Source organism: Stutzerimonas chloritidismutans, from assembly GCF_020783375.1.
GTDB lineage: Bacteria > Pseudomonadota > Gammaproteobacteria > Pseudomonadales > Pseudomonadaceae > Stutzerimonas > Stutzerimonas kunmingensis.
The window spans coordinates 1923652-2385024 of record NZ_CP086067.1 but is presented as its reverse complement, the minus strand read 5'-3'; the positions used below and the strand labels follow the sequence as shown (position 1 = coordinate 2385024).

The following is a 461373-nucleotide window of genomic DNA, read 5'->3' as shown; positions in this document are numbered from 1 at the left end:
TTCTGGTAAAGTACGTCGCCTTTTTTCCGGTTTCCTTAATGGTGGCCGTGCCCCCGACTGCCGGCTCGAAGCGTCTTGACTAAAACCCCATCGTCCATATCGCGCTACGACCCTCGCCAGCTCACCGACGAAGAGCTGGTGCAGCATGCTCATGTCGAACTATTTCATATAACGCGTGCGTATGAAGAGCTTATGCGGCGATATCAGCGCACACTGTTCAATGTATGTGCGCGTTACTTGGGGAACGAGCGGGACGCCGACGATGTATGTCAGGAAGTTATGCTCAAGGTTTTATATGGGCTGAAAAACTTCGAGGGCAAATCGAAATTCAAGACATGGCTATATAGCATCACTTATAACGAATGCATTACTCAATATCGTAAGGAGCGCCGCAAGCGGCGTTTGCTTGACGCACTCAGCCTCGACCCGCTTGAAGAGGCATCCGACGAGAAGGCGCCGAGAATCGAGGAGAAGACTGGGCTCGACCGGTGGCTCGTGCATGTGAATCCGATCGATCGAGAGATACTGGTGTTGCGTTTTGTTGCTGAACTTGAGTTTCAAGAAATCGCGGACATCATGCATATGGGTTTGAGTGCAACGAAGATGCGATACAAGCGTGCGCTCGATAAGCTGCGGGAAAAATTTTCCGATACTACTGAAACTTAATCCTGGAAACTTGTCTTATACCTTGCGAACAGCTTGGGCATACAGACAGCCGGTTTCCTTAGATTGTTCTGATTCTAACCACCAGATGGGGATTTACGGATGAAACTTAAAAACACCTTAGGCGTCGTTATCGGTTCGATGGTTGCCGCCACTTCTCTCAGCGCGCTGGCCCAAGGACAGGGCGCCGTAGAGGTGGAAGCGTTCGGTAAGCACTATTTCACCGATAGCTCGCGTGACGTGCAGCGTGACGGCGAGCTTTATGGCGCTGGCGCCAGCTACTTCCTTACCGACGATGTTTCCCTGGGCCTGTCCTACGGCGAATACCATGACCTGACCTCCAAGGATCCGGTCGGCGCCGATGGCAGCCACAAGAACATCAAGGGTAGCCTTACTTCTCTGGATGCTGCCTACCACTTCGGCGCGCCAGGCGTAGGCCTGCGTCCGTACGTCTCCGCTGGTGTGGCTCATCAGAGCATCGGCCAGGCGACTCGTGGCGGTCGTGACAGCAGCACCTTCGCTAATGTTGGTACCGGTCTCAAGTACTACTTCACCGAGAACTTCTTTGCCAAGGCCAGCGTCGACGGCATGTACAACATCGATGCAGACGAAGCTGAGTGGATGGCTGGTGTTGGTGTCGGTCTGAACTTCGGTGGTGGTGCTCGCGAGGTTGCAGCAGTCGAGCCGACTCCAGAGCCGGCTCCGACTCCGATTGTCGACAACGAACCAGAGCCTGCTCCTGAGCTGGTCCGTGTCGAACTGGACGTCAAGTTCGATTTTGACAAGTCGCGCGTTCGTGAAGAAAGCTACAGCGACATCAAGAACCTTGCTGACTTCATGCAGCAGTACCCGCAGACCAACACCACTGTTGAAGGTCACACTGACTCCGTTGGTACTGACCAGTATAACCAGCGTCTGTCCGAGCGTCGTGCCGAAGCAGTGCGCAACGTTCTGGTCAACGAATACGGTGTTGAGGGTGGCCGCGTGAACTCCACAGGTTACGGTGAGTCCCGTCCGGTTGCCGACAACGCCACTGAGGAAGGTCGTCAGATCAACCGTCGCGTTGAAGCAGAAGTGGAAGCTCAGGTTCAGTAATCTGAGTTAGCTACGCCTAGAAAAGCCCGGCTAGTCCGGGCTTTTCTTTGTCTGTGGGAAAAGACTATCTCTAGTGGCAATCCCTTTTCCCGATGGTGTTTTTACTGCGGCTGTGCTGCACGGTGATGGCTGATTGGTCGGTGCGCATTGCTGTAGCAGCGTGCGTGTGCAGGCGTTGGTCGCCGCTCCGATTGGGGAAGGGGGCGGCGGCGATGGAGGCAATAAAAAACCCCGCCGAGGCGGGGTTTTTTTATTGCCTTACGGCGTCATCAGACTTCGACGACCTTGATCTTGGCCTTCTCCGCAGCGTCACGGAATTCGGCGATCTGGTCGAAAGACAGGTAGCGATAGATATCGGCAGCCATGCTGTCGATGTTCTTCGCGTATTCCATGTACTCCTCGACGGTCGGTAGCTTGCCGGTGATGGACGCTACTGCCGCCAGCTCTGCCGAAGCCAGGTAGACGTTAGTGGCGTCACCCAGACGATTCGGGAAGTTACGAGTGGAGGTAGAGACCACAGTGGAACCGGTTTGCACGCGAGCCTGGTTACCCATGCACAGCGAGCAGCCCGGCATTTCCATGCGCGCGCCAGCCTTGCCGTAGATGCCGTAATAGCCTTCCTCGGTCAGCTGATGAGCGTCCATCTTGGTCGGCGGAGCCAGCCACAGACGGGTCGGAATGCCACCCTTGACCTTGTCGAGCAGCTTGCCGGCAGCGCGGAAGTGGCCGATGTTGGTCATGCAGGAGCCGATGAAGACTTCGTCGATCTTCTCGCCAGCAACGGTGGACAGCAGGCGGGCATCGTCCGGGTCGTTCGGCGCGCAGAGCACGGGCTCTTTCACTTCGGCCAGGTCGATTTCGATCACTGCAGCGTATTCGGCGTCCTTATCTGCTTCCAGCAGCTTCGGATCGGCGACCCACGCTTCCATCGCTTGAGCGCGGCGCTCCAGGGTACGGGCATCACCGTAACCTTCGCTGATCATCCAGCGCAGCATGGTGATGTTGGACTTCAGGTACTCAGCGATCGAGTCTTCCGGCAGCTTGATGGTGCAGCCGGCAGCCGAACGCTCGGCGGAGGCGTCGGACAGCTCGAATGCCTGCTCCACGGTCAGCTGGTTGAGACCTTCGATCTCAAGAATGCGACCGGAGAAGATGTTCTTCTTGCCCTTCTTCTCGACAGTCAGCAGACCCTGCTGGATGGCGTAGTAGGGGATGGCATGAACCAGGTCACGCAGGGTGATGCCGGGCTGCATCTGACCCTTGAAGCGCACCAGTACGGATTCCGGCATGTCCAGCGGCATGACGCCAGTGGCGGCGGCGAAGGCGACCAGGCCGGAACCGGCCGGGAAGGAGATGCCGATCGGGAAGCGGGTGTGCGAGTCACCACCTGTACCAACGGTATCCGGCAGCAGCATGCGGTTCAGCCAGCTGTGGATGATGCCGTCGCCCGGACGCAGGGACACGCCGCTGCGGTTCATGATGAAGTCCGGCAGGGTGTGGTGGGTGTTGACGTCGATCGGCTTTGGATAGGCAGCGGTGTGGCAGAACGACTGCATGACCAGATCGGCGGAGAAGCCCAGGCAAGCCAGGTCCTTCAGCTCGTCGCGAGTCATCGGGCCAGTGGTGTCCTGCGAGCCGACGGTGGTCATCTTCGGTTCGCAGTAGGTGCCCGGACGAACGCCCTTGCCTTCCGGCAAGCCGCAGGCGCGACCGACCATCTTCTGCGCGAGGGTGAAACCTTTGCCACTGTCAGTCGGCGCTTCCGGCTTCTTGAACAGGGTGGACGGTGCCAGACCCAGCTCGGCGCGGGCCTTCTCGGTCAGGCCGCGGCCGATGATCAGCGGAATACGACCGCCAGCACGGACTTCGTCCAGCAGGACGTCGGTCTTCAGTTCGAAAGTGGTGACGACTTCATCGGTGCCGTGCTTGCAAACCTTGCCAGCGTATGGGTAGACGTCGATCACGTCGCCCATGGCCAGGTTGCTGCAGTCGAATTCGATCGGCAGGGCGCCGGCATCTTCCATGGTGTTGTAGAAGATCGGGGCGATCTTTGTGCCGAAGCAGAAGCCACCAGCGCGCTTGTTCGGCACGTTCGGGATGTCGTCACCGAAGAACCACAGCACGGAGTTGGTAGCCGACTTGCGCGAGGAGCCGGTACCGACCACGTCGCCGACATAAGCAACTGGGAAGCCCTTGGCTTTCAGTTCTTCCATCTGCTTGATTGGGCCGACCGAGCCCGGTACGTCCGGGTTGATGCCTTCACGGGCCATTTTCAGCATGGCCAGCGCGTGCAGCGGGATGTCAGGGCGCGACCAGGCGTCTGGAGCAGGCGACAGATCGTCGGTGTTGGTTTCGCCAGTGACCTTGAATACGGACAGGGAAACTTTTTCGGCAACTGCCGGGCGGTTGGTGAACCACTCGCCTTCGGCCCAGGACTGCATCACAGCCTTGGCATGCTCGTTACCGGCCTTGGCCTTTTCGGCCACGTCGTGGAAAGCGTCGAACATCAGCAGGGTGTGCTTCAGTTGCTCGGCGGCAACAGCGGCCAGTTCGGCGTTATCCAGCAGCTCGACCAGAGTGGCGATGTTGTAGCCGCCCTGCATGGTGCCCAGCAGTTCGACAGCGCGCTGCTTGCTCAGCAATGGCGAGGAAGTTTCACCTTTGGCCAGGGCGGACAGGAAGCCGGCCTTGACGTAGGCGGCTTCGTCGACGCCAGCGGGGACGCGGTTGGTGATCAGGTCAACGAGGAATTCTTCTTCGCCGGCTGGCGGATTCTTCAGCAGCTCAACCAGGCCTGCGGTTTGCTCGGCGTTCAGCGGCTGGGGCACGACGCCCTGGGCGGCACGCTCTTCTACGTGTTTGCGATAGGCTTCAAGCACAGTTTTTACCCTCATCATTGGTCCCTTGGGTGTTTCGGGACGCGCATCCGGAAGCTGTTTTCAAAGTTTTACGCCGGGCGGGCGAGGCCGGATGGGCAGGGTAAAGATAAATCTGCGCATCCGGCACGCAGCCGGTTCAACTGTGCTCGTGACGCTTTGAAAACAGCTTCGTATGGAATGTGGCGCCAAAAACGGCGGGCCGATACTACTGGAAATGGCCCCAAAAGTTAAGTCGAGCGCCAGCGGCGGCCGCCGCCAAGGCTTCGTGAGCTTGCGTGAAAAGATTTCGCTCGGGCCCGCGGGGCCTGGGCTTGTGGCGGCGCCAGAGGGGTCCACGCTTTAAACAAGGATGACCCTGGTAGGACAAAAGTCTAAGATGCTCGGCCCGCCATCAACCTGCTTCGGTCATGTCCTCACAGCGCATCAAAACCCCTTGCATTGGTCTGTGCTCGACGGTGTACGGCGATATCGTCTGCCGTGGGTGCAAGCGATTCCATCATGAGGTGGTTAACTGGAACGCCTATGGCGAAGAGGAAAAGCGGGCGGTATGGCGGCGTCTGGAAATCCTCCTGGCGCAGGTCATGACGGCCAAACTCGAAGTGTTCGATGCTCAGCTGTTGCGCCAGCAGCTGGAGGCTCGGCAGATCCGCTTTGTAGTGGAGCAGTCTCCCTACTGCTGGGCCTATCAGTTGATCGCGCGCGGTGCGCGGCTGATTCAGCAGCTCGAAGCCTATGGCGTTGCTTTGCTACCCGAATTCCGTGATCGACCGCTGCCTGAACTGCGCGACGCGATCGATCAGGAGTTCTTCCTGCTTTCCGAGGCTCATTACGAGCGCTACATCGCGCCACGCTTTCTAGCGGAAGGTATCGACTTCAGGGTCTGATGAAGCCCGCGGGCCAGCGCTTTCGTTCGGAGCGGTCTGACTCAGTGGCGAACCAGGTCTTCGAGGTGATCGATGATGTCGTTGGGCTTGAGTACCAGGACATCGCTTTCCAGTGTGTCGAGCACCACCTCGGCAGTGTTACCCATCAGCGCGCCAGAGAATCCGGTCCTCGCCACCGTGCCGATCACTGTGACGACGGCCTTGAGCTGGTGGCAAACGCGCGGAATCAGCGCATCGGCAGGGCCTTCCTCGACATGTAGCTGAGCGTCAGGAATCTGAAACTCTTCCTGGAACTGCTTGCAGGCATCTCTATACCGAGCTTCGATGGTTTCCTTGAGCTGGAACGCCGGGTCGGCGGCGGAAAGCATCGCTGAAGGATGCGCACTGATGACGTGCAGCTTGCCGTCGGCGAGGCTGGCGATCTCGTAGCCGTGATTGATGATGGTCGCGTGCAGCGTGCGGTGTTCCAGATCGGCGTTGCCGACGTCCACCGCGGCGAGAATGTTTCCACCTGTCCATGGCTTGTCAGTTTTCACCATCAGCACCGGGCTGGGGCAATAACGCAGCAGCTTCCAGTCCTCGGGAGTGAGCAGGGCGCGCTTGAGTGGGGTGTCCGGCACGTGCTGCTTGACCACCAACCCGCAACCTTCGGCCTGCTGCACGTTGATGATGGTCTGATGGATGCTCTCGTGCCACGCCTGCTGGGTGGACACCTGATGGCCCTCGCTAGCCAGCTGTTCGCTCAGTGCAGTCAGGTGGGCACCGTGGTCGTGTTTGGTATCGCACACCAGCAGGTGCAGGCGGGACTGGCTGACACTTGCGATCAGTCGCGCACGTTTGAGTGCCAGCTCTTGCGGCTGGTTCGGGTCAATTACCACGAGGATGCAGCGAATGGCTTGCATGATCGGCTCCATTTCCAGATTCAGGTTGGTCAACTATAGACAAGCCTGCGATGCCGGCCGTGATGTATATCAAGCAAGGCTGGCTGCTCCGCGCGGCATTCGCAATAATGCCCGTCCGGTGTCCGGCGGTGCCATTTAACTGTCGGCTTATTAAGTTCCTGAATATGCAAGGCTAGACATGCTTCCTGATCTCAACGAATTCCTCGGTTGTTCCACACCCGCCGCATGGGTGGATGCAGCGTTGCAGAATCAGGATGTGATGCTCATCGATCATGGAAACTGCGAGAAGAAGGCGGCAGGTGCGGCGTTCCAGTTGATGTTTCGCTACGTTGACAAACCGGACCTGCAGAACAAGATGTCGCGCCTCGCCCGTGAGGAGCTGCGTCATTTCGAGCAGGTACTGGCAATCGTTCGCCGACGTGAGATCCAGCTGCGGAACGTTGGGTCGTCACGCTATGCAGCCGGCCTGCGCGAACTCGTACGCAATCATGAGCCGTACCGGCTGACTGATACGCTGGTGATCGGTGCCTTTATCGAGGCACGCTCCTGTGAGCGTTTCGCCATGTTGGTGCCGCATCTGGATGAGGAGCTGGGCAAGTTCTATCACGGGCTGCTCAAGTCGGAAGCGCGGCACTTTCAGGACTATATCAAGCTGGCGTACCAATATGGCGATGCGGCTGATGTCGATGCGGCGATCATTCGGGTACGTGAACGCGAGCGCGAACTCATCGAAAGCCCGGACGCCGAGTTTCGCTTCCACAGCGGCGTGCCGCTGGCGGCTTAGTTCAGATCGAACGGGGCCTGTTGAAAGCCGCTCTCGTCGACCTGTAACGCCCAGCCTTGTTGGTCCCAGTCGCCGAGCACGATGCGCCGTGCCGGGCGGCCGTCGACTTCCAGTTCGTGTGTCGCGGGGCGATGGGTGTGGCCATGGATCAGGGTCCGCACGCCATGCTCGGCGAGTACTCGAGGGATCAGCTCCGGGGTGACATCGATGATGTCCGAAGCCTTCATGCGCGTCTGGGCGCGACTTTCATTGCGCAGCTTGCGCGCGAGTTTTCGGCGAGTGGACAACGGCAGATGACGCAGGATGAACAGGCTGAGCGGATTGCGCAGCAAACGCCGTAGCCGCATGTAGCCTTCGTCGCGGGTGCACAGGCTGTCGCCATGCATCAGCAGGACGCGCTCACCGCCGAGCTCGACCACACTCGGGTCGCCCAGCAGCGTACAGCGCGCCGCGCGGCAGAAGCCCTTGCCCAGCATGAAGTCACGGTTGCCGTGCATCAGGTAAATGCGCGTACCGCGTTCGCTCAGGGCGCGTAACGCGTCGGCGATCGATTGCTGGAAGGGTGTCATGGCATCGTCGCCGATCCAGACCTCAAAAAAGTCGCCGAGTATGTACAGCGCTTCGGCCTGGCACGCGCGAGTGGCGAGAAAATGCAGGAACGCCCGGGTAATGTCCGGGCGTTCCATTTCCAGGTGCAGATCGGAGATCAGCAGGATCACTCGCGATTACTCGACGATTTCCGCTTTCTCGATCACCACGTCTTCCACTGGAACGTCCTGGTGACCGGATTTCATGGTGGTCGCCACGGCCTTGATCTTCTCGACCACGTCCATGCCTTCGGTCACCTCGCCGAACACGGCGTAACCCCAGCCCTGAACGGTTGGCGCGCTGTGGTCGAGGAAGTCATTGTCCTTCACGTTGATGAAGAATTGCGCGGAGGCAGAGTGCGGCTCCATGGTGCGGGCCATGGCCAGGGTACCGGTCTTGTTCGACAGGCCGTTGTTGGCCTCGTTCTTGATAGGGGCGCGAGTCGGCTTCTGCTTCATGCCAGACTCGAAACCGCCGCCCTGGATCATGAAGTTGCTGATCACGCGGTGGAAGATGGTGCCGTCGTAGTGACCGCTCTTCACGTATTCCTTGAAGTTGGCAGTGGTTTCCGGTGCCTTGTCTTCGAACAGGTTGACGGTGATGACGCCGTAGTTGGTGTGCAGTTTGATCATCGGGGAGAGATTCCGTTTTCGTGGGGCTGGCCAAGTGCGGGACAGGCCGCTGCAAGGGTCGTCGTACCGAATGCCGTCAGGCGCTGATGGCAGTGCCGCCTTGGGCGCATTGCTCTGTCAGGGGGTTGACGGGTCCGCTATGATAAGCGCTTTGATTTGGTCGGCCTACCCTGAGCCGCACTCGCTGATCGTTAAGGACATCATGAGCAAGCCCGAGACTCCCGCCGCTAGCAACTTTCTCCGTCCGATCGTCCAGGCCGACCTGGACTCCGGCAAGCACGCCAAGATCGTCACCCGCTTCCCGCCTGAGCCCAATGGCTACCTGCATATCGGCCACGCCAAATCGATCTGCCTGAATTTCGGCCTGGCGAAGGAGTTCGGTGGCGAGTGCAACCTGCGCTTCGATGACACCAACCCGGCCAAGGAAGACCAGGAGTACATCGACGCCATCAAGAGTGATGTCGAATGGCTGGGCTTTCAGTGGGCGGGCGAGGAGCGCTATGCCTCCAACTATTTCGATCAGCTGCACGAGTGGGCCGTCCATCTGATCAAGGCGGGCAAGGCCTATGTCTGTGATCTGACGCCTGAGCAAGCGCGTGAGTATCGCGGCAGCCTGACCGAGCCCGGCAAGAACAGTCCGTTCCGCGAGCGGTCGGTGGAGGAAAACCTCGACCTCTTCGCGCGCATGAAAGCCGGTGAATTCCCGGATGGCGCCCGTGCGCTGCGGGCGAAGATCGACATGGCTTCGCCCAACATGAACCTGCGCGACCCGATCCTCTATCGCATTCGCCATGCGCACCATCACCAGACCGGCGACAAGTGGTGCATCTACCCCAGCTACGATTTCACCCATGGTCAGTCTGATGCCATCGAGGGCATCACGCATTCGATCTGTACATTGGAATTCGAGGATCACCGGCCGCTGTATGAGTGGTTCCTGGCCAACTTGCCGGTGCCGGCGCAGCCGCGTCAGTACGAATTCGCCCGCCTCAACCTGAACTACACCATCACCAGCAAGCGCAAGCTCAAGCAGCTGGTCGATGAGAAGCACGTGAACGGCTGGGACGATCCGAGGATGTCGACGCTTTCTGGCTTTCGTCGTCGCGGTTACACCCCGGCGTCGATCCGCAATTTCTGCGACATGATCGGTGTGAATCGCGCCGGTGGCGTCGTCGACATCGGCATGCTGGAGTTCGCCATCCGCGAAGATCTTGATGCCAATGCAGCCCGTGCGATGTGCGTGCTCAAGCCGCTCAAGGTGGTGATTACCAACTACCCGGAAGGTCAGGTCGAGAACCTTGAGCTGCCGCGCCATCCCAAGCAGGATATGGGCGTGCGGGTGCTGCCATTCAGCCGGGAACTCTACATCGACGCCGGCGACTTCGAGGAGGTCCCTCCGGCTGGGTTCAAACGCTTGATTCCGGGCGGCGAAGTGCGCCTGCGCGGCAGCTACGTCATTCGTGCCGATGAAGCCGTGAAGGATGATCAGGGCAATATCGTCGAGCTGCGCTGTTCCTATGATGAGAACACCCTCGGCAAGAATCCAGAGGGGCGCAAGGTCAAGGGCGTCATCCACTGGGTGCCGGCCGCCGAGAGCGTCGAGTGTGAGGTGCGTCTGTACGATCGCCTGTTCCGCTCGGCCAATCCGGAAAAGGACGAGGAGGGCGGTAGCTTCCTCGACAACATCAATCTGGAGTCGCTGGTTGTGCTCAAGGGGTGCCGTGCCGAGCCGTCGCTGGCCAGTGCCGAACCTGAAGAGCGGTTCCAGTTTGAACGCGAAGGCTATTTCTGCGCCGACATGAAGGACAGCAAGCCGGGCGCTCCCGTGTTCAACCGCACCGTCACGCTGCGTGACTCCTGGGGTCAATGATGGCGCTGTCGATCTACAACACGCTGACCAAGACCAAGGAAGCGTTCCGCCCGCTGGAAGGCAACAAGGTGCGTATGTACGTCTGTGGCATGACGGTCTATGACTTCTGCCACATCGGTCATGCACGGGTGATGGTCGCGTTCGACGTGGTCACCCGTTGGCTGCGCCGCCGCGGCTACGACGTGACCTACGTGCGTAACATCACCGACATCGACGACAAGATCATCCGCCGTGCCAGCGAGAACGGCGAGCCGTTCCAGGCGCTGGTCGAGAGAATGATCGCCGCCATGCACGAGGACGAGACCCGCCTCAACGTACTGCGTCCGGATATCGAGCCACGTGCGACTGACCATATCGCCGGCATGCACACGATGATCCAGACGCTCATCGACAAGGGCTTCGCCTATGCGCCGGGCAATGGTGATGTCTATTACCGGGTCGGCAAGTTCGTCGGTTACGGCAAGCTGTCGCGGCGCAAGATCGAGGACCTGAAGATCGGCGCGCGCATCGAGGTCGATGAGGCCAAGGAAGATCCACTGGATTTCGTGCTGTGGAAGGGCGCCAAGCCAGGTGAACCGAGCTGGGATTCGCCCTGGGGCGCCGGTCGTCCGGGCTGGCATATCGAATGCTCGGTGATGTCGACCTGCTGCCTAGGCGAGACCTTCGACATTCATGGCGGTGGTCCGGATCTGGTGTTCCCGCACCACGAGAACGAGATCGCCCAAAGTGAAGCAGCCACTGGCAAGCAGTACGCCAATGCCTGGATGCATGCCGGCGCGGTGCGTGTCGATGGCGAGAAGATGTCCAAGAGCCTGGGCAACTTCTTCACCATTCGGGAAGTGTTGGAAAAGTACCATCCTGAGGTGGTGCGCTATCTGCTGGTTTCCAGCCACTATCGCAGCCCAATCAACTACTCCGAAGACAGCTTGCGCGAAGCCAAGGGCGCCCTGGAGCGCTTCTACAACGGCCTCAAGGGCCTGCCTGAGGCGACGCCGGGCGGCGGCGACGAGTTCGTCGCGCGCTTCGGCGTGGCGATGGACGACGACTTCAATTCGCCGGAAGCCTGCGCGGTGCTGTTCGAGATGATCCGTGAGGTGAACCGTCTGCGTGAGTCTGATCTGGCCGCAGCTGCGGCGCTGGCTGCGCGCCTCAAGGAATTGGCTGGTATATTGGGCGTGCTGCAGCTTGAGCCTGAAGCCTTCCTGCAGGCTGGTGCGGCGGGCAAGGTCGATGCCACCGAGGTCGAGGCGTTGATCGCTGCGCGCCTCACGGCTCGAGCTGAAAAGAACTGGGCCGAATCCGATCGTATCCGTGAACAGCTCACCGCGATGGGGGTGGTGCTGGAGGATGGCAAAGGCGGAACGACATGGCGTCTTGCTGAATAAAAGGGACGGCGTAATCAAAAACGGCACCGAAAGGTGCCGTTCTTGTTTCACTCGCAGTAGTTATCGATGCAGATGTTCGGCGGCGTGCAGTGTATTTTCCAGCAGGCAGGCTCGGGTCATCGGACCTACTCCACCCGGAACCGGAGTGATCCAGGCGGCGCGTTCGCTGGCTGGTCCGAATTCAACGTCGCCCAGCAGGCGCCCGTCGGCCTGGCGGTTGATGCCCACATCGATGACGATCGCCCCAGGCTTGATCCACTCACCCTTTACCAGGCCGGTGATACCGGTCGCTACCACGACCAGATCAGCTCGGCGAACGTGCTCTTCGAGGTTGCGGGTGAAGCGATGGGTAACGGTGGTGGTACAGCCAGCCAAGAGCAGTTCCAGCGCCATTGGGCGACCGACAATGTTGGATGCGCCCACGACAACCGCATCGAGACCGTGCAGATCGACACCGGTGCTCTCCAGCAGCGTGATGATCCCCTTTGGCGTGCAAGGGCGTAGCAGCGGCATGCGTTGCGCGAGACGACCGACGTTATAGGGATGGAAGCCGTCCACATCCTTGTCCGGACGGATGCGCTCGAGCAATTGCGAGGCATCGAGGTGCTTTGGCAGCGGTAGTTGCACAAGGATGCCGTCGATGGAGGTGTCGTCGTTGAGCTGATCGATCAGCGCAAGAAGATCTTCCTGGCGAGTATCGCTCGGCAGGTCATGGGCCACGGAATTGAAGCCCACCTCCTCGCAATCCTTGCGCTTGTGCGCCACGTAAACCTGGGAGGCTGGGTCGCTGCCCACCAGAATTACGGCGAGGCCGGGAGCGCGAAGCCCTTGGGCGCGGCGTTCGGCAACACGACCGGAGATCTGTTGGCGAATGTTGGCAGCAATCGTTTTACCGTCGATCAGTTTTGCGGTCATGACGCTTGGTTAACCATTGGAGAGGACTTGGAAAGGGCGCGTATTCTCGCATGTCGCAGCGATGTGGCAAAGGCGAAGCAGCTACCGGCACCTGTAACTCCTTTATCTAACTGAAATTTTTTTGAATTTGCTGTTGACGAGTGTTTGGAGCCTCTATAACATTCGCCCCGCTTGTCGAGCACAGCCTGCTGCTGGGTAAGATGGCTTTCGAAGAGGGTTACTTCTTCAATAGCCGGAGCTTCAAGTCTGCGCTCCGAACAGAATGCAGATAAAGCGCCCGTAGCTCAGCTGGATAGAGCATCCGCCTTCTAAGCGGATGGTCGCAGGTTCGAGTCCTGCCGGGTGCGCCATTTCGGGCTCTGGCACAAGCAAATGCAATATGGTGGGCGTAGCTCAGTTGGTAGAGCACAGGATTGTGGCTCCTGGTGTCGAGGGTTCGATCCCCTTCGTCCACCCCATATTCCAGAAAGCGCCAGGCATTGCCTGGCGTTTTCGTTTAAGCCCTGCTTGGCGGACGTGGTGAAATTGGTAGACACACCAGATTTAGGTTCTGGCGCCGCAAGGTGTGAGAGTTCGAGTCTCTCCGTCCGCACCATCTCATGATTTCGAAGCTTTGCAAGAAGAATCGAAAATCTTTAAAAGCCCCGTAACAGGGGCTTTTTTGTGTCTGCTGTTGTAACACGTGAGGCTACTCACGATGCCTTGCAGCGCAGACGGCGGAGGTTGATGGTACTGATCATCCTCGCCGCCACAGACGACTCAATCGATGCCATGTGGGGCGTTGTAGCTCAGGTGGTTCAGGCCAGTGGGCCTTCTTGCTTTCGCATTGCACTATGCCGTTGGTACCGAGCCTCAGGCGCCAGCGCTGGGCCGATGGAAAATGCTCACCGGGATTGGTGTGCAACAGCAGCAGGTTGTAGTCGTGCTGCTTCTCGATGGGGTGGGCTTGAACTGAACCTTCGCTGCCATCGCTGGCGGAATCATCTTCGTCGGCCAGGACAAACAATTTGTTGTGGCTCGCCTGGATCATCGCGCAAAGCTGTTCGCAATCCAGCGTGAGCCGCTCCCGAATCTCGTCGTGCTCCAATGCTGCGTTGTCCAGACTCAGCAGCACGCGATAGCAGATGATCTGCCGCTCCTCGTTGGTGGCCCATTTGCCGGAGTGTTCCCGAACCAGGGGCGGTAGATCCGCCAGCTTGCGGTAGTCGAGCCAGACCCGTTGCTGCGCGAGCAACTTGCGGGTGTAGGGCATGAACAGGCGAATCTTCCAGCGCGGCTTGCCTTTGCGTAGTCTGCGGGTGATGGCGGTGATCATGTCGTCGCGCAGCAGATCACGGACGGCGTAGACCAGCGCTATCACAAGCAGAAGAGTGAGCGAGAGTTTCTCGCTGGCGTCGCGCGCATTGAACAGGAAGTAGGTGAAGAGCGACATAATCAGCATCGTCGACGCCGCCTTGACCAGCTTGTGAGTGCCGGCGCCCAACTGCGTAACCTTCGAACGCAGCAGTACTGGGTACTCCAGCAGCCGGTGATATAGAGCCATGCGGTTCCATATGCGTGTCGGGGTGCCGTGGAAGTCGCTCAGGTACTCGCGCTCCTTACGGTATCTGTGTTCCTGGTGCAGGAACTCCGCCACTGATTGCTTGAGTTCCTCGTCGAGGGCCGCGTAGCCCTCGAGGGTCATGCTTTCCAGCAAGAATTGCTCGGCATGCCACGAGAAATAGATGTCCATCTGGCGGAAGTAGCGCTGTTGGTTGCTCTGCTTCGGGCTGGACTTGCGCAGGCGTTGCGCGAAGTTCTGGCTGAGCCGCAGGGCGCGCGCTACGGGCTCTGCCACAGCTTCGGACGTGAGCATCTGCTGACGCAACCGCTCCATCGAAGCCTGGTACTGGAAGAACCAGGAGCCGTACATGATTTCGTAGTGCGGTGAGAGCAGCACGAAGGATTGGTCAGCCTTGCTGATGCGGTCCTTCGATGGCATGCCAAGCAGCCCGAAACTGTGCGTCAGGGTGGTAAAGAAAAACTGCTCTTCCGACAGGGTCCAGGCCGACAGGTTGCTCTCGTGCGGGGTGAACAGATACAGCTCTATCTTGTGCCGTCCAGGCTGCTTCAGCGTGCGGGTCAGCTGCAGGCGGAAATCACCTTTGCGCTTGAGCGAAAACACGGAACCCCCAAATGACAGTAAAACGCGGCCAGCTTACCAAGCTTTGCTAGCAGGTACGCGAGGCTGGCTTCTGCCTGAACACGGCTCTGTCGGGATACCTTGCGCATAGCCCCTTTTGCCTGTCCCAGGCTATGCAACAACGCGAGGATAACTGCTCGCGCATTCGCAAGTTTGCTAGCCACCACAGCGCGCTCGCTGCACTACGGGCAACACGCTCGTCTGCCGCGGCTCACAGCAGCAGTCGAGCTACCTGCGGCTGACAGCGAAATGATCGATTGAAGCATCTAATTGTGTACCGGATGAAATTCATCCTATGATTGAAACATAGGATGAATTGGAAGGTGATCATATGTCGCTGCAGTACACCTCGCGCTCGTCACTTGTAGAACGGGTAATCGAGCAAATGCGATCGCAGATCAATGCTGGCGAGTGGACGCCGGGTATGCGAATTCCTACCGAAAGCCAGCTCAGCAACTCTTTAGGTGTTGGCAGAAATACCGTCAGAGAGGCAGTGCGAGCGCTGGTTCATACTGGGGTGCTGGAGGTCCGCCAGGGTGCGGGGACGTTCGTGCTCTCCAGTAGAGACCCGTCTGGATTACTCCAGCGCCTAGATCACGCCGCGCTGCATGACCAGCTCGAAGTCCGACGCGCGCTGGAGGTCGAAGCTGCGCGTCTGGCTGCGTCGCGGCGCACGGATGAGGACCTGCAAACGATACGTGACGCTCTCGGAGCGCGAGGGACCTGGACCGATGACGCCTCACTTGAAGCGTTCGTCGAACGAGATGCCGATTTTCATCTGAGCATCGTCCGCGCCAGCCACAACACCACGCTGCTGGAAATGTATCAGTTCTTCTGGGCGGGTCTGCAGAACACCATTGCCAAGACGGAGGGCGAGCAGCAGCTCCCGGAACCCACCTATGCAGCACACGCAGCTGTCTATGACGCCATAGCCCGCGGTTGTCCCGAGCAGGCTGCCATAGCGGCCAGCGAGCTGTTGACTCCGGCGCTCGAAACGCTGGCCAGTACGCTGGAAACCGATTCTCGAAACGCGGACACAAGGGAGTAGAACTTTCATGGATCATTCGATTACGACGTGGGCAATTCTGCTGGTTGCCGCTTTTCTTGGCGGCGGGCTGAACGCCATTGCCGGTGGCGGTAGTTTTTTCACGTTCCCGGCATTGGTTTATGCCGGCGTGCCTGCTGTGGTGGCCAATGCCTCAGGCACGCTCGCGCTTTTACCTGGCTATTTTGCAAGTACCTGGGGCTATCGAGAGGACCTGCGCCCGCCAGCAACGCTGCCGATGGGAACGCTCGTTGCCATCAGCCTCGGCGGCGGTGCAGTAGGGGCGGGGTTGCTGCTGACCACGCCCGATGACGTATTCCGTGCGATCGTGCCTTGGCTATTGCTTATCGCGACGCTGCTGTTCGCCTTCGGGCCCTGGTTATTGCGCAGGTTCAAGCGCGATTCGACCGAAAATGAGGCGAATGCACTGGTGCAGGGTTTCACTCTGGCTGTTGTCAGCGTATACGGCGGCTACTTCAATGGCGGTCTGGGCATCGTGCTACTCGCTGCATTCAGCTTGCTCGGCCATCGAGACATCAACTCGATGCAGGGGCTCAAGAATCTGGTTTCGTCTATACTGACAGCGATCGCCGTGTCTGTATATGCATTCGGCGGTGCGATCCTGTGGCGCGAAGCGCTGGTGATGATGCTGGCGGCGACTGTCGGCGGCTATGTCATGGCACGCGTCGGTCGCCGGCTCCCTTCGAGCTTCGTTCGGGCGGTCGTGATCATCACCGGTGCCGTGATGACGGTGCTTTTTTTCCGCGCCTGATCCCGGCTTCCTCCATAGGGACCGATTCCGCCTTCTCGCCAATCACTGCTTTCGCTTAAACTTGATGAGAATTGTTATCTTTAAGCGATGGGTGCATCCACCCTACAGGGAGTGGCAATGGGCGGATACCTGGCTGATGTGCTGGTTATAGAAGACGATCAGGTTCTCAGCGCTCAACTCGGCGATCTGTTACGCCTGCAGGGATATGCAGTGCGCTCCAGCTTGCTCGGCGAAAGCGGGCTGGCTATGGCGTTGGCCAATGCACCGGACCTGGTGCTGTTGGATGTGATGCTGCCGGACATCAATGGGCTTTCTGTACTGCGCCGGCTGCGCGAGCAACAACAGACACCGGTGATCATGCTCACCGCATGCGGAGCAGAGGAAGAACGGATTCGCGGACTGCGCCACGGCGCGGATGACTATCTGTCCAAACCATTCAACCTGACCGAACTACAGCTGCGCATCGATGCGATCTTGCGGCGAACTCGCAGCATGGAACATCGCGTACCGTCGCCATCGACGCTTCAGGTCGATTCACTTGTTCTCGAACGGTGCGGTCTACATGCACGCGCCGGCTCGTATGACCTCGCGCTGACGCCCTTGCAGTTTCGGCTGCTTTGGCAGTTCTTGCTTCAGCGTGGGGAGGTGCTCAGCAAGCCTTATCTCTACCGTGTGGTTCTGGAGCGTGAGTACAGCGGTTATGACCGCAGCCTCGATATGCACGTCAGCCGGATACGGCGACGTTTGAGCGAGGCAGGCGTGGCAGCCGACCGCCTGCAAACGCTTCACGGTCGTGGCTACTGTTTTCAATGAATCGGCGCCTGTTCTGGAAACTCTGCCTAGGCGTGGCGCTGGGAAGCGTAGCGTTGTTCTGGGTCATCGCACGGCTTAGTGGTCAGGCCGAAGAACAGATGAGTTTCATTGACGCCGACCATCAGCGCACCCTGCGTCAGTACGCACTGCAGGCCGAAGAGCTGTATCGCGCAGGCGATGAGCGGGCGCTGCGGGACTGGCTGCGCAGTGTGCAGCGCCAGGAGCAAACCTGGGCAGCCGTGGTCCAGCCGCAGCTGCAAGCCTTGGCCGGCAGTGAATTGTCCAAGCGCTTTCTCAGTGAGTTTAGTCTCGGGCGGGACCCGTCCTGGAAGATCCACCTCTACTTTCAGGACAACCCGATCATGGATGTGCCGTTCGCCGATGGACAGCGGCATTTTCTGATTCAGCTGCCGCAGCGAATGCGGCCCGGGCATTACTGGTACCCCGCGCGGCTGTTGCTTGAGCTGGTTCTGCCGCTGATCCTCTTGGTGATTGGCTGCCTCTTGCTGTATCGCCATCTGATGCGACCGCTGAATCGACTCCAACAAGCAACCCGTCGCTTCAGCGAAGGGGATTATGAAGCTCGGGCCGGAGTGTTGCTGGGCTCGCGACGCGATGAGCTGGCGGGCCTGGCCGAGACGTTCGACTCGATGGCTGAGCGTATCGGAGGCTTGATCATTGATCAGCGCCAGCGTTTGGCCGAGATGTCCCACGAACTACGTACGCCGCTGGCCCGTATCGAGATGGCGGTGAGCCTGGCTGAGCAGGGCGGAGCGCCAACCATCCTGCTACGGCGTATCCGCCAGGACTGTACCGCGATGCGTGCGCTGGTCGAGGATTCACTGACGTTGAGCTGGCTCGAGACTGAGCGCCCGAGGCTGCGCGACGAGACGCTGGATCTCACCGATCTGCTCGACAGCATTATCGACGACGCACGTTTCGAATTTCCGGACCGCCACATCGATACGCAACTTCCAGTAGAGGCTGAACTAACTGGCAGTTGCCACCGCGCACTTGGCCAAGCGATCGAGAACATCGTACGCAACGCTCTTGAACATACGCCACCCGGTGGCACGGTGAGCATTCATCTGAACTGCGATCCACAGACGTACCTTCTTGAGGTCATCGACGAAGGGCCTGGGGTGCCAGAGCAATGGTTAGAGCGCATTTTCCAGCCATTTGAGCGTTTGAGTTCAGATCGAGCCGGATTTGGTCTTGGGCTGGCTCTAGCGCAGCGCCAGATCTTCGCCATCGGCGGCTGCCTGACTGCGCGCAATAATGAGCAAGGAGGGCTTTGCATGACTATCCGGTTGCCACGCGAGGTCTCTGCCGCGTAACAGTTGTAAAAGTGATACAGAAGGCCGACCCTTCCGGTGACAATCATTAATACGAAACGTTCGCATTAATGATCGAGGTTCACCAATGCAACACTGTCCATGCCAGCGGTCTTTACTTGGCTCCTTATCGTTCGCTGCGCTGTTGAGCGCTTTGCCCTGCCAGGCTCAATCCAGCGATCCCCTTGAGCTCGGCGGTGTCGAAGTGACGGCGCGCCATGTTCAAGAGGACAGCGTTGAGGCCGAACAACTTCAGCATTTTCAGGCGGCTGATCTTCAGGATGTGTTCGAGTCCAGCCCCGATGTCTCGGTTGGCGGCGGTCCCGGAGTCGCGCAGAAGCTCTATTTGCGTGGCTTCGAGGACACGCTGCTCAATATCACGATCGATGGTGCCAGCCAGCCGGGTCAGACGTTCCACCACACCGGTCGCATTGGTATCGAACCGGAACTGCTAAAGCGTGCTGAGGTGCAGGCGGGAACGGGTGACGCGACTTCCGGGCCAGGGGCGCTGGGCGGTTCGATTCGATTCGTCACCAAGGACCCCGATGACCTGTTGCGGGAGGGCGAACAGGTAGGCGCGCTTATCAAGGGTGGCTATTTCAGCGGTGCTGAAGGTTACAAAACCAGTTCGAGTCTTTACGGCCGCTTCAGCGAAAACTGGTCTGCATTGGCCGTGGCGACCTATCAAGACCAAAACGATTACGAAGATGGAAACGGGCGCGATGTGCTGGGCACGGGCGCGCGTCAACAACTAGGTTTCGCCAAGCTGGTCGGCCGGTTGACCGATGAGCAGACGCTGCGCCTGTCCTACGAGAAGCGCACCGATGAAGGCGAACGCACCCAGCGACCTCAATGGATCCCGAGCAGCTTCAATCCGCTCTTTCCTTTGGAAACAGAGCGTGAAACCTGGACGTTGAAGTACGGCTGGAACCCGCTAAGCGAACTGGTTGATCTTGAGGTGACTACCTATCACACGTCCACAGACCTGCAGCAGGATGGCCGCTGGGGACTGTATATCGGCGATACCGCTAGCGCAGGGTTGGATGTGCGCAATACCAGCGAATTGGGTGCTCATCGTCTGACGTATGGGATTGACTACCGAGACGACAAAACCAGTCTAGGCCCTGCCGGCGATCGCGATCTGGATCAGGAGGAGGGCAGTGTGCTCGGTTTCTACGTCCAGGATAGTTATCGGCTGACCGAGAGGCTGCTGTTGGGCATGGGTGTTCGTTACGATCGATACCTCCTTGATGATCGCGACGGGCAGGACTTCGCCGACGCAGGCTTCAGCCCAAATCTGAGCCTTCGCTACCAGGTAACTCCGCAACTCGCGCTCCTCGCTGGTCACTCCCAAGCGCTTCGCGGCGTGCAAGTCCGCGATGCGTTCAAGCTTGACGCGGCCGCCAATGAGGCGGATCTCGATGCCGAAAAAGCGCGCACCAACGAGCTGGGATTCGAATTCCGAGAGGGCGGTTTGGAGCTGTCCGGCAAGATCTACGATACGCGGATCCGCGATGCGATCTACGATCCCAGCGGCCGGCCCAATCTCTATGTGAACGGCGGGACGCTGAAAAGCCGCGGCGTTCTGCTACAAAGCGCTTATCACTGGCAGCAGCTGAGCGTTGGGCTGAGCTTCCACCATAACGATATCGAGCTGGATGGCGATGACCTGAACGTTTACGAACACAACGGTCTCGGTACCACACTAGGCGATACTTGGATTGGCTTCGCTGATTACCGGGTTGGTGACAGGTTGAATTTGGGCTGGCAGGGCCGTTTCGTTCAGGCGGTGGATTCACTGCACACCGGTGTCGGCACTCTGAACAAACCAGGGTATGGCGTGCACGACCTTTATGCGCAATGGGCGGCTTTGCCCGATGAACGTCTTGTCCTGAACCTGACGCTGAAAAACGTCTTTGACAAGCAGTATCTGGACCACGCCAGTAACGAAGATTTCGAGCGTATCCCAGGCTACGAAGGTGTGCGTGGCAGTTACGAGTCTGGCCGCGAGCTGCGCCTCGGTGTGGCTCTGCGAATCTGATGATCTCTGATCAGGGCGGGCCTGAGGTCGCTCACCTGACTGTATGACCCGAAGAGCATTTTCGGGTCACCAGACGTATCGATGCACTCAGGGCTGTCAGCTCAGAATCAGGCGGACGTCGATGTTCCCGCGAGTTGCATTGGAGTACGGGCAAACCTGATGTGCAGCGTCGATAAGGCTTTGGGCCAGCTCCCGGTCAAGGCCTGGCAGGCTGATTTGCAGCTCGACCTCGAGGCCGAACCCGCCAGGGATCTGGCCGATACCGACGTTGGCGGTAACCGCGGTGTCGGCCGGCAACGTTTGCTTCTGCTGGCCAGCGACGAACTTCAGGGCGCCAAGGAAGCACGCCGAATACCCGGCCGCAAACAGCTGTTCCGGGTTCGTTGCGTCGCCTCCCTGACCGCCCAGCTCGCGAGGAGTGCTCAACTTGACGTCAAGGTTGCTGTCCGACGAAACGGCTCGCCCATCGCGCCCTCCGGTGGCCGCAACGGTTGCTATGTAGAGAGGCTGAATGGGTTGCATGATTTTCTCCTTAGCGTAATGGAAGTTATTTTGCGCGCTAACTAAATGCGTGAGGAAGGTAGTCAGGATTTACTTTGCGCGCAAGGTTTTTCGCCCTTCGGCCATTCCGCCGCTGGCACAGCAGCGAGCATCGTCGGGCCGCTAGGAGGGATTAGGCGAGTTTTTGCAGTGCGGTGCGCAGGGCGATGATTTGCGTCTTTAGCGCTGCCACCGTTTCCGCAGTCTGCCCGCTGGCGCTGAGAATACTGGCCGGAAAGCATTCGGCTTCAGCCTGTAATGCTCGACCCTGCTCGGTCAGGCGCAGTTCCACTACCCGTTCGTCATCGCTGCGGCGAGTGCGAGTGATGAAGCCTTCCGCCTCAAGCCGTTTCAGTAGCGGTGTGAGCGAGCCCGGATCGGTCAGCAGGCGCGCGCTGATGTCACCTACGGTGATGCCATCGCCTTCCCATAACACCAACATCGCCAGGTACTGCGGATAGGTTAGGCCGATCCGTCGAAGCATCGGCTTGTAGACCTTGGTCATCAGCAACGAGGTTGAATGCAAAGCGAAGCAGAGTTGATTGTCCAGCTGCAGGGCCGGACAGGAGCGGGGCTTGGTCATGATCGGAATGGTCGGGAAAGGTGGCATAACGTTATCGCCCAAACCTCTGGCGCGCAAATGTAGCGAAATCACGTCTGTTAGCCGTAATAGCAGAGCTGTAGGAGCGCCTCTTTCAAAACGAGCTCATTTCGTCTTAAAGAGAGAGAAGGCGGGAGCTTATAAGTAGCGGCTCATTTTCAATGAAATTAGATTAGCGGTTACGTGCGTATTGTTCTTGTCGCGCAATTGAACACTTACAGAAAAGATTTTGATATCTCAGCGGGCGTTCGGTTGGATATGGACTGGCGCTATCCCATTAAAAATGGCTGACGATTGTAGCCCGGTATCTATCCGTCTGCTCTCTTTATCGACGGTAGAGGACGACCTCTACCGCCTGTCGGCAGCCTCGTCGCCAAGACTCAAGCACATTCCAATGCTGGTATTAATTCCGCGCCGTATGCGCTGGCTGCCATGCCTGCGCCAAGCTTGACTCGAATCAATTCTTTCCCTATCTGGGATTAATACCAGATCAATTATTCTGCGCTTTTAATAAGCTTCTTTTGAATTGATAGGGTGCGCCGCAACTTTTTACTCCGACGGATAGTTTTCTCGTGACTAAACTGATGGTCGAGATCAACTCGATGTTAAGAGGGCCAGGCATGCGCCATTGTTCTAGAGTTCTGCTGCTCGTGTTACTGGTTTTACCAAGTGTCCTTTGGGCGCAAGCGAAATCCAGTAGCGATGTAAGTTACCGCCCAGATGTCACGATTACACTTAGGACCGACATCGCAGATGGAAAACTCGTCTATGTCAGTGAGTCCGGCCCGACGCGTGGCGAAGTGAATCCCGAATTGCGGGTGCCCGAAGGTGCGGTGGTTCAGATCAATCTGATCAATGGCGACGGCGCAGTGCATGATATCGCCATACCTGAATTCGACGCTGCGTCCAGCGAAATTTCCGGCAAAGGCGCGGCGACCGGAATCGTGTTTCGTGCGACCAAAAGCGGGACGTTCGAGTACTACTGCACACTGCCTGGCCACAAGGCTGCGGGAATGGTCGGCAAGCTGATTGTGGGCGATGGACCGGCGGCGGTCGTCGAACAAGGCAAGGATTTGTCCAAGGATCCGATGCAGGTAGGTGAGCCGGTTGGTGACCGTGAGCCGAAGAGCATCACCCTTGACCTTCGCACGACCGAGGAGGAGGGCCGCCTCGCCGACGGGAGTACCTACAAATTCTGGACGTTCGACGGCACGGTGCCCGGCCCCATGGTGCGGATACGCGAGGGCGATACCGTCACCCTTAATCTCAGTAACGAGCCTGACAGCGCCCATATCCATTCCATTGATCTGCACGCCGTGACCGGCCCGGGTGGTGGTGCGGCGGTTACCCAGGTGGCACCGGGGCAAACACGCTCCTTCACCTTCAAGGCATTGCAGCCGGGGCTATACGTCTATCACTGCGCTACGCCGATGGTTGCGCAGCACATCAGTAACGGCATGTACGGACTGATTCTGGTCGAGCCGGAGGGTGGACTGCCGAAGGTCGATCACGAGTTCTATGTAATGCAGGGTGAGCTGTACACCGCCAGCCCCAGGGGCGCGCGCGGTCTGCATGAGTTCTCGTTGGACATGCTGCTGGGTGAAACGCCGCAACACATGATGTTCAACGGCGCGACCGATGCGCTGACCAAGACCCACAAGATGGAAGTCAACGCAGGCGACAGCGTGCGTATCTTCTTCGGAGTCGGTGGCCCCAACCTGATCTCCAGCTTTCATGTGATCGGTGAAATCTTCGACAAGGTCTTCGACCAGGCTTCGCTGACCAGTCCGCCGCTGACGGATGTGCAGACGACCCTCGTACCTGCCGGCGGAGCGACCATGGTCGAGTTCGTCGCGGATTACCCGGGCAGATACATCCTCGTTGATCACGCCCTGTCGCGCGCCGAGAAAGGCCTGAGCGGTGTGCTGACGGTGAAGGGCGACGCGGATTCCTCGATCTTCTCCAGCCCCGAACCGATCGATCCGCACTCCGGGCACTGAGCGCGGTTGCTTATACGGCAGCTAACGCTGCGAAGGAGAAAGCATGCAGGCTCGAAAGCTCTACGGCCCGTTGAAGATCCTGAGTGTGGTCGTGCTGGCGCTGATGTTCGGCGCGATGCTCTATGCATTCACGATGACGCTCATTCACTGGACAGGCATCAATGTCTGAGGGCACGCCATGAACAACCGTCAAGCGAGGCTCTTCGCGATTGCTGCAACCGGTGTGGCGACGCTCGTGTTCATCGGGCTGACGGTGGATAGCCACCGGCAGTTTCCCAAGCTGACCAATGCCGACAGCATCACGGCGGAGGTCAAGCACGGGATGGATGTCTGGCACAAATACAACTGCATCAACTGCCACACGTTGTTCGGCGAGGGCGCGTACTACGCGCCCGATCTGACGAAGATCACCCAGCATCGCGGCGAGCCGTATCTGAAGGCTTATATGCGCGATCCCTCGAAGTTCTACGACGAGAAGATCCATCGGCGTCTGATGCCGAAACAGGACCTGGCCGAAGACGAAATCAGTGACCTGATCGCCTTTCTCGACTGGGTCAGCAAGGTGGACAACCAGGGCTGGCCGCCGCGACCGATCCTGGTGACCGGCAGTTTCGTGCCGGGTGCAGACACACTGAAGACTGGCGGCGAGCAGCGCAGTGATATACCGCCTGGTGCCCGGCCGGTGGATGCCGGGGATGACGAGCGTGCGCTGGGTGAGCAGGTTTTCCGAGGCGCAGTGCCTGCCTGCAATGCCTGCCACTCCACCGCACCCGGCGCTGATATGGCTGGCCCCACGCTCGCCGGTATTGCAACTCGGGCGGCGGCTATCGTCGCGTCGCCCGACTACCAAGGGCAGGCGCAGGATGCGCGCGGTTATATCCGCGAGTCGATCGTGTCACCCAGCGCGCACATCGTTCCCGGCGCGATGTATTCGGCAGACGGCACCTCGTTCATGCCGACCGGTTACGACGGCAGCCTGACGGATGAGCAGATCGATCAGCTGACAGCCTATCTCGAAACGCTCAAGTGACACGACGGCCAAGCCGACCCACGTTCGCTTCAAGGGGAAACTACGATGCGCTATCAGTCCCAATCGGTCGCCTACTGGTACTTCGCGGTCGCGATGGTGTTGTTCGGCCTGCAGCTGGTGTTCGGCCTGCTCTCGGCAACCAAGTACATCGGGCCGGACCCGCTGTTGTATATCCTGCCTTTCGACGTGACCAAGGTGATTCACACCAACCTGCTGATCGTCTGGGTACTGACCGGCTTCATGGGGGCGACCTACTGGATGATTCCGGAAGAGTCGCGCGCCGAGCTGCATAGCACCAAGCTGGCCTATGTACAGCTGGTGCTTTGGACGCTGATGGGCGTCACGGCGATCATCGGCTACCTGTTCCGCTACGGCACCGGCAACAAGCTGCTCGAGCAGCCGTTGCCGCACAAGATCGTCATCGTCATCTGCATGCTGATCTTCCTCTACAACATCGGCATGACGATCCGCAAAGCGGGGCGTTTCACCACGACCGAAGCAGTGTTGATGATCGGCTTTGTCAGTGCCGCACTCCTGTACTTGCCGGCGTTGCTGCATTACGAGAACTACACGGTTTCCATTTTCTATCGCTGGTGGACGATTCATCTGTGGGTCGAAGGCGTCTGGATGATGATCATGGGCGGCTTCCTGGCCTACCTGCTGATCCGCTTGTCCGGCGCGGATCGGGAAGTCATGGAGAAGTGGCTGTACGTGATCGTCGGCCTGGTGTTTCTCGCCGGCATCCTTGGCACGGCGCACCACTATTACTGGGTCGGCGTGCCCACTTACTGGCTGCCCATTGGCGGATTCTTCAGCGCGCTGGAGCCGCTCGCACTCGTCGGCATGGCCGCCTATGCCTACGGCGCCATGCGTCGCTCGGGGCTGGCACACCCGAATACGCTGGCGTTGCATTGGACGATCGGCAGTGCGCTGTTCTCGCTATTCGGTGCAGGGCTGCTGGGCTTGGCTCATACCTGGCCGAGCGTCAACAAATGGACCCATGGCACGCTAATCACCGCGATGCACGGCCATGCCGCGTTCTACGGTGCCTACGCAATGATCGTCATGGCGATGATCAGCTATGCCTTGCCATCGCTGACTGCCGGACGACGGGAGCAGGGCACGGCGCTGGGCTACTGGGCATTCTGGCTGCAAATCACCGGCATGTTCGGCATGACGCTGTCGTTTGCCACCGCAGGCATTGCGCAGGTCTATCTGGAGCGAATCATGGGCATGGGCTATCTGGATGCACAGCTGAAGATTCAGATCCATTTCGTGATGCTCATTGCCACCGCGTCGCTGTTCACCGTGGGCGTTGCCCTGTTCATCTACGACTTCTTCCGCTACACGCCACGCTTCGTCCTGGATGATACGGAGTCGGTGCTTGCAGAGAGGGAGGTACACCCGACGTGACGTTGCCCGAATACCCGCCACTGGCGAAAGCAAGCGAGGGGGAGCCGTTCTACGTACCGTGCGGCAATGAAGTCGCGATGTTCGAGCGCTGCCATGCGCGTGGCTTGGCAGTCATGCTCAAAGGGCCGACCGGCTGTGGCAAGACCCGCTTCGTCGAACACATGGCCTGGAAACTGGACCGGCCACTGATCACGGTGGCTTGCCACGATGATCTGTCGGCCAGCGACCTGATCGGGCGTTTCCTTATTCGCCATGACGGTACCGTCTGGCAGGATGGCCCTCTCACCCGCGCCGTGCGTGAGGGGGCCATCTGCTATCTGGATGAAGTCGTCGAGGCGCGCCAGGACACCGTGGTCGTCTTGCATGCCTTGACCGATCACCGGCGCCTGCTGCCAATCGACAAGACCGGTGAGTTGCTGATGGCTGCGCCGGGCTTCCAGTTGGTGATCTCCTACAACCCGGGCTACCAGCGCATGCTCAAGGATCTCAAACCGAGCACCCGCCAGCGCTTCGTGGCCATGGACCTGGATTTCCCGGGCGAAGATGCGGAGGCGAAGATCGTCGAGCGCGAGAGTGGTGTCGACGCACCGACTTCGCGTGCCCTGGTCATGCTGGCCCGCAGGCTGCGAGCGCTGCGGGACCGCGGCCTGGCCGAGGTGCCGAGTACTCGTCTGCTGATCGCCGCGGGTGCACTCTGCGTCGATGGCATACCCGTTCGGGAAGCGTGCCTGGCGGCAATCGTCTCGCCACTTTCGGACGACGAATCCCTGGTCGGAGCGATGCGCGATCTGGTCGACGGAACCTTCATCTAGACCATGGCCGAAGCCGAGGAGGTTCTTACCGACGCTGCGCGGCATGCCACGGTCTTCGCCCAGCGCCTCTGGCGTCGCTACAGTCCTGCGCCGGACGCACCGGCAAGTCTATCGCTGAGCGAGGTGGCGGAGCGTCTGGAACTGCTGCTGTCGGCGGTGTTCGGCAACAGCTATCGGCTGCGCATCGCCCAGCCGCCAGCGCGACCGACCTTGCTGGGCAACTGGTTCGGCCGCACCCCCAGGCCGCAGCGATTGGCGGCAGTACCGGCAACCGATGGCACAAGCATCTGGCTTCCTCGCTCGCTGGATATCCCTGATCGAGCACTGGCGGCGAATCTCTACAAAGTAATGGCCTTGCAGCAGGCAATGCGCATCCGCCGCGGTAGTGCTCTGAGCCTCTGGCGCAGCCTCCCGCCACTTGCCGGGGCGCTGTACCACCTACTTGAAGTCCAAGCGGCCGAGCGTGAACTGCTGGAGGAAATGCCAGGGTTTGCTGAATCGGTGCGGGCATTGCGTGCCTGTGCACACGCACGTCGTCCACCGCTGAGTGCATTTGGTTCGGCACGACGCCCCCTGGAGGCTCGCGTGCGTGCATTGCTGGTTGGCGAAGCTGATGGTGTTCCGCAGTCACCTACGCCTGAAGCGTCGTGCGAGCTGGCCGTGCGATTGTTGGCTGAATGGGGGCTGGAACCTGCCTCTGGAGGACGCATCGGTCAGGAGCCGCTCTTCGCTGATTGGTGGACCGGCATGCTGTTGGCACCTTCGCCGCACCATCAAAACTCCGCCGGCGCTCAGAGTCAGTTCGACCCCACTCAGGCAGCGCCGCAGAGCGTGCGCCTCGAACGACGCCCCGACATTCGCCAGGCGCGCCCCGATGAGGATGAATCGGAGGAAAGCGGACCGCTGATGATCCAGCTGGACGAGCCACATCCCCACGCTGAGGACCCGATGGGCTTGCAGCGGCCCATCGATCGGGACGATGCGGATGCGGAGCTGTTCGGTGAAATGCTCGGCGATCTTCCTCAGGCGCGTTTGGTGGCGTCACCAGGGCGACCCAAAGAGGTGTTGCTGGCTGATGATCCTCCGGATGCCTCTGCTATCGCGCTTGCGCCCGGCGTTTCGGTTCTGCAGCGAGGCATCGCCTATCCCGAATGGGACTACCGCAGGCAGCATTACCGCGAGCAGAACGCCCTCGTGCAGGTACGCACGGCCCCGCCGGGTAATCCAGTCTGGGTAGCGGAAACGCTCGAGTCCCATCAGGGATTGCTCGAGGGGATTCGCCGCCGCTTCGAATTGCTGCGCACCCATCGGGCCTGGTTGCGCGGTCAGGTCGATGGCGATGAGCTGGACCTGGATGCCTATGTGGATGCGGTTGCGAATCTGCGGGCTGGCAGCGGGCTGACCGATCGTCTGTACCGCACGCAGCGTTGCGCGGAGCGGAACCTGGCCATCCTGCTGCTCATCGATGTCAGCGGATCGACGGACAGCTGGATATCCCAGGGGCGACGCGTGATAGACGTCGAGCGCGAAGCCTTGTTGCTGGTCAGCATCGCGCTGCAGAGCCTGGGTGCGCCCTATGCGATTCAGGCATTCTCAGGGCAGGGCAGGGAAGCGGTGGTGGTCCGCGATATCAAAACCTTCGAGGAGGCTTATGGCCAGGAGGTAGCGCTACGCATAGCGTCGTTGGAGCCGGAGCATTACACCCGCTGCGGCGCGGCGATCCGTCACGCCAGCGCCAATCTCATGTGCCAGCCGGCGGCCCGTCGACTGCTGCTGGTGTTGTCCGATGGAAAGCCTAGCGACAACGATGACTACGAAGGGCGATACGGAGTCGAGGACACCCGCCAGGCGGTTCTGGAAGCCGTGCTGCAAGGTATATCGCCGTTCTGCCTGACCATCGACCGGCAGGCCAGCGCCTACCTGCCGCGCATATTTGGCGCAACCCGTTATGCACTGTTACCACGCCCTGAGCTCCTGCCTACCGTTCTACTCGACTGGATGAAGCGTCTGGTGCAGGGATAGTTGGCCAGCATATGTCCTCGATTTTCGGCTGGGCTGACGTAAGTAGTGATTCGCCGGCCGCGGCTCGGCTTTTGCTCGGCGCGACGGGCAGGGTGACTTATGTCAATCGAGCCACTAGAATGCTTGCCCATTCTGGGGCCGGAACGCCCGGCTTATGTCTGTGCAACGAGGAAAATCCATGCAAGTTTCTGTTGAAAGCACCTCCGCTCTTGAGCGCCGCATGACCATCGGCGTGCCGGTCGAGCGCATCGAGACCGAAGTCAACAAGCGTCTGCAACAGACCGCCAGCCGTGCCAAGATCCCTGGTTTCCGTCCCGGCAAAGTGCCGATGAGCGTGATCCGTCAGCGTTACGAAGAAGCCGCCCGTCAGGAAGCGCTGGGCGATCTGATCCAGTCGACATTCTATGAAGCCGTCGTTGCCGAGAAGCTGAACCCGGCCGGCGCGCCGTCCGTCGAGCCGAAAGTGTTCGAAAAGGGCAAGGATCTGGAATACGTCGCCACCTTCGAAGTGTTCCCCGAGTTCGAAGTGGCCGGTTTCGAGGCCATCGAGATCGAGCGTCTGCAGGCCGAAGTCGCCGATGCCGACGTCGACAACATGCTGGAAATCCTGCGCAAGCAGAACACCCGTTTCGAGAACGTCGAGCGCGCTGCCGAGAGCGGCGACCAGCTGACCATCGATTTCGTCGGCAAGATCGACGGTGAGACCTTCGCTGGCGGTTCGGCCAAGGGCACTCAGCTGGTGCTGGGCTCCGGTCGCATGATTCCTGGTTTCGAAGACGCGCTCGTTGGCGCCAAGGCCGGCGAAGAGCGCGTGATCAACCCGACCTTCCCCGAGGACTATCAGAACCTCGACCTGGCCGGCAAGACTGCCGAGTTCACCGTCACCGTGAATGCCGTCGCCGCTCCGCAACTGCCCGAGCTGAATGACGAATTCTTCGCCCAGTTCGGCGTGCAGGAAGGTGGCGTCGAAGGCTTCCGTGCTGAAGTGAAAAAGAACATGGAGCGCGAGCTGCGTCAGGCCATCAAGACCAAGGTGAAGAATCAGGTCATGGAAGGGCTGGTCGCTGGCAACCCGATCGAGGTGCCCAAGGCGCTGATCGACAATGAAGTGAACCGTCTGCGCGTGCAGGCCGTTCAGCAGTTTGGCGGCAACATCAAGCCCGAGCAGCTGCCGGCCGACCTTTTCCAGGAGCAGGCCAAGCGCCGCGTTGTTCTGGGTCTGATCGTGGCCGAAGTGGTCAAGCAGAAGGAGCTCAAGCCTGATGAGGCCCGCGTTCGCGAGCTGATCGAGGAAATGGCCTCGGCCTACCAGGAGCCGGAGCAGGTCGTCGCCTGGTACTACAAGAACGCTGAGCAGTTGAACGAAGTTCGCTCGGTTGTGCTCGAAGAGCAAGTTGTAGATACTGTCCTGCAGCAGGCTAAAGTGACCGATAAGTCGGTCTCCTACGAAGAAGCTGTCAAGCCTGCGGAAGCCCCGCAAGCAGCCTGATTTCTTCATATATTAGAGTGCACAAACATAAGCCAGCCTCGTGCTGGCTTATGTCTTTTGAGGCATGACATAGGGAGTATCGTTGGAACATGTCCCGCAATCCTTTTATGCAAGCTCCGGACATTCAGGCCGCTGGTGGCCTGGTCCCGATGGTGATCGAGCAGTCCGCTCGCGGCGAGCGCGCCTATGACATTTATTCCCGACTCCTCAAGGAGCGGGTGATCTTCATGGTCGGCCAGGTCGAAGACTACATGGCCAACCTGATCGTCGCGCAGATGCTGTTCCTCGAGGCCGAAAATCCCGAGAAAGACATTCACCTGTACATCAACTCCCCGGGCGGCTCGGTGACTGCAGGCATGTCGATTTACGACACCATGCAGTTCATCAAGCCGGATGTGTCGACCATCTGCATCGGCCAGGCCTGTTCCATGGGGGCTCTGTTGTTGACCGGTGGCACCGCGGGCAAGCGTTACTGCCTGCCGCATTCGCGGATGATGATCCACCAGCCGCTGGGCGGCTTCCAGGGTCAGGCTTCGGATATCGAGATCCACGCACGTGAGATTCTGACCATCCGCGAGCGCCTGAACAAAGTACTGGCTCACCATACCGGTCAGCCGATGGAAGTGATTGCCCGCGATACCGACCGCGATAACTTCATGAGCGGTGAAGACGCCGTCAAGTACGGCTTGATCGACCAGGTTCTGACCCAGCGCCAACTGGCGGTCTGATCCCTGCAGCCTGCGATATGTGGCTGCTCCGTGGGCTTGAAAAAGCCCACGATTGCCTTCATCTTGTGTTTCAAGCCTTCCCGATTGGATCGATCGAATGACTGACACCCGCAACGGCGAGGACTCCGGCAAACTGCTCTATTGCTCTTTTTGCGGCAAAAGCCAGCATGAAGTACGCAAGTTGATCGCCGGGCCCTCCGTTTTCATCTGCGACGAGTGCGTCGACCTGTGCAACGACATCATCCGCGAGGAGGTGCAGGAAGCGCAGACCGAGAGCAACGCGCACAAACTGCCTGCGCCGAAGGAGATCAGCGGCATTCTCGACCAGTACGTCATTGGTCAGGAGCGCGCCAAGAAGATCCTGGCGGTGGCCGTTTACAACCACTACAAGCGCTTGAACCAACGCGACAAGAAAGAAGAAGTCGAGTTGGGCAAGAGCAACATTCTGCTGATCGGTCCAACCGGCTCGGGCAAGACGTTGCTGGCCGAAACGCTGGCACGCTTGCTCAATGTGCCCTTCACCATCGCCGACGCCACTACCCTCACCGAGGCGGGCTATGTGGGCGAGGATGTCGAGAACATTATCCAGAAGCTTTTGCAGAAGTGCGATTACGACGTTGAGAAGGCCCAGATGGGCATCGTCTACATCGACGAGATCGACAAGATATCCCGCAAATCCGATAACCCGTCGATTACTCGGGACGTATCCGGTGAAGGCGTGCAGCAGGCACTGCTGAAGCTGATCGAGGGCACCGTTGCGTCCGTCCCGCCACAGGGTGGTCGCAAGCATCCGCAGCAGGAATTCCTGCAAGTGGATACGCGCAACATCCTGTTCATCTGCGGTGGTGCGTTTGCCGGTTTGGAGAAGGTCATCCAGGGTCGTTCAACTCAGGGTGGTATCGGCTTCAATGCCGAGGTTCGCAGTAAGGACCCGGGCAAGAAGATCGGCGAGGCGTTGCGCGCCGTGGAGCCTGATGATCTGGTTAAGTTCGGCCTGATTCCTGAGTTCGTTGGCCGTCTGCCGGTGATCGCGACGCTCGATGAACTCGATGAGGCTGCGCTGATCCAGATTCTGACTGAGCCGAAGAATGCGTTGACCAAGCAGTACGCCAAGCTCTTCGAACTCGAAGGCGTGGATCTGGAGTTCCGCCCGGATGCACTCAAGGCAGTCGCTTCGCGCGCTCTTGAGCGCAAGACCGGCGCACGTGGTCTGCGTTCGATTCTTGAAGGTGTGTTGCTCGACACGATGTACGAGATTCCTTCGCAGAAGGAGGTCAGCAAGGTTGTCATCGATGAAAGCGTGATCGAAGGCACATCTCAGCCGTTGCTGATTTACGAGAACACCGAGCCGCCAGCCAAGGCGGCGCCTGAGGCGTAATCGAACAAAGGGGCCTGCGGGCCCCTTTGCATTTGGTCCGCCGCCTTGTTTTTTACGGTGTGTGCCCTCATCTTTGTTGCAAGGGCATCGCCCATCCGTTTACCGCCGAATGGCCGCCGTAGAGCTGAATTATGAAGACAACCATCGAATTGCCCCTTTTGCCGCTGCGCGATGTGGTGGTTTACCCGCACATGGTGATCCCGCTTTTCGTTGGCCGTGAAAAATCCATCGAAGCACTCGAATCCGCCATGGCCGGCGATAAGCAGATTCTCTTGCTGGCGCAGAAGAACCCCGCTGATGACGATCCAGGTGAAGATGCGCTGTACCGTGTTGGCACGGTGGCGACCGTGCTGCAGCTTCTCAAGCTGCCAGACGGAACCGTCAAGGTACTGGTCGAGGGCGAGCAACGTGGTGTGATCGAGCGCTTCGTCGACGTGGATGACCACTGCCGCGCCGAAGTTTCCTTGATCGAAGAAGCTGAGGTCGACGCGCGCGAATCCGAAGTATTCACGCGCAGCCTGCTCAGCCAGTTCGAACAGTACGTGCAGCTGGGCAAGAAGGTTCCCGCCGAGGTTCTTTCCTCGCTGAGCAGCATCGATGAGCCCGCGCGTCTGGTCGATACCATGGCTGCGCATATGGCGCTGAAGATCGAGCAGAAGCAGCAGATTCTCGAAATCACCGACCTCCCGGCGCGCGTCGAACACGTACTTGCGCTGCTTGATGCCGAGATCGACCTGCTGCAGGTCGAAAAGCGCATTCGCGGTCGCGTGAAGAAGCAGATGGAACGCAGTCAGCGCGAGTACTACTTGAATGAGCAGATGAAGGCCATTCAGAAGGAGCTCGGCGATATCGACGAGGGCCATAACGAAGTCGACGAGCTGAAGAAGCGCATCGAGAACGCCGGCCTCAGCAAAGACGCCTACACCAAGGCCAACGCCGAACTCAACAAGCTCAAGCAGATGTCGCCGATGTCGGCCGAGGCGACAGTGGTTCGTACCTATATCGATTGGCTGGTAAATGTGCCGTGGAAGGCTGCCAGCAAGGTGCGCCTGGATCTGGCGAAGGCTGAAGAGGTACTGGATGCCGATCATTACGGCCTAGAAGAGGTCAAGGATCGTATCCTCGAGTATCTTGCCGTCCAGAAGCGCGTGAAGAAGCTCAAGGGGCCGGTGCTGTGCTTGGTAGGCCCGCCGGGCGTGGGTAAAACCTCGCTGGCCGAGTCGATTGCACGCTCGACCAATCGCAAGTTTGTACGCATGGCACTGGGCGGCGTACGGGACGAGGCCGAGATTCGCGGTCACCGCCGTACTTACATCGGCTCCATGCCCGGTCGTTTGATTCAGAAGATGACCAAGGTAGGGGTTCGCAACCCCCTGTTCCTGCTCGACGAGATCGACAAGATGGGCAGCGACATGCGAGGTGATCCGGCGTCGGCTCTGCTGGAAGTGCTCGACCCCGAACAGAACCACAATTTCAACGATCACTACCTTGAGGTCGACTACGATCTTTCGGACGTGATGTTCCTCTGCACCGCCAACTCAATGAATATTCCTGCGCCGCTGCTCGACCGTATGGAGGTCATCCGGCTGCCGGGCTACACCGAGGACGAGAAGGTCAACATCGCCATTCGTTACCTGGCGCCCAAGCAGATCGAGGCCAACGGCCTGAAGAAAACCGAGTTGGAGTTTCAGGAGGCGGCGATTCGCGACATCATCCGCTACTACACCCGCGAGGCGGGTGTGCGCAGCCTGGAGCGCCAGCTGGCCAAGGTATGCCGCAAGGTCGTGAAGGAGCATGCCGCGGAGAAGCGTTTCCACGTGGTCGTGGACGCCGAATCCCTTGAGCATTTCCTGGGCGTTCGCAAGTTCCGTTACGGGCTTGCCGAACAACAGGATCAGGTAGGGCAGGTCACTGGCCTTGCCTGGACCCAGGTTGGCGGCGAACTGCTGACCATTGAGGCTGCTGTGGTGCCCGGAAAGGGCCGCCTGACCAAGACCGGCTCGCTGGGCGAGGTCATGGGCGAATCGATCACCGCGGCTCTTACAGTGGTTCGCAGCCGTGCCGCGAGCCTGGGCATGGCGGCTGATTTCCACGAGAAGCAGGACATTCACATCCACGTGCCCGAAGGTGCGACTCCGAAAGACGGCCCGAGTGCCGGTATCGGCATGTGCACTGCACTGGTTTCCGCGCTGACTCAAATTCCGGTGCGCGCAGATGTCGCAATGACCGGCGAAATAACATTGCGCGGGCAGGTGCTTGCAATTGGCGGATTGAAGGAAAAACTTCTGGCTGCTCATCGGGGTGGGATCAAGACGGTGATCATTCCGGAAGAAAATCAGCGTGATCTGAAAGAGATTCCTGAAAATATTAAGCAAGACCTGCAGATTAAACCGGTGAAGTGGATTGACGAGGTCCTGCAAATTGCGCTGCAATACGCGCCGGAGCCCTTGCCCGATGCGGCTCCCGAGATTGTTGCAAAGGACGACAAGCGCGAGCCTGATTCCAAGGAGCGAATCAGCACGCATTAGTCTGGAAGGCCACGTTGACACACTTCAGGCGCCCTTGTTTAATCGGCCTCTTGTGTCATAGCCATCTAGCACCGCTTTGCTTACACCCGAAAATTAAAGATACGACTCAACAGAAATAAGGGGACTTAGAGTGAACAAGTCGGAACTGATCGATGCCATCGCTGCATCTGCTGATATCCCAAAAGCTGTTGCTGGCCGCGCGCTGGATGCAGTGATCGAATCCGTCACCGGTGCCCTGAAGGCTGGTGACTCCGTGGTACTGGTTGGTTTCGGTACTTTCGCTGTCAAGGAGCGCGCTGCGCGCACTGGTCGCAACCCGCAGACTGGCAAGCCGATCAACATCGCTGCTGCCAAGATCCCGGGCTTCAAAGCTGGCAAGGCTCTGAAAGACGCTGTCAACTAAGCGTCTTTCTACCCGGCCAGTCAGCTCGCGCTGCACTGGCACGGGGCGGTTGTCGAGCAGGCCTGGCCTGCTGCAATCTGGCTTGGGGGAATAAGCCCAACCGCTCCAAAAGCTCCGAGAAGGCGCATCCCTGGATGCGCCTTTCTTTTATCCGGTTTCCACCCGCGTTGCGCATCCGATCGCGCCGCAGACTCCTGGGGGTCGCATGCTTCAGAACATCAGGGACAATTCGCAAGGCTGGATAGCCAAAACCATCATCGGCATCATCGTAATGCTGCTGGCGTTGACTGGCTTCGAGGCTATCTTCAATGCCGCGAGCAACAACCAGAATGCCGCGGAGGTCAACGGCGAGGAGATTTCCCGTTACGACCTTGACCAGGCAATGAACATGCAGCGGCGCCAGCTGGCGCAACAGCTTGGCCAGGATTTCGATGCTTCGTTGCTGGATGATCGTCTGCTTCGTGATTCCGCGCTCGGTTCGCTGATTGATCGCATGTTGCTGTTGCAGAGTGCCAAGAGCGCCAATTTCGCCTTCTCCAGCGAAGCACTCGACCAGTTGATTCTGCAAACCCCCGAATTTCAGGTTGACGGCGCTTTCAGCGCTGCACGTTTCGATCAGGTCATCCAGCAGATGGGCTATTCCCGTCTCCAGTTCCGCCAGCTGCTCGAGCAGGAAATGCTCATCGGACAGCTACGGGCCGGCATCTCCGGAACCGGATTCGTTACCGATCAGCAGGTTGATAACTTCGCGCGTCTCGAAATGCAGACCCGCGACTTCGCCACTCTCACCCTGCCTGCTCAGCAGGAGGCAATTGAGGTCGGTGACGAACAGATCAAGGAATACTACGAGGCAAACGCTGACCGTTTCCGTACACCTGAGCAGGTCATCGTCGAGTATGTCGAGTTGAAGAAAGAGTCATTCTTCGATCAGGTCGAAGTGTCTGACGAGGAGCTGCAGGAGCTTTATCAGAAGCAGATCGCCAATCTGGCCGAGCAGCGTCGCGCTGCGCATATCCTCATCGAGACCGGCGGTGAGCTGAGCGACGACGAAGCCAAAGCCAAGATCGATGAAATTGCTACCCGGGTGAAGAACGGTGACGACTTCGCTGCAGTCGCCAAGGAAGCCTCTCAGGATCCAGGTTCTGCGAGCGAGGGTGGTGACCTTGGATTCGCCGGACCGGGTGTATATGACCCGGCATTCGAAGATGCACTCTATGCCTTGAATGAGGGCGAGGTCTCGGCACCGGTCAAATCCGAATTCGGCTGGCACATCATCAAGCTGCTGGGTGTTCAGTCGCCGGAGGTTCCTGCCTTCGAGAGCTTGAAGCCCCAGCTGGTACGCGAGCTCAAGGCGCAGCAGGTCGAGCAGCGCTTCGTCGAGACCAGCAAGCAGCTGGAAGATTCGGCATTCGAAGCATCCGACCTGGCCCAGCCCGCTCAGGAGCTCGGCTTGATGGTGCAGACCACGGAAGCCTTCGGGCGTGACGGTGGCGAAGGCATCACGGCCAATCGTCAGGTGATCCAGGCTGCTTTCAGCGACGAAGTACTGGTAGATGGCGCCAACAGCAGCGTCATCGAGCTCGATCCCGATACCTCCATTGCGCTGCGCGTGAAGGAACACCTGAAGCCTGCGGCTATCCCGCTTGCGGATGTGCGTGAGGATATCGTCCAGCAGCTTCAGCGCAGCCTGGCTGCCGAAGCGGCACGCGCCAAGGGTGAGCAGTTGTTGGCGGACCTGCGTAAAGGGCAGCAGCCTGATGACGGCCAATGGCAAGCCGTAGAGGCTGCCACACGCAGTCAGGAAGGCGTTGCGCCAGCCCTGTTGCAGGCGGTATTCCGCATGCCGCGTCCAGAGCAGCAGGATAAGCCGAGCTATTCCGGCGTGGCGCTGAGCAACGGCGATTACGCGGTTGTACGCCTGAACGGCGTCAATGAGCCGGAAGCGGCGCTGACCGATGAAGAGAAGCTGAATTATCGACGCTTCCTTGCATCTCGCGTCGGCCAGCAGGACTTCGCAGCGTTTCGGCAGAAGCTGCAGGCTGAGGCGGAAATCGAAAGATTCTGACTGCCAACTGACGGACGAAACCACTCGGTTTCGTCCGTCAAACAGAGAGGACGCCCCGACTGGTTCGGGGCGTTTTCGTTTGAAGGTGTTGAGTGTCAGCGGAGCAGTTTGCGCCCCAGCCAAGGCCCTTGGTGTAGCAATGCCGCGTGAACCTGCACCAGTTCCGCGCCTGCACGCATGCGTGCCTGCAGCTGGCTTGCGGTCTGGATGCCGCCAACCGAAAGCAAAGCCATGTCATTTCCGCAGAACCGACGCAGGTGCTCGATCTGTTCGCAGGCTTGCGCCTGGCGTTGTGGGTCTTGCCAGGCCAGATAGCGCTCGCGCGTCGCCGGTGGCCCAGGGTCATGGGCAGCGAGCAGTCCGTCGAATCCAAGCTCAAGTAGCAGCCCGGCAAGCGAGAAGGGAATCTGCTCAGGAAGGCAGCGCAGCTTGGCTATCAGCGGAACCCAACGCTCACCTCTCTGATTAAGCTGATGCTGTTCTTCACGAAGCGCGGTCAGCAGGTTGTGCAACCGCGCGCCCTGATGAAGCAGCGGGGCGCTGGACGGGCCGATCAGGTTCAACACGAGATAGTCAGCATGCCGCCAGGCACCGCGTAGCAACGCGCAGGTCTCGGCGGAGGAGCATCTGGCGTCCAGGGTCAGATTCACGCCTAGGCGTGCATCGCCTGGCGGGATTGGCTGCAGCCGGGCGAGCGAAGCCGCTGTCAGGCTGCCGATCTCGTTGAAGCCGAATCCCAGCGACGCGACACGCCGTCCCAGTGCACCGTGGCGGTCGAAGCCCGCCGCAATACCCAACGGCGTCGGGAATTCCAGCCCCATTACCGTGACCGGGTGGCGCGGCACCGCGCTCAGGCGGCACGCGACGCTGGTGAAATTGAGGGCGATACGATTGCGCAGCGCTTGCCAAACCATCGGCTTATCCATGGCGTTGCTCGAAGTCCGACATGAAATCCACCAGCTGTTGCACACCCGACACTGGCATCGCGTTGTATAGGCTGGCCCGCACGCCGCCAAAGGCAGCATGCCCGCGCAGATGGGTCAGGCCGCATTGCTCGGCCTGGTCAAGAAAGATCTCGGTCAGCCCTGCGTCGGCCAGTTGAAAGCAGACATTGATCGACGAGCGATCCTGGACCTTCTGCGGGCAGTGGTAGAGATCGCTGCCGTCGATGTAGCGGTACAGCAGCGCGCTCCGTTGTCGAGCAGCCGTTGCCATCGCCTCAGCGCCGCCTCGTTGCTTGATCCAGCGCAGCATCAATGCAGCGACATACAGTGTGAAGGTCGGTGGTGTATTGAAACGGCTCTGTTGCTCGGCTTGGACCGCATAGCTGAACGCGGCTGGGAGACCAGCTGGCGGTGCTTGCAGAAGATCGTCGCGCACGATGACGACGCACAGCCCGGCTGCACCCAGGTTCTTCTGCGTGCTGGCGTAGATCACTCCGAAGCGGTCGACTGGAACGGGGCGGGTGAGGAAATCCGAGGTCATGTCTACAACCAGGGGCACCGGCAGCGCGGGAAACTCCTGCAGTTGCAGTCCATTGGCGGTTTCGTTGCTGGTGATATGGCAGTAGCCAGCCAGTGGATCGAGCCGCCAGTGCGCTGGTGAGGGGAGGGCGGTGAAGTCCTGATCCGCCCCACTGGCGATGACGTTCACAGGCGCGTGACGGCGCCCCTCGGCAATTGCCTTGCGTGCCCAGTGACCGCTTTCCAGGTAGTCCGCGCCTTGTCCCGGGCGCAGCAGATTGAGCGGCAACAGGCCGAACTGCGCCGATGCGCCACCTTGCATGAAAAGCACGCGATAGTTGCTCGGAATCTCCAGTAGTGCGCGCAGGTCGGCATCGGTTTCAGCCATCAGCTGTTTGAAGGCGCTGCTGGTGAAGGGGTGCTCCAGTATGGAGAGTCCGCTGCCACGCCAGTCCTGCATTTCCTCGCGGATCTGCGCCAGCACGTCGGTAGGCAGCATCGCCGGGCCGGCAGCGAAATTGTAGTGCCCGGACTGCTCAGAATAGATGCAGGCCATGACCACCACTCGCCATGAGGAACAGCAGGGGAAAGGACAGCATGGTGTTGCTGCGCGACGAGAGGAAGGTTATCCGCGAGCAGCGCACACGCTCCTCCAACGTCGCCGGAACGAAGCCGAGCAGCTTTTTCTGGTGTGGCCAGAGCACCAGCCAGAGGTTGAGCAGCATCAGCGTGCCAATCCAGGCACCAAGACCGATTACCGCCAGCGGTCCCTGCAGCAGCAACGCATCGACCAGCCAGCCGCGTTGCCAGAGCATGAACATGCCGGACACCCAGACCACCACGGAGGCGTAGCGGAAGATGCCATGCTCACGTTTCATCCGCGCTTCCAGATCGCTGTTCAGCGTAGCGGTGTCGATGCCGTTCTGCAGTGGCACGAAGCGCGGGTTCTGGATGAAGTTCGCATAGTTGTGTCCGACCCAGACCAGTGCGAACAGTAGGTGCGCATAGCGGGCCAGCAGATCGAGGATCGGCAACTGCATGCTCACGTCACCAGCCAGTAACGCAGTAACAGGTAGCAGCCGAGCGTCAGCGCGAGTCCGGCGCTGACGGTGCAGCCGAACGAGTCATGGGGTAGTTTCAAGTTCCACCCCCTGACTGGCCTGTCGGGCGATCAGCGTGCCTTGCGGACGCGTGGCATCCTGCGCCAGTTCAACGGCCTGGCGAATCAGCTGGTGATGTGGGGATTTACTGCAGGCCGGATCGGTGTTGGCGCCGTTGCCGGTCAACAGCAGCGCCTGACAACGGCAGCCGCCGAAATCCTTCTCCTTGTCATCACAGCTGCGGCAGGGTTCGGGCATCCAGGTGTCGCCACGGTAGAGGTTGAATACCGGCGAGTCGTGCCAGATCTGCTCCAGCCGTTGCTGTCGCACGTTGGGGAAGGTGAGGTCTTTGAAGTTGCTGGCCTGGGAGCAGGGCAGCACGTTGCCGTTTGGCGCGATAGTGACGTGAATGGCGCCCCAGCCGTTCATGCAGGCCTTGGGACGACCTTCGTAATAGTCGGGGATGACGAAGAAGATGGTCAGGCGATCACCGAACCGCTCGCGTGCCTTGCGCACCTCATCTTCGGCTTTCTGCAGTTCGGCATGGGTCGGCATCAGCGCGTCGCGGTTGAGCAGCGCCCAGTTGTAGTACTGCACGTTCGCCAGTTCGAGGTATTCGACTCCCAGTTCGACGGCGAACTCGATGATGTCCGGCACCTGAGCGATGTTCTGCCGGGTGATCGGTACGTTGAGCACCATGGGAAAGTCCATTGACTTGATCAGGCGTGCCATGCCGAGTTTGCGCTCCAAGACATCGACGCCGGCCAGCTGACGTGCCACATCACGGTCGGTGGACTGGAAACCGAGCTGGATGTGGCGTAGTCCGGCATCCTTCAGGGCGCGTAGGCGCGCCTCGGTCAGTCCAATGCCGGAAGTGATCAGGTTGGTGTAGTAACCCATTCGGTCAGCCTCGGCGACCAGCGTTTCGAGGTCCTTGCGCAGCGTGGGCTCGCCGCCGGAGAAGCCGATCTGCATCGCACCCATGGCGCGGGCCTGGGCCATCACGTCGATCCACTCGGCGGTGCTCAACTCATCCTGACGGTAATCGGCAAAGTTGCGTGGATTACTGCAGAACACGCACTGCAACGGGCATTGGTAGGTCAGCTCCAGTAGCAGCCAGACCGGGTTGCCGCTGCCGTCAAGCCTTAACTCGGATCCAGCCCTTGCCATGGGACACCTCCAGGAAGTTCAGGACGCCGTTGCGAATCGTGTCGGCGTCGGATGCGTTGTAGCTGAGGGCCAGCTGGTCGATCAGCTCGGCGACGCTGGTCTTGCCGTCGCAGCGCTGCAGAATCTCGCCGCCGGTGGCGTTCAGCTTGACGATGCCTTCGGGATACAGCAGCACGTGGGCATGCTGTGAGTCTTCCCAACGAAAGAGGAAGGGCGGGCGGATCTCGTAACAGCTGGCGGGCAAAATTTTTGTCGTTGTCATCATGTCCATCCTCGCTCGACCGGCGTGAAGCCATGTGCGATCACGCCGGTCAAGGGCTCAGCGTACGTAGACGTACGCAGTGACTTCGAAGCCCAGACGCAGGTCGCAGAAGTCCGGATTGATCCACTGCATGGCGTATCTCCTCATTGGTTGGTGTCAGGAAAAGCAATGTCGCACCCCGAAGCTAAGGCGCTTTGCCACGGCGACTAATAAGACTTTGGGGTTGGTTTTGCCGCCTTTTGGTCGCGCTTTTCTTGCGTTGCGGGAGAATTTGCGCTGTGGGTCAGTGTCCTTGTTCGGCGTCATTTTTAAGGTGCTATTCAGGGCCTATTCTGCTCGGCTTTTTTCTCCCGCTTCGGCATGCCCGAACCAATCGCAAACCGCCATCAACGCTGCCTCTGCGCCTTGCCATCTACTACCAAATGAGGAGCCCTCCGCTGCCATGGGTGCATACCGGAGCGAAGACCCCACTGCCTAAGATCGGTCCATGTCCTGTGCACCTTCCGGCACAGGCTCCGACAAGCAGAAGAAGAGAGGCCCATCATGATCTACGCCCAGCCCGGTACCGCAGGCGCCGTCGTATCCTTCAAGCCGCGCTACGGCAATTACATCGGTGGTGAATTCGTCCCGCCGGTCAAAGGCGAGTACTTCGTCAACACCTCGCCGGTAAATGGTGAAGTCATTGCCGAGTTCCCGCGTTCGGGCGCCGAAGACGTCGAGAAAGCGCTGGACGCCGCCCACGCTGCTGCCGATGCCTGGGGCAAGACCTCGGTGCAGGACCGCGCGCTGATTCTGCTGAAGATCGCCGATCGCATCGAAGCCAACCTGGAAAAGCTCGCTGTCGCTGAAACCTGGGACAACGGCAAGGCCGTCCGTGAAACCCTGAACGCCGACGTGCCGCTGGCTGCCGACCACTTCCGCTACTTCGCGGGCTGCATCCGCGCCCAGGAAGGCAGCGCCGCCGAGATCAACGAGCACACCGCGGCCTATCACTTCCATGAGCCGCTGGGTGTTGTCGGCCAGATCATCCCGTGGAACTTCCCGCTGCTGATGGCCGCCTGGAAACTGGCTCCGGCCCTGGCTGCCGGTAACTGCATCGTGCTCAAGCCGGCCGAGCAGACCCCGCTGTCGATCATGGTATTCATCGAAGTCGTCGGTGACCTCCTGCCGCCGGGCGTACTGAACATCGTCCAGGGCTTCGGTCGCGAAGCTGGTCAGGCGCTGGCCACCAGCACCCGCATCGCCAAGATCGCCTTCACCGGCTCGACCCCGGTCGGCTCGCACATCATGCGCTGCGCCGCCGAGAACATCATTCCGAGCACCGTGGAGCTGGGTGGCAAGAGCCCGAACATCTTCTTCGAAGACATCATGAATGCAGAGCCTGCGTTCATCGAGAAAGCCGCTGAAGGTCTGGTATTGGCGTTCTTCAACCAGGGCGAAGTCTGCACCTGCCCGTCGCGTGCACTGATTCAGGAGTCGATCTTCGAGCCCTTCATGGAAGTGGTGATGAAGAAGATCAAGGCGATCAAGCGTGGCAACCCGCTGGATACCGACACCATGGTTGGCGCCCAGGCTTCCGAGCAGCAGTTCGACAAGATCCTCTCCTACATGGAAGTCGCTCAGCAGGAAGGCGCGCAGATCCTCACCGGCGGCGCAGCCGAGAAGCTCGAAGGCGGCCTGGCCTCCGGTTACTACGTGCAGCCGACCCTGATCAAGGGTCACAACAAGATGCGTGTGTTCCAGGAAGAAATCTTCGGACCCGTGGTCGGTGTGGCGACCTTCAAGGACGAAGCCGAAGCCCTGGCGATCGCCAACGACACCGAGTTCGGCCTGGGTGCCGGCGTCTGGACGCGCGACATCAACCGCGCCTACCGCATGGGTCGTGGCATCAAGGCCGGTCGCGTGTGGACCAACTGCTACCACCTGTACCCGGCGCACGCCGCCTTCGGTGGCTACAAGAAGTCCGGCGTCGGCCGTGAAACTCACAAGATGATGCTCGACCACTACCAGCAGACCAAGAACCTGCTGATCAGCTACGACATCAATCCACTCGGATTCTTCTGATGAGGGCCCCGGCGTGTGAGCTCCAGCGCGCCGGTTTATTTTGCTACGCACGTCATGTGCAGGGACCTGCGCCGCTTCTGCTGTGATCCCCCTCGAACCGAGCGCAAGGTTCCTATCGCAACGCGGCTCCGGCCGCGTTTTTTTTTGCCCGGTGGCGAACCAGCCATCGCGTGCATCGAACTCCCCGCCGCCGATACGCCTCCCATCAACATGCCCTGTGCCGAAGATGAGGAGAACCCCATGTCGCAACTGCTCGAACCCTGTTCGCTAAAACACCTGAAGCTGCGCAATCGCGCGGCCGTTGCGCCGATGACCCGCGTCAGCGCCGAAGCCGAGGGTGCTGCCAATGAATTGATGCGCGACTACTACGCCTCGTTCGCCAAGGGTGGCTTCGGCATGGTCATCAGCGAAGGCATCTATACCGATACGGCCTACAGCCAGGGTTACTTCAACCAGCCGGGGCTTGCTACGGAAGCGCACCGGGACAGCTGGCGGCTGGTAGTCGACGCCGTGCACGATGCCGGCGCCGCTTTCGTTGCCCAGCTCATGCATGGCGGCGCGCAGACCCAGGGCAACATCCATCATGCCCGGCACGTTGCGCCATCGGCGGTGCAGCCCGGCGGGTCGCAGCTGACCTTCTACGGTGGCGAAGGACCCTATGCGACGCCCGCGCAAATCAGCGAAGACGAGATTCAGGAAGCCATCGCCGGGTTTGCCCAGGCCGCGCGCCATGCCCGTGAGGCCGGCTTCGACGGTGTCGAACTGCACGGCGCGAACGGCTACCTGCTGCACGAGTTCATCAGCGCCGAGTTCAACCGGCGCGATGATCACTGGGGAGGCGATTACCTAGGTCGACTGCGCTTGCCGCTGGCCGTCATCGCTGCGGTGCGGGCAGCGGTTGGCAATGACTTCGTGGTTGGCATGCGCCTGTCGCAGAGCATGGTGAGCGACAGCCAGCTGAAATGGGAGGGTGGGGTGGACGAAGCCCGACAGCGTTTCCGCGCACTGGCTGATGCTGGCCTTGATTATCTGCACGTTACCGAGCCGGACGCCGCTGCGCCGGCGTTTGCCGACGGGCCGAGCTTCGCTGCGATCGCAAAGGGCAGCGTGTCGATCCCGGTTATCGGCAACGGCGGCATCGTCACGGGCGAGCAAGCAGAAAAGTTGCTGACTCAGGGGGACATGGACCTGGTCGCGGTCGGCAAGGCCGCGCTGGCGAACAACGACTGGCCGCAGCGAATCGCGCAGGGACTGCCGCTCAACGAATTCGACGGCACGATGTTCGTACCCATGGCGACCATCACCAATGAACTGGCCTGGCGTAATGCCAATGGTCGGTCGGCGCTGGGTTCAAGTTGACAGCGCACCAAGGCCGGGCGTTAGCTGGTAAACGAAACGCAGCAATGACAGCCGTCTGTCGGGCACTACCAAGGCACGGCGCTGTCTCCTTCCAAAGTACCATTCTGCTCGAGGCAGAACAGGGGGCTTAATTGGGCTGTCGGAATCTTCCGGCACCATAAAAAGAGGACCGACCTATGTGGACTAAACCCGCCTTCACCGACATGCGTATTGGTTTCGAAGTCACCATGTACTTCGCAAATCGTTGATCGATCAGCCCCGGCTCCGGCCGGGGCTTCGCTTTTGGGGGCTGTCCATGTTCATCCGTATTCTTGGTTCCGCTGCGGGCGGCGGTTTTCCGCAGTGGAACTGCAATTGCGCCAACTGCGCCGGCCTGCGCGCCGGCACGCTCAATGCGAAGGCGCGTACCCAGTCGTCGATCGCCATCAGTGATAACGGTGTCGACTGGATTCTGTGTAATGCCTCGCCGGACATCCGCGCTCAGCTGGAGTCGTTCCCGACGCTGCAGCCGGCCCGTGCGCCACGCGATACCGCCATCGGTGCCATCGTTCTGCTGGACAGCCAGATCGATCACACCACCGGCCTGCTGACCCTGCGTGAAGGTTGCCCGCATGAGGTCTGGTGCACCGAGATGGTCCATCAGGATCTGACCACCGGGTTCCCGCTGTTCAACATGCTCGAACACTGGAACGGCGGCTTGAAATGGAACCCCATCGCGCTGACCGGCAGCTTCACCATTCCCTGTTGCCCGAACCTGCACATCACGCCGATTCCGTTGCGAAGCTCTGCGCCGCCATATTCGCCGCACCGCAATGACCCGCATCCCGGTGACAACATCGGCCTGCTGATCGAGGACCGCAAAACCGGTGGCACGCTGTTCTATGCGCCGGGGTTGGGCAAGGTCAGCGACGAACTACTGGAAACCATGCGCCAGGCGGATTGCCTGCTGGTCGACGGCACTCTGTGGCGTGATGACGAAATGCTCGTGCGCGAGGTCGGCACCAAGCTCGGCAGCGAGATGGGACACCTGCAGCAGAGCGGCCCGGGGGGCATGATCCAGGTGCTCGACGGCATGCCCGCGGTTCGCAAGATCCTCATCCACATCAACAACACCAATCCGATCCTCGATGAAGATTCCGTCGAACGCGAAATCCTCGGCGAGCATGGAATCGAAGTGTCCTTCGATGGCATGAACATCGAGCTATAGCACCCGAATCGCGGCCTTCAGCCGCCTGGTGCTGCGATACGAACATCGGAACGATAAGAAAAGGAAAGACACTGCCATGATCCTGCCAGCCATGAGCCCCGCGGAATTCGAACAGGCGCTGCGCGCCAAGGGCGAGTACTACCATATCCATCACCCGTTCCACCGGGCCATGTACGCCGGGCAGGCGACACGCGAGCAGATTCAGGGCTGGGTCGCCAACCGTTTCTACTATCAGGTCTGCATTCCGGTGAAGGATGCGGCGATCATGGCCAACTGCCCGGACCGTGATACCCGTCGGGAGTGGATCCAGCGCATCATCGATCACGACGGCGCGCCGGGGGAAGAGGGTGGTATCGAAGCCTGGTTGCGACTCGCCGAATCCGTCGGCCTGGATCGCGAGCAGGTGCTGTCGCAGGAACTGGTGCTGCCCGGTGTGAGGTTCGCCGTGGATGCCTACGTCAACTTCGCCCGTCGCGCCAGCTGGCAGGAGGCCGCCAGCAGCTCGCTGACCGAGCTCTTCGCCCCGACGATCCACCAATCGCGCCTCGATAGCTGGCCGCAGCACTATCCTTGGATCGATGCCTCCGGCTACGACTACTTCCGCAAGCGCCTGAAGGAGGCCCGTCGCGATGTCGAGCACGGTCTGCGGATCACCCTGGAGCACTACCGCACCCGCGAGGCGCAGGAGCGTATGCTGGAGATCCTGCAGTTCAAACTCGACGTGCTCTGGAGCATGCTCGACGCCATGAGCATGGCCTACGAACTGGATCGCCCGCCGTACCACACCGTGACCCGCGAGCGTGTCTGGCACAAGGGCATCAGCCTGTAGGCACGCGTTCCGTGGGCAGATCCTGCCCACCCATGAGGCATCCGGCCCCTGTAGAGTGGACCGCCTGACGACCATGACCACGTGCCCAGGCAGCATCCTGCCCACCGGCGAGACAATGATGATGAGCGATATTCAACTAACCCAGATTCCAGCGTTGCGCCGTGGTTTCCGCTTCCAGTGGGAGCCCGCGCAGAACTGCCATGTGCTGCTCTACCCGGAAGGCATGATCAAGCTCAACGAGAGCGCTGCGGCGGTGCTGACCGAAGTGGACGGGACGCGTAGCGTCGGTGCGATCGTTGCCGATCTGCAGGCTCGCTATCCCGAGGCCGAAGGGATTCAAGAAGATATCGTTGCGTTCCTGGAGGTTGCCGTTGAACGGTTCTGGATCGAGCTTCGCTAAACCCGGCTACGAGCCCGGCCCGCCGCTCTGGCTGCTGGCGGAGCTGACCTATCGTTGCCCGTTGCAGTGCCCGTACTGCTCCAATCCGCTGGACTTCGCCCGTAGTCATGAAGAACTGAGCACCGCCGAGTGGATCGAGGTGTTCCGCCAGGCACGCGAGATGGGCGCGGCCCAGCTGGGTTTTTCCGGCGGCGAACCATTGGTGCGCCAGGACCTGGCCGAGTTGATCGAGGCGGCACGGGGACTCGGCTATTACACCAACCTGATCACCTCCGGCATCGGCCTCACCGAAGAGAAGATCGCCAGCTTCGCCGAGGCCGGCCTGGACCATATCCAGATCAGTTTCCAGGCTGCCGACGAGGAAGTGAACAACCTGCTCGCCGGCTCGAAGAAGGCCTTTGCTCACAAACTGGAAATGGCCAGAGCGGTGAAGAAGCACGGCTACCCGATGGTGCTCAACTTCGTCACCCACCGGCACAACATCGACAACATCGACCAGATCATTCGGCTGTGCATCGAGCTCGAAGCCGATTTTGTCGAACTCGCCACCTGCCAGTTCTACGGCTGGGCGGAGCTGAACCGTGCAGGGTTGCTGCCGAGCAAGGAGCAGCTGGTATGTGCCGAGCGCATCACCAACGAGTGGCGCGACAAGCTCGCCGCCCAAAACCATCCTTGCAAGCTGATCTTCGTGACGCCCGATTACTACGAAGAACGCCCGAAGGCCTGCATGAACGGCTGGGGCAACCTGTTTCTCGATATCACGCCGGACGGCACGGCGTTGCCTTGTCACAGTGCGCGCCAACTGCCTGTTGAATTCCCCAACGTACGCGAGCACAGCATCGAGCACATCTGGCGACACTCCTTCGGCTTCAACAAGTTCCGCGGCTACGACTGGATGCCCGAACCCTGCCGCAGTTGCGACGAGAAGGAACGCGACTTCGGCGGCTGCCGTTGCCAAGCCTTCATGCTCACCGGCGATGCCGCCAATGCCGATCCCGTGTGCAGCAAATCGGCGCACCACGGCAAGATACTTGCGGCTCGCGATCAGGCAGACCACGGCGCGCTGGGGCTCGATCAGCTGCAGCATCGTAACGAGAAGGCTTCCAAGCTCATCCTCAAGGTATGAAATCGCCCCGCAACGATTCGTCCGTGCGTCATCCACCCGCCGAGGTGCTGCCCTATGGCTTCTGGCCCAGCGCCTGGAGCGCCGAGGCCGCCGCGGCCGCCAGCCAGGACTATGCCGAGCTGCGGGCCGGTCACGGGGGGCTGTTCTGGGTCGAGTACGACCCCGTTCAAGGGCGCTGCACGCTGTGGTTCTGGCAGGCCGGCAGCGCACGCTGCCTGACCCCGGACGGCTTCTCGGTACGCAGTCGCGTCTATGAATACGGCGGCGGCGCGTTCTGTCTGACCGGTCAGGGCATCGCCTTCGTCAACGAGGCAGATCAGCAGATCTACCTGCAGTTGACCGATGACGCCGAGACCGCGCCGCCAATCGCGCTGACCGCGGCGCCTGAGCGCCGTTATGGCGATCTGCAACATGACCCCGTCAGTGATGCGATTCTGGCGCTGGAGGAATCCCATGAGGCCGTTGGCGTCGTGCATCGGCTGGTGAGTATCTCCATGGTCGATGGTGCGCGTCGCGTTGTTGTGGAGGGCGCCGACTTCTATGCCGCTGCGGTGCTCAGTCCGGACGGTGCACGGCTGGCTTGGATCGAATGGAATCGTCCCGAGCAGCCCTGGACCTCGTCGCGCCTGTGCGCAGCTGAACGCCTGCCTAACGAGCGTTGGGGCAACAGGCAATGCTTGGCAGGCACGGATGGAGGCGAGTCCTTGCAACAGCCACGCTTCGCCTCCGACGGCCGGCTGTTCTGCCTCAGCGACCGTCTGGGTTTCTGGCAGCCTTGCTATGAGGCAGACGGCCAGCTGCATCGGCATTCGCTGACGGCGCCCGGCGAGGCGGACGAGACACAGGACTTCGATTGTGCCCCGGCACCCTGGCAACTGGGCACCACCAGCTACCTGCCACTGGCTGGTGGCGGCCTGTTGTTGACGCATATGGTCGATGGTTATGGCTGGCTGTTCGAGCACGCTGCCGATGGCAGCCGGCGCCAACTGGCTGAGGACTTCACCCGGTGCCGTCAATTGGCCGCCAACCAGTCCCACGTGTTCTGTATCGCTGGCGCTCCGGAGCGAGCGCCCGCGGTACTCGCCATCGAAAGGGCCAGTGGAGCGGTGCGGATCCTCGCCGGCGGAGCGCAGCCGCTGGCCGGCGATCAACTGTCGCGCCCGCAGCCCATGCGCTTTCAGACCGGCGATGGCGAGGTCGCACATGCTTTCTTTTACCCACCCGCCAATGCGAACTGCCGCGGCGAGCCGGGGGCCTTGCCACCGCTGGTGGTATTCGCCCATGGCGGGCCGACTTCGGCGAGCTATCCGGTATTCGATCCGCGCATTCAGTACTGGACCCAACGCGGCTTCGCCGTGGTCGACGTGAACTATCGCGGCAGCAGTGGCTTCGGGCGGGTCTATCGACAGCGATTGCGCGAGCAGTGGGGGATTGTCGACGTGGAAGACACCTGCCAGGCCGCACGGGCATTGGTGGAGCAGGGCGCGGTCGATCCGCAGCGCTTGTTCATCCGTGGCTCCAGTGCCGGTGGCTTCACGGCCTTGAGTGCGCTGGCTGCGACAGCGCTGTTTCGCGGCGGCGCCAGTCTGTACGGCGTTAGCGATCCGCTGGCGCTGCGGCGGGTAACGCACAAGTTCGAAGGCGATTACCTCGACTGGCTGATCGGCGATCCGCAGCAGGTGCCGGAGCGCTTTCGGGAGCGCGCACCTCTGCACAATGCCGACCAAATCGGTGCGCCGGTCATCTTCCTGCAGGGCGGGCAGGACGCGGTGGTGCTACCTGAGCAGACTGAATCGATGGTCGCGGCGTTGCGTGATCGTGGCATCGAGGTGGAATACCGCCTGTATCCCGATGAGCGCCACGGGTTTCGACAGGCAGCCAACCTTGCGGATGCGCTGCAAGGGGAATTGCGCTTCTACCAACAGCTGCTCTGACGCGTTCCGCCGGACGGGTGGCGCGGCCAGCCATTTGACGCATTGCTTTACCTGATCAATGCAGTAGGCTTGCGCCCGTTAGTTACAAAAAATAAAAAAGGCCGTAGTCATGAGCCCGAATATCAGCCTCCAGCGCAAGTTCGTCTCTCCAGAAATCATCTTCGGTGCCGGCTGTCGCCACAGTGTCGGCACCTGTGCGGCCAACTTCGGCGCGCGAAAGGTGCTGGTGGTATCCGACCCCGGCGTCGTGAAGGCAGGCTGGGTGGCTGACGTGCAGGCCAGTCTCGACCGGCAGAACATCGAACATTGCTTGTTCACCGGCGTTTCGCCCAATCCCCGTTGCGAAGAGGTGATGCTCGGCGCCGAGCTGTATCGCAGCGAAGGCTGCAACGTGATCGTCGCGGTAGGCGGTGGCAGCCCGATGGACTGCGCGAAGGGCATCGGCATCGTCGCGGCGCATGGGCGCCATATCTATGAATTCGAAGGGGTGGATACGCTGCGCGTGCCCAGCCCACCGCTGATCCTGATTCCAACGACTGCCGGGACCTCGGCGGATGTTTCGCAGTTCGTGATCATTTCCAACCAGGAAGAGCGGATGAAGTTCTCCATCGTCAGCAAGGCGGCGGTGCCGGACGTCTCGCTGATCGACCCGGAAACCACGCTGAGCATGGACCCGTTCCTTTCCGCCTGTACCGGTATTGATGCGCTGGTGCACGCGATCGAGGCATTCGTGTCGACTGGTCATGGGCCACTGACCGACCCGCACGCGCTGGAAGCCATGCGACTGATCAACGGCAATCTTGCGCAAATGATCGCCAATCCGGCGGATATCGCGCTGCGCGAGCAGATCATGCTCGGCAGCATGCAGGCCGGGCTGGCGTTTTCCAACGCGATCCTCGGTGCGGTGCATGCCATGTCCCACAGCCTCGGCGGCTATCTCGATCTGCCCCATGGCGTTTGCAACGCCGTGCTGGTCGAACATGTCGTCGCATTCAATTACGACGCCTCGCCGGACCGCTACCGCAAGGTCGCTGAAACGTTGGGCATCGATTCGCGCGGGCTGAATCACCGCCAGGTTCGCGAGCGCTTGGTGCAGCACCTGATTGATCTCAAGCAGCAGATCGGCTTCCGCGAAACGCTCAGTCTGCACGGTGTGAACGTTTCCGATATTCCGTTCCTGTCGCAACATGCGATGCAGGACCCCTGCATCCTGACCAATCCACGCTCGTCGACGCAGCGGGACGTCGAGGTCGTCTATGCCGAAGCCCTCTGATGACCAGCATCAGGCCCTGGCGCAACTGCTCGGCTTCGGCAGCCATTCCGCACGCAAGAGTCACTACCCTGAACTGGTGGCGCGCCTGGAAGAGCTGGAAGGGGAGCGCAATCGCTACAAATGGCTGTTCGAGCACGCCGTGCACGGCATCTTCCAGGCCAGCATCCACGAAGGTATTCGTGCCGCCAACCCCGCCTTGGCGCGCATGCTCAATTACGACACCCCGGAAGAGGCACTGTGGGCGCTGACCGATCTGTCCCATCATCTATTCATCGGCGGTGAGGAGGAGCTTCGGCAGATCCGCCATATCCTGAGCCAGCAGCATGGCTTGTTCGGCTACGAGACGCGCCTGCGCCGCAAGGACGGCAGCGCCATCTACGTGATCATGAACCTGCTGCTCAAGCCGGACGAAGACGGCCTGGTGGAGGGCTTTGTCGCCGACGTGACCGAGCGCAAACTGGCGCAGTTGCGCCTGTTGCAGCTCAACGAAGAGCTCGAGCAGCGCGTCGCCGAGCGCACCTGTGAACTGCGTGAAGCCCGCGATGCGGCGGAAGCCGCCAACCTGAGCAAGGACAAGTACCTCGCCGCAGCCAGCCACGACCTGCTGCAGCCGCTCAACGCCGCGCGCCTGCTGATCTCGACCTTGCGCGAACGCAAACTGCCGCAGAACGAGTTGCATCTGGTGGAGCGGGCCCACCAGGCCCTGGAAGGCGCCGAAGACCTGCTGACCGATCTGCTCGACATCTCCAAGCTCGATCAGGCCGCGATAAAACCGGATATCGATATCTATTCGCTGGACGATGTCCTGCTGCCGCTGGTGTCGGAGTTCCAGTCGGTCGCTGCTGCCGCAGGGTTGCAGTTGAAGCACTACATCCCGCGAGTTGCTATCAAGACCGATTTCCGCCTGTTGACGCGAATTCTGCGAAATTTCCTCAGCAATGCCTGCCGTTATACCGATCAGGGCTGCGTGCTGGTAGGGGCGCGCATGCGCGCCGAGGCGCTGCGTATCGAGGTCTGGGACACCGGCCGGGGCATCCCTGAGGAGGAGCTGCAGTCGATCTTTCTCGAATTCAACCAGCTCGGGATCGGTCGATCCGCGAAACGCAGTGGAGTAGGGCTGGGACTGGCCATCGTCGACCGTATCGCCAGCATGCTCGGCTACCAGGTGCTGGTGCGCTCGAAACCGGGACGTGGTTCGGTGTTCAGCATCGACGTGCCGCTGGCCGAAGCGATGCCCCGCGAGCGGGTTGCGGCTCCGGCAGTCGTGCCGCAGCTGGGCGATCCGTTGCCTGGGCGGCGCCTGCTGGTGATCGACAACGAGGAGAGCATCCTGCTGAGCATGGCTGCCTTGCTCGAACAGTGGGGCTGCACGGTGGTGACTGCCACCGACGAGCAAAGCGCATTGACGGCGCTGGATGGAGTCGCGCCGGACGCGATTCTCGCCGATTACCACCTGGATCACGGGCTGACCGGCTGGGACGTCGTGCTCGCGGTGCGCGGACGCTTCAACCAGGCGCTGCCGGTGGTGATGATCACTGCCGATCGCAGCGACCAGTGTCGCCAGCAGCTGCACGGCTGCGGCGTGCCGGTGCTGAACAAACCGGTCAAGCCCGGCAAGATGCGTTCGGTGCTCAGCCATCTGCTCGCCGGCAATGGCAATGGCAATGGCAATGGCAATGGCGGCGGACAGGATTCGGGCTGACACGATCGGGATCAAGTTTTACCGGGCGCCGGCTCGGCTAGACTCCTTGCCATGAAAACCCATCTGCGTCTGCTACTCGTCCTGTTGATCAGCCTCGCGCTCCCCGTGAGCAGCATGGCTGCGCTCGAACAGAGCGCAGAACCGTGCCAGATGCAAAGCGACATGGAGAGCTCGGGGCATCTCGCACACCAGGCTGAAGGTCAGGACGAGGATGCGCATTCGCACGAGGGCAATCCACTGTGTGAAAGCGGCCACCAGTGCAAGACCGGCAGCATGTTGCAGGCGGGCATAGCGCAGCCGCATCTGACCGCCTCGCTGCCGCAACTCGCAGTTCATTACCCCGAGTTCTTTCCCGCCCGCTCCAACGCCGACGTCTGGCGTCCTCCGCGCTACTGATTCCATCGCTGACCTGACTCGCCCCACGCTCATGCGTTGAGGCGCTGTAGGCATGCCGTTGCGGTATGCAGGAAACCGAGGAATCCAATCCATGATCTCCCGATTGATAGGGAAATACCGGCCGTTCGCGGGCGTGGTGTTTGTCGCCGCGTTCGGCCTGCCCGGCGCAGCCACCGGGCTGACATTCGACGATGCCCTGAGCCTTGCGCAACAGCAGGCGCCGTCGCTACGTGCCGAGGCTTTCAGGCTGCAAGCCGCGCGTAGCGAAGCCGTCGCTGCGGGCGAGCTGCCCGACCCGAAACTGCTGCTGGGCCTGCAGAACGTGCCGATTGAAGGCGCCGAGCGCTGGAGCCTCGATGAGGACGGCATGACCATGCGCATGGTTGGCCTGATGCAGGAAGTTCCGAACCGCGACAAGCGCAAGGCACGCAGCGATGCGGCACAGGCGTCTGTCCAGCGCGCAGGTGCCTCGCGCGAGGTGGAAACCCTCAGGGTGCGTCTGGCGACTGCCCAGGCGTGGATCGCCACCCACGCGGTGGAACGCAAGATCCAGCTGTTCAACCAGTTGTTCGAGGAGAACCGCCTGCTCGCCGAAGCAATTCGGGCGCGTATCGCCGGCGGGCGAGGGCAGTTGACCGACAGCGTCGCGGCGAAGCAACAGGCAGCGTTATTGGCTGATCGCCAGGACGAACTGGAGCAGCAGCGCCGCCAGGCACGCGCGGCGCTGGTGCGTTGGGTCGGCAGCGATGGCAATCAACCGCTGCTCGGCGAACCGCCGCGCTGGGCCATTGCCCATGAACAACTGGCGCAGCGGGTCGGCCAGCACCCGCAACTGACCGCCTATGCGCCGCTGACCCAAGTGGCGCAGGCACGCATCCGTGAGGCGACCGCCGAGAAACAGGTCGACTGGAGCTGGGAGGTCAGCTACCTCAAGCGCGGTCGCGAGTATGGCGACATGGTCAATCTGCAATTCAGTTTCGACCTGCCGGTGTTCCAGCGCTCGCGGCAGAACCCGCGGATCGCCGCCCGCTACGCCGAGCTTGAACAACTGGAAGCCGAGCGCGAAGCCATCACGCGCGAGTTCGTTGAGCGGATGGACGTCGAGCTGGCCGAGCTGGATCGCTTGCAGCGCGCACTTGAACGCAACGCAGAGGTGCTGCTGCCGCTGGGAGAGGAAAAGGTGGCGCTGGCGATGGCCGGCTATCGCGCCGGGACCAGCGAATTGAAAGCGGTGCTGACAGCGCGCAACGAGCTGATCGAGACCCGCCTTGAACACATCGACCTGCAGGGTCTGGTAGCCATCGCGGCTGCGCGCCTGCACTTCGCTTACGGAGAAGCCAAATGAGCCGGAATGTTCTCGCAAGCGTCACCCTGGCCGGGGTGACGGCGCTGATCGGCGCGGGTGCCGGCTACTGGCTGGCCAGCTCTGATGACCAGGTGTCCGAACCAGTCGCATCCGCGGTCGAGAGTGACGCCCAGGTGCTGTACTGGTACGACCCGATGGTGCCGCAGCACCGTTTCGAAAAGCCCGGCAAGTCACCGTTCATGGATATGGACCTGGTGCCGCGCTACGTCAATGAGGGCGGCGATGTCGCCACCATCAGTATTGATGCCGGTATCACGCAGAACCTTGGTATTCGCCTGGCAACCGTCAGCCGCGGACAGCTGGTGAATGTGACCGAAGCGGTCGGCTTGCTCGAATACAACGCGCGTGATGTCGCGCTGGTTCAGGCTCGAGCCGGCGGGTTCGTCGAGCGCGTCTATCGGCATGCGCCAGGCGATGTGCTGGACAAGGGCGCAGCGCTGGCCGACCTGCTGATTCCCGAGTGGTCGGCCGCTCAGGAGGAATACCTGGCCCTGCGGCGAATCGGCGAACCAGCGCTGCTGGCGGCCGCACGGCAGCGCCTGCGTCTGGCCGGCATGCCGGCATCGACCATCAGCCAGCTCGAGCGCAGTGGCAAGGTCAACGCGTCCATTACCATTTCCACCCCGATCGGCGGCGTACTGCAGGAGCTGGATGTTCGCGAAGGGATGACGCTTGCGGCCGGTGCGCCGCTCGCGCGGATCAATGGGCTGGACAGCGTCTGGCTGGAAGTGGCGGTGCCAGAGGCGCAGAGCCAGGGTATCCGCGTCGGCCAGCGCGCCACTGCGCGGCTGCCGGCGCTGCCGGGCCAGCTCATCGAGGGTGAGATCACCGCGGTGCTGCCGGAAGCCAATGCTGCAAGCCGTACCCTGCGTGTGCGGGTAGAGCTGCCCAATCCGGACGGACTGCTGCGGCCGGGGCTGACGGCTCAGGCCAGCCTGGCCGGTGGCGACGATGCGTCGGTTCTGCTGATTCCCGGCGAGGCGGTCATTCGAACCGGGCGTCGCAGCCTGGTGATGCTGGCCGAGCCCGGCGGCCGCTATCGCCCGGTGGAAGTCGAGACCGGGCGGGAGAGCGGCAGCCAGACTGTCATCCTCCGCGGCCTGGAGGAAGGTCAGCAGGTGGTTGCGTCCGGCCAGTTCCTGCTGGACTCCGAAGCCAGCCTGCGCGGCATCGTCGCGACGCCCGCGACCAGTGATGTGCAGCACGACCACGACCATGGCCATGCTCAGCCGGCACCGACGCTGCATGAATCCGAAGGCCGCGTCATGGCACTCGCCGATGCCCGCGTGAAGATCGCACACGGCCCGTTCCACACGCTTGGCATGCCCGGCATGACCATGGCGTTCGCGGTCGCCGATGCGGCATTGCTGCAGGATATCGAGGTCGAAGACCGGGTCCGTTTCGCCGTTCGGGAAACCGATGCAGGCCTGCTGGTCGAGCGAATTCAGCCGCTGGAGAAGCAGCCATGATCGCCGCGCTGATTCGCTGGTCCGTCCTCAATCGGTTCGTTGTGCTGATGGCGACATTGCTGATGACTGCCGTGGGCATCTGGGCAGTGCGTACCACGCCGATCGACGCGCTGCCTGACCTGTCGGACGTGCAGGTGATCATCCGCACGCCCTATCCGGGGCAGGCGCCGCAGATCGTCGAGAACCAGGTGACCTATCCACTGACCACCACCATGCTTTCGGTGCCTGGAGCAAAGACGGTGCGCGGCTATTCGTTCTTCGGCGACAGCTTCGTCTATGTGCTGTTCGAGGACGGTACCGATCTCTACTGGGCGCGTTCGCGGGTGCTGGAGTACCTGAGTCAGGTGCAGATCCGGCTGCCCGCCAGCGCCAAGCCATCTCTCGGGCCGGACGCTACCGGGGTCGGCTGGATCTATCAGTACGCGTTGGTCGACCGCAGCGGCACGCACGATCTCGCGCAACTACGCAGTCTGCAGGACTGGTTCCTCAAATACGAACTCATCACGCTGCCCAACGTGGCCGAGGTGGCGACCATCGGTGGCATGGTCAAGCAGTATCAGGTCGTGCTCGATCCACTGAAGATGGCCAGCCTTGCCGTCACTCAGGCCGAGGTCATCGAGGCCATCGGCATGGCCAACCAGGAAACTGGCGGCGCAGTACTCGAATTGGCCGAAACCGAATACATGGTCCGCGCCTCCGGCTACCTGCAGACGCTCGAGGATTTTCGCCAGATTCCACTGCAGCTGAGCGCCAGGGGCGTGCCGGTCACGCTGGGCGATGTGGCGCATATCCAGCTCGGCCCGGAAATGCGTCGGGGCATCGCAGAGCTCGACGGGGATGGGGAAACGGTCGGCGGGGTGGTGATCCTGCGCAGCGGCAAGAACGCGCGGGAAACCCTGGCCGCCGTGCACGCAAAGCTCGAAGAGCTGAAAAGCAGCCTGCCCGAGGGTGTCGAAATCGTCACCACCTACGACCGCAGCGAGCTGATCGACCGCGCGGTGGAGAACCTCAGCTTCAAGCTGCTGGAGGAATTCGTCGTCGTCGCACTGGTGTGCGGTATCTTCCTCTGGCACCTGCGATCTTCGCTGGTGGCGATCGTCTCGCTGCCCATCGGCATATTGATCGCCTTCGCCGTGATGCGTTATCAGGGCATCAACGCCAACATCATGTCGCTGGGCGGTATTGCCATCGCCATCGGTGCGATGGTCGACGCGGCGGTGGTGATGATCGAGAACGCGCACAAGAAGGCCGAGGCCTGGCGCCACGCCAATCCGGGCAAGGAGCTGGAGGGTGAAGAGCACTGGCAGGTCATGACCAGCGCAGCGCAGGAGGTCGGCCCGGCGCTGTTCTTCTGTCTGCTGATCATCACCCTGTCGTTCGTTCCGGTGTTCACCCTCGAAGCGCAGGAAGGCCGTTTGTTCGGCCCGCTGGCCTTTACCAAGACCTATGCCATGGCCGCAGCGGCGGGGCTTTCGGTGACCCTTGTGCCAGTGCTGATGGGCTACTGGATTCGCGGCAAGCTGCCGGACGAGTCGCGCAATCCGCTCAACCGCGGGTTGATACGGGTCTACCGCCCTGCGCTGGATGCGGTGCTGGATCACCCGAAATCGACCATTGGCGTAGCCGTGTTGATCCTGGCTACCACGCTGTGGCCGATGTCACGCTTGGGCGGGGAGTTCCTGCCACCGATGGACGAGGGTGATCTGCTTTATATGCCTTCGGCGCTGCCGGGGCTGTCAGCACAGAAAGCCGCGCAGCTGTTGCAACAGACTGATCGCATGATCCGCACGGTTCCGGAAGTCGAAACCGTGTTCGGCAAGGCCGGCCGCGCCGAGTCAGCGACCGATCCGGCACCGCTGGAGATGTTCGAAACCACCATCCGCTTCAAGCCGCGAGAGCAGTGGCGCGCCGGCATGACGCCGGAAAAGCTGATCGACGAGCTGGACCGGGCTGTGCAGGTGCCAGGCCTGACCAATATCTGGATCCCGCCGATCCGCAATCGCATCGACATGCTTGCCACCGGCATCAAGAGCCCGATCGGCGTGAAGATCGCCGGCGCCAATCTGGAGGAGATCGACCGTGTCAGCCAGCAGGTCGAGGCCGTTGCCAGAAAGGTGCCGGGTGTCAGTTCGGCGCTGGCCGAGCGCCTGGTCGGCGGGCGTTACGTCGATATCAATATCGATCGTCAGGACGCCGCCCGCTATGGGCTGAACATCGCCGATGTGCAGTCCATCGTTTCCAGCGCCATCGGTGGCGAAACCGTCGGTGAGACCATTGAGGGCCTTGCGCGATATCCGATCAGCGTTCGCTATCCCCGTGAATGGCGCGATACCCCCCAGCGGCTGGAGCAGCTACCGATCCTCACGCCGCAGGGCAGCCAGATCACCCTGGGCAGTGTGGCGCGAGTGCGCATCAGCGACGGTCCGCCGATGCTGCGCAGCGAGAATGCGCGGCTGGCGGGTTGGGTTTACGTCGACGTGCGCGGCCGGGATATCGCGTCGGTCGTCGCCGATCTGCGCGATGCGGTGAGCAGCGAAGTCAGCCTGCTGCCCGGCATGAGCCTGGCTTACTCGGGCCAGTTCGAGTTTCTCGAGCGCGCCAACGAGCGCCTCAAGCTGGTCGTGCCCGCGACGTTGCTGATCATTTTCTTCCTGTTGTACCTGACCTTTGGCCGGCTGGATGAGGCGGTGCTGATCATGCTGACCCTGCCGTTTGCGCTGACTGGCGGCGTCTGGTTCCTCTATCTGATGGATTACAACCTGTCGGTGGCCACCGGCGTCGGCTTCATCGCACTGGCGGGAGTCGCTGCGGAGTTCGGCGTGATCATGCTGCTATATCTGAAGAACGCCTGGGCCGATCAGCAGCGCGACGGGCTGAACGGCGAGGCCGCGCTGTGCGAAGCAATCCGCGAAGGTGCGGTGCAGCGGGTACGCCCGAAGGCGATGACCGTTGCAGTGATTGTCGCAGGCCTTTTGCCGATTCTGCTGGGAGCGGGCACCGGCAGCGAAGTGATGAGCCGCATCGCGGCACCGATGGTCGGCGGCATGCTGAGTGCGCCGCTGCTGTCGCTGTTCGTCATCCCGGCCGCCTATCGTTTGATGCGCAGGCCCAGGAGAGGAACACAGGTGCGGTAGGCTCGGCTACATCAACAATAGGAGGAAGGAGTAGCCGAGCGACCCGAGCAGGAATGCACCGAATCGGCTGTTCCTTTCCGTCGGCAGCTCCTCCTTCAGAACGTTGAGGATGATCGCGCCGGCGATGAAGGCAGTTACGGCCGACACACCCAGCTCCGAGAGTTCGATGACCGAGCCGAACGCCCAGCCGATCAGGCTTGCCCCCGCCAGGATCCAGCGGCCGCGTCGGGCAAACAGGTCCTGGTGATCATGCTGAAGGGCCACATCGTTGACCATGTAGTGCAGCGACATGGCCACGGTGTACCAGACCAGCTCCAGCGCCTGGCCGGAATCACGGTTGGCGAGGATATGGCCGATCAGTGCGTTGTAGCCGGCAAACGCACCTATGTGCAGCCAGAACACGCCCGCGTGGGAGGGTGCACCTTCAGGCCGCTCGTCGCGGTGCTGCTTGATCAGCCGTTCGAGCCCGTAGAAGCAGACCAGGCCGACCAGTGCCAGCAGATAGGCATGGTGCTCCAGGTAGCGCAGCGGGTGAAACCCGCTATCCTCCATCACCCTCTGCCCGTCGGCCAGCTCGGGGAGCAGGTGGACGAAGACATAGGCAACGGCGACGCCGCCGGCTGCGGATAGCCAGCGGCTACGCGGTAACTGGTGGAGTTTGCTCAGTCTGCCGGCCAGCATGTGAGTGGCCGTCAGCACCAGTGCGGCGATCAGGGTAAGCATGGGAAATCCAGGGGAAATGGCCATCTGGTTTGTGACTTTGGCCGTTCATCGGCGTTCAGCATGCAATTCGTCGGCAGAGGGGATGGACTTATGATCTCGATCAGTTACCTGCGTCGTGATCGGCCAGGCCGATGATTTTTTTGATAGAGTTCGCTCCTGAAAAAGCGAGCAGCCAGCCAGCTTTTAGTACGGTCAATGAGGTGTCTGCTTGATTAGGGTGCTGGTGGTCGATGACCACGATCTGGTTCGCACGGGCATCAGTCGCATGCTGGCGGACATCTCCGGTCTTCAGGTGATAGGCCAGGCGGATTCCGGCGAAGACGCCATCCGCAAGGCGCGGGAACTGAAGCCTGATGTGGTGCTGATGGACGTCAAGATGCCGGGCATCGGTGGCCTCGAGGCGACCCGCAAGCTGCTGCGCAGCTACCCCGATCTGAAGGTCATCGCTGTGACCATATGTGAAGAAGACCCTTTCCCGACGCGCCTCCTGCAGGCTGGCGCGGCGGGTTATCTGACCAAAGGTGCGGCACTGGAAGAAATGGTGCAGGCCATTCGCATGGTATTTGGTGGTCAGCGCTACATCAGCCCGCAGATCGCCCAGCAACTGGCGCTCAAATCCTTCCAGCCGCAGCTCAGCGAATCGCCATTCGATCTGCTCTCGGAGCGGGAAATCCAGATCGCATTGATGATTGCCAACTGCCAGAAGGTGCAGAGCATCTCCGACAAGCTCTGTCTCTCGCCGAAAACAGTCAACACCTACCGTTATCGCATCTTCGAAAAACTGTCGATTACCAGTGATGTCGAGCTTGCCCTGCTGGCGGTTCGCCACGGGATGGTCGACACCGTCAACTGATGAGCGAAACCTTCGACCCATCGGCGTTCCTGGCCGCCTGCAGCGGCCGGCCGGGCGTCTACCGCATGTTCGACGCACAGGCCAAACTGCTCTACGTCGGCAAGGCCAAGAATCTCAAGAAGCGTCTGGCCAGCTATTTCCGCAAGACGGGCCAGGCGCCGAAGACCGCCGCGCTGGTGGCCAAGATCGCTCAGGTCGAAACCACCATCACCGCCAACGAGACCGAGGCGCTGCTGCTCGAGCAGACCCTGATCAAACAATGGCGACCGCCTTACAACATCCTGCTGCGGGACGATAAGTCCTATCCCTATGTGTTCCTCTCGGCCGGTGAGTTTCCACGACTGAGTATTCACCGGGGCGCGAAGAAGGAGCCGGGACGCTACTTCGGCCCCTATCCGAGCGCCGGCGCGATCCGCGAAAGCCTGAGCCTGCTGCAGAAGGCTTTCTTCGTACGCCAATGCGAAGACAGCTACTACCGCAACCGCACACGTCCCTGCCTGCAGTACCAGATCAAGCGCTGCAAGGCGCCGTGCGTAAATCTGGTCGAGCCGGAGGAATACGCCGAGGACGTACGACATTCGGTCATGTTCCTCGAAGGCCGTAGCAATGCGCTGGCCGAAGAGCTGTCACGCAATATGGAAAAGGCGGCGATGAACCTCGATTTCGAGCGTGCCGCCGAGATTCGCGATCAGATCGGCATCCTGCGTCGCGTGCAGGATCAGCAGAGCATGGAGGGCGGCACTGGCGACGTGGATATCGTCGCCGCGGTGGTCAGCCCGGGCGGCGCCTGCGTTCACCTGATCACCGTGCGTGGCGGCCGGGTGCTGGGGAGCAAGAATTTCTTCCCGCAAGTGGCTATCGAGGAAAGTGTCGCCGAGGTGCTGCAGGCGTTTCTCGAGCAGTACTACCTGGGCGCCGCCGAACGCGATCTGCCGGGAGAGCTGATCGTCAACGCCGTGCACGAGGACTTTCCGACGCTGATCAGTGCCATCGCCGAGCTGCGCAGCTTCGATCTGACCATTACCCATCGCGTACGTGGCACGCGTGCGCGCTGGCAGCAGCTGGCGCTGACCAACGCGGAACAGGCGATGGCTGCACGCCTGGCCAATCGTCAGCATCTGTCCGCTCGGTTCGACGCGCTGGCCGAAGCGCTGGAACTCGACGAACCGCCGATGCGCCTGGAATGCTTCGACATCAGCCATTCCAGCGGCGAGGCGACGGTGGCGTCCTGCGTGGTCTTCGGGCCGGAGGGACCGCTGAAGTCGGACTATCGACGCTACAACATCGAGGGTGTTACCGCGGGCGATGACTATGCGGCGATGCACCAGGCGCTGTCCCGGCGTTTCCGCAAGGCAGCGGAGGGCGAGGGCAAGCTACCGGACATCCTGCTGGTCGATGGCGGCAAGGGCCAGCTGAACATGGCGCGTGAAGTGCTCGAAGAACTGGCCGTGCCGGATCTGATCCTGCTCGGCGTGGCCAAGGGTGTGACGCGCAAGCCGGGGCTGGAAACCCTTTACCTCAACGATGCGGCTCACGAGTTCACGCTTCCCGCAGACTCGCCGGCGCTGCACCTGATCCAGCAGGTGCGCGATGAGGCGCACCGTTTCGCCATTACCGGCCACCGTGCCAGACGCGGAAAAGCGCGGCGAACCTCGACGCTCGAAGGTGTCCCTGGCATCGGACCGAAGCGCCGTCGCGAACTGCTTACGCATTTCGGCGGTCTTCAGGAACTGTGCAGAGCCAGCCTCGACGAGATCGCCAAGGCTCCCGGCATCAGTAAAAAGCTTGCCGAGTCGATTTATGCCGCCCTGCACAGTGAGTAAACTGTCCCCGAATTCCGCCGATCAGTGGTACCGATGAATATCCCGAACTTGCTCACCGTTCTACGCGTGCTGCTGATACCTATCTTCATTCTGCTGTTCTATCTCCCGTTCTACTGGAGCTACCTGGCCGCGAGTGCAGTATTCACCGTTGCCGCGCTGACCGACTGGCTCGATGGCTACCTGGCGCGCCGTCTCGAGCAAAGCACGCCGTTCGGTGCCTTTCTCGATCCGGTGGCCGACAAGCTGATGGTCGCTGTAGCGCTGGTGTTACTGGTCGAAGAGCATTCGAACCTCTGGCTGACATTGCCGGCAGCAATCATTATCGGTCGGGAGATCGTCGTCTCGGCCTTGCGCGAATGGATGGCCGAGCTGGGCGCTCGCGCGCAGGTGGCGGTGTCGAACCTGGGCAAGTGGAAGACCGCTGCGCAGATGGTCGCGCTGGTGATCCTGCTGGCCAATCCGCCGCAGCCAACAATCTGGGTCGGGCTGGGTTATGCGCTGTTGATCGTGGCAGCGGGGCTGACGCTTTGGTCGATGATCAATTACCTGATGGCTGCCTGGCCGCACCTGAGCACCTCAGAAAAGAAATAAAAACTTTTTTAATCAAGGGGTTGACGGCAGCATTCGATCGTATAGAATGGCGCCCGTCACCAAGACAACGCGGGAATAGCTCAGTTGGTAGAGCACGACCTTGCCAAGGTCGGGGTCGCGAGTTCGAGTCTCGTTTCCCGCTCCAGTTTGTAAGATCGCGCCGCAGTAATAATGCGGCGCCTTCGTTTTGAGGCCGGTTGGCAGAGTGGTTATGCAGCGGATTGCAAATCCGTGTACGCCGGTTCGATTCCGACATCGGCCTCCATATTGAAAAGCCCCAAGCAACTAGTTGCTTGGGGCTTTTTCTTTTGCGCGGCTAAAAGCCAAGCATCTTGATACGCCAATTAGTTTGGCAACGAGCGACTCCGTAAAGGCTATCTATACTTCGAGAGCGCCTTTCGCGCGAGGAGAACAGCCATGCGACGCCTCACAGCTTTTACCCTTGCCGTCCTGTTCAGCACGCCGCTGCTGGCGATGCACTGTCCCATGGACATGGCCAAGATTGATGAGCAGCTCGAAACCAATCCGCCCAAGGATGCCGCTACGCTGCAGCAAGTTCGTGAGTTGCGTGCTGAGGGCGAGCAGCTGCATCAGGCTGGCAAACATGCCGATTCGGTAAGGGTGCTGGGCAAAGCGCTGTATCTGTTGGGGCTGAAGCCCTGATCAGCGCGCCCGGCGCAAGCCGACCAGCAACCAGAACAGCAGTCCCAGTATCGGGAAGACGGCAATACCGATTGCCCAAAGCGCCTTTGCGCCTACGGTTCGCTCACTTTTGAAGACGCTGGTGATCGCAAGCAGATTCGCGGCTATCAGCGCTACCGCGGCCGCTATGGCCAAGTACGTCATCGAATCGGACACTTCTCGCTCCTCCTGACAGTTCAACTATGAGGCCGTGAACTGCACAGGACGGTTCCGTTCGACAGTCGTGCCGCATTTGCAGCATTGCGATGGGATCACTCAGCCCAGCAGCTGCTCAAGCTCATCGCTGCTCGGCACCTTGCCCTCCACGACAATCTCCTCATCAACTGCGAGCGCAGGGGTGCGCATGACGCCCGCGTCGATGATGGCGTTTACGTCGGTGACTTTCTCGACCTCGAACTCCAGGCCGAGTCGCCGCGCGGCAGCTTCGGCGTTGGCGGAAAGCTGTTGGCACTTGGCGCAGCCAGACCCATAAACAGTCAGTTTCATTGTCGTCCTCACATCAGTTGGCCATAGAGATAGCCGCTGAGCGTGGCCATGACCACTACCAGCGAGCAGTACACGATCGTTTTCTGCGTGCCGAGCACGGTACGAATCACCAGCATGTTCGGTAGCGACAACGCAGGCCCCGCCAACAGGATTGCCAGTGCCGGGCCCTTGCCCATTCCTGCGCCCAACAGACCTTCCACGATGGGCACTTCGGTCAGGGTAGAAAAATACATGAAGGCGCCGAGGACCGAGGCGAGGAGGGTGGAGGTGAAGCTGTTGTCGCCCACAGCCCAGACGACCCATTCGCTGGGAATCAGCCCTTCGTGGCCGGGGCGGCCGAGCAGCATGCCGGCGATCAGCACCCCGCCAAGCAGTAACGGCATGATCTGTTTGGTGAAGTCCCAGCTCTGACCGACCCATTCCTGGCTTGCTGCGTTCTGGCGACTGGCCTGTAGCATCAACCCCGCGATGCCTATGACCATGGCAAGCTCCGGCCACTGAGGCGCAAGCAGAGCGCTCGCAGCGACCAGCGCGCCAATCATGAGCAACGGTCGTACCGACCAGTTCCAGCGACGCGCCAGCAATGACGCCAGCAAGATGGCGAGGGTTGCGGTGATTGGCCACTTCCAGGCATGCACGGCCATCCAGGCCGAGTTCTCCGCGCTGGCCCAGTTGGCGAATACCAGAATGCCGATCATCAAGCTGAACAAGGCGACGATGTCGCCGAGCGGGTGCCCGTCGTCGTCACCGGCGAAACCGCGGGCACTTTTGGCCGCACGTGCAGCCTCCTCGCGGCGGTAGAGCAGGTGCATGATGGCGCCAATTACCAAGGCGAACACGATGGCGCCAACGGCTCGAGCGATCCCGAGCTCGGCGCCAAGCACCTTGGCGGTGACCACGATGGCCATGACGTTGATCGCCGGCCCCGAATAGAGAAAGGCGATTGCTGCACCCAGGCCGGCACCGCGCTTGTAGATGCCGCCAAACAGCGGCAGTACGGTGCAGGAGCACACCGCCAGCAGCGTGCCGGCGATGGATGCCACACCGAACGCCACGGGCTTCGGCGAAGCCGGGCCCAGGTGCTTCATCACGGCACCCTGGCTGATGTAGACGGCCATTGCGCCCGCGATGACGAAGGCTGGCAGCAGGCAGAGAATCACATGCTCACGGGCGTACCACTGCGTCAGGCGCAGGCCTTCCAGTACCGCGTTTTCGAAACGGGGCTGGCCCATCGGCAGGAAGAAGATCAGCAGGAACGCCGCGCACATTCCGAGCAGCACTTTGGCTTCGGTGGGATGGCCCCGCCAGAAGTTAGCCAAGTGCGCTCTCAGCGAAAGTGGTGTGTCACTGGTCGGGGCAGGCTGCTCTTGTGCGGGGCTGTCCATGTCTGTGGTCCTCTCAGGCGTCTGCATCGATGGTAGTCAGCCTGCGCGCCGCCCTGCTGATCAGGGTCAAGCGAAGGTGAGTGGTTCCAGCTCAATCAGCCGGCAACGCCCGGTTGTACCAGTCACGGCTGCGGTTGATGCTGCGCACCAGCCAGAGCATGACCGGCACCTCGATCAATACGCCAACTACGGTCGCAAGGGCCGCGCCTGAATTGAAACCATAGAGCACGATTGCAACGGCAACCGCCAGTTCGAAGAAGTTCGAAGCACCGATCATCGCTGAAGGGCCGGCAACATCATGGCGAACCAGGAAGCGACGGTTGAGCCAGTAGCCCAGTCCGGCGATGAATAGTGTTTGCAGCAGGATCGGTACCGCGAGCATGGCGATGATCAACGGCTGGGCCACGATCGCTTCGCCCTGGAAGGAGAACAGCAGGACGAGGGTCGCCAGCAACGCCACGATGGAAAATGGCTGCACTTTCGCCAGTGCCGCCTGAAAGGCCGGCTCACCGCGCTTCATCAGCCGGCCGCGAATGAACTGGGCGATGGCCAGCGGAATGACGATGTACATCACTACCGAGAGCAACAGGGTATCCCAGGGCACTGGAATCGACGACACGCCGAGCAGCAGGGCGACGATTGGCGCAAAGGCAAACACCATTACCACGTCGTTCAGCGCCACCTGGGTCAGGGTGAAATTGGCGTTGCCGTTGCAGAGATTGCTCCAGACGAAAACCATCGCCGTGCAGGGTGCGGCGCCCAGGAGGATCAGGCCAGCCATGTAGCTATCGAGCTCGGAAGCCGGGAGCCACGGCGCGAAGACATGCTTTATGAATACCCAGCCGAGCAGGGCCATGGTGAATGGCTTGACCGCCCAGTTGACGAACAGTGTGATGCCCATGCTCGCCCGTTGTGCATAAACCTCCCGCAGCGCCGAGAAATCGATCTTCATCAGCATCGGGATGATCATCACCCAGATCAGCAGGCCGACCGGAATGTTCACATGGGCGATTTCCAGCGCGCCGACCGCTTGTGCGGCAGCGGGCAGTCCCAGACCGAGGAGGGTGCCGGCAACGATGCAGAGAAAGACCCAGAGCGTCAGATAACGCTCGAAGAATCCGAGCGGGACGCCGGCCGCTTTCTTCCCGGCCACTTCACATTGACTGGACATCGCTAATTACACCTTTTCGCATGATGATCGGGATTGCATCGGTGGTTGCTAGGGGCGCTGCAGGGACGTTGCGGCAAGTGCCTGAACGACCTCATCGACGGTACTTCGCGCCGTGCGGGTGACGCCGATCAGCGTGGCAGATGCCATGCCGGTCCAGTCGCCGTAGCCCACCAGCCAGAGATTGGGTTGCTTCACGACACGGGTGCCTTCTACCTGTACTTTGCCATCGGCCTCGATGATGCCGAGTTCACGAAGATGATCCAGTGCCGGGCGGAAACCTGTGCACCAGATCACCGCGTCCAGGTCCTCACGACGCCCATCCGCCCACTCGACTCCCGTTTCGGTGAAGCGCGCGAAGGGGCGCTCGGCCACTAGAACGCCACGCTCGCGGGCTTCGCGCACCGGCGGCACCATGACGATGTCACCGAAGCCGCCGGCCGGCTCGTCGATGCTGCGTCCCTCCTGCTGCGCCTTCCAGCGCGCGGTGGCGCGCTCGAACAACACGCGGCCGTCGACATCGTCGGGCAGAAACGCAGGTGGCTCCTGAGTGACCCAGCGTGTCTCGCTGACTCTGGATAACTCGGCGAGGACCTGCGCGCCGGAGTTTCCACCGCCTACCACCATCACCCGTTTACCTGCGAAGGGACCAGGGTCACGGTAGTGAGCCGAGTGAATCTGCGCACCCTGAAAAAGCTCGTGCCCTTCATAAGGCGGAATGAAAGGCTTGCTCCAGGTGCCCGTCGCACTGATGACTGCGCGAGCCAGCCAATGCTGATCGCCTGCTTGCACACGCCAGAGATCGTCGAGGCGGCTGATCGTATCGACTCGAACCGATCGCTGAATGGGAAACCGGTAGCGATCTTCGTGGCGTCGCAAATAATCGATAACATCGCTGCGCGTGGGATTGCCCGGCTCGGCCGGAGCAGGCATCGGCCAGCCGGCAATCGAGCTCCAGGCGGCGGGTGAGAACAGTCTCAGCGACTCCCAGGCGTGCAGCCATGCGCCGCCGGGACTGGGCTGTTCATCCAACAGCAGATAGGACAGCGACGTGCGACGCAGAAAGTACGCAGTCGTCAGGGCGGACTGTCCTGCGCCAATGATGATGACATCGAGAACATTGGGTGCTGTCATCAAGCGGCTCCCGTGAAGGCGGATATTCGTTCGAATAAATATATGCGATACGGAATATACGCCTCTTGTTCCGGCGCAACAAACTCGCCTTTGACAGCGCGCAGTAAATAGCTGGCCTAGCTCGAGAGAGAGAGAGAGAGCTTTACTTGCTTATGCGCTAAGCAATATATTCGCCCAGGCATATCTGATGGGGAACGGCTTCATGGCCTATAAATCGCGCGTCCTGTTCGTCTGCGTCGCCAACTCGGCACGCTCCCAGCTCGCCGAGGCGTTGCTGCGGCATACCGATTCGGAGCACTTCGAGGCGTTCAGTGCAGGCACCGCTCCCACCCAGGTCGATCTACGAGCGTTGGCAGCGCTCGAGCAGCTTGGCGTTGCGACAGTGGGATTGCACAGCAAATCGCTGGAGGAAGTGGAAGGGCAACCGTTCGATTTCGTGATCACGCTGTGTGATAAGTCGTCATTGGAATGCCTTGCACTGCCTGGTGCGGGCGAGTACATCGCCTGGAACTTCGAAGACCCTGCCACCAGCGACCAGCCGGATGCTTACCGGCACACGCTTCACGAGATACATGAGCGGATCAAGATGTTCGTGTTGGTCAAGAACAAGCGCTGAGAAGATATCAATGGTCGAGCACCTGACACCTACCACTGTATTCAAATGCCTGGCAGACGAGACTCGCGTGCGGATCGCGTTGCTCGTCGCCCGTGAAGGCGAATTGTGTGTCTGCGAGCTGACCTGTGCTCTGGATGAAAGCCAGCCAAAGATCTCGCGGCATCTGGCGCTGCTGCGCGGATGCGGAATTCTGGAAGACCGCCGTCAGGGCCAATGGGTTTACTACCGACTCCACCCGCACCTGCCTGACTGGGTGACCGACATGCTGCAGCCGATCCTGGCCGCCAACAAGAATTGGCTGGGCGATAACGTGCAGCGCCTCGAAAGTATGCGCAACCGCCCAGAACGCGCCAGCTCATGCGCCTGAATCAAGAACGACCATGAAGATTCTCTTCCTCTGCACCGCCAACAGCTGCCGCAGCATTCTGGCCGAGGCGCTGTTTAACCATCTCGCGCCGGCCGGCATGCGCGCGTTCAGCGCCGGCAGCGAGCCAAGAGGCGATATCAATCCGCTGACGCTTGAGGCGCTGGCGCGGGCCGGCATTGCGGCTGATGGCTTGTATAGCAAGAGCAGCGACGCGCATCAGGCGCTGAATCCCGACTTCGTCATTACCGTCTGCGACAAGGCCGCTGGCGAAGCGTGCCCGATACATTTCGGGCCGGCCACCAAGACGCACTGGGGGCTTGCCGATCCTTCCGAGAGGGTCGGTAGCCCCGAGGAGATAAAAGCGGCGTTCGATGCCACGCTGGTCAGGCTCAAGCTACGTTTCGCCGCGTTTCTCGCGCTACCGCTCGCTCAACTGGATGCCGCTACGCTGAGAACCGAGCTGGCGCGCATCGGCACACTTTGAACCTAGCAGGACATGCCTAATGAACGACGATCTGCCCAATATCGACCCAGATCTGCTGGATATGCCTGACCTGGACAAGCTTGCTCTGCCGGCAGGTCCAGAACACAGGCCACGCATCCTGCTGCTCTATGGCTCTAACCGGGAGCGTTCCTACAGTCGCCTGCTGGTACAGGAAGCTGCGCGCCTGCTCGAGCGTTTCGGTGCCGAGACGCGCATCTTCAATCCGTCGGGATTGCCGCTGCCGGACGATGCACCGGACAGCCATCCGAAGGTGCAGGAGCTGCGCGAGCTGATGCAGTGGTCGGAAGGTCAGGTGTGGTGTTCGCCGGAGCGTCACGGCTCGATGAGCGCGGTGTTCAAGGCGCAGATCGACTGGGTGCCGCTGGCCATGGGCGCGGTGCGGCCGACACAGGGCAAGACGTTGGCGATCATGCAGGTCAGTGGCGGCTCTCAGTCGTTCAACGCGCTGAACCAGATGCGCGTGCTGGGCCGCTGGATGCGCATGATCACCATCCCGAACCAGTCCTCGGTGGCCAAGGCCTTTCTCGAATTCGACGACGCCGGCCGGATGAAGCCCTCGGCCTACTACGACCGCGTGGTGGATGTGATGGAGGAGCTGATCAAGTTCACCCTGCTGGCCCGCGGTCGGGCCGACTACCTGGTCGATCGCTATTCGGAACGCAAGGAGTCGGCCGAAGCGCTGTCCCGTCGCGTCAATCAACGCTCCATCTGACTTTCCAGGAATCGCCCGCGTGTCCCATCCCTACGACATCCTCGATGTACCCGGCAGCGCCGGTCAGCTGATCTTCACACCGTGCCCCGGCAGCAAGGGCACCAGCGTCGATGAGGCGCTGGCTACCCTGCAAGCGGCCGGCGCTGACGCGCTGATCACCCTGATGCCTGCTGAAGAGCTGGCGCGCAACGAAGCGACGCAGCTGGCGCAGCTCTGCGCCGAGCGCGGCCTCGAGTGGTTTCACCTGCCGGTGGCTGACGAACAGGTGCCGCTGGCGGACTTCGACCAGGCCTGGGAACAGTCGGCGGATCGGATCAATGAGCTGCTGGATGCCGGCAAGCGCATCGCTATTCACTGCAAGGGCGGCTCCGGTCGTACGGGCCTGATCGCAGCGCGCATCCTGATAGACCGCGACGTGCCGCGCGCAACCGCCATCGCCAGCGTCCAGGCGCTGCGCCCCAAGGCTATCCAGCATCCGGCCCATGTCGGCTGGATCGAACGCTTCGGCGCATGACGGGCTTCGCATGCTGAATACGCTTGGCCTGTTCGTCATTACCGCGATAGCGGAGATCGTCGGCTGCTATCTGCCATACCTCTGGCTGAAACAGGGCAAGAGTATCTGGTTGCTGCTGCCAGCTGCGCTTTCCCTCGCGCTGTTCGCCTGGCTGCTGTCGCTGCATCCCACCGCCGCCGGGCGCGTGTATGCGGCGTACGGCGGCGTTTATGTCGGCGTGGCGCTGGTCTGGCTGTGGCTGGTCGATGGCGTTCGCCCGACCTGGTGGGACCTGCTTGGCTGCGCCGTTGCGATGCTGGGCATGGCGATCATCATGTTTGCGCCACGAACTTCCTGATTCACCTTTTAAAAGCGAGTCATCCATGAGCATCAAAGTTGGCATCAACGGCTTCGGCCGCATCGGACGTCTGGCACTGCGCGCGGCATGGGATTGGCCGGAGCTGGACTTCGTGCAGATCAACGATCCGGCAGGGGACGCGGCGACCCATGCGCACCTGCTGAACTTCGACTCCATTCACGGTCGCTGGCAACACGAAGCGGGATCCGATGGCGACTGTCTGGTGATCGACGGTCAGCGGGTAAAGGTCAGCGCCAACAAGGCGATCAGCGAAACCGACTGGTCGGGCTGCGATCTGGTCATCGAGGCCAGCGGCAAGATGAAGACCGTTGCCGTGCTGCAGCAATATCTGGAGCAGGGCGTCAAACGCGTCGTGGTCAGCGCGCCGGTGAAGGAGCCGGGTGCACTGAACATCGTCATGGGCGTCAACGATAGTCTGTTCGATCCGGCGCAGCATCGCATCGTCACCGCGGCATCCTGCACCACCAACTGCCTGGCGCCGGTGGTCAAGGTGATCCATGAGCAGCTCGGCATCCGCCACGGTTCGATCACCACCATCCATGACCTGACCAATACCCAGAGCATTCTCGATCAGCCCCACAAGGACCTGCGCCGCGCTCGGGCCTCGGGCATGAGCCTGATTCCCACGACTACCGGCTCGGCCACGGCGATCGCTGAAATCTTCCCGGAGCTGCGCGGCAAGCTGAACGGCCATGCCGTGCGCGTGCCGCTGGCCAATGCCTCGCTGACCGATTGCGTGTTCGAAGTGGAGCGCGCTACCGATGCCGCTGAGGTGAACCAGCTGCTCAAGGCCGCGGCAGAGGGCGAGCTGAAGGGCATCCTCGGGTATGAGGAGCGGCCGCTGGTTTCCATCGACTACCGCACCGACCCGCGCTCGTCGATCATCGATGCGCTGTCGACCATGGTGGTCAACGGCACTCAGGTGAAGATCTACGCCTGGTACGACAACGAATGGGGCTACGCCAACCGCACCGTGGAACTGGCGCGCATGGTGGGGCTGGCAGGGTGAGATGCCGCTGAGAGGCGTTCGCTGAGAGCGGTGCGGGCTATGGAAGAAGGGCAGGTAGGGTGGGCTGGAGCCCACCCTACGGCAAATCCGTGACTCGAATCCCCGACTCTTTTCTCGGCATGCCACGCCATCGCCAATCTAGCTGCGCAGTACACCTGCTCAATCAATCCGGAACCGACCATGCAAGCCTTTGCCAGACTGTCCCCCGAGGTGCGCCAGTACCTGATCGTCACCGGTAACTACTGGGCGTTCACGCTCACCGACGGCGCGCTGCGCATGCTGGTGGTGCTGCATTTCCATTCGTTGGGCTACACGCCACTGCAGATCGCGGCGCTGTTCCTGTTCTACGAGGTGTTTGGTGTTGTCACCAATCTGGTTGGCGGCTATCTCGGCGCTCGACTCGGCCTGAACCGGACGATGAACCTTGGCCTGGCGATGCAGGTGGTGGCGCTGCTGATGCTCACTGTGCCAGCGGCGTGGCTGACGGTGCCTTGGGTGATGGGTGCGCAGGCGTTGTCCGGTATCGCCAAGGACCTGAACAAGATGTCGGCCAAGAGCTCGATCAAGCTCCTGGTACCCGACAGCCAGCAGGGCACGCTGTACAAGTGGGTGGCCATCCTCACCGGCTCGAAGAATGCCCTCAAGGGAGTGGGATTTTTCCTCGGTGGCGCACTGCTGACGCTGCTGGGATTCGGCGGCGCGGTCCTGGCGATGGCTGCGGTGCTAGCCGTGATCTGGATCGGCAGCCTGGTGCTGTTGAAAAAGGATCTTGGCAAGGCGAAGGCCAAACCGAAGTTCAAGGACATCCTCTCCAAAAGCCAGGCAATCAACGTACTGTCGGCCGCGCGGCTGTTTCTCTTCGGGGCTCGCGATGTCTGGTTCGTCATCGCGCTACCGGTGTACCTGAGCACCGTCTTCGGCTGGAATTTCTGGGTGGTCGGCGGCTTTCTGGCCTGCTGGATCATCGGCTATGGCATCGTCCAGTCGATAGCGCCGGCCATTACCGGCAAGCGCAGCGGCAAGGTACCGGATGGACGTGCGGCCTTCATCTGGGCCGCGCTGCTGGCGGCGCTAACGGCGGCAATCGCTGTGGGCCTGACAACTGATGCATCGCCGCAATGGGTCCTGATCGGCGGGCTGCTGCTGTTCGGTGCGCTGTTCGCAGTGAATTCCTCGCTGCACAGCTATCTGATCGTCAGCTACGCCAAGGAAGACGGCGTTTCGCTGGACGTGGGGTTCTATTACATGTCCAACGCCATGGGTCGGTTGATCGGTACCCTGCTCTCCGGTTGGGTGTTCCAGGCCTATGGGTTGCAGGCTTGCCTGTGGGTTTCGTCACTCTTCGTGCTGCTCGCCGCGATTATCTCCCTGCGCCTGCCTCGTCACACGCGATAGCTGAGTAGGGAAGGTCGGGCGCGAACGCCCGACCCGTATCGCTTAGTAGCTGTACTGCAGCTGTGCCCAAAGTTTCTCGGTGTCCACCGAATAGTCGTCCGCGTCGTAGCCGGCGTACTTGACCGTTGCGACCAGCCCTCTGACCAGCGGGATGGCGCGGCTGTAACCGATGTTGATCTCTTCCCCGTACTGCTCGCTACCACGCTCGGCGCGGAAGTCGTGGTACCAGGCCTGCAGCGTGCCGCCCAAGAGCGGTAGTGTGCCCCCCAGGTAAACGTCCTGCACACCGTCTGCCGGCGTCAGCAGGAAGGTGTCGGCCCAGCCCTGAAAGGCGTGCTTGGTGGCCAACGGCGTCTGGAAGGCGCGATTGCCCGGCCCCGAGTCGCCGCCCAGTACTTCCACGCCCGCTTTAAGAGTCGCACCCTTGAGGGCGTAGCCAAGTTCGGCCAGGTAGTACTCGCTGCTCAGCTCCTGTGGATTGTCGGCGTAGTCCTGCTGGCGCGCATATTCAAGCGCATAGCTGATGCCGTGGAGGGCACCGTTCAGACGCAGACCTGTGGTCTTGCTGGACAGGGTGCCGAGCGCAGCAGCGGGTGCAGTGGCGATGTTGTCCAGTCCCAGCAGATAGCTGTAGGCGGTGGCCGTCAGCGCCGGTGAGTGAGCGTAGCGGGCGTTGAACAGATGGCTGTGGCCTTCGATATTGGCCGGGTTGGCGCGATTGTCGAAACGGTTGTCGCCCGGGCCGAAGATCGTGTTGATGTTGTTGATGTAGGCGTAAGTCAGGGTCAGCTTGTCGAGCGGTTGCAGCTGGCCCAGCACACCGTCGTAGGTTTGTTCGTTCTGCCGCCAACCGACGCCACCGACGAAGCGCTGGTTGTCCAGATTGATGCGCTGACGGCCGGCAATGGCGCTGCCGAGTTCGTGGTCGTAGCGCAACAGCGCCTGGTTGATTTCGCTGCCGTCGGGGTCGGCTACCACGGAGTAATCGGTCTGGCCGTTGCGTGTGCTGTTGTAGGCGGCATCACCCAGGCGGCTTACGTTGTCTGCCTCGACCAGAGCCGACAGGCCGTACCACTTGCCGGTCTGAAAGCCGACGCGGGTGCGCAGCGTCTGGGCGTTGGCGTGCTCAAGTGCGTTGTCCTGATCGACGTGCTCGTAGCGATAGCGCACATCCAGAATCGGTTTCGCGTCGGTGAACAAGCTGCTGAAGGTTTCCTGAGCGAAAACCGCCGGACTGCATAACAGCCCAGCGCTCAGCAGGTAGGGGGTCAGATGATGGGGATGCAGGTTCTTCATGTGCCGCTCCTTGGTTGACATCGGAGCGAAAGATAGGCTGCTTACTATTTTTGCCATTGACAGCCGTCAAGGCCACAGAAAAGCTCTGGAACAGGCCTTGCGACCCGTTCGCGAGGCCTGACAGGAGTCGAGCTCAGCTGTGTACAGCGGTTCTCAGCATGCCGATATCATGTGCGGCGCGCTGAATCAGTGCGGCAGCGTTCGGCCCGGCCTTGTCATGACCGTTACGACGCCCGCGGCGCCAATGCACCATGGGCTGGAGTGCACTGATATCCGATCGGGTAACCAGTTCTTCGAGTGATCGCTTGCTCATGTTCGCGTCCTCACGTCGTGAGTTCGGTGGAGCGTCCTTGCGCCATGGGGAGTCCATGAGCAGACGATGCGCGATGATTGTTACAGCGGTTTGGCAGCACGGCGCAATCGGATGGCCGGTGCAGGGAGGAGAAGACGGCTAACGCGCCAGCATCAGACTTCGGTGATCGCGCTGACGCTGGTGATGCCAGCGTTCCAGATCATCTCGTAGTGTGCGGTCTGAACGATGGACAGTACGCGCCGCGGCGTCATGAGTGCCCAGCAGTGCCGGCCTGGGCTACGTACCGAGTGATACCGCAACCCGGGGAATCCCTCTTGCCTGGCGAGGCGACCGAACTGGCGGGACTGGAAGTAATCATCCGCGTCGTAGATCGGATCCGACATCGACACGCTCGTGGCATCCAGCAGCCCGGCCTCGTTGAACTGACATGACAACCCGCGGAAAACGAACCGCTCGAAGTTCAAGCCTACGACATTCGACCAGTAGTGCTCCTGGTGATACCGCACCTCGGCCAGTGCCGTTTCCATGCTGTCGGCCAGATACAACACGCCGTAGCTGCCATCGCTGAAACGAGAGCCGGCTGGATTCACGTGGGTGAACGGCGCCGTAGCGTAGGAGCAGCCCGGAATGCCAAATGGTATTTCTGACCGAGGAATCAGCTCGAGGCGGCCAGTTTCGTTGTGCAATCTCGGGTTTGTCAGCGCCTGCAACTGATAGAGGATTTCAAATTCCTCGGCGTCGGCTACGTCATCGAACAGATCGATGGGGGGATACTTGGAGTTCACCAGCCGATAGGCCTGACAACGGGCATCGGCCCGCACGGGAAGCCCTTTCGGCACTACCACTGCGCGCCTCGCAGGCTGTCGATACGGCGGAACGACTCGTACAGGGAAATCATGTCCCCCTGAGCCATTACCTCCAGTGGCGATCGCCCGTTGAAGAATTCGTTGTGATTGGGCATTGCCGGAAAGCCGTAAGTGTTTTCCGGGTTATCGAAGATCAGCCGAAGTGCTGCGTGGATGTTGAGAATAAAACTGACGCGCTGCATCTGGTCGGGGTCCAGACTGACCGACCAATCTGCATTGCGGAGTTTGGCCCGTGCGTGAGTACTGCGGGAGATACGCAGTATCCGACAGGCCTGTTCGGTAGACGCCTGCCATTTTTCGAGAACGTTCACCGCGGTTCGAAGGCCGGCGGCGCACTGGTCTTTGGTAAACGCGGGTGCCTGAAGAGTCGCAGTCATGGCAATTGCTCGATTAATTCCATGGACTCAGGATAGCATCTTATGTGTCTGTAGACACAATTACGCACACGCTATCTTTCTGGACATTGATAACGGCAACAGTGAGTGCCGGTAAGTTCGATATGAACTTAGCCAACAACCAGGCTGGTCATTGCGTTCGGTGGGTAAGGAGTTTGCCAGGCGTTACAGTGGTGACGGGAGTGCTCGGGTCAATTGCACAGCAATGCGCAAATGACAGGGCGAAAGCTGGAAGGCTGAAAGCCGCGTAAAGACTGGTGCCCGGAGCGGGGGTCGAACCCGCATACCCTTTCGGATGAGAGATTTTAAGTCTCTTGCGTATACCAATTTCGCCATCCGGGCGGAGGCTGCGTAGCAGTGCGCCGATGGGGAATCGGCGGCGCAGGACTATAGCGAGCCTCCGGACACCACGCAACCCGAACGGCGCCGTTGCGTGGCCTCAATCGCTGGAAACTGGCGAAAGCTGCCACCAGCTCGGTAGCAGGCGGCGTATCTGCGACCGGCCGAAACGGTCGTCGATCAGGTGCACGACGCCTTCATCGCTCTGTGTGCGGATAACCCGTCCCGCAGCCTGCACGACTTTCTGCAGCCCGGGGTAGAGGTAGGTGTAGTCGTAACCCAGGCCGCGGCCGAATAGCTGCTCAAGGCGTGCCTTGAACTGCTCGTTGACCGGATTGACCTGTGGCAGGCCGAGGGTGGCGATAAAAGCGCCAATCAAGCGGTTGCCTGGCAGGTCGATGCCTTCGGCGAATGCGCCGCCGAGCACCGCAAAACCGACGCCCTTGCTGTGTTCGGTGAATCGGTCGAGAAATGCACTGCGGGCCGCTTCCTGCATGCCGCGAGTCTGCTCCCAGAAGGGCACGTCCGGATACTGCTCGCGCAGCAGGGCGGTCACCTGTTGCAGGTAATCAAAGCTGCTGAAGAACGCCAGGTAGTTGCCGGCGCGCTCGCGATATTGCTGGGCGATGAGCGCGACCACGGCACCCAGCGAGGCCTGGCGGTGCTGATAGCGGGTCGAGACATGCGCGGCCAGGCATACCCGCAGCTGATCGGCCTGGAATGGCGATTCGACCTCGATCCAGGCGCTACCCGTGGGCAGGCCCAACATATCGGCATGGAACCGGCGCGGGTTCAGCGTGGCCGAGAACAGCACCGTTGAACGAGCCTGTTCTAACCGTGGCGCGAGGAAGGGCGCTGGAACCACATTGCGCAGGCACAGCATCGAACGCTTGGTCTTGCCGCGGCCAGTTGCGGGTAACAGGCTGATATCGAACAACGAATGCTCGCCGAACAGTTCGGCGATCCGGCAGAAATGCATGGCATCGAAATAGGCCCGTTGCAGCTCTGCATCCAGCCCGCCGGGCTGTTCGCCAAGGTAATCGGTGACGGCGCTGACGGCCTGTTGCAGCGCGCCGAGCAGCTTGAGCGGCAGTTCGGGCTGCACCTGATAATTCGCCAGCTGCTCGCGATGCAGGTCGTTCCAGCAGCGCTGTACCCGACCCAGCGGGCGTTTCAAGGGCGCCGGCGCCTTGCCGCCGAGACCGGCGAAGGCCCGCTGATCGAGCTCGGCGCTGTACATGCCGCGCGCGCGTTCGAGCAGGTTGTGCGCTTCGTCCACCAGCACGCTGATACGCCAGTCATTGTTGAGCGTCAGGCCGTAGAGCAGGGCGCTGATGTCGAAATAGTAGTTGTAGTCGCCGACCACGGCGTCCGCCCAGCGCGCCAGCTCCTGGCTGAGGTAATAGGGGCAGACCTGATGGGCGAGGGCGACCTCTCGCAGGGCCGCTTGGTAGAGCATGCTTTGCTGCAATGCCGCTGCTCGGGCCGCGGGCAAACGATCATAGAAACCCTTCGCCAACGGGCAGGATTCGCCGTGACAGGCCTTGTCCGGGTGCTCGCAGGCCTTGTCACGTGCGATCAACTCGAGCACACGCAATTCACCCGCGCCGTTGCGCTGTAGCGTTTGCAGTGCATCCAGCGCCAGGCGGCGGCCGGAGGTCTTGGCAGCGAGAAAGAACAGCTTGTCGAGCTGCTGGCCGGGAAACGCCTTGAGCTGCGGAAACAGCGTGCCCAGGGTCTTGCCGATACCGGTCGGCGCTTGCGCCATGAGCGTGGTGCCGGTACAGGCTGCCTTGTACACCGCCTCGGCGAGTTGCCGCTGGCCGGTGCGGAAATCGGCATGAGGAAAACCCAGCGCGGTGAGCGCCTGATTGCGCGCGTCGCGATGGGCCAGTTCCTGTTCGGCCCAGTCGAGAAACGCCTGACACTGGGTTTCGAAAAAAAGGCGCAGGCTCTGTGCTCCGTGGCGTTCGACGAAGAGGGTTTCCTTGTGGCTGGCGACGTCGAAATAGACCAGTGCCAGCTCGACCTCGTCGAGCTGGCGCGTCTGACACAGCAGCCAGCCGTAGATCTTCGCCTGCGCCCAGTGCAATTGCCGATGGTTGGCCGGCTGACGTTCCAGATCCCCGCGGAAGGTCTTGATTTCCTCCATGCGGTTCCGCGCCGGGTCGTAGCCATCGGCACGGCCGCGCACCATGAGTTTTCCGTATTGGCCCTCCAGAGCCACTTCACGTTCGTAGCCCTCGCCGCGCCTGGCGCTGACCTGGGCGTGGCCGGCGATGCCTTCCAGCGCGGTGGGCGAGGGTGTGAAGCGCAGGTCCAGATCGCCGACCTTGGCGGTGAATTCGCAGAGCGCGCGCACCGCGACCCGATAGCTCACGCCATGACCTCAGCCCATTGCACATGGCAGACCGCAATCGGCAGACCGTGCTGATGGGCGTAATCGATCCAGCGCTTCTGGTTGTCCTGCAGGCGGTCGCCCGGGCCTTTCACCTCGATCATCCGGTAGCGGCGTTCTTCGGGCCACAGCTGGATGAGGTCCGGTAGGCCAGTGCGATTGCCGCAAACATCGGCGAGGATGCGCTGAAACATCAGCTTCAGATGCGCGGCGGGAATGCACGTCAGGGCATGGGTCAACAGCTCCTCGTCGAGCAGCCCCCAGGCAACGAACGCGTTATGAATGCCGAGCTTTGCCTGGAAGGTGCGCCAGATGCAGTCGCGGTAGTCGTCACTGTCGAGACAGGCCAGGCAGGCGGCAAACAGGTCGGCGCGCCGTTGATGAAAATCCGCACGATTCAGATCGGCCGGCGCCCAGTGGAAAGGGTGGAAGAACGCACCGGGCAACGGTGCGAAGATCGCATCCCAGCAAAGCAAGCCGAACAACGAGCCGACCAGGGCATTCTCGACATAGTAGACCGGCGCGTCTGGTATCGACAGGTGCTCGCGCACCGCATGCTCGACGCTACAGCCGGCCCGGGGCAGGACCAGGTCGAGCTGCTCCGGCTTGCGGTTGAGTGAGCGCAGCGTAGGGATACCCAGGCTGCGCTGCAGGCGCGGCTTGATTCGCTGCAGTTGCTGCAGTTCGTGCTCACTCTGCGGCGCAGCCTGCGCCTGATCCAGCAGCTCCAGCGCTGCTGCAGGCTGGCCACAGCGTTCGAGCACGCGAATCGCGCGCTCGCGGGCACCGGGATAGGTATTGGAGGCATGCAGACGCAGGGCCTCTGTCAGATCGCCAATGCGCTCGAACTGCTGGCCGATGCTCAGCAGCAGCTTGCCGCGGCGGATTTCCAGCCAGGCGTTGGCATAGGGCTCATCGGGAACGTCGGCCAGCACGTCGCTCAATGGCTCGCCGGTATCGAAACGCTCGCGGCAACGATGCAGATGCAGATAGGCATCCAGCTCGGTGCGGCAGTTGAAGGCGCGGGAGCTGGGCGAGAAGACGACCTGCTCGTAACGGTAGATGCCGAGGTCGGCCAGAACGAACTCGGACCAGTCCTGATGGATGTTGCCGAAGAACAGCAAACGCAGGCGCTCACAGAGCTCGTCGATGCATAACGCAAATACCGCGTCTTCGATCTGGCTGCACCACGCCTGAAACGGCTTGGCCATCTGGTGGTCGGCGCGCAGCTTATCCAGCAGCTCGGCCTTGCGCAGGCTGGCTGATGCAGACGACCCGAACACTTGCAGCAGCTCGCCTTTGGTCAGCAAAGCGAACAGCTGCTCGAGCGTCAGGGCCGAAGACGCATCGACCCACCCCTGATCGATCAATGGCTCCACCGCGCGACGTGAGCAGCCAATCTCCAGATAACGCAGCTTGCTTGCTCGAAACAGCATGCCCTTGCGCATCACCATGCGCACCAGCAGCGCCTGGGAAGGCTGCGGCAACAGGGCGAAACGCTCGATAAATGCCAGCTCGGTTTCATCCAGCAGATCACTGTGGTGACGGCTCACCCAGGCCAGAACCTGCCGGAAGTTTTCGAGGTAGTAGAAGGGATTTTCCAGGGCCTGACGCATTGTACATCCGCTGCAGCTGGGGCGCGCGCGGCCCGCTCAAAGACTGGCTATTTATACAGTTTGAGCGACGTTTGGCAATTGCCCGGTGATCAGCGGAAGTCTCACCAGCTACAGCAGGCGGCTGAGTGCCGCCTGTTGTGAAGTCGCGAACTCAGACCGTGCGCGAAAAACGACCGCGCTGCTCGCCGCCGAGGTAGGCGTCGAACGCCATGGCGACATTGCGCATCATCAGCTGCCCCTGCGGCAAGAGAACCAGCGCGTCGTCGTGCAGCTCGACCAGGCCATCGGCCACCGGTTCGGCGAGCTTTGCCAGCGAATCGGCGAAGTATTCCCGAAAATCGATGCCGTGCTTCTGCTCGATCTGGCGGTAGTCGACGCGGCTATGGCACATCAGCGACACGATGACGTCACGGCGCAGGCAGTCATCGTCGCTCAGCTTGTAGCCGCGCTGCACGGGCAGCATGCCCTCGTTGAGGCGCGCGTAATACTGCGATAGCTCCTTGACGTTCTGGCTGTAGCTATCGGCGACCTTGCCTATGGAGGAAATGCCCAGCCCGATCAGGTCGCAATCGGCGTGGGTCGAATAGCCCTGGAAGTTGCGCTGCAGCGTGCCATTGGCGCGGGCAAGGGCCAGTTCGTCCTCGGGCAGCGAGAAGTGATCCATGCCGATATAGATGTAGCCGGCGGCGGTAAGGCGCTGGATGGTCAGTTCCAGCAGCTCGAGCTTGCGCTCCGGCGGTGGCATGTCCTCTGGGCGTATCAGCTTCTGTGCACGTACCAGCTCCGGCAGGTGGGCATAGCTGTAAGCGGCGATGCGGTCCGGACGAATGTCGATGATCTTGTCCAGCGTGGTATCGAAGCTGGCCACCGTCTGCAGCGGCAGGCCGTAGATCAGGTCGACGCTGATGGACTTGAACTGTGCGTCGCGGGCGGCCTGGACCAGCTCGCGGGTCTGCTCCTCGGTCTGGATGCGATTGACGGCGATCTGCACCTGCTCGTCGAAATCCTGCACGCCGAAGCTCAGGCGGTTGAAGCCCAGCTTGCGCAGGCCGTGGATCTGCTCGGGCGTGACGGTGCGCGGGTCCACTTCCAGCGAGAACTCGTGGTTGTCGCTGTCATCCATGTTGAACGCCTGATGCAGGCACGCCATCAGGTCGGCCAGCTGCTCGCTGGTGAAATAGGTGGGTGTGCCACCGCCGAGGTGCAGCTGAGTGAGCTTGCGCGAACGGTCGAACAGTTCGCCCTGCATGGCGATCTCGCGCTTGAGGTATTCGAGGTACTCGACGGCGCGCTCGGTCTTGTGGGTGATGATCTTGTTGCAGGCGCAGTAATAGCAAAGGCTCTTGCAGAACGGAATGTGGATGTATACCGACAGCGGCTTGGGCGTTTGTGCCTGATTGCTGCGTGCAGCGGCGGCACGGTAATCATCCTGGGCGAAGGCCTGGTGAAACTGGGGGGCCGTGGGGTAGGAGGTGTAGCGCGGACCTGGACGGTCGTATTTCTCGACCAGGGCGCGGTCGAAGCTCGGCAGTTGGTCCATGTTCGTTTTACCTAAGGTTGAATTCGGAGTCCGGCGCGGAACGCGGTGTCACCCTCGGGTGTGTCCGGCTCAGGCAGGTCATGGGCGCGGATTATGGACGATTCGGTCCGGCGCGCCGACTGTCTCAGATCAAGAATAGCGCCCCGGCGGCACTCCGAACCGCACCGTTGGGCGATTCGAAATGCGTACCGGGCGCGGCCGGGAAGGCCGCATCGCAGTGGTCAGAGCTTGAACTGGCCGACCAGACGGTTCAGCTCGGTTGCCAGACGCACCAGCTCGTCGCTGATCTGCGAGGTCTGGGATGCGTCAGCCGAAGTGGTGTCCGCAATACGGCTGATGGTCGTGATGTTGCGATTGATCTCTTCGGCAACCGCACTCTGCTGTTCGGCAGCCGTTGCGATCTGGGTGTTCATCTCGTTGATGGTGCCGACTTCGTCGGCGATCACGGCGAGACTCTGGGCAGCCTTCTCGACGCATTGCGAACCCGACCGGGCACGCAGTTGTGCTTCGCTCATGGCCTGCACCGCATTGCGAACGCCGCTTTGCAGCTGTTCGATCATTGCCTGGATTTCTTCGGTGGATTTCTGCGTGCGCGAAGCCAGGGTACGTACCTCATCGGCCACCACCGCAAAGCCGCGGCCCTGTTCGCCGGCGCGTGCCGCTTCGATGGCTGCGTTCAGCGCCAGCAGGTTGGTCTGCTCGGCGATGCCGTTGATCACGCCGAGCACCATGTCGATGCTGGCGCTGTCGCTCTCGACCCGCTGGATGACCTGGGCGGCTTTCTCGATCTCGGCGATCAGCACTTCGATACCGTCCAGTGCCTCGGTGGCGACCTTTACGCCGGCTTTTGATTCGTTGTCGGCGCCGGTCGATGCCGTGGCGGTCTGGCTGGCATTGCGTGCCACTTCCTGCACGGTCGCGCTCATCTCGTTCATCGCCGAGGCGACCATGTCGGTCTCGCTGCGCTGCTCGTTGACGGCAGCCAGGGTCTTCTCTGCAACATGGGATACCCGCTCGGAGACATCACTGAGCTGATGGGTAACGCCCGCGACGGCCTCCAGGCTATGGCGGAACTTGCCGATCATGCGGTTGAAGGCATCGCCCATCGCGCCGATTTCGTCCTTCGCACCCACCTCGACGCTGAGGCTGAGGTCTTCGTCCTCGGCCATGGTATTCATGGTGTGGCGCATGGCAGTGATGCGGCGGATGATGACGTGGCGCACGGTCAGGCACATGACCACCACGCCGATGAACAGCAGGAGCAGCTGAATCCCGCCGCTGATCATGATGTTGCGGTCGACTTCCTGGTCCAGCGCCTTGAGGTCATAGCTGATGCGCACTGCGCCCATTACCGTGTTCTCGCCGACCTGGTGGCAGGTCAGGCAGTTGGTGCCGCGGTAGTCCGCGTGGGCGAGGATGGGATTTATGACGGTCAGCACACGGCCGCCGTTCTGCTTGTTGACCTCGATGATTTCCTCACCGCCCAGCGCGCGACGATCCAGCGCGTCGGCCGGGGCCTGGTGGTCATAGCCAGGGCCGAACACCTTGGTGACTTCTTCCCCGCGGATGATGCGCGCATCGATAACGCCTGGGCGCGCGAGGATCTTGTTCCGCAGCACCTCTCGCTGAGCCATGGTGCCGGTCAGCATCATGGTGTTGATGCTATCGAAATAGGAGTCGGCGGCATCCTTGGTCTGCTGCTCCACAACCTGGAGCACGAGCCGCTTCTCCGTACTGGCAGAGAAGAACAACGAGGCAGACATGATCGCCACCAGGACCAGCACGAGGGCCAGGTTGATCTTTGTCTGCACGGACATTTGTCGGGAGGCGGAGCTGTTGTTCATGGTTTTCCTTAGTACTACTGCCACGCGGGGTCAGCTGCCATTGCAGCACTGCTGCGCTGCCGATACTTGCGGCGCAGCATTGAGCAGGCAGTCACCTGCTGATATCGGCGTGCTGTGCGTATTCTTGAAACCAACCGCAGATGATAGCCATGCGCCATTATTGGGCGGCGCTATGGTATTGCTTTTCGGCACGAGAGAAGTGCTTCGGGCGACCGACAACAGTGCAATTGCACATTTCCCTGATTCAGGTCATGGGTCGACCGGCTCTCTTTCGGTGCAAGGTGCGACAAAGGTGTAATGATCATTGGCTATGGGTATTCGCGGTTGCGCGTACGGTTATTCGGCCTCACTGGCACGGTGAAAAAACACCGACAGATGGCTTTACAGAGCGCCCCGACCGCCATTAGCGTGGCGACCCGCCGGAGCAGCGAAACCAGTGCCTCCGAGAGGCAGGCACATAATCTGCATCGAGCGTGAATGTCGCTGCGAACCCCGCTGCAAAACGATGGTCGTAGGCTCTACGCCGGCATGGCCGGGCAACACCGCAAGGCAGCTGCTGTTCTCGATGGCAGTGCATCGACTGGAACCTTTATTTCAAGGACTCACATGATCAAGAAATGCCTTTTTCCCGCTGCCGGATATGGCACCCGTTTTCTTCCTGCAACCAAAGCCATGCCCAAGGAAATGCTGCCGGTGGTGAACAAGCCCCTGATTCAGTACGGGGTTGAAGAGGCGCTGGCGGCGGGGCTGAACCAGATCGCGATCGTCACCGGGCGTGGCAAGCGCTCGCTGGAAGACCATTTCGACATCAGCTACGAGCTGGAGCACCAGATCCGCAACACCGACAAGGAAAAGTATCTGGTCGGTATTCGCCGCCTGATCGACGAATGCAGCTTCTCCTACACCCGCCAGGTGGAGATGAAGGGCTTGGGGCATGCGATTCTCAGCGGCCGGCCGCTGATCGGCGATGAGCCGTTCGCCGTGGTCCTGGCTGACGACCTTTGCATCAACCTCAATGGCGATCCGGTCCTGGCGCAGATGGTCAAGCTCTACAACCAGTTCCGCTGCTCGATCGTTGCCATTCAGGAAGTGCCGCCGGAAGAGACCAGCAAGTACGGTGTGATCGCCGGCGAGATGATCCGCGACGATATCTACCGCGTCAGCCACATGGTCGAGAAGCCCAAGCCGGAAGATGCGCCGTCCAACATGGCGATCATCGGTCGCTACATCCTGACTCCGGACATCTTCGATCTGATCGAGCAGACCGAGCCGGGCAAGGGCGGTGAGATTCAGATCACCGACGCGCTGATGCGCCAGGCTCAGGATGGTTGCGTGCTGGCGTACAAGTTCAAGGGCCAGCGCTTCGACTGCGGTAGCGCCGAGGGCTACATCGCGGCGACCAACTTCTGCTACGAACACTTCTACCTGACCGGCAAGGCGTTCTGAAGCAATTGGGCCGCCTAAGGGTGGCCCAGTCACTTCCGGGCCTGCTTCAAGGCTCCGGCATATCCTCGGCACCCGGTCCAAGCGGCTGCCCGTAGCTGAATTCGACATAGTTGCCCGCAGGATCGCGCAAACCGCAGTAGTAGCCCACCGGATAGGGTTCGTCGCGCGGCTCCCATATCAGACAGCCTTCCCTGCGCGCCAGGTCGGCAACCGCATCCACTTCCTCTCGACTGGCCAGCGCGAAGCCGAAATGGCTGTAGTCGTCCATCGCCAGTGATCGATCCTTGCCGCCCGGCATCATCACGAAGATGAACTCGCGCTCTTTTCCAGGCTCCGCCATCCAGACGATGCGTGAGCCCTTTCCGGGGCGCTCGTGAAACACGTGCATGCCGCAGAAGCGCTCATAGAACGCGATACAGGCGTCCAGATCGGGCACGTGCAGAGCCAGGTGGGTGAGGGTAGGGCGCATGCGGCACTCCTTCGGTGATTCAGGCCGAAAGCCTGGGTTATGCTGTTCGCTACAGAAGGAGACAACATTACATGGCTTACGACTTCGATCTATTCGTCATCGGTGCAGGTTCCGGTGGCGTGCGTGCGGCGCGCTTCGCTGCAGGTTTCGGCGCGAAGGTGGCGGTTGCGGAAAGCCGTTACCTGGGCGGTACCTGTGTCAACGTCGGTTGTGTGCCGAAGAAGCTACTGGTCTACGGCGCGCATTACGCCGAAGACATTGGCCAGGCACAGGGCTACGGCTGGACCATCGACGGCGCGACCTTCGACTGGAAGACCCTGATTGCCAACAAGGACCGGGAAATCCAGCGACTGAACGGCATCTACCGCAGCATCCTGGTGGATAGCGGCGTGACCCTGCTGCAAGCGCATGCGCGCGTGGTCGATGCCCATACCGTCGAAGTCGAGGGCAAGCAGTACACGGCCGAGCACATCCTGATCGCTACTGGCGGCTGGCCCCACGTGCCGGCGATTCCGGGGCGTGAGCACGCCATCACGTCCAATGAAGCTTTCTACCTCGAATCCTTGCCGCGACGCGTGCTGGTGGTCGGTGGTGGCTATATCGCCGTCGAGTTCGCCTCGATCTTCCATGGCTGCGGTGCCGATACCAAGCTGCTCTATCGCGGTGAATTGTTCCTGCGCGGTTTCGATGGCTCGCTCCGCGATCACCTGAAGGACGAGATGATCAAAAAGGGCGTGGATCTGCAGTTCAACGCCGACATCGTGCATATCGACAAGCAGGCCGATGGCAGCCTGCTCGCGACGCTGGAAGACGGCCGCACGCTGGAAGCGGACTGCATCTTCTACGCGACAGGCCGCCGTCCGATGCTGGACAACCTGGGGCTGGAAAAGGCCGGCGTAGCGCTGGATGCCCGAGGTTTCATTGCCGTTGACGATGAATACCGTACCTCGGTGTCTTCGATTCTGGCGATTGGCGACGTGATCGGTCGCGTGCAGCTGACACCCGTCGCACTGGCTGAGGGCATGGCCGTGGCGAGGCGGCTATTCAAGCCGGAGCAATATCGCAAGGTCGATTACACGACCATCCCGACCGCGGTGTTCAGTCTGCCGAACATGGCAACTGTCGGGCTGACCGAGGAGGAGGCGCGCGAGCAGGGCTACAACGTAACGATCTTCGAAAGTCGTTTCCGGCCGATGAAGTTGACCATGACCGATAGCCTCGAGCGCAGCCTGATGAAGCTGGTGGTGGATGCTGAGACCGACCGTGTGCTCGGCTGCCATATGGCGGGACCGGATGCCGGCGAGATCATGCAGGGGCTGGGCGTGGCGCTGAAGGCCGGGGCCACCAAGCAGGTGTTCGACGACACGCTGGGCATCCACCCGACGGCCGCCGAAGAGTTCGTCACCATGCGCACACCGGCGGCGATCTGAAAGCATGCTGGCGGCCGCCTGCGGCGGCGCGCCAGATCACTCAGTGATGATGCCCTGGCGCAGCACCGCCGGCAGCCGGGGCGTCTACCTCGATGCTCACCTCGGTGGTGATCTCGCCGCCATCCTTGAACTGCAGCGTCACCGGGAAGCTCTCCCCAGCCACCAGCGGCTGCTGGAGCCCGAACAGCATCACGTGATTGCCACCCGGCTTGAACTCCACCTTGCCAGCTGCGGGCACGTCGACCGCCTCGACCTGCTGCATCTTCATCATGTCGCCCTGATGCACATGGGTGTGCAGCTCGGTCTTTTCGGCCCGTGAGGTCTGCGCCCCGATCAGGCGCTGTGGCTGCTGACCACGATTTTCCAGTATGAAGTACACCGCGCCAGTCGGAGCGCTGGGCGGCATCGCCCTCGACCACGCCTGGCTGACAGCCAGCTCACTGGTGGCCGCCTGAGTCGAAACCTGATGGTCGTTGTGGTGCTCCTGCGCAAGAGCAGGCAAGCAGAGTGCCGCAAAAGTACCAGCGGCCAGTAAGCGAAGCAGCATGAGAGAACTCCCGTTCTGTTGAGATGCGCCATATTACGCCGCTGGCCCTGCAGCGGTACGTCTGGGTAGTCGACTTATCGGCCGGCCATGGCCTGCGTGCCGCGCGATGGAGAGGAGGGTGCAGCAATTTGCCACAGGTGTGTTTGTGACACTATATTGCGACGCCTGTACTTGCAGCCATCGAGGATTTCTGTAGCACCTGGTTTTTCTGAACGAAGCGCTTATCAAGCGCGGCTGATCGGCTTCCTGCACCAAGTGATTGCTCCGACCCTGGTGCTCGGCCATGATCGGCGGCCGCTCAGACAAGCTCGGTACTCCCGGCCATCAGAAGTCGGGGCAAACCGATCAATACACTTTGTTTTTCACGCCCCGACGGTTTTTGGGGCATACGAGCTTGCCGTTTCTTGCAAAGCGCAGGACGCGTCATGTGTTTATACGGACATGATTTATATGAGTTCTGGAAAGTTCGGATTTCTTCCCACCTGCCTGTCTGTCATCGCCCTTGCAGCTGTTTTCACTACCGCCTGGTGGCTTCATCCTGAACGAGCGGTTTCCGGGTTCGCTGTAGCCGATTCTCATGCTCTGCCGCTCGCCAGCAAGGGGCCGTTTTACAGCACCCGCTTCGCATCCTCCGATCTCGACGAATTTGTCCATGCCTCCTCGGTGACCTCCTTGCCGGATGGTGGCCTGATGGCCGTATGGTTTGCCGGTTCACGCGAAGGGGCTGCGGATGTTCAGGTGCGCGGCGCGCGATTCGACGCGATTGCGGCGGAGTGGGGCGAGGAACTGGTCCTGGCAACTCGCGAGTCGACCCAGAAGGCGACCCAGAAGCACATACGCAAGCTCGGCAATCCGGTCATTGCGCTGGCTCCCGACAACAGGCTGTGGCTGTTCTATGTGTCGGTATCGATCGGTGGCTGGGCTGGAAGCGCCATCAACGCCATGTATTCGGATGATCTGGGAAAAACCTGGTCGACTCCCAGGCAGCTGATCACCACCCCCTTCTTGAACATCAGCACACTGGTGCGCAATGCCCCGGTATTCCATCAGGACGGCACCATAGGGCTACCCGTCTACCACGAGTTCCTCGGCAAGTTCGCCGAGTATCTGTACATCAGCCCGAACGGCGAGGTGATTGGTAAAAGTCGAATCAGCAAAGGCAACGATTCACTGCAACCAACAGTGGTGCCGATGGACGAGCAACACGCCGTTGCCATGCTGCGCTATGCAGGCTCCAGCCATCATCGCGTGCTTGCAAGCCGCACCGCAGATGCCGGCAGAACCTGGAGCAAGCCTTATCCGATCGACCCGGCCAACCCCAATTCCGCGCTCGCGGCGGTGGCCACGCCCAATCATGGCCTGTTGGTTGCCCTGAATGATCTGGAGGACGGACGTTTCCGTCTTCGCCTGATGGAAACCGACTCGAGCCTCGATCTCTGGAAGCCGGTGATTGACCTGGACGAATCACCTGACCCGGAGGGCAATCCGTTCACCCCGGAGGTATATCGGGAAATCATCGGCGACAAGTTTCGCCTTTCCAGCGGGCCGCGGCGGCTATCGCTGGTGGACGAGTTTCTGAAAAACCTGGATAAGCGTGTCTGCAAGACCCATGGCTGCGATTTCGAGTACGAGTATCCCTACTTCATCAGGAGCGCCGACGGTCTCTACCACCTGGTCTATTCCTGGAACAACACATTCATCAAACACGTCAGCTTCAATGATGCCTGGCTACTGGAGCAGCTCTGATGCCTGAACTCTGGCAAGCGCATCTGACCTTCGGGTTACTCGCTTTCATCGTCACGCCTGGATTTGGCTTCGGCCGAGGGGTTCAAGGGCTTCGCCTTTTCCTCCTGCTGGGGATCAGCTTCATTCCTGTGGACGGTCTGTCACTGGCCGCCTACATGCGCAGCTTCACTGATGACGTGGCCATCACGACGCTGGTGGCGCTGGCATTTTTCGCGGCAGTGCGCTTGGGACTGATGGCGATGCCGCCGCAGAACGCGCGCGTGCAATTGTTGATCGCGATGGCGGGGCTGGCGCTTTTTCTCTACCCGGCAACGATGGGCCTGTCCTATCTGGACCCCTATCAACTCGGTTACGCCCCCCGCCCGCTGATCGCGGTGGTGGGCGTGCTTGCCCTGGGCTTGCTGCTGCTCAATAACTGGCTGGGCGCTTTCATGCTTGGCCTTGCCACCTTGGCGTTCAGCCTGGGGATCAAGCCGTCGCCCAATTACTGGGACTATCTGCTAGACCCCTTCATCGCCTTGTTCAGCTGCGGGGCGTTGCTTGTCTATGCCTGCAGGGCACTCGTGCGCAAGCCAATGCCCGCGTGACGAAAATTACTCCAGCCGACCTGTGATGGCTCGGCTGTGCTATTTGACGATTCGATAGATTCGAGGTTGGGACAATGGGTTGGCTTCAGTCGCGGCGCCTGCATTACTGGTTCGGTGCAGTCGGGATTCTGTTCATTGCGCTCGCAGCATTACGCGGGATTTTCTTCGTCGGTTTTTCCGGACTGGCGCCCAGCACGCTCGGCACGGTCGAAGCTGTACCCGAAACGCTCGGAATCGGCCTGCGTTTCGACCTTCGCCTGGCGATCCTCTTGATGTTGCCGATCGCGCTGTTGGCGTGGCTGCCGGTCTGGAACCTGACGCGCTCCCGCGTCCTTCGCTGGGTGGCGCGGCTCTATCTGGCTCTGGCGCTTGGTGCAGTGCTGCTGGTCTACATCATCGATTTTGGCCACTACGCCTATCTCGGGGTGCGCATCAATGCCACCGTGTTGCGCTTTCTGGAGGACGCGCAGATATCCACCGATATGGTCTGGCAAACCTATCCAGTGGTCTGGATCACCCTTGGCTGGGCGGCGGCAACCGCTCTGGTGTGGTGGCTGCTGCTGCGCTTCGAGCGGGTCACGCTGGATCGTCCGGCAAAGCGAATCAGCCGGCTTTCGCTGATCTGGGGTAGTGCGCTGATGGTGGTGGCTGTTTTCGTCGCCATCCTCGGGCGCGTCGACAATATCAATCTGGAAAACCCGGTGCCGCTGCGCTGGAGCGATGCGTTCTTCTCGGGCGACAACCAGATCGCAGCCCTTGGCCTGAATCCGGTGATCTTCCTCTACGACACGCTGAAGGTGCCCAATCAGCCGTATGACCGGGAACAGGTCGAGGCCCATTACGATGTCGTCAGCCGTTACCTAGGCGTCGACCAGCCTGATGCGAAAACGCTTAATTTCAGCCGGGAGCAGGGCGTTCAACCCTATGCGATTGACGGAAAGCGGCCGAATGTCGTCTTCGTCATGCTCGAATCCCTGGGAACCACCGCAGTGGGTGCCTACGGTAACCCGCTCAATCCAACTCCCAATATCGACCGGCTGGCCAAGCAGAGCTGGTTCTTCAAGAACTTCTACGTGCCCGTGACCGGCACCGCGAAGACCGTTTGGGCGAGCATATCCGGCGTACCAGACGTTTCCCGGCAGGAAACCGCGACGCGCAATCCGCTGATCACCCGTCAACACAGCCTCGTCAACGCGCTGCAGGGCTACGACAAGTACTACATGATTGGCGGCAATTCCGGCTGGGCCAATATGAATGCCCTGATCCGCCAGAGCATCGACGACATCCAGCTATATGAAGAGCGCCACTGGAACTCTCCGATGGTGGATGTGTGGGGAATCTCCGATCTGGACCTGTTCAAGGAAAGTGACCGGCTGCTGCGAGAGCAGGGGGAGGGCAAGCCCTTCTTTGCCTATATCCAGACGGCGGGCAACCATCGTCCGTTCACCATACCCAAGCAGAACGACGGCTTCGAAGCCCTCGATCTGCCTTTGGAAAAGGTGCAGGGTGCCGGTTCCCGCAGCGTGGCGCAGTACAACGCTGTCCGCCTTCTGGATTTCAACATCGGCCGCCTGATGGAGATTGCGAAGGAAGGCGGCTGGTACGACAACACCATCTTCGTCATGTTTGGCGACCACAACACGCGCATCGCTCAGATTCCGCACATGCTGCCGGCATACGAAAAGCTGGGGCTCGAGAGCAATAACGTTCCGTTGTTGATCCATGCGCCCAAGCTGCTGGAGCCACGAGTGATCGAGGAGGCCGTGGGTCTGGCCGATCTGCTACCGACCGTACTGGGCATGGCCGGCATGGAGTTTCGCAACGGTGCAATGGGACGCGACATCCAGCAGCCGGCTCCTGAAGGGGAGCGAGTGGTTCCACTCGTGCTCCGCGAAGGCACGTTCCCGCTGATTGGTGGCGTGACCAAGGACTTTCTTCTGCAGATGCAGCACGACGGCAGCCAGCCGACCCTGCACGAAATTGCATCACCGGAGCCTCTGGTCGACGTAGCCGACCGGTACCCCGAGGAATTCCAGCGACTTGTCGCCCTGACACGGGGACTGCACGAGGCATCGCGTCTGATGCTCTATCAGAACGTCAGGAAGGACTGAGTTCCAGGGCAGTCATAACTGCCTATCCGCGAGCTGTCTAACACAGTGCGCGGCTGGGCAGATCGGGCGAACATGAGCGTGAAGTTACAGCGCCAGGCTCAATAGAGAATCATCACCCAGGTGACCGCTACCATCACCAGCGACAGCAGTTGCGCCGCGCTGCCCATGTCCTTGGCATTCTTGGAAAGCGGGTGCAGTTCGAGCGAGATTCGGTCGATTGCTGCCTCTATCGCCGAATTGACGAGCTCGACCACCAGTGTCAACAACGGCACGATCACCAATAACAAGCGTTCGATTCGGCTGACGTCGAGCGTGAACGCCAGTGGTATCAGGACAGCGTTGAGCAGCAGCAGCTGTCTGAAGGCAGCTTCGCCGGCAATCGCAGCACGGATACCTGCAATGGAGTATCCCAGCGCTCTCAGGATTCGCCTGAGACCTGAGTGCCCCTTGAGCGATTGCGCGTTGAGTTCTTCGATGCTGCTCATGTTCAACTTCCTGGCAGAATTGCGGCGAGTATAAGCATCCAGCGGCAGAGAGCGCGTGCTGATCGTGGCTAAACGAATACCAGAGAGGGAAAGGACCAGAAGGTGGCGATGGCAAAGCACGGCCATTACCACAAACGCAATTTAACATAATATAGATTATGCGAAACACAACCTTGCGCCTTAGGCGTTACCCACCACCAGATCACCTCCAGCTTTTAGCCTCAATATCTCCAAAGCGCTTCAGCTCTCAGGTGAATCCTTTGCCTGCGCATGCTGGCTGTTCGGCTGACTAGTTTCCGCATTCCGAAACGCCGAGCGAAATTCGCTGGGTTTGAGTCCGGTCTGCTTGCGAAAGAAACGGCTGAAGTATGCCGCGTCGTCGAACCCCAGGTCGCGGGCGATCTGCTGGATGTCGAGCGTGGTATACGCCAGCTGACGTTGTGCTTCGCGAACGACTCGCTCGTTGATGATCGCAGTCGGTGATTCACCCAGACCTTCGCGGGTGGCTCGGCCCAGTGTGGCTGGCGTGATTCCCAGCGCTTCGGCGTACAGACCAAGCGGCCAATGCTGTCTGAAATGCGTGTCGACCAACTCGCGAAACTGAATCAGCAGCTGGGACCGCCTGCCATTGGCTGGGCGAGCTATCGGCACTGGCTGTTCCAGCCGGACGACATGTACGAGTAACGCGAGCAACAATGCGTGCCCGGCGGCGACATTGCCGCGTTCCTGACCGTGCGCTTCCGCCTGGATCAGCTGGATCAGCGGCCATATCGGCTCTTCGCCGTCTGCATCCCACGGCAGCGGCACCACTGCCGGACGTTGCATCAAGGCCAGCAGGTCGCTGGACAAAATCCGCGCCATCGACTCCAGCGGTCGCTGTGCTGCCGTGATGACCGGCCCGTCGGTTTCGGGACTGTAGCGAAAGGCATGCACGGTGCGCTGCGGCAGCAGGATCAGGCACGGCGCACGGAAGCCCATTCGGCTGTTCTCCAGGGAAACTTCGCCCTCGCCACTTCGTACATAGACGATCTGCAACAGTGAGTCATGCTGATGCGGCTTGATTTCGCGCTGATGCATGTCGCCGCGTTCGTTGATCCATTCCAGATGCAACAGGTCCTGCCATACGGGCAATGCAGCCTGGCCGTACAAGGCGTAGTTGGGAATGCGTTTGCTCATGAATTCCTGCCGTGGTGCCGGTATCCGGCGCGGAAAAATGCATTAATCGTCCTAGTGGTTGTTCAGTCTGTCATACGTCTTTGACGTTAAATGTAACCATCTGTGTTGCAGCGTGACGGCCGCGCCCTCTCCCGCCTCTGGCCCACGCCCCAAAAACGAACTCTATGAATATGCCAACCTGGCGCGAATGGCTGTTTTCGGCCAAGGCGCTGATTGCCGCCTTGCTTGCGCTGTACATCGCTCTGGCGATACCGCTGGAAAACCCTTACTGGGCCATGGCCTCGGTTTACGTCGTGTCGCATCCGCTGTCCGGGGCGACACGTTCAAAGGCGATCTATCGCGCGCTGGGCACGCTGCTTGGTGCAGCCGCATCGGTCGTGCTTCTGCCGACGTTCGCTCAGCAACCGATGATGCTGAGCCTGGCGATCTCATTGTGGATCGGCGCCCTGCTCTTTCTCTCATTACTGGACCGCTCGCCACGCAGTTACATCTTTCTACTCGCCGCCTATACGGTGCCGCTGATCAGTCTCGCCGAGGTCAATCACCCATCGACCATCTTCGATGTCGCCCTGGCGCGTTCCGAGGAGATTCTGCTCGGTATCGTCTGTGCCAGCGTGGTAAACGCCGTGCTGTTTCCCAGCCGCATCGCGCCGACCCTCGCGGCGAAGATGCACCTGCTGCTGCGCGATGGGCGCGGTGCCGTCAGCCGGATGCTCAATACCCAGCACCTGGGCGAAGCCGACCAACGTGCGCTGAATGCGCTGTTGGTGGATGTGATGGGGTTGGACGCAATGATCAGCCATCTGATCCACGACAGCAGCAGTCATCTCTCCACCGTCCATGCTCGCGAATTTCGCGCGCGTATGGCGATGTTGATGCCGCAGCTGATCTCCACCGCGGACTCGCTGCACCGGCTTCAGGCTGAGCTACAGGGCTTGCTGCCGGAACTGGTGGATTACCTGCAGGAGGTGGATTGCTGGATTCAGTCCGATGCCGAGGCTGGGCACGGCGAGCATCTGCGCGAGCGCAGCCTGCAGCTGGCAGCCTGGCTGGGCGACAGCCATCCGGCGCACGCCCTGGCGATCGACAGCGGCCTGCGCCAGCTACGCGCGTTGATCGACCTGTGGCAGGACTGCCTCGACCTCTACCAGCAGTTCCATGAGGGCCATCCCGAGGCGGCACCGGCGCTGCGCTATCACGTACAGCAACTGGTCGGCGGGCCACGCCACTATGACTACGGCCTACTGGCATTCACCGCGGCTTCGGTAGCGCTGTCGGTGTTCTGCCTGAGCATGCTGTGGTTCGTTTCCGGTTGGGAGCACGGCTATAGCGGCGTGTTCATCGCCGCGGTGGCAGGCTGTTTCTTCGCCAGTCAGGACAATCCGGCGCCGTTCATCAAGTCGTTTCTGGTCGCCACGCTGATCTCCTCCACGGCCGCCGGCGTCTACCTCTTCGCGTTGATGCCCAACGTGCACGATTTCGGCAGCCTGGCCATCCTGCTCGCCGTGCCGCTGCTGTTGCTTGGCACCCTCGCCGGTCGACCGCAACACGCCGGGACAGTGATCGTGATTGCGGTGCAGACGATCTCCAACATCACCCTTCAGGACAGCTACCGCGCCGATTTTCAGCTGTTTGCCGACATCGCTCTGTCCACTGCGCTGGGCGTGCTCTTCGCCTTCGTCTGGGCCCGCCTGACCCGGCCGTTCGGTACGCTCTGGGCTGCGCGGCGATTGGTACGCCACGGCTGGCTGAGCCTGGCGGCGCTGGCAGACCTGCGACGTTGGCGCAACGAAGCCGATGATGCCTCGAGTTTCATCGACCGTATCGCCCAGCTGCTGCCACGCCTGGCTCAGCTGGATGACGATCGCCTGGCGCTGAATGACGCCACGCGCGAGCTGCGCGTCGGTTTTCGTCTGCTGGAACTGCGTGAACTGCGGCCGGCGGCCGCCATCGAGCAGAAGCTGGAGCCGGTGCTGAGCATGATCCGCGCGCATTTCCTTGCGTGCGCCACCGCGCGTAGCCAACTTCCGGCACCGGAGCCCTTACACGACGCCCTCGAGGCCGCATTGCTGGATTTGCAGTGCGATGCTTCGCCCAGCGCACACCGGGCGGCGCAGGTGGTGCACGGCTTGCGGCTGGCGCTTTTCGCCGACGCATCGGCCAGCGTGCGTGCGGCACCGGGAGGCCCGCCACCCGCAGCCGGCCTCTCCCCCGCTGGAGCGTACGCATGACCGGTCACCTCGATGTGTACGGCGTCTATGTGCCGGTCCTGCTGGTTGCCATGCTGGCCGCCTATGGCATCAAGAGCCTGCTCGCCACCGTGCTGCAGCGCACCGGCTTCTACCGCTGGGTCTGGCATCCGCCGCTGTTCAACCTCGCCCTGTACATCATCGTGCTCGGTGCCCTGTTCAATCTCCTACCCCGGATGTGAATCGTGAAGAAATGGATACCCGCCGCCGGCTCGGTGCTGCTGACACTGCTGGCGGTTGTCATCGCCGTCGTCGTCAGCCTGCACCTGTGGGACTACTACATGGAGGCACCCTGGACCCGCGACGGCCACGTGCACGCCGACATCATTCAGGTCGCACCGGATGTGTCCGGGCTGGTGACCGAACTGCACGTGCGCGACAACCAGAAGGTCAGCCGCGGCCAGGTGCTGTTCGTGATCGATCGGGCACGCTTCGAACTGGCGGTCGACGAAGCACGCGCCACAGTGCTCGAACGCCGCGCGCAGCTGGACCAGGCGCAACGCGAAGCCAGACGTAATCGGGTGCTGAAAGACCTGATCGCTGCGGAAACCGTGGAAATCGGCGACACCCAGGTCAAGCGCGCCGCTGCCGCCCTGGCCACGGCTGAGGCCGCCCTCGGCGTGGCGCGTCTAGATCTCGAACGCACCACCGTGCTCAGCCCGGTGGATGGCTATCTCGGCGACCAGACGATGCGCGTGGGCGATTACGTGAAAACCGGTACGCCGGTACTGTCGATCGTCGATACCGATTCACTGCGCGTCGAAGGCTACTTCGAAGAAACCAAGCTGCACGCCATCGAGATCGGGCAGCCGGTGGACATCCACATCATGGGCGAAGCGCAGCATCTGCGTGGCCATGTGCAGAGCATCGCCGCAGGCATCGAGGATCGCGACCGTGTGCGCGGCAATTCGCTGCTGCCCAATATCGACCCGAGCTTCAACTGGGTGCGCCTGGCGCAGCGAATTCCGGTTCGCGTTGTGCTGGACGACGGCCAGCAGAGCGACATCCGCCTGGTGGTTGGCCGTACGGCGACGCTGTCCGTGCTGCCGTGGTCGCGCGACACATCGGCGACGGTCAGCCAATGAGCCGCGCGGCATACGCACTGCCGTTCGCTCTTACTGCGCTGCTCGCCGCATGCAGCGCGGTGGGCCCGGACTACCGCGTGCCAGACCAAGCCCTGGCCTTGCAGGCTGCTGCACAGAAACCCTTCGATCTGGCCGGCAACGAGCGGGTCGAACAGGCGCCGCTGCCGGACGACTGGTGGCAGCTCTATGACGACCCGACGCTCGATCGGCTGGTGAGTGAAGCCCTGATCGGCAATGCCGACGTGCGCCAGGCGTATCACAACCTGCGTCGCGCCTATGAAGGCTTCCAGATGGCGCACCACGCGCAGGAGGTCGTGGTCGGCGGCAACGGCTCGGCTGCACGCGGCCAGCTGTCCAGCGAAGCCCTGGCCCTGGAGGAAAAACTTCCAGTGATGAACCTCGCCGACGCCGGCCTCAGCATTGGTTACCAGCTCGATCTGTTCGGTCAGCTGCATCGCGCCGCGGAAGCTGCGGGGGCCGATGCGGACGCCAGTGCGGCGCTGCTCGACACGGCCCGCATAACTGCAGTGGCCGGGGTGGTACGCAGCTACATGACAGCCTGTCATGCCAGCGAGGAGCTGACGATAGCGGAGCATTCACTGGCGATTCAGCAGCAACAGCTGGATGTCGCCGAGCGCCTGTTCGAGGGCGGTCGTGGCAACGAAGTCGATGTGTCTCGCGCCCACGCCCAGCTGGAGGCTCTGCGTGCCGAGCTGCCGCCATTCGAAGCGAAGAAGGCGGCCGCGTTGTATCAGCTCGCCGCCCTGCTCGGCCGCACGCCCGGAGCCCTTCCCGAGACGGTTACCGCCTGCAGTCACGCACCGCAGCTGCGCCAGGCGATTCCGTTGGGTGATGGCACCGCCCTGCTCAAGCGCCGCCCGGACATCCGTGCGGCCGAGCGCGCACTCGCCTCCGCTACGGCACAGATCGGCGTCGCCACGGCGATGATGTATCCGCAGGTCAGTCTCGGCGCTGCGGCCGGTTACACCGGAATGCTCGAACACCTCGGTAATCCGGTAACCCGTCGCTGGGAATTCGGCCCGTCGATCAGCTGGCATTTTCCGACCCGGGTTGATCGCGCGCGCGTTCGCGCCACCGAGGCCGGAGCCGCTGCCGCCCTCGCCCGCTTCGACGGAGTTGTGCTCGACGCACTGCGGGAAACCCAGACCCTGCTCACGCACTACGCTCACGACCTGCATCGTGACCAAGCGCTGCGCGAAGCGCGCGATGCCGCGCGAGACGCCGCGGACCACACGCGCCGGTTGTACCAGGAAGGACGACTGGCCTATCTCGACAGCCTCGACGCCGAGCGCACCCTCGCAACGGCCGAAGCCGCCCTGGCGGCGTCCCAAGCCCAACTGTCGCAAGACCAGGTGAACCTGTTCCTCACGCTGGGCGGCGGCTGGCAAGGCACGCAAACCGCATCGGCGCACGCTGAAAATCCATCGCCGGGCGTGCCTGGCCAATAACCCAGAGAGGCCTTACTCGATGGACATGCTGCAAGCGATGCGGGTATTCGTCCGGGTAGTCGACGCCGGCAGCTTCACCGCCGCGGCGAAGCTGGCCGACACGTCCACCGCGCAGGTTTCCCGTCTGGTGGCTGAGCTGGAGAACCACCTCCACGCGCGCCTGCTCAACCGCACCACGCGGCGTCTGGCGCTGACCGAGGTCGGTGCGCGTTTTCTCGAACGATCGCGCGAGATCCTGGCGCAACTGGAGCAGGCGCAGGAAGAAGCCTGCGGGGCGCATCTGACTCCGCGCGGGCGCCTGCGGGTGCACTCTACGACCGGTCTGGGCATCCAGCTGCTGGCGGGACTGGCGGGTAGATACGGTGAGCGCTATCCCGACGTCAGCCTCGACCTGACCCTTTCGCAACATCAGCCCGACCTGCTGGAAGCGGGCCTCGACGTCATCATCACGCTTTCCCGCGAGCTGCCTGATTCGGAGCTGATCGCCCAGCGGCTGGGCGAGGTTGGCAACGTTGTCTGCGCGGCGCCCGGTTATCTCGAGCAGCATGGCGTGCCGCGGCGGCCGAGCGACCTGCAGCGGCACCGCTGTCTGCGCTTGGCAGACCCGGTATTCGCAGATGAATGGCGCTTCTTCGCAGATGGTATCGAGGACGTGATTCGCCCTGGCGAAGCGTTCAAGGTCAACGTTGCTGAGGCCATGGCCAGCGCAGCAGAAGCCGGCATGGGTATCTGCCTGCTGCCCGACTATGTCGCTGCTCCGGCCCTGCAGCGCGGAGCACTGCTGCGCCTGTTGCCCCGCTATCGCCTGCAGGAAAAGCAGATCCACGCGCTCTACCCGTCCCGGCGGTTTCTCGACGCGAAGATCAAGACCTGGGTCGACTTTCTCGCCCTGGAGCTGCCACGCGCATTCGCCAGCTATCACGGCATCCTGCAGAACCCGGCGCATTGGGCCTGAACGATTGTTGCGCGGCGGGTAAAGGTGCTTCACCGCTGGCGCGGTTTTTCCCCTTCTGGTCGCCCACTAAAATCCACGGGTGGCAACGGACGCTAGAAGCAGTCCGCTCCTTCTTCGGTCGAGTGCTCCTTCGATCGGCCGTCCTGCCACCTTTTGGCTGCTTTCCCTCGTGGCAGCCTCGTTTATTTCCCGACGCCTGCCATCCTGCGGGCGCTGCATGCAAAGAAATGCCTGCCCTCGCCGTCACAACGATCTGGGCGAGCAGGCGCTCTGGAGGTTATCTGTGAACAAACTGATCTGGATTGCCGGCCTGGCCCTCAGTGCCCAGTTGGCGTATGCCGCCGATGAACCCAAGGCCTATCAATATGGCGACAAACTCGACATCGCCAAGGTCATATCCATGGAGGTACCTGCCGGCGGCTGCGAGGTCGTGACGGCCCGGATGACCTATGTGGACTCCAAGGGCGAAACCCACGAAACGACGTACCTGCGCCAAGGGCCTGACTGCCACGATTTCTAGGGCGGCGCGGGCCGGTGCGTTTAGGCGTACGCCGATGACGGCGTGTCACAACGTGGTGCACGCTTGTGTTCGGCGAGCGCGCCAAACGGTTTAGAAAAGCGGTTTCTGAAAGAGCCAGAACGGTTTCGGCTGTTTTACGGTCCGAGCCCAAGGTACCCATCACATTCAGGACCGCATGACCATTCCGCTTTCAACCTGCCGCACAGCGTGCCCGGACCCATCCGGCCGGCCTTTCGCTACCCGACCAGTTCGCCACTCGCTCCTGACGGCAATCGTCGCAGTGGCGTTGCTCGGTCTTGCCGGTTGTGGAACCCAGCAGCCGACGACTCCGGCGCCCAAGCCGGAAGAAGTCCGGGCCAGGATCGCTCGCCTGATCCCCGCCAACATTCCCGATCGTCAGGGCTGGGCTCAGGACATCTACACAGCCTTCGATGCGCTGGATATCCCGCCGAACGATGAGAACATCTGCTCGGTCCTGGCCGTGACGGTGCAGGAATCGACATTCCAGGCGACCCCGCCCGTGCCCGGCCTGGCGAAGATCGCACGAGAGGAAATCTACCGTCGTGCCGGCCGCCTGCACGTCCCGCGGTTCGTGGTGGATGCGGCGCTGGACGTGAAGTCGCCCAACGGCAAGACCTATAGCCAGCGTCTCGCGGCCGTGCGCACCGAAGAGCAGTTGAGTGCGATCTTCGATGACTTCCTCGACATCATGCCGCTCGGCAAGCAGTTGTTCGGCACGCTCAACCCGGTCAAGACCGGCGGCCCGATGCAGGTCAGCATCGCCTTTGCCGAAGACCGCAGATGGACCTACCCCTATGAACGGGAAGGCTCGATCCGCGACGAAGTCTTCACGCGCCGCGGTGGCATGTATTTCGGCATTGCCCACCTGCTCGACTATCCGACCAGCTATCGCGAACCGCTGTACCGCTTTGCCGACTTCAATGCCGGCTGGTACGCCAGTCGCAACGCCGCGTTTCAGGCCGCGGTGAGCCGTGCCTGTGGCATCAAGCTGGCCCTCGACGGCGACCTGATCATTCACGGCAGCAGCAAGGCCGGCCAGACCGAGCGTGCAGTTCGCGCGCTGGCAGGCAAGCTGGAAATGAGCGATACGGCGATTCGCAACGCACTGGAGCGCGGTGACACCCATGGTTTCGAGAAAACCGACCTCTATGAAAAGGTTTTCGCACTGGCCGAAAAGCGCGCGGGTAAGCCGATGCCTCGGGCGGTGCTGCCGGGAATCCGGCTGGAAAGCCCGAAGATCACCCGCAACCTGACTACCGCCTGGTTCGCCAACCGGGTCAATGACCGCCACCTCGCGTGCATGAAGCGCGCCCGCAACTAGTGAGAGCCTGCATGGCCGGCGATCGCTGCATGGCACCACACTGAAGTTGTCACTGGCCCAGGCCGTAGCGCGCATAACGAGCGCTACGGCAACCGACCATTGAGAACGTAGCGCGGCTCAGTGCTGGGTGATGGACGTGCTGTTGCCAGTGCCGTTCTGGATGATGGCGGCGCTCGGCGGCGCGGCGAATTCCGTCAGTTGATTGAGCACAGCGACATTGGCATCGCCGGTCTGGCTGATCGAAGCCGTGCCATAGGCGGCATGTTGCACCACATCGATCTCGTTGGCTGAACCGTTCTGCGCGATGTCGAGCACCGGGCCGTCGAAACTCTGGTCAATGTTGACGCGGTTGCCGTTGCCGGCCGAGCTCCCGCGAATCGTTCCGGTGCGCGTGCCCTGCCTCGCCGTCAGCTCGTTACCGATTCCATCCTGGCTAAAGGTGAGGTTGCTGAACCCCGCCCATTGCACCACTTGCGCACTGTTAGCGCTGCCGACCTGCGTCAGGTTGACCTCGCCCGTGTAGTAACGGCCACCCACCTGGGTAACCGCGGCCTCGTTGAAGGCGCCGTCCTGATCAACGGTGACTCCCCCGCCATAGGCGAACACGTTCTGGTCGATGGTGATCCGGTTGTCGCTGCCGATCTGCTGGGTAGTAGCGGTCGCAGCACCGGTCTGAGTGACTTCGGTGAGATTGTTCGTGCCGAATGTGCGACTTTCCAGCCCGTTGGCATAGAACAGCTGCTGGACCCGATGGATGTTGCGTGCGCCCTGCTGGTGGATGGTCGCTTGGGAGCCGTTACCGTCGGCCTGCACGACTTCGGCGACATTCTCATCTCCCAGCTGTACGACCGCCGCCGAATGCCCGAAGTTATAATCGCTTGCCTGATACACCGTCGCCTGGTTGCCCATCCCCCATTGGAGGAGCTCCAACTGCGTGGGCTGTAGCGAGGTTTCGCCGCCGCCCTGCTCTACTCGCGAGAAGTTCGCATCCCCTTGCTGCAGCAATAAGGCCGAATTCGAGCCCCCACGCTGCTCGAGGATGACCTCGTTATCGTTTCCGGTCTGGGTGGTTACGGCCTGTGCCGAGGCCAAGCCTGGCAACGAGCCGAGCAGGAAACAGGCGATAAGCGGTTTATGCGCGAACATGCGGGGCACTCCTTTGAATATTGTTGTTGGCCGACAGCATGCTGGCTTTGTCTGGCGCCTCCCTCACCATTACCGCTCCCCTGAACGTGCCGATTGTTTGCCCGGTGGTGCCATCCGCCTATCGCCCTATCGGTGTAGACCGACTAGCGTTTAGACGGACGGCGACTTAAGCCGGCATGCCCAGACGTTCGCGCATCTGCGCGGTGATGGTCTGCCTGACCCGCGTCATATCCGCCCAGGGATCGTCGTCGCCCAGTTCCTGCAGGCGCTCCAGCAGATTGCGTACGGTCCAGAGATTGGCGCCCTTGAGGTCCGCCAGTTCTTCGCGGTGGATCGGCACGGAGACCGGCAGGCCCTCGCGGGCACGCACCGAATATGGGGCGACCGTACTGGCGCCACGGCTGTTGCGCAGGTAGTCGATGAAGATGCGTCCAACCCGGTTCTTCGGCCCGCTTACGGCGGAAAAATGCGACGGCAGCAGCTTTGCCAGGTACTTGGCGATGGCCTGACTGAAGGCCTTCACCTCATTCCAGCCGTGTACCGGATCGAGCGGTACGACGATGTGGATGCCTTTGCCCCCGCTGGTCTTGAGGAACGAGGTCAGGCCAATCTCGTCCAGCAGCGTCTGGGTCAGCTGAGTGGCTTCGAGCATGCTCTTCCAGGGCAGCGCCGGGTCCGGGTCGAGGTCGAGCACGAAGCGATCCGGATGCTCCAGTTCGGGCGCTACCGCGTTCCAGCAGTGCAGCTCGATGGTGCCCATCTGCGCGGCGCCGACCAGCGCTTCGGCGCTGTCGATCACCAGTAACGCACCGTGCTTCGGGTCTAGCGCCGGGTCGAGTTGGGTGATGTGCGGGATGGCCAATTTGTCGGCGTGCTTCTGGAAGAACAGCTCGCCGGTGATGCCCTCCGGGGCGCGCACCAGGGCCAGCGGGCGCGCTCGCAGCTGCGGCAGGGCCCAGGGCGCGATCTGCGCGTAGAAGCGGGCCAGTTCAATCTTGGTGATCCCGCTGCTGGGGTCGATGATCCGCTCGGGACTGGAGATTTTGATCCGGCCGCTGCCGATAGCGTCTGTCTGCCGCTGCTCGGCTTTGCTGCTACGACTGGCGGGCTTGGCCCGCTCACGGGTAATGGCGTCGGCGGGTTTGTCCGAGCGCAGGCCATGGAACACCGAATGGCGGACCACGCCTTGGCGGGTCATCTCCGCGTAGGCAACTTCGCACATCAGTTCGGGTTTGAGCCATTGCGCGCCGCGCACATCGGCAACAGGTGCCGCCTTGGCCAAAGGGCTTTTGTCGGTTTCCAGCTTCTTCAATTGCTTGTGCAGGCTTTTCAGCGTGGCCTGATTGAAGCCCGTGCCGACCTTGCCTGCATAGAGCAGCTTTCCACTGTCGTCATGCAGCCCAAGTAACAACGCGCCGAACCCGGTGCGCGTGCCCTTGGGCTCGGTGTAGCCGACGATGATGAATTCCTGCCGGTTGCTGCACTTGATCTTGACCCAGCTGCTGCTGCGCCTGGAGGTATAGGAGCTGCCCGCTCGCTTGCCGATCAGGCCTTCGAGCTTCATCTGGCAGGCGCTTTCCAGAATGCTGTCCGGCTGCTCGGTGAAATCGTCGGAGAAACGCAGCAATTCGCTGTCGCTGCCTTCCAGCACTTCACGCAACGCCGCGCGACGCTGTTCCAGCGGCACATCGCGCAGGTCCATGCCGTTCAGATAGGGCACGTCGAACAGGTAATAGAGAATGCTTCCACTGCGTCCGGCTTCGAACGCGTTCTGCAATGCCTGGAAGTCCGGAGCGCCCTCCTCGTTCGGCACCACCACTTCGCCGTCGAGCCAGCCGGATTCAAGCCCGAGTCCGGCAAGCGCGGCCGCCTGCTGCGGCATCTTCGCCGTCCAGTCATGGCCGTTGCGGGTGAACAGCGCGACCTTGCCGGCGTCGATACGGGCGAGCATGCGGTAGCCGTCGAACTTGATCTCGTAGCGCCAGTCGCCGCTCGGCACGGCGTCCACCAGCGTCGCCAGCTGCGGCTTGAAGGTCTCCGGCAATTCGGCCGGGACCGCCCCTTCCAGCTTTACCGCGTCGCTCTTCTTGCGTGACGCTCGCTTTCTTGCCGGCGCCTTGACTGGCTTGGCCGGCGATTCCGCAACGCGAGCCTTGGCCGGCCCGCGTTTGCGTGGGACCAGCGTGCGATCGCTGAGCACGCTGTTCGGCTCGGCGGTGACGACGTCGTACTCACCCTCCTCGCGCGCGGCCTCGTCACGGGACTTGATCAGGAACCACTGCTCCTTCTTGCCATCCATGTGCGTTCGCACCAGATTCCAGCTGCCGGCGAGTTTTTCGCCCTCGAGGCTGAACTTGAGCTTGCCCTTGCGATAGCCCTCCTGCGGATCACCCTGCGGTATCCACACGCCGCGATCCCAGACGATCACATCGCCCGCGCCGTAATGCCCGGCCGGAATGGAGCCCTCGAACGTGGCATATTCCAGCGGGTGATCCTCCACATGCACTGCCAGCCGGCGAACGCTCGGGTCAAGGCTGGGGCCCTTGGGGATCGCCCAGCTCTTCAGCGTGCCATCCAGCTCCAGGCGAAAGTCGTAATGCAACCGCGTGGCGTCGTGTTTCTGGATGCAGTACTGCAGGCTCTGGACCTTGCGTGACCTGCCGCGCGCCTTACCCGACGGCTCGGGAGTGGCGGCAAAATCGCGCATGCGCTGGTATTCGTCGAGCGCCATGGCTGACCTCCCGCAATGTCCCGCGATTACTCGAGCTTGCCAGCGTCGGTGGAACTGTCGTCAGCCCCGCCGGGCATCGAATGCCGGTTCGGGTCAGTGGATTTTTCCTCGCTTCCCGGCTGCGGCGCCACCAGCCGGCCATCTTCGGTCACGGTGCGTCCCTGATCGTCCTGGCGGGTTTCGACTTCCTCCTGCGGCGTCGGATTACCCATGGTGCTGGGGCGCGAACCGGTGTCGTCCCGCGGAGTACCAGCGGGAAACTGGGCCATGGCCGGTAGCGCAACCAGGCCGCTCAGGATTGCCGTGAGCATCGTTTTCTTCATCTCGGTTCTCCGCTAAGGACGACGTACTTAATTTGGTCATCCCCTACTGGTATGAAGTTCAGCAGGGACAGATCGAGCCGTCCGACGGGTTCCGACAAGCGGCACTGGCCGGAAACTGCCATGTAGAGCAGTTGCCGGACTTAATCCGCCGGGTGGACAGATCGCCGCATTTACAACCGGACAAGCACTGCTACGGTTGAATGACGTCGGGAAAACCAGGGGTGCGCAGCGATCGCTTTACTGCGCTCAAGTCACCTTCCTACATAGGGAGGATTTATGAATACGCGTCTTCCGCTGTTCAAGATCGAAGCGATCCTGCACACCTACCTTCGCCCATTCCAGTGCGAATGCCGCGACGATTCCGACAACTCACTCCGCGTGCGCCTCTTTCAGGAATCGCCAGACGAAGAACTGACCGTTCTCGGCATTTCCTACGATCAGTGCCGCGATGCCGCCAATCTGGTGCGTCTGGCGCAGGAACTGCGCATTGAAATGTGCGTCACGCGTAGCTCGCTGCCCGCCGAAGGCAAACAGCTCAGTCACGTCGAATGAGCCTCGCTTAGCGAGGCGTGCGGACGATCCGGCCGCTGGCGGTCTGGCCGCGTGCCATGTATTTCAGGAATACGTCGTGGCCATAGCTGTGGCTGTGGGTGGCCTTCTGGCGACCGAAGCGTTGCCAGGCGCGTTCATGGAGATAGAATACCAGGGTGTTGCACAGCGGCTCGATCAGCGCGACCGCCCCGCCGATCAACAGGCTCCCGGTGAGGGCATAGACGACGATGAACGCTGTCGCGAAATGCAGCACAGCGAAGGTCAAGGTCTTGAGTAGCGGGCGTTGTCTCATTGCTAGCTTCCACCAGGCGCGCGACGGCGAGTGGTCACGGCATGGCTAATAAGTTGGAGGGGTAATGCACCCGGCCAGCGGCAGCCGGGCGCCCGGGCTAGTCGCTCAGCGCTTGGCCTCGACATGCGGCTCGGCCGCACGAGTGAGATAGGCCTGGGTCAGCTCGGCCAGGTGGTCGCGTAGCCAGTCGGCCATGGCCACCTCCTCCACCAGGATGCGCTCGCACACTTCCTTGGTCTGCATGTCACCCACCGCTTCGGCGGCGGCGATGAGGATCTTGTAGGAGGCGATCTCGAGGTTCTCGAACACGTAGCCCATCTGCGCGCCCTTGACGATCTCGTCGTTGACCATCATGCCGCCCATGGCCTGCCCCATCGCCATCATCTTGCCGCCCAGGTCCTTGAGGCCGGAGTAGGACTTGTCATAGCGCTGCAGGCAGCCTTCGATCAGCTTGGCCTGGTTCTGGGTTTCGGTGATGTGCTGTTCGATCCGCGCCTTGAGTTCGGGGTAGTGCTCGATGCGGCTGGCCTGCTTGTTCAGCATGGTTTCGGCCTGCGCCTCCATCGCGTGCGCATCGCGCAGCCATTCGATCAGGCGTTCGGTACGGACGTCATTGCCGGTCTGTGCACTCTGCATGGTTCAACTCCAATCGGGTCAGAAAATCGGGTCGTGCTCTGCAACCCGCTTGGAATTTGTGAAACATCCCGCCCATAGGAGTTCCGCCCACCCGTCCGGCGCACCTCTCGGCTGCACGCCCTGAACTTTCGCCGCCGGCTGTCTGTCTCTGCCCCAGACCTCTGGCCAACCGGAACGCCCGCTATCGAATTTCCAGCCTTTCTCCTGCAGTGGGATCACTACATCAGCCAGCCGGCATTGCGCACCATAGCCGCGGCGCTGTTCGTGGCGTTGGTCCTGAGTCTCTTCGGCCGGCTGCTGACGGCCCTGACGCTGCGCCTGGCGCGAGCCTTCCTGTTTACCCGGGAGCTGTCCGAGCAACTGGAAAAGCCCGTCCGGCTACTGTTGCCACTGATAGGGGTGCAGGGCGTGTGGACGTCTGCGCCGAACGATCTGCATTTCATCGACGCGGCACGGCATGTCACCACGCTGCTGATAATCGCCACCCTCACCTGGCTGGTGATGCGCTCGCTGCGTGGGCTGCAACAGTTCATTCAGCTGCGCAATCCGGTGGATGTGGTCGACAACCTTCGCGCCCGCCAGATACAGACGCAATCACGTGTGCTGCTACGCACCCTGACCTTCTTTGTGCTGTTGATTGGCGCGGCGGCCATGCTGATGACCTTTCCCGGTGCCCGCCAGTTCGGTGCCAGCCTGCTTGCCTCGGCGGGCCTTGCGGGCCTGGCGGTGGGCTTCGCCGCGCGGCCCGTGCTGGCCAACCTCATCGCCGGCGTGCAGATCGCCATGACCCAGCCGATCCGCCTGGACGATGTGGTCATCGTCGAGAACGAATGGGGTCGCATCGAGGAAATCACCGGCACCTACGTCGTCGTGCGGATCTGGGATGACCGGCGGCTGATCGTGCCGTTGCAGCACTTCATCGAGAAACCGTTTCAGAACTGGACCCGTCGCGGTTCCAGCCTGATCGGCACAGTTTTCCTCTGGGCCGACTATTCGCTGCCACTGGAGCCGCTGCGCGAGGAGCTGCGCCGGCTGTGCAAGGAAGTCCCCGAGCTGTGGGATGGTCGGGTCTGCGTCCTGCAGGTCACGGACACCAGCGAGAAATCCATTCAGCTGCGCGCCTTGGTGAGTTCGCCGGATTCGTCGCGCAACTGGGACCTGCGCTGCCACATTCGCGAAAGCCTGCTGAGCTTCATCCAGCGGCAATACCCGCACTCACTGCCGCAACTGCGCGCAGACCTCAGCGTCGGCCACAAGCAGCGGGTCGATACATCGCAGCCCGAACATGTCGAACCGGAGCGCCAGCCACCGGTGTGACTAGTCGCCCTCGAGTCCCTCCAGCTTCTTCAGCAACTCGGCGTATTTAACCGGTAGCTGGGTGAGTCCGTGTCGCGCGGCCTGCTTGCGAATCGCGACCCGGTCGCCATCGAACTGCACCGTTTCGCTCACCACCACCTGCCGCTCGCCCCGCATCAGTGCATAGGCGTAGCACTGGGTGCCGCCTTCATCCTCCTGGTCATCGTCCGCAACACCGGTATTCGACACGGCAAGGGTGGCGACGCTGGCGTTCAGCGCGCCGATAGCCATCTCGCGCGCGACCTCCTCGCTGGTCAGGCCGAATCGCTCGATGGTTTCGAAGTCCACCTTGAGCAGGCGGTTCTTTGCCTTGGGTGAATAGACCACGAAGCCGCTGTCGAGCACCTGGCCGCAACCCGGAATATCGCCCATCAGCGAAGCCATCAAACCGCAGGTACAGGACTCCGCGGTGGTCAGCGTCAGTTCCTCGCGTTGCAGAAAGTCAACGACTCGTTCGATCTCTTGCATGTTTTTTGCTCCGACCATTCCAGGTTCAACGCCTTCACGACTCTGTATTCGGAGCAAGTTGGCTGGTTGCGAGTTCCGGCAGTGGTAGTTGATCGGGTTTTCAAGAACTTCTACCGCGACGCCGGGTCTGGTTTCTGGTAGGGCCAGTGAAGCCCCACCTGCCTTCGCGGCAGCTCCGAACTAGATTTCAGCCTGGTCGTGTTCATGGTATGTGACGGTCATCAGATCGTTGCATAGGAGAAATATGCTCGTAGCTGGCGCCGGCACCTGGAACGCCGGGGCTCTGGGGAGATCGTGATGAGTATTGCCGCTGTGAACGCCCTGCCTGTCGGACTACCGAAGGCGCAACCCGCCATACCCCTGGTTACTCGCCCTGCCCTGCAGATTCGCAGTAGCCACGATGACAAACGCAAGATCCTGTTCGTCACCTCCGAACTGACCGATCTGGTCAAGACCGGCGGGCTCGCCGACGTGTCGGCAGCACTGCCCCGGGCGTTGGGCGCACGCCACGATGTGCGCGTGCTGATCCCCGGCTATTCGCAGGTAATCAACAGCGGTCACGCCATCCGCACGGTCGGCTCGCTGGGCGGCTATGCCGAGATTCCCGGCTGCCGCATCGGCCGGATGGACATGCCCGACGGCCTGATCATCTATGTGCTGATCTGCCCGGAACTCTATGAGCGCGAAGGCTCGCCATACGGTGACGCCGATGGCAACGACTGGCCGGACAATCCGGTGCGTTTCGCTCGCCTCGGACTGGCCGCTGCGGAAATCGCCGCCGGTACGGCCTGCATTCGCTGGGCGCCCGAGCTGGTGCACGCCCACGACTGGCCAGCCGGTCTGGCGCCCGCCTACATGCACTGGCGCGGGTTGAACACGCCCAGCGTCTTCACCATTCATAACCTCGCCTACCAGGGCAACATCGACATGGCGCAGCGGCGCCTGCTGGGAATCCCCGCCGAGGCCTGCGACCCGGAGCGCATGGAGTTCTACGGCAAGCTGTCCCTGCTCAAGGCCGGGATCGCCTATGCCAACCGCGTGACCACGGTGAGCGCTACCTACGCCGAGGAAATCACCACGCCGGAATTCGGCTGCGGCATGGAAGGCTTCCTCAGCATGAAAGCCCGGCAGGGACTGCTCAGTGGGCTGCTCAACGGCATTGACGAAAGCTGGGAGCCGGAAAGCGATCCCTATCTGGTGAAGGGTTTCAGTGCACGCAACTGGGAAGGCAAAGAGGCCAATGCCGCCTATATCCGCGATTCGTTCGGCCTCGAGCATTGCCATGCACCGCTGTTCGCCGTGGTCTCGCGCCTGGTGCACCAGAAGGGTGTCGACCTGACCCTCGACGTGGCCCATGCCATCGTCGAAGGCGGCGGCCAGCTGGCGATACTCGGCCAGGGCGATCACCAGATCGAGCATCAGGTTCGCCAGCTCGCCGCCCAGTACCCCGGCCGCGTCGCGGCCCACATCGGCTTCAACGAAACGGATGCGCGCCGCCTGTTCGCCGGTAGCGATTTTCTGCTGATGCCGTCGCGCTACGAGCCGTGCGGCCTCAGCCAGATGTATGCCCAACGCTATGCCTCATTACCGGTCGCACGTCGCACCGGCGGGCTGGCGGACTCCATCGATGACGGCATCACCGGGTTCCTGTTCAACGAATCCAATGTCAGCAGCTACCGGCAGGCCGTCCAGCGGGCGCTGGCGATCCATCAGCATCCTCAGCTGCTGGCCGCCATGCGTTGCCGGGCGATGGGGGCCGGCTTTTTCTGGCGTCACGCCATCGAGCCCTATGACGCGCTGTACCGGAAACTGCTCGGAGAGCGCCGCGAGGTTCGTCTTTTAATCTGAAGAGGTCGTTCAATGCAGAAGCAGCGTGCCCATATCGGGCATCACGGGCCAGAGTTGCTGGAAGACGGGACCACCCGCTTCCGACTCTGGGCGCCCGATGCGCAAAACGTCAGTCTGATCGTTGTAGGCGCACAAACGCTGCCGATGACCGCCACTGAAGAAGGCTGGTACAGCATCGATGCCCCTTACGGGGCCGGTACGCTCTACCGGTTTCTCATCGACGACGAACTGCATGTGCCCGACCCCGCCTCGCGGGCGCAGGCGGGTGACGTGCATGCGCCGAGCCTGGTGGTCGACACCCATGACAACTATCTGTGGCGCAACAGCAGCTGGCTCGGTCGCCCCTGGCACGAGACGGTGCTGTACGAAACCCATGTCGGTCTGTATGGCGGTTTCGCCGAGATGGAAAAGCACCTCGCCGGGCTTGCCGAACTCGGCGTGACGGCCATCGAACTGATGCCGATCTCCGAGTTTCCCGGCGACCGCAACTGGGGCTACGACGGCGTTCTGCCCTACGCGCCGGAAGCGGCCTACGGCAGTCCGGAAGAGCTCAAGCATCTGATCGATACCGCCCACGGCCTCGGCCTGATGGTGTTTCTCGATGTGGTCTACAACCACTTCGGCCCGGACGGCAATTACCTCGGCCGCTACGCCAAACACTTCTTTCGCCACGACCAGCAGACGCCCTGGGGCGATGGCATCGATTTCCGCCGCCGCGAAGTCCGCGACTTCTTCATCGACAACGCGCTGATGTGGCTGATGGACTACCGCTTCGACGGGCTGCGCTTCGATGCCGTGCATGCCATTCCCGACCGCAGCTTCCTCACCGAACTGGCCGAGCGCGTGCACACCACCGTGGAACCCGGTCGCCATGTGCATCTGGTGCTGGAGAACGAGGACAATCGCTCCAGCCTGCTGACCCAGGGCTTCACCGCGCAGTGGAACGATGACGGCCACAATGTGCTGCATGCGCTGCTCACCGACGAAAGCCAGGGCTATTACGCCGACTATCACCAGGACGCGACCAGCAAACTGGCGCGCTTTCTTGGCGAAGGCTTCGTCTATCAGGGGCAGAACAACCGCCGTGGCGAATCCCGTGGCGAGCCCAGCGCGCACCTGTCACCGACCTCGTTCGTGCTGTTCCTGCAGAACCATGACCAGACCGGCAACCGCGCCTTTGGCGATCGCCTGGTTACGCTGGCCGATGCCGACGCGCTCAGGGCTGCCACCGTCGTCCTGCTGCTTTCCCCCATGGTCCCGCTGCTGTTCATGGGCGAGGAATGGGGCTCGCGACAGCCTTTCCTGTTCTTCACCAGCCATCACGGCGAGCTGGCCGATGCAGTGCGTGAAGGCCGCCGCAACGAATTCGCCGAGTTTTCCGAGTTCGCCGACGAAGCCACCCGCGAGCGCATTCCCGATCCCAACGCCGTATCCACGTTCGAGCAGTCGCGGCCGGACTTCGGTGCACAAACGCAACCTGGGCACGCCGAGTGGCATGCGCTGTACCGCCAGCTGCTGAGCATCCGCCATGCCGAGATCGTGCCGCGCCTGCCCGGTAGCGCCTTCCTCGGTTGCAGCGTGCTGGGCGATGCCGCCGTGCTTGCACGCTGGCAGCTGGGTGATGGCAGTCAGCTGCGCCTTGAGCTGAACGTAGGCGAACAAGCCGCTCCATTGCCCGCCTCGTCTAGCGCAGCGCAGCTGCTGTTCGCCAGCCGTGCGGCGGATGCCACGCCCGACCAATTGCCGCCTCGTATGGCCAAGCTGTATCTGGAGAAAGCCAAATGAGCGACGAATCCCTGATCCGCCTGGCGGAAGCCGCCGGGCTCTCCATCGACTGGGTCGATGCCGACAACCGCGAACAACGGGTCGAGCCGGCCGTACTGCGCGACGTGCTGACCTGCCTCGGGCTGGCGGCGGAAACCGATGCAGATATCGAAGCCAGCCTCGAGATTCTCGCGCACAAGAACAACCACGGCGGCGTGCCGCCGCTGCTGACCTGCGATCAGCACGCTGCACTGGACCTTTCCGCCTACTTTCCGGCGACCAGTCGTTTCGAGTTGCAGGCAGAAGATGGCGGTGTTCAGCAGGGCACGCTCGACAGCCAGGCGCGCCTGCCAGCCATCGACACGCCCGGCTACTACCGGCTGACCATCGACAAGTATCAGCTGACGGTGGCTATCGCCCCGCTCTCCTGCCCCACAGTCGCCGAAATCGCCGGGGCGGACGCCTGGGGCCTGACGGTGCAGTTATACGGGCTGCGCCGCGCGGACGATGGTGGCCTGGGCGACACCCAGGCACTGGAGGCGCTGGTCAGCAACGCTGCTGCCCACGGAGCCGATGCGCTTGGAATCAGCCCGGTGCATGCCATGTTTGGCGCGCATATCGATCAGTACAGTCCTTACTCGCCGTCGAGCCGGCTGTTCTTCAATGTGCTGCACGCCGCGCCCGGGTCGATCCTTGGTGAGCGGCCGTTGCGCCAAGCCATCGAGACTTGCGGGTTAGGCGAGGAATTGAAACGGCTCGAGCGCCTGGAGCTGATCGACTGGCCGGCCGTGGCGCAATCGCGGCATCTCCTGTTGCGGCAGCTGTTCGACGACTTCAGCAAGGGCGGCAACGCCCTGCAGGTGGATTTCGACAGCTTCCGCGCGAGCGGTGGCGAGGCGTTGGAAAACCACTGCCGCTTCGAAGCCCTGCACACTCATCTGCGGGACGCAGACGGTCACACGCAGCACTGGAACGACTGGCCAAGCGAATACCGCGATCCCTCCAGCCCGGCCGTTGAGGCCTTTGCCCGCGAACATGCCGATGAGGTGAGTTACCACGCCTTTGGCCAGTGGTTGATGGCCCGCGGCCTAGAACGTGCCCAGGTCGCCGCGCGCAGCGCCGGTATGCGCATCGGGTTGATTTCCGACCTCGCCGTCGGCGCCGATGGCGGCGGCAGTCAGGCCTGGAGCCGCCAGGCCGAGCTGTTGGCATCGCTGAGTGTTGGCGCGCCGCCGGACATCATGAATCGCGATGGCCAGAACTGGGGCATTTCCGCTTTCTCGCCCTGGGGCCTGCGGCAGAACGGCTTCCGCGCCTATATCGAAATGCTGCGGGCCAACCTCGCCCATGCCGGCGGCATGCGTATCGACCACGTGCTGGGCCTGAAGCGTCTCTGGGTTGTACCCGCCGGTGCCGACCCGAAGCGCGGCGTGTATCTCAACTTCCCCTTCGACGACATGCTGCGCCTGCTCTGCCTCGAGGCCTGGCGCCACCAGGCGGTGATCCTCGGCGAAGACCTCGGCACCATTCCCCACGGCCTGCGTGACGTGCTCGCAGCACGGGGTATCCTCGGTATGCGGGTGCTGCTCTTCGAACAGCACGACGGCCATTTCCAGACCCCTGCCCAGTACCCGGCGCAGGCGCTGGCAACCAGTACCACTCACGATATCCCGACCCTGACGGGCTGGTGGCACGGTCACGATATCGACTGGCGCATCAAGGTCGGCCAGGTGCCCGAATCGGACCGTGATGCCCAGTGGCAAGCGCGTGAGAAAGAACGCGCAGGGCTGAATCGCGCATTGTGTGAGTACAGCGGCAAGAACCCGGACGTGCTGCTGAACGCCGAGGAGGCGGTCGATGCCGCCATTTGCTTCCTGGCGCACACCCCCGCGCCGCTGGTGCTGGTTCCGGTGGAAGATGCGCTCGGTCTGGAAGAACAGACCAACATGCCCGGCATCGTCGAAACCCATCCCAACTGGCGTCGCCGTTATCCCGGCGACAGTGCAACATTGCTCGACAGCCCGGCCAGTAGCCGTCGGCTGGCGTCCTTTGCGCAGGCCCGTCGTAACCATCGTGGAGCTGCGCATCGATGAAAGACCTAACCGCAACCCTGAGATTGCAGTTTCACCGCGACTTCACCCTCGACGACGCTACTGCGCTGGTCGACTACTTCGCGGAACTCGGCATCAGCCACATTTATGCCTCGCCCCTGCTGACCGCCCGCCCCGGCTCCATGCACGGTTACGACGTGATCGACCCGACCCGCATCAACCCTGAACTGGGCGGCGAACCGGCGTTGCAGCGTCTGGTGGAGGCCCTGCGCGGCAAGGGCATGGGGCTCATCCTCGATATCGTCTCCAACCACATGGCGGTCGGTGGCTCGGGCAACGCCTGGTGGCTGGACGTACTCGAGTGGGGCCGCCGCAGCCCGTACGCGCAGTTCTTCGACATCGAATGGAATTCGCCGGACCCCCTGCTCGAAGGCCAGTTGTTGGTGCCCTTCCTTGGCAGCGACTATGGCGAGGCGCTGCAGCAGGGCACCGTGAAGCTGCGCCTGGACGTTGATAACGGCTCGCTGTACGCCGAGCATTACGAGCACCGTTTTCCGATCACCCCGCCGAGCTACGGCGAGGTGTTGCGTGCCGCCGATCATCCGCAGCTGCGTACCCTGGCGCAGCACTTCGATGCCCTGAAGACCGAGCCCGCGCCGTACCAGGCCGCTCGTTTGCTACGTACCGAGCTCGCCGAGCAGCTGCAGGACGCCAGCACCCGCCAGGCGCTGGAGCAGGCGCTCAATTGCTACGACTCCACTGCAGATGACGGCTTCCGCCGCCTGCACAGCCTGCTGGAACGTCAGAACTATCGTCTGGCCAGCTGGCGGACCGCGGGTGACGACATCAACTGGCGGCGCTTCTTCGACATCAATGAGCTGGGCGGCCTGCGCGTCGAACGTCCGGTGGTGTTCGAGGAAACCCACGCCAAGATTTTCGAGCTGATCGGCGATGGCCTGGTCGACGGCCTGCGCATCGACCATATCGACGGCCTGGCCGATCCGCGCGGCTATTGCCGACGCCTGCGCCGGCGTGTCGATCGGCTGAATGCCGGGCGCCCGCAGGACGCGGTGCAGGATCACGTGCCGATCTACGTCGAGAAGATTCTCGCCGGTGGCGAGCGGCTGCATGACGACTGGGGCGTGGACGGCACCACCGGTTACGAATTCATGAATCAGGTGTCGCTGCTGCAACATGACCCGGCTGGCGAATCACTTCTGTGCTCCTTGTGGAGCGAGACCAGCGGACGCACCACCGATTTTATGGAAGAGGCTCGCCAGGCTCGCCAGCTGGTGCTGACCGGCCCGCTGGCGGGCGACTTCGAAACCGTCGCCCTGTCGCTTTTGCAGGTCGCCCGCGGCGACGTGATGACCCGCGACATCACCCTCGGCGCGATTCGCCGCGCGCTGCTGGAGCTGATCATTCACTTCCCGGTGTATCGCACCTACATTGCCGCGCCGGGCCGCCGCGAGGCCGATGAACCGTTCTTCCAGCAGGCGCTGGACGGCGCGAAGACGACCTTGAGCGAAGCCGACTGGCCGTTGCTCGAGCATCTGCAGCGCTGGCTCGGCGGTGAAAGTCTGCGGCAACTGCCGCGTAGCCTGCGCAAGATTCGTCGCTACGCCTGCACACGCTTCCAGCAGCTGACCTCACCGGCTGCGGCAAAGGCCGTGGAGGATACCGCCTGCTACCGCTCCGGCATTCTGCTGTCGCGCAACGATGTCGGCTTCGACCCACAGCACTTCAGCGCGCCATTGCAGGCATTCCACGACGAGTGCCTGCAACGCGCCGAGCACTTCCCGCGCAACATGCTGACCACCGCGACCCACGACCATAAGCGTGGCGAAGATACCCGCGCGCGCATCGCTGTGATCAGCGAGCGCGCCGAATGGTTTGCCGGCAAGGTGCGGCGCTGGCGCGAGATGAGTGCCAGCCACATCCAGCAGCTTGGCGACGGTGCGGCGCCCTCGCCCGGCGATGAGCTGATGCTGTTCCAGATCCTGCTCGGCAGCTGGCCGCTGGAGCTGCGGGCCGACGACAAGGCTGCGATGGAGCAGTACTGCACACGCATCCTGCAATGGCAGGAGAAAGCCCTGCGCGAGGCCAAGCTGCGCACCACCTGGAGCGACCCCAACAGCGATTACGAAAGCGCCTGCCGCCAGCACGTCGAGTACCTGCTACTCACCGACAAAGGTGCACCATTACGGGACGAAATCGCTGCAGCCGCTGCCGAACTGGCCCCTGCCGGTGCGTTGAACAGCCTTGTGCAAAGCCTGCTGCGCATGACCACCCCTGGCGTGCCTGACCTCTATCAGGGTGCCGAGTACTGGGACTTCAGTCTGGTCGATCCCGACAACCGGCGGCCGGTGGACTTCACTGCACGGCAGCACAGCCTCGCCAGCGCGGCCTCGCTCGATGAGCTGCTGCAAAGCTGGCACGACGGTCGCATCAAGCAAGCTGTGATCCGCCGCACACTGCAGCTGCGTCGACGCCACCCGCAGCTGTTCAGCGAAGGCCGCTATCTGCCGCTAGCGGTTTCTGGCGAGCAGGCCGAGCAACTGCTGGTCTTTGCCCGCGAGCTGGAAGGCGAGTGGGTGGTAGTCGTCGTACCGCGGCTGGCAGCGGATCTGCTGGGGGATCGTGGAGTACCGAGCATTCCGGCACAGCGCTGGGGCGACACCCGGATCACACTGCCCGAGGCGCTAAACGGTAGTGAATTCGAGCGACTTTTCGACGGAGCGACAGTCTCATCCCAACAAGCCAGCCTAGAGGTTGCGCGCGTTCTGGACGGACTATCGGTGGCCGTCCTGCATACGTCTATGACCGCAAATGGAGAATCCCAACAATGAGTTCAGAAGAGCAACGTATCCGCGAGTTCGCTTATCAGATCTGGCAATCCGAGGGTTGCCCGGAAGGGGAAGATGAGCGCCATTGGGCAATGGCGCGCAAGCTGGTCGAGGCCGAATACGGCGCTGCCGATGCCAAGCCCGCCAGTCGTCCACGCAAGACCGCTACCAAACCCACCGACGCCACGCCAAAAGCCAAGACCAAAGCCAAGGACGTGAAGGATTCGAAGGACGCGCCAGCTGCCAAGCCCCGCGCGAGCCGTGCCGCACCCAAGGCTGGCACCGATGCCAAGGCCGGTACACCCGAAACCATCAAGAAAACACGCACCCCGCGCGCGAAGAAGGAAAGCTGACCGGCGGCAGGCATCTTGTCGGCGTCGGATCGGTCGAATGATCGTCCGCGCCGACACTCGCCTCGGCATGCCTTCCGGAATCCGCCTTTGGAGATTTCATGAGTAAGAAAAAGCCCTACGTGCCGCAGGTTACGACCCCGTCCAGGATCAGCGAGGGCTTGCCCTTCCCTCTCGGGGCAACCTGGGACGGCCTGGGTGTCAATTTCGCCATTTTCTCCGCTCATGCCACCAAGGTTGAACTCTGCCTGTTCGACTCCAGTGGCGAGATCGAACTCGAGCGTATCGAATTGCCCGAGTACACCGATGAGATCTGGCACGGCTATCTGCCGGATGCGCATCCCGGACAGATCTACGGCTATCGCGTGCACGGTCCGTACGACCCGGAAAACGGCCATCGTTTCAACCCGAACAAGCTGCTGATCGACCCCTATGCCAAGCAACTGGTAGGCGAGCTGAAATGGTCCGAAGCGCTGTTCGGCTACACCATTGGCCACCCTGACGGCGATCTCAGCTTTGACGAGCGCGACAGCGCACCCTTCGTGCCCAAGTGCAAGATCATCGATCCGGCCTTTACCTGGGGCCGCGATCACCCCGTGCAGGTGCCCTGGGACAAGACGATCATCTACGAGACCCACGTGCGCGGTTACACCATGCGCCATCCGGCGGTAGCGGACGATGTGCGCGGCACCTTCGCCGGCTTCAAGACGCCGGAAGTGATCGACTACATCCGCAAGCTTGGGGTCTCCTCGATCGAGCTGCTGCCGATCCATGCCTTCGTCCAAGACCAGCATCTGCTCGAAAAAGGCATGGCCAACTACTGGGGCTACAACAGCATCGCCTTCTTCGCGCCGCACCCCAAGTATTTGGCCAGCGGCAAGATCACCGAATTCAAGGAGATGGTCGCGCACCTGCACAACGCCGACCTCGAGGTGATTCTCGACGTGGTCTACAACCACACCGCCGAGGGTAACGAGCGCGGCCCGACCCTCTCCATGCGCGGCATCGACAACGCCTCGTACTACCGCCTGATGCCGGACGACAAGCGCTACTACATCAATGATTCCGGCACAGGCAACACGCTGGACATGAGCCACCCGTGCGTACTGCAGATGGTCACCGACTCGCTGCGCTACTGGGCGACCGAGATGCACGTGGATGGCTTCCGCTTCGATCTGGCGACCATTCTCGGCCGCGAGCATGACGGTTTCGACGAGCGCCACGGCTTCCTCGTCGCCTGTCGCCAGGACCCGGTGCTGGCCAAGACCAAATTGATATCCGAGCCTTGGGACTGCGGCCCCGGCGGCTATCAGGTTGGCGGTTTCCCACCGGGCTGGGCCGAGTGGAACGACCAGTTCCGCGATACGGTGCGCTCGTTCTGGAAAGGCGACGACGGCCAGCTGGCTGATTTCGCCAGCCGTCTCACCGGCTCCGGCGATCTGTTCAACCAGCGCGGGCGGCGCCCGTTCAGTTCGATCAACTTCGTCACCGCCCATGACGGCTTCACGTTGAAGGACCTGGTGTCCTACAACCACAAGCACAACGAGGACAACGACGAAGACAACCGCGACGGCAGCGACAACAACCTGTCGTGGAACCATGGCGTCGAGGGGCATACCGACGACCCGGAGATCAACGAGCTGCGCTATCGGCAGATGCGCAATTTCCTCGCCACGCTGCTGTTCTCCCAGGGCACGCCGATGATCGTCGCCGGTGACGAGTTCGCCCGTACACAGCACGGCAACAACAATGCCTATTGCCAGGACAGCGAGATCGGCTGGGTCAACTGGGACATCAGCGAAGACAGCTACGGCCTGCTGGGTTTCGCCCGTAAGCTCATCCGCTTGCGCCAGCGCTTCCCCATGCTTCGCCGTGGGCGCTTTCTGGTCGGCGCCTACCACGAAGAGCTGGGTGTGAAGGACGTGACCTGGCTGGCGCCGAATGCGGAGGAAATGTCCATCGAGCAGTGGGAGGACGCACACAACCGCTGCATGGGCATGCTGCTTGACGGTCGAGCCCAGCCCACGGGCATCAGACGTGCAGGCTCCGACGCAACGCTGCTGATCATCGTCAACGCGCATCATGACCTGGTGAATTTCACGCTGCCGGAGGTGCCGCAAGGGATCTACTGGAATCGCCTGATCGATACCAACCACCCGACCGCTCGACCGGAACGGTTCGACTTCAACGACGAATACGCCGTGACCGGCCGTTCGCTGCTGCTGCTCGAACTGATCAAGTCCGACGAGTGAGCAAAGGCGCCTCGGCCCAGTGGCCGGGGGGGCACTTATGCTGGCTTTCTCCGGGATCGCGTGCCTGGCGTCCATTGCTGCCCCTTCCACACCAACTTGTTTTGTGGGGAGCGCGGGGCCGCCAGGCCTCGACCGCGAAGCGGTGCTTCAACAGTTCAGCGGCACGGCTGGCTTGGCGTCCCTGACTGTCGCCGCGCGGAAATCGGGCTATAGACGCCCTTCCCACCTCACGCCAAACCCATAACGGATGTGGGACCGGTCTCGACCGCAAAGCTCCTGTACCGCTACAGACTTAGTCCCGCGCCCACGCGCAAAAAACGACGCGCGGTAGTGAACCTCATCGCGTGACTCAAGTCCCAAAACCAGCGCGGCCCCCTAACCAACCCAACGGATTCGTTCTGCTCGTCGCCGGCAGCCTTGTCTTTTCCGTGATGGATCACACGTCATGCTCTCTCTGCGACCGCTTTTTTATCCCCTTCTATTACTGCTTGGGCTGACACCACTGTTGCCAGCCGTGGCCGCCAACAACCAGGCAAAAGCCGATAAACCGGGCTCGGTGCGCCTGTTCATCAACCGTGCTGGTAGCGGCAAGGCGATGGACGTCAGCAACACGCTGGAAGTGCCGGTCGAGGTCACCTTGCGGCTGACGCGCATGGTCAATGTGGCCGGCGTCGGCAAGGGGGTGATTCGCAAGACCATACCGGCCAACAGCCGCGTTCGCGTGGCTACCCTGAGCAAGCGCAAGGCCGGCGGGCCAATCATGTTCAAGCATTCGTTCAGCTACGCGATGCTGTTCTCGCCGGAGCCGGATCAGCCTGACTCGGTTTCGGTCGAAGGGCCGGCGTACGCGCTGCCGTGGCAAGGCGGGCCGTTCCGCATCTCCCAAGGCGCTGGCGGCGACTTCAGCCACAACTCGCCGAGCGGTCGTTATGCGGTGGATATCGCCATGCCTGTCGGCACCCCTATCGTGGCGGCTCGGGCGGGCACCGTGGTGAAGATTCGCAACGGCCAGGGCGGCCGGTTTCCCGACCCGGCCGGCAACTACGTGCGCATCGAACACGAGGACGGCACCCACAGCGCCTACCTGCATCTGAGCCGCGGATCGGTGCGGGTCAAGCCAGGGCAGCAGGTCAAGCTCGGCACGCTGTTGGGCAAGTCCGGCAACACCGGCCGCAGCACCGGACCACACCTGCACTTCGTGGTGCAAAAGGCCTATGGTAGCTCGATGTTGTCGATCCCCTTCCGCTTCAACCAGCCGGTTAGCTCGCTGCCGAACTTTGCGCTGAGCAGCCAGTGAAGCCAGACCCTAGAGCATGCGCTGCATGATGTCGTCGCGCTTGACCACGCGGTGATACAGCGCAGCGCCGATATGCCCGAGCACCAGCAGAACGGTGAGCCAGGCCAGCGGTGAATGCACGCTGCCGAGCGAGGCGGCCCAGGCGATCTCCGGGCCTTTCTCCACCAGTTGCTGGCCGAACACCTTGACCCCGTAGCCATTGCCGATCAGATACAGCAGACCGCTGATCGGCATCAGCAACATGCAGCCGTACAGTGCCATGTGACCGCCCTTGACCAGCCATGCTGTGGCCGGGTCGTGCGGCGGGCGCTGTTTGAGCTGGCTCGCCGCCCAGACGATGCGCAGCACCACCAGTACCAGCAGCACCGCGCCAAGGGAAACATGCCAGGGCACCAGGGTCTGCCCGACCCAGTGCTCGCCTTCGGCGATGCGGTCGCCCAGCTTGAGAAACTGCCAGACGATCAGCAGTGCCATCAGCCAGTGGAGTGTTCGCGAAACCGTGCCGTAGCGACTTCTGGAGTCGACCGTTGTGTTCGCGTTCGCAGCGGCTCCGGGCGGCTTGCCCGCTTCGGACTGCCAGTCGATCTGCAGGCGCTCTTCTCCCGCCATGCGCGCCAGGTGATCGGCCACAACCTTCTGCAACTGCTGCGTCTTGTCCTGATCGGCTGATTCCAGGTGCGCGTTCAGGTATCCCTCAACGGCGCGCAGATCGCAGCGGCCGATCGGCAGCTCGATGACCCCGCCCTGCTCGTCCAGCTGTACGGGAAACTTGTGCCGCCAGTGGTTGCAAAGCCGCTTGATCAGCCGCTGCGGGTTCTCGGCCGCGATACGGGCATGTGATCGATACATCGCTTGTTCTCCTGTAGAAATTTGCCCTGTCAGCCGAAGCGATAGGCGGACAGCGTGGTGTGCATGACGCGGTCACTGAAGACCTTGCGTCCGATGGAGTCGCCACCCGCGCCGGCCGCCACCAGCAGCGGAAGCAGATGTTCCTCGGCGCGCGGCGGATGACAGAGGCGCGCCGACGGCGCCTGTTCCCAGCGCTGCAGCGCGAGATCGCGTTGCTCGGGCGCAGATTCGACCGCAGCGCTCAACCAGCGATCGAACTCGTCGGAGATCGGCGCGAAACGCGGGTCGCCGTAGCCACGCATGTTGTGAAAGCTCATGCCGCTGCCGACGATCAGCACCCCGTCCTTGCGCAAGCCCTGCAAGGTACGACCGGCCTCGATATGTGCCTGCGGGTCGAGGTCGCTGCGCAACGAAAGCTGCACCACCGGGATATCCGCGTCGGGAAACATCAGCTTCAGCGGGATGAACATGCCGTGGTCGAAGCCGCGCTGTGCGTCCTCATGGCCACCGAGCGAAGCGTCTTCGAGCAGACCGGCGATACGCGCAGCCAGCCGCGGCTCACCTGCAGCCGGATAGCGCAGCTCATAGGTGTGCGGCGGAAAGCCGTGATAGTCGTAGACCAACGCCGGCCGCGCAGCGCTGGTGACGCTGAACGTCGGCTGCAGCCAGTGCCCGGAAATCAGCACGATGGCCGTCGGTTTCACCGGCAGTGTCGCCGCGATGCCCCTGAGGAAATCAGCCATGGCGTTCCAGGCCGTCGGCGGGTTCCACTCCATGAAGAAGCAAGGCCCGGCGCCATGCGGCACGAACAGCGTCGGCATGGTTCGATCAGTTGCAGGATCACTGGCAATCATCAGCGGACTCCGTGAAGGACGTGCGACAAAGCATGACCTACACTCGGCGGTGAGAGAACCTGCTAAAAAGAACACACAGTTTTAACCAGGAGTAGGAACCGCGATGCTCGACAGAATCACTGGCATGCGCGTATTCGCCCGCGCTGCCACGGCTGGCAGCCTCTCGGCGGCGGCGCGCCATCTGGAAATGTCGCCAGCGATGGCCAGCAAGCATGTCGATGCGCTGGAGGCCCGTCTCGGGGTCAAGTTGTTCCACCGCAGCACCCGTCGCCTGAGCCTGACCGAGGCCGGCAGCAACTATCTGGAGGCCTGCCAGCGCATCCTCCCGGAGATAGAGGAAGCCGAGGCCAGCGTTGCGTCGCAGCGGATCGAGGCCACCGGGCTGTTGCGCATGAATGTGCCGCTGACGTTCGGCACGCAATTCATCGCCCCGCTCATTCCGGAGTTCAGCCGTCGCCATCCCGCGGTGAAAGTGGAACTCGGCCTGACCGACAGCCGGATCGACCTGATCGATGGCGGCTGGGACATGGCCGTTCGCATTGGCAGGCTGCAGGACAGTCCCATGCAGGCCCGCCAGCTTGCCGATTCCCCATTGTTGGTCTGTGCCGCGCCGCGCTATCTGGATGAGCGAGGCGTGCCGCGCAGCGTCGCCGACCTGGGGCAGCACAACTGTCTCGGCTACAGCCTGGCGAGCCTCGCCGCGGGCAAGGTCTGGCCGTTCGGTCGCAATGCCGAGGTGCGGATCGCAGTCAACGGCGATCTGGTCGCCAACAATGGGGAAGCCCTGGTGGCCGCCGCGGTCGGTGGACAGGGCGTGATCTACCAGCCGCAATTCATTGTCTCCAAGGCGTTGCGCAGCGGTGAACTGGTCGCCCTCGAGCTGGATCAGCCGTGCGTCGAGCTTGGTGGAATTCACGTGGTCTACCCGCCCGATCGACGTCCTCCGGCCAAGGTCCGGGTGATGATCGATTATCTGGTCGACGCCTTTTCCGCTGACCTGCCGTGGAGCCTGTCGCCGGACTGAATCCGGTCCAGTACAGCCGCAAGACCTCGGTCCAGAGCGCAACCCGCACGCTAAAACTGCCACCACCGCGATAGAAAAGGTGAACCGCTACTGCGCGCAAAAGTCGGAACAGATGTGCGCATCGGCGATTGCGCACCTGTCTGGGCGAATTGGAGTGGTTATGAAAGCGGTCAACCCCATCACCGGTGAAACGCCCTGCGTAGCAGCTACCGCCGCCAGTAATCCGGCAAGCGCCTCGTCTGTCCTGATTGCACGGTAGGGCCGGTCCATGGCGAACATTCATATCGGCATATCCGGCTGGCGTTATGCGCCCTGGCGCGGCGATTTCTACCCCAAGGGGCTGACGCAGAAGAAGGAACTGCAGTTCGCCTCGCGCGCGGTGAGCAGCATCGAGATCAATGGCTCGTTCTATTCGCTGCAGACCCCGGAACGCTATGCCGACTGGTACGCCGATACGCCAAAGGGCTTCGTTTTCAGCATCAAGGGGCCGCGCTACATCACCCACGTACGCCGTCTTAACGACGTGGAGAAACCGATCGCCAACTTCTTCGCTTCGGGAATCTTCCAGCTCAAGGAAAAACTCGGGCCGATCCTCTGGCAGTTCCCGCCTTCGTTCAAATTCGATGCGGAACTGTTCGAGACTTTTCTTCGCCAGCTGCCCCACGACACCGAAGCCGCGCTGGCCATCGCCAAAGGATGCGAGCCCCGTATGGAGGGGCGCAGCTACCTGTCCATCGACCGCAAGCGGCCGATGCGGCACGCGGTGGAAATCCGCAACGCCAGTTTCGCCGCGCCCGAATTCATCGACCTGCTGCGCAAGTATCGGGTCGCGCTGGTGGTGGCCGACACCGCCGGCAAGTGGCCGCACCTAGAAGACCTCACCAGCGACTTCGTCTACATCCGCCTGCATGGCGCGGAGGAGCTCTATACCAGCGGCTACACCGATGCCGCGCTGGACCACTGGTGCCAACGCATCCAGCGCTGGAGCGACGGCGACCAGCCCGATGACGCGCGACTGACCAGCCCGCGCAAGCCGCGGCCGCGCAAATCCCGCGCGGTGTACTGCTATTTCGACAACGACGTGAAGGTTCGCGCGCCCTATGACGCGCGGCAACTGCTGCGCCGGCTCGGCCTGGATGAACACCTGCAGGCCACGCCTGGCCAACTGGAAGGAGCAATGGTTTGACTCTGGACAAAAATCACCCGATCGAAAGCGCCGACCTCGATGCCCACATGGCGACAGCGGTCAATTCGATCCGCATTCTCACGGTCAATACGCACAAGGGCTTCACCGCACTCAACCGTCGCTTCATCCTTCCCGAGCTGCGTGAAGCGGTGCGCAGTGTCTCGGCGGATGTGGTGTTCCTGCAAGAAGTTCTCGGCACCCACGACAAGCACGCGTTGCGCTTTCACAACTGGCCGTCCACGCCACAGTACGAGTTTCTGGCCGACAGCATCTGGACCGATTTCGCCTACGGCCGCAACGCGGTCTACCCGGACGGCGACCATGGCAACGCCGTGCTGTCGAAGTTTCCGATCATCCGCTACGAGAACCTCGACATTTCCATCGCCGGCCCGGAACGCCGCGGCCTATTGCATAGCGTGCTGCAGGTGCCGGGGCACGACGAGTTTCACGCGATCTGCGTACACCTTGGGCTGCGCGAGTCGCACCGTCAGCAGCAGCTGGAACTGCTCTGCAACCTGCTCGACTCGCTGCCCGAAGGTGCGCCGGTGGTGGTCGCGGGAGACTTCAACGACTGGCGACTCAAGGCCACCAGGACCCTGGACCGCTGTGCTGGCCTGCATGAGGTCTTCGCCGTTTCCCAGGGTCAGGTGGCGAAAACCTTCCCGGCACGCTGGCCGATGCTGCGCCTGGACCGCATCTATGTGCGCAATGCCAGCAGCCACGATGCGCGAATCCTCGGTAACAAACCCTGGACGCACTTGTCCGATCATCTGCCCCTAGCGGTGGAGATACATCTATGAGTTACCACTGGAGAGACGGGAATCGCCTTCAGTTACTGGAAAACGGCGAAGAGTTCTTTCCTCGAGTGTTCGAGGTCATCGCCCAGGCCAAGAAAGAAGTGCTGCTGGAAACCTTCATCCTGTTCCAGGACAAGGTAGGCGCGGAGCTGCAGAAAGCGCTGATCGCCGCCGCGGAAAACGGCGCCAGCGTCGATGTGACTGTGGACGGCTACGGCTCGGCGGACCTGTGCGGTGATTTCGTCACCGCCATGACCCGCGTCGGCGTGCGTATTCACATGTTCGATCCCGGCAAGCGCCTACTCGGCCGCCGGCTCAACGTGTTCCGGCGCATGCATCGCAAGATCGTCGTGGTCGATGGCGAGGTCGCCTTTATCGGCGGCATCAACTTCTCCGCCGATCACCTGGGTGACTTCGGCCCGGCCGCCAAGCAGGACTATGCCCTGCAGGTGGAAGGTCCCGTGGTGCGTGATATCCACCACTTCGCACTGGCGCAGATCGCACCGGACAAGCCGACCCATCGCTGGTGGCGGCGGCGCATGCGTCATCAGACGCCGGGTTACGGTGGCGTCAGCCGTGGCGAGGCGCGGGCGTTGTTCGTCATCCGCGACAACGACCAGCACCGCAACGATATCGAGCAGCACTACCTGCAAGCGATTCGAGATGCTCGCTCCAGGTTGTTGATTGCAAACGCCTATTTCTTCCCCGGTTATCGTGTATTGCGGGAAATCCGCAACGCCGCGCGGCGCGGAGTGCGGGTGCGGCTGATCCTCCAAGGCGAGCCGGACATGCCCATCGCCAAGTTCGGCGCGCGCATGCTCTACAACTACCTGATGCGCGACGGCGTGGAGATCCACGAGTACTGCCGCCGCCCGCTGCATGGCAAGGTCGCGCTGGCCGACTACGAGTGGTCCACAGTCGGCTCGAGCAACCTCGATCCGCTGAGCCTGTCGCTCAATCTGGAGGCCAACTTGATCATTCGTGATCATGTGTTCAACCGCCACCTGCACGAGCGCCTCGATCACCTGCTGCAGACCGACTGCCGGCGTATTCCGCTGGAGCGGATCGTCCGCGGATTCTGGTGGCGTGCGCCGCTGGCCTTCCTGATCTTCCACTTCCTGCGGCACTTCCCGGGACTGGTCAGCCTGTTCCCCGAGCACAAGCCACGCCTGGAGCTGATCGATCCGGACACCACCCGCCCACTCGATCCCGTGCCTTCTCCCCTGCAGCGAGACCACCAATGAGCCAGACCAACCAGGCCGAGGCAAAGAGCGGCTGGCGCCGACGCTGGCCGCTGATCAAGAGGATCCTCACCTATGTGTTCTTCGCACTTGTCGTCGGCCTGCTAGTCGGTCTAGCGCGCAACCTCGATTGGGGTGAGGTCTACAAGACCCTGCGCAACTACCAGGCACAGACGCTGTGGATGGCTGGCGCTGCCGCTTTTGGCAGCTACCTCGTGTACTGCTTCTTCGATGTGCTCGGTAAAGGCTACGCACGGCATGACCTGCCGATCCGACAGATCCTGCCGGTGACCTTCGTCTGCTACGCCTTCAACCTCAACCTGAGCGCCTGGGTCGGCGGCATCGCCCTGCGTTTCCGTCTGTACTCGCGCCTGGGGCTGAAACCCTCGCAGATCACCCGGGTGTTCACCATGAGCATCCTCACCAACTGGCTGGGCTACATGTGGCTGGCCGGAATGATCTTCGCCATGGGCTGGATTCAGCCGCCGGCCAGCTGGGAAATCGGCTTCACCGCCCTGCGGGTGCTTGGCGTCGGCCTGCTGGTGGCGTGTGTGGTGTATCTGTGGCTGTGCGGCTTCTCCAAGCGTCGCTCGTGGACCATTCGCGGCCACGAGATTCAACTGCCTTCGCTGCGCCTGGCGCTGATCCAGCTAGTGCTGGGCGCCGCCAACTGGTCGCTGATGGCGCTGGTGGTGTACTTCATGCTTTCCCAGAAGGCCGCCTATCCCGAAGTGCTGGGTATCCTGATGATCAGCAGCATCGCCGGCGTGGTCACCCACATCCCGGCCGGGCTCGGCGTCATCGAGGCGGTATTCGTGGCAATGCTCGCCGACGAGATGAGCAAAGGTGCCATCGTCGGCGGTCTGATCGGCTACCGGGTCATCTACTTCCTGATCCCCCTGCTGTTCGCCACCCTCGTCTATGTGGTGCTCGAAGCCCGGGCGAAGAAGCTGCGCAGCAGCAACCAGGCCGGCGACCAGCAGACTGTCTCTCAGGAAACGAGCTGAAGGTCAGCGAAGCAATTTCCGGGAAGACCGCGATTCGAGATGTGCTCCGTTCGCGGCCAGGGCCCGCTGCTACAAAGGCGGATACCTGAACGGAGCCAAGGGGAACAGCCTCACCGGTCGGTTCTGTCAGCAGCTCTATCCACGACAGGCTCGACCGCAGCGTCCGTGGCAGTGGGCTTGACCGCTAGTTGGAATCCGCAACGCGTCCTCCAAGGCCGCACACTCAATGAGTGCTAGACCGTGACCATCGCGGTGCAGCCTAGCCGCATCGCTCTGCAAGTGCCTTAGAGCGCACAAGCCGCAATAAAGCGGATTGTCTTGCCCGCAAAAAAAAAACGCCGCTCAGGTTGCCCCGAGCGGCGCTCTTCAGCGCGGCAGCCTTACACCTGCGGCCGCAGTACCAGCACGCCGAGCGGCGGCAGGGTCAGTGACAGCGAGACCTTCTCGCCGTGGCTCTCGATCGGCTCGGCGAGCATGCCGCCGCCGTTGCCGGTGTTCGAGCCGCCGTAGCAGGCCGCGTCGCTGTTGAAGACCTCCAGCCACTTGGCCTCCACCGGAACGCCGATGCGGTACGCCTCACGTACCACCGGCGTGAAGTTGGCGACCACCAGTAGCGGGTGCCCGGTCGAACTCTTGCGCAGCCAGGCGAACACGCTGTTGGCGCGGTCATCGCCGATCAGCCACTGGAAACCCTGCGGGTCGCTGTCCAGTTCGTGCAATGCCGGCTCTTGGCTGTACAGCCGGTTCAGATCGCGCACCAGGTTCTGCACGCCACGGTGATCGGCCTCTTCAAGCAGATGCCAGTCCAGCTCGCGGTCATGGTTCCACTCGCGCCACTGGCCGAACTCGCTGCCCATGAACAGCAGCTTCTTGCCCGGGTGCGTCCACATGAACGACAAGTAGGCGCGCAGGTTGGCGAACTTCTGCCAGCGATCCCCGGGCATCTTGTCGACCAGCGAGCCTTTGCCGTGTACCACTTCGTCGTGGGAAATCGGCAGGACGAAGTGCTCGGAATAGGCGTAGACCATGCTGAAGGTCATCTTGTCGTGGTGGTACTGCCGATTGATCGGGTCTTCTTGGATGTACTTCAGCGAGTCGTGCATCCAGCCCATGTTCCACTTGTAGGAAAAGCCGAGGCCACCTTCGCTGGTGGGCTTGCTGACCCCCGGAAAGGCTGTCGATTCCTCGGCGATCACCAGCGCGCCAGGGGTTTCCGTGGCCACCACGTCGTTCAGATGGCGGAGGAAGTCGATCGCCTCGAGATTCTCGCGCCCGCCGTGGCGGTTCGGAATCCACTCGCCGTCCTTGCGCGAATAGTCGCGATAGAGCATCGACGCCACCGCATCGACACGCAGGGCATCGACGTGGAATTCGCGCAGCCAGTGCAGCGCCGAAGCAAGCATGAAACCGTGCACCTCGGTGCGGCCGAGGTTGTAGATGTAGGTATCCCAGTCCTGATGGAAGCCTTCGAACGGGTGGGCGTATTCGTACAGCGCGGTGCCGTCGAATTCGCCCAGGCCATGGGCGTCGGTGGGAAAGTGCGCCGGCACCCAGTCGAGGATCACACCGATGCCGGCGTTATGGCAGGCGTCGACGAACTCGGCGAAATCATGGGCGTTGCCGTAGCGCGCGCTTGGCGCGAACTGCGAGAGCAGCTGGTAGCCCCATGAGCCTCCGAAGGGATGCTCCATGATCGGCATCAGCTCGATGTGGGTGAAGCCCATGTCCACCACGTAGGGAATCAGCCGCTCGGCCAGCTCGTGCCAATCGTACAGGCGGCCATCGTCACCACCGTCACGTCGCCAGGAGCCCGCATGCAGCTCGTAGATGCTCATCGGCGCCTTGACCGACTGGCGCGCGGCGCGCTGCTGCAACCAGCCATGGTCCTTCCACTGGTAGTCCAGCGGCCGGGCGATGACCGAAGCGGTGCCCGGCGGGTGCTCGGTTGCCAGGGCGATCGGGTCGGCCTTGAGCGGCAGGATGCCATTCGGCCCGAGAATCTCGTACTTGTAGGTATCGCCCGGCTGCAGGCGCGGGATGAACAACTCCCACACGCCAGACGGAAAGCGCAGCCGCATCGGATGACGGCGACCGTCCCAGCCATTGAAGCTGCCGACGATCGACACTCGGCGCGCGTTGGGCGCCCACACGGCGAAGCGCACGCCCTGCACACCGTCGACTTCAAGCACCTGCGAGCCGAATACCCGGCCGATCTGCCGGTGATTGCCTTCGGAGAACAGGTGCATGTCCAGCTCGCCCAGTTGCGGACCGAAGCTGTAGGGGTCTTCGGTGATCTGCTCGCCGCCGGCCCAGCGAATCTTCAGCAGGTAGGGTTGCTGATGTGGCAGGCGGATAAAGAAGAACCCGGGCACCTGCCCCTGCTCCATCACGGCAAGCAGTTGCTCATCGCGATCGAGCACTTCGGCACCCAGGGCATTGGGCAGGTAGGCGCGAATCACGATTCCCTCGCCATCAGGATGCGGCCCGAGAATGGAAAACGGGTTGCCATGCTCGGCTCGCACCAGGGCGTCTACATCGGCGTCGCTGGGCATCAGGGTTTCCCCTGGCATGGTCAGAACCGGACGATCAGTCATTGGAGCCTCCATCGAAAAGCTGTTGTGCCAGGGCCAGCAATCCCTGTAGCGGGACGGGCAACCAGGTTGGTCGGTTCTCCGCTTCGTAAACGATCTCGTAAGCGCATTTTTCCAGGCTGAACAGCAGCAGTGCAGCATTCGCGCCATCCGCGTCGCGCCAGTCGTGCGGCAACTCGGCGGTGGCCTCGCGGTAGGCTTCGAGGAAGGCCGCCTGCGCACTGCTCTGGTAACTCGCCGCGATACGCTGCCGCGCCTGATCGGCCTCGGGTGTGCTGTCGCTGATCTGCGCACCGCGGATGGTCATGGCCGCGGCGTACTCGAACGAACGCAGCAGGCCTGAGACATCCTTGAACGGACTATGTTTGGCGCGCCGCTCATCCAGCGAGCGGGCCGGCTCCCCTTCGAAGTCGATGAAGTAGGCATCACCCTGCACCACCAGCACCTGGCCGAGGTGCAGGTCGCCGTGGACACGGGTCCGCACGCCACCAACGGTTCTAGCAGCCAGACGTTGCACTTGTTCGAGCAGCTTGTCGCGCCGCGCCAGCAGTTGGCCGAGCGCGGTAGCCTCCTTGCGATCGAAGCTCGAGCGATGTTCCTCGAGGCGCTGCAGGGCCTGTTCCAGCTGCGCGCTGACGCTCTGCTCCCACTGCTTGGCGTCGGCCTTGCTGGTGCTTTCGTAGGCGAAGGCCGGATCTTCGGTCTGCGTGGCAAGCGCCATGTGCATCTCGCCGAGCCGCTGGCCGAGCAGGCGGTTGAAGGCCTGTAGTTCGTCGAGGGCGCTGAACTGGTTCTCGTGCATTGACACGCCGCCCGCGATTTCGTCACGCACCGCGCGGTCGAGGTTGTTCAGCGTCCACACCCAGGCATCGCCCTGGCTGTCGAGGAAGTGCTGGATCACCATCAGGGCAACCGGCTCGCCCTGCTTGTTGATGCGGCTGACCTGACCGAGCATGCCGGAGATATGGGCGAAACCGCGTTCAGTGAGGAAACCGCCCATTTCCAGTTCAGGGTGGACGCCCGGTGCCACGCGACGGAGCAATTTGATCATCACCTTGTTGTCGATGATCGCCGAGCTGTTCGACTGCTCCGCAGAGATGAAGCGCACCTCGGGATGCCCCGGCAATTGCAGGTCGGCCAGTTGCGGCATCGGCACGAAGCGGATCTCACCGTCGTTGCAAGGCAGCACCAGCTCGTCGCGCAGACCTTGAATCACCGCGGCGCTGAACTGCTCGAGGGCGAAGGCATCGGTCATCAGGCCGACCTGCGGCCCGCGGCGTACCCGCGCCAGGGCCAGTTGCTGCGGCAATGCGACCTCGAATTCGGTCTCGGCCAGAAAACCCAGCGGCAGCTGGTACAGATCGCTGCGCCCGGCGGATTCCACGCAAAGCTCGCTGAGCAGAACCGGGCGATTCGGGTCGCCGAATGGCACGCAGTAGCTGATGCGGACCGACTCGATTGCCACGTCCTTGGCGGCAAACCAGCGCCGTTTCGGCAGATAGGCCGGTAGCGCTTCGGTTTCCAGAATGCGCCGGTTGGCGGCGGTCAGGGTATCCAGGCGCTTGAGTACCAGCGTCTGGAAGTCCGGCATGGTGTCCACCGGCTCCTGGTGCCAGCTCGGCATCTGGTTGGTCAGCGCGAGCTGGAACCAGTAGAAGCCATAGGGCGGCAAGGTCAGCAGATACGGCAGCTGACCGATGGGCGGGAAGGCACTGCCGCCGACCATCTCCACCGGCACCATGCCGGCGTACTGCGACATTTCCAGTTCTGCGGCCTGGGCCGAGCGCGAGACGTTGGCGACGCAGAAGATGATCTCGGTTTCGCCGTTCGCTCCGGTGAATTCGCGCATGTAGGCGAGGATGCGGCGGTTGCTCGGCGCGAGCATCTTCAGGGTGCCACGACCGAAGGCCTTGAACTGCTTGCGGATGGTCAGCATCCGCCGCGTCCAGTTGAGCAGCGAATGCGGATCGCGCTGCTGGGCCTCGACGTTGATCGTGTAGTAGCCGTAGAGCGGGTCCATCACCGGTGGCAGCACCAGGTTCGGTGGGTCGGCGCGGGAGAAGCCGCCGTTGCGGTCCACCGACCACTGCATCGGCGTGCGTACGCCGTCGCGGTCGCCGAGGAAGATATTGTCGCCCATGCCGATCTCGTCGCCGTAGTAGATCACCGGCGTGCCGGGCATGGAGAGCAGCAGGCTGTTGAGCAACTCGATCCGCCGGCGGTCACGCTCCAGCAGCGGCGCCAGGCGCCGGCGTATGCCCAGGTTGATCCGTGCGCGCTTGTCCGAGGCGTAGTAGTTCCAGAGGTAGTCGCGCTCCTTGTCGGTCACCATCTCCAGTGTCAGCTCATCGTGGTTGCGCAGGAAGATCGCCCACTGGCAGTTCTCCGGGATGTCCGGGGTCTGGCGCAGGATGTCGGTGATCGGGAAGCGGTCCTCCTGGGCGATAGCCATGTACATGCGTGGCATCAGCGGGAAGTGGAAGGCCATGTGGCATTCGTCACCCGGGCCGCCGTCTTCGCCGCCGAAATACAGCTGGGTGTCTTCCGGCCACTGGTTGGCTTCGGCCAGCAGCATGCGGTCGGGATAGTTGGCGTCGATCTCGGCGCGGATCGCCTTGAGCACCGCGTGAGTTTCCGGCAGGTTCTCGTTGTTGGTGCCGTCGCGCTCGACCAGGTAGGGAATCGCGTCCAGGCGCAGACCGTCGATGCCCATGTCCAGCCAGTAGCGCATCACCGCCAGCACGGCCTTCATCACCTGCGGGTTGTCGAAGTTGAGGTCCGGCTGGTGCGAATAGAAGCGGTGCCAGAAGTACTGCTTGGCCACTGGGTCCCACGTCCAGTTGGATTTCTCGGTGTCGAGAAAGATGATCCGTGTGCCGTCGTACTTCTTGTCGGTATCCGACCAGACGTAGAAATCCCGCGCTGCCGAGCCCTTCTTCGCCTTGCGCGCGCGCTGGAACCAGGGGTGCTGGTCGGACGTGTGGTTGATGACCAGTTCGGTGATCACCCGCAACCCGCGCTTGTGCGCCTCGGCGATGAAGCGCCGGGCGTCGGCCATGCTGCCGTATTCCGGATGCACGCCGCGGTAATCAGCGATGTCGTAACCATCGTCACGCCGCGGCGACGGATAGAACGGCAGCAGCCAGATGGTGTTCACCCCAAGATCGGCGATGTAATCCAGCTTCTCGATCAGGCCGGGGAAGTCACCGACGCCGTCGTTGTTCGAGTCGTAGAAGGACTTCAGGTGCACCTGATACACCACCGCGTCCTTGTACCAGAGCGGGTCCTTGATGAAAGCGGCGGGTTTGCGCGGTTTTGCCATGTTCTTCATTCCTGTCGCGGTGTGAAGGCCCAGTCCGGATCGGCGCATTAGGCAACGGCAGAGCAACAGCTGAATTCACATCAACAAAGCGTCATAAACGTATGATTCAAATGAATTAACAGCTGCGCCCGAGAAATTACTTGAGGTCCGGGTCCGGCTCCTGTGCGGTCAGGCGCCAGATGCCGAACGGCAGATGCCAGGGTTCGATGCGCATCCACTGGGTCTTGCCGTACCAGGTCCAGCGATGGCCATTCATCAGGTCCTCGCCCTGGGTATGGGCGTCATCCGGCAGGCCGAGCTCCCACAGCGGCAACTCGAAATTCGCTTCCTGAGCGTTGTGCGGATCGAGACTGATGGCCACCAGAATGAAGTTCGACAGGTCTGGTGTGCGCTTGCCGAAGTAGAGGATGTTGTCGTTCCAGGCCATGTAGGCCTTGAAACCCAAGTGCGTCTGCAGTGCCGGGTTCTGCCGTCGGATGCGGTTGAGCTGGGCGATCTCGGCGATGATGTTGCCCGGTGCGTGGTAGTCGCGGACGCGAATCTGGTACTTCTCCGAGTCCAGATACTCTTCCTTGCCCGGAATCGCCGCCGACTCGCATAGCTCGAAGCCCGAGTACATGCCCCACAGCCCGGACCCCATGGTCGCCAGCGCGGCGCGGATCAGGAACCCGGCGCGGCCGGAGTCCTGCAGGAAGAACGGATTGATGTCCGGCGTGTTGACGAAGAAGTTGGGCCGGTAGCAGTCGCGCAGCGGGGGCTCGTTCAGTTCGGTGAGGTACTCGCTCAGTTCCGCCTTGGTGTTGCGCCAGGTGAAGTAGGTGTAGCTCTGGCTGTAACCGATCTTGCCCAGACGCGCCATCATGCCGGGGCGTGTGAACGCTTCGGAGAGGAACATCACGTCGCGGTCGCGCTCGCGGATATCGGCAATCAGCCACTCCCAGAACGGCAGCGGCTTGGTGTGCGGGTTGTCGACCCGGAATATCTTCACGCCCTGCTCCACCCAGTGCCAGACCACGTCACGCAGCGCCAGCCAGAGGTCGGGCATGGCATCTTCGGCATAGAAGTCGACGTTGACGATGTCCTGATACTTCTTCGGCGGGTTCTCGGCGTATTTGATCGTGCCGTCCGGGCGCCAGGAGAACCAGCCCGGATGCTCTTTCAGCCAGGGGTGGTCCTGCGAGCACTGGATGGCGAAATCCAGGGCGATCTCAAGGCCATGCTCGCGAGCCGCTGCGACCAGCTCGCGGAAATCATCCAGCGTGCCCAGCTCGGGATGGATGGCGTCGTGGCCGCCCTCTTCGCTGCCGATGGCATAGGGACTGCCCGGATCGTTCGGCCCGGCGTGCAGGCTGTTGTTCGGACCCTTGCGGTGCTGCCGACCGATCGGGTGGATCGGCGGGAAATACAGCACGTCGAAGCCCATGTCGCGAATCGCCGGCAGACGCTTATGCACATCACGGAAGGTGCCGTGGCGATTGGGATCGCCGGTCTCGGAGCGCGGGAACAGTTCGTACCAGCTGGCGAACTGCGCCAACGGGCGTTCCACGTCCAGCGGATACACACGGCTGCGGCTGCAGTGCTCGCGTGGGTCTGCGGCAGCCATCGCCACGGCCGTCTCCGGTGCGAGCAGCAGTGACACGCGCTCGTCATCGGTATGCGCCATGCCGAGGCGGTGCATCAGATCGTCAAGCACCGCGCGGTTCTCGCCCTGGGCGCGGGCGGTGGCCTTCTCCAGCAGCAGACGCCCTTCTTCCAGCTCCAGATGCACCGGAACGCCGGCCGTGTGCTTCTTCGACAGCTCGTAGCGATAGCTCTCGAACACATCCCACCAGGCCTCGATGACGAACTCGTGCTCGGCGACCTGGGTGGGCGTGAACTGGCCTTGCCAGGCGTCGTTGCCGAGCAACTTCAGCCGTGCCCGCCGCCAGCTGGTTTCGCCTTTCTCACGCCAGCACACGGCGGCGGCGAGCTGGTCGTGGCCGTCGGCGAAAATCTTGCTGGTCACGACCACTGGCTGGCCGATGACCGCCTTGGCGGCAAAGCGCCCCTCATCCAGCACCGGCAAGGTGGATTCGATGGCGATGCGCGGCATCTGCAAGGCTTCTTCGAGTCGAGGGTGAATCGTCGCGTTAGGCTGTGCATCGCTCATCGAACGGGCTCCTGGGGCGCATGGGTTCGGGTTGCCCGAGCCGCCTCTGGACGCGTCATCGTGCGGTTCGGGAGGCGACCGGTACGGTTTTCGTCGGCTCTTTCTTCCGAGCCAAGGGACCCTGGAAAGTTCAGCCCCGGGCGGCCGTTAGCCAGCCCGTCCGGCGACCGGTCGAGCCTGGTGGAGTGCCATACGGCAGTTGCCGGTTTCAAGTCCCCCGTGAGTGGGTGCCGAACCCGACCACGCCGACGGTCGCCAGCGCCGCGAGCAGCGACGATTGGCCGGAACCTCGCCTACGTCGGCCGATCAATGCAGAACGGCCGCCAACGCTAAGCTGGCGAACACCAGGAGAACGACGATGACTCACGTGCGACCCGATGTGCCGCAACCCGACCCGATCGTGCATGACAAGCCGGGCGATGTGCCGCAGGTGCCTTGTGCCGAGGAGCTGGACGAACACAAGCCCGGCGCGCCATATGGAAACCAGACCGTGGCGGATACCGACGACCCCCAGACGACCTGATCGCTCGCCGCCACGCCGTTGCCTCAACCCTTCTCCAGGCGCTTGAGCAGTGCCTGCGTCAGCCCCTGGCGAACGGCGCCGTAGCGGGCCCACGGGTCGCTGCGTAATGCCCGCAAACGCTCATCCAGGTTGCCGATGTTCCAGCGATCGGCTCTCTCCAGCTGCGCCAGCTCCTCACGCTCGACAGGCACGGATACCGCCAGCCCCGGACGCGCCCTGACCGAATAAGCGGCAACGGTGCTCGCCCCGCGCTGGTTGCGCAGGTAGTCCACGAAAATTCGCCCGACCCGATTCTGCGGCCCCATTTTGTCGACGATCAGCTCCGGCGCCTCGCGCGCCAGCCGCTCAGTGACCGAGCGAGCAAACTGCCGGGCCAGGTCCCAGTCGTGCCGACGGTCGAGCGGCACCACGACATGCATACCGCGGCCACCGCTGGTCTTGAGGAAGGCCTGCAGTCCCAGGTCGTCCAGCAGCTGCAGCGTCAGCTCGGTCGCCTCCACCATGCTCGACCAGGGCAGCGCGGGATCGGGGTCGAGATCGAAAATGACTCGATCGGGCCGCTCGACGCGATCACTGCGCGCGTTCCAGGTGTGGAACTCGACGGTACCCATCTGCACGGCCTCGATGACCGCGGTGATGTTGTCCGCCTGGATCAGCCGCGCATGCTCGGGATCGAGGTTTTTCGGCAGTGCGCGCATGTGCGGCATCTTCAACCGACCGCAATGGCGTTGGAAAAAGCTTTCGCCGTCGAGGCCTTCAGGTGCACGAACGATGGACAGTGGCCTGCCAGCCAGTTGCGGCACCAATCGGTCGGCGACCGCCTGGTAGTACTCGGCCAGCGCAAGCTTGGTCGCGCCGCTGACCTTGTCGATCACTCGCTGTGGATTACTGATGCCGACGCCACCCACCAGCGGGCGGCCGGCGCTCATGCGCTGCTCTGGCATGGGCTACCCCGATCAGCTCGCCCTTTTGCTGGATTTGCTGCCCGCCGCTGGCGCCTTGCGCGTGCGCGAAGCCGCCGAGGAAGATTTGCTCGTTTTGGCCTTGCTCGCAGTCTTGGGCTTGGCCGGCGCCTTTTCCTCCTCCTCGAGGTCGTTCTCTTTGCTGGCCTTGCCCGGCTTGGCAGCGAGGCTGCGCTTGAGCAGTTCGGTAAGATCGATGACATCCGCCGAACGACGATCCACCGCTTCCTCCGGCCCGCCGACCGCTTCCAGCTTGCCTTCGCGGGCCTTCTTCTCCACCAGCTCCATGATCTGGTCCTGGAAGGTGTCCTTGTACTGTTCCGGCTTCCACTTCTCGGTCATGTCCTCGACCAGGCGCTTGGCCATGTCCAGCTCACGCTCGGCCAGGTCCGGATCGAGCGCTTCGTCCTTCAGTTCCAGGTATTCGACCCCGCGCACCTCGTCGGCCCAGCGCAGGGTGTTCATCACCAGCGCCTTGCCCAGCGGCATTACCACCGCCAGGTGCTGCTTGTTGCGTAGCACCACGTTGGCGATGCCGACCTTGCCGGTCTGGATCAGCGTCTCGCGCAGCAAGGCATAAACCTTTTCGCCGCGGCGGTCCGGCGTCAGGTAGTACGGCGTGTCGATGTAGAGAAAGGAGATGTCCTTGGCGTCGACGAAGGCAACGATATCCACGGTCTGGGTCGCCTTGGGGTGCGCGCCTTTGATCTCGTCATCGCTGATCACCACGTAGTGACCCTTCTCGTACTCGACGCCCTTGACGATGTTCTCGCTGTCGATGTCTTCGCCGGTGGTCTTGTTTATGCGCTTGTAGCCGACCCGGTCCATGCTGCGTTTGTCCAGCCAGTCGAAATCGATGCCCTGGCGGGTGGTGGCCGGTACCAGCGCCACCGGGATGTGTACCAGTCCGAAACTGACTGCGCCTTTCCAGATCGTGCGTGGCATGGTCGTTCTCCAAGCGTTGATGTGGCCGGGCCATTCGTTGGCCCGGCAATGGGTCAGCCGTTGACCACGGTGCCGCCGTTGACGTGGATAACCTGGCCGCTCACGTAGGCTGCATCGCTGCTGGCCAGGTAGACATACGCCGGCGCCACTTCATCGGGCTGGCCGGGGCGCTTCATCGGCGTGTTGGAGCCGAATTCGGCGACCTCGTCGGCATCGAAGGTCGACGGAATCAACGGCGTCCAGATCGGTCCCGGCGCGACGCCGTTGACGCGGATGCCACGCTCGGCGAGGTTCATCGACAGCGAACGGGTGAAGGCCGTGATTGCGCCCTTGGTGGCCGAATAGTCCAGCAACTGCGGGCTGCCCTTGTAGGCGGTAACCGAGGTGGTGTTGATGATCGAAGCGCCCTTGCCGAGATGCGGTAGCGCCGCCTTGGTCATCTGAAACATGCCGAAGATGTTGGTGCGGAAGGTCTTCTCCCACTGCTCTTCGCTGATGTCTTCGAGCTTTTCCTGCGGGTGCTGCTCGGCGGCGTTGTTGACCAGGATGTCGAGCTTGCCGAACGCAGCGAGGGATTCGTCGATGACCTTGCGGCAGACGTCGCGATCGGCCACGTCACCGGCGAAGGTCAGGCAGCGACGGCCGTACTGTTCGACCACGGTGCGGGTTTCCTCAGCGTCCTGATGCTGGTCGAGGTAGAGAATCGCCACGTCGGCGCCCTCACGGGCGTATAGCACGGCCACCGAGCGGCCGATGCCGCTGTCACCACCGGTGATGATCGCTACCTTGCCTTCGAGCTTGCCCGCCGCCTTGTAGTCTTCGCCGCGGTATTCCGGGCGCGGGTTCATCAGCCCTTCCTTGCCGGGCTCGGGCTGCTCCTGCGGCGGTAGGGTCTGATTGTCTTCACCCATGGAAAATCCTCCGTCAAGGTTATGAGCCTGTCTTCGGAGGACTTGAACGGCGCGAGAAAAGTTTCTACGGGGCGATGAGAGGGCCCTGTACAGGCCCTCGAAGGGTCAGGTCAGCGTCAGCACGACGCGGCCGCGGGGTACGCCGCTTTCGACATACTGGTGGGCTTCGACTGCCTGCTCGAACGGGAACTGGCGGTCGAGCTGCGGCCAGATCAGCCGGTCCACGGTGAGCTGGTTGATATGCTGCAGCGCACGCTCCACGGCTTCACGGTTCTGCTCGATGCCCAGCTCCGGCTGCCCGGTGAAGTCGCACAGGCAGTGCAGGAAGAACTTGAAGTTCTTCTTGAAGGCCGCACACACCGGCAGGGCCGTTTCGTTGCCGCCGTTCATGCCATAGAGGATCAGCTTGCCCAGCGGCGCCATGACGTCGCCGAGCAGTTTCATCTGCGAACCGCCACAGGCATCCAGCACCACGTCGACGCCGCGGCCTTCGGTCACCTTCTGCAGGCGGCCGACCAGGTCTTCCTCTTCGGTGACGATCACCGTCTCCGCGCCCAGCTCGCGCAGGTAGTCACGGTCCTCGCTGGTGTCGCAGGTGGCGATCACCCGGCCGCCCAACGCCTTGGCCAGCTGTACGGCTGCCGGCCCGGTGCAGTGAGCCGCCTGGTTGATCAGCACGTATTGGCCGGGTTCCAGCTGGGCCAGTTCGACCAGCGCGAAATAGCTGACCAGCATCGGCGTGTAGTGGATCGCCGCCTCACTGGCGCTGAGCATGTCCGGATAACGCACCAGCGCCTGCTGCGGCAACAGCGCATGCTCGGCGTAGAGCGGATACTGATTGAGATCGTGGGCCGGGAAGCCGGCAACATGATCGCCGACACTGAAGCCCTGAACGCCCTCACCCACCGCCAGCACCTCGCCCGCCACCTCGCTGCCGAGCCCGGCAGGCAGACGCGCGTGTCGTGGCGCGAGGTCCTGGCGCCAGAGCACGTCATTCCAGCTGACGCCGATGGCGCGCACGCCAATCAGCACCTCGCCTGGGCCGGCAACCGGCATTGCGCGTTCCTCGTGGCGCAACACGTCGGCCGGGCCGAACTGATGAAAACGGATGATGCGGGACATTTCGACCCCTCACTTACTACTGTGCGAACGGACTCTATCGTCAGTATCGTCACAACTCCAGTGAACGGCGTGGATTCCCATCGATAGTTCCCATGCGCAGTAATGATGGAACTACGTATGTATGCTTGCCGGCGCATTGCAGCTTTGTGCATTTCGAAAGCGGGATCGGGCATGCCGTTGGCAGCCGAAGCTGTCTAGAATGCAGACCACCCTCCAGAGCCGGACGCCTCCTGGTCCGGCTGCAGGCTCGACGTGAACCAGGTATGAATCGCAACGACCTTCGCCGTGTTGACCTCAATCTGCTGATCGTCTTCGAAACGCTGATGCACGAGCGCAGCGTGACCCGCGCAGCGGAAAAGCTGTTTCTCGGCCAGCCGGCGATCAGTGCCGCCCTGGCACGACTGCGCACGCTGTTCGACGATCCGCTCTTCGTCCGTACCGGCCGCAGCATGGAGCCGACCGCTCGCGCGCTGGAGATCGCCCAGCTGCTTTCACCGGCGCTGGACTCGATCTCCACCGCCGTTAGCCGCGCCTCGACCTTCGACCCGGCGACCAGCACCCAGGTGTTTCGCATCGGCCTGACCGATGAAGTCGAGTTCGCCCTGCTACCGCCGCTGCTGCGCCGCCTGCGCGCCGAAGCGCCGGACGTGGTGCTGGTGGTGCGCCGCGCCAACTATCTGTTGATGCCCGGCCTGCTGGCGTCCGGTGAGATATCGGTGGGCGTCTGCTACACCGAGGAGCTGCCGGCCAACGCCAAGCGCAAAGTACTGCGCCGGCCCAAGCCGATGCTGCTGCGTGCCGACAGCATTCCCGGCCGGCTGAGCATGGCGGACTACTGCAGCCGTCCGCATGCGATGGTCTCCTTTGCCGGCGATCTCAACGGCTATATCGACGAGGAACTGGCGCTGCACGGCTGCAAGCGCAAGGTGGTTTTGGCGGTGCCGCAGTTCAACGGCCTGGCCAGCCTGCTTGCCGGCACCGACATCATCGCCACCGTCCCGGACTACGCCGCCGCGGCGCTGGCGGCCAACGGCGGCGTGCGCGCCGAACCTCTGCCGTTTCAGACCAGCCAGGATTTCGAGCTGTCCATGGCCTGGCGCGGCGCCCAGGACAACGATCCCGCCGAGCGCTGGCTGCGTTCGCGCATCCAGATGTTCGTCGGCGATCCGGATAGTCTCTGACAGGCCCGACGCCCGGGGCTTCGCGGCGCGTGCCGGGTAGACAGGCCTGCTCCCGCCAGTGATGCGCTGACCGGTTTTTCGTGGCTTCGAGCGTGGTCGCTGGGAAATGCCGCGCCGAGGCTTCGGCGGCGGCAGGGTTCATTCGCGGCCAATACCGCTCCCAAGCATAGGTGAGCAATATCCTCGCGCTGCGCTGATAACGAATGCGCAACCATCACCGCCAATGATATTCACCTTCGCCTCGTTCGATTTTTGCTGAACGGCTTGACCACGCAGACTCCTCCCATCAACAAATCCGACTTGCGGAGTCAAGCATGGAACGTTCGTTCAACGCCTTGCGTTTTCCCCTTATCGCCCTGACGGTGCTGATCACCGCCGCTTGTGGCAAGGCGCCGGAGGCCACCCAGTCGGGCATGCCGCCACCCGCCGTCAGCGTCGCGGAAGTCATCGAGCAACAGGTGACCGAGTGGGATGAACTCACTGGCCGCCTGGAAGCGCCGGAGTCGGTGGAGATCCGCCCGCGCGTGTCCGGTTTCATCGACAAGGTGGCCTTCGAGGAAGGCGCGCTGGTGAAGAAAGGCGACCTCTTGTTCCAGATCGACCCGCGCCCGTTCCAGGCTGAGGTCAAGCGCCTGCAGGCGCAACTGCAACAGGCTCGCGCCAACCAGCAACGTACCGTAGCCGAAGCCGAACGCGGCGAACGCCTGCGCAAGAAGAACGCGATTTCCGACGAGCTCGCCGACGCCCGCGTCAGTGCCGCCAGCGAAGCCCGCTCGGCAACCGCGGCGATTCAGGCGCAACTGGACCGCGCGCAGCTGGATCTCTCCTTCACCCGCGTGACCGCGCCCATCGACGGCCGCGTCGGCCGGGCGCTGATCACCGCCGGCAACCTGGTCAACGCCGGCGAGGCGCTGCTGACCACGCTGGTCTCCACCGACAAGGTCTATGCCTATTTCGAGGCCGATGAGCGTACCTACCTCAAGTACCGCGAGCTGGCGCGCAACGGCGACCGTGGCGAGGCGACCCCGGTCTACCTCGGCCTGTCCAGCGAGGACGGTCACCCGCACCTGGGCCACATGGACTTCGTCGACAACCAGGTCGACCCGCGCACCGGCACCATCCGCGGTCGCGCCGTGTTCGACAACCGCGACGGCAGCTTCACCCCCGGCCTGTATGCACGCCTGAAGCTGGTCGGCAGCGCCACCTACGACGCCGTGCTGATCAAGGACGTCGCCGTAGGTACGGATCTGGGCAAGAAGTTCGTCTTGGTACTGGCCGAAGACGGCACTGTAGCCTACCGCCCGGTCGAGCTCGGTCCCAAGCTCGAAGGGCTGCGCATCGTCCGCAGCGGCCTGGCCAAGGGCGAAAGCATCGTGGTGAACGGTCTGCAGCGGGTGCGCCCGGGCAGCCCGGTGCAGCCGGAATCAGTGCCGATGGCCGACGCCGAGACACTGGCCACCCTGCGCCAGCAGAACCGCGCGATCAGCGAGGCGATGAAACCGCAGGTCGTCGAGCGCAGCCTGGCTCAGCGTCCTAGCAGCTGAATACCTCCCAGAACTGACCTGAACTCCGGCGCGCCTGCCGCGCCAATCCGATCGATCCGCCAGGGCGCCAGACGCGCGCCCTACCCCGGAGTGCGCCATGAATTTCTCGCAATTCTTCATCAAGCGGCCGATTTTTGCCGCCGTGCTGTCGCTGGTGATCCTCATCGGCGGAGCCATCTCGCTGTTCCAGCTGCCGATCAGCGAATACCCCGAAGTCGTCCCGCCCACCGTGGTGGTACGTGCCAACTTCCCTGGCGCCAACCCCAAGGTGATCGGCGAAACCGTCGCATCCCCGCTGGAGCAGGCCATCACCGGCGTCGAGGGCATGCTCTACATGTCGTCCCAGGCGACCGCCGACGGCAAGCTGACCCTGACCATCACCTTTGGCCTGGGCACTGATCTGGACAACGCCCAGGTGCAGGTGCAGAACCGCGTCACGCGCACCATGCCGACCTTGCCCACCGAGGTGCAGCGCCTCGGCGTGACCGTGGACAAGGCCTCGCCGGACCTGACCATGGTGGTGCACCTGACCTCGCCGGATCAGCGCTACGACATGCTCTACCTGTCCAACTACGCCGCACTCAACGTCAAGGACGAGCTGGCGCGGCTGGATGGCATCGGTGATGTGCAGCTGTTCGGCATGGGCGATTACTCCCTGCGCGTCTGGCTCGACCCGGAGAAGGTCGCCTCGCGCAACCTCACTGCATCGGACGTGGTCAACGCCATTCGCGAGCAGAACCGCCAGGTCGCTGCAGGTTCTCTGGGCGCACCGCCGGCACCGGGCGCGACGGACTTCCAGCTGTCGATCAACACCCAGGGCCGTCTGGTCACCGAGGAAGAATTCGAGAACATCATCATCCGCGCCGGCGAAGACGGTTCGATCACCCGCCTGCGGGACATCGCTCGTGTCGAACTGGGCTCCAGCCAGTACGCGCTGCGTTCGCTGCTGAACAACCAGCCCGCCGTCGCCATTCCGGTATTCCAGCGCCCGGGTTCGAACGCCATCGAGATCTCCGACTCGGTGCGCGCACGCATGGCCGAGCTGAAACGCGACTTCCCGGAAGGCGTGGACTACGAGATCGCATACGACCCGACCATCTTCGTGCGCGGCTCCATCGAGGCAGTGGTGCATACGCTGCTCGAGGCCATCGTGCTGGTGGTGCTGGTGGTGATCCTGTTCCTGCAGACCTGGCGCGCCTCGATCATTCCACTGGCCGCGGTGCCGGTGTCGCTGATCGGCACCTTCGCGGTCATGCACCTGCTCGGTTTCTCGCTCAACGCGCTGTCGCTGTTCGGCCTGGTGTTGGCCATCGGCATCGTGGTGGACGACGCCATCGTCGTGGTGGAAAACGTCGAGCGCAACATCGGCCTCGGCAAGTCGCCGGAGGAAGCGACCCGTCAGGCCATGAAGGAAGTGACCGGGCCGATCATCGCCACGGCGCTGGTGCTTTGCGCGGTGTTCATCCCGACGGCGTTCATTTCCGGCCTCACCGGGCAGTTCTACCAGCAGTTCGCGCTGACCATCGCCATTTCCACGGTGATCTCGGCGTTCAACTCGCTGACCCTGTCGCCGGCACTGGCCGCCGCACTCCTCAGGTCGCACGACGCACCAAAGGACGGCTTCTCGCGTCTGCTCGATCGAATTTTTGGCGGCTGGCTGTTCGCCCCATTCAACCGCATGTTCGACCGCGCCAGCGACGGCTACGTCGGCCTGGTGCGGCGCATCCTGCGCGGCAGCGGCATTGCGCTGGTGGTCTATGTCGGACTGGTCGGCCTCGGCTACATGGGCTTCGCCAGCACGCCGACCGGTTTTGTGCCACCGCAGGACAAGCAGTACCTGGTCGCCTTCGCCCAACTGCCGGACGCCGCAACCCTGGACCGCACCGAGGACGTGATCAAGCGCATGTCGGAAATTGCCGGCAAGCACCCGGGCGTGGAGAACACCGTGGCCTTCCCGGGCTTGTCGATCAACGGCTTCACCAATAGCCCGAACAGCGGCATCGTATTCACCCCGCTCAAGCCCTTCGATGAGCGCAAGGACCCGTCGCTCTCGGCGAACGCCATCGCAGCGGACCTTAACGGCCAGTTCGCGCAGATCCAGGACGCCTTTATCGCCATCTTCCCGCCGCCACCCGTACAGGGCCTGGGCACCATCGGCGGTTTCCGCGTGCAGGTGCAGGACCGCGGCAACCTCGGCTACGAGGAGCTGTACAGCCAGGTGCAGAACGTCATCGCCAAGAGCGCGGACTATCCGGAGCTGGCCGGCCTGTTCACCAGCTATCAGGTGAACGTGCCGCAGGTGGATGCCGACATCGACCGGGAAAAAGCCAAGACCCACGGCGTGCCGATCGACGAGATCTTCGACACCATGCAGGTCTACCTCGGCTCGCTATACGCCAACGACTTCAACCGCTTCGGCCGCACCTATCAGGTCAACGTCCAGGCCGACCAGAAGTTCCGCCTCGCACCAGAGCAGATCGGTCAGCTGAAGGTGCGCAACAACCGCGGCGAGATGGTCCCACTGTCGACCTTCGTCAACGTCACCGACAGCGCCGGGCCGGATCGAGTGATGCACTACAACGGCTTCCTCACCGCAGAGATCAATGGCGCGGCCGCACCGGGCTACAGCTCCGGGCAGGCCGAGGCGGCCATGGAGCGCCTGCTCAAGGCTGAACTGCCAAATGGCATGAGCTACGAATGGACCGAGCTGACCTATCAGCAGATCCTCGCTGGTAACACCGCAATCTTCGTCTTCCCGCTCTGCGTGTTGCTGGCCTTTCTGGTGCTCGCCGCGCAGTACGAGAGCTGGAGCCTACCGCTGGCGGTGATTCTGATCGTACCGATGACACTGCTGTCCGCCATCACCGGGGTGATCCTGGCCGGTAGCGACAACAACGTGTTCACCCAGATCGGCCTGATCGTGCTGGTGGGCCTGGCGTGCAAGAACGCCATCCTCATCGTCGAGTTCGCCAAGGACAAGCAGGAGGAAGGCATGGACCGGCTGGGGGCCATCCTCGAAGCCTGCCGCCTGCGTCTGCGGCCGATCCTGATGACCAGCTTCGCCTTCATCATGGGCGTGGTGCCGCTGGTGCTCTCCAGCGGGGCCGGTGCCGAGATGCGTCATGCCATGGGTGTCGCGGTGTTCAGCGGCATGCTCGGGGTGACCTTCTTCGGGCTCCTGCTGACCCCGGTGTTCTATCTGGTGATTCGCGCCTTCGTCGAGAAACGCGAAGCCCGCAAAGCGGTTTACAAGGAGGCCCGCGCATGAAGTTCTTCGCCCTTTCCCTGCTCACACTGGCACTGAGCGCCTGTGCGGTAGGCCCCGATTACCGGGCACCGCAGCAGGAACCGGCGCGTATCGACAGCGCTTCGGCTGGCGAATACGACCACTCACGCTTCGAAGCGGCCTGGTGGCAGCAGTTCGACGACCCGACGCTGGACGCCCTGGTCGGCGAAGCGCTGGCCGAGAACCGCGAACTGCGCATCGCCTATGCCCGCCTACGGGCGGCACGGGCTATTCGCGATGACGTCAGCAATGATCGTCTGCCCACCGTCACCGCGGGCGCCAGCGCCGATATCGGCAAGGCCCAGCAACCCGGCGTGACCGAACAGCGTGTGAATGCCGAACGCTACGACCTCGGGCTGGACATGGCCTGGGAGCTGGACCTGTTCGGCCGAATCCAGCGCCGCCTGGAATCCAGCGAGGCGCAGGCTGATGCCGTCGAGGCCGAGCTCTACCAGCTGCAGGTCAGCCTGATTGCCGAGCTGGTGGATGCCTACGGTCAGCTGCGCGGTGCCCAGCTGCGTGAGCGCATCGCCCGCGACAACCTGGCCAACCAGCGCAATTCCCATGAGCTGACCGAACAGCTGCGCGAAGCGGGCGTCGGCAGCGAGCTCGACGTGCTGCGCGCCGATGCCCGTCTGGCGGCCACCGAGGCCAGCCTGCCACAGCTCAGGGCGCAGCAGGCGCGTGCGCGCAACCGCATCGCTACCCTGCTCGGCCAGCGCGCCGATCAGCTCAGCGTCGACCTCTCGCCCCGCGAGCTGCCGGCAATCGCCAAGTCGCTACCGATTGGCGATCCCGGCGAGCTGCTGCGCCGGCGCCCGGACATTCGTGCAGCCGAGCGTCAGCTGGCCGCGGCCACTGCCGATGTCGGCGTGGCGACGGCCGACCTGTTTCCGCGCGTGAGTCTGTCGGGCTTTCTCGGCTTCGTTGCCGGGCGCGGCTCGCAGATCGGTTCCAGCGCGGCGCGGGCCTGGGGCGTGGCGCCGAGCATCAGCTGGGCAGCATTCGACCTGGGCAGCGTGCGGGCCCGCCTGCGTGGTGCCGAAGCCGACGCCGATGCGGCGCTGGCCAGCTATGAGCAACAGGTATTGCTGGCACTTGAAGAGTCAGAGAACGCCTTCAGCGACTACGCCAACGCCCAGCAGCGCCTGCTTTCTTTGGTCCGCCAGTCGACAGCCAGCCGCGCCGCCGCGCAGCAGGCGGAGATCCGCTATCGCGAAGGCACTGCCGATTTCCTCGTGCTGCTCGATGCCGAGCGCGAGCGGCTGACGGCCGAAGACGCTCAGGCGCAAGCCGAAGTGGAGCTCTATCGCGGGGTGGTGGCGCTGTACAAGGCCCTTGGCGGTGGCTGGGAAGTCCCCGAGCAGACGCCGCGAACGGCCGCGGCAGAGCAGTTGCAGTCCGCGGGAGGTCGCGCAGAAATGTGACACGGTGCCGCTCCCGCCGGGTTGGTTGGGGAAAGCGCTTTCAGTCGTCACCTATCTTTGGCATAAGGAGCGGCTGAAAGCCTAGAAGCGTCCTCGCGGTCGGTCCGCCTGGATGCACTGCCAACCAACCAGAATAAAGAGTCTTTCATGAAGCCGATCATTACCCTTGCCGGGCTTGTGCTGGCGGTCACCAGCGCATTCGCCCAGGCGGAGCCCATCGTCATCAAGTTTTCTCACGTAGTGGCCGAAGACACGCCCAAGGGCAAGGGTGCGCTGATGTTCAAACGCCTGGCCGAAGAGCGCCTGCCCGGCCAGGTAAGCGTCGAGGTCTACCCGAATTCGACGCTGTTCGGTGATGCCACGGAGCTGGAGGCATTGCGCAACAACGAAGTGCAGCTGCTGGCACCGTCACTGGCGAAGTTCGAGCAATACACCAAGCAACTGCAGGTTTTCGACCTGCCCTTCCTGTTCGACGATATCAATGCAGTAAATCGTTTCCAGAAACGCACCAAGGGCAAGCAGCTGCTGCGCTCGATGGAAGACCAGAACATCACCGGCCTGGCCTACTGGCACAACGGCATGAAGCAGCTCTCGGCGACCCGCATGCTACGCCTGCCGAGCGATGCCTCGGGGCTGAGCTTCCGCATTCAACCGTCGGCTGTGCTCGAGGCGCAGTTCGGTGCTGTCGGCGCATCGACCCAGAAGATCGCCTTCGCCGATGTCTACGACGCCCTGCGTACCGGCACCGTACAGGGCGCGGAGAATCCCTGGTCGAACATCTACAGCAAGAAGATGCATACCGTGCAGCCCTACATCATCGAGAGCGACCACGGTGTGCTCGATTACATGGTGGTCAGCAACACCCGTTTCTGGATGGGCATGCCGCACAAGATCCGTTTCGAGCTGGAAGCCATCCTCGACGAGGTGAGCTACATGGTGAACCGCGAGGCCGAGGAGCTGAATCAGGCCGATCGTGAACGCATTCGCCAGGCGGGAACGACCGAGATCGTCAGCCTGACCCCGGAAGAGCGCGAACGCTGGCGCGAAGCGATGCGTCCGGTTTGGCAGCAGTTCGAGCCGGTGATCGGCGCGGACATCATCAAGGCAGCCCAGACCGTCAATCGCAAGCAGCGCAATTGACCCCCGAAAGCGACGCCGCATAAAACGCAAAAGCCCCGCCGATCCGGCGGGGCTTTTTTTTGGGTGCCGGCTTCGCGGCCGGAATCAGGGCGCGTCCGGCAAAGTCGCAGCCGTCGGTGGCTGATCCAGCTGCTGACTATCCCAGCCACCGCCGAGCGCGGCGATCAGCAGCACACTGGCGGTCAGCCGATCGCCCAGCAGGGTCAGGTTGGTGCGCTCGTTGTTCAGCGCGGTGGTCTGCACCGTGGCAACGCTGAGGAAATCGACGGTGCCTGCCCGGTACTGGTTCTCGATCAGACGCAGAGACTCCTGTGCCGCCTCCAGCGCCTCGCGCTGCACAACCGCCTCCTCTTCCAGCACCCGCAGCTGCACCAGGTAATCCTCCACCTCGCGGAAGCTATCGAGCACGGTCTGCCGGTAAGTGGCCACGGTCTGGTCATAACTGGCTTCGGCACGCTCCAGTTCGGCGCGCCGGCTGCCGAAGTCCAACAGTGTCAGCGCGAGTTGCGGGCCGAGCGACCAGAAACGGTTGGGCACACTGAACAGGTCGCTGAAGCTGCTGTTGCGGTAGCCACCGCTCGCCGAGAGCGTCAGGTCCGGGTACCAGGCCGCTTCGGCAACGCCGATGTTGGCGTTAGCCGCCATGACCTGGCGCTCGGCGGCGGCGATATCGGGGCGGCGTTCCAGCAGCTGTGACGGCACGGCCAGCGGCACGCCTGGCAGCGCCGGGATGTCCTCGCGCACCGCAATATCCAGCTCCGAGGGCGCAACGCCGATGAGCACGGCGATCGCATGTTCCATCTGCGCCCGCTGCCAGCGCAGGTCAATGGCCTGGGCCTGGGTGCTCTTGAGTTGCGTCTGCGCCTGGGCGACGTCGGATTTCGGCACGATGCCGGCCCGATACTGGTTCTCGGTCAAGCGCAGCGAGCGTGCGTAAGCCGCGACGGTCTGGTCGAGCAGGCGTTGATGTTCGTCGATCACCCGCAGCTGCAGGTAGGTCTGCACCAGCTCGGCCTGCAGGCTCAGCCGCACTGCGGCCAAGTCTGCGGCGCTGGCCTGCATGCTGGCGCGGTTCGCTTCCAGATTACGCCGCAGTCGGCCCCAGATATCCGCCTCCCAGGACGCACTCAGGCCCGCTTCGTAGCTTTCGCTGACGCCACTGCCGAACGAGCCGCCGCTGGTGTCCGAGCTACCACTGCCCTGCGCTGAACGGGTCACGCCGGCACTGCCGGAAAGGATCGGGAACAGCTGCGAGCGTGCACCGCGTACCAGTGCCCGGGCCTGACGGAACTGGGCCTCGGCCGCGGCCAGGTTCTGATTGTCGACATTCAGCCGGGCGACCAGGGCGTCCAGCTCGGCATCGCCATAAAGCCGCCACCACGCGCCACGCTCCAGCACATCGGCCGGCGCCGCGGCTTTCCAGCCTTCGGCCTGTTTGAATTCGGTAGCCACGGGCAGCTCCGGACGTTGATAGTCCGGGCCCAGGGTACAGGCGCCCAACGACAGGGCCAGCACGGCAGCCGCGAGGGGCCGCAGGGCATGCTTCAGCGATGAGAGGCTCAGCGACGACGGATTCATAGCGGGTTTTCCAGGGCGGCATCGGTGCGAACACCGCGCCAGCTGTTGAAACGATGACGCAGGCGGTCCAGGTACAGATAGACCACCGGCGTGGTGTAGAGGGTCAGGATCTGGCTCAGCAGCAGACCGCCGATGATGGTCAGACCCAACGGCTGACGCATCTCGGCGCCCTCCGCGCCGCCGAGCAGCAGCGGCAGCGCGCCGAGAATGGCCGCCATGGTGGTCATCAGGATCGGCCGGAAACGCAGCAGGCAGGCGCGATGGATCGAATCGGCGGGCGACAGCCTGTCGTTGCGCTCGAACTGCAGCGCCAGGTCGATCATCAGGATCGCGTTCTTCTTCACCACGCCGATCAGCAGGAAGAGCCCGAGTAGCGAGATCAGGCTGAACTGGTCGCCGGTGAGGATGATCGCCAGCAGCGCGCCGACTCCGGCCGATGGCAGTGTCGAGAGAATGGTCAGCGGATGGATGTAGCTCTCGTAGAGGATGCCCAGCACGATGTAGACCAGCAGCAAGGCGCCGAGAATCATCAGTGGCTGGCCTTGCTGGGTGCTCTCGAAGGCGCTGCCGGTGCCGCCGAGGCGGCCCTGTACCTCACTCGGCATGCCGATGGCGGCGACGGCGCGCTCGATGGCCAGGGTCGCCTGATCGAGGCTGACGTCAGGCGCGAGGTCGAAATCGATGTTCTCCGCAGCGAACTGCCCGTCATGGCTGACCCGATCCTCCTCCAGGCTGCGTTCGTAGCGGGCGAACGCGGCGAGCGGCACGCGCCGGCCATCCTCGGTGATGATGTGGATCTGCTCCAGCACCTCGGGGTACTGCGCGTAGCTGGGGTCGATCTCCATCACGACCTGGTACTGGTTGAGCGATTCATAGATGGTGGAAATCTGCCGCTGGCTGAAGGCGTTGTTGAGCAGCGTGGTCACCGTACTCATGTCGATGCCCAGACGCTTGGCCGCATCGCGATCGATCTTCAGGCTGATCTGCTGGGCGCCCTCGCCGTCATTGGCGTCGATGCTGGTAAGTTCCGGCAGCGCCGACAGTGCCTGGGTGACCCGCGGCACCCAGGTGCGCAGGTCGTTCAGGTCGCTCGCCAACAACGTGTAGGAATAGGCCGAGCTGCTCTGCCGGCCACCGCCGAACTGCAGGTCCTGATCGGCCATGAGGAACATGCGCCCGCCAGGCACCTTGGGCTGGTTCTTGCGGATGCGCTCGATGACCTTCTGCGCCGAGATCTTCCGCTCGCTCAGCGGTTTGAGGCGCACGATCATGAAAGCATTGTTGATGCCGCCCTGCCCGCCGATGAAGCCCGCCACGCTCTCCACCGCCGGATCCGCCAGCACCGCCTTGCGGAAGACTTCCATCTTCGGCTGCATGACCTGGAAGGACAGGCCGTCATCACCGCGGATAAAGCCGGTCAGCTGGCCGGTGTCCTGCTGTGGCAGGAAGGTCTTTGGCACCTGCACGTAGAGCACCACGTTCAGCGCGATGGTCGCCAGCAGGCTCAGCAGCGTGATGCGACGGTGCCGCAGTGCCCAGCTCAGCGACCGGTCGTAGTGACGCAGCAGCCACTGATGGGCCTGGTGGCTCCAGCGCTGCAGGCGCCCTTCCTGCGCGGGCTGATGCGGTTTGAGCCAGCGCGCGCAGAGCATCGGTGTCAGCGTCAGCGAAACCAGCAGCGAGACCAGGATCGCCGCCGCCAGGGTGATGGAAAACTCGCGGAACAGCCGCTCGACGATGCCACCCATGTAGAGAATGGAGACGAACACCACCACCAGTGAGAGGTTCATCGACAGCAACGTGAAACCGACTTCGCGGGTGCCGACGTAGGCGGCCTTCAACGGCGGCATGCCGTCGTCGATATGCCGGGCGATGTTCTCCAGCACCACGATGGCATCGTCCACCACCAGACCGGCGGCCAGGATCAGCGCCATCAGCGAGAGGATGTTCAGCGAGAAGCCGAACAGGTACATCACGGCAAAGGTACCGACCAGCGACACCGGAACTGCCAGCGCCGGGATCAATGCAGTACGCAGGCTGCCGAGGAACAGGAACACCAGCACGATGACCAGCGCCACCGCGATCAGCAGCGTGCGTTCGGCTTCGTGCAGCGTGGCGCGGATCACCGGCGAGCGGTCCATGGCGATGTTCAGATCGACGCTGCCGGGCATGATCGCCTGCAGCGCCGGCAGTTCGCGGCGGATGCCCTCGATGGTTTCGATGATGTTGGCGCCGGCCTGGCGATTGACGATCAGCAGCACGGCCTGCTCGTTGTTGAAGAAGCCGCTGTTGTAGCGGTCCTCCACCGAATCGCGCACCTTTGCGACATCGCCCAGGCGCAGCGCTGCACCGTCCTGGTAGCGGATGATCAGCGGTGTGTAGTCGGCCGCCTCGTGCAGCTGATCGTTGGCGCGAACCTGCCAGTGGCGGTCCGCGTCCTCGACCATGCCCTTGGGTCGGCGCACGTTTCCGTTGGCAATGGTCTGGCGCACTTCGTCCAGCGACACGCCGTACTGCTCCAGCTGCTGCGGCTGCAGCTCGATGCGCACGGCGGGCAGCGAGCTGCCGCCGACCTGGATTTCGCCGACGCCGGACACCTGCGACAGCTTCTGCGCCAGGATGGTCGAGCCGATGTCGTACAGCTCGGCCTTGTCCAGCACGTCCGAGGTCAGCGAGAGCACCATGATCGGTGCCTGGGACGGATTGATCTTGCGGTAGGTGGGCATGCTGCGCATGCCGCTGGGCAGCAGGTTGCGCGCGGCGTTGATGGCCGCCTGCACGTCGCGGGCGGCGCCATTGATCTCGCGGTCCAGGTCGAACTGGATGATGATCCGCGTCGAGCCCTGGCTGCTGCGACTGGTCATCTGGCTGACGCCGGCGATGCTGCCCAGCGAGCGCTCCAGTGGCGTGGCCACGCTGGAGGCCATGATTTCCGGGCTGGCGCCGGGCAGGCTGGCTTGCACGGTGATTACCGGGAAATCCATGTTCGGCAGCGGCGATACCGGCAGCAGGCCGAAGCTGACGCCACCCAGCAACAGGATCGCCAGACTGAGCAACATGGTCGCCACGGGACGGGCGATAAAAGGCGCGGAAAGGTTCATGCCCGCCCCCGCACGATCGCAGGCCGGCTCACGCTTCAGCCTCCACCAGCGGCTCGCGGCGACGCCCGAAGCGCTGGCCGAGGCGGTCGAAGAACAGGTAGATCACCGGTGTGGTGAACAGCGTCAGCAGCTGGCTGAGCAGCAGACCGCCGACCAGCACCAGGCCGAGCGGCTGGCGTAGCTCGGCACCGGAGCCGGATGCCAGCATCAGTGGAATCGCACCGAACAGCGCCGCCAGCGTGGTCATCAGGATCGGCCGGAAACGCAGCAGCGCCGCGCGATAGATCGCGTCCTGCGGACTCATGCCCTGCTGCCGTTCGGCCTCCAGGGCGAAGTCGATCATCATGATCGCGTTCTTCTTGACGATGCCGATCAGGAGGATGATGCCGATGATCGCGATCAGCCCGAGGTCGTTACCGGTCAGCAACAAGGCTAGCAAGGCGCCGACCGCCGCCGAGGGCAGCGTGGAGAGGATGGTGATCGGGTGGATATAGCTCTCGTAGAGCACGCCGAGCACGATATACATGGTCACCACCGCGGCGAGAATCAGCAGCAGCGTGCTCGATAGCGAGGCGCGGAAAGCCTCGGCCGCACCCTGGAAGCGCGTCTGGATACCGGCCGGCAGGCCGATCTCCTGCTCCACCGCTTCGATCACTTCCACCGCCTTACCGAGCGACACGCCGCTGGCCAGGTTGAACGACAGGGTCACCGCCGGGAACTGGCCGATATGGTTGATCAGCAAGGGCGCGTTGCGTTGCTCCAGCGTCGCCAGGCTCGACAATCGCACCGGTGTGCCGCCTTCGCTCTGCACGAATAGTTGCTCCAGCGCCTGCGGGCCGAGGCGGTTGCCCGCCTCTGCCTCCAGCACCACGCGGTACTGACTGGCCTGGGTGAAGATGGTGGAAATCTGCCGTTGGCCGAAGGCGTCGTACAGCGCATCGGTGATATCCGCGACCTGGATGCCCAGGCGCGCCGCGGCGTCGCGGTCGATGTCCAGATAGATCTGCAGGCCGCTGCTTTGCAGATCGCTGGCCACATCGGTCAGCTCCGGCCGCTCGCGCAGCGCCTCGACCAGCCGCGGCGTCCACTCCTGCAGCAGCTCGCCGTCCGGCGTCTCGAGGCTGAACTGGAATTGCGTGCGGCTGATCCGGTCCTCGATGGACAGATCCTGCACCGGCTGCAGGTACAGCTCGATACCTGGCACCTTGGCCAGCTCCGGTCGCAGCCGGTCGATGATCTGGCTGGCAGTCAGGTCTCGCTCGCCGTGGGGCTTGAGATTGATCAGCAGGCGGCCGCTGTTGAGCGTGACGTTGTCGCCATCCACGCCGATGTAGGACGACAGGCTGTCCACCGCCGGATCGGCAAGAATCACCCGCGCCAGTGCCTGCTGGCGCTCGCTCATGGCGCGGAAGGAGATCGACTGCGGCGCCTCGCTGATGCCCTGGATCACGCCGGTGTCCTGCACCGGGAAGAATCCCTTGGGCACGGCGAGATAGAGCACGACGGTAAGGCCAAGCGTCGCAACCGCGACCAGAAGGGTCAGCGTCTGGTGGCGCAATACCCAGGTCAGCCAGCGCGAGTAACCGCCGATCAGGCGCTCGACCCAGTCAGGCTTGGCCTCGACGGCCGTCTGCGGCTTGAGCAGCTTGGCGCACATCATCGGCGTCAGCGTCAGCGACACCACCAGCGAGATCAGAATCGCCACCGCCAGGGTGATGGCGAACTCGCGGAACAGCCGGCCGACCACGTCCTGCATGAACAGCAGCGGAATCAGCACGGCGATCAACGAGAAAGTCAGCGAGATGAGGGTGAAACCGATCTGTTTCGCGCCCTTCAGCGCGGCGTTGAGCGGTGTCTCGCCCTCCTCCAGATGCCGCGCGATGTTCTCCAGCATGACGATTGCATCGTCCACCACGAAGCCGGTGGCTATCGTCAGCGCCATCAAGGTCAGGTTGTTCAGGGAGAAACCGCAGACGTACATCACCGCGAAGGTGCCGACCAGTGACAGCGGCACGGCAATTGACGGGATCACCGTGGCCGAAAGCTTCTTGAGAAAAACAAAGGTGACCATCACCACCAGGAAGGTGGCGAGCATCAGCTCGTGCTGCACATCGGTGACGGCGGCGCGGATGGTCTGGGTACGGTCGGTGAGCACCACCACATCCAGGCCGGCCGGCATGCTGGCCGTCACTTCCGGCAGCAGCGCCTGGATGCGTTCGACCACGTCGATGACATTGGCACCGGGCTGGCGCTGGACGTTGAGCAGCACCGCCTGGCTGTCATTGGCCCAGGCCGCGAGGCGCTCGTTCTCGGCGCCGTCGATGATGTCGGCGACATCCTTAAGCCGCAGCGCGGCGCCATCCTCGTAGGTGAGGATCAGCTCGGCATATTCCTCAGGCGTCTTCAGCTGGTCGTTGGCGTCGAGCATCGACACCCGGGTCGGGCCGTCGAAGTTGCCTTTGGGCTGGTTGACGTTGGAGCTGGTGATCAGCGAGCGCACGTCGGCCAGCGAAAGGCCGTACGCGGCAAGTGCTTCCGGGTTGGTGCGGATACGCACCGCCGGCCGCTGGCCACCGGCGATACTGACCATGCCGACGCCGTTGATCTGCGCCAGTTTCTGCGCCATGCGCGTATCGACCAGATCATGCAGTTTGGGCAGCGGCAGCGATTCGGACGTCACGGCCAGGGTCAGCACCGGCGTGTCGGCCGGGTTGACCTTGTTGTACACCGGCGGCGCCGGAAGATCGTTGGGCAGCAGGTTGTTCGCCGCGTTGATCGCGGCCTGCACTTCCTGCTCGGCCACATCCAGCGCCACGTCCAGCGAGAAACGCAGGGTAATCACCGAAGCGCCGCCGGAGCTGGTGGATGACAGCTGCTCGAGCCCCGGCATCTGCCCGAACTGGCGCTCCAGCGGTGCGGTAACGGCGCTGGTCATGACTTCGGGGCTGGCACCGGGATACAGCGTCATCACACGGATCGTCGGGTAGTCCACCTGTGGCAATGCCGCCACTGGCAACAGCTTGTAGGCGATCAGTCCTGCCAGCAGGATAGCGATCATGCTCAGCGTGGTCGCAACCGGTCGCAGGATGAACAACCGCGAGATGTTCATCGCTCTTCGCGCTCCGCAGCCTCACCGCCCCCAAGCACCGGATTTTCCGCTGCCTGTTCGGCCATGCGCTGGCTGCCGACGACCTCCACTTCGGCGCCATCGCGCAGTCGGTCGGTGCCTTCCATCACCACCCGCTCGCCCACCTTCAAGCCCTCGAGCACCACCGTGGTCGCGCCGTTGGTAGGCCCGGCCTGCAACGTCCGCAGCTCAACCTTGTTGTCGTCGCCGACGACATAGGCGAAGGTGCCGCGCGAACCGAACTGCAGCGCCGCAGACGGAATCAACACGGCGTCACGCAGGGTCTCCACCCGCAGGCGCACGTTGACGAACTGGTTGGGGATCAGCAGCTCCGCTTCATTGTCGAAACGCGCCTTCAGGCGCAGCGTGCCGGTAGTCGCATCAATCTGGTTATCGATGCTCTCCAGCACGCCCTCGCCAAACTGGGTCTTTTCACCGCGATCCCAGATCTGCACTGCAAGCTCATCGCCCTGGCGATAGCGCGTCAGCACCGGCAGCAACTCGCCTTCGGGCAGGGTGAAGCTGATGGACATCGGCTGGGTCTGGGTGATCACCACCAGCGGCGTGGTGTCGTTGGCAGCTACCAGATTGCCCACATCGAGCTGGCGCAGGCCGACCCGACCATCGATGGGCGAGCGAATCTGGGTGAACTCGAGATTCAGGCGCGCCTCGTTGACCGACGCCTGATTGGCGGCCAGCGTGCCCTGGTACTGGCTGACCAGCGCTTCCTGGGTATCCAGGGTCTGCTTGGCGATGCTGTCATCGGCGTAGAGACCGCGATAACGCTCGAAATCCACCTGCGCGTTCTTCAGCTGCGCGCGGTTCTGCTGCAAGGTGCCCTCCGCCTGCTGCAGCGCGACCTTGTATGGGCGAGGGTCGATCACCGCCAGCAGATCGCCCTTCTTGACACGCTGCCCCTCTTCGAAACGCAGCTCGACCAGCTCGCCACCGACCCGGCTGCGCAGATTGACGGTATTCAACGGCGTCACGCTGCCGAGCGCCTTGTTGAAGACCTCGAATTCACCCTGCTCCACCTTGGCCACGCGCACGGGCACAGGCCCGCCAAACGCGCCGAAGCCCGGACGCCCGCCCGGCCGCTGAGGGGTTTCCTGAGGTGCAGGCCACAGCCACCAGACCAGCAGCCCGATGGCAGCTAAGGCGAGGATGATGAGCAGCCAACGAAGGCTGGAACGCGCGGAAGAAGGATGAGCCACGGTCATGAACGGGGTTCGCTTGAAAAGGAGCGTGAACCATAAGCAGTCGCGAACCGCTCGCAAAGTGCCTTTACGGCATTTTTACGTATCGGCATGTATGAAGAGCCCCAGACAGGCCGGTGCGCGTCGGAACCATGTGCCGGGTCTTAAGTCTATTTAGCGTTCTTCTCGGGCACCGAGCTGCGAGGGGAAGAGCTGTAAGCAGGCCGTATGGTCTGCCAGCACGTCGAATCGGACATTGTCGTGTCGCTAACGGGCCATCATCGATGGCCAGCAAGGATCAAGGAATGAATGTATCGCTGGTCATTCTGGCGTTGACCGTCGCCAGTTTTCTTCTCGGGTTTCTTCGCGATCTGTTCATCGCCCGCTCCTTCGGCCTCAGCTGGGAAGCGGACCTCATCTTCGTCGCCCTGATCCTGCCGCTGTTCTTCGAGAACTTCCTCGGCCTCGCCTTGCGCGACGCCATGATCCCTTACCTGCAGAAGCTGCGCAGCCAGTCGCAGTCGCTGTTCGAGGCGGTCGCGCGCTGGCTTTACTGGCGCATCATGCTGCTCGGTGGCGCGGCCTGCCTACTGATACTCCTGACCAGCTACTGGGTGCTGAACGCCCTGGCACCGGGCTGGACACCGGAACAGGTCGCCAACGGACAACTGGTCTTCTGCGTCGGCGCGCTGCTGATCGGCGTACAGGCCGCGCTGTACTGCCAGGGCGCGTTGCTCAACATGGACAACGTGTTCGTCATGCCGATGACACGAACCCTGCTGCTCAATGCCGGGGCCATCATCGGGATTCTGCTGTTCGAACCCAGCGGCATGGTGATCTTTCTCGGCATGCTTTTGCCGCAGTTGGCCCTGATCGTCGTGCAGCACCGCCGTATTCATTACCTGCGGGGAGAGGCGCAACCGCTGGAAAAAGGTCACGGCAGTCAGTTCGGCCTGGCATTCGCCCCGGTACTGATGGCCGCTGGCGCTCAGCAGGCGTGCATTTTGGCCGAGCGGATGTTCGCCTCATTCCTTGAGGAAGGCAGCATCACCATGCTGTCGTTCGCCTTCCGCATCGTCACCATCCCGCTGACGCTGTACGCGATGTCGGTGCTTTCCGTGCTCTTTCCGCAGTTCTCCTCCAGCTGGAACGAGCAGGATCACAGCGCTCATGCCGCGGTGATTCGCAAGGGGCTGCTGGCGACGTTGCTGTTCCTGGTGCCGGCCACCGTCGTGCTTTGCTCCTTCCCGGAAGCGGTGGTCGCGGTACTGCTCGAGCGCGGCGAGTTCGGCGCCACGCAAACCCAGGCAACCGCCTCGCTGATGGTCATCTACGCGCTTGGTCTGCCGTCGATGGGGCTCGCCCTGCTCTGGGGCCGCGCCCTGCTCGCCCAGCACCAGGTTCGCCTGTTTCTGGTGATCACGCTGATCAGCTCGGCCATGACCATCGCCCTGGATGCCGCGCTTTACAAGCACTATGGCGCCGCAGGCCTGGCACTGGCCTTCTCCAGCGGTGTCACGCTGCAGGCGCTGTTCATGGGGTTGTTCGTCTATCGCGCCTCGCCCAAGGGCGCCGGTGTGGCTGTGCTCGCGCGCTGGGCCGCGACAGCAGCGGTGTTGGCCGCTGCGCTGCACTTCGTGCCTCAGCCACAAGGCTTTATCGAACTCTGCGTCTATATCGGCCTGGTGCTGATCGGTTTCGCCGCCGGCGTGACCTTGCTCGGCGAGCGCGACCTGTTCAAGCCACGCTACTGGTCCATGCGCAAGGCCTGACGGCAACGCGGCGGTCCTGCATCGCCGCTCTTTCGATCATCACCGACAACAGAAACAAAAAGGCCGCTGACATCAGACAGCGGCCTTTTTGTTTGAGCGTCGTTCAACCACCGAAGGCGAGCATTCCCATGGTGCTGATGCCTGGTGCGGTCCAGTCTGACCCTTTGCTCTCGACCTGGGTCATGCGCGGCTTGCGCTGCTCCAGCACGATATCCAGCGCGCGACTCGGCAAAATGTCGATGTCGTCAAAGGTGATGATCTGGCCAGGCTCGACGGCGCGTTTGAGCGCAGTCTTGCGCAGCAGACCGATCGGCACATGATCCGGGTGCTCGGCCAGCTTGATCGCCTCGCCACGGAACTGGAAACCGCCGATGCCGCGCTCGATCAACTCACCCGGCTTCATGGCACGCTTGGCGATGGCCGCAACGCCGAGGGTCGGTTCGGTCGAGTTGTTGAGCAGCACACCACCGCCATTCAGCACGCGGCGCACGGTCTTGCCCACTTCCAGCGAGCAGAGGTGGAACGGACGCACCAGCGTGTAGAACGGCCCGCGGCCCAGCTTGAAGTACTCGATTGCCTGCGCCTGATCCTCGTCGTGCCTGCCCACCAGGAACACGCCGCCGGCCGGGTAGCCGGAAGGAATGACGTAGTCGACGATTGGCTGCCCTGCTCGCTCGGCCATCATGCCGAGCAGGCTGGCGCTGTCGTCCAGGTTGGTCGAGGCCAGCCCCTCCATGCCCTGACGGGTAATGGTGGCGCCCAGGCCGTTACCGATGATCACCTGCTCGATCTGCACCTTGGTGCCGTCGGTGAAGGACGTGGTCTGATCGACGCTGATCCCCTGTCGATTGGCCCAGTAGGCCATGTCTTCCGGCGACGGATCATGGTTCAGATAGCCCTTCATGTTGCCGTACACCAGCGGCTGAAAGCCCATCTGCAGCGCGTCTTCATGCAGGGCCGCAAGCGAACCTGGCTGGTCGCCTTCGGCTTCGGTGAGGAAACCCCTGCCAGCCAGGAAGGAGCCCGTGGTCACCTGCAGTTCGGCGTTGACCGTCACCACCTGCAAGCCCGCTTCGAAAGCGCGCTCGATGACTGAAGTCCCATGGAACACGTCACCGCTGCACTCGACAATCAGATCGGAATGATCGATCAGCTCGTCCAGCGAGTTGGTGAGGACGTCTGCCAACGGGAAGTCAGCCATCGTTGAGAGCGGTCGGCGTGTCAGGACGCGCGAGATTTCCATGTCCGGATAGTGTTTCTTGATTAACCGCACGAAGCCGCGGGCGATCATTCCGGTTCCGGAAACACCGATTTTCTTGATCTCTGAGGTAGGCATAAACTGAATCCATTCAATGGGCATCAGCGCTATGACAGCAGCTGAGCGAAAAGATTTTTGAAAAGCTGCCTATTTGCCACTTTTGCAGACTTCTCCACACCCGCGACGCTGAAGCCGGGCGGCATGCCTGAAAGTAGTTGTCTCGGAGGGTTCACGCTAATTGACGACGACGGGCGGTTTCGCACCAACTGATGGATTTCTGTCGCCAGAAAACGAAACGGCGAGTGCTATTGAAAGCCACTCGCCGTTTCGTCCCAGCAAGGCAGATCAGCCAAGCGAGGCGATGGCTGCCTCGTAGTTCGGTTCACTGCCGATCTCGTTGACCAGCTCGCTGTGCAGGACGCGATTCTGTTCGTCGAGCACGACTACCGCGCGAGCTGCGACCCCGGCCAGCGGGCCGCTGGCAATCGCTACGCCGTAATCCTCGAGGAACTCGGCACCGCGCATGGTGGACAGGTTGATGACATTCTCCAGCCCCTCGGCGCCGCAGAAGCGCTTCTGCGCGAACGGCAGGTCGGCGGAGATGCACAGCACCACGGTGTTTTCCAGGGCATTGGCCTGAGCATTGAACTTGCGCACCGAGGTGGCGCAGGTCGGTGTATCGATGCTCGGGAAGATGTTGAGAATCTTGCGCTTGCCGGCAAGGCTCGACAGCTCGACATCGGAAAGGTCAGCGCCCACCAGGCGGAACGCCTTGGCCTGCTGGCCGGCCTGGGGGAAGTCACCGGCCACTTGGATCGGTGTGCCTTTCAGGGTGATTTCAGTCATTTGCTTCGCTCCTCGATATGAATAGGCAATAAAAAAGGTCGTGGAACGCGCAGCTCCACGACCTGGGTGGTCGACACGGGCTTGTTCCTGTTGCACGACCGATGCAGCGCTGGCTGCCCGCACCGGTCGCTATCGGACATCAGCTACGTGCGAAATATTCCTTGGTCAGCTTGACCACTACCGGACTCAGCAGCAACAGCGAAACCAGGTTGGGGATCGCCATCAGGCCGTTGAGGGTATCGGCCAACAACCAGGCGAAGTCGAGCTGGGCAATGGCGCCGAACGGCACTGCCAGAACCCAGATCACGCGGAACGGCCAGATGGCTCGCGTGCCGACCAGGAACTCCCAGCACTTCTCGCCGAAATAGCTCCAGCCAAGGATTGTGGTAAAGGCGAAGACCACCAGCGCGAGAGTCAGGATGATGCCACCGATACCCGGCATGGCCGACTCGAAGGCTGCCGCGGACAGCGCCGCACCGCTTTCGCCGCTGGTCCAGACCCCGGTGCAGATGATCGCCAGGCCGGTCATCGAGCAGACGATGATGGTGTCGATGAATGTACCCAGCATGCCGATCATGCCCGAGCGCACCGAGCTTGTGGTGGTTCCGGCCGCCTGAGCGATACCAGCGGTACCAAGGCCCGCCTCGTTGGAGAAGATGCCGCGGGCAACACCGAAGCGAATCGCCGCCATGACCGCAGCGCCGGCGAAGCCACCGGTTGCGGCGATCGGCGTGAAGGCGTGGGTGAAGATCAGGTCGAATGCCGCCGGAATGGCCGAGGCATTGACTACCAGCACCACGGCAGCGGCGATCAGGTACGCCAGGCACATGAACGGTACGAGCGACGCGGCGACCACACCGATGCGGCGAATACCGCCGAGAATCACCAGGCCGACGATCACCATTGTGATCAGGCCGGTCGCCCACAGCGGCACCGAGAAGGTGGTTTCCAGCGCGTGGGCCATGCTATTGACCTGCACCATGTTGCCGATGCCGAAGCCGGCCAGGCCACCGAAAATGGCGAAGGCGGTACCCAGCCAGATCCACTTCTTGCCCAGACCGTTCTTGATCGCGTACATCGGGCCGCCAACGTGCTCGCCGCGGTCGTCCTTCTCACGGTAGTGGACCGCCAGTACGACTTCGCAGTACTTGGTGGCCATACCCACCAGCGCGGTGCACCACATCCAGAAGAGCGCACCCGGCCCGCCGAGGAAGATGGCCGTGGCCACGCCTGCGATGTTGCCGGTACCCACGGTCGCCGCCAGCGAGGTCATCAGCGCCTGGAAAGGGCTGATTTCGCCAGTGGCTTCGTCACCCTTGGTGCGTCCGCGCCACATCAGCGCAAAGCCGGTCGGGATGCGGGTCAGCGGCATGAACTTGAGGAAGATCATCAGGAACAGACCGGTACCAAGGATCAGCACCAGCATGGGTGGGCCCCAGACGAGGCCGTTGACGCTATTGACGAGGTTATTCAGAAATTCCATTCGAGCACCTTATTTCTTATAGGCGAGTTCCCTCGCGTTAGGGTCGCGCTACCGTGGAGCCGTTGAAAAACATGACGCTTGTGGCGGTGGTTTTTCAGCGACCAGGTAACGGCGATTCCGATACGCCTCTGGAGCTTGCGCTGCGCTGAGGTCCGCGAGCGCTTTGCAAGACTCGTGCTAGAGCGTTGCGCGGTTATGACCGCGACGTTCGGAAGCGTGGATGCTACCACTGCATTCGCCCATTGGGCTCGGGGCAATCGCGCCAGATTCGATGATCGAATCGACGCGAAAACCAGACCGAACGGTCAGACCCCGCAGCTCGACTCAGTCGAGCCAGGAATGGCATGGAAAGCGAAATCAGCGTAGCCCAGTCTGGTGCGCCCGCCAGTGCGGATTGATGCAGTTTGGTGCGCCCGACCGATGAGAGCGCGAATGCTTCATCATGCCTCTGCGCCTCCTCGATCATGGCGCACCGGCGGTGTTCCGGCGCCGCGCAATCGATCAGAAGTCGCGGCGATAGAACAGGTCCAACGAGCTGGCCAATCCGCTGGCGGCTTCGAGGAAGATCCGCCGCGTCAGCTGATAGCGCAGCGCAATGGTATTCGACGGCTCGAACACGCCGACGCCATATCGCAATGCCAGCCGTTCCGTCAGCCGCCCGGTAGCGACCACGCTGGTGCCAACGCCGGTGCCTTCGGTGTCCAGCTGGAAGTCCTGGATGCCCAGGCGCTGCGCCAGGCCGCCGGTGATGGATGAGCTACCCGCCAGGCCAAGGCCCAGCGCCGCCTGTGCCAGCAGGTTGCTGTCCCCGGTATCGGCGCCCAGCGGTCGCCCCAGTACCAGATACGCCAGTGCCTGCTCCTGACTCATGGCAGGCTCGGAAAACACGTCGATGCGTGGCTGCTCGGCGCTGCCGGTGATGCGCAGGCCGGCGATCACATTCTCCGCATCGATACGGCGAATCGCCTCGATGTTGAGGAACGGCTGGCTGATCACGCCAGTGAACAGCAACTCGGCGCGGCGGATGGTCAGTCGCTGGCCGTAGGCTCGGTATCGGCCGTTCTTCAGCTGCAGCTCGCCACGTGCATCCAGGTTGTCGCCAATGTGCAGATAGCCGGCGAGATCGGCGGTCAGGCCGAAGCCGGAGAAGCGCAGGCGGTCCTGGCCCACCTCAACATCAATGTCCATCTTCACTGCCAGCGAGGTCGCCGGCTCCTCGGCTTCGCGACCGATGATCACCGTGTCCTCGGAGACCTTGACCGTCGCCGGCGGTAGCTCGCGAACCGTGATCGCTCCTCGCGGCACTTCGACCCGACCGCTGACCGCCAGGTCCTGCCCGCTAAGCACGATGCGCAGGTCGGGCTCCACTTCCAGGTCGGCGTAAGGCTCGACCACCACCGGCAGGCGACTGCCCTTGATCGCCAGATCCAGATCCAGTTCGTTCCGCCAGTCCAGCGAGCCGGCCAGACTGCCGCGTCCCTGCTCGCCGGCACGCCAGTTGCCGTCGATGTCCAGCCGCTCACCCTCGATCAGCATGCGCACCCGCAGGTCTTCGAACGTCGTCGGCAACTCGCTGCCGGCGATTTCACCCTCACTCAACAGCAGCTGGCCGTTGAGTGACGGCTGCTGTAGGGTGCCGGCCAGCCGGCCACTGCCGTTCAGTTCGCCGCGCAAACGCTCGACCATCGGCACGAATGGGCGCGCCACCGACAGATCGAGACCACTCAGGCGAAACTCGCCATCGATCGGCTTGGCCGCGGACCGCGGATCGATCTTCAGCTGCACGTCAAGCTCGCCCAGCTCGCCGCCCAGAAAGCGCAGCTGGCTGTCGATCCGCTCCGGCAGCAGTCGGCTGTTCAGCACCAGGGTCTGATAGGGGAAGTCGTGCCACTCGTCCACATCGCGAATGCGCAGCACGCCGGGGCCGGCGTCGACCCGAACCCGGCCATTGGGCCCGCCAGCGGGAAGATCCAGTTCGATATCGGCATTCAGTTCGCCCTGCCAGCGGAAATCTTCGGGCAAGTAGTCGGCCAGGGTCTGCAGTGAGAAATCGCGAAGGCGATAGCGAATCTGCGGTTCCGGCAGCAGACGCTGATTCTCCGCGCAGAGGCTGGCGGGCCCGGAACGCCAGCAATGCGCACCGAACTCCAGTCGGCCATCGGCGAAACGCTGCAGTGTGGCCGGCCGTTGCAGGGCCCAGTCTTGCTGTTGCGCGCTGAGCTCGCCGCGCGTCAGCCGGCCAAGCCAATCATCACCGCGCAATCCACCATCGAAACCCAGCGCCAGGTCGAGCAAGGGACCTTGCAGCTGCAGCTCGGCCTGATGCCGTTCCGCCGTGCCTTCGGCATTGATCCGCAGTGCGCCGATGTCCGTCTCGCCTGCGCGGACTCGCTCGGCGGTCAGCGCCAGCCGACCACGTTCCCCATCGGATAGCTGACCCTGCACGCTGAGGCGACGCAGCCGATTGTCCTCATAAGCTAGGTTGCGACCGTTCAGCTCGAGCTGCGCGCTCGGCGCCGCTGCGGTTCCCGTCAGCGTGACCTCACCGTTCACTCGCCCCCTGAGACCGGGCCACAGCTGCGCCAGGCGGCCCAGTTCCAGTTGCAGTCGACCATCCAGCGTCTGTGCCCAGATGCCATTGCCCTGTACGCGGTTATCGCCCATGCGCAGGTCGATGACCGGCAGATCCCAGCGCTCGCCCTCGCCGTTGGCTTGCAGCTGCAGACGGGTATTCTGCCCGCGCAGGCGCCCGGCGAGGTCGAGGCTCGCCTCGGCCTGCAGCTGCTCGTCACGCAAGGCGCCCTGGCTTTTCAGCGAACCGCCGAGATTGCCCGGCAGTTCGGCCAGCCAGTACGCCGGATCGAGTTCGCTCAGCGTCAGGTCGGCTTTCCAGTCGATGCCCGCGACGAAGCCGAAGCTCAACGAACCCGTCGCACTGCCCTGCCCGGCTTGCAGCTGCAGTTGCGGCAGATGCACCGCTTCGAGATTGCCGCTGACCGGGCTGTTCAGTGTGAAATCCCCGGCCGGGCCGGTCATGGCCGATTCGAAATTGCCGAGATAGCTGCCGTCGTCGTACTGAATCTGCGCCTTGAGCTCGCGCAGCGTCACCGGCGGCTCTTCGATCGCCGGGTAGAGCCGTCGCCAGGGAAAATCGCGCCAGAGCAGATCGGCATTCGCGGTCAGGCCGTCCTGCCAGTCGACATCGCCACTCAGCCGCACATCGCGCTGCTGCCCCGCATCCAGCTCGAGCATCTCGATCTGCGCTCCGCTCGGACTGACGACGCCCTCCAGCGCCAGCCGCACTGCGCCGCCCTCGCCCGGCAGTTCGGTGGTACCGAGCAGCCGGTAGCCGTCCTGCAGGTTGCCACTCGCTGTCAGCTCCAGATCGTTCAGACGCAGGGTGTCTGGCAGATCGGGCAGCGGCTTGAACCCGTCGGCGTTCAGCCGGAGCGTCGCCGGCAATTGCTCATCCAGGGCCCGCAGCTGCCCGCTGAGGGTGCCGTCAAGATAGCCCTGGCTTTGCACCTGCACCTGCAGCTGCTCGCGCAGGGCGCCATCCACGGTGATCATCAGCGCCCACGGCTGTTCGTCCGGCGACTGCAACGCGGCCTGCCCGTCCAGCGTCAACGGCCAATCACCGCTGGGCTGCAGTCGACCAGTCACTGACAGGTCCACATCCGCCCTGCGCAGGTCGAGGCGCTGGATATCCAGGCCATCCGCACGCCAATTAGCCTGCAGAGACAGGCTTCGCACCTGCTCGCTTTCATTGAGCGTTACCCGGCCGATTTCGATGCGTTCGACCTGCAGCGCCAGCGGCAGATCGAGCTCAGGCAAGCTGAAGGGGTCCGCCGCCGGGTCAGGCTCGCTGGGCGGGAAGCTGAGGTCGATGTCGCCAGTGACCAACTCGTCGATGCACAGCGTGCGCTTTAGCAGGCACGCCGGCGACCAGGCAAGACGGGGCTGTTGCACTTCGACACGACTGCCGTCCTGCTCCCAGATCAGCCGCTCGGCCTGCCAGCGCTGGCCGAGTCGGCCCTCGAACGCTTCGACCGTCAGCCCCGGCACCTGCCCCAGCAGCCAGCGGCTGCCGCTGGCGGTGCCGAGCAGCACGGCGGTGACGATGAGCACGAGCAATATCAGCCCAAGCAGCGTCCAGCCAAGCCCACGCAGTAGCCGCATCACAGCTCCGGCCCCATGGAGAAATGCAGGCGGACGCCACCGTCGCCGTCCAGCGGATGAGCGACATCGACGCGAATCGGGCCAACCGGCGATACCCAGCGCACACCGACGCCAACGGCACTTTTCAGCGTGGGAATTTCCAGCGAGTTGAAGGCGTTGCCCTGATCGACGAAGGTCGCGACACGCCATTTCTCGGCGATCGAATACTGATACTCGGCGCTGACCGCGAACTGATAGCGGCCGCCGATCTTGTCGCCATCGGAGTTGGTCGGTGACAGGCTCTGGTAATCGTAGCCACGCACGCTCTGATCACCACCGGCGAAATAGCGCAGTGATGGCGGCACGTTGACGTATTCATCGGTCCAGTTGCCGCCAAGCTGCACGCGACCGAGAAAACGATGCCGCTGGGCCAGGGTGGTCAGCCCCCGCAGCTGCACGTTGGCGTGGACCAGGTCGGCGTCGGAAAGCACCCCGGCCTTCGCTGCGGCCACTTCGAACTGCAGGCGATAGCCGCGGCTCGGATCGATACGGTTGTCGCTACGCAGGTAGCTGTAGGCGACGCCGGGCATGAGCAAGGTGCTGGTTCCGGAATCGTCCCCGAGGCGATATTCCTCGTGCTGCCACTTCAGCGACAGCACGCGCAACCAGCCGCTGGGCAGCTGGCTGTGCCATTCCGGCCCGACCTTGAGCAGGCGGCTGAGGCTGTCGGTGCCGGCGATCTCTTCATACTGGTAGCCGCCGACGAAGCGCAGCTTGTCGGTCAGTGGCGGGTCCAGCGGGATGTCGTACCAGAACCCGACGTTCTGCCGCGGCGCCGACAGTTCCGCCTCGGCCCCGTAGCTATGGCCTTGCGGGTTGACCCAGTGGCGCGTCCAGTCCAGCCGGACCCGCGGGCCGACGTCGGTGGAATAACCAAGGCCGAAGCCAAAGGTGCGCGGCTTGCGCGTGGTGAGCGCGACCGAAACAGGGATGCGCTGCTGGTTGGCGCCGCTCGGGTTGGCATCGACGCGCACGCCCTCGAAATAGCCGCTCGACTGCAGCGCCTGGCTGAGTTCGGCGATCAGTTCGGAGTCGTACGGTGTATCCGTCTCGAACGGCACCATGCGCGCGAGCAGGTCGTCATCGAATGGCGAATCCCCCTCGAAGCGCACGTCGCCCAGGCGGTAGCGCGGCCCGCTGTCGAACACCAGCTCGACGTCGGCGACGTTCTCCCGCGGATCGACGGCCAGCCGCTGCTGGGTGAAGCGGCCATCGAAATAGCCGAAGCGCGAGGCCTGGTTGAGAAACTGCTGCTTCACCTCTTCGTACCGTCCGTGGTTCAGCACATCGCCCTGACGCAGGGTGCGTTCGGCGACGCGAAAGCCGGAGAACTCAGCGGCAGGCCCGTCCAGCCGGACGGTGATGTTGCGCAGCTTCACCGGCTCACCGGTTCGCACACGCAACACCAGCGCGGGTTCCTCGCCCTCACGCACATCGGTGCGGATGCGGCTGCGGTAGTAACCCAGCGCTTGCAACGCCTTTTCCGCCTGACTCTGCGCGACCCGGCTGTAGCGCAGCAGCTCGCGCGCGTCACGGTCGCCCAGGTCGCCAATGTAGTTCTCGATATTTTCCCGGAGCGCCCGGTTCTCGGGCTCGATGCGAACGTCGAGTTCAGCGGCGCTGGCATGGATGCCGCTCAACATCACGAGTGCGGCTACCAGCGGGCCGATTCGGTTCGATTTGCACATGGCCAGCGATGCTAGCACGTGTTTCCGAGCAGGCCCGAACGTACGGGCTAGACAGTGTGTAAGGCGATCTTGCGGTGGGGCGGGCATCGGCTGACATCGCGTGGCTTCAGACCAGTCAGACTGGCCCGCCCGGATAAAATTCGGCCACACCTAACGCGCCGCTTCCATCCGCCTGGGCGCCGGATGAAAGAAGATGTGTTCGACCACCGGGCCGACGGCGATCTGGCCGATCTCCTCGTAGCCCTGCCGCTGGTAGAAATTCAGGTAGCGTGGGTTGCCGGTATCGATCACCAGCCCCTGGGAGGTTTCATCCTCGGCGCACCACTCGTGCACCGCCTGCAGCAGCTGCTCACCATATTGCTGCCCCTGAAACTGCGGATGCACACCGAGCAACGGCAGCAGATGCACCGCGCCGGTCGGCAGACACGCCAGTACCGCCGCGTGGTAGTCCAGATAGCGCCTGGTGCAGCGGAACCCGGCGGTCAGCAGCATGCGCGCGCGCCAGGCCCAGCTTTCGGTGACATCCAGCCGCCGTTGCGGCGGCGCGATCAGCGCGACGGCTATCAGGCGGTCGTCCAGCAACAGCCCGAGTGCTGGTTGCTGCTGCAAGAAATGCTGGTTTACCAGCTCCCGCACGGTCGCGCGCACGCGCTGCTGATAGCCGGGCCGGTCCGCCTCGAACAGGTAGGCAAAGGTCGGTTCGTGACGGTATGCGTGATACAGCAGCGAACGGGTTTCGCGGTCATAACCACCATCGAGCGTGCGAACCTCGGCAGACATCGGCATGGCAACTCTCGGCTTTTTCCAGAGGGATGCTTGCAACTTAGCAGCGCTTCGCCCGCCCCGCCACGCCGCCGGAGCACCTGCCGTTCACGCTGCTCCAAAGACAATGCCGTTGCTGTCCGTTTCAGCGCGAAACTTGGTAAGCACGGCGGCACGGCTCTAGAATCGGCGTTCTTTGCCCACGACAGATCGGCATCGGCAGCGCCGCGCCGGGTGTCCTTCCCACTTGAGCCTCAGCCAGCCTTCACGGAATCCCATGAAAATCGTGTCCTTCAATATCAATGGATTACGCGCAAGACCTCACCAGCTTTCTGCGATCATTGAAAAGCACCAGCCGGACGTCATCGGCCTTCAGGAAACCAAGGTTTCTAACGAACAGTTTCCCCAGACGGAGATCGAAGCACTCGGCTACCACGTCCACTATCACGGGCAGAAAGGCCACTACGGCGTCGCCCTGCTCTCGCGCCAGGCACCGCTGGAGATCCACAAGGGCTTTCCCAGCGATGGCGAGGAGTCGCAGAAGCGCTTTATCTGGGGCCGGTTCGCCGACGCGAATGGCGAGCCTGTTACCGTGATGAACGGCTACTTCCCCCAGGGCGAAAGCCGCGCCCATCCGGTGAAGTTTCCCGCCAAGACCAAGTTCTACGCCGACCTGCAGGCGTTGCTCGAACAGCAGTTCCGCCCTGAGGAATCGCTCGCGCTGATGGGCGACTTCAATATCTCCCCGCAGGACTGCGACATCGGCATCGGCGAAGTGAACGCCAAGCGCTGGCTGCGCACCGGCAAATGCAGCTTTCTCCCCGAGGAGCGCGAGTGGCTCGAGCGCCTGAAGGGCTGGGGACTGCAGGACAGCTTCCGCACCCTCAACCCGGAAGTCGTCGATCGCTTCAGCTGGTTCGACTATCGCAGCCGCGGTTTCGAGGACGACCCGCGCCGCGGCCTGCGCATCGACTACATCCTGACCACCGCAGCGCTGCACCAGCGCGTGATCGATTGCGGCGTCGACTACGACATCCGCGCGATGGAGAAGCCTTCCGACCACTGCCCGGTGTGGATCGAGCTACGCTGACGACCGCTGCGCAATTCCGGCAGCGCCGCCCGCGCTGTCATTTATTGGTAACCGAACCGTCTTAATCTCGCGGCCTTCTACAAGGAGGTCGCGAGATGACGTCACGTGTGTTTGGACGGTTCTGGAATCGGGCACTGCCCCTGCTGCTGGTCACGCTGGGCGGCGCCTCCAGCGCCAGCCTCGCCGCCCCACCCACCCCGCCAGACGGATCGGCCGTACTGCGCATCCACGGCTCCAATACCGTGGGTGCCAAGCTGGCACCGATGCTGGTGGCCGGCCTGTTCGAGGCCAAGGGCCTGCAGTCGGTCCGCATCGCCCCGGCCGGCAAGGAAAACGAGCAGCGCATCACTGCCCTCGACGAGCGCGGTCGGACCGTGCAGGCACTGGTCGCCGCGCATGGCACCGGTACCGGATTCGCTGGGCTGAAAGACGGTACTGCCGATTTCGCCGCTGCTTCGCGACCGATCAAACAGAGCGAAGCGCAGAGCCTCGCCGCCCTGGGCGACATGCGTAGCGCCGGGAGCGAACAGGTCATCGCCATCGATGGCTTGGCGGTGATCGTCCATCCCGACAACCCGGTGCAGTCCCTCAGCGTGGAGCAGGTGGCACACCTGTTCGCCGGGCAGATCGCCAACTGGCGGGAGCTGGGCGGCGCGGACGTTGCCGTCGAGCTGCACGCGCGTGATGACCAGTCCGGTACCTACGACACCTTCAAGGAGCTGGTGCTGAACAGTCAGGGGCAGGCACTGGCCACCAGCGCCGTGCGCTATGAATCCAACGACGCCCTGTCCCAGGCGGTCAGCCGCCGTAGCGGCGCCATCGGCTTCGTCGGTCTCGCCTCCGTCGGCAAGTCGAAAGCGCTGGCAATCACCGACGGCGATTCCCAGCCCATGCCGCCCAGCACCGCGCTGGTCGCCACCGAAGACTACCCGCTGTCGCGCCGGCTGTTCCTCTACGCCGATCCCCAGAAGCAGTCCGCATGGACCCGCGAGTTCCTGAGCTTTGTGCACAGCCCGGAAGGACAGGCCATCGTCGAGAAATCCGGTTACGTGGCCCAGGCCATCGCGCCGATCAGGCTGCCGCTACAGACGACGATGCCCGAGGCCTATCAGCAGCTGGCCAAGGAGGCACAGCGACTGACCGTCAACTTCCGCTTCGCCGAAGGCAGCGCGCAACTGGACAACAAGGCCCAACGCGATGTGCAGCGTTTGATCGACTATCTCAACAGTCACGACAAGCAGATGAACGCTGCGGTGCTGGTCGGCTTCGGCGACGCCCGCAACGATCCCGCGCGGACTGCATTGCTGTCCAAACTGCGCGCCATGGCGGTGCGTCGCGAACTGGCGCGTGGTGGCATCCTTGTAAAGGAAATCAATGGTTTGGGCGATCAACTTCCAGTGGCATCTAACAGCGAAGCGGGCCGCATCAAGAATCGCCGCGTCGAAGTCTGGGTGTATTGAAACGAGTGCAAGATCGTATCGGCCGCCAGCCGCGGGCGTACTGTCCCGGTGCCGGCGCCGGGTTTAAGCTCGGGCGATTTCCGCCAGCAGGAATCGTCCATGTACCTCGTCTGTGGTGAAGCGCTTTTCGATGTGTTCGCGGCCTCGACCGACAGCCGCAGTCGTCTGCATCTGGAAGCCGTTGCAGGTGGCTCGCCGTTCAACGTTGCTGTCGGGCTGGCCCGGTTGGGCGCGCAGGCCGCGCTGCTCGGTGGGCTCTCCCGCGATCATTTCGGTCAGTGCCTGCTAGAGCTGCTGCAGGAAGAAGGTGTTGCCACCGAGCATCTCGCCATCTTCGATGCGCCGACCACCCTGGCGATGGTCGCCATCGGCGCCGATGGCAGTCCGGTCTACAGCTTTCGCGGCGAAGGCTGTGCCGATCGCCTGTTGCATACCGAACAGCTGCAGCCGCTGCCTGCTGGCATTCGTGGCATCCATTTCGGTTCCTATTCGCTGGTGACGCCGCCGATTGCCGATACGCTGCTGGCCTTGCTGCATCGCGAGCATGCCCAGCGCCTGATTTCACTCGATCCGAACATTCGCCTCAACGTCGAACCCAGCCTCGAACGTTGGCGCGAGCGGGTCGAGGCATTCGCCGAACGCGCACATCTGATCAAGGTCAGCGACGAGGACCTGGCCCTGCTCTATCCGGGCGTTGCGCCAGCGAGCATCGCCCAGCGCTGGCTGGACCATCACGCCGAACTGGTGGTGCTAACCCGCGGTGCCGACGGCGCACAGCTCTTCAGCCGCAAGCACGGCCAGCTGCATGTGGCCGCGCATGCGGTGACGGTGCGTGACACCGTGGGAGCCGGCGACACCTTCCAGGCCGCGTTGCTCGCCTACCTGGCCGAACAGCAGCTTGACTCGCCGCACGGGCTCGCACAGATGGGACCTGCGCAACTGCAGGCCATGCTCGCCTTCGCCAGCAGCGCTGCCGCCATCACCTGTTCCCGGCGTGGTCCGGACCTGCCCTACCGATACGAAATTGTCTGACCGGTTTGGCCGTTGCGCCCTCAGCAGCTATAACCCTTCGTGGCCTTTCACGACAACGGACCCTGCATGAGAGCGTTGAAGATTACCGACCCGTCCTACGAGCTGATGGACGACCACCACGGCAACTCGCTGATCTATCGCGAGCACGGGTTCCCCTGCCCGCTGGTGCGCTGGCACAACCACAAGGAGTACGAGCTGCATCTGATCGTCGCCAGCTCCGGCAAGGTGTTCGTCGGCGACTACGTAGGTAATTTCGGCCCGGACAGCCTGTTCCTCACCGGCCCGCACCTGCCGCACAACTGGATCAGCCAGGTCGAGGACGGCGAGGTCGTGGCCAAACGCGACATGCTGGTCAACTTCACGGACGAGATGCTCGAAGCGGGCCACGCTGTCTTCTCCGAGCTGCGGACCTTCACGCCGATGCTCGAGCGCTCGCGCTACGGCATCGAGTTTCGCTGTCCGCAGACCATCGCCCAGGCACGCCAGCTGATGCAGCAGATCGCCGACAGCCGCGGCGCCACCCGCCTCGGCTATTTCCTGATCATGCTCGAGCTGCTTGCCAGGTGCGACGACTACCAGCTGCTCTCCGGCGCCACTTCGGCACAGTTGAGCGACGAGCAGCAGGCCGACCGGACCAACATGGCGGTCAACTACATCTTCGAACACTACATGCGCGAGCTGCCGCTGGAGGAAGTCGCCAGCCATCTCGGCATGAAGCCCACCTACTTCTCGCGCTTCTTCAAGCGCGCCACCGGGCGCTGCTACGTCGAGTTCGTCAACAGCCTGCGCATCAGCAAATCCTGCGAACTGCTGCTCGATCAGGACAAGCCGGTCACGGATGTCTGTTTCGAATCGGGTTTCAACAACCTGTCCAATTTCAATCGCCGCTTCCAGCAGCTCAAGGGCATGACCCCATCGTGCTATCGACGCCTCGTCGAACAACGTCTGACCGAGCAGAACCTGGCCAGCTGATACGCTTCCGGCCGGCTCCAGCGCCCTGTTCCTCGCCCGCTACCCCGCTTGCGTCTTTATGATCGTGGCAAAGCCCCGCTCTTGAGCCCCTGCGACAGGTCTGGACGGTGCCGCTGCGGGCAGCCCACCGCGGTCAAGCGAGTGCAAAAAAGTATCGAAGCGAGTGCAGTCACGGCTTTGTCGCGCGGCCACTGCCGGCGTTGTAATGCCTGCCAGACGCTCGTAGCGCAGTACGCGGGTAACAACAAAAACAATAAGTGCTTCCAGGCCCTGATCTGGAAGAGGAGTCCACGAATGAAAGCATTCAACTTGCTGCTCGGTACCGCCTGCATGGCCTCGATTGCGCTGGCCCAGGCCGCCGAAACCCTCACCGTTGCCACCGTCAATAACGCGGACATGATCCGCATGCAGCGCCTCTCCAAGACCTTCGAGCAGCAGAATCCCGATATCAAGCTCAACTGGGTGGTGCTCGAAGAGAACGTGCTGCGCCAACGCCTGACCACCGATATCGCCACCCAGGGCGGCCAGTTCGACGTGCTGACCATTGGCATGTATGAAGCCTCGCTCTGGGGCGACAAGGGCTGGCTGGCGCCGATGAAGGATCTGCCAGAAGGCTACGATCTGGACGACGTATTTCCTTCAGTACGCGAAGGCCTGTCGGTAGATGGGACGCTGTTCGCCCTGCCGTTCTATGCCGAAAGCTCCATGACCTACTACCGCACCGACCTGTTCGAGCAGGCGGGCCTGGACATGCCTGAACATCCCACCTGGACGCAAATGGCCGGGTTCGCCGAAAAGCTGCACAAGCCTGGCGAAGACCAATACGGCATCTGCCTGCGCGGCAAGGCCGGTTGGGGCGAGAACATGGCGCTGGTCACGACGGTCGCCAATTCCTTCGGTGCGCGCTGGTTCGATGAGAAGTGGCAACCGGAGTTCGATGGCCCTGAATGGAACAAGGCCGCCAACTTCTATGTGGATCTGTTGAGCAAGTACGGCCCACCGGGCGCCTCAAGCAACGGCTTCAACGAAAACCTGGCCCTGTTCAACAGCGGCAAGTGCGCCATGTGGGTCGATGCAACGGTCGCGGGCTCATTCGTCACCGATACATCGCAAAGCAAGGTCGCCGACAAGGTGGGCTTCACCTTTGCCCCGCAGGAAGACACCGACAAGGGTTCCGCGTGGCTGTACTCCTGGGCGCTGGCAATCCCGACCAGTTCGCAACAAAAGGACGCCGCCAGGCAGTTCACCGCCTGGGCAACCTCCAAGGACTACGCCAAGCTTGTTGCCGAAACCGATGGCGTCACCAACGTGCCACCGGGTACGCGCGAATCGACCTACAACGACGAGTACATGGCCGCAGCGCCGTTCGCCAAGGTCACCCTGGAGTCGTTGAAGCAGGCTGATCCCGCCTCGCCATCGGCCAAGCCGGTTCCTTATGTCGGCATCCAGCTGGTGACCATTCCGGAGTTCCAGGCCATCGGTACCCAGGTTGGCAAGATGTTCTCCGCGGCGCTTACCGGACAGATGCCGGTCGAGCAGATGCTGACCGCGGTGCAGCAATCCACGACGCGGGAAATGAAGCGCGCCGGCTATCCCAAGTGAGCATCCCAAGTAGGTAACCCCTTCAACCGAAGGTGAACACCGGACAGGGCTCGCCCGAGCCCTTAAGGCCTTCTTACAGCCGGAGCACCCCCATGGCCACCTCATCCGCAGCCTTGCCCAAGGCACCTGTCACCGAAACGGCAAGCGAGCCGAGCGAGCGTAAGCCATGCCGCTTCGGCCCCAGCTGGTTCCTCGTCAGCCCGTCCGTTGCACTGTTGATGCTGTGGATGCTGGTACCGCTGTCGATGACCGTCTACTTTTCGGTGATCCGCTACAACCTGCTCTATCCCGGTGAGAACGATTTCGTCGGGCTGGAGAACTTCCATTACTTCCTGACCGATGCCGGCTTCATGCCCGGCATGGTCAACACCCTGATCCTGGTCGGCAGCGTGCTGCTGATCAGCGTAGTGCTTGGCGTGCTGATCTCGGCATTGCTCGAGGCGGCAGACTTCGCCGGGCGTGGCATCGTTCGCGTCATGCTCATTTCGCCGTTCTTCATCATGCCCACCGTGAGCGCGCTGGTCTGGAAGAACCTCATCTACCATCCGGTCTCGGGCATTCTCGCGGCGGTGTGGAAGTTCTTCGGCGCGCAGCCGGTGGACTGGCTTGCACAGCACCCGCTGGCGTCCATCGTGATCATCGTGTCCTGGCAGTGGCTGCCCTTCGCGATCCTGATCCTGATGACGGCCATGCAGTCCCTCGATCAGGAACAGAAGGAGGCCGCTCGCCTCGATGGTGCGGGCCCCATCGCGATCTTCTGGCACCTGACCTTGCCCCACCTGGCCCGGCCCATTGCCGTGGTGGTGATGATCGAGACCATTTTCCTGCTTTCGGTATTCGCCGAGATCTTCACCACCACCAGCGGCGGTCCCGGCTACGCATCCACCAACCTCGCCTACCTGATCTACAACCAGGCGCTGCTGCAGTTCGATGTCGGCATGGCCTCGGCCGGCGGCCTGATTGCGGTGGTGATCGCCAACATCGCGGCGATAATCCTGGTGCGGATGCTCGGCAAGAATCTCACCGAGAAATATTGAGGACAGACCGATGCTGACGCTCAAACAAAGTCGCCGCCTCAACACCCTGGTGGTCGGGCTGTTCGCCTGGGCCGTGGCGCTGCTGCTGTTCTTCCCGATCTTCTGGATGCTGCTCACCAGCCTGAAGACCGAGATCGACGCCTTCGCCACGCCGCCGCAGTTCATCTTCACGCCGACGCTGGAAAACTACCTGCAGATCCAGGACCGCAGCGGCTACTTCAAGTACGCCTGGAACTCGGTGACCATCTCCTTCGGCGCCACGGCCCTGGGCATGCTGATTGCGATACCTGCGGCCTACTCGATGGCCTTCTACGAGACCAAGCGCACCAAAGGCACGCTGTTGTGGATGCTCTCGACCAAGATGCTGCCGCCGGTGGGCGTGCTGGTGCCGATCTACCTGCTGGCCAAGCAGTTCGGCATGCTGGACAGCCGCGCAGTGCTGATCATCATCTACACGCTGATCAACCTGCCGATTCTGGTGTGGATGATCTACACCTACTTCAAGGACATCCCGCGCGACATCCTCGAAGCGGCGCGTATGGACGGCGCAACCTTGATGCAGGAAATGGTTCGCGTGCTGCTGCCGATCAGCAAGGGCGGGCTGGCCTCGACCATGCTGCTGTCGCTGATCCTGTGCTGGAACGAGGCCTTCTGGTCGCTGAACCTGACGTCCTCCAATGCTGCCCCGCTGACCGCCTTGATCGCGTCCTACTCCAGCCCTGAAGGGCTGTTCTGGGCGAAGCTTTCGGCCGTATCCACCCTCGCCTGCGCCCCCATTCTGATATTTGGCTGGATCAGCCAGAAGCAGCTGGTCCGCGGCCTGTCGTTCGGCGCCGTGAAATAACGCCGCTGAGCTGAAAAGAACAACAGAGGATTCCGAACATGGCAGACCTGAAAGTCCACAACCTGAAGAAAAGCTTCGACGGCAACGACATCATCAAAGGTATAGACCTCGACATTCGCGATCGCGAATTCGTGGTCTTCGTCGGCCCATCCGGCTGCGGTAAGTCCACCCTGCTGCGCCTGATCGCCGGCCTCGAGGAGGTCAGCAGCGGCCGGATCGAACTGGATGGACGCGACATCACCGATGTCAGCCCGGCCAAGCGCGACCTGGCCATGGTGTTCCAGACCTACGCGCTGTATCCGCACATGACGGTGCGCAAGAACATGTCGTTCGCCCTGGATCTCGCCGGGGCTGACAAGCAGGAAGTGGCCCGCAAGATCGAGGCAGCCGCCCGCACCCTGGAACTGGAGCCGCTGCTCGAGCGCAAGCCACGCCAGCTCTCCGGTGGCCAGCGCCAGCGTGTCGCCATTGGCCGCGCTATCGTGCGTAACCCCAAGGTCTTCCTGTTCGACGAGCCGCTGTCGAACCTCGATGCCGCCTTGCGCGTGCAGATGCGCCTGGAGCTGTCGCGCCTGCACCAGGAGCTGCAGGCGACCATGATCTACGTGACTCACGATCAGGTCGAAGCCATGACCCTTGCGGACAAGGTAGTCGTACTCAACGGCGGACGCATCGAACAGGTCGGCTCACCCATGGAGCTCTACCACAATCCCGCCAACCTCTTCGTCGCGGGCTTTCTCGGCACACCGAAGATGGGCTTTCTCAAGGGCCGCGCAAGCCGTGTCGAAGCCAGCGGCTGCGAAGTCGAGCTCGACGCCGGTTGCCGCCTGTTCCTGCCGGTGAGCGGCGCCACGCTGAAGGCGGGCGATCCGGTCACCCTCGGCATCCGCCCGGAACACCTCAACCGTGGCAGCGAAGGCAATTGCCAGTTGACCGTGAAGGCCGACGTCAGCGAGCGGCTGGGCAGCGACACCTACTGCCACGTGGTCACCGGCAACGGCGAGCAGCTGACCATGCGCATCCGCGGCGACTTCACCCCACGCTATGGCGAGTCGCTGTCGCTGACATTGGAAGCCGACCATTGCCACCTCTTCGACAGCAATGGCGTTGCAGTCGGCCAGTCGCTACAGCAGGCGGCCTGACCGACCCATAGCCACCCGAGCCCTGACTTGCCGACAGATCGCTGCGCCCGCGATGGCAGCGATCCCGCCCCCGGCTTTCCCACATTCAAGCCCAGCGAGGCCCGAGATGAAGTTGAACGAAGCGAATCTGCCACAGCTGCCGGGCCCTATCGCGCGCCCCGACTACCGCCTGGCCGAGGTCACCACCGGCATCGCCCACATCGGCGTGGGCGGTTTTCACCGCGCCCACCAGGCGGCCTACACCGATGCGCTGATGAACACCGGCGAGGGGCTAGAATGGGGCATCTGCGGCATCGGCACACGCGCCGAGGAGCGCGCGATGCGCGACGCACTGGCCGCGCAGGACTACCTCTACACCCTGGTCGAGCTCGACGACCGGCCCGACACCGAGGTCCGGGTGATCGGCAGCATTCGCGACATGCTGCTGGTGGACGAGGATGGTTCCGAGGCGGTGGTTGCCCGCCTGGGCGATCCGGCGATTCGCATCGTCTCGCTGACCATTACCGAGGGCGGCTATTGCCTGGACGACAGCACCGGCCAGTTCAATGCGCAACTGCCCCAGATTCAACACGACCTGCAGCAACCGCGCCGCCCGGTCAGCGTGTTCGGCCTGCTCTGCGCGGCGCTGGCCAAGCGCCGCGGCGACGGTGTCGGCCCCTTCACGGTGATGTCCTGCGACAACCTCCCCCACAACGGCGACGTGACCCGCAAGGCCACGCTAGCCTTCGCCAGCCTGGTCGACCCCGACCTGGCCCGCTGGATCGAGCGCAACGTCAGCTTTCCCAACGCCATGGTCGACCGCATCACGCCGATGACCAGCACGGCGCATCGCCAGGACCTCAAGCGTCAGCACGGCCTCGATGACGCCTGGCCGGTGGTCTGCGAACCCTTCGTGCAATGGGTACTGGAAGACCGCTTTGTCGCCGGCCGCCCGGCCTGGGAAAAGGTCGGTGTGCAGTTCACCGATGACGTTTCGCCCTACGAGGATATGAAGATCAAGCTCCTGAACGGCAGCCACCTTGCCCTGACCTACCTGGGCTTCCTGCGCGGTTATCGCTTCGTCCACGAAACCATGGCCGATCCGCTGTTCGTCGAGTACATCCGCCGCTACATGGACGAGGACGTCACCCCACAACTGGCTCCCGTGCCCGGCATCGATCTCGCTCGCTACAAGCAGACGCTGATCGCGCGCTTCTCCAACCGTGCCATCGCCGATCAGCTGGAACGAGTGTGCTCCGACGGCTCGTCGAAGTTTCCCAAGTTCACCGTGCCGACCATCAACCGCCTGATCGCCGATAACGCCGCCCTGGACCGGGCCGCCCTGGTGGTTGCCGCCTGGGCGCTGTATCTGCGGGGCGTCGATGAAAACGGCGAGCGGTACCGCATCCCCGATCCGCGCGCGGATTTCTGCCAGTCCCTCGCTGCGGAGGACGACGGCCTCACCGAACGCCTGCTGGGGCGCGAGGAGATCTTCGGCACGCAGATTCCGCGTTCGCTCGCCTTCCGCGAAGCCTTCGAGCGCAACCTGCTGCGGCTGCGCACGCTGGGGGTCAGCGGCACCCTTGATCTGTTGCTGACGCAGTGACGGGGTGCGGCATGTTTCTCGGGATCGATTGCGGCACCCAGGGCACCAAGGCGCTGTTGCTCGACGCCAGCAACGGGCGCGTGCTCGGCCAGGGCTCGGCCGGCCACGATCTCATCAGCGGGCCCAATGGCCGGCGCGAGCAGGACACCGAGCAGTGGACCGCCGCCTTCGCCAGCGCCACCGCCGCGGCACTCGCCGAGGCCGGAGTCGACGGCGATGCCGTGCTGGGCATTGGTGTGTCCGGGCAGCAACATGGCCTGGTTACGCTCGATGCCGCGGGCCGCGTGTTGCGACCGGCCAAGCTCTGGTGCGACACCGAGTCGACTACGGAGAATCAGCGCCTGCTCGACTGGCTGGGCGGAGAACAGGGTTCGCTGCAACGCCTCGGTATCGTCATCGCACCGGGCTACACGGTGTCCAAGCTGCTGTGGATGAAGGAGCAGCACCCCGCGCTGTTCGCTCGCATCGCGCATATCCTGCTACCCCACGACTACCTCAATTACTGGCTGACCGGGCGTTGCGTAAGCGAATACGGCGACGCCTCCGGCACCGGCTATTTCGATGTGCGCACCCGGCAGTGGGCGTTCGACATCCTGCGGTATGTCGATCCCAGCGGCCGCCTGGAGGCGGCGCTGCCCGAGCTGATCGAACCCCATCAGCCGGTCGGCCGGCTACGCCCCGAACTTGCCGTCCGGCTGGGCCTGAACTCCCAGGCCATAGTGGCGAGCGGCGGTGGTGACAACATGATGGGCGCCATCGGCACCGACAACATCCGCCCCGGCGCGATCACCATGAGCCTGGGAACCTCCGGCACACTCTACGCGTTCTCCGGGGAACCTCGGATCAGTCCACAGCCATCAGTCGCGACGTTCTGCTCGTCCAGCGGGGGCTGGCTGCCGCTGATCTGCACCATGAACCTGACCAACGCCAACTCGGCGATTCGCGACCTGCTGGAGCTGGACCTCGATGCGTTCAACGCGCTCGTGGCGCAGGCACCGATCGGCTGCGAGGGCGTCACCATGCTGCCGTTTCTCAACGGCGAGCGCGTCCCCGCCCTGCCCCAGGCCAGCGCCAGCCTGCACGGCCTGACCGCCGAAAAACTGACCCGCGCCAATCTCTGCCGCGCGGTGCTCGAAGGCGTGACCTTCGGCCTGCGCTACGGGCTGGACCTGCTGCGCGAAAGCGGCATTCGCGGCGAGCGGATTCAGCTCATCGGCGGCGGCGCGAAGAACCCGCTGTGGCGGCAGATCGTAGCCGACATGATGGCGACGCCGGTGGTCTGCGCCCGCCACAGCGAAGCCGCGGCGCTGGGTGGCGCGATCCAGGCGGCGTGGTGCCATGCCAGACAGCGCGACCCCGCGGCGAGCCTCGCTGAGCTGTGCCAGCGCTGTGTCAGCCTCGACGAGACCACGGCGGTCGCGCCTGACACCGCCGCGGTTCTGGCCTACGAGCAGGCCTATCGGCGTTATCGGCAACTGGTAGCCAGCATCTACGGTCAGCAGACAGCACCGGACCTGACGCCGGTCACCTCTTGATGCGCAGCGCTCGGTCGGCAGGAAAATAGCTCATAAAAAAAGGCAAAGCCACGGCGTGTGGCTTTGCCTTTGGTCCTGCGCCTGGGACGACGCCTCAGCGGCTGCGCAGCGCCTCGCGCGGCACGTACTTGCCCAGCTCGTGACGGGCGATGGCCACCCGATGCACCTCGTCCGGGCCATCGGCCAGGCGCAGCGTGCGCTGCATCGCCCACCAGTGCGCCAGCGGGAAGTCCTCGGAAACACCAGCGCCGCCGTGAATCTGGATGGCGCGATCGATGACCTTCAGCGCCACGTTGGGTGCGACCACCTTGATCTGTGCGATCTCGCTGGCGGCGATCTTGTTGCCTACGGTATCCATCATGTACGCCGCGTTCAGCGTCAGCAGGCGCGCCATGTTGATCTCGATGCGGCACTCGGCGATGTAATCGAAGTTGGCACCCAGCCGGGCCAGCGGCTTGCCGAAGGCGGTGCGGCTGACGGCGCGTTCGCACATCAGCTTCAGTGCACGTTCAGCAACGCCGATAGAGCGCATGCAGTGGTGAATGCGACCTGGGCCAAGACGGCCCTGGGCGATCTCGAAGCCTCGGCCTTCACCGAGAATGACGTTCTCGTAGGGCACTCGCACGTTTTCCAGCAGCACTTCCGCGTGGCCGTGCGGGGCGTCGTCGTAGCCGAACACCGGCAGCGGGCGCAGCACCTTCACGCCGGGGGTATCCATCGGCACCAGGATCATCGAGTGCTGGGCATGGCGCGGCGCGTCAGGGTTGGTTAGGCCCATGAAGATCATGATCTTGCAGCGCGGGTCGCAGGCACCGGAGGTCCACCATTTGCGACCGTTGATGACCCACTCGTCGCCCTCGCGCACCGCGCGGGCTTCCATGTTGGTCGCGTCGGACGAGGCCACGCCCGGCTCGGTCATGCCGAAGGCCGAACGGATTTCGCCGCGCAGCAACGGTTCCAGCCACTCGCGCTTCTGCGCCTCGCTGCCGTAGCGCACCAGCACTTCCATATTCCCGGTGTCCGGTGCTGAGCAGTTGAACGCCTCCGGGCCAAGCCCCGAGCTACCCATGATTTCCGCCAGCGGTGCGTATTCGGTGTTGGTCAGGCCGGCGCCCAGTTCCGATTCCGGCAGAAACAGGTTCCACAACCCTTCTGCCTTGGCCTTGGCCTTGAGCTCCTCGACGATAGCGGTCGGCTGCCAGCGGTCACCTTCGGCGACCTGCTGGTAGAACACCTTTTCGGCGGGATAGACGTGAGCATCCATGAACGCTTGCACGCGCTCTCTCAGCTCTTGAACCTTCGGGGAGTAGGCGAAATTCATGGGCGACAACCTTCTGGCAGGTAATGTTTTGTAGTTTTGAATGCTAGAGGAGGCCTGGTGATTTATCTAAGCTATTTTCCTCGTGTATAAACATTCATCACCGATATATGATCGGCGAATTCCGATACACGCCGGAGAGCACAACAATGAACCTGAACAAGGTCGATCTGAATCTATTCATCGTCTTCGACGCCATCTACACCGAAGCGAACCTGACACGCGCCGGGCAGATCGTCGGCATCACCCAGCCCGCGGTTTCCAACGCCCTTGCCCGCCTGCGCGAGACCTTCAACGACCCGCTGTTCGTGCGCACCGCGCAGGGCATGGTGCCGACGCCAATGGCGCAGAACATCATCGGCCCGGTGCGCAATGCGCTGCAGCTGCTGCGGGTTTCGGTGCAGGAAAGCCGGACCTTCAGCCCGGCGCAGGCGAACAAGACCTTCCGCATCAGCATGACCGACCTTACCGAGGCGGTCATGCTGCCGCCGCTGTTCCAGCGCCTGCGCCGTCTGGCACCGAACGTGAAGATCGAGAGCATGCTGGCCAAGCGCCGTGAAACCACCAAGGAACTGGCTGCCGGCCGCCTGGATTTCGCCATGGATGCACCGCTCAATACCGACCCGCAGGTGCGCCACGTCAAGCTGCTGGAAGATCGCTACATCTGCGCCATGCGCCGCGGCCACCCGCTGGCCAAGGACAAGCTAACCCTGGAGCAGTACCTGTCGCTGTCGCACATCCACATTTCCAGCCGCCGCAGCGGGCTGGGTCTGGTGGATCTGGCGTTGGGCAAGATGGGTCTGCAGCGCAAGATCGCCCTGCGCTCGCAGCACTACCTGATGGCGACTCAGGTGATCGACCAGACCGACATGGCGGTGACCGTTCCCGAGCGTTTCGCCCGGCGCCACAACCTGCACCAGATCGACCTGCCGGTGGACATCATGCCGCTGGAAACCCACATCTACTGGCATGAAAGCACCGATCAGGATCCAGCCAACCGCTGGATGCGCGAGCAGATGATCGAGATCGCCCAGCAGGTCACCGCGCAGCAGGATCTTTGACGCGCTGGCGGGTGAAAGCCCGCCTCAGGCGCTGTCGCGCATCACCACTTCGAAGCCCACATCGATACAACGCTCCGCAGGCTGCTGACCCCGCATCAGGCTCAGCAGCATCTGCGCCGCCAGCTCGCCGATCTCGCCACGCCGGGTGCGCACCGTGCTCAGCGCCGGATGCATCCAGGCCGCCGCCGGCAAGTCGTTGAAACCGGCAATTGCCAACCGCCCCGGCACTTCGAGCCCCAGCTGATGGGCGCGAAACAGGGCGCCGAGGGCCAGGTCATCGTTGTTGAAGAACACCGCGTCGATCTGCGAATGCTGCGCCAGCAGCCGATCCAGCAGCTCTGCGCCAAGACCGATGGACGACAGCTGCGGCGTCAGCAGTTCCAGTGTTGGCTCGTAGCGTCCGGCCTGGCGCATGGCCTGACGGTAGCCTTCGGCGCGTTGCAGGGTCCGAGGGTCCAGCTGCGCCGCGGCGAAGGCGACGTGACGGTAGCCACGCTCGAGCAGGGTGCGGGTCATGGCCACGCCGGCTTCCAGCTGCGAGAAGCCTACGCAGTAGTCATCCGGTCGCTCGCTCAGCTCCATCAGGGTGACCATCGGTGCGGTGTAGTTGGCCAGCACTGCACGCGCGGCATCGCTGCGCTCGAACCCGGTGATCAGCAAGCCGGCCGGTTGATGGGCCAGGTAGGCGCGCAGCAACCGCTCGTCCTCTTCGGGGCGATAGTGGCTGACGCCGATCATCATCTCGTAGCCCGCCGGCATCAGCACGCGCTGGATGGCCTCGACCGTGTCGACGAACACCGCGTTGGACAGCGAGGGGATGATCACCGCCACCAGATTGGAACGCGAACTGGCCAGGCTGCGCGCCGCCGGATGCGGCACGTAGCCGAGCGCCTTGACCGCCTGCTCGACACGCTCACGCAATGCATCGGAAACGAGATCCGGTTGCGACAGCGCGCGCGATGCCGACATCAGCGAGCAGCCGGCACTCCGTGCGACATCCGAGAGGGTTACCCGCTCGGCAGAGCGGCGTCGGCGTGTGGTCATGATCAATCCAGCATCTGAAGGCGGCGAATTCTATCAGCGGTATGGAAGGCAGCGCCCTACTGGGACGCTTTCTCCACTTCGGCCTGCACCTGGTCGAACAGCTCCTGGCCGACCGCGTCGATCACCGTCTGGATCGCCGGCTGCGCCCTCTCGCGCATGCGCTGGATCTCGTCGGCACTGACCTCATTGATCTGCATGCCACGCTCTTTCAACGTCGCCAATGCCTGGCTGGCCTCGCGGCGGGTGTCTTCGCGCTCGGCGTCCCGTGCCTTTTTCGCGGCGTCCATGAGAATGCCCTGCTCGGTCGCGGACAGCCCATCCCACCAGCGCTTGGAAACCGTGACGATCCAGGGGCTGTAGACGTGATTGGTCACGCTTAGGTACTTCTGCACCTCATAGAACTTGGACGAGAGGATGGTATTGAACGGGTTTTCCTGGCCGTCCACCGCCTTGGTTTCCAGCGCCGTGAACAGCTCGGAGAACGGCAGCGGCACCGCGTTGGCGCCCATGCGCTTGAAGGTGTCGATGAACACCGGATTGGGCATCACGCGCAGCTTGATTCCGTTGAAGTCTTCGTACTTTTCGATCGGCCGGGCGCTATTGGTCACGTTGCGAAAACCGTTCTCCCAGTACACCAGCCCAACCAGGCCTTTCTCCTCGAGCTTGTCCATCACCTGCCGGCCCACGGGACCGTCCAGTACCTGATCGGCCTGGCGCGGGTCGGTGAACAGGAACGGCGTATCCCACACCGCCATCTCCTTGCTGATGCCGACCAGCGTCGCGGTCGAGCCGACCATCATTTCCTGCGCGCCGCCGATAAGGGCGTTCTGCATCTGGTCGTCCGAACCGAGGCTGGCGGAGGCGAAGGTACGCACCTTCAGCTTGCCGCCCGAGGCCTTGGCCACTTCCTCGGCCAGCAGCTTGGCCGCCCTGCCCTGGTTGCTGTCTTCGTTGAGCCCGTAGCCGAAGCGGATCATGCGTGGGCGGATGTCGTCCGCCGCCTGCGCGTAACCAAGGCTGAGTGTGCTGCCGAGCAAGGCGGCAGCCAGGGTGCTGATGAGAAGTCGTTTCATGTCGCGTTACCTTCTTGTTGTTGGACGTTGGGTTGTTGAGCGCTTGAATTGCAAGACCGGCGCTACCGCAGCCAGGCCAGGGGCACGGTGATGATCGAAGGCACGGCGATGAGCAGCCCGACGATCACCAGATAGATAAGGAAGAACGGCATCACGCCGCGCACCAGGGTTTCCATGCGCAATCGGCCGATACCGCCGACCACGTTGAGCACGGTGCCCACCGGTGGCGTGATCAGCCCGATGGAGCCGATCAGCACGAACATCACGCCGAAGTACACCGGGTCGATGCCGGCCTTGATCGCGATCGGCGCCAGCACCGGACCGAGGATCAGGATGGTCGGCGTCAGGTCCAGCACCATGCCGACGGCGATCATCAGCAGCATGATGGCGACCATCAGCAGTTTCGGGTCCTGCGCCAGCGGGCCGAGCATCGCCGCGATCTCGTCGGGCAGCTGCGCCAGGGTGATCATGTACGCCGACACGGTTGCGGCGGCGCAGAGGAACATCACCGAAGCCGTGGTGCGGCTGGCACGGGTCAGCACCTCAACCAGTCCGGCCCAGTTCAGCTCGCGATACAGCAGGGTCGAAACGGCCAGGGCGTAGACGGCGGCGACCACCGCCGCTTCGGTCGGGGTGAACAGACCGCCACGCAGCCCGCCGACGATGATCACCGGCAGCATCAGCGCGGCAGCACCGTCGACCAGCACGCGGCGGCGCTCTGCAGTGCTGGCCTTTTCCTGCTTCGGTTCGTCGATCCGCCGGGCGATCAGCGTCCAGGCCACGATCAGGCCCATGCCCATGATCAGCCCCGGCACCATGCCGGCGAGAAACAGCTGGCTGATCGAAGTGCCAGTGACCACGCCGTAGATCACGAACGGCATCGACGGCGGAATGATCGGTGCGATGATTCCACCCGCCGCCACCAGGCCCGATGACGAACTCAACGGGTAGCCGCGCTCACGCATCATTGGCAGCAGCAGCGTCGCCAGCGCGGCGGTATCGGCCAATGCCGAGCCGGACATGCTGGCCAGCAGCACCGAGGCGGCAATCGCCACGTAACCCAGGCCGCCACGCTTGTGACCGAAATAGGCCTGCGCCATGGCGATGATGCGCCGCGAGATGCCGCCGGCATTCATCAGTTCGCCGGCCAGGATGAAGAACGGCACCGCCAGCAGCGGGAAGCTGTCAGCGCCGGCCTGAAGATTCTGAGCCAGCAGCTGCACGTCCCAGAAATCCAGGTACCACATCAGCACCGAGCCCGTGAGCAGCAGCGCGAAGGCGATGGGCATGCCAAGCGTCATGAAGCCCAGCAGCGATGAAAGGAAGACGACGACGGTCATACAAGGTCCTCGGTTGGGCAGTGCCCGTATTGTTCTGAATGCGGCGTCGCTTCAGTCCGCGGTGACATTCGCAGCGGCGGTGGCCGATGGCTGATCGCGCCGCCAGACATTGACCAGCTGCACCAGCGCCAGTACCGCCAGCGCGACCATGCTGGCGGCCACGGGCAACATCGCCAGGCCCAGCGGATAACCGACTACCGGGCTGTTGATGGTCCAGCCGAACTGCATCTGGTTCCAGCCACCCCAGGCCGCCAGGCAGCTCGCAGCTGCCACCAGCAGCCAGCTGACGGAGTCGACGACGCGGCGGAACAGCCGCGGGAAACGGTCGCGCAGCATGGAGAAACTCATCAGCTCGCCGCGGCGCATGCTCGAAGCGACGCCGACAAACACCAGCCAGACGAACGCCAGCCGCGACAGCTCCTCAGCGCCGGTCCAACCAGTGCCGAAGGCGTAACGCAGCACCACGCTGGAGAACACCACGATGACCATGAAGGCCATCAGCGCGGCCATCAGCCAGTCGGTCAGACGGTCGAAGTGTTGCGCGACCGTGCCACTGTAGATCGGCTCGTTGGTCAAAGGCGGCGCCGTGGTAGCGCTATCAAACGGACACGAAGAAAGATCGACACGGGTTTCAATAAGCTCATTCAGACCGGCGCCCTGCATCCAATCGACGATCTGGCGCAGAACGACTTCGCGGGGCTGGCTGGCATCCACGGTCAATACACCGGGTTCGCCCTCGGGTGATTCGAGGGTGGCGAATTGGCTGTCGACCAGGGAAATCGGCATGAAATGCCCCGCCCTCCCACCGACTCGCTGTATGGCGGTTTCGTAATCGATGGCCAGATGGGCGAAACGCAGCTCCGGGACCGCACTGCGCAGCAACTCCCGGTAGCTGCGCTTGAGCGCCGAGCAAGCCAGCACGAAGCCGCTGCCCGCCGCTAGGGTGCGTTGCATTTCGGCGATCAGCGCGTGCAGCCACTCCACGCGATCGGCGTCGGACAGCGGCGTGCCGGCACGCATGCGCGCCACGTTCTCTGCCGGATGAAAGTTGTCCGCTTCGATATGCGGCAGGCCGAGCGCATCGGCTACGGTGTGGCTGGTGTCCGTCTTGCCGGAACCGCTGACGCCCATGACGACCAGCACCGGAAGCGCGGAAGCCTTTGAGGTATGCACTGAAGGCATGCGAGGAATCCATTGTTTTGCTTGTTTGGCCGAATGTTAGCGCTATCACGCGGAGCGATAAAACTACCACTCGTCGACCGATCGGTCACAAATCGGCTGCATCGAAGCGGTATCCCGGTCGACATTCGCAGCGGCACGACTACAATCGCGCCCCTGTGCAATCGAGGACACCGAGCATGCCCAAAGCCATGTGCCGCCACATTCTGGTCAAGACTGAGGCCGAAGCCGCGCAGCTGAAAAAGCGCATCGCCAATGGCGAAGCATTCGACGTGCTGGCGCGCAAATACTCGACCTGCCCGTCCGGCAAGAAAGGTGGCGACCTCGGCGAAGTGCGCCCGGGGCAGATGGTGCGCAGCATCGATCAGGTGATTTTCAAGAAGCCGCTGCGCGAAGTGCACGGCCCGGTAAAGAGCCAGTTCGGCTACCACCTGGTGCAGGTGTTCTACCGCGACTGAGCCAGCGCTCAGCCAAAGCGCTGCAGCTGCATCTCCCGCAGACGGCTGAGCGTGCGGCGGAACGGGAATGCCAGATAGCCCTCGGTATACAGCTCGTCCAGTGCCACCTCGGCTTCGATATAGAGAGGAATCCGCCGGTCGTAGCACTCGTCCACCAGCGCGATGAAGCGGCGCACGGCATCATCCCGCGCGGCGAGCCTGGGCAACTGGCGATCACCCGCCGCCACCCGCGCGGCTCCATCCTCGGTGCCGCGGGCAATGCGCCCATCGCGCTGCGTGCCGCCGAGCCTAGGCACGTCACCAATCAGGATCGCTGCGAAGCGGTCGCACAGTTCAATGAAATCCAGAGCCGAGAACGGCTGCTCGCAGAGGTCGGCGAAGCGGCACCAGAGCACCGATTCGCTGCGCCGCACGACGTCGAGCTGGCGACGGCTGAGGGCGAGTGGCTCGGTGCTGACCGCGCCATCGGACAGCGCCTCGAACGTCGCGGCTAACGCAGTGGCGCCGTCGAGCGGGGCGATCCAGTAGCGCTGCAACGCAGCGCCGGGACGCAGGCGGTGATCGGCGCCACCATCCACATCCAGCACATGCATGTGCTTCACGATGGCATCGATGGCCGGCAGAAAACGCTCGCGATTGAAGCCGTCGGCGTACAGCTGCTCCGGCGGCTGGTTGGAGGTGGCGACGATCACCACGCCGTCCTCGAAGAGCACTTGGAACAGGCGCCCAAGGATGATCGCGTCGCCGATATCACCGACGAACAGCTCGTCGAAGCACAGCACGCGAATTTCTTCCGAAAGCTCTTTGGCCAATGCTTGCAACGGGTCCGCCGTGCCGTTGAGCTGGAACAGCCGGATATGCACCCAGCGCATGAAGTGATGGAAATGCTGCCGCCGCGACGGAGCCGTCAGGCTTGCGTGAAACAGGTCCATCAGCCAGGTCTTGCCACGCCCGACCGGTCCCCATAGGTAGACGCCGAGCGGGAGGTCCGCACCTGAAACAAGCGCCTCATAACAGGCCTGAAGCCGTGCAACGGCGCGCTGTTGAGCCGCGTCGGCCAAGAAACCGTCTTGCACGATGGCCTGCTGATAACGTTCAAGGGGCGAGTCGGCGTGCATGATCGTCCGGCGCAAAAGCCGCCATGGTAGCGCGCGACCGCTCAGTTGTGCCCATCATGCAGCAGCAGTCGCTCGGCCTGGGCACCGAGCTGCTCCAGCAGCATCGCCTGCGCCGGCAACAGTTGCTCGTGAACACGGGTCAACGCATAGACCGGCACGCTGATGGCCGGCTCGAGCAGACGGGTCTGCACCTCGCCGCCAGTGGCCGCCAGCGCGGTGAACGGATCGACCAGCGCCACGCCCTGCCCCGCAGACACCAGCTGTCGCGCCAGCTGATAGGTCTGCACCCAGGTAACGACGCGCGGCGGCGGATCGAGCTCCTCGATGTGGCCGCGCAACAGGCTGCCCAGCGCATCGCGGGCATCGATGCCGATCAGCGCTTTACCCGCCAAGGCCTGCAGCCGCAGCGGCCTGTGCAGTTCATCCGGCGACCACCAGCCAGGCGGCGCAATCACGTGCATGCGTCCCTCTGCCAATAGCCGGCTGCTCAGTCCCGGATGCTCCACCGCCTGTGACGTCAGCGCGAGATCGGCTTCACGCAGTAGCAGGGCCTCGACGATTTCCGCCGTGTGCTGCGTGGCGAGCTGACAGACCGTACGTGGAAATCGCTCGCGCCAGGTGCGCAACGTCTGTGGCAGCAGCGCCTGAGCCAGCGCCGGCGTGCAGATCAGGCGCAGGGCGCACTCCTCGCCCCGGCCGAGGCTGTCAGCTAGCCGCCGAAGATTCTGCAGGTCGATGGCCAGGCGTTCGGTCTGCTGCTGCAGTACCCGCGCCTCGGCGGTGGGCTGCAGCTTGCCGCGCACCCGGTCGAACAGCGCAAAGCCCAGTTGCTGCTCTGCATGCTTGAGAATCTTGCTCGCCGCCGGCTGGGAGATATGCAGCAGCTCGGCCGCGGCCGTCAGGCTGCCGGTTTGCAGGATCGCCTGGAACAGTTCGATATGACGCAGCCGCATGCATGTCCCCCTTCAGTCAATCGAGCATAACCGCAGGTTATGGGAACGCTCCATCCTTTCATTGGCCGCCTCGCTGGCACGCGGCCTAGGCTGCGCTGATCGAGTCGGAGGAGCAGTTGCATGCGGGTAGCAGTCATCGGCGCAGGCGTTATCGGGCTTGCCACCGCCTATTCACTGGTGCGCCAGGGGCACAGTGTCGAGCTGATCGAAGGGCGCGACGATGTCGCCTTGGAAACCAGCTTCGCCAATGGCGGGCAGCTCAGCTATCGCTACGTTTCCCCCCTGGCCGATGCCGGCGTGCCGTTGCAGGCGATTGGCTGGATGCTGCGCGGAGCCGATGCCCCGTTGCGTTTCCGACCGCAGGCGAGCCTGCATCAGTGGCGCTGGTGCCTGCAGTTCCTGCTGGCGTGCCGGCGTTCGGTCAACCGGCGCAACGCGGCTCACTTGCTGCGGCTCGCCCTGCACAGCCAGCAGATCCTGCGCAGCTGGCGCGAGCAGGACCAGCTGGACGGCTTCGCCTGGCGCGCCAACGGCAAACTGGTGATCTATCGCGATCAACACAGCCTGCACAAGGGCGCAGCGGCCATCGACGACGAATCAGGGCAGCGGCTACTGGACGCCGCGCAATGCATCGACGTCGAGCCGGCGCTGACGCCGTTGGCGGCATCGCTGCACGGCGGCATCTATTCGCCCGGCGACGAGGTTGCCGACTGCCATCTGTTCTGCACCGAACTGCTGCGACGACTGCGGGCATCGCCTGCGTTTCATCTGCATACCGGCCAATCGGTGAGCGCATTGCGCACCGAAGGCAAGCGCGTCCGCGCGGTCGTGCTTGGGCACGATGAAGTCGCCATCGACCATCTGGTAGTGGCGGCCGGCACCGGCAGCGTCGGGCTGCTTCGGCCACTGGGTATCGACCTGCCGATCTATCCGCTCAAGGGCTACAGCCTGACCGTTGCGCTGGCCGACCAGAACCGCGTGCCGCAAACCAACGTCACCGACTACGACAACAAGGTCGTCTACGCCCGCCTCGATGACCAGCTGCGCGTCGCGGCGATGGTGGATATCGCCGGCTGGGATGCCGGGCTCGACCAGCGGCGCATCGCCACCCTGCAACGTCTGGCTAGTGCGACCTTCCCCGGTGCCGGCGACTACCAACGCGCGCGGCAATGGGCAGGCCTGCGCCCGGCGACGCCCCAAGGTACGCCGCTGATCGGCCGCAGCGGATTCGACAATCTCTGGCTCAACGTCGGCCACGGCAGCCTCGGCTTCACCCTGGCCTGTGGCAGCGCCGACCTGCTCTCCAGCGTAATCGGCGGATCACCACCTGCTGTCTCCCTGGACGGCTTGAGCCTGCCCGCCTGACCACTCAAAGAGGAAACCGATATGCCCGTTCAACGCATCGAGAGCAATCCGCGAATGTCCGCCGCGGTCATTCATGCAGATCTTGTGTTCCTCGCCGGCCAGGTGCCGGACGACCGCGGCCTGGATGCCGCAGGACAGACCCGCGAGGTGCTGGCGAAGATCGACCGGCTGCTGGCCGCCGCCGGATCCAGTCGCGAGCACCTGCTCAGCGCGCAGATCTGGCTGAAGGACATCGACGCCGACTTCGCCGCCATGAACGAGGTCTGGAGCGACTGGCTGCCAGCAGGCTGCGCACCGGCACGGGCGACGGTACAGGCGCGTCTGGCCTCGCCCGAGGTGCTGGTCGAGATCATGGTGATCGCTGCGCGCGCCTGACCACAGCGGTCTATCGTTCCTGCGCCGGCCAACCACAGTTGCAACCACCCACAATACAAACAAGAGGGAACCGCAATGAACCACCAGATCCGTAACGGCCTGTTCGGCATCACCCTGGCCGGCGTGCTCGCCAGCGCCTTGGCGAGCACCAGCGTGCTGGCACAGGAGCGCTTCGTCACCATCGGCACCGGAGGGCAGACCGGCGTGTACTACACCGCCGGCCAGTCGGTGTGCCGCTTCCTCAATCGTGCCGAGGTGAAGCCCGCCATCAAATGCAACGCACCCTCGACCGCGGGCAGCGTGACCAACATCGTGTCGTTACACAAAGGCGAGTACGACTTCGGCTTCATCCAATCCGACCATCAGCACAAGGCGCTACAAGGCCTGGCGCCCTTCGACAATGAAGGCGCCGTCGAACTGCGCGCGGTGTTCTCGCTGCAGTCGGAGATTCTCACCGTGGTCGTTCGCAACGACAGCGGCATCACCGATCTGGCCGGACTCGAAGGCAAGCGGGTAAACATCGGCGTGCCCGGCTCGGGTAGTCGCGACACCTTCGAGGAGGTCATGCAGGCCAAGGGCTGGACCAACGCCAGCTTCTCCCTGGCCGCGGAACTCAAACCGGCGGAAATGGCTTCCGCCTTGGGTGACAACAACCTTGACGCCATCACCTATGTGGTCGGCCATCCGAGCGGTGCGATCCAGGAAGCCTTGACCAATGTAAAGGGCAGGATCATTCCCGTGCAGGGCGCCGAGATCGACAGCCTGCTGGCCAAGGCCGATTACTACAGCGCCGTGGAAATCCCCGCAGGGCTCTACCCGGGCGTGGAAGGCGCCATTCCATCGATCGGCGGCAAAGCCGTGCTGGCGACCACCAGCAAGACCGACCCGGAGGTGGTCTATCAGCTGGTCAAGTCGGTATTCGACAACCTCGATAGGTTCAAGCGCCTGCATCCAGCCTTTGCCGATCTAAAGGCCGAAGACATGATTCGCGTCGGACTGACTGCGCCACTGCACGAGGGCGCCGAGCGTTATTACAAGGAGAAGGGTTGGCTGTAAGCCGACGAAATCAGCGGGCGTCACTGCCCGCTGAGTACAGGCTCAGAGCTCCACGGACAGGCTAACGCTCAGGTTGCGCGGCTCACCCGGCATGATCCAGACATTGCTGTAGGAGCGCTCGTAGTAGGTCCGGTCGAAGGCGTTGTTCAGGTTCACGCCGAGGGTCAGCTTTTGCGTCGCCTTGTAGCGCGCCAGCAGGTCCACGGTCGTGTACGACGGCAACTCGAAGTCGCTATCGGCCTGCCCTGCCCGATCACCCACGTAGTTCACGGCGCCGCCAAGGGAGAGTCCGCTGAGATCACCATCGAGGAATTCGTAGGTGGTCAGCAGGCTGCCGCTGTGGCGCGGTACGTTGAGCAGCCGGCTGCCGCTGGCCAGGGTGTTGTCGCGAGTCACCTCGGCATCCACGTAGGCGTAACCACCGATCACGCGAATCGCATCGGTCAGCTGCCCGGCCAGCTGCAGGTCAATCCCGCGGCTGCGCACCTCGCCGGCGGCAATCTGAAAACCGTCGTTCGCCGGATCGCTGGTCAGGACGTTTTCCTTGGTCAGATGGAACGCTGCGGCGGTGAGCCCCAAACGGCCGTCGAACAGGTCGAGTTTGACCCCTGCCTCATAACCCACGCCTTCTTCCGGATCGAACGTGGCGCCGCTGAAGTCCGCGCCATTGTTCGGCTTGAACGACTGCGAGGCGTTGGCGAACAGCCCGACCTCCGGTATCAGCTGATAGAGCACACCGACACGAGGCGTGACCTTTTCATGAGTCTGCTCGGTGCGCCGGCCAGCAACCTCATTGTCCAGGCGTTGTTCGTAGTGGTCATAGCGGGCGCCGATGACCCCGAAGAGCTTGTCGGTGAAGCGCATCTGATCCTGCAGATTCAGCGCCCGGCTATGCACCAGCTCGTTTCGGTCAACCGTACGCGCCGGGTTGAATGCCGGACGTGGCGCACCGTAGACCGGGTTGTAGAGATCGATGGTGCGCAGGTTGTTGGAGCGCAGCATGAACTCGCTCAGAGCGTAACGCTCGTACTCGGTGCCGATCAAAAGCTGATGCTCGATCGAACCGGTATCGAAGCGCCCACGCAGCTCCAGTTGGGTGATTGCGTCCTGCCAGTCGTAGTCGCGATAACGCAGGTTGCGGGTCAGCGTGCGGCCGTCTGCTGCGACCTCTGCCGCTTCGGTGGCGTAGCCATCCATCCGGCCCTGCTTGTAGTGGCTGGCCAGGCGTAGCGTCCAGACTTCGTTGAGGTCGTGTTCGAGTTCGGCCTGCAGCGTTTCGTTGTCGTTGCTGATCGGCCCATCCGAGGGTTCGCCATAGAACGCTGAGCGGGACACCTTGCCCAGGTCGCCACCGGGCGCGACCACGCCGCGATCGAAGGTCTGGCGGTTGCGCACCACCTCTGCCTGCACCAGCAGCCGCGTATCAGGGCTCAGCTCCCAGCTGAAGGACGGCGCGACGAACTGGCGCTCAGCCTCGCGATGATCGCGGAAGCTATTGCCATCTTCGATGGCGATGTTCATGCGATAGAGCATGTTGCCGTCTTCATCGAGCGGCGTGTTCACGTCCAGCGCAGTGCGATAGCGATCCCATCGACCGGCGCTGAGATCGAGACGGGCAAAGCTGTCCAGCTGCGGGCGCTTGCTGACGATATTGATCGTGCCGCCCGGATCACCGCGTCCGTAAAGGCTGGCCGAAGGCCCCTTGAGCACTTCGACCCGCTCGATATTGGAAGCGTCCGGTGGGTTCATGAAGCCGCGGTTGACGCTGAAACCGTCCTTGTAGAACTCTCCGGTGGTCAGCCCGCGCACGCTGTACTCGTACATGGTCAGGCCACCGAAGTCGTTCTGCCTGGCGACACCGCCGGCGAAGTCCAGCGCCTTCTCAACGCGCGGGCTGTCCAGATCCTGCAGCACGGATGCTGGAACGACGCTGATCGACTGGGGTATTTCCTCGATGGGTGTGTCGGTTTTCGTCGCGCTGCGCGTGCGTTTGGCGCGGTAGCCCTGAACCGGTCCATCGGCGCGTTCCTGATCGGCCGTGATGATGACCGAATCCAGTACCGCCGCGTCCTCCGCCACAGCCAGCGGCGCACCCGCCAGCATCAATGCCGCTCCACAACCCGCCCATTTCACTACCGCACTTGCGTTATTCATGCTTTAACTCAGATATCGATGTTATATCGTAACAATGCTCTCTGTTTGGCATCCGGGTGTCAATGAAACGATTCGCATCCGCTCGAGCTCGACGACCGCTACCGGGCGATTCCGGGTTGCCTCGTCAGCCTCTCCTTACGCCGGCCAGTGCAGCTATGCGACAATGCGCGGCTGGAGTTCGGTAGCCACCCCGCATTCATCCGGCAGCAGGCGCAAACGCCCACCGTTGTCATTCACCTCAAGAATCGCTGGATCGACCAGCTCCCTGTCGGAGCGAGCTGGACCGCTGAGTATTGGTATCGGATCGGTATCAGCCTGATTCACGCAGCCACACGTCATTGATAGGTACGCCCTTGATCTCCACCGCCAACATCACCATGCAGTTCGGTGCCAAGCCGCTGTTCGAAAACGTTTCCGTCAAATTCGGCGGTGGCAACCGCTACGGCCTGATCGGCGCCAATGGCTGCGGCAAGTCGACCTTCATGAAGATTCTCGGTGGCGATCTGGAGCCGTCCGCCGGCCAGGTGATGCTCGAGCCGAACGTGCGCCTGGGCAAGCTGCGCCAGGATCAGTTCGCCTACGAAGAATTCAACGTGATCGACACGGTGATCATGGGCCACGAGGAACTGTGGAAGGTTAAGGCTGAGCGCGACCGCATCTATTCGCTACCGGAAATGAGCGAAGAGGATGGTATGAAAGTCGGCGAACTCGAAGGTGAGTTCGCCGAAATGGACGGCTACACCGCAGAATCCCGTGCCGGCGAACTGCTGCTTGGCCTGGGTATTCCGCTGGAACAGCACTTCGGCCCGATGAGCGAAGTCGCTCCCGGCTGGAAGCTGCGTGTACTGCTGGCCCAGGCGCTGTTTTCCGATCCGGATGTGCTGCTGCTGGACGAACCGACCAACCACCTGGACATCAACACCATCCGCTGGCTGGAAACGATCCTCACGGCGCGTAACAGCACCATGATCATCATTTCCCACGACCGCCACTTCCTGAACTCGGTCTGCACCCACATGGCGGACCTTGATTACGGCGAGCTGCGCCTGTTCCCGGGCAACTACGACGAGTACATGACCGCGGCGACCCAGTCGCGCGAGCAGCTGCTGTCGGACAACGCCAAGAAGAAGGCGCAGATCGCCGAACTGCAGACCTTCGTCAGCCGCTTCTCGGCCAACGCCTCCAAGGCCAAGCAGGCCACCAGCCGCGCCAAGCAGATCGACAAGATCCAGCTGGCCGAGGTCAAGCCGTCCAGCCGTATCAGCCCGTTCATTCGCTTCGAGCAGACCAAGAAGCTGCACCGCCAGGCAGTGACCGTCGAGCGCCTGTCCAAGGGTTTCGACGACAAGGAACTGTTCAAGAACTTCAGCTTCACCGTCGAGGCCGGCGAGCGCGTGGCGATCATCGGTCCGAACGGTATCGGCAAGACCACCCTGCTGCGCACCCTGGTTGGCGAACTGACCCCGGACAGCGGCAGCGTCAAATGGACCGAAAGCGCCGACTACGGCTATTACGCCCAGGACCATGCCCATGACTTCGAGGATGACGTCAGTCTGTTCGACTGGATGAGCCAGTGGACTCAGGGCGGCGAGCAGCTGGTGCGCGGCACCCTCGGCCGCATGCTGTTCTCCAACGACGAGATCCTCAAGTCGGTCAAGGTCATCTCGGGTGGCGAACAGGGCCGCATGCTGTTCGGCAAGCTGATCCTGCAGAAGCCCAACGTGCTGGTGATGGACGAACCGACCAACCACCTCGACATGGAATCCATCGAGGCACTGAACCTCGCGCTGGAGAACTACCCGGGCACGCTGATCTTCGTCAGCCACGACCGTGAATTCGTCAGCTCGCTGGCGACCCGCATCATCGAGCTGTCGGAGAACGGCGTGACCGACTTCAGCGGCAGCTACGATGACTACCTGCGCAGCCAGGGCGTAATCGTCTGATCCTCACCCTGCCCGCGTATCGCAGCGCCTTCATCGAGGGCGCTGCAGATTCATAGGCAACTCTCGGTAACGCGCGGCGCAGTGCTTCAGCTAGGTAAAGCGCCTGCCGAGAAAGTCCAGCAGCAGCGCGTTCACCCTCCCCGCCTGCTCGTTCTGAATCCAGTGGCCGCACGGAGCCAGTTCGTGCCGTTCCAGATCAGGCACCCATTCTGGCATCTTCTTCAGCGTGTAGGCCTCGAGCTCACCAACCGGGTCATGGTCGCCGATCAAAAACATGGTCGGCTGCGTGATCTTGCGCCCCTGCAGTGGCTCGGTAACCTGCCAGTTGCGTTCGAAGTTGCGATACCAGTTCAGCGCACCGCGAAAACCGTGCTCGGCGAACGTCTGCCGATACACCGCCAGATCGTCTTCTGAGCACCAATCGGGCAACAGCCCCGGCTGCATGTCGTCCTCGAACAAGGTGCCGTCGGCCGGTTTGTTCTGCAGCAACAGGTTCCTTTCCTGGTAATACATCAACAGGCGCAGGGTACGATCAATGTCGGCATCCAGTTCACGCTCGGCGCGACCGGGCTGCTGGAAATAGAGGATGTAGTTGAATCGATCACCGCTGGCTTCGCGCATGATTTCGGTCGCAGGCCGCCGCGGTCTTCCGGCGAAGGGCACCGACATGGTCACCAGCGCGGTGACCCGCTCCGGCTCCAGCAACGCGAGATACCAGGCGACCATTGCGCCCCAGTCGTGCCCGATTAGCGCCACCTGCCGGTGACCGAAATGATCCATGGCCGCACGAACGTCCCCACACAGCGTCAGCACATCGTAGGCCGAGACGTCCACTGGCGCGCCGCTGAGCCCGTAGCCACGCATCTCGGGAACGAACACGCGATAACCAGCCGCCACCAGTGAATCGATCTGATTGCGCCAGGAATACCAACACTCGGGGAAGCCATGCAGCAGCCAAACAGGCCTGCCCTCTTCGGGTCCGGCGCTATAAAGACTGAGCGATATACCGTTCAGGTCGAGCTGGAAATGGTCCGCAGTACTGTTCATGAGGCCTCCTGACTGGAGGCCTCACTATGGCAAAGCCAGGCGCGCGTGTGCGCTGTATCAGCAGGGCGAAGGCCGCGACATCGCGCCGATGGATCAGCCCTGGGCGCTGGCCCAGTCGATCAGCCCGAACTGCCAGGTAGCCAGAATCAGCAGGCCGAAGCCGATCCGGTACCAGGCGAACGCCGCGTAGCTGTGATTGCCGATGAACTTGAGCAGCGCCCGCACTGCAAGCATCGCGAAGATGAACGAGGTGACGAATCCGACCGCGAACACGGCGAAATCGCCCGGCTGAAAGAGCTCGCGGTACTTGTAGCCGGAGTACACCGCCGCGCCGACCATGGTCGGCATGGCCAAAAAGAACGAGAACTCGGTAGCCGCCTTGCGCGACAGGCCGAACAGCAGGCCGCCAATGATGGTTGACCCCGACCGCGAGGTGCCGGGCACCAGTGCCAGGCACTGGGCGAAGCCGACTTTCAGTGCCAGTGCCCAGTTCATGTCGTCGACCGTTTCGGCACGAATGATGTGATCACGCCGTTCGGCCCAGAGCATCACGACACCGCCGATCACCAGCGCGGTGGCTACGGTGATGGGGTTGAACAGGTATTCGTGGATCAGGTCGGCAAAAGCGACACCGAGGACAACTGCAGGCATAAAGGCGATCAGCAGGTTCAAGGTGAACTTCTGTGCCTGAGACTCCTTGGGCAGGCCAATCACTACGTCCAGGATCTTGCGCCGATACTCCCAGATCACCGCGAGAATTGCCCCGAGCTGAATGATGATGTTGAAGGCCAGCGCCCGCTCGCCACCAAAACCGATCAGGTCCGCAACAATGATCTGGTGACCGGTACTGGATACCGGCAGAAACTCGGTTACACCCTCGACCACGCCCAGAATCAACGCCTGAATCGCAACCCAAAGATCCATCTATTCCCCTAAAGCGATGCAGCCCATCGCGACTCAATGCAACCAAGGTATATGTCAGAAAGCCATCTGGCCGGCTGTTCTGACTCGTTCGAGAGAACTAAATTCCTCTGCAAACGAAACGGGGCTCATTTTTAGCCACGGGCGGCCGAAAAGCTATACAGGGTGCCGCGAAACGACCGCATTCAGAAGGTCGACAGCGGCGCGACAGACCCACCGATCAGCCAGAACAAAACGATAAGAAAGTCCCATCAGGAGCCCTATTCATGAATCTGCTGCGCAACGTTCCCATTAGCAAGCGCCTCTGGCTGATCCCCGTGGTCGCCGTCGTCATGCTGTTCATCCTCGGCATGCTGATGATTCAGCAGGTCCGCGCCGATTTGTATCGTGGCAAGCAGGAAGCAACTCGGAACATAGTCGAGGCTGCATCCGGCGTGCTTGAGTACTACCGGGCACAGGAGACCAGTGGCGCCATGACCACGAGTGAAGCCCAGAAGGCGGCCATGGAGCAGATCCGCCTGCTGCGCTACGACGGTCAGGACTATTACTGGATCAACGACCTCGGCCCGACCATGATCATGCATCCGATGCAGCCGAAGCTGGACGGTCAGGACCTGTCGAAGATCAAGGATCCGGAAGGCAAGGAACTGTTCAACGAGATGGTCAAGATCGCCCAGCGGGACGGGGCTGGTCTGGTCGACTACATGTGGGCCAAGCCCGGTGAGGCAGATCCGGTGCCGAAGATCTCCTACGTGCAGTTGTTCAAGCCTTGGGGCTGGATCATCGGCTCGGGCATCTACGTGGACGATGTCGAGCAGGAATTCTGGAACTATCTGACTCGTTTCTCCCTGATCGGCCTCTTTATCTCGGCAATCATGGCCGTGCTGGTGGCGATCCTGATCCGCAGCATCGTGCGCCCCCTGCGCCACACCATGTCGGCGATGGCGAATATCGCCAGTGGCGAAGCCGATCTGACGCGTACTCTGGATGTATCCGGCAACGACGAGCTGAGCACCCTTGGCCGTGACTTCAACCGCTTCACCCAGAAACTGCGCACCGTGGTCGGTCAGCTGTTCGAGACAGCCGGCGCGCTGGACCAATCCTCCCGTTCGCTGAGCCAGCTTTCCGGTCAGGCCCATGAGCAGAGCCAGCAGCAGATGCTGCAAATGGAGCAGGTCGCCACGGCCGTCAACGAAGTCACCTACGCCGTACAGGAAGTCGCGAAGAACGCCGAGCATGCCTCCAGCGAAGTCGGCAACGCCGAAAATCAGGCGGGCCAGGGTCAGCGCAATATCGAAACGAGCCTGCAGCAGATCGACGAGCTTTCCGCGACCATCGGCCAGGCCGTCGACGTGATTCAGTCGCTGGCTGATGAAACCACCAAGATCGGTTCGGTACTGGAAGTGATCGGCTCAATCGCCGAGCAGACCAACCTGCTCGCGCTCAATGCCGCGATCGAAGCTGCCCGAGCCGGTGAACAGGGCCGCGGTTTCGCCGTGGTGGCCGACGAAGTTCGTCTGCTGGCGCAGCGCACGCAGCAATCGACTGCCGAGATACATAGCATGATCGAACGCCTGCAGAAGAACTCCGGCGCTGCGGTAAACGTGATCATGGAAAGCAATCGCGCCTCCCAGCTCACCGTAGAGCAAGCCAGCCAGGCCGGCGAGAGCCTTGGCGAAATTGCCCAGGCGCTGCGCAACCTCTCAGGCCTGAACGCATCCATCGCCAGTGCCACGCTGCAACAGTCCCACGTGGTCGAGGACATCAACCAGAACGTGACCCAGGCGGCCGGGCTGGCGCAGGAAAGCACCCTGGCTGCCGAGCAGTCCAGTGAAGCTGGTAAGCGCCTTGGCGAACTCGCCGATCAGCTGAATCGTCTGCTGAGCCAGTTCAAGGTCTGATAAACCCTCTGCCTGCGGCCCGCCAGATGAGCAGGCCGCAGGCACTTCGACGAAGCAGGCGCCCCGCCCCACGCTCCATCGCGGAGCACGCCCTTAGAGATTCGATACATTTCCCGTCGCGACAGGTTGTCGCACGGGATTTTTTTTGCGTCCCGCGCCGATTCCCTCACGCTGCGCATGCCGTTGCGAAGTTCTTCAATATTTACAGGGAGTTAGCTCAAACGTACTAAGCCGACTCGGCCAGGCGTCAACGTTATACTTTTGGCTAATTGCAAAGCCCTTCAAATTTTTTCGAACTCGCATGTGACTCGTCAGTCCTCTGGGTACATCAACTGCAATGTAAGGCCAACGCCAACGAGCTTGGCTGCAGGTATTTTGGGTATCACACAGAGAGACATGCCCCATGCACACCCCGCTGCGTATCAATGAAGCCCTTTTGATCACCGACCGCGCGTTCAAGCCCTTCCAGTGCGTTGCCTGGACGCTGCCCGAAGGAAACGGTGAAGTCAGCATCACCGTCGTCGACCGCGACGAGGCCCGTCTGCTAGGCCGCTGCAAGATGTCCAGCAGCGTGTTCACCGATCCCGTGAAGCTCGGCGAAACCCTGGAACAGACTCGCGCACAGCTGAGCCGCGACGGCGCGCATCTGTCGCCCTGGCACATGCCAGAGTAACCATGGCTTGCAACGAACAAAGGCCTGCGGCGGTGCCCCAGGCCTTTTTTCATGCCCCGAATTCGGCTACGCCAACTGCTCTACTGATCCATTCGCGTGTTTAACGGTCCTAAACAACAACACGTGAAACAGGAGAAGCTCATGAAAGGTGCAGAAGCGTACGTCAACGATCAATGGCAAAGCTGCGGCCTCGCCGACCTTGCGCAAGAGCCGGGCGCCCATACCGTCACACTGCACTTCATCGTGCCGCGAGATGCCCAGATGCCGGGCCTGATCACGCATATAGGCGAAATCGCACAGCGGCACCTGAGCGATTTCTATGACGGTCGAGCCGTCAGCCACAAGCCCGCAACCGGCTCGGTGGTGGGCGACGGCAGCGGTGACGGAATCAACCTGGAATTCGAGATAGCAGCCGCGCATTGACCCTGGTGGACGTCGGCGTCAGCCAAAGCCGAGCTTGAAGAAATCGCACCGAATGCCTGGAAGGACGATTCAAGATGACCCCCTTTGACATGCAGCGCATGCTTCTGCACGAATTTCCCTTGATGTTCGTCGCCGAAGTGGCGCTGCGGGCACTGCTGGCCTTCGTTGCCGTATTCGTCTTTCTCAAGGTCAGCGGCCGTCGCGGCATTCGCCAGCTTTCGGTGTTCGAGCTGGTGATTATCCTGACCCTCGGCTCCGCCGCGGGCGACGTTTCATTCTACGAAGACGTGCCGTTGCTGCCGGTCGCAGCGGTGTTCGCCACCCTGCTGGCGCTGTACCGCCTCACGGTGTTCTTCATGAATCGCAGCCCGCGATTCGAAGCCTGGCTCGAAGGCCGTCCCGTCACCATCATTCGCGATGGCATCTATGAGCTGCGCAGCCTCGACAGCCTGAACATTTCTGCCGATGAATTCTTCATGGAGCTGCGCCAGCAAGGGGTCGAGCACCTCGGCCAGGTAAGGCTCGGCATTCTCGAGAACGATGGCAACGTCAGCCTGTTCTTCCATGAAGACCATGCGGTACGCCCTGGATTGTCCGTCCTCCCGCCGGAATACCGGCCGGTCTTCCGCCAGGTGCCGGCGGCCGGCATGTACGCCTGCAGCCGCTGCGGTTTTCCTCAGGCGCTGGAGAGCCAGCAAAGCCAACAATGCCCGCGGTGTTCCAATCCAACCTGGTCGAAGGCGCTTTCCACACAGAGATCGCGCTGATACACGGTCAGAACCCCCATCCTGCTGGCCGGTCAGTTGTTAGAGGCGCCGGAATTCGCTTCCTGGATACGCCTTCTCTACTCACTGCAGCAGGAGCACACCATGCTTGGCGACTATTCATCGATCAACGACCACCTCGACACCGCGCGCAAACATGCCGATCAGGCTGAAACCGAAGCCAAACCCGAGCTCTATCGCGAAGCCATCGACGAGCTGGTCGCAGCCATTCGATTGCTGATGCGCAACAGCAACGAAAAGGATAGTTGAGCCCATCCAAAAGCCTCGCCGGTAGCTACTCCGACGAGGCCATAGCGGGAACGGTCATACATGCGCAACGACACCCTGATGGACGACCCGGTGCCCCTGGCCGAGGGCACTCGCCCTGTTCCTGCCGATGAGACCGGCGACACCGGTACGCTGCTGTGCCCAACACTGCCGCCGGACCTGCATTACGTCGATGATTCCCAGCCAGGCATCCGCCGCAGGCGACTGCGCGGCAAGTTCGTCTACTTCGAGCCGAACGGCGAGCGCATTCGCGACGAGGAGGAAATTCGTCGCATCAACAAGCTGGCGATTCCACCCGCTTATCGTGACGTATGGATATGCCCGGATGCTCAAGGGCATCTTCAGGCGACCGGGCGCGACGCCCGTGGACGCAAGCAATACCGCTATCACACGCGTTGGAGAGAGATTCGCGACAGCGACAAGTACGAACGAATGCTCGAGTTCGGTGAAGCCTTGCCGAAACTGCGCCGCGATCTGGAAAAACACCTGGCTAGACCCGGCATGGCGCGTGAGAAGGTCATGGCCCTGGTGGTCATGTTGCTGGAGTCGACCCTGATCCGGATCGGCAACTCGCGCTATGCGAGGGACAACCGATCCTACGGGCTGACGACCCTGCGTACGCGTCACGTGGATGTCAAAGGAACCTCGATCCGCTTCCACTTTCGAGGCAAGAGCGGCGTGGAGCACGAAGTCACCCTGCGCGACCGTCGGCTGGCCAGGCTGATGCGCAGCTGCATGGAGCTGCCGGGCCAGCAGCTGTTTCAGTACCTGGATGAAGATGGTCAGCGCCGCGCGGTCAGCTCCAACGACGTGAACCTTTATCTTCGCGAGATGACCGGCCGCGACTTCACTGCCAAGGACTATCGCACCTGGGCCGGAAGCGCGCTGGCACTGGAACGGCTACGCAAGCTGGACGCATCCACGGAAGCCGTCGCCAAGCAGAATCTGGTCGAGACGGTGAAGCAGGTCGCCAGCCAGCTGGGCAACACCCCTGCGGTCTGCCGCCAGTGCTACATCCACCCGGCGATTCTGCAAGCCTTCAGCGCAGGCGAGCTGGCTGATGTGCGCGCCGCGCGCAAACGCAAGTGGCTCAGCGCCGAAGAGGTCGCGTTGCTGGCTTTTCTCCGCAAAGCGGCGGGCTGAAGCGCTAGTGCTGATGCAGGGTGACGCGATTGCGACCGGCCGCCTTCGAGGCATAGAGCGCCGAATCGGCCCATTCGATCAGTTGCGCATGACTGTGGGTGGGGACGCTGAGGTCCGCAACACCCAGACTGATGGTGAAGCGAATGCGGTGCTGCTCGTGCTGAACCTCGCGGCTCTCCACCGCATGCCGCAAACGCTCTGCAAAGGTCATTGCACCCTGTTTGTCGGTATCCGGTAGCAGTACCACGAACTCTTCACCGCCGTAGCGGCCAGCCACGTCCGAATCGCGCAAATTCTCGCGAATCAGCTCCGCGACCTGCTGAATCACGGTATCGCCTACCTGATGTCCATAGGTATCGTTGATCGCCTTGAAGTGGTCGATATCGAACATAACCAAAGCCGCCTGGCTGTCATAGCGGCGATGACGAGCGTAATCCAGGCGGAGCATCTCTTCCCAGTGCCCGCGGTTGTAGAGCCCGGTCAACCGGTCAGTGCTGGACAGGCGCTGCAACTCGGCATTCGCCGCCTGCAACTGGCGGCGGTTCACGGCGACATCGGTGACGTCATAGATGATCAGGCACACCTGGTCGATGCTGCCGTTGACGCCCTTGAGAGGCAGCAGCGTGGTGTTCTGGTACATGAAGTCTTCCAGCCCGGTGATCGGCTGGTAGTTCTTGAAGCGCAGCAGATAAGGGCGCTGCTCCCAGATGGTGAAAGATGGCGTACCGAGGGTCATCACGCTTTCCACCTTGCGGCGGAACCAGTCTTCATCGACTTCGGGAAACAGCGTGAAGAACGACCGATTGCGCGCATTCTCCGGCTGCAAACCGGAACGGTTTTCCATGAAAGTGTTCCAGACCTCGACACGGTAGTCGCGGTCCAGCACGACGACGCCCACGTCGATGCTCTGGACGATCGCCAGCAACCAGTGAAGCTCGTTCAACTCGGCAGAATTGCTCATGCTCAATCCATCAGGTGGGCAAGCTTGCGCGTCAGCAGCTCGACCGAATCTTCCGTGAACAACAGCAGCAGGTCAAAGTGGATATCGTGCCCTTCCAGGCTGTAGCTGATTTCCACCGCCAGGGTCTTCTTCCATCGGGCACTATTGAGCCGGATCAGCTCGTCGATCGATGCGTGCTGCCCCAGCACCTGCGGGTGCCCCTGGGAAAACACCACTTCGATCTGCTCGGCGATTCCGCTGAGGCATGCGCTGATCAGCAGGCTCGACAGATCCAGGAGCATCTCCATCTCCAGGTAGTCCTGCCGCCGCATCAGACGTGCCATGTCGGCCACTTCGGAGTCATGGAACAGCAGCAGCGCCTCGCCTGCGATACCGCCACCGATGTAGCCCTGGCAGACGGCAGTCAACTTCTCGCCGCGCGCCGCATCGGCCAGCGCCATATGCAGCTCGCCGACTTCGAGAATATTTACATTGGGAATCGGCAACTGGATGAAGACACCCAGCACTCGCGCCAGGAGTGCGGCAGCCCGCCCCATGGCGATGTTGACCACCTCACGAAAGGTATCGCGAAAACCGATCTTTTCCCCGGCGACCCTAGCGATCAGAGGCGAGACATCATCCAGCAGGCCAAGGCTCGCCAGCGTCTGGTGCAGGTGCACCGGATCGGCGGGCTTCTTGATGAAGGCCAGCGCGCCGAGGGCCAGGACACGGCGCACGGCCTCATCCTGAATGTCAGCGGAGATCACGATGGTCTTGCACTGCAGCCGTTCTTCGCGCAGCTGCGCGAGGACCTGATAACCATCCAGCTCGGGCATGGTGAGGTCGAGCAAGAGGACGTCGACGCCACCCTCGCGAACCTGCTCCAACGCCTCGAGGCCGGTGGCCGCCTGACTGACGTCGACCGGCCAACCGGCGGGCAGCGCTTGCAGAAGCTGCTTGCGCGCCAGCGCGGAGTCATCGCAGATCAAGAGGGAAATGGCAGACATGTGGTACGAGCTCTCGTTGCCCGATTAACCTTGGCACGAGAGCTTATCGCAGGAAAGGCGCGCTGTGCGCACCATGAAGGCAAAATAGTGGCATTTCACCTTAAAAACTGCCGAACGGCCCGGCGGTGCTGCTCCGTCGGGCTGTCTCGGCTCAGTAGTAGGCGTTCTCGCGATTGGTGTGGTCGGTCACGTCGCGCACACCCTTGAGCTCCGGAATCCGGGCCAGCAGAGTCTTCTCGATGCCTTCCTTGAGGGTGACGTCCGCCTGTCCGCAGCCCTGACAACCACCGCCGAACTGCAGCACTGCGATGCCCTCCTCGACCACATCGATCAGCGTGACCTGCCCGCCATGGCTGGCCAGGCCCGGATTGATCTCGGTCTGCAGGTAATAGTTGATGCGCTCGTTCATCGGGCTGTCTTCGTTGACCATCGGCACCTTGGCATTCGGCGCCTTGATGGTCAGCTGGCCACCCATCCGGTCGGTCGCGTAGTCGACCAGCGCATCCTCGAGGAAGGGTTCGCTGGTGCCATCGATCCAGGCCGTGAAGCTTTTCAGCGCCAGTGCAATGTCGTCAGGCTTCTCCTCGCCCGGCTTGCAGTAGGCGATGCAGGTTTCAGCATACGGGGTGCCCGGCTGGGTAATGAAGATGCGAATGCCGATGCCAGTGGTGTTCTGCTTCTCAAGCAGGTCGGCCAGATAATCGTGTGCAGCTTCGGTAATGGTGATCGCGCTCATGGGAACTCCTCGCAGACATGCGCCGCAGTGTACGCCAAACCACTGCCGCGGTTAAGTCCTAGTATTTTAGTCGGGTTAAACGTGGTCGAGTTCCGGCCGCAGTCGCCGCTCGCGGCGAATCAGAGATTTTCGTAGCGATTCATATCCAGTACGCCCGCTTCCAGTGGCTCGGTTTCTTCGAGATAGCGGGTCAGATCGTTGAAATAATCCCAGAAACGCGGATGGCTGCGCCGCACGCCCCAGCGGTCGACCAGGCGCCCCAGCTGATCACTCGCCCTGACCTCCTCCAGTGCTGCGACAAATGCCGGCACCTCGGCGGCAGGCACATTGAAGAGGAAATTCGGATAGCTGCTGAGAACCCCTGGATACACCGTCAGGGTGTCCAACCTCGGCTGCCAGCGCAGCGACTCGCCGTACATGAAGGCGACGTTGCTGTGGGCGCGGTTGCGCAGCAGGCTGTATATCTCACGCCGATCGCCGTCGTACTCGATGCGCAGCAGCGTGGCTTCCGGCAGATGCTGGATCGCCGGCAAGCCTCCGGCGAGTCGGTTGGTCAGACGACTGAGCGCCTGCTCGGCCCCTTGCAGGCTCGCGGGCCGCCCTGCGCGGTAGCACTGGGTACCCTGGCAACGGTTGATCGGATCGGGGGCTGCGTTGATGCCGGCGTACCTTGCCAGCATCTCTCGAGCGAACGCGCGCTTCGGATCAGCCCTGTTCAGCGTCAGCAGCGAGGGTGTCGAATCGTCGATGGAGGTGTAGGCCAAGAGCAGCTTCAGCTGCCCACCCTGCTCGTACCAGCCATCGAGGATGGCCGGGCGTGAGGCGGCCGGCAGCAGCCGAAGGAAGTTCAGCTCCGCGCCGTTGCGAATCAGGTCGAAGTAAAGCCGTGTCTGGCCCTGATGGGAGACGTTGCCGAACACGTCGAAATTGACCACGAGTTGGTAGTAGGTGCGCTCGAGCAGCGGATAGTCCATCCACCAGAGCGTCTGTGGAATCTCACCGATCAGCCCTTTGCGCACCGAGGCGCTGTCGTGCTGGCGGAAGATGCTCAGCAAGGCATTGTCATTGCCGGACCAGATCTGCTGCCACTGCGCGGGCTTGCCCGCATAGGCATTCATGCGCAGCTGTTCGTACTGGTTGCGCTTGACCCGGTAGCTCTTCCAGAACGCAAGCAGGTCGCCCATTTCATCGAACTGCCCGGGCATCGCCAGCAGCGGCGTGGTTTGTTCGCGATAGCGCCGGTCGGTAATGTACAGATCGTGCCGCGGGTCCTGGAAGAATACCCAGAAGTTGTCGCGAATCACATCCGTGGCGATCTGCCCGCGGCACACCGGCCCGCGGATAAAGGTGCGGACGAAATACTCGGCGTTATCCAGCATGAACTGGTACCGCGCCTCGGCGGGAATAGCCTGGAAAGTCTTGAACGGATTGGCTCTGTGATCTGCGCCGTAACCGGGGATGGCATCCACCGTCGAGTCACCGCTGAAGAACAGCGAACGGACCCGCGCCAGCTTCGCAGCGCTGAGTGGATAGGTGATGTGCGTCTTGTGCACGATCACGTCGGTAATCGGTCGCATGCGATAGCTGAACCGGGTACCCGGATCATCGTTCGGCCGTCGCGTCGCAATGGCGTCGACCGGCTCGCCACTGGGCGTGCGCGAACGCACCAGCTGATAGAAACGACCGCCTCCCTCCCCTTCGAAGTACAGATGCGCGATGAAAAGGTGCTCATACAACCAGCGGCCAACCAGATTGCCGCGTGCACCGGGAGTGTTGAGCAAGCGTTCCCACTCGTCGATCTGCACGGACTCGGTTGCCGAAGGCTCGGGCGGCGAACTCGCATCGACTGACGCGCCCTGCTCCAGCCAACGCTGTAGGAGTGCGTACTCCGCATCGCTCAGCCCGGTCACGGCGAAAGGCATACCGCCATGCATGTTGCGTCGGGCGTAGCGGTCGAATTCATCCGGCAGCGGGCAGGTGTTTTCCCGGCCGATGCCGATCTCCAGCGCTGACGGCAGCTTGGCATTGGGCGTCAGCGGCTGGCTGCGACCGAGCTCGAGCATTCGTGCCATCAGCGCAGCCTGGTTGCCCTCGCCATTGAGTACCGAATTGAAGCCCTTGCGCCGCCACGCGGCGTCGTGATCGGCGTCGAGAAACAGGCGCGTGGGCTCTTGGGCCTTTACCCGTACGCCGTTGTATACCGGCAGCTTGTTCGCACCGCGGGATGCGCCCTCACCACTGCCGAGATTGAGCTGGCAGGGCGAGTCATAACAGGCGTGGCAAGCGACGCACTTGGCGGTGAATATCGGCTGGATATCACGCCGATAAGAGAGGGCTTCGGCGCGCGCAGCGGTGAACGAGAGGAATAGAAGGCAAGCGAGCCAGAAACGAAATGACATGCATCGAACGCCTTGAGATGAGCGCGCATTCTATTCGCCTCTGCCGGGTCACGGCCAACGCCTGCCAACCTGAATAATCTTCATGCAAAAGCGCGAAGGCTAAAAAAGCATGCAGCTTTGCTATCATTCGCACTCTTTTGTCCCAGCTTTTCAGGTAGTCCCCATGTCCACTCGCAGCTCCCGTCTTCAGGCCCTTCAGCAAGCGCTCAAAGAGCGCATCCTGATTCTCGACGGCGGCATGGGAACCATGATCCAGAGCTACAAGCTGGAAGAGGAAGACTACCGCGGCGCGCGCTTTGCCGACTGGCCGCAGGACGTCAAAGGCAACAATGACCTCTTGCTGCTGAGCCGCCCCGATATCATCCAGGCCATTGAAAAGGCCTACCTCGACGCCGGCGCCGACATCCTCGAAACCAACACCTTCAACGCTACCCAGGTTTCTCAGGCCGACTACGGCATGGAATCGCTGGTGTATGAGCTGAACGTCGAAGGCGCACGCCTGGCCCGTGAAGTGGCCGACGCCAAGACCGCCGAAACGCCGGACCGTCCGCGCTTCGTCGCCGGCGTACTCGGCCCGACCAGCCGCACCTGCTCGATCTCCCCGGACGTCAACAACCCCGGCTATCGCAACGTCACCTTCGACCTGCTGGTAGAGAACTACGTCGAGGCCACGCGCGGCCTGATCGAGGGCGGCGCCGATCTGATCCTGATCGAAACGATCTTCGACACGCTGAATGCCAAGGCGGCGATCTTCGCCGTGCAGCAGGTGTTCGAGGACCAAGGCGTCGAACTGCCGATCATGATCTCCGGCACCATCACCGATGCCTCCGGCCGCACGCTGTCCGGCCAGACCACCGAGGCATTCTGGAACTCGGTGCGTCACGCCAAGCCGATCTCCGTGGGCCTGAACTGCGCTCTGGGCGCGAAGGACCTGCGCCCATACCTGGAAGAGCTCTCCAGCAAGGCCGAAACCTTCGTTTCCGCGCATCCCAACGCTGGCCTGCCGAACGCCTTCGGCGAATACGATGAAAGCCCGGCAGAGATGGCCGCGGTGGTCGAGGAATTCGCCGCCTCCGGCTTTCTCAACATCATCGGCGGCTGCTGCGGTACCACGCCTGCTCACATCCAGGCGATTGCCGAGGCTGTCAGCAAATACCCGCCGCGCGCCATTCCAGACATTCCCAAGGCCTGCCGCCTGTCCGGCCTGGAGCCGTTCACCATCGACCGCAGCTCGCTGTTCGTCAACGTCGGTGAGCGTACCAATATCACCGGTTCCGCCAAGTTTGCCCGCCTGATCCGCGAGGAGAACTACACCGAGGCGCTGGAAGTCGCCCTGCAGCAGGTCGAAGCCGGCGCCCAGGTGATCGACATCAACATGGACGAGGGCATGCTGGATTCGAAGGCGGCCATGGTCACCTTCCTCAACCTGATCGCCGGCGAACCGGACATCTCCCGCGTGCCGATCATGATCGACTCCTCCAAGTGGGAAGTGATCGAAGCCGGCCTGAAGTGCATCCAGGGCAAGGGCATCGTCAACTCGATCTCGATGAAGGAAGGCGTCGAGCAGTTCAAGCACCACGCCCACCTGTGCAAGCGCTATGGCGCCGCCGTGGTGGTCATGGCCTTCGACGAAGCCGGCCAGGCCGATACCGCGGCACGCAAGCGCGAAATCTGCCAGCGCAGCTACGACATTCTGGTCAACGACGTCGGCTTTCCGCCGGAAGACATCATCTTCGACCCGAACATCTTCGCCATCGCCACCGGCATCGAGGAACACAACAACTACGCAGTCGACTTCATCGAGGCCTGCGCTTTCATCCGCGACAACCTGCCCTACGCGCTGACCTCCGGCGGCGTATCCAACGTGTCGTTCTCCTTCCGCGGCAACAACCCGGTGCGCGAAGCGATCCACTCGGTGTTCCTCTTCCATGCGATCAAGGCCGGCCTGACCATGGGCATCGTCAACGCCGGCCAGCTGGAGATCTACGACGAGATCCCCAAGGAGCTGCGCGACGCGGTCGAAGATGTGGTGCTCAACCGCAGCGCCGGCGGCACCGAGGCGCTGCTGGACATTGCCGACAAGTACAAGGGCGACGGCTCGGTCAAGGAAGCCGAAACCGAGGAATGGCGCGGCCTGCCCGTGGACAAGCGCCTAGAGCATGCACTGGTCAAGGGCATCACCGCCTTTATCGTCGAAGACACCGAGGAGTGCCGGCAGCAGTGCGCGCGGCCGATCGAGGTCATCGAAGGCCCGCTGATGAGCGGCATGAACGTGGTAGGCGACCTGTTCGGCGCTGGCAAGATGTTCCTGCCGCAGGTGGTCAAATCCGCCCGTGTGATGAAGCAGGCCGTCGCCCATCTGATTCCCTTCATCGAAGCGGAAAAAGGCGACAAGCCGGAAGCCAAGGGCAAGATCCTCATGGCCACAGTGAAAGGCGACGTGCACGACATTGGCAAGAACATCGTCGGCGTGGTGCTCGGCTGTAACGGTTACGACGTGGTCGACATGGGCGTGATGGTGCCGGCGGAGAAGATTCTGCAGACCGCCATCGCCGAGAAGTGCGACATCATCGGCCTCTCCGGCCTGATCACGCCTTCGCTGGACGAGATGGTCCACGTCGCCAAGGAAATGCAGCGCCAGGGCTTCAGCCTGCCGCTGATGATCGGCGGCGCCACCACGTCCAAGGCGCACACCGCGGTGAAGATCGACCCGCAGTACCACAACGATGCAGTGGTCTACGTCACCGACGCCTCGCGCGCGGTGGGTGTCGCCACTACTTTGCTGTCCAAGGAACTCAAGCCGGCGTTCGTCGACAAGACCCGCGAAGAGTACGCCATGATCCGCGAGCGCACCGCCAACCGCAGTGCGCGCACCGAGCGCCTGAGCTATGCCCAGGCCGTCGCCAATAAGCCGCAGTTCGACTGGGCCAGCTACACGCCGGTCAAGCCGAGCTTCACCGGCCGCCAGTTGCTGGAAGATATCGACCTGCGCACGCTGGCCGAGTACATCGACTGGACGCCGTTCTTCATCGCCTGGGACCTGGCCGGCAAGTACCCGCGCATCCTCAAGGACGAAGTGGTCGGCGAAGCGGCCACCTCGCTGTTCAGCGATGCCCAGGCCATGCTGAACAAGCTGATCGACGAGAAGCTGATCCGGGCGCGCGCCGTGTTCGGTTTCTGGCCGGCCAACCAGGTGCAGGACGATGACCTGGAAGTCTATGGCGACAATGGCGAGCAGCTGGCCACCCTGCATCACCTGCGCCAGCAGATCATCAAGCCGGACGCCAAACCGAACCTTTCCCTGGCCGACTTCGTCGCACCGAAGGACAGCGGCATCACCGACTATGTAGGTGGCTTCATCTGCACCGCCGGCATCGGCGCCGAGGAATTGGCCAAGGCCTATCAGGACAAGGGCGACGACTACAACTCGATCATGGTCAAGGCGCTCGCCGATCGTCTCGCCGAGGCCTGCGCCGAATGGCTGCACGAACAGGTGCGCAAGCAGTACTGGGGCTACGCGAAGGATGAGCAACTGAGCAACGAGGAGCTGATCCGCGAGCAGTACAAGGGCATCCGCCCTGCCCCCGGCTACCCGGCTTGCCCGGACCATACCGAGAAAGGCACGCTGTTCCAGCTGCTGGATGCCGACGGCATCAGCCAGGTCACGCTCACCGAGCACTACGCCATGCTGCCGACCGCAGCGGTCAGCGGCTGGTACTTCGCCCATCCCGAGGCGCAGTATTTCGCCGTCGGCAAGATCGACAAGGATCAGGTGGAAAGCTACAGCCAGCGCAAGGGCGAAGACATCGCCGTCAGCGAACGCTGGCTGATGCCGAACCTGGGTTACGACAACTGATCCCGCGGCGGGCGCTGATGAGCGCCCGCCGTCGTTCCGCTCAATGGAGCTTGCACCATGTCATCCGAAACACCGCTGCTGATCGACGAACTCGAAACCGCCGACATGCTGATCATCGACGACCTACATGCCTGGCAGTTCGAGCTGAACGAGGCGCTGCTCGATGATGCCGACGCTGCGGCCGAAGCCAATCAGCCATTCGCCAGTGAGGACATCTTGCTGACCATCGATCTGGTCGACGGCCGCACGCGTCGCCAGTGGCAGTTCAGCTACAACCAGATCATGGAGGCCCAACTGCAGCCAGATGGCGAAAGCTGGCTGCTGGAAGGCCCACACCGACTGCAGTGCCTCAGCGCCATCGGCGGCGAGGACGAGTAACGCCTCTCTAGGCGCCTCCCCCGCGCGGGCGACGGCTATCGGACTTGCAGCCGTCCCATCTCCGCCGGCTGCCGCTGACTTCCGCCCCTCCATCAGCGGCCGTTCGATATAGCGAGCACCATCAGGATCGCCAGGCCACGGAGAAATTGAATATTGCGATTCTTGCCGTGCGTCGCTCCGGCATCTCTCATAAGCAGTCCGATATTCGCAAGCCACCGCGACTACCAGCCATTGCCTGGGTCATTCAGGATCGATTCCATTACCTCGGGGCTTTGTTCAACACCTGGCCAGCCTCCCGCTGCGCCCTCGCCTCAACCATGACCAGTCGATACCCCCGTCGTTCAATCCTGGCGCGCCTCACAACATGCAGCCATCGGCGGAGACGTCCGCTATGATCGCGCCCCTCCTCTGCAAAGCCGGTTGCACGCCATGTCGTCTCTCGAACTGATCGCCTCGCTGCTCGGCGTGATCGCCGTATGGCTGACGGTGCGCCAGAATCCGTGGTGCTGGCCGCTCGGGTTGGGCATGGTGTCGCTCTACGCCTGGTTTTTCTTCGACGCAAGGCTGTATTCGCAGGTCCTGTTGCACAGCGTATTCGCCGTGATGCAACTGTACGGCTGGTGGGCCTGGACGCGAGGTGCCGCAGGCGAACACGGTAGGCCCGTGACCGGCGCCAGCCCGCGGGAGTTAGCGACAGGCATTGCCTGCGCAGTGCTCGGCAGCCTACTGCTCGGCAGTGCCATGGCGAGCTTCACCGAGGCCGCTTTTCCCTGGGTCGACGCCACCCTCACTGCATTCAGCCTGCTCGCACAACTGTGGATGGCCCTCAAGCGCCTGCAGTGCTGGGCTTTATGGATCGTCGTGGATGTGCTGTTCGTTGCCTTCTTCAGCTATCAAGGCTACTGGCTAACCGCCGGCCTCTACGCGCTGTTCACCGGACTTGCGGTCATGGGGCTACGGGAATGGCGCATGGCACGGGTGGCGACGCGATGAAGGTGCTGGTGCTCACCGGTCCGGAGTCCACCGGCAAAAGCTGGCTTGCACAGCGGCTGCTGCGCACATTCGGCGGAGTGATGGTGGGCGAGTACGTACGCCATTACATCGAGCAGACGCAACGCGACACGACGCTTGTCGACATTCCTGCGATTGCCCGTGGCCAGCTGGACTGGGAAGACGCCGCGAGAATTCAGGCACCGCATCTGCTGATTCTCGACACCCATCTGCTGAGCAACATGCTCTGGAGTCATACGCTGTTCGGCGATTGCCCGATCTGGCTTGAGGATGAACTGCTGGCGCGGGATTACCACCAACATCTGTTGCTCTCGCCCGAGGGAATCGAGTGGCATGGCGACGGTCAGCGCTGTCAGCCTGATCTCAGCGAACGGATGGACTTCTTCCAGGCATGTCGCAGCTGGTTGGTGCAGCGGGACCAGCCCTTCGTCGAGGTCAGCGGCGGCTGGACCGAGCGCGAGCGGCAGGCGATCGCCCACACCCGTGCTCTGCTAGGCGAATGACTGGCCGCAAGCCCTATGGCTGGCGGTCGCGACGCAACAACAGGCCGATGGCAAGCACGACCAACAGGCTACCCGGCAACCAGTGCACACCCATGCGCGTCGGCTGATCGAAGAACAGCAGCAGCATCGAAACGAAGGGCACCAGGTAGCTATAGGCCGTGACCGCACCGGGCGTGAGAACGGACGTCGCTCGCTGCTGCAGGAAGAAGGTCATCGCGCTGGAAAAAACGCCGAGGTAGGTCACCAGCAGCAGATCCAGCAGGTTCATGCGCAGCAGCGACGCCGGTCGCTCCCAGATAAAGCCCATCAGGCCGATCAACAGCGCGCCGGCGATCAGGCTCCAGAAGGTGCGCAAACCTGCCTGTCGCGGCAACGTGCCGTTCGCCAGTCCCCATTTGCTGAGCACTGGGTACAACGCCGAAGCGACACAACCGAAGAAGAAGCCCAGCTCGCCCAGGCCAAACTGCATGCCGGAGAAATCGCCGCCGTTCTCGGCCCATGCCAACCCAAGCGCCCCGCTCGCACCAAGCGCCAGGATAGCCAACAGACGGCCGGCTGGCTGCTCGACACCAAGCCCGCGGCCCAGGCAATACGCCAGTAGCGGCACGCTTACGAACAACGTCGCCATCGACAGCGCGCTGACCCGATGGGCCGCCCAGAACATGGTGCCGAAAAAGCCCGCCAGGCATAGCCCCATGGCGGCGTATAGCAACAGCGTGCGCCAACTCGGTCGCCCTTCGCTCTGGCTCCAGGCCAGCGGCGCCAGGACCAATGCCGCAATGCTGAAGCGCATGGCTGTCAGCAGCAGTGGCGGCAACCCGTCAGTGAGCAAACCCACCGCGGGGAACGACAACCCGACAAATAGCGCCCAGAGCAGCATGCCCAGATGCGCGCGGGTGGTTCCGCCACGGCTATCGCTCATGCGCGTCTCCGGCGTGTGGTTGCCAAGGCTGGTGTTGATGGCATGCGGATGGTGGCTGCGGTTCAAAAGCTCGCTCCCTGTGAATTGCCTCGCAGCCCATGGGACGATTACAGACGCGAGGGGGACCGTCGAATGACCCTGATCGAGTGACTGAGGTTCGGTTTGCGCGTCACGCTGATGGGGCGCCGGGTGACCGTATCGATGGTGATGTTCCAGAAGCCGGTACTCGGCACGACGATTTTCGCCGGGAATTTATCGAACGCCCCACCATGGTAGGTGTGCCGACCGCCGTTCTTGAAACTGCGGAAATTGGCATCGTTCATCAGGCGGATGTTGCAGGTCTGCGAGCATTCGATGACGACGATGTCGTCCTCGTTGAGGTGCTCGCGCTGGTGTATGAACTTCATCGACTGCTCCGACAGCGCACGTGGCGGCAAAGCGGCCAACGATAGCATGCGCACCCGTCGAATCGGACCGGTTGTGAACCACGCGGGAGGCGCACCATGGTGCCAGGCCTGCGCGCGGGTTGTTCAGTAGCGCGGGTTGTGTATCCTCTGTGTACCTATCCAACAGCTACCCTCCTTCCATGTCCAGCACGTCACTCCCCTGCTCTTCAAGCCTGCCCGCGGGAAGCCGACTGCTGTTTCTCTTCGATACCGGATTGCTGGCCCTGTGGTGAAACGCGGTTCGCCGCGCACTCAACCCATCGCCAACCCAGTTCATCGAGGAATGCCGCCCATGCTTGCGGTCCGTAACACCGTTCAGATCGACGCCCCTATCGTGCGCAACGCAACCCGTTGCGGTTTTTTCATGGCCGGCTTCGGCCTGTCCGTCTGGGCGCCGCTGGTGCCCTATGTACGCGAACGCATAGAGATGACAGATGCAGTGTTCGGCCTTTTGCTGCTCTGCATCGGCGTCGGCTCGCTGACCTGGATGCCACTGTCCGGCGTGCTGGTAAGCCGCTGGGGCATTCGCCCGGTGCAGCTGTGCAGCGTCGTGCTTCTGGCGTTGGCGCTGGCCGGCATGGCCCTGACCGACTCGATGCTGTTGCTGGCTCTGGCGCTGTTCTGCTTCGGCGGCAGCCTGGGCGTCATCGACGTGATCATGAACATTCAGGCGGTGCTGGTGGAGACTGCGATCGGCCGTCGACTGATGTCGAACTTCCACGGCATGTACAGCCTTGGCGCCATCAGCGGCGCACTGATGCTCACCGGCCTGCTGACCCTCGGCCTGGCGCCGGAGATCGGCAGCTTTCTGATGATCGGGCTGATCGTTGCGGCGAACCTCGGCCTGGCCCGCGGCTTTCTGCCGAATCGTGCGCCGGGCGGCGGCTTCGCCTTCGTGCGGCCCACAGGCGTGGTGTTACTCGTAGGCCTGATGTGCTTTGTCGTCTATCTGGCCGAAGGCGCCGTGCTGGACTGGAGCGCGCTTTACCTGACCGGTGAGAAAGGCCTCGAAGTGGCCAAGGGCGGCCTGGGTTACGCAGCCTTCGCCCTCATGGTGACCATCGCGCGCTTCGCTGGCGGCCCGCTGGTCAATGCACTCGGCACGGCCCGCGTCATCGCCTCTGGCGGGTTGCTCGCTGCGTTCGGCATCGGCTTGAGCCTGGCCGCCGAACACTGGGCCGTGGCGCTGATCGGCTACGGATTGTGCGGGTTGGGCTGCGCGAACGTCTCGCCGGTGCTGATTTCGTCCCTGAGCCGGCAGGACGGCATGCCGGTGCAACTGGCCGTCACCGTGGCGACCACCATCGGCTTCGCCGGAGTCCTCGCCGGCCCGGCCATGATGGGCGTGGTCGCGCACTTCAGCTCGCTGGGCATGGCCTTCGCGCTACTCGCCGTCCTGCTGATCGGCATCGTGCCGTTCTGCCGTCGCTTCACCGCGTGACCCCGGATAGAATGCGCGCCCTATGCGAATCCCAGACCTGCAGCAACGCCTCGCCGACATCGGCGCCAAGCCCCGTCATATCGGGCGAATGACCCGTGCCTGGCTCAAGGGCCTGCCGCTCGATGTCGGCCGTCGCCAGCAGCAGGCCGAGGACTTCCTGCCGCTGAGCGTGCGCGCAGGGCTGCCGACGCTGAGCGCCGAGATCGACGGACTGGCGCGGCTGCGTTCCGAACATCCGGCGGCCGACGGTTCGGCGCGCCTGCTGGTGGAGCTGGCCGATGGGCAGATGGTGGAAAGCGTCCTGCTGCCGCGCGACGGGCTGTGCGTGTCCAGCCAGGTCGGCTGTGCGGTGGGCTGCGTGTTCTGCATGACCGGCAAGAGCGGACTGCTGCGCCAGCTGGGCAGTGCCGAAATCGTCGCTCAGGTCGCCCTCGCACGACGCTTCCGCCCGGTGAAGAAGGTGGTGTTCATGGGGATGGGCGAGCCCGCGCACAATCTCGACAACGTCCTTGAGGCCATCGACCTGCTCGGCACGGACGGCGGCATCGGCCACAAGAATCTGGTGTTCTCCACCGTCGGTGACATGCGCGTGTTCGAGCGCCTGCCGCAGCAGCGGGTCAAGCCGGCGCTGGCCCTGTCCCTGCACAGCACCGATGCGGCGCTGCGTCAGGCCCTGCTGCCGCGGGCACCACAGATCGCTCCCGACGAACTGGTCGACCTCGGCGAGGCCTACGCCCGCGCGACCGGATTCCCGATCCAGTACCAGTGGACACTGCTCAAGGGCATCAACGACAACCAGGATGAGATGGATGGCATCCTGCGCCTGCTCAAGGGCAAGTACGCGGTGATGAACCTGATCCCCTACAACAGCCTGGAAGATGACGAATACCAGCGACCCGATGGCGAGCGCATCGTGCAGATCGTGCGTTACCTGCACAGCCGCGGCGTTTTGACCAAGGTACGCAACTCGGCCGGCCAGGACATCGATGGCGGTTGCGGCCAGCTCCGCGCCCGGGCCGAGCAGGTGCTCGATCGCAAGCGACGCGTTGATCGCGGGGCCTGAACCCGCAAGCCGCAGTCACTGTCCCAGCGCAATACGATTGATGGCCCGCCCGGCCTCATACAGCAAGGAAAGCGCAAGCCGCATGCACACACTGGAACAACTGGAACGTGGTGAACTGACAGGAATCCGCCGTCTCGATCTCTCGGCCGACCTGCAGCATTTTCCGGAGGCGATCTTCGCTCTCGCCGATACGCTGGAAGTACTGAATCTCTCCGGCAACCGACTCAACAGCCTGCCGTCCGACCTGTCCCGCCTGCGCAAGCTGCGCATTCTGTTCTGCTCGGACAACCTCTTCACCGAGGTGCCGGGCTGCCTCGGCGACTGCGAGCAGCTGGAGATGATCGGCTTCAAGGCCAACCAGATCCGCCATCTGCCTGGCGCCGCGTTGCCGCCGGCGTTGCGCTGGCTGATCCTCACCGACAACCAGCTGCAAGCGTTGCCTGACGAGATTGGCAATCGCCGCCACTTGCAGAAACTGATGCTCGCTGGCAACCAGCTGTCTTCGTTGCCGGATACGCTGGCCAATTGCGTCAACCTGGAATTGCTGCGCGTCGCCGCCAACCGCCTGCCAGCGCTGCCCGACTGGTTGCTGACACTGCCGCGACTCAGCTGGCTGGCCGCTGCCGGCAACCCCTTCAGCGACGCCAGCGAAGCGATGAGCCTCGCTCGTCATTCGCTACCGGCGATTCCGCGCGAACAGGTCGTCCTGCACGAGCAACTGGGCCAGGGTGCGTCGGGCATCATCTACCGTGCCGCATGGCAGCCGAGCGGACAGTCGCCCAAGCAAATGGCCGCCAAGCTGTTCAAGGGCCATGTCACCAGCGACGGCCTGCCCCACAGCGAGATGGCAGCCTGCGTATCCGCTGGCGCCCATCCAAACCTGATCGATGTTGCCGGGCCGCTGGCTGATCAGCCGGGCCAAACGCCGGGCCTGCTGATGGATCTGGTCGAGCCGGCCTTCCAGCCACTGGCTGGTCCGCCGTCGCTGGTCAGTTGCACACGCGATTGCTACGCCGAGGATCGAACCTTTACCGTGGAGCAGGCGCTGCGGATTGCCCGTGGCACCGCCTCGGCGGTCGCTCACCTGCATCAGCGCGGCATCCTGCATGGCGATCTGTACGCCCATAATCTGCTGGTCGACCCAACGGGCGAATGCCTGCTCAGCGATTTCGGCGCTGCCTCGTTCTTCGAGCCGGAGAGTGCCACTGGCCAAGCGCTGCAACGCATCGAATCGCGCGCTTTCGGTTGTCTGCTGGAAGAGTTGCTGCAACGCTGCCCAGACCTCGAAAACGATTCGCATCGGCACACTCTGTTCGAGCTACAGAATCAGTGCATGTCAGAGCAGCCAGAAGGCCGTCCAAACTTCAGTCAGTTGCACACCACTCTCGCCGCGCTCTGACGCGCTTTCCGGAGCGACCCCGCAATGAACTCACCCAAAGCAGACGAAGAACATACGCCCTACCCTAAACCCTACTCGGATGCGGCGGTCGATCAGGACCCGTTCATCCGTGGTTTGAAACAGCGCCTGCCCGAGCACTTGCGTGAATCCTTCAGCGAAGAGCAGCTCGATGCCCTGCGTGGGGTGTTCGGCGCACGGTCATGGGTCAAGCACCGCGTCGATCTGCGCGGTACGGTGAAGGTGTGGCGCGACCGCTATTACTTCGCGATCGTCGCCGGTCGCAACAAGCGAAACCTGACGCGTCCCCAGCAAAATCTCTCGCTGATGGCCAAGGCTGCATTGGCGACCTTGTTCCTGCTGTTTTCTGCATTGGTAGGGCTGGTGATCCTGTACGTGCTCAAGTCAGCGCTGGGGATCAATCTTTTCCCGGGCTTCTCGCTAGGGCTTTGGGATTGGCTGAAGGAGAGCATCTGAGTGTCTCCAAACGCTCCATCTGACCGTGCGCAGACCAGAGCCCTGCACTACTCTAAATGACGCACAGATAGTGGGGTATTGGTTGATCCGCTTCAATCCGCAGTCCTGCAGCTGGCAGAGCAAAGTCCTTCTTTGAACTTCCCTAGCTAATGAGGAGCTTGCGAAATGAACGATACTTCGAAAAAGCCTTCAGTCAGTACGAACGAGAAAAACGTGCCTTCGGCGTCTCAGGAGCCCTGGCGACCCTTCGACACCCTGCGCCGACAGGTGGATCGGCTCTTCGACGACTTTGAACGTCCCTGGCATCTACCCTTCAGCCGCCATGGTCTGGAAACCTCGCCCCTGTGGCAGGGTGGCCCCAATCGGATGCCGGTGATGGACGTTGTAGAGAAGGAAAACTCGTTCGAGATCACAGCCGAACTGCCCGGACTGGATGAGAAGGATGTGGAGGTAAAGCTGGCTGGCAACAGCCTGATCATAAAGGGTGAAAAACGCCAGGATCATAAGGAGGAACGCGACGGCTACCACCTATCCGAAAGATCCTACGGCAGCTTCCAACGCAGTTTCGCGCTGCCCGAAGGCGTAGACCGTGACAAGATCGACGCCACGTTCGGCAAGGGTGTATTGCGTCTGTCATTGCCCAAGCAGCCGGGCACCGCCGACAACACGAAGAAAATCTCCATCAAGGCAGAGTAATGCGACGGACCGGTTTGTAGTACAGCCGGTCCTGTATTTCAAAAATAGCCTGTGCGCTCGCCTCGCTCGGCTCTCTTTACCGCATCAAGTCTTTGCGCTGGCAATGCCTTTGTACGACTAGACTCCGGAGAAACCGCGATTGGAGGCAGTCATGTCCGAGACACCAATGAAAGACGATCAGGAAAAGACTCTGACGCTTCGCGAAATGCTGAGCAGCGTTCTGGCTGCGGCACTGGGCGTACAGAGCGGCAAGAACAGGGCCCGGGATTTCAGCCATGGAAAACCCAGCCACTTCATCATTCTCGGCGTGGGTTTCACCGTTCTGTTCGTGCTGGTGATCCTGGGGTTGGTGAAACTGGTGCTCTATCTGGTTGGGAGCTGAGCTTTTACTACTGATGGCTGACCCAGAAGATCGCGGTGCCCACCGCGAGCATGATCAGACTGAAGATAGCCGCGGCATCCACCACACTGTCGCGCTGTTCGTTTCTCACGGAAGTTCTCCTCTAGCGGTTCGATGATATCGACAGCTTCTTTGAGGCAGTTAAGACCACAGTTGTGCGTTGCTCAAGGGCAGCGGGTTATAAGTCCATTTCGCTTGGTTTGGTTCTAAACATATTCCCAAACATCACTTTTGCGTATAACCACGAGCTGGTATCGTGCCGCCCTCCCTTAATGGGTGCGCGGCCGTGCGCGCGAATGCTGTAGACAGCCTGAAAACAGGACATTTATGTACGTTTACGATCAGTACGACCAACACATCATCGAGGATCGGGTCCGGCAGTTCCGCGACCAGACTCGCCGCTTCCTGGCTGGCGAACTCGCTGATGAAGAATTCCGCCCGCTGCGTCTGCAGAATGGCCTGTACATCCAACGTTATGCGCCGATGCTGCGCGTAGCCGTGCCTTACGGGCTACTGTCCTCCACCCAGGTACGCAAGCTGGCCGAGATCGCACGTCATTACGACAAGGGATACGCGCACATCAGTACCCGGACCAACGTGCAGTTCAATTGGCCCGAGTTGGAAGACGTGCCGGAAATTCTTGCCGAGCTGGCCACCGTGCAGATGCACGCCATCCAGACCAGCGGCAATTGCATCCGCAACACCACCACCGACCAGTTCGCCGGTGTCGCCAAGGACGAGCTGATCGATCCCCGCCCGTGGTGCGAGATCATTCGCCAGTGGTCGACCTTCCACCCCGAATTCGCCTTCCTGCCGCGCAAGTTCAAGATCGCCGTCAACGGCGCGGTCAGCGACCGGGCCGCCATCGAGGTGCACGATATCGGCCTGGAAGCGGTGAAGAACGAGGCCGGCGACCTGGGCTTCCGTGTTTCGGTCGGCGGCGGCCTCGGGCGGACCCCAATCGTCGGCAGCTTCATCAACGAATTTCTGCCTTGGCAGCACCTGTTGAGCTATCTCGACGCCATCCTGCGGGTCTATAACCGCTATGGCCGTCGTGACAACAAGTTCAAGGCACGCATCAAGATTCTGGTCAAGGCCCTCACACCAGAAGTGTTTGCCGAGCGCGTCGATGCCGAATGGGCGCACCTCAAGGACGGCCCGACGACGCTGACCGAAGCTGAAGTTCAGCGTGTCAGCAAGTTTTTCGTCGATCCGGAGTACAAAGCCCTGGAAGACCAGAGCGCTGCGCTCGCCCAGCTGGACGCAGAGCATCCGGGCTTTGCTCGCTGGCGCCAGCGCAACGTGGTCGCACATAAGAAGCCCGGCTACGCGGCAGTCACCCTCTCGCTGAAGAGCACTGGCGTGGCTCCGGGCGACGTCACCGACAAGCAGCTCGATGCCATCGCCGATCTGGCCGATCGCTACAGCTTCGGCGAGGTGCGCAACTCCCACGAGCAGAACATGATTCTGGCCGATGTCGAGCAGGCCAAGCTGTTCGAGCTCTGGCATGAACTGCGCGAATTGGGTCTGGCCACGCCGAACATCGGCCTGCTGACCGACATCATCTGCTGCCCTGGCGGCGACTTCTGCTCGCTGGCCAACGCCAAGTCGATCCCAATCGCCGAATCCATCCAGCGTCGCTTCGATAACCTCGATTACCTGTTCGACCTGGGCAACATCGACCTGAACATCTCAGGCTGCATGAACGCCTGCGGTCACCACCATGTCGGCCATATTGGCATTCTGGGCGTGGACAAGAAGGGCGCGGAGTTCTACCAGGTTTCGCTGGGCGGCAGTTCCGGCCGTGACGCGAGCCTCGGCCAGATCCTCGGCCCATCCTTCGCCCAGGACTCGATGCCAGATGTGATCGAAAAGATCATCAACGTTTACGTGGAGCAGCGTACCGAAGATGAACAGTTCATCGACACTTACCGCCGCATCGGCATTGATCCCTTCAAGGAGCGCGTCTATGCAGCGAATCATTAAGAACGATCAACTGGTCGACGAGACCTGGCACCTGCTGCCCAAGGAACAGACGCTCGACGACCTGTGCAACAGCGACGATCTGATCGTGCCGCTGCATCTCTGGCTGGACCATGCCCATGCGCTGAAAGCCCGCGACGGCGGCCTCGGGGTCTGGCTCGATGCCAACGAGCAGGTCGAGGACATCGCAGACGACCTGGCGCACTTCCAGGTCATCGCGCTGAATTTCCCCAGCTTCACCGACGGCCGCCACTACTCCAGTGCCCGCCTTTTGCGCGAGCGCTACGGCTACAAAGGCGAGATCCGCGCCATCGGCGATGTGCTGCGGGACCAGCTGTTCTACATGCGTCGCTGCGGCTTCGATGCGTTCGCCATTCGCGCCGATCGGGACCCGGTCGACGCGCTGGAAGGCTTGAAGGACTTTTCGGTGACCTATCAGGCCGCGGCCGACGATGAGCGCCCGCTGTTCCGCCGTCGCCAGGGTTGATAGCAGTCCGGTCGATTGCGACAAATAAAAAGCCCGCCTATTGGCGGGCTTTTCATTGCTTCATTGATACATCCAGAAGTTGGGGTGTTCGACCGGCGTGGTAACTACATCGGCCTTTTTTCCGGCTGCGATCTGTTTGATCTTTTCGGCAAGCTTCTTCATGAACCATTTCCTCGGTTGCGATCAGGAGTGGCGCTAGATTCCGCCAATTAACGCTACCGAGGAAATTCATTGCCACTATCGCGGCGATAAGCCAGCACGCGTGGAATTCAGTCCACGCGGACCAGCACTCGACCCACCTGGCCGCCGGCCAGAATGCGCTCGATCGCCGTCGGTAACTCCTCCAGCCCGACCTCCTGCGAGAGGTCGTCCAGATTGGCCAGCTTCCACTGCAGCGATAGCTTGTCCCACATGGAAGCCTTGACTACCAGCGGGATCTCCACCGAATCAACACCCAGCAGATTCACGCCGCGAAGAATGAACGGCAGAACACTGGCCTGGAAATGCGTCCCGGCGGTAAGCCCGCAACAGGCCACGCTGGCACCGCGCTGTAGCGACTTCACCACGTTGAACAGGATGTCTCCGCCAACGGTGTCCACCGCCCCGCCCCATTGTTCCTTGAGCAACGCTTTCTCCACACCAGCCTGCAGTGCGGCGCGCTCGACGATCTGGCTAGCCCCCAGGCGAGTAAGGAAGTCCGCCTGATCAGCCTTGCCCGTGACCGCCGCAACCTTGTAGCCAAGACTGGCCAATAGCGCCACCGCTATGCTGCCAACGCCACCCGTCGCGCCAGTGACCAGCACGGGCGCTTCGCCTGGCTCAAGACCCGCCTGTTCCAGCTTGTCGACGCAGAGGGCCGCGGTCAGCCCGGCCGTGCCGAGGATCATAGCCTCGCGCAACGAAAGCCCCTGCGGGCGCTTGATCACCCAGGCCGCCGGAACGCGGATGTACTGGCCGAAGCCACCGGCGGTGTTCATGCCCAGGTCGTAGCCCGTGACAATCACCTCATCGCCTTCGGCGAACTCACCGACGCTGGACGAAGCCACGACACCCGCGGCGTCGATGCCTGGCGTATGGGGAAATGAGCGGGTCACGCCGCGATTGCCGCTCGCCGATAGCGCATCCTTGAAGTTCAGCGAGGAGTAATGCACCCGAATGAGTACCTCACCGGCTGGCAGCTCGTCGGTAGTACGTTCGACGATACGGGTTTCGAAACGACCCTCGGTCGTCTCGCTGACTTGTAGTGCCTTGAAGCTGCTCATGCGGTTCCCCTTGTCATTGCCAAAAACGTTGTTCGTTCAGCCGGCTCCAGCCTTTCAGCAAGCCGTGCTCCATAACCGTACTGGCCGCCATGCCGAAGCGCTCGGGCAGGCTTTTCTTCTGTATGTAATGCAACTGGAACAGTTCCGCTTCCTGAGCGCGCTCGGCGAGATATTGATCGCTGGTCTTGAGTTCGTCCGCCAGATGCTTGCCCAACGCGGCAATGCCCAGCCACACCTCTCCCGTCGCCACGTCATCTATCGACAGGTTCTGCCGGTAACGCGCGACGAAGTTCTTGAACAGCTCGTGGGTCGTCTCCAGGTCTTCCTGGAACTTCTCGCGGCCCTTCTCGGTGTTCTCGCCGAACACGGTCAACGTGCGCTTGTACTCGCCAGCGGTCAGCACTTCGAAATCGACATCGTGCTTCTTCAGCAGTCGATGCACATTCGGCAGCTGTGCCACCACGCCAATGGAACCGAGAATGGCGAACGGTGCGGTGAGAATGCGATTGCCGATACAGGCCATCATGTAGCCGCCGCTGGCTGCGACCTTGTCGACACAGACGGTCAGAGGCACGCCGGCATCTCGAATGCGCACCAGCTGCGAGGCAGCCAGGCCATAGCCATGGACCATGCCGCCACCACTTTCCAGGCGCAACACCACCTCATCCTGCGGCGTCGCCATGGTCAGCAGCGCGGTGATCTCGTGGCGCAGGTTGTCTACTGCAGACGCGCGAATATCGCCATCGAAATCGAGAACGAAGACTCGAGCTGGAGACTCGGCCTTCCTGTTCTGCTTGGCCGCCTTCGCTTCGCGCTTGCGCAATGCCTTGAACGCGTCCTTCTCCATTACGGCCTGCTCCAGGCGCTCACGCATGGATTTGTAGAATTCGTTGAGCTTGTGCACCTCGAGGTGCCCACCACTCTGTTTGCTGCGCCCCCGCCGCATCGAAGCCAGCGCGATGAGCACGATCACGATCGCCACGACCAACGTGACGGTCTTTGCCAGGAAGCTGGCATAGTCGACAAGAAATTCCACGTATCCCCCTCGATGAGTTCCGATCGCCGACAAACTACCTTCGGCGGCATGCCGCCAGCATACCGGCGGGCCTGTACCTGAGCCAGCGCGAGCGATTCAAACAAACGTTCGAATTATCGTTGACACTCCCGAACGATGTCCCTACCCTCGCGAAAAACAGTGCCGGCCGGAGCAGCAGCATGGGCAGTATCTACCTGATCAGGCATGGTCAGGCGTCTTTCGGCGCAGAAAACTACGACGTGCTGTCCCCGCTGGGATATCGCCAGTCCGAAGCCTTGGGTGACTACCTGGCGCAACTCGATGTGTCTTTCGATAGATGCCTGAGCGGCGAGCTGGAACGCCAGCAGAATACCGCCCGCGCCACGCTGGCGAGGCTAGGCGCTCAGCCTGAGCTTGAAGTCGATGCTGCCTTCAATGAGTTTCACGCCGATGCGGTTATCCGCGCGCATCTTCCTGACCTGCTCCAGGTGGAGCCGAATGCGATGCACATCCTGCGCAACGCCGCCGATCATCGTGCCGACTTTCAGCGCCTGTTCACCCATGTAGTGCATCGCTGGATATCCGGTGAACATGAGAAGGACGACCTGGAGAGCTGGCAGCACTTTCTCGACCGTGTACGTGGTGGTCTTGAGCGCGTTCTCGATCAAGCCGGCAAACGCGACCGTATCGCCATCTTCACCTCCGGTGGAACTATCACCGCGCTGCTGCAACTGATCATAGGCGTGCCGCCGATCAAGGCGTTCGAGATGAACTGGCAGATCGTCAACACCTCGCTCAGCCTGTTGAAATTTCGTGATCGGGATGTCGCGCTGGCTTCGTTCAACAGCCATGCGCACCTGCAACTCCTGAAGAATCCGGAGCTCGTCACCCATAGATGAGCCCAGCCCCAAGCGGCCAAAAGCTGCGTGTACCCATAACGACCAAAAAGGAAACCCTCATGAGCAACGTCGCCGAAACTTTCAAAGGCATGCAGTCGAAGTTCAACCCCAGCGCCGCTGCCGGCCTGGATCTGGTCTTCCAGTTCAACATCACTGATGCCGAAAACTACTACCTGGTGGTCAAGGATGGTACCTGCGATCTGCAGCAGGGCGATTCCAGCGACGCCAACGTCACTCTGATCATGGACAGCGAAACCATGCAGGGCATCGTTAGCGGCGAAACCGACGGCATGCAGGCCTTCATGGCCGGCAAGCTGCGCGCCGAAGGCGACATGATGCTGGCCATGAAGCTCAGCGAACTGTTCCCAGCCTGAGGCGAAAGCTGATTGCTGAGATGCAAAGGAACCGAAGTCTCAGACTTCGGTTTTTTTATGCCAGCGATTCATACGCGGACGAATCAGGGAGCTTGATTAACCAGCAACACTCCGGCCAATAACAGCGCGCATCGCTTGGTCTACGCAACCTTGAGCATTAGATTACTGAATCATCTTGGGCACCGAACATAAGTAGAAGGGATAATAATGGCGCTTACAGATCAAACCACCCGCGTCCGTGCAGGCGAGGAGTTGCCGGTCGATATCATCGACCAATACTTGAAGGCGCATATCCCTGGCCTGAACGGTACACCGCAGATTTCCCAGTTTCCCGGCGGCGCATCGAATCTGACCTACCTGCTGCAGTACCCCGATCGCGATCTGGTCTTGCGCCGCCCTCCCTTCGGACACAAAGCCAAATCAGCCCACGACATGGGCCGCGAATTTCGAATTCTCAATCAGCTCAACGAAGGCTTTCCCTACTGCCCGAAGGCGTACGTGTACTGCACCGATGATTCAGTGATAGGCGCGGAGTTCTACGTGATGGAGCGCGTCAACGGCATCATCCTGCGCTCGGAGCTGCCGCCGGAACTGAGCCTCGATGAAGACCAGACCCGTGCCCTCTGCGAGAGCTTCATCGACAAGTTCGTCGACCTGCACAATGTCGACTATCAGGCCTGCGGCCTTGGCGACCTGGGCAAGCCTGAAGGTTACGTGAAGCGCCAGATCGAGGGTTGGAGCGAGCGCTACGAGCGCGCCATCACCCCCGATGCGCCCGCCTGGGAGGCGGTGAAGGCCTGGCTGAAGGACAAGATGCCGGCGGATCACCCTAAGCCGGGAATCATTCACAACGACTACCGTTTCGACAACGTCATCCTCAACCCGGACAACCCGATGGAGATCATCGGCGTACTGGATTGGGAAATGACCACCATCGGCGATCCGCTGATGGATCTGGGCAATACGCTGGCCTACTGGATCGAAGCCGCTGATCCTCAGCCAATGCAGGCAATGCGTCGCCAACCGAGTCATCTGCCCGGCATGCATACCCGGCAGGGCTTCGTCGATTACTACGCGCAACGAGCCGGGATCGAGATTCCCTGCATCGATTTCTACTACACCTATGGCCTGTTTCGCCTGGCTGGAATCGTTCAGCAGATCTACTACCGCTTCTATCACGGTCAGACCCAGGACCAGCGTTTCGCCTCATTCATCCACATGAACAAGTTGCTCGAACACAAGGCGCTGCAAGTGATCGGGCAATCGACGCTCTGAAGCTATCCTAACCCTGTGGCACGCCACAGGACCGAACAAGAAAAGAGGAACGACCATGTCCAAGACCACCCTGTTCGACCTAGACGGCAAGATCGCCTTCGTTTCCGGCGCCAGCCGCGGTATCGGCGAAGCCATCGCCAAACTGCTCGCGCAGCAAGGCGCCCATGTGATCGTATCCAGCCGCAAGATCGAAGGCTGCCAGGTGGTAGCCGACGCGATCATCGCTGAAGGCGGCAAGGCCACCCCGGTCGCCTGTCACATCGGCGAGATGGAACAGATCCAGTCAGTGTTTGCCCAGATCCGCGAACAGTTCGGCCGCCTCGATATTCTGGTCAACAATGCGGCGACCAATCCCCAGTTCTGCCACGTGCTGGATACCGATGTTTCGGCCTTCCAGAAAACCGTCGACGTGAATATCCGCGGCTACTTCTACATGTCCATCGAAGCCGGCAAGCTGATGCGCGAACACGGCGGCGGCAGCATCATCAACGTCGCTTCCATCAACGGGGTAACGCCCGGCAACTTCCAGGGCATCTACTCGATCACCAAGGGCGCCGTGATCAACATGACCAAGGCCTTCGCCAAGGAATGCGCGCAGTTCGGTATTCGCTGCAATGCCCTGCTGCCAGGCCTGACCGATACCAAATTCGCCTCAGCGCTGGTCAAGAACGAGTCCATCCTGGAGATGGCACTGCAGCACATCCCGTTGAGCCGGGTCGCCCAGCCGAGCGAAATGGCCGGTGCGGTGCTCTACCTGGCCAGCGACGCGTCCAGCTACACCACCGGCGTGTCGCTGAACGTCGACGGTGGTTATCTGGCCTGATCGTTCGCCGCACAAAAAAGGGAGCCAAGCGGCTCCCTTTTTTGTCTGCCCACGCTTACCAGTTCTTCAGTGCCTCGGTCGCAGCGGCATTCACCGGTTTCGCCAGTAGCCCCGTAGGCGCCAGTTCCACGGCATAGACGGCCCCATCGGCGATCGGCATGTACTCGACACGAAGCACTTGCGGTTCAAGGAAGTGCAGATCGCGGCGCTCGAGCTGAAGCGCGTCCCATATATCCACGCCCAGAAGGTTCTCGCTCAGTACAACGCGACCATGGCGGGCGATGTTCTGTTGCTCCACGGCGAGATATCGTCCGGAAAGTCGCTCCAGTCGATACCCTGACTCCAGACCTATTAGCTCAGCCAGGCTCTTCCAGCGAAGCAGATGGAGATCGAGCTGCCATAGATCGCCTTCCAGCATCACCGTTCGCGTCTCGTTGCCCTGTTCCAGGCTGACTTCGTAACGCTGCGGACCCTGGGCATGGAAACTCACAGTGACCAGCGGCTTCTTGTCAGGCAGCGCAGCGTAGGTGCTGACGTCATAGCCAATCAGGCCAATCAATCCGGCGAACAACAGAACCAAAAAGCCGCACGTCCCGCGCAACCATCCCATCAGCCAGTGCCCCCCCAGTAGCAAGCGCAGCGCGACCAGCAATACGATCACAGCCAGCAGTGCGATCACGATCGCAAGCCCGAGATATTGCATAACCATGCGTCCTTTCAATTGGGTGCGACATTATCCGCAGGAGCAATCAGAGCAGCCAGCATCTGCATGGGACGGCCATCACGCGCTGACACACTTGTCTATCAGGACGTGGATCTCGGTCATACGAGCAAGCTCTTTCGCCGACGTGGCCAGTCGCATTATCCTCCGCTTCCGTTCTGCCTATTGAGGCCTGCATGCCCTTCGCACTTGAGCTCGCGCTCGATCCTGCCACGTTGGTGATTCTGTTCGCCGTAGCTTTCACTGCCGGGTTCATCGACGCCATCGCCGGGGGCGGCGGGTTGTTGACCATTCCTGCCCTGCTGACTGCCGGCCTACCACCGCATCTCGTGCTGGGCACCAACAAGCTGTGCGCCACATTCGGCTCGGCCACAGCCAGCTACACCTTCTATCGCCGCCGACTATTCGAGCCGGGCCTGTGGCGACGAGCGCTCACAGGCACGGCGATCGGCGCCGCAGTTGGCGCAGTAGTCGCGCAGTTCATGCCGGCAAGCTGGCTTAACCAGCTATTGCCGCTGGTGGTTTCTGCCTGCGGGATCTATCTGCTCTTCAGCCATATGCCGGCCAGATCAGCCAGCGATGCAGTGGCCATCGGCCGCAGACGCCAATGGCCACAGAGCCTTTCACTGGGCTTTTACGACGGCGTAGCCGGCCCGGGAACCGGCGCCTTCTGGACGGTCAGCAGCATGCTGCTCTACCCGCTCGACCTGCTGAGAGCGAGCGGCATGGCGCGGACGATGAATTTCGTCAGCAATGCCATGGCGCTTGCAGTATTCATAATCGGCGGTCACGTCGCCTGGGTGCTGGGCATTGGGATGGGGCTGGCCTTGATGGCAGGGGCCTACTTCGGCGCGCGCACGGCGATCCGCGGTGGCTCGCGGTTCATCCGTCCGGTATTCATTCTGGTAGTACTGGCGATGAGTCTGCGGCTAGCCTGGCAACACTGGTTCGGGGTGGCCTAGCCGACGGGCCAGATAAAGCTCGATCAGATAGCGCGCGATGGATTGGCGCGCGGGCAACGCCGGCAGGTTGTCGATGGCGAACCAACGGGCATCCTCGATTTCCTCTGGCTGCAGCACGATATCGCCATCGGCATATTCCGCGTGGAACCCGAGCATGAGGGAATGGGGAAACGGCCAGCCCTGGCTGGCGATGTACTGCGGCGCATGAATGGCCACACCGACTTCTTCTCTTACCTCGCGTGCGACGCACTGCTCCACCGACTCACCCGGCTCAACATAACCGGCCAGCGTGCTGTAGACACCAGCCGCGAAACGCGGTGAGCGCGCCAGCAACAGTTCATCTCCACGGGTGACCAGGACGATCATGCTCGGTGAAAGCCGCGGGTAGTGCTGGACTCCACAGGCTGGACAGTACATGGCACGCTCACCGGCTCGCGCCTGCATGGGCGAGCCACAGCTGCCACAGAAACGATGCTGGCTGACCCAGGTACCGATCTGCGTGGCATAGCCGAGGAGCCGGAACAGATCGCGATCGTCCTCCTGCATGAACTGGCGCAGGCCCTGCCAGCGCGCTCCTGGTACATCGGCCGGAAAGTCCAGTTCGAAAAGAAACACCGGCTCTCCGTCGAAGTGCCCCAGACCCTGTTCGCTGAGCAGCGGCAGATCCAGGCGCTTGAGCCAGTCCCGCGGAAAGAGCGCACCGTTACCATCGAGCAGAAACTGCTGCCGGCAGTGCACCACCGCCCAGCCTCCTGCCATCGAAGGATCGAGCAGCGCCGCCTGCCAGCGCAAGCTCATCAGGCGGCTACCGGCATGCCCAGCGCGCGCACGCTCTCGCTGGCCAGATCAAGCACGCTCACGCGCGAGTCGTCACGTCGCAATACCGCACCACCTTCAAGGTAGTACTCCAGGCTGGTCAGCGCATCGGCCAGAGTTTCCAGCAGTTGCTCGGGGGGCATCTGGTTCGATTCGAGCATGTGCTTTTGAATGAAATCAGCGCAGGCGCCGATCAGGTCCGCCGCACGTTCCTGCTCGAGGAAACGCAGACCGCCGCGCACGGCCTGCAGGCTGAACGGCACGTTGGCCAGGTGCAATTTCTCCCCGTTGGACTCGAGATAAGCGGTGATCGCCCGCTTGGCCAGTGCCAGGCCTGCGGTCGCCTCATCGATTACCACGATGCACGCTTCGGTGAGCTGGTGATTGGCAAAGGCTTCCGCTTCCATTCCGGGTCGGGCGACCTGAGGCTTGGTATCGCGTCGATCGCCGCGCTCGAGGCTGGCGACCATGCTTTCGACATACAGCACGGCATCGGCGAGACGCTGGATGACATGCGGTTCCGGCGCATGCTCCAGGCTCCAGCCAGACACGTCGCCCAGCTGCGCCTGCAGCGTGCTGGCCGCAGATGAAAGGCCAACCATGCCGAGGGTCTTGGCCATCTTCCCGAGCAGGTTATGCAGGTTCGAGTAGGCTTCCGCCTGGGCGGTATCTCGCTCGATTAGATCCAGCAGATCCTTCAGGCTCGCCAGTTCCTCACGGATCGCCGAGGACAGCGAACGCATGACGGCCTGGCCCGGGCCGGCCAGGCGCTGGGATTCATCTTCCAGCAGGTGGTCGGTGAACGGCAGCGAACCCAGCGAGAACACCTGACGGACCTGGCTGGCGATAGGCCCATGGGTGTCCGCCAGCGCGACGACGTATAGCAGCTCTTTGAGCAGGCTGCGTGGCGCCTCGTATGCAGGGTTGCCAATGACCTGCTTGAGTTCCCGGTCCAGACGGGAAAACAGCTGCTTGCGCGACTTGCGCGGCAATAGCTGGCCGTCCAGTTGCGATTCGACAGCGGCGCTGCCGATCCAGCACAGCCGACCTCCTGGCGACTCGACGAAGAGATGATCCAGCCGCGTCAAAGCGCGGCCCATGAGTTTCAGGCTGGCTGGCAGATTCTCTTCACGAATGAAGCCGAGCAACCCGACCTGATACATCTGACGCAGCCGCCGGGCCTCGGCAACTGGCGCGGCTCCCGAACGAACCGGCACGTCCAACGCAGGACGGGCATGGTCGAGCCGGACGCTGAAAAAGAAACTTTCCGGCAACGGCGGCTGCGCGCACGCCTGGCGCAGCGCGTTGATGGCTGGAAGCAGCAGCTCGGGGATTTCCTGGCGGCTGGCATCGACGCTTTCCAGATAACGCCGCAGCACGTAGAGCGCGTTGCTCAGCGCGGCGAGTTGCACGTCGCGGTCCTCGCCGGCGCCGACCGGGATGTCGGTAGCCAGCTGCAGTATTTCTTGCGCGAGCAACTCGGCGCCGGTCAGCTCGATGAGGTTGAGCGTACCGCGCACCTGCTTGAGGTTCTCCACGGCCTGCTGCAACAGGCCGCCGTTGTTGCGGTCGATGATGAAATGCTCGAGGCTCTGCTCGGCTTCTTCCATGGTGGCGAACAGTTCGTCACGTACCAGACCGAGTGAAGTAGCTCCAGTAACCATGCCTAGTGCGCCTCCCGCGCAAACGTGTGGTGACGCATCAGTCGGCAAAGTCCGGCTTCTGTTTGCTCATATGAGCGGCGATGGCGACCTTGATGTCGGCCGACTGCAGCATGGCCGCATTCCAGGTGGCGATGTACTCGAGACCATCGTCGACCCGGTGATCGCGCATGTAACGGATCATCTCCTTGGTGCCGCGAATGGCGAGCGGTGATTTGCTGGCGATGTCACGGGCCAGCTCCAGAACGGCGTCCATCAGCGTCTGCTGATCGGCATAGGTGCGATTTACCAGCCCGATGCTGCGCGCTTCCTCGCCGCTGATGGTGCGGCCGGTAAAGGCCAGTTCGCGCATCATGCCGTCGCCGATGATGCGAGGTAGGCGCTGCAAGGTGCCGACATCGGCAGCCATGCCCATGTCGATTTCCTTGATCGAGAATTTCGCGTCCGCCGTGCTGTAACGCATGTCGCAAGCGGAGATCAGATCGATGGCGCCGCCCAGACAGTAACCCTGAATCGCGGCTATGACCGGCTTGCGGCAGTTGTCAACGGCATTGAACGATGCCTGCAGAGAGAGGATCTTGCGCCGCAGCTGCTCGGCATTGCGGCCGACGTCGTTGCCAAGCTGGCTGCCGACCGAAGCCAGCATCTGCAGGTCTATACCGGAAGAGAAGTGGTCACCGGCGCCACTGAGGACGACTACGCGTACTTCGTCGGTTGCATCGATCCAGTTGAAGATATCGATGATTTCCGACCAGAACGCAGCGTCCATCGCATTGATCTTTTCAGGCCGATTGATCACGACGCGGGCAATCTTGTCTGCCAACTCTACGCGGAAGGCTTTGTATTCGGTCACGCTATCATCCTCGACAGCAAGGGCGCATGGGGAGCGCCGTGGCGGGCAAACCCGTACGACGGCGGGCAACTATAACAACTGCCACCACGACGAGTGAATGTCGATGCAGACGATGTGATACAGACCACGCCGCCAGACGACCTGTTCATGCCGTTGTAGACGGTGGCGAGCATCGACGCATCATTCTTCGCGGATACAGTCGACGGTGTACACACATCCATCCGCGCCTGCCTCATGTTGCAGGCCATGAACGTCGGCATCGAACCCGGGGAAACGCTCGGCGAAATCACGGGCGAAACGAAGGTAATCGAGAATCGAGCGAGTCTCTTCGGTAAAGCGTTCGCCCGGCATGATCAACGGGATACCCGGCGGATACGGCACCAGCATGACCGCCGCGATCCGGCCCTGCAGTGCCTCGATCGGCACCGCTTCGACCTCGCCGCGAACCAGCTTGTCATAGGCCTGGGCCGGAGTCATCGCAGGCTCCGGCAACGCCGTGTACATCCTGCGCATGGCCCGCGCCGTGGCGTTTTCGCAATAACAGGCATGCAGCGCATCGCAGAGATCACGCAGCCCCATACCCGTATAGGCCGCTGCACCGGCGCGCGCAATCGATGGCAGGGCATCGATCAGCGGGATATTGGCGTCGTAGTGACGCTTGAACTCCAGCAACTCGGTCAGCAGAGTGCTCCACTTGCCCTTGGTGATGCCCATGGAGAACAGCACCAGCATCGAATACAGCCCGGTTTTTTCCACCACCAGACCACGTTCCCAGAGAAACTTGCTGACCACCGCCGCCGGTATGCCACTTTCACCCAGTGCGCCGGATGCGGTAAGGCCCGGAGTGACGAGCGTGACCTTGATTGGGTCGAGCAGTACGTAATCGTCGGCGATATCGCCGAAGCCATGCCAGTCAGCCGTTGGCTCGAGAAGCCAGTCCGGGGTCACCAGCGCCTCGGCGCCGTCGACCAGTGGTGGCTGCCAGATGCTGAACCACCAGTCGTCGGCATCGATGTGCTGGCGCAGGTTGGCCAGCGCCCGACGAAAGCTCAGCGCCTCATCGAACGTCTCTTGAATCAACGAGCGTCCCGCCGGGCCTTCCATCATGGCCGACGCCACGTCCAGTGATGCGAGGATGCCGTACTGCGGCGAGGTGGAGATGTGCATCATGAAGGCTTCGTTGAAGCGATCGCGGTCGAGCTGCCGTGTCTGGCTGTCGAGCACATGGATCATCGAGGCCTGGCTGAACGCTGCCAGCAGCTTGTGCGTCGAGTGGGTGGTGAACACCAGCGGGCCCTGCTCCCGCGTATCCATGCCGTAGCGGCCGTCATAGAACTCGTGGAATGCCGCGTAGGCGTACCAGGCCTCGTCGAAGTGCAGCACTTCTACGTTGTCAGCCAGGGTGCGCTTGATCAGGTTGGCGTTGTAGCAGAGCCCGTCGTAGGTCGAGTTCGTCACCACCGCCAGCTTGACCTTCGGCGGCCGGCCACGCGCCAGCGGGTTGGCGGCGATCTTCGCCTGGATGGACTCGCGGGTGAATTCTTCCAGCGGAATCGGGCCGATGATGCCCAGCTCGTTGCGCGTCGGGCTCATGTACAGCGGTATCGCGCCCGTCATGATGATGGCGTGCAGAATCGATTTGTGGCAGTTGCGATCCACCAGCACCAGATCGTCTCGTGCGACCATCGAATGCCAGACGATCTTGTTCGCCGTCGAAGTGCCATTGATCACGAAGAACGTGTGATCAGCGCCAAAGTTGCGTGCGGCGCGGGCTTCCGCCGCCGCTACCGGCCCGGTGTGATCGAGCAACGAGCCAAGCTCGGGTACCGAAACCGACAGGTCCGAGCGCAAGGTGTTTTCACCGAAGAACTGGTGGAACGCCTGGCCGACCGGACTCTTGCGGTAGGCCACGCCCCCACCGTGTCCCGGCGTATGCCAGGAATAGTTCGACTCGCCGGTATGGCGTACCAGCGCGCTGAAAAACGGTGGCAGCAGATCCTCGAGATAACCGCGTGCGGCCCGGGCGACCTGGCGCGCAAGAAACGGAACGGTGTCTTCGTACAGGTAAAGCAGGCCACGCAACTCGTTGAGATCGGCCATTGCCTCGGCAGGCGCATTCTCGATGGTGATCTGCTCGCCCAGTGCAAAGATCGGCAGACGCGGCGCGCGGCGACGAGCGACGCGGATCAGTTCCACCACGTCGTGCAGCAGGCGCTGATTGTCACCGGCGCCTTCTGCCGCAACCAGAATGCAGGCCAGCCCATGGTGCGTGGAGGCGACGATTCGTCCCTCGTTGGAGCTTGCTGTAGGCAGGATATTGAAGCCGTCGCGCTCCAGTTCGGAAGCGATGCCGCGCACTCGCTCACCGGCAACGGTGTCGGCCTTTATGTCACGGTGAACGATGAGGATGGGGAATTTCAGGTCTTTGTACATGCGCACTCTCTGCGAACGATCCACCTACAGGGTAGAAGCGTCCGCAGCAAAGGAACAGCGCATTGAAACGAGCGATTGTGAGGCAGCGTCGCAAGTAGGCGGCAATGCCGAGCCATTCAGACTTCGAGCTGAGCCCAGAGCGGAGCTGCCCCGGCGGCTTTCTCGATCGCGGCCATTCGAGCCATGTGCGCGGCAACCTCTTCTTCGGTAGCGCGCAGCACCGCAGTGCGCGGCCGATCGGCCGGTAGCCGGCGGATCGGCGTGGGCTGGGGGCGACCGCCGTCGGAACTTTCACCATCACCCGCGAGGGACAGATTGGTCTGCCCGCCGGTCATGGTCAGCCAGACGTCGGCGAGAATCTCGGCATCGAGCAGAGCGCCGTGCAGATCGCGGCCCGAGTTGTCCACGCCGTAGCGTTTGCACAAGGCATCGAGGCTGTTGCGCTGGCCCGGGTGACGCTCCCGAGCCATCAGCAGGGTATCGAGCACCGAGCAGTGGTCGGTGATCTCGGCACGCTCCTGCTGACCGAGCAGCGCGAACTCGTTATTGATGAAGCCAAGGTCGAACGCGGCGTTGTGGATGACCAGCTGCGCGTCCTTGATGAACTCGAAGAACTCGTCGGCGATATCGCGGAACCGCGGCTTGTCGACAAGAAACTCGTTGGTGATGCCGTGAACGGCGATCGCGCCCTCGTCCACTTCACGATCAGGTTGCAGATATACGTGGTAGTGCCGCCCGGTCAGGCGGCGGCCGATGACTTCGACACAGCCAATCTCGATGATCCGGTGGCCATCGGTCACCGGCATGCCGGTCGTTTCGGTATCCAGCACTACGCTGCGCATATCGTTTAGCTCACTTACACAATCGGTTGTCGTTTGGCCTGTACCACGCCGCGATTCGCCAGCAGGTCAGCATGCTCGTTACCGGGATGGCCGGTATGACCGCGAACCCACTCCCAGCTCACCTGATGGCGATTGACCTGCTCGTCGAGCTGCTGCCAAAGATCGGCATTCTTCACCGGCTGCTTGCTCGCCGTTTTCCAGCCGCGCTTCTTCCAGTTGGGCATCCAGTCGTTGATGCCCTGCATGACGTACTGCGAGTCGGTCACCAAACGAACCTTGCACGAGCGCTTCAGCTCCGCCAACCCGCGGATTGCCGCCATGAGCTCCATGCGGTTGTTGGTAGTGTCGGGCTCGCCGCCCCAGAGCTCGCGCTTGACACCCTTATAAATAAGTAGCGCCCCCCAGCCGCCCGGCCCGGGATTGCCCTTGCAGGCACCGTCGGTGTAGATCTCGACCCAATCGTCGCTCATGTGGATTGCTTACTCTGTTTGCCGGCAGGCTCGGGACGTCAAGGGAGTCGGTGCTGTTCGGCTTCGCGGCGGCTGACTTTGGCGACGGGCATCGGCAATAGCTTGCCCATGCGTTCGCGGCGCTCCTGGCGCAAGGGCCGCAGGCCGATCATCAACTTGCGCGCGACCAGCAGATAGAAACCGCCAGTTGGCGCCTGCAACTGCTGGCCGACGGACTCCAGACGAGACAACCGCGCCTGCCAGTCGCTCGAAGAAAGCGGCGGACAATAGCATCCGAAGCGACGTTTCTCCAGCGCGAATCCCAGCAGGTTCAGCCAGTCCCCTACCCTTGACGGACGAATGCAACGCGCCTGCCGAAACGCCTCGCGCGAGACCAGATGACGCAGGCCCCAGACACTCCAGGGGTTGATACCGACGATCAGCAGATGCCCGCCCGGACGAACGCCACGCGCCGCTTCACGCAACAACCCATGGGGCGACAGGCTGAAATCCAATGCATGCTGCAGCACCACGACATCAGCAGCATGCTCGCCGAGCGCCCAGGCCTGCTCCTCGCAATGAATCTCCACACCAGGCAGTGGCGCACCGAGGCGAACGCTGCGTTTGATGTTCTGTGGTTGCACCGGCTCGCCGCTGAACGGGCCATTGTGCACCAGATAGCTGCCGAAACAACGCGCCAGCTCTTCGGTAAGGACTTGCTTCTCCTGAACCAGCAGCTGCTGGCCCAGCGGCCCCTCGAACCAGGCGGACGCCTCATTGATCATGGACAGCCAATGGTCGCTGCCCTGGGTGGACGGTCGATCGTTCATCGCTCGGCTCCGTTCGCCGCGCGATCTGCGCGGCGCTGAGTTCGCTCGGGTTCAACTTTCCCATGGGACTGCTAGGATGCGCCTTTGTCACTCAATTGGCGACCCGCCCATGTTGAAGATCGAAGCCCTGCCCGCCTTCACCGACAACTACATCTGGTTGCTTCTGGACGAGGCCACTCAACGCTGCGCTGCCGTCGATCCCGGTGATGCCACGCCAGTCCTGAAGTGGCTGCGCGACCACCCGGACTGGCAGCTCAGTGACATCCTGATTACCCACCACCATCGCGACCACGTCGGCGGCGTCGAACGGCTCAAGACACAGACCGGCGCGCGCGTTCATGGACCGGCGGCCGAGAACATTCCCGCGCGCGACGAGGCGCTGAGCGACGGCCAGCACCTCGAGGTACTCGGGACGGACTTGCAGGTCATCGCCGTCCCTGGCCACACGCTTGGCCATATCGCTTATTTCCATGCCGACCCCGTGCAGCCCTGGCTGCTCTGTGGCGATACGCTGTTCGCCGCCGGCTGCGGGCGTCTGTTCGAAGGCACGCCCGAGCAGATGTTCCGCTCGCTGCAGCGCCTGGCCGATACACCGGATAGCACCCTCGTCTACTGCACCCACGAATACACGCTGAGCAATCTGCGCTTTGCCCGGGCAGTGGAACCGGACAACCCGGCCATTGGAAAACGCATGCGCGAGGTGACCGAACTGCGCGAATCGAACCGCTTCAGCCTGCCAAGCAGAATGGATATCGAGCGCGCGACCAACCCTTTTCTGCGTTGTGGTGTCGCCGCCGTTCAGCATGCGGCAAGCGAGCGCAGCGGCGGCCAGCTAGACGGCGATGTGGCGGTTTTCGCGGCTTTGCGCGCCTGGAAGGACGCCTTCTGACAAGGTCGACAGGTTCCCGAAACGCGGCATGCAGCCTTGACCCCACCAGGGGGCGTTCCTAGAATCCCCCGAATTTTGTTTCCGGGGAAGATTCCAGCCAATGCCGCCAGCTCCCAAGAAACGCCTCGAACCGGACGCCTTGGCAGCCTCTGGTCGGGCGTTGGCTCTAGCCGTTTGCGTCGCCCTAGCGGGCTGTCAGAGCAACGCCGTGCGTGATGATGCACGCGATCAGGCAAGCCGCACCACGGCGCCTGTGGCACAAGAGCCCATCTGGCTGAACGACACCCCCGTCATCACCGAACACCAGGACATCTGGGAGCGAATTCGCGAGGGTTACAAGCTTCAGGAGCATCTGGACAGCAACCCCCGCATCGAGCAACAGCGCCTGCTGTTCTCCAGTCGCCCAAGATCCATCGAAATCGCCAGCGAGCGCGGCAGCCCCTATATCCACTACATTGTCGAGCGCCTCGAAGAGCGCGACATGCCGCTGGAACTGGCTTTGCTGCCGATTATCGAAAGCTCCTACGATCCCTTCGCCTATTCGCCCGCCCACGCCGTCGGGCTCTGGCAGTTCATTCCCGCCACCGGCCGGCACTTCAATCTTCGGCAGACAAGCTGGTACGACGGCCGCCGTGACATCACCGCCTCGACCAATGCAGCCCTGCGTTATCTGAGCTACCTGCACGGCCTGTTCAACGGTGACTGGCTGCTGGCACTGGCTGCCTACAACTCGGGTGAAGGCACCGTGAGCCGGGCCATCGAACGCAACCAGAAGCTAGGCCTGCCGACCGACTACTGGAACCTGCCATTGCCGCAGGAAACCCGCGACTACGTGCCGAAGCTGCTGGCCCTGTCGCAGTTGATCCAGGCCCCTGAGGCCTATGGCATCAATCTCAATTCGATCGCCAACGAGCCCTACTTCGAAGTCATCGCGCTCAAGCAGCGCATGGATCTGGCGCGGGTCGCCAAACTCGCCGACCTGGACGAGGACGAGCTCTACCAGCTGAATCCTGCCTTCACCCGCCGAATTACCCTGGATGGTCCGCAGCAGCTGCTGGTGCCAATGGAAAAGGCTGAAATGCTGGCAGCCAACCTGGCGCTGATGAAGCCGCAGGACCTGGTCGACTGGCAGCAGTATCAGGTGCGCGCAGGAGACACCCTGGGCGTCATCGCTAACCGTCATCATCTGACCGTCAACATCATCCGCGACGTGAACCGGTTGAAGAGCGACACGTTGCGGATCGGGCAGGTCCTCAGCCTCCCAACCAGCGGTGATGCCGGCGCTTCGCGGGAGTTGCTGCACGCTGTAGCGCGTCAGCCGGCCGCCACGCCGCGCAGCTACCGGGTCAAATCTGGCGACAATCTCTGGGACATCGCCAAGGCTCAGCGCGTCTCGGTACGCGACCTGCAGCGCTGGAACAAGCTCTCCGGCAGCCAGCTCAAAGTGGGCCAGGCGCTGTTCCTGCAGGGCCCGGCAGTAGCCAAAGCGCAGAGCAAGGGAAATTCGCCTACCTATTACAAAGTGCAGAAAGGCGACTCGCTGTACCAGATCGCCAAGCGCTTCAACGTACAGCTGAACAACCTGAAGACCTGGAACCCGAAAGGCACCAGCGTGCTGCGCCCTGGCCAGCTGCTGACGCTATACCTCGCCAACTAGCCCTCCGCCATTCACCCAGCCGGACGCTTGCTCAGGGACTCCAGGCAGCGTCCAGTCAGCTGGGTAAAGCGCTGAAACGCGACGAACTGTTCGTGTTTCAGCGCCCGCCCCGAAAGCCGGCAATCGCCGTAGATCACACCTATTTCACGCGTCCCCGCCATCAGCGGTGCGATGAAGAACATGCCATTGCCAAACCACTTTCGCAGCGGCTGGGTCACCAGGTCGGCCAAGTTATAACTTGCCGGCACGCCCATCCAGAGCGACTGCCGATGGCGCAGTGCGTAACTGAACACGTTCGGCTGCTCGGGTTGGTCAGCGGGAAGCACGAAGCCCTGAATCCAGGTCTCGGTCCCTTCACCGACGGCGCAACGCACCTTGAAACGCGTCTGCTGATCGGCCAGCACCGCCACCATCACACGTTCCAGGCCAACCCCGCGGTGCAGCCCCTTCAGCAGCGTATCCAGAATCAACGTGGCATCGCCGCCGCCTGAGGCCATGAGCCCCAGGTCCTGCAGCGCCTGTTGCATCAGCAACAGATCCGGTTGCAGCAAGGCTGCCTGACGCTGGGCCTGCTGCAGGCGGATCTGCTCGGGATCGGTACTGGGAATGAGCCGGCCCAGACGACTTGCGCCAAATGTGGTCGCCACCTGCACGGTTTCATCGGCGCTGGCGAGTATCTGCTGCAACGCATCAGCTTCATCCACGCCGGTGAACTCGGCCACGGCCCTGGTCAGTGACGTCATCCGCTCGCACTCCCAGCCTCCGAGTGCGGCTTCGCTGATCTGTACGCCCAGCGCGACCGCGCGAGCGGCCGGATCGCTGCTGGCCACCTGAGTGTGTGCAAGACTGGTCAACTCTCCCAGGTTCCAGCTTCTGACCAGACCCAGGCTGAGCTGCCGGAAGCTGGTGCCCAACACGCTCTGCACTGCATCGTCAGGCTTGATGCCCGGCTGCGTCAGCTGCAGGGCCAGCTCATCTGCCTGCTCTCCACCGCAGCCCCAGAACGCCAGCTCGCCCACGTTGTAGAGCAGCGCGGCAATGAATACTTCTTCCTCGTGACGCGAAAGCACATAGCCGGCGATGTTGCGCGCTTGCACCGCGGCGTGAAACGAACGAGCCAGCAGTTCCAGCAGCTGCTCCCTCGGGGCGCGCTCAAGCAGGCTGTCGATCAGCGTGACCGACAGACTGATCAGGCGCACGTTCTCGAAGCCGATCATTACGATGGCCCGAGAAATCGTCTTGATGGTCTCCTGGGAGGGGTTGTAATAGCTGCTGTTGCCGACCCTCAGCACCTTGGAAGTCAGCGAGGCATCACGAAGCAGTACATCGGCCAGTTGCTGCACCGAAGCATGTTCATGCACGGCAAGGCGCTGCAGATCCTTGACCACGGACGCCAACGCAGGCAGCTCCGATTGATTCAGGCGGTCTATCCATGCCTGAAGACCCTGGGCACGTACATCCAAGAGGTCACCTCTGCACAATGCCATTACGGGAAATGACCGGCAGTTTGCCCGAGTTGCCCGGCCTTTTTCCAGCGCATACAAGCTGTTACTGTACCGGCCCGAGAAGCCCCTAAGCGCCAAGGATCGGATTCCCCGTCTGATGCGAGCCCTGCTACCGTTACTGACCTGCCTGGCCTTGAGCTTTCCCGCCTTCGCCACCATCAGCGAAAGCCATGGTTATGCGCAGTTCGGCACTCTTAAGTATCCGGCCAACTTCACCCACTTCGATTGGGTGAATCCGCGCGCGCCGAAGGGTGGCCAGATCAAACTGATGGCCTCCGGGACGTTCGACACCCTGAACCCCTACACTTTCAAGGGCACCAGCCTGAGTTCGGCGCCCGGCTTTCTGCAATACGGCATCAGCGAGCTGAACGAGCCGCTGATGGTCGGCACCGGCATCTACGACCCGTCCGGCGACGAGCCTGCCTCCAGCTACGGTCTGATTGCCGAGTCAGTGGAGCACAGCGATAACTACAGCTGGGTGGTTTTCAACCTGCGCAAGGAAGCCCGCTTTCATGACGGTAAGCCGATTACCGCCTATGACGTCGCCTTCTCCTATCGCACCCTGATAAAGGATGGGCACCCCCAGTACCGCTCCAACCTGCAGGGGGTGAAGCGGGTCGACATCCTCAACCGACATCGCATTCGTTTCGTATTCGAGCAACCGAAAAATCCGCTGCTGATCATGCGGCTCGGCGAACTGCCTGTGCTGCCACAGCACTACTGGAAGAATCGAGACTTCAGCGCGACCACCTTCGAACCCCCACTGGGCAGCGGCCCCTACCGCATCACGCATGTGCAGCCAGGCCGGCAGGTAGTCTTCGAGCGAGTGCGAGACTGGTGGGGCGCCAAGCTGCCGGCCAATCAGGGGAAATACAATTTCAACCGAGTCTCGGTCGAGTTCTATCGCGATAGCGTGGTGGCCTTCGAAGCCTTCAAGGTCGGCGAGTTCGACTTCTTCATCGAGCACCAGGCGAAGAACTGGGCCAATGGCTACCAGTTTCCGGCGGTGATGCGCGGCGACATCATTCGCGCTGAAATTCCCCACCAGATTCCGACCCAGACCCAGGCGCTGTTCATGAACGGGCGCCGCGCAACCTTCGCCGACAATCGTGTGCGCGAAGCGCTCGGCCTGATGTTCGACTTCGAATGGACCAATCGTGCCCTGTTCTACGGCGCCTACCGCCGCAGCGAAAGCTACTACCCCAACAGCGACTTCACGGCGACAGGCAAGCCCGAAGGTGGCGAGTGGCTGTTGCTCTCGCCGTACCGCAAGCAGCTCCCGCCCGAACTGTTCACCGAGCCATTCCAGCTACCGAAGACCGAAGGCCGTGGAATTCCGCGGGAAACCCTGCGCCATGCGCTGAAGCTGCTCGCCGAGGCGGGCTGGAAAGCCTCGGATGCCGGCCTGTTGAACAGCGCCGGACAGCCGCTGCGCTTCGAGATCCTGCTGGTCAACCCGAGGCTCGAGCGCATCCTTCAGCCCTACGTCGAGAATCTGGCACGCATCGGCATTCAGGCCAACCTGCGTACCGTCGATAGCGCGCAGTACAAGCAGCGCCTCGATCACTACGACTACGACATGATTCTGATGACGCTGGCGCAGAGCCTCAGCCCCGGGATCGAGCAGTATCTGTACTTTCATTCCAGTCAGGTCGACGTCAAGGGCGGTCGCAACTATGCCGGCATCGCCAATCCGATCGTCGACGACCTGATTGACAAGCTGCTCGCCGCGCAGACCCGCGACGAGCAAGTCGCCGCCGCCCGCGCAATCGACCGCGTGCTGCTGTGGAACCACTACACCATTCCGAACTGGTTCATCAGTAACCACCGCATGGCGTACCGCAATCGGTTCGCCCACGTCACCACGCCACCCTATACGCTGGGTTTGCGCGCCTGGTGGCTGAAGAGCCTGGAGAAGACCAAATGAATGATCGCGCGCGCCATCCGCTGCTCCGCGCCGGGCTGCTGGGGCTGCTCTGCCTCGCTGCTATCGCCGAAGCCGCTCCTCGCCATGCCCTGACGCTGTATGACGAGAAGCCGAAGTACCCGGCCAATTTCCAGCATTTCGAATATGCCAACCCAGACGCTCCCAAGGGTGGGACGTTGCGACAGGCTGGTTTCGGCGGCTTCGACTCGCTCAACCCCTTCATCAACAAGGGCGTTGCAGCCGACGATATCGGTCTGATCTACGACACCCTCACCACCAACAGCCTGGACGAACCCTTCACCGTCTACGGCCTGCTGGCAGAAAAGATAGAAAAGGGACCGAACAACAGCTGGGTGCGCTTCCACTTGCGCCCGCAGGCACGCTTCCATGACGGCGAGCCGGTAGAGGCCGAGGATGTGGTGTTCACCTTCGAAACCCTGATGAGCCAGGGTGCCCCGCAGTACCGCGCCTACTACGCCGATGTGGAGAAAGTGACAGCGGAAAGCCCGAGGCGGGTGCGCTTCGATTTCAAGCACGCTGGCAATCGCGAACTGCCGATGATCCTCGGGCAGATGCCGGTGTTGCCGAAGCATTGGTGGGAAGGAAAGGAATTCGCTTCGGGCAGCCTCGAACCGCCTCTGGGCAGTGGCCCATACCGCGTCGAGAAGGTCCAGGCCGGCCGCTCGATCCGCTATGAGCGCGTAGCGGACTACTGGGGCAAGGGCCTCCCGGTGAATCGCGGTTTCTACAACTTCGATCACATCAATTTCGATTACTACCGCGACAACACCGTCGCCTTGCAGGCGTTCAAGGCCGGGCACTTTGATTATTGGGAGGAGCGCACAGCCAAAAGCTGGGCCACCGCCTATGACATACCAGCGGTGAGGGACGGTCGGATCGTTCGTGACGAAATTGCGAACGAGAACCCTGCGGGAATGCAGGGCTTCATCTTCAATATCCGTCGACCACAGCTGGAAGACCGCCGCGTCCGTGAAGCCCTCGGGTTGCTGTTCGACTTCGAATGGACCAATCGCCAGCTGTTCAATGGCGCCTACACCCGCACCCGCAGTTACTTCGACAACTCCGAGCTGGCGTCATCCGGCTTGCCGAGCGAAGACGAACTGAAGATTCTCGAGCCCCTTCGCGGCAAGGTTCCGGACGAGGTGTTCGACAAACCGTTCGAGCTGCCGCGTACCGAAGGCAACGGTGTGATTCGCGAACAGCAGCGCGAGGCATACCGGCTGCTCACTGAAGCGGGTTGGAAGGTCGAGAACGACCGCATGCTGGACGCTGCCGGCAAGCCGGTGAAGCTCGAATTCCTGCTGGTTCAGGCAGAGTTCGAGCGGGTGCTGCTGCCGTACAAGCGCAATTTGGCGGATCTCGGGATCGAACTGGAAATCCGCCGGGTCGATGTTTCGCAGTACATCAACCGCCTGCGTTCGCGCGATTACGACATGATCGTAAGCGGCTTCGGCCAATCCAACTCGCCCGGCAACGAGCAACGCGAGTTCTGGCACTCGGCAAGCGCCGACAACCCGGGCAGCCGTAACTTCATCGGTCTCAAGGACCCGGCAGTCGACAGCCTTGTGGAAGGTTTGATAGGGGCCGATTCGCGCAAGGAATTGATCACCTACACCCGCGCGCTCGATCGTGTGCTGCTCTGGGGGCATTATGTAGTGCCGAACTGGCACATAAAGACCTGGCGAGTGGCGTACTGGAATCACCTCGCGCATCCAGAGGTGACGCCCCGGCAGGACATCGGCCTGATGACCTGGTGGCGCAAACCCGACGCCAAGCTACCGGTTGCCGATCCCGTCGAAGCAAAGAAGGCCGAGGAAGCTGGCGCTGCCGCTCCGGCTGGTGATGGCGAGGCGGAGCGCTAAGCATGCTGGCTTACATCGTTCGCCGACTGCTGCTGATCATCCCCACGCTGTTCGGCATCCTGCTGATCAACTTCATCATCATCCAAGCCGCCCCCGGCGGCCCGGTGGAGCAGGCAATCGCCAAGCTGGAAGGCTTCGAAGGCGCCACCAGCCGGATCGCCGGCGGTGGCTCGGAAGTCGCGGTCGCCGGCACCAGCTACCGGGGTGGCCAGGGTCTGGACCCCGAGCTGATCGCCGAGATCGAGCGCCTGTATGGCTTCGACAAACCGCCCGCAGAGCGCTTCTGGATCATGCTCAGCAACTATCTGCGGCTGGATTTCGGCGAGAGCTTCTTCCGTGACGCCAAGGTGACCGACCTGATCATCGAGAAGATGCCGGTTTCCATCTCGCTGGGTCTGTGGAGCACGTTGATCATGTACCTGGCCTCGATCCCGCTGGGCATCGCCAAGGCGACGCGTCACGGCAGCAAGTTCGACGTCTGGACCAGCTCGGCGATCATCGTCGGCTACGCCATACCGGCTTTCCTGTTCGCCATTCTGCTGATCGTGCTGTTCGCTGGCGGCAGTTACTGGAACTGGTTCCCGTTGCGCGGACTGACGTCGGCCAACTTCGATGATCTGACCCTGGCCGGCAAGATCATCGACTACTTCTGGCACCTGGCCCTGCCCGTCACCGCGCTGGTGATCGGCAACTTCGCGACGCTGACGCTGCTGACCAAGAACAGCTTTCTCGACGAGATCAACAAGCAGTACGTGATCACGGCGCGAGCCAAGGGCCTGAGCAAGAATCGCGTGCTCTACGGCCACGTGTTCCGCAATGCCATGTTGATCATCATCGCCGGCTTTCCGTCTGCCTTCATCGGCATGTTCTTCACCGGCTCGCTGCTGATCGAGGTGATCTTCTCCCTTGACGGGCTCGGCCTGCTCAGCTTCGAGGCGGCAATCAACCGCGACTATCCGGTGGTGTTCGGCACCCTCTTCCTCTTCACCCTGCTCGGACTGGTGGTGAAGCTGATCGGCGACCTGACCTACACCCTGGTCGACCCGCGCATCGATTTCGAAAGCAGGGAGGCCTGAGATGCAGTTGTCCCCCCTCAACCAGCGCCGGCTGGCGCTGTTCAAGGCACACAAGCGTGGCTGGTGGTCGCTGTGGATCTTCCTCGCGCTGTTCGTACTCAGCCTTGGCGCGGAGATCATCGCCAACGACAAGCCGATCGTGGTGCGCTACGACGGCGAATGGTTCTTCCCGGTGTTCAAGCGTTATCCGGAAACGGCCTTCGGCGGCGAGTTTCCGCTGCAGGCGAACTATAAGAGCCCCTATATCCAGGAACTGATTGCCGAGAAGGACGGCTGGATGGTCTGGCCGGTCATCCCCTTCAATTACTCGAGCATCAACTACGAACTGCAGGTACCCGCGCCCGCGCCGCCGTCACTGGAGAACTGGCTGGGCACCGATGACCAGGGCCGCGATGTACTCGCCCGGGTGATCTACGGCTTTCGCATCTCGGTCCTGTTCGCCCTGACCCTGACCCTGATCAGCTCGGTCATCGGCGTCATCGCCGGCGCCCTGCAGGGCTTCTATGGCGGCTGGGTCGACCTGGTTGGTCAGCGCCTGCTGGAGATCTGGTCCGGGCTGCCGGTGCTCTATCTGCTGATCATTCTGGCCAGCTTCGTGCAGCCGAACTTCTGGTGGCTGCTGGGCATCATGCTGCTGTTCTCCTGGATGAGCCTGGTGGACGTGGTACGTGCCGAATTCCTCCGTGGGCGCAACCTCGAGTACGTGCGCGCCGCTCGTGCGCTGGGCATGCAGAACGGCGCCATCATGTTCCGCCACATCCTGCCGAACGCCATGGTTTCCACCATGACCTTCATGCCGTTCATCCTCACCGGCGCCATCGGTACGCTCACCGCGCTGGACTTTCTCGGTTTCGGTCTGCCGGCCGGTTCGCCGTCGCTCGGTGAACTGGTCGCCCAGGGCAAGGCCAATCTGCAGGCGCCCTGGCTGGGCATCAGCGCCTTCATGGTGCTTGCAATCATGCTGACCTTGCTGGTGTTTATCGGGGAGGCGGCGCGCGATGCCTTCGACCCAAGGAAATAACATGGCCGAACAACCGATAGCCGAGAATCTGGTCGAGGTCCGCGATCTGGCCGTCGAGTTCGTCACCGGCGAACAGGTCCAGCGTGTCGTCGAAGGCGTGACATTCGACATTCGCAAGGGCGAAACCCTGGCCCTGGTCGGGGAAAGCGGCTCGGGCAAGTCCGTGACGGCTCATTCCATCCTGCGACTGCTGCCCTACCCGCTCGCCCGCCACCCGCAAGGGCAGATCCTCTTCCACGGTCAGGACCTGCTCAAGGCCGACGAAAAGGCCATGCGCAAGATCCGCGGCAATCGCATCGCCATGGTCTTCCAGGAACCGATGACCTCGCTCAACCCGCTGCACACCGTGGGCAAGCAGATCAACGAGGTGCTGGAGATTCACAAGGGCCTGCGCGGCAAGGCCGCAACCGCTCGCACCCTGGAGTTGCTGGAACTGGTCGGTATCCCGGAGCCGCGCAAGCGCATCCGCGCCTACCCGCACGAGCTGTCGGGCGGACAGCGGCAACGGGTGGTCATCGCCATGGCGCTGGCCAACGAGCCCGAGCTGTTGATCGCCGACGAACCGACCACAGCACTCGACGTCACCGTGCAGCTGAAGATCCTCGAACTGCTCAAGGAACTGCAGGCACGCCTGGGCATGGCGCTGCTGCTGATCAGCCACGACCTCAACCTGGTTCGGCGCATTGCCCATCGCGTATGTGTCATGCAGCGCGGTCGCGTCGTCGAACAGGCGTTGTGTGAAGATCTGTTCCGCGCACCTCAGCATCCATATACCCAGGAACTGCTCGCGGCCGAGCCCAGTGGCGGCCCGGTGGCGGTCGAAGAAGCGGCACCATTGCTGGAAGTGGACGACCTGCGGGTGTGGTTCCCGATAAAGAAGGGCTTGCTGCGTCGCACCGTCGACCATATCAAGGCGGTGGACGGAGTGAACTTCAGCCTGCCCAAGGGGCAGACACTGGGTATCGTCGGCGAGAGCGGCTCCGGCAAGTCCACGCTGGGATTGGCTATCCTTCGATTGTTGGGTAGTCGGGGCGAGATCCGCTTCCAGGGCCAGCAACTGCAAAGCATGTCGCAGCGCCAGGTACGGCCGTTGCGGCGGCAGATGCAGGTGGTCTTTCAGGACCCCTTCGGTAGCCTGAGCCCGCGTATGTCGGTCGGGCAGATCATTGGCGAAGGGTTGCACATCCACCGGATGGGCAATGCCAAGGAGCAGGAACAGGCAATCATTGACGCGCTTGTGGAGGTCGGCCTCGATCCGGAAACCCGGCATCGCTATCCCCATGAGTTTTCCGGCGGACAACGGCAGCGCATTGCCATTGCCCGGGCTCTGGTGTTGAAGCCGGCGCTGATACTGCTCGACGAGCCGACCTCGGCGCTCGATCGCACGGTACAGCGCCAGGTGGTAGAGCTTCTGCGCTCGTTGCAGGCCAAGTACAACCTGACCTACCTGTTCATCAGCCATGACCTGGCGGTGGTCAGGGCGCTGAGCCACCAGATGATGGTGGTCAAGCAGGGCCAGGTGGTGGAACAAGGTGCGGCCGCTGACATTTTTGCGGCACCACAACATCCGTATACACAGCAGCTGCTGGAATCCGCCTTCATGGCGCCCGGCACTGCCGAACAACCAGAAGAGGGACAAGCACATGGGTTTTCTCACCGGTAAGCGCGTACTGATCGTCGGCGTTGCCAGCAAACTTTCGATTGCCTCCGGCATCGCCGCCGCCATGCATCGCGAAGGTGCAGAACTGGCTTTCACCTACCAGGGCGACAAGCTCAAGGGTCGCGTCGAGGAATTCGCTTCCGGTTGGGGCTCGAGCCCTGAGCTGTGCTTCCCCTGCGACGTCGCCAACGATGAAGAGATCGCGCGCGTATTCGAAGAACTGAGCAAGAAGTGGGACGGCCTGGACTGCATCGTGCACTCGGTCGGCTTCGCTCCGGGCGACCAGCTCAACGGCGACTTCACCGAAGTCACCACCCGTGAAGGCTTCAAGATCGCCCACGACATCAGCGCCTACAGCTTCGTCGCCCTGGCCAAGGCCGGTCGCGAGATGATGAAGGGCCGCAACGGCAGCCTGCTGACCCTCTCCTACCTGGGTGCCGAGCGCACCATGCCGAACTACAACGTCATGGGCATGGCCAAGGCCAGCCTGGAAGCCGGCGTTCGCTACCTGGCCGGCAGCCTCGGCCCGGAAGGCACCCGCGTGAACTGCATCTCTGCCGGGCCGATCCGTACCCTGGCCGCCTCCGGCATCGCCAGCTTCCGCAAGATGCTGGCTGCCAACGAGAAGCAGACCCCTATGCGTCGCAACGTCACCATCGACGAAGTCGGCAATGCCGGCGCCTTCCTCTGCTCGGACCTGGCTTCCGGCATCAGCGGTGAGATCCTCTACGTCGACGGCGGCTTCAACACCACCGCAATGGGCTCGCTGGAAGACTGATCCCGCGCCCGTCTACGTAAGCACCGAACCCCGCCTGCTGGCGGGGTTCATGTTTCTGCGCAGCGGCTCAGCCGGCCGTAACTGTCATGCCGCCATCGGCCATGACCACCGAGCCCACCATGAAGCTCGCCCGCTCCGAGGCGAGAAAGGCGACGATCTCGGCGATCTCCTCCGGTTGCGCCGCGCGCCCGATGGGTGCGGCTTCGCCATGCTGGGCAAGAAAGCCCGGGCCGTCCTCGACCACGTCGTTGAGGATGTTGGTCACCACATCGCCTACGCCGATGGCGTTGACCCGGATGCCATGCTCGATCGCCTCCAGCGCCAGTGTGCGGGTCAGCTGGGCCAGCGCGCCTTTCGAGGCCGTGTACGCGGCGATGGTCGGGAAGGCGAAATAGGACGCGTAGGAAGCGATGTTGACGATCGCCCCCGAGCGGTTGGGCATCATCGCCTTGACCGCTTCGCGACAATGCAGGAACGCCGCCGTGGCATTGACCGCCTGGATGCGCTCCCAATCCTCGCGGCTCATGTCCACCACCCGCTTGTTGATGATGATGCCGGCGTTGTTGACCAGGATATCCAGCCGGCCAAAATGCTCGATGGCCAGGCCGACCGCACATTCGGCTGCGCCATCCTCGGTAATGTCCGCCAGCAGTGGCACCAAACCTGGTCGAGCGAGTTTCTCGACAGCCGGGTTGATGTCTTCGGCGATGACCTTGGCGCCCCGATCGTGCAACAACAAGGCAATCGCCCTGCCGATGCCGCTGGCGGCGCCGGTGACCAGCGCGACCTTGCCTGCAACTTCCTGAACGACGATGTTATTCGAATCAGTCATGGTGCTCTCCTCTCTTTCGGGCTGCGCCACGAGGCGCGATGGGTTAACTGTCTCCCATCGCAGCAGGCCGGGCTTTCGCACGCTTGCGCTGGCTGTCGCAGTTTTGCGCGCAGCAGTGATCTGCCGGCGCGCAGGGTCCTGCGCTAACCTTTCGGCGCTGAACGCTTTCAAATGTTTGCCAGGAGCACGTCATGCCGCGGTTATCACAAGCCCCGCCACGGCCCCATGCGGGGCAGACCTGCCCGCAGTCGATGAGCCATTACCTGCCTGGTGAAGCGCGCGCGACCGCACAGCAGCCGCCGATGCAGGACGTGGTGGTGCAGCTGTTCAGCCATCGCACGATCGTCGAGCCGATACAGGTACCGGCAGTGTTGGAGCCGCTGCTGGTGCTGGTACTGGCCGGTGCGGCACGAGTCGAGGAACGTGCGCCTGGTGGGCAATGGAGCGCAGCAACCGTCAGCGCCGGCGACTTCTTCCTGACCGATACCCACGAGCCGTACGAAATGCGCTGGCAGACGCTGGAAGGTGAGCAATTCGAGGTGATGCACCTGTATCTCGGCCTGCCGCTCATCGACCAGGCCGCACGGGAACTGCTCGGGCCGCAGAGCACAGCGGTTGCCTTGCGGGACGTCTCCGGCGCCCACGACGACACGGTTCGCTGGTTGATGGAGAAGCTGCACCACGAGCTGGTCGAGCAGCGCCAGCCCAGCCCGCTCTGCGTTCGCGGCCTGGCCCGGGCACTGGCCGTGCATCTGGTGCGCCACTATCGGGATCGGCAAGACGCCGTCCGGCGCAGCAACGCCTTGCCGGCCTACAAGCTGCGCCGGGTCATCGAGGCGATGGATGCGCAGTTGGCCGACGATTTCAGTCTTGCTCAGCTGGCACGAACCGCCGAGCTGAGCGAGTACCACTTCAGCCGGATGTTCAAACGAGCCACCGGGCTTTCGCCGTCTCAGTACTTCATCGGCCTGCGCATGGCACGGGCGCGACGGCTGCTGATTGAAACGCAGCGCAGCGTCATCGATATCGGGCTGGAAGTGGGCTATTCGAGCCCGAGCCACTTCTCCCAGGTTTTCCGCCGCGAGGTGGGCGTTACCCCCAGCGCCTATCGCCAGGCATGAGCTGCCTATCCCTGGCGCCAGAACGACAAAACCCCGGCCATGACGACCGGGGTTCTGTTTGCGCAAACCCGACGGTCGCCGGGTTTGCGTAACGCAGGCTGATCAGCGCTTGGCGACCAGATCCTTCGGCAGCTTGAAGGTCCAGACCATACCGCCCTGGTTGAAGTCCTTCACGCGCTTGGCGACCTCGCCGCCCCACAGCGGTACCGCACCACCCCAGCCGGAGAGAACGGAAACGTACTGCTCGCCATCCATTTCCCAAGTGACCGGAGAACCGATGACGCCCGAGCCGGTGTTGAACTCGTAGACCTTCTTGCCGGTCTTGGCGTCGAAGGCCATCAGGTAGCCCTCAGGGTTGCCGGTGAATACCAGGTTGCCCTTGGTGGCCAACACGCCGCCCCACAGCGGAGCGTAGTTGTTGTAGCGCCACACTTCCTTGCCGGTCTTCGGATCGATTGCGCGCAGCACACCGATGAAGTCGTCGTTGAGCGGCTTGATGGTGAAGCCGGCACCCAGGTAGGCGGCACCCTTCTTGTAGGATACGCCTTCGTTCCAGATGTCCATGCCCCACTCGTTGGACGGCACGTAGAACAGGCCGGTGTCTTGGCTGTAGGCCATTGGCATCCAGTTCTTGCCACCGAGGAAGGACGGTGCGACGAACACCGACTTGCCCTTGTCCGCGTCGGCAGGATTGCCCGGGCGGTGGGCTTCGTCATAGATCGGACGGCCAGTCTTGTCCAGGCCCTTGGCCCAGGTGATCTTGTCAACGAACGGGAAGCCACGGATGAACTTGCCGTTGGTGCGATCGAGCACGTAGAAGAAGCCGTTACGGTCTGCGGTGCCGGCAGCCTTGATGGTCTTGCCGCCGTCCTTGTAGTCGAAGGAGATCAGCTCGTTGACGCCGTCGAAGTCCCAGCCGTCATGCGGGGTGGACTGGAAGTGCCACTTGATCGAGCCGTCATTCGGGTCCAGCGCCAGACGCGAGGACGAGTACAGGTTGTCGCCAGGGCGCAGGTGCGAGTTCCACGGCGCCGGGTTACCGGTACCGAACAGCAGCGAATCGGTGTCCGGATCGTAGTAGCCGCCCAGCCATGGAGCTGCACCGCCGGTCTTCCACAGGTCGCCCGGCCAGGTCTTGCCGGCTTCGCCTCCGGAGATACCGCTCTCGACCTTCTTGCCGTCCTTCCAGACGTAACCCATGTGGCCTTCCACGGTCGGGCGGGTCCACAGCAGTTCACCGTTCTTCGCGTCGTAGGCTTCGATCTTACCGACCACGCCGAACTCACCACCGGAGACGCCGGTGATCAGCTTGCCATTCACCACCAGCGGCGCGGCGGTCAGCGAGTAACCGGCCTTGTAGTCGGCGACAGTCTTCTTCCAGACCACCTTGCCGGTGTCCTTGTTCAGGGCGACCAGCTTGGCATCCAGGGTGCCGAAGATCACCAGATCGCCATACAGCGCGACACCACGGTTGATCACGTCACAGCACGGCATGATGCCGTCGGGCAGGCGGGCATCGTACTGCCACAGTTCCTTGCCGGTACGGGCGTCCAGTGCATATACACGCGAGTAGGAGCCGGTGATGTACATCACGCCGTCCTTGATCAGCGGCTGCGCTTCCTGACCGCGCTGCTTTTCACCGCCGAGAGAGAAGCCCCAAACCGGTCGCAACTGATTGATGTTATTGGTATTCAACGTGTCCAGCGTACTGTAGCGCTGGCCCTGCAAACCCAGACCGTTGGTGACGATCTGATCGGTGGATTTGGCGTCGTTGAGGATTTCCTGGTCGGTTACGGCCCAGGCGTGCAGGCTGGACATCGCCACCGCGGCGCATAGCGCCGTCAAGGCGAAGGGCTTGCGAAGACCGGTGTGCTTCATTGCGGCTACCTCTGCGGGTTCATTGTTATGCCGGGAAATTTTCCCGGTCTGTTGTTGATTCTTGGTTTGCACCGCCTCGCCAACAATTGCCCGCAGTACCGATTTTCCTCCTCCCTTGGTAGCAATACGCCGCCGCAGGCCAAGAAAGACGCGTGATTCCGCCCGCTGCCAATGCCGGGCGGCACCGAAAGTCGCACCTATTCGGCCGGAAAAGACAATTCCGCCGGCCCCCCCTACCCCCTAAAACGGATGCCCCCTCGCTCAGAAGGATAAGAGCCATGCTTCACCCTACCCTGATCATCGCCTTCCTCGTCTTCACACTACAAAGCGCCCATGCGGCCGAACCGATCCGTCTGGGTCTCAACTACCCGAGCACCGGCAACTACAAGTCCGAAGGTCTGGAGCTACGCCGTGGCGCCCTGCTTGCCGTCGACCAGATCAACCAGGGTGGTGGTTTGCTGGGCCGACGCCTGGAGCTGGTCAGCCTGAATTCGGCCGCGCGCGCGGAAAAGGCGCGTGCCAACGTCGACCGTTTCGCCAAACAGGGCGCAGCGATGATCTTCGGCGGCGCCAACAGCGAAGAGGCGATGAGCGCCGGCCAGCGCGCCCGCGAACTCGGACTGCTGTACTTCCCCACCCTCGGCTACGCCAACGAGATCACCGGACGAGACGGCCATCGGCATCTATTCCGCGAATCCAACAGTGCCTGGATGAGCGCGCGGGTACTCGGCGAGTACCTCAGCTGGCACATGCCCAATCGCCGCTACCACTACATCAGCCTCGACGATGCCTGGGGCCACAGCATGGAGCAGGCCCTGCGTGAAGCGACCAAGAGCCGCGACCGCGCACGCCACGGCTACTCGAAGATCGCCGCGCGAGGTGCCCGCCGCGATGACTACCTGAGCGCACTGCAGAAGGCTGCCGCCAGTGATGCGGATGTGCTGGTGATCGTTCTGCTCGGCCAGGACCTAGTGCAAACCATGCGCCTGGCGCACACCCTGGAGCTGGGCAAGCGCATGCAGATCATCGCGCCCAACCTCAACCAGAGCATTGTCGAGCAAGCCGGACCGCTTGTGATGGAAAACGTGATCGGCACCGAAGCCTGGACCTGGCGGGTACCGCAGCGAGAAAAGAGCGAAACCGGTCAGGCGTTCGTCGAGCGCTACATCGCGTTGCATCAGGCCTACCCCGGCAGCACCGCGGCGTCGGCCTACGGCATCGTCCGGCAGTGGGCCGATGCCGTGCGGCGCGCGGGCCGACTGGATAGCGAAGCCGTCATCACCGCGCTGGAGAACCATCGCTACAGCCTGTTGAAGGACGAGCAGTACTGGCGCGACTTCGACCACCAGAACGTCCAGAGCATCTACGCGGTACGGGTTCGCGATCGCAGCGAGATCATGCAGGATCGCTTCAAGCAGGACTATTTCATCATCATCCATCGCATGGACGGCGAAGAAGCCGCGCCGAGCCTGGACGACTGGCAGCAGGAGCGCGGTGATCAGCTACAGCTGCAGTGATTGGAGTCGACCATCAACCGGCGCGCCGCGGGCGCGCCTTCACTCGTCGACGCGCTGCAGCGCCATCGCTTCGTAACGCGGATACAGATGGCTGACGCTCCGGATCAGCTCGTAGCGGGTCAGGCTGATGCCGGCGAAGCGCTCAGGGATCGGGCTCTGGATAACCTCGTTCATGTCCGCTCCGCCACTGGCGGCTTCACGCAGCAGGCCGTCCAGCCAGCCGAGGTAGTCGCGCATCTGCACGAACGGCGCGGCATCATCGGCCACCGGGCCGTGGCCGGCGACCAGCCGCTTCCAGGGCAGCGCCTCTAGGGTATCGAGGTCTTCCAGCCAGACATCCAGGCCTGGGCTGTTGGGCGTGGTCAGCGCGCGCTGGTAGAACAGGATGTCGCCGGCGAAGAGCACGCCACTGCGTTCGTCGAGAATGGCCAGATCGGCACCGGTGTGACCGCGCAGAGAGAGCAGGCGCAGGGAGCGCCCGCCGATCTCCAGCGTGCCGGGCGCCAGGGTCTCGGATGGCAGCACCACTTCCGTACCGCGCATCCAGTCACCAACCAGGCGGTACATGTTCTCGGCCATGGCGTTGCCCTGCTCGCGCAACAGCTCGGTCGTGCCAGCGAGCGCAGCGATGGGCACGTCGGCAAATGCCTGGTTGCCGAGGACGTGGTCGGGGTGATGATGAGTCAGCAGCAGCTTGATGACCGGACGATCGGTAACGCTCGCGATGGCCGCGCGCATCGCCTCGCCATAACGCCGCGACGGGCCGCTGTCGATCACCACCACGCCGGCCGCGGTGACGATGAAGCCGGTGTTGACGATATTGCCGCCATTGGCCTTGTCGAAGTTGTCCGTCGAGCCCTCCAGCAGCCAGACGTCATCGGCGATCTGCCGCGGCTGCAGCGTGTAACGCAGCTCGGCGTATGCGGGCAGGGTCAGACAGAACGCGAACATCAGGAGCAACAGGCGCATGACGCCTCCTTGGCTTGGTTGCTGGCTCTCGGAGAAAACGCGGGCTGGTCAGCTCAGAGCGCGGCTTCGAACTCGTTGCCGTTGTTGTCACGCAGCCACAGGCGGGTGTCCTGCGCGCCCTTCACTTCCAGGCTCAGACTCGGGTTTTCGGCGACAGCCGGATACAGTTCCAGCTCCGCCAGGACCTGACCGTCGGCATCGCGCAACTCGGCCTGGTTGAGAAAGAATTCGGGTATGCCGCCGACCAGGCCGTTATCCATCGGATGGGAGACCTGCAGGCGCAAACGACTGAAATCGCCGCGGGCGAAGCGCCCACCGATGACCTCACCGAGGCGGTCTTCCCAGCCTGGCTGGGCACGCACCACGCTCGGGGCCGTACAGCCGCCACCAGCAGCATCGACCTTGGCCGAACCGATGTGCCAGACGCCATCACGGGTCAGCACCGCCGCACGGATCGGTGTTGCCTGTTCCACGCGTATGCGGATGGCGACCAGCGGCACGACCTGCTCGCCGGGCGTGAAGGTGAAAATACGTGGAATGGGATTGAGGTCGGCCCAGGCCTCGATACGCACCACCTCGTCACCGAGGGCTCTGGCATCGATGTGCACCGGCACCTGTCGCGAATCCTCGGCGAATGGCGGCACCTGGACCTTTACGCGCTCGTCGAACACATAGGGCTCGCTGTTGAGCAAGCCCTTGTGGTGGTATTCCCACATCACCGATTGCAGCGGATCGGCCTCCGCCGCCAGGGCGCTCGGCGCGTGAAAGACCATCAGCAGCAGCAAGACTCGGACGCTCATGTCGACTCCTCGAACAGCGATCCGCAGCGGGATCGGCATGGCGCGACCGGTCAGCGCCCGGCCACGTCGCTCTCCACATCCTGGTACAACCCGGGCAGCTCGTAGCTCAAGCCGTAGCTGGCGTAGAGCTTTTCCAGCTCGCCTTCGAGTATCAGCGGCTCCAGCACTTCTTCCAGCGCATAGGCCAGTTGGCGGTTGGATTCATGCACCGCCATGCCAAGATCCCATACCTGCTTGCCCATGTTCGGGTAAGCGTTCTCGGCGAGCTTCAGGTGCTTGTCGTCGGCCTGCTCGAGCAGCCACTCGATCTCCGCGCGCATGGCCATGGTGGCGTCCACCTCGCCCTGCTGCAGCGCAGCGAATGCCTCGCGGATGCTCGGGTAGTGGTGGGTGTGCTTCGCCAGTCGACCCTCGAATACCGAAGACAGGTAGAACGAGGGCACACTGTCCACTTCGACGCCGATCGGGTGATATTGAAAGACCGCCACGCTCGGCACCTCGTCGATGCGGCGGTCGTCATACGCGGTCTGCCAGCGCTCGCGCTGGTAGGGCGCGAACATCACCACCAGCTCGTTGATCACTTCACCCAGCTCGTTGCGCTTGTAGGCGAACTCGCGGTCGTAGGGCACACGCAGCATCACGTCTGCCAGCACACCAGGCCGCAGGTAGTGGCCCTTCCAGATGAAGTTGCGCAGGTCGTCGTCGAGGGTTTCGTCCGGCGTTACCCACAGCACTTCCAGTTTCAGGTCCAGCCCTTCGGCGAGCTTGCGTGCGAGCTCCACATCGACACCGCGCGGCTCGCCATCCTGCTGGTAGCTGTACGGCGGGAAATTCTCGTACATCGCCACCTTGAGCACGCCGGATTCGATGATGTCATCGAAGGCGCGCACCTTGACCACGTCCGCCTGCGCCAGTGCGCAGCACAGTGCCAGCCACAGCGACAGAACCAGCCGGACGGCGTTCATCACTGCTTGGCCGCTTCGCTTTCGATATAGGTCCGGATCGCCCACAGCGCTTCCTGGCTGAGGGTGTCGGCCATGCGCGGCATGTACACAGCACCGTCACGGACCGCGCCATTGATCACGCGCTCCTTGTACCACTCGTCGCCGTCGTAGCTGGCTTCCAGCTCACGCAGGTCGGGGGCGATACCGCCAGAAATGGCTTCCAGACCGTGGCAACGCGCGCAGTTCTGGTTGTAGGCGGAGGAACCGATCTCGACCGCCAGGTCGTGGTGCTCGTTGGGCGCACGATAGGGGTTCTCGTCCAGCCATTCTTCACCGAGTTGCGGCAGGCCCTTGGTGTTGACCGCTTGCGGCGTCACGTCGCCATGCGCCAGAACCAGGCCGGACATACCGAGAACACCCGCTGCCAGCAGTGAGCGCAAAAAGATCTTGTTATTCATGACTACCACCCTCTATTCGAGAACCTGTGCAAGGCAGCCCCATCGGAGCGCATGGTGGTCATGTTGGCCGTGTCGGTGCATCGGCAGAATCCTGCTTTGGATGCCTGCATCTCCTCCCTTGGTACTGGGTTTTGCTACCGCCTCCCGCCCCCCAGAGGTAGCAAGGCTAAATCAGCAGGGTTCGGGAAGGATTCCCGGCATCGGCGGGAGCTTTTCCGTGTCGGCGCCCACGGCGCGCTCCCAATAATCGAATCGCCAGGCCAGCCGGATGCGGCGGCCTCGTTCGAATCGACCAAGGGAATCGCAACCATGACAACAAGATCGCACCCCGGCACACCCCGTCCGCTCGCCCTCGCTGTGCAATGCCTGACACTGGCTGGTAGCCTGGCGCTGGCCGCTGCCGCTCAGGCCAAGCCGGTCAGCTGGGAAGACATCGCCAAGGATCATCTGTCCACCGAGAACGTCCTGCAATACGGCATGGGCACCAGTGCGCAACGCTGGAGTCCGCTGGCACAGGTCAATGAAGACAACGTATTCAAGCTGACCCCGGCCTGGTCGTTCTCCTTCGGTGACGAGAAACAGCGCGGCCAGGAATCCCAGGCCATCGTCCATGACGGCGTGATCTACGTGACCGGCTCCTATTCGCGCGTCTTCGCCCTCGATGCCAAGACCGGCAAGCGCCTGTGGAGTTACGCCCATCGCCTGCCCGACGATATCCGCCCGTGCTGCGACGTGGTCAACCGCGGTGCCGCCATCTACGGCGACAAGATCTACTTCGGCACCCTCGACGCCCGTGTCGTGGCGCTGAACAAGGACACCGGCAAGGTCGTCTGGAACAAGAAGTTCGGCGATCACGGCGCCGGCTACACCATGACCGGCGCACCGACGCTGGTCAAAGACGCCAAGACCGGCAAGGTGCTGCTGGTACACGGCAGCTCCGGTGACGAGTTCGGCATCGTCGGCAAACTGTTCGCACGCGACCCGGATACCGGCGAAGAAGTCTGGATGCGCCCCTTCGTCGAGGGCCACATGGGTCGTCTCAACGGCAAGGACAGCACGCCGACCGGCGACATCAAGGCGCCGTCCTGGCCGGACGATCCCAACCACCCGACCGGCAAGAAGGAAGCCTGGAGCCAGGGCGGCGGCGCGCCGTGGCAGAGTGCGAGCTTCGACCCGGAGACCAACACCATCATCGTCGGTGCCGGCAACCCCGCCCCGTGGAACGGCTGGGAGCGCACCAGCGATGGCGGCGACCCGAAGGATTACGACAGCCTCTACACCTCCGGGCAGGTCGGCGTGGATCCGAGCACCGGCGAGGTGAAGTGGTTCTACCAGCACACCCCGAACGATGCCTGGGACTTCTCCGGCAACAACGAGCTGGTGCTGTTCGATTACAAGGACAAGAACGGCAAGACCGTCAAGGCCACGGCCCACGCCGACCGCAACGGCTTCTTCTATGTCGTCGACCGCAAGGACGGCAAGCTGCAGAACGCCTTCCCCTTCGTCGACGGCATCACCTGGGCCAGCCATATCGACCTGAAAACCGGTCGACCAGTGGAGAACGAGGGTCAGCGCCCACCCAAACCGGAGCCGGGCGAGAAGCACGGCAAGTCGGTCGAAGTATCCCCACCCTTCCTCGGCGGCAAGAACTGGAACCCCATGGCCTACAGCCAGGACACCGGCCTGTTCTACGTACCGGCCAACCACTGGAAAGAGGACTACTGGACCGAGGAAGTCAGCTACAAGAAGGGCTCGGCCTATCTCGGCCAGGGCTTCCGCATCAAGCGCATGTACGACGACCACGTCGGTATCCTGCGCGCCATGGACCCGACCACCGGCAAGGTGGCCTGGGAACACAAGGAAAAACTGCCATTGTGGGCCGGCGTGCTGGCGACCAAGGGCAATCTGGTCTTCACCGGCACCAGCGACGGCTACTTCAAGGCCTTCAACGCCAAAACCGGTGACGAGCTGTGGAAATTCCAGACCGGCAGCGGCGTGATTTCCCCGCCTGTGACCTGGGAGCAGGACGGCGAGCAGTACATCGGCGTGACGGTCGGTTACGGCGGCGCCGTGCCACTGTGGGGCGGCGACATGGCCGTACTGACCAAGCCGGTCGCCCAGGGTGGTTCCTTCTGGGTATTCAAGCTTCCGGATTGGGAGAAGAAGACCGCCAAGCGATGAGCCGAGCCGTGCCCGCCACCGCGCGGGCACGCCTCGTGTTTTCAACGTACAGCGGCTCACGCGGCGCGTCTGGCCCAGCCGGCTCCGGGTTGGCGCTCTCGCCGACAGGCCAGAAACGCCACGCGACCGCTTTTCTCTATTGCCCTGCCCCAGGTGACTTTCCATGAACAGCCCTAACCGCTTGCTACTGCCACTGGCCCTGTTCGCCAGCGCGTCCGCCTTCGCCGCGGATGACGGCCCTCTGACGATCAACGGCTGCGTACTCCAGCCCGAGAGCCAATGTGCCAACGCCGATCTGCGCGGCGCCGACCTCAGCAATCAGGACCTGCGCCGCATCAACCTCGCCGGTGCCAACCTCTCCGGCGCCAACCTGCGCCACGCCAACCTCGACCTGGCCAATCTGGAAAAAGCCAACCTAACCGGCGCCACGCTTAACCGCGCCAGCCTGCAACAGGCCAACCTGCGCCTGGCCAATTTCACCAATGCCCGGCTGATCGCCATCCAGGGCTGGGGCCTGTTCGCCCAGGCCGCCCAGTTCAAGGGAGCCGACCTCACTGGCGCCTACCTTGAGTTCGCCCGCATGAGTGGCGCCAGGATGCACGGCAGCACGCTGCACGCCGCCGACCTGGAAATGACCTGGCTGAGCAAGGCCGATCTCGAGGGTGCCGATCTGACCGATGCCAACCTGCAGGAAGCCAAGCTCAACGACGCCAACCTGGGCAACGCCGTGCTAACCGGCGCGCGCCGGCACTACGCGACGTTTCAAGCCACCAACATGGAAGGCTGCAAGGACTGCCCGGTCGATTGGGAGAAATGAAACCCGCCGATAGGCCATTTCAATCGCCGGTATAGAGCAAACCATTGGCTGGCAACCTCAGGAAAATGACTCAGGCGCCGATCAAGTGACTGGGCTGTCTTGCCCTTCACCGGATGCCAATAAATGTTCAACAAGAACCTGAAACGGGAACTGGCTGAATTGCGCGAGGAAGCCGCAGTCAATCAGCAGATCAAGAACTCGTTGTACAGGGAGATGATGGTCCTGGAACTGGACCCGCAAGGACGCATTCAGCACGCCAACGAGCTGTTCCTCAGCGAAATGGGTTATCGCCGCGACGATCTCATCGGCCGCTCCGTCGACGACTTCTTCAGCCAGCAGTTTCGTACCGAACCGAACTACTCACGCCTCAAGACCGCCATGCAGCGCGCGGAGCACATCAGCGGCGCCTACCGACTGCTGCAGGCTGACGGCCAGGAAGCCTGGCTGCGTTCGATCTGGCAGCCGATCACGGGCTCGGATGGCACGTTGCACCACTTCACGCTATGCGCCACTAACCTGACCCGCACCATCGAGACCTCACGCGAGCACGAAAGCGTAATCAACGCGCTGTTGCGCTCCACCGCGGTGATCGAGTTTGACCTCGGCGGGCATGTCATCACCGCCAACCAGCGGTTCCTCGACGGCATGGGCTACCGCCTCGAGCAAATCAGGGGCAAGCACCACCGCATGTTCTGTGAACGTGAGGAAAGCGAGTCGCCGGCCTATCGCGAATTCTGGGCTAGCCTCAACCGTGGCGAGTACATCGCCGAACGCTTCAAGCGTATCGATGCCCACGGTCAGACCGTCTGGCTCGAGGCGTCCTACAACCCGGTGCTCGATGCCTACGGCAAGCTATACAAGGTGATCAAGTTCGCCACCGTCATCACCGACCAGGTCAACCGTGAGATGGCTGTGGCCGATGCCGCAACGATTGCCTACGACACCTCCCAGCACACCGATCTCAGCGCCCAGCGCGGCGCGCAAGTGGTCCAGCAAACGGTCGAAGTTATGCATCGTATCGCCCAGCAGATGCAGGAAGCCTCCGACGGTATCGAAGCGCTGGACAAGCAATCGCAGCTGATCGGCGCGATCCTCAAGACCATCAGCGGCATTGCCGACCAGACCAACCTGCTGGCACTCAACGCCGCCATCGAAGCCGCACGGGCCGGTGATCAGGGCCGTGGCTTCGCCGTGGTGGCCGACGAGGTTCGCCAGCTGGCGGCCCGCACCAGCAAGGCTGCCGAGGAGATCGTCGGCGTGGTGCAGAAGAACCAGGACCTGGCGCAAGCTGCCGTGCACAGCATGAGCGCGAGCCGCGACCAGGCCGAGCACGGACTGGAATTCGCCAACCAGGCCGGCGCGGTGATCGTCGAGATCCAGGACGGCGCGCAGCGCGTGGTCAGCGCAGTCGGGCAGTTCGCCAGCCAGTTGAAGAACTGATGGCGAGCCTGTCACTGCAGATCGGCACATGAAGGATGGCCGCGCTACAGCCGAGTCGGCACCGCTGCCTCAGGCTGACTCGATCATCAGCGTTCGGAGGACGCCAGCTTGACGCAGAAGCTGATCATTCATATCCGCCAGCATCCGAACGTCGACGGGCTGCCGCGCTTCGACGGGCTGACGTCGGCGAGCATCGTCACCCCCGCGACGGCGGACGAGTTTCGCGCGGCGGTGGAGGAAATCATGGGCTTTGCCTGCATCGGTTTCGATACCGAATCCAAACCGACCTTCAAGGTGGGCGAAGTCTCCAGCGGTCCGCACCTGATCCAGTTCGCCACCCCGGCAAAGGCCTACCTGTTCAGGATCGGCGTGCCCGGCTGCATCGAAGCGGCCAGCGCAATCCTGCAATCGCCCGCGCTGGCGAAGATCGGTTTCGGGCTGAAGTCGGATCGTTCCAGGCTGCACGGCAAGCTCGGCATCCGGCCGACCAGTCTGCTGGACCTGGGCTCGGTGCTTCGCTATCAGGGCAAGAAAGGTCAGGTCGGCCTGCGCGGTGCGGTGGCCGCGGTGCTCGACGCACGGATCGAAAAATCCCGCAGCGTGGCCACCTCGAACTGGGCGAACCCCGCGCTGACCGTGGCACAGCAGGCCTACGCGGCCAACGACGCCTACGCCGCGCTGCGCGTGTTCCTCGGCCTGAGCGCAGAGCAGCAGGCGATGCTGCTCGCGGCGCTACCGCGCTGACAGGGCTTCGGCGGCAGTCAACAGGAGTTAGGCCAGCCCATGCGCCCGGCGTTGCAGGAAGGTCAGCGCGGCATACGCCAGGACGCCCAGCGCCGCCGACAGCCACAGCGCCCGCGTACCGAAGGCGTCGATCAGCAGCGCGAACACCAGCGGCGAAAACGCTTGGGCGAAACGTGCCGGCACCATCAGCAGCCCCTGGCGCAGGCCATAGCCATGGGGGCCGAATATCGCCAGCGGCAAGGTCCCTTTGGCGATGGTCAGAATGCCGTTGCCGCCGCCATGCAGAAGCACGAATGCGGTGGTCGCAGGCGCACCCACCAGCATCACGCTGGCCGCGCCGATGGGATGGGCGATAGCGGCGAGACGGGCCGAGATCAGTGGATGGAAGCGCTGCAGCAGGACGAACTCCAGGCAGCGCGCCCCGACCTGGGCCGGTCCGACCAGCGCCGCGATTCCGATGGCCGCGGCCGCTGACAGCCCGGACTCCTGCAACAGACGTGGCAGGTGCGCCGCCATCGCCGTGCTGGTGAACCAGGTGGCGGCGAAGACGAAGGCCAGCAACGCCATGGTCAATCCTGCACCCGAGCGGTCGTCTGTCTGCGCTTGCTCTGCCGCGGTCGGAGCCGGCTGCACGCCAACCGGGATCAGCAACCGGTTCAACGGCAGCCCGAGCAGCAGATGCGCTCCGGCCCATGTGAGGCAGGTGGCGCGCCAGCCGAATTCGGCGTTCAACCAGCCGCTGATCGGCCAGCACACCGTACTGGCGAAGCCGGCGAGCAAGGTGATGCCGGTGATCGCGCCACGCGCATCGCGACCGTAGATGCCGGCAAGCGTGGAGAAGGCCGACTCGTAAAGGCCCAGCGCCATGCCGATGCCGATCACCAACCAGCCGGCCCAGAGCATCAGCGGTCCGTTGGCCAGGCCGAGCATGGCCAGGCCAACGGCAAAAACGACGCTGGAAAGCGCCAGCACATCGCGCCCGCCATGATGGTCGATGCGCTTGCCCGACAGCGGTCCGAGGACGGCCGTGACGATCAGTGCCAGGGAAAATGCAGCGAATACATTGCCTGTGGAAATGCCCAGCTCGCTCGCCATCGGTTCGGCGAGAATGGCCGGCAGGTAGTAGGTCGAGCCCCAGGCCAGGGTCTGTGCACTGCCGAGTGCAAGAACGATGCGCAGACGTGACGGCATGCTCAGCGGCACCCGCCAGCGGCACGTTGCGAGACGGGGGGGTAATGATGGACGCGGTTCATCCGTGCTCCTGTGCTGCCGTCAACCAATCGGCCAAGCTCGCCAGGATACGCAATCGCCCGTGACGATTTCACGTCAGAACCTTGAACCGCGAGCACACCGAACACCGCAGCCAGGCCGGACGCGAACATGCCGGGCGCAAAGGCCCGGCATGCTCGGTGCTGCTGCGACTGATCGGTTATAGCGCATCCCAGCGATAACGCACGCCCACCCAGCCCGCCCGGGGCGCGCCTGGGGCGATGAACTGCTCGTGGCGCCATTCATCCGGGTCCGACTCGAAAGCGTTGCCAGCACCGACGAAGGAATTCTCGGCCAACGCACCGCCGGTGGCGTACCGCTTGTCGAAGAAGTTGTCGACCCGGCCGAACAGCGTCCAGTCACGGGCGAAGCGGTAATCGGCAGTGAGGTTGACCACCGCGTAACCTGGCAGCTTGCCGCTGCCCTCTACCTCGTCGTTGGGCTGATGACGGTTGTTCTCGTTGCCGCGCACGTACTGCGACGAGTACGCCAGGACGCTGGTGCCGACTCGCAGGCGCTCATTGAGATTCCAGTTCAGCCCCAGCTTGAGGTTGTGCTTCGGCAGGCCTGGCAGATAGTCACCGCTGGACACGCGAATCTCGTCGTCCGGGCAGCCGCCCTCGCCTTCGGTGCTGTTGTTCTCGGCCAGGATGCAGGCCCCGGAGCGGAAGGTGGCGTGCAGGAAGGTGTAGTCCACCCGCCAGTCGAATGGCCCCTGCTCGCCAGCCAGACCCAGTTCGATGCCCTGACGACGGGTGCGGCCAAAGTTGGTGAAGTAGCCCATGCTACCGCCCGTGCCGACAAACAGCAGGTCATCATGGTTCACGCTGCGGAAAGCCCCGAGGTTCCAGCGGGTGCCGCCGGCCAGTTCGCCGCGTACACCGACCTCCAGCGTGCGGGTGACAACCTGCTCGAGGAAGGGGTCGGCCGCCATGGCGTTTGGCAGGCTGCATGGGTTTGCAGGGTCCGCGCAGCCCAGCTCGATTGGTGTCGGGGCACGGTTACCCTGGGAAAAGCCACCGTAGACTGTGACCTCCGGTTGTAGCTGCCAGGCAAAACCCAGCGCGGGATTGAGCTTGCGATAGGTGAAGTCGCCATTCAGCGCATCGCCCATGCGATCGGTGTTGACCACGCGCGTGCGGTTGTAGCGCAGCGAGCCGGTCAGCTGCAGCGCGTCGGTCAGCGCCCAGGTGTCGGTGGCATAGAGGCTGGAAGTACGGGTGCGCCCCAGCAAGCTGTTGGCCTGCTCCTCCTCTTCGCTGGCAGCGATGCCGCGCTCGTCGGTCAGCTCGCCGCCCTGCTCGCTCTGGTGGAAGCTGGCGCGGGTGTTGTCGTGGGACAGTCCGAAGGCGAATTGATGCGCACCTACATGCCGCGCCCACTGCAGCGCCAGACCGTAGGCACGTTGCGCGGTGCGGGTACGGTTCAGCACGCCGCTTTCCGGCCCTTCGCCGATAAAGCCGCCGTCTTCCCACGCCTCGTATTCGTCCTCGTACTCATCGTTGCCGTCGCCATTGAGCGTCGCGGTACGTGTGCGGCGCAGATAGACCGTGCCGGAAAGCCGATCGTTGTCGTTGAGCCAGTGGCTGGCGGACAGGGCCATCAGGTGGCTGCGGTTCTCGGTCTGGTCGGGATAGGTGAAGATCGACTCGCGCCGCTGGTCGTACATGCTCTCCGGGATCAGGCCGTTGCCGATCAGGTCGTTGTCGGCATGCGCCAGCGTCAGGGCCAGATCGGTGGTGTCGGTAGTCCAGGCGAACTTGCCGAACAGCTGGCGCACCTCGGACGGCGAATGGTCACGCCAGCCGTCCTCATCCATGCCTTCGGCGGCCAGGTACCAGGAGAACTCCTCATGGCTACCACCCTGTTCGATTGCACCGCCCTGGCGTCCGAACGAGCCGCCGTAGATTTCCGCCGAGCCACCTGGATGGGTATCGCCACGTTTGGTTTGCAGCGCCAGCGCGCCGCCCAGGGTGTTCAGGCCGTACAGCGGGTTCGAGCCCGGCACCAGGGCCATGTTGGCAATGGCGGTGTTCGGGATCAGGTCCCAGTGCACCACATCGCCGAACGCTTCGTTGACTCGCACGCCATCGAGGAAAACTGAAAGCCCCTGCGGCGTACCGAGTAGTGGCGAGGCGGTGAAGCCACGATAGTTGAGGTCCGCCTGGTACGGATTGCCCTGAATCTCGTTGACGTTGACGCTGGGCAACCCGCGCTGCAGTTTCTCGGCTAGCGACTGGCCGCCGAGCCGCCGCAGGTCCTCACCATCCAGTGACTGGATGTTGGACGGTACCTGATCCTTTGGCAGCTCGATGCCCGGCAGCGGCGTGGTACCGACCACCTCCTGACTGCCGAGATCGAGCGTCTGCTCGGCATGAACGGATGCCGGCAACAGCGCGGCGATGGCGAGGGACAGCAGCGTACGTCGGGGCGTCGCGCTGCAACAGAGCTGGTACGGCATGGGTGGTCCTTGTTCTTGTTGGCCAATCGGACTGGCCAGGCCACCCGCATTCGCGACGCGGCAAGAACCGCGGACAAGCGCATGCTGGCAACCTGCCAGATGCGATTATCGAGAGCCGCGGCGCGGTGCCGACAGGGAAGAATTCCCGACTCGAACGGGAAAAATTCCCGGCCGCATGGAGATTGGTCTTACGACCAGCGCACTAGCTCGGGCCCACGACTTTCGCAAGGCACAAGCGCCCCGTCCGCCTGTTACAGGCGGGCAGGTGCTTGGGAAAAATTGGAGAGGTGCTGCGGCTTCAGCACACGGACATGTCGCGCTGCATACAGAGGCAGCGCGGCAGGAAGCCGAAACAGCTGTGGGCCGATCAGGCCTCGCACACCATGCGGTCACCGACGCGGAGCAAGCCTTGGTCGATGGCCAGGTGCACGAGCTCGGCCTGGGAGCTGACCTCCAGCTTGCTTTTCAGCAGGGCCATATGGTTCGAGACGGTCTTGCTGCTGATACACAGCCGCTCGGCAATCTCCCGATTGCCTATGCCACGCGCGAGCATGATGAAGATTTCCATCTCACGAGGTGTCATTTCGCCCAGTCGCCCCTTGATTGGCGACTGCGAAGGCCGCTGGCAGGCCAGATCGGTCGCCAGCGGCTGCTCGATGAAGGTCTGCCCGGCAAGCACCTTGCGCACCGCCTCCACCAGCACGTCCGGCGCGCAGCGTTTGGTCAGGTAGCCGGAGGCACCGGCATCCAGCGCCTGCCGGACCAGTGCCAGCTCGTCGTGCATGCTGAACACCAGCACCGGCAGCAGCGGCAACCGCTGACGCAGGCGCCGGCAAGTTTCCAGCCCACTGATGCCCGGCAGACCGAGGTCGAGCACGACCAGGCTGGGAATCGATTCCTGCACCTGCTCCAGCGCCTGCTCACCGCTGGCGGCTTCACTGACTGTCACCTCGGGAAGCAGAGCCTTGAGCAGGCTCGCGTAGCCCTGACGCACTACCGCGTGGTCATCCACCAGCAGAATCTTCATGACGTGGCTCCTTGCAAAGGCAACTTGAGATAGAGCGCCCAACCCTTGCCGGCGCGGTGGCGCACACGCAGCCGGGCACCCAGACAGCGCGCGTGCTCGACCATCGAGCGCAGGCCGACGCCCGGCCGTTCTGGCGGCAACCCATGGCCATCGTCTCGCAGCAACAGGCGCAGCCCGTTGTGATTCCCGCACAGATGCAGGCACACGCGAGTCGCGCGCGCATGCCGCGCCACATTGGTCAGCGCCTCCTGCACCATGCGATAGAGATGCACCTTGGCGTCCATCGACAGTGCTGGAATAGCTCCACGCAGCTGGACATCGCATTGGATACCTTGAGTGTTCTGCCACTGCTCAGCGAGTTGCCCGATGGCGTCTTCCAGGTTCAGGTGATCGAGCATCACCGGATACAGGTCTCGCACCAGCGTGCGAAAGCCGTTCTGCAGATCGAGGCTGTGCTGCTCAAGGTGCGCCGCGGTCTCGCGAACGGCGTCGGGCTGCTCAGCCTGGACGCGCAGCAGACAGGCCCGGGCACGGATACCGGCCAGGTACTGGCCGAGGTCGTCATGTAGCGCTTGCGCCAGACGGGTGCGTTCACGTTCCTGCAGCGCCAGCAGCGCCTGGGTCAGTTGCTCATTGTCGGCCCGCGCATCTTCGAGTGCAGCGGCCATGTGATTGAAGCGTTCGGCGAGCCTGCGCGACTCGGCGAAGCGATGCGATGGCAGGCGGGTGTCGAGTCGGCCGTCGGCGATGCTCACCAGTGCACCAAGCAACTCGCTGAGCACTCGCATGCCCGGACGCACGGCCCAGCGGATCGCCAGCAGGCAGAGCAGCAGCGCCAGGCCGAACAGCACCAGCAACTGCAACAACGAATCGCTGACCTCTTCGACTTCGTCATGCGGATCGACGCTGATGTGCAGCCGCTGGCCGTTGGAAAGCTTAAGGACGCTGGGTGACGACAGTTCGGCGGGGTACAGCCAGGAGCTGAGCAAGTCGTCGAGCGCTGGATCGACCCCGACAGGCATCGATTCAGTGGCGTCCAGCCAGCGCACACGAATGTGGCGCAGGCTATCGGTCAGGCCCGGGCGCAGCGAGTCGGGATCGCGCTCGGCCATCTCGCCGAGATAGCCAACCACCGCCGCCGCGGCATCGAGCTCACGCTTTACATCGTGGGCGGCCTGGCGCAGCAACACCGCCAGACAGACCATGGTGATCAGGGTGAAGAGCAACGTGACCAGCAGATTGATTCGCCAGAGTGCGGACATATCGGCAACTCCCCGTGATCAGCGCCGAGCGCCAGTCCGCTTCACTTGACCACGAACCGGCCTTCCATGCCCTTGTTCTGCAGCCCCTTGCAGTAGAACGGGTAGCTGCCCGGCTTGACGGGCAGGAAGAAGATTTCTGCCTCGCCGGCATCCTCGAACTCCAGCTCGACCAGCGTGATCGCCTTGATCTCCACACCACCGGCCTCGACCTTGCGCAGATAGATCGACTGGGCGAACTCGGGCGCCTGGAACGCGCACTCCTTCTGGCCATCGGAGCTGACCTTGAGCTGGTAGGCGACGCCGGTTTCCAGCTGATATTCCTTCTGCGACACCGCGTAATCGCTCTGCTCGGAACCGAACTTCAGATCCGGCAAAGCCTGCGTACGACGGGTCAGGTCGCCAGCGGCGTGGCTGTGATCGAATCCGACCAGGCTGCCAACGAACAGCAGGTTGAGCAACAGCGCTTTGTAAGTGGGCATGGGAATGGCCTCGTTATTGTTTTCGGTGTCGCCATCCTAAGGCGCCCCGCCCTGCCCAGCTTCCTACCTTGGTAGCGTTCAGGGGCCACTGAATCGGGCGGCTCCAGACTCTTTCATGGCAGTGGCGGCGATCCAAATCTGCGCAAACGCCGGCTGCGTCACCCGTTTCGGCAGCCTGACGGCGCACACCTCGAGTGCCGAGCGAGCCGAATCAGTACCAAGGTCGCAGTACCAAGGTATCGATCAACTTCCTGCCAGCGCGGCCGCCATATCCAGGTATGCATGATGCCGATTGGACATCATCCGATCTCTGGCCGCCCCACGTGAGACCGTCCACGTCCCTGGGCCCGCCACCGCTGGTTCTTTTGTGTTATCAGGAGTAGGAACCGTGATGTCTCTCAAATCCATACAGCAGCGAATAGCGATCACCGGCGGCTTATGCCTGCTGGCGACCGCCGGCATCTTGATCGGCTACAGCGTTTACCTTGCCAGCTCGACCCAGCACCTGGTGTCCAACCGGGTCAGTCAGCAGGCGCAGGAAGATGCCTTGCAGACCCTGCAGCACCTCGGCGGAAAATACGCTGGAGAAATCCGTTCCGAGTTCACCGAAGCGCTGGAAGCGGCCCGTGGCATGGCGACGACCTTCGCGGTCGGCAAGCTGAACCCGACGGGTTCGGGCGGGCTGCAGATTGGCCGGGACGAGGTGAACTCGATTCTGCTCAACGTGCTGAAAAGCTATCCGGACTTCAACGGCACCTACTCGTGCTGGGAGCCGGACGCAATCGACGGCCAGGATTTCCTATTCACTGGCGGCCAGAACGGTAACAACGAGCAGACCGGTCGCTTCACGCCCTACTGGACGCGGGGTGCAGACGGCAAGATCGCGGTGCAGCCGCTGGTCGAGTACGACACCATGGACAAGCACCCCAACGGCGTACTCAAGGGCGGCTGGTACATCGGGCCGCGGGAAACGCTCAAGGAAAGCGTGCTCGGCCCGCTGCCCTACATCGTGCAGGGCAAGCAGGTATGGCTGGCGACGCTTTCGGTTCCGATTATCGTCGATGGCCGCTTCATGGGTGTGGCGGGCACCGACTACAACCTCGACTTCGTGCAGAAGATCAGCCAGGAAGTATCCGGCAAGCTGTTCGAGGGCCGAGGCGAAGTGGCGATCATCAGTGACCAGGGGCTGATCGTGGCGGAGAGCCGCTCGCCAGACCTGATTGGCCAGCACTTCCAGAAGGTATTGCCGAACGAGTGGCAGACCGCCCTGAGCGCCGTGCAGAAAGGCGAAGAACTCGCCCGTCTGGACGCAGACGGCACGATCGTGGTGTTCGCGCCCATCGAGCTGGGTCGTACCGGCAAACCCTGGTCGATGATGCTGAAGATCAACAAGGAAATCGTGCTTGCCAAGGCCACCGAGCTGAAGACCGAGATGGACGCCAAGAGCGATCGGAGCATGCTGCAGCAGATCGGCGCAGGCGTGCTCATCTCAATCCTCGCCGTGCTTGCGCTGTGGTTTTCTTCCCGCTCGGTCGCCCTGCCCATTCGCAAAGCCGCGCAGCTGGCCGGTGCCATTCAGAAAGGCGACTTTTCCCAGCGCCTGGCGCACCAGTCCGCGGACGAAGTCGGCCAGCTATCCGCCAGCCTCGACCGGATGGCCGACAGCCTGCAGGAGCAGGTACACGTGGCCGAACGCATCTCCCAGGGCGACCTGGCGGTGGAAGTCCGTCTGGCCTCGGAGCACGACCAGCTCGGGCTTGCGCTCAGGCGAATGGTCGACAACCTCAACGAGTTGGTATCCCAGGTCCAGCAGAGCTCAGGGCTGATCAACGACAAGGCCGGCCAGGTGACGAGCCTCAGCCAGGATCTTTCCAGCGGCGCAACGGAATCGGCCTCCGCGGTGACTGAGATCAGCGCCACCATCAACCAGATGGCTGCGCAGATTCGCCAGACCTCCGAATACGCCAGCGAAGCCAACGCCCTCTCGCGCGATTCCGAGCATTCGGCCCGCGGTGGCAACGAGTTGATGGTCACCCTGAAAGCGGCAATGCAGGAGATCAACCAGTCGGGTCTGGATATCACCAACATCATCAGAGCAATCGAAGAGATCGCCACGCAAACCAACCTCCTCGCGCTGAACGCGGCCATAGAGGCGGCCCGTGCCGGCGAGCACGGCCGCGGGTTCGCGGTGGTCGCCGATGAAGTCCGTCAGCTGGCAGCCCGCAGTGCCGAGGCCGCACAGCGCTCTACCCGTCTGATCCAGGAGTCCAATGCGCGGACGATCAAGGGCATGGAGCTCACCGACGACACGGCACGGGCGCTGGAAGCGATCGTTCAGGGCGCGGCACAGGTTTCGCAGCTGGTCGACGAGATCGCCTCGGCGTCGAGCCAGCAGGCGTCCGGTATCGAACAGGTCAGCCTGGCCATCGGCCAGATCGATGAAGTGGTGCACCACAACAGCAGCAACTCCGAGCAATCGACGCAGGCCGCACAGGAGCTGACGCAGCAAGCGCAGCAGATGATCGTGCAGGTCGGCCGATTCAAGGTCAGGCGAGTCCGCTAAGGACCGGGGCGGCGCAGGGCCTGCGCCGCCTTTTCATCGTCACTTCTACGACCTTGGTACACAGCGACTGGTACTTTCTGCATATTCCCCCGCTCTGCCATGGTTCCTATGCTGCCTGCAACGTCACAGGAGCTGCCCATGAGCCATGTATTACGACGAGCCGGTTTCCTGATCGCCCTCACTTGCTGCACGCAGTTCGCTGCAGCGGCTGCCAGCACGGAGCTGGCGATACGCATCGGTTATCTCGGTTATCGCCCAGACACCGGCCCGGTGCTCTCCAACGTCATTCCTGAGCCCGAAGACGCCGGCCTGCGCGGCGCCGAACTGGCGATCACCGACAGCAACAGCACGGGACGTTTTCTCAAGCACAGCTATGTGCTCGAAGCGGCCACCAGCGAAACGCCGGAAGAGCTCCTGGAACAGGCGGGCAAGCAATACGCCGATGGTCTGCGCCTGTTCGTGGTCAACGCTCCGGCTGCGTCCCTGCGCCAGCTGTCGGACGCCATGCCGGAAGCGCTGCTGATCAACGCCGGCAGTGCCGACGATGCACTGCGCAGCCAGAGTTGCCTGGCGAATGTCCTGCACACCCTGCCCAGCCGCAGCATGCTCGCCGATGCGCTCGGCCAGTTCCTCGCGGCACGCCGTTGGAATCGCTGGATGCTGATCGTCGGTCCGACCGCTGAGGATCAGGCCTACGCCGATGCTTTGCGCCGCGCGGCCAAGCGCTTCGGTCACCGCATCGTGGTGGAGAAGCCCTGGAGCTTCGATAACGACCAACGCCGCAGCGCCCAGGCCGAGATGCCGTTGTTCACCCAGGGCGCCGAATACGACGTGGTGCTGGTGGCCGACGAACGTGGCGACTTCGGTGAGTACGTGCCATATCACACCTGGTTGCCGCGCCCGGTGGCAGGCACCCAGGGCCTGACCGCCACCGGCTGGCACAAGACGGTGGAAACCTACGGCGCCGCCCAATTGCAGAAACGCTTCGAGGCGCATGCCAAGCGCTGGATGAACGACCGCGATTTCGCCGCCTGGATGGGCGTACGCAGCCTTGCAGCGGCGGTCACTCGCCTGCGCAGCACGGACGCCGCAGCGATCCGTCAGCTGTCGCTTAGCGGTGAGCTGCCGCTGGATGGTTTCAAGGGCCGCAAGCTGAGCTTCCGCCCGTGGAATGGCCAGCTACGCCAGCCGATCCCGCTGGTACACCCGCGGGCGCTGGTATCGAACTCGCCGCAGGACGGCTTTCTGCATCCCACCAGCGAACTGGACACCCTGGGCTTCGACGCACCGGAAAGCAGCTGCCGCCTGAGCGAGGTGCGCCCATGATCCGTCTCGCTGCTGCCGCCCTGCTCGGCCTTGCCACTCTGCCCGCCAGCGCCGACGAGCTGGGCTATGAAGCCTATGTCGACAGCCCCAAGCGCATCAAATGCCTCTACGGCTACGTGACGGCGAAGACTGGTAACTTCGATGCCGCCAAAGCCATCTTCGAAGACTGCGTGGCGCGCTGGAACGACGTCTACTCGATGATTTCGCTGGCGCAAATGTACGAGAGCGGCAGCGGCATGGAGCCGGATCTGAGCAAATCCGCCGCGCTACTGAAGAAAGGCGCGGAGCAACCGGACGACGCCAGCTACGTCAGCCTGGCGCGCTACCACTGGGGCGTCGCTCTGGCCGAAGGGCGTGGCGTTGAAGCCGATTCCGTCGCAGCACGCCATTGGTTGCAGCGAGCAGCCGCCGGCGGCCAGGAAGAAGCCGAAGAATATCTGCGCCAGCTGGACCACAGCGAAACCACTGCCCCCATCACACAATAACGACAAGAGAGCCCAACCATGCCCAGAACTGCCCTTGCCTCCGCCATCACCATTGCCCTCAGCCTTGCCGCAGGTTCGGCTGCCGCCGCCACGGCCTACGTCTCCAACGAGAAAGACGACAGCATCAGCGTGATCAACCTGGACACGATGGAAACCGTCGAGACCCTGGAAGTCGGCATGCGCCCGCGCGGCCTCACGCTCTCCCATGACAACAAGCTGCTGTACATCTGCGCCAGCGACTCGGACACCGTGCAGGTGATGGACCTGGCCACGCGGCAGATCATCAAGCAGCTGCCATCGGGAGCAGATCCCGAGCAGTTCGCCCTGCACCCGAACAACAAGTGGCTGTACATCTCCAATGAGGACGACGCGCTGGTGACCGTGGTCGATGTCGACAAGGAAGAAGTGCTGGCGCAGATCGACGTCGGCGTCGAGCCCGAGGGCATGGGGGTGAGCCCGGATGGCAAGTGGGCGGTCAACACAAGCGAAACCACCAACATGCTTCACTGGATCGATACCAGCACCAACGAACTGGTCGACAACACCCTGGTCGACCAGCGCCCCCGCCACGTGGAGTTCACCAGGGACAGCAAGCAGCTATGGGCCTCGGCCGAGATCGGAGGCACGGTCAGCGTGGTGGACGTGGACAAGCGCGAGATCCTCAAGACCCTGACGTTCAAGATCAAGGGCGTGCACCCGGACAAGGTCCAGCCGGTGGGCATCAAACTCAGCTCCGACGGCAAGTACGCCTTCGTTGCGCTCGGCCCGGCCAATCACATCGCCGTAGTCGATGCGAAAACCTACGAGGTGCTCGACTACCTGCTGGTAGGCCGCCGCGTCTGGCACATGGCATTCAACCCTGACGAAAGCCTGCTGCTGACCACCAACGGCGTCAGCGGCGACGTCTCGGTGATCGACGTCGACAAGCTCAAGGTCACCAAGTCGATCAAGGTCGGCCGCTATCCATGGGGCGTGGTGGTCACTCCATGAACGCGCTGGAGGTCAGCGACGTCGCGTTCGCCTATGGTGAGCGGCGGGCGCTGGACGGGGTGAGTTTTACCGCAGCGCAGGGGCGTTTCACGGCGTTGCTCGGTCCGAACGGAGCCGGCAAATCGACGCTGATCGCGTTGCTGACCCGCCTGTACGATCTACAGAAGGGGCAGATCCGTATCGCTGGCTTCGATCTGCGTGAAACGCCGCGCAAGGCCCTTGCGCGTCTTGGCGTGGTGTTCCAGCAGAGCACGCTGGACCTGGACCTTACGGTGGAGCAGAACCTGCGCTACCACGCGGCGCTGCATGGCATTCCGCGGGCCGTGGCCAACGAACGTATCGAGCTGGAACTGCAGCGCCAGCAGCTCGGCGAACGCCGCCGCAGCAAGGTGCGCGAACTCAACGGTGGTCACCGTCGCCGTGTGGAAATCGCCCGTGCCCTGCTGCACCGACCGGAGCTGCTGTTACTCGATGAGGCCAGCGCCGGCCTCGACCCCGCCAGCCGCCAGGCGCTCAACCAGCATGTACGCCTACTCTGCCAGGAGCAGGGTATGAGCGTGCTGTGGACCACGCACCTGCTTGATGAAGTCCGAGACGACGACGATCTGCTGATACTCAACCGTGGCCGCCTGGTGGCTCATGGGCGTGCCGCGACCCTGGCCACCGAAGGCGAAGACCTGGCCGCGAGCTTTGCACGGCTGACCGGCAGCGGCCTCGATCACCAGAGCGCCCTGCTCGACAGCACGCCGCGAGCAGTCGATACCGGGCACGCGGCGTCTGCGACGCCGGCTTCCAACCCTGGGGCTGCTCCCGGCACGCGCGCGACCCTCGATTCCGGACGGAAAAGTTCATGATCATCTACTGGGAATGCCTGCGCGGCATCGTTCTGCGCGAATGGCTGCGCTTCGTGCAACAGCGCTCGCGCTTCTTCAGTGCCCTGGTGCGGCCGCTACTCTGGCTGGTGGTGTTTGCCGCAGGCTTTCGGGCGGCGCTCGGCATCGCGATCATCGAGCCGTACGACACCTACATCACCTACGAAACCTACATCGTGCCGGGGCTGGCCTGCATGATCCTGCTGTTCAACGGCATGCAGGGTTCACTCTCGATGGTCTACGACCGCGAGATGGGCAGCATGCGCGTGTTGCTGACCAGCCCGTTGCCGCGCAGCTTTCTGCTGGCCAGCAAGCTCGTCGCCACGGCGTTGATCTCCTTGCTGCAGGTCTATGCGTTTCTCGCTATCGCCTGGTTCTACGGCGTACAGCCTCCACCGCTTGGGCTGATCGCCGCCCTGCCCGCCCTGCTGCTGGTGGCGCTGCTGCTCAGCGCCCTGGGTTTGCTGCTCTCCAACGGCATTCGTCAGCTGGAGAACTTTGCCGGCGTGATGAATTTCGTGATCTTTCCGATGTTCTTTCTCTCGTCGGCGCTCTACCCGCTGTGGAAGATGCGTGAGGCGAGCGAGTGGCTGTACTGGATCTGCGCCCTCAACCCCTTCACCCACGCTGTGGAGTTGGTTCGTCATGCGCTTTATCTGCGCCTGGCACCGACCGCACTGATGGTTTGCCTCGGACTGACCCTGCTGTTCAGTCTTCTCGCAGTAATCAGTTTCAACCCACAACATGCGGCCTTGCGCCGCTCAGCCTGAGCGATCTACTACTTTGGTACCGGTTTTCCCCTCCATCGTAGGATTTAAAAGACAGGCCCTTTGCTCTGTAATCGACCTATCGAAACGCCATGGAATACGGACTATGTTCAGGTCGCTGCTGCCCTTGCTGATCGCCGCGCTGCCTGGGGTCTGCCTGCCCACGATTGCCGCGGCCGAAGAGCAGCTCACCCTGTTCTCCACCGACGGCTATCGCCAGACGCAGTACCGCAGCCCGACACCGCCTTCCATCGACGGTGCACAGACTCTGGATACGACCGCGTTAAAGGCTTTGCTGGAAGAACAATCCGATGTGGTGCTGGTGGACGTGTATCGGAGCCAGTGGCTCGCCGGCCGTTTCATCGACAGCGAACCCCATGCAAACCTGCCCGGCAGCATCTGGCTGGCGAACACCGGCGATGGAGATCTGCAGCCCGAATGGGCAAGCTACCTCAGCGAAAATCTTGCCCGCGCCAGCCAGGGCAATCTCGAGCAGCCAATCGTGTTCTACTGCCGGTCTGACTGCTGGCTCGGCTGGAACGCCACCAGGCGCGCCCATGCGCTGGGCTACAAGCGACTGTACTGGTATCGCGATGGGGTGGACGGTTGGGAACAGGCGGGCCTGCCCTTGCACCCTGCTACTCCGGAGCCTCTGCCTGGCGATGAGTAGCATCACCTGACCAGCATGCCCCCACCATAATCACAACAAAGAGGTGACCGGCCTTGTACAAGATCCTGATTGCGGACGACCATCCGCTGTTCCGTGAAGCCATCCATAACGTCATTCGCGACGGCTTCCCCGACAGCGAAATCCTTGAAACTGCCGACCTCGACAGCGCGCTGGCGCTGACCCTGGAACACGACGATCTCGATCTGGTGCTGCTGGACCTGAACATGCCCGGCATGCACGGCCTCAACGGCCTGATCAATCTGCGCAACGAAGCACCGACCATTCCGGTGGTGATCGTTTCGGCGGAGCAGGACAAGCAGATCGTGTTGCAGGCCATTACCTACGGCGCCGTCGGCTTTATCACCAAATCCTCGCCGCGTGCGCAGATGACCGACGCCATCGAGCAGATCCTCAACGGCAACGTCTACCTTCCTTCGGACATCATCCGCAGCCAGAAGCCCAGCAGCCGCCACTCCCATCACAACGAGCAATCGATCCCGCCGGAACTGTTGCAGGCGCTGACCCGCAAGCAGCTACTGGTACTGGAGCGCATGACCAAGGGTGAATCCAACAAGCAGATCGCCTACAACCTCGACATCGCCGAAACCACCGTGAAGGCACATGTCTCGGCGATTCTGCGCAAACTCAACGTGCACAACCGTGTACAGGCGATCCTTTCTGCCGGGGACATCGACTTCACCGCCTATCTGCGCCGCTGAAAACGGCGCAGATAGCGTCGATCTTCTGCTAGGCGCTCGCCTGGGCGCCTTCGAACCAAGCCAGTTTCTCGCGTAGCTGAACCACTTCACCGACGATCAGCAGGGTCGGAGCCTGGACCTGCTCCTGGGCGATACGCTGGGCGAGGGTTTCCAGCGTCCCTGTGAAGACACGCTGATTTGTGGTGGTGCCCTGCTGCACCAGCGCCGCCGGCGTATCCGCCGAACGTCCATGGGCTATCAGTTGCTGGCAGATCACCGGTAAACCCACCAGGCCCATGTAGAACACCAGCGTCTGTGCCGGCGCAGCGAGTTCCGCCCAGGGTAGATCGCAGCTGCCGTCTTTCAGATGACCGGTGACAAAACGCACCGACTGCGCATGATCGCGATGAGTGAGCGGAATGCCGGCATAGGCTGCACAGCCGCTGGCGGCAGTGATACCCGGCACGACCTGGAACGGCACACCGTTGGCTGCCAGCTCCTCGATCTCCTCGCCACCGCGGCCAAAGATGAATGGATCACCGCCCTTGAGCCGTAGAACGCGCTTGCCTTCCTTGGCCAGGGTCACCAGCTTTTGATTGATCTGCTCCTGCGGCACCGCGTGTTCCGAACGCTGCTTGCCAACGTAGATGCGATCGGCATCGCGCCGGCACAGGTCGATGATCGCCGGCGCCACCAGGCGATCGTAGAGCACCACGTCGGCCTGCTGCATCAGGCGCAGGGCGCGGAAGGTCAGCAGGTCAGGGTCGCCTGGGCCAGCGCCTACCAGATAAACCTCGCCCAGCGCGCGCGGCGCTGCACCGGCAAGCTTCTCCGCCAGCAGGCGCTCGGCTTCGGCGCTGCACCCAGCCAACGCCTGTTCGGCGATCGGTCCCTGAAAGGTTTCCTCCCAGAACACCCGCCGCTGCTGAACATTGGCGAACTTAGCTTTGACCTGAGCGCGGAACTGTTTGGCCAGCCCCGCCAGCTGCCCGTAGGCCGCTGGAATCCAGGTCTCGATACGCGCGCGGATCAACCGCGCCAGCACCGGAGCATCGCCACCACTGGAAACCGCAATCACCAGCGGCGAGCGGTCGACGATCGCCGGAAAGATCACGCTGCACAGCTGCGGCGAGTCGACCACGTTGACTGGCATACCCAGCGCGTTGGCATGCTGCGAAACCGCGGCATTCAGCGGCTCGTCATCGGTGGCGGCGATGGCCAGCACACAGCCCTGGAGGTCCTGCGGGTCATAGCCGCGATCGAGGCATTCGCCACCGCCCGCTCCTACCAGTTCGGCCAGTTGCGCCTCGATGCTCGGCGCCACCACCCGCAGCCGTGCTCCAGCTTCGCTCAGCAGCCGAGCCTTGCGTAGCGCAATCTCGCCACCCCCGACGATCAACACCGTGCGGCCTTTGAGGTTGTGGAACAGCGGGAGGTATTCCATGGGCGAATCCTGGAGGGTCGTTGGTGGTATGGGCATGACAGCCATTACGGCCGCGATGCCCCTTGTCGAATATCAAGGATCCGGCCTGATGCCGAACCGCTGCTGCAGCCTCAGCCGATGATTTCGATACCACCCATGTATGGCTTCAGTACGTCGGGCACCACAACGCTTCCGTCAGCCTGCTGGTAATTCTCCAGTACGGCGACCAGGGTACGACCGACCGCCAGGCCCGAACCATTGAGGGTGTGCACGAGCTCCGGCTTGCCGGTTTCCAGATTGCGGTAACGCGCCTGCATGCGCCGCGCCTGGAAGTCGCCACAGTTGGAGCAGGAAGAAATCTCGCGGTACTTGTCCTGGCTCGGCACCCAGACTTCCAGGTCATAGGTCTTGGTCGCGCCGAAACCCATGTCACCGGTGCACAACGACAACACACGGTAAGGCAACTCCAGCAACTGCAGCACCTTCTCGGCGTTGCCGGTCAGCTCTTCCAGCGCCTCGAAGGACCTGGACGGCTCGACGATCTGCACCATCTCGACCTTGTCGAACTGGTGCTGACGGATCATGCCGCGGGTATCGCGGCCCGACGCACCCGCCTCGCTGCGGAAGCACGGCGTGTGGGCGACGAACTTCAGCGGCAGCTGCTTGGCATCGAGAATCTCGCCGGACACGATGTTGGTCAGCGATACCTCGGCGGTCGGAATCAGGTAGAAGTCCGCTTCGCCTTCACGGCTGATCTTGAACAGGTCTTCCTCGAATTTCGGCAACTGACCGGTACCCTGAAGCGCCGGCGCCTGTACGAGATACGGCGTGTAGGCCTCTTCATAGCCGTGATCGCGGGTGTGCAGGTCGATCATGAATTGCGCCAGGGCGCGATGCAGGCGGGCAATCGGGCCGCGCATCAGGGCGAAGCGCGCACCGGACAGCTTGGCCGCGGTCTCGAAGTCCAGCCAGCCATGCTGCTCGCCCAGGGCAACATGATCCTGCACCGGGAAGTCGAAGGTCTTCGGCGTGCCCCAGCGGCGAACCTCGAGGTTCTCGTCCTCATCCGCACCGACCGGCACCGACTCGTGCGGCAGGTTGGGAATGCTCAGCATTAGCTGGTCGAGTTCGCTCTGGATGCGGTCCAGCTCCTGCTTGCCGGAGTCGAGCTCCGAGCCCATGCGATCCACGTCGGCGAGCAACGGCGCGATGTCCTCACCGCGCTGCTTGGCCTGGCCGATGGATTTGGAGCGCGCGTTGCGCTCGGCCTGAAGTTGTTCGGTGCGGGTCTGCACGGTCTTGCGCTGAGCTTCCAGCGCTTCAATGCGCGCCACGTCCAGCTGGTAGCCACGGGTGGCCAGGCGGGCCGCCACGTCCTGTAGCTGAGTGCGTACCAGTTTCGAATCAAGCATGGTGGGTCTCGTCTGTGAAAGCTTGGATGAAGGGCGAAGAGGGGGCGAAGTTTACTGTGAACGCGCGCCGGTTCATAACCTCGCGAGCGCCAGACCGGCCCAGGCCGCCAACAGGCCACCGAACACGCTGCCGCCGACATAGGCGAAGGCAGTCGCCAGCTGACCGCTTTCAAGCAGCCGCAGTGCGTCAAGTGAGAAGCTGGAGAAAGTCGTCAGTGCGCCAAGAAAGCCGATGATCAGTGCGCCACGCAGCTCGGGTGAAATGTCCGGTCGGGCGAGAAAGGTTGCATAGAGATAGCCGATCAGCAGGCACCCCAGCAGGTTCACGGCCAGCGTGGCCAGATAGAAATGCCGTGGCCATTGATTGCTGACCCAGGTCGCCAGGGCAAAGCGCAACAGGGTCCCGATCACGCCGCCACAGGCGACGGCGAAGGCCATGCGGATCATTCCTTTCTCCGTTGTTTCGGGCTTTCGCGGTCGAGCCGGGCAAGGTGCTCGAGCTTGTCGCGGATCTTGCTTTCCAGCCCGCGCGGGGCCGGATGGTAGTAACGCCGCGGCTGCATCGCTTCGGGAAAATAATCCTCGCCTGCAGCATAGGCATCCGGTTCGTCGTGGGCGTAGCGGTATTCGTTGCCGTAGCCGAGTTCTTTCATCAGCTTGGTCGGTGCATTACGCAAATGCAGCGGCACTTCCTGCGAGCCGTTCTCGGCAGCATCGCGCATGGCTGACTTGAACGCGGTGTAGACGGCGTTGCTCTTCGGCGCGCAGGCGAGATAGACGATCGCCTGCGCTACGGCCAGCTCCCCTTCCGGGCTACCCAGGCGCTCCTGCACATCCCAGGCGTTCAGACACAGCGGTAGCGCGCGCGGGTCGGCATTGCCGATCTCCTCGCTGGCCATGCGCACGACGCGCCGGGCAATGTACAGCGGGTCGCAGCCACCATCGAGCATACGCGCGAACCAGTACAGTGCCGCGTCGGGATTGGAGCCGCGCACAGACTTGTGCAGTGCCGAAATCTGGTCGTAGAACGCCTCACCGCCCTTGTCGAAACGGCGACGGCTGTCACCCAGCAGATCCTGCAGCAAGTCGGTGCTGATGCTACCGCCCTCCTCGGCCAGGTCCGATGCGTTCTCCAGCAGGTTGAGCAGCCGACGACCGTCACCATCGGCAGCAGCCAGCAGCATCTGGAAGCTCTCTTCCGGCAGTTCCAGATGCAGGTCACCCAGCCCTTTTGGATCGCTCAATGCGCGGGTGACCAGTTTACGCAGCGCCGCCTCGTCGAGACTTTTCAGCACGTAGACGCGGGCGCGCGAGAGCAAGGCGTTGTTGAGCTCGAAGGAGGGATTCTCGGTGGTCGCACCGATGAAGATCAGCGTGCCGTCTTCGACGTAAGGCAGGAAGGCGTCCTGCTGGGACTTGTTGAAGCGATGCACTTCATCGACGAACAGGATGGTGCGCCGTCCGTACTGGGCGGCCTGCTGCTTGGCGATTTCGACCGCCTGGCGAATCTCCTTGACCCCGGCGAGCACGGCGGAAACCGTCTCGAAATGGGCATCGGAGACTTTTGCCAGGAGCCGCGCCAGTGTGGTCTTACCAACCCCGGGCGGCCCCCAGAACACCATGGAATGCAGCGCGCCCTGTTCCAGCGCCTCGCGCAACGGCTTGCCGCGCGCGAGCAGGTGCTCCTGCCCGACGTACTCGTCGAGGCTGGCTGCACGCAGACGCGCGGCAAGGGGTTGAGCGACAGGCTCGCGGCTGAACAGGTCCATTGCGGACGGTTACCTCGATTGCAGCGGCCAGCCGCTGCGCAGGCCGCCTGATACGAATGTCAGATGAGGGTCACTCGGAAATGACGTCGGCACCCTCAGGAATCTCGAAGGTGAACGTGTCGGCCTTGAGCGGCTGATTCATCTTCACGCCCATGAAGAGGATATTGGTACGCTGACCGACGCTGTCGATCAGCTGCATGTCGTTGATCACGCCGCTACGGAACGACAGGCGCAGATTATCGAACAACGTGTCCTTGGCCTTGGGCTTGAGGGTGAAATCCACAACCTCACCGGCCTCCTTGTGGGAAACCTCGAAGTTCTCGCTGATGGTCGATACGTCACCGGAGAGCAGTAGCGCCGGGGTATGCGTCAAGCGCTGGTCGAGTTGCTGGACGGTGACCTGCTCCAGGTCGGGGTCATACAGCCAGACCTTCTCGCCGTTGGAAACCAGCAGCTGCTCCATCGGTGCATCGGTGTGCCAGCGGAACTGCCCGGGGCGCTTGAGCGCCAGTTCGCCGGAGGTTTCCTGCAGCTGGGTGCCGCTGCCGTCGAGCGACAGCTGCGAGAAGCGGCCGGTCAGGGTTTCAGCTTGGTTCAGCAAATCAGTCAGTCGTTTGGTGGATGCAGCCTGGTCGGCGTGTGCCGGGGCCAGGGCAACCATCAGGACAGATGCACACAGCAAACGGATCAATTGCATTTAGCCCTCGAAGCGATTCAATCGCGCATAGGCGGCGGCGCGATGACTTCGCGCGAGCCATTGGTGTTCATGGATGTCACCACGCCAGCCATTTCCATGGCCTCGATCATCCGCGCGGCGCGGTTATAGCCAATCTTGAGTTTGCGCTGCACGGCGGAAATCGACGCACGGCGGCTTTCAGTGACGAAGCGAACGGCCTCGTCGTACAACGGGTCTTCTTCGCTGCCCTCTCCGCTGCCTTCGCCACTGCTACCATCGAAGCCGCTACCCGCCTCTTCGGCGCCAGCAAGAATGTCTTCAATGTAGTCAGGCGCGCCACGGGCCTTCCAGGCCTCGACCACCCGGTGCACTTCCTCATCGGAAACGAACGCGCCATGGACACGAATCGGCAGGCCGGTGCCCGGCGGCAGGTAGAGCATGTCACCGTGCCCCAGCAACTGCTCGGCACCACCTTGGTCGAGGATGGTGCGCGAATCAATCTTGCTGGATACCTGGAATGCCATTCGGGTGGGAATGTTGGCCTTGATCAGGCCGGTAATCACATCCACCGACGGACGCTGGGTGGCAAGGATCAGGTGAATACCCGCCGCGCGTGCCTTCTGTGCGATACGCGCGATCAGCTCTTCGACCTTCTTGCCGACGATCATCATCATGTCGGCGAATTCGTCCACCACCACGACGATGGTCGGCAGGGATTTCAGCGGCGGCGGCTGGTCATCCATGCTCTCGCGACGGAACAGCGGATCGGTAAGCGGTGTGCCCGCCTCTTCGGCTTCCTTGACCTTGCGATTGAAGCCCGCGAGGTTACGCACGCCCATGGCCGCCATCAGCTTGTAGCGCCGCTCCATCTCAGCGACGCTCCAGCGCAGTGCGTTGGCCGCCTCCTTCATGTCCGTGACGACAGGGCAAAGCAGGTGCGGAATGCCTTCGTAGATCGACAGTTCAAGCATCTTGGGATCGATCATGATCAACCGCGCCTCTTCCGGCGTGGACTTGAACAGGATCGACAAAATCATCGCGTTGACGCCCACCGACTTACCGGAACCAGTGGTACCAGCCACTAGCAGGTGCGGCATCTTCGCCAGGTCGGCGATGACCGGCTTACCGCCGATATCATGGCCGAGTGCCAGGGTGACCGGTGATTTGGCGTCGTCGTAGGGGGCCGAAGACAGCACCTCGGAGAAGCGCACGATCTGACGATCCTCGTTGGGAATCTCGATGCCCACAGTGGTCTTGCCCGGAATCACTTCGACCACCCGCACGCTGATCACTGCCAGTGAGCGCGCAAGGTCTTTGGCCAGATTGGAGATACGGCTTACCTTCACACCGGCTGCCGGCTGGATTTCGAAGCGGGTGATCACCGGGCCTGGATGTACCGACTCGACGATGACCTCTACACCGAACTCCTTCAGCTTGATCTCCAGCAGCCGCGACATCGCTTCCAGCGACTCAGGCGAGTATTGCTTCTGCTGTTTCTCGGCAGCATCAAGTATCGAGATCGGCGGCAGGCTGCCCTCGATCAGCGGATCGACAAACAGGTTGGCCTGCTTTTCTTTCAGCACGCGCTTGCTCGGTTCGGCGGCTTTGGCAGGAGCAGGCGGAGCGATCACCGGAGCCACACGCTTGTCGCGCTCGCTCATGTGCTTGGCCAGGGACTCGTCACGTTCGATGATGCGCTCCTTGACCTTGGCCTGCTCACGACGGTCGCGCACCATCGGCGCAGCCACCTCGCTCACGACATCGTCAACTTCTCGCAACTGGGCGACCATCTGCTTGCGCTCGGCGCGGGCGCTCCACCAGCGACTGAAGAAGCTCTGGATCAGCTCGATGAGGTCGAGAGTGATCTTGCCGGTGATGTCCATCACTTTGAACCAGGACAGATCCGTGAACACCGTCAGGCCGAACAGGAAAAACGCCAACAGCGCAAGGGTGCTGCCCTGTACGTTAAGTGACAGAACGGCCAACTGACCGAGGCTCTCTCCCAGCGCACCGCCGGCAGACGCGGGCAAGCCAGGAGCGGCCTGGAAATGGATATAGGCCAGCGCGGACCCGGACAGGACCAGGAACACCAGACCGATCAGGCGCCAGGAGAACAGCCAGCCGTTCCACACCCAGGGTTGATGACGCGCGCGGAACACTTGCCAGGCCTTGACGCCAAGCAGCAGGGGAAACAAATAGGCGAAATAGCCCAGCGCCATGAACAGAACATCAGCAAACCAGGCGCCGGCACGGCCGGCAGCGTTGCGGACCTGATCGACATTGCTGGTGTGGGTCCAGCCAGGATCGCCCGGGTCGTAGGTAAGCAACGCCATCCACAGGTAGACGCAGAGCGCACCGAGCGCTATCAACGCGCCTTCCTTGAGGCGATAGTGCAATTGTTGTCGCCAGACGGTTGCCGGCGCGGTAGATGAGGAATTCTTCAAAACGCTTTCTTTCCTGCGCCTGCGGCGCGATGAACCGTAGTCAGCCAGAACCCCGGCATTGTACGGGTTTGTCGATTCGATGGCATGCAGGTTCCGCGGCGGCTTGGGCTTTTGCCGATGCTTCGGTGTAGCATAAACGCCCGATTTCCCGACGCGGCTCGACTGGAGCACGCTTCTCTATTTGCAACAAAGGCTTATGAGGGCTTTTTATGAGTGAAGTCAAGCATTCGCGTCTGATCATCCTCGGCTCCGGCCCGGCCGGATATACCGCTGCGGTATACGCTGCCCGCGCCAATCTGAAGCCACTGATGATCACCGGCATCCAGCCCGGCGGTCAGTTGACCACCACTACCGAAGTCGACAACTGGCCCGGCGATGTCGAAGGTCTGACCGGCCCGGACCTGATGGTCCGCATGCAGAAGCACGCCGAGCGCTTCGACACCGAGATCGTCTTCGATCACATCCATACCGCAGAGTTGCAGCAGCGCCCATTCACCCTGCGCGGCGACAGCGGCGTCTATACCTGCGACGCATTGATCATCGCCACCGGTGCCTCGGCACAATACCTCGGCCTGCCCTCTGAAGAGGCGTTCGCTGGCCGTGGTGTATCGGCCTGCGCCACCTGCGACGGCTTCTTTTATCGCAACCAGGTCGTCGCGGTGATCGGCGGCGGCAACACTGCGGTCGAGGAAGCGCTGTACCTGTCCAACATTGCCAAGGAAGTCCACCTGATCCACCGCCGCGACAAACTGCGGTCGGAGAAGATCCTGCAGGACAAGATCATGGACAAGGCGGCCAACGGCAACATCCGCCTGCACTGGAACCATACCCTCGAGGAAGTACTCGGCGATGCCAGCGGCGTGACCGGTGTCCGTTTGAAGAGCACTCTCACCGGCGAAGAGAACAAGCTGGACCTCGCCGGCGTATTCATCGCCATCGGCCACAAGCCGAACACCGACCTGTTCCAGGGCCAGCTGGAAATGAAGGATGGCTACCTGAAGATTAGAGGTGGCGGCGAGGGTGATGCCACCTGCACCAGCATCCTTGGCGTCTTCGCTGCTGGTGATGTGGCTGATCACGTCTATCGCCAGGCGATCACCTCGGCCGGTGCCGGCTGCATGGCCGCTCTGGACGCAGAAAAGTACCTCGACAACTGATCTAGTGGCGGGCCCTCGGCCCGCCCTCTCCTACCTGCATATGCGTGGCGACATGCTGACCTGGCTAAAGCGCGACGATCTCTGCTTCCCCCCTCTCGAAGCGGCTTTGCGAGAACCCAACGGCCTTTTGGCTGCTGGGGGTGACCTTAGCCATGAACGCCTGCTGGCCGCCTATCGCCACGGCTGCTTTCCCTGGTACCAGGATGGGCAGCCGTTGCTGTGGTGGTCTCCCGATCCGCGAACGGTGCTGTTCCCGAACGAACTGCATGTGTCGCGCAGCCTGCGCAAGCGCATCCGTCAGGCCGAATTTCAGGTGACCTTCGATCAAGCGTTTACCGACGTGATCCAAGGCTGTGCCGGGCCTCGTAGCTATTCGGACGGAACCTGGATCACCACACCGATGCAGCAAGCCTATGTTCAGTTGCACGAAATGGGTGTCGCGCATTCGGTAGAAGTCTGGCAGGAGCAGCATCTCGTCGGCGGACTCTACGGACTGGCAATCGGTAAGCTATTTTTCGGCGAGTCGATGTTCAGTCGCGCTACCGATGCGTCCAAGGTTGGATTCGTCACACTGGTGGAACAGCTGCGTGACTGGGGTTTTGTCCTGATTGACTGCCAGATGCCGACACGTCATCTGGAAAGCTTTGGCGCCCGCAGCATTGCGCGTGAGCAATTCGCCGCCGCACTTGCCGAGCATCTGGATCAGCCCAGCGCAGCCGACTGGCGCGCCTAGTCGGCTACCGCAAGCTGACCTACACTCAGCTCATGATTTCTGAGAGTTGACCATGACTTCACTGGCTCGCCTCAAGTTCTACGCCACACAGCCCCATGCGTGCAGCTATCTGCCCGATGAACAGGCCACCACGCTGTTCCTCGACCCTAGCCAGCCGATGGACGCGCAGGTGTACGCGGAACTCTCCGAGATGGGCTTCCGGCGTAGCGGCGATCACCTCTACCGCCCCCACTGCCAGCGGTGCTCGGCCTGCATTCCGGCTCGCATTCCGGCAAACTCGCCAGAGCTCAGCCGGCAACAGAAACGAATCCTCAAACGCAACGCTGACCTGCAGGTACGTTGTGTTCGCCCGGCGTTCAGCGAGGAGCTCTACGCGCTCTACGCGACCTACATCGAAAAGCGCCATGCGGACGGCGACATGTACCCCCCCAGCCGCGAGCAGTTCAATACCTTCCTCGTGCGCGACCTACCGTTTTGTCGATTCTACGAATTCAGGCTGGATGGACGACTGCTCGCAGTCGCCGTCACCGATGTACTGCCCAATGGACTGTCCGCCGTTTACACCTTCTACGATCCCGAAGAAGAACGGCGCAGCCTGGGGCGCTACGCGATTCTCTGGCAGATCGGCGAAGCAGCGCGTCTCGGCCTGAAGGCCGTGTACCTCGGGTACTGGATCAAGAACTGCCGGAAGATGAATTACAAGACCGAATATCGCCCCATCGAACTGCTGGTCAACCAGCGCTGGGTGACGCTCAGCTGAAGTCCTTGGCTCATCGACCCATTTCGGGCACAATGCTTGCCGCTTTTGCCCGCGCACGCATGCGCCGGGTCACTCATTTGGACACCGAGGACTTTACTGAATGTCGAAAGAAGACAGCTTCGAAATGGAAGGTACTGTCGTCGACACCCTGCCTAACACCATGTTTCGTGTGGAGTTGGAAAACGGGCACGTCGTTACTGCGCACATCTCCGGAAAGATGCGCAAGAACTACATCCGGATTCTTACCGGTGACAAGGTTCGCGTGGAACTGACCCCCTACGATCTGAGCAAGGGTCGCATCACCTACCGCGCCCGCTAAGCGAGCCGCGAGAAAAATGCCCGGTTTATGCCGGGCTTTTTTGTTGCAGCAGCAAACAGCCGGAAACGGACGCACGCAATGCCGGAACGAAAAACGCCCGGCCGAAGCCGGGCGCTCGATACCACCTAGGGTCAGGCCAGCTCTGCAGTGGTCTCGAATTCGAAGAACGGCTCGCCGCCCCGAATATCGATGTGAACCACGCCACCATGTTCGGCCAGCTCACCGAACAGGATCTCCTCGGCCAACGGCCTCTTGATCTTGTCCTGAATAAGCCGTGCCATCGGCCGCGCACCCATCTGCGCATCGTAGCCATGCTCCGCCAGCCAGCTGCGCGCAGCATCTGACACCTCCAACGTCACATGCTTGTCTTCGAGCTGCGCCTGCAGCTCGATCAAGAACTTGTCGACGATGCTCTTGATGACTTCGTGACTCAGACGGCCGAACTGGATGATGGTATCCAGACGATTGCGAAACTCTGGCGTAAAGCTCTTCTTGATGACCTCCATCGCGTCAGAGGCATGATCCTGCAAGGTAAAACCGATAGAAGCCCGCGCCGCGGTCTCCGCACCAGCATTGGTGGTCATGATGATGATCACGTTGCGGAAGTCGGCCTTGCGACCGTTATTGTCCGTGAGCGTGCCATGATCCATGACCTGCAGCAGCAGGTTGAAAACCTCGGGGTGCGCCTTTTCGATTTCGTCCAGCAACAGCACGCAATGCGGCTGCTTGGTGATGGCCTCAGTCAACAAGCCGCCCTGGTCGAACCCAACGTATCCCGGAGGCGCACCGATCAGACGAGATACAGTGTGACGCTCCATGTACTCGGACATGTCGAAACGGATCAGCTCGACGCCCAGCGCTCGAGCCAGCTGGCGTGCAGCCTCTGTCTTACCCACGCCGGTAGGCCCGGCAAAAAGGAACGATCCAACCGGCTTGTCCGGAGCCTTCAATCCAGCCCGTGAAAGCTTGATGGCTGTCGCCAGCGAGTCGATCGCATCATCCTGGCCAAAAACCGTGAGCTTCAGATCGCGCTCGAGGTTACGCAGCAGCTCCTTGTCCGAACTGCTGACGTGCTTCGGCGGAATCCGCGCAATCTTTGCCACGATGTCTTCGACCTGTTCGACATCAATGCACTTGACCCGCTGCTCTTCCGGCTGCAGGCGCTGATAGGCGCCCGCCTCATCGATCACGTCGATGGCCTTGTCAGGCATATGCCGATCATTGATGTAGCGCGAGGCCAATTCTGCCGCGGCACGAAGCGCCTCATCGCTGTATTCGATGTTGTGATGCTGCTCGAAACGCCCCTTAAGGCCACGCAGAATGCCGATCGTGTCTTCGACTGAAGGTTCGCTGACATCGACTTTCTGGAAGCGACGCGCGAGGGCGCGATCCTTCTCGAAGATCCCACGGAATTCCTGGAAGGTCGTAGAACCGATGCAGCGGATTTCACCGGAAGAAAGCAAGGGCTTGAGCAGGTTCGACGCATCCATCACGCCGCCAGACGCAGCTCCGGCACCGATGATCGTATGTATCTCATCAATAAAAAGAATGGCATGCGGCCGCTTGCGCAACTCTCCGAGCAACGCCTTGAAGCGCTTCTCGAAATCACCTCGATACTTCGTACCCGCCAGCAGCGCACCCAGATCTAGCGAGTAGACGACGCTATCAGCGAGCAGGTCCGGAACCTGATTATCCACTATGCGTTTTGCCAGGCCCTCAGCAATAGCGGTCTTACCGACGCCAGCTTCACCTACGAGAAGCGGATTGTTCTTACGCCGACGCGCGAGAATCTGCGCGACACGCTCGACTTCGTTCTCACGCCCAACCAGCGGGTCGATCCGTCCTTGACGCGCCAGCTCGTTCAGATTGCTCGCATAGGCATCCAGAGGATTGCCCGACGCACCCGGCTCGCCACCGTCCTCATCCTGCATCTCCGCATCGTTCTCCGGGCTACCAGCATTGCCAGGCACCTTTGAAATACCGTGAGCAATGTAGTTGACGACGTCGATACGCGCGACGTTCTGCTGCTTGAGAAGGAATACGGCCTGGCTCTCCTGCTCGCTGAAAATCGCGACCAGCACGTTTGCCCCGGTCACTTCCCGCTTGCCAGAGCTTTGGACATGGAATACGGCACGCTGCAGTACGCGCTGAAAGCCAAGCGTAGGCTGGGTTTCGCGCTCCTCATCGTGCTGTGGAATTAGTGGAGTGGTGGAATCAATGAACTCCTGCAGATCATGGCGCAGCTTGTCCAGGCTCGCGCCACAGGCCCGCAGCACGGTGGCTGCCGCTTCATTGTCCAGTAGGGCCAACAGGAGGTGTTCAACCGTCATGAATTCATGACGTTTGGTACGTGCCTCTTTGAAAGCCAGATTCAGAGTGACTTCGAGCTCACGGTTCAACATAGCTTTCACCTCTTCTCCAGCAGTCGGAGTTAACCGTCCTTCTCGATCTCACAGAGCAGCGGGTGCTGGCATTCCCTTGCATATTGATTCACTTGCATCGCTTTGGTTTCGGCTACGTCGCGCGTATAGAGCCCGCAGACGGCCTGCCCCTCGGTATGGACGGCCAGCATGATCTTGGTGGCCTGCTCCCTGCTGTGATTGAAAATGCCTTCCAGCACCTCGACGACGAAATCCATCGGTGTGTAGTCGTCATTGAACATGACAACTTTATACATCGGTGGTGCCTTTAATTCCGGCTTGGCCTCCTGGACAGCGAGACCAGACGCGTCGTCTTCGTCCCGTTGAGGCCGGTCCTGATTGAATGTTAGTCGAATCTGAGCAAATGCATGCATGCGCATAACGGTTCTAGGTCGTGGCGCGGGGGCCAGATAAATATGGACAGCTTCGCAGCCAGCTGACGAGTCGCCTTGACTATCGGCAAAACGGTGATACAAACAGTATGTGCCTACAAGGGCAAACGGGTTGCGCAACATGAGGCCTCGGGCTGCATAAGCGCGGAATGAAATGGATGTTACTCCAGTAATGGACTCCTTTGCAGAGGGATAACAGCATGCTAAGCGGTAAGGTCAAGTGGTTCAACAACGCCAAAGGCTACGGGTTCATCGTAGCAGACGGCGGCGATGAGGACCTGTTCGCCCACTACTCGGCCATCCAGATGGAAGGCTATCGAACTCTGAAAGCTGGGCAAGCGGTCATGTTCAACATCCTGCAGGGTCCGAAAGGCCTTCACGCAACCGACATCAGGCCACAGCAGGCCGTGTCCGAGGCGACGACCCCTGCTGCTGCCCAAGGCGTCTCGACGGTAGATGCCTGATTTGTCCTGAAACGAAACAAAAAAAGGCCGATCATCTGATCGGCCTTTTTCATTCCACACCTTACATATGGCTGATCATCGCGTCGCCAAATTGCGAGCATGACATCAACTGGGCGCCCTCCATGAGACGCTCGAAGTCGTAGGTGACGGTCTTGGCGGCGATAGCGCTCTCGGTCGACTTGATGATCAGGTCTGCCGCTTCCACCCAACCCATATGGCGCAGCATCATCTCAGCCGAGAGAATCAGCGAGCCCGGATTGACCTTGTCCTGACCGGCGTACTTCGGCGCGGTACCATGCGTAGCTTCGAACATGGCGACCGTGTCAGAAAGGTTTGCCCCGGGGGCAATACCGATACCACCGACCTCAGCGGCAAGCGCGTCGGACAGGTAGTCACCGTTCAGGTTGAGTGTTGCGATGACGTCGTACTCGGCCGGGCGCAGCAGGATCTGCTGAAGCATGGCATCGGCAATGGCGTCCTTGACTACTATGTTCTTGCCGGTGTTAGGGTTCTTGAACTGCATCCAGGGCCCGCCATCCAGCAGCTCGGCGCCAAACTCGTCGCGGGCCACTTCATAGCCCCACTCCTTGAAGGCACCCTCGGTGAACTTCATGATGTTGCCCTTGTGGACAATGGTGACGGAGCTGCGGTCATTGTCGACGGCGTACTGCAACGCCTTGCGAACGAGACGCTTCGTACCTTCCAGTGAAACCGGCTTGACCCCAATTCCGCAGTTTTCGGTAAAACGGATTTTCTTGACGCCCATTTCCTCGGTAAGGAACTTGATGACCTTTTCCGCTTCCGGGGAGCCTGCCTTCCACTCGACACCGGCGTAGATGTCTTCGGAGTTCTCCCGGAAGATCACCATATCCACATCGCCCGGCTTCTTGACCGGGCTCGGCACACCGGTGAACCAGCGAACCGGACGCTGGCAGACGTAAAGATCCAGCTCCTGGCGCAGCGCAACGTTCAAGGAGCGGATGCCACCGCCGACCGGAGTGGTCAGGGGGCCTTTGATCGACACGACGTAATCGCGGACAGCTTCGAGGGTTTCCTTCGGCAGCCAGGTGTCCTGATCGTAGACCTGCGTAGCCTTCTCGCCCGCGTAGATCTCCATCCAGGCAATCTTGCGCTTGCCGCCATAGGCCTTCTGAACAGCGGCATCCACGACCTTGATCATCACCGGGCTGATGTCGACGCCGATACCGTCCCCTTCTATATAAGGGATGATCGGGTTGTCGGGGACGTTCAGGGTGTTATCGGCATTAACGGTAATTTTGTCACCGCTGGATGGCACCTGGATCTTTTGGTATCCCATGCTGGACTCCGTCTTCGTGGTTAGACATCGATCATCTTTGAGGGTAACCCACTCGAATTGCCTGAAACTACATGTTCGTTCGTCGTATGCGCAATGCCGTTCTGCCCGAGGCTGGCTCGATGGTATACTGCCGCGATGACTCACAAGTCATAAGGGACGAACCTGTCTTGTACAAGTCCCGCCCCTTGAAACCTCAGAGTCGCTACCGCGGCTCGGCGGTTCAAATGCTCGACACTCTATTGGTGCATCCATCATCACCGCGGCGAATCCCCCTTCTGGTTTCATCTAGACGGAGAGCCAGAGCGCCTACCCGGCGCACTCGGGATTCTGTGCACGCCCTGCAAGAAGAGAGTTATCGCTAAATGTCCACCCCTTCGAAGATCATCTATACCTTCACCGACGAAGCCCCTGCGCTGGCTACCTATTCGCTTCTTCCTATTGTAGAAGCCTTCGCCGCCTCCGCTGACATAGCCGTCGAAACACGCGACATCTCTCTTGCAGGGCGCATTCTTGCGAGCTTTGCCGACCAGCTCGACGCTGACAAGAAAGTCGACGACGACCTGGCCAAGCTTGCCGAGCTGACCGTTCAGCCCGATGCCAACATCATCAAACTGCCCAACATCAGCGCTTCCGTGCCGCAGCTCAAGGCCGCCATCGCCGAACTGCAGACCCTGGGCTACAACATCCCCAACTTCCCGGAAGACCCGCAGACCGATGCGGAGAAAGATACCCGCGCCCGCTATGGCAAGGTACTCGGCAGCGCCGTGAACCCCGTGCTGCGCGAAGGCAACTCCGACCGCCGCGCTCCGGCCGCCGTGAAAGCCTACGCTCGCAAGCACCCGCACTCGATGGGCAAGTGGAGCAAGGCTTCGCAGTCCCATGCCGACTACATGCGTGGTGGCGACTTCTTCTCCAGCGAGCAGTCGATCACCATGGACAAAGCTGGTGACGTGCGCATTGAGTTCGCCGGCAAGGACGGCAAGGTCGAGGTCAAGAAGCAGCTGTCTCTGCAGGAAGGCGAAGTGCTCGACGGCATGTTCATGAGCTGCAACAAGCTGCGCGCCTTCTTCGAAGACACCCTGCAGGACTGCAAGGAAACCGGCGTGATGTGGTCCCTGCACGTCAAGGCCACCATGATGAAGATCTCGCACCCGATCGTCTTCGGTCATGCGGTCAGCGTTTACTACAAGGATGTGTTCGACAAGTACGGCGAGCTGTTCAAGGAACTGGGCGTCAACCCGAACAACGGTATCAGCAGCGTCTACGACAAGATCAAGTCGCTGCCGGTCTCGCAGCAGGAAGAAATCCTGCATGACATCCATGAGGTTTACAGCCACCGCCCTGAAATGGCGATGGTCGACTCGGTCAAGGGGATCACCAACCTGCACATCCCGAGCGACGTCATTGTCGACGCCTCGATGCCGGCGATGATCCGTAACTCCGGTCAGATGTGGGGCAAGGACGGCAAGCAGAAGGACACAAAAGCGGTAATGCCGGAGAGCACCTATGCCCGCATTTACCAGGAGATGATCAACTTCTGCAAGACCAACGGCGCCTTCGACCCGGTCACCATGGGCAGCGTCCCGAACGTCGGCCTGATGGCACAGAAAGCCGAGGAATACGGTTCGCACGACAAGACCTTCGAGATGCAGGCCGACGGCACCATGCGCGTCGTTCTGGCCGACGGCACCGTGCTGATGCAGCACGAAGTCGAGAAAGGCGACATCTGGCGTGCCTGCCAGACCAAGGACGCTCCGATCCGCGACTGGGTCAAGCTGGCCGTGACCCGTGCTCGCCAGTCGAACACCCCGGCAATCTTCTGGCTTGACCCGGAGCGCGCCCATGATCGTCAGCTGCAGAACAAGGTCGAAACCTACCTCAAGGATCACGATCTGAGCGGTCTGGACATCCGCATCATGGGCTACAACGAAGCCATCCGCGTCAGCATGGAGCGCATGATTCGTGGCCAGGACACCATTTCGGTGACCGGCAATGTGCTGCGCGATTACCTGACCGACCTGTTCCCAATCATGGAACTGGGTACCTCGGCCAAGATGCTCTCCATCGTTCCGCTGATGGCGGGCGGCGGCATGTACGAAACCGGCGCCGGCGGCTCCGCACCAAAGCACGTGCAGCAGCTGGTCGAAGAGAACTACCTGCGCTGGGATTCGCTGGGTGAGTTCCTGGCACTGGCGGTATCCCTGGAAGAAACCGGCATCAAGACCGACAACATCAAGGCCAAGATCCTCGGCAAGACCCTTGACCAGGCCACCGGCAAACTGTTGGACAACAACAAGTCACCGGCGCGTAAGGTTGGTCAGCTGGACAACCGCGGCAGCCACTTCTACCTGGCTCTGTACTGGGCGCAAGCTCTGGCCGCCCAGGACGAAGACGCCGAGCTGAAGGCCCACTTCACCCCGCTGGCCAAGCAGTTGACCGAGCAGGAAGCGACCATCGTCGCCGAACTGGCCGAGGTGCAAGGCAAGCCGGTGGATATCGGTGGCTACTACCGCTCCAATCCGGAACTGACCAGCAAGGTGATGCGCCCCAGCGCAACCTTCAACGCAGCCCTGGCCGCGCTGAACGCCTGAATCGACGCTTGAGTGTTATCACGAACCCCGGCCTGGTGCCGGGGTTCGTGCTTTCTGAACGGAGGTGACTGTTATCATCCCGTCATTTACACAAGGCAGCTCTTATGGACTGGCAACCGCATATTACCGTCGCGACCGTTATCGAAGACCAGGGGCGCTTTCTGTTGGTAGAAGAGCTCAAGGCGGGCCGACTCGTACTCAATCAGCCTGCTGGGCATCTCGAAGCCAATGAGAATCTGCGCCAGGCGGCTGTACGGGAAACCCTCGAAGAAACCGGCTGGGAGGTCGAGCTCATTGGCGTTGTGGGAATTTATCTGTACACCGCGCCCAGCAATGGCGTGACCTATCAGCGCGTATGCTTCGCCGCCAGAGCCCTGCAGCATGATCCGCAGCGTCATCTCGACGAGGGCATTGTCGCGGCTCGGTGGCTGAGCCGCGACGAGCTGGAGGCGCAACCTGAACGCTGGCGCAGCGAACTGGTGCCCCGCTGCATCGATGATTATCTGACCGGGCCGCTGCATTCGCTTGACGTGATTCGCAACTGAACGCGGCTTCGTCATGCCTGCTGCAGCCTGATAGAATTCCGCCCCTTTGCAGAGCCTCAGCGTGTTCCTATGTCTGTAACCACCCTCACCGCCCCGGAAAAAACACGTGTCATCGTCGGCATGTCCGGCGGAGTGGACTCTTCCGTTTCCGCCCTCCTGCTGCTCGAGCAGGGCTATCAGGTCGAAGGCCTGTTCATGAAGAACTGGGAAGAGGACGACGGCACGGAATACTGCACCGCCAAGGAAGACTTGGCCGACGCCCAAGCGGTGTGCGACCGGATCGGCATCAAGCTGCATACGGCGAACTTTGCAGCCGAATACTGGGACAACGTCTTCGAACACTTCCTTGCCGAATACAAGGCGGGACGCACGCCGAACCCGGACATCCTTTGCAACCGGGAGATCAAGTTCAAAGCCTTTCTCGACTACGCATTGATGCTAGGGGCGGACCTCATCGCGACCGGCCATTACGTGCGTCGTCGCGACGTGAATGATCGTAGCGAGCTGCTCAAAGGGCTGGACCCGAACAAGGATCAGAGCTACTTCCTGCATGCGGTCGGCGGTGAACAGCTGAGCAAGACGCTGTTTCCTGTCGGCGAGCTGGAAAAGCCCGAAGTGCGGGCGATCGCCGAAAAGTACGGGCTTGCCACGGCGAAGAAAAAGGATTCCACCGGCATCTGCTTCATCGGCGAAAGGCGCTTCAGCGACTTTCTCAAGCAATACCTTCCGGCCCAGCCCGGCAATATCGAAACCATTGATGGTGAAGTGATCGGCCGTCATCACGGCTTGATGTATCACACCATCGGTCAACGCCAGGGCTTGGGCATCGGTGGCCTCAAGGATGCTTCCGACGAGCCCTGGTACGTGCTGAGCAAGGACCTGCAGCGCAACGTGCTGGTGGTCGGCCAGGGCAACGATCATCCGTGGTTGTTCTCGCGCGCGTTGCAGGCATCTGAAATCTACTGGGTGAACCCCATCGACCTCAGCGCTCCGCTCCAGCTGACCGCCAAGGTCCGCTATCGCCAGAGCGATCAGGCCTGCACGCTGGAAAAGACGGCAGACGGCTATCGTGCCGTCTTCGAAGCGCCACAACGGGCGGTGACACCGGGCCAGTCGGTCGTGTTCTACGACGGCGAAGTCTGCCTTGGCGGCGGCGTGATCGAGCAGGCCGAACCCTGGTTCGAGGGTCGAGCATGAATACGCTCGACGAACAACTGATTGCACTCGGCGCAGTGTTCGAAGCCGCAACGTTGGTAGACCGCATCGCTCGCACCGGCCAGGTTCCGAACGCCTCGCTCGGCTGCATGCTGGGCAGCCTGCTGGCCCGCAATCCGGAAACCACACTGGAAATCTACGGCGGTGATGACCTCAATCTGCGTGATGGCTATCGCGCTCTGGTCGGTGCCTTGGAGCGCGACAGCAGCGCACTGCAGCGAGAACCACTGCGTTACGCACTGGCGATGATCGGTCTGGAGCGCCAGCTGGACAAGCGCGACGACATGCTTCAGGTCATTGGCAGCCGTCTGGATCAGATTCAACAGCAGGTCGAGCACTTCGGCATCACCCACGAAAATGTCGTGGCCTCGTTCGGCGGTTTGTACCAGGACACCCTGAGCACATTTCGCCAGCGCATTCAGGTTCAAGGCGACATGCGGCACCTGCAGCAGACGGACAATGCAGCCAAGATTCGCGCCCTGCTGCTCTCCGGAATTCGCTCGGCACGTCTGTGGCGCCAGCTCGGCGGGCACCGTTGGCAAATGATCTTCAGCCGCCGCAAGCTGCTCGATGCGCTCTATCCACGGCTGCGCTCGACCCAGGATGACGACCGCTAACGGTGGCGAATGTACCGGGCCCACCCGATCCATTCGTGTATAATCTGCGCCCTCTTTTCGTTGCCTGACTGTCCGAGAATGCCCTCTATGCAGCTTTCCTCGCTCACGGCGGTTTCCCCCGTCGACGGCCGCTACGCCGGCAAAACCAGCGCCCTGCGCCCGATCTTCAGTGAATTCGGCCTGATTCGTTGCCGCGTCCAGGTCGAAGTCCGCTGGCTCCAGCGCCTGGCAGCCCACCCAGGCATTCCGGAAGTCGCCCCCTTCTCCGCCGAAGCCAACTCGGTGCTGAACCAGCTGGTCGAGAACTTCCAGCTGGAGCACGCCGAGCGCGTGAAGGAATTCGAGCGAACCACCAACCATGACGTAAAAGCCGTTGAGTACCTGCTCAAGGAGCAGGCCAAGCAGCTGCCGGAACTGGCCAAGGTCAACGAATTCATCCACTTCGCCTGCACCAGCGAAGATATCAACAACCTCTCCCACGCGCTGATGCTGTGTGAAGGCCGCGACAGCGTTCTGCTGCCGCTGATGCGCCAGCTTGCCGAATCGATCCGCAGCCTGGCCGTTCAGTTCGCTGACGTACCGATGCTGTCGCGTACGCACGGCCAACCGGCGTCGCCAACGACGCTCGGCAAGGAGCTGGCGAACGTGGTGTACCGTCTGGAACGCCAGATCGCCCAGGTCGCCGCCGTTCCGCTGCTGGGCAAGATCAACGGCGCCGTGGGCAACTACAACGCCCACCTGAGCGCCTATCCGGAGATCGACTGGGAAGCCAACGCCCGCGAATTCATCGAAGGCGACCTCGGCCTTACGTGGAATCCCTACACCACACAGATCGAGCCGCACGACTACATTGCCGAGCTGTTCGATGCCATCGCCCGGTTCAACACCATCCTCATCGATTTCGACCGCGACGTCTGGGGCTACATCTCGCTCGGTTACTTCAAGCAGAAGACCGTTGCTGGCGAGATCGGCTCGTCGACCATGCCGCACAAGGTCAATCCGATCGACTTCGAGAATTCCGAAGGCAACCTGGGCATCGCCAACGCACTGTTCCAGCACTTGGCCAGCAAGCTGCCGATCTCCCGGTGGCAGCGCGACCTGACCGATTCCACCGTGCTACGCAACCTTGGCGTCGGCTTTGCCCATAGCGTCATTGCCTACGAAGCGAGCCTCAAGGGTATCGGCAAGCTGGAGCTAAACGTCGCCCGCATCGCCGAAGACCTCGACGCCTGCTGGGAAGTGCTGGCCGAGCCGGTACAGACGGTCATGCGCCGCTACGCCGTGGAAAATGCCTACGAAAAGCTCAAGGACTTGACCCGCGGCAAAGGCATCACGCCAGACGCTCTGCAGTCGTTCATCGACGGTCTCGACATTCCGGCTGAAGCAAAGTCGGAGCTGCGCAAACTGACGCCGGCCAACTACATCGGCAACGCTGTTGCCCAGGCCAAGCGCATCTGAGTGCGCCCATGTATGCACGCCCGGCTGTGCCGGGCGTTTTTATTTTCAGCTCTGTATATAGAGCAAGGTGTTACGCATGACTTCTGATATTCCACTTCAAGTCCTGGGCGGTATCAGCGCCCGGGAATTTCTGCGCGACTACTGGCAGAAGAAACCGCTGCTCATTCGCCAGGCCATCCCAGATTTTCAGAGCCCCATCTCGCCGGACGAACTGGCCGGCCTTTCGCTGGAAGAGGAAGTCGAATCCCGCCTGATAATCGAGCACGGACAAAGCCCCTGGGAGCTGCGTCGCGGTCCCTTCGCCGAAGACACCTACCAGCAGCTACCCGAGCGTGATTGGACCCTGCTGGTCCAGGCTGTCGACCAACTGGTACCGGAAGTCGCCGATCTGATCGAGCACTTCCGTTTCCTCCCCAACTGGCGCATCGATGATGTGATGATCAGCTATGCCGCACCGGGCGGCGGTGTTGGCCCGCACTTCGACAACTACGACGTATTCCTGCTGCAGGCGCATGGTCAGCGCCGCTGGCGCATCGGGCAGATGTGCGACAGCGAAAGCCCAATGCTGACCCACGGCGATCTTCGCATCCTGGCCGAGTTCGAAGGCACCGATGAATGGGTCCTGGAACCCGGTGACATGCTCTACCTGCCGCCTCGCCTGGCCCACTTCGGCACCGCCGAGGATGCCTGCATGACCTACTCGGTCGGTTTCCGTGCCCCTAGCGCTGCCGAGGTCCTGACCCATTTCACCGATTTCCTGGCGCAGTTCCTGCCGGACGAGGATCGCTACAGCGACGCGGATCTGCAACCGACCGACGACCCTTACCAGATTCAGAGCGACGCGTTGGATCGCCTGAAAGCGCTACTCGCCGAACACATGAACGATGAGCGTCTCCTGCTCACCTGGTTCGGCCAGTTCATGACTGAGCCCCGCTACCCGGAACGGGTGGAAGGGCCTGAGCTAAACGAGATCGAACTGCGTTCGGCACTCGAGGATGGCGCCCTGCTGGTCCGCAACCCGGCGGCACGCCTGGCGTGGAGCGAGGTCGACATCGGGCTGCTACTGTTCGCCAGTGGCCAGAGCCGCCTGCTTCCCTCTAAGCTGCGCGAACTGTTGAAACTGGTCTGCTCCGCCGACGCGTTGCACGCCGATAATATCGGCGAGTGGCTGAGCGACGACGATGCCCGGGGGCTTTTGTGCGAGCTGGTCAAACAAGGAAGTCTGGAGTTTGCTGATGAATAGCGTTCAGGTACGGATCGCCGACTGGCAGCAGGACAACGCCGAGCTGCGGCGCATTCGGGAGGCCGTGTTCATTGCCGAGCAGGCCGTTCCGCCCGAGCAGGAGTGGGATGCCGACGATAGCGAAGCCGTGCATTTTCTCGCCCTCGAGGGCGACTATCCGATCGGTACCGCACGGTTGCTGGCCGACGGGCAGATTGGCCGGGTAGCAGTCCTGCGCGACTGGCGCGGCATGAACGTGGGCGATGCGCTGATGCGTGCCGTCCTTGCGGAGGCGGAGCGCCGGGGCCTGACGGAGCAGACACTGACTGCGCAGGTTCACGCCACCGCCTTCTATGAGCGACTTGGTTTTGAAGTGGTCAGCGATGAGTTTCTCGAAGCTGGAATCCCCCACGTCGACATGCTCCGCCGGAGCCACTGAGGCCGTATGAGCGACAGCGCCCCTGACGAAAGTAGCGATCAGGCCGAACTCCCGGCCATAGACTTTCACTCTCCGGGGCGTTTTGCCGTTCACAACCCCCAAGCCGACCTTCCCGAGCCTCTCGCTTGGAGAGCGGCCGCCTTTGAGCTTGGACAGGACACCGAACTGCAACGCTTCAGCGAACCCAGTGAGGTTCGCCAGCATGCTTTGGCCATGCTGCAGCAGGCGACTCGCTCGCTGTGCATCTACAGCACGGATCTGGAACCCTGGCTTTATCATCACAGCAGCGTTCAGCAGGCTTGCACTCGCCTACTGCTGGCCCACCCGCGCAACCGCCTGCGTATCTTGGTCGGCGACCCGACACGAGCGATCAAAGAAGGCCACCGTCTTCTGCAGCTTGCTCGGCGATTGACCAGCAATGTACATATCCGCAAGCTGAACCCCGATTATCCCGAGCAGAGCGGCGCCTATCTGATCGCCGATGATTGTGGTCTGCTGCAACGCCCCAAGGCTGACCAATACGCCGGCTATGCCCTGTACCACGACCTCGCCCGGGTGCGCATACGCCAAGCGGAATTCGACAAGGCCTGGGAACATGGATTAGCGGATGCAAACCTGCGGAGTTTTCTGCTATGAGCCCTCGAATCTTTCTGCTGTCCGTTGCTGTCAGCATCTGTCTTCCGTTACAAGCGGCGACCGAAGTCATTCAGCTCGACAACCGCATGGCCGAAGACGTTATTCCCGTAGCGGAGTCGGTGCTCGGTGGCCAGGGACGGGTCACAGCCTACGGCAGCCAGCTGATCGTCAATGCACCGGACGCGCTCATCAGCGAACTGCGGCAGGTGATCGATCAGCTGGACGTCGAGCCCAAGCGTCTGCTCATCAGTGTCGATACTCAGGACTCGGCCAGCAGCTCCGCAGGCGGTTATCAGGTGGACGGTTCGGTACGCTCCGGCGACGTGGAGTTTGAAACCGGACGCGGAGAGATTGGTGGGCGTGATCGGGTGCGAATCATCCGCCGCAGCACGAACAGCAGGGATGGCGGCGTTCAGCAGGTTCAGGCCAGCGAGGGTTATCCGGCGCTGATTCAGGTGGGCCAGAGTGTGCCGCTGACCACCCAGGGCACAGATGGCTACGGCCAGATCTACCAGCAGACGCAATATCGCGACGTTCTCCGCGGCTTCTACGCCACCGCCACAGTGCACGGCGACCGGGTGCAAGTCACCATAAGCAGTACCCGAGACCGGCTTGCGCATGGCCGTGGTGGCGTGGTGGAGGTTCAGAACGCGGACACTCGGGTAAGCGGTCGTATCGGTGAATGGATCACCATCGGCGGCGTCGATGAAAGCGCGAGCTCCGAGCAGCAAGGCACGTTACGTCGCTATTCCACCCAAGGCGGCCAGAACCTGTCGATGCGCCTCAAGGTCGATGTTCTGGACTGAACATCAGCAGGTCCCTGACAGCCACGCCACGATGTAGTGCCCCGAAAAAAACACTACAAAACGATTGACGATGCAATTTCAGCGGAGCATTATTGCCCCGCTCCCGCTAACCAGGGGCCCTGGCAAGGGTCTCCGGGGCGTGCTCAAGCCAACCAGCCGAGCCGTTCCGTGACTGTACTGCCCACAAGGCGGACTGACGAGGTTGCGACTGGAACGAGTCGTCCTGAGGGACGGGGTAGCGATTGACGCATCAGCCAGACTGAAAGCTTCTCGTTGTTGTAGCGCACACGGCAGCCACGCCGGCTGTGGGCGCAGCAACCGGAACCAGCCCGGCGGTCGTATCCCCCCTTCTCTTGGTTCAATCCTCGTCCCGGTCGATATTTCGACGCTCTGCCGCGTGTTGCCCGCAATGATCAGCGATAGCACGTAGGTTTCGGTGGGAAAAGTCGGTGCTCAACCACACTCATTTTTGAAGGATTGAACATGTCCGCATATCAAGACGACATCAAGGCAGTTGCCGCCCTGAAAGAGCAATACGGCAGCAGCTGGGCCGCCATCAACCCTGAGTCCGTCGCTCGCATGCGCGCCCAGAACCGCTTCAAGACCGGTCTGGAAATTGCTAAGTACACCGCCGACATCATGCGCAAGGACATGGCCGAGTACGACGCCGACTCGTCCGTCTACACGCAGTCCCTCGGTTGCTGGCACGGCTTCATCGGTCAGCAGAAGCTGATCTCCATCAAGAAGCACCTGAAGACCACCAACAAGCGTTACCTCTACCTGTCCGGCTGGATGGTTGCTGCTCTGCGCTCCGAGTTCGGCCCGCTGCCGGACCAGTCCATGCACGAGAAGACTGCCGTTTCCGACCTGATCGAAGAGCTGTACACCTTCCTGCGTCAGGCTGACAGCCGCGAGCTGGACCTGCTGTTCACCGCTCTGGACGCCGCTCGCGAAGCTGGCGACAGCGCCAAGGCTGCCGAGATCCAGAACCAGATCGACAACTACGAAACCCACATCGTACCGATCATCGCCGACATCGACGCTGGCTTCGGTAACCCGGAAGCCACCTACCTGCTGGCCAAGCGCATGATCGAAGCAGGCGCTTGCTGCATCCAGATCGAGAACCAGGTTTCCGACGAGAAGCAGTGCGGCCACCAGGACGGTAAAGTGACCGTTCCCCACGCGGACTTCCTCGCCAAGATCGCAGCTGTGCGTTACGCCTTCCTCGAGCTGGGCATCGACAACGGTGTGATCGTTGCTCGTACCGACTCCCTGGGTGCCGGCCTGACCAAGCAGATCGCCGTGACCAAAGAGCCGGGCGACCTGGGCGACCTGTACAACTCTTTCCTGGATTGTGAAGAAGTCTCCGCTGCCGATCTGAACAACGGTGACGTGGTTCTGAACCGCGAAGGCAAGCTGCTGCGTCCGAAGCGTCTGCCGTCCAACCTGTTCCAGTTCCGCGCTGGCACCGGTGAAGCACGCTGCGTACTGGACTGCATCACCTCGCTGCAGAACGGTGCTGACCTGCTGTGGATCGAAACCGAGAAGCCGCACGTTGGTCAGATCGCGGCCATGGTTGACGAAATCCGCAAGACCATCCCGAACGCCAAGCTGGTCTACAACAACAGTCCGTCGTTCAACTGGACGCTGAACTTCCGTCAGCAGGTCTTCGATGCGTTCGTCGCCGAAGGCAAAGACGTTTCCGCCTACGACCGCGCCAAGCTGATGAGCGTCGAGTACGACGAAACCGAACTGGCCCAGGTTGCAGACGAGAAGATCCGTACCTTCCAGCGCGACGGTTCGGCTCACGCCGGCATCTTCCACCACCTGATCACCCTGCCGACCTACCACACCGCAGCGCTGTCCACCGACAACCTGGCCAAGGGGTACTTCGCCGACCAGGGTATGCTGGCGTATGTGAAGGGCGTTCAGCGTCAGGAACTGCGTCAGGGCATCGCCTGCGTCAAGCACCAGAACATGGCTGGTTCCGACATCGGCGACAACCACAAGGAGTACTTCGCTGGCGAAGCCGCTCTGAAGGCAAGCGGTAAAGACAACACCATGAACCAGTTCCACTAAGAATCGGTTCGCGGCCCTCACCGGCCGCGGGTGTTAACAAAAAGCCTCGGCATCTGCCGAGGCTTTTTTTTGCGAGCAAGCAGACTGCGTAGACGGGGCGACATTTCGTCGGCACGACCCCTACCTGTCATTCTGTTGTCGCATATCGAATTTAGCGTCATGACTCCGACAAAAATCGTAATGGAGCTGTGCCGTGACTACTGAGAACAACGACATTTTGTTTGGCAACGGGGACGAGTTGCCCAGTAACCACTCGACGAACCCACACATTCAGGATGTGATCTCTGCTAGCCGTCGAAAGGTAGTGGTTGGCGGCGCAGCCCTGGGAGCCATGGCCTTTCTCGGTGCGGCTATTCCCGGAATTTCGCGAGCGGCTGAACCATCCGCGCAAGGACTCAAGGACCTCTCCTTCCGCCGCCGTACCCGTCTGCCGTTTTCGCCAGTGGCGGTAACGCGGGCCGATGCTATTACCGTTCCTGCTGGCTATTCCGCGACCACTTTCATTCCATGGGGCACCCCGATTACCGGTAGCTACCCGACCTGGATGGAAGACGCGAGCAATAGCGCCGAAGACCAGGCTCAACAAGTCGGCATGCATCACGACGGAATGCATTTCTTCCCGATGAACGCAAAACTCGGCGGGCGCCAGAGCGATCACGGCTTGCTGGTCCTAAATCACGAATACATTCAAGCGCCTCTGCTCCACCCCAACGGCCCGACGGTGGTCGATGGTAAGCGTGTCGATGTCGACGAGGTCCGCAAGGAAATCAACGCCCACGGCGTTTCGGTAATAGAAATCCGCCGCGGCCCGCGTGGCGATTGGTCGGTCTTGCCGACAGCCCGTAACCGCCGCATTACGGGTGCCACGCCGATGCGCATTGAAGGCCCCGCGCGCGGCCATGCGCTGATGCGCACCCGCTACAGCCCGAGCGGCACCTCAACCCGCGGAACCCTTAACAACTGCGCCAACGGGCATACGCCTTGGGGTACCTACCTCACCTGTGAGGAAAACTGGGCAGGTTACTTCGCCACCGCCGACAGCGACCTACCTCGTGAACTTAGCCGCTATGGTGTGCGCGGTAGCGGTCGTTATGGCTGGGAGACAGTTGCCGGCGATGAGTTCGAGCGCTTCAACGCCTCGCGCATCGCGACCGGTCCACAAGCGGATTATCGTAACGAGCCCAACACCTTTGGCTGGATCGTCGAGATAGATCCGTTCGATCCGAACTCAACACCAGTCAAGCACACGGCCCTCGGCCGTTTCGCCCACGAAGGACTGGTGTTTGCCCCCGTCAGGCCGGGCCGCCCCGTTGTCTGTTATTCCGGCGACGATTCACAGAACGAATATATCTACAAGTACGTCAGCCGCGACCGCTATCGGCCGCAGCGAAGCGATGGGCGGCTGCTGGACGAGGGGACTCTCTATGTCGCGCGTTTCAACACCGACGGCAGTGGCGACTGGCTCGCTCTCGATCATGCCGATCCGGCCTTCCAGCGGGCCTGCGAGACCGCCGGCGTTCAATTTGCCGATCAAGGTGAAGTCCTGATCAACACCCGTCTGGCCGCCGACATCGTCGGAGCCACCAAGATGGATCGCCCAGAATGGGGGGCGGTTAACCCAGATAGCGGTGAGGTCTACTTCACCCTCACCAACAACAGCGGACGCAAGGAAACCGACGCCTCCAATCCGCGAGCACCAAACGCATTTGGTCACATCATTCGCTGGCGTGAAGCGAGCCGCGACTTTTCAGGCACGCGATTCAACTGGGATATCTATTTGCTTGCCGGGCCACAGGACAACAGCCGGGGGCCGAAGGGTCGAGCGCTGGATGAAAGCAACATCATGGCCAGCCCGGATGGGTTGTGGTTCGACGACGAGGGTCGACTGTGGATTCAGACTGACATGAGCGGTAGCCAACTGCGCAGCGGGCCGTTTGGTAACAATCAGATGTTGGTTTCCGACCCCAGAACCGGTGAGACCAAACGGTTTCTCGTCGGGCCTCAGGGCGCTGAGGTAACCGGAATCACAGCTACACCGGACTTCCGGACCCTGTTCGTCAACATCCAGCACCCTGGCGAAGACTCGACCGCGACGAACTACACGAGCACGTGGCCGGACGGGCCGGGTCGCAGACCCCGCTCAGCAACCGTCATCGTCACGCGGGACGACGGAAAGCGCCTGATGTAACTGCGGAGGGGCCAAGCCGCAAGGCTGGCCCCCCTATCAATCCACTGACCACACTCAAGGCTCATCTGGTGAGGTGAAAAGGCCCCAGGTCGATATGAATAGCGCCGCGACCAGCGGGCCGATCACGAAACCATTCAGTCCGAACAATGCCAGCCCCCCCAGCGTCGAGATAAGCACGACGTAGTCCGGCATCTTTGTATCCTTTCCAACCAGAATCGGTCTGAGGATGTTATCCACCAGGCCGATTACCAACACACCATAAAGCGTGAGTATCACGCCCTGCCAGATCGCGCCGGTCATCAGGAAATAGATGGCTACCGGCGTCCATATCAGGCCCGCCCCGACAGCGGGCAACAATGACAGGAATGCCATCAGCACTCCCCACAGCAGCGCCCCGGAGATCCCGAGCACGGCGAAGATGATTCCGCCGAGCGCTCCTTGGGTAACGGCGACGACAATGTTTCCTTTTACCGTCGCGCGTACGACTCGCGTGAACTTGCTGAACAGGCGCCGCTTCTGAGCATCGCTGAGCGGAATGGCCTTCCTGATACGCGCCACCAGATCACGCCCGTCGCGAATCAAGAAGAACAGCAGGTACAGCATGACAAAGAAGCTGACCAGAAACTGGAACGTCCCCTGGCCAAAACTGAACGCTTTTGTCGCGAGGAACTGACTTCCCTCGAGCGCCCCAGAGGCCAGCCGTTCACGCATGGAATCGAGGTCACCGAAACCGAAGCGCTGAAGCTGCAGCTGGATCGATTGAGGCAGCAGCTCGCGGAAGTTGACGACCCAGCTGCCGATGTCCAGCTCGCCACTTTCGATCTGCTTGTAGAGGATCGCCCCCTCTTGAACCAGCATTCCGGCGATCAAAATCACCGGCAGTACGGCGACCAGCAACGAAACTAGCAAGGTGATCAGAGCTGTCAGGTTGCGTCGCTGGCTAAACCGTCTGTAAAGATAGCGCTGCAAGGGGGCGAAGATGATCGCCAGTATCACCGCCCAGAAGACTGCCCCATAGAACGGCAGCAGGATCCAGCCAAAAGCCAGAGACACCACCACCAGCAGCGCAAGAAAGACCTTCTGCTCGAGCCTCGAATTGTCCATTGTTGACCCAGTCGCTGCGTTTGGTTCTGTTTAGTCAACGAGCGACGGTACGAGTGCGGGTCTGGCAGATGATTCAGTGTCAGGCCGGGGTTAGGCGTACAGCTGACACTGAATTTGATGCGTTACAGCGTCATTGCCGCCAACCAACCAAATGCCAGAAGTGGCAGGTTGTAATGTAGAAACGTCGGCACGACAGTATCCCAGATATGATTGTGCTGACCGTCCGCATTCAAGCCGGCGGTCGGACCGAGAGTGGAGTCGGATGCGGGAGAACCGCCATCGCCCAGAGCGCCGGCAGTCCCGACCAGACTGACGATCGCCAGCGGACTGAAGCCCAGCGCGACACCTAGGGGAACAAAAATCGCGGCAATGATCGGCACTGTGGAAAAAGAAGACCCAATTCCGATGGTTACCAGCAATCCCACCAGGAGCATCAACAGCGCGCCGACAGCCTTGCTGTCGCCGATCCATTGAGTCGAAGCGTCTACCAGCAACTTGACCTCGCCCGTTTCACGCATCACCTCGGCAAAACCAGCGGCCGCGATCATGATGAAGCCAATCATGGCCATCATCTTCATCCCGTCGGTGAACAGGTCATCCGCTTCGCGCCAGCGCACCACGCCGGAAACGGAAAAGATCACGAACCCAGCAAGCGCGCCAAGTATCATCGAGTCCAGCCAAAGCTGAATCACGAAGGCCGCTGCAACTGCGACAGCAGCCACCAGCAGCGTGAGGGGACTGTAGGTCACTGTAGTTTTTTCAAGCTGCTCGACACGCACGAGGTCGTATTCGCGGGGCTTTCGATAGCTATAAAAAGCAATCAGCAATCCCGCGAGCATCCCGATTGCGGGGATCAGCATTGCCTGCGTGACTTTGATTCCAGTTACATCCACTCCACTTTTAGCAACGTTTGCCAGCAAGATCTCGTTCAAGAAAATATTGCCGAACCCGACCGGGAGAAACATATACGGGGTAATCAGACCGAACGCGAGCACACATGCGATCAAACGCCTATCGATCTTCATCTTCGACAGCACAAAAAGCAGCGGGGGAACCAGTAGGGGAATAAATGCGATATGAATAGGAAGGATATTCTGTGAAGAAACAGCAACGGCAAGCAGCAAGCCGATCATCATCCACTTGACCGCCCCGCCCCCTTGCGCTCCTTGCTTTCCAACCAAAGCTAGCGCCTTGTCAGCAAGGGCGTGAGCCAACCCGCTTTTTCCAATGGCAACGGCAAACGCACCCAGCAACGCATAAGACAAGGCAACTGTTGCGCCACCGCCTAGCCCCTTGTTGAATGCCGCCAAGCTACCCTCAATTCCCAAGCCACCAATCAAACCGCCAGCCATAGCTCCAGCGATGAGCGCGACCACTACATGCACACGGCAAAGACTCAGGATTAGCATGATGCCAACAGCCGCAACAACTGCGTTCATTAAACTCTCCATACAAACGACAAACGTCGCGAAAAAACGCCGTACTCTGCAATAACGGAACTGGGGTGTCAAAAGCAGATCTGCACGATAAGCAACTTACACGTATCTACCTGGGCAACGCGCTGGCACGAGAATGCTTTACCCAAATGCCTACTTAGCCCACCTTTGTCTGATATAGATGCCAAGCATAGGAATGATCAGACCGCACGCTCTGGGCAATGCTTAATCGCCGCAGTATTCACAACCGCTTGTACAGGTTTCATGAATACGGATGCGCGAAAGCTCAGGCAGAAGCGGTTTGAGCTCAGTCCAGATCCATTTCGCAAGATTCTCGCTTGTAGGGTTTTCTAACCCAGGAATATCGTTCAGATAATTGTGATCCAGCAGCTCATACAACGGCTTGAAGACAGACTTGATTTCACCAAAATCCCGGATCCAGCCCGTATGCGGATCCACCGTACCGCTGATATATAACGCCACCCGGAAAGAATGCCCGTGCAGTCGGCCACATTTGTGTCCCTGCGGTACATTCGGCAAACGATGTGCTGACTCAAACGTAAACTCTTTGAATATTTCCACTAGATAGACTCACAGTCTGGTCGCCAGATTGAGGGGCGATTTTACGCATTTTGACAGCGTGGCACATGCATTACACCAGCTGTAGATGCTGGGCGATGAGCGAATGAATGGCTGTGGAAGTGCTGAAGCACTAACGGCACACGGCGGAACCGGAAAACTGCAAAGGACTACGTGGTTGGTCACCCCCGGCTCCAGGCAGACGAAAACAGCACAAGATAACTGCAGTTCAGCTGCACTATCGGCAATTCCAGCACCGCCTTAGCGCCTTGTGCTTTTCTCTGCCCCAAAAGCAAACCCCCGACCAGCTTACGCGGGTCGGGGGTTTGGGAAAGGAGCTTGACGATGACCTACTCTCACATGGGGAGACCCCACACTACCATCGGCGATGCGTCGTTTCACTACTGAGTTCGGGAAGGGATCAGGTGGTTCCAACGCTCTATGGTCGTCAAGCAATTCAGTTGCTGCCTCGGGGTTTAGCCGCTGCAGCCAATCGGGTATGTGATGAATTGGTATTGCGTGTTCGTGCAGATTTTCGGTCTGTTTGTCGACTTTCCGTCTAACAGCCAAATTGTTTGGGTGTTATATGGTCAAGCCTCACGGGCAATTAGTATTGGTTAGCTCAACGCCTCACAGCGCTTACACACCCAACCTATCAACGTCGTAGTCTTCGACGGCCCTTCAGGGAGCTCAAGGCTCCAGTGAGATCTCATCTTGAGGCAAGTTTCCCGCTTAGATGCTTTCAGCGGTTATCTCTTCCGAACGTAGCTACCCGGCAATGCCACTGGCGTGACAACCGGAACACCAGAGGTTCGTCCACTCCGGTCCTCTCGTACTAGGAGCAGCCCCTCTCAAATCTCAAACGTCCACGGCAGATAGGGACCGAACTGTCTCACGACGTTCTAAACCCAGCTCGCGTACCACTTTAAATGGCGAACAGCCATACCCTTGGGACCGGCTTCAGCCCCAGGATGTGATGAGCCGACATCGAGGTGCCAAACACCGCCGTCGATATGAACTCTTGGGCGGTATCAGCCTGTTATCCCCGGAGTACCTTTTATCCGTTGAGCGATGGCCCTTCCATACAGAACCACCGGATCACTAAGACCTACTTTCGTACCTGCTCGACGTGTCTGTCTCGCAGTCAAGCGCGCTTTTGCCTTTATACTCTACGACCGATTTCCGACCGGTCTGAGCGCACCTTCGTACTCCTCCGTTACTCTTTAGGAGGAGACCGCCCCAGTCAAACTACCCACCATACACTGTCCTCGATCCGGATAACGGACCAGAGTTAGAACCTCAAAGTTGCCAGGGTGGTATTTCAAGGTTGGCTCCACGCGAACTGGCGTCCACGCTTCAAAGCCTCCCACCTATCCTACACAAGCAAATTCAAAGTCCAGTGCAAAGCTATAGTAAAGGTTCACGGGGTCTTTCCGTCTAGCCGCGGATACACTGCATCTTCACAGCGATTTCAATTTCACTGAGTCTCGGGTGGAGACAGCGCCGCCATCGTTACGCCATTCGTGCAGGTCGGAACTTACCCGACAAGGAATTTCGCTACCTTAGGACCGTTATAGTTACGGCCGCCGTTTACCGGGGCTTCGATCAAGAGCTTCGCTTGCGCTAACCCCATCAATTAACCTTCCGGCACCGGGCAGGCGTCACACCCTATACGTCCACTTTCGTGTTTGCAGAGTGCTGTGTTTTTAATAAACAGTCGCAGCGGCCTGGTATCTTCGACCGGCATGGGCTTACGTAGTAAATACTTCACCCTCACCGGCGCACCTTCTCCCGAAGTTACGGTGCCATTTTGCCTAGTTCCTTCACCCGAGTTCTCTCAAGCGCCTTGGTATTCTCTACCCAACCACCTGTGTCGGTTTGGGGTACGGTTCCTAGTTACCTGAAGCTTAGAGGCTTTTCCTGGAAGCATGGCATCAACCACTTCGCTTTCTAAAAGAAAGCTCGTCATCAGCTCTCGGCATTAAGATCCCGGATTTACCTAAGATCTCTGCCTACCACCTTAAACAAGGACAACCAACGCCTTGCTGGCCTAGCCTTCTCCGTCCCCCCATCGCAGTAACTAGAAGTACGGGAATATTAACCCGTTTCCCATCGACTACGCTCTTCAGCCTCGCCTTAGGGACCGACTCACCCTGCGTCGATTAACGTTGCGCAGGAACCCTTGGTCTTTCGGCGTGCGAGTTTTTCACTCGCATTGTCGTTACTCATGTCAGCATTCGCACTTCTGATACCTCCAGCCAGCTTCTCAACTGACCTTCACAGGCTTACAGAACGCTCCTCTACCGCTCAACTTGCGTTGAACCCGTAGCTTCGGTACCTGGTTTGAGCCCCGTTACATCTTCCGCGCAGGCCGACTCGACTAGTGAGCTATTACGCTTTCTTTAAAGGGTGGCTGCTTCTAAGCCAACCTCCTAGCTGTCTAAGCCTTCCCACATCGTTTCCCACTTAACCAGGATTTTGGGACCTTAGCTGACGGTCTGGGTTGTTTCCCTTTTCACGACGGACGTTAGCACCCGCCGTGTGTCTCCCGTGCTGACACTTGCTGGTATTCGGAGTTTGCATCGGTTTGGTAAGTCGGGATGACCCCCTAGCCGAAACAGTGCTCTACCCCCAGCAGTGATACACGAGGCGCTACCTAAATAGCTTTCGAGGAGAACCAGCTATCTCCGAGCTTGATTAGCCTTTCACTCCGATCCACAGGTCATCCGCTAACTTTTCAACGGTAGTCGGTTCGGTCCTCCAGTCAGTGTTACCTAACCTTCAACCTGCCCATGGATAGATCGCCCGGTTTCGGGTCTATTCCCAGCGACTAGACGCCCTATTAAGACTCGCTTTCGCTACGCCTCCCCTATTCGGTTAAGCTCGCCACTGAAAATAAGTCGCTGACCCATTATACAAAAGGTACGCAGTCACCTAACAAAGTAGGCTCCCACTGCTTGTACGCATACGGTTTCAGGTTCTATTTCACTCCCCTCTCCGGGGTTCTTTTCGCCTTTCCCTCACGGTACTGGTTCACTATCGGTCAGTCAGTAGTATTTAGCCTTGGAGGATGGTCCCCCCATATTCAGACAAAGTTTCTCGTGCTCCGTCCTACTCGATTTCACTTCTAAGACCTTTTCGCGTACAGGGCTATCACCCACTATGGCCGCACTTTCCAGAGCGTTCCGCTAAAATCAAAGAAGCTTAAGGGCTAATCCCCGTTCGCTCGCCACTACTAAGGGAATCTCGGTTGATTTCTTTTCCTCAGGGTACTTAGATGTTTCAGTTCCCCTGGTTCGCCTCACACACCTATGTATTCAGTGTGTGATAACCATCTTATGATGGCTGGGTTCCCCCATTCAGACATCTCCGGATCAAAGTCTGTTTGCCGACTCCCCGAAGCTTTTCGCAGGCTACCACGTCTTTCATCGCCTCTGACTGCCAAGGCATCCACCGTATGCGCTTCTTCACTTGACCATATAACCCCAAGCAATCTGGTTACTGTCTATAACGTGAAGACGACATTCGCCGAAAATTTGCATAGAGAACACGCAAATTTTACCTTGACTTGAATAATCACCAGTGAAAGTGACCACTCAAATCTACTTCTATCACATACCCAAATTTTTAAAGAACAGTTCTGGCGCAAAGACCAGAAATCAATACCCTCACACATCACAGGATGCGTAAGCAGCACTCATTTCTGAGCTTTCAGCGATTTTCGAGTTAATGGTGGAGCCAAGCGGGATCGAACCGCTGACCTCCTGCGTGCAAAGCAGGCGCTCTCCCAGCTGAGCTATGGCCCCATCTACAGATCGGCCACATCCCATGACAATTGGTGGGTCTGGGCAGATTCGAACTGCCGACCTCACCCTTATCAGGGGTGCGCTCTAACCAACTGAGCTACAGACCCAATCGTCTCTCTCGGGTCGAAACCCAATCGCTTTTCGCTAGTGAATCAAGCAATTCGTGTGGGAGCTTATGAAGAAGCTGAAGTCTTCGATTAAGGAGGTGATCCAGCCGCAGGTTCCCCTACGGCTACCTTGTTACGACTTCACCCCAGTCATGAATCACTCCGTGGTAACCGTCCCCCCGAAGGTTAGACTAGCTACTTCTGGAGCAACCCACTCCCATGGTGTGACGGGCGGTGTGTACAAGGCCCGGGAACGTATTCACCGTGACATTCTGATTCACGATTACTAGCGATTCCGACTTCACGCAGTCGAGTTGCAGACTGCGATCCGGACTACGATCGGTTTTATGGGATTAGCTCCACCTCGCGGCTTGGCAACCCTTTGTACCGACCATTGTAGCACGTGTGTAGCCCAGGCCGTAAGGGCCATGATGACTTGACGTCATCCCCACCTTCCTCCGGTTTGTCACCGGCAGTCTCCTTAGAGTGCCCACCTTAACGTGCTGGTAACTAAGGACAAGGGTTGCGCTCGTTACGGGACTTAACCCAACATCTCACGACACGAGCTGACGACAGCCATGCAGCACCTGTGTCAGAGCTCCCGAAGGCACCAATCCATCTCTGGAAAGTTCTCTGCATGTCAAGGCCTGGTAAGGTTCTTCGCGTTGCTTCGAATTAAACCACATGCTCCACCGCTTGTGCGGGCCCCCGTCAATTCATTTGAGTTTTAACCTTGCGGCCGTACTCCCCAGGCGGTCGACTTAATGCGTTAGCTGCGCCACTAAGATCTCAAGGATCCCAACGGCTAGTCGACATCGTTTACGGCGTGGACTACCAGGGTATCTAATCCTGTTTGCTCCCCACGCTTTCGCACCTCAGTGTCAGTATTAGCCCAGGTGGTCGCCTTCGCCACTGGTGTTCCTTCCTATATCTACGCATTTCACCGCTACACAGGAAATTCCACCACCCTCTGCCATACTCTAGCTTGCCAGTTTTGGATGCAGTTCCCAGGTTGAGCCCGGGGCTTTCACATTCAACTTAACAAACCACCTACGCGCGCTTTACGCCCAGTAATTCCGATTAACGCTTGCACCCTTCGTATTACCGCGGCTGCTGGCACGAAGTTAGCCGGTGCTTATTCTGTCGGTAACGTCAAAACACTAACGTATTAGGTTAATGCCCTTCCTCCCAACTTAAAGTGCTTTACAATCCGAAGACCTTCTTCACACACGCGGCATGGCTGGATCAGGCTTTCGCCCATTGTCCAATATTCCCCACTGCTGCCTCCCGTAGGAGTCTGGACCGTGTCTCAGTTCCAGTGTGACTGATCATCCTCTCAGACCAGTTACGGATCGTCGCCTTGGTGAGCCATTACCTCACCAACTAGCTAATCCGACCTAGGCTCATCTGATAGCGCAAGGCCCGAAGGTCCCCTGCTTTCTCCCGTAGGACGTATGCGGTATTAGCGTTCCTTTCGAAACGTTGTCCCCCACTATCAGGCAGATTCCTAGGCATTACTCACCCGTCCGCCGCTGAATCAGAGAGCAAGCTCTCTTCATCCGCTCGACTTGCATGTGTTAGGCCTGCCGCCAGCGTTCAATCTGAGCCATGATCAAACTCTTCAGTTCAATACTGCTTGGGTTTTGAGAAAACCCTAAACTTGGCTCAGCAATCGCAAATCTCTTTACAAGTAAAGAGTAACTCTCGAATAAACGAGTGTTGCTTTGTGATGCTGATAATCTATCTGACCATCAGTCTTACATTCACAAGCACCCACACGAATTGCTTGATTCAGTTGTTAAAGAGCGTTTCGATCAAGTCTTTCGTCTCAACCGAGGCCGCGCATTATACAGCAGCCTTGTTACCTGTCAAGCTGTTTTTGAAGAAGTTTTTCTTTCTTCTCAACCGCTTGCGCTTCAGATCAACTTGCATCTCTCATCAGCGGGAGGCGAATCATACAGCGTTCAAAACCGCTGTCAACCACCTCTTTCAACCGCTTCCGATCAACCCGACCGAAGCCGCCAACAGGATTCAACCGCCACCCTGCCAGCCCGGCGCATTCTACTCGAATCCGCCATCCGTGCAACCCTTTTATTTCGCTAACCTTTTGATTTACAAGAGGTTTTGCTTAAGGACTGCGCCGGAAGTGGTGCGCATTATAGGAGCCTGAAAATCAACGTCAACCGTTTATTTCAGTTTTATTCAGATGACGGGCAAGCGAGTCAAAAAGTACCGTCCGTACGAGCGATACCAGCCACAACTATATATAAGGATGCACGGCAAAAATCGCGGCTCTCTCGTTTCTTCAATCCTACGCCACCAGCCATTACACTAGCCCTCTTCTCCTCAGTCATGGCTTCACATGTCCCGGCAAAGTGATGCACCGCTTGATCTTCTTTTATTTCCGACCTGGCTCGTTCCGGTGGAGCCGGCTGGCGTGGTGTTGAAGGGGCACGGTCTCGGCGTTCGAGATGGACGCATTGCGCTCATCGCTCCGCGAGCCGTAGCACTCAAGTATCAGGCGATAGAAACGCGAGAGCTCGAGGGTATGCTTCTCGCTCCAGGTCTGATCAATGCGCATGGCCATGCCGCGATGACTCTTTTTCGTGGACTTGCTGATGACCTGCCCCTTCAGCGCTGGCTTAAGGATCACATCTGGCCAGCCGAGTCGCGTTGGGTCGATGAGGATTTCGTTCGCTGTGGCACCGAGTTGGCAATCGCCGAGCAACTAAAAGGTGGGATCACCTGCTTTTCTGACATGTACTTCTATCCCAGCGTCGTCAGCGAGCTGGTACACAAGCACGGTGTGCGAGCGCAGATCACCATCCCGGTTCTTGACTTCCCGGTTCCCGACGCTCGCGATGCGGATGAAGCGCTACGCAAAGGTGTAGCGCTGTTCGACGATCTCAAGCATCACCCCCGAATCACGGTCGCCTTCGGGCCTCATGCTCCTTATTCGGTTGCGGACGACAAACTTGAAAGCATTCGCGTTCTGGTAGCGGAGATGGATGCAGGCATCCATATGCACGTCCATGAAACCGCTCATGAAGTCCAGGAGGCGCTGCGGAAACACGGTGAGCGGCCGCTGGCGCGACTAGCGAGATTGCAGCTGCTAGGGCCGCGTTTTCAGGCAGTGCACATGACCCAGGTCGATGATGACGATCTCGCGCTGCTCACCGAGCATAACTGCAGCGTTATTCACTGCCCAGAATCCAACCTCAAGCTCGCCAGTGGCTTCTGTCCGGTCGAGCGCCTTTGGGAAGCAGGAATCAACGTGGCAGTCGGCACGGATGGGGCGGCAAGCAATAACGACCTGGACCTGCTAGGCGAAACTCGTACGGCAGCGCTGCTGGCGAAGGCCGTCGCCGGCTCGGCCACGGCACTGGACGCCCATCGCGCTCTACGCATGGCCACACTGAATGGCGCCCGAGCGCTGGGCATCGATGAGCACACCGGTTCTCTAGAGATAGGCAAGTTCGCCGATCTGGTCGCGCTGGATCTTTCCGGTCTGGCGCAACAACCGGTATACGACCCGGTATCCCAATTGATCTACTCCACCAGTAGAGACGCGGTGCGACATGTATGGATAGGCGGTAAGCAGCTGCTGGAAAGCGGCCGCCTTACGCGAATGGATGAGCAGCAAGTGATTGCGAACGCTCGCCAATGGGGCGAGAGAATTTCGAGCACCGATCAACGTTGAAGGTGTGAAACCAACCATACACAGCTTCTGCGCGACCAAATGACATACGAACCACGGCGGCTACGATGCCCCGACCTTAGCTGAAGCTGGCAACATGAGCCCTTGCAGCTCAAGCTTCTCCCTCAAGCTTTCAAACGGACCGGATCATGAGCAACGTCGACCACGCTGAAATCGCCAAATTCGAAGCCCTTGCACATCGTTGGTGGGATCGCGAAAGCGAGTTCAAGCCGCTTCACGAGATCAATCCACTGCGAGTGAACTGGATAGACGAGCATATTGCTCTGGCGGGCAAGAAGGTAATCGATATCGGTTGCGGAGGCGGCATTCTCAGCGAAGCCATGGCTCAGCGAGGCGCTCAGGTCACCGGTATAGACATGGGCGAGGCGCCGCTTTCGGTAGCGCGCTTACACCTGCTGGAATCCGGACTCGAAATCGATTATCGGCAGATCACTGCCGAAGCCATGGCCGAGGAAGCTCCCGAGCAGTTCGATGTGGTCACCTGTCTCGAAATGCTCGAGCACGTGCCGGACCCGGCGTCGGTCATCCAGGCCTGCTGTGCACTGGTCAAGCCAGGCGGGCAAGTCTTCTTCTCGACGATCAACCGCAACCCGAAAGCCTATGCATTCGCCATCATTGGCGCCGAGTACGTATTGCAACTATTGCCGCGCGGTACCCACGACTTCAAGAAGTTCATCCGCCCCTCGGAGTTGGGTGCCTGGAGCCGCGACGCGGGCCTGGCCGTCAAAGACATCATCGGCCTTACCTACAATCCGCTCACCAAGCACTACAAGCTGGCTGCGGACGTCGATGTCAACTACATGGTCCAGACCATCAAGGAGGCATGATGCGCCTGCGCGCTGTTCTGTTCGACATGGACGGTACTCTGCTCGATACCGCTCCCGACTTCATTGCCGTCGTGCAAGCCATGCGAGCCGCCCGAGGGCTGGCACCGGTTTCCGAACAACAGGTTCGTGATGTCGTGTCAGGCGGAGCGAGGGCCATGGTACTCAGCGCTTTCGAAGTCGACCCTCTATCGGCTGAGTTCGAAGAACTGCGTCTCGAGTTCCTTGCGCGGTATCAGGAGAACTGCGCGGTGCACAGTCATCTTTACGACGGCATGGCCGAACTGCTCGACGAGATCGAACGCGCGAACCTGATCTGGGGCGTAGTGACCAACAAGCCGCTGCGCTTCGCCGAACCGATCATGCATCAGCTGGGCCTGGCTTCCCGCTCCGCTGTGCTGATCTGCCCTGATCATGTCACCAAGAGCAAGCCTGATCCCGAACCCATGCTTCTGGCGTGCAGCCAGCTCGACCTTGACCCATCCGCGGTTCTGTTCGTCGGCGACGACCTGCGAGACATCGAATCAGGCCGCGCGGCAGGCAGTCGTACAGCCGCAGTGCGGTACGGCTACATTCACCCCGAAGACAACCCGGGAAACTGGGGCGCTGATGTGGTGGTAGACCACCCGCTGGAGCTCCGGCAAGTCCTGGATAGAGCACTGTGCAGCTGCTGAAACGGCGGCAGCGCAAACCTTCCTAGCCTTATCGTCCGGCGAACATTCGTCCGGGCGCCACCTACCATCGATTCAAGAGGCATCCGATGTTCGAGTATTCCGCCCGCCCCGACTTGCTCGCTGGGCGCACCATTCTGGTTACGGGAGCCGGCCGCGGCATCGGCGAAGCTGCCGCGAAAGCCTATGCGGCACACGGAGCAACCGTACTGCTGCTTGGCAAGAATGAAGACAACCTGAACCGGGTTTACGATGACATCGAAGCCGCGGGCCATCCTCGTCCTGCCGTTATTCCGTTCAATCTGGAAACCGCGCTGCCGCACCAGTACGACGAACTGGCCGCCATGATCGAGCGCGAGTTCGGTCATCTCGACGGCCTTTTGCATAACGCGGCGATCGTTGGTCCGCGGACGCCGCTCGAGCAGTTGTCCGGCGACAATTTCATGCGCGTGATGCAGGTGAATGTGAACGCAATGTTCATGTTGACGAACACACTGCTGCCGCTGCTGAAGCTAGCCAAGGACGCTTCGGTGATCTTCACGTCGAGCAGTGTCGGCCGCAAGGGGCGTGCATATTGGGGCGCCTACGCTGTATCGAAGTTTGCCACCGAAGGGCTAATGCAGGTGCTGGCGGATGAACTGGATGACACCGCTGCGGTCCGCGCCAACAGCGTCAATCCGGGGGCCACTCGTACCGACATGCGCGCGAAGGCTTATCCCGGCGAGAACCCGCTGGTGAACCCACTCCCAGAGGAAATCATGCCTGTTTATCTGTACCTGATGGGCCCGGACAGCATCGGGGTGAATGGTCAGGCGCTGGACGCGCAATAACCAAAGCTTCCAAAACAAAAACGCTGCGCAACGGCTTCGCCCATTGCGCAGCGCTGGATACAACTATCAGGTGCGTTTGCTACGCCCGAAGCCTGGACGCTGACCATCTCCTGCCGGCCTTTTACCTGGCCCCGACGGACGCCCTGCCCCGTCACTACGCTTACCACCTTTACGCGTCTCGCCCGGACGCTCAGCGACCGGCGTTCCGCGAGGCTTCTCACTACGCCCGTCGCTGACACGCGGCTTGCGCCCGCCTTCGCTACCCCTCGGTGCCCGCGGCTTGTCCGACACAGGCACATCGGCCTCGCTTGACGAACGCAACACCCGAGGTCGCCGCTCACCGCGGCTCAGCGGCTTCGCCACCTTACGCTGCATGCGGTCGATCTTTTCCTTGGCCTTGGCTTTCATGCTCGGCAGTGCAACCGGCTTTAGCCCGACTTCCTGGCTGAGAATGTCCACCTCGGTTTGCGACATTTCACGCCAGCGTCCCATCGGCAGATCGGAGGTCATGAAGACCGGCCCGAAACGCACACGCTTCAATCGACTCACGACCAGTCCCTGCGATTCCCAGAGACGGCGAACCTCGCGGTTACGGCCTTCCATCACCACGCAGTGATACCAATGGTTGAAGCCTTCACCGCCGGGCGCCTCCTGGATGTCGGTGAAGCGTGCCGGACCGTCTTCGAGCATCACGCCGGTCTTCAGCCTTTCGATCATCTCGTCGTCGACTTCCCCACGCACCCGCACCGCGTACTCGCGGTCCATTTCATAGGATGGATGCATGAGGCGGTTGGCCAGTTCGCCGTCGGTGGTGAACAGCAGCAGGCCGGTGGTGTTGATGTCGAGGCGACCGATATTGATCCACCTCCCCTCCTTCGGGCGCGGCAGACGATCAAATACCGTTGGGCGCCCTTCCGGATCGTTGCGTGTGCAGATCTCGCCGTCCGGCTTGTTGTAGATCAGTACGCGGCGGACTACTTCGCTGACTTCTTCCCGCTTGAGCAGGCGACCGTCGACTGCAATCGCATCATGAGAGTCGACGCGCTGGCCCAGGCTCGCAACCGCGCCATTGACCTTGACACGGCCTTCGGAAATCCATTTTTCGACATCGCGGCGCGAAGCCATGCCCAGACGGGCCAGGACTTTCTGCAGCTTTTCGCCGTGAGTAACGTGAGTGCTTGTTTCTTCGTGCTCGGTCATCTGGGCACCTCCCGGTGTGGCAATCCGATTGAAAGGGCGCGAATCATACGCGCATCGCTGCGCCTACGCACCAACCACAGCGTAGCAGTGATCCTGACCTGCGCTGACGAGATCACCCCAGTGCGGCCAGCGCCTGAACAGTACGTCGCTGAATACCGGCCCAGTCACCCGAACTGAGGCTCGCACCATCGATCATCCAGGTACCACCGACGCACATCACGTTCGCCAGGGCCAGATATTGCGCGGCATTTGCTGCGTTTACGCCGCCGGTCGGGCAGAAACGCACGTCGGCAAAGGGGCCGCCGAGCGCCTTCAGCGCAGCGATGCCGCCACAGATCTCTGCCGGGAAGAGCTTGAAGCGGCGATAACCCAGCGCGTAGCCCTCCATGACATCCGATGCGCTACTGGTGCCTGGCAGCAGTGGCACCGAGCAGCTCACCCCCGCTTCCAGGATTTCCCGCGTGGAACCGGGTGTGACGATGAACTGCGCCCCTGCCGCCTCCACTTCATCCATCATGCGTCGGTCCAGAACGGTACCAGCGCCGATGCAAAGATCAGGACGCTCTTCACGTAGCCGTCGAATGGCTGTCAGGCCATGACTGGATCGCAGGGTGATCTCCAGTGTACGAAGGCCGCCAGCAGCCAATGCATCAGCAAGAGGCAGGATCTGCTCTTCGCTACCGATGGTGATGACCGGCAGAATCCTCGACTCTACACAGATTCGTTCAATCAGAGCGTTCTTCTGGTCCATGGTCATGCGGAAGTCCTCGGGCCTCACGGGCACCAATAGATTTCGAGCGGGGAATGCAGGAATGCGCGAATCGGCATCTGCAGCGGATCGACATTCAGCGCCGCGCGCAGGGTTTCGAGCTTGTCAGCACCCTGGATAGCCAGGCACTGCATCCGAGCACCAGCGAGCAGCGGATAGGTCATTGTCAGACGTGCCTGCGGATCGACCGGCGCCTGCATCGGCAGGCACCGCTCCAGGCAGTCATCGCGCAACGCATGCGCCAGCTTTGGGTTGCCGGGGAACAACGAGGCCGTATGACCGTCATCTCCCATTCCCAGTATCAGCACGTCGATAGGCCGCTGCAGCTGCACCAGGGCGTGGTCAGCGAGTGATGCGGCCTGCTCGACGGATTCGGCCGGGTGGTACAGCCCGATCAGCCACGCCTCACGTGCCGCGTTCTGCAGCAAATGGCGCCGCACCAAGCCTTCGTTGCTGGCCGGATTGGTCGCAGGTACCCAGCGTTCGTCAGCCAGGCTGATCTGCACCTTCGACCAGTTCAATTCTCGTATCGACAGGGCTTCGAAGAATGCGATCGGACTGCGCCCACCGGATACGACGAGACTGGCAACGCCATGTGTCTGCACCGCGTAGGCCAGCGCCTTGGCCACATTGTCAGCCATCAGTTCAGCTTGCCGCTGCGGATTGGCCGAACTATGCGCCACCACACCGGTAGGAAGATCCAGTTCAGAGATCGCCATACCACGCCCTCCCATCGCGTGTGATCAGTGCAATCGAAGCGACTGGCCCCCAGGAGCCAGCGGGATAAAGCTTGAGCTCTGCGCCGAGACGATTCCAGCCCTCGATCAGCTGATCGCACCATTGCCATGCGTACTCGATTTCATCCCTGCGCACGAACAGGTTCTGGTTGCCCTGCATGACCTCGAGCAGGAGTCGCTCATAGGCGTCTGGAATGCGTGTGCTCTTGTAGGTTTCGGAGAAATTCAGCTGCAAGGGACCGCTGCGCAGATGCATGCCCTTGTCCAACCCCTGCTCCTTGGTCATCACCTGCAGCGAGATGCCCTCGTCAGGCTGCAGTCGAATGATCAGGCGATTGCTGATCAGCGCTCGCTGCTCGGGCGCGAAGATGTAGAAGGGTGGCTCCTTGAAATGAATCACGATCTGCGAAAGCTTCTGCGCCATGCGTTTGCCGGTTCGCAGATAGAACGGCACGCCCGACCAGCGCCAGTTGCAGATATCGGCACGCAACGCGACGAAGGTTTCCGTACTGCTTTCGGCGTTCGAGTTCTCCTCATCCAGGTAGCCAGGCACCGATACACCAGCAACGTTGCCGGCCGCGTATTGGCCCCGCACCACCCGCTGATGAAGGGATTCGGCAGTGATCGGTGCCAGCGCCTTGAGGACCTTTACCTTTTCATCACGGATGCTGTCCGCAGTCAGGTTGCTCGGCGGGTCCATGGCGATCAGGCAGAGCAGTTGCAGCAAATGGTTCTGAACCATGTCGCGCAGTTGTCCAGCCTGGTCGAAATAACCCCAGCGTCCTTCGATGCCGACCGTTTCGGCCACGGTGATTTCTACATGGGAGATATGGTGCTGGTCCCACTGCGTCTCGAACAGGCTGTTGGCGAAGCGTAGCGCGATGAGGTTCTGTACCGTTTCCTTGCCGAGATAGTGGTCGATGCGATAGATGCGGCTCTCGGGAAAGTGCTCGGCGACCGCATCGTTGATGACACGCGAAGAAGCTAAGTCATGACCGATGGGCTTTTCCAGAACGACGCGCGCCTGCTCGGCGAGCCCTGCCGTAGCCAGGAACCTGCAGATATCACCGTAGACCGCCGCGGGTGTCGCGAAATAGGCGATCAGAGGCTGCTCGGCCGGCACGCAGTCACGCAGCGCCAGGTAATCCTCGGATCGACGAAAATCCATCGCCAGATAGTGAAGCCGGGCGCTGAAGCGACTGAGGGCCTGCTCATCGAACTCGGCCTTGGGAACCCGCGTACGCAATGCTTGCTCGATTCGCGCCTTGTGCGTGGCCGGCTCGCCGCTCTCCCGCGATAGCGCCAGTATCTGGGTATCGGCATGCAGCAGGCCGGCGCGATCCAACTGATACAGCGCGGGAAACAGCTTGCGCAACGCTAGGTCGCCCAGGGCACCGAACAACGCGAATGTGATGGGTTCTACCGTAATGCCTGGCATGGTCCGTCCGCTTGAATGCAGGGTTCAATGACGTGCAGCGCGAGCACGACGATGATCGGTCAACGATAGCGAGGATATCGCGCTCCTCGCCTTCCGATCAGACGCCACATGCTACAGACCACTCAGCGGCTCAAATGCTCAGCAGTCGACGGGAAAATCCCAAGGTTGCCCGTGCCCACAGGAACAGCGCAAACACCTGAGCGCGACAGCTCGGTCGTTAAAGGGCACGGAGCTGAGTCAGCTTCCCGCGACGCGTGCACGGAACAGGGCCTGATGCTTACGGCACTGCTGCGCCGCAAGCAGGAAGACACCATGCCCCCCGCGCGAGAACTCCAGCCAGGTGAAATCCACTTCGGGATAAAGGGCCTGGACATGAACCTGACTATTTCCCACTTCGACGATCAGGATGCCATCGTCAGTGAGGTGATCCGCGGCCTCGGCGAGCATACGCCGCACCAGATCCAGTCCGTCTTCACCGCATGCTAGGCCAAGAGCCGGCTCGTGATGAAACTCAGCCGGCATGTCGTCGAAATCTTCGGCATCGACATATGGAGGATTGGAAACGATCAGATCGAAACGTTGATTTGGCAGCCCGTCAAAGCCATCGCTCTGCACGGTATAAACCCGCTCTTCGAGTCCGTGATGCTCGATGTTTTGGTTGGCGACCTCGATCGCATCGAACGACAGGTCAGCGAGCACCACCTCGGCCTTGAGAAACTCGTAAGCGCATGCGATGCCGATGCAGCCCGACCCCGCGCACAGATCGAGAATCCGCTTGGGCGTGCCAGGCAGCCAGGGTTCGAAGCGGTGCTCGATCAGCTCTCCAATCGGCGAACGTGGGATCAGCACGCGCTCGTCGACGATGAAGGGCAAGCCGCAGAACCAGGCTTGCCCGAGGAGATAAGCGGTCGGCACACGTTCTTCAATACGGCGACGCAGCAGTTCCTGCAAATGCTCGCACTCGTCGAGCTCGAGGCGGCAATCCAGATAGCTGTCAGCCATTTCCCATGGCAGGTGCAGCGCACCCAGCACCAACTGGCGCGCGTCATCCCAGGCATTGTCGGTGCCATGGCCGAAGAACAACTGCTCTGCCTGGAACCGGCTGACGGCCCAGCGGATATGGTCACGCAGCGTACGCAAGCGGGAGAGCGAAGCGGTCACAAGGGCGTCTCCTGTAAAAAGGGCGCGAGTGTAGCAGGCCTGCGAAAATCCGAGCCATGCCTGCAAGCAGCATGCGGAGCAAGCCCCGCGGCGCGGCACTCGGGATGTAAATACCCAATTCGTTTCAACACCAGACGTCTAGCCGGCAGTACCCTTCCGCTCCGCGGGCGGGGTCGATCCATCCGACATATCGTATGGCCATGCAGTTCGACCGAGCAGTCAGCACAACGACCAGCGAAACATGAGCCGGACGGTTCACATCGGCGCATTCTGGCGCCACAATCAGCCCCCTCACAGCACAAGGAGCCGAAAATGACCAAGCCACAGACCATGCTTCAGCTCAGTGGCCGCAGCTATAACCCGGCGACGCTGACGAACGCCACCTTGCTGGTCATCGATGTGCAGGAAGAGTACCGCAGTGGTGTTCTTGCCCTGCCTGCCCTGGATCGGGCACTTCCGGAAATTACCCGTCTACTGGCAGCTGCGCGCGAAGCTGGCGCGCCGATCGTGCACGTGCATCACCTGGGTATCAGCGGTGGTCTTTTCGATCCGCAGGGCTTTCGTGGACAGATCATGCCGGAGGCTGCACCACTGCCCGGTGAGGCAGTGGTTGCCAAACGCCTGCCGAACGCTTTCTCCGGCACCGAGCTCCACGAACTACTGCAGAAACTGGGTCGCCTGGATTTGATCGTTTGCGGCTTCATGACCCACTCCAGCATCAGCACAACGGTTCGCGCCGCCAAGGATTACGGCTATCGCTGCACACTGGTGGACAGCGCCTGTGCCACACGCAATCTGCCGATGGGCGAAGGCAGCATCGATGCCGAACAGGTGCACCGCATCGAGATGACCATTCTTGCCGACAACTTTGCCGTTTGCGTGCAAGACGCTGCGGCGCTGGCGCGCTGAAGACCCACTATCCGAACGCCGAACGAGCTGGCAGCCTTTCCAGACACTCTCTGCATGATGCAAGCAAAAGTACGTCTGGATGGAAGCTCGTCCGCCAGGCGCTGTGGCTGGGGTAAACTGCCATCCTGTTTGGAGGCCCCATGCAAGACGACGAATTCTCTCTCTTCCAATCGGCTGTGCGCGGTGTCAAGCCGATCAAGCACGACCGCGCCGAAACCGGCAAAGTGCGCAGCAATCGCGAACAGATCGCGACTCGCCGCAGCAACGCCACCGTCAGCAACGAAACCACGCGCGTCGACGGATTATCGGATCAGTTCGTCATCGACGTAGGTGCCGAGGACGAGCTTTATTGGGCCCGCGACGGGGTTCAGGACAGTCAGGTCCGCAAGCTCAAAGCCGGCCAGATCCCATTTGAGGGAAGTCTCGACCTGCATGGCATGAGCGTCGAGAAAGCCCGGGAGCTGTTATGGGACTTCATCGCCGAAGCGACGCGGCTCGAAGTGCGCTGCGTCCGCGTGACCCATGGCAAGGCGGCAAGACTCGACGGCAAGCGGCCACTGATCAAGAGCCACGTCAACACCTGGTTGCGGCAGCATCCGCAAGTGCTCGGCTTCACCTCCTGCCTGCCACGTCATGGCGGCACCGGCGCCATTTACGTGATGCTCAAACGCACCATGCTTGAAGGCCGGGACGAATGAGCCGAGGCCAGCGTCTCGCTCGCCATACTTGCCAGCCGAGCGGCGGCCCCCTACCCTTCGCGTTCGCGACCCCATGAAGCCTGACAGGTAGCTCAATGTCCCTGGAACAACACTACACCGCGATCCTCGGCCAACTCGGCGAGGACGTTAGCCGCGAAGGTCTGCTCGACACGCCCAAGCGCGCCGCCAAAGCCATGCAGTACCTGTGCAAGGGCTATCAGCAAACCCTCGAGGAAGTCACCAACGGCGCGCTGTTCACGTCAGATAACAGCGAGATGGTGCTGGTCAAGAATATCGAGCTGTACTCGCTGTGCGAGCATCACATGCTGCCTTTCATCGGCAAGGCACACGTTGCGTATCTTCCCAATGGCAAGGTACTCGGCCTGTCGAAGGTCGCTCGCATTGTGGATATGTATGCGCGCCGCCTGCAGATTCAGGAAAACCTGACCCGTGAAATCGCCGAGGCGATGCAGCAGGTTACCGGCGCATCTGGCGTTGCAGTGGTCATCGAAGCCCAGCACATGTGCATGATGATGCGCGGCGTGGAGAAGCAGAACTCGTCAATGGTTACATCGGTGATGCTGGGTCAGTTCCGCGATAACGCCGCGACCCGTAGCGAGTTTCTCGGCTTGGTGAAATAGCACCGAGCCCACAGTAAAACAGGGCCTTGCGGCCCTGTTTTTCGTTCAATCGTGCATGCCTACATGCCGCGGATGACTGGCGACACGCTGCAGCCATCGGCGAATTGCGGGATAGCCTTCGAGGCTGAACCCTCCCTCTTCAGCCACATGCGTGTAAGCATACAGCGCAACGTCGGCAATCGAGTAATGCTCACCCACCAGGTAGGGCGTGCGTAGCAACTGCTGCTCCATAACGTTCAACGCATGGTAGCCATCGAGCTGCTTGGCCTCGTACTCCTCACGGCGATCCTCGGGCATGCCGAGATACACCTTGATATAGCGGGCGACAGCCAGGAACGGCTCATGGCTGTACTGCTCGAAGAACTGCCACTGCAGCACCTGGGTACGCAGCCGCGGGTCCGCTGGCAGAAACTCGCTGCCGTCGGCCAGATAGTTGAGGATGGCGTTGGACTCCCACAGGCAGGCGCCATCCTCCAACTCAAGAACCGGAATCTTGCCATTCGGATTCTTCTTGAGAAACTCCTCGGAGCGGGACTCACCACGAAGGATATTGATCGGAATCCATTCGTACGATTGGTCCAGCAGGTGCAGCATCAGCTTGACCTTGTAGCAATTACCCGACCGGTAATCACCATAGACTTTCAACATGCTCCCTCCCATCGACCCACAACGCAGGTCAGCGATATCTCAGGCGGCTTCCAGCGCTTTACCTTCGCGGATGACCTGCGCCAGACGACGCACCCCTTCTTCCATTCTCTCAGCAGCCACATGGCTGAAGTTCAGCCGCAGATAACCGGGATTAGCGTCCGGGTCCACGAAAAAGGGCTCCCCAGGCATGAACACCACATCATTGGCGAGCGCTCGATCAAGCAGGGTTCGCGTATCCAGCGGCTGCTTCAGCGTCAGCCAGAAGAACAGCCCTCCCTGCGGCAGCTGCCAGGTCGCGAGATCACCGAAGTGCTCGCTGAGCGCAGCCTGCATGGCATCACGACGAACGCGATAGAAATCGCGAAGCTCCGCCAGATGCGCCTGATACCGCTCGCTACCCAGCCACTGCAGCGCCTGCCACTGCCCAATGCGGTTGGTATGTAGATCAGCCGACTGCTTCAGTCGTAGCAAATAAGGGAACAGATCCGGCGAGGCGATCAGATACCCCACCCGCAAGCCAGGCAGCAGCGTCTTGGAAACCGTACCGGTGTAGATCCAGCTAGCACGTTTCAGACGCGAGACGATCGGCTTGGCACTGCCCTGATCGAATACCAGCTCACGATATGGCTCGTCCTCGAGCAGCGTCACGCCAAACTCATCCAGCAATGCTGCGACAGCATCACGCTTGGCTTCGCTGTAGCGAACGGCGGATGGATTTTGGAACGTAGGAATCAGATAGGCGAAAGCAGGCTCGTGCTGCTCCAGCGTTGCGCGTAGGGCAGCCAAATCCGGACCATCGGCCTGCTGGGGAACTGCCAGACATTCAGCTCCGAACAATTGAAAGGACTGCAGAGCAGCGAGATAGGTTGGCGCCTCGACCAGTACCTTTGTCCCCGAGTCGATAAACAGCTTCGACGCGAGATCCAGCGTCTGCTGCGAGCCACTGACGATCAACACCTGACTGGCTTCGCAAGGCACGCCAAGCGCCCGCGCCTGGGCGGCAATAAGTTCACGGAGAGCGGGCTCGCCTTCGCTCATCCCATACTGCCCCATGCTTGCGGGCAGTTCTGCCCAATCAACGATCGGCAGCATCGCCTCAGCCGGCAACCCGCCAGCGAAGGACATCACTTCCGGGCGCTGGGCTGCAGCGAGGATTTCACGAATGAGAGAGCTTTTAAGGCGAGTAATACGTTCGGAGAAGGCCATTTCCATACCAGATGCGAGGCGCTGCAAAATAAGTCAAACTTCTTGACCGAAATTACGCCTCTCACGATAAATACGTCAATATGCCTGACCTAAAAAAAAGCGCAGTGCAGCGCCAGATCATGGAGAGTTTCTTTCTCGGCTATCAGGCCTTCACGGCCAAGCCTGACGAAATGCTCGCCCGCCGCGGCCTGTCCCGTGTGCACCACCGCATTCTTTTTTTTATCGCCAGCTACCCGGACCTGAGCGTTAAGGAGTTGCTGAGCTATCTCGGTGTCTCCAAGCAGGCACTGAATACACCGCTACGCCAGTTGATCGAAATGCACCTGGTGGAGAGCCTGACTGCAGAGGATGACAAGCGAAAGCGCATGCTGCGCTTTACCGCAGAGGGGGCGAAGCTGGAGCAGGCCTTGCGCAGAGAACAGGTCCGGCTGCTTCAAAGGGCTTTCGATGATGTGGGTGAACAAGCGGTAGACGGCTGGCTCGCGGTCAACCAAGCGCTCGCCATGGAGAAAGCCAGAGGCTAGCAGCCCTCAAGAGGCGGGCCGCTTCACCACGCCGGAATCGCGGGCACAAAAAAGGGCGACCGAGGTCGCCCTTTTTCATGAAGAACCCGAACTTAGTTCTGGTTTTCCATCTGAGCACGGATCAGATCACCAATGGTGGTCGGGCCAGTGCTTTCTACGTCCTGCTTGGTGCGCAGCTCTTTCATCGCATCCTTTTCGTCTTCGACGTCTTTGGACTTGATGGACAGGCTGATCACGCGGGACTTGCGGTCGATGCTGATGATCTTGGCTTCAACTTCGTCGCCTTCCTTCAGCACGTTGCGCGCATCTTCAACGCGGTCGCGGCTGATTTCGGAAGCTTTCAGAGTGGCTTCGATATCGTTGCCCAGATCGATGATGGCGCCTTTGGCGTCAACTTCTTTCACGGTACCGCGAACGATGCTGCCTTTGTCATTGACGGCGGCGTAGTTGGAGAACGGATCGTCTTCCAGCTGCTTGATGCCCAGGGAGATACGCTCACGCTCCGGATCGACCGACAGGATGACGGTATCCAGCTCGTCGCCCTTCTTGAAGCGGCGAACGGCTTCTTCACCCGGCTCGTTCCAAGAGATGTCGGACAGGTGAACCAGGCCGTCGATGCCGCCGTCCAGACCAATGAAGATACCGAAATCGGTGATCGACTTGATGGTGCCGGAGATGCGGTCGCCCTTGTTGAACTGGCCAGAGAAGTCTTCCCATGGGTTGGACTTGCACTGCTTGATACCCAGGGAGATACGACGACGCTCTTCGTCGATGTCCAGAACCATGACTTCCACTTCGTCGCCGACCTGTACGACCTTCGACGGGTGGATGTTCTTGTTGGTCCAGTCCATTTCGGAAACGTGTACCAGGCCTTCGACACCCTCTTCCAGCTCGGCGAAGCAGCCGTAGTCGGTCAGGTTGGTGACGCGAGCCTGAACACGGGTGCCTTCCGGGTAACGCGCCTTGATGGCAACCCATGGGTCTTCGCCCAGTTGCTTCAGGCCCAGCGATACACGGTTGCGCTCGCGGTCGAACTTCAGAACCTTGACATCGATCTCGTCGCCAACGTTGACGATCTCCGACGGATGCTTGATACGCTTCCAGGCCATGTCGGTGATGTGCAGCAGACCATCGACGCCGCCCAGGTCAACGAACGCACCGTAGTCGGTGAGGTTCTTGACGATACCTTTGACCTGCTGACCTTCCTGCAGAGACTCGAGCAGAGCTTCGCGCTCGGCGCTGTTCTCGGCTTCCAGTACGCTGCGGCGGGAAACGACAACGTTGTTGCGCTTCTGGTCCAGCTTGATGACCTTGAACTCGAGCTCTTTGCCTTCCAGGTGGGTGGTGTCGCGCACAGGGCGGACATCGACCAGGGAACCCGGCAGGAACGCACGAATGCCGTTGACGTCGACGGTGAAGCCACCTTTGACTTTGCCGTTGATGACGCCCTTGACCACTTCTTCTGCAGCGAAAGCCGCTTCCAGAACAATCCAGGATTCCGCGCGCTTGGCTTTTTCACGGGACAGCTTGGTTTCGCCAAAGCCATCTTCAACCGCGTCCAGAGCAACGTGGACCTCGTCACCCACCTTGATGGTCAGCTCGCCCTGCTCGTTGTAGAACTGCTCGACCGGGATGACGCCCTCGGACTTGAGGCCGGCATGCACGGTGACCCAGTCACCGTCGATGTCGACCACGATGCCGGTGATGATGGCACCCGGCTGCATGTCGAGGGATTTAAGGCTTTCTTCAAATAGTTCTGCGAAGCTTTCGCTCATGTTGATTCCTGCTGTTTTCAGGCGAGAATCCGCCCAATCTCCACATTCCAGACAATGTGGGTTCATTCATATAAAAAAAGGCCTGTGGGACTGGATCTGGTCTCCCACATGCCTCCTTGTTAACGGCCCCGAGATGCGCAGCCTGCTGGCTGTGCCTACTCAAGATCCGTTTGGCCGCCTTTCGGCGTTCCGATCATCCAGCCAAATCGCGGTCGGCGACTTCGCTCAGAATCTTTTGCAACACCTCATCAATGGAGAGTGTAGTGGAATCCAGTTGAACGGCATCATCTGCCGGCTTCAGCGGGGCCACCGCACGTTGGGTATCGCGCTCATCGCGCTCCCGAATCTCCTCAAGAAGACTCGCGAGATTAACATCATCGCCTCGTGCCTTCAACTGCAAGTAACGTCTGCGAGCACGCTCTTCCGCACTCGCGGTGAGGAATATCTTCAACGGCGCGTCGGGAAATACCACAGTACCCATGTCACGCCCGTCCGCGACCAGTCCCGGCGCCTCGCGAAAGGCCTTCTGTCGCTGCAGCAAGGCGGTGCGAACCACCGGTAACGCTGCGACCTGGGATGCGCCGGCGCCAACCTGCTCGTTACGGATCGACTCGGTGACCTCCTCCCCCTCCAGAATGATGATCATGCCGTGCCCATCGCGTGCGGCACCAAACTGGACATCGAGGTGCTCGGCGAGCACCTTCAGCGCTTCTTCGTTGGTCAGATCGACGCCGTGATTGCGCGCTGCGAATGCCAGCAGGCGATACAAGGCACCGGAGTCGAGGAAATTCCAGCCAAGCTTGCCCGCAAGCAAGGCTGCAACTGTGCCCTTCCCCGAGCCACTCGGCCCATCGATGGTGATGACCGGAACGGGCCTGATCATGAATCACCCTCCGAATGTACCTGCATGCCGGCGCGCTGCGCCAAGGAGAGGAAGTTGGGGAACGACGTCGCCACGTTGGCGCAGTCATGGATTCGAATCGGGCCATTGGCTCGCAGCGCAGCCACACTGAAGGACATCGCGATACGGTGATCGCCATGCGCCCAGACTTCACCGGAACCGATCGCACCACCTTCGATGACAATTCCGTCCGGGGTCGGTTCAGCCTTGACCCCCAGTGTCTGCAGCCCGTCCGCCATGACCTGGATGCGGTCAGACTCCTTGACCCGCAGCTCTTCGGCACCGCGCAACGTGGTACGACCTTCCGCGCAGGCCGCAGCCACGAAGAGCACCGGGAACTCGTCGATCGCCAGCGGAACCAGGTCCTCGGGAATGTCGATACCCTTGAGCTGAGCGCCACGCACGCGAATATCCGCCACCGGCTCGCCGCCCACCTCGCGCGGGTTCTCCAGAGAGATGTCGCCGCCCATCAATTTCAGAATATCGATCACGCCGGTACGGGTCGGATTCACGCCGACATGCTCGAGCACGATCTCCGAACCCTGCGCAATGCTCGCCGCCACCATGAAAAATGCCGCTGAAGAAATATCGGCAGGCACTTCAATATGAGTACCACGCAGCTTGTGCCCTGGCTCGACAACCGCAGTACTGCCCTTGACGGTCACCGGATAGCCGAAACCGCGAAGCATCCGCTCGGTGTGATCACGCGTCGGAGCCGGTTCGGTTACCGAGGTCTGATCAGCTGCATACAGGCCGGCCAGTAACAGGCAGGACTTGACCTGCGCGCTGGCCATCGGCATTTCGTAATGCATGCCGGACAGACGCTGGCCGCCGCGAATGGTCAGCGGCGGACGCCCTTCCGGTGCCGTCTCGATAACGGCTCCCATCTCGCGCAGCGGCTTGGCGACGCGGTTCATCGGCCGTTTGGACAGGGACGCATCACCCGTCAACGTCGTATCGAACGGCTGCGCCGCGAGCAAACCGGACAGCAGCCGCATGGAGGTTCCCGAGTTGCCCAGGTAGATCGGCCCGGGCGGGGCCTTGAGGCCGTGCAGACCGACACCATGGACCGTCACGCGCCCCTGATGCGGACCCTCGATGACGACGCCCATGTCCCGGAACGCCTGAATGGTCGCCAGAGCATCTTCGCCTTCCAGGAAGCCTTCGACTTCCGTCACGCCCTCGGCAAGGGAGCCGAGCATGATCGAGCGATGAGAAATGGATTTGTCGCCTGGCACACGCAGATGGCCGGTCAGGCTGCCGCCAGGGTTGGCGAGGAAAACGAGGTCATTGGAATGCATAACGTCCACATAGGCTCGGCGAGCAAGTATTTTGCTGAAATGTTCCCGGGCAGCCTTGGCGCGAGTGAAAACGCCCAACAGCTTGTGCCCGTCTCCTTCATCGACCGCGGCGCGCAGCGCGTCGAGGTCGGCACGAAAATCGTCCAGGGTATGCAGCACTGCCTCGCGGTTGGCGAGAAAGATGTCGTGCCACATCACCGGATCGCTACCGGCGATACGGGTGAAATCGCGAAAACCACCTGCCGCGTAGCGGAATATCTCGAGATTCTCATGGCGCTTGGCGAGCGAATCAACCAGCCCAAAGGCCAGCAGATGCGGTAAATGACTAGTGGCAGCCAGCACCTCATCGTGATGCGTCACCTCCATATGCTCGACATCCGCACCCAGCGCCGACCAGAGCTTGCTCACCAGCGTGAGCGCTTGCGGATCGGTATTATCCAGCGGCGTCAGGATCACCTTGTGCCGTCGAAACAGCGTGCTGTTCGCCGCCGTCACGCCACTGAGTTCAGAGCCGGCGATGGGGTGGCCAGGCACGAACCTTGGTGGCATGTTGCCGAACACTTTACGCGCACAGCGCACGACATTGCCCTTGGCGCTGCCGACGTCAGTGATCACTGCGTCGCCCAGTTCGAGCTTCGCCAGTTCACCAAGCAGCCGCTCCAGCGCAAGAATAGGCGTCGCAAGCTGAATCACCTCAGCCCCATGACAAGCCTCTGCAAGCGTCGCGGCGCAGCGATCCACCACGCCCAGTTCGACCGCCAGCTCACGCGAGCGCGCATCCAGATCGAAGCCGACCACCTCGCGACAAAGGCCAGCCTCACGCAAGCCCTTGGCGAACGAGCCGCCAATCAGGCCAAGACCGATCACAACCAGGCGATTCACAATCGGCGAAGGCTGTTGCGCGTGACGAGCGTGATTCACTGTGCGAGTACCTGGTGCAGCACATCGAGAAAGCGTGCATTTTCCTGCTCGGTACCAATTGAGATACGCAGGAATGTTGGCATACCGTATCCGGCCACAGGACGCACAATCACCCCTTCGCGCAACAGCGCCTGATTGATCGGCGCAGCGTCACGGGCGAAGTCCACCGCGATGAAATTGCCCCGCGAAGGGATCCACTCCAGTCCCAGCTGACGGAAACCCGTTTCCAGCTGAAGCATCCCGGCATCATTCGCCTTGCGGCTGGCAAGCAGGTAATCGACGTCACCCAGCGCTGCGCAAGCCGCCGTCAGCGCCAGACTGTTCACGTTGAATGGCTGCCTGACGCGATTCAGCACATCGGCGATCACCGGCGAACTGATCGCGTAGCCGACCCGCAGCGCAGCAAGCCCATAAGCCTTGGAGAAGGTGCGCGAAACCAGCAGGTTCGGATAGTCGGCCAGAAACGCCAGGCCATCCGGCAACTCCTGCCCTTCGGCATATTCGATGTAGGCCTCGTCCAGCACCACCAGGACACGCTCCGGTACGCGCGCTAGAAATCCACCCAGCGCAGCAGCATCGAACCAGGTTCCGGTGGGATTGTTGGGGTTGGCGACGAAAACCACGCGGGTATTCTCGTCGATGGCCGCCGCCATTGCGTCGAGGTCGTGACCCCAGTTCCTGGCCGGTACGGCCCGTCCCTCGGCCCCGACCGCCTGCGTCGCGATCGGATAGACAGCGAAGGCATGCTCGCTGAACACGGCGTTGAGGCCCGGAGCCAGATAGGCGCGCGCAACCAGCTCAAGAATGTCGTTGGAACCATTGCCCAGGGTGACTTGATTGATTCCGACCGAATAGCGCTCGGCAAGTCGCTGCTTGAGCGCGAAGCCGTTGCCGTCCGGGTAGCGGGTCAACTCCGAAAGCTCAGCCCTGATCGCATCAAGCACTTTCGGGCTTGGCCCCAGCGGGTTCTCGTTACTGGCCAGCTTGACGATTCCTGCGGGGTCCAAACTCAGCTCGCGCGCCAGTTCTTCAACCGGCTTGCCCGGTACGTACGGCGACAGCTTCTGCACCCCTGGCTGCGCCAGGGCGAGGAAATCACAACTCATAACAAAACCTCAGGCTGCAGGCTTCAGGCGGCAGGTACAAGCCGGTCGCCTGCCCCACTGCCGCGACCTGAAGCCGCAATTAAAGAACCGCTTTGGGGTAGGAACCCAACACCTTAAGAGCCACAGCTTCCTGCCCGAGCTTCTCCAGCGCATCCTTGATCAGCGGATCCTGGTGGTGACCCAGGAAATCGATGAAGAACACGTAGGTCCACTTGCCGCTGCGCGACGGCCGCGTTTCGATTCGAGTAAGGTCGATGCCGTTGGCATGGAACGGCACCAGCAGCTCGTGCAAGGCGCCTGGCTTGTTGCGCATCGAGACGATGATCGAGGTCTTGTCATCGCCGGTCGGCGGCACTTCCTGGCTACCGATAATCAGGAATCGCGTGGAGTTGTCCGGGCGGTCCTCAATCTTCTCGGCCAGCTTGGTCAGACCGTAGAGCTGGGCAGCCATGTCGCCGGCGATGGCCGCCGAATTCCACTCGCTCTTGACCCGCTTGGCCGCATCCGCATTGCTGGAAACCGCTACGCGCTCGACATTCGGGTAGTGGGCATCAAGCCACTTGCGGCACTGCGCCAGCGATTGCGCGTGGGAGTAGATGCGCGTGATCCGATCGGTCTTGGTCGTCTCGCCCACCAACAAATGGTGGTGGATACGCAGCTCCACTTCACCGCAGATCACGATGTCGTGCTCGAGGAAGCTGTCCAGCGTGTGATTGACTGCACCTTCGGTGGAGTTCTCCACCGGCACTACGCCGAAATTCACAGCCCCCGCCACAACCTCGCGGAACACCTCATCAATGGCTGCCATTGGCGTACTGATGACCGCATGGCCGAAATGCTTGAGCGCCGCAGCCTGGGAGAAGGTACCCTCTGGGCCGAGATAGGCAACCCGGAGCGGCTGTTCCAGGGCAAGGCAGGACGACATGATCTCGCGGAACAGACGCGCCATTTCCTCGTTATCGAGCGGCCCGCGGTTGAGCTCCATGATGTGCTTGAGCACCCAGGCTTCGCGCTCCGGACGGTAGAACACCGCGGACTCGCCCTCGGCCAGCGCCGCGGTCTTGACCCGGGCGACTTCCTGGGCACAGCGGGCGCGCTCGCTGATCAGATCGAGAATGCGCTCGTCGAGGCTGTCGATTCGAACCCGCAGGGCCTTCAACTGATCGGCGTCGCTCATCAGCCGTGCTCCTTCTCGAACTCGGCCATGTAGGCCACCAGCGCTTCGACCGCATCCAGGCCTACGGCGTTGTAGATAGAAGCGCGCATGCCACCCACGGAGCGATGCCCTTTGAGGTTCAACAAGCCACGCGCGTCGGCGCCGGCCAGGAACACCTTGTCCAGACGCTCATCGGCCAGACGGAACGGAACGTTCATCCACGAACGCGCATTGATAGCGATCGGGTTGGTGTAGAAATCGCTGGCATCGATGGCACCGTAGAGCATGTCCTTCTTGGCGCGGTTGCGCTGCTCCATCGCCTCGACGCCGCCCTGCTCCTTCAGCCACTCGAAGACCAGCCCCGAGAGATACCAGGAAAAGGTTGCCGGCGTGTTGTACATCGAGCCGTTATCCGCCGCGACCTTGTAGTCGAGCATGGTCGGGCAAGCGGAACGCGCATGGCCGAGCAGGTCTTCACGAACGATGACGACCACCAGCCCGGATGGCCCGATGTTCTTCTGCGCTCCGGCGTAGATCAGGCCGAACTTCGAGACGTCGATGGTCCGCGACAGAATGTCCGAGGACATGTCGACGACCAGCGGCGTATCGCCGAGATCCGGAATCCAATCGAACTGCAGGCCGCCAATGGTCTCATTGCTCGCGTAGTGCAGGTACGCTGCGCGCTCGCTCAACTGCCAGTCGTTCTGTCCTGGAATGGCGAAATAATCGAGGGGTTTGGCGCTGGCCGCCACGTTGACGTTACCGAAACGACGCGCCTCTTCGATCGCCTTGCGCGACCAGATGCCGGTATCGATGTAGTCGGCAACACCATCTTCCGGCAGCAGGTTCAGCGGAATCTCGGCAAACTGCTGGCTGGCGCCCCCCTGCAGGAACAGCACCTTGTAGTTCGACGGAATCGCCAGCAGGTCGCGCAGATCCTGTTCGGCCTTTTCGGCGATAGCGGTGTATTCGTCGCTACGGTGACTCATCTCCATGACCGACAGGCCCTTGCCATGCCAGTCGAGAAGCTCCGCCTGGGCACGCTGAAGGACGGCTTCGGGAAGCGCAGCCGGACCGGCACAGAAGTTAAAGGCGCGTTTGCTCACTGCTGTTCTCTCGCTCTTGCTCGATATTGAATCCCGCGGCGCGGCGACCGGTACCTCTACCGTCCGCCGCGCTACCACCTGATTGCGGATTGCTTTCGCCGATCAGTCTTCGTCGTCTGTCGGCACCACATCCGGAGATACGTCGCCAGCCCCGCCGAGCAGTTCATCCTCGCTCGGCTCAGTGCTGAGTACAGGCATTTCCTTCTCGAGGGCGTCGTCATCGAGCAACGCTTCGATGTCTTCCAGCACGTCTTCCTCGGATGGCTCCTGCACGCGCTCCAGACCAACCAGATGCTCGCCCTTGCTCAGTTTGATGAGGGTGACGCCCTGAGTATTGCGCCCCAGCGATGACACCTCGTCGACGCGGGTCCGGACCAGCGTGCCCTGATCGGAGATCAGCATGATCTCCTCGCCCTCGAGCACCTGCACGGCACCGATCAACGGACCGTTACGCTCGTTGGTGACCATGGCGATGACGCCCTGACCACCGCGACCGCGGCGTGGAAACTCTTCCATCGCGGTGCGCTTGCCGTAGCCACGCAAAGATGCGGTAAGTATCTGTGCACCTGATTCCGGAATCAGCATGGAAATGATGCGCTGCCCTTCGGGCAGACGCATACCGCGTACACCGCGGGCATTGCGGCCCATGATGCGAACCTTGCTTTCCTTGAAACGGATGACCTTGCCGCCGTCGGAGAACATCATCACTTCCTGGGCACCATCGGTAACGGCCGCAGCGATGAGGGTGTCGCCTTCTTCCAGCTTGAGCGCGATCAGACCGGACGTACGCGGACGGCTGAACTGCACCAAGGGCGTCTTCTTGACCGTGCCATTGGCGGTAGCCATGAAAATGTAGGAGCCGGTCGGCTCGTCTTTCTCGTCGCTGTCGGCGTCATCGCTTTCGACGTCGTCCGCATCATCGTGCTCAATGACCAGGCCTTCTGCTTCGTCCAGGTCGTCCTCACCTTCGGCGGCCTGCTTGCGCAGAGCTTCCAGATCGACCTGAAGCATAGCGGTGATGCGCTCGCCCTCATCGAGCGGTAGCAGGTTGACCAGCGGGCGGCCACGCGAAGTGCGAGATGCTTCGGGAATCTCGTAGGTCTTCAGCCAGTACACTTTGCCCTTGCTGGAGAACAGCAGCAGCGTGGTGTGACTGTTGGCAACCAGCAGATGCTCGACGTAATCCTCTTCCTTCACACCAGTCGCAGCCTTGCCGCGACCACCACGGCGCTGCGCCTGGTAGGCGGCCAGCGGTTGCGACTTGGCATAACCACCATGAGAGATGGTGACGACGCGCTCTTCTTCGGTGATCAGGTCCGCCAGCGTCAGGTCCAGACGCGACTCGAGAATCTCGGTGCGCCGTGCATCGCCGAAATCGCGCTTCACGCCTTCCAGTTCTTCGCGGATGACTTCCATCAGGCGAACCGGATTGGTCAGGATGCGGATCAGCTCGCCGATCTGGGTGAGGATTTCCTGGTATTCGCTGAGCAGCTTCTCGTGCTCGAGGCCGGTCAGGCGGTGCAGACGCAGATCAAGAATCGCCTGCGCCTGCTCCGGCGACAGAAAGTACTTGCCGTCACGCAGGCCAAACTGCGGATCGAGGCCTTCCGGGCGACAGGCATCAGCCCCTGCGCGCTCGACCATGGCTTCAACGGCGCTCGATTCCCAGGCAGTGGAAATCAGCGCATCCTTGGCCTCGGCTGGGGTTGGCGAAGCCTTGATCACCGCAATGACCGGATCGATGTTGGACAGCGCGACCGCCTGCCCTTCAAGAATGTGCCCACGCTCGCGCGCCTTGCGCAGTTCGTAGACGGTACGGCGGGTAACGACTTCGCGGCGGTGGCGAACGAAGGCTTCCAGCAGCTCTTTCAGGTTCAGCGTACGTGGCTGGCCATCGATGAGCGCAACCACGTTGATACCGAAGACGCTCTGCAGCTGGGTCTGGGCGTATAGGTTGTTGAGGATCACCTCCGGCACCTCGCCGCGGCGCAGCTCGATGACCACGCGCATGCCGTCCTTGTCGGACTCGTCACGCAGCTCGGTGATGCCTTCGATCTTCTTCTCTTTCACCAGCTCGGCGATCTTCTCGATCAGCCGTGCCTTGTTCAGCTGGTAAGGCAGCTCGGTGATGACGATCTGCTGGCGGCCGCCGACCTTGTCGATATCTTCGATATCGGCGCGAGCACGGATATAAATGCGGCCACGGCCGGTGCGGTAGGCCTCGATGATGCCAGCACGGCCATTGATGATACCGGCAGTGGGGAAATCGGGGCCCGGGATGAACTGCATGAGTTCGTCGATAGTGATATCGGCGTTGTCGATCAGCGCCAGGCAACCATCAATCACTTCGCCCAGGTTATGCGGCGGGATGTTGGTCGCCATGCCTACCGCAATACCGCTGGAGCCGTTCACCAGCAGATTGGGAACCTTGGTCGGCATGACCGCCGGGATCTGCTCGGTGCCATCGTAGTTGGGCACCCAGTCGACGGTTTCCTTTTCCAGGTCGGCCAGCAGCTCATGGGCCAGCTTGGCCATGCGCACTTCGGTGTAACGCATCGCTGCAGCGCTATCGCCGTCAACCGAACCGAAGTTACCCTGGCCGTCGACCAGCATGTAGCGCAGCGAAAATGGCTGCGCCATACGCACGATGGTGTCGTATACCGCCGAATCGCCGTGCGGGTGGTATTTACCGATCACGTCACCGACCACACGGGCGGATTTCTTGTACGGCTTGTTCCAGTCGTTGCCGAGTTCGCTCATGGCGAACAGTACGCGGCGGTGTACCGGTTTCAGGCCATCGCGCGCGTCCGGCAGCGCACGGCCAATGATCACGCTCATGGCGTAATCAAGGTAGGACTGCTTGAGCTCGTCTTCGATATTGACCGGGAGGATTTCTTTGGCCAGTTCGCCCATGGAAGCCTGGTTCCTTATAGTCAGCAGGGTCCTGTAATAAGCGCGGGATGGTAACACAGACGACTGCTATAAACTGAGCCTTGCACGGAGCAAAACCGGCTTGCACGCCACGCCCGAGCGCGACCGGCCATTACTCAGTGCAGCCGTTTGCGGCTCATCAGCTCAGCCAACTTCGCGGCGTTCGGGCGCTCAACCACACCTTTCTCGGTGACGATGGCGTCGATGAGATCGGCCGGCGTCACGTCGAACACCGGGTTGAATGCCTCGACATCAGCCGCGAAGCGCTGACCGTTGACCTCAAGCAGCTCGCTGCCGGCGCGCTCCTCGATCTGGATCTCCTCGCCGCTCTCCAACGCCATGTCGATGGTCGAACTCGCCGCCACCACCATGAAACGCACGCCGTGGTGCATCGCCAGGACCGCAAGCTGGTAGGTGCCAATCTTGTTCGCCACATCGCCATTGGCGGTGATGCGATCCGCACCGACGATCACCCAAGAGATGCCTCTGGATTTCATCAGATGAGCAGCCGCCGAGTCCGCATTCACCATAGCCGGAACGCCATCACCGAGCAGTTCCCAGGCCGTCAGCCGGGAGCCCTGCAACCACGGCCGGGTCTCATCGACATACACCCGCTCTACCAGCCCCTCAAGATGCGCCGCCCGGATGACTCCGAGCGCCGTACCGAAACCGCCGGTCGCCAGGCCGCCGGTATTGCAATGGGTGAGCAGGTTCTGCGGATTACCCTGATGGCGGCGGATGAGGTCGACGCCAAACTGCGCCATCGCCAGATTTGCCTCGCGATCGCTGTCATGGATGGAAATGGCCTGGGCTTCCAGCGCTGCATACGGGTCTTCACCCGGCTTGAGGCGATCCAGTCGTTCGCGCATCTGGTTCAGCGCCCAGAACAGATTGACCGCAGTGGGACGGGAATCGGCCAGCACCTTGAAGTCCTCCTCCAAGGCCTGTCGCCAATCACCGCCGCCGGCGATACGGGCACGCGCCGCAAGGACCAGGCCATAGGCTGCGCTGATGCCGATTGCCGGCGCGCCGCGCACGACCATATCCCGGATCGCCGCAGCGACCGACGCTGCGGAATCATGGCTGCACCAAATCTCTTCGACGGGAAGCTTGCGCTGATCGAGCAGGTTCAGGCGCCCGTCCAGCCATTCGATCGACTTAACCTTTTCCGCAGCCAACAAACGCTCGCGCATGGCATTTCCCTCGTTCAGCTTCGTCGACACAGGACCATCATGCGCCCCGAACAGCAAAGAAAAAGCCCGGATCGCGGGCGAACCGGGCTTTCCAATCTCAATATGGCCGGGAAGCAGCAAACATGAGCACTGCGGCCTCTTATCCCGGGCGCGAATGCTAATCGACGGGTTTTCCGAGCACAAGCAGTGATCAGGGCTTGGCGACGCCTAATGGCCGAGCAGCTTTCAGGCTGGCCCCGCCTTCCACGGAGAGAGCATGCGCTCGAACAGATGAAGTGTCGCGCTCACTCATCGCGTCGTGCTTGACCAACTCGCGGCAGGCCAAATACTGTATCTATATACAGTTATTTTGGATGCCTCTTCATGACCGCAGTGGTCGCCCTCGATAGCCTGCTGGATACACGTCGCGTCTGGCGTGGCCAGGCCATAACGTCTCGCACGGCCGTTCAGCCGACCGGAAATGCCACACTGGATGAGTTCCTGCCCGGCGGCGGCTGGCCGGAGTCGGCCATCAGCGAGTTCCTCGTCGCGGCCACGGGCATCGGCGAGCTGAATCTGCTGTGGCCGACCCTTGCACGACTGACCACCGCCGGCGAGCGGGTGGTGCTGATAACGCCCCCTCATCGACCTTACCCCCAGGCCTGGCTGGCCGCGGGTGTAGACCTGCAGTGGCTGACCATCATCCAGGCAAAGGGCCGCGATGCGCTGTGGGCTGCAGAACAATGCCTACGTTCCGGCAGTTGTGCCGCCGTGCTGTGCTGGCCGCAACAAGCTGATGACCGTGCCTTAAGGCGCTTGCAGATTGCTGCTGAATCCGGCCAAACCCTGGGCTTCGTCTATCGGTCACTGCGTGAAGCAAATAACCCATCACCGGCGGCACTACGCCTGACCATCGAGGCCCAGCCGGCGCAGCTACGTGTCATCAAGTGCCGCGGCGGCCTGGCTCCAGGACAGGCGCTCCCGGCCAGCGCCTGGCAACAGGCGTGACGATGCTTTGGGCCTGCATTCTGCTGCCGCAACTGGCCATGGACGGCGTTTTGCGCCACCGCGACGATGCCGCCGCGCCGCTGGCCCTGCTCGCCGGCCCGCCACAGCGCCGCGTGCTGCAGGCCGTCAACGCAGCCGCCCGCAAGCTTGGCCTCAAGCCAGGGCAATCGCTGATCGCAGCCCAGGCATTGACCCACGACTTCGCCACCGCCGATTACGACCAGCTGATGATCGAACGCTGGCAGCGGTTTCTGGCGGCCTGGGGTTACGGCTACAGCGCCCAGGTCAGCCTGCACTACCCGCGCTGCCTGCTGTTGGAGGTGCATTCCAGCCTCGGCCTGTTCGGCCCCTGGCCACGATTCGAGACGCGTCTACGCAAGGAGCTCACGGCTCTGGGCTTCCGCCACCGCATCACCCTGGCGCCCAACCCGGCGGCCGCGCGCATCCTCGCCAATGCCCATGACGGGCTGGCCGTGACCGATACAGCCACGCTGCATCAGGCGCTCGGGGTACTGCCGATCGAGCGCCTCGGCCTGCCCCGAGAAGTCAGCACATCGCTGGTACGCATGGGCCTGCGCCATCTTCATCAACTGCTCGCCCTGCCGCGCGACAGCCTGGCCAGACGCTTTCCGGAAGAAGTGCTGGCCCAGCTCGACACCCTGCTCGGACATCGGCCGCTGCCTCTGGAGTTCTACCGTCCACCGGATGTCTTCGACACCCGCATCGAACTGAATTTCGAGGTCGAGTCCCATCAGGCTCTGCTGTTTCCATTGCGCAGACTGACCGCCGACCTGGCCGCCTTTCTCGCCGGGCGGGACAGCGGCGTCCAGCGTTTCAGCCTGTACCTGGAACATCGCACCCTGCCCGACAGCGAGGTAGCGGTCGGCCTACTCAGTACCGAACGCGAGCCCGCCATGCTGTTCGAACTGACCCGTGGCCGCCTCGAGCATCTGCAACTGCCGGCCCCCGTCCTGGCCGTGCGTCTGCTGGCTCGTGATCTGCCAGCCTTCACGCCGGCCCATCAGGCCTTGTTCGACGAGCGCCCGCAGCAGAATGTGCCCTGGGAGCAACTGCGCGAACGCCTCCGCGCCCGACTGGGCGACGATGCCGTGGTCTCGCTGAGCGCACGAGCGGACCACCGTCCCGAATATGCCTGGCGGGAAAGCAGCCTCGCCCGCACCGAACCATTGCCTCACGTGGGGTTGCGCCCCGGCTGGCTGCTGAGTACCCCGCAACCATTGCGCGAAGAGGGTCTGCTCACCCTGACCGGCCCCGAGCGCATCGAGTCCGGCTGGTGGGATGGTGCCGACGCGCGACGCGACTACTACCGGGTGCAAACCGCTACCGGCCAACAGGGTTGGGCGTTTCGCGCCCTCGCCGGAGGCCCCCTGCTGCTGCACGGCTGGTTCGCATGAACGCCGAATATGCCGAGCTGCACTGTCTGTCCAACTTCAGCTTCCAGCGGGGTGCATCCAGCGCGAGCGAACTCTTCGAACGCGCCAAACGCCAGGGCTATGACGCTCTGGCGATCACCGACGAATGCAGCCTGGCCGGTATCGTGCGCGCCTGGCAGGCCTCGAAGGACACCGGCCTGCCGCTGATCATTGGCAGCGAGGTGCAGTTCGAGGGCGGGCCCAAGCTGATCTTGCTGGTGGAAAACTTGACCGGCTACCAGGCACTCTGCCAATTGATAACCCGTGCCCGCCGACGAGCCGAGAAAGGCCGTTACCAGGCGCTGCGCGAAGACCTTAGCGAGTGGCCACTAGAGGGTCTGCTGGCAATCTGGCTGCCCGCCCACACCGGCGTCGATGCCGAAGGCCAGTGGCTGCGCGAGCGTTTTCCCGAGCGGCTGTGGCTCGGCATCGAACTGCATCGGGGGCCGGACGACGCGCTGCAGCTGCGGCAAAGCCTGGCGCAGGCCTCACGCCTGGGCATACCCGCGGTGGCCTGCGGCGATGTGCACATGCATGCCCGCGGTCGTCGGGCATTGCAGGACTGCATGACCGCCATCCGCCACCATCTGCCAGTGGCCGAAGCAGGATGCCACCTATTTGCCAATGGCGAACGGCACCTCAGATCGATCATCGAACTGGCCCAGCTCTATCCAGCCGAGCTGCTCGCTGAAACCCTTCGCATCAGTCAGCGCTGCCATTTCCAGCTCGACCAGCTGAAGTATCAATATCCCCACGAGCTGGTCCCGCCCGGACATGACACCACCTCATGGTTGCGCAAGCTGGTCGAGGATGGCGCAAGCTGGCGCTGGCCGGACGGCATCACGGAAAAGGCCCGCGCGCAGCTCGAACATGAGCTCGAGCTGATCGCCGACCTGCATTACGAAAGCTATTTCCTGACCGTGCACGACATAGTCCGCTTCGCCCGCGAACGGGGCATTCTCTGTCAGGGTCGAGGCTCGGCGGCCAACTCAAGCGTCTGTTTCGTGCTGGGTATCACCGAGCTCGACCCGGTGCGCAGCAAACTGTTGTTCGAGCGCTTCCTATCCCGCGAACGCAACGAGCCACCCGATATCGACGTGGACTTCGAGCACGACCGGCGCGAGGAAGTCATCCAGTACGTCTTTCAGCGCTATGGGCGCAATCGCGCCGCCCTCACCGCCGTCGCCAGCAGCTACCGCGCAACCGGCGCCCTGCGGGATGTCGCCAAGGCGCTGGGCCTGCCGCCGGACCAGATCAACGCCTTGGCCAGCTGCTGCGGGCGCTGGAGTGAACACATACCCGACGATTCTCGGCTGTGCGAGGCCGGCTTCGACCCGGACAATCCGGTTCTGCGCCGGGTTCTGGTGCTGACCGATGCGCTTATCGGATTTCCTCGCCACCTTTCCCAGCACCCTGGCGGCTTCGTGATCTCCGAGCAGCCACTCGATACCCTGGTGCCAATCGAGAATGCCAGCATGGCCGACCGCACGGTGATTCAATGGGACAAGGACGATCTCGACGCAGTCGGTCTGCTCAAGGTCGACGTGCTGGCCCTGGGCATGCTCAGCGCGATACGACGTTGTTTCGACCTGATCGAGCATTATCGCGGTACGCGCTGGACCATCGCCACGCTGCCCGCGGAGGACAAACCCACCTACGACATGATCAGCCAGGCCGACACCATCGGCGTCTTCCAGATCGAGTCGCGGGCGCAGATGGCCATGCTGCCGCGCCTGCGCCCGAAGACCTTCTACGACCTGGTCATCCAGGTCGCCATCGTCCGCCCCGGGCCAATCCAGGGCGACATGGTGCATCCGTACCTGCGTCGACGTAATGGTGAAGAGGAGGTGGATTACCCCTCCGAGGAACTAAAACCGGTGTTCGCGCGTACCCTTGGCGTACCGCTGTTTCAGGAGCAGGTGATGGAACTGGCGATCGTGGCGGCCGAGTACACACCAGACGAGGCCGACAAGCTGCGCCGTGCCATGGCCGCCTGGAAACGCCACGGCAGCCTTGAGCCCCACCGCGTGCGGCTGACCGAGCGAATGCTTGCCAAAGGCTACCAGCCCGACTTCATCGCGCGGATCTTCGAACAGATCAAAGGGTTCGGCAGCTACGGCTTTCCCGAATCGCACGCGGCGAGTTTCGCGCTGCTCACCTATGCCAGCAGCTGGCTGAAACGCCACGAGCCGGCGGCATTTGCCTGCGCGCTGATCAACAGCTGGCCGATGGGTTTCTACAACCCTGACCAGATTCTCCAGGACGCCCGTCGCCACCGGCTGGAAATCCGCCCGGTGGACGTTGGCCACAGCGGCTGGGATTGCAGTCTTGAGCCATGCAGCCAAGAGCAACCGGCAATCCGCCTAGGGCTACGCATGGTGCGCGGCTTTCGGGAAGCCGATGCCCTGCGCATCGAAGCCGCACGCCAACGTCAGCCATTCATGGACATCCATGACCTGTGCCGTCGCGCCGAGCTCGAACCGCGCGCACGCGAGCAGCTCGCCGATGCCGGGGTCCTGCGCGGTCTGGCCGGTCATCGGCATCGTGCGCGCTGGGCCGTTGCAGGGATCGAACCACAGTTACCCCTGTTTGACGGCCTGCCCGCTATGGAGGAAACACCCATCTACCTGCCGCTGCCTTCGGTGAGTGAAGACCTTTTCAACGACTACGCGACCCTCGGCACTACGCTGGGGCCGCATCCGCTGACCCTGCTGCGAAATGAGCTCAAGGCCAGGCGCTGCCAGAGCTCACGGGAACTGGCCATGATCGAGCATGGCCGCCCGGTCAGCGTTGCAGGCCTGGTGATCGGACGACAACGCCCACAGACCGCCAGCGGTGTCATCTTCGTCACCTTGGAAGACGAATTCGGCATGGTCAACGTGGTGGTCTGGCGCGACCTGGCCGAGCGCCAGAGGCGGCCGTTGATCCAGTCCCAATTGCTTCGCATCGACGGCCACCTGGAATCCGCCAGCGGCGTTCGCCATGTCATTGCAGGCCGCCTGAGCGACCTCACGCCCCTGCTTATCGGGATCGATGTGCGTAGCCGCGACTTTCAGTGATCGTGCGCAGGAGCGGCTTTGCCGAGATTGGAAGCCGATTTCCGCGCGTGAACCAGCTGCCCTTTTCCCGCCAGATTCCAGCGGACGTCACGACAACACCGAGGTCGAGACTCGCTGGGAAGGTTTGGCCGTACTGAACGGTATGGGACGTCCCGATGATCACATGAACGATTCCGGCTGGAGCAAAGCAAGGAAGCGAAGAATCAAGAGTGCTTTCAAGCCATATGGATCGGTGTCGATACGGCCCTTAAAAAACTTTCACATTTTCATATGCTTAATGTATAGTTCTATCCGCTTTCAGCAGTGCTGATGGCGACAGTCGGGGCGTAGCGCAGCCTGGTAGCGCACTTGCATGGGGTGCAAGGGGTCGAGTGTTCGAATCACTCCGTCCCGACCAAAAATCCCTAGAAAATCCAGTTACTTAACGGTGACTGGATTTTTTTTGCCCTGCCCACGCTCATCGATGTGGGGACTTTTGGGGGGACTTTTTTCATCCTGCCTTCCTCCTCAGTATCGTCAGCGCCGGTCCCCTCGAATCCGTCGCCGAAATCTTGTTGGCCTCATCGATCAGCTTGCCCAGTTCGGCCGCCGAGTAGTGGCTGGTGATGCTGCCGTTCTTGTGGCCCAACAGGACCTTCCTGTCTTCCTCCGTCACGCCGGCGGCGCGAAGCCTGCGACCGAACGTGTGCTTCAGGTCATGCACGCGGATCGACGCAAAACCCACCGGTGCCGTTCGCTTGACGCGCTGCTCGTACATTGCGGCCGCCCGCTTCCTTGCCTTGCGCCACGCCGAGTCGTTCATGCGGTGCATCGGAGTGGCGTTGCCATCCTTGTCGGGCTGACCGTAGGGAAACACCCATAATGGGTCCAGTCCGCGTTGCCCCTCGATGACCGATTTGGCGACCCGATTCAGCACGATCAGGCGCTCGTCGCCATTCTTCACGCCCGCGTTTTCGTGTCTTCCGCCAAAATTGGCCGGGATAAGGAAAACGCTGGTTCCGAGCTCCGGTACAGGGATCTCCCAGTCCCAGCGTAGCTTGACCACTTCCTGCTCCCGGGAGCCGCTGTTGACCTTGTAAAGCGCCATCCTCCTCAAGTGATCGGGCAGCTCTGCGAACAGCAGGCTCTGCTCCTCCCACGACAGCGGATGGGGCTGACGCGTCGAGCGCCTGAGGTCCAGCCGCGTGATCATCGGGACAGTGTCGAGCCAGGGACGTCTCGCTTCATCACGCCACTTGCGCGCGCAGAGATTCAGCACCCGTATGACTCGTTCCAACGCGATGTTTATGGTTCGCGGCGCCACGCTTCTGCCTTTTCCGGGGGATCCGCGCAGGCGACCGGCGAGCCTGTCCTTCACGTAGGGTGCGAGTGCCTCGTCGTCGATGTGGTCGACCGGTCGATCACCAATGTAGGGATCGAGCTGCTCGAGATACAACGCCGTCAATCCTATTGATGGCTGGTCCTTGTACTCCACCAGATAGCGCGTAGCCGCTTCACGCCAGGTTCTTACCCTTCTAACGCCATAGATGTGCTGTTGCCTCAGCTGCTCCAGGCGATGTATCAGATATTGCTCCGCCTCCTTCCGGTCACTTGAGCCAGTGCTTTCTCGAATGCGCTGACCTCGGTAGATCTTGTCGATGTACCAGACGCCGTTGCGTTGGTAGAGACCGCTGATTGTTCTTTTCGCCATGGTTGTCCTCCACGGCGCCTACTGCAGGGCCGATCTTCCCCCTGCGCACCGCTCTTTTCAATGCTGGCTTTGGCGATATAGGCGTCTGCCCAGGCGTCGAGCTCGAGGCGATCGAAGCCAACGCCCTGGACCCCGATGGGAAACTCGCGAATGAAGGGGCGTACGGTCCTGTTGAACTCGCCGCGGCACATGCCCAGATACGCATGTGCTGCGCCGGCTCGCAGAATTCGCGGGGAAATGGCCACTAACGAGGGAGAGGGAGTGTTCGCCATTGCCTTGGGCACCGATTGCTTGTAACGACACGGTGCCATTGGCACCTCGGCTAAATGCTGGCCGTTACGCTGAACGCGCTCAACCAATTCGGGCATATTGGAGCGGGGCCGGTAGGAGAGCCGACCACGCTAGTTGATCAGCCGCGCCTGTTTCAACTCGCAAACTAGCTCGCCAGCGGATAATCGCAGGGCGCCCTACTGCAACAAGCGCCATACTCCATTGGAGATGCTCCCCGGATCCCCGCAAAACTCCCACCACACCATCTGCTCGCAGCTGAGCCCTTTACTTCTATTTATATGGATTGGCTGCGACCTGCCTTGAACCCAACGACCACCAGTCGCCGATTTCTTAACTAATCGGTCAACAAGCCGATAGCGTGTCATCGCCACGCCCAGTGTTGGGTCGGCTGTCTAGAGGTTTAGGCTCCCATGTTTTCTCTTCGCACTATCAAAGCTCGCTACACAGCCGCCTTCATCGGCTTCGTTCTCTTGGTGATGTTGCTCACGATGCTGGGCATCAAGCGCTTCGTTACCCCACAGCTTATAGAGGCAGGCGAAACCATCGTCATGTCGCAAGTCACCGAGATCGGCGAACACATCGCGATGGAACTGGCACGGGTCGAAGCGCAAGCACGCAGCATCACCCAGACCGTTCCGATGCTCGACAGTGACGAGATCGACCGAGTCCTGCCTGGTCTCGTCGACCAGTACGGTGACGTCAAGGTCTTCGGCGGCGGTATCTGGCCGCTCCCCGACGTCCGCACGCCGGGGCGCGCCAAGCACAGCACCTTCTATCACCGGGGCGCGTCCGGGCAACTGATCGTCAATACCCACTGGAACTCGACCGAATCGCGTAACTATTTCGAGGAGCCTTGGCACCGAGGCGGCATGCAGGCACCGCGCGGCAAATGTGTGTGGGCAGCGGCCTACAAGGATGACGCCAGTGCTGAGCCGCGTACCAATTGCGCGATGACTATCTATAAGGACGGCTCTCCCTGGGGCGTGTCGACGATCGACCTGACCCTCGGTTTCTTCAACCGCCTGGTTGCCGAAAAGCAGGACGAGATCGAAGGCGAGGTCATGATCGTCGAGGCCGACGGCAAGATTCTCAGCAACCAGCCGCAACTTGGCTCGGACATGGTGCTGCGCAACGTTTCCGAGATGTCCGTACAGTCGCCCTTCATCGCGACCGTACAGAAGGCGCTCGCCAGCCCGTCGCAAGCGTTGCGACGGGAGGTATTCACGAGCAAGACCGGCGAAGAGTTCAGCTTCTTCATGACGCCTGTCGAAGGTACCCCCTGGTTCCTAGCCGCCGCCCTGCCGACGGCCAAGCTTGAGGCACGAAGCGATGCGATGCTCAGGACGCTTGCATCCCTGCAGATCCCGATGGTGCTCATCCTGCTCGCTTTCATGCTTGTCGCGATCAACCAGCTGATGAAGCGACTTGGTGCTCTGAAGACAAACATCGATTCCTTGTCCGCAGGCGACGCAGACCTGACCAAGCGTATCGCTATCAAGGGCGAGGACGAAGTCGATCAGGTCGGACGCTCAGTCAATGGATTCATCGGCTACCTGCAGAAGATGATGATCGACGTAAGTGACGCCACAACGCAGATCCAGTCCGAGATCGCGCAGCTCAAGCACCTGTCCCGTACCACCAATGACGCGCTGGCCCGGCACGCCTCGGAAACCGACCAGGCCGTTACCGCGATCAACGAAATGAGCTCGACTGCCGAATCGGTTGCACACAGTGCCAGCGATACGGCGACGTTCACCCAGACGGCCAACCACAATGCGGTCTCCTCCCGCCTGGTCGTCGAGGACGCTTCGAGCAGCGTGCGTTCCCTGGTCAGCGAGGTGGAAAGCGCGACGGCGAAGGTCCAGGCGATGCAGGCCGACGCCCAGCGCATCAACGATGTACTGGGCGTCATTGGTGACATCGCTGGGCAGACCAACCTGCTTGCACTCAATGCGGCGATCGAGGCAGCACGAGCCGGCGAGCAGGGCCGTGGCTTTGCGGTCGTCGCCGACGAAGTCCGCGCGCTTGCCGCACGCACTCAACAGAGCACGTCCGAAATCAATGAAACCTTGCAACGCCTGAAGGATGCGGTCGGCTCTGCCGTTCAGGCGATGGAACAAACCAAGGCCAGTTGCCAGGCGACTGCAGACAAAACAGCTCAGGTCACTGTTGGACTTGATGAGATGACCAACTCGGTCGTTCACATCAATGATCTCAGCACCCAGATCGCCACTGCGGCCGAAGAGCAAAGCGCCGTCGCCGAGGAGATCAATCGAAACATGGTCGCCGTGCGGCATGTGGTTGACGAGCTGGTCGAAAGCGGCGTGAGCGTCGACCGAAGCACGGAAGCCCTGCTTGGCACCAACGCTCGCCTGACGGCTCTGGTCAATCGATTCAGGGTTCGCTGATAGAGCGACCGCAAAAGAGGCCCCGCTGGGGCCTTTTTTTGCGCCGCAATCTTCCACTTGCACGCCACGTTGCGGCCAGCCTGGCCCGTCTGCGCTCCAGTGGGTGGCAGGAACATCGATCGTGGCGGAGCATATCGATCAAGGTCCCTCGGCCATTTGCCCCGACGATCCCGCACCGTGGCGCCTCGTCGACTCATCGCGCACGGCATTCCACATGGCAGGGACGGCGACATCGCAATGGCTCATAAAGTGCGCACCATGCGAATGGTCGTCTTGCGCAGGGTCATCGATTAAGCCTGGTGTCTGCCCCTCTGCCAGAGAGCCGGCCAGCGTCCTCTGCTCGTAGTGAATCCTGGAGGGCTCGGCCTCTTTGGCCACAACCGCGGAACCAAACAATTTCCCCGCCGGTGCCCGGCTTCCTCGCGACGCAAATTGTTAGGTCCCTGCGGTCCTTCTCTGCGTTACGGCTGCAGGCAGTGCGGCCCGCCCTCTCCCACCGACCGGATCACAACGAGGACGCGATAGGCGCGGCCCTCAGTCCGAAAGGAGAAACACCATGGCCAACATCGGCACCTTTACCACCCTCAACGACGGCTTCACCGGCACGCTGCAAACCCTGACGCTCAAAGCGAAGGTCGCCTTCGTGCCCAACGACAAAAGCACAGCCAATGCGCCCGACTTTCGCATCCTCACCTCGGGCGGGGTCGAGATCGGGGCCGCATGGCAGAAGCTCAGCCAGAACGATCGCCCCTACCTGTCGGTGACGCTCGATGATCCGGCTTTCCCCGCCACCGTATACGCACGGCTGCTGGAAGGATCCGAAGGCTCCCACGTATTGATGTGGAGCCGAAGCAAGACCGAATGACGCCAAGGCGCCCTGGCAATCCAGGGCGCTTTTTCGTGATCCAGTTCCGCATGCGTTGGGCCATGTGCGCTACGGTTTGCGCGGGGTGTAACGACCCCGCACTGCTTGCTCTTCACAAACCAGTGAGGAGCATTGGGCGCCCGAAGGGGCGCTTTTTTTGTCCGCGTTCTGGACGACTCAAACCACGGGTGCGGCCACGGCCGATGATAGGCGCAAAGCCTTCGCGCTCAGCTTGCATCGCTGCCTGTCACATCGTGCCAGAGAGTTAATGGGGCGGCCTTGCTGTTTTCCTTCACCTTGTCACGGCGTGCTCGCCGTCAAGGGCTTCACCCGCGTCGCGTTTTCGCGGCTGGCGCCGGCTTCGCCCCCTGACTGCTTGCGCTGCGCCGTGCCGGGTCGGTTCCGGGCAATCTCGCCCGAGCAACCGGAGCACCGACATGTCGAACGTCATTTCTTCCGCCGAATCCATTCTGCTGGTTCGAGACGATGCGGGCCGTTATGTACCGGCAACCCCTGAACAGATCCTCGACGCCGCTCGGCGAGCCATCGACGTGAAGATGAAGCGAGGCGCCGCGTTCACGTCGCCAGAGACCGTCAAGACCTTCCTGCAGACCAAGCTCGCAGGTTTCGAACATGAGATGTTTGCTGCCCTGTTCCTGGACAACCGGCATCGGCTGATCGAGTACGTCGAACTGTTTCGCGGCACGATCGACACGGCCTCGGTGTACCCCCGCGAAGTGGTGAAGGAGGCCCTGCGCCTCAACGCAGCGGCAATAATCTTCTCGCACAATCATCCAAGCGGACATCCCGAGCCTAGCGAAGCGGACAAGGCGCTTACCAGACGCCTAAAGCAGGCGCTCGACCTCGTCGAGGTGCGCACCCTCGACCATGTAATCGTGGCTGGCCATGCGTCGACGTCACTGGCCGAGTGCGGGCTCGTCTAATCAAGAAGGGGGCGCAAGCCCCCCTCTGTCAACCGGCCGAGGCTGCGCAGTTTTGAGACGCGGACGCGCCTGCGGGACGGCGGAACTGCTTGCTGCACGCAAGCTCGCGCAGCCGGCGAGAGTCGAGGATCTGAACTTCCCGTCCGTGTGTTTCGAGCACGTCCTCGGCGCGAAGATCGGCAAGGGCTCGCGAGACCGATTCGACCGCGAGTCCAAGATGATTCGCTATCTCGACCCGGGACATGGGTAAATGGAACCGGTTGGCCGCCAGGCGACGCTCGGCCAATGCGCTTGCGTACCAAGCCACGAAGCTCGCCACCCGTGTGTCGGCCCGGGGCGTGGCGAGCTGGAGCCGAGCACAGCGAATGCTATTCAGCTCCTTGCTAAGAGCACGGCGCAAGAAGCGGACGAGGCCGCCATTGCCTTCGCTCGATTGGAGCAGTAATTCCTTGGGGAACTCACACAAAGCGGTACGCTGCACTGCTCGAGCGCTCGTCTGGTACTCGTCCTCATGAAGTGCTGACGCCCCGACCAGATCACCGCCCAGGCTGAAGAAAAGTATCTGTTGGACCCCATAGTGGTTCGGGCTCGTCGTGCCAATCGTCCCGGACCGAACCACATAAAGGCTGGTTGCCTGTTGGCCTGCTTCGAACAGGACCTGTCCCTTCGCCAACGTCAGCGTACGCAACCGAGTTTGATCGGTAGGAAGATCGTCAACGGCAAGCACCGATGGCAGACAGATGCCGGACATGACGCACTGTTGGCACGGAAGAGCGTGACCCTCGGACACGGTGGTCACAAGCGCGTCGGCGCGTTGCGCGTTGTTTTTGTGAAGAACACCGTCCATCCTCTTGGCCAATTCGGAGCCCAAGAGCGTGCCTTACGGGAAGAATTAAAACCAATGAATAGCGTTGCGCTTTAAGTGCAATTATTTTGTTCTAAATAAGCTTCGCGTCTTGGTGTAGCAGGACGAGCGAGCAAGCCGACGAAAGACACGCGAATGAAAATACATTTCAGGGAAGACACCGCACGAGCCTTTGAGCGCCGCAGGCGACAGTTCAGCCTCGCATCGACGCTCGTTGTGCTGACTGGCTTTGCAGTACTCGCTTACACCACTCATGAAAGCGAGGCGTTCGGCATCGTGGAGGCCGGGGTGGCGTTTGGAATCGGCTTACTGGTGTACCTGTTAAAGGTTTGGCTCTGGCGGTGCCCCACCTGCAGCGCGCCCCTGGAGATGGGTGGCCTGCACGTTTCTGACCTACGCCGATCCCATCGGATCGCATGCAAGCGATGCGGGGCAACGTATCCTTGAACATCTCGCGGGGCGACTCCAAGGCGTTGAAAAGCCAGCGAGACGCCCCCAATTTAGTCGCCGATCACCTTCCATTCTGCGAGACGTTCATGAACACACCCATAATGGTTCTTTGCGCCGTGCTAAGCGTCGGCGTGGTCGGCGCAGGCGTCGTGCTTGACCTGCGCGCCGCCGATCGAGATCGTGCAGCCAGAACAACCGACTACAACAACCCCAACACCCTGCTCACCCTTCGTCACTCGCGCCCGGACACGAAGGGTACCAAGCACAAGGCGTAATGCTTGCACTCGCTCCCGCTTCGCCCGAAGGCAGTTACGAACGGCTGGCAGGCATTGCTTGGATGCCAACGGTCGTAATGCGGCCCAGCATCTCCTCGCGTACCGTAAGCAAGGCAGAGCCGGACATGAGCTCGGCGCCCTGGGCTGCACGGCCGTCTAGGGCATGCTTCATTACGTGGTCGAGCGTTTGCTCCGACTCGGCTTCCAGTTCGATGCCATAGGAATTCCATACGTCCTCGACCTTGGTGCTGCCCTTGAGCCTAAGCTCAAGGCTCGGCAGGTCCGTTCTGGATGCCTCTACGGCCTGAGAGAATACGCAGTCAACGAATGGCTGGTTGTTCGGCTTGAGCACGACAAACAGATGATCACCGGCTTCAAGCCTGGTCGACCCTCGAGGCGGTATGACGGCCGACCCTCGCGTGATCATCGCCACGACTACGCCTTCGGGCAACGCCATCTGCGAGAGCAAACGGCCGGCGGCTCTCGCATCGTTACCAAGCGTGTATTCGACGATTTCCGCGTCGACATCGTGGAGTGACGAGATTTCGAGAGTCGCGGCGGGCGCCGCCGGTGGCTTCTCCGTCAGCCCCAGCTTGCGCGCGACGAGCGGGAGCGTAGAACCCTGCACTGTCGCCGATAGCAGAACCACGAAGAACACAACATTGAAGATCAGGGGCGCATTAGGCAGTCCGAAAAGCAACGGGAAGATTGCCAGGATGATCGGCACCGAACCACGTAGGCCTACCCAGGAAACAAGTGCCGTCTCCCTGAGATTGAATCCAAAAAGCGCAAGCATTGGTGCGACGGCCAACGGCCTGGCCAGCAACACCAGGACCAGTGCAATCACCAACCCCTCGACCCAGACATCGAGCAGCGAAACCGGATCGACGAGCAGGCCGAGGACCACGAACATCGTGATCTGGCTAAGCCATGCCAGGCCATCCATGAACAGGAAGGTGCTGCGCTGGAAAACGAACTTCTGGTTTCCGATCATCACGCCAGCGACGAAGATCGCCAGAAATCCGCTGCCGCCCAGATTCGCGGATACTCCATAGGCAAGCAATCCGCCGGCTGCAACAAGCACTGGATACAGGCCGGTCGCGACCAATTTTATCCTGCTCAGCAACTTGAGTATCGACCATCCGACACCAAGCCCGACCAGCGCACCTATCCCCATCTGCATTAGAAACAACTGGAGCAGCCCCCAGCCCAGTGGCATGCCGTTGACCAGCACCTCCAACAAGCCCACCGTCAGGAAGATGGCCATGGGGTCGTTGGACGCGCTTTCGATCTCCAGCACCGACTTGAGCCGCTGATTGATGTGAATTCCGGCGTTTCGCAAGAGAGAAAATACGGCTGCAGCATCGGTCGAGCCGATGATCGCACCCAGCAACATGCCTTCCAGAACTGGAAGCTCAAGCATCCAGGCAGCTGCGAGCCCCGCGATTGCGGCCGTTGCGAGTACCCCAACTGTTGCCAGCAGAGAGGCTGGCTTCCAGACCTTCCTTATGGACGAAACGGGCGTTTGCAGGCCGCCGTCAAAAAGGATAAGCGCCAAAGCCAGGGTGCCGAGGGCATGCGCGGCAACGGCATTATCAAAAACGATCCCGCCGATACCGTTCTCACCTGCAAGCATGCCGGTGATCAGGAACAACACGAGCACCGGCAGCCCCAGACGGGCCGACAGTTTGCTGGAGAGCACACCGAACAGGATCAGTACTGCTGCCAGCAGCAATAGCTTGTCAATTGCAAACACCGAAGGTCCTTAATTATCTATGCACCGCATTTCTCGCGAGCAGACGCAACGTCGTGATAAGCCGGCGAGCCGACCACACCGCCGTATCAGGTCACCGCAGTTGTAGCTCAGGAGTAAAAAGCGCTCATTTTGAGCGATGTTCGATACCTAGCGGTCGAATCGATTTCATGCCAGATGTTGCGAGGCCTTTCTCGCGCAATGCCAAATGGTCACCGTTGAGGTTCGACAATTGATCTTTGAGCAAGTCGTTTTATTGATTGCCACTGGTTTTGGGCTGGGATCATCGCCCTGGATGCCCGGTACCTTCGGATCACTGCTGGGGATACCACTGGCGTGGTGGCTCTGGGGGCAGCCGCTGACAAGACAACTGCTGGTCATCACCGCGCTGCTGGCGGTTGGCGTTCCGTTGTGTCACTGGGCCTCGCACTGGCTTGGAGGCGGCGATGCCCCGCAGATCGTTGCCGACGAGTACTTCGCTCTTCCACTGGTTTTTTTGGGAGCGGTCACAACCCATCGATGTTGGCTACTCGGTGGCGGATTCGCACTGTATAGACTTTTCGATATCACCAAACCGCCACCTATTGACTTCGTCGAAACCATTGGTGGTGGCTTGGGTATCGTTTTGGATGACGTGCTGGCCGCGCTATTGGCTTGGCTCATTCTGCGTGGGACACAAGCAGTTTGGAGACGCCCGTAGCTCCAGCTCAAGCCACCCTTACCGGCAGCGATTCTAGGCCCAGTCACTCCGCTGCTGTCTGAAACGTTGAATAGGCCAAGGTGCTCTCGGCTACAGGTCGACACCTCGTGTGCTGCTTTCTAGGACGACCCACTGGTCGGCTGTCATGAAACAGGTCCAACCTGCATCAGGTCAGTGTATACCGGTAGCGGCCGTTCGGACCGCAGGCTCTCTGGAGATTTCGATGTCGAAAAAGGCACTGCCCCCGCCCTCTGCGGCCTTGGATTTCAATCCATTACGCGTGCAACTCGAACGGCTACGTAACGAGATGACGAGCGACGCCTGCCTGGCATCGCTGAAAAATATCCAGGTTCATGAGTGCTACAGGCAAAGCGCCGAGAACCTGCTGCAGTACCTATGTCTTCGTCGCCATGACCTGCGCGAGTTACAAGCGCAGCTTGCCGAGATCGGTTTGTCGTCCTTGGGCCGCGCCGAGGCGGCAATACTCGCAGCTGTGACATCGGTGATGGGCGTGTTGCAGCGGCTCGAAGAGCCGAATACCCAAGAGCCCAAGGCCCGTGACCGTGGTCTCCACGAGGGTGAGCGTCTATTGGCGGCTCACGCCGACGCGCTGTTTGGAAAGGCCCGTGGCACGCGCTCGGTTCGAATCATGGTCACCCTCCCCTCTGAAGCGGCGCACAACCGCGACCTCATCGAAGCGTTGATCAAGGAAGGCATGGATTGCGCACGCATCAACTGCGCACACGATGACCCAGACAGCTGGCGTGCGATGATCGAGCATGTTCGTGCAGCGGAGAAAGCGCTTGGGCGCGAATGCAAGGTAGCGCTCGATCTCGCTGGGCCCAAGTTACGCACAGGCCCTATCGCAACGGCGCCAGGTGTAAAAAAGGTACGGCCCACGCGTGATTGCTATGGGCAAGTCATCAGCCCCGCCCACGTTCGTATTACATGGACGAATGCAGCCATAAACGAGTCCGATACCGACGCTTGTTTTATGGTTACAAGCGATAAAGCGCTGGCAGTCCGTGCAGGCGATACGCTTAGGCTGCGCGATGCGCGCGGCTCGAAACGAAAGATGAAGGTCATCGCGTCTGATGAGGAGGGGTGCCTGGCGGAGCTGAAGAAAACGGCCTACTTCACAGCCGGCAGGCAGATCAAACAGCGTCGGGCAGGCAAGACACTGGGACGAATGCGCGTTACAGGCTTGCCGCCGCGCGAGCAGCATTTGACCCTGCGGGTTGGCGACCTGTTGGCGCTGACCGCTGACGACCAACCTATCGATCCACCGAGCAACGACAATGCCGAGACCGCAAGGATAGGCTGCACACTACCGCACGTATTGGCGGCGGTCGCAGCGGGCGACCCTGTTTGGTTCGACGATGGCAAGATCGGCGCGCGGGTGGAGAAAGCGTCGGCCGAGGCGCTGATCTTGCGTGTCACCCAAGTCGCACATGCAAGCGGCTGCGCCAAGCTGGCAAGTGACAAGGGCATCAACTTCCCAGACAACGCCCTCCCAGTCCGAGCACCGACCGAGGACGATATTGAAACACTGGCGTTCGCGGCGAAACACGCCGATATCGTTCAAATGTCCTTCGCAAACAGCGCCGAAGACGTGATTGAATTGATTGATCATTTGGAACGACTGGACGCGACGCATCTTGGAGTAGTGCTGAAAATCGAAACCCGTGCCGGGTTCGAAAACCTGCCCAAGATGCTGCTCGCCGGCATGCGATTGCCACGATTTGGCGTCATGATCGCCCGGGGCGACCTGGCCGTAGAGACCGGTTTCGAACGTTTGGCCGAAATTCAGGAAGAGATGCTGTGCCTGTGTGAGGCAGCCCATGTACCAGTGATATGGGCAACCCAGGTTCTTGAAAGCCTGGCTAAGAAGGGAGCCCCGGCGCGCTCAGAAATTACCGATGCAGCCATGAGCGTTCGTGCTGAGTGCGTAATGCTCAACAAGGGGCCATACATTCTTAAGGCGGTGACAACCCTCAATGACGTGCTGCGCCGCATGCGGGAGCATCGCGCGAAGAAACGGGACTTACTTCGCTCGTTGCAAGTGGCTGGGCGGCAGGATGCAACCGGGGCGCTAAGCTGAAGGCTGCAGAAGGAAGGTGTCGCGGTCACTGGCAATGGTGTTCAGCAGTACTTTTCTTCGAGTTATCACCCGTCTGCCACTCGTATCTGCAGGCCCCATCCCACCCATATGGACGGCAATTGACAGCCCTTGGCTCGCCGATACTCGACAGCAACCTGCGGGCTCGTCCGGCTTTTTGGTTACGCCGCATGCGCGACCGGACCCGGTTCTCCCACCTGCGTTTTGGACTTCGCGGAGCGTGGAGACGCATCGAGCAAAAGTTGGAAGAGCGGCGTTCGAGGGTAGCCGACTGAGAGGTATGAGCGTGGCTGTGGAAGGAGCGCCAGCCGGGCGAGCCGATTGACGCTGGCGTGCTTCGCTTCGAGCGTGCGGGCCCCATCGCGACCCAGGAGACACTTATCTTTGACGCACTAAACCACAGCGCATCGCGACACTCGCTGGTTGTCATTCGAACGTCAGCTTCGCCCCGGCGTAGATCGTGCGGCCGGGGGCAGGCTCGTAGTAGCGGCCGAAGTTGTCGTTGATACGCAGGTTGTCGTAGTAGTCACGATCTAACAGGTTGTCGATACCGATGTAGGGCTCCCACCGTTGATCCCCCCACTGCAGCCGCCAGCCCAGGCGGGCGTTGGTTACCGCATAGCCAGGCACACGATCGAGGTTGGCGTTGTCCGCGTATTGGCGGCCATAGGCATTGACGTTGACCCGTGCATACCAGTCGTCACGGTCGTAGCTGACCTCAGCGAAGAGGCTCTGATGTGGTATCCCCGGAATGCGGTTGCCGTCGTTGCCCTGGAATTGCTCGAAACGATAGCGGTTGTAGGCCCACGCCCCGGTCAATCGCCAAAATCGCCCCAGCAACCAGTCCCCGCTGAGCTCCACACCGTCGCGGCTGGAGCGGCCCGCGTTTGTGTAGAAGGTGCGCCCGTCGACTTCGGGGACCAACTCGTCTTCGATGCGCATGCTGTAGAGCACCGCTTCGTAGCGCAGCCCGGGGTGCTCACCCTTAATGCCTATTTCGCGGTTGACCGACTGCGCCGCGCCGAGCGATGGATTGAAGCCGCCTCCGGTTGGATTGGCCATTTCGTTGATCGTTGGCGTCTCGAACGAGGTCGCGTAACGCACGTACGCCACATGATGGACATCCAGCTGCCGGCTCAGGCCCAGGCTGTAGTTCCAGTCCTCCAGGTTGCGCTCCCCCGAGGCATCGCCGTCGCTCAGGTAGCGGTCTTTGGCCTCGAGCCGCACGCTGTCATAGCGCAGGCCTGCGGTAAGCAACCAGGCATCGCCCAGGTTCACCTGGTCCTCGATAAACACACCCCGGCTGTCTGCCGTTTCGCGCTGACGTTGGGTAAGGACGCCGGTGATGCCGCCAGGCAGGTTGTCGTTGCGAGAGCGATCATCCCGCTGACTCTCCAGATCCACGCCGACGGTCAACTGATGGGGCAAGCCCGCCAGCTCACGGTGAAAGGTACGCTGGGCACCCACCCCGGCGAACCATCGGTCGTAGGCTGTCTGACCATTGGAGCGCAACGGGAGGCGGTTGCTGAACTCCCGCTGGCCGTAATAACCGCGCAGCTGGTAAGTATCGTCGCCTGCGGCCTTACCATCCCAAACCAACGAAAGGCGTTGCTGCTGGACGGTCTCGTCTGAATCGAACTGAAGGCTTTGTGGCCGCGCCTGGGAACGATCAGCCCGGACCTGGTCCAGGGTCAGCCCACCGGGGTCTTCGGCCCGGTTATCGATCGCATGCAGGGTGAAACCGAGCGTGCCACCCTGCCCCTGCCAGCGCAGCTTGCCGGTGAGGTGGTTGGTTTCGGCCGTCCCGTGGCTGCGGTAGCCGTCGAGTTGCGTTGCGTTGACCGCCAGCAAGGCGCCCAATGCTCCGGTGCTGCCACTGGTTTCCGCGCGCATCCGGCGATAGCCCAGTTCGCCGCCTGTCACCTCGACCTGAGTGCGCGGCGAGTCCCCTGGCTGTCGCGTCTGAATCGCCAGAACGCCACCGGCGGCATTGCCGTAGATGGTCGACGAGGGACCACGAATCACCTCGATGCGCTCGACCAGCGAGGTATCGAGGCCGTCCATTTCGGTCTGCCCGTCAGGCATCGTCAAGGGCACCCCGTCGACCAGCACCCGCACGCCGCGCACGCCAAAACTGGAACGGGAACCGAAGCCGCGAATCGACAGGCGCATGCCCTGTGCCAGGTTGTAGCGGCTCTGCGAAAGCGCGCCCGGAACGGGCCCCAGCAGGCTGTCGAGGCTGAGCAACTGCTCGCCCGGATGGTCCTGCGCGTCGACGGCGGACACCGCCATCGGCAAGGTAAACCAGTCGGATTCCGCTCGAGGCGAACTCACCCACAGGGGATCGAGCGTGAGCGGCTCGCTCGTCTGGGCGAGCAGTGAACCGGATACCAACGAGAGCGATCCGGCGAGCAGTAGTCGATGCATGATTGAGCCTTGTTGTTATTGAGTGACGATGCTGTCACCGACCTCTGTTGAAAAGAGCCTGACCAGAGGACGCGATTGGGCAGCCTTGGAGCCCAGCGCTCCGGCACACGTATTTCAAACTACAGAAACGACCGGAAGCGGGAAATCCTCCCTTAGCGTCATCAAGGCAACGCACATGCCAAGCGAGCCGGACGACTTCACCGTTTACCATTCATGCCCCCGAAACAGCCCTCAGCCCGCTGTCCTGCTGTTCCGGCAGTGCCTTCTGAATCGCCGCTCCGCATACAGGTGGTGATCGCGCGGCCTGGGTGCGCCTTTCCGCTGTCGCCAAGACGCGACAGTTGTCGCAGCCGTGCAACGGTCCAGGTGCGACAGACCGCACCAACCGTGGACGACTTGGATCGCGTCAGCCAGCGCCAGTGCTAGCTTTGCGGCCAAATTGGAACGCCTGGCACAGCGGTTGCTCTCTCCGGTTTAACTGCCCTGCGGGGCGGCCATAGCCAATAACAAGAGAGAGCCTTCGATGAATCAGTTCGATCCCTATTCGGGCCGACGGCCCACCGCTCTGCTTGGCGCCAGCCTTGCCGCGCTACTGTCCCTTCCGCTGCACGCCGCCGATGTAGACGGCCAGCGCATTGCCACTGCCGACGCAGAACCCGGCAACTGGATGAGCCACGGTCGCGACTACGGCGAGCAGCGCTACAGCCCACTGAAGAACATCACCGACGAAAACGTCGACAAACTCGGTCTGGCCTGGAGCTACAAGCTGGACATCGATCGCGGCGTGGAAGCCACACCCATCGTGGTCGACGGGGTGATGTACACCACCGGCCCCTTCTCCATCGTCTATGCACTGGATGCACGCACCGGCAAGGAAATCTGGAAATACGACCCCAAGTCCGACCGTTCCCGCGCCGGTGAGGCCTGCTGCGATGCGATCAACCGCGGCGTCGCCGTGTGGAAAGGCAAAGTCTACGTCGGCGTGCTCGACGGTCGCCTCGAAGCCATCGACGCCAAGACCGGAGAGCGCGTCTGGTCGGTCGACACCCGCTACGACAAGGAACGCAGCTACTCCATCACGGGTGCGCCACGCGTCGTCAACGGCAAGGTGGTGATCGGCAACGGCGGCGCCGAGTTCGGCGTGCGCGGCTACGTCACCGCCTACGATGCCGAAACCGGCGATCAGGCCTGGCGCTTCTTCACCGTACCCGGCGACCCGGACAAGCCGGTCGAAGGCAAGGGTATGGAGATCGCCAAGAAGACCTGGCATGGCCGCGCGTTCGTCGAGCAGGGCGGCGGCGGTACCGCCTGGGACTCCTTCGCCTACGACCCGGAGCTGAACCTGCTCTACATCGGTGTCGGCAACGGCTCACTGTGGGATCCGATCTGGCGCAGCGAGGGCAAGGGCGACAACCTGTTCCTGTCTTCCATCGTCGCGGTCAACGCCGACACCGGCGAATACGTCTGGCACTACCAGACCACGCCGGGCGATGCCTGGGATTACACCGCCACCCAGCACATGATCCTGGCTGATCTAGAAATCGAGGGCAAACAGCGCAAGGTGCTGATGCAGGCACCGAAGAACGGCTTCTTCTACGTCATCGATCGCGCCACTGGCGAACTGCTCTCGGCCGAAAACATCGTGCCGATCAACTGGGCCAAGGGCGTCGATCTGAAGACCGGTCGCCCCATCGTCGATGATGAAGCCGCGGCCTACTGGAAGGGTGAGAAGAAGGCCAAGCTGGTCCAGCCGGGCTTCTGGGGGGCGCATGACTGGCACCCGATGTCCTATAACCCGAACACCGGGCTGGTCTACATCCCCGCGCACATCATGTCCGCCTGGTATGAGCACGTACCTGATGCGCCTGCGCGCAACAAGTTCAAGAGCATGTACCAGCTGGGTCTGAAGACCGGGATGATGCCCGAGGATCCTGAAGGCCTGGGCGAATACGCCGACACCTGGTCCGGCAAGCTGATCGCCTGGGACCCGGTCAAGCAAGAGCAGGCTTGGGAAGTGCCCTACGTCACCATCTTCAACGGGGGCACCCTGAGCACCGCCGGCAACCTGGTGTTCGAAGGCAGCGCCGACGGGCGGGTCATCGCCTACGCGGCCGACAATGGCGACAAGCTCTGGGAGCAGCCGGCCGCCAGCGGCGTAATGGCCGCACCCATCACCTACAGCGTGGACGGCGAGCAGTACGTGACCTTCATGGCGGGCTGGGGCGGTGCGTTCTCCACCTTTGCCGGCGCCCTGTCGCTGCGTGCCGGCGTGCAGCCCTACGCACAGGTGCTGACCTACAAGCTCGGCGGCACGGCTGAACTGCAGGAGCCGGCACCGCGCAAAGACGCCCCCGAGCCGCCACCGCTGACGGCCGATGCTACGACGGTCGAAGCCGGCGCCAAGCTGTATGACGGTTACTGCTCGCAGTGCCACGGTATTCATGCGGTCAGCGGCGGCGTGCTGCCGGATCTGCGCATGCTGACGCCGGAAACGCACAAACAATTCCTCGGCATCCTCCATGGCGCGCGCATTCCCGATGGCATGCCCTCCTTCGCCGAGGCGTTCGATCGCGAACAGATGGAGCAGATCCACCAGTACCTGATCAAGCGCGCCCACGACCGTCTCGAACACGGCCCGGACGACCTGCCGCAGCCCACCCAAAAAACGGCCAGCAACTGAGCACCAGGAGATCGACATGACTGACGCAATCACCTATCAGAACTTCATAGACGGCAGCTTTGTCGGCTGCGACAACCTCGTCGAGGTGCGCAACCCCGCCACTGGCGCCCTGCTCTCACGGGTCCCGGAATCCGATTCGGCCACCGTCGAGCGCGCCATCGCGGCCGCCCGCACGGCGCAGAAAGACTGGGCGAACAAACCTGCGAACGAGCGCGCCGGCTATCTGCGCACCATCGCCAGCAAGATTCGGCAGAACGCCGAACGCCTTGCCCGCGTCATCACCGAAGAGCAAGGCAAGATCCAAAGTCTGGCGCTGGTGGAGGTGAATTTCACGGCCGATTACATGGATTACATGGCCGAGTGGGCGAGACGCATCGAGGGGGAAATCATCACCAGCGACCGCCCTGGCGAGAACATCTTCCTGTTCCGCAAGCCGCTGGGCGTGGTCGCCGGCATTCTGCCGTGGAACTTCCCGTTCTTCCTGATCGCCCGGAAGATGGCGCCCGCACTGGTCACCGGCAACACCATCGTCATCAAGCCCAGCGAGGAAACGCCGAACAACTGCTTCGAATTCGCCAAGCTGGTGGCCGAGATCGACCTGCCCAATGGCGTGTTCAACGTGGTCTGCGGCAGTGGCGCCGGCGTGGGCAGTGCGCTGACAACCAGCAGCGGCATCGACATGATCAGCTTTACCGGCAGCGTCGGCACCGGCTCACGGATCATGGCCGCAGCAGCGCCCAACGTCACCAAGCTCAACCTGGAGCTGGGCGGCAAGGCCCCGGCCATCGTGATGAACGACGCCGATCTCGAACTGGCCGTGACGGCTATTCGCGCCTCCCGAATTATTAACACAGGCCAGGTCTGCAACTGCGCAGAGCGCGTCTATGTTCAGCGCGGCGTGGCCGATCAGTTCATCGAACGCATCGCCGGGGCCATGGCCGAAACCCGCTATGGCGACCCTATTGCCCAAGCGGATGTGGAAATGGGCCCTTTGATCAACGAGGCCGGCCTGCGCAAGGTCGAGCAGATGGTACGGACCGCCCAGAACCAAGGCGCTCATCTGATCACGGGCGGTGCCGTGGCCGATCTCGGCCAGGGCTTCCACTATCAGCCAACCATCCTTGCCAATTGCTCACATGACATGGAAATCATGCGCCAGGAGATCTTCGGCCCGGTGCTCCCAATCCAGATCATCGACGATCTCGACGAAGCCATCGCCATGGCCAACGACTGCGAGTACGGCCTGACCTCCTCGATCTACACGCGCGACCTCTCTACCGCGATGAAGGCAGCCGCCGGCCTGGATTTCGGCGAGACCTACATCAATCGCGAGAACTTCGAGGCGATGCAGGGCTACCACGCCGGGGTGCGCAAGTCCGGCATCGGCGGTGCGGACGGAAAGCACGGCCTATACGAGTACACCCATACTCATGCGGTGTACGTGCAAAGCTGAGTGACTTGAGGTGACCCAGAACCCCGCCCCGGCGGGGTTCTTGTTAAATGGACAAGCGAAGACCAGCGCCACCGCTAGGCGGACCGGCCGAGGATGCGCTCAGGGCGACCGAACGCATTGAGTCGTATGCGAGGCATCATTTGCGTAGCGCCGCCAGGCCGTAACGGTGCAGCTTGCGATATAGGGTGGCGCGGTTGATGCCGAGGGAACGAGCCGCAGATGCGACATTGCCGCGGTGCTGCTCAAGTGTCGTTTGCAAATGGGCCGCCTCGGCTGCATCCCGGGTCGTCGTTAGCGACTGTGCCGATGACGACCGCTCCGCGGGCACGGACACGACTTCCGGTGGCAGGCAGTCGGGACCAATCATCCCGTCGTCAGCGAGCGCGACGGCACAGCGCAGCACGTTGATCAGTTGACGCACATTGCCAGGCCATCCATAAGTGGCCAGGCGCTCCATTGCGTCGGTGGACAGCTCGACATGCTCATCCCCGGCCTCACGTGCCAGGACACGACGGATCAGGCCCCTACGATCCGCACGGTCACGCAAGGCGGGCAGCCTCACCGTCAAGCCATTGAGCCGATAGTAGAGGTCCTCACGAAACTCCCCCGCAGCGACCATCGCTGGCAGGTCGCGGTGCGTCGCACAAACAAGCTGCACGTTCAGCGCGACCGGTGTCGCGGCGCCCAACGGCACCAGCTCCCGCTCTGCCAGCACGCGCAGCAGCCGCGTCTGCAAGTGCGCCGGCATATCGCCGATCTCGTCGAGGAACAGCGTCCCGCCATTGGCCTGCTCCAGCTTGCCCTTCATCCCTTGCCGGCTGGCGCCGGTAAAGGTGCCGGCACGGTAGCCGAACAGCTCGCTCTCGATCAGCGACTCCGGGATCGCGGCACAATTGAGTGCGACGAAGGGCCCCGTGGCGCGAACGCTAGCCTCATGGATCGCACGCGCAAACGCTTCCTTGCCGGTACCCGTCTCGCCGGTCAGCAGCAGCGAGATGTCGCGATCAAGCACGCGGCGCAGCTTCTGGACGGAGCGTTGCAGGTCAGGGTCTTCCCCTGCCAGGTGCTCGAGCGTCGGCTCTGCCGGAACCACCCTCAGCCCACGCTCGTTTCTGGAGCGCCGCGCGGCGGTGGCCGGCATACGCAGCGTGACCTCTGCCGTTCCACCGGCTAGTGGCAAGGATGCACTGCGCTGGCCGCCCTGCGTCAGGGTGATCAGCTCATCCAGCGACATGGACAGGACATCCTGGACTGCCGCCCCCAGCAGAGGGATCCCATGGCCGGCGGCCTGAAAGGACGCCCGATTGGCACCGAGGATGCGGCCCGCGCCATCGATTGCCAGCAAACGCTCGTTGCCCAGATCACTGGCATCACCGCCCAGAGTCAGCATGGCACAACCGGCATAGCGTTGGCGGAAACTGGCGTTTTCGATAAGCCGCGCGTACAGGCTCACCAACTGGAGCGTCAGGTACTGCGCCTGTTTCGGCCCGCCACTGTTGAGGCACGAGGCATTGAGGCAGCCCAGCAATGCACCCTGGGGATCGAACAGAGGCGCCACCGAGCAACTCAGCATGGCGTTGCTGCTGAGAAAATGCTCGTCCCGGTGGATGATCAGCGGCTGGCTGGCGGCCAGCCCGGTACCGATGCCATTGGTCCCCACCAGTGACTCGTCCCAGCAACTGCCAATCACCAGTCCCGAGTCCGAATAGGGACTGTGCTGCCCTGGCAGCCTCGCGTCGAGCGTGATACCGCGGCGATCGCTGAGCAGCACCGCAAAACCCGCCGGGTTCAGGCGCCGCGCGAGCCCTTCCACGCCCTGGCTCGCAATGGCGAGAAAGTCATGGTGCTCCTCTTGATGCAGGCGGATCTCGTGGTGCTCGAGCTGAACATGGGAGGCAGGTTTAGCGGGATCGAGCCCGTGCTCGTAGACGCTGCGGTACCAGGATTCAGCAATCAACCGATCCGGATTGGAGCCTCGACCAGAGAAGTGCGTAGCAACGAACGCTGAAAGGTCGCTTGGAAGCTCAGATGGTGGGCGCGCGATCATGCGGGACTCCAAACCAGGCGCCGAGTCGGGCCGTGCGTAATTGTTTGTATTGGCAGGCAACGCAGCCACGCCCAAGCCTAGCACGGCCACATTACTCCAAGACGGGCGATCTGCTCACGGGCGCTGCGAGGTAAATGTATCGGTATCACGCTCCATACGGATGGAGCAGCCCGTGTTCCGGACGGTACGTCTCGATGGGGTGAGGACATCGAGCGAAACCGAGGCTTGTCGGTGCTTGGATCGCCACGAAACTGGTGCGCCCGAGCAACACCAACTCGTCCATGGTGCCCTATACCGCGGCGGGGCTCCGAGGCTCGAAAGGCGAACCCGGGTTTCACGGTGCCCTTCGCCGCTCCGTCCTTTCTGTCTACCTACTGGTGCATCCTCTTTCAGGCCAGGTCTGGCAGCAGGAAGTTGCCGGGCCCTTGTTTATCCAGCGTAGGCACCTGGGCTTCGTCCTTGAGATCGACACCGGACAGTTGCCGCCGGCAGGCTTCGCGCATCAGGTACATCAGGCGGAAGGCGGCCATGCCGTAGCTCAGACCCTCCAGACGGACATTGGAGATGCAGTTGCGGTAGGCATCGTTGAGGCCAACGCGTGGGGCCCAAGTGAAGTACAGGCCGAGGCTATCCGGCGAGCTGAGCCCGGGCCGTTCGCCGATCAGGATCACCGTCATCTTCGCCCCCAGCCGCTCGCCCACTTCGTCGGCCACCGCCACGCGGCCCTGCTCAACGAGCGTGATCGGCGCCAGCGACCAGCCTTCGGCGGTCACCTGTTCGAGCACGCGCGTTAAAAAAGGCAGGCTGTGGCGGCTGACGGCAAGGGATGACAAACCATCGGCGATGACGATGGCCAGGTCATGGCCGCCCCCGTGTTGCTTGACGTGATCATCCAGCAGCGCAGCGGACGCGTCGTCCAAACGCCGGCCCAGGTCAGGACGCTGCAGGTAGGTGTGGCGATCACTGGCAGCACTGTGCAGCAGCAGCGTGCCATGCCCCCGGGCGTGCAGTTCTTCACGCAGGGCTGCGTGGTCGAATGGCAGGTGCACAGCGTCTCGTGCCTGGGCATGGGCGAACTGGAAATCGAGCTGGGCGCCGGTCGGCAGGCTGGTGCCGGCACGGCCCAGCGCGATGCGCGCGGGGGTCAGCTGGCGCAACTGTTGCCACGGGTTCTCTGTGGCAGGGGCGTTATCGGTCATACGTACCTCTGCATAAGTGAGCGAAATCAGGAAAGTTGTGCCAAGGCCTGGCGGAAGGCGGATGGCAGCTCGTTACCCAGGCGCAGTTGGCCGTCGCGCTGCTGGAAGATGCCCATGTGCGCCAGCCATTGCTCGAACTCCGGTGCCGCGCGCAGACCGAGCACCTTGCGCGCGTAGAGCGCGTCGTGAAAGGAGGTGGTCTGGTAGTTGAGCATCACGTCGTCCGACCCAGGAATACCCATGATGAAGTTGATGCCGGCGGTGCCGAGCAGCGTCAGCAGCATGTCCATGTCGTCCTGGTCGGCTTCGGCGTGGTTGGTGTAGCAGATGTCGCAGCCCATTGGCACGCCGAGCAGCTTGCCGCAGAAGTGGTCCTCCAGACCGGCGCGGATGATTTGCTTGCCGTTGTAGAGGTACTCCGGGCCGATGAAGCCGACCACGGTGTTGACCAGGAAGGGATTGAAATGACGGGCCACCGCATAGGCCCGGGCCTCGCAGGTCTGCTGGTCGACATCGTGATGGGCGTTGGCCGACAGCGCGCTCCCCTGCCCCGTCTCGAAATACATCAGGTTGTTGCCGAGCGTGCCGCGCTTGAGGCTCAGGCCGGCCTCGTAACCTTCCTGGAGTACCTTGAGGCTGATACCGAAGCTGGCGTTGGCCGCCTCGGTGCCTGCGATGGACTGGAACACCAAGTCCAGCGGCGCGCCGCGTTCAATGGCCGCGATGGAGCTCGTAACGTGGGTCAGCACGCATGACTGGGTGGGTATTTCGTAGCGCTGGATGACGGCATCGAGCATCTCCAACAGGGTGCAGATCGAGCCCATGCTGTCGGTGGCCGGGTTGATGCCTATCATCGCATCACCGTTGCCGTAGAGCAGACCATCGAGCGTGCTGGCGGCGATGCCGGCGGGATCATCGGTGGGATGGTTGGGTTGCAAGCGGGTGGACATATGGCCGCGTAGGCCCATCGTGTTGCGGAACCGGGTGACGACGCGAATTTTCTGCGCAACCAGTATCAAGTCCTGGACACGCATGATCTTCGACACCGCCGCCGCCATCTCTGGCGTCAGGCCGGGAGCCAGGGCTCGCAGGCTGGCCTCGTCGGCATGATCGCCCAGCAGCCAGTCGCGCAGGCCGCCTACGGTCAGGTGGCTGACCGGGGCGAAGGCGTTGGCGTCATGGCTGTCGATGATCAGTCGGGTGACTTCGTCGCGCTCATAGGGAATCACCGCTTCGAGTAGAAACTGCTTGAGCGGCACATCGGCGAGGGTCATCTGCGCTGCCGCTCGTTCGGCGTCGCTGGTAGCAGCGACGCCCGCCAGGCAGTCGCCAGAACGCAGCGGACTGGCCTTGGCCAGCACCTCGCGCAAGCTGTCGAAACGCCAGGTCTGGCCACCGATGCTGTGGGAATAGGTTGCCATGGTCGGGCTCCTGTTTTCAGGGTGAACGGCGACCCGGCGAGCACGCTGCCGATGAGGGCGTTAAGCCTCTTGCGGCAGCAGTGGCCCGCTTTAGGGATCGTCGGGGTTCAGGCGTGGGCGGCGGCTTTCGGGATCGGCAGAGAGCCGTCGTGTAGCGATGAGCCCGGATATTCATCCGCATCGATGATGCCGGCGGCGCGATCCTGCTGTTCCAGTTGCAGCGCCTTGGGTACCGACAGCCAGTAGGCAAGCCCCACGGCAGTGAAGCCGGCGAGGATCTTGCCGATCAGCACCGGCAGGATGATGGTCGGCTGGAAGTTGGCGGTGAACGACAGGTGATCGCCCAACAGGAAAGCCGCGCACACGCCGAAGGCGATGTTGATCACCTTGTCCTTCGGCGGCATGAAGCGCACCAGACGAAACATCGCGAGGATATTGGCGATGGTCGCCAGCATCCCGGCGCTGCCAACGGCGCTCAGGCCTACCTTGCCGCCGAGCGCCTCTAGCGGCCCACCGAGGTACTTGCGCAGCAGGTAGACCATTGGAAAGGCACCGGCCAGCATGATCCCGATATAACCGGCCGTTTCCAGCGCGCGGGTCTGATCCTCGGCGTCCGCGATGATCGGGTGGAAGCCCCAGCCGCCGAAGATCACGGTGAAGAAGCCCGTGAAGTACTCGACGATGGAGAACACCAGCACCAGTTTGATCATCGCATCAAGGCCGCGTCCGAAGGCGATAAAGCCCTTGATCATCAGGTCCGGCAGAAAACGCAGACCGGCTGCCAGTGCCACCACGAAGACGATGATCGGCAACAGGTTGGCGAAGATGCCGCCAAGGCTCATTGCCAGCTGATAGGTGGCCTCACCGTTGGTGGCGACCACCTCTCGCACCGCGGGGTTGCTCAGCATCAGCACGACGCTGGCGATCAGCACACCGACTGGGATACTGAGGATGCCCGACATGATGCCCAGCGCCATGTACTTGTGGTCGCGCTTGTCGAGCATGGCCAGACCCATGGGGATCGAGAAGACGATGGTCGCGCCGCCCATGAAGCCGGTGATCAGCGCCATGATCAGCGCTTCCTTGCTTTCAGTGAGCGCGGCGGCAAGGTGGTAGCCGCCCATGTCCGAGGCGATGATCATCGTCGCCGCCAGCGCCGGGTCGGCGTTCAGCGCATCGAAGAACGGCCCGAACACGCTTTCGATCAGTACCGTCAGGTAAGGGATGGAGGCCATGATCCCGGCTGCCGGGACGAAGATGTGCCCCGTGGCATGGATGCCCTCCATGAACTCGCGGCCGAGGCCTTTTTCGCTATCGCGAATGGCTGCGAAGGCCCCAAGGACCGCGCAGAACATGATGACGTAGAGGACGTAATTGCCGATCTGATCCATTGCTTTGCCCTTTTATTGTTTTTACCAGGCGCCAGAGACCCATCCTCAGCGGCAGCTACCGCTGGAGAAGGAATCACGGAGTTTGATGCGCCGGGGCTGAACGCACGCAAGCCAGCCCCGGTGTTCTGCGTTAGAAGAAGCCCAGCGGGTTGATGTCGTAGCTGATCAGCAGGTTCTTGGTCTGCTGATAGTGGTCGAGCATCATCTTGTGGGTTTCACGGCCGACGCCGGACTTCTTGTAGCCACCGAACGCGGCATGCGCCGGGTACAGGTGGTAGCAGTTGGTCCACACGCGACCGGCCTTAATGCCGCGACCCATGCGGTAGGCGCGGTTGATGTCGCGCGTCCAGACACCGGCACCCAGGCCGAATTCGGTGTCGTTGGCGATTGCCAGGGCTTCAGCCTCGTCTTTGAAGGTCGCCACACCGACTACCGGGCCGAAGATTTCTTCCTGGAACACACGCATCTTGTTGTGACCCTTGATCAGGGTCGGCTGCACGTAGTAACCGGAGGCCAGGCCGCCTTCGAGCTTCTCGGCTGCGCCGCCGGTGAGGATCTGTGCGCCTTCCTGCTGAGCGACTTCCATGTAGGAGAGGATCTTGTCGAACTGCTGCTCGGAGGCCTGGGCGCCAACCATGGTGTCGGTATCCAGCGGGTTGCCACGCTTGATCGCCTTGATCTTCTTCATCACCACTTCCATGAAGGGCTCGAAGATCGATTCCTGAATCAGCGCACGCGACGGGCAGGTGCAGACTTCGCCCTGGTTGAAGAACGCCAATACCAGACCTTCAGCGGCTTTCTCGATGAACGCAGGCTCTGCATTCATGATGTCTTCGAAGAAGATGTTCGGGCTCTTGCCACCCAGCTCCACGGTGCTCGGAATGATGTTCTCGGCGGCGCAGCGCATGATGTGCGAGCCGACCGAGGTCGAGCCGGTGAAGGCGATTTTGGCGATGCGGGTGCTGGTGGCCAGCGCCTGACCAGCTTCACGACCGAAGCCCTGGACGATGTTCAGTACGCCCGGCGGCAGGAGGTCACCGACGACTTCGATGAATACCATGATCGACAGCGGGGTCTGCTCGGCCGGCTTGAGCACGATGCAGTTACCGGCAGCCAGGGCCGGAGCCAGTTTCCAGGCGGCCATCAGCAGCGGGAAGTTCCACGGGATGATCTGGCCGACAACACCCAGCGGCTCATGGAAGTGATAGGCCGCGGTGTGCTCGTTGATCTCGGCGGCGCTGCCTTCCTGGGCGCGGATGCAGCCAGCAAAGTAGCGGAAGTGGTCGGCAGCCAGCGGCACGTCGGCGTTCAGGGTTTCACGGACGGCCTTGCCGTTGTCCCAGGTTTCAGCGACAGCGAGCTTTTCCAGGTTGGCTTCGATGCGATCGGCGATCTTCAGCAGAATCAGCGCGCGGTCCTGCACCGAGGTCTTGCCCCAGGCATCGGCAGCAGCGTGAGCGGCGTCCAACGCCCGTTCAATGTCTTCGGCACCCGAACGCGGGAACTCGGCAATGACTTCACCATTTACCGGCGAGGTGTTGACGAAGTACTCGCCTTTGACCGGCGGGACGAATTCACCACCAATGTAGTTGCCGTAGCGCGGCTTGAAGGATACGACGGCGCCTGCGGTGCCGGGTTGGGCGTAGATCATGGGAATCCTCCGAACGAACTCTTGTAATAATTGGTGCACTGGCCGAATCTCGACACGGCTCACGTTGATCATGAGTCAGTTTCATGAGCGCGACTTGACCCCAGACGGAGCTCTGCTGTCGTCGACGGTCAACTTCGTGGCGGAATGTCGCAGGGCTCAGACGCCTGCTTTTTTTTGATGCGCGTTTTGGCGTGATGCGCTTGGGGACGTTTGCGCGGCTGTCCAGTGCCCCGCACGAAGCGCACGGGGCTTGGCTTCAGATCGCGAAAATACGGTTGGTGGAGACTTCGATGAGTTCCTTATTCGAGCAGACAGATGCGCCAGCCGGACTGGCGCTTGTCACCAGCGGGCAAAGGCATGTCGGCGTGCTGGCCGCAGCCGCCAGCGGCCTGTGCGGCTTTATCGAGAAGCAAGGCGGAGACCCCGAGCGGGTGCTTGGAGTGTCGGGCATTGATGCGCAATTGCTGCAGCATCCGACGCTAAGCCTGGCGCTGCCCAACTACTGCCAGGTACTGGAAGAGGCGGCGCGCCAATCGGGCTGCGACAACTTCGGTCTGTACTATGGCCAGCAGTTCAAGCCGCAGGCTTTGGGGTTATTGGGCTATATCGGGCTATGTTCGGCAACCGTCGAGCAGGCGCTGATCAACTTCGCCCGCGCCTTCCCACTGCACCAGCGCAACAGCCTGATCCGCCTGGTCGATGAGGGGGACTGCTATCGCTTCGACTATCAGGTCCGTCACGGCGCCATCCTCTGGCGGCGACAGGATGCAGAGCTAACGCTGGGCATGGCCCGCAACCTGATCCGTCACGTGCTCGGCAGCCAATGGGCGCCACGGGCGGTGCACTTCGAACACCCGCGCCCTGCGGATTGGCACGAGCACAGCAAGGTCTTCGATGCGCCGGTCTACTTCGAGCAACCGTACAACTCGCTGCTGATCCCCAAGGTCGGCCTGAACCGTGCCATGCCGGACAGCGATCCGATGCTGCTGATGGTCATGCAGGATTCCCTGCGCCAGCTCAGCCTGGCGGGCCGCGATGAGCCTGACGTCGTCGATGATGCACGCGCACATATTCGCCAGCGCCTGGTGCTGGGCGAGCCGGGGTTGGAGGATATCGCCGAGCAGATCGGCATGACCAGTTGGTCGCTACAGCGCCGCTTGCGCGAGCAGGGGCTGACTTTCTCTGCGCTGGTGGACAAGCAGCGCCAGGAACTGGCGACCTACTATATGCGCCAGCAGCAACTGCCCATTTCGGAGCTAGCCCCCTTGCTGGGCTATTCCGAAACCAGTGCCTTTTCCCGTGCGTTCCGCCGATGGTTCGGCGTAAGCCCCCGCCAGTGGCGCCAGCACAGCGACCTGGTCAATACCAGGCAGCACTAGCTGGCGCGGTTCTGCCCTGAGTATCAGTACCCATCGTTCGATGTCGGCTTTCTTGGGTACCGATCGCATTCATTTAGATCGCAGACTGTGTTTGTCTATGTCTCACCGAAGCGCCACCCGGACGAACGCACTCGCGCCGAGAGGCCCGTCGCGTCCGAACTGGCGCTACCTCTCCAGATCACCTCCAGCTCCCTAGCGATTAGCAGCTCGTTGGGGTCGGTGATGAATGCGATGCGCGACGAAAATCACCGCAACGCTCCAAACCGTTCGCTAAATTGGCCTACAGTGATCCAATGGATCGATATCTGGACGAAACCGAGAAGGACTCTCATGTCAGGCAAACCCGCCGCTCGCCTGAGCGACCCAACCTCCTGCCCCATTCCTGGACATGGCACACCCGCCATCACGTCCGGCTCCCCGGATGTGCTATTCAACAATCTCCCCGCTGCGCGCCTAGGAGACGCTGCTGGCTGCGGCCAGGCCATATCCGGCGCCTTCTCCTCTACCGTAATTATAAACGGCAGGAATGCCGCGATGCTGGACAGCACGCTGAGCCATGGCGGGGTCGTCATCGGCGGATCGGGCGATGTGCTGATTGGCTGAGCCGTCTTCGCAGCGATGTGCAGGCAGTCCGGCTATCGACGCCCTGGATGACGTGCGCGAAGGCAGCAGCATGCAAGGGGGAAGCGTATTGACTCACGACGAACGTGTTCGGTTATGGTCGGTGCTGTCCGATGCCTTCGTCGACAACGAAATCGACTATCCGGAGATAGCACGGCAGCTGGCGGGATACGATTGCGCCGCGGTCAAGAAGGTTTTCTTCGAGGAGGTGGCACCCGTCTGCCACTCGAACCTGCAGGCGCCGATCCCGCCCATATGGACGGCATTCAAAAGCACCTGGCTTGCCGATACCATCGACAGCAACCTGGGCTCGCAGGCCTTCCAGGCTACGCCGCAAACCGCGCTAACCGGCCCGCCCGACGACTAGCATCCTCACGCTCGCAAGGATTTCCCCTTAACCACCCCTCCCGGGTCCTTTATCCTTACGATCGTGAGGATTATGTTGCGTCTCAAGCCGCTTCAGCTTATCCACGCGATCGTGAGGATTAATAATCAAGATTACACTCGGTTCCGCATCGGACATTGGCCCTCTCGTGCGCGCTACGCGCAAGGCACTTGGACTGCGCCAGGACGATACCGCGGGCACGATAGGCGTCAGCGAAAACTTCCTGGGCAAGGTCGAGCGCGGCGACGACTCGGTGCAATGGAGCAAGCTGTTTCAGGTGCTGGACCAGTTGGGCATACGCCTCACCGCCGAGATACCGGAGCAAGCCAGAGCCCTGCACGAGGCCGAGACGAAAAAGCTCGAGACGCGCCGGAGTGAGGCGAACTGATGTCGCGTACGCTCGAGGCCTGGATAAACGACCGGTTCGTCGGCACGCTTCACGAAGCAAACGGCTTGTGGGCGTTCGAGTATTCCAAGCAATGGCTGGCCCCCCGGATACTTATCCGCTTTGCCCGGGCATTCCATTGGTCGAAGGCTGCAACGCGATGGCGTCACCAGTCGCCCGGTGCAGTGGTACTTCGACAATCTGCTGCCCGAGGAAGGCCAGCGAACCCTGTTGGCCGGTTCGGCGCAGCTCGATGCCCACGATGCCTTCGCACTGCTGGCGCACTACGGTGCCGAGTCTGCAGGCTCGGTGACGCTGCTTGTGCAAGGCACCTCCCAAGCGCCTCACGCCACCCATCCCCTGTCCGACGAGGCGCTGTCGCGGCGGATCCAGCAGAGCTCTGGAGCCGCGGCAAGCCGGAGTAAGGCAAATAGGCCCTGCCGGGTGCCGCGCCGATCGACCGGCGCCGATGGCCGTTCTTCAGCCGGTGCGGCACTTGTCAGTGTACGTCGCCGTATTCCGTAACTTCCAAAGCACATTCGGACTCGAAGGCGGCCCGCAAAGCCTCAAGAAAGGCTGGCGATTGCGGAACGCCGACCGAGCCGAAGGCGGTGACAGCGACACCCGGCGTCCAGGAATTCATGACCACTGCGCCAGCGAAGTTCGCCACGTCGCGGACGAAGATATCCTCATGCCGTTGCGCGATGCCGAGCACGCTCAGTTGGCGCTGGATCATTCCCATCATCGTCCCGACCAGTACTTGCGCTCGCGGCCAGACCACGGAGTGACCATCCCAGAAGGCAAGATTCCAGATGGTCGCCTCGCCCAAGCGACCATGACGGTCTACAAAAGCCGCATCGTCGAAGCCCTGCGCCACCGCTTGTCGTAGATAGTGGGTTTTTGCACCTTCACCAACGTGCTTGATGGTCGGCAAGTATCGCTCATGCTCGACCACGCTCAACCGAAGCGGCCCCTTGGGACCATTTGACGGCGGTCCAGTACGAACCAATAAGCTCGGCTCGATGTCGCTGCTCCCCGCGGAGAATTCGCCCTCCGGTGAGTACGCCGTTACGGTGAGCGACTGATCCGGCGGGCCATCCTGGATCGCCCGTCGGATGCTGCGAGCAACGGTATCGTAGGATGGCGCCCGACCGAACAGGTCGATCGAGGCATTCCTCAAGCGTGCCATATGCAGATCTAGAGCCTTGATCCGACGCCCCCGCACCTGCAAAGCGGTGAAGTGGGCGAACCCTGAAAACGCGAGCGGCGCCAGGTCACGCACGCTTGCAGGCCCTTCGTTGAGAAGAGTCGGATAGGTTTCTGAACGTGAATTCATTGCAAGTGCCCCTCGGTTTTTTGATTGGGAGCACCGAGTGTAAAATATGACAGTACTGTCAGAGTCAAGCCCAACATGAAGATCGGTGAACTATCCAGGCGATGCACGGTGAGCATTCGAATGCTGCGCTATTACGAAGAGGAAGGACTCCTCAAGCCGCAGCGCACCCAGAACGGCTTTCGGGTGTATGGGCCTCGCGAAGAGCAAACGGTCGAGCGAATCAAACTGCTCGGCTCCGCAGGCATGACACTCGCGACGATCAAGCAGTTTCTGCCGTGCATTCGAGGCGAAGGTCATCTGTTGGAGCCGTGCGACGAGCTCCGCTCCACGTTGGCCGAGCAGATCGCGCTGATCGATCAGAAAACCGAAACGCTCATGCGAAGTCGCAAGGTGCTGGAGAGGTTTCTGCTGGAAGTGCAGTAAGCGGGCTCTGGATGAACTAATCGGTCAGGAGCATCCTTTCTCAAGATTGGCTGCGATGTACTCTTTCGTTTGCGCGGCGGGCGAGCAAGGTCAGGATGCACATTGCCGCCCCTCTAGTAGAACTCATCAAGTAGCCGATAGAAGCTTGCACGGGCCGGATCGAGGGCTTCGATCCCGTAGCGCCGAAGGAACACCTGCACCCACTCCTCTCCCAATTCCTCGGCGATATCACGGCAGGTCAGCGCTAGGTCTTGGTATCGGTCAGCTACACCTAGTCGGCCGCAGTCGATCAAGCCCGAGAAACGGTCCTCATCCACCATTACGTTGGGTAGACAGGCGTCTCCATGCGTAACAACCAGATCCTCGAACACGGGCCTTTGCTCATGCAGCCGGGAAAGCAACTCGCCTGAAGAAAGGCCAACATGATCGTCATCAAAATCCTCGTCATCGACAAGTCCGGCATCCATCCGGGCCTGCGCGCGGCGGATTCGGAGTTCTACCCGGTGGTCGAATGGACATGTGGACGGATCGAGCGCGTGGAGCATGCGAACGACGTCAGCCATGATCGTCACTTTCCTTTCAGGGTCGAGTGATGAAGACAGCAGATCCTCTCCTGGTACCTCACCCAGGAGGAGCCAATCCCTTCCGCCCTCGCTAAGTGCATCGATGACCCGCGCACAGGGGATACCCGTGCGTTCCAACCAACGTAGGCGCGCCGCTTCGTCCCGCAGCTCACAGAGCGGATCACTTGGCTCGGATTTTACGAACAGTGATGGTTGGCCGAACGCGGTAAGCCGAAACACCGCAGCGCCTGAACACCCCTGGTCCTGCAAAGCCCAGTGGTAACCAGCTAACAGGCTCCTCCAGGCAACCGGCAACTGTTCAATCAGGCTTGCCTTGTCATTCATGGCATCTACCTCAACATTGTCGAATCGATAATCCCTTGAGTATCGGCCGCTTATAGGCGCCTCATGCACCGAACGGCTAATGCCCGGTATCTACGCCGTTTGAGCGCACGTGCCGCAGCGCAATTGCTGAAATCACCGCCAGCACGCCAACGCTCGCGGCGCTGAACAAGGCTGCGCCTTGAAGACCGGCCACGAAAGCAGCTTGCGCATGAGCAATCAGGTCAGCAGGTACCTCTGAGGCGCTCGCCGAAGCAGCCCATAGGCTGTCTGCCACCGCGTCCCGCGCACCTGCCGGCAGATCGCCGGCGAGCAAAGGGGTGATGGTTCGTTGATAAATGGCCCCAGCGATACTGCCAAGCAATGCGATGCCGAACGATATCCCGAGGTCCTGCACCATCTCGGTCATCGCCGAGGCCGACCCAGCTTTCCCTGCCGGTGCGGTGCCAACCGCCAGATCCGTGCCCAGCGCCGCGATAGTTCCATTTCCCAAGTAGGCCAAGGCAAGCGAAACAACAGCCAACAGAACGCCCATGCTCGTGTCCGTCACCTGCACGAGCAGAAGATAACCCACCGCCGACAACGCCAAGGCTCCAGCAACGACAAAGCCGGGACGTATCACCCTGGCCAGGAGCGGAGCGCCGATGCCACCGATGATCATCGCCAGCGCAGCCAGTCCCATCCACAGGCCGGCATCCGAGGGCGAGTATCCGACGACAAGCTGCAGAAACTGGGCAACAAGCAGCATGGTGCCGCCAACCGCGACCAGACCGAACAGCAGCACAGCGAGCGCAGCGGAGAACGCCCGATTGGAAAACAGAGACAGATCAAGCAGAGGGTCTGAGAGTCGCCGCTGACGTCTCACGAAGAGCCACGCAAACAGTAACCCGACGATGATTGCCGAGCTGGCGTCCAGAACAAGGCCTTCCTTGGCAATCTGCTTGACGCCGTAGACGAAGGGTAACGTCGCAGACAGGGACAGCAGGACGCTCACAAGATCCACTCGTTCGGCATCGAGCGAACGATATTCAGGCAGGACGAACGGCCCGAGCAGCACCAGCAGGAACACGGCGGGTACCACCAGCAGGAACGCAGCCCCCCACCAGAACCACTCAAGCATAAGCCCGCCGACTACCGGTCCCAATGCTGACCCAACGCCCCACATCGTTGCCCAGATGCCTATGCCAAGCGCCCGCTGACGCGGATCTGCAAATAGATTGCTGATCAGCGCAAGCGTTGAGGGCATCAGCGTTGCCCCAGCCACCCCAAGGGCAGCGCGCGCCACGATCAGCATGGTGGCGCTGGTTGAAAACGCGGCAACCACTGAAGCCATGGCGAAGGCTACCGCACCGATCAACAGCATCTTGCGCCGTCCGATACGATCACCCAGCGTTCCCATCGTGATCAGGAAGCCCGCGATGAAGAAGCCGTACGCATCCATGATCCACAGTGCCTGCACGCTGGTCGGATTGAGGTCAAGCGCAAGCGCGGGCAGTGCCAGATGCAACAGCGTCAGGTCCAGGCCCAGCATAATCGTAGGCAGCGATAGCAATGCCAACCCGGCCCAGGCGCGAGGTCCGGCTCGTTTGCCGCCCGCAGCCGTGGATATAACGGTTCGAGTTCCAGGAGATCTGGATTCCAGGGAAATACTCATCGTGCCCTCGCCATGTTCAGGTTGCGGAAGCGACATCATCGGGGCACGATTAGCCCATTACAATTTGGCTAGTTATCCTATTGTCAGGAACAACCGTCATGTCTGATCGAAGCCTCAGGCGCACACGCAAGGAGCTATCTGGGTTTCTCCTGCACCATCGACAGAAGCTGACCCCGGCGGACGTCGGACTACCCTCTACCGGACGCCGCCGAACGCCCGGGCTGCGGCGGGAAGAAGTCGCGGCGCTCGCAGGCGTCGGTCTGTCTTGGTATACGTGGTTTGAACAGGGACGTGATATCCAGGTATCGGAGAAGTTTCTTCTGGGCATCGCCTATGCACTCAAACTGGACGACGCCGAGTGCAATCATTTGTTCCTTCTTGCACACCGCAGACCACCATCACCCGAAGCGCGCCAGCCCGCATCAGTTTCGGCGGGGATACAGCAGTTACTGGACGAACTGCCCAGGCCGGCCTATGTGCAGAACCTTCGATGGGACGTCATCGCGTGGAACGCGGCAGCAGATGACCTTTTTCAGTTCGGTTCCAGAGATTTGCGGGATCGCAACCTGCTGTATTTGGCGTTTGCCGCCCCCGACATGCGTCGACGATTGCCAGCATGGGATAATGACACCCCGGGGCTCGTGGCCCAGTTCAAGTATGACGTAGCCACTGCCCCCGAAGATCCAGCGATGCTCGAGATCATCGAAACGCTTCAATCGCTTTCGCCGAGCTTTCGCCGCGCATGGATAGAACCCGGAGGCGCGGTCGCGCAGCGTGGCGTGAGTTCCGTTGTGGACGTAGGGGGCGCTCTGCACAGGTTTCATCACGAAACCCTGACCGTGGATGAATATCGGCACCTCAGGATGGTTGTGTACCTTCCAGCTCAAGCGCCCGAGATTGTGATGCCAAGTGCTACGGGATAAAGAAGCGATCTTGCTGTTTCCCTTCACCCCTTTCCCAGCGTGCCGTGCTGTTTCGCGGGACCATCGACACCGCATCGGTGAGTCCGCGAAAAGTCGTCACTTCACCTGACGCTCAATCGGTACGGTAATCTCCGCTCACTAAAAGGATGTCGAAGCCAGCGCTGCCTACCCGGGCGTCGGGTACGCAATCAACGGTGAGCGCGCGGGCTGTGGATCCGGCTATCACACGGCCGACCGTGGCGTTAAAGGGCGACCCTGCGCCAAAAGCGCACTTGATGGCACGTAGACATCACCCTACCCTATCTCCCCTTTCAAGCGCTCATGATAGTGACATCCATGATCCGTACACCTGCACTCACGCTGGCGGTGGCATTACTTCTCGGCGGCTGCGCAACCCAGCCCCGCGCCTACGACCCCAGCGCGAGCCGCGCATTGAACGTCGCCAAGGCAGCCGGTTTGTCCAAGGCAGAGGACTATCCCGCCGACAAGATACCCGGCGTGGGTATCAGCGGGCTGCTGGACGTCACTACCAGCGCCCTCTCCTTCGAGTCCGCCAACGGACTGGATCTTGCCATGGGCGATGCCGTGGGGCTCGGCTTGCTGAGCTTCCTGTTCTCCCCGCCCGCGCAGATGGACCGCAATGCCCTTCTGGCCTGGATTCCTGAAGAGCAGGCCAAAGACAGGGACGAGGCTGCGCTCGTCCTGTCGAAGCTCGTCCTCGACGCAATCGAAACGACGCTGAACGCCGAAGGCATTGCCTACCACATAGAAAAAGCCCACCAGGAGCGGCTCGCCCTGTTCTACCCATTCCTGGAAACAAGACTGGACTTCGATCTGGATGGAAAGAACTGTGGCGCGTCTTACCAGGTGTACAAGACACAGACCATAGGTCCGAAGCCGACGCCCACCTTCATAGGTGACGGTGGCGCTGCCTACGGCTTTCTTGCGGGACACGAGATCCAGTACCCATCGTTCGATGTCGGCTGCCTGGGTGCCGATCCCATTCATTCAATCGAACTGGCGAGAAAGATCAGCCAGGCGTTACCGGAGACAGTGTTCCTCTACATGTCTCCGAAGCGCCGGCCGGAAGGTGGGCGGACGCCGCCGATGGTGCTGGATCATGGGAAAGCGTTGTTGTTCATCACACCAAATGAACGTAGCGAGCTGGTCCGTCACCCTACGACACCCAATACAGCGACGATGCGGTAGGTCGGCATCATCTCGCACCAAGCATGATTGCCCGGTCTGTACAAAACCGGACCTCCCCATCGTCATTAACCTCGACGTAGCTATGCAGACCGAGCGGAAGCCAGCCCTTCGCGCCCCTGTTCGGCTTCGCATTGGGATCGACTGCCACCACGAATGAGCGCGACGTATTCCGTCGCACCGCTACGCGACTCTAGCCCCTAATGGATCGCTGGAGCTAAACCATGTCGCAGTCGAACGCCGTTTCAAGTATCACGCTGGCGCACGAAACCCCACCGGTCGTTGTGCGCTGGATGTATGCGCTGCTGCTGGACATGGGCGGCTGTGCCGAGTTCGTTACCGGCGAGGGATTCAGGGACAATGACATTGCGGAATGCCTCGGGGTGCTTGCGCTCGATGGCTGCAGTGAGGACGAGGACGGCCAGCCTGTCATGCGCCGCGGAACTCGCAGAAACGGCGACGAACCAAGTACAAGCTTTTATAGGCGCATCTTGCTCAAGCTTCGCGAAGAACGCCGGACTCATCTAAAACGCTTTCCCGGCTTGGTACTGCCGGAACCCCTGCGCAGCAATGTGGAAACGCTTGGCAACCTGGTCGGACTGGACGAGGTGGACCGCAGGATCCTTGCATTCAGCGCGCTGCTTTCGAGCGATACGCTTCTGCACGAGTGCAGCCGCTTCATCGGGCCGGTCAGCTTCAACCGGATGCTGAGGGTGCTGGCCAACCTGCTGGAGTGTCCGCAGGACCGGATTCGCGACAACCTGGCTCGCTCTGGAACACTGCTGAGAGCGGGGCTGATCGATACCTTCGGTCGCTGGTCGCACCGCGAGGATCTGGGAAGCGTTCTGCAGACCGAAAGCACTGATCTCGCATTCCAGCTCTGCCATCACCAGGGCGACCCAATTGGGCTGTTCGCTGGTGCCTTTCGATTTGCGCCAACCCCAAGGATGGTTCGTGACGATTACCGCCACGTGGCGCCGATGCTGAAGATGATTGAGGAGCACCTGCGCGTTGCCCTCGAACGCAACCTGGGTGGCGTGAACGTCCTGCTGTACGGCCCACCGGGGACGGGCAAGAGTGAGCTTACGCGCCTAATTGCCTCGGGCCTGAATGCCGAACTCTTCGAGATCAGTTGTACTGACCAGGACGGTGATCCCATTGACGGGCCAGGGCGATTATCCGCATTGCGCTCGGCAACATCCGTCCTGGCCTCGCGCCGCGCACTATTGGTGATGGACGAAATTGAAGACCTGTTCAGTGCAACCGACGGATTGGCCGCAGTGCTTGGGGAGCGCCCACGGCACAAAGGCTGGACCAACCGTATGCTGGAAGAGAATCCGATCCCCTGCTTCTGGCTGACCAACAGAATCGATGCGCTCGACAACGCGTACATTCGGCGCTTCGACATCGTCCTGAATCTCGACAATCCACCGCGGGCGCAGCGCCGCCATCTTGTTGAGGTCGCTAGCGGCGGACGTGTACGCGAACCGGTTGCCACGCGCCTTGCCGAACATGAACAGCTCACCCCTGCGGTTATCACCAGAGCAATTGCGGTGGCAGAAACGACTACGCCCCACGTTGACGATCTTGGCCCATCGGTCGAGCGACTGGTCGACGCAACGCTGGCTGCCCAAGGCTTTCCGTCATTGGCCTCCTGTGGGTACGAAAACCTCCCCGCGTTCTACAGCCCCGATCTGGTCAACGCGGACCAAGGGCTTCAAGAACTGGTCGAAGGCATTCGCAGGCACAGGGAAGCCCGCCTTTGCTTCTACGGGCCGTCGGGCACTGGAAAAACGGCATTTGGCCGCTGGATCGCCAGGGAGCTGGGTCAACCGCTGCACAGCCGCCGAGTATCCGATCTCGTGTCGCCCTACGTCGGAATGACCGAGCGCAATTTCGCCGAGGCTTTTGAAACGGCGAGCCGGGATGGCGCCGTTCTGCTTCTCGATGAGGTGGATACGTTTCTCCAGGACCGGCGGACGGCTCGCCATAGCTGGGAAGTCAGTGCGGTCAATGAAATGCTCACGCAGATGGAAAGTTACCGGGGCCTGTTCATCGCCTCGACCAATCTCATGGAGAACCTGGACCCGGCAGCGATGCGGCGTTTCGACCTGAAGATTCATTTTGGGTACCTGAAGCCGGAGCAAATTTCCGCCCTCCTCGACCAGCACCTGGCGGAGATGAGCCTACAACGCCCAGAGACGCTAGCGCTGGCCCACCTGCTTCGACACCCCGCCGTCACACCCGGCGATTTCGCCGCGGTATCCAGGTGTGCTCGCTTCAAGCCATTCAGATCGGCGGAGGAATTGATCGAGGCGGTTCTCGCAGAGGCTTCGCTGAAGCAAGCCAGCACGCCCCAGCCAATCGGCTTCGTTCATTGAGGCGCGGCCATGGCATTGTTATCCGAAGCACTTCTTAACCGCGGGTTTCTCGTGGAGAAGCAGCGGAGCACGATTCTCCTAACAAGCGAGATGGTCCTGCCCGGCGATGCGCGTGTTCTTCAGACCTGCCTGAGGCGCATGGGACTGGATAGTGCTCTTGCACCCTGGCCAGTGGACACACTGCCCTTCCGTCTCCTCATGCCGGACCAGCCACTGAATACAACCGATATGGATGCATTGTTTGAAGGTCGGCATGTCGAGTCGTGCGTCGAGCTTCCGGCTTGCATCGGGGTCGATCGCTTCAGGCGAAACCGGTTTCGCCCCAGGATACCGCTTACGGCGCTTGATCCTCGAATAGCGTCGCTTGTAAGGGCACTGTCCGCTGTCGGTTGCGAGACCTGGAGTTCCTGCCAAGGCAGGCATGCCCGTGATGTGCGGAGCCCTCCCCTGCCTCCGGTCCTTGGGGGCAGCTCCTGCCCTTTACCTTCCACCCGGCCATCGGTACCGCTCCATGTAGAGCTCATCGACGGGGTGAACGCGGAATGGGCGCGTCACCTGCTAAACGATGCGAGCCGAAACGGTACTGTCTGTGAAGCCATTCAGGTCAACGGCTCCGCTCTGGGCGAGACGCCACAGAACCAGGTTGTCCCTAGTAGAGATCTGACCGCACTCTGGGAGGGCGCTGCTGCGCTGGGTCGCTTCATCTTCCACAATCGCCAGCGGCTTCGCGAAACGCGCGAAGCATGGATTTCCAGCCATACCCTTTAGGTCAACGAACCCTGAAAGCAGACACGGGCCTGAACGCCGATATAGACGCGTCGGATGCAAGCCGTCTGGTGACGCGCCAGGCGCAATAACGGTAAAACGCCATTAAGCAATGTTGGATCCAAGGAGTGGGATACGTGCCCGCAAGCTCTACCCGCTCTACCCTGGCTCGCCAATGGGAGCTGCTGAAGATGCTGCCCGTAAGGGCGCCGGGCGTTACTGCAGCAGATCTTCAGAAAGGCCTGGAACAGGCCGGCCACCCGACCAGCAAGCGTACCGTTGAACGCGACCTCGTCGAACTCTCAAGACTGTTTCCCCTGCAGTGCAACAGCAAGGGAACGCCCTTCGGCTGGTATTGGACCCCAGGTTCGACCGCCGAACTGCCAGGTCTCTCGATCTGCGATGCACTGACGATGCGGCTCGTCGAAAGCAGTATTCGTCCGCTGGTCCCGGCCAACCTGCTCGCTATCCTTGAGCCCAAGTTCGCGCAGGCACAACGCAAGCTCGAGTCTCTCAGTGCAGAAAGCGCATCGGCACGCTGGGCGGATAAGGTCGCCAGCGTCCAGCCTGCCCTTTCACTGCTTGCACCCGTAATCGACAAGGACGTTCTTGAGAAGGTACAGGACGCTCTGCTGAAAGATCTGCAGATTAGGTGCCGTTACTACGCAGCTCACAAGGATCAGACCCACGACCTGACGCTTAGCCCGCTCGGACTGGTACAGCGCGGCCAGGTCACCTACCTGATCGCAATTGCCGAACCGTTCGAGGATATCCGGCAGTTCGTTCTCCACCGGGTCCAGGCGGCCGCACCGATTGATCGTCCCGCCAATCGCCCGCCGGATTTCGACTTGCAGCGCTACATCGAAAGCGGACCGATGCAGTTCGGCAGCGGACAGTCAATCCGGCTCGAAGCCTGGATTACGGAGGGGCTAGCGCGGCTCATGCGCGAGACGCCTCTTTCACAGGATATGGAGATATCGCCACTGCCGGACGGCGCGACGCTTACGGCTACCGTAGCCGACAGTTGGGAGCTTCGGTGGTGGATCCTGTCGCATGCCGGTTCAATCAGGATAGACAAGCCCGCCGACCTTCAAGGTTCTATTGTGCAGCGTCTGTTGGAGGCAGTTGCCCTTCACGATCGTAACCAGGCTGTAGATTAGCTTCGTAGCAAGCAAGACGCACCGCCATCCGCTGGCCGTCCGCCCCGCGCCAGCGAGCAGTCAAAAGCCTCGCTGGGCATACCACTTGACCTACACGCCAGAAGAGTAACTGGCCTGTTGAAACCGTTTCTCGAGCGCAGGTATTTCTAGAGCCGCTTCATCGGTGAAGACATATACCCTTTGATTCTCATCATTGATGACCAACTCGGTGCCATAGCATCTTAGCCATAATTTTCGATGTTCCGCCGAAAGCACATACCCTTTCTCATACTCGCTATTGGGAAGTCGGCTAGGGATAGCCGACCCCTTTCGTTCCAGTCGAGTTATACCAATGACTAGATGCAGAAGAGAGCCCTGCTCCGGGGCGACCAACTCATGAAATGTTGGCCAGAAAACCTTGTCGTCATCAGACGCCCGCCATCCCGAAACCCTATTGATATCCTTCAGGCCTTCATAAGGGTGCGAGTGGAAGGTCCCAACGAGCTCCAAATGAGGCCAGTATTTCTCGAAGAACTCCTTCTTTGCTCCGACAGACTCGTAGTTTGGCTGCACCCAATGCGAATGGCGGACCGCCGATGTCTCGGCCGTCGCCATCGTCACTACGATTCTTGCCGGGGCACCGCCCTTCTTGGGGATCGAATAGCCCCAAAGCAGTCCGAATGTCTCGAGCTTATCGTACCCCTTACCCCTCAAGGTACTTTGGTGTCGAAACTCAAACGCCTCGATTGCAGTGGTAAAAAGCTGAGGCACCGCATGATCTTCAATGTATACATTCGTTCGCAACGAAACGATCTCCCAACCGCAAAAAAATCAGTGATCCAGCCCTATTTCTGGACGGAAATTTCCGCAATCAACATCCCCAGTAGATCATCTCTTTCCTCTCGCGAGAGCCGCGCCAGCTCCGAGTAAAAGTGTAAATCCGACGAAAATGCCAGCTTTCTAATGGCGCGGCGGTCGCCCGCCCCAATTGCACCCACACATAGTATTTGCTCGTAGGCCCATGCCATCTTAGAGACAACGCTACAGTATCTTTGCGACCTCCCAAACAGGGATCTCAAAATACTCCTTTGCAGCACACCGCTCGGCGCCTCTTCACCATCTTTAAAGTAGTAACTGCGAAGCATCTCTTCAAGCGATCGAGATTCGCGCGGGTACAAACGCACAATATTTTCTGCGTCAACTGTATTTTCTGGGGAGGCTTCAGCAAGCCGCAGCAACTCCGTACGACTGAAGTCAGCGCTCAGTTGTAGGAGATCAATTACATCCGAGCAGCAACCCTCGATAAAATTGATTTCTCCCGCAATATATTTTTCATGGAAAAACTCAACAAGCTTTCCTATGTCCCTGCAATTCACCATCTGAGAAACGGAATCACCTAGCAGTCTTTCCGCTGCCGCCAATCCAGCACTGATGCGGTGCTGACTGAGGTTCATCAATCCCGCCCCCTCAAGAAGCCACTCAACGACTCGTCACAATCCTCGCCCACTGACCAGTCGGGCGTCTGCAAAAGGCTTCTCGCGAGAGAAACATACTCATCCCAGCGAACGGCCAGGTTGTGTGACAACGCGATAAGGTCCTTCCTATCCTCACCGCTCTCTTCGACGGCGAGCCCGTAATGCATGTCAAAAAAAGTGACTAAAGCGTTGATTCCATCGAGCCTTTCCCGCAGCTCCTTAAGATCATCAAGCGCGCAAATAAACTGCTCGCGGACACGTTTGAGAAACATCCCGAACTCTAAATCACTCACCCCCTCGTAGTTATGCTCAAGACCACTTGGGATATCAGCCTTGTCCACAACCCGCTTTCCATCTAAGTCAGAGCCAATGCTCAGATAGAACTCATCCATCAAACCATCAACATTGAGCCAGCCGATTGAATCGTTGCAATCAGCAGCTTCTAAAACCGCTCCATTAATGCTTTCCATCCACCGGCCGACGGAGGTCCCTGCCAGGAACTTTAAAAGTATCTTATGCTCCGCCTCAAAGGCTTCCAGTCGCTTCAAGTAAGCGCGGGACATCTGCCTTGCTCGATCCATTGCAATCCCCTATTCTTCAGCGCACCGCACAAATGGCCTTCCCGATCTGCAGCGAGCGACCAGCCCTACCTGCGAGCGCACCTCAACAAATGGTAGCCACTCTGGCAAGCGTCAAACTTTCCATATTGCAATTGGGACATAATGCATTCTGCGGCACGGGTTCACAATCGTTATAAACCAACCCGGCCGGCGATTCAAACAGCTCCGGGAAGCCTAGGTCGGACTTGCGCAATGCAACCCGCGTTCTAGTAGTAAGGGAAGCAAGGTAAACCTCAGAGTTCCCACACTCGGAACAGGTATAATAATACTCTGTTCGCCCTCTATCCTCTGAAGGCATTCTCTGAGATCGAATGCAATGGTAAGACACTATGGGAATATCTCCGTGCAAGTAACTCGTGGACTATTTCTGTTACGCGCTTACGTTATTCCTACGATTCAAATTACATAGAGGACTCATTAATGCCCGCACCTCAGCATCGACGTCGTCGTTTCCACACGCTAGACACGAGCAGCTTTATTCAAAAACAGATGCCTCAGCTTTTAATTATGCCACATAAAAACAACCTGCTTAAGCAGGCAACTAAACCGGCATTCAATTCATGACCTAATCAATAATTAGTTTCGGCATTATAACTACCTCGATCGATAACCGACCGAAATACCCGCACAGTGAAGCGTTTCCCCACACATCAAAGAATAACGGCTCAACCGGCGCGGGCACCCGGCTAATCGGAATAACTGATCAAGTAGTTGCCATTGTCTTCTGCCAGCGCGCGATAGCGAACAACTCCGCTCAATGAGGCCGGCAACGCCACCTCAACGGGTTGCCCGGCCAGAAGGGCCCTTACCGGCTCGACCACCTTGCGTTGAATGTCGTCCGGGGTATTTACCGCTGCCAACCTGAGGCTGTACAGCCAAAGCCCACCGGGCGGGTTGCCCTGCCAGCGCATCAGAACCTCGCCATCGATCTCGGGGGCGACCTCGTATTCGCTGAAGAGGGGAAAGCCCATGTAGTAATTGTTGGAGAAGCTGATCGGCTCGTCCCAGAGCCCGATGTGCAGCAGCGGTTCCGAGCAGCCGACTGCTGCCATGCCCTCGCCGGCAAGACTGATCTGGAAAAACAGGGCGCAATCCGTAACGCGTTTACCTTTGCGCGTCAGCGGCAGGGACGCACCCAGCGAGTAGTACATGCAGCGAGTCGGATCTTCCTCGAACGCGCCGATCCATGGCCCCGTTGACCGGAATAGCCCCTTCAAATCGGGATTTAGGAGCGCTGCACTGATCTGCTGCTTGAGGAGGTTTGAAAGATTACCGCTCTCTCGGTATACGCCGGCGAGAAACGTTGCGCTGTCGGTAATCGCCTTGCCAATATCCATCGTCATGCCTGTAATTCATCCATTCGAGAAAAAAGTCGCCGGGGTCAGTACTCGATATCGGTGCCATGCCAGAAGGCGGCCCTGTGAGGCTCCGGTAGCGAGGGAGGACCCAGCCGCAGAAAGCCGCCGAATGCGGAGATTCCCAGCAGGCCAAGGACCTTCTCGATCTGTACTGCCCATTCGGCGAGCGGCGATTGCCCAGCGCCCTTGAAACTCTCGGCGCTGTTCAGGATGTCCTGCCAGGTTCGGAGCAGGAGCCGGCGACGCCAGACATCTTCCTCGGCCAGCGCGCCCAGCCCCTGGCTAACCTCCGGCGCGATGAACAGGTGAAGGGCTGTCTCGCGTTCCTCATCGGAAAGGAAATCCAGCCACTGCCGATGGAGTTGCCGCTCCCCGCTTAACGGTGCACGCCATTTGAACTCGACCAGCAGAAGCCGACGAGTGCCGTCACGCCAATGCAGCGAAACCAGCAGATCGGGTTCAATTCGGCGCCCTGAATTGACTCGCGAAGGCCAGAACTCGACACCGGCCCGCACGGGTTCGCCTTCCGGCCAATCCGTTCCAGGCCCGATGATCTCCCGCCACAGTGCTGAAACCGCCGATGCCGGGAAGAAAGCCAGGGGTCCCATCAGGATGGCGGTGAGTTCGTCCTCCTCCATTACGCGACGTTCCCCCTCCTCCCTGTGCCCGAGGTAACGGTAATGCAGACAGGTCTTTTTCCTGCTGATGGCATGCAGCATCCCGATCTCCAAAATAATGATTGCGACTGGACACGCGGGCGTTACCCGCGGCCTTCCTTGATCTAGTTCACAGTAGCGCCGGCATCGTCCCGCCGACGCAGGCCTGGGGACTATGGGCATAGGAGGCGCGGGAGCGGGCACACGCCAGTTCACCCGCAACTTCCTGCAGTGCCTGCACTCGATGGGGGTTGCCGGAGGCAAACCGGGGGTGGGTCGTCCGCAGGCAAAGGGTGTCGCCCATGCGGAACCGCCAAAGTCGCCGGGGCTCGACGACGCAACTGTCCCGGATGCGGCCGTCAAAGCATGCCTTGAGGTACCGGTCATAGCCCGCGCCGGTAACAAAGAGAATGGCTCGCGGCTGCAGCAGCTCGATCTGCTTCACTAGTAACTGTGTTGACAGTTCGGCTATCAGTCCCATCGCCTTGCTGGCGATCGGCGATCGTCCCTTGAAACTGATGGAGAACAGGTTGTGCCACGCAACCGAGCCCTCGACGGATTTCAGCGTCCGCTGCGCCTGGCGGTGAAACTGCCCGAACCTCGAGCCTCTGGGTGGCCCTGCGAGCAGGTCACGGTGACGGGCCATGGAAGCCGCGACATACTCCTGCAACGGAGTGTCATAGACCTTTGCGAAGCTGCCCAGCCAGCCTCGCGTCTCCTGCCCGACTATCATCAGCTTCACGGGACCGACGGGGGCCGAAGGCAGGAAGATCCCGGCCAGGCCGGTGTCCACGGGACGGAATCGTGACAGATCGAAGGCTGATAGCAACTCGTTATACGCTCTGGCAAGACGATCATCGCACTCAGTACTCAAAGTCGTTCTTACTCTTGGTATTGACCAACTCAACGATATCATAACGACATCATTAGCTTCGCGCGAAGGTCTGATTCCCCGCCCTTGCCAACCCCGCTGACCCGTTCATTCGGAGCTATCAGTGACGCTAACCGAGGCGCACATCCTGACTGCAAAAACCGAAGAGCGAAGTTGAACATTCGCATTGGCTCAGGATCACTAGGAAGACTGCGCCTTAGCGTACTGGCAGGCCTCGTTTAGCATGCCGATCAGGTTTCCCAATGTGTCGTCGTTTATCAGAACTTCTCTGAACGACTCCTTTCCCGACGGCCCCGAGGGCGACCGGGTATGCCGAATGGGGAAACGCTCACAGAATGCGCTGACCTGGACGCTCCGCGATTGCCAAAACGCTTTTGGAAACGACATCACCCTTTCCGGCCTCTTTCGAAAGGCCACCAGCGCATGTTTCTTGCCGACACGATCGGTCCAGATGAACTGCAGGGTATGGGAATTTTCGCTTCCCTGCGGTTTTAGTCCCTCGCTTTCCAGCAGTTCTATCAGTGGTCCGTACAGCCTGCATCCAAAGCCGCTAAGGAATTCGTTTTTGAACCGCTCGCCGTAAGATCCATCTTCCATAAATGCTCCCTCATCTCGCTTCAGTTCGCCGCCAACTTGCCACGCTAATCAGCCTGCGCCAAGCCATTAAGCAGGACCCTCAGTCTTTCTCGTATTTCCGGGTACTCGAGATCCCATTTCTTCATGTAAATGTGCACCGCACGATGACAGTTCGGGCAGAGCAGAGCGAGATCCTCGAACCTTACGGCGTGCTCCGAGGAATAGGTTGATATGGGCACCTTGTGGTGTGCCTCTATGCATTCGACGCCATAGCGCGCCGAGAAGCGTTGACGGCAGATTTCGCACTCCGAGGCGGAGCGACCCTTCAGCGCCCTGACGACTTCTCTGTTCCGTTCTGCCATGAGGTGCGTCACATACCTTAGACCACCCTCCCGGTAGTCGGCCCCCTCTTCCGAAATGCTCGTGTCCGATCCAACGATCACTCGATTCCTGACCAGTACTACGAATCGATCGTCAATGGCCGAAACGTCGAACGCCCCTTCGTATGACCAGGAGCTCCCAGCCTCCGTAAAGAGAAGGATCGGATATCGGTACACGGGCTGATGGATCAGAACGGCGTTCGCCTTCTCGGCATGTGAAATGACGCCATCGCGGGCCTTGAAGGAATAGTGGTAGGCGGTCTTTTCATTGTCCGACCATCCATCGTCCGCGTATGCCCCCGGTCGCGCCTTCAGGATAACGGCTCGACATGCCGGTAGGCCCCCAACCCAGTTGATTCCCTGCTGCGGCGTGTTCCCGATTTTCAGGTCCTCGCCACTCCAGAAGCTGGAGCCCGCCACCTTCGAATGCTGAATGAGGTCGAAGAAATTGCGCTTCGATACGCAATCTCCGGGGGCCAGTCGAAACAGGTCCTGCGTTCCTTTCAGTTCCACTCCGAACTCTCCTCTCGCCACGTAGCTCGATGCTGGTGCATGTCGCCAGGCCCACCGTTGTCGGGCCCGGCACATGTTCAGCCACCGAGAATCTCCGGTATGCCCTGCTGCAGGGGCGAGTAGCCGGCATCCCTCGTCCTTGTCCAGCACTCGGGCTTCTTGGCCCACTCCGAGATCATCCTGCCGCCGGACCCGCGGTGCAGCGCCTCGTTGACCTCGACCGCCCAGTCGGCAATCTGTCGCTGGAGCTGAGGCGATATCGCCTGCTCCTGCCAGACACGCCGAAAGTCGAACCGGTCTTCGGCCTTCATGGCAAGTACCGAGACCGTATATGCGGTGATGTTCGCCTGGAACGCCGGAAAAAGCGGACGAATCGCCTTGTGGGCGGCCTTGAACAGAATCGCCTTGGCAATCATCCGCTTGAAGTCGTCCTGATCCGGAACCACGTTCTCGCCCGCCAGCTCCCGGTCGGCAAGCGAATCCATGAAAGCCTGAAAGTTCTTCTGGCTTCCAAGGCTTACCACATGGGGCTTCTGTTCCCAGGCGAACAGATACTTGGCCAGATCCGGCTTTGTAAGGCGACGATAGGGGGGAATGGCGGCCTGGAGCTTCCGGCGCTGCGCCGGCGTCGCCGCTTCCTTCTCCAGCATGACCTTGTAGCTGCCAGCAGATCGCTCATAGAACCATCGCCCGACGCCGTCCGGGCAGTAGGTACGCATGGAGATTCGCTCGAGTTCCCGGTGGAACGGCTTGTTCGCGGACAGATCGGACTGTCTTACGACGTTCTGGCTGTTGGCATATCGGGAAATGTTGGCAATCAGCTCCTCGTCATCGGCCTGCCCGTCACGCAGCACGATGATCTTGGCGGGAACGCGGACATTGCTCAGGTCGATATCGGCGTTCTTCTTTTTAGCAAAGTAGATGGATGCGGTGGTCTGGCCTCCGTTGACGATCTGCATGCCCTGCAGCCAGAGAATCCCAACGGATCCGTCGGACGCGCGATCCAGCTGAGCGGCGTCCGCCACGACAACGATCCCGTTGTTGTAGGCCATGAACCGATCAGGATAATCCCGCAGGGTATCCCGAATTCCCTTGTTGACGCCCTTGCTGCTCACGCCCAGAAACGAACGAACGTTGGCCTCGAGTATCCGGGGGCCGTACCTGTCGTACAGGTGACGCAATGCCTCGCCCGGTATGGCCGTCAGCGCATAGTCGTATTCGTCCCCTTCCCCGCCGGGCACCCAGACGCTGGGCAGGGCCGTCCCGCACAGATCGCGGAAGTTCACCACGAGTTCGTCACGCGCCCGGCCCTGCTGCCAGTGGTTGTACAGCCGCTGCAGGTCCATGATCTCCAGCCGGACCTGTTTTCCCTCGACAGCCTGAGGCGCATAGGTTCTTGTTTTCGCAAGCGCATCGGTGATGACGAAGATCCGAATGTCGTCCAGCGACTCGAATATTCGTTCAACCTCGACCACAAGCGGATAGACGTCGTTGGTCTCGTCCAGCTCCCGCGACAGCTTTCCCGAGGCCGAAAACTTCAGAAACTGCAGACCGAGCCTGGCGGCCCGGCCGACCTCCGCATCAGGGATCTGCTCAAGCGTTTCGGCTCCGCGGTAGAGGCTTACAAACAGATCCAGTCTGTCCGGGTTGCCCCGTTCATCCGTCGTATCGGAAACCGCGTAACCGCTGACCTTTACCTTGCTGTTGCCGATTTTTGCCTCGTAGTGGCACGACGTGGGCTCGAACGTAATGCCCTGGTCGGCCATGTGGGTCATGATGTGAGAGGAAAACACGGCCTCCGCCGGTACGGGAGCCTCGCCGGGAACGAGTTCCTTTACGACCTCGTCCCGTATGGAGGTCTGCGTATCGAGAAGAAAGTCCAGAAGTTCCATCAGACTGCTCCAAGTTGGGTCAGCACCGCCGCAAGGTTGTCCTTGCCGGCAGGGACAAGACCGAGGTCGAGATCGTAGCTTGCGCGTCGCACGGCAGGCGGCACGTTGCAGGGCGTCAGGCGCGGAAAATCGCCGTTCACGAGATGAAGTCGAACCTCGATGACGGAGAAGCGTCGGGTATAGCCTTCCGCATGCATGTCCAGATAGCCGACATGGTCCAGCGCGCGCTCGAATATCCTTAGCGCTGCCGGGTCGGCCTCCAGGCGGTTGCGCATCTGCGTTACCAGCTCGGGCAGCGAGGCACCGGCGTCACCCTGAGCGAACCGCAACGCACACAGATGCAGCGGGGAACACTGGGCGTCGTCAAGCTGATCCAGCGATGCGATGCGGATTGGGAACCCCTCGGCGGCCAGGGTGGACTTGACTTCGATGGCCCCGCTTCCAAGCCGGAAGTCGTGCAGTCCGTCCAGAGGGCCCTTCCAGCCATCCACGGCCGTGAAGAGCGGCAACCCCTCGTCGAGCAGATCCCGCAACACATGGATTTCCCCGACCAGCCCCAGCTCGGCCTCGGCACCCAGCCCCTCCGTCCCCCTGCGCATGAACTCCTGCCAGCCGCGCACGCGCCCGAGCAGCCGCTGATACGCGACATCCTCGGGAAGGCTTGCGAGAGATAGGACCAGCCCACAGATGTCGGCCGCGACCGCCCCGAAAAGCTCGAGACTTCCGGCGGGCTGCCGCACGATCGAAAGCCACTGATGCGTCCCTCCCGCCTCGCCCAGTGTCGCCCGCTCCATGCGAAATCCGCGGCCCTGGGGAAGCTGCGCATTCGGGGCGATTCTGGTCTTCGAGAAGCCAACGAGAACTGCCTCCTCGTTGCCGGGCGAATGCCGGGCGGCCCTGACGCGGCAGCTGGGTGTATTGAGAAGCTCGATCGAATGCCACCCTGGTGTCGACCGGTTGCCCGACAGCGCGCGCCAGACCGCCTCGATTTCCCTGCTAGTCGCTGCCGCCATACTGCTGCTCCCAAAGAAGGTTGGTGACGACATAGGGCACTGACTTGCCCTTGCTGCTGGAAGGGAAGCTGATGGCGAAGGCAACCACCGGCTGGTCGAGGTTCGCAACTCCGGAGTCTTTTGGATCCAGCAGCGAGATCAGGAGCAGCCCGCGCTCGGGATGTGGCGGAATGCCGTCGCCACCGAGTCCCCTGATGCGCCTCAGATACGGCCCGCTCGGGCTATCCGGCAGCGTTCGCCCCCTCGACCGTCCCGGATCGGGCTTCCAGTTTCTTCGAGTCAGCTCGAGCGCTGCCATCCAGCTCGCCTTATCCAGATCCAGTGCCTCGTCCTTTGGCGACAGCAGACGCCCGATCGAATATTTCTCCGGTTCGGACGCATTGTTCTGTCGCTTCATCCTGCTCACCTCCCGCCCTCCGACGACTTCGATCCTCTCCACGCCGCCGCCGACAACCGCTACCGTCCACTCGGTCAGCTCGCCGGCACGGCTCATTTCATCGACGAAGTCGGCCAGCAGATCGCTTCGTACCTTCCGGGAGTCCGGATGGGTCTCGTAGGAACGTAGGAACTCTATTACCGGCTGTGCGGATGCGCCGCGCCAGCAGGCACCGCTCCAGCTGTCGGTCCTGCCGTCCCGGTTCTGGTCGGGAATTGCTCCTGCCGCCCCGAGGGTGGCCTCGAGCGTCCGGAACGCTGCCAGATTGCGCTCCACCTTCTCGCGATCCGTGAAGAAGGCCACCGTTTCCGCCACCTCGCCGCTGAACGAAAGGTATAGCGTCCTGGCCGTTCGCATCTTCAGCGGAGAGGTCACCATCAGCACCGGGTGCGACTTGACCTTCAGCCCGTAGTCGCGGGGCGTCAGTCCGCTTTCGATCATGTAGTCGAACTCGGCCCTGAGTTCCTCAGCTGCATCGGCGATGTGCTCGAACCACTCCACCAGGTCGTCCGTGGTGTACAGCCGGCACAGGTCCAGATAGCCGGGCCGATAGCCAAACCAGCGGCCCATCTGCATCAGCGTGTCGTACATCTTCGATGCGCGAAGGAAGTAGCTCACGCAGAGCCCCTCCAGGGTAAGCCCCCGTGCCAGCTTGTCTCCGCCAATGGCTATTACCTTCAGCCCCGTAGGGCTGTCCGCATAGTCGAGCGCATCCTTGGCAGTTCCGTTGATCATCCGGACATCGATCTGCTCGAGCACATCGGCCAGGATTGCCTCGATGGCCGTCCAGTCGTCCGCCGAGTGATGAATGTCCAGACCGCTCTGCCCTGCGATGGCGGCAGTAGTGGAAACGAAATCCCTGCTCCAGAGGTCGCAAAGGGTGCTCAGGCATTTCTCATGGTCGATCCGGCGCCTCAGCCGCTGCCTGAGATGCAGTACATAGTCGCCCACCTGTCTATGGACGTGCTGCTGCACAAGGTTGAAGCGCGTGACGTGGATAAGCATCGAGCTGTGCTCGCCACCCTGCCCTCGAAGCTGTCGAATGGCGCACGAGAGGATGAAGGCGTTGATGGCTTCCTGCAGCGAATCGGGTATCCGGTCGCATCCGTCAATGGCAGGCACGTGCGTGCTCTTGTGGCTCACCGGCATCCACCCGGATTTCCTGTCCTCCGAACACTGGTCGCTTACGCAACGCACCAGATCGAGCGCACCGGAGCGCCCCTCTTCGCTGGCCAGCCCGAAGACGCGGGACGGTCCGATGTAGTTGGAGGGCGCAGCGAGATTGGTAATGAAAGCGGCCGGAAACAGATCGGGGCCTTCCCTGACCGTCTCGCCATGCTCATGGATGTAGATGTTGGCGAACGGCGTAGCCGTATAGCCGACGTAGGCCTTGCGGGAAAAGGAGTGAAGAATCTGGCGAATGAGACTGTTGATGGCGGTTGGCTGGTGATCCAGATCCGGAACCCCGTTCTCGTCGACCACCTTCTCTCCCGTATCTACCGATGCGTGGTCAGCTTCGTCGTCGACTATCAGAAGGGGCAGATGGGTAACGAGCGGCCGGCCGGTCTCCGGGTCGCTGCTCTCGGCCACGTGCTTGTGAATCCAGGCCAGCAGCCGGGTCAGGACCGTCTTGTTCTTCTTGACGACGAACAGCCACGGCTTCTGCTCGGGAGACACGCCGAGATTCTTCACGAACCTGGTGTTGAAGTCGCCCGTCTCGGAGCGGTTGGTCACGTATTGTGGACGGAGTGCGGCGGACGAATCGATCTTTCCGACCCCAATGGCGACATTGCCGGCCCCCTCCACCGGGCTGCTCTCGTAGCCGAGAAAGCCCTCGTCCAGCCGCATCTGGGTCTGCGCCCTCAGGTTGTTGTGCAGACCTGCAAGAACGATGATGATCTTGTAGCCGGCATCGGCAGCCTTGCAGATGAGACCGGTATAGCTGCCGGTCTTGCCCGACTGGACGTGCCCAACGACCATGCCCCTGCGATCCCAGTGACCGTCACGGCGCGGGTCTTCCAATTTTGAAAGGATGCTGTCGGTGCTCCGATCGAGCTTCTCGGCAATCTCCCAGGACAGCTTCTGCTCCTGCCATTCCCGGTAACGTCGCCAGTAGCGCCAGTCGGCCTTTCGCTCGGGGGTCAGCCACGGAATGTGACCGGCCGTATCGACAAGCGAGGAATCGTCCCCGACCCAGATGCTGAACCGTCGGATCAGCTCCTCGGTCACCGCCGCGCGATCAAGGCCGGCCCCCCATTGCGGCATCAGCGCCAGGACCATGTCGATCTTCCCGGAAATCAGCGTCGGGGTAATCGTCGACTTGTCCGCCTCCCCGGCGAGCATTTCCTGGACAAACTTCACCACGCTCCATTTGTTGTCGTCGGACATTGCGTACTACTCCTTCAGACTGTCAGGCAGCCCATCGATCAGTGCGGGGAAGGCATGAAACGGCTCGGTCGACCTCAGCAGCTCTCGGGCTGCTTCCGGGGAGTACCCCTTTCGCTCGATCATGTTGCGGTACATGACCAGCAGCACCTCGCGCGCTTCGTCGGGCGGACTCTGGTCAAAGCCCGTACGGGGGGTGTCGCGGTTTTCGGCCGTGTCGATCCAGATTCGCTGTACCGGCACCGACTCCTCGATCACGCGCAGCATGGCACGAACCATCGGAAGAAGCGGACCCGCCTCGTCGAGTACGGCCCTGACGGCCGGATGCTCCGGGTCGATTCGATAGCGCATTCCGCCCGCGAGCCTTTCGACCTTCCAGGCCTCCACGACCTGCCTGTTGCCGATCAGCGTCGGCCGCCCCCGATGTGCAAAGGCCCTGCGCGCGCGGGAGCGGGTCGCCTCTGCCAGACCGGTCAGCCACTGGCGCAGATACACCGGCGGCCTCGCCGTCGACTTGCGAATGTCGATCTTCCAGTCCGCGTCTGCCGAATTCGGAATGTCCAGACGTATTCTGGCGAGCCGATGGGCCTCATCCTTGGTCCAGGCGCGACCGGTGCCAAGTCCCAGCCAGCTGCCCGCGACCAGAAGCCGCTCATTGCGATAGACGTAGAAGCCCTGCTGCGCGGTCCACCCCTCCGGACCGGCGAGGCGCTCGAACGCATCAGGCGTCAGCATGTCCTTGTGAGGCAGCACGTGGCATTCCGCCTCGATGCCGCTACGACTTGGATGCGTGAAAACCGGAGGGTTGTACGATTTCCCGGGATGGTCGGTCATGAACGGATCCCATGGTCTGACGGGCGTCCCGTTCAGAAGGATCTTCAGCCGGGGTCGACTTCCCTCCAGGAAGCGGTGAAACACCATGCCGAGATGCTGTTCAACCCGATCCGCAAGGTCGAGAAAGTCCTGCACGGTCGATCCGGGCGTGACGATCCGATCGAGATCTTCCCATAGCACCAGCGTTCCGCTCGACCCGCCGGAAAGGCTCTCCAGAAAGCCTTCCGAGCCCGGGTGGGGGCCTTCGAGCAGATGCCAGCCGTCATCGCTACTGCTTGCGAGGTAATCGAGATCCCAGCGAAGCGACTGGAGTCCGTCGTCTCCCATCGTCGCAACCGTCAGGCGTCGACACTGGGAAAACGATGCGGTCTTGAGCCCCAGGCCGAAGCGGCCGAGATCGCTCTCCGCCCTTTCCTCGAGCGGACTTCGCTCACCCAGTCGCATTGCGCGATCCAGCTGGCTCGCGGACATGCCCGAGCCGTTGTCGAGGCACAGGATGCGGCTGTCCCGCTCGGCCCAGACGAAATCAATTCGAACTTCCGTCGCGCCGGCGGCAATGCTGTTGTCGATGATGTCGGCGAGCGCGGTCTGGGTGTTGTAACCGAGGCCGCGCAACGCCTCGATCATCGCGCTAGCCCTGGGCGGCGCACTTCGACTCTTGAAGGTGGAATGCAAGGCTGGACTCCCTGTCTGCATGTGATTCGGCGCCGATCGCGCGCGCCTTCCCGGCACCGATGATGCGTGCGACCACGTCGGCTATCTGGTGCGCCAGAAGCGGCGGCACCGCATTGCCTACCTGATGAAACTGCTGAGTGCGGTTCCCGAGGAAGAAGTAGTTGTCCGGAAACGTCTGAAGCCTGGCGGCTTCGCGAACCGTGAGGCTTCTGCACTGCCTGGGATCGTAATGGATGAAGTAGTGACCGTCCTTGGCGATGTGGCTCGTGATCGTGGTCGACGGATAACCCTTACGCTGAACACGGAAACGGTCGCTGAACTTTCCACTTTTCCAGTTCTTGTGATCGGGCTCGAGGCCGGGAAGGTCGAAGTCGTGATGGCCCTTCGGCGAATACTGGTAGGTTTCGGCAAACGCCGCCGCGTAGACGTATCGCCGCAGGTCCGAACTCATGTGGCCCCGGGCCTCGTGATTCAGCCAGTAGCGCAACCGCTCGTCTCCCAGCCATGCGTCGAGCTGGGTTCCGGTAACGCCGTCACAACCCCCCCGCTTGAGAACGCGAAGCGCACCGCTGGACATCGAGTTCGAGGAGTAGGTGTCTGCAAGTATTCCGAGCATCGATGCGAGCCTTACCCGCTCGGGCGTTTCGGAAACCTGCAATCGACATTCGCGATGCAGCTCGCGGAGATGGTCCCGGATCACCGCAGCCCAGGCGTCCGGCGAGTCATTCAGACGCGTCAGCGTGCTTCTGAGTGGCGGGAGCCGTCCGATTACCTGTTCGATTGATGGACCGGCCGTCGGCTCGAGCTGATGGTCGCCGAGCGCGCCGACGTACTCTTCGGAAACGCCAAGCAGGATCACCCGATGTCGCGCCTGCGGAACGCCGTAGTCCTCTGCCCGAATGATGAAGTTCTCCGGCTCGATGCTGTCGGCATCGGCACCATTCTCGTACACGTAGTCCGCTACCAGCGAACAGATCCGGTACTTGGGGCCGCTGGTGCTCAATCCCAGCGCGGCGTCCGGATCCGACAGGTCCTTGAGGATCTTGGGGAAGATCCGCTCTCCCGCCACGCGGGACGAGAGGATGCCCTTCACGTTCTCCATTACGAAGACCGCCGGTCGCTTGCTCTGAATGATCCGGAGATACTCAAGGTACAGAAAATGGCGCCGGTCATCCTCTGCCCGGTAGTCGAGCTTGCCGCGGTTTCTTGCGCGGCCGACAATCGAGTACGCCTGACACGGCGGGCCCCCGATCAGAACCCAGGGCTTGGTTTCATCCAGTCTCGACTCCAGCATCCTGTCGAGCCTGGCATTGCCCTCCTCCGTCCCGAGCTCGAGCTGCTGGGCCTCATGATCCGCCTGCATCCAGGCATCTCGCGATCTCGCCGTATGGGGCTGGCTCGCGTTTGCGGTTTCGCAGAAGTCGTAATAGTCGTCCAGAGCCTCCGGCTTGTCGCGCCGGAGCAGTCGGTAGAATGCCCGCAGACGCAGCGTCGACCGGGCGGAGGCCTCCATCTCGGCGGAAACCCTGATCTCGAAGGTTTCACCGCTGCCATGCGAAGAAAAGCCTTCCCCGAGACCGCCGGGGCCGGCAAAGAGATCTACAACCTGAATGGGTGGAGTACGGCTCATGAAACCACGCTGTATCGAAATGGGGCGAAATGGACATAGTTGATCCCGCCCGCAGGTCGCGCATGATGGCGACCATACGGGGGAAGGACACGAAGCCCGAAATGCTGGTGCGCAGGTTTCTGCATGCCCACGGATTCCGATTCCGGCTTCATCGCACGGACCTTCCCGGAAAGCCGGACATTGTACTGCCTCGGCTGAGGACCTGTATATTTGTACACGGCTGCTTCTGGCACCGGCATGCGGGGTGTCGATACGCAGTCCTTCCGAAGACCCGCCCCGAGTTCTGGGCGGCCAAGCTCGAAGGCAACGCGGCGAGGGACCGACACGCCGTTGCGGCGCTGCGCGGGGCCGGCTGGAGGGTAATCGTCGTTTGGGAGTGCGACCTGCGGAAACCCGAGACCGCGCTGCCCGAACTGCTGCAGGCGCTGAAGGCCGCATCCCCGAACGAATGACGCATGTTCATTCCGGCACATGTCATGAGGGCGCTCCGTCCAGTGCGTCGAGCACATCGCTGGTCCATGGGTGACACTCCCATCCGCCGGCGGAGCCCCTTTTTACGTAGTGACCGAGACTGCCGGCTAGAAGACGGTTGATTTCCGCGAGCGGGTGGCCAAGCACCTGCTGTGCATGGGACGCATGGTCCCCGGGGTTGTCCGAAAAGTACCTCAGCAGATCCAGCGCCACCGGGCCGAGCCTCGCGGTTCTCTCCAGGAGTCTTCTTTCGCTTTCCGATCCGCTCTCGGCCGCCGGGGTGTCGGACGGTTCCTGCGGCCATGACGCGTCGCCCGTATCGTCGAAGCCCGGTATGGCCTCTCCCGACTCGAGCGCGATGTGGCGGCCGATGTCCGCCTGCATCTGCTGCGCAGCCCGTCTGAGTGCCGTGTCGTCAACCTCCGGTTTCACCGGGTCCTCGGCCGCCGCCCATAGCCAGTCGGAATCCTCCGGCGGAGCTTCCGCAGCCGCGTCCGGGATGGAAGCTGCCGAAGGGACCGCAGGCTTCTCGGGCCTGCCGGTACGCTCCATGAAAAGCAGCTGAAGCTGGAGAAGCCTGCGCAGGCGCGTCGAGTCGTGCTTCTCGCTTAGAAAGTCGACCAGCAGCTCCCGCGCCTGCCGTTCGAGGCGCAACGATGCCAGGGAGCAGATTGCCTGCACGACGCCCCGGGGCAGGGATGCCCTGAAGCGCGTTTCCAGCAGAGCGTTGCAGTGTTCGATCCGCTCGGGAAGCGGCTGCGGCAGAAGACGCTCCACAAGCTGCGCCCATTCGTGCCGGTGCGCATCATGCCCGGAATGACCCTCGTCCAAATCGATGCAGCCGTCCACGACCGGCCACAGGCGCTCCCGATAGGAAACGACCGGACTACCCGATTCCATTCGTACGGAGCTGGCAATGCGATCGATCACCCTGCCCCGCGACATCACCTTGACCGTCAATCCCATTGCCCTGCCACTTCTAATACCCGGACCAACACTTTCAAGAATGGCATTTTGACATATCCCAGCACAGGCGACGCGCGCTCCGGCCTTTCATGGCCGACACGCCGATAAACGGAGGCCGCAGGGCCTATCTGGCAACCGCCTCGGTACGAAATGCCGATGCCCTACCGGCGAGACGCTCCGCATGTGCTCGCCAGGGTGCCGGGTCGCCCGCACGAGAATACCCGAACCGGATAGGCTTGCGCTCAACCTCCTCGGGACTGGTCCTGAGGCACTGCCTTGAATAGCGAGGCAGGCGATGGAGCTCCGACCTGAGGAGGCTGCCCGGACAGAGCAGCAGAACATTGCCGAAGCCGAATAGCTGGTATGCCAACACCTCGACCCGACCGTCCCGAGCAAGTCGCGTATGCCAGAGGAGACTGTCGAGGTCATCCAGTTCGATTCGCTGCGGGAGAACGAAACGGGCCGTGAACGTCTGCCGCAGTTCAAGCTTGCCCGCCGCTGCATGCGAAACGCTCGACGCCGCGCCGCGCGCGACCAGGAGAAATGCAAGAAACAGAAGCACCGTTACCGTAAAGCCGATGACAAGCCGCCTATACAGGCTGCCGCGCACGGTAAAGAAAACGAAGGCCGGCGCAAGACTCAGGACCTGGGTGAAGAAGCTCAGCGTTGCCACAAAGCGAACCGCGTCGTTTGTATCCTCTCCGATGTAGGACGCAAGTATCAGAGAAATGGAAAAGGTCGCAGCCAGGACGGTACAGACCAGCAGCATTGCCACACAGGATAGAAAGCCGAGTTTTGCCCAGCTCCATTTCCGGCCCGCAGCCAGAGCCACGAGCAGTCTGAAGCGCGGCGACAGGGCATACGTGGCGACAAGACCCAGCACAGTAGCCGCGATGACAAACGCGACGGATCCCGACGCGCCCAGCCAGCCCGGGCAAAAGAAAACAAGCACCACGAATGCCAGCGAGCCGGCAACTACCGGAAGCAGCAGTCTCTGGGCCGCCTGACCGAGATGTCGGCGGCGCTTGCCAAGAATCGAAACGCACAAACCGTACAGCCAGCCGGTACTGGTCAGAATGAACAGATAGCCAGCCATGATCGGCAGCACGATGAACAGCCACGCAGCGAGCGAAGCCCCGGATTCGAGCGCCGGCAAAAACAGGTCCGGACGACCTATGACCTGCGTGTAGAGGTAGAGGTTGAGTCCGCTGAGCGTCGTGGCGGCGAAGGCCAGGGTGACGGTGACCGGCGTCCAGTGACGGAGGACGCGCCTCAGGAACTGCTTGAAGACCGCGGAGAAAGAGGGGTTGGTCAAGGACGACATGGACGGGATTCGGCCTCCTTCATGGCTACTGCGGTTTAACGGAGCGCGCCGAACCGGTCATTCGGCTGGAGCATTCGACTCGCGCAGATCGCTGTGCGGACCAGGCGATGACACGGGTTTTGCGGAAATGCCAAGGGGGACAGGCGCAGGGTGTCGATCACCCGGAGCTCGTGCAGGGCAAGCGTTGGCGCGTGCGGTCCGAGGATCGGCAGGTCATGGTCGATGACGTTGTGGCCGAGCACGAAGCTTGCGCCCTGCCCCAGGCTGTTCAGTGCATCGAGGACGCTGGGGTGGTCCTTGTCGACCTTGCGTTCGAGCTCCTCGCCCGTGTCGGGGCGCAGGGCGCCGACCATGAAGGTGCGATTGAGTTGTTCGGCTTTGCCGGGGGCGACTTCCAGATCGAAGATCAGGCTTTTGGGTTGAGACGGTGAAGCCATCCGGACGGCGATCCTTGCAACAGACTACGGGGCTACCTGCACTGTAGCGGCAAATGCCCGGTGTAGGTAGGTGCGTGAGGTCGCGGTGGGGGGTGGTTGCGGGTTTCAGACCGGTGTGAGGGATGGGCAACGGCAGGAGCAAAAGAGCAAAAGATGGGGCGTCACCGGCTGGGCCGGGTCGCGCTGGCGTGCTTCTCATCGAGCCGGACGGAGCCGTCTCGACCCACGGGCGCACATCGCTGAAGCGGGGGCGGTGGGGATGGCGGGTTTCGGCCAAAAGCAGTCCATCGTTAACTGATGTCGTTGGCTGACTCATCCGCCTCGCGCATTGCTACCTCATGAGGAGGTTTGCCCAAGGAGAGAGCCCCTTATTTATTTCCATACCCAGTGATAAAGATCCCTTCCGGAGCTGCTTGCCCCAGAAGAATCTTCTCCCTGCTTTTGCCCTGTTCCTTGATTGCCTCACTTCTAACACTTCTTAAAAGAGGCGCGTAGGGCGCCCACCTAGTACCCTGTATCGATTCGGTGGTTATCCGTGCATCTATGCAGGTTTTGGCAATGATGAGACAACCCCAGAACTCCTCGGGAGATTGTGCAGCGCACATATCTCTCACCCACTTGCGTCCCCATTGAGCTGCTTCGTGTGCTGCCTTTGCTTTTTTTGCCGCCTCGCCGGTAATGCCGCTGTCACCCATATGGCTCTCGATGATGCCAAGTAGCTGCTCAGATTGTAGAGAGTACCCAGCAACACCTATCGCGTATGCCTGATCGAGCGTCGATGCGCTACGCGATTGTTGTTCAACAAAAGACCTAATGAAATCCACAGAACCAAACCGCTCAGCTGCGAGCACCTCTTGGGCCAGAATCTCATCGTTGCCACATTGAAGAAGACGATCACGCCATAGCAACTCCATTTTTTGTGACGCCGCACTTGACCAGATCGCTTCATGCTCAAGTGTCAAACCATCTCCACGGTCATGGGTCACAATGCCCTGAATGGCTAACGTTCGCTGGAAAAGAGCGGTAGCCCTTTCGGAGGAGATCGTCGAGGCTATGTTAGCAACGATGAACGCGACGCTTCTTAGCCACGCAAGCTCAGTGGCGCTCGCACACTCAAGGATTTCGAGCATTTGAGGCAAGATCGTCGGATCCAATCGGACAAGCAACTTTATGTCGCTAATGGTCACGTTCTGGATAATGAGTTGAGCATCCGTACTTTTCAGCTTCTCCAAAAAAACATCGGCGATAGCACGAAGTCGAGCTCGGTTCTCTTCGAAACCCTCGCCCCCTAGCATCCCTGGGAGCTCTTTATGACGTGGAAAACGACCGTCGAGACGCTCTGTTTCATCGATAGAAAGTAAAGGGAACAAACCAGAATCAACCGAGACAGTGAAGTCAACAGCAAGAGGCTCAAGGCTCTGGGCTGCCCTCACTGCTCCTCGTAGACGACTTAAGAAAGAGTCAGCCAGAGGCTTGATCATCTCATCACCAACCCGCTCGGCAGCAATGAACCATGTCTCCGGACTTATGCGTTTCAGCAGCGCATGAATAGACAACTCCTTTCTGGAGGTAGCCTCCGCAAGTAGGACAGAGCCGAACCAACTTTCATATGTCGTAATATCTGCCTCAAGTGCGGACCAACTACTTCGAGCGTGGAAATCCCTCAACATCTTGAGGTTGCACTCAATTGAAACTTCAAACGAAAGAGCCCGGATTACTGAGGACTCTGATCTCTCGCAGCGGAGTAAAAGAGATTCCAGTTCTGGTGTGACTGGCGTATTGCCGTGGCGTGCTGCAGCCAGAGCACCGTAAGTAGCGGCATCGTCATGTGCATCCAATGCCGCTTGCAATACATCGTAAATTGCCTCAGTTGGCTGCGGCTTTAAGCTGGGAATAACCTTGAGAAGGTAGTCTGTCCCAAATGCAGGGTCAGTCATGCAAGCGAGCTGCTCTGATGACGTGAGCTGGGGAGCGGCATAACAGAAGAGGCACATGCGCAGGAAATTTCGTTCCCGCTCTGCAAGGTCTTCAACAATGTCAGCGCTGCTATCAGTCACCCGTGACACTACCCGAAGCGCTAAGTCGCGGGTCATCAACGGGGAATATTTGGTGCCATTGAGGATCAATTGGCGCAGCGGAAATGCAGTCCTAGTAAGAAGCCCAGATAGAATTTCGCGTGCCTTTTCGGTGGCAATTCTTGGCTCAAAACGACATATCACAGGGAGCAACTCTCGCAGATCGTAGTCTTCCGAAACTTGCCCCATCGACTGCATCATTTTTTCTGGGCTAATAGCGCGGAAAAGCTCTAACCCCGAGTTCATATCAGCTGGTTTGGTAGCATCAGGATCAGCTACGCGCAGTTGACGCCACCCTTCATTCGCTGGCCACACCCAGTGGGGTCTATGCTTGCGTAGCTTTTCTGCAATTGTGCCAGCCTCTATAGCTGCCGCTTCATCTCCTGTTGCGTACAGCATGCGTACAAGCGTCCACTGACCAGACCTAGATGTTGCTGGCGCGCGAAGCGGCTCAATCGAATTGAGGTACGCTGCCTTAGCGGCGTCTCGATCTACTCTGTTAAAGGTCGTCAGCTGTTGGAAAGCCTTTCGGGCAGATGAAGTATCTCTATCAAGAGCGAAGCCCAGGCCTAACGCAACAAAACTATTTGAAAATCCAGCAAGTGGGCGGCCAGCAAGAAGATGAATCGCTAGAGTGAAAAGATCATCCGTATCACCAGCGACCTCGGTCATCTTCTTTAACAGGTCTCTTTCGAAAGATGACAAGCAAGATAGAACATCTTGAATATCTCTCTGTGCCGTTTGGAGACGTTCCAAATCCTTCTCGTCATTTTGCCTAGGGTAACGGTTCGTCTGTTCGACAGCATCCTTGTTATAGCAATGCATCCAGCGGTGAATGAATAGCTCCGTTACTGGCCAGCCGTCATCTGAGCTGGCAATCTCAAATGCGGCATGAGTAAACCAGTCTTGGTTGAGGCGCCGCCCTCGCTCGAGGGTAATCACGCCCAGTGTTTTGAAGAACTCCGCTGGCTGGTTCTTGGAAATTTCGACAAACTCCTCGAAGCGTTGATCGCTCACGTTCTGGAGATGGGAAAATGCGTCGAGGAGTACGGAGAATATGGCTTCATCGAAACGAATCGGATCTAGGGCGCAAACCATCAGTGCAGCGAACATGACATCCACGGTTCGATCCATCGCATGTATTGGATCAATTAGGTGAGTCATACGCTCACTAAGGGCTAAGCCAGAGCCCTGTACCTTCCATAGCTGATCAATCAATGTGTAACCGAGAGCGAGAGTCAACCCTTCCATGCGGAGCTCGTATGTGTCACCTGGACCTGGAAGACTTCTAAAGAACCGTGTTTCGATTACCGCAGTCGAGTCCACCTCAAATCTAAGCGGTGGCTCGCTTGGTGATGCTCTGACTCGCTCCAGTACTTCCTTGGCATGGTTACTGAGGCGCTTGGTTAGCTCAGATAGCGTCTCTGATTCGAAGTTTTCTCGCTGCGAAGCCCGAAGGTGCTCCATGAGAATCCTGTCGGGAGTGAGACCTTTCCATGCAGTAGAACTATGATGAGGCAGGGTGGCTACCGCTACCCCAAGTAGGCGGGGGTTGAGAAGAGTTTCTAACGTAGCCTCATCAAGCCAATCAAGGCTGATGCCGTAATGGCCTAGCAATTGGTCGCGCTCATCCGGCGACCACACCGGTACATTAATTAACTTAGGTCGGAAGGCCAATCCGGGAGCAACGATCTTATGCCAAAACTGGGGCCGTACAGAGACGATTAAGCGTCCACCAATAGCCTGTAGCCGCTCCTGTAAACTGTTGAGAATTCTATCCCATCGCAATCTGTCTCGTTGGTTTATGCCATCGACGATGACAAGCACAGGAGATGAGGGGGGCTGGCTCTTCCAAGCAACAAGCCGGTGACCCCATCTACGGCGGACTGCCTCATCAGACATATCGCCGGTCTGTTGAATCAAGAGTTCAATGAGACTCTTATCGAGCTCATTGGGCGCAATGCCCTCAAACTGCTCCGCGCTCGCAAAGATAGCTAGCCCCTCATGGTCACAGCAAATTTGCGCAGCGAGCCACGATTTACCATGCCCCTCTCCCCCAGAAAGAATGACGCTCTGGCCGCATTGCAAATACTCTTTCACTTGATTCCGCTGGGTTGCACGCAATGGCAGAAGCGTTGGTTGGGCGGTCACTGCAAGTGCCTGCCCCAAACGCTCCCTAGCAGTGTGCCCGGAGCTGAAAGAGCTTCTTCTCCACTCCTTGTTCGCCTCAGTTGAGCGCGCAGTAGCCAGGGTCGAAACGTTCAAGTCCGACCGGAGTCTCTGCAGCAGACAGCCAAACTCAGGGTGCTCCGATATTTCTTTGATCGATTTAGCGAGCTCGTGACGGTCAGGTTGGGGAACGCAATGTGTTACCAGAAAATCTATCGCAGAATCACCAGCGGCAGCGGTAGCGACAGCCAAAAGTGGCAGGGGCTCAGCAGTCCAATCGAGTATCAGGGTTGAGATCGCGTTTTGATCGCCGACCTCTTCCACTGCGGTCGCCAGTTGAGCGCCAATCTCAACTGTTGCACCAAGAATCCAAAGTCGATCAGGGGCACCGCTTTTTCGAGCAAGATCTACGATCTTTGTCAGTACTTCATTGCGGTGAATCGCCCCAGAGTATCGCTTGGCCTCGAAACTCACGGCGTCGCCTCGCAACGCCGAATCACCATCCATGCCACCCTGCAAGCCACTTACAGCTAGCCGAAAAGGAATGCCCGTCAAGCGAGTAAGAACAACCCTAAGGAATCCCTCAAAACCATCGGCACCTGCTGCTTTCAGAGCCAAAAGGGTGTTCTTGAGATCTGTTAGCGAGTCACTCATTACGTCCTCGGACATTACTAGTTCTGTCAGCTCAAAACGCTTGGTTATTTGGAACGAGGCATTGGCTCAACAAGTTACTAGCGGCCGAGTAGAGCATCCGTCCAAGCCAAGCCATCTTCTAGGTCGGGATGACGCGGTTCATCGTCTGGGCGGACGGTTTCACGCCGTTTGCATTCCAGGGAGGCAAGTAGCCGTCTGCAGCAATCAGCGATATGCCCGGTACCTTTTGCACGAACGTAAAGTTCCGCCCTTAGCTCGTTGCTTGCTGTCTGTATGACTTCGTACTGTACGTTGCTTATCGGCTCTTTGACGGTGAATGTGCCCCCCAACATCCTGTAGGCCGGCATGTCCGGGTGAACGGCCCGCCCAGCATCAAGGGCCTCCAGTAGGTAGAGCTGACGAGCAGCTTCGCCTCCCTTGGTGTGTGTGAGAACTGCGCCGGCTAGTGCATCAGCAAGAGTCGATTGGGGCTTCCGGCATGCGTCTAAGAAGGACTCAACCTGACTGCTTTCCTCGCCTAGAACAGTTGCGATGCTTGGGGCAAGGTGTTCCAGAGTCCAAGCACTCCTACACCACGAGAACAATCTCCCGTCGGCTATGAGCGCAAGAAACTCGGTGAGACATCTTGGCGCCAGGGAGGAAACCAGAGCGCGTGTGAGTTCCTCACTCTCATCCAGTTCACGGCCCAGTTCCAAGAGCACGGGCCATGCGACCTCTGAGTGCGTGACACCCAAACGACGTATGATTTCCGTGTGGTGCGAAAATCGGCGCCATAGCTGAAGGTACTGTCCCACCGGTTTGTTCAATAACGAGGGTGGCACCGCGATAAGCAGCAGCTCTGTTAGTTCCGACATTGCATAGCTCGATTGATCGTCGAGCCATTTACCATCAGCTGTTTGCTCGTACAGGGCTTCGAGTTGCTCCACAACGGCCGTATCCGAGATGTATAAGCCTTGGCGCACGAGGCCTCGCAGCGCCCCAACCGTACCGTGGAGATTCATCAGGGCACCTGTCAGGGCGCGATGCACTGGCTGGATAACTCTGGCACTGGGAATTCTCGCCACAACGCCGGCGAGGTGCCCAACACGAGACTCCGCTTCACGTATGTTCCACTTCTCGTCAGTGGAACTCTTCTGTTGGTAGAGCGTCACAAGTTCGCTCAGCTTCTGCCCAAGGATTCTGGCCGCCTCATCTGTCCATTGCTGAAAGGCATCGTCAGGCTGCCGATGCACGCGCCCCATCCTCCTGCGCTGCTCCCCTTCCTGAATATCGGCACTAACACTGCTGAACGTTCGCTCCTTCTTGCTGGCCCAAGGCGAGCTAGCGATGCGAGCAATCACCTCTGGAATGAATTCCATCGCACTAGGGTGGGCCATAAGTTCTAGCAAGCTTGGCAGGGCATCATGCCCCCACTTCACTATGCTCAATGTCAGATAGTTCCCCATGCCGGGGTTATAGGGCCGCGGTTGTGAAGGCATTTCAGCCCACTCAGCGACTTTTTCCCTAAAAGTACTCCAAGCATCTAGATGGCGGCGACAGGCCTCCAACAAAAGAGGCCCGAACTCCGCTGGTGCAACATGACTTGCGATGCAAGAGAGGAGTATCCAAACCCTGTCCTGTGGAACCTCCGCGATCTCTTCTTTCTGAGAGAACTGAGCTACCAGCTGCCGGACTTCATCAACTGTTGGCAGCCATTGATTGGCTGCACTGGGGCTTCCCTCGTCGCGCCCAATACGTCGCCACACTAGCTCAACCAACTGAGCAGCCTCATTGTAGGAGGATGCCTGTGCCCGCTTCATTACGACATTCAGCAGGTCGCTCCCAGGTGCGTGCGCAAGCAGTTGCCTCAGCTGCCTGTTCCTTTCGTGGTCTAAGTCGCTCAGAGTCTTACGATCAATTTCAGAGTACTGCAACAACGAGGCGACGCTGCGTTCGGTTTGGTCACGACTGGCAAGAGGTCCCAGCACCTCGCTACTCAGGCTCTTGAAGTTTTGCCCCTGCAGAACGAGCCATGCTCGCTCGAAGATATTGGTCTTTACGTCGATTGGGGCTTGGTGCAGAAATTCACCCACCCATTCAGTCACGACTCGCGGTTGCAAGGCGAGCTCCAACGCAAGATCCAGCAAGCGTTCGGGGGCATTGAACCGTGCTATGTCAACCAAAGGATGATCGTCTCCGTAGCGTTTACGACTACGTAAGTGCTCGAAGATCACATTTAGTGCACTGGGCCCAACCTCGCGGGGGAAGGCCAGTGCGAGCTTCAGCCGTGCGCTGTCGGCTATATCGTTGCCTGAGATGGCCTGTAGACGCTCTCGTACCGCGTCGCTGGCGTACCCCTCTTCTAAAGCGTACTGGACGTAGCTCAGAACGTTCTGTTCGGTCTGGACCTGAATTGGAGCATCCAGCCATGCCTGAAAGGGCGCATCCGAAGCAGGAAAATGACAGAACAAAGCGGAAATCGCTGCTGCTCGGACAGCCGGGTCGAGCTCACTTTGAGCCAGCTCCACAAGGAACTCGTAGTTCTCTACGTTTTCCGCAATCTCATGCACAAACTCGACTCGGCGGTCTGACGGCCATGAGGCAACTCGCAGGTTAGCCCCGGCTCCGAGCTGTACTAGAGATATGGCGGAACCATTCAATCGATACGTATACAAGCGAGTCTGTTGGTCTTCGCTCTCAAGGAGTGGCCACAGCTTTTCAGCAAAAGCCGGGAAACCGGACGCAATCTGATAGGCGATTCCAAGATCACGAACTTCGTCCAAGGGTGAAGAGGCCAGTTCATTGACGCGAATCACTAGCTGACTATGAAGCTCAGAGTCGTCTGCATCGCTAAAGTCGCAGATTCCTGCTAAGTCACAAGCCCGCCCCAAGTCCATCGCTGCGGCAGCCTTAACTATCCGAACTCGAGCGGCAGCCGAGTCACCTCCACCTTTTAGCTTGCCTGCGACAAGTGCGAGAGACTCGTCCCAGGCCGGCTGATTGATCGCTTTGTGCAGAATTGCAGATGAGGCACCATCATCAGTGCATATCCTTAGCAGCCGTGTAGCCGCGAAGTACTCTTGGAAGCGCTGGTGGGCGAAACGAACCACACCATCGTCAAAGTGCAATAAATGATGACTGGCCAGCAGATCCAAGATCGCAGTTGGTTGTGGGAGTGACCCAATTAACCCGCGCGCGGCCAATTGTTCAGCAGCATAGTGAATAGCCTGAAGCGCATCATTTCTAGAGCAGCTGGTAGTAAGTCGCTGCGTGAGCCGGCAAGCAAGCTCTTCAAGATACTCTCGTTGATGGCCATCTAGAGGTGCGTTAGATAGTGCTAGAGTGCGCAGGTCATCTTCCTCGAAAGCCTGTACGGTGGCGCCGAGGAGATCAAACACACTTGAATGCGACGTGGTACCTTTCTTGGCTTGTGCAATGAGGCCTTGAAGTATGAGCGGGCTCCTAGCCGCATGGCGCAGGTACGTGTTCTTGCTAAGAAGATCCAGTAGTGGTGCCGATCCGTCCTCGCCAAGCTCAGCGCGGATCACCGCCGACTGCCCATCCCATGTGATGCCTTGAACCTCGACCCGCCTCGCGTTTGGTAGCCTAGGCGCATCACTTGAGCTTCGAGACACGACCACAACGCCGAGCGCCTCGGCAGCAGCTGACAACTGGTTCAGATCTTCCAGGCACACCAACTTCAATGAAACAGGTAGCTCGTTCCAGCCGTTGAGCATGACGACTAAGCGACCAGCCTCGGCTAGCTTGGTTAGCTCATCAACAGTCACCTTATTTGATGTTGCTGAAGGGCGGCCAGCGAGGTACTCAAGAAGGCTCATATTACTTCGCGCCCATAGCGTTGCGTCTACGAATAGAGGTATACGGCCACCCGTGTTGAAACAAGACGAACACAGTTCTAGCAGGAACGTAGTCTTGCCTATACCCCCCTCACCGAACAGAACCAGGCTGACTCCGGTCTCGATGACTGACGCAAGCTCAGAGGTACTAATTGGCCGTGGACTCGGGTCCTGCTCATCCTTTTTCTCATGAGCCTCTAAAGTGAGTGGGGCAATGAACTTAGGCATTTTCCAACTGCGCTTGCCTGCCTCCAGCAATTTTGTGGCCATGGTTCGTACACGATGCAAATCGGCATGACTTGGGAATTGAGGCTGCTCAGGATGAAGCAGCAGTTGCAGCTGTGCAGCTGACCGCAACGCAATCGCAGACTGTAATGCCTGCTTGCCCTTTTCTGTGGCTTGGAGTTGCCCCAAGACATACGAAACGACTTGTGCTACGGAGTTGTCGGCTAGCGACCCTGTATTCCGAGCGAAAATCTCGTAACTTGCAGCGAGCTCTCGCTCAGCCCGTTCTGAAAACTCCGAATTACCACCTGCCCTCGCTATCAGCGCTTCGACAAATAGCTCGACGTTTTCGCCTTGCTGCAACCAGTTTCGGAACGCGTAAGGCTGAAGCCCTAAAAATGACTTGCCACTGTCTGCAAATGCTTTCAGCTCTTCCCCTATGAGGTGATGAAGGCTGGCTTGGCTGGCTAAGTCTTCGCCTCGCATGGCTTTTCTACTTGCCTTCATCCGAGCCAGCTTTTCGGCCACATATTTCAAGGCTATCTTCGAGCCCCACGCAGCAGGGGCCTTGAGTATCGCGAGCAAGTAGTTCAAAGGCATCCCTATCTCTCACGCATGGTTCGTGATTTGAGCTGTTTTGATCGTACTCAATGATGCGGGCTTGGCCTAAGTAAAAACAGCAGCAAACGGCTTTATTGATCGTCGATTTGGAGAGTGGTCACGGCCGGCATCATGCCTCGAATATCACCTAGTCGAGTGGTGGCTTTCTGGCCGGCTTCTGTAGATATCTACCGGCAGCTATGGGTCGATAGCGCCCTTTCCAGCCGGCACCATGCTTGTACTTCCTCACCGAGGAGGACGAGCCATGAAAGCGACAGCCGCCATTAGCCACGAGCCTTGGAACAAGGGAAAGCTCGTCGGTCAGAAAGCCCCGCTCCGAATCAGGGATATCTGGGCTATCCGCGTCAGACTCCAGCTTGCGGAGAAAACCAGGGACTTGGCTCTTTTTGACTTGGCAATCGATAGCAAGCTGCGCGCCTGCGACCTCACCAGGCTGCGCGTGCGAGACATAGCCCACGGGGAGCACGTCTCACCGAGAGCTATCGTGATGCAGCTAAAAACTCATCGTCCGGTGCAGTTTGAAATCACAGAGCAGACACGCTCAGCGGTGGAAGCTTGGATACGCCATGCCAAGCTTCGAAACGAGAACTTCCTGTTCCCGAGTAGGCTTGCCAACTCCGAGCATATTTCCACCCGACAGTACGCACGGATCGTGAAAGCCTGGGTGACAGCGATTGGTTTGGATCCAGCCTTGTACGGAACCCATACCCTGCGGCGAACTAAGGCGTCGCTGATCTACCGCAGGACAAAGAACCTCAGGGCCGTACAGCTCTTACTGGGCCATACGAAGCTGGAAAGCACTGTCAGGTACCTTGGCATCGAGGTTGACGACGCTCTGGAGATGGCCGAGCAGACAGAGGTTTAGCTGCATGACTTGGCGACGGCCGCGGGGCCGTCGCTATCCGGCCAATAGCGGACGATCTCTAGACTCCCTCTACTGGCTCGCGATATGTGGTTGAGTAGTAAACGCAACTGCTCACGTAGCCACGATGCTCAGGAGTGCTTGCGTAGCGTGCATGTAACAGCGGACTGAGAGTCTCAAAAATGGCCCAGCCTGCACTGGGCCATTGGTATCAGTCTTCTGCTTCTCTTTCGTAATGGGCTTTTAACTCAGCTTCTGCACCCACGCTAAGAGACTCGACTGCAGCTTGGATTTCAGCTTCTGCTACATCGGGGTCACCGGCGACGTCTCCGATCTCAGACATCACTACGGTCAACTGCACCCCGATGCCATTTTCAGGGCGAGCAATGATGTCAGATGGGCTGCCAACCGGCTTCACCATATTTACTTCTTTACCACTGGTATCTTTCTCTTTATCTATTTTTATACGCTCCCCACGGAGCGGTACCTTTTTTACGGTCACGGTGGCTGTACCGAGCTCTTGCAGCTTTATGTCTTGCAGCGCATTCGGCACAGCGGCTGTTGCCGTAACCGCAACAGCGATGTTTATATGCCCACTTGCCTGGCCTTTACTGCCGCATTTCTTACTGCATTTCGTCATAGAAATACTGTTCTGAGCGAAAGCGTATACTGGGACTAGTCGCATGGCCCGGCCATAATGCTCGATCTTCATCACCACGACCGCTGCCGGCTGACTCTTGTCCGGTCCAACTTGACCCTTCATTGCTACGTCAGGCCCACGATAAGCTATTATGCACCCGGCTCCCTCCAATGTACTGCTATCAACAAATGCCCTGAATTTTGTAGATTTTGAGGATTTCTCTTTTATCTCCTTGACGTACTTACTCGCGGCAGAGCCACCGGCCTTGATTGACAAATTGACAGCAATTGGCACCCATATTGCCGCCGCAAGTGCGTGAGCACCACCAGTAGTGCAATAGCTTTGTAGATTGGAAGCGCCAGCACCCCACAGCGGGTGCTCATTCTTCGGGTCCTTGATTATTTGAAGAATTCCGACATCAGTTTCCGCCGCTTGTGGCTCTATTTTTTTTGTCATAGCTATCGTAAGGGTTTGACATCCCACCAACGGTATCATCATTATTATTAAAGCTAAAACCCTATACATATCTGCTCTCCCTGCATTGTATTGAAACTCTAAGCGTAGATGCTGTGGCGGCCGTACGCCACCCCTCCCAGATTGTCAGTTGGTGTCTGCGTCTCGATTCCTGAAATAGCCCCACTTCCCTAGAGACCTCCGAGCCTCACAATTGAGGACCACTAGAAGGCACCATAAGCAGCCAGCGTTAGCCCGAGAGGGGCAATATTGACGCGACCAGGCAAGTACTGAGCGAGGCCCTTCCGTAACTGAGGTGGCGACTCAACTGGGTATGTGGCGGGCATCCTTTAATTCTAGATTAAACACCGCGGCAATTATTGCGAAAGGAAATAACTCCTAGAGAAATTATTTCTAATTAATCTAGAAAAATCATTGTGAGTCCGGTGGACGGATATATGCACGTTGCCTAGATTTCAGCTGTGCCTGCTCAATGGTGTAGCAGGTGTGACGATGAGCAAATAAGGAGAGCACATTATGAGCTTGAAACTATCAAGTATTAAATCCGGAAGCATTGATTCTATTCTAACTGCGGCAACGAGCGACCCAGGCTTCGCCGCTGAGTTGAAGGAGGCGGCACGAGCAGCACAACAAGCTGGGGTTGGATCTAAAGAGTGGGACACGCTGATGCAGAAATTCTTTTCTGATCCTAATGATTTAGCGCTGATTAGGCTAGCGCAAACCGGCGACGAAAGAGTTCAACCCGAGTGGACAATTACAACTATAACCACGTTCACCACGTTTACAACTGCGTTTTGAAATTGGAGGCGCCAATGGACAAGGATTTCGCCGAGCTTCAATGGTCTTCGCTGTGCAATAGATTGTGTGGTGAATGTAGCAGTGAAGACTTTTGGCGCCTCTATTCACCCAAGCCAATAGATCTGCCGAACCAAGGATGGAAACTGCATTTATCTGCTACGCCAAGAAATTCACTGCAGATGCTAAAGGCGGCGGTTAGTGCAGCCAATAAATATGGGGTGGCAGTGAAATTTCCTAGAAAAATAGTGGGCTTGGCGATACTTAATTCCGGAATTGGTTCAGCGCTCTCTCAGGCTGGGAAAATTTTTACATTCTACAGCGATAGTGAAACAAAACTTCTTAAAGCTGCTGAAGAGCTAGGGCGAAAAACAAATCGATTCCGCTGTCCTACGGTAACCTATGATGAGCCGGTAGTTTGGGGGCGGAATATTTTTTTTCGATACGGAGTTATAAGTGGCGATGCATTTACTAAGGTAATTGGGCCCAGCGGAGATGCTCTTCCGGATGAGAGAGGTAAAGGAAAGGCAATTCCAGCTTGGGCGAAAAATTCAAATTTCGTGCGTGCCATCCGAGGCAATAAACAAAGTCGCCATTCGGCCACTAGGCTATTGCCATGCGATCTTTTAGTTTTCGAAGCTATTTCTCAGCGAGCAAAAGGTGGCGTGTACAAAGCGTTAGATTTGTCGGTAATCCCTGGGAGAATAGTTACTCTTAAGGAGGGCAGGCTTGATGGAGAGTTAAATGTAGAGGGACTGGAGGGATACAAACTAGCTCGGAGGGAGGCCAGAAATCTGAGATCTTTGCATAAGCTTGGCTTTCATGTTCCCAAGGTATATAGAACTGTAGATGTAAGCACGCACTTCTATGTGGCAACCGAATACCTCGGCACCAACACCCTGGATAAATTCTATAATACAGAAACTGAGGAAAAGTTAAATATTTGTCGCAGCCTTATGCGTGAAATAGCCTCGCTTAACAATGCGGGCTGGATGTGGCGGGACTGCAAGCCGGCAAATATAATTATTAGTGAAGGAAGAATCTACTTAATAGACATGGAGGGCGCCTGCAAGGTCGAAAAATCTTACAATACAAAATGGGGAAGCCCAGGATACATTCCTGACTTCAGCGTTACGCCAAGGCGCCTGCAAGATATATATGCAGGACTTTTAAGTTGCGGGCAATTAATTGCATCTAACTTTAAAGAAATTGACAATATCACCATATCTGAAGGCATTAATAGCTCCGCAATCAGTGGCACCCTGAAGGAACTGTTCTATATTTTTCTAGAATCCCCGACAGGCGCTAACATAGAAAGACTGCTTCAGTGTTTGTGCGGTGATCGTAGGCTTGAGGTTTTGTCTCATATAGCTAAATCTTGAGTCTGGCTCATGTATATTGGGCGCTGTGATTGCTTACAGCCGCAAGAGACGCTGTCGTGGCGCTATGCTCGACCAAGAGCGAACAAGCCAGATGCTCCCCGCCACTAGCTGCATTCCTTCCTGCACCTTGGAAGCTAGGCCACTTTGAGTACCCACAAACAGAAGGAGCATCAAATGGCAGGCCATATCGACAGCGCAGATATCAACGCACTTCCTGTTCTCTCTTATGCAAATTTAAGAACGAAGCTGAAATCGGGAGATCTACTGTTTGCATCTGGGGACTATCTTGTTTCCAAAGCAATTCAAAAGGTCACTGGCAGCCCCTGGAGTCAGGTTGGCATCGCTTTCTGCCTTGATTCAATTAACCGCATCTTGCTCTTGGAAAGCGTTGAGGACATAGGCGCTCGCTTTGCCCCTCTATCAAAATACCTTAGAGATTATGAAAATGGAAAACCATACAAAGGACGTATCGTCCTCGCGCGCTGTAGCGATGTAGACGCAAGCACAGTCTCCAGCCTTTCTACATTCGGCATTGATGAGCTTACTCAGCCATATGATAGAGATGAAGTCGCAAAAATATTGGCACGAGTTGCGCTGGGTATCGGGAAGAAGGAAAGCGATCGCGAGTACATTTGTTCTGAGCTGGTCTACGAATGTTTTTCACATGCTGGAAAAGAGCTTGCATACAATTCTAAGGGATTCATTAGCCCAGAAGATGTTTGGCTAGATCAAAAGCTATCCCTCGTAGGACGAATTCTTTAGCATCATCTGATTTCAACATGCAGCTAAAGTACGGTTTCCGTCCTTCTCAGCCTACGGAACGGCCGGGGAAGCCTGCACTGAACTGCACCATCACGCCGTGTATGTTGCCCCCTATGCCAGAGAGCCACCGGACTGAACCCCAATGTCACTTGGCAAGCTGCAACTGAGTTGTACACCGACTGATCAAGCAGGGGCTATACAGCTTTAATTCCTGCCTAGGTCGACTCCAGTCGGTTGCGACAGGCAGCTTCTGGCCGGCAGCTGCCGGTCATGAAGGGCAGGAATCGGCCAAAAGCGGACTTTCAGAAGTCGTTTAACCGACCTCCATCGAAGGCTTGGAGGTGTCTACGAAACCAAGAGCGATTCACAGTAAGAAAGACGCCCAACCCTCCTTTCTCAAACTGTTGTTAACTAGCCAGCGAAGACATGCTTGATCAAAAAGGCCTCCAGCCCGTCTTCCACGGCACGCACAATGCCACCATTCGGTGTAGCCCAAACCAGAACTTTCCGTGCTTGGTTGTCGTATAGATAGAACTGCCCATCACCAATCTCCAGCAGTGGCACAGTATTTTTCGGGTAGTTCGGGTCGCGGCTCAGGTCCGAGAATGCGGCCAGGACATTCAGGTAATAGTCTTCAGGAACGCCGAGGCCGTATGTTTCGTATGCGTCGAAGACGATGACGCCAAAGGTGGACAGGTAGTCCTTGTATTCGTCGGACAGTGCAAATCCCAGTTTTTGCTCAAGACTCTGGATGCTGCCGGCATCTACAGGCCGGGTATTGGCCTGGTGGAGATCAACGAGTTGTTCAAGTTTCTTCATGAGTTTCGCCCTCAGCGCTGATTCTCGATCTGTTCGGCTCGCGCCTTCCAGTAATCTTTCCGCTCTTTATCGAAGTCTTCGCGATTGATTTCAGACTCCTTTTGTTTGTTGTGCAGTACGTTGTCGTTGCCATTGCCTCGGTGCTCAACGCTGGTCAACTCGGCCAATGGTGATTCCTGTTTCTGACCGATGTGATGCAATTCGATCGGCTTTCCATTGGCATCCAGAGGAGCCCTTCCCGACTTCATCCGGTCCAGGTTGGTGGTGCCCATGGCATCTTTTTGATCGTAGTCGATGTCGGTGCGAATCAGTGCATCCTTGCCGTTTACCTCAGCGGGCTCCAGGTTGGCATTTTCATAGATCTTCGCTTCGGCTTCGCTGCCAATCGCATCCAGCACCTCTTTCGGAACCCCCAGTCGTTCAAGACGCTCACGTGTCTCCGGCGACATCTCCGGTAGTTCCACGCGGGTTTCCTGGGTGAGCACGATAGGTCGATCAAGTTCGGCAACAATCAGGCAACGGTCTGGCATTTCTCGGGCCAGTAGCGCCAGGTTGGACGGAGCCTCGTTTGTTTCAGTAAAGAAGCTTTCAAAGTTCACAGGACACTTCCTGTTTCGAGGCGCGCACGCCATGCTGAATAAATATCGATATGGCTTTCATGCTGCAGGCTGTAGTCTTTCATCAGGCACTGCTGGGTAGCCAGGGCCAGCTCAGCGCTCAAACCTGTCGCTCGCTCGTGCAATAGCACGTCAAGCAGGTTGTTGAGATGGCTGTAGTCAGTCGCCGATTGAATGATCTGCTGAACCCGCTGCCGACAGCCGAGCACATCGACCACCAACTGGGCCGTGTGGGCGAATGCCTCAGGCATACACAACGCCGACGGCTGCTCTTTCTTGCAGGCGTTGAGCACTTCGAACAGCGCGATTTTGCTGCGTGCCAGCAACGGCAACTCACATAACCCGCTTTCCAGCAACGCTAGGTCTGTGGCGATCGGCGTGCGTACCCGGTTGCTCAGGAGCAGGCTGAGAACCTGCAGGTTGAAATCCTGGCTACGCACTGCGCGCGCGCCGCCGGCCGTGTAGATATACGGCGTCTCAGGATCTGCGAACTTCTTCACCTGACATAGCACCGGCTCCAACCAGTCGTTTTGATAAACGATGGCAACGCCTTTGGGTAATTTGGCGATTTCCTCGAGCTGGTCGTCACGCAACGCCACCGATTTGCCGATTAAACGACGGTCCATTTCATCCGGCAGACGCATGATGATCTTGGTGTTGGTGTTACGGATCGCGGCGATATCCACCGCATGAGGCGACTGATCAGCAATGATGAAACCTTCGCCATAGGTCCGCATTTCTGCGATGGCGTTGGTCAGCATCTCCACAGACTTGCCAATCAAACTCGAACCTTCGGCGCCGCCTTCGGACGGGCTGCGCTTGAGGATGTTATGGGCTTCCTCAAGCACCGTGACATGACGCAGCGGCTGATTCATTCCACCACCAGCCATGCGGTGCTCACTCAGGCGCATCACAAGGATCCCCATTATCAGGGCCTTGGTTTCGGATGAACCGATGCGGCTGAGGTCAACGACTGCACTCTGATCGAACAGCTCTGCGCTCTCGATTTCGTCGGCGGTGAAAATCCGCCCATTCAAACCATTGGTCAGGGATTTGATCCGTGTGGACAGCGACCCTATGTAGTTACCCTTGAGTTCCTGAGAGTATGCTGACGCCTCGATTACGCTTTGCAAGGTACTGAGCAGATCACTGAACGTGGGAAACAGCGCATCGCTGTAGCGGTTGGTCGACAGGTCCAAATCCCAACCACACTGCTGATACGCCTGCAGAATCGCCTCCTTGAGTACGGCGGGCATGGCGGCATACATCGGCCAGCAGACGTTGAAGATTTCCACAAGCCGATCAACGTGCTCCAGCACATGAATGGCCAGCGGGAAGCGGAACGGGTTGATGCGCAACAACTCACTATGGGCCGGATGCGTACCAAATACATTCACATCATTGCGATGACCGAAGACATGCTTGTACTCGCCCTTGGCCGGCTCGATGACCAGAAATGGCACGCCGGCGGCGCTGATCTGACTGAGCATTTCATACAGCGTGTTGCTTTTACCGGCGCCGGTCGAACCACTGACAAATACATGGCTGGCCAACTGATCGAGGCTCAATTCGATTTTTTGTGGCAAGTTTTCCCACAAGTGGCGGATATTGCCCAAAGTCAGGGTCTTGCCCTTTCCCAGCTCACTGCTGTGACCATCCAAGCGTTGCACTTTGCGGCCAAAAGCCTGGGTTTCCAGCACGGCCACCGTAGAGGTGGAGCGACGGGGCAGACTCAGTTGGATCGCCATCTCCTTGCCAGACACCAGCGTGGCAGGCGTGAGGTAGCTGATCGGGATCTTCTTCGAGAACCCCGTTTTCAATTGCGGATGGCAGAAGGCGCTGAGCCAGTCCAGCACGGCAGACTTGTTGGCGGATTTCCAAGTGGTCAGGGCGAAGTCTTCATGGCTGGACTTACTGCCGCGCACTAGTCCGAGAAAGATGCTCGCCAACGATTCGGACGAAGCGGTGCTATCACCGATGAAGTACGCCGCCGAGTTCCAGCCGCCGTACGTCTTGGCCTCGTCAATCCGCTCGAGGTGGTGATCGATTTTGCTCAGCAATTGTTCGATGCTCTTGTCCACGGTCTCAATCGAGATCTGTCGATTAGAGCCCGTAGTTTTGTTCAACGACTGGGTGTCAGTGCTGCTGGTGGTGTGTGTGGTTGATGTGGTCTTCGATGCCGCCTCACTGTAGGAGGTACCGTGGCTTTCGTTGCGACCGGTGGAGGTCGAATGGCTGGTGCCTGTGGTGCGTTGTTCGTTGAACAATGCAGCGGCGGCCGAGCCAATCTGGCTGCCGAGCATCGCACCGATCGGCCCAAGTGCCGCGCCGCCCGCCATACCCAACAGGGTGCCACCGAGGGCAACCGTTTTCGAGGTCCCGGTCTGCGCGCTGAACGATTCGCTGGTGCCTAAGGTTTCAGTGGTCGAGGTGCCCAGGGTGCTCGAGGTACCCTTGGTTTCTGTCAAACCAAGACTATGACCGAGGGAGTCACTCAACCCCTGGCTGATGCTCAGCCCGACCGAATCGCTGTCCTGCTCACCAAAAGACAACTGTTGCTTGAGCAATGGCGACAGTTGAGTCGCGACCTGTTCGTATCCCGCGCGTATCAGGTCGAGGTTCTGCGATGAAACCGGCTCGGCGAGGATGATCGCGTGATACACCCGACGCTCCGCAGCGTCGATAAAACGCTCGAGCCCTTGCATGAAGTGCTCGCGGTTCTCCGTCGACAGAGCAGGCACCCCCGTCACCGCGGTAATGCTCGCCGACGGGTTGGCCTTTTCGGCCTGGACCGCCCCCAGCAAGGTATCGGCATCCTGTTGTTGCAGCGGTATCAGTGAACTGCCCGAAAAGTGCCCCTTGAAGGTTTCCTGCATCAACACCCCGGAGCTGTGCCCGAGGGTTTTGCCAGGCTCGCCGCGAGTACCGATGTACAGGTCAGTTTCGATGCCGTTGGAGCGCAATATCAAAAACACCGAGTAGCCTGCAGCACCCAGTGCAGTGTACGCGGCCGTAGTGCTTTCCAGGACCGATTGCTTATTGTCCTGGACGATACGCTCCACGCGAAAAATCCGCACGTCACTGGCAGCATTGAACCGCAGCCCTTGTTCGGCAAACGGGTGGACCGGATATTGATCCAGTTCCGACAAATAGCTGCGGTTGATCAGGGCACGCCCGGCCTCCAGGGTCAGGGCGGCGTTCTCACGAATATCCTGAACAGCGGTGCGAGTCAGAATGGTAGTTGTCATGCGCTCACCGAACCAATGCCACGAGGAACACCACCACAGCGGCAATCGCGCCACCGATCAAGAGTGCAGCCATGAAGGCAGGGTTGCGCTCTGATGTGTTGCCGGGAATTGGCTGACGAGAGTTGGTACCTGGCGCCTGTGCTGCGAGGGAAGCGGAATGTGGGGTGAAGGCTTTCGTCTTGGTCGAAGTGAAACCCTCAACTGCGCTGGTGCGCAACAACTCGCGCACCTCGATCAGGTGTAAAAAGCGTTTTTCCGAGAAGTTGGTTTTTAAGTAAGTGACCTGCAGATCGTAATAGTCCTCAGTCCACTTGTTCTGATCTGATGCAAGTTCGCGTGCGAATGCTCCTTCTGAATAGGCCTCGAAGATATCGGGAACGCTACCCTTGATCCAGGCAAGTGCTGCGTGCAATTCGATGCCATCCAGACGACGATCATTCAGTTCCAGGCGCAGTGCGGTTCGCGTCGTCAACAAGTCGCCTTCATCGACGAACCTCTTGAGGTTGATGGAAGGATGGTAGTCGACAGATGTCGTGTTCATCTGAACCTTTCTCGTCGTTGAGGCAGTGGTGGGCGTAAAGCCCTTTTCATTTCGTTGACGAAACACGTCACGAACGCTGATCAGGTGTTCCAACCTTTCCTTGGAAAAGTTGCGGGATGCTAAAAAACTTTGCCGACTGAAATAGTCCGGATGCCAACTCACTGGATCTGCATCGATGGCGTTATAGCCGATATACACCTCATGAGCGTCCATCACTCCCGGAGTTTTCTCAGCAACTTGTATCATTTGCTTCAATAACTCGGTGTTGACCTGTGTGTCATTAAGCGCTGCTAAAAACTGCTCGCGGGCTTTTGTAATCATCGAGGCGTTATTCGTCATAAAAGCTCCGAAGTCAAACGGCGAGGGTTTCGTCGAGTTTTGCTTTGAATTGATTGATCCACGTTTGTAGCTCACGGGACTCTTCAAGGGCGCGTTGACGCACGTCGCGGTCCGTCATTTTTTCTTTAAGCGAATCAATCAACTCATTGAACTTGGTGTCGAACTCACGCCCCATGAACGCCATGAACTGATCAATCAGAACGGTCTTGCCATTGTCGATTTCAGTACGGGCGGCTACGACTAATCGAGCGAACTCGTCCTCGATACGGGTGTGACGGTCCTTCCAGAGCTCCTGAAGGTCGACTGATTTCTCTTCACCATATTTATAAACCGTACGCGTAGACCCCCATGAGAAGGGGTTGTACCACCTACTGTCACTGACTTCGTAGCTATCCACCACCACTTCTGTAGTCTTGACTTCATGACTCTTGATGGTGAGATTGAAGGAAATATCGCCCGTCGCTTTCTGAAGACTGTCCAGAATGGGCAGCTTCAAATGTTGGCAGTCCTTAAACAAATCAACAATGTAGCTCTGGTACTCCAACTCCAGATCGTCACGAATGACTTGCTGGCTAGTGATGAATACGGCCTCATACGCGTTGATGAGCTTTCGGTACTCGAACTGGAGTTCCGCTTCAACTTCCTTGACTAGAAGTTCAGCAATGCGCGGGTCAGCCGTCCCAGTGAAACGCTCACTGACCTTTCTGATATTTTTGCTCGAAGATTTTTCCAGGACCGAGAGCTCATCTTCAGTGGCCCGTGGCAACGCCTTACCTTCACGCGCAATCCTGTCCTTATACGCCTGTGTATCGAAGCCCTTCTCCTGCCGATACTCCAGCGCCTGGATCTCTTCATTAATATGGGCCAGCGTCTTCTCATCCTGATCCAGCTGCTCAATCAGTTGTGTTTCGTTAAGTCCGACCGCAATGGCCTTGGTCATCGCGTCGTAGGCGCGTTTGACCCGATGCGGGAAGTTGTACTTGTCGATGTACTCGTCAATCATCGCCTCGACCGCCGGCAAGCCGCTGCTCAGGACGATTTCGGGAAGACGCTTGTCTTGCAGGTTACGTTTTACCCGCTCGGTAATCGGCATGTATTGCAGCAAGTTCATGCTTGGCTCTTCGCCGAACATGTCCATCATAGAGTTCAACTCGCCGCGCTCCTTGCGTGAATGCAAGTGCTGGGGTTTGCGCAACAGCCGCGTCAAGTTGGCCGACACCGGATAGATCAGCGGATTGAAGATTCCGTTTTCGACCAGGTAGTTTTTGACGCGGGCCAGCACCGACGGCAGGTCCTCGCCTTTCTCTGGGTCAAACACATCCATTTTGTTGATGACGAAAATGAACCGATCCTTGCTCTGCTTGCCGCCCTTACGCATGGTTTCGGCGACCAGCCTCAATAGATTTTTGTCGTCGTTGGTACCCAACTGGCTAGCATTCAGTACATACAGAATCAGCGGATTGCGCTGCGAGTCTTGAATGAAGCTCATGGTCTTGAGCTGGTGCTTTTCATCCTGGCTGTTGTTTGGACCTGGAGTGTCGGTCAATACCAGGCGAACGCTGTCACGGTCTTGAATTGCACGAATCTTGCCCTCGATATCGATGCGCATCGTATCGGGCAGGCTGTTCCAGGCCTGCAGCACTTCTAGGCTCACGTCATCGCTGTTTTCCGCAATACGGTGATCATTGGTCACCCGTTGTGCGGCGAAGCGTTGGCCCATTGATGCGTTGTCGGTGATCCGCGCAATGGTCGCGGTCGTGGCTTCGTTAGCCGCGGGCAGCAGGTCCTGGCCAAGCATGGCGTTGATCAGCGTAGACTTGCCCGACGACATGGTCGCCACCACGTACACGTCGAAATCCTTGTTGAACGCTTCTTCAAAGGACTGGCTGACGTCGGCATTGTCACGGATGAAATGCTCAAAGTCAGGATGAAGCTTGGCTTCTTCCATCAACTCACGAATGCGGGTCAGGCGCTCTTCCGTCGGATCCGCTTCAATAAAGTTCAGAGTGACCTGCATGCCTTTACCAATCGCGACCTTCGCGGCGTCGACCACGTCCAGGTAATCCGATTCAACCCCCCTGAAAGTGACATCAAAGTTATTGTCGCCGTTGAACAACTGACTCAATTCATCAAACAGCTTCTCGACCCACACTTGCAGCCGCGACTCCTTGTAGCTCGACAGCTTGCAACCTTCAGCTGGAGGCTGGCCTCTGATCAGGAACTGGGTCTCGACGATGAATGGGTTGTGGATGATTTCAATAGTATTCATGGTTGTTCATCTAAGCGGCGTTGATGATTGATGAGGACTTCAATGGTTTTAAGCCCGCTGATGGTGACTAGTTGGCGCAATTTGTTTTTGTCGCTGGCCCGGGTATCTGATTGATTGGCCTGCTGTTTACGCTCAAGGCTGTCGAGCGCCTTGCCGACGCGGCGTTTGATCAGGTCGGGCGCGACAGTGGCATTGAGCAAGGCACGCTTGTTGGAGTCCAAGACATCGAGAGCCTGGCGCAACTGGGACCGCTGGGCCCGTGTCAGTGTGTCGGCACTCAGGGCCTTGCGCGCGTACAACGCTGCACTGGCCATTGTCGGAATGATGATTGGCTGCTCAAAACCGATGTCACGTAAATAGCGCTGGGCCATGTGCACATAGCCTTCAACGCTTTCGCCCTTTTCCGGATCGAGCAAATCCACTTTGTTGAGGATGAAATAAATGGGCTGGGCAGGCTTGGTGACCAGCTCTTCGCGCAACTGCTCGAGCAGCAACCGGTCGTCACGGGTCCCCAGCTGGCTGGCGTTGAGCACATAGCAAAGCGCCTTGAACGACACATTGCGGATAGCCTCCAGCGTCAGCCTGGCGTGACTTTCATCCTGACTGTTGTTCGGCCCTGGCGTGTCGTGGAGCACCAGGCCGGGCGCCGGGCGCGGCAAGACTTTGAAAGTTCCAGCAAGGCTGATGCGCTTGACCTCGGCATCGGCGTTCCAGTCCCGCAGCAACGCTACTGACGGTGAACGCTCGTAGGCCAATTCAGTATCGTTATAGCAATAGCACGCACCGCTGAATCGCCTGGTCCCTTGGCGATGCTCGACACGGGTCACGCAGGCAGTGGTGGCCTCATTGGCGGTATGCAGCAGTTCCTGGCCAATCAGTGCGTTGATGAACGACGTCTTGCCTGCACTCATTGTGGCCAACACCAAGACATCGAACGTGGCGTTGGCAGCGGGCGCTGAGCGCGCGGATTTTCGGGTTTTTGCAGACGTAACGGTGGAGCGCGTCATCAGCTTCTGTCCATATTGCTCGGCGCCCAGGTCACCCAACAAAGTGTTTATCCATTGGTGGTTAATTTCCCGTAGTTTTCCACGGCAATGCGACAGCTCATGTCGCGTGGTCGGTTGAGGTGTAGAGGTTTTACATACCGTTCAACCTGTCATTTATTTCATCGACCGCAAACCTGCGGTCCGTGAACTCGGGTGTTGTCGTTCAGGCCAAAGATCACCACAGCGTTTCACGATAAAGCGGAAATTGAGCGCGCGGGCGCTTCCAGGTATGTGAGGGGATATCGCTCAAGGTTTGCTCATGGCTCAGCGGGGTCTCGATTGTCAAAAGCAAGTTCATGGCTAAAGCTGACATCGGAGCTCTTTGACCGATTGGCCTGATGCTAGCAAGAGGAACGAAGCGAAGGCGTCCTTGCTTCATGAATCCGAGCACGGGATTCACGATTCTCAGTAGGCCTAGCACCGCATATGTCCGACATACAAATTGATCTGTCCGAGGTCGATCTTGACCGAGTCAAACGCTAGGGCAAACGCGCTGTCAAACATAGCGATCAGGGTTAATGCGCAGAATTGAATGAGCAAGCACGTAAGCACGGCATACCTTCGCTAGCCTGTAATCCAACGTAAAAGCAGCGCATCTAGCAAACCTAAACTTCGATTAGAGTGCTTACATGATTCCATTTGGATTGAAAACGGCAATGCATCCATTGCTTACTGGAGCTAGCTGCATATTTATACCACCTGCGTTTTTAAACCATAGATAATCGGCCGCCTCCGCCACATAAGAAAATGCGGGATTGTCTTGCGCATATGCAAAACAGGTCTTTGGCGAGGTAATGATAACTATCGAATCGTACACGCATTTTTTCCCCACCTTAGTAAAGACCGTCTTTCCATATAAGGAATCCCCTTTGGTACCCCAAGTGCTTGTCATTGTGAGTGAGTTCGGAGTCTCATCAAAAGACATCACATTAACTCGAATATCTCCGCCGGTAGCAAATTCGTGAGTTTTTTTAATTGCCGCATCGCACCCGGTAAAGCTCTTGGCATGAGCTTGTTTAACTGCGAAATCTGCAAGCTCCCCTGCCGAAGTGTATAAGCTGGCTCCCATTAGAGTGATTGCAATAAAGGCTCTACGCATCTTCCTGTACCTATTAGTCATCGAACTGTGGCGCCACTTAACGAGCACTAATGCTGCAATATCATTGTGCCATCTGTCTAGCGACTGACGCCATTGAATTGACAAGCACTTTGGTGACGCGACCAGCGGCCTTGGTTGCCGGCATTGTCAGCCCCGGCTTTGTTCGTGCCTCCAAGCCGCAAAACAGAGCCTTGTAAGCGCCCACTTTCGGGCGAAAGCGGCCTCCCCCCGTCGCGTAAGTCCGCCGCTTGAGCCAAGTCAATCATCCATGCGAGCAGTAGCCTAACGCCATCACGGCCGGTGTACCATTGCCCTCAATCAAGGGAAAGGACGCCGAGATGGAACTCTTGCTGGTCATTGCCGTAGTCGCGGCATTCGTACTGCTGGTCAAGCACACCAAGGCCAAGGGCCGCATTTCCGAGCTGACGCTCAACCTCAAGGCACGCCAGAACGAGATCGAGGATCTTGAGCGTGAGGTGGTGCGCGTGCGCGGCGATCTGCAGGTGCAGCTTCAGGAGCTGCAGCGCTTCAAGCCCATTCAGGACGTCGAAGCGGAAGCCAAGCACCTTCGAATCGAAGCCGAGGCGCAACGGGACGATCTGGTGCAAGGTGCCCGCAATCGCCTCGAAAAGGCAGAGGAAAAACTCCAGTCCGCGGTGGCGGAAGCCGACCGGATCGTGGCCATGGCCAACGAACGGGCGCAGGAGGTCGCCGGCGATGCCTTCGCCGCGATGGGCAAGGCCAAGGAGCTGACCGAAGCCGCTCAGGCGATGAAGAACATCATCGAGGGGTACGGCGACGCCTATATCGTGCCGACGTACAACCTGCTCGATGACCTCGCCGAGGAATTCGGTTTCACCGAGGCCGGGAAGGAGCTGAAGCAGGCGAGGGAATCCTCCCGCCTGATGGTCAAGCTCGGCCGTTCGGCCACTTGCGACTACGTCGAGGCCAACCGCCGTGAGATCGCCATTCGCTTCGTCACCGATGCCTTCAACGGCAAGGTCGATTCGATCCTCTCGCGAACCAAGACGGACAACCACGGCAAGCTGGAGCAGGAGATCCGTGATGCCTTTGCCCTGGTGAACCTCAACGGCTCCCCGTTCCGTAATGCCCGTATTACCGAGGAATACCTCAAGGCCCGGCTGGAGGAGCTGAAGTGGGCGGTGACTGCACGTGCGCTGAAGGAACGCGAGCGCGAGGAGCAACGCCAACTGCGCGAGCAGATGCGCGAGGAAGAGAAGGCCCGGCGCGAGTACGAGCGTGCGATTAAGGAAGCGGCCAAGGAAGAGAGCACCTTGCGCAAGGCCATGGAGAAGGCTCAGCAGCAGGTTGCCGCGGCCAACGAAGCGCAGCGAGCGGAATTTGAAGCGCGCCTGGCGGCGCTACAGGAGCAGCTCAAGGCGGCCGAGGAAAAGAACCAGCGCGCCCTCTCCATGGCGCAGCAGACGCGGGCTGGGCACGTCTACGTCATTTCCAACATCGGCTCCTTCGGCGAAGAGGTGTTCAAGATCGGCATGACGCGCCGGCTCGAACCGCTCGATCGTATCCGCGAGCTGGGGGATGCGAGCGTGCCGTTCGAGTTCGATGTGCACGCCATGATCTTCAGCGACGATGCTCCGGGACTGGAGAAGCAGCTGCACCGGCATTTCCTGCGTCAGCAGATCAACAAGGTCAACCCGCGCAAGGAGTTCTTCCGATTGGAGCTGGCAGAGATACGCCAGGAACTCGAAACGCTCGGCGTCGAGACCCACTGGACCATTAGCTCCCTCGCCCACGAGTTCCGCGAAACGCTACGTATCGAGCAGCAGATCCGGGACAACCCGGCAATCGCCGCGGAATGGACGCGTCACCAGATTGAGGTGGAGGAAGCGCTGGATGTGATGGAGGAAGAGGAAGTGGTGAGTTAGGAGTGGCAGATGAACAACAGCGGTGACTGCCCTTCCCTCACCCGATCAACATATTCACGAACCGAGCCCCACAAAAGCAGCCCCACCGACCATGAAGATGCGGTCGGGTTGGTCGGCTTTGCCGGGGGCGACTTCAAGATCGAAGATCAGGCTTTTGGGTTGAGACGGTGAAGCCATCCGGACGGCGATCCTTGCAACAGACTACGGGGCTGCCTGCACTGTAGCGGCAAATGTCCGGTGTAGGTAGGTGCGTGAGGTCGTGGTGGGGTGTGGTTGCGGGGGTTTCCGACGGGTGTCGATAACCCCCAAGACTGGACAGACAACGGAAGATAAAGCGGAAAAGAGCAAAAGAGCAAAAGAGCAAGGATAAGGCGTCAACCGGCTGGGACGGATCGCGCTGGCGTGCTCCGCATCGAGCCGGTCAGGACCGTCTCGCCCGTGAGGGGCGCTCATCGCTGACGCGGGGCGGTGGGGATGTCTGGTTTCGGGTGCCGCCGCTGCGTCGACCGCAGCAGTGAAGCGATCTATTTTCGAAACACTGCGAGGGTCGGTCCTTCTTTGGCAGCATCCATATACCGACCGTGGTACGGCTCAGATGCGGTGCTGCTGCATTTCATCAAATAAAGCTGTGCTATATCGCTGATCGCGGGTATTTCGATCGTCCAAGGCGACATATTGATGATTTCGAGGGTTATGTACCCGTCGAAACCCGGCTCTACCTGACCGTCATTACAAGTTACCTGCACGAACAACCGCGCAAGGGTTCCTTTGGTTTGCACCAAACCAAAATAATCCAACGGTATTTTATATCGATGTTTACTGCAGGTAATAACTTGCTCACCAGGTTTCAGTACCAAGTTTTGCTGAATTTCTTTTCGTTCCGAAAAAACTGTCGACGGAGCTGGATGTGCCCCATACACAATGCTTTCAGAGGCGGGCAAAGGTTTTGGCTCGTAATACGTATGCCCCAATTGAATTTTGAGAGAGAACTCATCAAACAAGGTTTTTTCGCATACAGAATATTGTGCAATAAGGTGTTCTAGGTTTTTATCAATGACAATCATTTTGGCTTAACTTCATTCGGCGACGGCTGGGCGCTTTGTTGTGCATGAGGATACTGCGATTGGTGCTCCAGTATCGTCTTGTAATAAACGGCGTACAGTATAAGAGAAGACACCAACGAGCTTGTGATGAGGTTCAGCGTCCACCCGATCCATATGGTGGGATTGAGCGAAAACCACTTCTTCAGTCGCGCCCACCGCGTGATGGGAAGCGTCGATATTTCACTGCCACGCTTAATTGGGGTCTGGGTGTATGTCGATTCTGTGGAGAAAAAAATCACAGAGCCCAGCTTTTCGCCTCTATTCAGGTAGACATTCTTGTTGGTGGTGTTGAATATCCTGAGCTTGAGCTTGCCATCAAATGCAGGTTCGACCTTTGCCGAAGCAACCAGCACCCCGCGTGAAAGAAAAAGACTACCCGTCGGCAGGACGATCCCGTATCGATTGTGCGGCACCTTGATTTCTTCAGCGGCCTCCACCACCACAGAGTCGTGACCCTTGATCGTCATGCCATCGTCAATGCGCCACAGGCTTCTGTCGTTGCCCGAATAGTTATCACTCCATCCTTCACCCACAGACAGTTCGAGGGAAAACTCTTCGATTCTCTCTTCCCGCGCATTAGTGAGGATAAGGCTGTTGCTGGAGTACGATGCCGCGTCAAAATCCTTGTGGGATTCCGTTGTACGCCCTTTGATCTGTAACACACTCATCAAATTTGTCCTTCGTCCTTGGGCTGAGAGACGCGGCCGCCCTGCCACTGTCCTTTGTACCGGCCAATATTCCCGGATACCGCCTGAAAGATGACGTGCGCAAAGCGTGCACCAATCTGAATTTCGAACGCCTCGCTGTGATGGTTGGTGAGCGCGAACGTCATCGGACCTACATAACCTGGGGGCAGCACACTGGAATTGAACGTTATCCCGCTTCTGAACAGCGTGCTTCTCGGAAAAAAAAGCGCAGCCAAATCTTCCGGAAGATCGAATTCTTCCATGGTGCTCGCCAGATAAGTTTTGCCCGGTTCCATGACTAAGCAGTCCTCTGGGTCTGCGAGCATGACCTCGCTGGCAGGGGTGCGTCGCGTAGATTCTCGCAAGCTTCCACCCCCGACGGTCAGGCGAGAGAGACCTGCGAGTCTGAGGTCAAATCCAACGCCTTCCGGGGTTGTCAATTCACGGTGGGCAAGATGCTTGATTAGTTTTCCCTCCCGGACCAGTTTCAGGAGCGAGTGCGGTGAGTAAATCATCTGTTTTGCCTCGGTAAGGGCTCAGCTTCTAGTACTGAGAATCGCCTACGTTTGCAGGCAAAAGGTCGGATGCAGTCGTTGAGGCCGCATTTTGCGTGTCCTAAAGGCGCAGTAGCAAGACCAAAGCCGCTCGACATGCTCAGCGTAGAAAACTTGAACTTGACCGACGGATCCATCGGCGTAGCAAGCCTTCACCGCCACTCTGATCTGCCCCGCGTCCGGCAAGAGTCGATCACCTAAATATAGCCCACGCCTGTAGCAAAATTATTCAACACGGCTCGCCGTCAGGGTGAAATCCTAGGAACTCAATCCTGGTGGCTGCATACCTGGGTTGGCATATCCTCAGTCACGTGCAGCTCATGCCTGCTGAAACTTGCTGCCCGAGCACACAGCGTTGTTCAGTCGCCACTCAATTACGTACGTGGTAAGAATAATCGACTCGGCTTTGAGGTTTTCCTGTATCACCAAGAGCTAAAGAGTCTTGCCAACGACAGCTAATGGCTGCCTTCAGCCTATCGCGACAGGCAACTCCTGGCCAAAAGCAGACCATGGTCATGCTGTGGCCTCGTCAGTAATGTGCATACTTCGCCTCATGTCGCGTTCTTGGCGCGGCACTCAAGCATATAAATCGTTATGCATGAACAAGGAACGTTATCAGACATAAACGGCGAAAACCATTACGATACATATATCGGTTAATTATAGTTAGGCAGATTAAGGAATGTACGTAGAATTCGACTTGCCAGAAATCCACAGATAACCCTCGGGCGTGCCGCAATACCGGCTAAAAAGCCCCTTTGGTCGTTCCCTGTACAGCAGCACCAATATTTTGATAAGGAAAGAAGGCAATGGCATCTGAGAAGAAGGGCTATGCAAAGCCGCCAGTCAACCCGCACAACGAACCATTTGTGGATGAGCTCAACAGCATGCTTGAGTCGTTGCATGAGCATGACGACAGAAGCATGGTCCTAACCATCGCTGCTTTCGCCGAGGATACACTTGGGTTGCTTTTACTCGCCTACTTGCGTGAAGCGCGGCAAGCGAAAGACCTGGTGAATGGCTTCAACGCTCCGCTGGGTACCTTCTCCGCGAGGATCAAGGCAGCATTCGTTCTAGGTTTGATACACAAAGACGGATATCAGACGCTTGAAATATTGAGGAAAATTCGTAATGAATTCGCCCATAACTGGGCCGGCGTCTCTCTCGACCGAGAGGACATCAAGAGCCTGGTGGCTCAGCTGACACGCTCCCGCATCGAAGAAGTTGTCATCGATCAGTCCGGGACAGTCCGATCTTCTGGTCGCGAAAGATTGCGTCTAAAGATCACAGATATTCTGATAGATATCCGAATGCTAGCCAAATCCTTACACAAGGATGGAATAAAGGCCCCGATTATCATGGGGGACACCAAACCGGTGCGTGTTCAGTTTATAGAAGTTGAGGGGTGAATCGCCCCAGCTTTTGTAGAAACTCTATGACTGCTTTTGGCCGGCAGCTGCCTGTCACGAGCGTCGGCAACCGGTCAGAAACCGTCACTACATCAGCACGGCAATAGGTTGGGAGTACCCAGCGGAGTCGTAGGCTATTCATTCCAAGTTAGTGTTCGCTCAGCCCGGATTGCCTACCTAATGATTTCCTTCATTCGACTCGTATGCCCGTGGTCCAGCCACCTAATTGAGAAGACACTCTAGGGTTATGAGCCACAAGAGTAATCACAGTAAAGACGCTCATGCGCTCCAATGGTAAGAGACTTACCCTACAGGTAGGAATATGTGCATTGAACACAAGCTCTGTTTCCCTAATCCGCCGAGTACTGGGTGTTCCATTTTGCATCGGATAGGTAGCATTAAAATTCGGTTTTGGTAACGATTGCAAAGAAAGGGCGATGGAACGCCAACGTAGCATCAACAATAAAAACGACATGGCTGTAGTGAAAAATTTTTGCACAAAGACAACACACCTGAGAAGCCAAAATATATTTAAAGTCCTTTTAGGGTTTTCATTTGGCCATCTTCTTGCGCTCTTGTGTCTAGTTATCGCGCACTTCATCAGTCGTGATAGATGCCTTGATTTCAAAGAAGGACTGAATTTTTTGAGTTTGTGCAATTTTATGATTTTTTGAAATCTTCTTAGCTCTGAATTTCCTCTGGGTAGCGGCGGCGCAAATAGCCAACTATCGAGTCTTACCGGATTGCCGATGTTGCAGGCACGGAGGTCCAGCAAGTGAGTGGCGGCAGCCATGGCTAGAGAATTCGTAAAAGCCGGCGATAGGGAATGTATCTTTCGTTGCCGTATATGAAACGCCAAGCTGTCGTCTCGATCCCAACTCAGTGAGAGGCGTTTATCGAGCGCTGCGGTTAAACCTTGCCCTTTTATTGGTAGAAACAAAACAGCGCAGCCAATGTAAAGCCCCGGCAGGAAGTACCAGGGATAGCTCAAAGTAATATCAAATTTTACTTCGCATAAGCGGAGCATCAACTGCGAAAAAAAATATATGACAAGCGACAGAGTCAGTGCCTTTATAAGGTTGAAGCGATGCAGTCGAAAAAGATATAGGCGAGTCTTGCTCATTATAGTGGTATCTTTCAAAAAACTGGCTGTGCCTTTCTGGTTTCGCATTATCAGCTTTTCGAAAAGTAAAAATAATAAGATGCACCCTCCAAGGAGCGTTGGTAGTTCGTATAATGCCATTATAATGCTACTCATAGAGGGTGCTCGTTCAATATTTTGGCGCCGGAATTAATCGTAAACTTTCCGATTAAGAGCCTTTATGGATTCATACATGTTCTCATCTCGGGCAGAAGTTATAACTTGCGCCCAATTCACCGTGTCAGTTTCAAACTCTTGGAGTCTGATGAATTTGTCACGGGCCCTCGCGCACAGACGGCGAGAACATGCCTCAGGAGGCATTATGCCATCATGACTGATTGGAATGAGGATATAGCCCTTCAATCGGCTTGAGAGCCTGATGTCGTCACGATGCGATGGATCAGCCCTGCGAAATGATGAGCTCTCAAATGTCAGCTTTTGGCCGGTTGCAGCTCTTCGCATCCATCATGTCAGGCACGTTTAACTACGCCCCAGCTGGTTTGCCTCTCCCCAATGCCCCGCGCTAGACTGCGCCCGTCGCGGTAAATCCCGCGACCGGGCGTGAGAACCCGGCGTGTATGTCCAAGGCGCGGTTGCGCCGTAGCGCACAGCCAGTGTTAGCACTGTGCTGCAGCAACGCTATGGCGGGCCGTGTGAGGCGGGCTTCGGCCCGGCCGGTTCCCTTGGACGCCGGTTCTCACCCTTGCACGGTCCGCCACCCACGCTCGTGAGAAGGCTGGTTGGCGGCTCCTTAACTGTCCAAGGAGCACCAGCGTTATGCACTACCACCTTTTTACGCCCGCGCCCCACCCTGTCGTTTCGTCTGTGTTTGGCGACTTTGCCACTTCGCGCTGCGAGGTGGGCAATGACTGAACATCCTTCCAATCTCCTGGCCTTTCCTTCCACTGCCCCTTTGCATTGTTCGTCTGCCGTTTCGTCTTCCGGTCCCTTGGCCGAGGCGGAGTTGCGGGTCGAAATGATCCGGGGGCTTTTGCTTCAGCTGACCGAGGACGAGGGCGTGCAGACCCTTGACCTGCGTGCGCGCCTGCTGGGCTATGCGGCCCAGGAACTGCTCGACGAGATGGTCGTGCTGTACCGACGGGCATTCGGGGCGGAATCGGCGCAAGCCTGAGCCGGTGGGCCGTCCGCCTCTGGGCGGCCCGCTCTGATCTTCTGGCGCTCGGTGTTGGCTCGTCTCGCTGTTTGCGTTGTGGCGCTGTTACGCCTGGGTGCCTTTTGGATTCCTGTCGTTTTGGCGAGGCTGATTGTTTTCGTCTTGACGTTTGCCTTGGGTGATTGCCATCGGAGACGTTCGGTGGAACTGGAGCTGATCCGTCCTGCGCTGCATGATCTGAGCGAAGCGGATTCGCTGGATGATCTGCGGGTTGTGTTGGACAGGCTCTTTTCGGGGCTGGGCATCGGGCAGTACGCGTTCATTCAGGTGGGCAGCGCCGTGCTGGGTGCATCTCCGCTGCTCGTTTCGAACCATCACGCCTGCTGGCAGCAGCTGTATCGCTCGCATGGCTATCAGTGCGTCGACCCGTTTGTGCGTCATGCGCGGAGTTGTGCCCTGCCCTTTCTTTGGCGGGACGTGGGTGTGCGGGTATCGTGCTGTGCCGCAGATGCGGCGTTTCTGGCCTGCGCCAGGCGGCATGGCATCGACGTGTGTCGGGGCGCCTCGATCCCCGTTCATGTGCGCGGCGAGCAGCTCGCGTTGCTCAGCATTAGCCAGGCGGTGGACGGTGGTCACGGACGGGACATCTGTATTCGCGATGCGTTGTTGCTATCTGGCGTTGCTACGACGCTGCACCTGCGGGTCGGGCAGTTGATGGCGGGCTGTCGACCTCGATCGCTGACACGGCGTGAGCGCGAGTGCCTGCTCTGGGCGTCGCGCGGCAAGGGGCAGGAGGAGATTGCCTTGATACTGGGCCTGCGGCCGCGCACCGTTCGTTTTCACCAGGAGAACGCCATGGGCAAGCTCGGTGCTCGCAACATTGCGGCGGCCGTGGCGATGGCGACTGCCCTTGGGTTGTTTTAACTGCGCTTGGGTCGGTGTAGAGGGCTTCACCGGTATGGACGTGGTGTCCGTTTGAATTGCCTTCTACAGTGATGATTCGTCCCTGTTCAGAAGCCTGTCCGATGCTCACCGATGCCCTCGCCCGCTTCCCGCGCCTTGAATTGATTACCACCCCTACGCCCCTGGAACACCTGCCGCGTTTGTCACGTCACCTGGGTCGGGATATCTGGATCAAGCGCGACGACCTCACCCCGCTGGCCCTCGGTGGCAACAAGGCACGCAAGCTCGAATACCTCGGCGCCGAGGCCCTGGCTCTTGGCGCGGATGTGTTGGTAACCGCCGGTGCGATTCAGTCGAACCACGTGCGTCAGACCGCGGCCCTGGCGGCCAGGCTCGGTCTTGGCTGCCTGGCGCTGCTGGAGAATCCGCTGGGTACCGACGAGGGCAATTACCTGGGCAATGGCAATCGCCTGCTGCTTGACCTGTTTGGCTGCCAGACTGAATTGGTCGCCAACCTGGACAGTGCCGACGAGTTGCTACAGGCCGCCGCCGAGCGCCTGCGCAGCGCTGGGCGCAAACCCTACGTGGTGCCCATCGGTGGCTCCAATGCGCTTGGTGCGTTGGGCTATGTACGCGCCGGCCTGGAGCTGGCCGAGCAGATGCACGGCATCGGCGAGGATTTTGCTGCCGTGGTCCTCGCCTCCGGCAGCGCCGGAACGCAGAGTGGCCTGGCCCTGGCGCTGGAACATGCCCGGCCGGGCAGCCGGGTAGTCGGGGTCACCGTGTCGCGGCCAGAGGCGGCACAGCGGCCCAAGGTCGAGGGGCTGCTGCAGCGCACCGCCGACCTGCTTGGCGTCGAGGTGCCGGCGGGGCTGCAGGTTGAGCTGTGGGACCGGTATTTCGCTCCGCGCTATGGTGAACCGAATGCCGGCACCCTGGCTGCGATCCGCCTGCTGGCCGAACAGGAAGGCGTGCTGCTCGATCCGGTGTACACCGGCAAGGCCTTTGCCGGCCTGCTCGACGGCATTGCTCGGGGTGCCTTCCCCGGCACGGGCCCGCTGCTGTTCCTGCACACCGGTGGTGCCCCGGCATTGTTCGCCTACTATCAATGGGCACTGGGTGCATAACGCCATATTCCTTTGGAATTGGTTCTGATGCCTTCTAATTATTTTCTCGAATAAATGTTCATCGTTAGAGTTGAGTGACCTTTCCGATCTCCTGGAGGCCTGCCATGACGTTTGCGATCCTGCGTCGCCATTTCCTGCTCGGCAGTCTGAGCCTGCTGCTCGGAAGCCTGTTCATGCCGGTGTACGCGGCCGATCTATTGGATGAGGTCAAGGCCGACGGGGTTTTAGAGGTGGGCCTGGAAGGCACCTACCCGCCCTTCAACTACCAGGATGAAAGCGGTGAGTTGACCGGTTTCGAGGTGGACTTCGCCAATGCCCTGGCAGAGGAGCTGGGGGTCAAGGCCGAGTTCCAGCCGACCAAGTGGGACGGCATCCTTGCCGCCCTGGAATCCAAGCGCCTGGACGTGGTGATCAACCAGGTGACCATCTCCGAGGAGCGCAAGCAGAAGTACGACTTTTCCACGCCCTACACCGTCTCCGGCATCCAGGCGCTCACCCGCAAGGACGATGCCGACAGCATCAGGAATCCGACCGATCTCGCCGGCAAGAAGGTCGGGGTGGGTCTGGGCACCAACTACGAGCAGTGGCTGAAGGAAAACGTGCCCCAGGCCGATATCCGCACCTACGACGACGACCCGACCAAGTTTCAGGACCTCGCCGTCGGACGCATCGACGTGATCCTGATCGACCGTCTGGCCGCCTTCGAGATGGTCGAGAAAACCGGCGATCGCCTGGCGGTGGCCGGTGAAGCCTTCTCCCGCCAGGAGTCCGGTGTTGCCCTGCGCAAGGGCAACCCGCAGCTGCTCGCCGCCATTAACGAAGCCATAGCCAAGCTGCGCGCCGACGGCACGCTCAAGGAGCTATCGGAAAAGTGGTTCGGGGCTGACGTCACGCAATGATCGAGCGCAGCCTGCAGCTGGTCCTGGACTCCCTGCCCTTCCTGCTCAAGGGCGCGTGGTGGACCGTTGTCCTAAGCCTGGGCGGCATGTTCTTCGGTCTGCTGCTGGGCTTTGGCCTGGCGCTGCTGCGGCTGTACGCGTTTTGGCCGCTGCAGTGGCTGGCGCGGGTCTACGTGTCGTTCTTCCGCGGCACGCCGCTGCTGGTGCAGCTGTTCATGATCTATTACGGCCTGCCGCAACTGGGCATCCAGCTCGACCCGCTGCCGGCGGCGCTGATCGGTTTCTCGCTGAACATGGCGGCCTACACCGCCGAGATCCTGCGCGCCGCCATCGCCTCCATCGACCGTGGCCAGTGGGAGGCGGCCGCCAGCATCGGCATGGGCCGCGCGCAGACCCTGTACCGGGCCATCCTGCCGCAGGCCGCACGCACCGCCCTGCCCCCGCTGGGCAACAGTTTCATCTCTCTGGTCAAGGACACCGCCCTGGCTGCCACCATCCAGGTGCCGGAGCTGTTCCGCCAGGCGCAGCTGATCACCGCGCGCACCTTCGAGATCTTCACCATGTACCTGGCCGCTGCGCTGATCTACTGGTTGCTGGCCAGCGTGCTGGCGTACTTCCAGGGTCGCCTGGAACATCGGGTCAACCGCCACGAGCAGGACGCCTGATGATCACCGTGCGCAATCTGAGCAAATCCTTCAACGGCCAGGCGGTGCTCAAGGGCATCGACCTGGATATCGCCCCCGGCGAGGTGCTGGCGATCATCGGCCCCAGTGGATCCGGGAAGACGACGCTGCTGCGCTGCCTCAACCTGCTGGAGCAACCTGGCGGCGGGCAGATCAGCGTGGGCGAGATCCACATCGACGCCGACCGGCCGCTCAAGGCGCAGCAGGGGCTGATCCGCGAGCTGCGCCAGCACGTCGGTTTTGTGTTCCAGAACTTCAACCTGTTCCCACATCGAACCGCCCTCGAGAATGTCATCGAAGGCCCGGTGCAGGTGAAGAAGGAGCCACGCCGCGAGGCCATCGAGCGCGGCCGGGCACTGCTGGCCAAGGTGGGCCTGGAGGGTAAGGAAGATGCCTATCCCAGGCGCCTCTCCGGTGGCCAGCAACAGCGCGTGGCGATTGCCCGCGCGCTGGCCATGCAGCCGGACGTGATCCTGTTCGACGAGCCGACCTCGGCGCTCGATCCGGAATTGGTCGGCGAGGTGCTCGCCACCATCCGCAGCCTCGCTGAAGAGAAGCGCACGATGGTCATCGTCACGCACGAGATGAGCTTTGCCCGCGATGTGGCCGACAGGGCGATCTTCATCGACGACGGGGTGATCGTCGAACAGGGTGACGCCAGGCAGCTGCTCAGCGCACCGCAGCACGAACGCACGCGGCAGTTTCTGAGCAAGTTCATTGGCGACCAGGAGGGGCACTGAAGCGTCGGCTCGCTGCCGCCTCGGGGCATCAGGTGCCTAGAGCGCCGGTTTGGCTTCCGCCTTTTTTTATCGCCAGCCCGATTAGCCCCTCAATGCCGCCTCGATCGTGCCGATGTCGATCTTGCGCATGCCCATCATGGCGTCGAACGCGCGCTTGGCCGCTGCCCGATCAGGGCTGGTATAGGCCGCCGTCAGAACGCGTGGCGTGATTTGCCATGACAGGCCCCACTTGTCCTTGCACCAGCCGCATTCGCTTTCCTGGCCGCCGTTATCGACGATCGCGCTCCACAAGCGGTCCGTCTCGGCCTGGTCGTCGGTGGCAACCTGGAACGAGAACGCCTCGGAATGCTTGAAGGCCGGGCCCCCGTTTAGCCCGAGGCACGGGATCCCCATCACCGTGAACTCGACCGTCAGGACATCGCCCTGCTTGCCCGAGGGATAATCGCCCGGCGCACGATGCACGGCGCCCACGGCACTGTCCGGAAAGGTCTCGGCATAGAAGGTAGCCGCCTCTAGCGCAGTGCCGTCGTACCACAGGCAGATGGTGTTCTTGCTGTTCATTTCGGCCTCCATGTTGATTGTCTGGACGCCACCGAGCCGGTGCCCAGGCATCCGCCTGGAGCTGCGACCAGGGCATTGGCAGCATCATGTGGCTTTCAACGCTGCGAATACGTTGCGATGGCAGAACTAGTCGTACGGGCCCCTCGGCAATCGACACCTTCCCGTAGATTTGTCGCTACCCTGCGCTCAACCACAAACCGCATGGAAATTACGCCGATACTCGGAAGGCGTTGTGCTCAGCTGGGCCGCGAACTGCTGACGCAGCGACAGGGTGGTGCCAAAGCCGACCTGCGAGGCGACGCAATCGATGGGCATCTCCGTCGTTTCCAGCAACTGCTGGGCCCTTGCCACACGCTCGGCATTCAGCCACTTGATAAAGGTGGTACCGGTTGCTTCGCGGAACCGCCGGGTAAAGGTTCGCCGGCTCATATGGGCGACCTCGGCGAGGGCATCCAGCGACAACGCCTCATGCAGGTTTTGCCGCGCCCAAGTCAGCACCTCAGGTAACCGGCTCTCGCTCGGCAGTTGCGGCACCGGCTGCTCGATGTACTGCGCCTGTCCGCCCTGGCGATGCGGAGGGGTGACCAGCAGTCGCGCGATCCGATTGGCCACATCCGCACCGTGGCGCTGACGCAGCAAGTGTAGGCAGCAGTCGATGGCCGCCACCGTTCCGGCCGACGTGATGACGTTGTCGTCCGCCACGTAGAGCACGTCAGGCCGGAAATGGCTATTGGGGAAGCGCCGGGCAAACACCTCGCGCGCCACCCAGTGGGTGGTTGCTTCCCGCCCATCGAGCAGCCCGGCATCGCCCAGTACAAACGCGCCGAGACACAGGCCGACGATCAGCGCACCGCGCGCATGAGCCTGACGCAGACCATCGATCAGCTCCGCTGGCGCGGCAACCTCGGGATCATTCCAGGCAGGGACAATGACGATGTCGGCGCGTGCCATGGGCGTCATCCCGTCCGGCACGTCGATCGTCAGGCCCTGATCGCACCGCACCTTGCCCGGCTGCGCCGCACAGTAGGACACTTGATAGCGCGCACTGTCCGGCCCTTCATCCCCGGCACCCAATACCATTGCCGGCACGGAGAGATGGAACAGGCTCACGCCCTCGAACGCGACAACGCAGACATTCAGCGAGGACATGGGCATACCTCAGCGGTGTAGGTGGCCAGCGAGCATCGCATGGTTACGGAAGATATGGCCCATATCTTTCCGTGAATGCCACATGGGCCAACGATACGCCCACTTCGGCGGCTCCAGAATCTCGCTACAGAACGGCCGCACCGGTACCGAGACCGGCATAATGCTCGGGGCACCAGCTGGCAGGCCACTGGGCGCGCTCGCGGGTGCCGGGCTCGATTGGCTGGCCGATTGGGGCATTCACCCAGGTACCTGGCCTCAGTGGAACTGCCAATGCATTACGCGCAGAAGACCGCGAGACCGCGCTGGTAGGTTCGCCTTACAACAGCTCGCCATCGGAGAACAGGTCGATCAAGGCGGCAGACGCCTGCGTGCGCCTGGTACCGCTCAGCGGTCTTCGACGGACGGGCTGTCGCTTGGCCTCGATGTACCAGCAATCCAGCCCGCGCAATCGCACAGGCTGGATCGTTCTTTCAGCAAGAAAAATCAGCCCGCAAGATACTCTGCGGTCGATCCCAGCTTCGCATAGGCAAAGCCCAGAGCAGCCATCATCGCGGCGTGCACCTGCGCTGCGGGCACCTTAATGCCGCCAAACTCCAGGTCGAGGGTGGCACAGGCGTCATGGATGACGGTGACCGGATAGCCCATATCGGCCGCCGCGCGCACGCCAGCGTCAACACACATGTGGCTCATGGCACCGACTACGACCAACTCCTCTACGCCCCGCTCGTCCAGCAACTGCTTGAGATTGGTGTCGCGGAAGGAGTTCGGGTAATTCTTCACCACCACCGGTTCACCCGCCTGAGGCGCTACGGCGGCTTGGATCTGCACGCCATCGCTGCCGGGGACGAACACCGGCATTTCGCCGTGAGCGAACTCGTGACGAACGTGGATGACCGGGATGCCTTTGGCGCGGGCATCGGCGATCACTTTTGCCGCGTTGGCAACCGCGCCTTCGATGCCACTAAGCGGCAACTTGCCCGTTGGTAGGTATTCGTTCTGCAGGTCGATTACGACCACTGCACGCTTGCTCATGCTTAGCTCCTGCGAAGATGCTGTAGGAAATGACGAGAACATCATTGGTCATCCTCGCAGCACTGCTAAGGGGTGCGACCGACAACTTCGAGGGTGCTATCGACACATGCCGAATCAACCACAAATCGAACTGGGGATTGTGCTCTACCCCGGCGTGCAGATGGCGACGGTATTCGGCCTGACCGATCTGTTCGGCATCGCGGCGCGGTTCGATGGCGCGGCGGACGACCCGGATCGACCTCAACTGCGCATCAGCCATTGGCAACTCGGCGAAACCGGCCAGCCCGCCAAACGGGTCCACGACTCGCACCCCGATGCCTGCTGCACACCCAGCGTACTGATCCTCCCGCCCAGCCTGGAAGAGCCGATTTCGACCGAGGCCGCTCGCCCCTATCGCGACTGGCTCTGCCAACAGCATGAGGCCGGCGTCAGGCTGGCATCGATCTGCGCAGGCGCCTTTCTGCTTGGCGAGACAGGGTTACTTGCCGGACGCACGGCAACTACCCACTGGCTCTATGTCGAGCAATTCATGGCCCGCTTCCCCAATGTCCACCTGGATGCCGACCAGCTCATCATCGACGCCGATGACATCATCACCGCCGGTGGGCTTATGGCCTGGACCGATCTGGGGCTGCGGCTCGTCGACCGCTACCTGGGCGCAAAGGCCATGATCGATACCGCGCAGATGCTGGTCATCGACCCACCGGGTCGGCAGCAACGCTACTACAGCGCCTTCGCGCCGCGGTTGAACCACGGCGACAGCGCCATTCTCGCCGTCCAGCACTGGTTGCATGAGACCGCTGCCGAAGACGTTGCATTGGCCGAGCTCGCTCGACGAGCGGGCCTTGAGGAAAGGACCTTTCTGCGCCGTTTCCGCAAGGCCACTGGTATGACCACCACCGACTATTGCCAGCGGCTACGGGTCGCCCGCGCCCGAGAGTTGCTGCAGACAGGCCGCCTGCCCATCGAGCGGGTCGCCTGGGAGGTCGGTTACGCGGACCCGGGCGCTTTCAGGAAAGTGTTCACCCGTGTCGTCGGGCTGACGCCCGGGGCCTATCGACGCCGGTTTGGCATGGAGCCAGGCGCTACCGGCTGAGCACTGCCGATTTTCCATTCAGCTTGGCCTAAATTTATCGATGATTGTCTTTCAGGCCGATTTCGCCCCCAAGGCCCGGTGCCCACAATGCGTACTCCTTCCACAGCACCTTTGGAGTCGCCCCATGCTGTTTCAACGCACGCTCGCAACGTCCCTCTTTCTCGCGCTCGGCCTTACCGCTGGCACGGGCTGGGCCAATGACACCAATACCAGTTCGTCCGCCTCGGCTGGTGCCGCCGTGCAGATGCAGCAGATCCGCAATGCCACGGTAAAGATCAGCTACGCCGATACCACGTTCCTCGTGGACCCGATGCTCGCGAAAAAAGGCGCTTACCCTGGGTTCGAAGGCACCTATCGCAGCGAGCTGCGCAACCCGCTGGTCGAACTGCCGACGTCGACCCAGGAGATCCTCGCTGGGGTGGACGCAATCATCGTCACACACACCCACCTCGACCATTGGGACGATGCTGCCCAGAAGCTGCTGCCCAAGGATCTGCCGCTATTCGTACAGAACGAGTCGGACGCCAAGATCATCCGCGATCAAGGCTTCAAGGATGTCCGCATCCTTGAAGATGGGACCGAGTTCGGGGGGGTCACGCTGAGCAAGACTGGTGGGCAGCACGGCACCGACACGATGTACGCCAATGCACCACTTGCTGCTCTTCTCGGGGAAGCGATGGGTGTTGTGTTCCAGGCCCCGGGCCAGAAGACCATGTACCTGATTGGCGACACCATTTGGCGTGACGAAGTTGACCAGGCGCTGGCGCGGTACAACCCGGAGGTAGTCGTCGTTAACGCCGGCTATGCCTTGGTAAACGGTTACGAGGGCGCCATCATCATGGGCAAGAAAGATCTCGCCCATGCAGCGCAGGCTGTGCCCAACGCCCGCATCGTGGCAACCCACCTGGACGCTATTAATCATATGAGTCAAACCCGCCAGGAGCTCAAAGCCTACGTCGTCGAGCAGGGTATTCAAGACCGCGTGGACATCCCGGCAGACGGGGCTGTGGTCAAGTTCTAAGTGCAACGCCAGGCCGCCCTACTCAGGGCGGCCTTTGTGCTTATCGACGTCCAAGCCCAGCACCCGAAACTTGCGACTGCCGTAGCGTTTGCGGCTGCGGGGCTTTTGGCTAGTTTGGACGGGCACTCATGCGCACCGTCCCGTCGCCGCGGAGGTGAATGACGTAGTCGGCCTTGGCAATCACAGATGGGCGATGGGTGATCATCACCAGTGTCCGGGCGTTGGCCTTGAGCACATCGATGGTGCGCTCCTCGCTCTCGACATCCAGGGCCGAGGTGGGCTCGTCCAGGAGGATCGTCGGCGTTCCCCGCGCCAACGCCCGGGCGATCGCGATGCGCTGCTTCTCGCCGCCCGACACGGCAGCGGCATCGAACCCCACGTGCCTGTCCGTGGTCGGGGTGTCGCTGGCATGGGCGTCGAGTCCGAGCTGGCCGAGTAGGCTGTTGAGCTGGTCGTCGCTCAAGTTTCCCTTTGCACCGTAGCGGACATTGTCGGCCACGCTGCCGGCGATGAGCAGAGGATGCTGGGTAACGACCGACACGGCGTCCAGCAATGCGGTTCGGTCCAGGGTGATCGTGTCCATGCCGAACGCCCTGACCGTGCCCGCCTCCGGCTGGATCAGCCCCACCAGCAGGCGCAACAGCGTCGTCTTGCCGGCACCCGAGGGGCCAGTGATTGCGTAGGTATGGCCCTGGTGGATCTGCAGGTCGACGCTGTCGAGGATCGTCCGACCCTCCGCCCGGTAGGTCACGCCCTCGAGCTCGAATAGGACCTCCGCGTCGGTGTTGGGGATCGTGTGGCCCCGAGGCTCGGTTTCCAGGTCCAGGTAATGAAAGCCCCTGTCCAGCAGGACCAGGTGGTTACGTAGCTCGATCAGTACGCTGGCCAGCAGGGCCAGGCGCATCGTCAGCTGCATGACGTAGCCGTTGATCATGACGAAGTCACCGACGGTGTAGGTGCCCTTCGCGACTTCGCTGACGATGTATAGCGTCGAGGCCAGGAGCAACGCACCGACGAGGGTGACCTGCAGCAGCATGAGCAGGCCGATGCGCAGGTTGCCCACGGTCACGCTGTCGATGAAGCCGCCCGCCTTGGAGCCGAAGCGCTGCCTCTCGAGGGGCTGGGCATTGTTGAGCTTGATCTCCTCGACCAGGCGCATCCGCTCGGTGAAATGCGACATCACCTGATTGTTCGATTCCATTATGCGCTGGTGGATGCCCTTGGCCTTGCGTGACAGCAGCACCGAAAGCCCAACCAGCCCGACGATGGCCATGATGAAGAACGCCGCGAAGGCGACGCTGATCAATGTGGCGAGCACCGCGAATACGAACAGCAGCTCAACCAGTGTCGGCAGCACGATCCAGAACAGCGTGCTGGTCAGCGCACTGAAGGCACCCTTTGAACGCTGTGCATCGGCGACCAGCACGCCCTGGTCGAGCTTGCGCAGCTCGGCCTGTGGCACCTTGAGCAGGTGATCGAAGAACGCGCGGTAGAAGGCCGCATCGCAGCGCACCAGCACCGCGGCGGAGAGTATGTTCTTGGTCCACTCCAGCACCTGCGCGCCGGTCCAGCACAGTGCATAGGCTGCCGCCGTGACCAGGATAATGCTCATGGCATCGCCTGCGGCGAGTCGGTTGGTTGCCTCGCGAAGCAGGACCGGAACGGCGGCGTTCAGTAGCGCCAATGCCAGCAGGATCGCAGAGGCGATCGCGAAGTAGGTAAAGGCCTTCGGGTAGTAGGAACGGGCAAGGGTTAGTGCTCGGCGATACTGCTGCAGCGCTTGCGTCATTCGGCACCCCGCAGGCGGTGGAGAGATCGGGCGACATGGTCAGGCTCACCTAGGGGCTGGCCGTTTACCTCCAGCCAGGCATGTGCCATGAAACTGTACTTCTGCACACCGATCTCGACGGTAGCATTGACGCCATGGCGGGCGAGACGTTCGCGCAAGGCGAGAGAGAATTCAAGGCAGGCGACTTTGCATGGGAGCCAACGAGCGGCACGGATCAGGGCGCAGATTTCCCGGTTGAGTGTCTTCGTTGCCGGGCCCTCGCTGAAGAGGTTGGCCTGGCCTCTCTCAAGCAGACGGTGAAGCGACACGCACTTGAGCAGAAAGCACACCTTTGCAAGGGAAAGACCGGCAACTAGCACCTCCTGGGCAGACGGACAGCTCGCATGATGGCGGGCCTTGTAGCGGATCGACTCGCTCCAGGTGAAGTCATCGAGTCCAGGCGCGTGGCTCCGATTGAGCCTTGGCATCGACACGGCGTGCTCCAGGATGCCTTCGGCAATAAAGCGCTCGGCAAGCGGACCCATGGCTCGCCCCTCGATGGCGTCGACGAGCTCACGCGATGCGTCGCGGTCGAACAGGACGAACTCGTTCGAGCGGGCATCGAGCAGCACCAGCTCGCCATCTGCCAACACATGAAAAACCGAAGACGCGAACCTCAGGAATCGATCTGCCATCGAGCCACCCCCGAAAGACGAGACCAATGCTGCATGAATAGCTCCAGCGAAAGCGCATTCATGAGCTGCGGATGGATCTCCGTGGAGCCAAGCGCGGCCGCTCGCAACGCCCGCTGCATATCCTCAACGCGGTACATCTTGTGCTTCGCACCGATGCCCCGCTCCAAAAGCGCCGCCAATATTTCCTCCTTGAGCTGGATGGCCCGCTGAAAAGCGCCGGTAAGGTGACCTTTGCTTATGCGGCTGAAGTCCTCGGTCTGGTGGTAGTCATTCATCGCCGTTCTGAACGGCAGCCTGGATTGCCCCTGACCTACATGCTCGTGCGGGGCGATCGACAGCGCGTAGTTCAACATCGCGGGACAGGTGAATGGGTGAACCAGCCTGTACTGCGGACCTAGCCTGCTCCAGATCGCATTTTCGTAGCAGGCCTGCTGGATCAGTCGTCGGTGTAAGCGTTTTCCCGGCGTGAGGCTCAAAGAACTACGGCCAATGCCGCGACCGACCCTGCGATATCGCAACGGAGCAAGCACACCCCCGCCATGGAATTCGACGAGGGTCCGGTAGTACCTCAGGGCTTCGCGAAAACGGGCATGGAACAAAAGGTCCAGCATGGGGACCGGGCTCGGCGGATCAAGGAAGATGTGATCGCCGCCATGACCGTTGACCACGATAGCGTCGGTGCGCCCGTCGATCGCATCCCGAACGAGCCGATCCCGCTCCGCCATCATGAACAGCGATACGCTGGGCCTGTCCGGCTCAAACTGCGCTGGCACCTCGAATAGTCCCCCCGGGGACAGGGTTGCAACCCGGTGTTCGAAACCAAGCTTGCCGGCTACGCGCTTGGCATGCTCGACATCGCAGGAGCCCGGGAAGAGAGGATCGGCCCAGGTAATTGCCAGCACATCGTGTCGGCCAGAAAGCGCGTGGGCGATAGCTGTCGAATCGGTGCCGCCGGATAGTTCGAGTACGACGGTCGAAGCGGAATCTGGGATGGCCTGCTTCAGAAGCACTGCGGGATGATCAAAGGATGTGTTGCCGCACTGCGCCTGGCGCCACGGTTCAAAGGACCATGAGCACCCACCGGCATTCAGCGATAGGGCCGCGTTTGGGACCAATTGGAAAACGTCGCGCCAGGCAGTCGCATGGGTTGCCGTCTCACCAAAGTGCAAATGATGGCGTAGGTAGCCTGGGTTGAGGGCCGGTCGTATCGACTTCAACAGGTGCTTCAGGGAAGTCCAGATGCTGAAACTTGCTGATGCAGCTCGAACGTAGAAGACTTCGGAGCCCGTGTTCGTCAGCACGGCCGCATCTCGTAGAAGCCGTATCTGGAGTCCCGGTACGATCTCCTGCGCTGTCGGGGCCGCAGCCGATCCGTACCCTGCCTTGAAAATCTGCGTCATCGAGGTGACAAGATCTGGGTGACGACGACGCCGCCACCCAGAGGTCCATCAACGGGACCAGACGCCATAGCTACCCTCGACGATCGCGCCGCCCGGTACGCCGTTGATTTTCGCTTTGGCGTTCTTGATGACGACGGCCCGATCCATCACGTTTCGATTGGATTTGCGCTTTTGAAGAAGCTTGAACATGGCGATACCCCTCTTACGTTGACGAGGCGGGATGCCTCGCCATCAGCCTAAGGGGTAAGGCTCGGAAAACTAGCTGGCAAATATGCCAGGTGTCGCGCCCGGCCTTGCAGCTCCAAGATGTCGTGGCAGGTTTCGACCCGTGCAGTCGCCTCTCCCTGCTTGATCAAGCGCACAAGTGTGCAAGGCACGTCGCGACGTTTCATCGGCCGCACCCGGAAAAGGAAGCCAAGCCCTATCAGGTGCGCGACGCTAGGGCATTCCTCGAGCAGGCAGGAGTCAAGCCATGAATCCGATGACCTACAAGGGCTACGCCGCCCGGATCGAGTACAGCGATGAGGACGGGCTGTTTATCGGCCACATTGCGGGAATCCGCGACATCGTGGGGTTTCATGGGGAATCGGTCGCAGCGCTGAGACAGGCATTCAAGGAAGCGGTGGACGATTACCTGGACACCTGCGAGAAGATCAACAAGGCGCCTCAAAAACCCTATTCCGGCAAGCTGAGCCTGCGACTGGAGCCCATGCTGCACGCATCGGTTGCAGTGAAGGCCGAACTGGCGAACAAGAGCATCAACCAATGGGTGGTCGACGTCCTTACCCGCGAGACGCATGCCTGAGCGCTACGCAACCACATGAGCCGGTACCACGCTTGTCCCGCCCGAGCCCCCTCCTCTGAACATTATCCTCCCCGGCCGGGGCCCGCTGCCTGACGCGGCGACTGAGCGGTCTCGCCCGCCAACCAGCGCCATCAGGAATAATCGCCCGGTGTTTCGCCGGAGCGATTCGCCGCGAAATACAAAGGCCCAGTGCCCCAGGTGGGCGGCAGGTCGAGATCCAACTGGCCCCACAAGGTCAGTTGGCCCTTCCGGTAAGCATCGCTCTTGACGAGCGCGAAGTGCACCTTCTTCATCGCTAGCATGAGCGCCTGAACGCCATCTTCGCCAGAGGCGTAGCCTCGGTCCTCATGATCCGGCCAGTCCAGTTCGTAGTGGCATTGGAATTCGCCACCCGTAGCCTTCGTCGGAGTGGAAAAACGGGCAACGACGTCCGTATCGCCCATTTCGAATCTGCGCTCAACGAAGATGGCCATGACGGGTCTCCTTGTAGGCGGGCTGAAGTCCGAGTTCTTGTGATCGCCCGGCAGAAGCATTGCTCAGTGCAGCGCGGACGATTCGTCCATGCCGGCGTCCTTGGCCAGACTCACGCTCCAGTGTCCGCCAGTTTCCTGGACGGCATTGAGAAGGTCGTAGGTCTTGACCATGTTCAGCAATCCCGAGTGCCCGTACGCGCTGGGCGAGAACGCGGGATCGGCACGCTTGAGATATCCGCCCAGGGCGCTGAGCGTCACCTTTCCTTCGTTCGTTCCCGCCACCATCAGCGCGACGGCATCGACCACGAAGCGCGGGCGCCGCTTGGCCGGCGGCCTGGGCGGTTCGGCCTTGGATTCGGTCTTCGCTGGACAGGCGATCTTCGGCGCACGTTCCGGCGATTCGACCGCCTGCTCCGGCTCTGGCGCCGGTCGAGTCCATTCGAAGAACTCGTCGCTGGCGTTTCTCAGTGCATCCGGGGTCTTGGCCTCGCCCACGATGCAGACGGTTGCGCCCCGCTCTCGCAGCTTGCGGCACAGGTAGGCAAAGTCCGAGTCGCTGGTGACCAGGCAGAAGGTGTCGGCACGCGCATCAAACAGTGCCTCGAGCGCATCGAGGGCAAGCGCGATATCTGCGGTGTTCTTACCTGCGGCGTACTGGTACTGCAGGCACGGTGTGAAGGCAAGGCGCACGAGCGCCTCCTGCCACCGATTGGCAAGCGTGCCATGGTTGCCATAGCCCCGGCGCAACACGACACGCCCGAACTGGGCGATCACGCGCAGCGCATGCTCAAGGATCTCGGGCGTTACGTTGTCGCAATCAACGAGTACCGCGACGCGTGCCTCACCCGTGGCAGAACATGCCATCCCCTTTCTCCTCTTATTGTCTTCCTTGAAACCGCCCCTTTTGGGGCGGTCATAAGCGAACCGATGCTAACGCAATGGCTGGTGACCCTGCATCTGGACTGTATCCATTGGAAAACACTGCTAACGGTTTCGAACCTCGCCGATGGTCTAGGTCCGCGTACTTTTGCATGACGTGCGCTATGCTCGGCGCGCCCGGCAACACGCGCCGTGTCCCAACAGGTAGCTCGCCCGTGTCGATTCGCTCCCGTCTAGTTTGGCTAGTCATCGCCGTTATCGCCCCGGCACTCGCTTTTGCGTTGTATGGCACCTATTCGGTCTACCGTGCGCAGTCGGCGCAGGTTGACCAGGGGATGAAAGAGGTTTCCCGTGCCGTCGCGCTCGCCGTGGATCGCGAGCTGGCGCGGTATGCAACGATCGTTACGACGCTCGCCGCCTCTCCGACCATCATCAAAGGCAACGTACGAACCTTTCACGAGCGTCTTCAGCAAACCAAGCATGCGGTAGGCGCGAGCGTAACGATCTTCGATACGAACGGCGTCGCGTTGGCCGATACCGACTATCCGTTTGGCACACCCTTACCGAGCCTGCCTAGTTATCCAAAGTTCACGACCACAACGGAAGTTGAGGTGAGTCCATCGTTTAGTGATCGGGAGACCGGAACTCACAGCATTGCAATCCGCCGGCCGGTTATTCGCGACGGCGAGGCGGTGTATTTCCTTGTCATGGAGTTCCCGGTTGCAGGTATCGGCGCACTTCTGGAGCAACAAGCCTTGCCGAAGAAGTGGCTCGGTGTGATTTTGGATCAAGGCAATACGGTAGTCGCCCGCACACGTGATCCGGACAAGCATATCGGTAAACCGGCGAGCGCCGATTTCATCGACCAGCTGCGTGCCTCGCCAGGTAACGACGGGAGGGTGTTATCGATAACGCGCGATGGCGTGCAGGTGACAACGTTCTTCAGCCATGCCCCGGCATCGGGCTGGACGGCACTGGTTGCCATTCCTCGCGATGAATTGCTAGCCAGCGTGCTTGCGCCAACGGGGACCATGGTGATCGGCATTCTTGTCGTGTTGTTCCTTGCGGTCATGGCGGCGATTGCAGTCGGACGCACCATCACCCGGCCACTTGCGCAGCTCGATGAGGCTGCCACTGCCCTGGCGCGAGGTGAAGTGTTCAGTCCGCCGATAACGGGCATGGGCGAGACCGACCGAACTGCACAGGTTATGGCCCAAGCCAGCGTCACGATTCACCGTTCCAGCCAGCAGATGGCTGAACGGGTAAAGGACGCCGTTGCACAGGCGGAGCGCTCTCACCAG

Annotated in this window: 379 protein-coding genes, 9 tRNA genes, 3 rRNA genes and 3 pseudogenes (1 of these 394 only partly in view); 213 read left to right on the top strand and 181 right to left on the bottom strand. The window is 61.2% G+C overall.

Annotated features, from left to right (window positions below):
• Positions 1-75 precede the first annotated feature (75 nt).
• Positions 76-666 (top strand): RNA polymerase sigma factor SigX, encoded by a 591-nt coding sequence (gene sigX / locus LLJ08_RS11030; protein ID WP_014820308.1) that lies wholly within the window; start codon positions 76-78, stop codon positions 664-666.
• 99 nt (positions 667-765) lie between these two features.
• The gene (locus LLJ08_RS11025) at positions 766-1758 is read left to right on the top strand and encodes an OmpA family protein (protein WP_228207019.1); all 993 of its coding nucleotides are present in this window, start codon (positions 766-768) and stop codon (positions 1756-1758) included.
• Between the two features lie 269 nt (positions 1759-2027).
• On the opposite strand, the gene acnB is transcribed toward LLJ08_RS11025, so the two are convergent.
• Positions 2028-4637, bottom strand: a complete 2610-nt coding sequence (gene acnB, locus LLJ08_RS11020; RefSeq protein WP_014820306.1) for a bifunctional aconitate hydratase 2/2-methylisocitrate dehydratase — start codon at positions 4635-4637, stop codon at positions 2028-2030.
• A 407-nt stretch (positions 4638-5044) separates the two neighbouring features.
• On the opposite strand from acnB, the gene LLJ08_RS11015 reads away from it, so the two are divergent.
• Complete coding sequence (locus tag LLJ08_RS11015) at positions 5045-5521, top strand: DUF1289 domain-containing protein (protein ID WP_031297307.1); 477 nt, start codon at positions 5045-5047, stop codon at positions 5519-5521.
• A gap of 41 nt (positions 5522-5562) precedes the next feature.
• On the opposite strand, the gene LLJ08_RS11010 is transcribed toward LLJ08_RS11015, so the two are convergent.
• Positions 5563-6423 carry a universal stress protein gene (locus LLJ08_RS11010; protein ID WP_228207018.1) on the bottom strand — a complete coding sequence of 287 codons (861 nt, stop codon included), beginning with the start codon at positions 6421-6423 and terminating at the stop codon, positions 5563-5565.
• 178 nt (positions 6424-6601) lie between these two features.
• On the opposite strand from LLJ08_RS11010, the gene LLJ08_RS11005 reads away from it, so the two are divergent.
• Positions 6602-7207, top strand: a complete 606-nt coding sequence (locus LLJ08_RS11005) for a MiaE family protein (RefSeq protein WP_228207017.1) — start codon at positions 6602-6604, stop codon at positions 7205-7207.
• On the opposite strand, the gene lpxH is transcribed toward LLJ08_RS11005, so the two are convergent.
• Positions 7204-7926, bottom strand: a complete 723-nt coding sequence (gene lpxH, locus LLJ08_RS11000; protein ID WP_125877701.1) for a UDP-2,3-diacylglucosamine diphosphatase — start codon at positions 7924-7926, stop codon at positions 7204-7206. The two genes, LLJ08_RS11005 and lpxH, sit on opposite strands and share 4 nt — an antisense overlap.
• 6 nt (positions 7927-7932) lie before the next feature.
• Entirely contained in the window at positions 7933-8427 is a 495-nt protein-coding gene (locus tag LLJ08_RS10995) for a peptidylprolyl isomerase (RefSeq protein WP_003300175.1), read from the bottom strand.
• 202 nt (positions 8428-8629) lie between these two features.
• Here LLJ08_RS10995 and LLJ08_RS10990 point away from each other — a divergent pair, with 202 nt between their 5' ends.
• Both LLJ08_RS10990 and cysS read left to right on the top strand, forming a co-directional pair.
• Complete coding sequence (locus LLJ08_RS10990) at positions 8630-10297, top strand: glutamine--tRNA ligase/YqeY domain fusion protein (RefSeq protein WP_014820301.1); 1668 nt, start codon at positions 8630-8632, stop codon at positions 10295-10297.
• On the top strand, positions 10297-11682 hold the full coding sequence (gene cysS, locus LLJ08_RS10985) for a cysteine--tRNA ligase (protein ID WP_228207016.1): 1386 nt from the start codon (positions 10297-10299) through the stop codon (positions 11680-11682). Before LLJ08_RS10990 ends, cysS begins: the two co-directional genes overlap by 1 nt.
• A gap of 60 nt (positions 11683-11742) precedes the next feature.
• Here cysS and folD read toward each other — a convergent pair whose 3' ends face one another.
• Positions 11743-12597, bottom strand: coding sequence for a bifunctional methylenetetrahydrofolate dehydrogenase/methenyltetrahydrofolate cyclohydrolase FolD (gene folD, locus LLJ08_RS10980; RefSeq protein WP_014820299.1), 855 nt, complete (start codon positions 12595-12597; stop codon positions 11743-11745).
• 273 nt (positions 12598-12870) lie between these two features.
• Here folD and LLJ08_RS10975 point away from each other — a divergent pair.
• The 3 genes from LLJ08_RS10975 (at position 12871) to LLJ08_RS10965 (ending at position 13192) form a co-directional block, all read left to right on the top strand.
• Positions 12871-12947, top strand: a tRNA-Arg gene (locus LLJ08_RS10975).
• A gap of 32 nt (positions 12948-12979) precedes the next feature.
• A tRNA-His gene (locus LLJ08_RS10970) sits at positions 12980-13055 on the top strand.
• Between the two features lie 52 nt (positions 13056-13107).
• Positions 13108-13192: transfer RNA gene (locus LLJ08_RS10965), tRNA-Leu, on the top strand.
• A 141-nt stretch (positions 13193-13333) separates the two neighbouring features.
• Here LLJ08_RS10965 and LLJ08_RS10960 read toward each other — a convergent pair.
• On the bottom strand, positions 13334-14761 hold the full coding sequence (locus LLJ08_RS10960; protein ID WP_125861964.1) for a hypothetical protein: 1428 nt from the start codon (positions 14759-14761) through the stop codon (positions 13334-13336).
• 349 nt (positions 14762-15110) lie between these two features.
• Between LLJ08_RS10960 and LLJ08_RS10955 the strand changes: the two genes are divergently transcribed.
• The 5 genes from LLJ08_RS10955 (at position 15111) to LLJ08_RS10935 (ending at position 20784) form a co-directional block, all read left to right on the top strand.
• Complete coding sequence (locus tag LLJ08_RS10955; RefSeq protein WP_101275960.1) at positions 15111-15827, top strand: FadR/GntR family transcriptional regulator; 717 nt, start codon at positions 15111-15113, stop codon at positions 15825-15827.
• A gap of 7 nt (positions 15828-15834) precedes the next feature.
• A complete protein-coding gene (locus tag LLJ08_RS10950) occupies positions 15835-16596 on the top strand; it encodes a sulfite exporter TauE/SafE family protein (RefSeq protein ID WP_228207014.1) in 762 nt (253 codons plus the stop codon).
• A 117-nt stretch (positions 16597-16713) separates the two neighbouring features.
• The gene (locus LLJ08_RS10945; RefSeq protein WP_101275701.1) at positions 16714-17409 is read left to right on the top strand and encodes a response regulator transcription factor; all 696 of its coding nucleotides are present in this window, start codon (positions 16714-16716) and stop codon (positions 17407-17409) included.
• Positions 17406-18746, top strand: a complete 1341-nt coding sequence (locus tag LLJ08_RS10940) for a sensor histidine kinase (protein ID WP_336512807.1) — start codon at positions 17406-17408, stop codon at positions 18744-18746. The genes LLJ08_RS10945 and LLJ08_RS10940 overlap by 4 nt, the downstream gene beginning before the upstream one ends.
• Positions 18747-18831: 85 nt before the next feature.
• Positions 18832-20784, top strand: coding sequence for a TonB-dependent receptor domain-containing protein (locus LLJ08_RS10935; protein WP_228207013.1), 1953 nt, complete (start codon positions 18832-18834; stop codon positions 20782-20784).
• A gap of 96 nt (positions 20785-20880) precedes the next feature.
• Here LLJ08_RS10935 and LLJ08_RS10930 read toward each other — a convergent pair whose 3' ends face one another.
• Both LLJ08_RS10930 and LLJ08_RS10925 read right to left on the bottom strand, forming a co-directional pair.
• On the bottom strand, positions 20881-21306 hold the full coding sequence (locus LLJ08_RS10930) for an organic hydroperoxide resistance protein (RefSeq protein ID WP_228207012.1): 426 nt from the start codon (positions 21304-21306) through the stop codon (positions 20881-20883).
• Positions 21307-21457: 151 nt separating this feature from the next.
• Positions 21458-21934 (bottom strand): MarR family winged helix-turn-helix transcriptional regulator, encoded by a 477-nt coding sequence (locus LLJ08_RS10925; protein ID WP_023445813.1) that lies wholly within the window; start codon positions 21932-21934, stop codon positions 21458-21460.
• 563 nt (positions 21935-22497) lie between these two features.
• Between LLJ08_RS10925 and nirK the strand changes: the two genes are divergently transcribed.
• From nirK to LLJ08_RS10870, 12 genes are all read left to right on the top strand, one after another.
• A complete protein-coding gene (gene nirK, locus LLJ08_RS10920) occupies positions 22498-23925 on the top strand; it encodes a copper-containing nitrite reductase (protein WP_228207011.1) in 1428 nt (475 codons plus the stop codon).
• A gap of 43 nt (positions 23926-23968) precedes the next feature.
• Entirely contained in the window at positions 23969-24094 is a 126-nt protein-coding gene (locus LLJ08_RS20975) for a hypothetical protein (RefSeq protein WP_015277086.1), read from the top strand.
• Between the two features lie 9 nt (positions 24095-24103).
• Positions 24104-24955 (top strand): c-type cytochrome, encoded by an 852-nt coding sequence (locus tag LLJ08_RS10915; RefSeq protein ID WP_228207009.1) that lies wholly within the window; start codon positions 24104-24106, stop codon positions 24953-24955.
• A gap of 45 nt (positions 24956-25000) precedes the next feature.
• On the top strand, positions 25001-26368 hold the full coding sequence (locus tag LLJ08_RS10910; RefSeq protein ID WP_213574371.1) for a cbb3-type cytochrome c oxidase subunit I: 1368 nt from the start codon (positions 25001-25003) through the stop codon (positions 26366-26368).
• Complete coding sequence (locus tag LLJ08_RS10905; protein WP_213574374.1) at positions 26365-27180, top strand: CbbQ/NirQ/NorQ/GpvN family protein; 816 nt, start codon at positions 26365-26367, stop codon at positions 27178-27180. Before LLJ08_RS10910 ends, LLJ08_RS10905 begins: the two co-directional genes overlap by 4 nt.
• A 3-nt stretch (positions 27181-27183) precedes the next feature.
• The gene (locus tag LLJ08_RS10900) at positions 27184-29202 is read left to right on the top strand and encodes a nitric oxide reductase activation protein NorD (protein ID WP_228207008.1); all 2019 of its coding nucleotides are present in this window, start codon (positions 27184-27186) and stop codon (positions 29200-29202) included.
• A gap of 178 nt (positions 29203-29380) precedes the next feature.
• The gene (gene tig / locus LLJ08_RS10895) at positions 29381-30691 is read left to right on the top strand and encodes a trigger factor (protein WP_014820285.1); all 1311 of its coding nucleotides are present in this window, start codon (positions 29381-29383) and stop codon (positions 30689-30691) included.
• Between the two features lie 89 nt (positions 30692-30780).
• The gene (clpP, locus tag LLJ08_RS10890) at positions 30781-31419 is read left to right on the top strand and encodes an ATP-dependent Clp endopeptidase proteolytic subunit ClpP (protein ID WP_014820284.1); all 639 of its coding nucleotides are present in this window, start codon (positions 30781-30783) and stop codon (positions 31417-31419) included.
• 97 nt (positions 31420-31516) lie between these two features.
• The gene (gene clpX / locus LLJ08_RS10885; protein WP_014820283.1) at positions 31517-32797 is read left to right on the top strand and encodes an ATP-dependent Clp protease ATP-binding subunit ClpX; all 1281 of its coding nucleotides are present in this window, start codon (positions 31517-31519) and stop codon (positions 32795-32797) included.
• 131 nt (positions 32798-32928) lie between these two features.
• Entirely contained in the window at positions 32929-35325 is a 2397-nt protein-coding gene (lon, locus tag LLJ08_RS10880; protein WP_228207007.1) for an endopeptidase La, read from the top strand.
• Positions 35326-35455: 130 nt separating this feature from the next.
• Entirely contained in the window at positions 35456-35728 is a 273-nt protein-coding gene (gene hupB, locus LLJ08_RS10875; RefSeq protein ID WP_003282502.1) for a nucleoid-associated protein HU-beta, read from the top strand.
• A 205-nt stretch (positions 35729-35933) separates the two neighbouring features.
• Positions 35934-37793, top strand: coding sequence for a SurA N-terminal domain-containing protein (locus tag LLJ08_RS10870; RefSeq protein ID WP_228207006.1), 1860 nt, complete (start codon positions 35934-35936; stop codon positions 37791-37793).
• A 95-nt stretch (positions 37794-37888) separates the two neighbouring features.
• Here the strand turns inward: LLJ08_RS10870 and LLJ08_RS10865 are convergent, their stop codons facing one another.
• The 6 genes from LLJ08_RS10865 to pqqA (LLJ08_RS10840) all read right to left on the bottom strand — a co-directional run bounded on the left by LLJ08_RS10865 (position 37889) and on the right by pqqA (LLJ08_RS10840) (position 41935).
• A complete protein-coding gene (locus LLJ08_RS10865) occupies positions 37889-38707 on the bottom strand; it encodes a beta/alpha barrel domain-containing protein (protein WP_045666523.1) in 819 nt (272 codons plus the stop codon).
• A gap of 4 nt (positions 38708-38711) precedes the next feature.
• The gene (serC, locus tag LLJ08_RS10860; protein WP_228207005.1) at positions 38712-39812 is read right to left on the bottom strand and encodes a 3-phosphoserine/phosphohydroxythreonine transaminase; all 1101 of its coding nucleotides are present in this window, start codon (positions 39810-39812) and stop codon (positions 38712-38714) included.
• On the bottom strand, positions 39793-40296 hold the full coding sequence (locus LLJ08_RS10855) for a urate hydroxylase PuuD (RefSeq protein ID WP_228207004.1): 504 nt from the start codon (positions 40294-40296) through the stop codon (positions 39793-39795). Before LLJ08_RS10855 ends, serC (LLJ08_RS10860) begins: the two co-directional genes overlap by 20 nt.
• Before the next feature lie 84 nt (positions 40297-40380).
• Positions 40381-41526, bottom strand: coding sequence for a pyrroloquinoline quinone biosynthesis protein PqqE (gene pqqE / locus LLJ08_RS10850; RefSeq protein WP_228207003.1), 1146 nt, complete (start codon positions 41524-41526; stop codon positions 40381-40383).
• Positions 41495-41788, bottom strand: coding sequence for a pyrroloquinoline quinone biosynthesis peptide chaperone PqqD (pqqD, locus tag LLJ08_RS10845; RefSeq protein ID WP_031298283.1), 294 nt, complete (start codon positions 41786-41788; stop codon positions 41495-41497). The genes pqqE (LLJ08_RS10850) and pqqD (LLJ08_RS10845) overlap by 32 nt, the downstream gene beginning before the upstream one ends.
• A 57-nt stretch (positions 41789-41845) precedes the next feature.
• Positions 41846-41935: a pyrroloquinoline quinone precursor peptide PqqA gene (gene pqqA, locus LLJ08_RS10840; protein ID WP_194291615.1), complete on the bottom strand. Its 90-nt coding sequence runs from the start codon at positions 41933-41935 to the stop codon at positions 41846-41848.
• 396 nt (positions 41936-42331) lie between these two features.
• On the opposite strand from pqqA (LLJ08_RS10840), the gene exaC (LLJ08_RS10835) reads away from it, so the two are divergent.
• From exaC (LLJ08_RS10835) to LLJ08_RS10770, 14 genes are all read left to right on the top strand, one after another.
• A complete protein-coding gene (exaC, locus tag LLJ08_RS10835; protein WP_014820275.1) occupies positions 42332-43852 on the top strand; it encodes an acetaldehyde dehydrogenase ExaC in 1521 nt (506 codons plus the stop codon).
• A gap of 240 nt (positions 43853-44092) precedes the next feature.
• Positions 44093-45211 carry an oxidoreductase gene (locus LLJ08_RS10830; protein ID WP_125861972.1) on the top strand — a complete coding sequence of 373 codons (1119 nt, stop codon included), beginning with the start codon at positions 44093-44095 and terminating at the stop codon, positions 45209-45211.
• A gap of 176 nt (positions 45212-45387) precedes the next feature.
• Complete coding sequence (gene pqqA, locus LLJ08_RS10825; protein ID WP_003284930.1) at positions 45388-45459, top strand: pyrroloquinoline quinone precursor peptide PqqA; 72 nt, start codon at positions 45388-45390, stop codon at positions 45457-45459.
• Positions 45460-45506: 47 nt separating this feature from the next.
• Positions 45507-46418: a pyrroloquinoline quinone biosynthesis protein PqqB gene (gene pqqB, locus LLJ08_RS10820; RefSeq protein WP_228207002.1), complete on the top strand. Its 912-nt coding sequence runs from the start codon at positions 45507-45509 to the stop codon at positions 46416-46418.
• Between the two features lie 76 nt (positions 46419-46494).
• Positions 46495-47247 carry a pyrroloquinoline-quinone synthase PqqC gene (gene pqqC, locus LLJ08_RS10815; RefSeq protein ID WP_228207001.1) on the top strand — a complete coding sequence of 251 codons (753 nt, stop codon included), beginning with the start codon at positions 46495-46497 and terminating at the stop codon, positions 47245-47247.
• Between the two features lie 121 nt (positions 47248-47368).
• Positions 47369-47647, top strand: coding sequence for a pyrroloquinoline quinone biosynthesis peptide chaperone PqqD (gene pqqD / locus LLJ08_RS10810; RefSeq protein ID WP_031298274.1), 279 nt, complete (start codon positions 47369-47371; stop codon positions 47645-47647).
• Positions 47619-48773 carry a pyrroloquinoline quinone biosynthesis protein PqqE gene (pqqE, locus tag LLJ08_RS10805; protein ID WP_228207000.1) on the top strand — a complete coding sequence of 385 codons (1155 nt, stop codon included), beginning with the start codon at positions 47619-47621 and terminating at the stop codon, positions 48771-48773. The genes pqqD (LLJ08_RS10810) and pqqE (LLJ08_RS10805) overlap by 29 nt, the downstream gene beginning before the upstream one ends.
• Complete coding sequence (locus tag LLJ08_RS10800; RefSeq protein WP_228206999.1) at positions 48770-50707, top strand: alpha/beta hydrolase family protein; 1938 nt, start codon at positions 48770-48772, stop codon at positions 50705-50707. Before pqqE (LLJ08_RS10805) ends, LLJ08_RS10800 begins: the two co-directional genes overlap by 4 nt.
• 109 nt (positions 50708-50816) lie before the next feature.
• The gene (gene ercA / locus LLJ08_RS10795) at positions 50817-51980 is read left to right on the top strand and encodes an alcohol dehydrogenase-like regulatory protein ErcA (RefSeq protein WP_228206998.1); all 1164 of its coding nucleotides are present in this window, start codon (positions 50817-50819) and stop codon (positions 51978-51980) included.
• On the top strand, positions 51964-53682 hold the full coding sequence (locus LLJ08_RS10790; RefSeq protein ID WP_228206997.1) for a hybrid sensor histidine kinase/response regulator: 1719 nt from the start codon (positions 51964-51966) through the stop codon (positions 53680-53682). Before ercA ends, LLJ08_RS10790 begins: the two co-directional genes overlap by 17 nt.
• Before the next feature lie 51 nt (positions 53683-53733).
• Positions 53734-54078 (top strand): hypothetical protein, encoded by a 345-nt coding sequence (locus LLJ08_RS10785; protein WP_014820266.1) that lies wholly within the window; start codon positions 53734-53736, stop codon positions 54076-54078.
• Between the two features lie 91 nt (positions 54079-54169).
• Complete coding sequence (locus LLJ08_RS10780) at positions 54170-55423, top strand: TolC family protein (RefSeq protein WP_228206996.1); 1254 nt, start codon at positions 54170-54172, stop codon at positions 55421-55423.
• The gene (locus LLJ08_RS10775; protein ID WP_228206995.1) at positions 55420-56913 is read left to right on the top strand and encodes an efflux RND transporter periplasmic adaptor subunit; all 1494 of its coding nucleotides are present in this window, start codon (positions 55420-55422) and stop codon (positions 56911-56913) included. Before LLJ08_RS10780 ends, LLJ08_RS10775 begins: the two co-directional genes overlap by 4 nt.
• Entirely contained in the window at positions 56910-60047 is a 3138-nt protein-coding gene (locus LLJ08_RS10770) for an efflux RND transporter permease subunit (RefSeq protein ID WP_228206994.1), read from the top strand. Before LLJ08_RS10775 ends, LLJ08_RS10770 begins: the two co-directional genes overlap by 4 nt.
• 6 nt (positions 60048-60053) lie before the next feature.
• On the opposite strand, the gene LLJ08_RS10765 is transcribed toward LLJ08_RS10770, so the two are convergent.
• Positions 60054-60770, bottom strand: coding sequence for a hypothetical protein (locus tag LLJ08_RS10765; RefSeq protein WP_228206993.1), 717 nt, complete (start codon positions 60768-60770; stop codon positions 60054-60056).
• 208 nt (positions 60771-60978) lie between these two features.
• Here LLJ08_RS10765 and gacA point away from each other — a divergent pair, with 208 nt between their 5' ends.
• The 6 genes from gacA to LLJ08_RS10735 all read left to right on the top strand — a co-directional run bounded on the left by gacA (position 60979) and on the right by LLJ08_RS10735 (position 64700).
• Positions 60979-61623, top strand: a complete 645-nt coding sequence (gene gacA / locus LLJ08_RS10760; protein ID WP_003284948.1) for a response regulator transcription factor GacA — start codon at positions 60979-60981, stop codon at positions 61621-61623.
• Positions 61623-63446, top strand: a complete 1824-nt coding sequence (uvrC, locus tag LLJ08_RS10755; protein ID WP_014820261.1) for an excinuclease ABC subunit UvrC — start codon at positions 61623-61625, stop codon at positions 63444-63446. Before gacA ends, uvrC begins: the two co-directional genes overlap by 1 nt.
• Before the next feature lie 33 nt (positions 63447-63479).
• On the top strand, positions 63480-64037 hold the full coding sequence (gene pgsA / locus LLJ08_RS10750) for a CDP-diacylglycerol--glycerol-3-phosphate 3-phosphatidyltransferase (protein WP_003300236.1): 558 nt from the start codon (positions 63480-63482) through the stop codon (positions 64035-64037).
• A gap of 69 nt (positions 64038-64106) precedes the next feature.
• Positions 64107-64182, top strand: a tRNA-Gly gene (locus LLJ08_RS10745).
• A gap of 46 nt (positions 64183-64228) precedes the next feature.
• Positions 64229-64302, top strand: a tRNA-Cys gene (locus LLJ08_RS10740).
• A gap of 152 nt (positions 64303-64454) precedes the next feature.
• Positions 64455-64700, top strand: a complete 246-nt coding sequence (locus tag LLJ08_RS10735; protein ID WP_014820259.1) for a hypothetical protein — start codon at positions 64455-64457, stop codon at positions 64698-64700.
• Here the strand turns inward: LLJ08_RS10735 and LLJ08_RS10730 are convergent, their stop codons facing one another.
• The 5 genes from LLJ08_RS10730 to LLJ08_RS10710 all read right to left on the bottom strand — a co-directional run bounded on the left by LLJ08_RS10730 (position 64701) and on the right by LLJ08_RS10710 (position 68912).
• Positions 64701-64883 (bottom strand): PLDc N-terminal domain-containing protein, encoded by a 183-nt coding sequence (locus LLJ08_RS10730; RefSeq protein ID WP_228208928.1) that lies wholly within the window; start codon positions 64881-64883, stop codon positions 64701-64703. It abuts the gene before it with no gap.
• Between the two features lie 111 nt (positions 64884-64994).
• Positions 64995-65225 carry a thioredoxin family protein gene (locus LLJ08_RS10725; RefSeq protein ID WP_041013925.1) on the bottom strand — a complete coding sequence of 77 codons (231 nt, stop codon included), beginning with the start codon at positions 65223-65225 and terminating at the stop codon, positions 64995-64997.
• A gap of 8 nt (positions 65226-65233) precedes the next feature.
• Positions 65234-66544 (bottom strand): permease, encoded by a 1311-nt coding sequence (locus LLJ08_RS10720; RefSeq protein ID WP_228206992.1) that lies wholly within the window; start codon positions 66542-66544, stop codon positions 65234-65236.
• A 157-nt stretch (positions 66545-66701) separates the two neighbouring features.
• Positions 66702-67781, bottom strand: a complete 1080-nt coding sequence (arsB, locus tag LLJ08_RS10715) for an ACR3 family arsenite efflux transporter (RefSeq protein ID WP_014820255.1) — start codon at positions 67779-67781, stop codon at positions 66702-66704.
• Positions 67782-67829: 48 nt separating this feature from the next.
• A complete protein-coding gene (locus LLJ08_RS10710; RefSeq protein WP_228208927.1) occupies positions 67830-68912 on the bottom strand; it encodes an ArsO family NAD(P)H-dependent flavin-containing monooxygenase in 1083 nt (360 codons plus the stop codon).
• 202 nt (positions 68913-69114) lie between these two features.
• Between LLJ08_RS10710 and LLJ08_RS10705 the strand changes: the two genes are divergently transcribed.
• From LLJ08_RS10705 to arsJ, 8 genes are all read left to right on the top strand, one after another.
• Entirely contained in the window at positions 69115-69528 is a 414-nt protein-coding gene (locus LLJ08_RS10705; protein WP_014820253.1) for an arsenate reductase ArsC, read from the top strand.
• Positions 69529-69538: 10 nt separating this feature from the next.
• Positions 69539-69895, top strand: coding sequence for a metalloregulator ArsR/SmtB family transcription factor (locus LLJ08_RS10700; RefSeq protein ID WP_014820252.1), 357 nt, complete (start codon positions 69539-69541; stop codon positions 69893-69895).
• Positions 69896-69908: 13 nt separating this feature from the next.
• The gene (locus LLJ08_RS10695) at positions 69909-70379 is read left to right on the top strand and encodes an arsenate reductase ArsC (protein ID WP_228206991.1); all 471 of its coding nucleotides are present in this window, start codon (positions 69909-69911) and stop codon (positions 70377-70379) included.
• Positions 70380-70398: 19 nt separating this feature from the next.
• The gene (arsH, locus tag LLJ08_RS10690; protein ID WP_228206990.1) at positions 70399-71112 is read left to right on the top strand and encodes an arsenical resistance protein ArsH; all 714 of its coding nucleotides are present in this window, start codon (positions 70399-70401) and stop codon (positions 71110-71112) included.
• Positions 71113-71131: 19 nt separating this feature from the next.
• The gene (locus LLJ08_RS10685; RefSeq protein WP_101275728.1) at positions 71132-71626 is read left to right on the top strand and encodes a cyclin-dependent kinase inhibitor 3 family protein; all 495 of its coding nucleotides are present in this window, start codon (positions 71132-71134) and stop codon (positions 71624-71626) included.
• A 10-nt stretch (positions 71627-71636) separates the two neighbouring features.
• Positions 71637-71963, top strand: coding sequence for a YnfA family protein (locus LLJ08_RS10680; protein WP_003284967.1), 327 nt, complete (start codon positions 71637-71639; stop codon positions 71961-71963).
• A gap of 25 nt (positions 71964-71988) precedes the next feature.
• On the top strand, positions 71989-72993 hold the full coding sequence (locus LLJ08_RS10675; protein WP_023446604.1) for an ArsJ-associated glyceraldehyde-3-phosphate dehydrogenase: 1005 nt from the start codon (positions 71989-71991) through the stop codon (positions 72991-72993).
• Positions 72994-73173: 180 nt separating this feature from the next.
• Positions 73174-74388 carry an organoarsenical effux MFS transporter ArsJ gene (gene arsJ, locus LLJ08_RS10670; RefSeq protein ID WP_228206989.1) on the top strand — a complete coding sequence of 405 codons (1215 nt, stop codon included), beginning with the start codon at positions 73174-73176 and terminating at the stop codon, positions 74386-74388.
• A gap of 42 nt (positions 74389-74430) precedes the next feature.
• Here the strand turns inward: arsJ and LLJ08_RS10665 are convergent, their stop codons facing one another.
• The 9 genes from LLJ08_RS10665 to LLJ08_RS10625 form a co-directional block, all read right to left on the bottom strand.
• Positions 74431-75684 carry an alginate export family protein gene (locus LLJ08_RS10665; RefSeq protein WP_228206988.1) on the bottom strand — a complete coding sequence of 418 codons (1254 nt, stop codon included), beginning with the start codon at positions 75682-75684 and terminating at the stop codon, positions 74431-74433.
• Between the two features lie 133 nt (positions 75685-75817).
• The gene (locus LLJ08_RS10660; protein ID WP_014820245.1) at positions 75818-75997 is read right to left on the bottom strand and encodes a hypothetical protein; all 180 of its coding nucleotides are present in this window, start codon (positions 75995-75997) and stop codon (positions 75818-75820) included.
• Positions 75998-76149: 152 nt separating this feature from the next.
• Positions 76150-76836 carry an RES family NAD+ phosphorylase gene (locus tag LLJ08_RS10655; protein ID WP_023446601.1) on the bottom strand — a complete coding sequence of 229 codons (687 nt, stop codon included), beginning with the start codon at positions 76834-76836 and terminating at the stop codon, positions 76150-76152.
• Complete coding sequence (locus tag LLJ08_RS10650) at positions 76836-77240, bottom strand: hypothetical protein (protein WP_044314453.1); 405 nt, start codon at positions 77238-77240, stop codon at positions 76836-76838. The genes LLJ08_RS10655 and LLJ08_RS10650 overlap by 1 nt, the downstream gene beginning before the upstream one ends.
• A gap of 273 nt (positions 77241-77513) precedes the next feature.
• A tRNA-Leu gene (locus LLJ08_RS10645) sits at positions 77514-77600 on the bottom strand.
• Positions 77601-77697: 97 nt separating this feature from the next.
• Positions 77698-79977, bottom strand: a complete 2280-nt coding sequence (locus LLJ08_RS10640) for an ATP-dependent DNA helicase (protein ID WP_228206987.1) — start codon at positions 79975-79977, stop codon at positions 77698-77700.
• Complete coding sequence (locus LLJ08_RS10635) at positions 79974-81611, bottom strand: VRR-NUC domain-containing protein (protein ID WP_228206986.1); 1638 nt, start codon at positions 81609-81611, stop codon at positions 79974-79976. The genes LLJ08_RS10640 and LLJ08_RS10635 overlap by 4 nt, the downstream gene beginning before the upstream one ends.
• 151 nt (positions 81612-81762) lie before the next feature.
• Positions 81763-83151: an oxygen-independent coproporphyrinogen III oxidase gene (hemN, locus tag LLJ08_RS10630; protein WP_014820239.1), complete on the bottom strand. Its 1389-nt coding sequence runs from the start codon at positions 83149-83151 to the stop codon at positions 81763-81765.
• Positions 83152-83372: 221 nt separating this feature from the next.
• Positions 83373-84995: a methyl-accepting chemotaxis protein gene (locus LLJ08_RS10625; protein ID WP_102831761.1), complete on the bottom strand. Its 1623-nt coding sequence runs from the start codon at positions 84993-84995 to the stop codon at positions 83373-83375.
• A 606-nt stretch (positions 84996-85601) separates the two neighbouring features.
• Between LLJ08_RS10625 and galU the strand changes: the two genes are divergently transcribed.
• The gene (galU, locus tag LLJ08_RS10620; protein WP_014820237.1) at positions 85602-86441 is read left to right on the top strand and encodes a UTP--glucose-1-phosphate uridylyltransferase GalU; all 840 of its coding nucleotides are present in this window, start codon (positions 85602-85604) and stop codon (positions 86439-86441) included.
• Between the two features lie 46 nt (positions 86442-86487).
• Here galU and LLJ08_RS10615 read toward each other — a convergent pair whose 3' ends face one another.
• A complete protein-coding gene (locus LLJ08_RS10615) occupies positions 86488-86910 on the bottom strand; it encodes a VOC family protein (protein ID WP_041013897.1) in 423 nt (140 codons plus the stop codon).
• Positions 86911-86981: 71 nt separating this feature from the next.
• Between LLJ08_RS10615 and gorA the strand changes: the two genes are divergently transcribed.
• On the top strand, positions 86982-88340 hold the full coding sequence (gene gorA, locus LLJ08_RS10610) for a glutathione-disulfide reductase (RefSeq protein WP_228206985.1): 1359 nt from the start codon (positions 86982-86984) through the stop codon (positions 88338-88340).
• A 40-nt stretch (positions 88341-88380) separates the two neighbouring features.
• On the opposite strand, the gene LLJ08_RS10605 is transcribed toward gorA, so the two are convergent.
• Positions 88381-88887 (bottom strand): copper chaperone PCu(A)C, encoded by a 507-nt coding sequence (locus tag LLJ08_RS10605; RefSeq protein ID WP_228206984.1) that lies wholly within the window; start codon positions 88885-88887, stop codon positions 88381-88383.
• A 450-nt stretch (positions 88888-89337) separates the two neighbouring features.
• Here LLJ08_RS10605 and LLJ08_RS10600 point away from each other — a divergent pair, with 450 nt between their 5' ends.
• The 3 genes from LLJ08_RS10600 to LLJ08_RS10590 all read left to right on the top strand — a co-directional run bounded on the left by LLJ08_RS10600 (position 89338) and on the right by LLJ08_RS10590 (position 93331).
• Positions 89338-90633 carry a sialidase family protein gene (locus LLJ08_RS10600; RefSeq protein ID WP_228206983.1) on the top strand — a complete coding sequence of 432 codons (1296 nt, stop codon included), beginning with the start codon at positions 89338-89340 and terminating at the stop codon, positions 90631-90633.
• Positions 90633-91220, top strand: a complete 588-nt coding sequence (locus tag LLJ08_RS10595) for a hypothetical protein (RefSeq protein WP_125897449.1) — start codon at positions 90633-90635, stop codon at positions 91218-91220. Before LLJ08_RS10600 ends, LLJ08_RS10595 begins: the two co-directional genes overlap by 1 nt.
• A 74-nt stretch (positions 91221-91294) precedes the next feature.
• Positions 91295-93331 (top strand): LTA synthase family protein, encoded by a 2037-nt coding sequence (locus LLJ08_RS10590; protein ID WP_228206982.1) that lies wholly within the window; start codon positions 91295-91297, stop codon positions 93329-93331.
• A 98-nt stretch (positions 93332-93429) separates the two neighbouring features.
• On the opposite strand, the gene LLJ08_RS10585 is transcribed toward LLJ08_RS10590, so the two are convergent.
• The gene (locus tag LLJ08_RS10585; RefSeq protein WP_023445393.1) at positions 93430-93816 is read right to left on the bottom strand and encodes a diacylglycerol kinase; all 387 of its coding nucleotides are present in this window, start codon (positions 93814-93816) and stop codon (positions 93430-93432) included.
• Between the two features lie 240 nt (positions 93817-94056).
• A complete protein-coding gene (locus LLJ08_RS10580) occupies positions 94057-94992 on the bottom strand; it encodes a helix-turn-helix domain-containing protein (protein ID WP_228206981.1) in 936 nt (311 codons plus the stop codon).
• A gap of 164 nt (positions 94993-95156) precedes the next feature.
• Here LLJ08_RS10580 and LLJ08_RS10575 point away from each other — a divergent pair, with 164 nt between their 5' ends.
• The 7 genes from LLJ08_RS10575 (at position 95157) to LLJ08_RS10545 (ending at position 102612) form a co-directional block, all read left to right on the top strand.
• Complete coding sequence (locus LLJ08_RS10575; RefSeq protein ID WP_228206980.1) at positions 95157-97223, top strand: FUSC family protein; 2067 nt, start codon at positions 95157-95159, stop codon at positions 97221-97223.
• A complete protein-coding gene (locus LLJ08_RS10570) occupies positions 97220-97423 on the top strand; it encodes a DUF1656 domain-containing protein (RefSeq protein ID WP_014820227.1) in 204 nt (67 codons plus the stop codon). The genes LLJ08_RS10575 and LLJ08_RS10570 overlap by 4 nt, the downstream gene beginning before the upstream one ends.
• Before the next feature lie 3 nt (positions 97424-97426).
• Positions 97427-98326 (top strand): efflux RND transporter periplasmic adaptor subunit, encoded by a 900-nt coding sequence (locus LLJ08_RS10565; RefSeq protein WP_046619100.1) that lies wholly within the window; start codon positions 97427-97429, stop codon positions 98324-98326.
• Positions 98323-99795 (top strand): efflux transporter outer membrane subunit, encoded by a 1473-nt coding sequence (locus LLJ08_RS10560; protein WP_228206979.1) that lies wholly within the window; start codon positions 98323-98325, stop codon positions 99793-99795. The genes LLJ08_RS10565 and LLJ08_RS10560 overlap by 4 nt, the downstream gene beginning before the upstream one ends.
• A 19-nt stretch (positions 99796-99814) precedes the next feature.
• Positions 99815-100750, top strand: a complete 936-nt coding sequence (locus tag LLJ08_RS10555; protein ID WP_179484164.1) for a LysR family transcriptional regulator — start codon at positions 99815-99817, stop codon at positions 100748-100750.
• 283 nt (positions 100751-101033) lie between these two features.
• Positions 101034-101270, top strand: coding sequence for a DUF2790 domain-containing protein (locus LLJ08_RS10550; RefSeq protein WP_041013788.1), 237 nt, complete (start codon positions 101034-101036; stop codon positions 101268-101270).
• Positions 101271-101445: 175 nt separating this feature from the next.
• Positions 101446-102612, top strand: coding sequence for a DUF1615 domain-containing protein (locus tag LLJ08_RS10545; RefSeq protein ID WP_228206978.1), 1167 nt, complete (start codon positions 101446-101448; stop codon positions 102610-102612).
• Between the two features lie 117 nt (positions 102613-102729).
• Here LLJ08_RS10545 and LLJ08_RS10540 read toward each other — a convergent pair whose 3' ends face one another.
• The 3 genes from LLJ08_RS10540 to LLJ08_RS10530 all read right to left on the bottom strand — a co-directional run bounded on the left by LLJ08_RS10540 (position 102730) and on the right by LLJ08_RS10530 (position 106812).
• Positions 102730-103758, bottom strand: coding sequence for a hypothetical protein (locus tag LLJ08_RS10540; protein WP_179484163.1), 1029 nt, complete (start codon positions 103756-103758; stop codon positions 102730-102732).
• 166 nt (positions 103759-103924) lie between these two features.
• Positions 103925-106489, bottom strand: a complete 2565-nt coding sequence (gene ligD, locus LLJ08_RS10535) for a DNA ligase D (RefSeq protein WP_228206977.1) — start codon at positions 106487-106489, stop codon at positions 103925-103927.
• 26 nt (positions 106490-106515) lie between these two features.
• Entirely contained in the window at positions 106516-106812 is a 297-nt protein-coding gene (locus tag LLJ08_RS10530) for a hypothetical protein (protein WP_014820220.1), read from the bottom strand.
• A 276-nt stretch (positions 106813-107088) separates the two neighbouring features.
• On the opposite strand from LLJ08_RS10530, the gene LLJ08_RS10525 reads away from it, so the two are divergent.
• Positions 107089-107364 (top strand): DUF1652 domain-containing protein, encoded by a 276-nt coding sequence (locus tag LLJ08_RS10525; protein ID WP_014820219.1) that lies wholly within the window; start codon positions 107089-107091, stop codon positions 107362-107364.
• 7 nt (positions 107365-107371) lie between these two features.
• On the opposite strand, the gene LLJ08_RS10520 is transcribed toward LLJ08_RS10525, so the two are convergent.
• A complete protein-coding gene (locus tag LLJ08_RS10520; protein ID WP_104097675.1) occupies positions 107372-107656 on the bottom strand; it encodes a DUF2061 domain-containing protein in 285 nt (94 codons plus the stop codon).
• Positions 107657-107761: 105 nt separating this feature from the next.
• Positions 107762-108292 (bottom strand): ferritin-like domain-containing protein, encoded by a 531-nt coding sequence (locus tag LLJ08_RS10515; RefSeq protein WP_023445378.1) that lies wholly within the window; start codon positions 108290-108292, stop codon positions 107762-107764.
• 204 nt (positions 108293-108496) lie between these two features.
• On the opposite strand from LLJ08_RS10515, the gene LLJ08_RS10510 reads away from it, so the two are divergent.
• Entirely contained in the window at positions 108497-109609 is a 1113-nt protein-coding gene (locus LLJ08_RS10510) for a mechanosensitive ion channel family protein (protein ID WP_228208926.1), read from the top strand.
• Here the strand turns inward: LLJ08_RS10510 and LLJ08_RS10505 are convergent, their stop codons facing one another.
• Positions 109610-110116: a CinA family protein gene (locus LLJ08_RS10505; RefSeq protein ID WP_104097677.1), complete on the bottom strand. Its 507-nt coding sequence runs from the start codon at positions 110114-110116 to the stop codon at positions 109610-109612.
• A gap of 297 nt (positions 110117-110413) precedes the next feature.
• On the opposite strand from LLJ08_RS10505, the gene glgA reads away from it, so the two are divergent.
• The 7 genes from glgA (at position 110414) to LLJ08_RS10470 (ending at position 122524) form a co-directional block, all read left to right on the top strand.
• On the top strand, positions 110414-111964 hold the full coding sequence (gene glgA, locus LLJ08_RS10500) for a glycogen synthase GlgA (RefSeq protein ID WP_041013780.1): 1551 nt from the start codon (positions 110414-110416) through the stop codon (positions 111962-111964).
• 12 nt (positions 111965-111976) lie between these two features.
• A complete protein-coding gene (treZ, locus tag LLJ08_RS10495) occupies positions 111977-113749 on the top strand; it encodes a malto-oligosyltrehalose trehalohydrolase (protein WP_228206976.1) in 1773 nt (590 codons plus the stop codon).
• Positions 113746-115821: a 4-alpha-glucanotransferase gene (gene malQ, locus LLJ08_RS10490; RefSeq protein WP_228206975.1), complete on the top strand. Its 2076-nt coding sequence runs from the start codon at positions 113746-113748 to the stop codon at positions 115819-115821. The genes treZ and malQ overlap by 4 nt, the downstream gene beginning before the upstream one ends.
• Positions 115818-118628: a malto-oligosyltrehalose synthase gene (locus LLJ08_RS10485; protein ID WP_228206974.1), complete on the top strand. Its 2811-nt coding sequence runs from the start codon at positions 115818-115820 to the stop codon at positions 118626-118628. The genes malQ and LLJ08_RS10485 overlap by 4 nt, the downstream gene beginning before the upstream one ends.
• Positions 118625-118978, top strand: a complete 354-nt coding sequence (locus LLJ08_RS10480; protein ID WP_023445371.1) for a DUF2934 domain-containing protein — start codon at positions 118625-118627, stop codon at positions 118976-118978. The genes LLJ08_RS10485 and LLJ08_RS10480 overlap by 4 nt, the downstream gene beginning before the upstream one ends.
• A 98-nt stretch (positions 118979-119076) precedes the next feature.
• Positions 119077-121227: a glycogen debranching protein GlgX gene (glgX, locus tag LLJ08_RS10475; RefSeq protein ID WP_023445370.1), complete on the top strand. Its 2151-nt coding sequence runs from the start codon at positions 119077-119079 to the stop codon at positions 121225-121227.
• 445 nt (positions 121228-121672) lie between these two features.
• Positions 121673-122524, top strand: coding sequence for a M23 family metallopeptidase (locus tag LLJ08_RS10470; protein WP_125877572.1), 852 nt, complete (start codon positions 121673-121675; stop codon positions 122522-122524).
• 9 nt (positions 122525-122533) lie between these two features.
• Here the strand turns inward: LLJ08_RS10470 and LLJ08_RS10465 are convergent, their stop codons facing one another.
• Together LLJ08_RS10465 and LLJ08_RS10460 are read right to left on the bottom strand one after the other, a co-directional pair.
• Entirely contained in the window at positions 122534-123373 is an 840-nt protein-coding gene (locus LLJ08_RS10465; RefSeq protein ID WP_228206973.1) for a DUF2218 domain-containing protein, read from the bottom strand.
• 29 nt (positions 123374-123402) lie between these two features.
• Entirely contained in the window at positions 123403-124227 is an 825-nt protein-coding gene (locus LLJ08_RS10460) for a DODA-type extradiol aromatic ring-opening family dioxygenase (protein WP_228206972.1), read from the bottom strand.
• A 103-nt stretch (positions 124228-124330) separates the two neighbouring features.
• Here LLJ08_RS10460 and LLJ08_RS10455 point away from each other — a divergent pair, with 103 nt between their 5' ends.
• The 5 genes from LLJ08_RS10455 (at position 124331) to LLJ08_RS10435 (ending at position 129482) form a co-directional block, all read left to right on the top strand.
• Complete coding sequence (locus LLJ08_RS10455; RefSeq protein ID WP_228206971.1) at positions 124331-125251, top strand: LysR family transcriptional regulator; 921 nt, start codon at positions 124331-124333, stop codon at positions 125249-125251.
• A gap of 268 nt (positions 125252-125519) precedes the next feature.
• Positions 125520-126437, top strand: coding sequence for a DUF72 domain-containing protein (locus LLJ08_RS10450; protein ID WP_041013769.1), 918 nt, complete (start codon positions 125520-125522; stop codon positions 126435-126437).
• A complete protein-coding gene (locus LLJ08_RS10445; RefSeq protein ID WP_044313785.1) occupies positions 126434-127237 on the top strand; it encodes an endonuclease/exonuclease/phosphatase family protein in 804 nt (267 codons plus the stop codon). The genes LLJ08_RS10450 and LLJ08_RS10445 overlap by 4 nt, the downstream gene beginning before the upstream one ends.
• Positions 127234-128478: a cardiolipin synthase ClsB gene (clsB, locus tag LLJ08_RS10440; protein ID WP_014820201.1), complete on the top strand. Its 1245-nt coding sequence runs from the start codon at positions 127234-127236 to the stop codon at positions 128476-128478. Before LLJ08_RS10445 ends, clsB begins: the two co-directional genes overlap by 4 nt.
• The gene (locus LLJ08_RS10435) at positions 128475-129482 is read left to right on the top strand and encodes a lysylphosphatidylglycerol synthase domain-containing protein (RefSeq protein ID WP_228206970.1); all 1008 of its coding nucleotides are present in this window, start codon (positions 128475-128477) and stop codon (positions 129480-129482) included. Before clsB ends, LLJ08_RS10435 begins: the two co-directional genes overlap by 4 nt.
• A gap of 380 nt (positions 129483-129862) precedes the next feature.
• Here LLJ08_RS10435 and glgB read toward each other — a convergent pair whose 3' ends face one another.
• The 3 genes from glgB to LLJ08_RS10420 all read right to left on the bottom strand — a co-directional run bounded on the left by glgB (position 129863) and on the right by LLJ08_RS10420 (position 137544).
• Positions 129863-132076, bottom strand: coding sequence for a 1,4-alpha-glucan branching protein GlgB (glgB, locus tag LLJ08_RS10430; RefSeq protein ID WP_041013764.1), 2214 nt, complete (start codon positions 132074-132076; stop codon positions 129863-129865).
• A complete protein-coding gene (treS, locus tag LLJ08_RS10425; protein WP_101275760.1) occupies positions 132069-135395 on the bottom strand; it encodes a maltose alpha-D-glucosyltransferase in 3327 nt (1108 codons plus the stop codon). Before treS ends, glgB begins: the two co-directional genes overlap by 8 nt.
• Positions 135396-135531: 136 nt before the next feature.
• Entirely contained in the window at positions 135532-137544 is a 2013-nt protein-coding gene (locus tag LLJ08_RS10420; RefSeq protein ID WP_228206969.1) for an alpha-1,4-glucan--maltose-1-phosphate maltosyltransferase, read from the bottom strand.
• Positions 137545-137902: 358 nt separating this feature from the next.
• On the opposite strand from LLJ08_RS10420, the gene LLJ08_RS10415 reads away from it, so the two are divergent.
• Positions 137903-138067: a hypothetical protein gene (locus LLJ08_RS10415; protein ID WP_003285031.1), complete on the top strand. Its 165-nt coding sequence runs from the start codon at positions 137903-137905 to the stop codon at positions 138065-138067.
• 23 nt (positions 138068-138090) lie between these two features.
• On the opposite strand, the gene ligD (LLJ08_RS10410) is transcribed toward LLJ08_RS10415, so the two are convergent.
• The 4 genes from ligD (LLJ08_RS10410) to LLJ08_RS10395 all read right to left on the bottom strand — a co-directional run bounded on the left by ligD (LLJ08_RS10410) (position 138091) and on the right by LLJ08_RS10395 (position 142007).
• Positions 138091-139011 (bottom strand): non-homologous end-joining DNA ligase, encoded by a 921-nt coding sequence (ligD, locus tag LLJ08_RS10410; protein WP_228206968.1) that lies wholly within the window; start codon positions 139009-139011, stop codon positions 138091-138093.
• Between the two features lie 12 nt (positions 139012-139023).
• The gene (ku, locus tag LLJ08_RS10405; RefSeq protein ID WP_228206967.1) at positions 139024-139974 is read right to left on the bottom strand and encodes a non-homologous end joining protein Ku; all 951 of its coding nucleotides are present in this window, start codon (positions 139972-139974) and stop codon (positions 139024-139026) included.
• A gap of 53 nt (positions 139975-140027) precedes the next feature.
• Positions 140028-140885, bottom strand: coding sequence for an SDR family oxidoreductase (locus LLJ08_RS10400; RefSeq protein ID WP_228206966.1), 858 nt, complete (start codon positions 140883-140885; stop codon positions 140028-140030).
• 105 nt (positions 140886-140990) lie between these two features.
• Positions 140991-142007 carry a zinc-dependent alcohol dehydrogenase family protein gene (locus LLJ08_RS10395; protein ID WP_023445356.1) on the bottom strand — a complete coding sequence of 339 codons (1017 nt, stop codon included), beginning with the start codon at positions 142005-142007 and terminating at the stop codon, positions 140991-140993.
• 263 nt (positions 142008-142270) lie between these two features.
• Here LLJ08_RS10395 and LLJ08_RS10390 point away from each other — a divergent pair, with 263 nt between their 5' ends.
• From LLJ08_RS10390 to LLJ08_RS10370, 5 genes are all read left to right on the top strand, one after another.
• Entirely contained in the window at positions 142271-143188 is a 918-nt protein-coding gene (locus tag LLJ08_RS10390) for a LysR substrate-binding domain-containing protein (protein ID WP_228206965.1), read from the top strand.
• A 314-nt stretch (positions 143189-143502) separates the two neighbouring features.
• A complete protein-coding gene (gene mexE, locus LLJ08_RS10385; protein WP_042928125.1) occupies positions 143503-144732 on the top strand; it encodes a multidrug efflux RND transporter periplasmic adaptor subunit MexE in 1230 nt (409 codons plus the stop codon).
• Positions 144733-144829: 97 nt separating this feature from the next.
• The gene (locus LLJ08_RS10380) at positions 144830-148000 is read left to right on the top strand and encodes an efflux RND transporter permease subunit (RefSeq protein ID WP_228206964.1); all 3171 of its coding nucleotides are present in this window, start codon (positions 144830-144832) and stop codon (positions 147998-148000) included.
• Complete coding sequence (locus tag LLJ08_RS10375; RefSeq protein ID WP_228206963.1) at positions 147997-149445, top strand: efflux transporter outer membrane subunit; 1449 nt, start codon at positions 147997-147999, stop codon at positions 149443-149445. Before LLJ08_RS10380 ends, LLJ08_RS10375 begins: the two co-directional genes overlap by 4 nt.
• Before the next feature lie 147 nt (positions 149446-149592).
• The gene (locus tag LLJ08_RS10370) at positions 149593-150585 is read left to right on the top strand and encodes a TRAP transporter substrate-binding protein (RefSeq protein ID WP_228206962.1); all 993 of its coding nucleotides are present in this window, start codon (positions 149593-149595) and stop codon (positions 150583-150585) included.
• A gap of 84 nt (positions 150586-150669) precedes the next feature.
• On the opposite strand, the gene LLJ08_RS10365 is transcribed toward LLJ08_RS10370, so the two are convergent.
• From LLJ08_RS10365 to LLJ08_RS10350, 4 genes are read right to left on the bottom strand one after another with little or no spacing between them, the layout of a single operon-like run.
• On the bottom strand, positions 150670-152163 hold the full coding sequence (locus tag LLJ08_RS10365; RefSeq protein ID WP_228208885.1) for an efflux transporter outer membrane subunit: 1494 nt from the start codon (positions 152161-152163) through the stop codon (positions 150670-150672).
• Positions 152160-155264: an efflux RND transporter permease subunit gene (locus tag LLJ08_RS10360; RefSeq protein WP_014820187.1), complete on the bottom strand. Its 3105-nt coding sequence runs from the start codon at positions 155262-155264 to the stop codon at positions 152160-152162. Before LLJ08_RS10360 ends, LLJ08_RS10365 begins: the two co-directional genes overlap by 4 nt.
• A gap of 28 nt (positions 155265-155292) precedes the next feature.
• On the bottom strand, positions 155293-158373 hold the full coding sequence (locus tag LLJ08_RS10355; RefSeq protein WP_228208884.1) for an MdtB/MuxB family multidrug efflux RND transporter permease subunit: 3081 nt from the start codon (positions 158371-158373) through the stop codon (positions 155293-155295).
• Entirely contained in the window at positions 158370-159611 is a 1242-nt protein-coding gene (locus LLJ08_RS10350) for an MdtA/MuxA family multidrug efflux RND transporter periplasmic adaptor subunit (RefSeq protein ID WP_228208883.1), read from the bottom strand. Before LLJ08_RS10350 ends, LLJ08_RS10355 begins: the two co-directional genes overlap by 4 nt.
• Positions 159612-159892: 281 nt before the next feature.
• On the opposite strand from LLJ08_RS10350, the gene LLJ08_RS10345 reads away from it, so the two are divergent.
• A complete protein-coding gene (locus tag LLJ08_RS10345; protein ID WP_023445346.1) occupies positions 159893-161359 on the top strand; it encodes a lipid II flippase MurJ in 1467 nt (488 codons plus the stop codon).
• Between the two features lie 103 nt (positions 161360-161462).
• Here the strand turns inward: LLJ08_RS10345 and LLJ08_RS10340 are convergent, their stop codons facing one another.
• The 6 genes from LLJ08_RS10340 to LLJ08_RS10315 all read right to left on the bottom strand — a co-directional run bounded on the left by LLJ08_RS10340 (position 161463) and on the right by LLJ08_RS10315 (position 171638).
• Positions 161463-162650: an NAD(P)-dependent oxidoreductase gene (locus LLJ08_RS10340; protein ID WP_042928202.1), complete on the bottom strand. Its 1188-nt coding sequence runs from the start codon at positions 162648-162650 to the stop codon at positions 161463-161465.
• Between the two features lie 312 nt (positions 162651-162962).
• Positions 162963-163463 (bottom strand): thiol peroxidase, encoded by a 501-nt coding sequence (gene tpx / locus LLJ08_RS10335; RefSeq protein WP_045667133.1) that lies wholly within the window; start codon positions 163461-163463, stop codon positions 162963-162965.
• 139 nt (positions 163464-163602) lie between these two features.
• On the bottom strand, positions 163603-164946 hold the full coding sequence (locus tag LLJ08_RS10330) for an alanine/glycine:cation symporter family protein (protein WP_045667132.1): 1344 nt from the start codon (positions 164944-164946) through the stop codon (positions 163603-163605).
• A gap of 501 nt (positions 164947-165447) precedes the next feature.
• Positions 165448-169125 carry a translocation/assembly module TamB domain-containing protein gene (locus LLJ08_RS10325; RefSeq protein WP_228208882.1) on the bottom strand — a complete coding sequence of 1226 codons (3678 nt, stop codon included), beginning with the start codon at positions 169123-169125 and terminating at the stop codon, positions 165448-165450.
• Positions 169125-170807, bottom strand: a complete 1683-nt coding sequence (locus tag LLJ08_RS10320; RefSeq protein ID WP_172602809.1) for an autotransporter assembly complex protein TamA — start codon at positions 170805-170807, stop codon at positions 169125-169127. Before LLJ08_RS10320 ends, LLJ08_RS10325 begins: the two co-directional genes overlap by 1 nt.
• A gap of 195 nt (positions 170808-171002) precedes the next feature.
• The gene (locus tag LLJ08_RS10315; protein ID WP_014820178.1) at positions 171003-171638 is read right to left on the bottom strand and encodes a GNAT family N-acetyltransferase; all 636 of its coding nucleotides are present in this window, start codon (positions 171636-171638) and stop codon (positions 171003-171005) included.
• Between the two features lie 253 nt (positions 171639-171891).
• On the opposite strand from LLJ08_RS10315, the gene xthA reads away from it, so the two are divergent.
• The 10 genes from xthA to xylB all read left to right on the top strand — a co-directional run bounded on the left by xthA (position 171892) and on the right by xylB (position 183913).
• Entirely contained in the window at positions 171892-172704 is an 813-nt protein-coding gene (gene xthA / locus LLJ08_RS10310) for an exodeoxyribonuclease III (protein ID WP_228208881.1), read from the top strand.
• Positions 172705-172799: 95 nt separating this feature from the next.
• Complete coding sequence (locus LLJ08_RS10305) at positions 172800-174164, top strand: substrate-binding domain-containing protein (protein WP_228208880.1); 1365 nt, start codon at positions 172800-172802, stop codon at positions 174162-174164.
• A 99-nt stretch (positions 174165-174263) separates the two neighbouring features.
• The gene (locus LLJ08_RS10300; RefSeq protein WP_023445338.1) at positions 174264-175196 is read left to right on the top strand and encodes a carbohydrate kinase family protein; all 933 of its coding nucleotides are present in this window, start codon (positions 174264-174266) and stop codon (positions 175194-175196) included.
• A 66-nt stretch (positions 175197-175262) separates the two neighbouring features.
• Positions 175263-176168: an AraC family transcriptional regulator gene (locus LLJ08_RS10295; RefSeq protein ID WP_031297659.1), complete on the top strand. Its 906-nt coding sequence runs from the start codon at positions 175263-175265 to the stop codon at positions 176166-176168.
• 294 nt (positions 176169-176462) lie between these two features.
• Complete coding sequence (locus tag LLJ08_RS10290; RefSeq protein ID WP_228208879.1) at positions 176463-177770, top strand: ABC transporter substrate-binding protein; 1308 nt, start codon at positions 176463-176465, stop codon at positions 177768-177770.
• 92 nt (positions 177771-177862) lie between these two features.
• Positions 177863-178807: a carbohydrate ABC transporter permease gene (locus LLJ08_RS10285; protein ID WP_228208878.1), complete on the top strand. Its 945-nt coding sequence runs from the start codon at positions 177863-177865 to the stop codon at positions 178805-178807.
• Positions 178808-178817: 10 nt separating this feature from the next.
• Positions 178818-179651, top strand: coding sequence for a carbohydrate ABC transporter permease (locus LLJ08_RS10280; protein WP_228208877.1), 834 nt, complete (start codon positions 178818-178820; stop codon positions 179649-179651).
• Positions 179652-179689: 38 nt separating this feature from the next.
• A complete protein-coding gene (locus LLJ08_RS10275; RefSeq protein WP_023445334.1) occupies positions 179690-180793 on the top strand; it encodes an ABC transporter ATP-binding protein in 1104 nt (367 codons plus the stop codon).
• Between the two features lie 106 nt (positions 180794-180899).
• Entirely contained in the window at positions 180900-182378 is a 1479-nt protein-coding gene (locus tag LLJ08_RS10270) for a mannitol dehydrogenase family protein (RefSeq protein ID WP_228208876.1), read from the top strand.
• A gap of 11 nt (positions 182379-182389) precedes the next feature.
• Complete coding sequence (gene xylB / locus LLJ08_RS10265; RefSeq protein ID WP_228208875.1) at positions 182390-183913, top strand: xylulokinase; 1524 nt, start codon at positions 182390-182392, stop codon at positions 183911-183913.
• Positions 183914-184007: 94 nt separating this feature from the next.
• On the opposite strand, the gene LLJ08_RS10260 is transcribed toward xylB, so the two are convergent.
• Positions 184008-185234 (bottom strand): acyl-CoA dehydrogenase, encoded by a 1227-nt coding sequence (locus LLJ08_RS10260; protein ID WP_003285077.1) that lies wholly within the window; start codon positions 185232-185234, stop codon positions 184008-184010.
• A 146-nt stretch (positions 185235-185380) separates the two neighbouring features.
• Between LLJ08_RS10260 and LLJ08_RS10255 the strand changes: the two genes are divergently transcribed.
• Positions 185381-186292, top strand: coding sequence for a LysR family transcriptional regulator (locus tag LLJ08_RS10255; RefSeq protein ID WP_228208874.1), 912 nt, complete (start codon positions 185381-185383; stop codon positions 186290-186292).
• A 24-nt stretch (positions 186293-186316) separates the two neighbouring features.
• Here LLJ08_RS10255 and gntR read toward each other — a convergent pair whose 3' ends face one another.
• From gntR to LLJ08_RS10235, 4 genes are all read right to left on the bottom strand, one after another.
• Positions 186317-187336, bottom strand: coding sequence for an HTH-type transcriptional regulator GntR (gene gntR, locus LLJ08_RS10250; RefSeq protein WP_228208873.1), 1020 nt, complete (start codon positions 187334-187336; stop codon positions 186317-186319).
• A 56-nt stretch (positions 187337-187392) separates the two neighbouring features.
• Entirely contained in the window at positions 187393-188409 is a 1017-nt protein-coding gene (locus tag LLJ08_RS10245) for a TRAP transporter substrate-binding protein (protein ID WP_228208872.1), read from the bottom strand.
• Positions 188410-188471: 62 nt separating this feature from the next.
• A complete protein-coding gene (locus tag LLJ08_RS10240; RefSeq protein ID WP_226686650.1) occupies positions 188472-189749 on the bottom strand; it encodes a TRAP transporter large permease in 1278 nt (425 codons plus the stop codon).
• Positions 189750-189800: 51 nt separating this feature from the next.
• Positions 189801-190931: a gluconokinase, GntK/IdnK-type gene (locus tag LLJ08_RS10235; RefSeq protein ID WP_228208871.1), complete on the bottom strand. Its 1131-nt coding sequence runs from the start codon at positions 190929-190931 to the stop codon at positions 189801-189803.
• Positions 190932-191107: 176 nt separating this feature from the next.
• Here LLJ08_RS10235 and LLJ08_RS10230 point away from each other — a divergent pair, with 176 nt between their 5' ends.
• Positions 191108-191386 carry a peptidylprolyl isomerase gene (locus tag LLJ08_RS10230; protein ID WP_003285081.1) on the top strand — a complete coding sequence of 93 codons (279 nt, stop codon included), beginning with the start codon at positions 191108-191110 and terminating at the stop codon, positions 191384-191386.
• A gap of 8 nt (positions 191387-191394) precedes the next feature.
• Here the strand turns inward: LLJ08_RS10230 and zapE are convergent, their stop codons facing one another.
• Positions 191395-192504 (bottom strand): cell division protein ZapE, encoded by a 1110-nt coding sequence (gene zapE / locus LLJ08_RS10225; protein ID WP_228208870.1) that lies wholly within the window; start codon positions 192502-192504, stop codon positions 191395-191397.
• A gap of 41 nt (positions 192505-192545) precedes the next feature.
• Positions 192546-193457 carry a LysR family transcriptional regulator gene (locus tag LLJ08_RS10220; RefSeq protein ID WP_228208869.1) on the bottom strand — a complete coding sequence of 304 codons (912 nt, stop codon included), beginning with the start codon at positions 193455-193457 and terminating at the stop codon, positions 192546-192548.
• Between the two features lie 120 nt (positions 193458-193577).
• Between LLJ08_RS10220 and LLJ08_RS10215 the strand changes: the two genes are divergently transcribed.
• The 3 genes from LLJ08_RS10215 to LLJ08_RS10205 all read left to right on the top strand — a co-directional run bounded on the left by LLJ08_RS10215 (position 193578) and on the right by LLJ08_RS10205 (position 196253).
• Positions 193578-194822: a D-amino acid dehydrogenase gene (locus LLJ08_RS10215; protein ID WP_228208868.1), complete on the top strand. Its 1245-nt coding sequence runs from the start codon at positions 193578-193580 to the stop codon at positions 194820-194822.
• Positions 194823-194843: 21 nt separating this feature from the next.
• Positions 194844-195197, top strand: a complete 354-nt coding sequence (locus tag LLJ08_RS10210; protein ID WP_090520339.1) for a RidA family protein — start codon at positions 194844-194846, stop codon at positions 195195-195197.
• Positions 195198-195272: 75 nt separating this feature from the next.
• Positions 195273-196253, top strand: coding sequence for a TAXI family TRAP transporter solute-binding subunit (locus tag LLJ08_RS10205; protein ID WP_228208867.1), 981 nt, complete (start codon positions 195273-195275; stop codon positions 196251-196253).
• Positions 196254-196295: 42 nt separating this feature from the next.
• Here the strand turns inward: LLJ08_RS10205 and LLJ08_RS10200 are convergent, their stop codons facing one another.
• On the bottom strand, positions 196296-198356 hold the full coding sequence (locus LLJ08_RS10200) for a TonB-dependent siderophore receptor (protein WP_228208925.1): 2061 nt from the start codon (positions 198354-198356) through the stop codon (positions 196296-196298).
• Between the two features lie 404 nt (positions 198357-198760).
• On the opposite strand from LLJ08_RS10200, the gene LLJ08_RS10195 reads away from it, so the two are divergent.
• Positions 198761-200350, top strand: coding sequence for an ABC-F family ATPase (locus tag LLJ08_RS10195; protein ID WP_014820158.1), 1590 nt, complete (start codon positions 198761-198763; stop codon positions 200348-200350).
• A gap of 90 nt (positions 200351-200440) precedes the next feature.
• On the opposite strand, the gene LLJ08_RS10190 is transcribed toward LLJ08_RS10195, so the two are convergent.
• Positions 200441-201397 carry an alpha/beta fold hydrolase gene (locus tag LLJ08_RS10190; protein WP_228208866.1) on the bottom strand — a complete coding sequence of 319 codons (957 nt, stop codon included), beginning with the start codon at positions 201395-201397 and terminating at the stop codon, positions 200441-200443.
• Between the two features lie 93 nt (positions 201398-201490).
• Positions 201491-202321, bottom strand: a complete 831-nt coding sequence (locus tag LLJ08_RS10185; protein WP_014820156.1) for an undecaprenyl-diphosphate phosphatase — start codon at positions 202319-202321, stop codon at positions 201491-201493.
• Positions 202322-202584: 263 nt separating this feature from the next.
• On the opposite strand from LLJ08_RS10185, the gene LLJ08_RS10180 reads away from it, so the two are divergent.
• The 6 genes from LLJ08_RS10180 to LLJ08_RS10155 all read left to right on the top strand — a co-directional run bounded on the left by LLJ08_RS10180 (position 202585) and on the right by LLJ08_RS10155 (position 207510).
• Complete coding sequence (locus LLJ08_RS10180) at positions 202585-204219, top strand: methyl-accepting chemotaxis protein (RefSeq protein ID WP_228208865.1); 1635 nt, start codon at positions 202585-202587, stop codon at positions 204217-204219.
• A 403-nt stretch (positions 204220-204622) separates the two neighbouring features.
• Positions 204623-204892, top strand: coding sequence for a hypothetical protein (locus tag LLJ08_RS10175; RefSeq protein ID WP_003300411.1), 270 nt, complete (start codon positions 204623-204625; stop codon positions 204890-204892).
• A gap of 141 nt (positions 204893-205033) precedes the next feature.
• Positions 205034-205315, top strand: coding sequence for a hypothetical protein (locus tag LLJ08_RS10170; RefSeq protein WP_104097720.1), 282 nt, complete (start codon positions 205034-205036; stop codon positions 205313-205315).
• 74 nt (positions 205316-205389) lie between these two features.
• The gene (locus LLJ08_RS10165; RefSeq protein WP_014820153.1) at positions 205390-206082 is read left to right on the top strand and encodes a DUF421 domain-containing protein; all 693 of its coding nucleotides are present in this window, start codon (positions 205390-205392) and stop codon (positions 206080-206082) included.
• A 102-nt stretch (positions 206083-206184) separates the two neighbouring features.
• Positions 206185-206349, top strand: a complete 165-nt coding sequence (locus tag LLJ08_RS10160) for a hypothetical protein (protein WP_003300414.1) — start codon at positions 206185-206187, stop codon at positions 206347-206349.
• 60 nt (positions 206350-206409) lie between these two features.
• A complete protein-coding gene (locus tag LLJ08_RS10155; protein ID WP_090520381.1) occupies positions 206410-207510 on the top strand; it encodes a DNA topoisomerase IB in 1101 nt (366 codons plus the stop codon).
• 4 nt (positions 207511-207514) lie between these two features.
• Here LLJ08_RS10155 and LLJ08_RS10150 read toward each other — a convergent pair whose 3' ends face one another.
• The 4 genes from LLJ08_RS10150 to LLJ08_RS10135 form a co-directional block, all read right to left on the bottom strand.
• Positions 207515-208471: a sensor domain-containing diguanylate cyclase gene (locus LLJ08_RS10150; RefSeq protein ID WP_023445314.1), complete on the bottom strand. Its 957-nt coding sequence runs from the start codon at positions 208469-208471 to the stop codon at positions 207515-207517.
• Positions 208472-208473: 2 nt separating this feature from the next.
• Positions 208474-209457, bottom strand: coding sequence for a response regulator (locus LLJ08_RS10145; RefSeq protein WP_023445313.1), 984 nt, complete (start codon positions 209455-209457; stop codon positions 208474-208476).
• A 151-nt stretch (positions 209458-209608) separates the two neighbouring features.
• Entirely contained in the window at positions 209609-210193 is a 585-nt protein-coding gene (gene nfuA / locus LLJ08_RS10140) for a Fe-S biogenesis protein NfuA (protein WP_003300421.1), read from the bottom strand.
• A gap of 119 nt (positions 210194-210312) precedes the next feature.
• Positions 210313-212592, bottom strand: coding sequence for a fatty acid cis/trans isomerase (locus LLJ08_RS10135; protein WP_228208864.1), 2280 nt, complete (start codon positions 212590-212592; stop codon positions 210313-210315).
• 163 nt (positions 212593-212755) lie between these two features.
• Between LLJ08_RS10135 and metH the strand changes: the two genes are divergently transcribed.
• The 4 genes from metH to LLJ08_RS10115 all read left to right on the top strand — a co-directional run bounded on the left by metH (position 212756) and on the right by LLJ08_RS10115 (position 218340).
• Positions 212756-216448, top strand: a complete 3693-nt coding sequence (gene metH, locus LLJ08_RS10130; RefSeq protein ID WP_228208863.1) for a methionine synthase — start codon at positions 212756-212758, stop codon at positions 216446-216448.
• A gap of 57 nt (positions 216449-216505) precedes the next feature.
• Positions 216506-216826: a DUF5629 family protein gene (locus tag LLJ08_RS10125; RefSeq protein WP_228208862.1), complete on the top strand. Its 321-nt coding sequence runs from the start codon at positions 216506-216508 to the stop codon at positions 216824-216826.
• Between the two features lie 429 nt (positions 216827-217255).
• A complete protein-coding gene (gene pnuC, locus LLJ08_RS10120; protein WP_228208861.1) occupies positions 217256-217819 on the top strand; it encodes a nicotinamide riboside transporter PnuC in 564 nt (187 codons plus the stop codon).
• Positions 217816-218340, top strand: coding sequence for an AAA family ATPase (locus LLJ08_RS10115; protein ID WP_228208924.1), 525 nt, complete (start codon positions 217816-217818; stop codon positions 218338-218340). Before pnuC ends, LLJ08_RS10115 begins: the two co-directional genes overlap by 4 nt.
• A 13-nt stretch (positions 218341-218353) precedes the next feature.
• Here LLJ08_RS10115 and LLJ08_RS10110 read toward each other — a convergent pair whose 3' ends face one another.
• Positions 218354-219328, bottom strand: a complete 975-nt coding sequence (locus tag LLJ08_RS10110; RefSeq protein ID WP_228208860.1) for a DMT family transporter — start codon at positions 219326-219328, stop codon at positions 218354-218356.
• A 41-nt stretch (positions 219329-219369) separates the two neighbouring features.
• Positions 219370-219669 carry a DUF1883 domain-containing protein gene (locus LLJ08_RS10105; RefSeq protein ID WP_003279791.1) on the bottom strand — a complete coding sequence of 100 codons (300 nt, stop codon included), beginning with the start codon at positions 219667-219669 and terminating at the stop codon, positions 219370-219372.
• Positions 219670-220000: 331 nt separating this feature from the next.
• Here LLJ08_RS10105 and LLJ08_RS10100 point away from each other — a divergent pair, with 331 nt between their 5' ends.
• The 8 genes from LLJ08_RS10100 (at position 220001) to LLJ08_RS10065 (ending at position 227651) form a co-directional block, all read left to right on the top strand.
• On the top strand, positions 220001-221149 hold the full coding sequence (locus LLJ08_RS10100) for an MFS transporter (RefSeq protein WP_228208859.1): 1149 nt from the start codon (positions 220001-220003) through the stop codon (positions 221147-221149).
• 22 nt (positions 221150-221171) lie between these two features.
• Positions 221172-222212 (top strand): RNA methyltransferase, encoded by a 1041-nt coding sequence (locus LLJ08_RS10095; RefSeq protein ID WP_228208858.1) that lies wholly within the window; start codon positions 221172-221174, stop codon positions 222210-222212.
• An 82-nt stretch (positions 222213-222294) separates the two neighbouring features.
• Entirely contained in the window at positions 222295-223611 is a 1317-nt protein-coding gene (locus tag LLJ08_RS10090) for a leucine-rich repeat-containing protein kinase family protein (RefSeq protein ID WP_228208857.1), read from the top strand.
• Positions 223612-223635: 24 nt separating this feature from the next.
• Positions 223636-224085 (top strand): hypothetical protein, encoded by a 450-nt coding sequence (locus LLJ08_RS10085; RefSeq protein ID WP_014820139.1) that lies wholly within the window; start codon positions 223636-223638, stop codon positions 224083-224085.
• Between the two features lie 165 nt (positions 224086-224250).
• Entirely contained in the window at positions 224251-224781 is a 531-nt protein-coding gene (locus LLJ08_RS10080) for an Hsp20/alpha crystallin family protein (protein WP_228208856.1), read from the top strand.
• A 166-nt stretch (positions 224782-224947) separates the two neighbouring features.
• Complete coding sequence (locus LLJ08_RS10075; protein ID WP_023445301.1) at positions 224948-225163, top strand: DUF2970 domain-containing protein; 216 nt, start codon at positions 224948-224950, stop codon at positions 225161-225163.
• Between the two features lie 345 nt (positions 225164-225508).
• The gene (locus tag LLJ08_RS10070; protein ID WP_023445300.1) at positions 225509-227167 is read left to right on the top strand and encodes a nitrite/sulfite reductase; all 1659 of its coding nucleotides are present in this window, start codon (positions 225509-225511) and stop codon (positions 227165-227167) included.
• Complete coding sequence (locus tag LLJ08_RS10065; RefSeq protein ID WP_003279803.1) at positions 227151-227651, top strand: DUF934 domain-containing protein; 501 nt, start codon at positions 227151-227153, stop codon at positions 227649-227651. The genes LLJ08_RS10070 and LLJ08_RS10065 overlap by 17 nt, the downstream gene beginning before the upstream one ends.
• 269 nt (positions 227652-227920) lie before the next feature.
• Here the strand turns inward: LLJ08_RS10065 and LLJ08_RS10060 are convergent, their stop codons facing one another.
• Together LLJ08_RS10060 and sohB are read right to left on the bottom strand one after the other, a co-directional pair.
• Entirely contained in the window at positions 227921-228913 is a 993-nt protein-coding gene (locus LLJ08_RS10060; RefSeq protein ID WP_014820134.1) for a YhdH/YhfP family quinone oxidoreductase, read from the bottom strand.
• A 13-nt stretch (positions 228914-228926) separates the two neighbouring features.
• Entirely contained in the window at positions 228927-229949 is a 1023-nt protein-coding gene (gene sohB / locus LLJ08_RS10055) for a protease SohB (protein ID WP_041013728.1), read from the bottom strand.
• 179 nt (positions 229950-230128) lie between these two features.
• Here sohB and LLJ08_RS10050 point away from each other — a divergent pair, with 179 nt between their 5' ends.
• The 4 genes from LLJ08_RS10050 (at position 230129) to LLJ08_RS10035 (ending at position 233299) form a co-directional block, all read left to right on the top strand.
• Entirely contained in the window at positions 230129-230827 is a 699-nt protein-coding gene (locus LLJ08_RS10050; RefSeq protein WP_041013727.1) for a histidine phosphatase family protein, read from the top strand.
• A gap of 59 nt (positions 230828-230886) precedes the next feature.
• On the top strand, positions 230887-231201 hold the full coding sequence (locus LLJ08_RS10045) for an SCP2 sterol-binding domain-containing protein (protein ID WP_014820131.1): 315 nt from the start codon (positions 230887-230889) through the stop codon (positions 231199-231201).
• A gap of 207 nt (positions 231202-231408) precedes the next feature.
• Complete coding sequence (locus tag LLJ08_RS10040) at positions 231409-232476, top strand: phosphotransferase family protein (RefSeq protein WP_046618973.1); 1068 nt, start codon at positions 231409-231411, stop codon at positions 232474-232476.
• Between the two features lie 55 nt (positions 232477-232531).
• Positions 232532-233299, top strand: a complete 768-nt coding sequence (locus tag LLJ08_RS10035; RefSeq protein ID WP_228208855.1) for an SDR family oxidoreductase — start codon at positions 232532-232534, stop codon at positions 233297-233299.
• A 55-nt stretch (positions 233300-233354) separates the two neighbouring features.
• Here LLJ08_RS10035 and LLJ08_RS10030 read toward each other — a convergent pair whose 3' ends face one another.
• Positions 233355-234002 carry a hypothetical protein gene (locus LLJ08_RS10030; protein ID WP_228208923.1) on the bottom strand — a complete coding sequence of 216 codons (648 nt, stop codon included), beginning with the start codon at positions 234000-234002 and terminating at the stop codon, positions 233355-233357.
• A 194-nt stretch (positions 234003-234196) separates the two neighbouring features.
• On the opposite strand from LLJ08_RS10030, the gene LLJ08_RS10025 reads away from it, so the two are divergent.
• Positions 234197-234982, top strand: coding sequence for a TSUP family transporter (locus tag LLJ08_RS10025; protein WP_228208854.1), 786 nt, complete (start codon positions 234197-234199; stop codon positions 234980-234982).
• On the opposite strand, the gene nudC is transcribed toward LLJ08_RS10025, so the two are convergent.
• From nudC to LLJ08_RS09990, 7 genes are all read right to left on the bottom strand, one after another.
• On the bottom strand, positions 234950-235780 hold the full coding sequence (gene nudC / locus LLJ08_RS10020) for an NAD(+) diphosphatase (protein ID WP_228208853.1): 831 nt from the start codon (positions 235778-235780) through the stop codon (positions 234950-234952). The two genes, LLJ08_RS10025 and nudC, sit on opposite strands and share 33 nt — an antisense overlap.
• The gene (locus LLJ08_RS10015) at positions 235780-237462 is read right to left on the bottom strand and encodes a FimL-related protein (RefSeq protein ID WP_228208852.1); all 1683 of its coding nucleotides are present in this window, start codon (positions 237460-237462) and stop codon (positions 235780-235782) included. The genes nudC and LLJ08_RS10015 overlap by 1 nt, the downstream gene beginning before the upstream one ends.
• A gap of 37 nt (positions 237463-237499) precedes the next feature.
• Complete coding sequence (locus tag LLJ08_RS10010; RefSeq protein WP_102831848.1) at positions 237500-238312, bottom strand: crotonase/enoyl-CoA hydratase family protein; 813 nt, start codon at positions 238310-238312, stop codon at positions 237500-237502.
• Between the two features lie 180 nt (positions 238313-238492).
• Complete coding sequence (locus LLJ08_RS10005) at positions 238493-240745, bottom strand: Orn/Lys/Arg family decarboxylase (RefSeq protein ID WP_228208851.1); 2253 nt, start codon at positions 240743-240745, stop codon at positions 238493-238495.
• Between the two features lie 116 nt (positions 240746-240861).
• Positions 240862-241587, bottom strand: coding sequence for a DNA polymerase III subunit epsilon (gene dnaQ, locus LLJ08_RS10000; protein WP_023445288.1), 726 nt, complete (start codon positions 241585-241587; stop codon positions 240862-240864).
• A 14-nt stretch (positions 241588-241601) separates the two neighbouring features.
• The gene (gene rnhA, locus LLJ08_RS09995) at positions 241602-242057 is read right to left on the bottom strand and encodes a ribonuclease HI (protein ID WP_014820122.1); all 456 of its coding nucleotides are present in this window, start codon (positions 242055-242057) and stop codon (positions 241602-241604) included.
• A 38-nt stretch (positions 242058-242095) separates the two neighbouring features.
• Positions 242096-242866: a class I SAM-dependent methyltransferase gene (locus LLJ08_RS09990; protein WP_228208850.1), complete on the bottom strand. Its 771-nt coding sequence runs from the start codon at positions 242864-242866 to the stop codon at positions 242096-242098.
• A 109-nt stretch (positions 242867-242975) separates the two neighbouring features.
• On the opposite strand from LLJ08_RS09990, the gene gloB reads away from it, so the two are divergent.
• Positions 242976-243755: a hydroxyacylglutathione hydrolase gene (gene gloB / locus LLJ08_RS09985; RefSeq protein ID WP_228208849.1), complete on the top strand. Its 780-nt coding sequence runs from the start codon at positions 242976-242978 to the stop codon at positions 243753-243755.
• A 100-nt stretch (positions 243756-243855) separates the two neighbouring features.
• The gene (locus LLJ08_RS09980) at positions 243856-245412 is read left to right on the top strand and encodes a lytic transglycosylase domain-containing protein (protein ID WP_228208848.1); all 1557 of its coding nucleotides are present in this window, start codon (positions 243856-243858) and stop codon (positions 245410-245412) included.
• 11 nt (positions 245413-245423) lie between these two features.
• Here LLJ08_RS09980 and LLJ08_RS09975 read toward each other — a convergent pair whose 3' ends face one another.
• Entirely contained in the window at positions 245424-246875 is a 1452-nt protein-coding gene (locus LLJ08_RS09975) for an HDOD domain-containing protein (RefSeq protein WP_228208847.1), read from the bottom strand.
• A 139-nt stretch (positions 246876-247014) separates the two neighbouring features.
• Between LLJ08_RS09975 and LLJ08_RS09970 the strand changes: the two genes are divergently transcribed.
• From LLJ08_RS09970 to fabI, 6 genes are read left to right on the top strand one after another with little or no spacing between them, the layout of a single operon-like run.
• Positions 247015-248844 (top strand): extracellular solute-binding protein, encoded by a 1830-nt coding sequence (locus LLJ08_RS09970; protein WP_228208846.1) that lies wholly within the window; start codon positions 247015-247017, stop codon positions 248842-248844.
• Positions 248841-250727 (top strand): extracellular solute-binding protein, encoded by a 1887-nt coding sequence (locus tag LLJ08_RS09965; RefSeq protein WP_228208845.1) that lies wholly within the window; start codon positions 248841-248843, stop codon positions 250725-250727. The genes LLJ08_RS09970 and LLJ08_RS09965 overlap by 4 nt, the downstream gene beginning before the upstream one ends.
• A gap of 2 nt (positions 250728-250729) precedes the next feature.
• On the top strand, positions 250730-251803 hold the full coding sequence (locus LLJ08_RS09960; RefSeq protein WP_023445281.1) for a microcin C ABC transporter permease YejB: 1074 nt from the start codon (positions 250730-250732) through the stop codon (positions 251801-251803).
• A 1-nt stretch (position 251804) separates the two neighbouring features.
• Positions 251805-252824: an ABC transporter permease gene (locus LLJ08_RS09955; protein WP_014820114.1), complete on the top strand. Its 1020-nt coding sequence runs from the start codon at positions 251805-251807 to the stop codon at positions 252822-252824.
• 1 nt (position 252825) lies between these two features.
• A complete protein-coding gene (locus tag LLJ08_RS09950; RefSeq protein WP_041013711.1) occupies positions 252826-254487 on the top strand; it encodes an ABC transporter ATP-binding protein in 1662 nt (553 codons plus the stop codon).
• Entirely contained in the window at positions 254468-255262 is a 795-nt protein-coding gene (gene fabI / locus LLJ08_RS09945) for an enoyl-ACP reductase FabI (protein ID WP_003282073.1), read from the top strand. The genes LLJ08_RS09950 and fabI overlap by 20 nt, the downstream gene beginning before the upstream one ends.
• A gap of 67 nt (positions 255263-255329) precedes the next feature.
• Here fabI and LLJ08_RS09940 read toward each other — a convergent pair whose 3' ends face one another.
• Complete coding sequence (locus LLJ08_RS09940; protein ID WP_228208844.1) at positions 255330-256094, bottom strand: SDR family NAD(P)-dependent oxidoreductase; 765 nt, start codon at positions 256092-256094, stop codon at positions 255330-255332.
• Positions 256095-256345: 251 nt separating this feature from the next.
• On the opposite strand from LLJ08_RS09940, the gene LLJ08_RS09935 reads away from it, so the two are divergent.
• A complete protein-coding gene (locus LLJ08_RS09935; RefSeq protein WP_228208922.1) occupies positions 256346-257215 on the top strand; it encodes a helix-turn-helix domain-containing protein in 870 nt (289 codons plus the stop codon).
• Positions 257216-257317: 102 nt separating this feature from the next.
• On the opposite strand, the gene LLJ08_RS09930 is transcribed toward LLJ08_RS09935, so the two are convergent.
• Complete coding sequence (locus LLJ08_RS09930; RefSeq protein WP_045665660.1) at positions 257318-259093, bottom strand: PQQ-dependent methanol/ethanol family dehydrogenase; 1776 nt, start codon at positions 259091-259093, stop codon at positions 257318-257320.
• A 278-nt stretch (positions 259094-259371) separates the two neighbouring features.
• Between LLJ08_RS09930 and LLJ08_RS09925 the strand changes: the two genes are divergently transcribed.
• The gene (locus LLJ08_RS09925; protein ID WP_228208843.1) at positions 259372-260610 is read left to right on the top strand and encodes a substrate-binding protein; all 1239 of its coding nucleotides are present in this window, start codon (positions 259372-259374) and stop codon (positions 260608-260610) included.
• A gap of 39 nt (positions 260611-260649) precedes the next feature.
• On the opposite strand, the gene LLJ08_RS09920 is transcribed toward LLJ08_RS09925, so the two are convergent.
• The 4 genes from LLJ08_RS09920 to pedF are packed head-to-tail and all read right to left on the bottom strand — an operon-like array spanning position 260650 to position 263781.
• Positions 260650-261579 (bottom strand): quinoprotein relay system zinc metallohydrolase 1, encoded by a 930-nt coding sequence (locus LLJ08_RS09920; protein WP_041013705.1) that lies wholly within the window; start codon positions 261577-261579, stop codon positions 260650-260652.
• Between the two features lie 53 nt (positions 261580-261632).
• On the bottom strand, positions 261633-262379 hold the full coding sequence (locus LLJ08_RS09915; RefSeq protein WP_014820106.1) for a quinoprotein dehydrogenase-associated SoxYZ-like carrier: 747 nt from the start codon (positions 262377-262379) through the stop codon (positions 261633-261635).
• A 50-nt stretch (positions 262380-262429) separates the two neighbouring features.
• A complete protein-coding gene (locus LLJ08_RS09910; protein WP_101275877.1) occupies positions 262430-263344 on the bottom strand; it encodes a substrate-binding periplasmic protein in 915 nt (304 codons plus the stop codon).
• Positions 263344-263781, bottom strand: coding sequence for a cytochrome c-550 PedF (gene pedF / locus LLJ08_RS09905; protein WP_023445273.1), 438 nt, complete (start codon positions 263779-263781; stop codon positions 263344-263346). The genes LLJ08_RS09910 and pedF overlap by 1 nt, the downstream gene beginning before the upstream one ends.
• A 309-nt stretch (positions 263782-264090) precedes the next feature.
• On the opposite strand from pedF, the gene exaA reads away from it, so the two are divergent.
• The 4 genes from exaA (at position 264091) to LLJ08_RS09885 (ending at position 268963) form a co-directional block, all read left to right on the top strand.
• Complete coding sequence (gene exaA, locus LLJ08_RS09900; protein ID WP_228208842.1) at positions 264091-265962, top strand: quinoprotein ethanol dehydrogenase; 1872 nt, start codon at positions 264091-264093, stop codon at positions 265960-265962.
• A gap of 163 nt (positions 265963-266125) precedes the next feature.
• Positions 266126-266779: a pentapeptide repeat-containing protein gene (locus tag LLJ08_RS09895; RefSeq protein ID WP_213574477.1), complete on the top strand. Its 654-nt coding sequence runs from the start codon at positions 266126-266128 to the stop codon at positions 266777-266779.
• A gap of 123 nt (positions 266780-266902) precedes the next feature.
• Entirely contained in the window at positions 266903-268219 is a 1317-nt protein-coding gene (locus LLJ08_RS09890; RefSeq protein WP_228208841.1) for a methyl-accepting chemotaxis protein, read from the top strand.
• A 108-nt stretch (positions 268220-268327) separates the two neighbouring features.
• Positions 268328-268963: a 3'-5' exonuclease family protein gene (locus tag LLJ08_RS09885; protein ID WP_046618941.1), complete on the top strand. Its 636-nt coding sequence runs from the start codon at positions 268328-268330 to the stop codon at positions 268961-268963.
• A 27-nt stretch (positions 268964-268990) separates the two neighbouring features.
• On the opposite strand, the gene LLJ08_RS09880 is transcribed toward LLJ08_RS09885, so the two are convergent.
• The 5 genes from LLJ08_RS09880 to LLJ08_RS09860 all read right to left on the bottom strand — a co-directional run bounded on the left by LLJ08_RS09880 (position 268991) and on the right by LLJ08_RS09860 (position 275461).
• Entirely contained in the window at positions 268991-270154 is a 1164-nt protein-coding gene (locus LLJ08_RS09880) for an MFS transporter (RefSeq protein WP_228208840.1), read from the bottom strand.
• A 238-nt stretch (positions 270155-270392) separates the two neighbouring features.
• Positions 270393-272693, bottom strand: a complete 2301-nt coding sequence (locus tag LLJ08_RS09875; protein ID WP_228208839.1) for a TonB-dependent receptor — start codon at positions 272691-272693, stop codon at positions 270393-270395.
• 367 nt (positions 272694-273060) lie between these two features.
• Positions 273061-273720 carry a response regulator transcription factor gene (locus LLJ08_RS09870; protein WP_023446938.1) on the bottom strand — a complete coding sequence of 220 codons (660 nt, stop codon included), beginning with the start codon at positions 273718-273720 and terminating at the stop codon, positions 273061-273063.
• Entirely contained in the window at positions 273717-274982 is a 1266-nt protein-coding gene (locus LLJ08_RS09865; protein ID WP_023446939.1) for a HAMP domain-containing sensor histidine kinase, read from the bottom strand. The genes LLJ08_RS09870 and LLJ08_RS09865 overlap by 4 nt, the downstream gene beginning before the upstream one ends.
• 41 nt (positions 274983-275023) lie before the next feature.
• On the bottom strand, positions 275024-275461 hold the full coding sequence (locus LLJ08_RS09860) for a cupredoxin domain-containing protein (protein WP_014820096.1): 438 nt from the start codon (positions 275459-275461) through the stop codon (positions 275024-275026).
• A 391-nt stretch (positions 275462-275852) separates the two neighbouring features.
• Between LLJ08_RS09860 and LLJ08_RS09855 the strand changes: the two genes are divergently transcribed.
• The 8 genes from LLJ08_RS09855 to LLJ08_RS09820 all read left to right on the top strand — a co-directional run bounded on the left by LLJ08_RS09855 (position 275853) and on the right by LLJ08_RS09820 (position 283853).
• Positions 275853-278024: a methyl-accepting chemotaxis protein gene (locus LLJ08_RS09855; RefSeq protein WP_041013698.1), complete on the top strand. Its 2172-nt coding sequence runs from the start codon at positions 275853-275855 to the stop codon at positions 278022-278024.
• A 138-nt stretch (positions 278025-278162) separates the two neighbouring features.
• A complete protein-coding gene (locus LLJ08_RS09850) occupies positions 278163-279350 on the top strand; it encodes an ABC transporter substrate-binding protein (RefSeq protein ID WP_041013697.1) in 1188 nt (395 codons plus the stop codon).
• Positions 279347-279835 carry a tetratricopeptide repeat protein gene (locus LLJ08_RS09845; RefSeq protein ID WP_041013696.1) on the top strand — a complete coding sequence of 163 codons (489 nt, stop codon included), beginning with the start codon at positions 279347-279349 and terminating at the stop codon, positions 279833-279835. Before LLJ08_RS09850 ends, LLJ08_RS09845 begins: the two co-directional genes overlap by 4 nt.
• Before the next feature lie 18 nt (positions 279836-279853).
• Positions 279854-280825: a YVTN family beta-propeller repeat protein gene (locus tag LLJ08_RS09840; protein WP_228208838.1), complete on the top strand. Its 972-nt coding sequence runs from the start codon at positions 279854-279856 to the stop codon at positions 280823-280825.
• Positions 280822-281679, top strand: coding sequence for an ABC transporter ATP-binding protein (locus LLJ08_RS09835; RefSeq protein WP_228208837.1), 858 nt, complete (start codon positions 280822-280824; stop codon positions 281677-281679). Before LLJ08_RS09840 ends, LLJ08_RS09835 begins: the two co-directional genes overlap by 4 nt.
• Positions 281676-282467: an ABC transporter permease gene (locus LLJ08_RS09830; protein WP_041013693.1), complete on the top strand. Its 792-nt coding sequence runs from the start codon at positions 281676-281678 to the stop codon at positions 282465-282467. The genes LLJ08_RS09835 and LLJ08_RS09830 overlap by 4 nt, the downstream gene beginning before the upstream one ends.
• A gap of 103 nt (positions 282468-282570) precedes the next feature.
• Positions 282571-283134: a PQQ-dependent catabolism-associated CXXCW motif protein gene (locus LLJ08_RS09825; protein ID WP_228208836.1), complete on the top strand. Its 564-nt coding sequence runs from the start codon at positions 282571-282573 to the stop codon at positions 283132-283134.
• A gap of 53 nt (positions 283135-283187) precedes the next feature.
• Entirely contained in the window at positions 283188-283853 is a 666-nt protein-coding gene (locus LLJ08_RS09820) for a response regulator transcription factor (protein ID WP_014820088.1), read from the top strand.
• 28 nt (positions 283854-283881) lie between these two features.
• Here the strand turns inward: LLJ08_RS09820 and cysG are convergent, their stop codons facing one another.
• The 6 genes from cysG to ftsK all read right to left on the bottom strand — a co-directional run bounded on the left by cysG (position 283882) and on the right by ftsK (position 291604).
• Positions 283882-285276 carry a siroheme synthase CysG gene (cysG, locus tag LLJ08_RS09815; RefSeq protein ID WP_228208835.1) on the bottom strand — a complete coding sequence of 465 codons (1395 nt, stop codon included), beginning with the start codon at positions 285274-285276 and terminating at the stop codon, positions 283882-283884.
• A gap of 110 nt (positions 285277-285386) precedes the next feature.
• Complete coding sequence (serS, locus tag LLJ08_RS09810; protein ID WP_228208834.1) at positions 285387-286667, bottom strand: serine--tRNA ligase; 1281 nt, start codon at positions 286665-286667, stop codon at positions 285387-285389.
• 72 nt (positions 286668-286739) lie between these two features.
• Entirely contained in the window at positions 286740-287114 is a 375-nt protein-coding gene (gene crcB, locus LLJ08_RS09805) for a fluoride efflux transporter CrcB (protein WP_023446949.1), read from the bottom strand.
• Positions 287111-288436: a replication-associated recombination protein A gene (locus LLJ08_RS09800; protein WP_228208833.1), complete on the bottom strand. Its 1326-nt coding sequence runs from the start codon at positions 288434-288436 to the stop codon at positions 287111-287113. Before LLJ08_RS09800 ends, crcB begins: the two co-directional genes overlap by 4 nt.
• A gap of 70 nt (positions 288437-288506) precedes the next feature.
• Complete coding sequence (gene lolA / locus LLJ08_RS09795; protein WP_014820083.1) at positions 288507-289133, bottom strand: outer membrane lipoprotein periplasmic chaperone LolA; 627 nt, start codon at positions 289131-289133, stop codon at positions 288507-288509.
• A gap of 17 nt (positions 289134-289150) precedes the next feature.
• The gene (gene ftsK, locus LLJ08_RS09790; protein ID WP_172602807.1) at positions 289151-291604 is read right to left on the bottom strand and encodes a DNA translocase FtsK; all 2454 of its coding nucleotides are present in this window, start codon (positions 291602-291604) and stop codon (positions 289151-289153) included.
• 161 nt (positions 291605-291765) lie between these two features.
• Between ftsK and trxB the strand changes: the two genes are divergently transcribed.
• The 4 genes from trxB to infA all read left to right on the top strand — a co-directional run bounded on the left by trxB (position 291766) and on the right by infA (position 294525).
• Entirely contained in the window at positions 291766-292713 is a 948-nt protein-coding gene (trxB, locus tag LLJ08_RS09785; RefSeq protein ID WP_228208832.1) for a thioredoxin-disulfide reductase, read from the top strand.
• Between the two features lie 52 nt (positions 292714-292765).
• Positions 292766-293446 carry a leucyl/phenylalanyl-tRNA--protein transferase gene (aat, locus tag LLJ08_RS09780; protein ID WP_221104485.1) on the top strand — a complete coding sequence of 227 codons (681 nt, stop codon included), beginning with the start codon at positions 292766-292768 and terminating at the stop codon, positions 293444-293446.
• 52 nt (positions 293447-293498) lie between these two features.
• Positions 293499-294206, top strand: a complete 708-nt coding sequence (locus LLJ08_RS09775) for an arginyltransferase (protein ID WP_090520481.1) — start codon at positions 293499-293501, stop codon at positions 294204-294206.
• 100 nt (positions 294207-294306) lie between these two features.
• Entirely contained in the window at positions 294307-294525 is a 219-nt protein-coding gene (gene infA, locus LLJ08_RS09770; RefSeq protein ID WP_002553999.1) for a translation initiation factor IF-1, read from the top strand.
• A gap of 131 nt (positions 294526-294656) precedes the next feature.
• On the opposite strand, the gene clpA is transcribed toward infA, so the two are convergent.
• Entirely contained in the window at positions 294657-296927 is a 2271-nt protein-coding gene (gene clpA / locus LLJ08_RS09765) for an ATP-dependent Clp protease ATP-binding subunit ClpA (protein ID WP_014820078.1), read from the bottom strand.
• Positions 296928-296956: 29 nt separating this feature from the next.
• Positions 296957-297319, bottom strand: coding sequence for an ATP-dependent Clp protease adapter ClpS (clpS, locus tag LLJ08_RS09760; protein WP_003298832.1), 363 nt, complete (start codon positions 297317-297319; stop codon positions 296957-296959).
• A gap of 218 nt (positions 297320-297537) precedes the next feature.
• Between clpS and cspD the strand changes: the two genes are divergently transcribed.
• The gene (gene cspD / locus LLJ08_RS09755) at positions 297538-297801 is read left to right on the top strand and encodes a cold shock domain-containing protein CspD (RefSeq protein ID WP_003298830.1); all 264 of its coding nucleotides are present in this window, start codon (positions 297538-297540) and stop codon (positions 297799-297801) included.
• A gap of 61 nt (positions 297802-297862) precedes the next feature.
• On the opposite strand, the gene icd is transcribed toward cspD, so the two are convergent.
• Positions 297863-299119, bottom strand: coding sequence for an NADP-dependent isocitrate dehydrogenase (gene icd, locus LLJ08_RS09750; RefSeq protein WP_014820077.1), 1257 nt, complete (start codon positions 299117-299119; stop codon positions 297863-297865).
• Positions 299120-299481: 362 nt separating this feature from the next.
• Here icd and LLJ08_RS09745 point away from each other — a divergent pair, with 362 nt between their 5' ends.
• The 11 genes from LLJ08_RS09745 to LLJ08_RS09695 all read left to right on the top strand — a co-directional run bounded on the left by LLJ08_RS09745 (position 299482) and on the right by LLJ08_RS09695 (position 312915).
• Positions 299482-301710, top strand: a complete 2229-nt coding sequence (locus LLJ08_RS09745; protein ID WP_228208831.1) for an NADP-dependent isocitrate dehydrogenase — start codon at positions 299482-299484, stop codon at positions 301708-301710.
• A 104-nt stretch (positions 301711-301814) separates the two neighbouring features.
• Positions 301815-302255 carry an NUDIX hydrolase gene (locus LLJ08_RS09740; RefSeq protein ID WP_046618908.1) on the top strand — a complete coding sequence of 147 codons (441 nt, stop codon included), beginning with the start codon at positions 301815-301817 and terminating at the stop codon, positions 302253-302255.
• Positions 302256-302324: 69 nt separating this feature from the next.
• Positions 302325-303452, top strand: a complete 1128-nt coding sequence (gene mnmA, locus LLJ08_RS09735) for a tRNA 2-thiouridine(34) synthase MnmA (protein WP_228208830.1) — start codon at positions 302325-302327, stop codon at positions 303450-303452.
• Positions 303449-304087 (top strand): high frequency lysogenization protein HflD, encoded by a 639-nt coding sequence (gene hflD, locus LLJ08_RS09730; protein ID WP_014820073.1) that lies wholly within the window; start codon positions 303449-303451, stop codon positions 304085-304087. Before mnmA ends, hflD begins: the two co-directional genes overlap by 4 nt.
• 87 nt (positions 304088-304174) lie before the next feature.
• Complete coding sequence (gene purB / locus LLJ08_RS09725; protein WP_228208829.1) at positions 304175-305545, top strand: adenylosuccinate lyase; 1371 nt, start codon at positions 304175-304177, stop codon at positions 305543-305545.
• Between the two features lie 76 nt (positions 305546-305621).
• Positions 305622-306788, top strand: a complete 1167-nt coding sequence (locus tag LLJ08_RS09720) for a ribosomal protein uL16 3-hydroxylase (RefSeq protein ID WP_228208828.1) — start codon at positions 305622-305624, stop codon at positions 306786-306788.
• A complete protein-coding gene (locus tag LLJ08_RS09715) occupies positions 306781-307206 on the top strand; it encodes a GNAT family N-acetyltransferase (protein WP_023446962.1) in 426 nt (141 codons plus the stop codon). The genes LLJ08_RS09720 and LLJ08_RS09715 overlap by 8 nt, the downstream gene beginning before the upstream one ends.
• Before the next feature lie 6 nt (positions 307207-307212).
• Positions 307213-307842, top strand: a complete 630-nt coding sequence (locus tag LLJ08_RS09710) for a DUF7931 domain-containing protein (RefSeq protein ID WP_023446963.1) — start codon at positions 307213-307215, stop codon at positions 307840-307842.
• Positions 307839-308648, top strand: a complete 810-nt coding sequence (locus LLJ08_RS09705) for a secretin N-terminal domain-containing protein (protein WP_228208827.1) — start codon at positions 307839-307841, stop codon at positions 308646-308648. The genes LLJ08_RS09710 and LLJ08_RS09705 overlap by 4 nt, the downstream gene beginning before the upstream one ends.
• A gap of 483 nt (positions 308649-309131) precedes the next feature.
• The gene (locus LLJ08_RS09700; protein ID WP_228208826.1) at positions 309132-310727 is read left to right on the top strand and encodes an isocitrate lyase; all 1596 of its coding nucleotides are present in this window, start codon (positions 309132-309134) and stop codon (positions 310725-310727) included.
• Positions 310728-310920: 193 nt separating this feature from the next.
• On the top strand, positions 310921-312915 hold the full coding sequence (locus tag LLJ08_RS09695; protein ID WP_228208825.1) for a PhoX family protein: 1995 nt from the start codon (positions 310921-310923) through the stop codon (positions 312913-312915).
• A gap of 54 nt (positions 312916-312969) precedes the next feature.
• Here the strand turns inward: LLJ08_RS09695 and LLJ08_RS09690 are convergent, their stop codons facing one another.
• From LLJ08_RS09690 to LLJ08_RS09655, 8 genes are all read right to left on the bottom strand, one after another.
• Positions 312970-314019, bottom strand: a complete 1050-nt coding sequence (locus LLJ08_RS09690) for an AI-2E family transporter (RefSeq protein WP_041013682.1) — start codon at positions 314017-314019, stop codon at positions 312970-312972.
• 122 nt (positions 314020-314141) lie between these two features.
• Entirely contained in the window at positions 314142-315458 is a 1317-nt protein-coding gene (locus LLJ08_RS09685) for a Na+/H+ antiporter family protein (protein WP_228208824.1), read from the bottom strand.
• Positions 315459-315680: 222 nt separating this feature from the next.
• Positions 315681-316037 carry a 6-carboxytetrahydropterin synthase QueD gene (gene queD / locus LLJ08_RS09680; protein WP_014820063.1) on the bottom strand — a complete coding sequence of 119 codons (357 nt, stop codon included), beginning with the start codon at positions 316035-316037 and terminating at the stop codon, positions 315681-315683.
• 334 nt (positions 316038-316371) lie between these two features.
• A 5S ribosomal RNA gene (gene rrf, locus LLJ08_RS09675) occupies positions 316372-316487 on the bottom strand.
• Positions 316488-316620: 133 nt separating this feature from the next.
• Positions 316621-319511 (bottom strand): 23S ribosomal RNA (locus tag LLJ08_RS09670).
• 253 nt (positions 319512-319764) lie between these two features.
• A tRNA-Ala gene (locus LLJ08_RS09665) sits at positions 319765-319840 on the bottom strand.
• A 30-nt stretch (positions 319841-319870) separates the two neighbouring features.
• Positions 319871-319947 (bottom strand) — tRNA-Ile (locus tag LLJ08_RS09660).
• A gap of 91 nt (positions 319948-320038) precedes the next feature.
• Positions 320039-321575 (bottom strand): 16S ribosomal RNA (locus LLJ08_RS09655).
• The 16S, 23S and 5S rRNA genes sit together here with 2 tRNA genes alongside, the layout of an rRNA operon.
• Positions 321576-321676: 101 nt before the next feature.
• Here LLJ08_RS09655 and LLJ08_RS09650 point away from each other — a divergent pair.
• From LLJ08_RS09650 to LLJ08_RS09630, 5 genes are all read left to right on the top strand, one after another.
• Positions 321677-322117, top strand: a complete 441-nt coding sequence (locus LLJ08_RS09650) for a hypothetical protein (RefSeq protein WP_228208921.1) — start codon at positions 321677-321679, stop codon at positions 322115-322117.
• 192 nt (positions 322118-322309) lie between these two features.
• Positions 322310-323647, top strand: coding sequence for a TRZ/ATZ family hydrolase (locus tag LLJ08_RS09645; RefSeq protein WP_104097057.1), 1338 nt, complete (start codon positions 322310-322312; stop codon positions 323645-323647).
• A gap of 146 nt (positions 323648-323793) precedes the next feature.
• The gene (gene ubiG / locus LLJ08_RS09640; RefSeq protein ID WP_023444774.1) at positions 323794-324492 is read left to right on the top strand and encodes a bifunctional 2-polyprenyl-6-hydroxyphenol methylase/3-demethylubiquinol 3-O-methyltransferase UbiG; all 699 of its coding nucleotides are present in this window, start codon (positions 323794-323796) and stop codon (positions 324490-324492) included.
• On the top strand, positions 324492-325163 hold the full coding sequence (mupP, locus tag LLJ08_RS09635) for an N-acetylmuramic acid 6-phosphate phosphatase MupP (protein WP_014820631.1): 672 nt from the start codon (positions 324492-324494) through the stop codon (positions 325161-325163). The genes ubiG and mupP overlap by 1 nt, the downstream gene beginning before the upstream one ends.
• Before the next feature lie 86 nt (positions 325164-325249).
• Positions 325250-325990, top strand: a complete 741-nt coding sequence (locus LLJ08_RS09630; RefSeq protein WP_228208823.1) for a YciK family oxidoreductase — start codon at positions 325250-325252, stop codon at positions 325988-325990.
• 66 nt (positions 325991-326056) lie between these two features.
• Here the strand turns inward: LLJ08_RS09630 and rluB are convergent, their stop codons facing one another.
• The 5 genes from rluB to prmB form a co-directional block, all read right to left on the bottom strand.
• Positions 326057-327190: a 23S rRNA pseudouridine(2605) synthase RluB gene (gene rluB / locus LLJ08_RS09625; RefSeq protein WP_014820633.1), complete on the bottom strand. Its 1134-nt coding sequence runs from the start codon at positions 327188-327190 to the stop codon at positions 326057-326059.
• Between the two features lie 112 nt (positions 327191-327302).
• Positions 327303-327947: a bifunctional 4-hydroxy-2-oxoglutarate aldolase/2-dehydro-3-deoxy-phosphogluconate aldolase gene (locus tag LLJ08_RS09620; protein ID WP_228208822.1), complete on the bottom strand. Its 645-nt coding sequence runs from the start codon at positions 327945-327947 to the stop codon at positions 327303-327305.
• Positions 327948-327964: 17 nt separating this feature from the next.
• On the bottom strand, positions 327965-328678 hold the full coding sequence (pgl, locus tag LLJ08_RS09615; RefSeq protein WP_228208821.1) for a 6-phosphogluconolactonase: 714 nt from the start codon (positions 328676-328678) through the stop codon (positions 327965-327967).
• On the bottom strand, positions 328665-330134 hold the full coding sequence (zwf, locus tag LLJ08_RS09610) for a glucose-6-phosphate dehydrogenase (protein ID WP_228208820.1): 1470 nt from the start codon (positions 330132-330134) through the stop codon (positions 328665-328667). Before zwf ends, pgl begins: the two co-directional genes overlap by 14 nt.
• Before the next feature lie 237 nt (positions 330135-330371).
• On the bottom strand, positions 330372-331295 hold the full coding sequence (prmB, locus tag LLJ08_RS09605; RefSeq protein ID WP_023444768.1) for a 50S ribosomal protein L3 N(5)-glutamine methyltransferase: 924 nt from the start codon (positions 331293-331295) through the stop codon (positions 330372-330374).
• A gap of 312 nt (positions 331296-331607) precedes the next feature.
• Between prmB and LLJ08_RS09600 the strand changes: the two genes are divergently transcribed.
• From LLJ08_RS09600 to folE, 3 genes are all read left to right on the top strand, one after another.
• On the top strand, positions 331608-332204 hold the full coding sequence (locus LLJ08_RS09600) for a cysteine hydrolase family protein (protein WP_014820638.1): 597 nt from the start codon (positions 331608-331610) through the stop codon (positions 332202-332204).
• 140 nt (positions 332205-332344) lie between these two features.
• Positions 332345-332902, top strand: a complete 558-nt coding sequence (locus tag LLJ08_RS09595; protein WP_228208819.1) for a Smr/MutS family protein — start codon at positions 332345-332347, stop codon at positions 332900-332902.
• A 95-nt stretch (positions 332903-332997) separates the two neighbouring features.
• Positions 332998-333543: a GTP cyclohydrolase I FolE gene (gene folE / locus LLJ08_RS09590; RefSeq protein ID WP_003282585.1), complete on the top strand. Its 546-nt coding sequence runs from the start codon at positions 332998-333000 to the stop codon at positions 333541-333543.
• Positions 333544-333588: 45 nt separating this feature from the next.
• Here the strand turns inward: folE and LLJ08_RS09585 are convergent, their stop codons facing one another.
• Positions 333589-334191 carry a glutathione S-transferase family protein gene (locus LLJ08_RS09585; RefSeq protein ID WP_228208818.1) on the bottom strand — a complete coding sequence of 201 codons (603 nt, stop codon included), beginning with the start codon at positions 334189-334191 and terminating at the stop codon, positions 333589-333591.
• Positions 334192-334230: 39 nt separating this feature from the next.
• Positions 334231-335397 (bottom strand): aminotransferase-like domain-containing protein, encoded by a 1167-nt coding sequence (locus tag LLJ08_RS09580; protein WP_228208817.1) that lies wholly within the window; start codon positions 335395-335397, stop codon positions 334231-334233.
• 80 nt (positions 335398-335477) lie between these two features.
• Here LLJ08_RS09580 and LLJ08_RS09575 point away from each other — a divergent pair, with 80 nt between their 5' ends.
• Positions 335478-335921: a MarR family winged helix-turn-helix transcriptional regulator gene (locus LLJ08_RS09575; RefSeq protein WP_003282582.1), complete on the top strand. Its 444-nt coding sequence runs from the start codon at positions 335478-335480 to the stop codon at positions 335919-335921.
• Between the two features lie 92 nt (positions 335922-336013).
• Here the strand turns inward: LLJ08_RS09575 and rpsA are convergent, their stop codons facing one another.
• The 8 genes from rpsA to mtnA form a co-directional block, all read right to left on the bottom strand.
• Complete coding sequence (rpsA, locus tag LLJ08_RS09570) at positions 336014-337696, bottom strand: 30S ribosomal protein S1 (RefSeq protein WP_003302488.1); 1683 nt, start codon at positions 337694-337696, stop codon at positions 336014-336016.
• Between the two features lie 193 nt (positions 337697-337889).
• The gene (gene cmk, locus LLJ08_RS09565) at positions 337890-338579 is read right to left on the bottom strand and encodes a (d)CMP kinase (protein ID WP_014820643.1); all 690 of its coding nucleotides are present in this window, start codon (positions 338577-338579) and stop codon (positions 337890-337892) included.
• Complete coding sequence (locus tag LLJ08_RS09560) at positions 338576-340819, bottom strand: bifunctional prephenate dehydrogenase/3-phosphoshikimate 1-carboxyvinyltransferase (protein ID WP_228208816.1); 2244 nt, start codon at positions 340817-340819, stop codon at positions 338576-338578. The genes cmk and LLJ08_RS09560 overlap by 4 nt, the downstream gene beginning before the upstream one ends.
• Positions 340816-341925 (bottom strand): histidinol-phosphate transaminase, encoded by a 1110-nt coding sequence (gene hisC, locus LLJ08_RS09555; protein WP_228208815.1) that lies wholly within the window; start codon positions 341923-341925, stop codon positions 340816-340818. Before hisC ends, LLJ08_RS09560 begins: the two co-directional genes overlap by 4 nt.
• A 79-nt stretch (positions 341926-342004) precedes the next feature.
• Complete coding sequence (gene pheA, locus LLJ08_RS09550; protein ID WP_023444760.1) at positions 342005-343102, bottom strand: prephenate dehydratase; 1098 nt, start codon at positions 343100-343102, stop codon at positions 342005-342007.
• Positions 343102-344187 (bottom strand): 3-phosphoserine/phosphohydroxythreonine transaminase, encoded by a 1086-nt coding sequence (gene serC, locus LLJ08_RS09545; protein WP_228208814.1) that lies wholly within the window; start codon positions 344185-344187, stop codon positions 343102-343104. Before serC (LLJ08_RS09545) ends, pheA begins: the two co-directional genes overlap by 1 nt.
• Positions 344188-344289: 102 nt before the next feature.
• On the bottom strand, positions 344290-347100 hold the full coding sequence (gene gyrA / locus LLJ08_RS09540) for a DNA gyrase subunit A (RefSeq protein ID WP_014820647.1): 2811 nt from the start codon (positions 347098-347100) through the stop codon (positions 344290-344292).
• 134 nt (positions 347101-347234) lie between these two features.
• Complete coding sequence (mtnA, locus tag LLJ08_RS09535) at positions 347235-348311, bottom strand: S-methyl-5-thioribose-1-phosphate isomerase (protein ID WP_191122533.1); 1077 nt, start codon at positions 348309-348311, stop codon at positions 347235-347237.
• 363 nt (positions 348312-348674) lie between these two features.
• Between mtnA and imuA the strand changes: the two genes are divergently transcribed.
• From imuA to LLJ08_RS09515, 4 genes are all read left to right on the top strand, one after another.
• Complete coding sequence (gene imuA / locus LLJ08_RS09530) at positions 348675-349298, top strand: translesion DNA synthesis-associated protein ImuA (protein WP_228208813.1); 624 nt, start codon at positions 348675-348677, stop codon at positions 349296-349298.
• Positions 349299-349300: 2 nt separating this feature from the next.
• Positions 349301-350713: a Y-family DNA polymerase gene (locus LLJ08_RS09525; protein WP_228208812.1), complete on the top strand. Its 1413-nt coding sequence runs from the start codon at positions 349301-349303 to the stop codon at positions 350711-350713.
• A complete protein-coding gene (locus tag LLJ08_RS09520) occupies positions 350710-353790 on the top strand; it encodes an error-prone DNA polymerase (protein ID WP_228208811.1) in 3081 nt (1026 codons plus the stop codon). The genes LLJ08_RS09525 and LLJ08_RS09520 overlap by 4 nt, the downstream gene beginning before the upstream one ends.
• Before the next feature lie 320 nt (positions 353791-354110).
• Positions 354111-354187, top strand: a tRNA-Pro gene (locus tag LLJ08_RS09515).
• Between the two features lie 93 nt (positions 354188-354280).
• On the opposite strand, the gene LLJ08_RS09510 is transcribed toward LLJ08_RS09515, so the two are convergent.
• Positions 354281-355480: a tyrosine-type recombinase/integrase gene (locus LLJ08_RS09510; protein WP_336512840.1), complete on the bottom strand. Its 1200-nt coding sequence runs from the start codon at positions 355478-355480 to the stop codon at positions 354281-354283.
• Positions 355481-356181: 701 nt separating this feature from the next.
• Between LLJ08_RS09510 and LLJ08_RS09500 the strand changes: the two genes are divergently transcribed.
• Positions 356182-358179, top strand: coding sequence for a methyl-accepting chemotaxis protein (locus LLJ08_RS09500; RefSeq protein ID WP_228208810.1), 1998 nt, complete (start codon positions 356182-356184; stop codon positions 358177-358179).
• Between the two features lie 556 nt (positions 358180-358735).
• Positions 358736-359044, top strand: a complete 309-nt coding sequence (locus tag LLJ08_RS09495) for a DUF736 domain-containing protein (protein ID WP_228208809.1) — start codon at positions 358736-358738, stop codon at positions 359042-359044.
• Positions 359045-359336: 292 nt separating this feature from the next.
• Here LLJ08_RS09495 and LLJ08_RS09490 read toward each other — a convergent pair whose 3' ends face one another.
• Positions 359337-359483: a hypothetical protein gene (locus tag LLJ08_RS09490; protein ID WP_256445924.1), complete on the bottom strand. Its 147-nt coding sequence runs from the start codon at positions 359481-359483 to the stop codon at positions 359337-359339.
• On the opposite strand from LLJ08_RS09490, the gene radC reads away from it, so the two are divergent.
• Complete coding sequence (gene radC, locus LLJ08_RS09485; protein ID WP_125868567.1) at positions 359482-359988, top strand: RadC family protein; 507 nt, start codon at positions 359482-359484, stop codon at positions 359986-359988. The two genes, LLJ08_RS09490 and radC, sit on opposite strands and share 2 nt — an antisense overlap.
• A 28-nt stretch (positions 359989-360016) precedes the next feature.
• On the opposite strand, the gene LLJ08_RS09480 is transcribed toward radC, so the two are convergent.
• Positions 360017-360739: a helix-turn-helix domain-containing protein gene (locus LLJ08_RS09480; protein ID WP_172883044.1), complete on the bottom strand. Its 723-nt coding sequence runs from the start codon at positions 360737-360739 to the stop codon at positions 360017-360019.
• Between the two features lie 650 nt (positions 360740-361389).
• Between LLJ08_RS09480 and LLJ08_RS09475 the strand changes: the two genes are divergently transcribed.
• On the top strand, positions 361390-361578 hold the full coding sequence (locus LLJ08_RS09475; protein ID WP_125842915.1) for a hypothetical protein: 189 nt from the start codon (positions 361390-361392) through the stop codon (positions 361576-361578).
• A 34-nt stretch (positions 361579-361612) separates the two neighbouring features.
• On the opposite strand, the gene LLJ08_RS09470 is transcribed toward LLJ08_RS09475, so the two are convergent.
• On the bottom strand, positions 361613-363334 hold the full coding sequence (locus tag LLJ08_RS09470) for a potassium/proton antiporter (protein WP_228208807.1): 1722 nt from the start codon (positions 363332-363334) through the stop codon (positions 361613-361615).
• 205 nt (positions 363335-363539) lie between these two features.
• Here LLJ08_RS09470 and LLJ08_RS09465 point away from each other — a divergent pair, with 205 nt between their 5' ends.
• Together LLJ08_RS09465 and LLJ08_RS09460 are read left to right on the top strand one after the other, a co-directional pair.
• Positions 363540-364031 (top strand): phosphatidylglycerophosphatase A family protein, encoded by a 492-nt coding sequence (locus LLJ08_RS09465; protein ID WP_228208806.1) that lies wholly within the window; start codon positions 363540-363542, stop codon positions 364029-364031.
• A 223-nt stretch (positions 364032-364254) separates the two neighbouring features.
• The gene (locus LLJ08_RS09460; protein ID WP_228208805.1) at positions 364255-366132 is read left to right on the top strand and encodes a pyruvate kinase; all 1878 of its coding nucleotides are present in this window, start codon (positions 364255-364257) and stop codon (positions 366130-366132) included.
• A gap of 444 nt (positions 366133-366576) precedes the next feature.
• On the opposite strand, the gene LLJ08_RS09455 is transcribed toward LLJ08_RS09460, so the two are convergent.
• Positions 366577-368577 (bottom strand): TonB-dependent receptor family protein, encoded by a 2001-nt coding sequence (locus tag LLJ08_RS09455; RefSeq protein WP_228208804.1) that lies wholly within the window; start codon positions 368575-368577, stop codon positions 366577-366579.
• A 523-nt stretch (positions 368578-369100) separates the two neighbouring features.
• On the opposite strand from LLJ08_RS09455, the gene LLJ08_RS09450 reads away from it, so the two are divergent.
• Entirely contained in the window at positions 369101-371257 is a 2157-nt protein-coding gene (locus LLJ08_RS09450; protein WP_228208803.1) for a PQQ-dependent dehydrogenase, methanol/ethanol family, read from the top strand.
• A gap of 16 nt (positions 371258-371273) precedes the next feature.
• Positions 371274-372710: an aldehyde dehydrogenase gene (gene aldA / locus LLJ08_RS09445; RefSeq protein WP_228208802.1), complete on the top strand. Its 1437-nt coding sequence runs from the start codon at positions 371274-371276 to the stop codon at positions 372708-372710.
• Between the two features lie 136 nt (positions 372711-372846).
• Here the strand turns inward: aldA and LLJ08_RS09440 are convergent, their stop codons facing one another.
• The 5 genes from LLJ08_RS09440 to exaC (LLJ08_RS09420) form a co-directional block, all read right to left on the bottom strand.
• A complete protein-coding gene (locus LLJ08_RS09440) occupies positions 372847-374826 on the bottom strand; it encodes a sigma-54-dependent Fis family transcriptional regulator (RefSeq protein ID WP_336512841.1) in 1980 nt (659 codons plus the stop codon).
• A gap of 320 nt (positions 374827-375146) precedes the next feature.
• A complete protein-coding gene (gene eutC, locus LLJ08_RS09435; RefSeq protein ID WP_226688041.1) occupies positions 375147-375956 on the bottom strand; it encodes an ethanolamine ammonia-lyase subunit EutC in 810 nt (269 codons plus the stop codon).
• Between the two features lie 26 nt (positions 375957-375982).
• Entirely contained in the window at positions 375983-377377 is a 1395-nt protein-coding gene (locus LLJ08_RS09430; RefSeq protein ID WP_003284299.1) for an ethanolamine ammonia-lyase subunit EutB, read from the bottom strand.
• A gap of 107 nt (positions 377378-377484) precedes the next feature.
• Positions 377485-378768 carry an ethanolamine utilization protein EutH gene (eutH, locus tag LLJ08_RS09425; protein WP_101152346.1) on the bottom strand — a complete coding sequence of 428 codons (1284 nt, stop codon included), beginning with the start codon at positions 378766-378768 and terminating at the stop codon, positions 377485-377487.
• A gap of 130 nt (positions 378769-378898) precedes the next feature.
• A complete protein-coding gene (gene exaC / locus LLJ08_RS09420; RefSeq protein ID WP_228208801.1) occupies positions 378899-380419 on the bottom strand; it encodes an acetaldehyde dehydrogenase ExaC in 1521 nt (506 codons plus the stop codon).
• Between the two features lie 290 nt (positions 380420-380709).
• On the opposite strand from exaC (LLJ08_RS09420), the gene qhpR reads away from it, so the two are divergent.
• From qhpR to LLJ08_RS09395, 5 genes and pseudogenes are all read left to right on the top strand, one after another.
• Positions 380710-381798: an AraC-like transcriptional regulator QhpR gene (gene qhpR, locus LLJ08_RS09415; RefSeq protein WP_042920701.1), complete on the top strand. Its 1089-nt coding sequence runs from the start codon at positions 380710-380712 to the stop codon at positions 381796-381798.
• Positions 381799-382128: 330 nt separating this feature from the next.
• A pseudogene (locus tag LLJ08_RS09410) lies at positions 382129-382398 on the top strand (PAAR domain-containing protein); the annotation flags it as partial.
• Positions 382399-382489: 91 nt separating this feature from the next.
• On the top strand, positions 382490-382786 hold the full coding sequence (locus LLJ08_RS09405; protein ID WP_228208800.1) for a DUF7079 family protein: 297 nt from the start codon (positions 382490-382492) through the stop codon (positions 382784-382786).
• A gap of 166 nt (positions 382787-382952) precedes the next feature.
• Complete coding sequence (locus LLJ08_RS09400; RefSeq protein WP_228208799.1) at positions 382953-383192, top strand: helix-turn-helix domain-containing protein; 240 nt, start codon at positions 382953-382955, stop codon at positions 383190-383192.
• 177 nt (positions 383193-383369) lie between these two features.
• A complete protein-coding gene (locus tag LLJ08_RS09395) occupies positions 383370-383714 on the top strand; it encodes a HipA N-terminal domain-containing protein (RefSeq protein WP_256445921.1) in 345 nt (114 codons plus the stop codon).
• Here LLJ08_RS09395 and LLJ08_RS09390 read toward each other — a convergent pair.
• Positions 383689-384525, bottom strand: coding sequence for an aminotransferase class IV family protein (locus LLJ08_RS09390; RefSeq protein WP_228208797.1), 837 nt, complete (start codon positions 384523-384525; stop codon positions 383689-383691). The genes LLJ08_RS09395 and LLJ08_RS09390 overlap by 26 nt on opposite strands.
• 75 nt (positions 384526-384600) lie before the next feature.
• Here LLJ08_RS09390 and LLJ08_RS09385 point away from each other — a divergent pair, with 75 nt between their 5' ends.
• Complete coding sequence (locus LLJ08_RS09385) at positions 384601-384948, top strand: MerR family transcriptional regulator (RefSeq protein ID WP_228208796.1); 348 nt, start codon at positions 384601-384603, stop codon at positions 384946-384948.
• Positions 384949-385061: 113 nt separating this feature from the next.
• On the opposite strand, the gene LLJ08_RS09380 is transcribed toward LLJ08_RS09385, so the two are convergent.
• Complete coding sequence (locus tag LLJ08_RS09380; RefSeq protein ID WP_228208795.1) at positions 385062-385856, bottom strand: APH(3')-II family aminoglycoside O-phosphotransferase; 795 nt, start codon at positions 385854-385856, stop codon at positions 385062-385064.
• A gap of 76 nt (positions 385857-385932) precedes the next feature.
• Positions 385933-387507 (bottom strand): MFS transporter, encoded by a 1575-nt coding sequence (locus tag LLJ08_RS09375; protein ID WP_228208794.1) that lies wholly within the window; start codon positions 387505-387507, stop codon positions 385933-385935.
• A gap of 98 nt (positions 387508-387605) precedes the next feature.
• Between LLJ08_RS09375 and LLJ08_RS09370 the strand changes: the two genes are divergently transcribed.
• From LLJ08_RS09370 to LLJ08_RS09355, 4 genes are all read left to right on the top strand, one after another.
• A complete protein-coding gene (locus tag LLJ08_RS09370; RefSeq protein WP_228208793.1) occupies positions 387606-388430 on the top strand; it encodes a helix-turn-helix transcriptional regulator in 825 nt (274 codons plus the stop codon).
• 336 nt (positions 388431-388766) lie between these two features.
• Positions 388767-389639, top strand: coding sequence for a hypothetical protein (locus LLJ08_RS09365; protein WP_228208792.1), 873 nt, complete (start codon positions 388767-388769; stop codon positions 389637-389639).
• Positions 389640-389860: 221 nt separating this feature from the next.
• Complete coding sequence (locus LLJ08_RS09360) at positions 389861-392017, top strand: AAA family ATPase (RefSeq protein WP_228208791.1); 2157 nt, start codon at positions 389861-389863, stop codon at positions 392015-392017.
• Between the two features lie 902 nt (positions 392018-392919).
• Positions 392920-393942, top strand: coding sequence for a helix-turn-helix transcriptional regulator (locus tag LLJ08_RS09355; RefSeq protein WP_228208790.1), 1023 nt, complete (start codon positions 392920-392922; stop codon positions 393940-393942).
• Positions 393943-394032: 90 nt separating this feature from the next.
• Here the strand turns inward: LLJ08_RS09355 and LLJ08_RS09350 are convergent, their stop codons facing one another.
• The 13 genes from LLJ08_RS09350 to LLJ08_RS09290 all read right to left on the bottom strand — a co-directional run bounded on the left by LLJ08_RS09350 (position 394033) and on the right by LLJ08_RS09290 (position 409256).
• Positions 394033-394725: a hypothetical protein gene (locus LLJ08_RS09350; RefSeq protein ID WP_228208789.1), complete on the bottom strand. Its 693-nt coding sequence runs from the start codon at positions 394723-394725 to the stop codon at positions 394033-394035.
• A gap of 41 nt (positions 394726-394766) precedes the next feature.
• On the bottom strand, positions 394767-395375 hold the full coding sequence (locus LLJ08_RS09345; protein WP_228208788.1) for a hypothetical protein: 609 nt from the start codon (positions 395373-395375) through the stop codon (positions 394767-394769).
• Positions 395375-395959 (bottom strand): hypothetical protein, encoded by a 585-nt coding sequence (locus LLJ08_RS09340; RefSeq protein WP_228208787.1) that lies wholly within the window; start codon positions 395957-395959, stop codon positions 395375-395377. The genes LLJ08_RS09345 and LLJ08_RS09340 overlap by 1 nt, the downstream gene beginning before the upstream one ends.
• 743 nt (positions 395960-396702) lie before the next feature.
• Positions 396703-397359 (bottom strand): hypothetical protein, encoded by a 657-nt coding sequence (locus LLJ08_RS09335; RefSeq protein WP_228208786.1) that lies wholly within the window; start codon positions 397357-397359, stop codon positions 396703-396705.
• A 38-nt stretch (positions 397360-397397) separates the two neighbouring features.
• On the bottom strand, positions 397398-398093 hold the full coding sequence (locus LLJ08_RS09330) for a hypothetical protein (protein WP_228208785.1): 696 nt from the start codon (positions 398091-398093) through the stop codon (positions 397398-397400).
• Between the two features lie 67 nt (positions 398094-398160).
• Complete coding sequence (locus tag LLJ08_RS09325; RefSeq protein ID WP_228208784.1) at positions 398161-398823, bottom strand: hypothetical protein; 663 nt, start codon at positions 398821-398823, stop codon at positions 398161-398163.
• 279 nt (positions 398824-399102) lie between these two features.
• Positions 399103-399519 (bottom strand): hypothetical protein, encoded by a 417-nt coding sequence (locus LLJ08_RS09320; RefSeq protein WP_228208783.1) that lies wholly within the window; start codon positions 399517-399519, stop codon positions 399103-399105.
• Between the two features lie 44 nt (positions 399520-399563).
• Entirely contained in the window at positions 399564-400391 is an 828-nt protein-coding gene (locus LLJ08_RS09315; protein ID WP_228208782.1) for an HNH endonuclease, read from the bottom strand.
• A 77-nt stretch (positions 400392-400468) separates the two neighbouring features.
• The gene (locus LLJ08_RS09310) at positions 400469-402283 is read right to left on the bottom strand and encodes an AIPR family protein (RefSeq protein ID WP_228208781.1); all 1815 of its coding nucleotides are present in this window, start codon (positions 402281-402283) and stop codon (positions 400469-400471) included.
• Positions 402283-403296 (bottom strand): PD-(D/E)XK motif protein, encoded by a 1014-nt coding sequence (locus tag LLJ08_RS09305; RefSeq protein ID WP_228208780.1) that lies wholly within the window; start codon positions 403294-403296, stop codon positions 402283-402285. Before LLJ08_RS09305 ends, LLJ08_RS09310 begins: the two co-directional genes overlap by 1 nt.
• Complete coding sequence (locus LLJ08_RS09300; protein WP_228208779.1) at positions 403280-406120, bottom strand: Z1 domain-containing protein; 2841 nt, start codon at positions 406118-406120, stop codon at positions 403280-403282. Before LLJ08_RS09300 ends, LLJ08_RS09305 begins: the two co-directional genes overlap by 17 nt.
• 6 nt (positions 406121-406126) lie before the next feature.
• Entirely contained in the window at positions 406127-407578 is a 1452-nt protein-coding gene (locus LLJ08_RS09295; protein WP_228208778.1) for an ATP-binding protein, read from the bottom strand.
• 4 nt (positions 407579-407582) lie between these two features.
• A complete protein-coding gene (locus LLJ08_RS09290) occupies positions 407583-409256 on the bottom strand; it encodes a DNA cytosine methyltransferase (RefSeq protein ID WP_228208777.1) in 1674 nt (557 codons plus the stop codon).
• Positions 409257-409285: 29 nt separating this feature from the next.
• On the opposite strand from LLJ08_RS09290, the gene LLJ08_RS09285 reads away from it, so the two are divergent.
• Positions 409286-409708 (top strand): very short patch repair endonuclease, encoded by a 423-nt coding sequence (locus LLJ08_RS09285; protein ID WP_228208776.1) that lies wholly within the window; start codon positions 409286-409288, stop codon positions 409706-409708.
• Between the two features lie 22 nt (positions 409709-409730).
• Here LLJ08_RS09285 and LLJ08_RS09280 read toward each other — a convergent pair whose 3' ends face one another.
• From LLJ08_RS09280 to LLJ08_RS09260, 5 genes and pseudogenes are all read right to left on the bottom strand, one after another.
• Positions 409731-410693 (bottom strand): hypothetical protein, encoded by a 963-nt coding sequence (locus tag LLJ08_RS09280; RefSeq protein ID WP_038659461.1) that lies wholly within the window; start codon positions 410691-410693, stop codon positions 409731-409733.
• Positions 410694-410817: 124 nt separating this feature from the next.
• Positions 410818-412017, bottom strand: coding sequence for a hypothetical protein (locus LLJ08_RS09275; RefSeq protein WP_228208775.1), 1200 nt, complete (start codon positions 412015-412017; stop codon positions 410818-410820).
• Positions 412018-412112: 95 nt separating this feature from the next.
• A pseudogene (locus LLJ08_RS09270) lies at positions 412113-412454 on the bottom strand (hypothetical protein); the annotation flags it as partial.
• A gap of 368 nt (positions 412455-412822) precedes the next feature.
• Complete coding sequence (locus LLJ08_RS09265) at positions 412823-417367, bottom strand: hypothetical protein (RefSeq protein ID WP_228208774.1); 4545 nt, start codon at positions 417365-417367, stop codon at positions 412823-412825.
• Positions 417368-417429: 62 nt separating this feature from the next.
• Positions 417430-422013, bottom strand: a complete 4584-nt coding sequence (locus tag LLJ08_RS09260) for an NACHT domain-containing protein (protein WP_228208773.1) — start codon at positions 422011-422013, stop codon at positions 417430-417432.
• 265 nt (positions 422014-422278) lie between these two features.
• On the opposite strand from LLJ08_RS09260, the gene LLJ08_RS09255 reads away from it, so the two are divergent.
• On the top strand, positions 422279-422899 hold the full coding sequence (locus LLJ08_RS09255; protein WP_228208772.1) for a tyrosine-type recombinase/integrase: 621 nt from the start codon (positions 422279-422281) through the stop codon (positions 422897-422899).
• 208 nt (positions 422900-423107) lie between these two features.
• Here LLJ08_RS09255 and LLJ08_RS09250 read toward each other — a convergent pair whose 3' ends face one another.
• The gene (locus LLJ08_RS09250; RefSeq protein ID WP_228208771.1) at positions 423108-424061 is read right to left on the bottom strand and encodes a hypothetical protein; all 954 of its coding nucleotides are present in this window, start codon (positions 424059-424061) and stop codon (positions 423108-423110) included.
• A 465-nt stretch (positions 424062-424526) separates the two neighbouring features.
• Between LLJ08_RS09250 and LLJ08_RS09245 the strand changes: the two genes are divergently transcribed.
• From LLJ08_RS09245 to LLJ08_RS09235, 3 genes are all read left to right on the top strand, one after another.
• On the top strand, positions 424527-424808 hold the full coding sequence (locus LLJ08_RS09245; protein ID WP_228208770.1) for a hypothetical protein: 282 nt from the start codon (positions 424527-424529) through the stop codon (positions 424806-424808).
• Between the two features lie 14 nt (positions 424809-424822).
• Positions 424823-426187 (top strand): class III lanthionine synthetase LanKC N-terminal domain-containing protein, encoded by a 1365-nt coding sequence (locus LLJ08_RS09240; protein ID WP_228208769.1) that lies wholly within the window; start codon positions 424823-424825, stop codon positions 426185-426187.
• A 174-nt stretch (positions 426188-426361) separates the two neighbouring features.
• On the top strand, positions 426362-426949 hold the full coding sequence (locus LLJ08_RS09235) for a YiiX/YebB-like N1pC/P60 family cysteine hydrolase (protein ID WP_228208768.1): 588 nt from the start codon (positions 426362-426364) through the stop codon (positions 426947-426949).
• A 411-nt stretch (positions 426950-427360) separates the two neighbouring features.
• On the opposite strand, the gene LLJ08_RS09230 is transcribed toward LLJ08_RS09235, so the two are convergent.
• The 7 genes from LLJ08_RS09230 to LLJ08_RS09200 all read right to left on the bottom strand — a co-directional run bounded on the left by LLJ08_RS09230 (position 427361) and on the right by LLJ08_RS09200 (position 436927).
• The gene (locus tag LLJ08_RS09230) at positions 427361-427768 is read right to left on the bottom strand and encodes an SMI1/KNR4 family protein (RefSeq protein WP_077683147.1); all 408 of its coding nucleotides are present in this window, start codon (positions 427766-427768) and stop codon (positions 427361-427363) included.
• An 11-nt stretch (positions 427769-427779) separates the two neighbouring features.
• On the bottom strand, positions 427780-428367 hold the full coding sequence (locus LLJ08_RS09225; protein ID WP_228208767.1) for an HNH/ENDO VII family nuclease: 588 nt from the start codon (positions 428365-428367) through the stop codon (positions 427780-427782).
• The gene (locus LLJ08_RS09220) at positions 428364-431633 is read right to left on the bottom strand and encodes an ATP-binding protein (RefSeq protein ID WP_228208766.1); all 3270 of its coding nucleotides are present in this window, start codon (positions 431631-431633) and stop codon (positions 428364-428366) included. Before LLJ08_RS09220 ends, LLJ08_RS09225 begins: the two co-directional genes overlap by 4 nt.
• Positions 431634-431637: 4 nt before the next feature.
• Positions 431638-432513 (bottom strand): hypothetical protein, encoded by an 876-nt coding sequence (locus tag LLJ08_RS09215; protein WP_228208765.1) that lies wholly within the window; start codon positions 432511-432513, stop codon positions 431638-431640.
• A 13-nt stretch (positions 432514-432526) separates the two neighbouring features.
• Positions 432527-434782 (bottom strand): dynamin family protein, encoded by a 2256-nt coding sequence (locus LLJ08_RS09210; RefSeq protein ID WP_228208764.1) that lies wholly within the window; start codon positions 434780-434782, stop codon positions 432527-432529.
• Positions 434779-435828: a dynamin family protein gene (locus LLJ08_RS09205; protein ID WP_228208763.1), complete on the bottom strand. Its 1050-nt coding sequence runs from the start codon at positions 435826-435828 to the stop codon at positions 434779-434781. The genes LLJ08_RS09210 and LLJ08_RS09205 overlap by 4 nt, the downstream gene beginning before the upstream one ends.
• A 625-nt stretch (positions 435829-436453) precedes the next feature.
• Complete coding sequence (locus tag LLJ08_RS09200; protein WP_228208762.1) at positions 436454-436927, bottom strand: hypothetical protein; 474 nt, start codon at positions 436925-436927, stop codon at positions 436454-436456.
• A gap of 338 nt (positions 436928-437265) precedes the next feature.
• Here LLJ08_RS09200 and LLJ08_RS09195 point away from each other — a divergent pair, with 338 nt between their 5' ends.
• Positions 437266-438834: an SNIPE associated domain-containing protein gene (locus tag LLJ08_RS09195; RefSeq protein ID WP_228208761.1), complete on the top strand. Its 1569-nt coding sequence runs from the start codon at positions 437266-437268 to the stop codon at positions 438832-438834.
• Positions 438835-438888: 54 nt separating this feature from the next.
• Here LLJ08_RS09195 and LLJ08_RS20970 read toward each other — a convergent pair whose 3' ends face one another.
• The 4 genes from LLJ08_RS20970 to LLJ08_RS21095 all read right to left on the bottom strand — a co-directional run bounded on the left by LLJ08_RS20970 (position 438889) and on the right by LLJ08_RS21095 (position 441138).
• Positions 438889-439011 (bottom strand): hypothetical protein, encoded by a 123-nt coding sequence (locus LLJ08_RS20970; protein ID WP_256445920.1) that lies wholly within the window; start codon positions 439009-439011, stop codon positions 438889-438891.
• A gap of 347 nt (positions 439012-439358) precedes the next feature.
• Positions 439359-439898, bottom strand: coding sequence for a dCTP deaminase (locus LLJ08_RS09190; protein ID WP_026012562.1), 540 nt, complete (start codon positions 439896-439898; stop codon positions 439359-439361).
• Positions 439895-440605, bottom strand: coding sequence for a dCTP deaminase domain-containing protein (locus tag LLJ08_RS09185; RefSeq protein ID WP_228208760.1), 711 nt, complete (start codon positions 440603-440605; stop codon positions 439895-439897). The genes LLJ08_RS09190 and LLJ08_RS09185 overlap by 4 nt, the downstream gene beginning before the upstream one ends.
• On the bottom strand, positions 440605-441138 hold the full coding sequence (locus tag LLJ08_RS21095) for a dCTP deaminase (RefSeq protein WP_473774569.1): 534 nt from the start codon (positions 441136-441138) through the stop codon (positions 440605-440607). Before LLJ08_RS21095 ends, LLJ08_RS09185 begins: the two co-directional genes overlap by 1 nt.
• 848 nt (positions 441139-441986) lie before the next feature.
• Here LLJ08_RS21095 and LLJ08_RS09175 point away from each other — a divergent pair.
• Positions 441987-442586 (top strand): hypothetical protein, encoded by a 600-nt coding sequence (locus LLJ08_RS09175; protein ID WP_019406949.1) that lies wholly within the window; start codon positions 441987-441989, stop codon positions 442584-442586.
• A 190-nt stretch (positions 442587-442776) separates the two neighbouring features.
• On the opposite strand, the gene LLJ08_RS09170 is transcribed toward LLJ08_RS09175, so the two are convergent.
• On the bottom strand, positions 442777-443709 hold the full coding sequence (locus LLJ08_RS09170; RefSeq protein ID WP_228208758.1) for a hypothetical protein: 933 nt from the start codon (positions 443707-443709) through the stop codon (positions 442777-442779).
• Between the two features lie 994 nt (positions 443710-444703).
• Between LLJ08_RS09170 and LLJ08_RS09165 the strand changes: the two genes are divergently transcribed.
• The 6 genes from LLJ08_RS09165 (at position 444704) to tcyN (ending at position 449193) form a co-directional block, all read left to right on the top strand.
• The gene (locus LLJ08_RS09165) at positions 444704-444859 is read left to right on the top strand and encodes a hypothetical protein (RefSeq protein ID WP_228208757.1); all 156 of its coding nucleotides are present in this window, start codon (positions 444704-444706) and stop codon (positions 444857-444859) included.
• A gap of 183 nt (positions 444860-445042) precedes the next feature.
• Positions 445043-445765, top strand: coding sequence for a LuxR family transcriptional regulator (locus tag LLJ08_RS09160; RefSeq protein WP_228208756.1), 723 nt, complete (start codon positions 445043-445045; stop codon positions 445763-445765).
• Positions 445766-445866: 101 nt separating this feature from the next.
• A complete protein-coding gene (locus LLJ08_RS09155; RefSeq protein WP_228208755.1) occupies positions 445867-446871 on the top strand; it encodes a D-cysteine desulfhydrase in 1005 nt (334 codons plus the stop codon).
• Positions 446872-446975: 104 nt separating this feature from the next.
• A complete protein-coding gene (gene tcyJ, locus LLJ08_RS09150) occupies positions 446976-447770 on the top strand; it encodes a cystine ABC transporter substrate-binding protein (RefSeq protein ID WP_228208754.1) in 795 nt (264 codons plus the stop codon).
• The gene (gene tcyL, locus LLJ08_RS09145; protein WP_228208753.1) at positions 447767-448435 is read left to right on the top strand and encodes a cystine ABC transporter permease; all 669 of its coding nucleotides are present in this window, start codon (positions 447767-447769) and stop codon (positions 448433-448435) included. The genes tcyJ and tcyL overlap by 4 nt, the downstream gene beginning before the upstream one ends.
• Positions 448435-449193 (top strand): L-cystine ABC transporter ATP-binding protein TcyN, encoded by a 759-nt coding sequence (tcyN, locus tag LLJ08_RS09140; RefSeq protein ID WP_228208752.1) that lies wholly within the window; start codon positions 448435-448437, stop codon positions 449191-449193. The genes tcyL and tcyN overlap by 1 nt, the downstream gene beginning before the upstream one ends.
• 81 nt (positions 449194-449274) lie before the next feature.
• Here the strand turns inward: tcyN and LLJ08_RS09135 are convergent, their stop codons facing one another.
• The 3 genes from LLJ08_RS09135 to LLJ08_RS09125 all read right to left on the bottom strand — a co-directional run bounded on the left by LLJ08_RS09135 (position 449275) and on the right by LLJ08_RS09125 (position 451935).
• Positions 449275-449754, bottom strand: coding sequence for a VOC family protein (locus LLJ08_RS09135; protein WP_228208751.1), 480 nt, complete (start codon positions 449752-449754; stop codon positions 449275-449277).
• Positions 449755-449940: 186 nt separating this feature from the next.
• Positions 449941-450903, bottom strand: a complete 963-nt coding sequence (locus LLJ08_RS09130; RefSeq protein ID WP_101152439.1) for a GlxA family transcriptional regulator — start codon at positions 450901-450903, stop codon at positions 449941-449943.
• Positions 450904-451386: 483 nt separating this feature from the next.
• The gene (locus tag LLJ08_RS09125; RefSeq protein ID WP_101152441.1) at positions 451387-451935 is read right to left on the bottom strand and encodes a cysteine hydrolase family protein; all 549 of its coding nucleotides are present in this window, start codon (positions 451933-451935) and stop codon (positions 451387-451389) included.
• Between the two features lie 106 nt (positions 451936-452041).
• Between LLJ08_RS09125 and LLJ08_RS09120 the strand changes: the two genes are divergently transcribed.
• Entirely contained in the window at positions 452042-453031 is a 990-nt protein-coding gene (locus LLJ08_RS09120) for a GlxA family transcriptional regulator (protein ID WP_228208750.1), read from the top strand.
• A gap of 124 nt (positions 453032-453155) precedes the next feature.
• Positions 453156-454052 (top strand): MBL fold metallo-hydrolase, encoded by an 897-nt coding sequence (locus LLJ08_RS09115; RefSeq protein WP_101152445.1) that lies wholly within the window; start codon positions 453156-453158, stop codon positions 454050-454052.
• A 109-nt stretch (positions 454053-454161) separates the two neighbouring features.
• On the opposite strand, the gene LLJ08_RS09110 is transcribed toward LLJ08_RS09115, so the two are convergent.
• The 4 genes from LLJ08_RS09110 to LLJ08_RS09095 all read right to left on the bottom strand — a co-directional run bounded on the left by LLJ08_RS09110 (position 454162) and on the right by LLJ08_RS09095 (position 458104).
• Positions 454162-455841, bottom strand: coding sequence for an ATP-binding cassette domain-containing protein (locus tag LLJ08_RS09110; RefSeq protein ID WP_228208749.1), 1680 nt, complete (start codon positions 455839-455841; stop codon positions 454162-454164).
• Positions 455838-456515 carry a lasso peptide biosynthesis B2 protein gene (locus LLJ08_RS09105; protein WP_228208748.1) on the bottom strand — a complete coding sequence of 226 codons (678 nt, stop codon included), beginning with the start codon at positions 456513-456515 and terminating at the stop codon, positions 455838-455840. Before LLJ08_RS09105 ends, LLJ08_RS09110 begins: the two co-directional genes overlap by 4 nt.
• The gene (locus LLJ08_RS09100; RefSeq protein WP_228208747.1) at positions 456497-457816 is read right to left on the bottom strand and encodes an asparagine synthase-related protein; all 1320 of its coding nucleotides are present in this window, start codon (positions 457814-457816) and stop codon (positions 456497-456499) included. Before LLJ08_RS09100 ends, LLJ08_RS09105 begins: the two co-directional genes overlap by 19 nt.
• A gap of 147 nt (positions 457817-457963) precedes the next feature.
• Positions 457964-458104: a hypothetical protein gene (locus LLJ08_RS09095; RefSeq protein ID WP_156113666.1), complete on the bottom strand. Its 141-nt coding sequence runs from the start codon at positions 458102-458104 to the stop codon at positions 457964-457966.
• A gap of 188 nt (positions 458105-458292) precedes the next feature.
• Here LLJ08_RS09095 and LLJ08_RS09090 point away from each other — a divergent pair.
• A pseudogene (locus tag LLJ08_RS09090) lies at positions 458293-458391 on the top strand (type II toxin-antitoxin system HicA family toxin); the annotation flags it as partial.
• Positions 458388-458720 carry a type II toxin-antitoxin system HicB family antitoxin gene (locus LLJ08_RS09085; protein ID WP_045159467.1) on the top strand — a complete coding sequence of 111 codons (333 nt, stop codon included), beginning with the start codon at positions 458388-458390 and terminating at the stop codon, positions 458718-458720. The pseudogene LLJ08_RS09090 and the gene LLJ08_RS09085, both read left to right, overlap by 4 nt.
• Before the next feature lie 131 nt (positions 458721-458851).
• On the opposite strand, the gene LLJ08_RS09080 is transcribed toward LLJ08_RS09085, so the two are convergent.
• Complete coding sequence (locus LLJ08_RS09080) at positions 458852-459193, bottom strand: DUF6968 family protein (protein WP_101152454.1); 342 nt, start codon at positions 459191-459193, stop codon at positions 458852-458854.
• 63 nt (positions 459194-459256) lie between these two features.
• Positions 459257-460057 (bottom strand): NYN domain-containing protein, encoded by an 801-nt coding sequence (locus LLJ08_RS09075; protein ID WP_228208746.1) that lies wholly within the window; start codon positions 460055-460057, stop codon positions 459257-459259.
• A 230-nt stretch (positions 460058-460287) separates the two neighbouring features.
• Between LLJ08_RS09075 and LLJ08_RS09070 the strand changes: the two genes are divergently transcribed.
• A protein-coding gene (locus tag LLJ08_RS09070; protein WP_228208745.1) for a hybrid sensor histidine kinase/response regulator crosses the window boundary here: on the top strand, positions 460288-461373 show its start. 1146 nt of this gene lie beyond the right edge of the window; 1086 of the gene's 2232 nt are visible here — the first part of the coding sequence; it begins with the start codon at positions 460288-460290; the stop codon falls past the right edge of the window.

What these genes read in the sequence shown, in the direction of transcription:
- LLJ08_RS09720 (WP_228208828.1), top strand. Translation starts at nt 305,622, where the DNA reads ATGACTTCTGATATTCCACTTCAAGTCCTGGGCGGTATCAGCGCCCGG.
- LLJ08_RS10210 (WP_090520339.1), top strand. Translation starts at nt 194,844, where the DNA reads ATGCCCGTTCAACGCATCGAGAGCAATCCGCGAATGTCCGCCGCGGTC.
- LLJ08_RS10940 (WP_336512807.1), top strand. Translation starts at nt 17,406, where the DNA reads ATGAATCGGCGCCTGTTCTGGAAACTCTGCCTAGGCGTGGCGCTGGGA.
- LLJ08_RS09990 (WP_228208850.1), bottom strand. Translation starts at nt 242,866, where the DNA reads ATGAACGATCGACCGTCCACCCAGGGCAGCGACCATTGGCTGTCCATG.
- LLJ08_RS09240 (WP_228208769.1), top strand. Translation starts at nt 424,823, where the DNA reads ATGGACAAGGATTTCGCCGAGCTTCAATGGTCTTCGCTGTGCAATAGA.
- tpx (WP_045667133.1), bottom strand. Translation starts at nt 163,463, where the DNA reads ATGACTGAAATCACCCTGAAAGGCACACCGATCCAAGTGGCCGGTGAC.
- LLJ08_RS09305 (WP_228208780.1), bottom strand. Translation starts at nt 403,296, where the DNA reads ATGGCGGCAGCGACTAGCAGGGAAATCGAGGCGGTCTGGCGCGCGCTG.
- rluB (WP_014820633.1), bottom strand. Translation starts at nt 327,190, where the DNA reads ATGACCGAGCACGAAGAAACAAGCACTCACGTTACTCACGGCGAAAAG.
- LLJ08_RS09835 (WP_228208837.1), top strand. Translation starts at nt 280,822, where the DNA reads ATGAACGCGCTGGAGGTCAGCGACGTCGCGTTCGCCTATGGTGAGCGG.
- LLJ08_RS10945 (WP_101275701.1), top strand. Translation starts at nt 16,714, where the DNA reads ATGGGCGGATACCTGGCTGATGTGCTGGTTATAGAAGACGATCAGGTT.
- clpP (WP_014820284.1), top strand. Translation starts at nt 30,781, where the DNA reads ATGTCCCGCAATCCTTTTATGCAAGCTCCGGACATTCAGGCCGCTGGT.
- LLJ08_RS09745 (WP_228208831.1), top strand. Translation starts at nt 299,482, where the DNA reads ATGTCCACCCCTTCGAAGATCATCTATACCTTCACCGACGAAGCCCCT.
- LLJ08_RS09650 (WP_228208921.1), top strand. Translation starts at nt 321,677, where the DNA reads ATGCTGATAATCTATCTGACCATCAGTCTTACATTCACAAGCACCCAC.
- LLJ08_RS10100 (WP_228208859.1), top strand. Translation starts at nt 220,001, where the DNA reads ATGCTTGCGGTCCGTAACACCGTTCAGATCGACGCCCCTATCGTGCGC.
- LLJ08_RS10090 (WP_228208857.1), top strand. Translation starts at nt 222,295, where the DNA reads ATGCACACACTGGAACAACTGGAACGTGGTGAACTGACAGGAATCCGC.
- LLJ08_RS09800 (WP_228208833.1), bottom strand. Translation starts at nt 288,436, where the DNA reads ATGGACCTGTTCAGCCGCGAGCCTGTCGCTCAACCCCTTGCCGCGCGT.
- LLJ08_RS09110 (WP_228208749.1), bottom strand. Translation starts at nt 455,841, where the DNA reads ATGACGCAAGCGCTGCAGCAGTATCGCCGAGCACTAACCCTTGCCCGT.
- LLJ08_RS10780 (WP_228206996.1), top strand. Translation starts at nt 54,170, where the DNA reads ATGATCTCCCGATTGATAGGGAAATACCGGCCGTTCGCGGGCGTGGTG.
- pedF (WP_023445273.1), bottom strand. Translation starts at nt 263,781, where the DNA reads ATGAATAACAAGATCTTTTTGCGCTCACTGCTGGCAGCGGGTGTTCTC.
- LLJ08_RS10615 (WP_041013897.1), bottom strand. Translation starts at nt 86,910, where the DNA reads ATGCGCCCTACCCTCACCCACCTGGCTCTGCACGTGCCCGATCTGGAC.
- LLJ08_RS10460 (WP_228206972.1), bottom strand. Translation starts at nt 124,227, where the DNA reads ATGATTGCCAGTGATCCTGCAACTGATCGAACCATGCCGACGCTGTTC.
- pgl (WP_228208821.1), bottom strand. Translation starts at nt 328,678, where the DNA reads ATGGCGATCTCTGAACTGGATCTTCCTACCGGTGTGGTGGCGCATAGT.
- LLJ08_RS10730 (WP_228208928.1), bottom strand. Translation starts at nt 64,883, where the DNA reads ATGACGTACTTGGCCATAGCGGCCGCGGTAGCGCTGATAGCCGCGAAT.
- LLJ08_RS10830 (WP_125861972.1), top strand. Translation starts at nt 44,093, where the DNA reads ATGTCGCAACTGCTCGAACCCTGTTCGCTAAAACACCTGAAGCTGCGC.
- LLJ08_RS09465 (WP_228208806.1), top strand. Translation starts at nt 363,540, where the DNA reads ATGGTCACCGTTGAGGTTCGACAATTGATCTTTGAGCAAGTCGTTTTA.
- LLJ08_RS09960 (WP_023445281.1), top strand. Translation starts at nt 250,730, where the DNA reads ATGCTGGCTTACATCGTTCGCCGACTGCTGCTGATCATCCCCACGCTG.
- pqqC (WP_228207001.1), top strand. Translation starts at nt 46,495, where the DNA reads ATGATCCTGCCAGCCATGAGCCCCGCGGAATTCGAACAGGCGCTGCGC.
- pqqE (WP_228207003.1), bottom strand. Translation starts at nt 41,526, where the DNA reads ATGGCAAGGGCTGGATCCGAGTTAAGGCTTGACGGCAGCGGCAACCCG.
- LLJ08_RS10590 (WP_228206982.1), top strand. Translation starts at nt 91,295, where the DNA reads ATGGGTTGGCTTCAGTCGCGGCGCCTGCATTACTGGTTCGGTGCAGTC.
- cspD (WP_003298830.1), top strand. Translation starts at nt 297,538, where the DNA reads ATGCTAAGCGGTAAGGTCAAGTGGTTCAACAACGCCAAAGGCTACGGG.
- LLJ08_RS10370 (WP_228206962.1), top strand. Translation starts at nt 149,593, where the DNA reads ATGAAGCCGATCATTACCCTTGCCGGGCTTGTGCTGGCGGTCACCAGC.
- clsB (WP_014820201.1), top strand. Translation starts at nt 127,234, where the DNA reads ATGAGTTACCACTGGAGAGACGGGAATCGCCTTCAGTTACTGGAAAAC.
- LLJ08_RS09085 (WP_045159467.1), top strand. Translation starts at nt 458,388, where the DNA reads ATGAATCCGATGACCTACAAGGGCTACGCCGCCCGGATCGAGTACAGC.
- LLJ08_RS10930 (WP_228207012.1), bottom strand. Translation starts at nt 21,306, where the DNA reads ATGCAACCCATTCAGCCTCTCTACATAGCAACCGTTGCGGCCACCGGA.
- LLJ08_RS09345 (WP_228208788.1), bottom strand. Translation starts at nt 395,375, where the DNA reads ATGAACCTCAGTCAGCACCGCATCAGTGCTGGATTGGCGGCAGCGGAA.
- glgB (WP_041013764.1), bottom strand. Translation starts at nt 132,076, where the DNA reads ATGACTGATCGTCCGGTTCTGACCATGCCAGGGGAAACCCTGATGCCC.
- glgX (WP_023445370.1), top strand. Translation starts at nt 119,077, where the DNA reads ATGAGTAAGAAAAAGCCCTACGTGCCGCAGGTTACGACCCCGTCCAGG.
- gyrA (WP_014820647.1), bottom strand. Translation starts at nt 347,100, where the DNA reads ATGGGCGAACTGGCCAAAGAAATCCTCCCGGTCAATATCGAAGACGAG.
- LLJ08_RS09595 (WP_228208819.1), top strand. Translation starts at nt 332,345, where the DNA reads ATGCAAGACGACGAATTCTCTCTCTTCCAATCGGCTGTGCGCGGTGTC.
- rpsA (WP_003302488.1), bottom strand. Translation starts at nt 337,696, where the DNA reads ATGAGCGAAAGCTTCGCAGAACTATTTGAAGAAAGCCTTAAATCCCTC.
- LLJ08_RS09095 (WP_156113666.1), bottom strand. Translation starts at nt 458,104, where the DNA reads ATGTTCAAGCTTCTTCAAAAGCGCAAATCCAATCGAAACGTGATGGAT.
- LLJ08_RS09585 (WP_228208818.1), bottom strand. Translation starts at nt 334,191, where the DNA reads ATGTTGAAAGTCTATGGTGATTACCGGTCGGGTAATTGCTACAAGGTC.
- LLJ08_RS10545 (WP_228206978.1), top strand. Translation starts at nt 101,446, where the DNA reads ATGACCATTCCGCTTTCAACCTGCCGCACAGCGTGCCCGGACCCATCC.
- LLJ08_RS11010 (WP_228207018.1), bottom strand. Translation starts at nt 6,423, where the DNA reads ATGCAAGCCATTCGCTGCATCCTCGTGGTAATTGACCCGAACCAGCCG.
- LLJ08_RS09155 (WP_228208755.1), top strand. Translation starts at nt 445,867, where the DNA reads ATGCTCACCGATGCCCTCGCCCGCTTCCCGCGCCTTGAATTGATTACC.
- treS (WP_101275760.1), bottom strand. Translation starts at nt 135,395, where the DNA reads ATGGCAAAACCGCGCAAACCCGCCGCTTTCATCAAGGACCCGCTCTGG.
- LLJ08_RS10240 (WP_226686650.1), bottom strand. Translation starts at nt 189,749, where the DNA reads ATGACCGTCGTCGTCTTCCTTTCATCGCTGCTGGGCTTCATGACGCTT.
- LLJ08_RS09130 (WP_101152439.1), bottom strand. Translation starts at nt 450,903, where the DNA reads ATGTCCTCGCTGAATGTCTGCGTTGTCGCGTTCGAGGGCGTGAGCCTG.
- LLJ08_RS20975 (WP_015277086.1), top strand. Translation starts at nt 23,969, where the DNA reads ATGCAGGCTCGAAAGCTCTACGGCCCGTTGAAGATCCTGAGTGTGGTC.
- LLJ08_RS10660 (WP_014820245.1), bottom strand. Translation starts at nt 75,997, where the DNA reads ATGAGCAAGCGATCACTCGAAGAACTGGTTACCCGATCGGATATCAGT.
- LLJ08_RS09450 (WP_228208803.1), top strand. Translation starts at nt 369,101, where the DNA reads ATGAATCAGTTCGATCCCTATTCGGGCCGACGGCCCACCGCTCTGCTT.
- glgA (WP_041013780.1), top strand. Translation starts at nt 110,414, where the DNA reads ATGAGTATTGCCGCTGTGAACGCCCTGCCTGTCGGACTACCGAAGGCG.
- LLJ08_RS09275 (WP_228208775.1), bottom strand. Translation starts at nt 412,017, where the DNA reads ATGTCGTCCTTGACCAACCCCTCTTTCTCCGCGGTCTTCAAGCAGTTC.
- ku (WP_228206967.1), bottom strand. Translation starts at nt 139,974, where the DNA reads ATGCCACGCACGATCTGGAAAGGCGCAGTCAGTTTCGGACTGGTACAC.
- LLJ08_RS10350 (WP_228208883.1), bottom strand. Translation starts at nt 159,611, where the DNA reads ATGACCGTGGCTCATCCTTCTTCCGCGCGTTCCAGCCTTCGTTGGCTG.
- ercA (WP_228206998.1), top strand. Translation starts at nt 50,817, where the DNA reads ATGAGCCCGAATATCAGCCTCCAGCGCAAGTTCGTCTCTCCAGAAATC.
- LLJ08_RS09190 (WP_026012562.1), bottom strand. Translation starts at nt 439,898, where the DNA reads ATGATTGTCATTGATAAAAACCTAGAACACCTTATTGCACAATATTCT.
- LLJ08_RS10765 (WP_228206993.1), bottom strand. Translation starts at nt 60,770, where the DNA reads ATGCTTACCCTGATCGCCGCACTGGTGCTGACGGCCACTCACATGCTG.
- LLJ08_RS10270 (WP_228208876.1), top strand. Translation starts at nt 180,900, where the DNA reads ATGAAGTTGAACGAAGCGAATCTGCCACAGCTGCCGGGCCCTATCGCG.
- pqqA (WP_194291615.1), bottom strand. Translation starts at nt 41,935, where the DNA reads ATGAGGAGATACGCCATGCAGTGGATCAATCCGGACTTCTGCGACCTG.
- LLJ08_RS10735 (WP_014820259.1), top strand. Translation starts at nt 64,455, where the DNA reads ATGCGACGCCTCACAGCTTTTACCCTTGCCGTCCTGTTCAGCACGCCG.
- mnmA (WP_228208830.1), top strand. Translation starts at nt 302,325, where the DNA reads ATGTCTGTAACCACCCTCACCGCCCCGGAAAAAACACGTGTCATCGTC.
- LLJ08_RS09600 (WP_014820638.1), top strand. Translation starts at nt 331,608, where the DNA reads ATGACCAAGCCACAGACCATGCTTCAGCTCAGTGGCCGCAGCTATAAC.
- LLJ08_RS10085 (WP_014820139.1), top strand. Translation starts at nt 223,636, where the DNA reads ATGAACTCACCCAAAGCAGACGAAGAACATACGCCCTACCCTAAACCC.
- LLJ08_RS09930 (WP_045665660.1), bottom strand. Translation starts at nt 259,093, where the DNA reads ATGAAGCACACCGGTCTTCGCAAGCCCTTCGCCTTGACGGCGCTATGC.
- ubiG (WP_023444774.1), top strand. Translation starts at nt 323,794, where the DNA reads ATGAGCAACGTCGACCACGCTGAAATCGCCAAATTCGAAGCCCTTGCA.
- LLJ08_RS09455 (WP_228208804.1), bottom strand. Translation starts at nt 368,577, where the DNA reads ATGCATCGACTACTGCTCGCCGGATCGCTCTCGTTGGTATCCGGTTCA.
- LLJ08_RS09575 (WP_003282582.1), top strand. Translation starts at nt 335,478, where the DNA reads ATGCCTGACCTAAAAAAAAGCGCAGTGCAGCGCCAGATCATGGAGAGT.
- LLJ08_RS10580 (WP_228206981.1), bottom strand. Translation starts at nt 94,992, where the DNA reads ATGAGCAAACGCATTCCCAACTACGCCTTGTACGGCCAGGCTGCATTG.
- LLJ08_RS10185 (WP_014820156.1), bottom strand. Translation starts at nt 202,321, where the DNA reads ATGGATCTTTGGGTTGCGATTCAGGCGTTGATTCTGGGCGTGGTCGAG.
- LLJ08_RS09925 (WP_228208843.1), top strand. Translation starts at nt 259,372, where the DNA reads ATGCTTCACCCTACCCTGATCATCGCCTTCCTCGTCTTCACACTACAA.
- LLJ08_RS09775 (WP_090520481.1), top strand. Translation starts at nt 293,499, where the DNA reads ATGACTTCACTGGCTCGCCTCAAGTTCTACGCCACACAGCCCCATGCG.
- LLJ08_RS09495 (WP_228208809.1), top strand. Translation starts at nt 358,736, where the DNA reads ATGGCCAACATCGGCACCTTTACCACCCTCAACGACGGCTTCACCGGC.
- LLJ08_RS10680 (WP_003284967.1), top strand. Translation starts at nt 71,637, where the DNA reads ATGCTGAATACGCTTGGCCTGTTCGTCATTACCGCGATAGCGGAGATC.
- LLJ08_RS10540 (WP_179484163.1), bottom strand. Translation starts at nt 103,758, where the DNA reads ATGTTCGCGCATAAACCGCTTATCGCCTGTTTCCTGCTCGGCTCGTTG.
- trxB (WP_228208832.1), top strand. Translation starts at nt 291,766, where the DNA reads ATGAGTGAAGTCAAGCATTCGCGTCTGATCATCCTCGGCTCCGGCCCG.
- arsB (WP_014820255.1), bottom strand. Translation starts at nt 67,781, where the DNA reads ATGTCCAGTCAATGTGAAGTGGCCGGGAAGAAAGCGGCCGGCGTCCCG.
- LLJ08_RS10530 (WP_014820220.1), bottom strand. Translation starts at nt 106,812, where the DNA reads ATGAAGAAAACGATGCTCACGGCAATCCTGAGCGGCCTGGTTGCGCTA.
- LLJ08_RS10515 (WP_023445378.1), bottom strand. Translation starts at nt 108,292, where the DNA reads ATGCAGAGTGCACAGACCGGCAATGACGTCCGTACCGAACGCCTGATC.
- LLJ08_RS09880 (WP_228208840.1), bottom strand. Translation starts at nt 270,154, where the DNA reads ATGCCGTCACGTCTGCGCATCGTTCTTGCACTCGGCAGTGCACAGACC.
- LLJ08_RS10340 (WP_042928202.1), bottom strand. Translation starts at nt 162,650, where the DNA reads ATGATCGCCCGCGGCTTCGTGCGGTTAATCAAGAAACACTATCCGGAC.
- LLJ08_RS10435 (WP_228206970.1), top strand. Translation starts at nt 128,475, where the DNA reads ATGAGCCAGACCAACCAGGCCGAGGCAAAGAGCGGCTGGCGCCGACGC.
- LLJ08_RS09250 (WP_228208771.1), bottom strand. Translation starts at nt 424,061, where the DNA reads ATGTATAGGGTTTTAGCTTTAATAATAATGATGATACCGTTGGTGGGA.
- tcyJ (WP_228208754.1), top strand. Translation starts at nt 446,976, where the DNA reads ATGACGTTTGCGATCCTGCGTCGCCATTTCCTGCTCGGCAGTCTGAGC.
- LLJ08_RS09370 (WP_228208793.1), top strand. Translation starts at nt 387,606, where the DNA reads ATGTCTGATCGAAGCCTCAGGCGCACACGCAAGGAGCTATCTGGGTTT.
- rnhA (WP_014820122.1), bottom strand. Translation starts at nt 242,057, where the DNA reads ATGAGCGACGATTGGGTCGAGATCTACACCGACGGTGCCTGCAAGGGC.
- LLJ08_RS09980 (WP_228208848.1), top strand. Translation starts at nt 243,856, where the DNA reads ATGCCGCCAGCTCCCAAGAAACGCCTCGAACCGGACGCCTTGGCAGCC.
- uvrC (WP_014820261.1), top strand. Translation starts at nt 61,623, where the DNA reads ATGAGCGAAACCTTCGACCCATCGGCGTTCCTGGCCGCCTGCAGCGGC.
- LLJ08_RS21095 (WP_473774569.1), bottom strand. Translation starts at nt 441,138, where the DNA reads ATGATTTACTCACCGCACTCGCTCCTGAAACTGGTCCGGGAGGGAAAA.
- LLJ08_RS10480 (WP_023445371.1), top strand. Translation starts at nt 118,625, where the DNA reads ATGAGTTCAGAAGAGCAACGTATCCGCGAGTTCGCTTATCAGATCTGG.
- LLJ08_RS09860 (WP_014820096.1), bottom strand. Translation starts at nt 275,461, where the DNA reads ATGCCCACTTACAAAGCGCTGTTGCTCAACCTGCTGTTCGTTGGCAGC.
- LLJ08_RS10710 (WP_228208927.1), bottom strand. Translation starts at nt 68,912, where the DNA reads ATGACAGCACCCAATGTTCTCGATGTCATCATCATTGGCGCAGGACAG.
- LLJ08_RS09430 (WP_003284299.1), bottom strand. Translation starts at nt 377,377, where the DNA reads ATGGCAACCTATTCCCACAGCATCGGTGGCCAGACCTGGCGTTTCGAC.
- LLJ08_RS10600 (WP_228206983.1), top strand. Translation starts at nt 89,338, where the DNA reads ATGAGTTCTGGAAAGTTCGGATTTCTTCCCACCTGCCTGTCTGTCATC.
- LLJ08_RS09115 (WP_101152445.1), top strand. Translation starts at nt 453,156, where the DNA reads ATGCTGTTTCAACGCACGCTCGCAACGTCCCTCTTTCTCGCGCTCGGC.
- LLJ08_RS10040 (WP_046618973.1), top strand. Translation starts at nt 231,409, where the DNA reads ATGGCGCTTACAGATCAAACCACCCGCGTCCGTGCAGGCGAGGAGTTG.
- LLJ08_RS10380 (WP_228206964.1), top strand. Translation starts at nt 144,830, where the DNA reads ATGAATTTCTCGCAATTCTTCATCAAGCGGCCGATTTTTGCCGCCGTG.
- LLJ08_RS09500 (WP_228208810.1), top strand. Translation starts at nt 356,182, where the DNA reads ATGTTTTCTCTTCGCACTATCAAAGCTCGCTACACAGCCGCCTTCATC.
- LLJ08_RS09700 (WP_228208826.1), top strand. Translation starts at nt 309,132, where the DNA reads ATGTCCGCATATCAAGACGACATCAAGGCAGTTGCCGCCCTGAAAGAG.
- LLJ08_RS10395 (WP_023445356.1), bottom strand. Translation starts at nt 142,007, where the DNA reads ATGTCCCGCATCATCCGTTTTCATCAGTTCGGCCCGGCCGACGTGTTG.
- LLJ08_RS10950 (WP_228207014.1), top strand. Translation starts at nt 15,835, where the DNA reads ATGGATCATTCGATTACGACGTGGGCAATTCTGCTGGTTGCCGCTTTT.
- LLJ08_RS10575 (WP_228206980.1), top strand. Translation starts at nt 95,157, where the DNA reads ATGAATATGCCAACCTGGCGCGAATGGCTGTTTTCGGCCAAGGCGCTG.
- exaC (WP_228208801.1), bottom strand. Translation starts at nt 380,419, where the DNA reads ATGATCTACGCCCAACCCGGCACCGCAGGCGCCGTCGTATCCTTCAAG.
- LLJ08_RS10255 (WP_228208874.1), top strand. Translation starts at nt 185,381, where the DNA reads ATGAACCTGAACAAGGTCGATCTGAATCTATTCATCGTCTTCGACGCC.
- LLJ08_RS10785 (WP_014820266.1), top strand. Translation starts at nt 53,734, where the DNA reads ATGAAAACCCATCTGCGTCTGCTACTCGTCCTGTTGATCAGCCTCGCG.
- LLJ08_RS09165 (WP_228208757.1), top strand. Translation starts at nt 444,704, where the DNA reads ATGATCCGGGGGCTTTTGCTTCAGCTGACCGAGGACGAGGGCGTGCAG.
- LLJ08_RS09170 (WP_228208758.1), bottom strand. Translation starts at nt 443,709, where the DNA reads ATGAGCAAGACTCGCCTATATCTTTTTCGACTGCATCGCTTCAACCTT.
- LLJ08_RS09200 (WP_228208762.1), bottom strand. Translation starts at nt 436,927, where the DNA reads ATGCGTAGAGCCTTTATTGCAATCACTCTAATGGGAGCCAGCTTATAC.
- LLJ08_RS09290 (WP_228208777.1), bottom strand. Translation starts at nt 409,256, where the DNA reads ATGAGCCGTACTCCACCCATTCAGGTTGTAGATCTCTTTGCCGGCCCC.
- LLJ08_RS10360 (WP_014820187.1), bottom strand. Translation starts at nt 155,264, where the DNA reads ATGAACCTTTCCGCGCCTTTTATCGCCCGTCCCGTGGCGACCATGTTG.
- LLJ08_RS09390 (WP_228208797.1), bottom strand. Translation starts at nt 384,525, where the DNA reads ATGAATTCACGTTCAGAAACCTATCCGACTCTTCTCAACGAAGGGCCT.
- LLJ08_RS10015 (WP_228208852.1), bottom strand. Translation starts at nt 237,462, where the DNA reads ATGGTTACTGGAGCTACTTCACTCGGTCTGGTACGTGACGAACTGTTC.
- LLJ08_RS09255 (WP_228208772.1), top strand. Translation starts at nt 422,279, where the DNA reads ATGAAAGCGACAGCCGCCATTAGCCACGAGCCTTGGAACAAGGGAAAG.
- LLJ08_RS10390 (WP_228206965.1), top strand. Translation starts at nt 142,271, where the DNA reads ATGAATCGCAACGACCTTCGCCGTGTTGACCTCAATCTGCTGATCGTC.
- LLJ08_RS10520 (WP_104097675.1), bottom strand. Translation starts at nt 107,656, where the DNA reads ATGAGACAACGCCCGCTACTCAAGACCTTGACCTTCGCTGTGCTGCAT.
- gloB (WP_228208849.1), top strand. Translation starts at nt 242,976, where the DNA reads ATGTTGAAGATCGAAGCCCTGCCCGCCTTCACCGACAACTACATCTGG.
- LLJ08_RS09840 (WP_228208838.1), top strand. Translation starts at nt 279,854, where the DNA reads ATGCCCAGAACTGCCCTTGCCTCCGCCATCACCATTGCCCTCAGCCTT.
- LLJ08_RS09210 (WP_228208764.1), bottom strand. Translation starts at nt 434,782, where the DNA reads ATGAATACTATTGAAATCATCCACAACCCATTCATCGTCGAGACCCAG.
- xylB (WP_228208875.1), top strand. Translation starts at nt 182,390, where the DNA reads ATGTTTCTCGGGATCGATTGCGGCACCCAGGGCACCAAGGCGCTGTTG.
- LLJ08_RS10365 (WP_228208885.1), bottom strand. Translation starts at nt 152,163, where the DNA reads ATGAATCCGTCGTCGCTGAGCCTCTCATCGCTGAAGCATGCCCTGCGG.
- LLJ08_RS09645 (WP_104097057.1), top strand. Translation starts at nt 322,310, where the DNA reads ATGTCCCGGCAAAGTGATGCACCGCTTGATCTTCTTTTATTTCCGACC.
- LLJ08_RS09185 (WP_228208760.1), bottom strand. Translation starts at nt 440,605, where the DNA reads ATGAGTGTGTTACAGATCAAAGGGCGTACAACGGAATCCCACAAGGAT.
- LLJ08_RS09215 (WP_228208765.1), bottom strand. Translation starts at nt 432,513, where the DNA reads ATGACGAATAACGCCTCGATGATTACAAAAGCCCGCGAGCAGTTTTTA.
- LLJ08_RS10455 (WP_228206971.1), top strand. Translation starts at nt 124,331, where the DNA reads ATGCTCGACAGAATCACTGGCATGCGCGTATTCGCCCGCGCTGCCACG.
- LLJ08_RS10215 (WP_228208868.1), top strand. Translation starts at nt 193,578, where the DNA reads ATGCGGGTAGCAGTCATCGGCGCAGGCGTTATCGGGCTTGCCACCGCC.
- LLJ08_RS10935 (WP_228207013.1), top strand. Translation starts at nt 18,832, where the DNA reads ATGCAACACTGTCCATGCCAGCGGTCTTTACTTGGCTCCTTATCGTTC.
- hisC (WP_228208815.1), bottom strand. Translation starts at nt 341,925, where the DNA reads ATGAGTTGTGATTTCCTCGCCCTGGCGCAGCCAGGGGTGCAGAAGCTG.
- LLJ08_RS11025 (WP_228207019.1), top strand. Translation starts at nt 766, where the DNA reads ATGAAACTTAAAAACACCTTAGGCGTCGTTATCGGTTCGATGGTTGCC.
- LLJ08_RS09490 (WP_256445924.1), bottom strand. Translation starts at nt 359,483, where the DNA reads ATGTCGGTGCTCCGGTTGCTCGGGCGAGATTGCCCGGAACCGACCCGG.
- LLJ08_RS09845 (WP_041013696.1), top strand. Translation starts at nt 279,347, where the DNA reads ATGATCCGTCTCGCTGCTGCCGCCCTGCTCGGCCTTGCCACTCTGCCC.
- LLJ08_RS10725 (WP_041013925.1), bottom strand. Translation starts at nt 65,225, where the DNA reads ATGAAACTGACTGTTTATGGGTCTGGCTGCGCCAAGTGCCAACAGCTT.
- LLJ08_RS10700 (WP_014820252.1), top strand. Translation starts at nt 69,539, where the DNA reads ATGGTCGAGCACCTGACACCTACCACTGTATTCAAATGCCTGGCAGAC.
- LLJ08_RS10260 (WP_003285077.1), bottom strand. Translation starts at nt 185,234, where the DNA reads ATGAATTTCGCCTACTCCCCGAAGGTTCAAGAGCTGAGAGAGCGCGTG.
- LLJ08_RS10665 (WP_228206988.1), bottom strand. Translation starts at nt 75,684, where the DNA reads ATGAAGAACCTGCATCCCCATCATCTGACCCCCTACCTGCTGAGCGCT.
- LLJ08_RS10115 (WP_228208924.1), top strand. Translation starts at nt 217,816, where the DNA reads ATGAAGGTGCTGGTGCTCACCGGTCCGGAGTCCACCGGCAAAAGCTGG.
- LLJ08_RS10595 (WP_125897449.1), top strand. Translation starts at nt 90,633, where the DNA reads ATGCCTGAACTCTGGCAAGCGCATCTGACCTTCGGGTTACTCGCTTTC.
- LLJ08_RS09080 (WP_101152454.1), bottom strand. Translation starts at nt 459,193, where the DNA reads ATGGCCATCTTCGTTGAGCGCAGATTCGAAATGGGCGATACGGACGTC.
- LLJ08_RS10900 (WP_228207008.1), top strand. Translation starts at nt 27,184, where the DNA reads ATGGCCGAAGCCGAGGAGGTTCTTACCGACGCTGCGCGGCATGCCACG.
- mtnA (WP_191122533.1), bottom strand. Translation starts at nt 348,311, where the DNA reads ATGCGCGAGCGTTTGTTGGCTGCGGAAAAGGTTAAGTCGATCGAATGG.
- LLJ08_RS09310 (WP_228208781.1), bottom strand. Translation starts at nt 402,283, where the DNA reads ATGGAACTTCTGGACTTTCTTCTCGATACGCAGACCTCCATACGGGAC.
- LLJ08_RS10200 (WP_228208925.1), bottom strand. Translation starts at nt 198,356, where the DNA reads ATGCTGGCGGGTGCGCCGCTGGCTGTGGCGGAGGACGCGGCGGTACTG.
- LLJ08_RS09910 (WP_101275877.1), bottom strand. Translation starts at nt 263,344, where the DNA reads ATGAACGCCGTCCGGCTGGTTCTGTCGCTGTGGCTGGCACTGTGCTGC.
- LLJ08_RS10305 (WP_228208880.1), top strand. Translation starts at nt 172,800, where the DNA reads ATGACGTCACGTGTGTTTGGACGGTTCTGGAATCGGGCACTGCCCCTG.
- LLJ08_RS10470 (WP_125877572.1), top strand. Translation starts at nt 121,673, where the DNA reads ATGCTCTCTCTGCGACCGCTTTTTTATCCCCTTCTATTACTGCTTGGG.
- LLJ08_RS09175 (WP_019406949.1), top strand. Translation starts at nt 441,987, where the DNA reads ATGGCATCTGAGAAGAAGGGCTATGCAAAGCCGCCAGTCAACCCGCAC.
- hflD (WP_014820073.1), top strand. Translation starts at nt 303,449, where the DNA reads ATGAATACGCTCGACGAACAACTGATTGCACTCGGCGCAGTGTTCGAA.
- LLJ08_RS09580 (WP_228208817.1), bottom strand. Translation starts at nt 335,397, where the DNA reads ATGGCCTTCTCCGAACGTATTACTCGCCTTAAAAGCTCTCTCATTCGT.
- LLJ08_RS10075 (WP_023445301.1), top strand. Translation starts at nt 224,948, where the DNA reads ATGAAAGACGATCAGGAAAAGACTCTGACGCTTCGCGAAATGCTGAGC.
- crcB (WP_023446949.1), bottom strand. Translation starts at nt 287,114, where the DNA reads ATGATCCGCATGGCCTTCGCCGTCGCCTGTGGCGGCGTGATCGGGACC.
- pqqB (WP_228207002.1), top strand. Translation starts at nt 45,507, where the DNA reads ATGTTCATCCGTATTCTTGGTTCCGCTGCGGGCGGCGGTTTTCCGCAG.
- LLJ08_RS09520 (WP_228208811.1), top strand. Translation starts at nt 350,710, where the DNA reads ATGAACGCCGAATATGCCGAGCTGCACTGTCTGTCCAACTTCAGCTTC.
- LLJ08_RS09235 (WP_228208768.1), top strand. Translation starts at nt 426,362, where the DNA reads ATGGCAGGCCATATCGACAGCGCAGATATCAACGCACTTCCTGTTCTC.
- qhpR (WP_042920701.1), top strand. Translation starts at nt 380,710, where the DNA reads ATGAGTTCCTTATTCGAGCAGACAGATGCGCCAGCCGGACTGGCGCTT.
- LLJ08_RS10800 (WP_228206999.1), top strand. Translation starts at nt 48,770, where the DNA reads ATGAAATCGCCCCGCAACGATTCGTCCGTGCGTCATCCACCCGCCGAG.
- LLJ08_RS10205 (WP_228208867.1), top strand. Translation starts at nt 195,273, where the DNA reads ATGAACCACCAGATCCGTAACGGCCTGTTCGGCATCACCCTGGCCGGC.
- LLJ08_RS09280 (WP_038659461.1), bottom strand. Translation starts at nt 410,693, where the DNA reads ATGGGATTGACGGTCAAGGTGATGTCGCGGGGCAGGGTGATCGATCGC.
- LLJ08_RS09525 (WP_228208812.1), top strand. Translation starts at nt 349,301, where the DNA reads ATGCTTTGGGCCTGCATTCTGCTGCCGCAACTGGCCATGGACGGCGTT.
- fabI (WP_003282073.1), top strand. Translation starts at nt 254,468, where the DNA reads ATGGGTTTTCTCACCGGTAAGCGCGTACTGATCGTCGGCGTTGCCAGC.
- LLJ08_RS09480 (WP_172883044.1), bottom strand. Translation starts at nt 360,739, where the DNA reads ATGTCCGGCATCTGTCTGCCATCGGTGCTTGCCGTTGACGATCTTCCT.
- LLJ08_RS09965 (WP_228208845.1), top strand. Translation starts at nt 248,841, where the DNA reads ATGAATGATCGCGCGCGCCATCCGCTGCTCCGCGCCGGGCTGCTGGGG.
- exaA (WP_228208842.1), top strand. Translation starts at nt 264,091, where the DNA reads ATGACAACAAGATCGCACCCCGGCACACCCCGTCCGCTCGCCCTCGCT.
- exaC (WP_014820275.1), top strand. Translation starts at nt 42,332, where the DNA reads ATGATCTACGCCCAGCCCGGTACCGCAGGCGCCGTCGTATCCTTCAAG.
- aldA (WP_228208802.1), top strand. Translation starts at nt 371,274, where the DNA reads ATGACTGACGCAATCACCTATCAGAACTTCATAGACGGCAGCTTTGTC.
- LLJ08_RS09850 (WP_041013697.1), top strand. Translation starts at nt 278,163, where the DNA reads ATGAGCCATGTATTACGACGAGCCGGTTTCCTGATCGCCCTCACTTGC.
- LLJ08_RS09265 (WP_228208774.1), bottom strand. Translation starts at nt 417,367, where the DNA reads ATGTCCGAGGACGTAATGAGTGACTCGCTAACAGATCTCAAGAACACC.
- LLJ08_RS09475 (WP_125842915.1), top strand. Translation starts at nt 361,390, where the DNA reads ATGAACACACCCATAATGGTTCTTTGCGCCGTGCTAAGCGTCGGCGTG.
- arsH (WP_228206990.1), top strand. Translation starts at nt 70,399, where the DNA reads ATGAACGACGATCTGCCCAATATCGACCCAGATCTGCTGGATATGCCT.
- aat (WP_221104485.1), top strand. Translation starts at nt 292,766, where the DNA reads ATGCTGACCTGGCTAAAGCGCGACGATCTCTGCTTCCCCCCTCTCGAA.
- LLJ08_RS09260 (WP_228208773.1), bottom strand. Translation starts at nt 422,013, where the DNA reads ATGCCTTTGAACTACTTGCTCGCGATACTCAAGGCCCCTGCTGCGTGG.
- serC (WP_228207005.1), bottom strand. Translation starts at nt 39,812, where the DNA reads ATGGCCTGCATCTATTCTGAGCAGTCCGGGCACTACAATTTCGCTGCC.
- mexE (WP_042928125.1), top strand. Translation starts at nt 143,503, where the DNA reads ATGGAACGTTCGTTCAACGCCTTGCGTTTTCCCCTTATCGCCCTGACG.
- metH (WP_228208863.1), top strand. Translation starts at nt 212,756, where the DNA reads ATGTCCACTCGCAGCTCCCGTCTTCAGGCCCTTCAGCAAGCGCTCAAA.
- LLJ08_RS09920 (WP_041013705.1), bottom strand. Translation starts at nt 261,579, where the DNA reads ATGCGCCTGTTGCTCCTGATGTTCGCGTTCTGTCTGACCCTGCCCGCA.
- xthA (WP_228208881.1), top strand. Translation starts at nt 171,892, where the DNA reads ATGAAAATCGTGTCCTTCAATATCAATGGATTACGCGCAAGACCTCAC.
- LLJ08_RS10025 (WP_228208854.1), top strand. Translation starts at nt 234,197, where the DNA reads ATGCCCTTCGCACTTGAGCTCGCGCTCGATCCTGCCACGTTGGTGATT.
- LLJ08_RS10170 (WP_104097720.1), top strand. Translation starts at nt 205,034, where the DNA reads ATGAAAGGTGCAGAAGCGTACGTCAACGATCAATGGCAAAGCTGCGGC.
- LLJ08_RS09075 (WP_228208746.1), bottom strand. Translation starts at nt 460,057, where the DNA reads ATGGCATGTTCTGCCACGGGTGAGGCACGCGTCGCGGTACTCGTTGAT.
- ligD (WP_228206977.1), bottom strand. Translation starts at nt 106,489, where the DNA reads ATGGCGCTCGACGAATACCAGCGCATGCGCGATTTTGCCGCCACTCCC.
- LLJ08_RS10245 (WP_228208872.1), bottom strand. Translation starts at nt 188,409, where the DNA reads ATGAAACGACTTCTCATCAGCACCCTGGCTGCCGCCTTGCTCGGCAGC.
- LLJ08_RS09135 (WP_228208751.1), bottom strand. Translation starts at nt 449,754, where the DNA reads ATGAACAGCAAGAACACCATCTGCCTGTGGTACGACGGCACTGCGCTA.
- LLJ08_RS10555 (WP_179484164.1), top strand. Translation starts at nt 99,815, where the DNA reads ATGGACATGCTGCAAGCGATGCGGGTATTCGTCCGGGTAGTCGACGCC.
- LLJ08_RS10990 (WP_014820301.1), top strand. Translation starts at nt 8,630, where the DNA reads ATGAGCAAGCCCGAGACTCCCGCCGCTAGCAACTTTCTCCGTCCGATC.
- LLJ08_RS10190 (WP_228208866.1), bottom strand. Translation starts at nt 201,397, where the DNA reads ATGAACAGTACTGCGGACCATTTCCAGCTCGACCTGAACGGTATATCG.
- LLJ08_RS10675 (WP_023446604.1), top strand. Translation starts at nt 71,989, where the DNA reads ATGAGCATCAAAGTTGGCATCAACGGCTTCGGCCGCATCGGACGTCTG.
- LLJ08_RS09710 (WP_023446963.1), top strand. Translation starts at nt 307,213, where the DNA reads ATGAGCGACAGCGCCCCTGACGAAAGTAGCGATCAGGCCGAACTCCCG.
- LLJ08_RS09220 (WP_228208766.1), bottom strand. Translation starts at nt 431,633, where the DNA reads ATGACAACTACCATTCTGACTCGCACCGCTGTTCAGGATATTCGTGAG.
- LLJ08_RS10330 (WP_045667132.1), bottom strand. Translation starts at nt 164,946, where the DNA reads ATGGAATTTCTGAATAACCTCGTCAATAGCGTCAACGGCCTCGTCTGG.
- LLJ08_RS10175 (WP_003300411.1), top strand. Translation starts at nt 204,623, where the DNA reads ATGCACACCCCGCTGCGTATCAATGAAGCCCTTTTGATCACCGACCGC.
- LLJ08_RS10070 (WP_023445300.1), top strand. Translation starts at nt 225,509, where the DNA reads ATGTACGTTTACGATCAGTACGACCAACACATCATCGAGGATCGGGTC.
- LLJ08_RS09330 (WP_228208785.1), bottom strand. Translation starts at nt 398,093, where the DNA reads ATGCTGCATGCCATCAGCAGGAAAAAGACCTGTCTGCATTACCGTTAC.
- cysS (WP_228207016.1), top strand. Translation starts at nt 10,297, where the DNA reads ATGGCGCTGTCGATCTACAACACGCTGACCAAGACCAAGGAAGCGTTC.
- LLJ08_RS09855 (WP_041013698.1), top strand. Translation starts at nt 275,853, where the DNA reads ATGTCTCTCAAATCCATACAGCAGCGAATAGCGATCACCGGCGGCTTA.
- LLJ08_RS09245 (WP_228208770.1), top strand. Translation starts at nt 424,527, where the DNA reads ATGAGCTTGAAACTATCAAGTATTAAATCCGGAAGCATTGATTCTATT.
- treZ (WP_228206976.1), top strand. Translation starts at nt 111,977, where the DNA reads ATGCAGAAGCAGCGTGCCCATATCGGGCATCACGGGCCAGAGTTGCTG.
- pqqD (WP_031298283.1), bottom strand. Translation starts at nt 41,788, where the DNA reads ATGACAACGACAAAAATTTTGCCCGCCAGCTGTTACGAGATCCGCCCG.
- folD (WP_014820299.1), bottom strand. Translation starts at nt 12,597, where the DNA reads ATGACCGCAAAACTGATCGACGGTAAAACGATTGCTGCCAACATTCGC.
- dnaQ (WP_023445288.1), bottom strand. Translation starts at nt 241,587, where the DNA reads ATGCGCAGCGTAGTGCTGGATACCGAAACGACCGGCATGCCGGTGACC.
- clpX (WP_014820283.1), top strand. Translation starts at nt 31,517, where the DNA reads ATGACTGACACCCGCAACGGCGAGGACTCCGGCAAACTGCTCTATTGC.
- LLJ08_RS10770 (WP_228206994.1), top strand. Translation starts at nt 56,910, where the DNA reads ATGATCGCCGCGCTGATTCGCTGGTCCGTCCTCAATCGGTTCGTTGTG.
- LLJ08_RS10525 (WP_014820219.1), top strand. Translation starts at nt 107,089, where the DNA reads ATGAATACGCGTCTTCCGCTGTTCAAGATCGAAGCGATCCTGCACACC.
- LLJ08_RS10030 (WP_228208923.1), bottom strand. Translation starts at nt 234,002, where the DNA reads ATGCAATATCTCGGGCTTGCGATCGTGATCGCACTGCTGGCTGTGATC.
- LLJ08_RS10625 (WP_102831761.1), bottom strand. Translation starts at nt 84,995, where the DNA reads ATGAACAACAGCTCCGCCTCCCGACAAATGTCCGTGCAGACAAAGATC.
- LLJ08_RS10505 (WP_104097677.1), bottom strand. Translation starts at nt 110,116, where the DNA reads ATGCAAGAGATCGAACGAGTCGTTGACTTTCTGCAACGCGAGGAACTG.
- LLJ08_RS10485 (WP_228206974.1), top strand. Translation starts at nt 115,818, where the DNA reads ATGAAAGACCTAACCGCAACCCTGAGATTGCAGTTTCACCGCGACTTC.
- LLJ08_RS10775 (WP_228206995.1), top strand. Translation starts at nt 55,420, where the DNA reads ATGAGCCGGAATGTTCTCGCAAGCGTCACCCTGGCCGGGGTGACGGCG.
- LLJ08_RS10325 (WP_228208882.1), bottom strand. Translation starts at nt 169,125, where the DNA reads ATGCGGCTACTGCGTGGGCTTGGCTGGACGCTGCTTGGGCTGATATTG.
- LLJ08_RS10465 (WP_228206973.1), bottom strand. Translation starts at nt 123,373, where the DNA reads ATGTATCGATCACATGCCCGTATCGCGGCCGAGAACCCGCAGCGGCTG.
- LLJ08_RS10915 (WP_228207009.1), top strand. Translation starts at nt 24,104, where the DNA reads ATGAACAACCGTCAAGCGAGGCTCTTCGCGATTGCTGCAACCGGTGTG.
- LLJ08_RS10955 (WP_101275960.1), top strand. Translation starts at nt 15,111, where the DNA reads ATGTCGCTGCAGTACACCTCGCGCTCGTCACTTGTAGAACGGGTAATC.
- LLJ08_RS10605 (WP_228206984.1), bottom strand. Translation starts at nt 88,887, where the DNA reads ATGCTGCTTCGCTTACTGGCCGCTGGTACTTTTGCGGCACTCTGCTTG.
- lon (WP_228207007.1), top strand. Translation starts at nt 32,929, where the DNA reads ATGAAGACAACCATCGAATTGCCCCTTTTGCCGCTGCGCGATGTGGTG.
- ligD (WP_228206968.1), bottom strand. Translation starts at nt 139,011, where the DNA reads ATGCCAGAGCAGCGCATGAGCGCCGGCCGCCCGCTGGTGGGTGGCGTC.
- LLJ08_RS09320 (WP_228208783.1), bottom strand. Translation starts at nt 399,519, where the DNA reads ATGGAAGATGGATCTTACGGCGAGCGGTTCAAAAACGAATTCCTTAGC.
- LLJ08_RS09385 (WP_228208796.1), top strand. Translation starts at nt 384,601, where the DNA reads ATGAAGATCGGTGAACTATCCAGGCGATGCACGGTGAGCATTCGAATG.
- LLJ08_RS09935 (WP_228208922.1), top strand. Translation starts at nt 256,346, where the DNA reads ATGAGCCATTACCTGCCTGGTGAAGCGCGCGCGACCGCACAGCAGCCG.
- radC (WP_125868567.1), top strand. Translation starts at nt 359,482, where the DNA reads ATGTCGAACGTCATTTCTTCCGCCGAATCCATTCTGCTGGTTCGAGAC.
- tcyN (WP_228208752.1), top strand. Translation starts at nt 448,435, where the DNA reads ATGATCACCGTGCGCAATCTGAGCAAATCCTTCAACGGCCAGGCGGTG.
- LLJ08_RS09630 (WP_228208823.1), top strand. Translation starts at nt 325,250, where the DNA reads ATGTTCGAGTATTCCGCCCGCCCCGACTTGCTCGCTGGGCGCACCATT.
- LLJ08_RS10695 (WP_228206991.1), top strand. Translation starts at nt 69,909, where the DNA reads ATGAAGATTCTCTTCCTCTGCACCGCCAACAGCTGCCGCAGCATTCTG.
- LLJ08_RS09705 (WP_228208827.1), top strand. Translation starts at nt 307,839, where the DNA reads ATGAGCCCTCGAATCTTTCTGCTGTCCGTTGCTGTCAGCATCTGTCTT.
- LLJ08_RS11005 (WP_228207017.1), top strand. Translation starts at nt 6,602, where the DNA reads ATGCTTCCTGATCTCAACGAATTCCTCGGTTGTTCCACACCCGCCGCA.
- LLJ08_RS10135 (WP_228208864.1), bottom strand. Translation starts at nt 212,592, where the DNA reads ATGTCATTTCGTTTCTGGCTCGCTTGCCTTCTATTCCTCTCGTTCACC.
- LLJ08_RS09340 (WP_228208787.1), bottom strand. Translation starts at nt 395,959, where the DNA reads ATGTCCCGCGCTTACTTGAAGCGACTGGAAGCCTTTGAGGCGGAGCAT.
- LLJ08_RS10220 (WP_228208869.1), bottom strand. Translation starts at nt 193,457, where the DNA reads ATGCGGCTGCGTCATATCGAACTGTTCCAGGCGATCCTGCAAACCGGC.
- LLJ08_RS09895 (WP_213574477.1), top strand. Translation starts at nt 266,126, where the DNA reads ATGAACAGCCCTAACCGCTTGCTACTGCCACTGGCCCTGTTCGCCAGC.
- serS (WP_228208834.1), bottom strand. Translation starts at nt 286,667, where the DNA reads ATGCTTGATTCGAAACTGGTACGCACTCAGCTACAGGACGTGGCGGCC.
- LLJ08_RS09510 (WP_336512840.1), bottom strand. Translation starts at nt 355,480, where the DNA reads ATGGCGAAAAGAACAATCAGCGGTCTCTACCAACGCAACGGCGTCTGG.
- LLJ08_RS10275 (WP_023445334.1), top strand. Translation starts at nt 179,690, where the DNA reads ATGGCAGACCTGAAAGTCCACAACCTGAAGAAAAGCTTCGACGGCAAC.
- LLJ08_RS09285 (WP_228208776.1), top strand. Translation starts at nt 409,286, where the DNA reads ATGGACATAGTTGATCCCGCCCGCAGGTCGCGCATGATGGCGACCATA.
- pgsA (WP_003300236.1), top strand. Translation starts at nt 63,480, where the DNA reads ATGAATATCCCGAACTTGCTCACCGTTCTACGCGTGCTGCTGATACCT.
- LLJ08_RS10150 (WP_023445314.1), bottom strand. Translation starts at nt 208,471, where the DNA reads ATGAGCAATTCTGCCGAGTTGAACGAGCTTCACTGGTTGCTGGCGATC.
- LLJ08_RS10320 (WP_172602809.1), bottom strand. Translation starts at nt 170,807, where the DNA reads ATGTTGAGCGGCATCCATGCCAGCGCCGCTGAACTCGACGTTCGCATC.
- LLJ08_RS10285 (WP_228208878.1), top strand. Translation starts at nt 177,863, where the DNA reads ATGGCCACCTCATCCGCAGCCTTGCCCAAGGCACCTGTCACCGAAACG.
- LLJ08_RS10095 (WP_228208858.1), top strand. Translation starts at nt 221,172, where the DNA reads ATGCGAATCCCAGACCTGCAGCAACGCCTCGCCGACATCGGCGCCAAG.
- LLJ08_RS09300 (WP_228208779.1), bottom strand. Translation starts at nt 406,120, where the DNA reads ATGTCCGACGACAACAAATGGAGCGTGGTGAAGTTTGTCCAGGAAATG.
- LLJ08_RS10295 (WP_031297659.1), top strand. Translation starts at nt 175,263, where the DNA reads ATGAGAGCGTTGAAGATTACCGACCCGTCCTACGAGCTGATGGACGAC.
- LLJ08_RS09875 (WP_228208839.1), bottom strand. Translation starts at nt 272,693, where the DNA reads ATGCCGTACCAGCTCTGTTGCAGCGCGACGCCCCGACGTACGCTGCTG.
- LLJ08_RS10560 (WP_228206979.1), top strand. Translation starts at nt 98,323, where the DNA reads ATGAGCCGCGCGGCATACGCACTGCCGTTCGCTCTTACTGCGCTGCTC.
- LLJ08_RS09955 (WP_014820114.1), top strand. Translation starts at nt 251,805, where the DNA reads ATGCAGTTGTCCCCCCTCAACCAGCGCCGGCTGGCGCTGTTCAAGGCA.
- zapE (WP_228208870.1), bottom strand. Translation starts at nt 192,504, where the DNA reads ATGCACGCCGACTCGCCCCTTGAACGTTATCAGCAGGCCATCGTGCAA.
- LLJ08_RS10300 (WP_023445338.1), top strand. Translation starts at nt 174,264, where the DNA reads ATGTACCTCGTCTGTGGTGAAGCGCTTTTCGATGTGTTCGCGGCCTCG.
- LLJ08_RS09335 (WP_228208786.1), bottom strand. Translation starts at nt 397,359, where the DNA reads ATGACGATGGATATTGGCAAGGCGATTACCGACAGCGCAACGTTTCTC.
- pqqD (WP_031298274.1), top strand. Translation starts at nt 47,369, where the DNA reads ATGAGCGATATTCAACTAACCCAGATTCCAGCGTTGCGCCGTGGTTTC.
- folE (WP_003282585.1), top strand. Translation starts at nt 332,998, where the DNA reads ATGTCCCTGGAACAACACTACACCGCGATCCTCGGCCAACTCGGCGAG.
- tcyL (WP_228208753.1), top strand. Translation starts at nt 447,767, where the DNA reads ATGATCGAGCGCAGCCTGCAGCTGGTCCTGGACTCCCTGCCCTTCCTG.
- purB (WP_228208829.1), top strand. Translation starts at nt 304,175, where the DNA reads ATGCAGCTTTCCTCGCTCACGGCGGTTTCCCCCGTCGACGGCCGCTAC.
- LLJ08_RS10865 (WP_045666523.1), bottom strand. Translation starts at nt 38,707, where the DNA reads ATGGTTTGGCAAGCGCTGCGCAATCGTATCGCCCTCAATTTCACCAGC.
- LLJ08_RS10870 (WP_228207006.1), top strand. Translation starts at nt 35,934, where the DNA reads ATGCTTCAGAACATCAGGGACAATTCGCAAGGCTGGATAGCCAAAACC.
- LLJ08_RS09740 (WP_046618908.1), top strand. Translation starts at nt 301,815, where the DNA reads ATGGACTGGCAACCGCATATTACCGTCGCGACCGTTATCGAAGACCAG.
- LLJ08_RS10045 (WP_014820131.1), top strand. Translation starts at nt 230,887, where the DNA reads ATGAGCAACGTCGCCGAAACTTTCAAAGGCATGCAGTCGAAGTTCAAC.
- eutH (WP_101152346.1), bottom strand. Translation starts at nt 378,768, where the DNA reads ATGGATCAGATCGGCAATTACGTCCTCTACGTCATCATGTTCTGCGCG.
- LLJ08_RS09915 (WP_014820106.1), bottom strand. Translation starts at nt 262,379, where the DNA reads ATGAGCGTCCGAGTCTTGCTGCTGCTGATGGTCTTTCACGCGCCGAGC.
- LLJ08_RS20970 (WP_256445920.1), bottom strand. Translation starts at nt 439,011, where the DNA reads ATGGCTTCACCGTCTCAACCCAAAAGCCTGATCTTCGATCTTGAAGTC.
- LLJ08_RS10355 (WP_228208884.1), bottom strand. Translation starts at nt 158,373, where the DNA reads ATGAACATCTCGCGGTTGTTCATCCTGCGACCGGTTGCGACCACGCTG.
- LLJ08_RS09825 (WP_228208836.1), top strand. Translation starts at nt 282,571, where the DNA reads ATGTTCAGGTCGCTGCTGCCCTTGCTGATCGCCGCGCTGCCTGGGGTC.
- LLJ08_RS09830 (WP_041013693.1), top strand. Translation starts at nt 281,676, where the DNA reads ATGATCATCTACTGGGAATGCCTGCGCGGCATCGTTCTGCGCGAATGG.
- LLJ08_RS10910 (WP_213574371.1), top strand. Translation starts at nt 25,001, where the DNA reads ATGCGCTATCAGTCCCAATCGGTCGCCTACTGGTACTTCGCGGTCGCG.
- LLJ08_RS10080 (WP_228208856.1), top strand. Translation starts at nt 224,251, where the DNA reads ATGAACGATACTTCGAAAAAGCCTTCAGTCAGTACGAACGAGAAAAAC.
- gorA (WP_228206985.1), top strand. Translation starts at nt 86,982, where the DNA reads ATGGCTTACGACTTCGATCTATTCGTCATCGGTGCAGGTTCCGGTGGC.
- LLJ08_RS10585 (WP_023445393.1), bottom strand. Translation starts at nt 93,816, where the DNA reads ATGAGCAGCATCGAAGAACTCAACGCGCAATCGCTCAAGGGGCACTCA.
- clpA (WP_014820078.1), bottom strand. Translation starts at nt 296,927, where the DNA reads ATGTTGAACCGTGAGCTCGAAGTCACTCTGAATCTGGCTTTCAAAGAG.
- LLJ08_RS10160 (WP_003300414.1), top strand. Translation starts at nt 206,185, where the DNA reads ATGCTTGGCGACTATTCATCGATCAACGACCACCTCGACACCGCGCGC.
- LLJ08_RS10105 (WP_003279791.1), bottom strand. Translation starts at nt 219,669, where the DNA reads ATGAAGTTCATACACCAGCGCGAGCACCTCAACGAGGACGACATCGTC.
- LLJ08_RS09295 (WP_228208778.1), bottom strand. Translation starts at nt 407,578, where the DNA reads ATGATCGAGGCGTTGCGCGGCCTCGGTTACAACACCCAGACCGCGCTC.
- LLJ08_RS09970 (WP_228208846.1), top strand. Translation starts at nt 247,015, where the DNA reads ATGCGAGCCCTGCTACCGTTACTGACCTGCCTGGCCTTGAGCTTTCCC.
- LLJ08_RS09365 (WP_228208792.1), top strand. Translation starts at nt 388,767, where the DNA reads ATGATCCGTACACCTGCACTCACGCTGGCGGTGGCATTACTTCTCGGC.
- LLJ08_RS09120 (WP_228208750.1), top strand. Translation starts at nt 452,042, where the DNA reads ATGCCGAATCAACCACAAATCGAACTGGGGATTGTGCTCTACCCCGGC.
- mupP (WP_014820631.1), top strand. Translation starts at nt 324,492, where the DNA reads ATGCGCCTGCGCGCTGTTCTGTTCGACATGGACGGTACTCTGCTCGAT.
- LLJ08_RS10065 (WP_003279803.1), top strand. Translation starts at nt 227,151, where the DNA reads ATGCAGCGAATCATTAAGAACGATCAACTGGTCGACGAGACCTGGCAC.
- cysG (WP_228208835.1), bottom strand. Translation starts at nt 285,276, where the DNA reads ATGGAATACCTCCCGCTGTTCCACAACCTCAAAGGCCGCACGGTGTTG.
- pnuC (WP_228208861.1), top strand. Translation starts at nt 217,256, where the DNA reads ATGTCGTCTCTCGAACTGATCGCCTCGCTGCTCGGCGTGATCGCCGTA.
- LLJ08_RS09685 (WP_228208824.1), bottom strand. Translation starts at nt 315,458, where the DNA reads ATGAACGCAGTTGTTGCGGCTGTTGGCATCATGCTAATCCTGAGTCTT.
- LLJ08_RS10060 (WP_014820134.1), bottom strand. Translation starts at nt 228,913, where the DNA reads ATGAGCAGCTTCAAGGCACTACAAGTCAGCGAGACGACCGAGGGTCGT.
- pheA (WP_023444760.1), bottom strand. Translation starts at nt 343,102, where the DNA reads ATGAGCGACGCCGATCAGTTGAAGGCCCTGCGGGTTCGAATCGACAGC.
- nudC (WP_228208853.1), bottom strand. Translation starts at nt 235,780, where the DNA reads ATGAGCTTGCGCTGGCAGGCGGCGCTGCTCGATCCTTCGATGGCAGGA.
- LLJ08_RS10125 (WP_228208862.1), top strand. Translation starts at nt 216,506, where the DNA reads ATGTCATCCGAAACACCGCTGCTGATCGACGAACTCGAAACCGCCGAC.
- LLJ08_RS09105 (WP_228208748.1), bottom strand. Translation starts at nt 456,515, where the DNA reads ATGGCAGATCGATTCCTGAGGTTCGCGTCTTCGGTTTTTCATGTGTTG.
- LLJ08_RS10035 (WP_228208855.1), top strand. Translation starts at nt 232,532, where the DNA reads ATGTCCAAGACCACCCTGTTCGACCTAGACGGCAAGATCGCCTTCGTT.
- LLJ08_RS10155 (WP_090520381.1), top strand. Translation starts at nt 206,410, where the DNA reads ATGCGCAACGACACCCTGATGGACGACCCGGTGCCCCTGGCCGAGGGC.
- LLJ08_RS10315 (WP_014820178.1), bottom strand. Translation starts at nt 171,638, where the DNA reads ATGCCGATGTCTGCCGAGGTTCGCACGCTCGATGGTGGTTATGACCGC.
- lolA (WP_014820083.1), bottom strand. Translation starts at nt 289,133, where the DNA reads ATGCAATTGATCCGTTTGCTGTGTGCATCTGTCCTGATGGTTGCCCTG.
- LLJ08_RS09375 (WP_228208794.1), bottom strand. Translation starts at nt 387,507, where the DNA reads ATGAGTATTTCCCTGGAATCCAGATCTCCTGGAACTCGAACCGTTATA.
- LLJ08_RS10180 (WP_228208865.1), top strand. Translation starts at nt 202,585, where the DNA reads ATGAATCTGCTGCGCAACGTTCCCATTAGCAAGCGCCTCTGGCTGATC.
- LLJ08_RS10230 (WP_003285081.1), top strand. Translation starts at nt 191,108, where the DNA reads ATGCCCAAAGCCATGTGCCGCCACATTCTGGTCAAGACTGAGGCCGAA.
- LLJ08_RS10145 (WP_023445313.1), bottom strand. Translation starts at nt 209,457, where the DNA reads ATGTCTGCCATTTCCCTCTTGATCTGCGATGACTCCGCGCTGGCGCGC.
- LLJ08_RS10235 (WP_228208871.1), bottom strand. Translation starts at nt 190,931, where the DNA reads ATGCCTTCAGTGCATACCTCAAAGGCTTCCGCGCTTCCGGTGCTGGTC.
- nfuA (WP_003300421.1), bottom strand. Translation starts at nt 210,193, where the DNA reads ATGAGCGCGATCACCATTACCGAAGCTGCACACGATTATCTGGCCGAC.
- LLJ08_RS10650 (WP_044314453.1), bottom strand. Translation starts at nt 77,240, where the DNA reads ATGACTGCGACTCTTCAGGCACCCGCGTTTACCAAAGACCAGTGCGCC.
- gntR (WP_228208873.1), bottom strand. Translation starts at nt 187,336, where the DNA reads ATGACCACACGCCGACGCCGCTCTGCCGAGCGGGTAACCCTCTCGGAT.
- LLJ08_RS10450 (WP_041013769.1), top strand. Translation starts at nt 125,520, where the DNA reads ATGGCGAACATTCATATCGGCATATCCGGCTGGCGTTATGCGCCCTGG.
- LLJ08_RS10415 (WP_003285031.1), top strand. Translation starts at nt 137,903, where the DNA reads ATGACTCACGTGCGACCCGATGTGCCGCAACCCGACCCGATCGTGCAT.
- cmk (WP_014820643.1), bottom strand. Translation starts at nt 338,579, where the DNA reads ATGATCAGGCCCGTTCCGGTCATCACCATCGATGGGCCGAGTGGCTCG.
- LLJ08_RS10570 (WP_014820227.1), top strand. Translation starts at nt 97,220, where the DNA reads ATGACCGGTCACCTCGATGTGTACGGCGTCTATGTGCCGGTCCTGCTG.
- LLJ08_RS10925 (WP_023445813.1), bottom strand. Translation starts at nt 21,934, where the DNA reads ATGCCACCTTTCCCGACCATTCCGATCATGACCAAGCCCCGCTCCTGT.
- LLJ08_RS10005 (WP_228208851.1), bottom strand. Translation starts at nt 240,745, where the DNA reads ATGTACAAAGACCTGAAATTCCCCATCCTCATCGTTCACCGTGACATA.
- LLJ08_RS10050 (WP_041013727.1), top strand. Translation starts at nt 230,129, where the DNA reads ATGGGCAGTATCTACCTGATCAGGCATGGTCAGGCGTCTTTCGGCGCA.
- eutC (WP_226688041.1), bottom strand. Translation starts at nt 375,956, where the DNA reads ATGACCGATAACGCCCCTGCCACAGAGAACCCGTGGCAACAGTTGCGC.
- LLJ08_RS09360 (WP_228208791.1), top strand. Translation starts at nt 389,861, where the DNA reads ATGTCGCAGTCGAACGCCGTTTCAAGTATCACGCTGGCGCACGAAACC.
- LLJ08_RS09690 (WP_041013682.1), bottom strand. Translation starts at nt 314,019, where the DNA reads ATGGACAATTCGAGGCTCGAGCAGAAGGTCTTTCTTGCGCTGCTGGTG.
- LLJ08_RS10855 (WP_228207004.1), bottom strand. Translation starts at nt 40,296, where the DNA reads ATGCAGTTGCCGATCCTCGATCTGCTGGCCCGCTATGCGCACCTACTG.
- LLJ08_RS10165 (WP_014820153.1), top strand. Translation starts at nt 205,390, where the DNA reads ATGACCCCCTTTGACATGCAGCGCATGCTTCTGCACGAATTTCCCTTG.
- LLJ08_RS10400 (WP_228206966.1), bottom strand. Translation starts at nt 140,885, where the DNA reads ATGGGTGAAGACAATCAGACCCTACCGCCGCAGGAGCAGCCCGAGCCC.
- LLJ08_RS09380 (WP_228208795.1), bottom strand. Translation starts at nt 385,856, where the DNA reads ATGAATGACAAGGCAAGCCTGATTGAACAGTTGCCGGTTGCCTGGAGG.
- LLJ08_RS09620 (WP_228208822.1), bottom strand. Translation starts at nt 327,947, where the DNA reads ATGACCATGGACCAGAAGAACGCTCTGATTGAACGAATCTGTGTAGAG.
- imuA (WP_228208813.1), top strand. Translation starts at nt 348,675, where the DNA reads ATGACCGCAGTGGTCGCCCTCGATAGCCTGCTGGATACACGTCGCGTC.
- LLJ08_RS09230 (WP_077683147.1), bottom strand. Translation starts at nt 427,768, where the DNA reads ATGAAGAAACTTGAACAACTCGTTGATCTCCACCAGGCCAATACCCGG.
- LLJ08_RS10635 (WP_228206986.1), bottom strand. Translation starts at nt 81,611, where the DNA reads ATGCGTCAGGCCCTGGAAAATCCCTTCTACTACCTCGAAAACTTCCGG.
- hemN (WP_014820239.1), bottom strand. Translation starts at nt 83,151, where the DNA reads ATGGACCAACTGCCGAGCTTCGACCGCGCCCTGGTCGAGAAATACGAC.
- LLJ08_RS10995 (WP_003300175.1), bottom strand. Translation starts at nt 8,427, where the DNA reads ATGATCAAACTGCACACCAACTACGGCGTCATCACCGTCAACCTGTTC.
- LLJ08_RS09950 (WP_041013711.1), top strand. Translation starts at nt 252,826, where the DNA reads ATGGCCGAACAACCGATAGCCGAGAATCTGGTCGAGGTCCGCGATCTG.
- LLJ08_RS10280 (WP_228208877.1), top strand. Translation starts at nt 178,818, where the DNA reads ATGCTGACGCTCAAACAAAGTCGCCGCCTCAACACCCTGGTGGTCGGG.
- LLJ08_RS09870 (WP_023446938.1), bottom strand. Translation starts at nt 273,720, where the DNA reads ATGAAGATTCTGCTGGTGGATGACCACGCGGTAGTGCGTCAGGGCTAC.
- malQ (WP_228206975.1), top strand. Translation starts at nt 113,746, where the DNA reads ATGAGCGACGAATCCCTGATCCGCCTGGCGGAAGCCGCCGGGCTCTCC.
- galU (WP_014820237.1), top strand. Translation starts at nt 85,602, where the DNA reads ATGATCAAGAAATGCCTTTTTCCCGCTGCCGGATATGGCACCCGTTTT.
- icd (WP_014820077.1), bottom strand. Translation starts at nt 299,119, where the DNA reads ATGGGATACCAAAAGATCCAGGTGCCATCCAGCGGTGACAAAATTACC.
- LLJ08_RS09940 (WP_228208844.1), bottom strand. Translation starts at nt 256,094, where the DNA reads ATGACTGATTCGAATAACATCGTCGTTCAGGAAGTTGCAGGCAAGGTC.
- LLJ08_RS10375 (WP_228206963.1), top strand. Translation starts at nt 147,997, where the DNA reads ATGAAGTTCTTCGCCCTTTCCCTGCTCACACTGGCACTGAGCGCCTGT.
- LLJ08_RS09715 (WP_023446962.1), top strand. Translation starts at nt 306,781, where the DNA reads ATGAATAGCGTTCAGGTACGGATCGCCGACTGGCAGCAGGACAACGCC.
- LLJ08_RS09890 (WP_228208841.1), top strand. Translation starts at nt 266,903, where the DNA reads ATGTTCAACAAGAACCTGAAACGGGAACTGGCTGAATTGCGCGAGGAA.
- LLJ08_RS10345 (WP_023445346.1), top strand. Translation starts at nt 159,893, where the DNA reads ATGAATGTATCGCTGGTCATTCTGGCGTTGACCGTCGCCAGTTTTCTT.
- infA (WP_002553999.1), top strand. Translation starts at nt 294,307, where the DNA reads ATGTCGAAAGAAGACAGCTTCGAAATGGAAGGTACTGTCGTCGACACC.
- LLJ08_RS11015 (WP_031297307.1), top strand. Translation starts at nt 5,045, where the DNA reads ATGTCCTCACAGCGCATCAAAACCCCTTGCATTGGTCTGTGCTCGACG.
- arsJ (WP_228206989.1), top strand. Translation starts at nt 73,174, where the DNA reads ATGCAAGCCTTTGCCAGACTGTCCCCCGAGGTGCGCCAGTACCTGATC.
- LLJ08_RS10420 (WP_228206969.1), bottom strand. Translation starts at nt 137,544, where the DNA reads ATGAGCGATGCACAGCCTAACGCGACGATTCACCCTCGACTCGAAGAA.
- LLJ08_RS09865 (WP_023446939.1), bottom strand. Translation starts at nt 274,982, where the DNA reads ATGTCCGCACTCTGGCGAATCAATCTGCTGGTCACGTTGCTCTTCACC.
- LLJ08_RS10290 (WP_228208879.1), top strand. Translation starts at nt 176,463, where the DNA reads ATGAAAGCATTCAACTTGCTGCTCGGTACCGCCTGCATGGCCTCGATT.
- zwf (WP_228208820.1), bottom strand. Translation starts at nt 330,134, where the DNA reads ATGCCAGGCATTACGGTAGAACCCATCACATTCGCGTTGTTCGGTGCC.
- tig (WP_014820285.1), top strand. Translation starts at nt 29,381, where the DNA reads ATGCAAGTTTCTGTTGAAAGCACCTCCGCTCTTGAGCGCCGCATGACC.
- LLJ08_RS09195 (WP_228208761.1), top strand. Translation starts at nt 437,266, where the DNA reads ATGGAACTCTTGCTGGTCATTGCCGTAGTCGCGGCATTCGTACTGCTG.
- LLJ08_RS09460 (WP_228208805.1), top strand. Translation starts at nt 364,255, where the DNA reads ATGTCGAAAAAGGCACTGCCCCCGCCCTCTGCGGCCTTGGATTTCAAT.
- clpS (WP_003298832.1), bottom strand. Translation starts at nt 297,319, where the DNA reads ATGCATGCATTTGCTCAGATTCGACTAACATTCAATCAGGACCGGCCT.
- LLJ08_RS09125 (WP_101152441.1), bottom strand. Translation starts at nt 451,935, where the DNA reads ATGAGCAAGCGTGCAGTGGTCGTAATCGACCTGCAGAACGAATACCTA.
- LLJ08_RS10705 (WP_014820253.1), top strand. Translation starts at nt 69,115, where the DNA reads ATGGCCTATAAATCGCGCGTCCTGTTCGTCTGCGTCGCCAACTCGGCA.
- LLJ08_RS10790 (WP_228206997.1), top strand. Translation starts at nt 51,964, where the DNA reads ATGCCGAAGCCCTCTGATGACCAGCATCAGGCCCTGGCGCAACTGCTC.